Here is a 461,373-nt window from a genome sequence, read left to right on the forward strand (position 1 = left end):
TCGAGTCTTAATAGGGCGTTGAGTTGCTGGGAGTAGACCCGAAACCCGGTGATCTATCCATGGCCAGGATGAAGGTTGGGTAACACTAACTGGAGGTCCGAACCCAAGTATGTTGCAAAATGCTGGGATGAGCTGTGGATCGGAGTGAAAGGCTAATCAAACCGGGAGATAGCTGGTTCTCCTCGAAAGCTATTTAGGTAGCGCCTCACGTCTTACCCTCGGGGGTAGAGCACTGTTTCGGCTAGGGGGTCATCCCGACTTACCAACCCGATGCAAACTCCGAATACCGAGGAGTACAATCGTGGGAGACACACGGCGGGTGCTAACGTCCGTCGTGGAAAGGGAAACAACCCAGACCGTCAGCTAAGGTCCCAAATTACAGTTAAGTGGGAAACGATGTGGGAAGGCTTAGACAGCTAGGAGGTTGGCTTAGAAGCAGCCACCCTTTAAAGAAAGCGTAATAGCTCACTAGTCGAGTCGGCCTGCGCGGAAGATGTATCGGGGCTCAAACTGTAAACCGAAGCTACGGATGCGTGCTTGCACGCATGGTAGAGGAGCGTTCTGTAAGCCGTTGAAGGTGTGTTGTAAGGCATGCTGGAGGTATCAGAAGTGCGAATGCTGACATGAGTAACGTTAAAGGGAGTGAAAAGCTCCCTCGCCGGAAGACCAAGGTTTCCTGTCCAACGTTAATCGAGACAGGGTTAGTCGGCCCCTAAGGCGAGGCAGAAATGCGTAGTCGATGGGAAACGGGCTAATATTCCCGTACTTCTTGTGGATGCGATGGAGGGACGGAGTAGGCTAGGTGATCAGGGCGTTGGTTGTCCCTGTATAAGCGAGTAGGCTGGGAGTTTAGGCAAATCCGGACTCCTAAGGCTGAGACGCGATGTCGAGTCCTCTTTTGGACGAAGTCATTGATGCCATGCTTCCAAGAAAATCTTCTAAGCTTCAGTTCACAAGAAACCGTACCCCAAACCAACACTGGTGGTCAGGTAGAGAATACCAAGGCGCTTGAGAGAACTCGGGTGAAGGAACTAGGCAAAATGGTACCGTAACTTCGGGAGAAGGTACGCCGGTTTTGGTGATGGGACTTGCTCCCTAAGCTGAGGCTGGCCGAAGTGACCAGGTGGCTGCAACTGTTTATCAAAAACACAGCACTGTGCAAACACGTAAGTGGACGTATACGGTGTGACGCCTGCCCGGTGCCGGAAGGTTAATTGATGGGGTTAGCGTAAGCGAAGCTCTTGATCGAAGCCCCGGTAAACGGCGGCCGTAACTATAACGGTCCTAAGGTAGCGAAATTCCTTGTCGGGTAAGTTCCGACCTGCACGAATGGCGTAATGATGGCCACGCTGTCTCCACCCGAGACTCAGTGAAATTGAAATCGCGGTTAAGATGCCGTGTTCCCGCGGCTAGACGGAAAGACCCCGTGAACCTTTACTACAGCTTTGCACTGAACTTTGAGCCTATTTGTGTAGGATAGGTGGGAGACTTTGAAGCGATGTCGCTAGATATCGTGGAGTCGTCCTTGAAATACCACCCTGGTATGTTTGAGGTTCTAACTCAGGTCCGTTATCCGGATCGAGGACAGTGTATGGTGGGTAGTTTGACTGGGGCGGTCTCCTCCCAAAGAGTAACGGAGGAGCACGAAGGTACACTCGGCATGGTCGGAAATCATGCTATGAGCGCAAAGGTAGAAGTGTGCTTGACTGCGAGACAAACTCGTCGAGCAGGTACGAAAGTAGGTCTTAGTGATCCGGTGGTTCTGTATGGAAGGGCCATCGCTCAACGGATAAAAGGTACTCCGGGGATAACAGGCTGATACCGCCCAAGAGTTCACATCGACGGCGGTGTTTGGCACCTCGATGTCGGCTCATCACATCCTGGGGCTGAAGCCGGTCCCAAGGGTATGGCTGTTCGCCATTTAAAGTGGTACGCGAGCTGGGTTCAGAACGTCGTGAGACAGTTCGGTCCCTATCTGCCGTGGGCGTTGGAGAATTGAGAAGAGCTGCTCCTAGTACGAGAGGACCGGAGTGGACGAACCTCTGGTGTTCGGGTTGTGTCGCCAGACGCATTGCCCGGTAGCTATGTTCGGACAGGATAACCGCTGAAAGCATCTAAGCGGGAAGCCCCCTTCAAGATAAGTTCTCCCTGGGATTTTAAATCCCCTAAAGGGCCGTTAAAGACTATGACGTTGATAGGCTGGGTGTGGAAGCGTTGTAAGGCGTTGAGCTAACCAGTACTAATTGCCCGTGAGGCTTGACCATATAACTGAAGTTACTGATCAGTGACGTAGGACAAGTAAGTAAGACACGCTTGAACAGAAGCAGAGCAACAGAAAAAGACTTAAGAATTTACCACCCTATTTGGAACCGGAAACTGCACTCATCACGAGGTAAGACTAAAACCGATCCAAGCCAGTTTGCCTGGCGACCATAGAGCATTGGAACCACCTGATCCCATCCCGAACTCAGAAGTGAAACGATGTATCGCCGATGGTAGTGTGGGGTCTCCCCATGTGAGAGTAGGTCATCGCCAGGCTTTAAATCAAAACGCCCTGATTCGAAAGAGTCAGGGCGTTTTACTTTGTGCCGGGAAAATGTTGGGTGGCTGGCGCTGACCGACGGCAATGGCTCGCGACGTCCTGTCCCTCGGGCTGCGCCCGTCTCGCGGTGCTCGACGCCCAAACCGGCCTCCTGCCGGTTTGTCGCCAGGCTTTAAATACAAAACCCCAGTCGCTATGCGGCTGGGGTTTTGTATTTATGGCTTTTTGACTTAGTGTTACGGAAGTCGGGCTCCATGTGACAAATTTGTCGGGAACAAATTTGGGCGCCGCAGCAACGCGCAGGCGGTCCGCAGGACCGAGGGCCGGGAGGGCCCGAGTCACTGTAGGTCGTGGAAACTTGATGAAGCCCGTTAAGTGGTCAGGGCGTTTTACTTTGCGCTCAGGATGACAAGACCGTCATCGCGAACAGCGTGAAGCAATCCAGTGTCTTCCCTACTGATTTAAATGTGCCGGCGCTAAATGAATTTGTATGGCGTGATATTGGTTTGTGTTAGTATGCGCGCCTCAATGATCTGACTGGTTGGTGAATATGTCTGTCTCGCAAAAATTAGCGGACATAACCAGCTGCATCGAGCATCCTGTTCAATGAAATCTATCGCTGTTTTAGCTCTGCTGATATCAATGATTACCACTATATCTGTAATAGATGCAGATAGTAGTGCGTGGGTTGATAGTGGCGAATTTTATGCGGAATCAGCCCAGGGGTTCGATAAAGTAGATACGGATGATGTAATTACGGTGACGCATCATCTTCAGTCTTTTCTGTCGGGCCAATCAACTCCAGTCCTGTGCAGGTTATTAGCTCTAACAGCACCCTGCATCCACTCCATTATTCGGGCACCACCTGTCTTTGTTCAGTCCTATCAATTAGTGTGAGTAAGCACTAGTTAATCATCTACACTGAATTAATTTGCTGTTATCTGTTTTAACAATCCTTTGACAGGGGTTTTAAATGATCAAGTTAGTTTTCGCCGTATTGTTGGCGACAATCTCCCCGGTGGTATTTGCAAATACCACTGAAACAGGAACGATACTCGACCTAACTGGCAGTTGGCCGGGTTATCTGGCCTTAGCCATTTTCGCACTGGGTTACCTTGTGGTGATCGGGGAAGACTTTCTGCATATTCGAAAATCCAAGCCTATGCTGCTGGCGGCGGGCTTGATCTGGCTGATTGTGGGTGCGGTTTACTCGCAACATGAGTTGAGTGAGATATCGGCAGATGCGTTTAATCATAATCTGCTCGAATACTCACAACTTTTGCTGTTCCTTCTGGTTTCAATGACCTACATAAATGCTCTCGAAGAGCGTCATTTCTTTGATGCGATCAGACTCTGGTTACTGAATAAAGGTTTTAACCTGAGAACACTCTTCTGGGTTACCGGGATTATGGCATTTGCTATTTCGTCATTTGCCAACAACCTGACTACAGCAATGTTGATGTGCGCGATTATTTTGAAAATGGCCAAAGACAATCGCCAGTTCATCACTATTGCCTGTATCAATATCGTTGTTGCAGTTAATGCTGGTGGTGCATTCAGTCCCTTTGGTGATATCACTACGCTAATGGTGTGGCAGTCCGGGAAAATCGATTTCTTTGGCTTCTTTGTACTGTTTGTTCCGGCGGTTGTTAACTACCTGGTACCTGCTGCCATAATGAGCTTTTTTGTCAGTAAGGCAGCACCAGATGTTACAAATGATGAAGATTTGGAGATGAAGCGTGGTGCGATAAGGATATTTATACTGTTTATCCTGACCATCGCAACTGCCGTAATTGCCCAGAACTTTGTGGGATTACCAGCGGTAATGGGAATGATGTTGGGCTTGGCCTACTTGAAGTTCTTTGGCTTTTACCTGCGCAAAACACTGCCTAAATCATTGGCGAAAAAACGCACTGCAGCAGAGTTGAGAAATGACCAAAAAGCGCTTCTCCGTCTTGGTAATATTCTGCCATTTGATGTCTTCAGTAAAATTGCCAACGCCGAGTGGGATACGTTGCTGTTCTTTTACGGTGTTGTAATGTGTATTGGCGGGCTTGGTTTTATCGGGTATCTCTCATTGCTTTCCGGCACTCTCTACTCAAGTTGGGATCCAACCTGGGCCAACGTCTTTTTGGGACTTATGTCAGCCGTGGTAGATAACATTCCTGTGATGTACGCGGTGCTGGAGATGGATCCAAATATGCCAATCTCCCAGTGGCTTCTGATTACCATGACCGCAGGTGTCGGTGGCAGTATGTTGTCTGTTGGGTCGGCAGCCGGTGTGGCCTTGATGGGGCAGACCAAGGGTATTTATAACTTCACCAGCCATATGAAGTGGAGTTGGGTGGTATTGCTTGGTTATATAGCATCAATTGCTGTGCATCTTTGGCTGAACGGCTGAGGATTGCGGTGAATTTGCGGTTGAAGCTGCTCCTGCATGCTGTTTGCTAACAGTAGGAGTAGCTTTAGATCGAGTAGACTCCTGTCAATGTAGGATACAAAAAAGCCCGGTTTGAAACCGGGCTTTTTTGTATCTCTGAAGCTTACTCTTCGAGGTAACGCTTGCGAGAGTCCAGAATCTCCTGGCGCGCTTCTTCAATACCGGCCCAGCCGTCAACTTTAACCCACTTGCCCTCTTCGAGGTCTTTGTAGTTCTCGAAGTAGTGTTCAGTTTGTTTGAGCAGCAATTCAGGCAGGTCATGAATATCCTGAACGTGGTCGTACATTTTGGTCAGTTTGGAGTGTGGTACAGCAATCAGCTTGGCATCGGGACCAGATTCGTCGGTCATCTTCAGCATGCCAACCGGGCGGCTGCGTATTACAGAGCCAGGTACAACCGGGTGCGGGGAAACCACCAGAACATCCAGGGGGTCGCCGTCTTCAGACAGAGTCTCAGGGATGTAGCCGTAGTTAGCCGGGTAGAACATAGGGGTGGCAACGAAGCGGTCAACGAACAGTGCGTCGCTTTCCTTCTCGATCTCGTATTTGATCGGGTCGTGGTTGGCCGGGATCTCAATGATCACGTTGATATCGTTGGGCAGGTCTTTACCGGCCGGAATGCGGTTATAGCTCATCGAGGGAACTCTCTTTGATAGGTAAATCCGGGTTCATTCAGGCGCGCAATTATAGCGATGCCACCTGTTGATTACTAGTTAATCAGGTCGTAGCGCCCGGTTGATATGGGTCAAGGCCGTATAGCTAAGTTCAAAGTAAAGTCCCAGCTGCATATCTTTATTTATGGTGGGGAAACTATGACTCAAATGCAGCAATCCGGTCAGCAGTTGGTGTGGGACAATGAGCTCATCTCCAGGTACGACCTCAGTGGTCCGCGATATACCTCCTATCCTACCGCTCCCCAATTTCACGATGAGTTTGGACGTAAAGAGTTTGCCGAAGCCGTTGAGCGCAGTAATCTGGCTCGCCGACCACTGTCACTCTATTTTCATATCCCGTTTTGTAGCCGGGTCTGCTATTTCTGTGCCTGCAACAAGATTATCACCGCCAATCGAAAACGCTCCCAGCCATATCTGGAAAGGGTCTACCGGGAGCTGGAGATGCAGGCCGAGCTCTTTGATACTTCCCGACCGGTCAAGCAATTACATTGGGGTGGCGGAACACCTACCTTTATCAGCAACGATGAAATGAGAGAATTGATGGCGCAGACCCGCCGTCACTTCAAACTGCTGGATGATGACCAAGGCGAGTATTCGGTAGAGCTTCACCCTGGAGATATGACAGTAGAGACACTGCGTTGCCTGAGGGAAATCGGTTTTAACCGGGTGAGTATGGGTGTGCAGGACTTTGATCCCATTGTTCAGCGTGCGGTAAATCGCTTTAATTCTGTTGAACAGGTGCGGGCGCTGGTGGATGTGGCTCGTGAGGAAGGCTTTAAGTCGATCAGTATGGACCTGATTTACGGGTTGCCGCACCAAAGCTGGGAGAGCTTCAGTCAGACCATCGACCACATTATTAAGTTGAGCCCTGACCGCCTTTCAGTATTTAACTACGCTCATATGCCTCACCTGTTTAAAGTCCAGAAACAGATTGACGAAGCCGCATTGCCATCTGCCCAGGAAAAGTTAAGGATGATGGAAGGAGCTGCGGAGAAGTTACAGGCTGCCGGATATGTGTTTATAGGCATGGATCATTTCGCCAAGCCAGATGATGAACTGGCTGTTGCACAGCGTGAGGGCAAGCTGCACAGGAATTTTCAGGGTTATGCCACTCACGGTGACTGCGACATGCTGGGTTTTGGCATCTCAGCGATTGCTGCTATCGACAATGTGTTTTCCCAGAATCATAAACAGCTGGATGATTACTACAGTGCTATAGATTCCGGAGAGTTACCGGTAGCACGTGGTTTTATTCGCAGCCAGGATGATGAAATTCGTCGTCAGGTTATTATGGAGTTGATTTGTCAGTTCTCGCTTAAAAAGTCCGATATTGAGCAACATTGTGGAATTGATTTTGATGAATATTTCGCTGAGGAAATGAAAGAGCTAGAGGTGATGGTTCGTGATGGCCTGCTGGAAATCGGTGATCAGGAGATTACCGTACTACCTGCAGGACGCTTGTTGATTCGTCGTGTCTGCATGGTGTTTGACGCCTATGCAAGAGCCCAGCGAAACCAGATTCGCTATTCAAAGATTATTTGATTTGCGGCTAAAGCCACCTCGGGGTAGCCCGTATGGAGCGATAGCGTAATGCCGGAAGGCTAGAGGTAATTGTCCTGCATTACGCTTTGCTACATGCAGGCTACTGTCATGAGTCTCATTTCAATATCCCTCTCAGAAGAGTAGAATCCTCGCAGTATTTAGTACCCAAGGGGTGGTCGACGACCTGAGACAGCCTTAGCTGAACCCTTTGAACCTGATCCGGTTAGTGCCGGCGTAGGGACTGGGGCAACCCTTCAGTTCGATTCCTCGCAGCAGTACCGGGTCTCCCATGATTTCAATCGGAGACTCAAATGAAATTCCAAAAATCCATTTTAACCACGGCAATAGCGTTGGGCATAAGTAGTATTGCCCAGGCTGATACCATTGAAGAAGTCATCGTTACCGCTGATTTTCGCGATGGTAAATTGCTTGAATTGCCAAACAGCGTAACGGTTATTGATCAGCGTACTATCGAAGAGCGCAATGCTCATCACATCGAACAGTTGATCAATCTCGCGCCAAACGTGAACTTCTCCAGTGGTGCATCACGTGGTCGATATTTTCAGGTGCGTGGCATTGGTGAGCGCAGCCAGTTTGTGGAGCCACTTAATCCTGCAGTTGGTGTGATTGTCGACGGTATTGACTACACAGGACTTGGCCTGGCTGCCAATACACTTGATATCAAACAGGTTGAAGTTCTGCGAGGCCCGCAAGGTACTCTCTATGGTGCCAACGCACTGGCTGGCTTGATAAACCTGAAGAGTAATGACCCCACAGATATGTTTACTGCTACTGTCAGTGCGGAGTTGGCGGACTATAACTCGAATGTTACCAGTGCAGTTATCAGTGGTCCCTTGAATGAGTCTGTGGGTTACCGTTTGGCGGTTCAATCCCAGAAGAGCGATGGATTTATTGAGAACATTTTCCTTAACCGGGATAACACCAACAATATTGATGAGTTTAATGTTCGCGGAAAACTTCTGGTTGAGTTGGCTGCCGATTTAACGATGGAACTGACTGGCCACTTCCTTGATGTTGATAATGGTTATGATGCTTTCTCACTGGATAATACCCGTGAAACATTGTCCGATGAGCCAGGCCATGATCGACAAAAAACCAAAGCTACTGCGGTAAAACTGCATTGGTCAGGAAGCGAATTATTTGATCTGGTTGCCGTAGCAAGCCTTGCGAATTCTGACACTGAATATGGTTACGATGAGGACTGGACCTATGAGGGTATTCACCCGTGGGGTTATGTCTCTTTTGATAATTATCAGCGTGATAATGAAAATACCAGTGTGGATATTCGATGGGTTTCCAAAACCGCCCATGATGAACTGGGTTGGGTGGCTGGTATCTACCATCGCTCACAGCAAGTCGATTTGTTGCGCCAGTACACCTATATCAGCGGTGACTTCACCAGCCGCTATGAAACCGATAATACGGCGCTGTATGGACAACTGAATATTCCTCTGTCTGATAAAATGGCGTTGATAACCGGGATTAGATACGAGCAGCGCGAAGCTGAATATCGCGATAGCGAATTGCTGGCCTTTGACCCGGATGAAAATCTTTGGGGAGGGCGTATTGCGCTGGAATATCAAGTGACTGACAGCACTATGCTTTATGGGCTTGTTTCCCGCGGATATAAAGCCGGTGGTGCCAACAGTAATTCATCTATCCCGGCAGACTTGCGTTCTTATGACACTGAATTTATGTGGAATTACGAAGCAGGTCTGAAAGGAAACTGGCTGGATAACCGCCTGCAGATTCAGGCTGCGCTATTTTACCAGGATCGAAAAGATGTACAGGCCAAGCAGTCCTTCATTGTTTTGAATCCGGATTTTTCGACGTCGTTTTTTGATTACATCAGCAATGCGGCAGCCGGGGAATCAACCGGATTTGAACTGGAACTAAACTTCCGTGCTACCGAGCAGTTGAACCTGTTTGCTTCTATTGGCCTGTTAAATGCCGAATTTGATGGTTTTCTGAGTTACACACATGCTGATGCTACCGACACAACACCGGTTGACCTGGAAGGGCACGACGTAGCACAGGCGCCAAACTATCAATTTATATTGGGTGGAAATTATCAATTCAATGATCAATGGGGCCTGAGAGTTGAGGTCGAAGGAAAGGATAGTTACTACTTTTCCGATCGCCACGAGGAGAAATCCCGTTCTTATGAGCTGCTCAATATGCGCTTGAACTATGCATTGAATAATTGGGAGTTGGCACTCTTTGGCAGAAACCTGACGAACGAAGATGTTTATGTTCGTGGTTTTGGCAGTTTTGGGAATGATCCACGCAAATTCTATATTACTGAGCCTTATTACCAGTACGGTGAACCACGCATGGTCGGAGTATCTGCTAATTATCGATTTTGATTAGAAGCTGTTTCATAACTACTGCGCTCGTTACGTTATGAAACAGCCTCTAAGGCTATTTGTCATTCCCGCAAGAGTGGGAATGACAAAATAAATTGATACCTATACTGAAAGGAATACTTATGAAACTTACTGTCGAGATCAGTATGTATCCGCTCAAGGATAACTATATTCCACCTATTGATGGCATTATTGCCCGATTTAACAGTTATCCTGAAATCAAGGTAAAAACCGTTCCCACCTGTACCCTGTTGACCGGGGATTATGATCGTTTGATGGAAATTCTGTCAGTCGAAGTGAAGCACTGCTTTGAAACCTATGGCAAGGCAGTTTATGTAACCAAGTTATTGCCGGGTATGGAAGCGCCACTGTGATGGACGTGGCTCAGGGCGGGTTGCAGCAGTTTTTACAACTGTTTCTCGGCTGGGAAGGCGCAGCAGTGATATTCGCAATTGCCTATTTGTTATTGGCAATACGGGAGTCCATGCTTTGTTGGTATGCCGCCTTTGTCAGTTCCATGATTTTTGCCGTGGTATTTTGGGATGTCTCCCTGCTGATGGACTCGGCATTAAGTATCTATTATGTGGTGATGGCCGTTGTCGGATGGTATGAGTGGAAGCGGGGTGGGAAGGATCACAGTGGTGTGAAAGTGCATCGCTGGGGTGTTCGACACCATGCTCTTGCAATCACCGGAGTTGTTGTCGCTTCGATGGTTTCGGGTTATTTATTGGCGGAAAATACCAATGCGGCCTGGCCTTACCTGGATTCATTCACTACATGGGGAGCGGTATTAACTACCTGGATGGTGACTCGAAAAGTATTGGAAAACTGGATCTATTGGGTGGTAATTGATGGGGTTTCCATCGCGCTTTACATAGAACGAGGACTCTACCCGACAACCATATTGTTTGTGGTGTATACCATCATGGCTATATGGGGCTACTTCACCTGGCGGGAGCACTTGCATGAATCTGCAAACCGCACTGCAAAGCTGGCCTGATTGGCAGCTCGGTTTTACCGAAGCCCCACAACTGATTGAGCAACTCGAGGGCGGCCTGACTAACCGGACATTTCTATTGGGATGCGCTGGCAGGCAATGGGTGTTGCGGATCAATGCGGTCAATAGTGAAAGTCTTGGGATTGATCGCCAACTTGAACAGCATGTTCTCGGTTTCACGTCTAAAGCTGGTCTATCGCCTCGGAAATACTACTGCGATCCTGATTGGCGGTTTTTGGTCACCGAATTTTTGCCTGCCTGGTGTCCGCAAGAACTGGGACAGTCTGAGCTTAAACAGCTCGCCGAGCGAATGCGTGATCTTCATCACCTGCCAATTACCGGAGTCCCTCACGTCGATTACCTGGAGTACACGGAAGCCTATGTACAAAGGCTGCGCGATCAGTCTCGCTGGCCTGCCCGGTTGGCAGAAGTAAGAGAACGGGAAGTGAGGCATATCGAAAAATTTCAGTCAGAAACAGCCGGAAACCCCTCAGCTCAGTTCGGCCTATGCCATCACGACCCCTCCCCAATGCATTGGCGTATTCAAGAAACAGGGCTTTGTTTGATAGACTGGGAGTATTCAGCAGTGCGCGATCCGGCTTGTGATCTGGCACTGCTGATTGATAGTTGGCGGTTGTCAGATGAGCAGCAATCGATGCTGCTGGCTGAGTATGGCGATATCGCAATGCAGCGGGTTTCTGACGCCAGAAGGGTGTGCCGCTATGTGAACCGCTTGTGGTTTGCCTTACAGGCAAGTGATGATGAGAGTGAATGATGAATAAAGAATTATATTTGCAGCATGTGGCACGCAAACTGGACGTGTTCAGGGGCTTCATGGCTGAACTAGGGTATGAACAACTGCTGATCAGCTCTGGCCAGATCAAGATCCAGTTTCAGGATGACATGAGTTATCCGTTCAAGGCCAATGTCTACTTTAAAGAGTGGCTGCCTCTGAACAAGCGCCAGGATTGCTTTCTGCTGATCTCAATGGATGAGCGCCCAGAGTTGTATCTCAACAATGCTGAAGATATCTGGCATACAGCTCCGCAAAATCTGCCGGAAGGTTGGGACGAGCCATTTGATCTTGGCTATTTTGAGAATCATCAGCAACTGGCCGAGCAGCTTAATTTGGATAGCACCAAGCTGGTTTATCTTGGTGAAGACAACGAATTCAAACTGCCTGCTGAACGCGTTAACCCGGTGGATTTGCGAAATCACGTAGATTACCAGCGACGCTTTAAAACACCATACGAGCACGCTTGTATGCGTGAAGCTAACCGAATCGCAGCTTCCGCTCACGAGGCCGCCCGCAAAGCGTTTATGTCGGGTGCATCCGAGCTGCAAATTATGGCTGCCTATCTGGAAGACTGTAATTGCTCCGAAAATGAAATGCCGTACCCTGTGATTGCCGGGTTAAATGAGCATGCTGCCGTTTTGCACCACTTTATGCTGGACAGAACAGCACCGGCAGAGCACCGTAGCTTTTTGATTGATGCCGGTGTGGATGTTAATGGCTATGCTTCTGACATTACTCGCACTTACGCGTTTGATCCCACCTGTGAATTTGCCGAAATGATTGCTGTGATGGATCAGAAGCAGCAGGAGTTGGTGGAAGCTGGCGCAATTGGCAAGAGCAATATTGAGTTACACAAACTGTCCCACCTGAAAATTGCCGAGGTTCTGGATCAGTTCAATATTATTAACGTTTCCGCTGAGGAAGCCGTATCTTCCGGTTTAACGAATACTTTTTATCCGCATGGACTGGGGCATGGCATTGGTGTCAATGTGCATGACAAAGGGGGCAACCTCAAAGACCCATCCGGTGAACTGATACCTGCTCCTGCAGAATACCCGCGTTTACGTAATACCACAGACTTTGTGGCCACTCAGGTGCACACTGTTGAGCCGGGGCTTTACTTCATTCCGGCACTGCTCAATAAACTCAAGGGTACCGAGCTGGAGTCCAAGCTAAATTGGGATCGTGTGGAAGCATTTATCCCTTACGGTGGTATTCGTATCGAAGACAATATTGTCCTCCACGAAGATGGCACGCTGGAAAACCTGACTCGCGACGCTCAAAAAGCGCTGCTGGGTTAATCGAAGATCTCAAGGGCATTTTTAGAAGTGCCCTTAATGCCTGTGCCACTATACTGTGTCACAGGCATTTTTTTGGTTGAAGAGAAGAGTAATGGAAAATCACAAGCTTGTTTTACCAGAGCATTTGAATCACTACGGGTTTTTATTTGGTGGTTATATGCTGATGTGGGTGGATGAAGTGGCCTATATCGCTGCTCGTTTGGATTATCCCGAAGCCAACCTGGTGACCATCGGTATGGATGCCATCGAGTTCCACCACAGTGTTAAAAAAGGCACGATATTGCGTTTCGAGGCCGTACAAAACCGTGTTGGTAATACCTCGGTGCAATATCAGGTCAATGTTTATCAGGGGCCGGTCAGAAGTGAAGAGCCGGTATTCAGCACCAATGTGACTTTTGTGTGCGTTGATGCAGAAGGTAATAAGAAGCCCCTGTCAGGAAAATAAACTCCGTATTGCTTAAGGCTTTATACGAACAGGGCTGCTGTCATTCTGAACGCAGTGAAGAATCTCGCTTTTGATTGAGGCATGTGATTGTCGCCTTCGGCACCCAGTGCGCCATGCGCTTTTGTCTTCGCTTTGCTCAGGATGGCGAGGTGGTTGTGGTGGATGGTTTTTTAATCCATTTGCCGAAGAATACGCCCGCCTCAAACAACAGCCACATGGGTACTGCCAATAGTGACTGGGATATGACATCGGGTGGAGTTAGCAACATGCCAACGACAAAACAGCCCACTATAATATAGGGTCGTTTGTTGGCGAGTTTTTCCGGGGTTGTAACTCCCATTGCAATAAGCAGTAGTGCTGCAATGGGAATCTCAAAGGCAACACCAAAGGCAAAAAACAGCTTTAATACAAAGTCCAGGTAGGAGCTGATATCAGTCATTACCTGAACATTTTCGGGGCCAATGGTGGTGAAGAAGCCGAACAGCAATGGAAGGACCACAAAGTAACTGAAGGCTACGCCAGCGTAAAAAAGCAGGATGCTGGCGGTAAGCATAGGCGCAGCCAGTTTTTTTTCCCGATCGTACAGGCCCGGTGCAACGAAGCCCCAGATTTGATAGAGAATGAACGGGATTGCCAGAAATATCGATACTACAAGGGTCAGCTTGAATGGGGCAAAAAATGGTGATGCCACATCAGTAGCGATCATGCTGCTGTTTTCGGGAAGCAGTGCTTCGAGTGGGGCGGAGACGAATTCGTAGATATCATTGCTGAAGGCAAACAGCCCGGCAAATATCACCCCGGTAACCATCACAATGCGCAGCAACCGGTCGCGAAGCTCTAAAAGGTGCGTTACAAGTGGCTGTTTTTGTTCGTCAGTCATTGTTTGATTTTTGGGCCGGAGCGTTATCGTTGGCAGTGGTGGAGTCGCTGGATTTATTGTTTGTTGTCTGCTCTGGGCCTTGCCCGGAAACAGCTCGCTCAATTTCCTGCTTGCTGGCATTTAGGCGACGCATTACCTCTTCATTGTGAAGCTGGCGTCGAACTTCATCTATGTGAAATTCCCGCTCCATATCCTGTTTAACATTGCTGATACTGCGCTTCAGGCGACCTATCCACAGGCTGATAGATCGCACCACTTCTGGCAGACGGGCAGGGCCGATTACAATCAGCCCTAATACAGCGATAAGTAAAAGCTCAAAAAAACCAATGTCGAACATGGAGGGTCAACAAGTTATTTTTTATCTGAAGTTGCTTCAGCCTGCTCAGCCTCGGCTTTGGTTTCAACACTGTTTTTTTCGGAATCGCCAAGTTGTTTGGCTTCATCATCTGAAACGGCTTTTTTGAATCCCTTTACAGCACCGCCAAGGTCGCTGCCCATGGATTTCAGTTTTTTGGTGCCGAAGATCAGAACGATAATGGCCAGAATAATCAACAATTGCCAAATACTAATACCACCAATTCCCATAACAGGCTCCTCAGGTTATTTGTCAGTCCGGCTGGCTTTTTCCTCGATACCCGAGGTGCCAAACCGTCGTTGCAATTCGTTTAATACTGACTCAGCGTTTTCGCCGAGGTGGGACAGCATAACCAGTGAGTGAAACCACAGGTCAGCTGTCTCGTAAATTACGTCTTTGTTATCGCCATTGTTGGCAGCATCTTTGGCCGCCAGAATGGTTTCGGTCGCTTCTTCGCCCACTTTTTCCAGTATCTTGTTCAGCCCTTTATGATGCAGGCTGGCAACGTAGGAACTGTCCGGGTCAGCGTGGCGACGTTCTGCCAGTATTTCAGTTAATTGGGCCAGTATATCGTTATTCATGTGACGGTTTCGTTGTCTGCTATTTATAAATAGTCGAAGGATCTTTTAATACAGGGTCGACTGTCTGCCATTCGCTGCCATTCAGGACACGGTAAAAGCAGGATTCCCTACCGGTATGACAGGCGATGCCACCACACTGTTCAATTTGCAATACAATGACATCGGCATCGCAGTCCAGGCGGATTTCACTGACCTGCTGCACATGTCCCGAAGATTCACCTTTATGCCAGAGTTTACCGCGCGAACGTGACCAGTAAACTGCCTGCATTTTTTCTGAGGTCAATTGCAGGGACTCGCGATTCATCCAGGCCATCATCAGGATGCGGCCGGTTTTTTGGTCCTGGGCAATGGCGGGTATCAGGCCGTCCTTATCCCATTTGACCTCATCCAAAAAAGTGTTCTGTTTCGTCGTGCTCATTCACTATGCTCCACCGGCTAATGCCTATAGTACATCAAGGCAGTAATCATCGCCGGGTTAATAAAATGGCGCCAATTACGGCCGCACCGATTCCAATCAGTGGGGAGTGGTTCAAAGACTGGCTCATGGATGCGGCCAACAGGCCAATACCGGCACCAATTAACCCGGCTCCCCAGAGCCAGTCGCGGCGATTGTTTTTCACACTGTTAGATGCCGAGATTGTTTGGTCCAGGCGTTCCAGTTGCTCAAGGCTGCGAAATACCATTTGTGGCACCTTGGGGAACTGCTCCAGCCACTCGGGACCGTAACGTTTGATTTTGTCCAGGAATGCAGTCGGTTTGATACGATTCTTCAGCCAGCGCTCAAGGAACGGGTGTGCAGTTTCCCAAAGATCCAGCTGTGGGTAGAGTTGGCGACCCAGTCCTTCAATGTTGAGCAGGGTTTTTTGCAGCAGTACCAGTGATGGTTGCACTTCCATATCAAATCGGCGGGCGGTACGAAACAGACTGACCAGCAGTTGACCAAAAGATATTTCACTGAGCGGGCGCTCAAAAATCGGTTCGCACACGGTTCGAATGGCCGATGCAAAATTGTTGATCGAGGTGCCTTCCGGCACCCAGCCCGACATCACATGCAGTTCCGCTACCTGTCGATAATCTCGACGAAATACCGCCAGCAGGTTGCGAGCCAGATAGTATTGATCGGCATCGCTAAGGCTGCCCATGATGGCGCAATCGATCGCCAGATATTTTGGCTGTTTGGGATTGCTTGAGTCGACAAAGATATTGCCGGGGTGCATATCTGCGTGGAAAAAGTTGTGGTCAAAAACCTGGGTAAAAAAGATTTCCACGCCGCGCTCGGCTAGAACTTTAAAGTCGGTACCTTGGTCGGTAAGGGTCGTTATGTCGGTGACGGGGGTAGCGTAAATACGCTCCATTACCATCACTTTTTCGTTGGTGTAGGGCCAGTAGACCTCTGGCACATACAGTAGTGGCGAGCCCTCACCATTTTTTCCAAGAAAGTTGCGTCGCAACAACGAGGCATTGGCAGCCTCACGCTGTAAATTCAATTCATCAAAAATGGTGTTGCGATAATCCGCGACAATCTCAACTGGTCGAAGGCGGCGACCGTCATTGGTTTTTGCTATCAGTCGGGCCAGAAGCTCCATCAGCGCCAGATCTTGCTCAATGGTGTGCTCAATGCCTGGGCGAATGGCTTTAACAACTACTTCTTTGCCATCCTTGAGAGTTGCGGCATGGACCTGTGCTACGGATGCCGAAGCTAACGGCTCTCGATCAAAGCTGGCAAACAGATCGTCAATTTTTCCACCCAGTGCCTGCTCAATGATGGCGGCAAATTCATCGGCACAGAATGGTGGAACATTGTCCTGCAGCTCATCCAGTTCTGCGACGATGTCTGCGGGTACCAGATCCGGTCGAGTGCTGAGCAGCTGGCCAAACTTCACAAATACTGGCCCCAGTTCTTCCAGTGCCATACGCAGGCGTGCGCCGCGAGCGGTTTTGGGTTCTGGCAGCAGACGTGCCGGCTTGACCAATAGTTTCAGGGCACCGGGTAATTGATGATCGGTAAAAAAAGTATCCAGTCGATGACGCTGGAACACGCGAATAATTTTGGCGAGGCGGGTAGCTCGTCTCACAGTTCCTGATCCGTTGCTTGCAATTTATTGTTTAGTCGCTGAACGCGAGCTGCCAGTCGATCTACATTGTTGCCGAGAGTGCGTACGTCGCGGCGAAATTGTTCCACTTCATCTTTGGCTGGCGTCAGGCGGGCTTCATCGCGGACAAAATTGGCTGCCGCCGCCATCGCCCTTGGTCGAGCCTGCTGCTGCCACTGGTGTGCGGAGCGAGCGGCTTTCATCAACAGGTGTGCTGGCAGTTCTCCGACCAGTTCAGCCAGGGCTGCCTCCCAGTCCACGTCCAGGTCCGAAAGGGCATTCTTAAGACGTTGCAACACGTCTAGACTGCCGCGAACTTCAACACCCTTACCGGCAATGGTCGGGTCATCGGCCATGGCAATATTTAGCAGAGCAGTCGCCGAACCTTTGATCGAAACATCAGGTTCGCGATTCAGTTCGGAGTGCAGGGTGATATTGTCCTGATGGCAGGCCATGTAGATGGTTAGCGCCGGGCTGGTGAGCTCAATGCAGATCGAACGGCCGGTGAGCTCGGAAAGTCGATTACGAGTGGCCGGGTCGTATTGCAGCGCGCGGTTGATCAGTATCTCGATACCTGTCAGCGCGGAGCTCTGGAGTGGCAATGGAATCAAGGTCATTCCTTATCTAGGTGCCTAGGCCTTAAAGCCGCGGTGCAGGGCGACGATGCCGCCGGTCATGTTCTGGTAGCTGCAATTCTCAAAACCGGCCTCAACCATCATCTGCTTGAGAGTGTCCTGGTCCGGGTGCATACGAATGGATTCCGCCAGATAGCGATAGCTTTCGGCATCCTGGGCCACCAGTTCGCCCATTTTCGGCAGCAGGTTAAAGGAGTAGAAGTCGTAAGCCTTTTCCAGCAGACCGTTAGTGGGCTTGGAAAACTCCAGTACCAGTAGCCTGCCGCCAGGCTTGAGTACCCGCAACATAGAGCGCAATGCCAGATCCTTGTCGGTGACGTTGCGCAGTCCAAAGGCGATGGTAATGCAGTCAAAGCTGTTGTCTGGGTAGGGCAGGTACTGGGCATCTGCCTGGGTGAAGTGAACGTTGCCGGCAACACCCATATCGAGCAGCTTGTCGCGGCCGACCTTAAGCATTGAGTCATTGATGTCGGCCAGTACCACCAGCCCCTCTTCGCCGACAATGCGGGAGAATTTGGCCGTCAGGTCGCCGGTGCCACCGGCGATATCAAGCACATGATGGCCCGGTCTTACACCGGACATCTCGATGGTGACTTTCTTCCACAATCGGTGGACACCACCGGACATCAGGTCGTTCATCAGGTCGTACTTGGCGGCAACAGAGTGAAATACATCGGCCACTTTTCCGGCCTTCTCTTCAACGTTGACGGTCTGGAACCCGAAGTGGGTAGTCTTATGTTCGCTCATGGTGTTCCCGAGTACGGCTTTGTGTAAAACCGGCATTGTACTACGGATGATGAGGCAGGTCAGTGTGATATAGGGAGGGTGTTTGGAGAAAGAGAGGGAGCCGCACCCTGCCAGCAATTGCTCGCAAGGTGCGGTAATTTTCAGTTAGGCAGATTTACGACTGAACAGCTTTTTGAAGAATGCACCGATGGCCACAATCAGGATGATCCAGAATTTTTTCAAGACCAACAGAAGGGTCATCAAAATGCCGGTCTTGGCCAATACTTTGCCTGCAACCAGGGCACCGATGCCGTAGGCAGCGACCTCGTCCATATCCGGATCGAACTGGTCGTATTTAAAACCGTCATTGAACTCGGTCATGGCCATAACCGGTTCCAGATTCTGGTTGATCTCTTCCAGTTGACCAATTGAGGCAATGTAGTTGAGCATCAGGTAGCCCTTACGACCCAATACCCGCACATTGTAATTGAGTACATGATCATTGCCGGGGTCAGTGCCAAAGGCGAGCTCCTGGGCCCAGTGAAGGGTTTTGTCGGTGTGATTGTAGTGGGGAGGCGCCGCCCATCCTACCAGCTCAATCGCTTCGTACCCTTGCTCGACACGGTAAGCGCTCTCCTCACGGGTATCCTTTTTCATATCAACTAGCAGGTCGTCGTAGTCGATCTTGTCTGCATCATCATCAGAGACATAACCCTCTTCAACGTACTGAATCGTGACTCCCCAACTGTCTCCGTCAAAAGGTGTGTAGGCCTGAGGGAAAATCATGCCATAGGTTTCACCGCCGGGAGGGTTGCCCCAGAACTCTTCCAGTACGGTCGCGGTGTTCTCGGGGGAGAGATAGTAAAACTCTTCAGGAACATCGAGTTTTGCAATGCCGCCTGGAAGTTCAATCACCCCGGTACGTTTTTCCATACCCTGCCAAAGTGAACTTATGTGTTCAAAATACTGAAGTTGTTCGGGGGTGAGAGTTTCGTCAGCTTCGGTTTCTTCTGCAGTTGCCGAGATGATTTGCAGGCTTGCCAGTAAGGCGATCAGACAGCGGAATATAGGAGGGAATTTAGTTAAATACATGGGGAAATCCTTCTTTCATTATTGTTTCCATACGGTCTTTTCATAGTGAGTCGACCGAAATAATTGATCGTAAAATCACCTCACACATTATCAGGTTTTTTTGTCGGGGGAATTACTTTACACCCCACGTCAATAAGTTGAGTACGTAATGCGAGAAATCAAAAAAGGGCAGTTGGGAAAGCTGCCCTTTTTGTTAAAGCTCATTCGGGGTAGGCGCCTGTTAAGTGCCCAGGTAGCGCTCGCGGCGATTGGGCTTGAGTCTGGCCAGGTCAACCACAATCAGCCCATCGATTGCATCCTTGAATTCAGGGTCGATATTGAAGCCGGCAAATTGGGCGCCTCCCGGTTCACAAATTTCCGTGTACTGTTTATACAGAGTCGGAACGCTGCGGTTCATGTGGCTGAGCTGACCTTTCAGCTGCACAAATTCTTTCTGGTAATCGTTACCGGGGAACTGTTCATCCAGTTCCAGTTGTTTTTCCTGGGCAATACGGTAGGGCACGGTGCAGTCTGCCAGTGGTTGCAGGGGAGGAAAGTGTTTGGTGTAAAAGTGCACGATCATATCCTTGGCGTGTTCAGGATAAGCGTCACTTAGGGTGACGGGGCCAAACAGGTAACGGTACTGGGGATTTTTACGCAGGAATGCGCCGATGCCATACCAGAGATACTCCAGGCTGCGCTTGCCCCAGTATTTTGGCTGCACAAAGCTGCGACCCAGCTCCAGTCCCTGGGCCAGATATGGCTTCATGGTTTCACGGTATTTGAACAGACTGGCCGAGTAGAGGTAGTTCTCGCCTTTGGCTTCAACCGCATTGCTGGCGTCGCAAAAACGGTAGGCCCCAGCAATTTCCAGTTCTGCCTCATCCCAGAGTAGCAGGTGAATATAGTGGCGATCGTAGATGTCGTTATCTCGACGGTTGCCAGAGCCTTCACCTACTGCACGAAATGCAACTTCGCGAAGCCTGCCGACTTCACGCATGATGCAGGAGTTGGCCTGGTAGTGATAGAGATAGATCTTTTTGCCGTCTGCGGTCTCTCCAAGAAGCTCGCAACGTTTGATCTCTTCTTTCAGCTGGGCGCGATTTTCAGGGTGGGAAATAGCCACTTCCGTACTGAAAATACCTTTCTTGCCTTTGCCAATTCGATAAAGGTGGCGTTGAAACAACTTCACTTTCTCGCGCAGTGGCACCTGCACTTGCTGGTAGCTGTCGTAACTGATGGGCTCACCAATACGAATGTCGACACAGTTTTTAGCCTGCTTGAACATCTCCCGTACCAACCAGAGAGTGGAAATCGGGCGTGCCATAAAGGAGAGTGCGTAAAACAGTGCTGAATTCCGACCGTCCACAAAGACTGGCAGAATAGGGGCTTTGGTGCTGCTGGCAATTCGCAGGAATCCTGAGCGCCAATCACAGTCCCGTACTCCTTTAACGCCAAAGCGAGATACTTCACCGGCGGGAAAAACGATCAGTGCACCATCGTTTTCCACATGCTCGCGAATGGCTTCGAGATCTTTTTTGGCGGTGGCGCCAGCGCCCCCCATATTATTTACCGGCATCATCACTGACTGCAGCGGTTTAAGGGTGGCGAGCAGTTCATTGGCCACTACTTTTACATCCGGTCGAACTTCACGCACCAGTTTGAGCAGTGCCAGACCGTCCAGAGAACCAATCGGATGGTTGGCTACAATAACGACGCGCCCTTGAGAGGGAATGCGTTCCCGCTCGGTATCCCGAACCGTATAGCTGAAGTCAAACAGGGCAAGACCCTGTTCCACGAAATCAAACCCTTCAAGATGGGGATAATCTCTTTCAAACTGCTGAAAGTCCTTTTCGTGAAATAGCAGTCGCAGAACCTTGACCAGCGGTTTGGCTATGAGCGGTTTTTGCTCAACCAGCTTGGGGTAGCGTTCCTGTACAAAATGTTCGACGTCTAGCATAGATAGCCCTCTTGGTATGTGGGCAAATCTAAGGCAGTTTGGTGACAGTCGTATCTCAATGGGATGACTGAAAAATGACAGGTGGCCAGTTGGTAGAAGAGGGTGAAATGTGATGGATTTCACGCTTCTGTATCATTCGTTGGGTCAGCTATTTATATATATGGCACATTGAAATTTGGCTGTGGCAATCTAAGCTTAATGCATTGTTGCTGGGGCTATGTGTTGAATAAATCTTACGACATTGTAATGATAATTCCCGGCAACCGTTGTTGATGCAAACACAGATATCTACACAGGCTGTAAAACAACAATAATCATTAATAGATGTAGGAAAAACTGAATGACAGGGGTGTTAACGGCTAGCCTGGCTCTTTCAATTGCAATCGCAGTATTTGGATATTCTCTCTACCTGGGTTGGCGAGAAAAACTCTTTCATAACAAGGCCTGGTACCTGTTGTCCGGTGGCGGTCTGCTGGCCTGCGCCGGTTTGATCTGTTCTGCCAGTCTAACCTGGCCAGGTGATAACTTGCTGACAGTTGTCGGTATAGTGGCTTTTAGTGCTGGTGCATTGTGGTGGTTTCACGAGTCACTCTCCTTGCGTAAAACTTATCTACAGCTCAGGGAAGCGCATATGTTTCTCGACGCCAGAGTGCGTGAACATACTAAAGAGCTGAAATCCACTCAGGAAAAGCTGGTGCAGTCGGCGCAGTTGGCCTCGTTGGGGCAGATGTCTGCCGGGTTGGCTCATGAAATTAACCAGCCCTTGGGGATAATCCAACTTAATACCGAATTAACGCGAAGAATGCTGGACGACAAACAGATTGATCGGGCAATGGTTTCCAAGCTGCAACAGGAGAGCCAAACCCAGTGTCGCCGGATTATCAAAATCGTTCGCCACCTGAGGGCGTTCAGTCGCGATGGAGAGCTTAGCCCTCGCGATCATCACGATATGAATGGTATGGTTGCCGAAGCCTTTGTGTTGTTCTCCGAAGAGTTGCGAATCAATGGTATTGAGGCACACAAGGACTTGGCTGAAGATCTGCCTTTGGCCGTCTGCAACCAGGTGCAGGTGGTCCAGGTGTTGACCAACCTGATCAGCAACGCCAGGGATGCGGTTGAGAACGAAAAGCACAAACGAATCGACGTGCGCACATTTTTCCAGGGAAATTTTGTTTGTGTGGAAGTGGAAGATAACGGCTGCGGTATTCCCCGCGATGTTCTTAGCCGGATTTATGATCCCTTCTTTACCACGAAAGAAGTTGGTAAGGGCACGGGCTTGGGAATGTCGATAAGTTATGGGATTATTCAGGAGCATGGTGGCGACCTGAAAGTAAAAACAAGAGAAGGCGAGGGAACCTGTTTTACTGTACTCTTGCCTGCAGTGAAATCTCAACTGGATGAGCTGTCCTCACTGGATAAATTGACCGAGGTAGGAATATGACCAAGATCTTATTGATCGATGACGACGAAGGATTCAACGAAGCATTGTCACGGAGCCTGACCTACGAGGGCTATAGCGTTATCAGGGCTTTTAATGGAGTGGAAGGGTGTGAGGTAATGCGCACCGAACGCCCGGACCTGATTATTACCGATATTGTAATGCCTGAACGCGATGGTCTCGGAGTCCTTAAGGATCTCGGCCTGAAAATGAGCAACGGTGATATCGTGTTTCCCTGTAAAGTCATCGTGATCACCGGTGGTGGACGTTTGCTGGGGCCAGATTACCTTGAGCGTGTAGAGGCGATGGGGGTGGATGCGGTACTTGAAAAGCCGTTCTCACTGACTGATCTGGTAGAAGTTGTTGAGCGCCTGGTGCCGCAAAACGCATAAAGCCGCTTTTCAGGTTTATCAGCTTTAAAGTAAAAAGGCCAAAGGGTTAACCCTTTGGCCTTTTTTGCTGGCAACTGGTGCGTTATGGACGCTTCCAGATCCCTTTCTCTTCAAACTCGTCCATGGTCGCCTCAATACTGTCACGAAGCGTTTTGACAATAAAGTCGACGTCTTCGCGAGTGATGATCAAAGGTGGCGACATCACGTTGAGGTTCACGATCGGGCGTACGATCAAGCCACGTTCGTCAGCATGGTTGGCAATGCATTTGCCGATATCCAGCTCTTCCGGGAACAGCTTCTTGGTGGTTTTATCGGATACAAAGTCCACACATACCATCAGGTGAGAGCCGCGTACGTCACCAACGATGGGCAGGTCCAGCAATGTTCTCAATTGTTCCTGGAAGTACGGGCCGACTTCCTTAACGTTCTCGAGCAGTTTCTCGTTCTCAAGAATCTCAATGTTTTTCAGCGCCGCGGCACAGGCTACCGGGTGGGCCGAGTAGGTGAAACCGTGGGCAAAACAACGGCCGTGGCCGGTTTCGCTGATCACATTGTGAATGCGCGATGAGTAAATGCAGGCTCCCAGCGGCTGGTAACCGGAGGTAATACCCTTGGCGGAGATGATGATGTCCGGCTGAACATCAAACAGCTCTTTGGTTGCGAACCACTCACCAAGACGACCGAATGCAGTTACTACCTCGTCGGATACGTACAGAATGTCGTATTTCTGGCAGAGATCCCAGGTACGGCGATGGTAGCCTTTTGGCGGTACAATCACGCCGCCGGCGCCCATAATCGGTTCGGCAAAGAATGCTGCAACTTTGTCCGGACCCACTTCCAGAATCTTGTCTTCCATCTCCTTGATCAGCGAGTCCAGGAATTCTTGCTCACTCATACCTTCCGGTGCCCGGTAATAGTTGGGTGAAGAGAGGTGATGAATGGTGTCCTGAATGTAGTCAAACTCTGGCGGGTGGTCGCCAGGCTTGCCGCCGATGGACATAGCCGCATAGGTGGAGCCGTGATAGGAGTTCACGCGAGACAGAATGTGCTTCTTCTCGGACAGGCCGCGACAGTTTTGGTAGTACTGGATCAGGCGGTAAGCGCTGTCTACTGCAGTGGAGCCGCCACAGGTGAAGATCACATGATTCAAATCACCGGGCGCCAGTTGAGCCAGCTTTTTAGCCAATTTGGCCGCCGGTACGTTGGTCAGGTCCACGAACGGGCTGGCGTAGGCCATCAGGCGCACCTGTTCGGCAATCGCTTCCGCCATATCTTCCCGGCCCAGTCCGATGTTAGTACACCAAAGGCCGCCTACTGCGTCGAGATAGCGGTTGCCATCGGCGTCGTACACGTATGCCCCTTTTGCAGCGGCAATAGGCAGCGCGCCTTCCTCTTCAAACACATCGAAGATTTGCCAGGGGTGAGTGTGGTGCGCTTTGTCTACAGCGGTGATCTTGTCGGTGTCGAACTTATCGAAATTCACGGGAGGATTGGTTGCGATATTCACAAAATAGGCCTGCGGTTACTGTGTTGTGACCAGCTTAGTCCAGCGGGTGGGGGGAGGTGATATACCCCTTAAGGGGGTAAGTGGTGTTCTGAAGACCCGTGGAATGGCTATATACAGAGCCTGTAACATGGCTAAATGTTGCACAAAATCAGACACTTCGAAGGTTTTGGGCCTCACAAAAGATTGCCTGAAGGCCTGCCATTGAGCATACTGCGCGGTTTCGACCATTAGCCGTATCGCTGTTATGACAATAGAGTCTTACGCCACAGCCAGCCTGGAAAACCTCTACCGGATCTTTACGGTGCCGGAGGCCCCCGATTCTACCCTGGGAGGGTTGGATCGCGATATCTCCGACAATCTGTCCGGATTTCTGCGTGATCGCATTGTCACCAAAGAGGTCAGCCTGGATGTCATCGAGAAAGACTTTTCCACGGCGGAGATCCCCGAGCAACCCTGTTTCGTATCTGGCTATACCGATTTCCTGCTGGACAAACTGGTGTCCCGCTCGGTGCATACCACGGCCCCCAGCTTTGTTGGGCATATGGCGGTGCCATTGCCGTACTTCATGTTGCCTCTGTCGAAGATTCTTATCGCCCTTAATCAGAATCTGGTCAAGATCGAAACCTCCAAGGCGTTTACCCCGCTGGAGCGCCAGGTGCTGGCGATGCTTCACCATCTGATTTATCAACGTGAAGAGGGCTTCTATGGTCGCTGGATTCACGATGCGGACCATGCCTTGGGGGCATTTTGTTCCGGCGGCACCATTGCCAATGTCACCGCTCTCTGGGCGGCCCGTAACCGGCTGTTTCCGCCCAATGGCGACTTTCCGGGGATTGCCAAAAGCGGTCTGGTGGCAGCGCTGCGCCATAGCGGTTATGAAAACATTGCAGTGCTGGTTTCCAAACGAGGCCATTACTCCTTAGGCAAGGCAGCTGATCTGCTTGGCATTGGTCGTGAACAGTTAATCAGTATCGACACCGACGACCAGAACCGAATTGATCTGGATAAGTTACGCCAGCGCTGTGAAAACCTGCAGAGTAATGGTGTCAAGGTTATGGCTATTGTCGGGGTTGCCGGTACTACCGAAACAGGCAGTATCGATCCACTGGACCAGATGGCTGATATAGCCGAGCAATACCAGTGTCACTTCCATGTTGATGCTGCCTGGGGTGGCCCGACACTTTTTTCCAGCACTCATCGACCTCTGCTGAAGGGCATTGAGCGTGCTGACTCGGTGACCATTGACGCTCACAAACAACTCTATGTACCGATGGGTGCAGGTATGGTGTTGTTTAAAGATCCGGCGGCTCTTGCCTCCATTGAGCATCACGCTGATTACATTTTGCGGAAGGGCTCCAAAGACTTGGGTGCACATACCCTTGAGGGATCCCGACCGGGGATGGCCATGCTGGTGCATGCCGGTTTTCACGTGATCGGTCGCAAGGGCTATGAGCTGCTGATTGACCAGCACATCGAAAAAACCCGGTGTTTTGCAGAGCTGATTGCTGGTAGTGAGGACTTTGAGCTGGTGGCCGAACCAACTCTCAATATCCTTGCTTATCGATATGTTCCAGCAGAGGTGCAACGGAAATTGAAGGGGGTCTCCCTTGAGCAGCGTCAACAGCTGAATGACCAGCTGGATGAGATCACTCAACTGTTGCAGAAGACCCAGCGTGCCGCAGGCAAATCCTTTGTTTCCCGTACCCGCCTGACGCCCAGCTGCTACGAGGGCGATGAGATCACTGTGTTCCGGGTAGTTCTCGCCAACCCGCTGACAACACTGGAGACATTAAAGGGAGTGTTAGAAGAGCAGCGCCAGTTGGCCCATTCAGCGGGCATCGCTGAATTATTAGGTAAGCTTTAAAACGAAATCGTTAGGACAGGTGTTGGGGTGGTGTGGCTTTGAGTGTGGAATAATTCATGCCATCTCCCATCTCCCGTTATTTGGTATGCGTCAAATACCCCACCAGTGGGTCACCACCGCTGTATTTATCCAAACTCGTCAATGAGTCTATAAACAGATAAAACAATTCCGCTTGCGAGGAAACGTCCAGCTTTGCGTAGCTGTTTTTGCGGTGCAGCTTTACCGTTTCCGGAGAAATGCCCAATCGCTCGGCAATTGAGTTGGTAGAGTGTCCATGCAGAAACAGCTGCACCACCTGGGTTTCCCGTTCCGTTAGTACAGAGCGGCCAAAATTATCCAGGGCATTTTCAAGCTGCTCATTGAGCGCAGCGGTTACTTTGGGCGCTCGTTCACCACTCCAGTGCTGGCGGCACAGCTCTGCAATCACCGGCGCTATATCTGATAGGACTTCTACTTCACGTCGGTTTAATGGCTGGGCTGTTTCGGTGCGCCCCAGTGAAATATTGATGGCCGAATTTCCGCTGATTGGCAGGATATAGCCGAACTCGTCTTTCAGGCCGGTATATCGGTAATAGTTGCGGTAGTACTCGCTGCTGGTAAATCCTTTCGGCGTGATATTTTTTAAACGGTAAAAGCCATTGGTGTTGTTGTCGACAATGGCTCTATAGCAGGGGTCCAGCAGATAGGCGCCTTCCAAAAAGCGTTCAACATTTGCCTGACGCTCTATGGAGGGTAAGTCGTTGTATTCAAGCAGTGGTGGCTGGTTTTTTGCGTAAACCAGTACCAATGCATTGTTAAAGTTGACCAGCCTTTTTAATAAATCGACCAAATGCCCGGGAAAGGAGTCCGAGCCAATGGTGGGGATAATAGCGGCTAGTGCCTGACTGAATACTTTAAGGTCGTTTCGCATCCAACGATTCTATCCTTAAAGCAGAATTTTAAGAAGAGCATAAATATGACAAAAAAAACGCCGGCTATTGCCGGCGTTTATACATGGGGCCTGGAAAATTACTTGCCATAACCCTCTGGCAGTTTCAGGCCAGTGTGTCTGGCAATAAACGCCCACATATCGGAGTACTCTTCGATAATCTTGTGAGTCGGTTTGCCTGAGCCATGACCGGCTTTGCTTTCGATGCGAATCAACACTGGCTTGTCGCCTTTGTAATCGTGCTGAACGGCAGCGATGTATTTAAAGCTGTGGCCGGGTACTACGCGGTCGTCGGTGTCAGCGGTATTTACCAGAATCGCCGGGTAATTTTTGTCGCCGGTATTATGGTATGGCGAGTAGCTGTACAGCACTTCAAACTCGTCTGCGTTTGCAGAGGAGCCGTAGTCATCCACCCAGTAGCGGCCAGCGGTAAACTGGTTAAAGCGCAGCATGTCCATAACGCCTACGGTAGGCAGGGCAGCAGCAAACAGGTCAGGGCGCTGGTTAACGGTTGCACCGATCAGCAGGCCACCGTTTGAACGGCCGTAGCTGGCCAAGTGTTCCGGAGAGGTGTACTTCTCTTTGATCAGGTACTCGGCACCGGCGATAAAATCGTCAAACACATTCTGCTTGTTCAGCTTGGTGCCGGCTTTGTGCCACTTCTGGCCGTACTCGCCACCGCCACGCAGGTTGCAAACCGCGTACACGCCGCCCATGTCCATCCAGGTCAGGTTGGAAACGCTGAAGCGAGGAGGCAGTGAGATATTAAAGCCGCCGTAGCCGTAGATCAGGGTCGGGTTCTGGCCATTCAGCTCAATACCTTTTTTGTAGCTGATGATCATCGGAATCATGGTGCCGTCTTTTGACGGATAGAACACCTGCTTGGATTCAAAGTCATCCGGGTTGTAAGCCAGATCCGGTTGTTTCCACAGAGTGCTCTCACCGGTAGAAACATCGTAGCGGTAGATGCTGCCGGGGTTGGTGTAGCTGGAGAAGCTGTAGAACGTTTCCGGGCTATCTGCATTGCCACCGAATCCGCTGGCTGCACCAATGCCTGGCATCTCAACAGTACCAGCCTGTGAACCATCCAGATTGAAGACGCGGACTTCAGGCAGAACGTCTTTCATATATTGAGCGATAAACTTACCGCCCACAAAGCTGATGCCATTCAGGTTCAGCTCCTGCTCTGAAATAACTTCTACCCAGTTCTCTTCAGCCGGACTTTCCAGGTCGATCATTACTACACGACGCAGTGGTGCGCTGTGGGTAGTTGCAAAGTAGAGCTTGCTGCCAGTTGAGTGAACAAGGCCCCAAGCGGCATCGAAGTTACCAATCAGCGAAACCGGTTGAGCATCCGGCTTGGACAGGTCTATATAGTCGATACGGTTGTTATCATCAGTACCTTTAGAGGTGTAGATCATCAGGTACTTGTTGTCGTCGGTCAGGCGCGCTGAGAAACCCCATTCGGGTTCGTTGGCGTTTTCAAAGATCAGCTTGTCTTCGCTTTGATCGGTTCCCAGCTTGTGGAAATAGACTTTGCTGAAGTGGTTCAGGCTTTGGAAGTCTGCACCGCCCTCAGGAATTGGGAAACGGTTGTAGTAGAAACCTGATTCATCTTCCAGCCAGGACGCACTGAAGCCGTACTTGGTACCCAGAATGGTGTCGTCCAGAACTTTACCGGTATCCACTTCGAGGATTTTGCCGGTACGCCAGTCGGAGCCGGACTCCTGGATGCCATAGGCGATGTATTTTCCGGATGGGCTGTAGTTGGTATCAGCCAGGGCGACTGTGCCGTCTTCGGACCAGGTGTTCGGGTCCATAACCAGTTTCGGTTCGGCATCCAGAGACTCAGCCATATACACCGGATACTGGTTTTGCAGGCCGGAGTTCATACGCAAGAAGTAGCGATCACCTTTCTTGGTGGGCATGCCCACCTTTGCGTAGTCCCACAGTTGGGTCATACGGTGCTCAATTTGCTTGCGCTCCGGCATGGAGTTCAGGTATTCGTTGGTTACCTTGTTCTGAGCCTTTACCCATTCAGCCACTTCAGGGTTGTCACGCACATCGTCTTCCAGCCAGCGGTATGGGTCAGCCACTTCGGTGCCGTGGTAGTTGTCGGTGACATCCAGGCGCTTGGTGTCCGGGTAGCTGAGTGCTACCTGCGCTTGCTCCTGGGCTTTTTCTACGGACTGCTCGGTGCTTTGCTCGTCGCCTGAACAGGCCGTGAGCGCTGTAATCACCGCCAGACTGGCCAGTGGGGCCAATAACCTGCGTGACATACCTTTCTCCTTCATTGTATTGGAATAAACAAACGGGCAAGAGTAAAAGGTTGGGAATAATCAGGCAAGATACTGGGATACTTACAGAACAAACAATTGTTTATAGCCTTTTATTTGCTGAAAAGTTTTGCAAGAAAGAGCTATTACCTGACCGACTTTTGGTACTAAGTCATCATAAACTGTTATGGCGAGTCGATAACCGGTCGCTTATCACGACGATTTCACAGTTCCCGGTGCGATTTTCTATTTTACTTTCCAATACGATCGGAAAATCCAGGCCCTCCAGGGGAGAGGTACCACTCATGAATGCTACATATCGGCTGCTCGGTGCAGGAGCAATCTCTTTATTAGTGTTAACTTTTGGTGCCGGTGCTGCACCGGATCACCAGCATGGCAGAGTGTTTGGTGGAGATAACCCATTCACGCTGGAAGAGTTGCCGCCGGGGCGAGTAAAGTCAAAGATTGAGTCATTGCCCCCTGCGGCCCGGCAGGCGGCGATTGAGTGGCTAAATCGTTTCTCTTTTAATGAAGCCGATCTGGACTACCTCAGGGTGGATGATCAGGGGGCTGTGTTCTATGAAGACAGCTATCTTCCGGGGCCAGTTGATCAGGAGGGCGCTGATATAGCACCTTCCGGCGAATTGGCACCACAGAATTTTACTCAAGCAGATGTATTCAGCCTGCACAGCCGCCCCGGTGCCACTAACAAGGTTGTTGTCGACTTTGATGGCCACATAATCACAGGTACTGCATGGAACGGCGGTGGTCCGGCCAGCAGTTACTCGGCGCTGCCTTACGACAATGATGGTAATCCCGGCTCTTTCACTCAGGACGAATTAAATGAAATGGCGGAGATATGGCACCGCATCGCGGAAGACTTCGCCCCTTACGAAATAGATGTCACCACTGAGGAGCCCGCCAGTCTCAATTCTCACACCGGGCGCATCCTGATAACTGCCTCAAAAGACGCTGATGGCAAAAATATGCCCAGCAGTACGGCGGGTGGCGTTGCCTATGTCAATGTGTGGGGACGAAGCGATTATCACACCAAATATTCACCAGCACTGGTGTATTACGACAATCTGGGGCCGAGCTATCCACCCTATGTGGCCGAAGCAGCATCCCATGAGTTGGGCCATAACCTGGGGCTTTCCCATGATGGCTCCACAACCTCCAGTTACTATAGCGGGCATGGTGAAGGCTATGTGTCCTGGGGGGCAATTATGGGGGTGGGTTACTACACCAATGTCACTCAATGGAGTAAAGGCGAATATGACGGTGCGACCCAGCTTCAGGATGATCTGGCGATAATGGACGGGTATCTGGGTTATCGCTCAGATGATCATGGTAATACTCGAAACACTGCCACAGAGCTGGTGGTAAATGCAGCCGGAGAGCTGTTTGTGAGCGATCCGGAGACAGACCCTTTTAATATTTATACAGCCAACAAAGGGATTATCGAGCTGCGCACGGATGTGGACTATTTCCACTTCAATACCGCTGGCGGACAGGTGGATTTACTGATTCAACCCGCCTGGCAGGCGTTTTATAACGATTACCGCCGTGGAGCTAACCTGGATGTTCTGGCCAGACTCTATGATGCCAACGGCCAGCTGCTGGCCGAGGATGATCCGCTGGATGAAACCAATGCCAGCCTGACCGCTACACTCCTTGCCGGTGATTACTACCTGGCTGTTTCAGGTGTGGGTAATCCTGTTTCGCCCTACAGCGACTTCGGAAGCCTGGGGCAGTATTTTATCTCTGGAACCTTAAGCCCGGGAACGCCCACTGAGCCACCTGTTGCTGTGGATGACAGTGCTTCAGGGGATGAGGACAACGCACTGCAAATTCCGGTGCTGGATAACGACAGTGACAGTGATGGAGGGACGTTGTCTGTATCCGCTGTAGTGGCAGGCAGTCACGGTTCAACCTCAACGAATGGAACCGTAGTGATCTATACACCAGGACTTAACTTCAATGGCAATGACAGTTTTGTCTACTACCTGAGCGATGGTCAGGGCGGCAGCGCCCAGGCAACTGTAACGGTGACGATCAATCCAGTGAATGACAATCCTCAGGCCAGTGATGACAGTGCTGCTACCAATCCTGGCGTGATGGTGTCTATTCCGGTGCTGGACAATGACAGCGATGTCGATGGTGACAGCCTAACCATTAGTGATGTAACTCCCGGTGTTGGCAATGTAACTATTAACGGCATAAACCTTGACTACACTCCGGCAGATAACTGGACCGGTGAAGACAGTTTCACCTACAGCATCAGTGATGGAAATGGTGGCAGTGCCAGTGCAACGGTAACCGTCACTGTTGAGGAAATTGTTGTTGCACCGGGTGTACCTTCGAATGTAACTGCAGTCGATAATGCCGATGGCACTGCAACTGTAAGCTGGTTGGCCGGGGCTGGTGGGGATGCAGACAGCTATGAGGTGCTGCGTGAATCCCCTCATAAGAAACGGGCGGATACATGGATAAATGCCACTGTCATTAGCACCACCAGCAATACGCTGACAGATAACTCCGGCTCTGGAACATTCAGGTACTCTGTGCGGGCCCTCAACAGCGCCGGCAGTTCTGACTGGAGTGCGCCAGTTATTGTTGAAGTGACAGGAGGCTCCGGTGGAAATGGCGGCAATAAAGGTGGTGGAAATGGCCGCAAAAAATAACCGTGTATGAATCAACTATTCGATAAATATCTTCAAAATCTGCCAGCAGGCAGAATTGTATGGATTGGGCTTCGCCCGGAGCGTCTGCAACCGATGGTGGTTGTGGAGCAAGCCGAGGCGATTGCGGGGCTCGGCCTTGAAGGCGATCGGCGCTGCCAGGGCAGGGAGGGCTCTGCCCGCCAAGTCACCCTGATCAATCAGGAAAATATCCAGGCTGCGGCAAAAGTATTGGGTCGTGACAAGATCGACCCGGCGTTATTAAGGCGTAACCTGGTTGTTTCGGGTATCAATCTGCTGGCCCTGCGCGGCAAGCGATTTCGCATTGGTGAGGTTGAGCTGGAAGGCACAGCCGCCTGCCATCCCTGTGGGCGCATGGAGCAGGCCCTTGGTGCGGGCGGTTTTGCTGCGATGCTGGGCAATGGCGGGCTCTGTGCCAAAATCCTGGTGGGTGGTGAATTGAGAGTGGGGCAGAGTGTAGAGCTACTTCCCCAAAACGAATAATGGCGAGCACAGGGCTCACCATTATTCGTTAAAAGTTACGCTACTACTGATCGCCACTTTTGCTTTTTGAAAGCACATCCAGATAACCCATGGCAAAAGCCGAGCCGACAAAAGTGAGGTGAATCAGCACATACCATTTCAGCTGCTCGACCTCAATTGCCTCGAGCTCCATAAACTTTTTCAGCAGGTGGATAGACGAAATTGCCACAATGCTGGCAGCGATTTTGGTCTTCAGGGACGAGGAGTCCATCTTGCCAAGCCAGCTCAGCTTCTCTTCACTGTCGTCCAGATCCAGTTGCGAAACAAAGTTCTCATAGCCGCTCATCATCACCATGATTAGCAGGCCCCCCACCATCGCCAGGTCAATCAGCGATAGCACCACCAGAATCAGGTCCACTTCCGCCATGGTGAAGATCTCACCAAACAGGTGTACCAATTCCAGGAAAAACTTAACTCCCAAAGCAACAACGGCAAGGCTCAGGCCAAGGTAAATTGGAGCCAACAGCCAGCGGGAGCGATACAGCGTTTGTTCAATAATTCGTTCCATCATAGATCCGGTTATTTTCAATGTTGCCGCAAATGATACTCAATCCGGGCTGTGTAGTGCGAGTGCAATGAACGGGGGCGGGTATCAATCCATTCAGTGAGGGCCAGTATGTCCTATGATTATCGACAACAGGACTTTGGTAACACATCCATGATACCGATGAGGCGCAATATCATTGCAATACTGCTTTGTGGCCAGCTATTGCCTGCGGCTGATGTGTTGGCAGATGGCCAGAGCCTTGTTGATGTCATCAATGATTTACGCAGCCGCGGATACAACATCATATACAGCAGCAGCCTGGTGACCAGCCGTGACAGTGTTCCCGTCGAAACTCACACTATTGCCGATCTGGCGAAGGCGCTCAACCATATCGGCCTGACCATTCAGCGGCGTGGAGCAGTTTGGGTAATAGCCCAGGACTCAGTGGCAAGGCAAACCCTGACAGGATATTTGCTGTCGCCCTCAGGGGTGCCGGTTGCATCAGGGTACCTGGTCAATATCGCTACAGGATTGCGTGTTGAGGTAGACGAAGCCGGTTACTTTCAGTTGGAAAATATTCAACAGGGCGACACTCTGCTGATTGGGGGGCGCGGCTATTTTGAGCGCTCAATCGTACCTTTTGGTGAAACAACTCCACCCGAAAAGGTAATGCGACTGGTCCTGCAGCCCAGGGATATACTTGAAAATCTTATCGTCACTGGAAGCCGCCATCATCTACCGTTTGCTACTGATTTCCGTTCCCACTCCCTTGCTTTGGAAGAACTTAGCCTGATACCGGCATTAGGTGGGGATGCCATGCATGCAGTCAATCACCTTCCCGGTATTTCATCAGTGGGGGTGTCTGCCAAGCCATACATTCGAGGTGGTACGGACGATGAAGTGCTGATTCTTTTGGATGGTGCTGAGCTACTGGAGTCATTTCATCTGGCCGATTATCACAGTGGCTACAGCAGTATTGATTACCGAACCATTGATAAAGTGGATGTGTACACCGGTGGCTTTCCAGCACGGTATGGCAATCGCATGAGTGGCGTAATAGATGTAACCACTGAACGTTCCGAGCAGCCTTACAATTCCCAGCTGGGAGTTTCCAATCTCTCGTATTTCTTTAATACCCGTCATCAGGCGAGTAATTATCCTGTGGACTGGCTGTTGTCGGTGCGTCGTGGTGACCTTGAAGAATTAACCCAATTTGTCGATACCCGCGCCAATGACCCACGTTATTTCGACGCCACCGGCAGAGTAACGGTGGCACTGGGCGATAGGGCAGTCTGGACACTTCAGGGACTGGTGGCGGATGACGATATCAGTTTTGGGGATGCGGAAGAGGTGGCATTTTCAAAGTTGAAAAATCAGTATCTCTGGTCCCGGTTGGATGTCAGTCACACTGAGCAATTAAACAGTGCAACCGTACTCTCATACGCGGATATTGATCGCCAGAAATTTCACAGCAGCGATGTTGAGGAAGACGGCAAGGGCGGCTTCCTGGATTACCGGCAACAGGTCAGGCACTGGTCTTTGCGCAGTGATTATCGGTGGTCAGAGGGTGCAACAATATGGGAATTTGGTGCCCAGGTTGCCTATGGTCAAAGTGACTATTGGTACCTGGCTGATTTCGATCGTGGTCCAATGGGATTAGTTCTTGGGGGAGAGTCGAGTGTCAGCGATGATATCAATCGTCAGGCTAATGGTTGGTCAGCTGGAGCATACCTGGCCGCAGAATTTGATTTTGATTCCTGGGTTATACAGCCGAGCTTGCGTTGGGACAGTCAGCACTACTATTTTTCCGGAGACTCGCAACATGTTTCGCCAAGGCTGGGTATTAGCTACAAACTGAATAACGATTCCAGACTATGGTTAAGCCTTGGACGCTTTTACCAGCCAGAAGCAATACATGAACTTCAGGTAAGTGATGGTGTCAGTGAGTTTTTTGAGCCACAACAATCCGAGCATCGAATAGTTGGTGTCGATTGGCGGTTCGGTCAGCTCGGTATGAAGTTGGAGTTCTATCAAAAAGAGTACCGGGACACCCATCCGCGCTATGAAAACCTGTTCAATCCGTTTGTTCTGTTACCGGAACTGGAACCGGACAGAGTTCAAGTGTCTCCACAGAAATCAAAAGCATCCGGTACGGACTTTGAAACGTCCTTGCCAATAAATGAATCGCTTTCGGGGGTGTTTCGTTACAGTTACTTAAATGCTGAAGATCGCATCAACGGGCAATGGGTCCCACGACGCTGGTCACAACGCCACACTGCCAGTGGCCGTTTGAGTTGGCAAACCGAATCGTTCAGCACTTCGCTGGCGATAATCTGGCACTCAGGATGGCGCTCCGGGTTGTTGCCAGAATCTGCGCCACAAGATGTGGTTTTTCCATTGAAGCAAGTGATGAACCAAATGGAGCTGCGTGATTACTTCTCCCTGGATTTCAGCATGATGAAATCATGGTTTGTGGGGGGGAATCTGCTGACTCTCCACGCCGATATTACCAACCTGCTGGGGCGGGATAACGTTGCCGGTGTTGATTATGACATTGAAGAAGATGATGACCTGTTTGTGTTTGAGCCGGATGCCGAGAAGCTGTTGCCACGAGTGGTTTCTGTGGGATTGGTGTATTCGTTTTAATTGCCAGTCATGGAAATAGTTAATTCTCCTGCAATGGAACGATCGGCAACCAATCGAGTAGTCGCCAGTACCGGCTCTATTGCTTGGTCGGGGTTCAGCATGGAAATGTCACCACTTAAATGACTCAGCTTGGCATGAGTTTGGGTTTGTGAGTTGTCAAAAATCAATTTCAAACCTGTTTCCCGACTTGCCCACTGTAAAAAATCAAACGCGCTACGGCCCTCGATATTAAAGGTCGGGGCAGATTGCAGAATCCAGTTCCATTCAGAACCGCTTTTGTTGATGCGTTGTTCGTTTAACTGCAGGTCATTTGAGATGGTAACTTTCCGTGCAAAATGTTCTTCTGCGATTGCGTTGATTTCATCAGTATCAAACTTGATTCTAATCGCTCCTTCTCGAACCAGTGTTGCCACACCATCCGATCCCATGTTGACTTGGTACTGTGTGCCTACATGCTGAATTTCTGCCAGTGGAGTCACTACCTTGATCGAATCTTCATGGGTGGCGGCTTTGTTGGTGCTGATATAAATCTGCCCTTTCTGCAGCAGGATTTGGCCATGAAACAGCTGCAAAACAGTTTGTTGGTTAACTCTCAAATCCAGTCCTGAAAGTTGCAGGCCCAATTGGGAATCCAAACCGGTTTCAATACGACTGCCGCTCTGTATCACATCATCAGGTAGCAGGGGTTGGCTGATTTGATTCAGGCTAAAGTCCACATTCCCGGAGATCGTAATGACAGATGCCAACGGATTTTCACTGTTACTGTCTGGCTGTTGAAATGGTGTGTAGATCATCAGCAGTAGTGCACTGGCACAGAGCGCAGCGTAGGCTGTTGCTCTGCGAATGCGGCGTTTTCGAATAGTCTGGGAAAGTTCCTGTTGAAAAGCGTTTTCCCATTTCCGTTGGGTATCTTCTGGCAGCTTCTTGCGAGGACCAATAGCGTGCAGCAGCCGCTCTATGGTCGCTTCGTCGTGGTATGTTTGATCACCGTTTGTCGGTTGCCTGCTCACAATACTCTCCAACACGATACTCGTCACATGGTACTTTGTTACGCATTTACTTCTGGGGGCAGTGAGGCAATAAGTGCATCACTGCAGGTTTCCCGAAAAGACTTTCTGGCTCTGGCCAATAACGATTGCACTGCTTCGTCTCCTATATTTAATTGCTCGGCAATCTCCTTGCTGCTGTATCCCTGAATATATTTCAGTTCCAAAGCCAGTCCGTAGTGCTCCGGCAGCTGATCCAGCGCAAGTTGTATTAAACTGATCAGGTTATGTCGCTGGTTGGCCAATTCTGGTTGGTTATCCGTCGTCGCTTCAATTGACTCCACAACCGCCTGTAATATGTCGTCACTCATATAAGGGATCGACAGTTTTTGTTTCTGGTCGCGGCTGAGCTGGCGGGAAATTTCATGCCGACAAATCCTGGTTAGCCACGTCAGAAGGGTTGCCTCGCCCCGATAACTACCTATATGCCTTGCCGCTTCCACCAGTGCGCTTTGCACCACCTCTTCAACATCCTGTTCACAACCCAGTCGACACCAGGCGTAGCGATACAATCTTGGAAAATATTCGTCACTGAACGTTTTAAAAGCGCGCTGATTACCAGCCAACAGCTGACGGGCCAGCTTTTTGTCTCTGGCCAACTGTAGGGAAGCGGTTGAATCATTGCGCTTGAACATGGTCGTTAGCGGATTGCATCGCTCTTAATTAGTTGGAGTCGGGGTTTGGAAAAAATCTGTCGGTCAGCTTAGCTCGAAGATTTTTATGCCAAACAGTTAGAGGGCGGAACTTTCAAAAATCTGTCGCTAATAAACCAAAAAAATCGACAGATTTTCAGGCAGTTTCTTCTCTAACTGTGTACCAGCATAGGTCATTATCAGGAGGATCCGATATGTTTGTTTCAAAAATTCCACTACCGAAATTAATACTATCCGCCGCTGTTTTGGCTTGTGTCACATCCCTTGCCGGGTGGGCGGAAGAGGGTGAATTTGAAGAAGCAGAAATTTTCTTTGAATTGAACCACACTGATGGGGATCTGGGGGTTCACGGATTGATTGACGGGGATGCCTGGTATCGCATGTCAATTTACGCTGAGGATGGTCAGGAGATATTTAACGGTAAAGTAAAAAGAGGCTTGCGAATGCAGGGCCTGACCGAGATATTTTTTGAAAGTGATGAGCCCGCTTTTGATGATCTCGACCCCCTGGATTTTTTTGCCCGATTCCCCGCCGGTGAGTACCGGATAGAAGGCCGTACATTAGATGGTGAGGTACTGATCAGTGAAACGGAGCTGACCCACGTGATGCCAGCACCGCCAGCTCCAAGCGTCAATGGCGAAGCGATGGCAATGCAGTGTGACGAAGAAGAGCCTGGCTATGACATTACTGAAGTGAGTGGTCCCGTGACCATTGCCTGGCCGCAAGTCACGCTTTCCCATCCGGACGCGTTGGGTGCAGGAGCTGGTACTCAGCCACCGGTTCCGGTGACCATTGTTAATTACGAAGTGGTGGTTGAGGTGGAAGTTGAGGTGAATGGCGAAGAGTTTACTTCCGTATTCAGCGTTATTCTGCCCCCAGAAGTCACCTCTCTGACCTTGCCGGAAGAGTTTCTGGCACAGGGAGATGAATTCAAATATGAGGTACTGGCTCGAGAAGAGAGCTACAACCAGACCGCCGTTGAGAGCTGTTTCGCCCTCGACGAGTAACAACCTTCATCATGGAAGAGTGACGTTAGGGACTGAACTTCAGTCCATTACATAGTAAAGTAACGCCTTTCGACAGCGCCGCCTTTGAGGTGGCGCTGTTTACGCTATGTATCACGAGAAGGTTTACCACCCATGAGTTCACCAAGCATTGCCGATCTGTTTAAGGGCACTGTGGCCCTTGGCTCCGACGTTACGGTTAAAGGCTGGGTTCGTACCCGCCGCACATCCAAAGCCGGTATCTCTTTTGTTGCCGTTCACGATGGCTCCTGTTTTGACCCCATACAGCTGGTGGTTCCGGAAGATCTGTCGAATTACGAAGAGGTGACCAAGCTGGGCGCGGGCTGCTCGGTGATTGCCAAGGGCAAGTTGGTGGAGTCCGAAGGTCAGGGACAGTCTGTAGAGATTCAGGCCAGTGAAGTTGAGGTTTTGGGTTGGGTGGAAGATCCGGAGCACTATCCGATCGCCAAGAAGCGCCACACATTTGAATACTTGCGTACCCAGGCGCACCTGAGACCACGCACCAATGCCTTTGGTGCTATCACTCGCCTGCGCAACACAGTTGCCAACAGTATTCACAACTACTTCTACAGAAACGGTTTTAACTGGGTAAACACCCCGATTATCACTGCCAGTGACTGTGAAGGTGCCGGTGAGCTGTTTCGCGTATCGACCCTGGATATGGCCAACCTGCCCCGTAACGACAAGGGCGCTGTAGATTTCAGCGAAGATTTCTTTGGCGGCGAAAGCTTCCTGACGGTATCCGGTCAGCTCAACGTTGAGGCCTACTGCCTGGCGATGAGCAAGGTGTACACCTTTGGCCCGACTTTCCGAGCCGAGAATTCCAATACGTCTCGCCACCTGGCGGAGTTCTGGATGGTTGAGCCCGAGATTGCCTTTGCTGACCTGGAAGATGATGCGGCCCTGGCGGAAGACTTCCTGCGCAGCGTATTCCGCGATGTTCTGGAGCAGCGCGAGGATGATATGGCGTTCTTTGCCCAGCGCGTCGACAGCGAGGCGATTAACCGCTTGCAGAATGTTATCGACAGCAAATTCGTACACATGGATTACGGCGACGCCATCGAGATCCTGAAAAAATCCGGCAAGAAGTTTGAGTTCCCGGTGGAGTGGGGACTGGACATGGCGTCCGAGCACGAGCGCTTCCTGTGTGAAGAGTACGTGAACGGCCCGGTGATCGTGAAAAACTACCCGAAAGACATCAAGGCATTCTACATGCGTCTCAACGACGACCAGAAAACCGTGGCAGCCATGGATGTACTGGTACCGGGCGTTGGCGAACTGATCGGCGGCAGTCAGCGCGAAGAGCGCCTCGACGTGCTGGACAGCCGTATGGATCCGGAAATGCGTGAACACCTGTGGTGGTACCGCGATCTGCGCCGCTATGGCACAGTGCCGCACGCAGGATTCGGACTTGGTTTTGAACGCCTGCTCAACTACATCAGCGGTATGGAAAACATACGCGACGCGATTCCGTTCCCACGGACACCTCAGTCTGCGCCGTTCTGATTTAAGTTTGGCAACCCTGACGCCGGAGTTAATTACTCCGGCGTTTTGGTTTTAAATGGACGAAATAATCGTCATTGTCATCCGCGGTGTAGTGCAACTCTTAATGCTGTCATCCTGAGTGCAGCGAAGGATCTCGGGGTTTGCGACTGCAAGAGATCCTTCACTGCGCTCAGGATGACATGCCTATAAAATTAAAAGTCATCTAAAAGAGGGTGATAGGTGAGCGACTGGAAAGCCAAATACTACGCCAGCCTTTCAGAGCTGGATAAAAAAGAGCGCGAGTGGGAGCAGGGTGAAACAATACTCAGAAACCTGATCTCGGTACTGGTGCGCGCTTCCGATCGTCGCTCACCGGCACTTAATGAAAAGCTCCAGCCGCTGAAAGTGGCAATTACTGGTGGTATTCACGCGACTCGCCTGAAAACCGCAGCCAATGAGCTGGACTCTGCAGTAAAAGAATTTGAACACACTCGCAATGCTGCTGATGCAGTGCACAGTCAGCATCTGGTTAACCTGATTTCCTTGATTAAGCCGGCGGGCGTGTTGGAAAAGCCGCTGGCCAACCTTTCCCGGCAGGTCAGTAAATCCCGCTCGCCCGTGGATCTGGTCCAATTTACCGAGCAGCTTGCCGAGCTGTTGGTTAGTGGATTAACCGAATCAAGTAACAGCGCAGCACCAGAAGTGAAGTCGGGCCTGTTGCGTGGTTTTTTTACTTCCAAGAAAGAGCCCGGCAAAAAAGAACCTGACCAGAGTCGAGAGGGCTCCCAGCAGACGGAGCAGGTTATTAATGGTGGCGATATTGCCGCAGTAGGAACCGTGCTGAGTAAAATGCTGGAACGATTTGAACTCAGCGGCCAGCGTCAGCAGGAAGCGCAATTGATTCGCCGCTCCCTGCAATCGGATCTGAGCCAGCAGACAGTACTTAAAGGGCTTGAAGGAGCGCTGGAGATCGTCAGCGGCATGCTCGCAGATGTGCGCGCCGAAAAACGCGATATTGAACAGTTTCTCGCCCAGGTCAGCGACCGCCTCGGTGAAATGAATACCGATTTGAAGGAGACAGCGCGATTGCGAGAAGTCTCCCGGCAGCATGGTGAGGCAATGACGGCCTCCATGGACAGCCAGGTTTCCGATATTGAAAGCGGCCTCAATACCATTCAGGATCTCGCGGAAATGAAGTCGCAGTTGCAGGCGCGAGTGATCAAGTTGCGCAATAATATGGATGACTTTCTGTCCCGTGAACGCGAGCGCAATCGTTCGTCCATGGCGTTGGTCGAACAGCTCACCACCAAGCTAAAACGTGTCGAACAGGAAGCGGACGCTCTTCGCAAACAACTGGAACAGAAACACCGTCTGGCAATGTGCGACGCGCTGACAGGTATTCCCAACCGGCTTGCTTTTCAGGAGCGGGTTAAACTGGAAATTGTCCGTTTTAATCGCAGCGGCCAACTGTTTGCCATGCTGCTGTGGGATATCGATCACTTCAAAAATATTAACGACCGCTATGGCCACCCTGCGGGTGACAAAGTCTTAAAAACCGTAGCATCGACCCTGAGTGGCAGTTTGAGGGAAGGGGATTTTCTCGCCCGTCTCGGCGGTGAAGAATTTGTCATGCTGCTGCCAGATACCACCATGGCTGGCGCAGTTACGCTGGCGGAGTATATGCGCGGTGAAGTGGAACGCTGTGATTTTTACAGCGAGGGGCAACCTGTGACAGTGACAATCTCTTGCGGCTATGGCGTAATTCGCGCCAAAGAGTCACCTGAGCAACTGCTGGAGCGGGTTGACCAGGCGCTTTACCAGGCCAAACAGGGCGGCCGTAATCGCTGCCAGCCTGTGCAATAAAATCAAACTATTTAATTGAGTGTTAAACCGTTGTTACATGAATTATCAGAGTTATTAAATCCAGCCCGCTACGGTGACGACAGTCGTCGCATTGTTCACGGCCGTGGACATACACTGCCAGGCTACGAGTGGCTGACTATCGATTGGCACCCGCCAGTGCTGGTGGCAACGCTCTACAAAAATCCCGGTGAGCAGGCGCTTAACGATTTACTGGAATTATTAAAGACGAATCATCAACAAACCAATATTCCGACTTTTATTCAGTATCGATTTTCCGGTGAATTAGTGGATCAGTGGTTGGGAGAAGCCCCGGAACAGGTGTTTGCCTCTCGCAACGAATTGAAGTTTGAACTCAACCTTGGCGAACGCCAGAACCTTGGTTACTTCATTGATATGGAGCCTGGCCGACAGTGGTTGGAAACAATTTGTCGGGAGCAGCCAGGCAGTCGCGGACTGAACCTGTTTGCCTACACCTGCGCGCTCTCCTGTGTGGCACTCTCCAGTGGTGCCAGCGAAGTAGTGAATGTGGATATGAGTCGCGGCGCCCTCACTATTGGTCAGCGCAATCATCAATGGAATAACTTAAAGGGCGGCCGTTTTTTGAAAATGGACGTGTTGAAAAGCTGGAAAAAACTAGCAAGCAATGGCCCTTATGACTGGGTGATCCTGGATCCCCCGAGCTATCAGAAAGGCAGTTTTGTGGCGCAAAAAGATTATCAAAAGCTGCTGCGCCATTTGCCCAAAGTGCTATCGCCCGGTACTCAAATTCTTGCAGCGCTGAACGCACCGGAATTACCTGAATCCTTTTTGAATGATTTGATTGCCGAGCAATTGCCGACTGCTAAATTTATTGAGCGCCTGCCTATGCACGAGGATTTTCCAGAGGCGGATCGGGACCGTGGTTTAAAGCTGCTGGTATATCGTTATGAATAAACACGTCTACCAGCCGCCTGAACATCGCGGTTTGGATATTCTTTATTGCGATGAACACTTGCTGGTTCTGAATAAACCGTCGGGATTACTGAGTGTGCCCGGTCGCAGAGCGGAGAACTTCGACAGCCTGGCAACAAGGGTCCAAGCGGAATATCCCGATGCCCTGATTGTTCATCGCCTGGATATGAGTACTTCCGGAGTAATGGTGATGGCATTGGGCAAAGAGGTACACCGCCAGCTCAGTCGACAGTTTCAGGAGCGACATACTCACAAGGTTTACTACGCCTGGGTATGGGGGGAAGTAGCTGGTGAGAGTGGCGAGGTGGATTTACCCTTGATTTGCGACTGGCCTAATCGGCCTCTGCAAAAAGTGGATCACGAAGTGGGTAAACCGTCGTTGACCCGCTGGCAAAAAGTGCGGGTAGAAAATGGTAATAGCCTGTTAAAGCTGATGCCCCACACCGGCCGTTCCCACCAACTGCGGGTGCATATGCAGGCGATAGGTCATCCGATTCTGGGTGATGAATTTTACGCGCAAGGGGAAGCGCTGGCGGCTGCAGATCAGTTGCAATTGCATGCAGCGGAGTTGGGGCTGGAGCATCCGGTCAGTGGTGAGGCGATGCTGTTTAAGGCGTCAGCGCCGTTTTCATTATAGATTTTATTACAGAGATCCTTCGCTGCGCTCAGGAAGACAAGAATTGCGCTCAGGAAGACAACTTTTACTCATGTCATCCTGAGCGCAGCGAAGGATCTCGTATTTGGATAAGAAATAGATCAGCGCGACAACAACTCATCACCGGGTGGATTAATCTCCGGGTGAAAACGCTCCTGTAAATCTTCAACCTGTGTAGCCACCACATCCAGTTTCTGGCGATAGTAGGCAACATGAAACAGCGCATCGCCTTCATGGATCAGTGGCATATTGGTGCGGCCGATGACGATGCCTGCTTCCGGCGTAATCACCTCGGACTCACTCATTCCCAGTGGGTCGGCAATAATCCCCAACACAGTGTTAGCTTCCACCTTGCCGCCCAGAGGTACCAGAGAGCGTAAAATTCCACTTTTGGGAGCACGCACCCAGGAGGTGCTGGTAGATACAACAGGCGCTTTACTGGCGGCTTTTTTCTTCAGTTTCGGCAACATGCCAATTTCGCGCATTACATTCTGAATCCCTCGAACGCCGGCGCGAATCGCTACTTCGTCAAAGCGCAGAGCCTCACCGGACTCGTAGACCACCACGGGTATACCGTGTTCGCCAGCTGCTTCCCGGAGTGAGCCGTCGCGGTTTTTTGAGTCGATAATTGCCGGTACTCCAAAGGCCAAAGCTAACTGTTTGGCTGATTCAATGCTCAGGTCGGCACGCATTTGCGGCAGGTTGTCGCGGTGGCGCGCACCGGTGTGCAGGTCAATTCCGTGAGTGCACTTTGTCACTACTTCGTTGAAAAAAGTGTTGGCTATACGTGCGGTCAGCGACCCCTTCTGGCTGCCGGGAAAGCTGCGATTGAGGTCGCGGCCATCCGGCAGGTAGCGGGTGTGGGTGATAAAGCCGTGTACATTCACAATGGGAATGGCGATCAGCGTACCCCGAATGCGGTTAATCTGCTTTTGTCGTAACAACCGACGGATAATTTCCACACCGTTGATTTCGTCACCGTGGATAGTAGCGCTGATAAACAGGCAGGGGCCCGCCGTTTTACCGTGAATCACATGGGCGGTCATTTCCAGGTCGTTATGGGTAACCATTGCTGCCAGGGGGATTTGAATGGTCTTCTGTTCCCCCGGCTTGATGGTGACACCTGCAAATTCCACAGGCTTGTTTTTCATGGAGAATCAGCCTTTGCCTTTGGTGCGGGTGCTATTTGGCTTGGCGTTCTGCTCAACGTACTCGATGATGGCAGAGGCGATATCCTTGCCCGTGGCGGCTTCAATGCCTTCCAGTCCAGGTGAGGAGTTCACCTCCATCACCAGTGGCCCGCGGCTGGAGCGCAGAATATCTACGCCGGACACTCGCAGGCCAAGAGTCTGTGAAGCTGCAATAGCTGTTTTGCGCTCGGAGGGTGTCAGTTTGGTAAGTTGCGCCGAACCTCCGCGGTGCAGGTTGGAGCGGAACTCTCCTGCTTTGGCGGTACGTTCCATAGCGGCCATCACTTTATTGCCAACTACCAGACAGCGCACATCGCTGCCACCGGCTTCTTTAATGAACTCCTGCACCAGAAAGTTGGCGCCGATTTCACGGAAGGCGTCAATCACGCTTTCGGCGGCCTTTGCAGTTTCTGCCAACACTACACCGCGACCTTGAGTTCCTTGCAGTAGTTTCACCACCAGTGGTGAGCCGCCTACCAATTTGATCAGGTCTTTGGTGTGATCCAGGTGGTGTGCAAAGCCAGTTACTGGCATACCGATATCTTTGCGGGATAGCAACTGTAAAGCACGTAGTTTGTCGCGGGAACGGCCCAGCGATACTGATTCGGTCAGGCAGTAGACGCCCATCATCTCGAATTGGCGAATAACAGCGGTGCCATAGTTGGTAATCGAGGCACCTATGCGTGGAATTACGGCATCAAAGCCGGTCAGCTTTTCGCCTTTGTACCACACCGCCGGCTTGGTGGAGGTGATGTCCATGTAGCATTTCAGGGTGTCGATCACGTGCATTTCGTGGCCACGTTTTTCACCGGCTTCAATCAGGCGGCGGGTGGAGTACAGTTTTTTATTCCTGGATAAAATCGCGATTTTCATCTCTATCCTCCTGGTCGTCGCAGTCATCCCCGGGCTCGCGCCCTTGCAAAAAAGAGTGAGCCGGATCAATCCAGAAATTGTGGTTCAATAAATTGCGACCCAGCAGCATTCTGAACTGCATAGTGTCGCGGTTAGTCAGGGTAATTTCCATGTCGTAACTTTTGCCGCCCAAAAAAACGACGGTAGCTATGACATAACGCTTTTCAGTGTGGCCTCCGGAGTCGGTGACATTCCTGGTGTCCGACAGGCGCGCATGACACTCCTGGGTGGTTTCCAGGTCACCCTGGTGGGGGTGGATTCCAAAACGCACCCAGTTTTCACCGTCCTTTTCATAAGGCTCTACGAAATAGGCGTGCAGGGCACAGGTTTTGGCACCAGTATCGACTTTGGCTTTGATATGGCTCAGGTTTAGCTCGGGGAGCGCTACCCATTCTTGCCAACCAACTAATGGCTTGTTGTCCATAAGTATTCCTTAATGGTGTTTTCCGTCAGCCCCGAGCTGACGTAATTGTTGGTACCAGAACGACATAAAGTCTTCGGTTAACTGTTGTTCGATATTTACCGCTTCCTGAGTTGGACAGAATACGGTGATGGTCATGACGTTTTTGCCTAGATTGTTGGTGGTGATACGCACACTGGCGTCGGGGCCGGCAATCTGTGTGCCCAACCGTTTTTCGATCAGGTTGTTGTAGCGTTCGGCAACCTGTCTGAACGAGCTGCAATACTGTTGTGCTTTTTCCAACATAAACGTTTTTGCTTCGCAAATGTTCACCAGATCTGATTCCCTGACCAGATCAAATGAGTGCGCCACATAACGGCGCATAAAGTTGAGATTGATCACCGGCGTGACAATCATCTGGTTGTTCGGGATTACCAGTGTCTTGCCTGTATAAACATAGCTGGAAGTTGTGAGGTCTACCTCCAGCAGGGTGGTGCTGATCCAGTCGCTGCGCACCACTTCGCCGCAGCGGTCGCCCACCTGAATCCAGTCGCCGACGCTGAACAGTCGTGCCCCAGCCAGATATATCGAGCCGAGAAAACACTGAATAAACTCACGTGTGGCAATCACCAGTGCCACAACAAAAGTGGCAATCGACAGTGCCACAAAGCGCAGCTCGGCAACCCAGACAATAATGACACCAACAGTAATCAGCAGCGTTGTGGTGTTGTTGACGGTATTGATAAGGCGGCGCGGTTGTTCGTTATCTTCACTCAGTCGTTTGCGCAGGTACCTGACTACCAGCCAGCGCACCAGCAGTAATACCGCAATCAGCAGTATCGAGGCTTCGAGCTTGTGGGTGCTGATGGTGCCAAACAGTTCGGCCAGGGTAGAGGCCGTTTCTGCATCGATCTGGGTGGTACTGGGGTTCATGCGAAATCCGTTGTTGTTCTTTGCTGCTCGGCGTTTGCGCCGGTTCCACTATGAAGGATAGAGGATATAGCAAAATGTCATAAACACAATGAATTGTGCTCAGGAATCAAACTGGCTTTGAGGGGGCAGTTTATCGTCTCTGTCACCCAGAAGGGAGTGAAGGGTTTCAAGATTTTTGGGGGACTTCTTGCCGGAGGCTCGCGGTGTTGGAGGAGAATCCGTGCTTTCCATAGCGTGACAGGTCACTCCTCATGATACCCACAAATCGTCGTAACCTGTCACGCAATGGAAAGCGCTATGTTTTATTGTTGGATCACTTCATGTTGTCATCCTGAACGCAGTGAAGGATCTCTTGTTTCGGCTCAGCTAACTGTCACTAATTTGGGCTGAATCAGCTTGTGAGTCAGTGCCAGAGCTGCAAAACCGGCCAGAATCCCCGGGAAGCCTTCATAGACTGCGCCATGCCAGCCCAATTGGCGCCACAGCAGTGCGGTGCAAAGGCCGACAATTACCGCGGTAATGCTGGCCGCTTGGCTGGGGCGCCAACCAATACAGAGTGCGAACAGCAGTGGCGCAAATGCACTTGCCAGTCCAGACCAGGCCAGAATCACCAGGTTAAACACGCTCTGGTTGTTGGAGAGTGCCAATAGGAGGGCGCAGCCGGTAATGGCTATGGTGGTGAGTTTTATCAACAGCGGCTTTTCGATGTTGTGGGGCAGCAGGTCGTGAGTCACCGCTGCAGAGCAGCTCAACACCAATGAGTCGGCGGTAGACATGGTGGCGGCGAAAATACCCGCGAGAACCAGGCCAACCAGAATTGGCGGAAGCAGTTCCATGGCCATGGTAGGAAGCGCTAATTCGGCATCAAAACTGGCGCTTTCAGGCAGGTAGAGCCGTGACAGCATGCCAACAGCGGTTGCCATACAGTAGAAGGCAATAAACCACAGGTAATACCAGGCTCGTGCGGAGCGCATATTGCCGCTGTCGTTAAGGGTCATAAAGCGCACCATGATGTGCGGCTGACCAATTACCGAGAAGCCGGCAAACAGCCAGCCAAACGCAAACAGCAGTCCCCCCGCTAAACCGGGGAATGCCAAATCTTTGGGGAACAGGTCGAGAAACCCGTCTACATCTGCCATGTGGGCAATTGTGGCACTGGTGCCACCGAGCGTTTGCACCGCAACCACCAGTAAAGTGCCCATAGCGAGGATCATCACCACAGACTGTGCCGCATCTGTCCAGATGGAGGCGCGAATACCACCGGCAAAGCAGTAAAGAGTAACCAGTACCGCACCCAATACTGCGCCTGCCCAGATCGGCCAGTCCAGCAGTACATGCAGCGCCTTGCTGCCAGCCACCAGTTGGGCGCTGGCGTAGGCAAGCAGAAATACCAATGAGATAAGCCCGATAATGCGCTGTAATTTGGCGTTAGATTCGCCGTACCAGCTGCTCAGGGTGCCGGCGTAACTGACTTCGCCGCTGGAGGAGGTGGCTTTGCGCAAACGCGAGTGCACAAACAGCGAGGCCAGAAAGTCACCGACAATCCAGCCGATCATCAACCAGATGGACGCAAGGCCAGTGGCATAGGTATAGCCGATGACCCCGATAAACATATAGCCACTGTTGTTGGTGGCGACAGCGGACAGTCCTACCAACCAGGGTTTAACTGAACTGGTGGCGAGATAGTAGTCGTGACGATCGCCGCGACTCTTGATAACAGACGCTACCCCGATAAGCGTAAACAGCAATAAAAAACCGATAAAAGAGAGAATCATTTTTTTAGCCTTATATGTAATATATAACCGTCAAGTTGAGTGGGCAGGTGCAGCGATAATGGCAGTAATTCACCATCAAAAATCGCCAGCAACCGCTCACTCAAATCAATAAATGGCGCTCGCCCGCTATCGGCCAGAACAATTTCACGTCCACCCTGTGCAGCGAAATGCCAGAACAGTTCCAGCAATTGTTTTTCTATGTTGGGGCTATAACAGATATCGGCACCCACCATCACATCCAGACCGGAAAGGTTTTGTTCAGTCAGGGTTTTAAAGCTGCAGCATTGAGTGGGAACATGAACATCATTGGTGTCGTTCAGTAACTCCTGAAACGGAAAAACATTTTTATCGATGTCGCAGGCACAAATGTCAGCGTTATAGTTTTTTTTCAAAAAGGTGGACACCAGTCCCCAGCCACAACCCAATTCCAGTAACTGTTTCTGGTGGGTGATATTTACTCGGGACAAATAATCGATCAGCAGGTAACTGGCTCCCCATATTCGCGAACCAAAACAGTTCGGTTCATGCCCCTCTGAAATCAACTGCCTGACGGCTGGGTGATTGGGTTTTAGCGCCTCCATACCGTTCAGGTAGAAGTGGTCGTGGCTGCCTTTAAGGGTCAGCATGGAGTGTTTGCCATAAGTAATCACGATGCCGCTCCAGGCTCAATTCGAATCAATTGCAAATAAGGGTCAAATTCCCTGAGTGATTCCAGCGCGGGATCGCTGAGCAGTTGATCCCGGTAGCTGTCTGACCTTTGCAGCGCCTGGTCGAGATGGTGAACCGCCTCGTCAAAATTGCCGAGTACGGTGTGTGCACAAGCCAGCTGATAAAATGCGTGCCCGTTGTCCGGGTCAATTGCCAAAGCTTGCTGGCACAGGTTAATAGCCCACTGTGGTTCGTTCAGTTCCAGTACTGCATCGGCTTTGTAGGTGAGCGCTTCGCAATCATTCTTTCGCAATTCCAGAATATGATCGTAAGCTTCAATTTTTGATTGCAGGTTGGTCTCCTGACCGGCGCGAAGCCACAGCGATTGCAGCTCTTGTGTCAGTTGAATCTCTTCCCTGTTAGCCTCGATATGCTCTGTTTTTTGACTGAGCGTGGTTTCGATGGCCCGCAGGCGTTCCTCGTAGGCATTAACCAATTTGGAAATTTCTTCATCTGCCAGAGTGTGAACGCGATCTTTAATATCACGAATTGAAGTCCAGCCAACCATCACCAGAATCGATGTGGCAGCGGCAATCAGGTAGAAAAAATAGGTCACTGTATCGGTAGCGTAGGCGACACCACGGTCTACCGACTTCAATTCTCGGTCGACGACCTGCTGCATCAATTCATGCTTTTGCGCGGCCATATCAGTGCGCAGCTGTTTCAGTTCGTCCAGCACGTAGCGCTCTACAAACGGTGTGTAGAGAGGCTCTTTCAAATTATCAATTGTTGCCTGTCGTTGATCTTCGCTGGGAGTTGATGCGCTTTCGGCACTGAAGGCCGCCAATGGCGACCCCAGTGAGCAGCTGCATAGTATTGCGAGGATCAGGCGAGGCATATTGCTCTCCCATGGTCGTGAACTTCCACCAGGCATTCGTGCAGTGTTTTGATGGAGGACTCGTAGTCATCTTCACTGACGGCAAACTGCATATCCACCTGGCGCATGGATTGGTGCATGGCCAGCACGGCGATGTCTTTATCTGCCAGCGCTGATACCGCACGGGCAGAAATGCCTGTGGTTTGAAGATCGCTGCCGATGGCTGAAACGATGGCGAGACGCTGTTGGTTTATCTCCGCATCCGGGAAGAGCTCTTCCAGTGCCAGACGAATTCGCTTGATCATTTTCAAGTTGCCAGACAGATAGTGGGTAATGCTGTTGGCGTTAATGTCTTTGGACAGCACGGTGGCCTTAAAGCGTTTGATAATTGCAAGGATCTCACGGTCGTAATTATCAATCTGGCCAGCCATATCCTGGTCAAACATTTCCAGTGCATATACACCAGTACGCCCTGCAATAATCTCTACACAGGGGGTATCGCTGATGTACTCGGAAGTAATCAGTGTGCCGTTGTGATCCGGCTCAAAGGTGTTTTTTACGCGCAGTGGAATATTGTGTTGTCGCAAACCTTTAGCTGCCTTTGGATGGATAGCCTCCATACCAAGATTAGCAAGCTGATCGGCAACATCGTAATTGGTGCGACCAATGGGCACTGCATTGTGCTCACCGACCATGCGTGGGTCGGCACTGCAGAGGTGAAATTCCTTGTGAATAATCGCTTCGGCCGCTTCCGTTAAAACGGCGATTCGGCTAAAGGTCATTTCGCTGTAACCGCGGTTAAAAGTCGCCATCAGGCCGCGCTGGCTGTGGGCATAGCCAGTAACAATAGGTAGCTGTTTTTCCAGATCAATATCTTTGAATGCCTCTACGATACGTTCATCCAGAGATATATGGTCTTCAGTCTGCCAACCGGTCAGGTCTACAAAACAGGCATTGATGCCATCCTGTTGCAGGCGATGAGCGGTATTCCAGGCGCTGTGGGCCTCACCAATACTGGCCAGCATTTCGCGTACAGTATCCAAATGTTGAACCAGCGAGAAGTGGCCGTGCTGGCAGAGGCGTTGCAAATCTGTCAGGCAGGCTTCGGCGGCGTTGAGTCGCTGGTCTATAAAGTGATTGGCTTTTTCCAGCAGCTCCGGGTCGCTGAACTGTTCACGATTGATATTGTGGATTTTGTTGCGCAATTCAATCAGCGCGGTTGCCCAGTCGTGCTCAAGGTCGTTATTGGCAAACAGGCTGTAAATACCTGGTTGACCGGTTTTTTTGTGCTCCAGCAGATCATTGGTAATGCCGCCATAGGCGGACACCACAAAAATACGCTGATATAAATCGTTTCCACGCGACGGACGCTGGATAATATTGTCACGAACGGCCTGGTAATCATTCATCGACGTTCCGCCGATTTTTTCCACACTGTGTGTTGGCATGACTTTCCTGTTCAGTTGGCTGTTTATGAAGCGACCATTGCCCCAATAGTTTTTTGTGGGGCTTGAAAGGCCGCCTATAAAGGCGGCGCTTTTTCTCAATCTATTTTGCAAAGCAGGCGCAATGTTGAAGCTGTGACAGCTCTTTTTTGGCGCGCAACATCACTGATCGAGTGACAAGCAAGCGTTCACGCTGGGTGCTGTTCAGGTCAGCAGATTTGCTTTGCCTGATTCTGGCTTCCGAGTGCGCTATAACTGCTTTGAGCTTGTTGATGCGTAGGCTCATTGGGTCGGGCTCAATTGGGCGGATACGGTGATCGCTTTTGCGATCACCGGTACGATCACCTATTCGATAAATAGTGTGATCGATTAAATCGTCTCCGCTTCAAGTTCATAAGCGCCTTCAGCGTTATGAACTTCTTTGCCATTGAGTGGCGGGTTAAATACACAAGCCAGCTTAAGCTCTTTAAAAGCACGCAAAATGTGCTTGTCGTGCTTGTCCAGGTTGTAAAGTGTGCCCGGAGTTATCGGGTACTTTTTGCCGTCGGCAACAGTTTCAATTTCACCCTCACCAGAGATGCAGTACACAGACTCAAAATGATTCTGGTAGTGCATGCCAAAATCAGCACCTTCATAAATAGTAGTTACGTGGAATGAGTAACCCATGTTGTCATCTTTCAGCAACAGGCGGGTGCTCTCCCAGTTGCCATCCGGGGAAACAATGCGACGGTTGGTTTTTTCGGCTTCTTGCAGCTGTCGTACAATCACTTGGTAAATCTCCTGAAAATTTCAAAAATTGGCTGGTGAGAAGTATTACGCCAGCTTTACGTTGTCGAAGTAGTCATTCTCTTCCGGAATGTCGTCTTCTTTGGCGCACACTTCCTTAATGGCTTGCTCGAGAATATCGATACCTTCAACCAGGTTTTCTTCGCTGATGGTGAGTGGGCACAGCAGCTTAACTACCTGGTCGTCGGCGCCACTGGTTTCGATAATCAAACCTTTGGAAAAGGATTTTTTAGTGATTTGCGAAGCGATATCGCCGTTGACACAGTTGATGCCACGGAACATACCTCGACCACGAGTGGTGAAATTTCCTTCGCCATATTCTTCGACAATTTTTTCCAGGCGCTCGGAAATGTAGTTGCCTTTCTTTTTGATTTCCGACTGGAATTTGTCGTCAGCCCAAAAGTTTTCAATGGCGGCTTTTGCAGTTACGAACGCCAGGTTATTACCTCGGAACGTACCGTTGTGCTCACCCGGCTTCCACTGGTCAAGGTCTGGGCGAATCAGTACAACCGCAAACGGCAGGCCGTAGCCGCTGAGTGATTTAGACATGGTGACGATGTCCGGTTTAATGCCTGACTCCTCAAAGCTGAAGAAGGTGCCTGTGCGACCACAGCCAGCTTGAATATCATCGACAATCAGCAGAATGTCGTGCTTGCGACAAATCTTTTCCAGGCTCTGCAACCACTCTGGGGAAGCTGCATTAATGCCACCTTCACCCTGAACGGTTTCAACAATCACAGCTGCGGGGTGATCTACACCACTGCTTGAGTCGCTCAGTACTTTATCCAGATATGCAGTAGTGCAAACCTCATCGCCCATATAGCCGTCGTACGGCATGCGGGTAGCTCCACTCAGGCTGACGCCAGCGGCACCGCGGTGGTGTGAGTTGCCTGTAGTGGCCAGTGCACCGAGGCTGACGCCGTGGAAGCCGTTGGTAAATGTAATAACGTTCTCACGACCGGTAATGTTGCGAGCCAGCTTGAGCGCTGCTTCTACAGCATTGGTGCCGGTAGGGCCGGTAAACTGCATTACATACTCAAGATCGCGCGGCTTAAGAATGTGTTCGTTGAACGCTTCCAGAAATTCGCCCTTGGCCTTGGTGTGCATGTCCAGGCCGTGGGTAATGCCGTCGCTCTGGATGTAATCCAGTAACCCCTGCTTGAAGAGCGGGTTGTTATGGCCGTAGTTGAGGGTGCCGGCACCAGCCAGAAAGTCGAGATACTGGTTGCCCTCTTCATCGTAGAGGTGCTCGCCTTGTGCCTTGTTGAATACGCGCGGAAATGAACGGGCGTAACTTTGAACTTCGGACTCGATCTCGTCAAAAATTTTCATGCATCTCTCCGTTGAATCGTAATTTGAAATCTTTTAAGGGCCACTATTCAGGATTCAGATCTGTTCTGTGTTGAATGGGCCAATACGGGCAAGCAGTTCGCTGTCATGCTCACCGTTGAAATGAGTGTCCCGGTCAAAAAACGGTAGTTCCACGAGTCGGGTGTTCAGCTTCTCGGCCAGACCTCTAAATAGTGCCCATGAGGCCAGGTTGCTGGCAGTGATGGTGGTTTCCAGATGGTTTACCTGGCTGCATTCGGGGCGGCTGAGAATGTGCTTCAGCATTCGGGTGGCCAGTCCTTTACCACGTCCAGCTTCGCCCACAGCAACCTGCCAGATAAACAAGGTGTTGGGGGTGTCGGGGAGTATGTAGCCAGAAATAAATCCGACTAGCTCGCCATTTTGCTCGGCTGCTACCGACGTTGCCGAAAAGTGGCTGCACTGCAACAGATTGCAGTACATGGAATTCGGGTCGAGAGGGGGACAGTTGGCAACCAGTCCATGTACCCGTGCTCCGTCCGTGGTGGTTGGAAGGCGAAGAGTAACTTCTATGCTATCGCCGTTCATAAATACCTCTAATATTTAGGTGTCAAATTAAAAATAAGGTTGCCATGCGCAACCAATGTCAAAAAAACATCAAAAAAATGCCACAAAACCTCGGTTAAGTGGCGTTCTTCCGGTCTATTTGTTTAGAGTTCGAAACATAGTACACTAAATAAAATTCGAGTTCAAATTGACGGTCGGTGTCCTGGTGGGCTCGATGAGGCGATTCAAAATGGTAATTAAGAGGATGGATATCTCATCTGAAGGGGTAAAAACGTGGGGGTAATAACTCGGTTTGAGTAGCAATACAGCTTATAATGCAGCGGCTTTTACCCTTTTGGAGGAACTGTCGTTGGATCGCATTGAAGAGGTGTTGGTGGCGTTGCGTCGAGTGATACGAGCAACTGATTTGCACTCTAAATATTTGGCCAAAACCACTGGTTTGACGGCGCCCCAGATTCTGCTGCTTCAGGCAATTCGCGATAAGGGGCAGGTCACTATTGGTGAGTTAGCCAGTGAGATCAGCCTTAGTCAGGCAACGGTCACCACTATTATGGATCGCCTGGAAAAGCGTGGCCTGGTTTACCGTGAGCGCTCCGAGCTGGACAAACGCAAGGTGCATGCCTTTTTGACTGACGAGGCGCTGGAGACCCTGAAGAGCGCACCAATTCCGCTGCAGGACCACTTTGCCAGGCACTTTTCCGATTTGCAGGACTGGGAGCAGACCATGATTATTGCCTCTCTGCAGCGAGTGGCGCAGATGATGGATGCCCAGCACATAGACGCTTCACCGGTTCTTGATGTTGGTGTGTTGGATCGTCAGGACAGTCAGGCAGATAAGCCGGAGATGTACCGGGAAGTGGGTAAGAAGTAAGTTATCAATTGCTCGTTTAGTAAATGTAGCGCTGTTCAAAAGCCTCCACCGGTAATGGGCGGTCAAACAGGTAGCCCTGCAGGTAATCACAGCCCAGGGCCTTTAGGCGATCTGCAGTTGTCTGATCCTCAACCCCTTCGGCGACAACTTTAAGTGCAAAGTTGTGGGCGAGATTAATGACCGCGCGAACAATTGCCAGATCCTTCTGTGATTTGACCATCTGGGTTACAAAGCTCTTGTCGATTTTTAGCTCGTCCGCCGGCAAATTGCGGAAGTAGGTAAGTGACGAGTGGCCGGTACCAAAGTCGTCGATGGAGACCTTAAGGCCCATTTTTCGCAACCGGGCCAGCTGCGTCATCATCTGCTGTTGGTTTTCCACCATGATGTTTTCGGTCACTTCCAGAATTACCCTCGGTGGTCTGACGCCGTAAAGATCCAGCATATCCCTGATCACATCCAGTATCTCGTCATCCAGCAGCAGGTGGGGGGGGATGTTGATTGATACAGAGATGTTGTCAGGCCAGCGGGACATCCTGGCCATGGCGGATTTAATCGCCCACCAGGTGAGCGGGCGAATGATTCGGCTGCGCTCTGCCGCAGCAATAAATTTGCCCGGCGGAATCACCGGGCTGTTGAGCGGGTGCCAGCGCATCAAAGCCTCGGCACCGATGATATTGCCAAAGTTGGCCTGTATTTTGGGTTGATAAAAAAGCTCCAGCTCGCCTTGGGCCAATGCATTTTCAAGCGCTTTTATGGTGCGATGCTCGGTGATGACCGGATCCCGGTGGCGGCCATCAAACACTCGATACAATGCGGATTGGCTGCGCGCCTGGCGTAATGCTTTGCGTGCTTGCTGCAAAGCGGTGTGAAGATCGGTTTTTCCTTCAAGTTTGGCAAAACCAACCCGAATCTCAATCTGGGTGGGGTCGCCAAACAGATCGTATGGATGTTCAAACAATCGGTGCAATTTCGCGGTGGCAAGCTCTAGAGCCGCAGAGCTGTCGACACCTTTGAGGACTACAAGGCAGCGGTGTTGGTCAATGGTTCTGCTGTGGTCACTGGTTCGTATCCACTGCTTCAGGCGGTTAAAAAACTCAATCCTGATCTGGTCAGCCAGTTCGCTGCCCAGTGAATCGATCAGAAGCTCATAGTCAGCCAGCTCCACCAGTCCCAGGTGGCTTCCGGAGATAGAAGTCATCAGACAAAGAACTCCTCACTGTTAACGCCGTAACTGCCGGGTTTAAGTTCCTTGATGATCCAGCAGGAATCAGGCCCTACCAGCGGTGTTTTTCCCAGATCCAGCAGTTTGAGTGTGGGTAGTGGGCTCTTGTCAGTATCGAGCACTACTACCAGCTCCGGTTTCAGGCGACGGTTGTCGTTTTGCTTCACCACAATCGCTACTTCGCCCGTATTCAATTCCACCAGCGCTCCGGTCGGGTACAGGCCAATGGCCTGGATAAACTGCTCTACAAGTGACTCCTGAAATAGCTCCCCGGAAATATTGATCAGTTCCTGCACGGCCTCAAATGAGGAGCGCGAAGGTGAATAGGGTTGCGGGGTGATCATGGCGTCATAAGTGTCTACCAGCCCGGCGATTCTCGCTAAAAGTGGAATCGCGGCACCTTCCATCCCCCTTGGGTAGCCAGAGCCATTGTGTCGTTCGTGGTGGTTCTCGATGATGGCCAAAATTTCGAAATCAGTGCCACCGGTGTGGGTAACCATCTGGCTTCCCACCATCGGGTGTTCCCTTATCTCTTCTCGCTGCTTGTCGTTCAGGGGCTCGGCGCTGTTAAGCAGTGACTCGGGTAGTTTGGTCATGCCGACATCACACATCGCGCAACCGATTACCAGCTTTTCCAGTTCATCTCTCAGCAGGCCAATGTGGCGGCCCAGGATGGCAGCCCAGACCGACATGGAGATGCTGTGTTCGTATCTGTACTCGCTGGTTTCCTTGAGGCGTACCAATGCTGCTACTGCGTCTTTATTGCGAAATACGCTGTCGATCAGCGGGTTGACTGCCTTGCGAACCGCACCCACGTCAGTCGGGATTCCATTCTTGATGGATTCAAATACGCGATCCAGGGATTCATGGGCGGTTTCGAAGTGAAGCTTGGCTTCCTGAAAATCGTCGCGTAGCTGTAAGCGATTGAAAACGGTCGGTGGTTTCTTCTGGGGGGGAGGGGTTTCAAGCATGAATCGCTGAGAGCCGCCGTAATCGATATCCACTTTGACGTGGTTAACATAGCGGGCAATGAAGTGAATGTCCTCATAGTCCCTGACCAGAAAACCCTGCAGGGCAAAAGGAGTCTCCAGCCAAGGCCGGTCGATCTCGGCGATAAACATCCCCGGGCGCAACTGCCCAATCGGTATTTTGACAAGACGCATTGAAGCTCCGTGTCTTCTTTATTCTGACTGTAAGAATAGTTTGAGGTCTGGGGGATGTCTATTCATGTTGTGAGGGTATTGAGTCAGTGGGTTGAAGGACTTTCTTGCGTCTTTTGTTTCTTAAGTGAGGGAAAGTCGGGTTACTTGTTCCGCAAAACTCTGTCAGCCAAGTTCTTTTTCCCAAGTTCAGCTTTTTTCGCCTCGAGTATTGAGGTCGGGGTGGTGGTGGGGCGTGTACTAAAATATGAAAAGTTAATCCGCGTGAATGAAGGCCAAATGCCAGTGGCTAACCGAAAGCGAAGCAACATTCTCTCCTTGGGTAGGCACCGTCCGGAAGTCCGGCGGCAATTGCTTGAGCGTTTGTTTGTGGACCACGGATCGGCACTTCGCAGTTTTCTGTTGGTCAGGTTGGAAGACAGGGCGGATATGGAGGATATCGTTCAGGAGGTCTTTTTGCGTCTTGAACGGCTTGAGGATTTAGAGGTTCGCCTGAATGAGGGGGAGGCGCGTAATCGCGCATTCATGATTGCAATTGCCAATAATCTGGTATTGGACCTGGAGCGCAGTCGGCGCGTACGCCGCAATTATGCCGAAAGCGAGCAGCACGCTGCATCAGAAGATGCAGGTGTGGACACGTCCAGCCCGGAATCAATGGCGGTGACTCACCAGGAGCTGGACTGGCTAAAGCAAGAGATCCTCAAATTAAAACCCACTTGGAGGGAGGCGTTTGTTCTCAATCGCTTTCATCACCTCAGTTATCGTGAAATTGCCCAAAAAATGTCAGTAACTGTTAGCCAGGTAGAGAAGTACATGATGAGCGCCCTGAAGCAAATTCGTCAGGCCGCCAAAACTGCTCGAGGAGAGCAATCGCTATGATTGATAGCATAAAGGAATATCAGGAAGAGAGTCGTGCACTCAGGGATGCGTTGTCTCTTGTGGGAGGAGAGCTCTCCCGTGAGGAGGCCGAAAACCTGAAGACATGGAGGCGTGGATCAGAAAGCTATCGTGAGAGCTTTTCTGAATCGGTTGAGCTGCTGGGTGATGTGGAGTCGTTGGCAGGGGATGCTGACTTTATGAAGCAGTTAGATGATGCTTTACCACACCGTGTTTCGAGTAGTTCAAACAGAAATGGTCGTAAGCAGGTGGCCGTTTGGGCCGCAGCAGCTGTACTTGTAGTGACTTGTTTTATCGTTTTTCAGACGAACTACCAGGGAGTGAATGTCGAACAGAATATTTCTCGTTATGTCACCAGAGTGGGTGAGCAGAAAACTATCGATTTGGATGATGGCAGCCAGGTTGTCCTCAATACAGCCACCCAGCTATTGGTCGATTACTCCAGCAGTGCTCGTCGAATAGTTTTGGAGCGCGGTGAAGCCTATTTTGACGTTGCTAAAGATTCGACCAGACCATTCAGTATTGAGCTGGGTGATCAGGAGGTCACTGTGCTAGGAACGGCCTTTAGTATTTGGCGTCAACCCGAGCAATTTACATTGGCGGTTAGTGACGGTGTGGTGGCAATACACCGCAGAAGCGATAGCGTGGTTCCGGGAGCCCCCATTTTAGAGCCAAGGGGGGAGGAGCGCGTAGAGTTACCCGGACGGAATCAGCGCCGTGTGTCTGCTGGTACAGTTGTGGAATTTTTTGTTGATCAGCAGAAATTGGTGGCCTATCACAGTGAGGATATTGACCAAATTCAGGATTGGCGTACAGGGATGATTCACTTTGAAAACAGTCCTCTTGACCAGGTGGTTCGGGAGTTGAATCGCTATTCAGGAAAGAAAATCCTGATTGAAGATAGAAGCATTATGGGTCTCGAGTTGTATGCCACCGTCAAGGTGGATCACATCAATGAAGCTTTGTTTGTTATCGAACAGGCATTGCCCATCAATGTTATGCACCACTTTGATCGTATTGTTTTAACCCGCAAGTAGAAGGCAGTAAAGCCGATAATCAATTGAAAAGAAGGGAATAATAAAAATTTTTGAAAAATTTATTGAGGTACTTTCAGGGATGTAACGTGTAATAAGTGGTATCCACAAAATCAGAATTAAATAGTGGGTCACTCGTTACTTCAAATGAAAGAGGTGGAAGGTGAATTATTCAAAAATGTTAACTCCGAAAAAGTTGGTGCTTGCTTTGAGCCTGGCTTCAGCCTGTACAGTGCTGAATGCACAGAATCAAGAAACCTATCAGCTGAATATCAGCGATAAAGATGCCGGTTCAGCTTTGATTTCTCTTGGTAAAAAGTCTGGTTGCCAGATTGTGTTTTCCGGAGATTCTGTAAGGAATATTAAAGTCCCATCCGTTGTGGGTGAATACACACTGCAGGATGCCTTGAGCTTGATGCTCAAAGACTCCGGCCTGACTTATAAATTTGTCTCTGATAACTCTGTGCTGATCAGCCAGGGTGAAGAGGCACAGGCGGAAGAAAAAGAAGAGATAGAAGAGATTGTTGTAACGGGTTCTTCGCTCAAAAAACAAGATCCCTCTGCGCCATTGACTGTCTATACCAAAGAAGAGATCGAGCGTCGCGGTATCAGCTCGGTAGAAGATTTTGTTCGCTCTCTTTCTGGAAACCAGTCTTCGCTGAATGATGCAACCTCACTCAATATTGAGTTGCCGGAGGGTTTGGCAGTTCAGCCAATGTTTGGATACAACGTACAGGGTGAAAGTGCAGCTAACCTGAGGGGGATGGGCGTTGATAGTACGCTGATTCTGGTAAATGGACGTCGCGTTCCCAAATCTCCAACCGTTGATAACAGCTTTGTTGATTTGAATGGTATCCCCTTTAGTGCCATTGAGCGTGTTGAAGTATTAATGGATGCAGCCTCGGCCAAATATGGCTCTGATGCTGTTGGCGGTGTTATCAACTTTATTTTGAAAAAACATTATATTGGTGCTGAAACTAAAGTTCGTATAGAAGATAGTAAAAATGGTGGTGACAAATACAATTTGTCACAGCTCTTGGGTTTTAGTTGGGAATCAGGCAGTGCTATGTTGACTCTGTCAAAAGACCAAGTGAAGCCAACACTTACCAAAAAAGCGGACTGGACCACCATGGACTTGCGTGCATGGGGTGGCACCGATCAGAGAAATACCACTAATACTCAGCCAGGTGTAGTTTATGCTTATGAGCGAGTGGATCTGTGTGAAATTTACCCATGGCTTTCGTGTGGTAGCAGGTTCAGGGATACATGGGTGAATAAAGGCTCTCTTCCTGAAGGTCATGATGGTTTAAATTTTACACTTGATGATCTGTCAAAAGATAATATTGTCCCGACCGATAATCGTCTGAGAAAAACACTCTCTACAGAACGTGATCGGGAATCTGTCTATCTGACTCTGGATCAGGACTTCAGTGAACAATTGTCCGGTTATTTAAATGTTAATTACACTAAGAACACTACGGTTGCTGAACAGTTAACTCCAGTTCTGAGCAGCTATGTGGTTCCAGAGAGTAATTATTACAATAATACCGGTGATGAATTAAAAGTATCATATGCATTTGATAATGAGGTAGCGGCTGGCCTTATTCCGCAGAGTACCGGGTTTGCTGAGTCAAAAATGCTTAATGCCAGTGGTGGCCTTAAATACGACCTGGGAATTAATGATTGGACTATTGACCTGAACCTCTCCTACGGTCAAAGCAGCAGTTCAACTCACTCATTCAAAATGAATACCAGGCTTTGTGATGGATTGAGGCAGGATTACAATACCGATGTGGATGGCGACGGTGATAAGGATTTTGTTTGCAGAAGCAGAGAGACTGGTGAGATTGTTGAGGATCCCTCCAACTTCTGGGCGATAATGTCATCATCTGACCCGGATATTGCCCTCAATCCATTTGGTAGCGGAATTCTGCAAAGCTCTCAGCTTTTCAGTGCATATGAGCACTTCGAAAGTTACAGCCCTGTTAATACCGAATACTCGATAGGATTTCTGGCTGAAGGGGAGGCATTTGAATTGCCAGGTGGCACTATGCGATTGGCGGTAGGAGCTGACCATCATGTCTCTACGCAAGATCTTCAGGATCCTACAAGAGCTATTTTTACCAGAGGAGAGGTGAAGCCACAGCAATACCTGGATGCCATCTTTATGGAAACCAGTATTCCATTAGTTGGCAAGAATAATGCTATTCCTGGTGTGCAAATGCTGGAGTTGAATCTTCAGGCACGCTACAGCGATTACAACGTACCTGATGCCGGAGCGCAGTCCAGCTATACCAATACTACACCCCGCGTTGGCTTAAGCTGGAGGCCTCATGATGATGTGTTGGTTCGTGGTAGCTGGACACAAGGCTTCAGAGCACCTGCAAACACCGAGATTATTGGTTTGGAGTTGAATGAGGATTATGTGAATGGGGTTTTCCTCTTTGATCCCTACAATCCGGAAGGTGCGTCGAATGTATATGTGTCTGGCGTCAACTGGAATGGCGATGCATGGTGGAGTCAATTATCACCATGGCCACGGATTACAGATGATCCAAATGAGGCAATTCTTACAATTCCTGCGCTGCAGATGAAGCCAGAAACCTCCGATAACTATACCTTGGGTATCGACTGGTTACCGGCCTTTATGGATGGCCTTGAAGTCAGTGCAACCTATAACCGAATAGAGTACAACGATCGTATTGCTGCTGTTGGCTCCAGGGATTATGCGCCAGAAATTCTGATGAATATCCCGGGTTATGCCTTGCGTGATCCTGAAACTGGTAAGTTGGTAGGTGTTCGGACTGGTCTGATTAATGTTGGTCAGCGATTACTGGAGGCTGTGGACTTTAAGGTTTCCTATGACTTTGATTCCGCGATAGGGCACTTCCGTGCTGGTCTTAATGGCACCTATACCGGAACTCTTGACGATATTCCGGTGCCAGGCATGAGCCCGGCAAGTCGTAATGGAGTACATTTTGGCCCGGATATATGGAGAGGGAGAGCTTACCTGGATTGGTATGAGGGTGATTACAGTGCCACATTTACGGTTAATTACAGTAGTTCGTATGAAGATATTGGTCGCTATGCAGATGCTGAGGGTAACTGGGTAGAGGAAACTGATTCTGTTGAAGGTTACACAACATTCGATTTGACCGGCCGCTATTCAAATCAGGAATCCGGTTGGACAGTTTTGGCGGGTGTGAGAAATTTACTCGATGCTGACTTCCCATTTATTAATGGCCGGTATGGTCGTCCATGGGACTTCCAAAGAGTTAATGCTCGAGGCCGGATAATGTATATGGAACTCAAAAAATCATTCGATCTGTAATTAATATTTCAAGGTAAATGATTGGTTATGTTTAGTTTTTTGGCGTGACAGTTTGTCGCGCCTTTTTTTTAGGAGGAGATCAATATGAAAGTCAGATTTGTTGCAGTCTTGTTTTCCATGCTTTTTCTTGGGGTGTCATTGAATGTCTCGGCTGAAGGTATAGAGTTTTTTTATGGAAGCTGGGATGAGCTAAAGGAAAAAGCAAGCAAGGAAGGTAAGGATATTTTTGTCGATGTTTACACCCAATGGTGTGGGCCTTGTAAGCTTGTTGCTAAAACGGTATTTCCTAAAAAGGAAGTTGGAGACTTTTACAATAAGCACTTTGTGAATTACAAACTGGATGCTGAAGATGAAGATCAAAATGGGCCGGAATTAGCAGAAATTTATAATATCTCTTCTTACCCAACTTATCTTTTCCTTAAGCCGGATGGAGAGGTGATTTATCGATCCGGAAGTGGTGCTGATGTGGCCACTTTCCTGAAGATCGGTGAAAAGGCGGTTTCCGGTGGTGATCAGTATGAACAGTTGAATGCTGAATACCATGAGGGAAATCGTGATCCCGGATTTTTACGGCGCTATCTTTTAGAAGCAAAGATTGCTGAACGTGCCATCCCAAGGAATGAAAGAAAATCCTATTACGATTTTCATCAAAATGTATTCTCGGAATATTTCTCCTTGGCTGATGAAAAAGAACTTCTCAGTGAAGGTGGCTATCGAGCATTAGCTTTATATAGTAAATCCAGAGGGAGCAAGGGGGTTGAGTATCTGATTGAGAATTATGATCAATACTCTGAAATAGTGGGGTCGGATGTCATTAGCGAAAACCTGGCCATGATTAATTCCCTTTCTATAAGCAATACTGCGATGAGAGGGGATGAAAAATATCGAGATTATGTCCTTGATATAAAAGGGAAGTTGTTTGGTGCATATAAAGAAGTTGAGGGTAAGGCTTCTACAAATCCGTTTTTGAGTCCCTTGTATGCAAAGTTTATTGGTGATCAGCAGTTTACTTTTCACAAGAGAGATTTTCACGGTTATCTGAATGCCTTTGAAGAATATGAAAGATTGGGTGGAAGTCAGGCCGATAAATCAAGAGTTGTTTCTGACCTGGTGATTCTGGCTGGATCTAATAGAGATAATCTGAATGAAGTTAAACCATATGCTTACAGTCTGTATAAGGATGTCGGTTCATTGGGTTCTAAATTTTCGTATGGTTTGATAATGGCCAGGATGGGCGAATCAGCTGAAGCTAAATCTATATTGGAAGAAGTGTTGATGCTTTGTTCTGATCCGGAGGTTACGAAAGGGATGTATCGCGGAGAGGTTGAAAGTATAAAGCGGCAGTCAAAATCAGCTCTGGAATTAATTGATTAATTTTGGGGTGGAGGAAGTAATCGTGAGAAAAATAGTATTAGCATTACTGTCATTTGTATTTTCATCAGTCGCCTCGGCTTCGGTTGATTTTTCCGGATATGCCAAAATCTCTGGAGATATATCAGTTGGAGCAAACAAAAATATTGTTTCCTTGCTGAAAACAACAAATGGAAAGCTAAAGGAGGTGGCTACCTCTACTGTAGACGATAAAGGACGATTTTCTTTTATGGTTCCGGTGGATGAGTCCGGCTTCTATCGCATTGATTATGCCGGTACCAGGCAGAACCAGATAGTTCGTTTGTACCTTGAGAAGGGGTTAAGTATTTCACTGGATATTTCTTCTGATAGTTATGAGTTAGAAGGAAGTGATACATACTTAAATGAAGTGGTGCAAGATTGGGGTAGGATTTATAACCAATTTATCCCTTATACAAGGCCTGGTGGAGCGCTTACGTATAAAGATTATTTCCCGTTCCTGGTTGAGGAAGCCGTTCCCGCACTGATGAATTTCAAAAAATCATTGTCTACGGGTGATGAACAGTTTAATAGGTTGATGAAGTTGTCTGCCGAGTCAGATCTTGAGTGGGCATCCTACCAGTTTCTTCGAATGCCGCGAATGTTTCATCCAAAGCCGGAACATTACCCGAAAATATATGCTGATTGGGTTGACAGGAATAAATTTCAGAGCGCTGATTATCTTAAGATTGATAATGCTGTCTCATTGATTGATAACTACTTCTTTAGGGAAGCTTTAAGGTCAGGCAGTCCCAAAGTTGGGGAAATACTCTCAGGTCCATTGCAATCTATCGGCCCGGACGATCTTAAAGAGGCATATCTTCAGGAAAGATTGAAACCATTCCTTGAGAGACGGCCCAGTGATGAAATGTATTTTCAGATGGTAGATCCTGTCAGGAAGTACATGTCTTCTAATGAAAGTCAGGAGCTCCTTTTTGCGCTGGATAAGTACTACTTAACTAAGGTAGGAAGTCCAGGATTTGACTTCAATTTTGAAAATAGTGATGGGGATTATGTGTCTCTATCATCTCTGAAAGGAAAGGTCGTTTACATTGATTTGTGGGCAACCTGGTGTGGACCTTGTAAAGCCCAAATTCCATATATTCAGGAGTTGGAAAAAGATTTTCACGATCAAGATATAGTTTTTGTCAGTATATCTTCCGATGACGATCAGGATACATGGCGTGAATTTGTCGATGAAGAAGACTTGAGTGGTATCCAGTTGATAGCCGATTCAGAATCGTGGAGAACAATGGTCAAGCTGTACGATATTGCTGGTATTCCACGCTTCATTATCCTTGATAAAAATGGAAATATTGTGGATTTGAATGCTCCAAGGCCATCTGATACAGAGTTGAAGGTAAAATTGGAAGGACTTTTATCACAATAAATAACATTTTGGGGGGTCCGGTGAAATTATCAAGATGGGTATTTGTTATCGGTTTTTCAGCTGTTTTTAATGCGGCCGCAAATGAGTTGGACTCTCTGGAGCCTAAGGCCCCCTCCTGGAAAGGGGAAGGGGCTCTGGGCTTCAGTCGTACGTCAGGAAACTCCAACGCTGAAACTCTCACTGGAAACCTGACGTTGACCAGAAAGAATCAAGCTTGGGAGCAAACTTATAAGCTCTCGGCAGTAGTCAGGGAGGCAGAAGGACGTAAGAACAAACAAAACATATGGGGCTCAGTTCAACTGGGCTACAACTTCTCTAAAAAAATCTACTCTTTTGCCAATATGCGTCATGAAGAAGATCGCTTTGGACCCTTTCAAGAGCAGGGATCGCTCTCTTCAGGTGTTGGCTGGAGAATGTTTACCCATGATGACGTAGAGTTTCGTATTGAGTCAGGGGTGGGGTACCGCCGTAGTGTTTCAGGGAAGGATGGCTCAGCGTCAGAGGAGATGGTTTATCGGGGTTTGTCGGTATGGAAGTATAAACTGGACGATGGGATTCATTTGGTTTCCGAGTTCAGGGTGGAGTCCGGTTCAATCAATACTGTAACAGAGTCTGATTCGTCGATTCGATTCTCTATAAATGAAAAAGTTGGTCTGAAATTCAATTACAGAATTAAAAATAACTCAACCGTACCCGAGGGAAGAGAGAATTCAGATGATTTGACGGCGTTTTCTGTAACTTATAAGTTTACGTGATTCACACTTGGTGAAAGGGCTCTGCTTTCCAAAGTAGCAATTACAATATTTTCATTAGAAAAACCTATGTTTAAGACTGAGTAACAACTTCGTTATCTGTACGTTTAATATAACCGTATTAATGTATGGCCCTGTGGACATTTCTTCCTATCCTCGTAAGCACTCCTCTGCTTTGAGGTTGTGTCTAGGCCAGTGTATTCGGCTCAGCTAACCTTGAAAGAGCCTTACTGACGGCTTCCTCTTGATTCTTATGAGTAGTTGAGACTAAAAGTCGATTTCTGGTCACGCGGCGTCGCTGTCAGTGCCCTCAGTGGCATTTTTTAGATCAAATGCATTTCTATAAAAGTGTTTAAATTCAATTGGTTATGGTTCTTTTTGCACTTCTGTGTTGATAGTGGAGCATAGTGCCAACTTTTTTATAGGGTGTCCCCCCTCCTCAGCCGTCCTGCTATATAGGAGGAGTGTGTAAAAGTTATGGCGCTCATGGTACGCAAAAAGAACAATGTCGTTGATTTTAATGGTCGTCAACGTATGAACAAGGCGCAGGTTCTCGAACAGCTGTTTCGCGAGCACAGCACCTCTTTGCGTGTCTTTCTTAGAGGGATCATGAAAGGTGATCAGGACGTAGAGGATATCGTGCAGGAGATGTTTGTAAAGCTATCGGATATAGATGACATCCTGACACGTTTGCCTAGTGATAAAAAACGATGCCGTTCCTATCTGTTTGCCACGGCTAACAATATGGTAGTGGATATTGAGAGAAGCAAGTTGGTAAGACGAAGATATTGTGAGCAAGAGATAAGTCACGCTACTGAAGAGGATCAGAAGGACGGTGTTGGTCCGGAAGAAATTGCTATGTCGCATCAAGAGTTGGAAAGAGTTAAGAGTGAAATTTTAAAGCTAAAGCCTCGTTGGCGTAAGGCATTTATTTTAAGTCGATTCAAGCATTTAACTTACAAGCAGATTGCGAATGAAATGGGCGTGTCAGTCAAGCAGGTTGAACAATATATGAAAGAGGCGCTGATTCGGGTGAGGGATGCGGCTATTGAGAAAAGGGAGTTCGGGTAATGAGCGAATTTATCAAGAGGCAAGCCAAACGAAAAGCCGCTGCGGATTACGTGCGTCTCTATGGTGCTGAAGATAGTGAAGGGATTCAGCCTCAGCATTGGGAGAAATTATCAGGAGAGTACCAAAAACAATTTCAGTCAATGAAAGAGGTAATGGCGGATATTGAAGCATTGGCTTCCGATCCTGAAATCCTGAATGAAGTTGACTCGGTCTCTTCAGTGAGAGAGTCAAAGAAATTTGGTCATGGAATTTGGCCTTCTCTATCTGTAGCTGCCATGTTGTTGGTGGCTGTGTCTGTAGCTTTTGTCGGTTGGCAATCAGGTTACTTTGACGGGTCACCTGAAGTGGTAGAGGGGCAACGTTTCATTACACGGGTTGGTGAACAAAAGACTATCCAATTGGAGGATGGCAGTGAGCTGATTTTGAATACTAACACTCAGGCTATTGTTGAAATGCGCCCTGATAAGAGGATAGTTTTTCTTGATAAGGGGGAGCTATATCTTGATGTGGAAAAGGATGAGGAGCGTCCATTTGTGGTTCTTACGAGTGATCGTGCGGTAACTGTCCTTGGCACTCAGTTCAGCGTTATGAATGAGGGGGGGCTATATAGGGTCTCTGTCAATGAAGGTAAGGTTGCTCTACATCAGCGAAATAATAGCTTTAATGGATATGAAGAAATTGATTTGAATGCGAGTAACTTAAAGCTTGACTCTGTCAAACCGTATGCCCTGTCTGCAGGTATGCAGGCTTCAATTGATTTTGATTCAAATAGTCTGGTTGCTAGTGGGTTTGATTCAAAAGAAGCTCTCTTTTCCTGGACCAAGGGCATGCTTCGGGTTGAAGATTTACCTTTGTCTGATGTTGTTGAAGAGCTTAATAGGTTTAGTGGTCGACACGTTGTAATAGTTGATGAAGAGATATCTGGCCTAACGGTGTCAATGAGTATCAGGGTTTCCAGTATTTCTGATGCCTTTGTGGCTGTTGAGGAAATATTGCCTGTTAAGGTTGATAGGACCTTTAATGAAATTCTTCTGTCGAAGAGGGATATGTGATTCTCTGGTGTTCTCAAGTGTCTTCTAGGTGATTTTTTCAAAAAAATTAACTTTTTTATAGGGTAACCCTGATCCTGAGCCGTCCTTTCTTTAGCTCATGAGTGATGGGCCAAATAATAGATAGATAGATAAGGTGGGTTATATGGGTTTAAGTAAGAAGTTATTTCGCGCTAACCGTATTGCACTGGCTGTTGCGGCAGCATCAGTGATGGCATCTACGTTTAATGCCTCTGCGGAACTGGAGCGTGTCAAATTTGAATTGAAGAAAAGCGATCTGAGTAAAGCGCTCATGGCTATGAGTGAACAGGCAGGGGTCCAGATTGCTATTCCGGGAGATCTCAAGAATTCAACAGTAAAAGTTGAACTTAGTGGTGAGTACACTGTTGCTGAAGCCCTAGACGTGCTGTTGTCTGGTACAGGTCTCAAATACAGATTTGCTTCGGATGACCTGATTTTAATTGCAAGTGCAGATCAGGGAAATGACGGTTCTTCTGGTGATGACGACGAAAATATCGAGGAAATCGTTGTAACCGGTACCTCACTTAAAAAACAAGACCTTTCTGCGCCAGTGACCATCTACACCAAAGAAGAGATGGAGCGCCGTGGTATTAGCTCAGTTGAAGATTTTGTTCGTTCACTATCTGGAAACCAGTCATCAATAAATGATGCAACATCTCTTAATATTGAGAATCCAGAAGGCCTCAGTACTCAGCCTAACCTTACATATAACATCCAGGGTGAGAGTGCAGCTAACCTGAGAGGCATGGGTGCAGAAAGTACTTTGGTTCTCGTTAATGGCCGTCGTATTCCAAAGTCCCCAACCGTAGATAACAGCTATGTAGACTTAAATGGCATTCCTTTTGATGCCATTGACCGCGTAGAGGTGTTGATGGATGCGGCTTCTGCCAAGTATGGCTCTGATGCTGTTGGCGGTGTTATTAACTTTATCCTGAAAAAAGAATTTGTTGGTGCTACAACCAAGTTCCGTGTCGAAGATAGTAAAAATGGTGGGGATAAATATACCCTGTCCCAAACTCTTGGTTTTGGCTGGGAGACTGGTAGTGGCTTGTTGACCCTGACAAAAGATGAGGTCAAACCAACGCTTACCAAAAAGGCTGACTGGACCACTATGGACCTGCGTGAATGGGGGGGCACTGATCAGAGGCTCACTATATACGGTCAGCCGGGTATTGTTTCTCGGTTTGATGGAACACGTTGGGTTAGAGTAGGGTCTTTGCCAGAAGGCGATGATGGAACGGATTTTACGGTTGACGATCTGTCCCTTGATAATCTTGTTCCAACCGATCTTCGCCTGAGAAAAACACTCTCCAGCGAGCGTGATCGTGAGGCTATTTATTTATCCTTGAATAACGATTTTAGTGATAGCCTGACTAGCTACTTCAATGCCAGCTATTCAAAGAATACTACTGTAGCGGAAAAGACAACGCCGCTGTTGAGTAGTTATTATGTTCCAGAAAGTAACTATTACAATAATACCGGTGAAGATCTAAGAGTCTCTTATGCTATGGATAATGAGGTGGCAGCTGGCCTTCTTCCTCAAACCACAGGCGTTGCTGAGTCGAATATGTTCAACCTCTCCGGCGGGTTGAGTTATGATCTTGGTGTTAATGATTGGACCGTTGATTTGAACCTGAGTTATGGTCAAAGCAAGTTCTCATCCGATCAATATAGATTCAATACTGACCGATGTGGTGGTGTCGCAAGGTTTGATTTCAGTCAGGACGTTGATGGTGATGGCGATAGAGACGTTGTCTGTAGAGATTTCGAGACTAATGAAATCGTTGAAGTAACTGACGGGTTGTGGGGGCTGATTGCGTCGTCGGATCCGGATGTTGCCTTCAACCCATTTGGCGATGGTTCCGTGCAGAGCTCGCAACTGCAGAGTCGTTATGAGTATTTTTCCGCCGCTGGCCCAGTCAATACTGAATATACCGTAGGGGTTGATGCTGAAGGGGAGCTCTTTGATCTGCCAGGTGGAACTATTCGAATGGCGGTTGGTGCTGAGCACCGTGTGGTCACGCAAGATTATCAGACTCAGTCCAGAGCTGCCTTTACCGGCGGTGAACTGAAGCCTCAGCAATATATTGATTCCATGTATGTGGAAACTAGTATTCCATTGTTTGGGAAAGATAATGCGATTCCTGGTATTCAGTCGCTGGAATTGAACCTTCAGGCACGATATAACGATTACAATATTCCTGATGGTGCCACACAGAGTTACAGCAATACGACTCCTCGTATCGGCCTTAGTTGGAAACCACATGAAGATGTTGTCATTCGTGGCACTTGGACAGAGGGATTCAGAGCGCCATCAAACACTGAAATTATTGGTCCCAACCAGGCTTCTTTTGTAAGCGCCAGACCTGTGTTTGACCCGTATGATCCAAGTGGTAATACCACGCTCCGCTTTGTAAGGCTTATCAATTGGAATGGCCCGGTATGGTTTAGTAATACTTCAGGGTTCTTCCCGAGTGTTACTGATGATCCAGAGTTGGCAGTCGTTACTATTCCTACTCTTGAGATGAAGCCAGAGACATCCGATAACTATACGTTTGGTGTAGATTGGTCCCCTGCCTTCTTGGAAGGTCTCGAGCTCAAGGCTACATATACTCGCGTTGACTATGAAAACCGTATTGCAGCGCTCAACTACTTCTCATATCCAATGGATGTTTTGTTGAATATTCCTGGTTACGGGTTGCGTGACCCAGATACAGGACGTTTGATCGGTATTCGTAGTGGCTTGATCAATGCTGGTGAGAGGAAGCTGGAAGCTGTAGATTTCGATGTAACCTATGACTTCGAAACTTCTGTGGGCAACTTCCGTGCCGGTTTGACTGGTACATACACCGGTACGCTTGAAGATGCGCCAGTTCCAGGTCTGCAAACTTTGAGCAGAAATGGAGCGCAATATGGTCCAGACTTCTGGAAGGGTAGAGCATTCCTGGAGTGGTATGATGGTGACTTTAGCGCAACATTCACCACTAATTACAGCAGCTCTTATGAGAATGTAGCTCGCAGCTTGAACAGTAGTGGTGATTTGGTGGAAACAACGGAGCCTGTTGAACATTACACTACCTTTGACTTGACTGGTCGTTACTCGAATGCTGAGTCTGGCTGGACTGTGTTGGCGGGTGTTCGTAACCTGACAGATACAGATTTCCCATTCATTAACGGTAACAATGGACGTCCTTGGGATTTCCAGCGAGTTGACGCTCGTGGTCGCGTAATGTACATGGAGTTCAAGAAAGCATTTGATCTTTAATCATTTACTCTTAGGGTAAATAGTGATTGATCGTAGTACTAGGCGCGACATCTTGTCGCGCCTTTTTTTTAGGAGGAGGGTGGTATGAAAAAGTGGATTGCTATAAGTTTGTTTTCAGTTTTTTGTATTGGTCCGGCATCTTGTGTGTCAGCTGAAGGTATAGATTTTTTCCATGGAAGCTGGGAAGAGCTAAAGCAAAAAGCAGAAAAGGAAAAAAAGAATATATTTGTGGATGTTTATACGGAGTGGTGTGGGCCCTGTAAGCTGGTGGCCAAGACTGTATTTCCTCAGAAAGAAGTTGGTGAATTTTACAACAAGCACTTTATAAATTTTAAGCTTGATGCAGAGGATGAAGACCAAAATGGTCCCGAGTTGGCTGAGTTCTATAACGTGTCCTCTTATCCTACATATCTATTTCTTAAGCCTGACGGAGAGGTAATTTACCGCTCAGGAAGCGGTGCTGATGTTGAAACCTTTCTAAAAATAGGCGCGATAGCTGTTTCTGGAGGAAGCCAATTCAATAAGTTGAAATCAGAGTATCTTGATGGAAATCGCGATCCTGACTTTTTAAGGCGTTATCTGCTCGAGGCCAATATGGCCAAGCGTAGCATTCCGCAGAAAGATAGAAAATCTCACCATATATTTCATCAGGATGTGTTCTCTGAATATATGGATCTATCTGATAAAGACGAGCTACTTAGCAAAGGGGGTTATCAGGTGATAGTCTCTTACTCAAATTTCAGAGGGGATAAGGGAATAGAGTTTCTGGTTGAGAATTATTCACAATACGCTGAAATTGTTGGTAAAGAAACCGTAAGTGAAGAGCTTGCAAGTACTAATACTCTGTCAATCAGCAATACAGCAAGAAAAGGTGATGCCAAATATAGAAGTTATGTCCTGGATGTAAAAGGGAAATTATCGGAAGCCTATGAGGTAATGGATGGTAAGGGGGAGCGCGATCCTTTTCTTAATGCTCTTTACGCCGAATTTGTTGGTTCCCAACAATACGCCTTACATGCAAAAAATTTTCATGATTACCTGAAATCCTATGAGGATTATATAAATGGTGGAGGTAACCTGGTTGACAAGGAGCGGGTAGTCTCAGATTTATTGAATCTAGCGGGGCTGGATGCTGAAAATTTGTTGCGTACAAAGCCATATGCGTACGATTTGTATGAAAATGTGGATTCTCTAGGCTCCAAACTTTCATATGGAGTGCTTCTGGCAAGGCTTGGCTCTTTTGAAAAGGCTAAGCCAATTTTGGAGAATGTTTTATCGCTTTGCTCTGATCCAGAAGTTACCAAAGGAATGTATCTCGGAGAAATCGAAACAATAAGGCGAGTGTCGAAGCGAACTTTGGAGGATTTTGAGTAAATGTTTAATTGTAGGGAGAATGTTGTGAAGAATGTATTTATAGCTATTTTTGCACTTTGTTTTTCAACTGTTTCACTTTCGTCGGATAGTCAGTCTTATTTTGCGACTGTTACAGGCAATTTGTTGTTTGAAACTGATGGGGATGTGATCTCTTTGCAAAAGGCAGAGAATGGTAAGTTGAAGGTTGTAGCGACTTCTTCCGTGGATGAAAAGGGTCGTTTTGCATTTATTGTGCCGATAGATGAGCCAGGCTTCTATCGGATTGATTATTCCGGTAAATGGCAGAATCAGCTGGTTAGGTTGTATTTTAATAAAAGAACTAAGTTGGCAATCGATCTCTATGAAGATGGTTATAAGTTGTCTGGGGATAATGTAGCTTTAAATGAAAAGGTGCAGGAGTGGAATGTTTTTTATAATAAGCTAATACCTTATACGAGGCCGGGAGTTAGGGTCACATATAAAGATTACTTTCCGTTTTTGAAGGAAGAGGCTATTCCTACATTGCATAGCTTTGTTAAATCATTATCAACAAGTGATGGCTATTTTAATAGGTTGATGAAGCTGTCAGCTGAAACGGATCTTGAGTGGGCCTCCTATAAGTTCGTTAATCTGCCAAGAAGTACTCATCCAACATCCGAGCAGTATCCAAGCCAATATGAAGATTGGGTTGCTGAAGATAAGTTTAAAAATATAGATTATCTTAAAATCGATAATGCGGTTGACTTAATGATGCAATATTTTAACAGGGAGGCTTTGAAATCCGGTTTGCCCAAACTTGGTGAAAGGCTCTCTGGTCCTTTGCAATCAGTAGGGGCCGATGAACTTAAAGAGTCATACTTGCAAGAAAGGCTAAAGTCTTTTCTAAATAGAAAGCCAAGTGAAGATGCGTATTTTCAGATGGTGGATCCTATCAGAAAATATATGATTTCTGATGCGAGTCAGGATCTCCTGCTCTCATTGGATAAATCCTATCTGGCCAAAGTTGGTAGTCCATGGTTTAACTTCAACTTTGAAAGCTTTGGTGGAGAGAATGTTACTCTGCCTTCCCTGAAGGGGAAGATTGTTTACATAGATTTGTGGGCAACCTGGTGTGGCCCTTGTAAAGCCCAGATTCCTTATCTTCAGGAGTTGGAAGAGGAGTTTCATGGTCGGGATATAGCCTTTGTCAGCATCTCTTCAGATAAAGACCGGGAGGAATGGCTTGAATTCGTGGAAGAAGAAGAGCTGACTGGTATCCAATTGATTGCTGATGAAGAGTCGTGGTCAAAGATGGCTAAACTCTATGATATCTCCGGTATACCAAGGTTCATGATTCTAGACAAAGGTGGAAATATTGTAGATTTGGACGCTCCAAGACCATCTGATGCAGAGTTGAAGCTAAAATTGGAAGGGCTTTTATCACAATAAATAACACTTGGGGGTCCGGTGAAGTTATCAAAATGGATATTTGTTATCGGATTTTCAGCTGTTTTTAATACGGCCGCAAATGAGTTTGACTCTCTGGAGCCTAAGGCCCCCTCCTGGAAAGGGGAAGGGGCTCTGGGCTTCAGTCGCACGTCGGGAAACTCCAACGCTGAAACACTCACTGGAAACCTGACGTTGACCAGAAAGAATCAAGCTTGGGAGCAAGCTTATAAGCTCTCTGCAGTGGTCAGGGAGGCAGAGGGGCGTAAGAACAAACAAAATATATGGGGCTCCATTCAACTGGGCTACAACTTCTCTAAAAAAATCTACTCTTTTGCCAATATGCGTCATGAAGAAGATCGCTTTGGACCCTTTCAAGAGCAGGGGTCGCTCTCTTCAGGTGTTGGCTGGAGAATGTTCACCCATGATGACATAGAGTTTCGTATTGAGTCAGGAGTGGGATACCGTCGTAGTGTTTCAGGTAAGGATGGTTCTGTATCGGAGGAAATGGTTTGCCGAGGATCATCCGTATGTAAATACAGGCTGGATGAAGGAATTCATTTGGTCTCAGAATTAAGAGTCGAGTCTGGGCCGATCAATACTGTTACTGAATCTGATTCCTAAATTCGTTTTTCCATTAATGAGAAGGTAGGCTTGAGGATAAATTACAGAATTAAAAATAACTCAGCAGTACCGGAAGGGCGAGAAAGCTCAGATGACCTGATGGCGCTTTCTGTGATATATAAGTTTACGTAATTGCTTGGTTGTAAGCTTTAAGGTGTTAATCTGTCGCGGCGTAAATGGAAGCCAGTAAAGTTTACGTACGTACAATTATCCTGCTAGATGTTGTTTTAGGTGCCCTGATTATTCGTAGGAATTGGCTCAAGGTTTGGCTCGACAAATTCTTTGCGAGCCTTATCTGAAAAAATCACCTCTGCCGAATAATGGGATAACATAATTTTCGAATCCAGCATTCTGGGGTTTTTGTCAATAAACTCATCGGCCGATTCTGAATTTCCAGTGTGGTTCATGAAATACTTAACTGCCAATACCCAAGCCCTTGTTAATGTTTCATGAAACTTGCCGGATGGATCGATGCCTGCCTTCTTCAATAGTCCCAGCAAAGCGCTCCGCATTGCCTGCGTGGCCTTCTCGGTATCATTCTCAACAAGATAGATATATGCCAACCGCAGATGTGCACGGTGATCAAAATTCGGAATTGGGAATGTGCAGGATTCAACTTCTTTCTTGAATTCTGTGTCAGCTGAAGAGAGGGTGTGGATCATGGTAGTTGCTCCCTATCCTTTTGAAATAAAACGTACACTTGTACGGCCATGTTCTTTTTTGCCACATTAATGGGTGTCTGATAACCATTATTTTAGTTGAAGTTGCTACCCTTCTTATTAGGAGCTGTTTGTGCATTTAAAGCAGTCAGTGCCTGCTCTTTTTGCTCATGTGGTGCTTGATAGGTGAGGGGTTTTTGCAAGGAATATGGTGGGCCCAGCAGGACTTGAACCTGCGACCAATCGATTATGAGTCGACTGCTCTAACCAACTGAGCTATAGGCCCTTTGAGAAGTCTTCCGGTGTGCCGGAGGTCTTTCGGTCGCTATGCTCTTTCAGGGTGACAGAGCCGCGATTTGGGAGCAAGAATTATAACTTTGCTGTGGTTGGGGTCAACCGAAATCATTGATTTGTTTGGGGTTTGTTGTGGATTGTCACCTATCGGCGCTCAATACTTGATCCCGCATTCTCGGAGATGACGCAAAGGTCGATCGGGAGTGGTGAAGAGGGGAATAAGCGGGTTGGGTTGAAAGACGCTGGATTGCTTCGGTCGCTTCGCTTCCTCGCAAAGACGGGAATTGGGGCGGTTTGTGTCCCGCATTGTGCGTTCACTTCATGCAGGCTACTACGGTTGGTAGTGTGTGTCGCGTCTTTTTTCGCGGCTGAAGCCGCTCCTACAGGGACAGAGGATATAAAAAAGCCCCGCAAATGCGGGGCTTTTTTATTTGGTCGGCGTTTACTCGTCCAGGAAGCTTCTCAGGTGCTCTGAGCGGCTTGGGTGGCGCAGTTTGCGCAGTGCCTTGGCTTCGATCTGACGGATACGCTCACGGGTAACGTCGAACTGTTTGCCCACTTCCTCAAGGGTGTGGTCAGTGTTCATGTCGATACCGAAGCGCATACGCAGTACTTTGGCTTCACGTGCAGTAAGGCCGTTAAGTACTTCTTTGGTGGACTCATTCAGGCTCTCGCGAGTGGCTGAGTCAATCGGCGAGTGGATGTTTGTATCCTCGATGAAGTCACCCAGGTGGGAATCTTCGTCGTCACCGATTGGGGTTTCCATGGAGATCGGCTCTTTGGCGATCTTCAGGACTTTGCGGATCTTGTCTTCCGGCATTTCCATCTTTTCAGCCAGCTCTTCCGGAGTGGCCTCGCGTCCCATCTCCTGCAGCATTTGGCGAGAGATGCGGTTGAGCTTGTTGATCGTCTCGATCATGTGCACCGGAATACGGATGGTGCGCGCCTGGTCGGCGATTGAGCGGGTAATCGCCTGACGAATCCACCAGGTGGCGTAGGTCGAGAACTTGTAACCGCGACGGTATTCAAACTTGTCTACCGCTTTCATCAGGCCGATGTTGCCTTCCTGAATCAGGTCGAGGAATTGCAGACCGCGGTTGGTGTACTTCTTGGCGATGGAGATCACCAGACGCAAGTTGGCTTCAACCATCTCTTTCTTGGCGCGGCGCATTTTCGCTTCGCCAATAGACATGCGACGGTTGATGTCTTTGATTTCGAGTGCGGTCAGGCCCTGTTGTTCAGACAGTTGCAGGATCTTACGCTGCAGACGAATGATATCGTCTTCAACCAGGGCCATTTTTTCTGCGTAATCGGGCTTACCTTTCAGGATGCTCTTGACCCACTTTTCGTTGGTCTCGTTACCCGGGAAAGTCTTAATGAATTCACCGCGAGGCATCTTGCTGTGGCGAATGCACAGGGCCATGATTTCGCGTTCATTTTTACGCAGTTGTTCCAGGCTGTCGCGGGCGATGCTGAGCATCGGATCGAGCTGGCGTGGAGTGAGCTTGAAGAACTTAAATACTTCACCCAGTTCTTCCATGCTCTTCTGGGCAGCTGTGCTATCGCGGCCATTGCGAGACAACGAGCGTTTGGTTTTGTCGAACTGGGTACGCAGGGCGTCGAAACGCTGGCGTGCCTCTTCAGGATCCAGGCCGCCGGTATCCTCGTCATCATCACCGGAATCATTATCGTCATCGTCGTTGCTGCTTTTGCTCAGTGCAGAAGGAACGTGGTCTACCGGATCAAGGTAGCCGTTGATGATGTCGGTAAGCTTGCGCTCTTCGGTTTCGATCAGGTCGTATTCGGCCAGCAGGCCTTCAACGATACCGGGCCACTCGGAGAGGGCAGCCAGCATATCGCGGGTACCGTCTTCGATGCGCTTGGCGATTTCGATTTCGCCTTCGCGGGTCAACAGTTCCACGGAGCCCATCTCACGCATGTACATGCGAACCGGGTCGGTGGTTCTGTGCTGTTCGGTTTCCACTGCGGCGAGGGCGGCAGCTGCTTCGGCAGCGGCTATCTCGTCGGTGGTGTTGTCGCCACTGGCCATCAGCAATTGATCGGCGTCCGGGGCGGTCTCGAACACGTTGATACCCATGTCGTTGATCATCTGGATGATGTCTTCAACCTGATCTGGGTCCGAGATATCTTGCGGGAGGTGGTCGTTTACTTCAGCGTAAGTCAGGTAGCCCTGCTCACGGCCTTTGGCGATCAACTCTTTAATGCGCGATTGTTGTTGGCTAGCGTCGGTCATTTCTGCTCGTAGTCAAGTGAGGCGAAAAATAGCGGGGGATTATACATGAATTAATGGAGGCTTGTCGCGCTAAATGCAAGGTCTGACGTGCATTTAATCCGCATCTAGCGCCTTCTCCTTATTATCTGGTTCAGCTTTTCTTTGATTTCAGTATCTAAGTCACTCTTCAGGGCCAGCGGTAGTATCCGCATAGCCGCTTTGACATCGAACTCGTCAATTTGTTCTTTCTGAATCAGTGTAGCAATCTGTTCGGGAATTGACAGGTTGGCAAAGGCCTGGCGCTCAATTATGCGCAAGGCGTCATGAAACTCACGCCAGTTGTCACGCTCGGTCTCGCCGGGAGGGTGCATGGTCTCGCTGGCGGCTATGGCGGCCATCGTGCGGCCGTTTTCGGTGTCGTTTACGGCAAATTTGCGAGCAATTATCTGGTTGATGCACAGCGTGGGCTCTTCCTTGAGGAGTGTGACCAGCTCTTCAAAAAGCTGTATCTCCTTGCTATCAAGGGTGTTAAAGCCGGGTGGAATCTCGATCTGTTGGGCAAAATCCAGATTGTTGAGCAAGATCGCAACCAGTGTGCGTTCCGGACTCATCTGGATGCGGCGCTCGGGCTGTGGCAGCGGAGGGCGCTTTTCTGGCTTGCGAGGCGGCAGAGAGTGTCTTGATGGTTCGCTCGGGCTCTGGGATTGGTCCGGGTAATACTCGGGTGGTTCTTCGGTCCAGTCTGGAGCCGGCGGGATACCTTCAGCTGCTTGCTGTTGGTGTTGATCCTGGTGTTGGTATTGCTGCTGCTCAGGTTTGGCTGGTGTAGGTTCGACTTTGTCGCCAATCAGGGTGTCGAGCTTATCACCGTCCATGCCGGTGAGTTTGGCTAGCTGGTTGGTGAGCAGCGAGCGGAACACGTTGCGCGGTATGCGCTGAATGTAGGGTGTGGCCAGTTTTACCAGGCGCGCCTTGCCGTCGGGGGTGTCGGTGTCGATTCCCTCGCCAGCGGTGTCGAACAGGAATTTGGAGAGCGGCGCCGCTTCAGCGAGACGGTCGCGAAAACGTTCGGTGCCGCTTTTACGCACCAGGCTATCCGGGTCTTCGCCTTCCGGCAGGAACAGGAATTTGGCGGAGCGGCCGTCCTCCATCATGGGCAGGCAATTTTCCAGGGCGCGATGGGCAGCCTGGCGACCGGCGTTGTCGCCGTCAAAGCAGAACACCACTTCCGGGGTGTAGCGGAACAGTTTTTCCAAATGGGGGGCGGTTATGGCGGTGCCAAGGGTGGCGACGGCATTGTCTATGCCGTGCTGGGCCAGCGCCACCACGTCCATGTAGCCTTCTACAACCACGACCTGTTTTAGTTCGCTGCCACTCTGGGTGGCCTCATACAGACCATACAGCTCGCGGCCTTTGTGGAAAACCGGAGTCTCCGGTGAGTTCAGGTATTTCGGCTTGTCGTCCCCCAGAACCCGGCCGCCAAAGGCGATGGTGCGCCCGCGGGTATCGCGAATGGGGAATATGATGCGATTGCGGAACCGGTCGTAACGTTTGTTCTCTTCCGGTTTTTCAATCAGCAGGCCGGCATCCACCTGCAGGCGTACCGATTCACTGTCGGTGCCGAGGGTGTTGAGTAGGTTGTCCCATCCGGGTGGGGCATAGCCGATACCAAATATGCGCGATATCTGGCCGGTCAGGCCGCGGCCTTTCAGGTAGTCGATTGCGTTGCTGGCGGCGGGGTGTTTTCGCAGTTGTTGCTGGAAGTACTCATCCGCTTCGTTGAGGGTATTGAACAGGCGCTTTTTGTAGCGGGCGCGCTCGTCCTCAAATGGTGTGGTCTCTTCGCGGGGCACTTCCATGCCCATGTCCCGGGCCAGTTGTTCGACTGCCTCGGGAAACGAGAATCGGTCGAAATCCATCACGAAACCGACCGCATTGCCACTGGCCTGGCAGCCAAAGCAGTAATAGAACTGTTTTTCCGGGCTTACGGTAAAGGACGGTGTTTTTTCGTCGTGGAACGGGCAGCAGGCACTGTAGTTTTTACCGGTCTTTTTCAGCTGCACACGAGCGCTGATCACGTCGACGATATCGACGCGATCCAGCAGGTCATCAATAAAGTGCTGCGGTATTTTTCCGGCCATATGCCTGTTTTTGTCTTTTGAAGTGCTTAATAAGCTTGTTGCCATCCTGAGCGTAGCGAAGGATCTCTCACTCAGGGGTTGTTCAGAGATCCTTCGCTATACTCAGGATGACGGGTGGGTGTTAGCCCAGCTTATCCTTAACCAGTTTGCTCACAGCGCCCATGTCGGCGCGACCTTGCACTTGCGGTTTAACCAGGCCCATCACTTTGCCCATATCGGCCATACCGCTCGCGCCAGTGCTGGAAACGGCGTCGCTGACGATCTGGTCCAGTTCGGCGTCGGTCAGGGCGGTGGGCAGGAACTCGCTGATGATTTCCAGCTCCAGTCGTTCTACCGCGGCCAGGTCTTCGCGGCCGGCTTCTTCATACTGGGAAAGCGAGTCGCGGCGCTGTTTGGTCATTTTGTCCAGCACAGCCAGGGTGCGGGCGTCATCCAGTTCGATGCGCTCATCCACTTCAATGCGTTTGATTTCGGCCTGAATCATGCGAATGGTGCCCAGGCGCTCTTTTTCTTTGTTGCGCATGGCATCTTTCATGGCGGCTTTGATTTGGTCTTTCAGGGATTCGCTCATGTTGCGTTGCCTTATTTGTCTCAACCTAAAAAGAAGCAGTTTACCTTTAACGGGTGAGCCCTGTCAGTGGTGTGCCCCGGCATTTTTTACGCAAACGCAAAAAGCGCCAGTGCATACGCACAGGCGCTCAGGATACAACAGCAGGGTAATGCTGGATGTTGCTTGTACTATGACCGCGAAGCGGTATTAGTACATGCGAACGAATTTGCGGTTTTCGCGCTGAACCTTCTTGGCGTGACGCTTAACAGCGGCTGCAGCTTTACGCTTGCGAGCCCAAGTTGGCTTTTCGAAGAACTCACGACGACGAACCTCGGCGAGGATGCCGGCTTTTTCACAAGAGCGCTTGAAGCGACGCAGGGCGATGTCAAAGGGCTCGTTTTCTTTAACGCGAACTGATGGCATGTAAACGTATCCTGTTGTATCAGTAATCTTTTTCGCACCTACCGGCTCAATGGCCACTTTGGGTGCACTGGTATTAGAGGGCGCGTATTCTAAACACAACCCTCGGTCATTGCAAAGCCTTTCTTGCTGTTACAATTTCCTGTCTGAATGAGTGTGGAATTACTGCTGTTCACACCTTTCTATAGTTAAATTGTGGCTCATTTGCGCTGGTTTTGCCTGCGACTGCCCTTTATCATCCTCATTTTTCCCCCAAATTACCGAGGTGTCCCCCAGATCATGCGCGTTTTAGGCATAGAAACCTCTTGTGACGAAACCGGTGTGGCGGTCTATGACAGTGTCAAAGGGCTGCTGGCACATCGACTGTACAGCCAGATTGAGGTGCATGCTGAATATGGTGGTGTAGTGCCCGAGCTGGCCTCCCGTGATCATGTACGTAAGATTCTGCCACTGATTCGCGAAGTATTGGCCGATGCCGACTGTGCCCAGGGGGATATAGACGGTATTGCCTATACCTCTGGTCCCGGGTTGATTGGAGCGCTGATGGTGGGTGCCTGTGTGGGCCGCTCACTGGCTTACGCCTGGGGTATTCCTGCCATTGGGGTGCACCATATGGAAGGCCACCTGCTGGCACCCATGCTGGAGGCGGAGCCGCCAAAGTTTCCTTTTGTGGCACTGCTGGTTTCAGGTGGGCATACCCAGTTGGTGGATGTGCTCGGAATCGGCGAGTACGAACTGTTGGGAGAATCGGTGGACGATGCGGCGGGCGAGGCATTTGATAAGGCTGCGAAAATGCTCGACCTGGACTATCCGGGCGGCCCGCAGATAGCCAAGCTGGCCGAGCGCGGCGACCCAAAGCGTTTTAAATTCCCTCGGCCGATGACGGATCGCCCCGGACTGGAATTCAGTTTCTCCGGGCTAAAAACCTATACCCTCAACACCATTGCCAGCCACAAGGGCGACGATGTGCTGCCGGATGAGCAGACCATGGCGGATATCGCCTGTGCCTTTCAGGAGGCTGTTGTGGATACCCTTGCCATTAAATGCCGCCGTGCGCTGGAGCAGACCGGCCATAAAACCCTGGTTATTGCCGGCGGGGTTTCCGCCAATGTGCGACTGCGGGAAAAACTGGAAAGCTCACTCGCCAAAATTGGCGGCAAGGTGTTTTACGCACGTCATGAGTTTTGTACCGATAACGGTGCGATGATTGCCTATGCCGGCTGCCAGCGTCTGGCGGCCGGGCAAAGTGACGGTTTGGCGGTAAATACCATGCCGCGTTGGCCGTTGGATACATTGTCGGCGATTGATTGAGTGGTGGTTGGTCGCACGTCGCACGTCTAACGTCGCACGCTTGGACCAAGCACCCGGTAGATAGATAATTTATTTATAAGAGATCCGTGCCAGTAGCAGCGAGTTGCGGGACGGAGCTCTGGCTGAGTTAACTGTGGTTTTAGCGTGCGACGTGCGACGTCAGACATGCGACCCAAAATCAAGGAATCCCATGGATATTGTTTACATTCGCGATTTGCGCATCGACACCATTATCGGCATCTACGATTGGGAGCGTGAGGTGCGCCAGACAGTGAGTCTGGACCTGGAGATGGCGTCGGATATTCGCAAGGCGGCGGCTACCGACGATATTCAATACGCGCTCAATTACAAGGCAGTGTCCAAGCGCCTGATTGCTTTTGTGGAAGGCAGTGAATTTTTACTGGTTGAAACCATGGCCGAGCAGATCGCCAATATTGTAATGACCGAATTTGATGTGCCCTGGCTGAAGCTGCGATTGAGCAAGCCGGGCGCGGTGCGCGGTGCTCGTGATGTAGGCCTGATTATTGAACGCGGCAGTCGCCAGGGGCTGTAATCATGTCGGCGGATGAAAAAGCGTTGGTATTTTTGAGTATTGGTAGCAATATCGACCGCCAACGCAATATTCAATCAGTACTGGATCAGTTGGCTGGGCATTTTGGTGAGCTGGTTATCTCTTCTGTTTACGAGAGTGAAGCGGTCGGTTTTGAGGGCGATCCCTTTTACAACCTGGTGGTTGGTATTCACACAGACCTTTCGGTTGGCGCACTGTTTGAGAGTCTGCGTGATCTGGAGTACAGCCATGGTCGCTGCCGCAGTGGTGCGAAATTCAGTTCGCGAACTCTTGATGTAGATATCCTCACTTACGACCAGCAGGTAGGGGATATCGATGGCGTAGCACTGCCAAGGGCCGAGATTTTGTACAACGCATTTGTATTGCAGCCATTGGCGGAGATTGCGCCGGAATTAAGCCATCCGGTGGAGAAAAAGACCTACCAGCAGCTGTGGAATGAATACGATAAAAACAAACAGAAGCTCTGGCCGGTGGACTTTGAGTGGTGTGGCGAGCTGATTTCCAGATGCTTGGGATAATTTAAGTTGGGTTGATGCTGCGCACGGCGCACCCTACGACAGTTGGTGGCAGAAGCCGCGCCCGCAATATTTGTACCTCTGGAGGCGGCTTCAGTTGCGACTTGTTTTAGAGCATTAATGATATAAAGAGCGCTATTTATCCAGAATCTCAAAGAAGATTGCACTGTTTGCATAGAAAGTCATTTCGCCAAACTTTAATGGCTCGTCATGACGAGTTTTAGAGGACTCTGAGCCCAGCATTCGGCTGCCTGTAAGAACAATTTCTTCCACTTCATCATATCTTCTTGCTCGATGTGAATCGTTATAGCTGTTAATTCCTACAACTTTTAATATGATGCCGAGCTCTTTTTCGTAGATGGCTTTTTTGCTCATGACGTCTGCAAGCGCCTCGGCTAATAGTTGACGCTTAATCTCGGCCTTATTGCTCAGCTCGTACTCGATTTTACCCAGTGATATTTCAGGGTGGATATCCACAAGTAACGCTACGGCTTCAAATTGAGAGGAGGTGGTGACCGATACTTTAATTGTATTGATGCTCGAAAAGCTGGATGGCCGGCTGGAAAAGATGCCAAATTCAGGGGAAGTAGAGAAGTTGTCTGTTTGAATGTCTTTCTGGGGTATTCCTGCCTGAGAGAGTGTGGTGATTACTTTTTGGCGAATTTCGGTATTTTCGGTAAGTGCTTGCTCCATTTTCTTTGCTTCTGTGCGAATTATTATCGCGATCTTCGCAATGTCTGATTCAACAGTTCGATCAGCATTACCATAGAGAGTAATCTTGGGGGTTTCCGGATAAAAGTGGTTTTTGAGTTCTTCCGGTGTGCCACGCATTTCGGTGGCGTAGCTGTTTATGGTGCAGATGATCAGAAATAGTGAGGTAATTATTTTCATGGCAAGCTCCGTTTGGCAGTGACTATTAGTGAGGTGACATTACCTCGAATAGTGACAGTTTCCAAGCGTAGCAGCGGTGAAGAAAGAACTCAGTGGACAAGATCGGTGGTGTGCGCGGCACACCCTACAGGTAAATAGGGGACCGCGGCTGAAACCGCTCCTGCAACAGTCTTATCTGTAAGGGCGACTTCAGCCGCGAACGATTAGTAAATCAGCAACTTTTACTGAACTTCAATTCGACGCTGAACTGGTGTTGGCTCTTTCCGTTTGGGAGCTGTCAGTTTCAAGACGCCATTTTCAAAAGTGGCACTGATATCCTCTTCATGGATGCCCTCGCCGAGGTTAAAGGTGCGCATAAACTTACCGTAACGTCTTTCGCTGCGAATGACGCGACCTTTGTCTTCCTCTTTTTCCTCCTGGGAGGTTTCGGCTTCCAGAGTGAGGATGCCTTGCTCCAGAGTGATGTGAATATCTTCTTTTTTTACGCCCGGTAATTCAGCGCTGATTTCGTAGTGGTCGTCCTGTTCATGAACGTCTACGCGCGGTGAAAAGAACGTGTTTGACTGATCGGTCTGGCGGCGCGATGGCGACCAAAAGTGCTCAAAAAACTTGTCCAGATCGAAAAAGTCGTCTCTAGGAACCAATGTCATAATTACACCTCCTGTTAGGTCGAAGACATAACGATTCATTGCTTTGCACTAAATAAATAGGTGTGATTAAAGCAATTTCAAGGGGGTGAAAAGTGACCAGATTTGTGTGTTTGATCTCGATCAAACGCAGTTGATTTTGACGTAATTGAAGGGAACTTTTAGCAGCTTCGCCCACCATCCACGGAAATGACCTGGCCTGTTATATAGCTGGCAGAGCGAGCCAGAAATCGGACGGCTTGAGCGATATCTTCCGGCGAGCCGGGTCGGTTTAATGGCACTTTAGCGAGGATTTTTTGTTTTTGCTGCTCGGTTAATTCGGCAGCATTTTCTGGCCACATAATGGCGCCGGGAGCAATGCCATTCACACGAACATCTGGAGCCAGTTCCTTTGCAAGAGTTTTGGTCATCATGCGGTTGCCAGCTTTGGCAATACAGTAAATTGAGTGTTCAGCCAACGGCTGATCGCCATGAATATCTGCAATATTAATGATGCATCCGCGATGTTCGCGAAGTGGTTCGGCCAGCGCCTGGCAGAGGAAAAAGGGGCCTTTTAAGTTGCTGCCAATCAGGTTGTCCCACTGTTCGAGATTCGCTTCGCGAAGAGGCGTAGGGTAGAAGCTTGAGGCGTTGTTCACCAGCAGGTCGAGTCGCTGCCATTGATTTTTGCTGGCATCAGCCAGTTGTTGAACAGAGGAAATATCGGTGAGATCCGCCTGCAATGTCGCCACGGAATTGGTCCGTACCGCATTTAACTTTTTCGCCAGAGCATTTGCTTCACTGGCTGATCCCCGATAATGAAGAATCAGGTTGTAACCATCACGATGCAGGGTTTCTGCAATGCATGCGCCAATACGACGTGCTGCACCGGTAATCAGCGCCACGGGTGAATCAGTTTGAGGATTCATGCTGCTCCTTGGCGGTTGCGATCATCTCCAGACGGCGTTGATCAAGTGCTTCGCCAATGGCGGCACCTTGAAGGCCTTGTTCAATAAATTCGGCGGCACTGATGGTGCCAATCTTTTGGAATAACTCGTGCAGCCATTTGCCGCTTGGGTACGCCCGATCCTCAAGACCGGTTCTACCGCGGGCATCCGCTTCGCAGCACAGCACAAAGTCCCTGACCAAATCCGGACGGCGGAAAGCGTCGAGGTTTTTTGCCAGTTTTAACAGGGTGGCGGGGCGCAACAAGAGTGCTTTGTGGCACAACAGGTGATAGTTCGTCACTTTTACCGCCAGTTCTCGATGACGATTAGGCACTTTTATGCGATCACAGAGTGCTTCCACCAGTGGTACGCCGCGGGACTCATGGTCTATATGGCGAGGCAGGACATCGCTGGGGGTAGTTGCCTTGCCGAGATCGTGTACCAGTACCGCAAAGCGAATTGCGGTGTCATCTGTCAGTTTGGCGGCCTGCTGAAGACTCATCAAGGTATGAATACCGGTATCCACTTCGGGGTGGTAATCGGCGCGCTGTGGCACGCCAAACAGGGCGTCCACTTCCGGGAAAATTACCGGCAGGGCGCCGCAGTCGCGAAGTACCTGAATGTAAATGTGTGGCGAGCGTTCGCCCAATGCACGCTCGGTCTCTTTCCATATTCGCTCAGCGGTGAGGGCCTGAAGTTCATTGCCTGCTGACAGCTGTTGCATCAAGGCCAGAGTCTCAGGGGCGACGGTAAACCCTAAATGGTGGTAACGGGCGGCAAAACGAGCCACCCGCAATACCCGCAGTGGGTCTTCAGCAAAAGCGTCGGAGACGTGCCGCAGGATTTTATTGTCGATATCCCGCTTGCCGTTATAAGGGTCCACCAGGTTGCCGTTTTCGTCTTCTGCAATGGCATTGATGGTCAGGTCGCGACGCTCCAGATCGTCTTCCAGTGTGACGTCGGGAGCTGCGTGGAAATGAAAACCGGTATAGCCGGGGGCCGTTTTTCGCTCGGTACGAGCCAGGGCATATTCTTCACCGGTTTTCGGATGCAGAAATACAGGAAAGTCATTGCCGACCGGTTTAAAGCCTTGTTCCAGTAGCTCTTCCGGCGTGCCGCCAACAACCACCCAGTCCCTTTCGTGAAAGGGGTAGCCCAATAATTTATCGCGAACCGCGCCGCCTACCAGGTAGATTTTCATGGTTGTTATTCTACGAGCAGTTGTTGAAAGGCGAAACCCGTAGTCCACAAAATGTTTTGACAACTGAAAATGATCTCGCCATATTTTGCTAAATCGCTAAGGAGAGGTAGGTAAAATGATAAGAGCAGGATGTATTTCTTTGTTGATTGTGATGCTGTCTGGTTGTGGAATTATCGGGCAGCAAAAATATCAAAGCGCCAGCCTGGTGGACTATCTGTACCCTGATAAAAACGCACCACTCATCGAGCCTTCAATACCGACATTAAAAGTTCCCACCCGAGTCGGCATCGCCTTTGTCCCGGGCAATCGACACAATGGTTTAACCGAGCAAAGTAAAAACCAGATATTGAAACAGGTGTCTGAGCATTTTTCCGAGTACAAGTTTGTAGATCGAATTGAGGAGATACCGTCTGCTTATATTAGACCCGGTGGCGGCTTTGAGAACCTCGATCAACTTCGGCGTTTATTTGGGATCGACTTGATTGCACTTGTTTCTTACGACCAGCATCAATTTACAGATGAAGGGTTTGCCAGCCTGACTTATTGGACCATCGTCGGTGCTTATGTGGTTCCAGGTGAAAAGAACAGTACTCATACCCTGATGGACACAGTGGTTTACGACATAAACAGTCGAAGCCTGTTATTTCGCGCGCCGGGAGTAAGTCAGGTAAAAAGCAGTTCGACACTGGTGAACCTGTCTGAACAACAACGACTGGATAGTGGCGAGGGCTTTGACATTGCCAGTAAAGATATGATCCTTAGTCTGGATAAAGAGCTTTCTGAGTTCCGTGAGCGAATCAAGCAGCAACCAGAAGATGTGAAGGTGGAATACCGCTCCGGCTATTCTGGCGGTGGCAGTATGGATCTCGGTTGGATAGCTCTGCTGCTAATAATTGGAGTTGCAGGGATTCGTGCCAAGCGCAGCCAATAAATACGGACGCAAGCAGCTCTATATAGGGCTCTGTGTTTTAGCTGGATCTTTGATTTGCTGGCTGCTCGGGCTGGAAGGGTGGTTGCTGTTTGATCGGGAGCTGATTGGTGACGGTCAATGGTACCGGCTGGTTACGGGCCATTTGGCGCATTTTAGCGATATGCATTTGTGGGCCAATGTAGCTGTATTTTGTGTGGCTTTGCTATTTTGCTATCGACTGGGTGACCATCATTTTGGCTGGGTAGTGCTGTTATCGATGGTAGTGATCACTGCGATGTTGTGGTTTTTTCAGTCAAAGTTGCAGGTTTATGGTGGGTTGTCGGGTGTGGTCAGTGCACTGGTTGGCTGGCTTGCCGTCTGCCTGGTTCGATTACCGCATACTGTACTGGTGGGCTGGCTGCTACTGTCATCGCTGATCATAAAAATAGGCTTGGAGCTGTTTCTGGAGTCAGCTCGCAGTCCATTTTTGCCTGAGGGGGTTGATTCAGTGCCAGCGGCTCATGCAGCTGGCTTAATTGCGGCGGTGATTTATTTTTTCGGCTTGTGGGTTTGTCGCAGGGTTTCTATTCCAATTAGTGTCGACAGTCCCTGAGACTCATGTTACTCAATAGAGGTATCGCAGATGTTGAGTCTGCGATACCTCACAGAAATCAAACAGCGACTTTCTGTTTTTCCGGTTTTGCTTCCATCGCATCCAGCTGATCGATGTAGTCTTCAGCATCGCTGGATTGTTCTTCCTCAAGTGCCTGTTGCTGTGCCTTCTCAAGAGCTTGAGCCACTTCCTCTTCCGTGGTTTTGAAGAAGCCGACAATTGTGTTGAGTTGCTCCATGCGCTCGGTTATCTGGCTGGCGGTGGCGTTCAGCTCTTCCGAGGCACTGGCGTTTTGCTGGGTAACCTGGTCGATGCTGTTCATCATTTCGCTGATCTGGTGAACGCCGGTTGACTGTTCGTTGGATGAGCAGCTGATGTCCTGAACCAGGTCGGCGGTTTTGTTGATTCCAGGAATGATGCTCTCCAGCAATCGGCCTGCATTGCCAGCCACCTTGGTACTGGTTTTGGCTACTTCGCCAATTTCCTGGGCGGCGACGCGGCTGCGGTCGGCCAGCTTTTGCACTTCCGAAGCGACTACGGCGAAGCCTTTGCCGTGCTCTCCGGCACGCGCGGCTTCGATAGCGGCGTTGAGAGCCAGCAGGTTGGTCTTGTAGGCAATGTCGTCAATCACGCCGATTTTCTCGGCGATGATTTGCATTGTGCGTACTGTTTCTGCAACCGCTTCCCCGCCTTCGTGAGCATCGCGGGCGGCTTGGGTGGCTATGTCTTCGGTGGTGCGGGCGTGTTCGGCATTCTGCTCGATGGAGCTGCTCATCTGCTCCAGTGCGGCGGAGGTTTGCTCCACAGAGGAGGCCTGCTGGCTGGCAGCGCCAGAGAGATTAAATGCGGTCTGACTGACCTCGTTGGAAGCAGCCACAAGAGTGGTGCTGCTGTCTTTTACTTCATTGATGACGTTCTGGATGCGATCCAAAAAGCCATTGATGGCGCGGGATGTATCGCCCAGTTCATCTTTGCCAAAATCCGGAATGCGCTTGGTGAGGTCGCCATCACCGGCACGGAGATCTTCTGCGGCGACCCGCATGGCTTCAACCGGCTTGATAATGGTGCGCGCCGCAATCAACATCAGTGAGGTCAGTACCACGGCTAAAATTACCAGTGCGCCGTAGAACAGCAGGCCGATCATTTTTGCGGTGCTGGCGGCTTCTTCAGTCAATTGTGCTTTCAGTTCGATGGTCACGTTGCGCATGTTGTCGAGAATCGGGGTGACCTGCGCGAAGGACTGTTCCATGCTGGCCAGTTCGCGCTGCACTGCCTTCATACCGTTGGTCATGGCAATAAACGCGGTGTGGTAATTGTTCATGTTCTCGCGAATGGTAGCCTTGGTGGCGGGTTTGATATTGGCCTGCTTGAGCAGTTGTTCAAACTCGCCTTTGCGCTTGGCCATGCGATCAATGTATTTGTCGTCAATGCGTGCAAGGTAGTCTTTTTCGTGACGGCGCATCATGAGCATCTTAACCATTAGCTCCGCGTCATCCACTTTTTCCAGACTTTTCTCTACAGCGTGAACCGAATCGCGAAGCTCGCCCAGCAGTCCCGAGTTTTCATCCAGACCCAACCGGACTTTGCGGTTTGCCACCATGTCAAAAGAGAGTTGGTACATGTCGATGCTGTTTTTAATGTCGGTAGCGAGTTGACGCTCCTGTTCGCTCTCTGCGAGGTGGCTCAGGGAGCGAATGGCTGTATAAAGCTTCTCCATTGCAGCTTTGTGAGCGTCTACATAGGCGGTGTCATTTTTGAGTAGAAATTGACCCTCAAGCTGCATGGTTTTGTTGCTGGCAACTTCGATTTCGCGGGTGACTTCAATCAACTTGTTTTTGTCAGCACTGCTCTCGTTGCTCTGTTGGCGTAAGTAGTCACTGAAATAGTAGACCGTGGCAATCATTAGCAAGCCAACAATTAACAGGGCGGCAATGGCGGTCATCTTTTGCGTGATTTTGAGGTTTCGAAAAAGCGACATGATATGGGTAACTCTCGTCAGAATTGGATTGCTTGCACAATTGCTATTCAAAAAACGGGTAAGTATTCCACCGAAATGTTTCGGTTAGATTGCCGCCAGATAAAGCAATTATTTACGGCAGTTTTTGCGAGTAATCTTATGGGTCGCTCTTATATCGGACACTGTCACCAGAACTTTAGGTTTTTTGGGGCAAAAAAATACCCGCCTGGTTTGGCGGGTATTTTGGGAGGAGTTGAAACGCTTATCTCAGGCTTGAGTTAATAGCAGCCAGAACGTTGGAGCCTGGACACAACTCTGTCTCGTTGAGATCGCGCAGCGGACGTTTCACTGTACCAATTGTCTCGTGGAACTCCATACTGTGTTTGTCCATGTACAGCAGTCCGGTGAGAATCTCATCCCGTGCCTTGAACTCCTGGATGGCGTTCAGGGCTGCGTTGCGGTCGAACACATTGAGGTCTTTGTCCGCCTTGGAAAGATGAATCACCGAGCCGTCGTGCATCGTCAGTTCCTGAGTAGCGCCGGCCGCATAGCTGGTCGTGATCTCCTCTTCCATTGGTACAAAGTCCACAACACCGGCCTCTTTAACATGCTCGCGCACAAAGTCGTAACTCTTGGTGGAGTTGGGGGTGTTGTTGAAGGTCACGCAGGGTGAAATCACATCAATAAATGCGAAACCATTGTGCGCTATGGCCGCTTTGATCAGTGGAACCAATTGCTGCTTGTCGCCGGAAAAGCTACGAGCCACAAAAGTGGCGCCAAGTTGCAGTGCCATTGAGCAAAGATCGATCGGGTCGAACGGGTTGGGTACGCCTTTCTTGCTGGCAGAGCCGACATCGGCGGTTGCAGAGTCCTGACCTTTGGTAAGGCCGTAACAACCGTTGTTCTCAACGATATAGAGCATATTCAGGTTGCGGCGCACTACGTGGGCGAACTGGCCAAAACCAATAGAAGCGGTGTCGCCGTCGCCAGATACCCCAATATAGATCAGCTCGCGGTTGGCAACGTTGGCACCGGTGGCAACCGATGGCATACGGCCGTGTACGGAGTTAAATCCGTGCGAGTTACCCAGGAAGTAGGTCGGCGTTTTGGAGGAGCAGCCGATGCCGGAAATTTTGGCAACGCGATGTGGCTCTATCGACATCTCGTAGCAGGACTGCACGATGGCGGCACTGATGGAGTCGTGACCACAGCCGGCACACAGTGTAGACAGAGAGCCTTCATACTGGCGCTTGGTGTAGCCCAGTGCGTTGGTCGGTTGCTCCGGGTGGCGAAAATTGGGTCTGCGGTAAGTCATGCTTTCACCTCCTGGTTGGAGCGAATCGGAGAGACGTTATCGATTTTCAGTGCAGCGCGTATGGCGGCGGCAATGTCCCGCGCCGAGATGGGCATCCCATCGTAATGCAGCACAGGTGTCAGTTTGCCCGGATTAATTTCACACTCGTTGATTAGCAGTGAGCGCAATTGGCCGTCGCGGTTTTGTTCAATCACAAACACTTGCTCGTGATTGGCAATAAATTGCTCAATTTCATGGTTGAACGGGAAAGCGCGAACACGCAGGGCATCCAGGGGCAGGCCTTCGGCGGCAAGCATATCGCGTGCTTCCAAAGAAGCATCGGCACTGGTGCCAAAGAACAGTATGCCGATATCGGATTTCTGTTCGCCGTAAATCTCTGGGCCTGGAACGTATTTCTTCGCGGTCTGCCATTTCTTCTGCAGGCGCTTCATGTTGTGTACATAGTGCTCTGGACGTTCGGTGTAGATGGCATCTTCATCGCGAGAGGTACCGCGAGTAAAGAAAGCACCCTTGGTGGGGTGAGTGCCCGGGTAGGTGCGGTAGCAAACGCCGTCATCATCAATATCGCGGTAGCGGCCAACAGGTTTTTCGGAGCTGTCGAGTTGATCGCGATTGAGTACTTTACCGCGGTCGTAAACACGACTGTCATCCCACTCCAGGGGGTCGGACATATTGTCGTTCATGCCAAGGTCGAGGTCGCTGAGAATAATGATCGGGGTTTGCAGATGCTCCGCCAGGTCAAAACTCTGGGCGCTCATCTCGAAACACTCTTTTGGTGTTGCCGGGAACAGCAGCACCTGCTTGGTATCACCGTGCGAGGCGTACGCTGCGGAAATAACGTCGGATTGCTGGGTGCGGGTCGGCATACCGGTAGATGGGCCAGCGCGCTGGATATCAAACAATACTGCAGGTACTTCGGCGAAGTAGGCCAGACCGAGAAACTCTGACATCAGTGAAACGCCGGGACCGGAAGTGGCGGTGAAAGAGCGTGCACCATTCCAGCTTGCTCCGATAACCATACCGATGGCGGCCAGCTCGTCCTCTGCCTGAACAATGGCAAATTTGTTGTCGCCGCTACCTGGGTCAATGCGCAGACGCTTGGCGTATTTTTCATACGACTCCACAGCAGAGGTGGACGGGGTGATCGGATACCAGGCTGCAACAGTAGCACCGCCGTAGACAGCACCAAGACCGAGTGCGTCATTACCCTCCATGAGGATTTTGTTATCAGTGAGGTCGCGACGTTCAACACGAATACCCAGTGGACACTCGAAGTTTTCTTTGGCGTACTGATGACCCAGTTCCAGTGCATGGATGTTGGGAGCAATCAGTTTTTCCTTGCCTTTGAACTGGTCGCCTACCAGGCCGGTCAATACGCTGAACTCGATATCCAGCAGTGCAGCCAGTGCACCCACATAAATAATGTTCTTGAACAGCTGACGTTTGCGTGGATCGTTGTATTCACGCAGGCAAATCGCTGTCAGCGGCAAGCCGATGTAGTGAATGTCATCACGCTGAACTCGAATGTCCAGTGGCTTGGTGTTGTCGTAAATAAAGTAGCCACCCGGTTCCAGGGAGTCGATGTCCTGCTTCAGGCTCTGCGGGTTGACGCCCACCATAATATCGACGCCGCCACGGCGACCGAGGTAGCCTTTTTCACTAACGCGGACTTCGTACCAGGTCGGCAAGCCCTGGATGTTGGACGGAAACACGTTCTTCGGGCTGATCGGCAGTCCCATGCGAAACAGTGCTTTGGCAAACATACCGTTGGCACTGGCCGAGCCGGTGCCATTGACATTGGCAAAGCGAATTACGAAATCGTTTATTGCGGATATCTTGGGCTTGGTCATGAGCTGTAATTCTGATGGTTGTTTGTGAGCGGTCGCACGTCGCACATCGGACGTCGCACGCTAAAAGCGGTTTCGGGCATTGAATGGTTTCTGCGGTCAGCAGCTAGCACAGAGGGGAGTAATTTCTGGGTGATATGTGTACCACCGTAGCAGCGTGCGACGTGCGACGTCTGACGTGCGACCACTTGAACAGTCACTGCGAACCTCCAGCAACTTGCCCGGCCTTGGTAACGTTGTAGGTAAACTTCTGCATATCCCATGCACCGGTTGGGCAGCGCTCGGCGCATAAGCCACAGTGCAGGCAGACGTTTTCGTCTTTCACCATTACCCGTTCGGTTTTCAGTGAATCAGAGATCATCAGCGCCTGTTCGGTGTTGTTAGCTGGGGCATTCAGTCGGCCGCGCAGATCCTGTTCATCACCATTTTGGGTAAAGTTGATGCAGGAAGTAGGGCAGATGTCGGTACAGGCATCGCACTCAATACAGCGGTTTTCAATAAAGACAGTTTGCACGTCGCAGTTCAGGCAGCGTTCGGCCTCAGCCAGGGCTGTTTGCAGGTCAAAGCCCAGTTCCACTTCCATTTTGCGATCGCGCAGTGAGCAGGCTTTGTCGGCCAGGGGAACGATCTGACGTTGGTCGTCTTCCACCTGGTTGTCGTAGCTCCACTCGTGGATGCCCATTTTCTGGCTGATCAGGTTGGTACCCGGTGCCAGGCGATTGCGAACCGACTGACCGTGACAGTGCAGGTCGATGGACACTGCTGCCTGATGGCCGTGAGCCACGGCAGTAATTACGTTTTGCGGGCCAAAGGCGGCGTCGCCACCAAAGAATACTTTCGGGTTGCTGGACTGGAAGGTGACTTTGTCCACCACCGGCATGTCCCAGTCGCCAAATTTGATGCCGATATCGCGCTCGATCCACGGGAAGGCGTTTTCCTGGCCGATGGCCATGAGCACATCATCACACGGGAAAAATACCGGTTCTTCGCCGGTGGGCTCAAGTTTGCGTCTGCCACTGTCATCGTAAACCGCTTTGACTTTTTCAAAGCGCATACCCACCAGTTTGCCGTCTTCAGTAACGAACTCCAGTGGTACGTGGCAATCAATAAACGGAATGTCTTCGTGCTGGGCGTCTTCAATCTCCCAGGGAGAAGCCTTCATCTCACTGGCGGGGCTGCGCACAATCACTTTTACATCTTCGCCACCGAGGCGGCGGGCGGTGCGGCAGCAGTCCATGGCGGTGTTGCCGCCACCCAGTACCAGCACTTTTTTGCCGACTTTTTGGGTGTGCTCAAAGGCAACGTTGGCCAGCCATTCGATACCAATGTGGATATTGGCGTCACCCTCTTTACGGCCCGGCAGTTTTGGCAGGTCGCGACCACGTGGAGCGCCGGAGCCAACAAATACGGCGTCGTATTTTTTGTCGAGAATTTCTTTCAGGCTGCTGACATAGGTGTTGAAATGAGTAACCACACCCATGTCGAGGATGTAATCCACTTCTTCATTCAGCACACTTTCCGGCAGACGAAATGACGGAATCTGGCTGCGCATAAAGCCGCCACCGGATTTTTGCTGGTCATAGACGTGCAGTTCGTACCCCAATGGTGCCAGATCGCGAGCAACGGTCAGTGAGGCCGGGCCGGCACCGATCAGTGCAATTCGTTTGCCGTTCTTGGGGGCAATTTTTGGCAAGCGGTCTTTAATGTCGTCTTTAAAGTCGGCAGCAACGCGCTTCAGGCGACAAATCGCTACCGGCTCTTCTTCCACCCGGCCACGGCGACAAGCGGGCTCACAGGGGCGGTCACAGGTGCGGCCCAGTACACCCGGGAATACGTTAGACTCCCAGTTCAGCATGTACGCATCGCTATAGCGACCTTGGGCAATCAATCGAATGTATTCCGGTACCGGAGTGTGGGCCGGGCACGCGTATTGACAATCGACGACCTTATGAAAATACTCTGGGTTGGACGTGTCGGTTGGTTTCAACTCTCTAACTTCCAGCTATGGTTACAGGTAATAGCCCCTACCCCAAAAGGGTTGGGTGAACATATTCCCAATTGTAGGGAGGTTTTAGGGGATAGTGAACCTTTAATGACACTTTTCTGACAATAAATGGTTATATGAGTCACGTTTTTCTATGTGATTGTTCCAGAAGAATGGGGCTGTCTTTTTGTGCCGGTCATGGATGTCGAAACCTCTACTTTTGGGAAGTTTTAATTCGAGCTAACTGGCCCCAGCTCCAACTCCTCCTTCGGAGGATAGTGGTAGCTCTGATAATTTGAGTTCTCAATACCAGCATCCATCGGTGCGGACTCAAGCTTCACATCAAAACCCCAAAGGCGGTGCAGGTGCCGTAAGACATCCTGCGTGGATTCGCCCAGAGGGCGGTTCTGGTTTTGGTAATGTCTGAGAGTCAGCGATCGATCTCCGCGCACATCCACGTTGGTGATTTGGATGTTGGGCTCCTGATTGCCCAGGTTATAGCTGGATGCCAGGTTGGTGCGAATTTGCTGGTAACCCCGATCATCGTGGATGGCGCCAATATGTAACTCCTCAAGTTCGCTATTGTCGATCACCGTGAAAAGTTTAAGGTCGCGAATAACCTTGGGTGAAAGGAACTGCAGGATGAAGCTCTCATCCTTGAAATTTTCCATGGCGAAATGCAGGGTGGTGACCCAGTCAGTGTCGGCGATATCCGGGAACCATTGGCGGTCCTCTTCTGTGGGGTTTTCGCAGATACGGCGAATGTCCTGCATCATGGCAAAACCAAGTGTATAAGGGTTGATCCCGTTGTAATAGGGGGAGTCGTAGGGTGGTTGGTAGATTACATTGGTATGGTGCTGGAGAAACTCCATCATAAACCCATCGTCCACAAGGCCTTCCTCGTAGAGTTCGTTCAGAATGGTGAAGTGCCAGAAACAGGCCCAGCCCTCGTTCATGACTTTGGTTTGTCTTTGTGGGTAGAGGTATTGGGCTACTTTGCGAACAATGCGTACCACTTCGCGCTGCCAAGGCTCCAGTAGTGGAGCATTTTTTTCAATAAAGTAGAGCATGTTTTCCTGCGGCTCCGAAGGGAACGGCGGGTACTTCTCATTCCTCTTAACTCGGGCCTTGGTAGGGATGGTCTGCCACAGCTCATTCACCTGACGCTGCAAATGCTCTTCTCGCTCCAATTGACGATTCCGTTCCTCCTCCACGGAGATCGGGTAGGGGCGTTTGTATCGGTCTACACCGTAATTCATTAGTGCATGACAGGAGTCGAGCAGTTGTTCCACCTCGTCAATCCCATGGCGTTCTTCGCACTTGGCAATAAAATTCCGGGCAAATAGCAGGTAGTCGATGATGGATTCAGCATCTGTCCAGGTCTTGAACAGGTAATTATTTTTAAAAAATGAATTGTGGCCGTAACTGGCATGGGCGATTACCAGCGCCTGCATGCACATGGAGTTTTCTTCCATCAGATAAGCAATGCAGGGGTTAGAGTTAATTACGATTTCATAGGCCAGCCCCATATGGCCGCGCCGGTAATTGTTGGCCATATGAATAAAATGTTTGCCGAAAGACCAGTGGTGATAATTGATCGGCATGCCAGATGAGGCGTAGGCGTCCAGCATCTGCTCAGAGCTGATGATTTCAATCTGGTTGGGGTACGTGTCTAGACGATATTTTTTGGCAATTCTGGCAATCGCAGTGTCATATTCCCGAAGCAGGTCAAAGGTCCATTCGGAGCCGGTGGAGATGGGGGTTGTCATTATTTTTTACCTCCGTGCCGATGTGAGGCTGGATGGTTTTTTTGGTGGGGTCGCACGTCGCATGTCGGACGTCGCACGCTTAAACCAAGAGGCCCATTTGCAATGTGGGGGTAGCGATCTGTTGCAGTGTGAAAATCTATAATGAACCCATATAGCAATTTTGAGCTTTGGTTCGCAGTTAGCGTGCGACGTCTGACGTGCGACGTGCGACCCCAAGTATTCATCACGCCACCTTCTTGGCTCGCCCAAACAGTTCCCTGAATACAGGATAAATATCCTCTGGCCCGGTGATATGTTGCATGGCAAAGGCCTCCGGGTGATCCTGCTGGATGTGCAGGTAAGATTCCCACAGAGGTTTGGGACCACGGCTGGAGATTTCTATATATGAGTAATACTGCACCAGCGGCAGAATGGATTGTCCCAGTACTTGTATGCAGCGGCCGCAATCCTCAGGCCAGTTGTCACCATCGGATGCCTGTGCACCGTATATATTCCATTCACTGACCGGATAGCGGTCGTCAATAATCTGTTTCATCATGTCGAGTGCGCTGGAAACTACAGTGCCGCCAGTTTCACGTGAGTAGAAAAACTCTTCTTCATCCACTTCCTTGGCAGTGGTGTGATGGCGAATAAAGACCACGTCGGTTTTATCGTAGTTACGAGCCAGAAACAGATACAGCAAGATGAAAAAGCGTTTGGCGAGATCCTTGGTTTTTTGATCCATGGATCCGGAAACGTCCATCAGGCAGAACATAACCGCCTTGGATGTCGGTATTGGTTCCTTGCGGTGACGCCGATATTGAATGTCGAAGTCGTCCAGGAAAGGTACTGCTGCAATGGAGTTTTGCAGTTCACTGATACGGGCTTCAATTTCGCCCATTCTCGATAGTGAGTCAGGGTCAGTTTTATAGATCAACTCTGCCTGTTCTTCCTGCAATTCTCTCAGTTCCCGACGCTTGCCCATCGTCATTGCCAGGCGTCGAGCACTGGCTCCGCGCATTGAGCGCAAGATGTCGAGGTTGTTGGGGGTGCCCTGGGAACTGTATCCGGCGCGAACCCTTTTGAACTCTTCATTGCCAGCCAGCTGGCGCTTGGTGAGGTTGGGCAGTGCCATATCTTCAAAGAGAAAATCCAGAAACTCCTTCTGGCTGATTTCAAAGACAAATTCATCCATACCTTCACCCTGGTTACTGGCGCTGCCTTCTCCTGCGCCACCAGCTCCTCCTTGCGGACGAGGGATTTTATCACCGGCCTGGAACTCCCTGTTGCCGGGAAGGACGTGGGTGTAGGTGCCGCCGGTACCGTGTTGAAATACCGGCTCGGTAATTTCTTTTGTAGAGATACCAACTTTTTCGCCGCTTTCGATATCGGTTATTCCGCGTTTGCGCAGTCGTTCGGCTACAGCTTCTTTTATCTGGGCACGATGTCGACGCAAAAAGCGCTGCCGGTTTACAGCACTTTTGTTTTTGGCATTTTTTCTACGGTCGATGAAGTAGTTAGTCATGGGAGCCTCGCTTGGTTTTTGGTGTGGCGAGGGAGAGCGACGAACTTATTGGAATTAATGGCCGGTCGGACGTCAGACGTCAGACGTCGGACGTCGGACGCAGCAGCGGTCAATATGTACCAATCTATAGACATTGCAATTCACTCTGTATTGATTTCGTGGTGTTTAGGCTTAATTCCTCCATTCAGCGTCGGACGTCCGACCTCAGACGTCCGACGGTGAGAAAATCATTGTGATTTTCTCACTCTCAAATACCATTCAGACAGCAATCGAACTTGTTTCTCGGTATATCCCCGTTCGACCATCCGTTGAACAAAGTCGTGGTGTTTTTTCTGGTCTTCGGCACTGGCTTTGGCATTGAAGGAGATAACCGGCAGCAGGTCTTCGGTGCTTGCAAACATTTTCTTCTCGATGACTGCGCGCAGTTTTTCGTAACTTGTCCAGGCGGGGTTTTTGCCGTGGTTGTTGGCTCTTGCCCTCAGTACAAAGTTGACGATTTCGCTGCGGAAATCTTTCGGGTTGCTGATACCTGCCGGTTTTTCAATTTTTTCCAGTTCATCGTTAATGGCTGAGCGGTTGAGGATTTCTCCGGTTTCCGGATCGCGGTACTCTTGGTCCTGTATCCAGAAGTCAGCGTAGGTAACGTAGCGGTCGAACAGGTTCTGGCCATATTCTGAGTAAGATTCCAGGTAAGCGGTTTGAATCTCCTTGCCGATAAACTCGATATAGTTATGAGCCAGGAATTCTTTGATATAGGTTAAGTATCGATCGTGTGTCTCCGCAGGGAACTGTTCCTGTTCAATCTGTTTTTCCAGTACGTACAACAAGTGAACCGGGTTTGCGGCCACTTCGGTGGCGTCAAAGTTGAATACTTTGGACAAGGTTTTAAAGGCAAAACGGGTGGATAGCCCGGTCATCCCTTCGTTGACGCCAGCAGCATCGCGATACTCCTGAATGGATTTTGCTTTCGGGTCGCGATCCTTGAGGTTCTCGCCGTCGTAAATTCGCATTTTGGAGTAGATGCTGGAATTTTCTGGTTCTTTTAGTCGAGAAAGTACGCTGAACTGAGCCAGCATATCCAGTGTGTCCGGCGCACAGGGCGCGTTGGACAGAGAGCTGTTGTTGAGCAGTTTTTGATAAATCTGAATTTCTTCGGTGACTCTTAGGCAGTAGGGCACTTTGACTATGTAAACCCGGTCAATAAAAGCTTCATTGTTTTTGTTGTTTTTAAAGGCCTGCCATTCGGCTTCATTTGAGTGAGCCAGTACCATGCCTTCAAAGGGAATGGCGCCAATTGCCTCGGTACCGTTGTAATTACCTTCCTGGGTTGCAGTCAGCAGCGGGTGGAGCACCTTGATGGGAGCCTTGAACATCTCCACAAACTCCATCAGCCCCTGGTTGGCGCGACACATTCCTCCGGAAAAGCTGTAGGCATCGGGATCGTGCTGGGGGAACTGCTCAAGTTTGCGAATATCAACTTTACCAACCAGTGAGGAGATGTCCTGGTTGTTTTCGTCTCCGGGTTCGGTTTTGGAAATGGCAATCTGGTCGAGAATCGAGGGGTAAACTTTAACCACCTTGAACTGGCTGATATCGCCACCAAAATCATGCAGGCGTTTCACTGCCCAAGGTGACATTACGGCATTGAGATACCGTTGAGGGATGCCGTATTCCTCTTCCAGAATTTTGCCATCTTCTTTGGGGTGAAACAGTCCCAGTGGCGATTCAAAGAGAGGTGATCCCTTCAGGGCAAAAATAGGCTGGTTTTGCATCAGCTCCTTGAGCTTTTCGGCGAGAGAGGACTTACCACCACCAACCGGACCGAGCAGGTAAAGAATCTGCTTTTTCTCCTCCAAACCTTGTGCGGCATGCCTGAAGAAGCTGACGATGTTTTCTATGCACTCTTCCATGCCGTAAAAGTCATTAAACACCGGATAGCGCTTGATAACTTTGTTGGAGAAGATGCGACTCAGGCGCGGATCGCGGGATGTATCTACCATTTCCGGCTCACCAATTGCCAGTAGCATGCGTTCGGCGGCGGAGGCATAGGTTGTAGGATCTGATTTGCACAGATCTAAGTATTCCTGAATGCTGTATTCAGCCTGTTGGCCCGACTCATAACGGGATTGATAGTGGTTAAAAATGGTCATGTCCGCTCTCCTGGATACCCCTTAGACCGGTAGTGCCGGTGGTAATTCTGCCAGTTATCCTTCTTTAAGATATTTAGTCGTCCTTCTATAGATAATTAAGACACGAAAAAATGCGATTTCGAGTTGTGAAAAGGCAAAAAAAATGAGCTATATAAATAGAGCTAAGCTATTAAGAAATTCATCTCAAAAATGGCCGGTGGTTAAAGCATCGGCTATTTTTTTGACGCTTGGTCGCCCTTAAACTGCCATTCATAGCGACATTCAAGGCAAATAATGTCAGTTGTGACGACGGTGTGACGAAGTGGGGATTTATTATCGAAATTCTGCGACGGAAGGTGACTGCTTGGTCATTAATTTAACGGATTGATTCTGAAAGAAATTATTTTGGTTTTTATGGCAAAAAGGGCTGCAACAGGCAGCCCTTTTTATTTCACATCAAGGTGATTACAGCAGTGGAGCAATCACCAGGCTCACAATGGCCATTACATTGATCAAAATGTTCATTGATGGGCCTGAGGTGTCCTTAAACGGATCCCCAACGGTGTCGCCCACTACCGCTGCTGCGTGAACATCGCTGCCTTTGCCGCCCAGGTTTCCTTTCTCGACGTATTTCTTGGCGTTATCCCACGCGCCACCGGCATTGGCCATCATAAGTGCCAGCAGTACACAGCCCAGCAAGCCTCCACCCAATACCCCCCCTAATGACTCCGCCCCGAGGGTGAATCCCACCAGAGGTGGGACAGCAACTGCGATAGCTCCTGGCAGCAGCATGCGTTTAAGAGCTGCGGTGGTGGCGATATCAACACATCGCGCGGTATCCGGTTCGGCAGTTCCTTCTAACAAGCCGGCAATTTCCCTGAACTGGCGGCGAATTTCCCGAATCATGTCAAAAGCGGCATCGCCGACTGCGGTCATAGTGATGGAGGCAATCAAGAATGGAATACAGCCGCCGATAAATATCCCCACTAGCACTTTGGGGTTGGAAAGCTCCAGGGAAAACCCGGGATGGTTGATGCTCACCGTCTCGATAAACGCGGCAATAATGGCCAGTGCCGCAAGCGCGGCCGCGCCGATAGCAAAGCCTTTGCCAATGGCGGCGGTGGTATTGCCAAGCTCATCCAGCGAATCGGTAATGTCGCGGGTCTCTTTGCCCATCGCGCCCATTTCGGCGATGCCGCCGGCGTTATCAGCCACTGGGCCGTAGGCATCTATGGCCATGGTGATACCCACGGTGGAGAGCATCCCGACGGCAGCGATACCTACGCCGTAAAGGTCGGCCTGCCAAGTGGAGACAAAGATAATGGCGCCAATAAACAGGATTGGCAGAACCACCGACTGCATGCCAACCGCCAAGCCGGTGATCATTACCGTTGCGGGACCGGTTTCGCCGGAGCGGGCGATTTTGCGTACTGGCGCGGCACCGGTGTAATACTCAGTTACCAGCCCGATAAGAATGCCGCCAACCGCACCGCAGAGTACCGCGTACCAGACATTGCTGCCTACGCCCATTTGTTCCATCAGGAACCAGGCGGCGGTTACAAAAATCACCGGTGCTGCCAGAGTGCCGGTACGCAGCGCTTTGCTGGGTTCGGCGGCAGAACGAATACGGACAATCACAATACCGAACACCGAGGCGATCAGGCCGATACTGGCCAGAGCCAGAGGAAGGAACATCAGCGCGTTTTGAGCCGGGTTATTGGTCATGGTAGCGGCAATAGCGATGGAGGCGATCATTGCACCGCAATAGGATTCAAAGATATCAGAACCCATGCCGGCTACATCACCCACGTTGTCCCCCACGTTGTCGGCAATCACACCGGGGTTGCGAGGGTCATCTTCGGGAATGCCGGCTTCCACCTTGCCGACCAGGTCGGCACCCACGTCGGCACTTTTGGTAAAGATTCCCCCCCCAACCCTTGAAAACAGGGCAACAGTGGAGGCTCCCATGCCGAAGCCGTGGATGGTGTGCGCTGTGTGCGGGTCGCCACCAAAGAAATAGTAGAGTGAGCCAAGCCCAACCAGACCAAGCGATGCGACACAGAGTCCCATAATCGAGCCGCCATAAAAGGCGACGGACAACGCTGCCGCTGCCCCCTTGGTGTTGGCCGCGGTGGCGGTTCGCACATTGGCTTTGGTGGCGGCGAACATACCCAGCCAGCCGGCAGTTGCCGAGCTGAGCGCGCCCACCAGAAAGGCGATAGCGGTATTGGCACCCAGGTCAGAAAAGTAGATCAGTACCAGCAGTACCAGAGCAAAAATCGCCAGCATTGAATATTCGCGCTTCATAAACACCATGGCACCAAGGTGAATCTGGTCGGCAATTTTTTTGATTTTTTCTTCACCTTCCGGGTAGCGAAGCACAAGACGGTATATCAGAAAGGCACAGATCAGGCCCAAAAGCCCAAGCAGAGGTGGAAGCAGGGTAGCCCCGTCCACAGTGGTGAAGTCAAACATTGTGACCCCCAGCAATTGTTATTGGATTGGCAAACGTTGTTTAGAAACGTGTCTTGCAAACATCTTTTCTACAACATTGTCGGTACTGCCTGCGCGCTTGTTATTATTGGCGCTCCAACTAAGTGTTATCTAAACCCAGAAAAGGGGGTGTGTAAAGCTGAGGTCTTTTAAGAATGCAAAAAGGCAGGACGATTTGTGCAGCTATGCTCTCTTTGGTCGGTTTCCTCGGATTCCCTGTCTTCCTGAGCAGAGCGAAGAATCCAGAAGCAGGCTTGGGTAGTAGCTTGCCAGTCGTGGGTGATTGAGCCCGCTCTTTCGGTAGCCTGACAGGCCACTCCTCATGATACCCACAAATCGTCGTGACCTGTCAGGCTACCGAAAGAGCTATTTGGGATGGCTTCAATTCATACCTTGTAAGAGGGAGTTAGTTTTAACCGGCCCTAGTTGGAGACTCTAAATTCAATGTCTCCGATTTTCAGTTTTTGCCACTCTTCAGGGGCGGTGGAGATTTCCTTATTCAGTTCAATATGATTTCGCACCTGTTCAAAGTCTTTTGGAACAGGGCCGAGGTTGTTGCCCATGTCTTCAAAGCTCCAGATTCCGTCACTCAGATACCACATCTTGGCTCTCAACCAGTGCTCGTAATAATTTAACTGCACCCATTCATTGCTGTTATCGTTATTGAGATCCACGGATAACAGCTGAATACTCCTGATTGAGTATTGTTGATTTTCAGATTCAGTAATTTGAGCCAATAACTCTGATGGTGCAGTGCTGCCTTTAGGGAATACCTCTACCAATGAGAGAGTTTCCTCAGCAGTCATCTTCGGTGGTTGGTTCCTCCAGTGTCGATAGGCATCGGTAACCCGGTTTACAAAGCGCTGATCCTGTCCTTCTTTTAGTGTTTCCAAAGCCAGATAACCGGGTCTGCCCAGGTTGTGGGCGATATAGCGAAGGTCCAGTTTTTCCAATGTAAGCTCACCGGAATCCAATCGTGCGAGTTGACTGTTCAGGCTGAGTTTTCTGAATTCCAGCACCGGGGTATTAACCAGTACCATCAGTGCCAGCACCAAAACGCCCATACGAACATTGATGGTGGCAAATCCCGCCACCCAGTTGTCGCGTCGGCGGATGATTGACCAGCAATAGCTGAATACAAACAGAGCCAATATGGACCAAACCAGTATTGCCCAGCAGCGTTCAACAGTGAGACCGTACTGTTCTACTCTCAGGTAAAGTCCGTATCCGGCAATCAGACTGAAAATTGGTGAAAGTCCGATACAGATATAAATAAGCCTGTGCAAGGGCAACCAATATGGCGTTTCAAGTTTTTCATCCTGATACACCGCATTGACCAGAAACAGCAGCAGCGCCTGCAGCCACAGCACCAACCCGGTACCCCTGCCTGTATCCCAGAGCGCACTAAGCCCAACAAAAGGCAGAGTAATTAAAAAGAGCAGTGCTACGACGGTGAGTACCGGTAGCAAAAATTGGCACAGTGCTTTTAGCACCCTCGCCAAGGTGTCGAGGATATGTACCAGTTTTCGAAAAATGGTAAAAGCCAATCCGTAGGCCAGCGACAGGGTCGGAAATAAAAACCATTCCTCCTCAAACAAATCCTCAAAAAATGAAATGCCGATGGCATCAAACAGCGTTCCCCACAAAAACAGGATTCCCCAGAACAGCAGTGTAAACAGCAGGCAGAGTGCAATCAGGATGGTATTGCGCCAAGAGTATTGAAACAGTGCGCCGTAGCGGATCTTATTGTCCGATGTCCAGGCCTGTGAATACATTGTCACTTTGTACAAAAACAGGGTCAGTGTGGCGTAATAGATAAATCGGATATTGCTTTGAGGAATGATGTCGTCGGGCTGTAGCTGCCAGCCAATGTAGCTGCTGAATAAGGCGGTGAGAATGGTAACCCCGCCGGCTATCCACAACAGTTTTTTGCGATTGTCATCGGTGAGTGCGAGTAATAGCAAGGTGGGGGTGACCAGAACCACCGACAACAGTAGGTGGTAGAAAACCGGTTGTGTGGCTGGCCAAAAATCGTCGGTGTGAGCTCTGTATAAAAGGTAGAGCGAGAGTCCTTGAATCAATGCAATCAAAATCAGCAGCTTGCGGGAAAAAGCCGGAATTTGATGGGGGGTTGCCATTGCTCGGTCCTTGAAAGTCTTTATTGGAAGAAAGACTACTTTAGCCGCTGATGCTGAATGTTGTCACCTTTTGAACCATGGATTTCCCTGCTAGGATTAACGGACATCAATCCAGGGCAGGAACTAATAATGAAACACCGTTTGCTCGCGCTGTGCTTGTTTGCAACTTTTCTTTTTTCCGCCGTTGGTGCGCACTCTTCATCAAAAACAGTCAATACCGACGACGTTCCCGAACTCTTGAAACCCTGGGTTCCCTGGGTGTTACACAATCAGGATCAACAGTTTTGCCCGGTGTCTGCTACAGCATTTCAGCAAAAAATATGCCAGTGGCCGGGAGTGTTTTCACTTCAGGTAGGGAGTAAACAGGCAACGTTTCAACAACAGTGGACGGCTTACAGCAAAGGCGAGATTGTCTTGCCCGGCAATACCGATATGTGGCCGGTGGCTGTCACCCTTAATGGCCGCGCGGCGGTGGTGCTGAATCGCAGCAACAGGCCAGTTATTCAGGTGGAAGCTGGTGAATACAACATCGCCGGGACGTTTCGCTGGCAGCAGCGCCCCAATCAACTGCAATTGGCCCCGGATATCGCTCTGGTTCAGATGCAGTTGGATGGAGAAGCCGTGTTGCAGCCGGAAATAGATCGCGCTGGCTCGTTGCGATTGAACAAGGGCAGCACAGTAGCCATTGGTGAGGACTGGCTGAAATTCTCCGTGTCCCGCTTGTTGGTCGATGATGTGCCCACTCGCCTGGAGACGGTGATTGCCCTGGAAGTTGCCGGCAAAGCGAGGGAGCAGATTATTGGCCCGGTGTTAATGGAAGGTTTTCGCCCAATCAATATCGAAAGCAGCTTGCCCGCCAGAATTGAACCGGACGGCACTATTCGAGTGCAGGTGCGTCCCGGGCGCTGGCAGCTCAAGTTGGTGGCGGTTGCACTGTCGCCCCAAAATTCATTTGGATTTTCTCGCACCGACCTCTCCTGGCCGGCTCAGGAATATTGGGCATTTCAAGCTCGGCCAGAGTTGCGGTTGGTCGATATAAAGGGGGCGAACCTTATTGATGGCAGCCGCACCGATATGTATCAGCAGTGGCAATCCCTGCCGACTTACCGGCTGACACCAGATTCCACCCTGGTACTTGAGGAAGTGCGAAGGGGGAGTGCGGCGGACGATTACAATCAACTGAACTTAAGCCGTGAATTGTGGGTAGATTTTGCCGGGGAGCAGTTTCGCTTTCGGGACTTAATAAATGGAAAAATGATTAAAGATTGGCGTATGGATGCGACCTCAGCATTATCACTGGGGCGAGTCGAGATTAATGGCGAAGACCAGTTGCTAACGACTTTGGAGGGCTCGGATCGAGTTGGTGTGGAAGTACGCCAATCCCGACTGAATTTGCTGGCGGAAGGCGAACTGGAAGATAGCTGGACGCTGCCAGCCAATGGCTGGGGTGTCGATATGGACGCCGTCGATACCACCTTAAACTTGCCTCCGGGCTGGCGGGTAATGGCGGTCGTAGGTGCCGATTACAGCAAAGGTGACTGGGTCACTCGCTGGACGCTGTTGGACCTGTTCTTGGTGTTATTGGCTGCGGTTGCGGTGTGGAAGTTGTGGGGTTGGCCAGCCGGTGTGATTGCGCTGCTCGGCCTTGCCCTGAGTTGGCACGAGCCTAATGCGCCTCAGGTGGTGTGGCTGAATTTAATCGCCGCAGCGGCGCTGTGGCGTTTAGCTATTCAGGGGTGGCCAAGGTATCTGGTGAGGGGCTATTGGCTGGCGTCGATTTTGGCACTGGTGGTTGTGGCCGTGCCGTTTGCGGTTCAGCAGGCCAAGTCTGCACTTTATCCGCAGTTGGAGCCGACAGGGTTTGGTGCGGTGTCCAAAATGCGAGCACCATCGCTGGATGAGGGGTTGGAAGAGGTTGTAGTGACGGGTGCGAGAGTACAATCAGCCACTAATTCTAAACAGATACAGGTTATTACTCCAGACGAATTGGAGGGGTTAGCAGCCGGGTCTGGTGTAAATCTTCGCGGCCTTGGCAGTAAGGATGCATTAATTTTGATTAATGGCAGACGTATTGACCCAAATGGTGCGTATGGGGATTTCAAAAGTCTTGCTGATATTCCAACTGACATAATTGCCCGAATCGAAATTCTTAACGAAGGAGCATCAGCTACTTATGGGAACGATGGAGTCGGCGGTGTGGTTAATATCATTACCAAAGACTCGGAGCAGGCACTTGTTCAGCAACACGTTAGTGTACAGACCGGCCTGGGAATTCCCGACTGGAAGTGGCGACAAGTGCACATAGGGTGGAACGGTAAAGTTGCCAGTGATTACAACGTATCGCTGTGGCTGCTGCCGCCCTGGCTGACCAAGGTGATGTTGCTTGCCCAACTGCTGTTGTTGGCTGGCTTGCTGCTGAAATTACTCGGTCTCTCCATTCGAATTCCGCTGCGCAAGGCGTTGCCAGTTATTCCACTGGCACTGACCACGCTGCTATTCAGCGCTCCCGATGCACAGGCGCAATCTGTCGAACCGTCCAGCGAAATACTCAGAGAGCTCAGGCAACGATTGTTGAAAGCACCGGACTGTGCACCCAATTGTGCCCAGCTGGAAAAAGCCCACATCACAATTAAAGGGGATCAGCTAACCGTCGAAATGGTTGCTCATGCGGGCACCGATGTGGCGTTTCCGCTGCCGGCATCGCGCGAAAACTGGCTGCCCCAGCGAGTAGAGTTAGATGGCAAAAGCAGTCATTTATTGACTCATCATCAGGCCTCACTGTGGCTGAATTTATCGCCCGGTGTCCACAGGCTGGTATTGCAGGGCAAGGTGGTTGGTGACGAAATCTCACTGCCTTTCGCGCTTGCCGCGCACGTTGTCGAGGTGACTGCCGATGGTTGGCAGGTGGCTGGTCTCAATCCCAATCAGCAAAATATCAGCCAGATTCAGTTAATTCGCGAACAGGATGAAACGGAGCAACAGGAAAACAAGGTGTCGGGTACCCTGCCATTGGTGGAAGTCCGCCGCAACATCAATATGGGGTTGTTGTGGCAGGTCAGCACTGCGGTTACTCGCAAAAGTGACAGCGCCCAACCGCTGGTATTGAGCATTCCTTTATTGCCGGGCGAGTCTGTGGTCAGTGATCGAACCACGGTTGAGGGCAATAAAGTTCAGGTATCTATGAAGGCCGGTGAAAGCAGAGTGTACTGGCAGTCGGCGCTGGAAATTCAGCCGTCGCTGACCTTAACCGCCCAAAGTGCCGATAGTTGGTATGAGACCTGGCAGGTAAATCCCTCTCCAGACTGGCATCTCGAATATAAAGGGTTGTCGCCGATTTATCAGCAAAACACCGAGCGCTGGGCGCCATTCTGGCAGCCGTGGCAGGGCCAAACCGTCACCCTGGTAAGTACTCGCCCGGAAGGCGTGATCGGTAGCTGGAACACTATCGATAACTCCACCTTGCAGCTGGTACCCAGTGTACGCAGCACCGATGCGACCTTTAGTTGGACGATGCGCAGCAGTCAGGGCGGAAAATACCAGCTGATGGTTCCTGAAGGTGTTCAGGTAAGAGGGGTCACAGTGGATGGGGACTCTCAACCCGTTCGTCAGACAGGTAATATTTTGGAAGTGCCATTAAAGCCGGGAGAGAGCAATTTTAAAATCTCATGGCAACAGCCGCAGGGGGTCGAATTTAGTTACCAAAGCCCTGCTGTAGACCTGCAAATGCCCAGCGTGAATGGCAACACTAAAATTGAATTCCCCGAAAATCGCTGGGTATTGTGGTTATCTGGCCCGAGCATGGGGCCGGCCGTGATGTTTTGGGGTTTGATTCTTGTGCTGGTGATGATCGGTTGGGGGCTGGGGCGCAGCCAATACACGCCATTAAAAAGCTGGCAGTGGATTTTACTGTTGATTGGTTTGAGTCAGGCGCCACTCACCGGCGGCATTATGGTTGTGATCTGGTTGCTGGGCTTGGCTTGGCTCCACAAGCAGCCCAGGCCAGTCAACTGGTTGTGTCTGCTCTATCAAATCGCGATGGTGGTATTGACGATTATCGCGTTGACCTCGCTCTATGCCGGCATTGCACAGGGGTTACTGGATTCACCACAAATGCAGATCGCGGGCAATGACTCGTATTGGTATGACTTCAACTGGTACGCTGATCGAGTGGAAGGGGTGTTGCCCACGGTATCGGTTATTTCCGTGCCCATTTGGGTCTATCGCGTTCTGACGTTACTCTGGGCGCTGTGGATTGCCTTTGCGCTGATCAGTTGGTTGCGCTGGGGCATTAAGGTTTTTCAGGCATATATGCCACACTTTCAAAAGAAGTCTGCCGCCGTGAGTAAAACGACGGAACAGGGGCAACAGCAGACATCAACGGATTGATCGTCACAGAGCGAACTAGGGCCTGCTTGTGTCGCAGGCCCAACCATTTCGAATTTTAGCTATGGGAAAAAACGCTATGAGTGATCACGAAACCGCAAATATCAATTCTGAAGTCAAGCTAAAGCTGCGCAATTTGAGCCGTTCTGATTTTGGTCACATCAAAACCATTATGGATGAAGTGTATGCAGATCTTGGGGGAGCGTTCCCACAACATCAATATCTGACAATGTTGAAAACCTTTCCTGAGGGGCAGATCTGTATTGAAGACAATGGCGTTCCGGTGGCGGCGGCTTTTTCGGTGATTGTCGATTACAACAAATTTGGCGATGAGCACACCTACGACGAAATTACAGGCAATGCCTACTTAACCACTCACGACCCCAATGGCGATGTGCTGTACGGTGTCGATGTGTTTGTGTCGCCAGAATACCGCAATTTGCGCCTGGGCAGGCGCTTGTACGAAGCGCGCAAGGAACTGTGCCAAAGCCTGAACTTGCGCGCTATTTTTGCCGGTGGCCGCATTCCTAATTACAACGAATACGCTGGCGAGATGAGGCCGCAGCAGTATATCGAGGCGGTTCGGCGCAAAGAGATATACGACCCGATTTTGAGTTTTCAATTAGCTAATGATTTTGAGGTGAAGCGGGTATTAAAAGCTTACATGCCGGAGGATAAAGAGTCTCACGGTTATGCCACTTTGCTGGAGTGGTTCAATATTTACTACGAACCGCGCAAACCAAAGCTGTTTGGCAGCCGAAAAAGCACTGCCCGTATAGGCTGTGTGCAGTGGCAAATGCGCGAATTTCACAGTGTCGAAGAAGTGCTCAAACAGGTGGAGTATTTTATTGATGCCTTGTCTGACTACCGTTGCGATGTGGCGGTTTTTCCGGAATTTTTTAACGCGCCATTAATGGGCTTGCAAGAGCATCAGAATTCGGTAGAAGCGATTCGTTACCTGGCGTCGTTCAGTGAAAGCATGCTGGAAGCCATCTCTGCACTGGCGGTGAGTTACAACATCAACGTAGTGGCGGGTTCAATGCCGGTGATCGAAGACGGTGAACTGTACAATGTTGCCTACCTATGTCGCCGCAATGGCACTATCGAATCACAATACAAATTGCACCCGACCCCTCACGAAAAGAAAGACTGGGTAATGAAGGGCGGCAACCACCTGACACTGTTTGAAACCGACTTTGGCCGAGTCGGTATCCTGATTTGCTACGACGTTGAATTTCCGGAACTGGCCCGACTGCTCAGTGATGAAGAGATGGAGATTCTAATCGTCCCGTTCTGGACCGACACCAAAAATGGTTACTTGCGAGTGCGCCGTTGTGCACAGGCTCGAGCCATCGAAAACGAATGTTATGTGGCCATATCCGGCAGTATCGGCAATTTGCCACAGGTGGACAGTGTGGATATTCAGTACGGCCAGACTGCGGTATTTTCCCCTTCTGATTTTGCCTTTCCACACGATGCCATTATGGCGGAAACTACGCCCAATACCGAGATGACTCTGATAGTTGATGTTGATCTGGATAAGCTGCAAATCCTGCAAAACGAGGGGTCGGTACGCAATTATCTGGATCGTAGAAGGGATTTGTACCGGATAGAGTGGATTGGGGATTCGGAGTAGGAAATTAAAGCCATGGAAATTGCGCCAGTAAGTCTGGTCAAGGAGCCTTCTTCAAAAAAGGGTGGAAGGTGAGGAGTTATTTTATTGCAAGCAAAGTATGTCGACTGGTAATAGATCATTCAATGAAGATGATTTAGAGATTTTCTCCATGAAAATTCCCTTTATCGCCGATTAACTGTTGTTTCGTAATCCCTTAGGGTTTTCACCGAAATATTGTTTAATTGCTTGTGTGAAGTTAGAGGCATGTTGAAAACCTGTCATTAAGCTAATTTCAGATAGTGGTAGATCAGTTTCTTCCAGTAGCCGTTTTGCTTCATTCATTCGATATTTTGTTTGATATTCATGAATGGTTTCTCCAAAGCACTCTTTAAAACTTGATGTTAATTTGGATCTGCTAATACCAACCATTTTCGAAAGTTTATCGATGGTGGGGGGCTTTTCTAACTGTGACTCCAGAATGAATTTTGCTTCATGTAACCGATTGAGGTCTCTTTGCTTAATCTTCCCCTTGTGCTCGGAAATATTCAACTCTGGAATAAATCTTGGAAAAGCAGCGCATATCAACTCTTGGGCTTTGGCTTTTATATAGATCACCCTAAGCTCAAGTGGCAGCTTGTCACGGGACTCAATGATCTCTTTTGCAATTTGCATAGTTTTAGTGCAAGACTCAATAGGAAATGAAAGTGGCTTCAATTTTGCTGCTTCAAAAAGGGTTCTAAAGGATCCCGTTGGGGGATTTGTGTTGTAAGGTAGTGAATTCTCAATGTTTGGTACGATACTCAGTGTGACCATCTTTAATGGCAAGTTTGGATGGATGGTATACCCGGTTGACTTTCCACTATTGTTTATATGTACGTGAGCGGTCTCACCAGCATAGACTACATCTTCACCTAGCAAAGAAATTGAACCAGAGTATATGACTCGGATTTTTAGTTTCCACTCTGGTAAGTATTCAAGTTGGTGTGGGGAGTAATACAAGGAATCAGTGATAGACAGTACTATCCCAGGACTAATTTCTATAAAATCCCAATAGCCTTCACCAATTTCTTTAGGAAGATAAGTACGTAAACCGGCGAGAGGGTTAGGTTTGTGGGTTGTGTACAGACTTTTAGCATTTGGGAAAGCCCTATGGCTGTTATCAGATGGATCAGGTCGGCCAATACACGAGTTTAGTTTTTCAATTAAGCCTGTTACAGGTTCGCCAAATATGCGCTCATTTGTGACATTAATATCAAATGAGCTCAATGAATTCTTGAGATGTGTAGTGGACTTTTTCATTAGCAATTATGAATCTGTTCTAAATTGAGAAATCTACTTATGCTAACCCAAATTGGGTCTCGCGAAGAATATAGTTTCCTGATTGTAGCGCTTGGCTTTCTTTGGCTATAAAACGAAGCTATCTAACAGTTAGAATAGCCTAAAATCAACAATACGGCTATTTGATGCTGTTGATTACAATAAAAATGGCCGAATATGTAACTTTTTTGTCCTAATTACAAATTCCAACACTCCTTCTTGAGTTACCCTTTTCTTAGGTTTGAAGATTGTAGCCTCTGTTGCTAATGGATGGTTTCAGTTTAAGCCTTCAAGGCATATGCCGCCCTATATTCATAATAAAAATTACCCGAATGCAATAGTAGGCCTGGTTGCTGGGTAGCCCCTAAATTGACGGAGGATGATATGTGCAAACATTACAAATCTAAAAAGCTTTATGCAGCAATAGCAACCCTTAGTGGAGTGTTTCTGTCGGGAACTTCTATGGCAGAGAATGAAATTGAAGAGGTTCTGGTAACGGCTCAAAAGCGTGAGCAAAAGTTAATGGATGTGCCGTTGTCTATTCAGTCATTTGGTTCTGAGCAACTTGGTGATGCAAGTATCCGAGATGTCAGTGAGCTAATGACGATGGTTCCTGGAGCCTCTGAAGGTATTAGTCTTACAGTGGGTCAGCGTCGGTTTCAGATTCGTGGGATCGAACAAGGTGCAGGTAGTCCAACAGTTGGCTACTACTTTGATGATTCTGCATTTTATGGTTTGGATTTTGCTCCAGTTGGACGAGCATTTGACATGGCGCGTGTGGAAGTGATGCGCGGTCCACAAGGGACGCTATATGGTGGCGGCTCAATGGGGGGGGTTGTACGATATATTCCAAATTCACCAAATTTGAGTTTTGTTGAAGCAAAAGTCAGCACTGGCTTCAATACCTTGCGTGGTGGTGATGGTGGTCAATTCATTGACGCTGCAGTGAGTTTGCCCGTTATAGAGGACACTTTGGGCATTCGATTGGTTGCAAGTAAGGAGAACGTAGGTGGTTATCTTAAAGATGCACTTGGAAATCAAAATGTAAATGATGCTGACATTGAGAATTATCGGGCGAGTGTGCATTGGGAGCCTACTGATGATCTCAGAGTGAAATTTAACTACATGCACAATGTGGTGGATCAAAATGGCGGAACATTAATTTCCAAGCTTGATCCTTCAAATCCTGTGAGCTCTAGTCTCCCTGGTGATATCAATAATATTGAGTTCGACTTGAGCTCTCTCACTTTAGAGTATGGGTTTGGATTTGCTGACTTAAGCAGCACCACTACTTATAGTACTGTGAATAATGACGTTATCATTAGTCTCCCGCTGGGTTTTACCACTGTTACTTCTAGCGTAGTGGGTGATCAGAAAATTTGGAGCAACGAAACTCGATTGACGTCCAATACTGATGGTGTATTTCAGTGGTTAACTGGAGTTTATTATACTGATTTTGAGCAGTCGCTTACGTCAGGTAATGAGTGGGCACCAGAAATTCCTCCTTTCTTTGTAAATAGTTTTTCAAAAACAGTTGATACTTCAAAATCGCTGTCTATTTTTGGTGAATTTTCATGGAATTTAATGGATGGAGAATTGATTCCTTTGGTCGGTGTTCGCTATTTCGAAGAGACGCTGGAAGGGGATAGTGCGATTGCGGCAGGAAGCCCTGATGGTGAAGATTTTGATAGCGTTAATTTCCGCTTTAACTTGTCATGGTTCCCTCAGGAAGGTTCTCATTACTTTATCAATATTGCCGAAGGCTTTAGGTCAGGGGACTTCAATGATCTGGCTACCTGCTCACTGCACCAATTAGCTGGACTTCCCTGTGAGTTGATTTTGGATTCTGATGAGCTGATTAGCTATGAAGTCGGCACGAAGCAAGATTTAATAAATGGGCAGTTACAACTAGATGCCGCCATTTACTATCAGGACTGGCAAGATGCACGTTTTTCCGTGCCGTCCAATGGTTTATTTGCTGATTATGCGGTCGGTGACGCTAAGATTTATGGTGTCGATTTGGGGATGACTTACTCTCCTGAAAGTATTGAAGGATTAACCATGTCGCTAACCGGGAACTGGAATAGTGCTGAGATAGTTTCAGCAAATGATCTGGGTGCTTCCGGAGCTGAAAATGGTGACAGGATTCCATTTGTCCCTAAATGGACCGCTGCGATGTCTACTAGCTATAAATGGGCAGTGAGTGATGTTTGGGCTGGTTTGATCAGTATGACATTTTCTCATATTGATGGCCAATACGGTCAATTCGGAGCGGATGATGCCAGAAAGGGAGATGTCAGAAACCTGTTGCGTGCAAGAATCGGTGCAGAAAATGGAAAATTTGGAGTTTACCTTTACGGTAATAACTTGCTGAATGAACAGGGAGAGATTTTCAATCAGAACCCAGCAGGCGGTGCGCCTCTTTTCACAGAGGATTCCCCTCGCTTGGTTGGGGTTGAGTTCACCTACCAGATTTAACGACCATAGATAATACTTGGCACTCCTTGTGAGTGCCATTTTAACATGTAATAAAGAGGTAAATATGTATAGAATCTGCCAAGCTATAGTGGTCTCTATTTTGATTTCATTGACTGCTAACGCTGAACAGTTTGGAAAAGATCCATTGCAAGCACTGGATCTTTTTGAGCTAGAGTATGCTTCAAGTCCAGAGATTTCTCCTGATGGTGAGCAGGTAGCTTACGTTCGTCACTTCAATGATGTGATGACAGACATGCGTTATACCAACCTCTGGATCGTATCTTCTGATGGCAATGACCATCGACCAATTAGTACGGGCAAGCATCACATATTTAGCCCAGCTTGGTCCCCAGATGGAAAGCGCTTGGCTTACGTCTCAACGGAATCTGGAAGCGCGCAAATATATATGCGTTGGATGGATACTGGCGCAACCACAGCAATTACAAACTTGCCTAAAGCACCTGGGAGTATCAAATGGTCTCCAGACGGTAGCATGATAGCGTTTGCTATGTTCAAGCCAATCAACTCGCCATTAATGATTGGGCAAATGCCAATTCCTCCTGCGGGAGCCAAATGGGCTCCACCTGCAAAAATGACAGATAAGCTGATTTTCCGCTTTAATGGATCTGGTGACCTACCTGATGGTTACACGCAGCTCTATGTGGTTCCCTCTGAAGGTGGAACACCACGTCAGGTAACACATGGTGACTACAATCATGGGGGGTTTATTAGTAGTCCTGCACAGTATTGCTGGTCGCCAGATGGAAATAGCTTGATAGTTTCTGCTAATCGCAATGACAATTGGGAACAAAATTTTTTTCTGACAGATATTTTTGAATTCTCATTGAGTGGTGGTGAACCGAGTCGGCTGACCAATCGTCATGGGGGTGAAAACGAAGTTGCGGTTTCGCCAACTAATAAATATCTAGCCTTTACGGGTCACGATGAAAATTACAAAGCGGCTGAACAGAATCGCCTGTATATAGCAAGCCGCGATGGAAGTAATCTCAAAGTGCTTAGTGCCAAACTTGACCGCCCAGTGTCTTCACCCAGATGGTCTGCAGATGGCAAGTACATATATGTTGTTTATGACAGTGAAGGTGTAACACGTCTAGGACGTTTTGACCTGAACGGAAATTTCACCGAGATGGCCAGGAATCTTGGAACTGGTGATTTCAACTATGGTATGGGCTCTTTCTCTTTAAGTAAAAATAATACCTACACGTACGCCATCAATAAACCTGATGTTTTAGGAGAAGTAGGTGTTGGCCGAAATGGTGGAAAAAGTTCGCAGATAACACACCTTAATGATGACCTGTTCAGTCAGCGAGAGCTTGGTAAAGTTGAAGAAATTTGGTGGAAGTCATCCAAGGATGGCCGAAACATTCAAGGGTGGTTAGTTAAGCCACCGCAGTTTGATCCAGCCAAAAAGTACCCTTTGATACTGGAAATACACGGTGGACCTACGGCCAATTATGGGCCGCGGTTTGATATTGAGAAGCAATTAATGGCTTCGGATGGGTATTTGGTTCTTTATGCCAACCCTCGCGGTAGCAACAGCTATGGTCAGGAATTTGTCGATTTGATAGATCGAGTTTTCCCCGGAGATGAGTATCACGATCTTAATAGTGGTGTTGATGCAGTAATTTCTATGGGATACGTGGATTCAAACCGAGTGTACGTAACTGGAGGAAGTGGCGGCGGAACATTGACGGCCTGGATGATAAGCAATACAGATCGGTTTAAAGCAGCAGTTTCGTTCTATCCGGTTATAAACTGGGAAAGTTTTGTATTTACCGCGGATATGTCCGCACATTACCTCAGTCATTGGATGCCAGGTCTGCCTTGGGAGCATCGGGATAATTATGAAAAACGCTCTATATTAAGTGCCTCTGGAAATGTGAAAACGCCCACTTTGATAATGACAGGAGAGGAAGATTGGCGGACACCAATGTCTGAGTCCGAGCAATACTACAAGGCATTAAAGTTGCAGGGTGTTGAATCAGTGCTGGTACGAGTTCCAGGCGAAGGTCATGGAATATTCGCTCGACCGAGCCACCATCTTTCAAAAATGACCACTCTATTGGGATGGTTTAAAAAGCACAGCGAATAATAAGAGATTGCAGAGAAATATTTCACATGAAAGAGTTGCGTGCATTAGATCACTTTGTAGTTGTAGGTCAGGAAATGGAAAAACGTATAGAGGCATTTCGGGATCTAGGGTTTTATGTTGGGCCCATTGAAAGTCATCTGGAGTTGGGTTCCAAAAATTGCATTATACATTTTGCAAATACCTATCTGGAGTTGGTTGACTTCGGGGAGGCGGCTAGCTGGCTAAGTGATCCCTATGGAAAATTTATTGAATCCTGTCAATCTGGAATTGCACATATTAGCTTGCGGACATGTGATATAGATCTTGCCAGGAAGAGTGCTGAAAATCAGGGATTAAACCCTGATAAGATTATTTATGCTCGCCGCAAGGTGACCCACCCAGATGGTCAGGAAGATGAAACTGATAGTGCCTGTTTTTATGCCTGGCGTGATGATAACCCGTACTTATCAGTTTTTTTGTCAGAACACAGAAAGCCTGAGACCATATTTGTGGAGGAATATTCGAATCACGCTAACACGGCAACTGACGTGGTAAGGTTGGTCTATATGTCTGTGGATCCCGCTTCAGATATACATTATTTCTCTAAGCAATTTGGGAAAGATCCAGATGAAGTAAGTTCAGATGGCTTCAAAATTGTCGGATCTCGTGGCGAAATCACGGAAGTGTTGACACCAATGGCAGCAGTCAGGCGGTACGGTGGAAATATTTTAAGAGATTCGCCTCAACCTCTAAACGGTTTTTGCGTTGCCATTCACATGGCGGTTCGTTCTGATTCTCAAGTAAGAATGGTGTTGGATGAAAACCAAAAAAAATATTCAGATCATGATGGTTATCTGATTATTCCATCATCAGAATCTTGTGGGTTTGCAATGGTCTTTGAGCATTCGTCAGTTACATAGTCTGTGCGCTATTAAAGACTTAGGTGTTTGTATTTATTTATAAATGAGACATTTGGGTGATTTTTCCTGGGTGTCTTATTTGAGATATCCAAGAATAAACCGTCATTAATCTTATGGAATTCAATTTGATTTATTGAAAGGTGTTTTCGGGAGTTTAAGTAGATGTTCAGGTTTTTGGGCTGGCGAAGTTTCTCAAAAAAAATATGGAACTTAATTGTAATCGGCTTAAGTATATTTTATGGGGTAACTTTATCAATGGCAGTATCCGCAGATGAGGAAGGTGTAGTCGCAAAAGTCATACCCTTTGAAAAGGGTAAGTACCAGGTGAAAGTGGAGCGTAGCCATTTTGTTACAATGAGAGATGGTGTACGTCTTTCGACGGATTTGTATTTTCCCGTTGGTTTCAAGGGAAAGTTGCCTGTTATTCTTGAGCGCACTCCATACGATAAGGCCACAAAGCGAAATGCTGATCCAAATGATCCAATAAATCATACAAATCAAGCGTATTACTTCGCAAGTCATGGCTATGTATTTGCTATTCAAGATCGTCGGGGTAAATATGAATCAGAAGGGGAGTACTTGGTTCTCAATAATGATGTAGAGGATGCTGAGGATACATTTAACTGGCTTGATCAACAACCTTGGTTTAGTGGTAAGGCAAGTATGATAGGTTGCTCTATTCCAGGTGCCAACCAGATAAAAGCTGCTCAAACCCTTCACCCATCACTTGCGTCTATCTTGCCACAGTCTGCAGCGACTGGTCATGGTTCCGCCGGTGGGACCATGGCTAAGTTCTGGCTGCGTGGGGGCGCACGTAACCTTACTATTGCGCAATGGGCTCATGTAAGAGGAGCGAAGTTATTCTATCGGCCATCAAAAAAATTAAGTCGTGAGGAATTTTTGAAAATAGCAGATAAGTATGAGCCTCGTCCAAAGGCTGATAGCTATGAAGGGGTTTTTAAAACCCCCGAAGCTACTAAGCGATTTACATATGATGCAATGATGGTATTGCCAATTGTTGATATACCAAAATTTATGAATTCTCTAGATTCTGATTGGTACGATTTGGCTACAAAAGAACCAATGGACCCTTGGTGGGATGGCGGAAATTATTTGGAGGACGATACCAAAGTCAATGCTGCGGCTTTACATGTAAATTCCTGGCACGATTATGGTATTAATGAAACTCTATTGCAATACCAGCATTTCAGTAAGAAATCTGTTACTAAATATTCTCGTGATAATCAGTTTGTAATTATTTCTCCACTTGGACATTGCAGGATTGAATCAGTGTCATCTAATACTGTTACAGGTGAGCGGAATGTCGGTGATGCCAGAAAGGATATATGGGGTACTTATCTGCGTTGGTGGGACTACACCCTAAAAGGAATTGATAATGGATTTGATAGGGAGCCAAAAATTCAATACTACGTTCCTGGTTTAAATAAATGGAAATCTTCGAATGTCTGGCCTATAGCGGGTACAAAGAAAACAAAACTATATTTAACAAGTGATGGTGCGGCCAATAATAACTTTACGAGTGGAAAACTCATATTTGAAAAGCCAGATAAGACTGGATATGACAGTTATGTGTATGATCCAGCCGACCCGGTTTTCTATATGAATGACTCGGTTCTTTCTGGAAGCTTTGATATGAGCCATAAAGAGGAGCGAGAAGATATACTGGTTTATACGAGTGAACCACTTGATAAAGGTATTGAAATGACAGGGAAAATTAGGGCGAAAATATTCCTGTCTACAGATGTTCCTGATACAGACTTGGCTGTAAAGATTATGGACGTATACCCTGACGGTCGGGCATATGCTCTACAAGAGGGTTTCCTTCGATTACGGTATCGTGAAGGTTTTGATAAAAAAGTTCTATTGATGCCGGGAAAGATCTATGAGATTGACTTGGATATGCTGGTTTATAGTAACTACTTTATGCCTGGACATAAGATCAGGATTGATGTTACCAGTTCAAGCATGCCTACCTATAATCGTAACTTGAATACAGGCGGAGATAATTCCTTGGATGCTGATTTTCAAAAGGCTAATGTCACTATTCATCATGGTGGTGAGTACTCATCCTATATTGAATTGCCATTCATCGAATACAGTGGTGAGCAATGATACAAGAATTGTTAGGGTTGGGTGGTTTGTATGAGTGAAGATGTACCCATATAAGAGTTGGTGTAAATATTCTGTAGTAATAATGTAATTAATAAATATTTCAGTAATCTTTATATCTCCGTCTGGTTTTTATAATGGTAAATAGAGTTGTGATTTCTATGTTGAATGTTTATATGTGCAACATAATGGTTGTTCAGAAATTTAACAATTTTAAACAAATTATACATAAATTATTCTTGCCAATTATTGCGTACTTATTTATTGCAAATATAGCTCTGGCTGGAGAGGTGATATCTGCGTCATCTGAAAAATTATTTAAAAAAGGTCCGTATGCGGTAAGAGTAGAGCGTAGTCATCTAATAGAAATGCGCGACGGAGTCAGGTTGTCAACTGATCTATATTTTCCTATTGATTACGCGGGGAAGCTGCCCGTAATCCTTGAAAGAACACCGTACAATAAGGCCGTACAGAGAAACTCTGACCCAAATGCAAAAATTTCCTATCTGAATAAAGCCTATTATTACGCTAGCCACGGCTATGTTTTTGCAATTCAAGATCGTCGCGGGAAATTTGAATCTGAAGGTGAGTACTCTCTTGGAAATAATGACATAGATGATGCTTCTGATACGCTTGATTGGTTTGAAAGACAAAGTTGGTATAACGGTCGAGCAGGGATGACAGGTTGCTCCATACCTGGAGGGAATGTAATTCGTGGTGCTATGAGCCAGCATGAGTCACTTAAGGGGTTGTTGCCGCAGTCAGCCTCATTTGGTCATGGGACCGAAGGTGGATCAATGGGGCGGGCGGGCTCTCGAGGGGGAGTGCCTAATATGTTTATGCCTCTATGGGCACACAATTATGGTTCGACATTATTCTATCGGCCCTCAAAACGACTGGATCGAAGTCAGTTTCTAAAATTGGTGGATTTTTACGATCCGGCCCCAAAAGTAAAACCCTTGAGCTCATTTTTTGATCCCGAAACCCATGAAATGACTAAGGAAACGATTGATGTTTTAATGCATTTGCCTGCGGTTGAAATAGACGAGATATTGAACTCTCCACCAAATGAATGGGAAGGATTTGCAGCAAGTGAACCATTAGGGGAGTTCTGGGAAAAAGGTGACTATCTGGATGATGGTGATTCTGTTGATGGCGCAGCGCTTCATATCAACTCATGGCATGATCATGGAGTAAATGAAACCTTTCTACAATTCAAATATTTTTCTGAATATGCCAAATCAAACTGGGCTAAAGAAAATCAGTACATAATTATTGGTCCAATGTCCCACTGCAATTTCGAGAGCGTTAGCTCGGAAACAATCACCGGCGAGAGAAATGTCGGAGATGCTAGTTTCCCTGCTTGGGATACCTATTTACGCTGGTGGGACTATACGCTTAAGCAGAAAGGTAATAGTTTTGGGGGTTATCCTCGGGTTCAATATTATCTTCCAGGCGCTAATGAATGGCGTCAATCAAGTGAGTGGCCGATTCCAGGTACAAAATACACAAACATGTATTTATCCAGTGAGCAAGGTGCTAACTCCATTGAGGGAGATGGGCTGCTTTCGTGGTCAATTCCTATACGCAGTGGTGTAGATGAATACGCTTATGATCCGGGTAATCCAGTAAATATTTATGCTAAAGCCGTCCATAAGGGTTCGTCGGATCACTCGAGCATAGAAGATCGAAAAGATATTCTTGTCTATACTTCGGAGCCATTGAGTGATTCCGTTGAAATGACTGGAAAAATTCGAGCCAAGCTTTGGATATCTACCGATGTTCCGGATACTGATGTAGTGGTCAGGCTCCTCGATGTCTATCCTGATGGAAGATCTTTTGGGATTCAGGAAAGTATCTTAAGGTTACGATACAGGGACGGGCCAGATCATTCCGTGTTTATGAAGCCTGGGGAAGTGTATCCAGTTGATGTTGACATGCTTGTAGGTGCCAACCTTTTCAAAGAAGGTCACAAGATTCGTGTTCATATCACTAGCTCAAGCTTTCCAACATTTATGCGTAACTTGAACACTGGAGGGGACAATGCACGAGATACGGAATATAAGACAGCGAATATCAAGATTCATTTTGGCCCAGAAACACCATCTTATATTCAACTGCCAACATTAACTGTAGGCACTAATACCTTAGAGCAAAATAATGAGTCCATTGAATAAAACAGGTCTAAAACCTCACCAATTCTTTACTGTAGCCGTAGGTGCATCAATTGGAGTTGGATGGATTCCCTTGTATGGTGCTTGGTTAACTAATGCCGGTTCCTTAGGTGTAGCAGTCGCATTTCTTTTAGGGGCGCTGCTGATGGTGTTTGTTGCAAAAGGATACATTGCAGTAGCATCCCGACTGTCGGAGTCTGGTGGCGAAACAATGTATGCCTATACAATTCTTGGGAAGAAAATAGGGTTTTTTACTGGATGGTTTCTTGCATTTACTTATCTTGCGGTGTGCGTTTTCGAAGCTTTGTCTATTGCTCTATTTAGTGCTGAGTTATTGCCAAACCTTTCTGGGTCTGTGCTTTATAGTATCTTGGGTCATGATGTTCGGGTTGGAACCTTGGCAATAAGTATCATTAGTACTGCTTTTATGATGTTTTTGCATGTGCGTGGAATACAAACTGCTGCAATTTTTCAGGATATATTAACGTTTTTGTTGTTAGCTTTTTCTCTAATTTTTATTATTTTGGGGTTGTCTACAGGCGTGGTTGGAAATTTGAATCCGATGTTTGTATATCAAGAGTCTGGTTGGCGGCTAGGAGGTATGGTCTCAGTATTTGCTGCAGCTCCACTTTTAATTTCTGGCTTTAATTTCTCTGTGCAAATAATTGGAGATCGTGCTGATGGAGTTGGTGTGGCGTCTGTAGCTAAATCTCTATTTATCGCTATTTTGGCTGTGGGGATATTCTATGTGGGGTTGTTTGTTGCAGCAGCGATGTCATTACCAAGAGAGGTTCTGATCAGTGCGGACCTGCCTGTTGCAGCAGCTTTTGTTGAGGTTTTTGGGTCTGAAAGATTTGGAGATATAATTTTTCTGGTTGCAATTCTCGGTCTTTTTACTACGTGGAATGCTGTTCTCCTTGGGCTTAATAAAATTTTAGCTGTGCTCAGTATCAATGGGGATATTCCCAAGATTTTTTCTTCAAAATCAAATCAGCATGACACTTACCAGGCGTCGATCCAAATTGTTAGCTTGCTCACAATAGTTGGTGTTCTGGGTGGGCAGGGAATGCTGACATTGATTATTGGCTCTGCTTCAGTGACTATGACCGCTGCTTATTGTGTGGTCATGGTGTGTGCAATTACTTTGTGTAGATGGAGTGGTGAGAAATGTTCAATTTCACTTTGCGTATCCTTCTGCATAGCCTTTGCTTTGTTCTTAATTGCTGTCACTGAACCTTTTTTTGTCAATCCTACAATCCACTTACCAATCACCTGGTCAGGTATATTGGTCTGGTGTGGGCTTGGAGTAATACTTTGGCTTTCTAGCCGTTTTTCTGAGCATGCTACCCTCAATGCGGGCAGTGTATCCGATCACCTGGTTGGAAAAAAAACTTTATATATCGGGAAGAGTGAAATTGTGTCTAAGGGGAATAAGGTATGAATTTGCCTATTCTCCAAGGGCGTCACATATATGGCGGGGCATCCTCGAGTTTAATCGTAGATGGACAGAAGTTTGTAAATTTTGCTGGCTGTAACTATCTGGCCTTGTTCCAGAGGAATGAGCTACAAGAGGCAGCAAGGTTGTCATTGGACTCTAAAGATAATTTTGCAAAATTCCTGCCAGCCTCGTATGGAGGTATTGATCCTGCATTTGAAGAGGTTGAGCAAGAGGCGGCTAGATTTTTTGGTACTGAATCGTCGGTTTATTTACCCTCAGGTTATCATCTCGGGATTGCTGGAGTGGGTGGGTTATCGGAATTGTATGATGAAATTGTAATAGATAAATACGCTCACTGGTGCTTACAAGATGCTGCAAAGTTGAGTGGTCGACCGATCCATACATTTGATCACCAAGATATAGAATCATTAGAAAGGATTGTTCGAAGCTTGCGTGATGGAGTTAAGCCTTTACTTCTATGTGACGGAATTTCTGCCAGTTCGGGTTGCCTTCCTCCGCTAGATGTTTATGCAGAAATTATCTCAAAAAGAAATGGTTGGATTTTTGTGGATGAGTCTCATGCTGCAGGGGTGTTAGGTGATACTGGGCGAGGGTCAGTACAACATTTTGGGGTTGAGAGTCGCGCTTTTATTGCTACCACCTTGAGCAAGGCATTTGGTGCTCTTGGATCTGTCTTTTTAGGGCCAAGTGAAATTGTTGAAAAGGCCAGAAAGGTCCCTGCGGTTAGAGGATCTAACCCTGGTTCGCCTCTTGCAGCTAGAGTGGCTACGGCTGCTTTAAAGTTAGTAGGTGAAAATCCCGGAATGTGCGATTCGTTACGAAAACTTTCAGAACAATTTCGGATCAAGTTATTGGCAGCTGGCATTGAGTGCCCGAAATCACCGTCGGCAATCGTTTCATTTAAGCTGGAAACCGCAGAAAAAATGAGAGGACTGCAAAAAGCTCTTTTCGACGATCAAATATACGTTCTATATTCTGATTATATTGGGGTGGACTCGGAAGGCTTAATTAGAGCGTCTGTTTTTTCTGATCATTCGTTATCTGATTTAGATCGATTTGTACAGGTCACTACTGATTTCGTATCCAGAGTATGTGGTTAACCTGAGTTCTCGATTATTATTGAAGTTAATCAAGAAACACTGAATTAAATAGGACTTTTTGTCGTCCGATTTTTCTTTCCTATAAGTGGGCCGGATATCTGGAGTAAGAAAGAGTAATCAAAAATATGGAAATGGCGCCAGTAAAACTGGCGCCAATCAGGTTATTCAACGACTTCATATTCCTTGACGACAGCGTGGTTGCTGTTGAGAATTGCTGAAGTGGGAAATAATGGGGCGATTCCATCAATAAAAAATGATTGCGTCGCTTGTACAGATTCAGTGGTGCCCACAGTAGAAACTCTCATGCCTGTATATGGGCTATATGTCTCTTGTGAGCCGGAAGTTTTGGTGTAAGAGCCGCCTTCCATTGGGATGCAGTCTATTTCTACTAAACCAGTCATGCCACCCAAGTCACCTCCCAGTTCGTCTGTATGAACAGACAGGGATAAACCACTAGTGAAGCTTCCCGTAACGGAGCCAGGAGGCAGTTCATACGTTTCAGTAATTGCCGGGTTGGGGTAGTTTGAAATCGTGAGCTCCACCCTTTCTTTGCCAGGTCCTTTAGCAGAAAAAAATTCAAGACCAATTACATTAATGCCAGTATTTCCTGAGTATATGCCTGTGGCCCGGCAGCTATCACCCACTTTTTTCGACATCATATCGGGAGGTGCTGCATTGCCAGATGCGACAAACACTACACTACTAAACAGGGCTATTTTGGACAGGGTTTTCAGTTGCTTATTCATTATTAACACAATCTCCATTTGTTTTTATTTGATGCCACTTACAGGACGCAAGAAGGCTCAAGCTTCGCATTTGTGAAATGCGAAGCCTGATTCTAGGAGAGGATTGGAGAATTGTAAAACTGAGGGTTATTTCAGCATTGGCTTCAAAAAACGCCCGGTATGTGAGTCCTTGAGTTTCGCTACTTGCTCCGGAGTGCCGGTGCCGATAATCATACCGCCGCCACTGCCACCTTCAGGACCCAAATCAATAATCCAGTCAGCAGTTTTGATCACGTCGAGGTTATGCTCAATAACCACCACAGTGTTGCCGTGGTCGCGCAGGCGGTGCAGTACTTCCAGCAGTTGCTGAATATCGTGGAAGTGCAGGCCGGTTGTCGGCTCGTCGAGAATGTAGAGGGTTTTTCCGGTGTCGCGTTTGGACAGTTCGCGCGCCAGTTTTACCCGTTGCGCTTCACCACCCGACAAAGTGGTGGCGGCTTGCCCCAAGCGGATATAGGTCAAGCCCACATCCACCAGGGTTTGTAGCTTGCGAGAGATTGACGGTACCGCCTCAAAGAACGCCAGCGCGTCTTCTACGGTCATCTCCAGCACTTCGTGAATGTTCTTTCCTTTGTATAAAACTTCCAGGGTTTCACGGTTGTAGCGCTTGCCCTTACACACGTCACAGGAGACGTAAATATCCGGCAAAAAGTGCATTTCGACTTTGGTAACGCCATCGCCCTGACAGGCTTCGCAGCGGCCACCTTTCACGTTAAAACTGAAGCGTCCCGGCTTGTAGCCACGGGAGCGTGCCTCCTGAGTGCCAGAGAACAGCTCGCGAATGGGCGTGAAAATACCGGTGTAGGTGGCCGGGTTGGATCGCGGGGTGCGACCGATGGGGCTCTGGTCAATGTCGATACATTTGTCGAATTGATCCAAGCCTTTAATTGCTTTGTGCGGTGCTGCTTTCAGCGTGGTGGCCTTATTCAGTTGAGTGGCCGCCAGTGGGTAGAGGGTTTCATTAATCAGTGTTGATTTACCTGAGCCGGAAACACCTGTTACGCAGGTGAACAGGCCGACCGGTATTTCAACATCCACGTTGCGCAGGTTGTTACCTTTGGCACCTTTTAATACGAGCTGGCGTTTTGGGTCAATCTCGGTGCGCTGTGCAGGAATTTCGATGCAGCGCACACCGGACATAAATTTGCCGGTTTCCGAGCGCGGTGAATTAATCACTTGTTCAAGGCTGCCCTGGGCCACCACTTCGCCACCATGAACGCCGGCACCCGGGCCGATATCAATAATGTGGTCTGCCTGACGAATGGCGTCCTCATCGTGCTCCACAACAATCACAGTATTACCAAGGTCCCGCAATCGTGTCAGGGTGTTGAGCAGTCGCTCATTGTCGCGCTGGTGCAAGCCGATGGAGGGTTCATCAAGCACATACATAACGCCCACCAGGCCGGCACCAATCTGGCTGGCCAGGCGAATACGCTGGGCTTCACCGCCAGAAAGGGTGTCGGCACTGCGATCGAGGGTCAGGTAGTTGAGACCAACATCCACCAGAAAACGAAACCGGTCGCGAATCTCTTTAATAATTTTTTCAGCAATCTGCCCCTGACGTCCGGCCAGTTTGAGGTTTTCAAAATAGTCGTGGGAATCGCCCACTGGAATAGCGGTGATTTCCGACAGGGTGCGACCATCCACAAACACATGGCGCGCCTCTTTGCGCAGGCGAGTGCCCTTACATTCGGGGCAATTCTGGGTGTTCAGGTATTTGGCCAGGTCTTCGCGCACCATGTTGGATTCAGTCTCGCGAAAGCGTCGCTCCATATTGGGAATAATGCCTTCAAAGATATGGGTTCGCTTGTAAACGGTGCCGCGATCATTGACGTAACTGAAGTCGATCTCTTCATCGCCACTGCCAAACAGAATTGCCTGCTGGTGGAGCGGTTTGAGCTTTTCAAAAGGCGTGTCTATGTCAAAGCCGTAGTGCTCGCCCAGGGATTCCAGCATGGTGTAGTAGAACAGATTGCGGCGATCCCAGCCGCGAATAGCGCCTTCTGAAATACTCGACTCCGGGTGTTGCACCACACGGGCGATATCAAAAAACTGCCGTACCCCCAACCCGTCACAGCTGGGGCAGGCACCCACCGGGTTGTTGAAAGAGAACAGGCGGGGCTCCAGCTCGGTAAGGCTGTAGTCACAAACCGGACAGGCGAATTTGGCGGAGAACAATTGGTCCGGTGCCTCGCCATCCATGTAGCTGATTGCCGCGAGACCTTCAGCCAGATTGAGGGCAGTTTCAAAGGATTCGGCAATGCGCAGCTGCAGATCTTCGCGCACCTTAAAGCGGTCTACTACTACTTCAATGGTGTGCTTATGGGTTTTGGCCAGCTTTGGTGCGTCATCCAGATCCACCACCACGCCGTCGATACGGGCGCGAATAAAACCCTGGTGACGTAGCTGTTCGAGCAGGTGGACATGCTCACCTTTACGTTCCCGTACTACCGGAGCCAACAACATGAGCTTGGTGCCTTCGGGCAGGGCCAGAACGTGGTCCACCATCTGGCTGACGGTTTGCGCTTTCAGTTCAACGTCATGATCCGGGCAGCGGGGCTCACCGGCACGGGCAAACAGCAGACGCAGGTAGTCGTATATCTCGGTGATGGTGCCCACGGTGGATCGGGGGTTGTGAGATGTAGATTTTTGCTCAATGGAGATGGCCGGGGAGAGGCCTTCCACATGGTCGACATCGGGCTTTTCCATCATCGACAGGAACTGCCGCGCATAGGTGGAGAGCGATTCCACATAGCGGCGCTGGCCTTCAGCATACAGCGTGTCGAAAGCCAGTGAGGATTTGCCGGAACCGGACAGGCCGGTAATAACAATCAACTTGTCGCGGGGAATATCGAGGTCGATATTTTTGAGGTTGTGGGTGCGTGCACCCCGTACCTGAATGCTTTCCATGTGACGGTAACTCTGGATTGAGGCAAAACCGCCATTATAGAGCCAAGGCCGGATACTGTGCAAAATTACAGTGCTGTGATTGTTTGAGGGCTGTCCTCGGAGTAGAGGGATCCTTCGCCAAACGCTCAGGATGACAGGCTGGGGGAGGGGACTGCCAGGCTGGGTATTTGAGGGAGGTTCTCGTGACCAGTAAATGGACAATCAGGTCACATAGCACTCCGCTAGGCAGCCACTGGTCTAAAATTTTAGAAAAGGTGTCCCAAAGTTGGTGTCGATCTCGTCATATTTACAGGCTCAATATGAGTGAGCCGAATGTAAAAGCAAGGATATTTCAAGGGAGTTTGGCTGGTGATCCGTTTTATATATAGAGGAAATGTGAAATATTTGGGTTCCATTTAGCACTAAATCATTATTTTGTGGTCATGATTTATGTTGCCGACCTATCTATCCAGATAGGTGGTCGTTCAAAGGCAGCTCATTGATTCGGAAATGGAACATTCAATTCATACAAATAAAGGAGCGAAAGTGGGGGTTTTACTAATCAGGTGCATAGTCTGTCTGGGATTGGCGTCAATCTCGGTTGCGTCTGCGTGGGCGAGTGACTGCAAGGAGATTGATCGTTATCTGGAGTGGCGCGGCGGAGATAAGTTTCGGTCCCTGCAAACTGTACAGATGAGTGGTGAGGTGTCCGGTTATGGCCGCACCGGCGAAGCTTCGCTGACACTGCGCCGTGACGGCTACTCACTTCAGGAGTTTCAGCTGAACCCCTTTTCAGTAATACGAGGACTTACCCCTGATACAGCATGGGGCAAGTTACCCTTTAAGCAGGCTGGCCATATCGGTCTTCGGGAATACAACGAGAGTGTGCGGACTATCGACCAGGTACTCTCCTTGTCGCTACAGCAGCAGGGCGATGGAGAGGTAAGTTGTCTTTCCACAGAGCGCCGCAACGGCAAGCTCTACAGGGTCATTCGCGTCGCTTATCCCGATCGCAATTATTTTGACCTGCTAGTCTCTCCCAGAACCGGTGCCTTGGGCTGGATTCGCCAGCGGGAAGGCGAGGAACTCAGCTGGACCAGGCTCCACTACTGGCGCACTGTTGATGGGGTGAGGATGCCCTATCGCTGGACGCTGTCTTCCGGCAAACAAGAGCAAAAGATTCACTGGAACCGAATAGTTCTTAATCGCACCCAGCCTGTCAGCCAGTTTGCCTGCCCTACGGATTTGGGCAAGTTTTGCCGCTTCAAGGGGGGAGATGCGGGTAGTGGTTGGATCGATTTCGAATTTTACGCGCAGAAACACATTATGCTGGATGCCACCATTAATGGTGTGAGTCGTAAGGTGCTGCTCGATTCCGCATCCGTTACCACTGTTATCGACGAGGAATTTGCTCGGGAATTGGGGGTGTCCGGGAAAAAAGGATTTAAGGTTAAAGGCACCTCCGGCGAAGCTGACGCCTCATTTACCACGGACCTGACCATAGAGATCGGCAATGTTCAGTTGGCCAATCATCCTGTAGCAATAATTGACCTGTCAGAAATTAATGCCCCGCCCTTGTCGGTTATCCTTGGGGCAGAAGTCTTTAATGAGTTGGTGGTGGATATAGATTACCCCAATGAGCGCCTGGCATTTTACGAACCGGAGTCTTTTACCGGTGAGTCACTTGCTGAGCCTATTCGGGTTTATTCAGAGGGCGGTGGCGCTCGCCAGGTGCTGGTTTCGTTGAATGGCGATAAGACCGCGCTGGTCTCTCTCGATACCGGATTATCCTTTGGCATGTTGATGTTCAAGGACTGGACGGATGCCAATATTGAGCTGGAAGAAATGGAAACCCAGTTGGTTAACGCTATAGGAATAGGCGGAACAGATTCTCACCTCCGCGGAATCGTGGATACGGTGACGGTTGGTAACAAAGTGCTCGAAGATGTTCCCGTCAACTTTGCCCGCTCCTCAAAAGGCTCCACCGATGCAGTTCATGTAGCTGGCCTGATAGGCACACAGATCTTCAGGAAATTTCGCACCACCTTTGATCTAACCCGCAATCTTCTCTACCTGACTCCGCCAAACTAAAGTCAAAACCCCCTGAGCCAATCTGGGCGCAGGGGGATTTGATTCGGAGCGTCGATAGCGGTTCTTACCTGCTCCAGTAATCGAGTTTTATCCTTGCCTAGCACACCCTTTAGCACCAAGTAGTTGGAGGCGTGATCGGAACGGAAAATGGTTTTCTCCAGTTGCAGCTCGTTCAGCAGTACTTCCATCTCCTCAAACAGCTCGCGTTTGGTCAAGGGGCGCCATTTGCCATCAAACCGTTCAATAAACCTCTCGGGGTCGCCGCGCAATTCAACCACCAGTGTTGCCAGGTAGTCAGGCTGGGCCGCATTCATTAACCGGGCTGAGGCTCTGGCGTGCTGCTCACTCAGTTCTGGACCGCCGAGGCCGTTAAGGATCATCACCGAGCTTTTCATGCCTGCCTGTTTGATTTTCAGGAGGGCGTCCAGTGACGTATCAAAGGTCTCCCCCTTGTTAATCCGTTCCAGAACCTCGTTATCGCCACTCTCACAACCCACATACATCAGGCTGAGTCCCAGTTCCTGCAGTTCCTTAAGCTCATCGACGGACTTGTTTTTCAGGTTGCGAGGCAGGCAATAGGAGGAGATTCGCTGTACGTCGGGAAAGTAGCGACGAATCAGCTGCAGGATCTCCTTGAGGCGACGGGTAGACAGGGTCATCGCATCGCCATCAGCCAGGAAGATACGCCTTACCGGATAACCTGCGGTAGCCAGCCGTTGCAACTCCACTTCCAGCTCCTCAACAGACTTGGGCTGAAAGCGCTTTTGTGGCTGTGTATACATCTCACAGAACGTACAACGGTTCCAGGAGCAGCCATTGGTAACCTGAAGAATCAGCGAATTGGCCTCTGAGGGTGGCCTGAAAACCGGGTCGATATAGTCGAGGGGGTAGAACATCACAACGGCCCTGATCTGTAGCTTAAAGGCAGGAGAGTTTAAATGAAGCTACTCGACAGGTCATTATTTGTGAATCCATCTATAGCTCCCACCTTCAGTTTGATTGAAAAAATTTCCGTGGGTTTGTCGGGTGGTGACGTTTAACAGGGTGCAATTAATAAATTTGGAGGGAATATGAAGTATATACGATTGAGTCTACTGGCTTTTTGTGCGCTATTTTCGCTGATTGGAAATGCGGGTACCAGTACATATGAGCTTGTTGTCACCGGTGGTGAGCACTTTCCTGAGGGGGCTCGAGTTATGGTTTGGCGCAACAAAGCAGTGGAATCACCAAAATCCACAGAAGTTTTAGGGGCCGCTCCATTCGAAAAAGGAGCGTTTCAGCTATCTGGTGGGGTAGATGACCCATATATGGTTGCAATTGATGTACTGCCTGCTGAGGGCGACCATGCTTACACTCGCGTCAATTTTGTGCTGGAACCGGGGAAAACGGTTATTCACTTCTCTGATTACCAGCACTTTAAACTGGAGGGAGGGGAGTACAATCGTTTGGTTGTGAACTCCTGGAACGATGATAAGGCTTATCAGTCAGCCTTCGATGCACTTTATGAATATTCAAAAAATGCCGATTTAAAGGATCCTGATCAAAAGGAGAGATACTTTGAGCTATTTCGTCAAGCAGGTGCAATCAAAAAACAAGCCCTTGCTAACGTTCTGAACGAGACCTCGGACCCCCTCGTAAAATTGTTGGTTTATGGCGGTATGTACTACCGGGGCGAAGGAGAGGACACAAATCAAATCGTTATGGAGCTGTGTAAGGCGCTGGAAGGTCATCGTCAAGCCAAGGTCTCAATGCTAAACCTGACTAGCATGATGGAATCGGATAAGGCGCGTTCAGCATTCCAGATTGGCACCGTTATCAAGGACTTTACCGCTGAAGATCTGACTGGCAAGGAGTTCCATCTCGCCAATGTTTTGACCAAGAACAAGTATGTGTTGGTGGAATTTTGGGCATCATGGTGCAGCCCTTGTCGAGCAGAAATTCCCCATATGAAAACTGCTTATCAGAGCTTTAGTGATAAAGGTTTTGAGATAGTCTCCTTTACTCTGGATGATGATCGTGATGCCTGGGAGGATGCTTCGAAAGAGGAGAATTTACCCTGGATTAATACCGGTGATCTCTTGGCGAGCACCAGCCCGGTTGTGAAGATGTATGGCGTGACAGGTGTTCCGGCCAACTATCTGGTGGAAGGCGCAACCGGCAAGATTGTTGCCATGGATTTGCGCGGTACCAAGCTGGATGAAAAACTGGCGGAATTGTTAGGACATTAAGGTTGATACCCCATAGGTTGGTGAGATTCCGGCCTATGGGGTTGATTTTTAAAGCAAAACTCATTCGTATAACCTATTCTTGGCTGGACTGATCTGGTGTGGCTCACCTTCGATTCATCGGTTGTGCTTCTAAAGACCCCTTCAATTTATTCCATTTGGGCTGTTTTGTTCTTATCGCAGGCTTGTTACCTGAATCCTTGCATATACTTTAAAGGCTAATGCCTAAAATTCCCGAAAAAACTTCAGGGTGTTTCTGTGTTCATGTCGTTCAGTTAGTGTGAGGGTGTATGAGATCTGCCTATTGTGAACAGGCGCAATAATGTGGTTGACCTGATGGGTCGGCGGCAGGAGGAGAGAGAGCGCGTGCTCGAACAGTTGTTCAATGAGCACGGGGCTGCCCTGCGCTCGTTTGTAGCCCGGAATATGGCGGCTGATGAAGATCCGGAAGATATTGTGCAGGAAGTGTTTATCCGGTTGGTGAAGATGGATGACCTCTACGACAGGCTCACAGAAGAGAGCGGCAGTACACGTTCTTACCTGTTTACCATCGCCAACAACCTGGTGGTGGATCTTGAACGCAAGAAGTCGAGGCGTCGTGGTTTCGACAGCCGATTAATGGAAGAAGCAGAGGATGCTGTGGTGGAGTCAAATCCCGAGGTCATTGTTTCAGCAAACCGAGAGTTGGAGATGCTCAAGGCCGTTATCATGAAGCTGCGCCCCGATTTGCGAAGGGCTTTTGTGCTTAATCGGTTTAAACATTTGAGTTACCCTCAGGTAGCGGAGCATATGGGAGTAACCGTAAAGCAGGTGGAGTATTTTATGTCCCAGGCCCTGGTTCAGATTCGACGAGCCAGACGGCAAGCAAGGGGTGAGAGGTAAGGATTATGGAAAAAATCTTACAGAATTTCAGGGAGTTGCGGGCTGCCAAAGCAGTAACACGGCTGTTCTCTGAAGACATTTCCGGCAAGGACGAGGCTGAATTACAGGCTTGGCAAAAGGAAGGTAGCGCCTTTAAAGAGGACTATCTGGATATGATAGAGGCGCTGGCTGACCTCGAGGGGCTGGTTGATGACCCTGAAATTTTGGCGGTGGCTGAAGAGACTTACAGAGAACCTGCCGACAAGAGCCGCCAATCCAACTGGCCAGTGTATGCAATGGCTGCCAGCCTGGTATTGGCTGCCGTGGTTGGTATAAGAGTGCTGGTGCCCTTTGGTGAAGAGTCGGCATCCGATATCAATGTGTCTCGCTATGCCACTCGAGTAGGCGAGCAGAAAGTTGTTAACTTGCCGGATGGGTCCGAAATCACCCTGAATACAGGAAGTTTGATGTTAGTCGAAATGTCAAAAAATCAGAGGCGGATCATTCTGGAGCACGGAGAGGCATACTTTGCGGTGGCGCCGGACGAGAGTCGCCCCTTCACAGTGGATTTGGGAGAGCGTTCTGTGACCGTATTGGGTACAGAGTTCAATATCCTGAAATCCCCCGAGAGCTTTACCCTTGCGGTTGTAGAGGGGATGGTGTCTTTGCATCGCAAAGAGGAGCCGGTTTCAGGGAACAGCTTACTGTTATTGCCTGACAGGAACCCAGTCAACTTGAATGATCCTGGTCAGGTTCGCCTGGTTGCCGGCAATGTTGCGGAATTTAATTCGATTGATCAAGAATTGCTGGGTTTTCACGATAAGGATGTTTCCCGTTTTCAAGTCTGGCGTACGGGTAAGCTCTACTTTGATGAGGTGCCACTTTACAAGGTTGTGCATGAGTTAAACCGTTACAGTGGCAAAAAGATTATGGTTGAAGATGCTGCAGTGATGGACCTGAAAATTTATGCAGCTGTTGATCTGAAATATCCTGACGAAGTATTGATTGATCTCGAAAAAGTGTTACCAATCAGAATTATTCGACATTTTGATCGCACTATTATTGTCGGGAAAAAACAATAACCTGGCAAACGTTGAATCTTGGAGTCAGTCGGAGGGGCTGTGAAGCATTGTTTCAAACGGTTCAGGTTGACTCAGTCATTTTGTACCGTACTTCTGTTTTCCTCGCTGGGTTTTTCTGCCCTGGCTGCTGGCGATGTCAAAAAATTTGAAATTGATATTCAAAGCCAATCTGCTGGAAAGTCGCTGCTTACGTTGGCGCGAAGTACTGGCGTCCAGATTATGTTGCAGGAGGGGCCAGCAAGTAAGGTCCAGCTCCCGGCTCTGAAAGGAACTTATTCTCTAGAGGAGGCCTTAATTGCTTTATTGGGCGACGTTGAGCTGGAATATGAATTTACGTCAGTTAATAGGGTTGTTGTTAAATCCGCCAAAGCGGCTTCAAAGGGAAAAGAAGCTGCGCCGCTCGAGGAAGTAATTGTTACGGGAACACGCCTTAAGCATCATAACCCGGCGTTGCCAATAATTACTTTTGTTCGTGCTGACCTGGATCGTGGTGGATATTCGTCACTGGCGGATGTTTTTCGCCGTCTTCCGCAAAACCTGAATTCTTTAAGTGCAGCTTCTATTGAGGCGGGAGAGGCAGAGTTTGGTGAAGACCGAACTCTTTCTGATTCTTCACTCGGATTATCCAGTGTCAACCTTCGCGGTATTGGTACTCGCGGAACCCTGATTTTGATCAATGGTCGCCGCCGTGCTGCTTCTGCACAGGGCGTTGGTAACTACACCGATATCTCTTCAATTCCGCTTTCCCAAGTGGAAAGCATCAATATTGTTACGGATGGTGCTTCGGCGATTTATGGTGCTGATGCGGTTGGCGGTGTAGTGGATATTATTCTGCGCAAGGATTACCAGGGCGGTCAGTTTCAGGCCCGGCATGAGGATTCCGGTTCCGGAGCGAACCTCAGTCGCATTAATGGTGCCTATACATTTAATTGGGGCGAGGGTTACCTCAGTGCCAGCGCCGACATTTCAAAAAGTAAATCGGCGGATACCAGCAGCTTTATTTATAGCGGCCCCAACGGAATTGGTGACTTTACCGATAAGGGTGGCGTCAATACCCGGAAAATAGGTTTTGGACAGCCGGGGTCAGTGTATGAAGTTGACCCCTTCCGTCCATTTATGCCATTTGAGGGAGACTTTATTGGATTGATTCCGGAGGGACAGGATGGCTCCAGTTTGCAGGAGTCGGATCTGATCGTGGGAGATCCGAATGCACGCCAAATTTATGAAAATCCAGCCATTGGTCCTAAAGTTAACGCCAAGTCCCTGCGTTTGAACGGTGAGCAAGAGCTGGGTGATAGCCTGAACCTGGGTTTTGAGGTCAGCTACAGCAAACTGGAGAATACCGGTTTCTGGGAGCCAACCCTGTTTGAGTTTAATTCCTTGGCTTTTTTTGCCCGCAATATGACTCTAATTCCCGAGGAGAATCCCTATAATCATTTTGGTCGCGATGTGCTGGTGGCATACTCCTATGCCAACGAATTTGCGCAAATGGGTGAGAGTCAGGATGAGCGTCAGGAAAACTACAACTTGATGCTGGATTTGACCGGCGAACTGCCGATGGTGGAGGGCTGGGATTTCACTCTGAACTACGCCTACAGCAAAGAGAAGGGCAAGAGTGATTATCTGTTTGACGCAACCGGCACCTTCGGAGACGGCGATAAAGATCCGGCATTGCGGGTATTGCCGGTACTGTTGCAGTTAAATCCGTTTGGCGATGGCAGTGATCCGGCGACGGTTGCCAATAATGCGGCACTGTTGAGCAGTTGGATCGAGCGAAATTTTAATGATGCGGTATCCGATAGCCACAGTATGGAATTGAGTGTCAATGGAACGCTGCTCTCCCTGCCGGCCGGTGACGTGCAAATGGTGGTGGGTGCCAACCTGCGCCGGGAAAAGGTCAGCAGTATAATCCAGTCAGAGGATGCGCCGAATCAAGATCCTTACCCCTACAGGCGTGGTAATGAGAGGGAAGTAACGGCGTACTTTGTCGAGATGGGTATTCCGTTACTGGCGGATAAACCATTCGCGAAAGAGTTGGATCTTACCCTGGCTGCCCGTTACGAAAAAATTGATCAGCAAGGGACAAGTCGTCTCTCCAATGGCCTGTATGAATTGGATGATGATCTCTATCAGGCCGGAGCGGGGTATCCCGACTATTACGTGCCCTGGGGGGATGTTGGCGATTTCAATCTGGGGGAGTTTGTCGGACTTGCTGAAGCTGGCAGCATATTTACTAATGGTCCGGATACGGCTGTCGATCGCACCTTCAGCAGCACAACCCCTCAGGTCAGCCTGAACTGGCGTCCGGTGGATGATCTGCGTGTACGCGCTACTTGGGGTGAGTCCTTCCTGACGCCTCAGTCACAACAGTTGTATGGCAATGTGCGTGCATTTGATGGACTTTACTCATGGACGTCTTTGGAGGGGCTGCCTCTGCCTGACGGTGTTAACCGAGTGGCTTGGTTGTCAGGTCCTAACTCAAATCTGGAGCCCCAGGACGCTGAAACCTGGACGGTGGGTTTTGACTACACCCCAATGGCGCTGCCTGGGTTGGTGGTCAAGGCGACATACAGCGAAGTGGAATTCGATAATTACATCAGTACACCTTACGCCAACATAGGGCTCTCTGTACTGGCAGAAAACCTGGAGATGTTCCCGGAAATTTTCAATATCGATTACCCGAATCTGCTGATCTTCGATTCCAGGGAGCAAAACCTGGCCAAACGTACTTCCCGAACAGTAGATATCGATATTGACTACACACTGGACAGTGATATTGGGGGTTGGTATTTCGCCCTCAATGCGGCCCGGACTCTGGAAACCTCACAGCAAGCGAATAAGACAGCGGGCAAGCAGGTGTTCTCAGAAACCGAGCGAGGGCCAAGTAAGTGGGCGGCCAATTTTACTGTGGGCTGGGACTACGGCAACTACGATGTGACGTTAGTAACTAACTATACTTCGTCTCATAAAGTAGCCAATCCGCTTTCGGCGCGTGGCACGATTTATAACGATTTTACGCCAAACCTAAATCCGCAAACCCGCAGCCACGGTACCACCACCTTTGATCTGCAGGTGGGTTATACCGCCGATGCGGCCTCTGGTTGGCTGCAGGGAACCAAGATGCAACTGGGGGCGCAGAACCTGTTTGATGCCGATCCGGAGTTTGTGGATTCAAAACTCGGCTACGCCACCAATCGCCTGGATGTCCGCGGCAGGGTAATTTATCTGGATCTGCAAAAGCAATTTGCTCTTTAAGTTATTGAAATTTAATAGAAGATAATTTTTTTAGCTACTAATTCACCAGTAAATAAAAAATAGTTCAGGGTGACTTGTTTTTCATGTCGTTTAGGTTTGTAGGTTTCCGAGAAAACCAAAAGCATTGGGAACTTGAAACATTAACGACACGAAGAGGTGGGTTACATGAAATCAGGAAAATATTCGTTTCCGGTAAATCGTTTGGCAATGAGTATTGCCGCCGTATTGAGTATGTCTGTCTCAATCAGCTCCTACGCTGATACAGAAAAGGGTGAAGAGGCAGAAAAAGACCTGGAAGAGGTTGTTGTTACAGGAACGCGCCTAAAAAATCACAATCCGGCATCACCGACAATCACTTATACACGTGAAGACCTGGAAAAAGGCGGATATTCATCGCTGGCAGATGTGTTTCGTCGTTTGCCACAAAATCTCAGTAGCTTAAGTGCAGCCGCTTCGGAGGCAGGTCAAACGGAATTTGGTGCGGACCGGTCGCTGACAGACTCTTCTCTGGGGGTCTCCAGTGTCAACCTTCGCGGTATTGGTACTCGCGGAACCCTGATTTTGATCAATGGTCGCCGCCGTGCTGCCTCGGCGCAGGGCGTTGGTAATTACACTGATATTTCTTCAATTCCGCTTTCCCAAGTGGAAAGCATCAATATTGTTACTGACGGTGCTTCGGCAATTTACGGAGCCGATGCGGTTGGTGGTGTGGTGGATATTATTTTACGTAAGGACTACCAGGGCGGGCAGTTCCAGGCTCGACACGAAGACTCCGGTTCCGGGGCGAACCTCAGTCGCATCAATGGTGCCTACACATTTAATTGGGATGGCGGTTACCTCAGTGCCAGCGCCGACATTTCAAAAAGTAAATCGGCGGATACCAGTGCCTTTATCCACAGTGGCCCGAGCGGGATTGGGGATTTTACCGATAAGGGTGGGGTTAATACGAGGAAGATTGGTTTTGGACAGCCAGGTTCTGTGTATGAAGTTCGCCCATTCTTTAACCCGTTAGCACCGCGTGCTGGTGCACGGATTGGTCTGATCCCGGAAGGTCAGGATGGATCCAGTTTGCAGGAGTCGGACTTGATCGCTGGCGACCCCGAGACTCGCCAGGTCTATGAAAACCCGGCCATTGGTCCTAAAACTGATGCCAAATCCCTGCGTTTGAACGGAGAGCAGGAGCTGGGGGATACACTGAACCTGGGTTTTGAGGTCAGCTACAGCAAACAGGAGAATGCCGGTTTCTGGGAACCTACCCTGTTTGAGTTTAACTCCCTGGACATCTATGCCCAGCGTATGACTTATGTTCCGGAAGCGAACCCTTACAACAATTTTGGTCGCGATGTATTGGTGGCCTACTCCTATGCCAACGAATTTGCGCAAATGGGTGAGAGTCAGGATGAGCGTCAGGAAAACTACAACCTGATGCTGGATTTGACCGGTGAGCTGCCGATGTTGGAGGGCTGGGATTTCACTCTGAACTACGCCTACAGCAAAGAGAAGGGCAAGAGTGATCATCTGCTTGACGCAACCGGCACCTCCGGAGACGGCGATAAAGATCCGGCATTGCGGGTATTGCCGGTACTGTTGCAGTTAAATCCGTTTGGCGATGGCAGTGATCCGGCGACGGTTGCCAATAATGCGGCACTGTTGAGTAGTTGGATCGAGCGAGATTTTAATGATGCGGTATCCGATAGCCACAGTATGGAATTGAGTGTGAATGGAACGCTGCTCTCCCTGCCGGCCGGTGACGTGCAAATGGTGGTGGGTGCCAACCTGCGTCGGGAAGAGGTAAGCAGTGTTATCCAGTCGGAGGATACGCCGAATCAAGACCCCTACCCCTTCAGACGTGGCAATGAGCGGGACGTGACGGCGTACTTTGTCGAGATGGGAATTCCGTTACTGGCGGATAAACCATTCGCGAAAGAGTTGGATCTTACCCTGGCTGCCCGTTACGAAAAAATTGATCAGCGAGGGGCAAGTCGTCTCTCCAATGGCCTGTATGAGTTTGATTTTGACCTCTATCTTGCCGGTGCTGAGTTCCCGGATTATTACGTACCCTGGGCCGATGTCGGCGACTTCAATCTGGGAGAGTATGTGGGGCTTGCCGAAGCCGGTAGCGCCTATACCTATGGCCCTGATACACCGATTGATCGGACTTTCAGCAGCACAACTCCCCAGGTCAGCCTGAACTGGCGTCCGACGGATGATCTGCGCGTACGCGCTACCTGGGGTGAGTCTTTCCTGACGCCTCAGTCGCAACAGCTGTATGGCAATGTGACTTCATTTGATGGGTCTTACTCATGGGAAGTGTGGGAAGGCATACCTCTGCCGGACGGTGTCAGCCGAGTGGCCTGGTTGTCGGGGCCTAACCCGAATCTGCTGCCGCAGGACGCAGAGACCTGGACGGTTGGATTTGACTACACCCCGATGGCACTGTCTGGATTGGTGCTGAAGGCAACGTATAGTGAAGTGGAATTCGATAATTACATCAGTACACCTTCTGCCGGCGTAGGGCTTTCTACACTGGCGGAAGACTTGGAGGCGTTCCCGGAACTCTTCAACACCGATTATCCGAATCTGCTGATCTACGATGCTCGTGAGCATAACCTGGCCAAGCGTACTTCCCGGACTGTAGATGTCGATGTTAACTACATGCTGGACAGTGATATTGGCAGTTGGTACTTCGCCCTCAATGCGTCTCGTACCCTGGAAACGTCACAACAGGCAAACGAGTTGGCTGACAAGCAAGTGTTCTCGGACACTGAGCGGGGCCCGAGCAAGTGGGCGGCCAACTTCACTGTGGGCTGGGATTACGGTAACTACGATGTGACGTTAGTCACTAACTATACATCGTCCCATAAAGTGGTCGATCCACTTTCAGGGCGTGAAACAATTTATAACAAGTTTATCAAGAACCCAAATCCGCAAACCCGCAGTCACGGTACTACTACCTATGATCTGCAGGTGGGGTATACCGCCGATGCAGCCTCAGGCTGGATGCAGGGAACCAAAGTGAAACTGGGTGCGCAAAACCTGTTTGATGCCAAACCGGAGTTTGTGGACTCGACCATTGGTTATGCCACCAATCGCTTGGATGTCCGCGGCAGGGTGATTTATCTGGACCTGATCAAGCAGTTTGATATGTAAGGTTTAGGTTTTTTACTGCCTCCGAAAGCCTCTCCCAATACTGGGAGGGGCTTTTTTGTTTCCGTGTAAGGTTCAGCTGAGACAGTTGCCTACGTAGATACAGCCGCTCATAGAGGTAATTAGTCCCGCGATAAGTCGTAGAGATGGATCTAAAATAAAAAATTAGGGGTATCCATCGATTAAACGTGTCTATGGATACGAAAGAGCGTAATAAGGCTCTGAAGTGGCATTGATGGCTCGAAAAAAGGGCAATGTAGTAGACCTGAATGGGCGGCTTGCGAGTCGTTCCAGGGCTCTCGAGTGCCTGTTTAAAGAGGATGGCCGGTTATTGCGGGGGAATCGCCATTAGTTCACTAGACACTTTCCAGCCTCATTAAAATACTGACGTTCATACTCTACCGGCGACTATCCATCATTGGAACTGACCTGCACCCAAAGATAGACCCACTTCTTGCTTAGTAAAGTCCAGTTTTTCAATTGTTGGTTACTCGGTTTTGCTCTGTTAAATTCTCTCGATACTGTGCGGCAAACTCTGCTGGCGTCAGGTAGCCGAGAAATGAGTGAGGCCTATATGCAAAGCCACCTTCTATGAAGGTGGCTTTGGGGGGGCTTTGGATCAACCGCGACCTGGGCGCTCAGGCTTTTCCGGTTTTTCCGGACGCTCGGCGCGTTCCGGGCGCTCTGGTTTTTCCGGTTTCTCAGGCTTTTCCGGGCGCTCAGCGCGTTCCGGTCTGGCAGGGCGCTCGGCTTTGGTTTTTTCCGGGCGGTCACCGCGCATGGCCATGGACTTTTCCGCTTTATCAGGGCGGGCAGATTTCAGGCTGCTGATCAGCTGGCCGAGATTGAAGTCCAGTTCATTGGCAATTTTGCCCCAGCCCATACCGTCAGCACGCATTTCCAGAATGCCGGCTTCAACCTCAACACCGTCTTCTAGATCCAGATCTCCGGCCAGCGCTTCAACAAGCTCCTGAAGGGTTGGGTCTTCAATGCCGCCGGCGTTGAGTTTTTCCTCTGCCAGTGCCAGAGAGATAAACGCGCCGCCAAAACCGATCTGACCGGTTTCCGGAGTGAAGGTAATGGTGTTTTCCACTTCTACTTCGGTTTGAACGACTTGTTCAACCTGTACCGGGTTGCCGTCGTCATCGAGTACCGGGTTTCCGTCTGCATCTACTTCATCAACCATTTCGGTGGTTTCCTGAATTTCGATAACGGTTTCGGTCATGGTGATTTCGGTGCCGTTGCGCAAGCCGTTGATCAGGTTCTGGGTGTTTTCTTCAGAGCCGGCTAGTTCGCCAAAGCTTGCGGCGATGCGGTCAATGTTCTGCTGCTCGCCAGAGCTGATGGTTTCCTGGTTGACCTGTTCAACTTCCTGATCGACATCTTCAACGTCGTCTTCAGCCAGTGCCGGCAGAGCGCCAACCAGAGCCAGGCTAGAGCACAGGGCAAGTGTTTTCAGAGTTGGGTATTTCATTTATAGCTCCCTCCTGTTTGGCACATCGCCGATACAGGTGTTTGGTTCGTCGTTAAAACTTGTGAATCATTTGTACGCCCATGCCTTGATCGGGGCTGCCATCGCTCAGGCCGATATAGACATAGGGGGTTACTTTCCAGTCGTTGGACAGTCGGTAGTTCACGTAAGTAAACAGTTCCAGGCTGTCGTCCGCATTTGAGGCGGATTGTTGGAAGTCCAGTGAGGCACCGATATGGGTGTCGTCAGAGAGTTTCCAGTCAGCACCAGTGGACAGGTAGAAGACGTTGTCGAGTTCGTAGCCGCTGGGGTCGCCCTTGATTTTGTAGGCGACGCTGACCAGTGGAGTCAGGCGGCCCATTGAATAGGCCCAATCGGCCTGCAGGGTGTAATCCACTTCGCCGGTGCCCAGTTGCTTGTCTTCATCGGCGGTAGGCAGCTTAATCTTTGCAGTCAGGTCCAGATAGCCTAATTCCTGCGGGAATGATTGCAGTTCGTAGCCGAGGCTGGCCCAGATGTCGCCAAAACCGGATTCGCTGCTGGTGGTCATTCCGCCGGAACCGACCACAACGCCACCATCACCACCACCTACTACGGTACCGGGGCCGTCAATTTCCAGCCAGGCAGCGCTGACTTTAGCGGTCCAGGGGCCGCTCTTGCGGCTGATGGACACCGGCAGGTAGGTAATGTCGGTGTCTACAGGGTCATCATAGGAACCACTGCTGAAGTCGGTGCCAAAGCTGATTTTCCATTCCTCATTGGTATCTGCCAAAGTGTTGGCGCTGACCGACAGGCCAAGCATCAGGGCAGAAAAAAGTTTTGTGTATTTCATTGCTATTCCTATTACTTTTTTACTAGTTACTGTTTTATTGCGTATTTGTTCTACACAGTATAGGTGCCCACTCTAGAGCAACCCAGCCCGCTTTGATGTGAATGCCTTGGCAATCCCCGGCATCGTATCTTCACGTTTGTGACCAAATTACAGGGTCCGGTTTGTCCCTGTTGGTGTCCGTATAGTTTGGTCCCGGTTGCATTCTGGCAGTAACCTCCCTACAATGTCGCGCCCCCGAATAGCCCGAAGGGGTTGTATTCGGGCACTCCTTGCCTCACCGCCCACTGATTTGCGGGAGGCTGAACATAAACCGAAAGGAGCAACAATGAGACACTACGAAGTTGTGTTCATGGTTCACCCGGACCAGAGCGAACAGGTTCCGGCTATGATCGAGCGTTACACCAAAGCTGTTGAAGCGGCTGAAGGTAAGGTTCATCGCCTGGAAGACTGGGGTCGCCGTCACCTGGCTTACCCGATCAACAAAATCCACAAAGCACACTATGTTCTGATGAACATTGAGTGCCCGCAGGACGTACTGGACGAAATGACGTCCAACTTCCGTTACAACGACGCTGTTTTGCGTAACCTCGTAATCAAGTGCGATGAAGCTGTGACTGAAGACTCTGCGATCATGCTGGCTGAAAAAGCCGAGAAAGCTGAGCGCGAGAGCCGCGACCGTCGTCGCGAAGAGCGTCAGGCTCGCGAAGAGGCCAAGGCTGCTGAAGCCAAAGCTGAAGAGACAGAAGAAGCTTCTGAAGAAGCTGGCGAGGAGGAGTAATCCATGTCACGTTTTAACCGTCGTCGTAAGTTCTGCCGTTTCTCTGCAGAAGGTGTAAACGAGATCGACTACAAAGATCTGGATACTCTGAAGGCGTATATCACTGAGACCGGCAAGATCGTTCCTAGCCGTATCACTGGTACCAAGGCCAAGTATCAGCGTCAGCTGGCTACCGCTGTTAAGCGCGCCCGCTTCCTCGCTCTGCTGCCTTACACCGACAGCCACAAGTAAGAGATAGAACCGACTGCTGTGCGCGCCCTGGCTGAGTTCATTATGCGTGGGCGCCTGCAAGCGGCGGTCGTAGCGTTTGTTGGCAATTTATTGCCATTTATCAGTCCCGCTGCGGTGGGATTGGTAGCCCTGAGAAAAGGGCCACTGGAAGGGTTGCTAACCCTGATGTGGGCAGTTTTACCGGTGGTGCTAATGTTTAGCGCCGAGGTTCCGGTAGAGCTGATTACCTCACTGGCACAGCTGGTGATCCTGTGGTTCGCAGCGGATCAGCTCCGCCGTTCTCAATCGTGGGCCATGGCCATTTTGGTAGTGGTTGGATTGAGCGGTTTGGCCGGTATGGTCTTCAATATGACCCTTCCCGAGGGGGTATTGATGGAGCAAATCAGGCAAATGTTTGAGAGATTCGTGGTGGGGCAGCCGGCTGATGTGCAGCTGGATCAGGCAACCGTATTGTCGGTGCTGGTCATATTGACCGCATTGGCGACCGTAATCAGCCTGGTACTGGCGCGCTGGTGGCAGGCGATGCTCTATAACCCCGGGGGTTTCCGGGCTGAGTTTCACCAACTGCGGTATTCAATGTCGGTGGCTTTTGGCCTGGTGGGAGCCATTCTGGTTTGCACAGTGTTGGAAGGTAACTTCCTGGTGTGGATCAATGTGCTGGCTCTGCCGCTAATGATAGCTGGTGTATCTCTGGTTCACTGGCTGGTTGCGGAACGCAACCTGGGGCTACAAACGCTGGTTCTGTTTTATATAGGGGTAATGGTTATACCGATACTGTTTATCCCGATGCTGGTGGTGATTGGTTTTACCGACAGCATGGTGAATTTGCGATCCAGGCTTAAGTCTGGAGCAAGCTAAAAGTTTTGACTTTCGAGTCTGAAGAATGAGGATACCGAGATGGAAGTAATCCTGCTGGAAAAAGTTGGCAAGCTGGGCAACATTGGCGACAAGGTCAATGTTAAAGCCGGTTATGGCCGCAACTATCTGATCCCGAACGGTAAAGCAGTATTTGCTACTGAAGCGAACGTTGCCGAGTTCGAAGCACGTCGCGCCGAGCTGGAAAAAGCCGCTGCCGAGAAACTGGCTGCAGCTGAAGAACGCGCTGCCAAGCTGGAAGGTGTTGAAATCACCATCGAAGCTAACGCTGGCGACGAAGGCAAGCTGTTCGGTTCTGTAGGCACCGACGCTATCGCCGATGCACTGGCCTCTACTGGCGCTGACGTTCTGAAGAGCGAAGTGAAGCTGCCGGAAGGCGCTCTGCGTGAACTGGGCGAGTACGAAATCGACGTACAGCTGCACGCTGAAGTGTTTGCTACTGTGAAACTGAACGTGGTTGCCCAAGCGTAACTCACAGGTAGTTTCATTCGGATTAAAAATCCGTAAGAATACGGCACTGTTCTGAATCCTTCGATACGACGGATTTTGGTTCAGTGCCGTATTTGTTTGTGTCGCCTATTGCTGTTGTGGCTACACTGAATGTTCCTCGACAATAACGATATCGCCCATGACAGAAGCCGTAGCCCTGGATGATTTTCGCGCTGACTCCAAGCGCCAGTTGCCGCATTCGGTAGAAGCCGAGCAGGCTGTTCTGGGCGGGCTGATGCTCGACAACAGCGCGTTTGAAAATGTGGCGGCGGTAATCCGCGAGGACGACTTCTACAGTCACAATCACCGCATTATTTTTGCTGCGATCAGCGAGCTAGCCAGTGCCGAGCAGCCGCTTGATCCGGTCACTCTGTCTGAGCACCTGGAAAATAATGGTGATCTCGGCCCAGTGGGTGGCCTGGAGTATCTGGCTGATCTTGCCGCTAATACACCCAGCTCTGCGAATATCGCCGCCTACGCCCAGATTGTTCTAGAGCGTTCCATTGTTCGCCAGCTGATCAGCGCCTCAAGCGAGATTGTTCAACGCGGTTATCAACCATCCGGCTGGGACAGCAGCCGCTTGCTGGCCGAGGCGGAGCGAAAGCTCAACGAAATTATGGAAAGCCGTCCAAAGCAGGGCGGTTTCCACGAGGTCAACGCACTGCTCAAGCAGGCGGTGGAAAAGATTGACGAGCTGTTCAATCAGGATGGTGGCCTGACCGGCCTCAGCACCGGTTTCCGGGACCTCAACAATATTACTTCGGGCTTCCAGGAATCCGACATGATCATCGTCGCTGGTCGTCCATCTATGGGTAAAACCACCGTATCGATGAATATGGTGGAGCACGCTGTAATGAACCAGGACCAGCCGGTATTGGTATTCAGTCTTGAGATGCCTGCGAGCCACCTGATGACGCGTATTCTGTCGTCGGTGGGCAAGATCGACTCCAAGAAAATGCGCGACGGCCAACTTGGCGAAGACGACTGGCCGCGGTTGAGCAATGCCGTGCAGCGAATGAAAGACCGTCCGTTGTTTATCGACGATACCCCCGGTATTTCGCCGATGCAGATGCGCACCCGTATTCGCGAGCTGACACGTAACCAGCGTGATCTGTTGAAAAAGCAGAATCCCGATTGGAATGAAGAGCAGCTCGACACCAAGAGCCTGCCAGCGCTGATCATGATTGACTACATCCAGCTGATGAGCGGCAGTGTTCCGGCGGAGAGCCGTACTCAAGAGGTATCGCAGATCTCCCGGGAACTGAAAATGATCGCCCGTGAATTCAAATGTCCGATCATTGCCCTGTCTCAGCTCAGCCGTAATGTTGAGCAGCGCCCCAATAAACGCCCGGTCAACTCTGACCTGCGTGAATCCGGTGCCATCGAGCAGGACGCCGATATCATTATGTTTGTATACCGCGATGAGGTGTACAACGAAGACTCCCCAGACAAGGGCATTGGCGAATTGATTATCGGAAAACACCGTAACGGTGAACTCGGCACAGTGCGACTGGCGTTCCTCGGTAAATACACTCGCTTTGAAGACTTGGCTGCTGATTACTTTGCGCCAGAGTATTGAGTGTTGAGCTGAGAATTATTGTTGCGGTCAGTGCGGAGTTTAATTTCTACGCTGTTGGTCGCACGTCGCACGATTAGCTCGAGCCAGTAGAGAATTTATCTTACTCATTAAATTCAGAAGGGTACCGCCGCCCCTAATTTAGTAAAATGAACCCGCTTTTAGCGTGCGACGTGCGACGTCAGACGTGCGACCACTAAAAATGAGCTCCCAATCCCAATCACCACTTGAAATCACTTACTGAAGAAAAATGAAAGTATTCCATACAGTTCAGGGCATCCGTGATGCCGTCCGCACCGAGCGTCTTGCTGGCAAACGTATCGGCTTTGTTCCCACTATGGGCAATCTGCACGAAGGGCACTTGCAGCTGGTTCAGCTGGCGCAGAAAACTTGCGATGTGGTGGTGGTGAGTATTTTTGTAAATCCGCTGCAGTTTGGTTTGAACGAAGACTGGGAAAAGTACCCGCGCACTATCCAGAACGATATTGCCAAGCTGGAAGGGGTTGGCTGCGACTACCTGTTCAATCCCACGGAAAGTGAAATTTACCCGAATGGTATGGCAGACCAGACCCGTGTGGTGGTGCCTACCATGACCGATATTCTCTGCGGTGCCAGTCGCCCTGGTCACTTTGAGGGTGTTACCACGGTGGTTTCCAAACTGTTTCATATCGTGCTGCCGGACGAGGCGGTATTCGGTATTAAGGATTACCAGCAGCTGGCAGTGATTCGTCGCATGGCTGAGGATCTCTGCATTCCGGTCGAAATTACCGCTGCACCTATTGCACGCGATCATGATGGCCTCGCATTGAGTTCTCGCAACAGTTACATCACCGAGGAAGAGCGCCCGAAAGTAATGGTGTTAAATGCCACCTTGAATTGGGTCAGTGAGCAGATTTCCGGTGGACGTCGGGATTTTCAGGTTCTGGAACAGGAAGGGACAAAGCGTATTGAAGCTGAAGGTTTTAAGGTTGATTACTTCAGTATTTGTAACGCCAAAACCCTGGAGCCAGGTGCTATTGATGATACCGAGCTGGTCATACTGGGTGCTATGTACACCAGTCAGGCTCGGTTGATTGATAATGTGACTGTCTCGATTTAAGCCAAACTATCCCCTCTTTATGTCTGACACTAACTAGCAGGCTGTTTCTAAACAAAAAAGTAGGCTTGAGATCAATGGCACTTGGTTAAGCCTGATGTTGCATATTTACAGCGGCATCCGTCATTCCCGCGCAGGCGGGCGAGGTGCTACATGGACGTAGCGCTTACCGAACCAAGGGATGTAATCCATGCAGTTCGCAGCTCGAAACCAAATGGATCCCCGCCTACGCGAGGATGACGGGCTTAACTAAGTGCCATTGGGCTTGAGACTTTTTAAATTCTCCTTTTTGCGTGTCTCCCCTTACTGGGTTATGGTTTCAGCATTCTAAAAAAATCATAATTGATAACCCAAAACAGGGACTTTCTATGCACCAGTTTCCGCTTTACCCGGTTTCCGATGAATGGCGCGATCGCGCCCATATTGATTACGTTACTTATCAGGAAATGTATCGCCGTTCGCTGGAGGATGCTGATGCCTTCTGGAGCGATCAGGCTCGGGAATTTTTGGAGTGGCAGCAGCCCTGGAGTGAGGTGTGCAGTTACGATTTTCGCAAAGGCGAAGCGAGCTGGTTCCGCGGTGGTGTGTTGAATGTTACCGCCAACTGTATTGATCGCCACCTGCTGACCCGTGCAGAACAGACTGCAATTATTTGGGAGGGTGATGATCCGGCGGATAGTCAGCGCATCAGTTATCGAGAACTGCACAAACAGGTGTGCAAGCTGGCGAATGTGTTGCGTGATCGCGGTGTTAAAAAAGGGGATCGTGTCTGCATCTATATGCCGATGATTCCAGAGGCTGCCTACGCGATGCTGGCCTGTGCACGGATTGGTGCCGTGCATTCGGTGGTGTTTGGTGGTTTTTCCCCGGAGGCGCTCAAGGATCGAATTCTGGATTCGGATTGTCAGCTGGTGATTACCGCTGATGAAGGTGTGCGTGGAGGCAAACATATTCCGCTGAAAGCCAACACTGATACTGCACTGAAACACTGCCCTAACGTGCACACTTGCCTGGTAGTTAAGCGTACCGGCGGCGATATTGCCTGGCACGAAGGTCGCGATATCTGGTATGCCGAGGCAACCGAACAGGCAGCCGAGCATTGCCAGCCGGAAGCGATGGATTCGGAAGATCCACTGTTTATTCTCTATACCTCCGGTTCCACCGGTAAACCGAAAGGGGTGCTGCACACGACTGGCGGCTACCTGCTGCAAGCAGCGATGAGCCACAAGTATGTCTTTGATTACCACGATGGTGAGGTGTACTGGTGCACTGCGGATGTGGGCTGGGTGACAGGGCACAGCTATATCGTTTACGGACCCTTGTGTAACGGTGCCACCACTTTGATGTTTGAGGGTGTGCCGACCTATCCCGATGCCTCCCGTTTCTGGCAGGTGGTCGATAAGCATCAGGTGAATACCTTTTACACCGCTCCTACGGCAATTCGCGCTCTGCAGGGGCTGGGTGATGAATTTGTCACGCGCACTGACCGCAGTTCGTTGAAGTTGCTGGGTACGGTTGGCGAGCCAATCAATCCAGAGGCCTGGGAGTGGTACTACAAGGTGGTAGGCGATTCCCGTTGCCCGATTGTTGATACCTGGTGGCAGACGGAAACTGGTGGTCATATGTTGACCCCGCTGCCCGGCGCCACAGCACTGAAGCCGGGCTCGGCTACTCGTCCGTTCTTTGGTGTAGAGCCTGCGCTGTTGGATGAGCAGGGCAAGGAGATCAGTGGGCCGGGCGAGGGGGTTTTGGTGATCAAACGCTCCTGGCCTGGGCAGATTCGCAGTGTTTACGGTGATCATCAGCGCCTGATTGATACTTATTTTTCGGCTTACCCGGGTTATTACTTTACTGGCGATGGTGCGCGTCGCGATGAGGATGGTTATTACTGGATCACTGGTCGTGTGGACGATGTGTTAAATGTGTCGGGACACCGTCTGGGAACTGCCGAGGTGGAGAGTGCATTGGTATTGCACGATGATATTGCCGAGGCTGCTGTGGTGGGTTATCCCCACGACATCAAGGGGCAGGGCATTTACGCTTATGTGACGCCGATGACTGGGATTGAGCCAAGTGATTCTTTGAAAAAAGAGTTGATTGAACTCTGTGTTTCCGAGATTGGCCCGATTGCCAAGCCGGACCAGATTCAGTGGGCGTCTGCGTTGCCGAAAACCCGTTCCGGGAAAATCATGCGGCGCATTCTGCGCAAGATTGCCTGCAATGAACTGGAGAATCTTGGGGATACTTCAACCTTGGCTGATCCGTCGGTGGTGGATCAATTGATAGGGAATCGACTTTCCGGGAGCTAACTACCTTTATCGGTAGGCGTCAGTACGGAGCGAGACATGGATAGGGTATGACTTGCTGTGACACGTCGTAGACCCATCCATGGGGACTCGAGGCCAGCATCCTTGCTGGCCACGGTCACATCAAGTCATACCCTATCCATGTCATTACCATCGGTGGGTAGTGCAAAGTTTTATTAGTCACTCTATTAGCCTATCTTTAACTTTCCTGATTGAGTCGGTAGCCCAGAGCTTCACTTAGGTGATTGTCCTGAATCAGTTCGCTCTGTTCCAAATCGGCAATGGTACGGGCGACTTTCAGTGTGCGGTGGTAGGCACGAGCAGAGAGTTTCAGGCGATCGATGGAGCTATCCAGCCAACTTCTTTGTTCTGTTGTCAGCTTGCAAACGGACTTTAATTCGGAGCTGCTTAGATCAGCGTTGATCTTGTTGCAGCGGTCTATTTGCTGGTTTCTGGCATCAATTACTCGCTGACGTACCTGCTCACTGGATTCTCCCGGCTGGTGTTCGGCAGTAAGCTGTCCTTTGGGCAAAGGTGGTACCTGGATTTGCAAGTCGATGCGGTCCAGCAACGGGCCGGATATTTTCAGGCGATAGCGGCGAATCTGGTCTGGGGTACAGTGGCAACGTGATTCGCCCATATAGCCACAGGGGCATGGGTTCATTGCGGCTACGAGTTGAAAATTGGCTGGATAGTTGTGCCGTGCGCGAGCGCGGGAGATGGTGATTTCACCGCTTTCCAGTGGTTCTCGCATTACTTCGAGGGCGCTGCGGGGAAACTCTGGCAGTTCGTCCAGAAACAATACGCCACGATGGGCCAGTGAAATCTCACCGGGCTTTGGGTTGCTGCCGCCACCCACAAGTGCAGTCGGGGAGGCGGTGTGGTGGGGAGCGCGAAAGGGGCGCTGAAAGAACGGATCGCGAATGCCGTGGCCGGCCACTGAGTGAATGGCGGCTACTTCCAGTGCTTCCTGTTCGGCCATGATTGGTAGTAATCCAGGCAGGCGGCTGGCCAGCATGGTTTTGCCGGTGCCCGGAGGCCCGCTGAAAAGCAGGTTGTGGCCACCTGCGGCGGCAATCTCCAATGCGCGTTTGGCGCGGTGCTGGCCGATGATGTCCGACAGGTCGGGGTGGTTGGCTGTTGTGTACTCGTTATCTTGCGAGGTACTGGCAACGGGGAGTTCGGCATTTCCGTGTAAGTGAGCGCACACCTCCAGTAAATGCTTGCCGTGGCGAACTTCGGTCTGGCTGCTGAGCGCTGCTTCGTGGCTATTTGTTCCCGGCAGTATCAGGCAGCGTTTGGCGCTGCCACAGGCCAGTGAGGCGGGCAGTGCGCCGTCGATAGGGCGTAGCTCTCCGGACAGGGCCAGTTCACCCAGGAATTCGTATTGATTGAGTTTGTCGCTGGGTATCTGGCCCGAGGCGGCGAGGATGCCAAGGGCAATTGGCAGGTCAAAGCGACCGCCTTCTTTGGGCAGGTCGGCCGGCGCCAGGTTGATGGTGATACGTCGGGCCGGAAATTCAAAGTGAGCATTCAGGATCGCACTGCGCACCCTGTCTTTGGATTCCTTAACGGCGGTTTCCGGCAGGCCGACAATGTTGAGGCTCGGCAAGCCATTTGAAAGGTGAACTTCTACGGTAACGCTGGGGGCGTGAATGCCGGATTTGGCACGGCTGTGAACAATGGCAAGAGCCATAACTCCTCCTTGAGTTGTGGTGGCAAACGCTCCGATGTTTGCCGGGTCATTCTTCGTCTGTGCGACAGATTACTGTTTGTTGAGCTGCTGTTCCAGCGCGGCAACCTGTTGCTCAAGAGCATCCAGTTTTTCACGGGTGCGGCGCAGTACGGCTTGCTGGGCGTCAAATTCTTCGCGGGGAACCAGGTCGAGCTGGTTAAAGGCGCTGGTCAGGGCAGTGCGCAGATGCATTTTTACTTCATCGCCCAATGCGCTGGCCCCTGGGCCAAAGGTCTGGTTGAACTGGTTGAGAAATTGTTCGAGCAGCGGGTTGGGTATCATAAAATTACTCCACAAAGTCAGCTGGGCATTGTAACACTTGCTGCAGATGAGTATCTTCTACGGCTATTCCGGTTATTGAGTTGGACGACTGCATGAAACTGATTACTGCCATCATTAAACCTTTTAAATTGGACGACGTGCGTGAGTCCCTGGCCGATATCGGCGTACAGGGTATTACCGTTACCGAAGTGAAGGGCTTTGGCCGCCAGAAAGGCCATACCGAACTCTATCGCGGTGCTGAGTACGTGGTGGACTTTCTGCCTAAGGTGAAGCTTGAAATCGCTATTGATAGCAGTCAGGTGGATCAGGTGGTGGAAGCGATCACCAAGGCGGCGGCTACCGGTAAAATTGGTGATGGTAAAATCTTTATCTCTACTTTGGATGAAGTAATTCGAATTCGCACCGGCGAAACCGGTGCAAATGCTATCTAACGTTTAACAGCCGTTAAAACGCATAATAATTTTTTCGGCACTCTGTTGGGGTAACGACAGCAGAGTGCTGAACAACTCCTGGTCGTTCGTCTTTCCCATCGCAAACTTTAACCCCGCTTTCGCTTGCTTGTTGCTGCTTATCTGGCAGCAGGTGATAAACAATCGGCCACGCCAGTCCGTATCGAGCCAGCTTTCTTCAACAATGGGTATGTTTGGGTAGTGCGAGCGAATGGTGGCGGCAAAAAGGCCGCTGCTGGTGTCAATAGCAATGCGATTGTCATTGTGCAGTGGCGTAGAGCCCAGACCGCAGCTGGGTGAGCGGCTTTTCAGAATAAAGCCGTGTAATTTGGATTTGGCGGCGATGTATTGATTGCAGGCATTTTGTAATGCTGAGGTGACATCCAATTCTTTCTGCTCCACGCCGAGGGCCTGCAGGCCACCATCGCTGGCGACCAATTGCACCGGTGGCCGCGGTACACCGAGGCCAGCAGCCATCTCCGGGCAAAAAGGTAGCAGCTCAAGCTGTTCTGACAGCAACGTTGTTATCAATGGTTGGTGCTTGTCTCCACCATCGTAGCGCACTTTGTCGCCGGTCAGGCAGGCGCTGACGCCTACCTTAGGTTTTTTTGAGGCCATAATCAGTCTTTGATAATCAGGTCGAAGGTGACCTGGATATTGTCTGAGTAGGTAATTTCGTCGGGCAGATATACTCCACCAGCTTTCTCCATGGAGGCGGAAGCTGCCATGAAGGCATCGGCTTGAGCCAAGTTTCTGGTTGCCATGCCAAATTCTGGAAAGCGATTTTGATAGTTGATTCTTACGATATGCCCCAACTCTGCACCATAGGCATTGGCGAGCTCTTTTGCCTTTAATTTGGAGCTTTCGATGGCATTTAACCGGGCTTGCTGGCGGTGTTTATCTTCTTCTGACGAGTCGTATTGAATGTTGTTAATTCCCTGAATTTTTTCTGCCAAACCAAGATCCATAACGTCTGATAATTTATCCAGATTGCGAATAGTAACTACCATCGAGCGACTGGCCTGGTAGCCGATAAACTCCTGGCGAGATTGAGCGCGGTTGTATTCATACTGCGGATTTACCCGCAGTGAAGATGCGACGATATCGTCTTTTTTAATTTTGAGTTTTAACAATTTGTCGATAAAAGCATTTACCCGGTCGTCTACTTCCTGTTTTGCGACAGATGCTTCTTTGCGGGTAGCACTGACATTAAGGTTAATGTGCGCCATATCCGGTTTTACTTTCACTTCGCCATATCCGTTAGTATGAATAAGGCGGCGGTCAAACTCGTCGGCTAACAGAGTGGTCGGTAGTAAAACTGTAAACAGCAGTAGCAGTGCTTTCATGTCGGTACTCTCCTTTTTTGGTTTACCTAAGACTCTGTAAGTGACTCTGGGTTCTATTTTTTTGGCTTATTACTTTGGGCTCTCGGATGCGCTTTATCGTACACCTTAGCCAAGTGCTGAAAGTCGAGATGGGTATAAACCTGGGTAGTGGAAATATTGGCGTGACCAAGTAACTCCTGTACCGCGCGCAAATCGCCGCTTGATTCAAGAATATGGCTGGCAAAAGAGTGGCGCAACATATGAGGGTGAACTTTACCGATCATTCCCTGAGAGATACTCAGTTGCTGTAACCGTAACTGCACGGTTCGTTGTGCAATTCGATTACCACGCTGGCTCACGAACAATGCCTGCGGTTCGTTAATGGCAACTTCTTCGCGTCGTTTAAGCCACTGCTGCAGTGCATTAATTGCATGCTGCCCAACAGGTACGATGCGCTCTTTGCGACCTTTACCAATAACTCGTGCGGTTCTGTCGCGAAAATCGATATCGGTAATATTGAGATTGGTCAGTTCGGAAAGACGCAGTCCGGAGGAGTAAAACAGTTCGACTATGGCGAGGTCGCGGCACTGGATCCAGTCGTCGGAATCGGCGTTCAAAAATTGCTGGGTTTGGTCGGCGTCCAGTGTTTTAGGCAATTTTTTTGGTGATTTTGGTGCACTGATGCCGTTGGCGGGATTGGTTTTCAGTCTGCCGTATTTAATCTCGAAATTAAAATAAGTACGCAGGCTGGATAGCCAGCGCTGCAAGCTGCGGCCACCCAGTCCCTTTCTGTGCAACTGTGCCAGATTAAGGCGTATATGGTGGCTGTCGATAATATTGGGGCTTTGAATCTGCTGCTGTTCGCAGAATGCGATCAGTTTGTCCAGATCGCGTAGATAATTGCTGATGGTGTGAGCAGAGAGGCCACGTTCAGAGCGCAGGTAGCGTTCAAAATCGGTGCGCGATTGTTCAAATCCACGCTCAGTGGTCATAGTTTTCCCCTGTAGGGGTTAGAAGCTGAGCCATAACCACTGTGCTCGTTACGTTATGAAACAGCTTCCAGGCAGTTACTTAATAAAACGCGGCAAGATTCGATTCAGTACTTCGGCGATGTAACTGAGGAACAGGGTGCCCATGCTGCTGCGGTAGTAGTTGGGGTCGCTGTTGCCCACCGCCAGAATGCCGTAATTCTGACCGCGACTGAGCGGAACGGCTGCAACCGATCCAACCTCGCTCGCTTGCTCACCAAACAGGAATTCCAGCTCTTCGGTACGCAATATGCCGCAGATGGCTCGGTTGCTGCGCAACAGGGTGCCTACCTGGCTGTTGGCTTCTTCCAGGCCAACCACGCGAGCAGTATTTGAAGGCAATTCACTGTTGTTGTTCAGGAGTACCAGGCTGAAGTAAGGCAGCTGGTAATCAGTGCCCAGGCTGTCGTAGAGGGTCTCCACAACAGCGTTGAGATCTCGTGCGTCGAGCAGGTTAAGCACCAGGCGCTTGGTTTTCTCAAACAGCTTGTCGTTGGTGCGCGCGGCATCCAGCAAGTTGTTGAGTCGGTGGCGCATCTCCATATTACGTTCCCGCAATACAGAGACCTGACGTTCGATCAGGGAAACCGCTTTGCCACTTTCATGGGGCAATTGGATAACTTCAAGCAGATCCGGGTGGTTTTCAAAGAAACCGGGATTGTTGTTGAGGTATGCCTTGATGTCGTCTTCAGAGATAGCCTTGGAGACTGTATCGGTTTCCGTGCTCATATTTTTATTCGCCCCTGGTACACGGTGGTTGCCGGTCCGGTCATCTTCACGGATTCCCCGTCAGCGGACCATTCAATGGTAAGACTTCCGCCCGGCAAATTGACTTTTACACGGGAGTCTAGCAGGTCTTGCAGTCGGCCGGCCACTACCGCAGCGCAGGCACCGGTGCCACAGGCGAGTGTTTCACCCGAGCCACGCTCATAAACTCGCAGGTTAATTTCGCTGCGACTGACAATTTCCATAAACCCGGCATTCACCCGTTCGGGAAAACGCTCATGACTTTCAATGGCGGGACCCAGCCTCTCTACGTCGGCATGTTTGACGGAAGATACTTGCAACACAGCGTGTGGGTTACCCATAGAAACCGCACCAATCATGACCGACTCGCCAGCCACCTCCAGTGGGTAGAGCGTTGCTCGTTGGGGGGCCTGGAACGGTATTTTGGCGGGCTCCAGAACCGGAACGCCCATATCCACGGTAACCTGGTTATTGGCACCGGCAATCAACTCGATCAAGCCGCTGCTTGTTTCCACTTTGATGACTTTTTTGCCGGTCAGGCGCCGGTCACGCACAAACTTGGCAAAACAACGGGCGCCATTGCCGCACTGCTGCACTTCGCTGCCATCGGCATTGAAGATGCGGTAGCGGAAATCTATATCCGGTTGACTGGGCGGCTCGACGATCAAAATCTGGTCGCAGCCAACACCAAATCGGCGATCTGCCAATTTCCTTGCTTTGGCCGCAGTCATCTCAACGACCTGAGTGATGGCATCAATCACCACGAAGTCGTTGCCGAGGCCATGCATCTTGGTGAAGCGCACCAGATTTTTTTTACTTTCAGCCACCGGTGCTTCCTTTTGCCGAATCACTGATAACCGATTCGCCGCGAATAAGGTCCTCAAAGGTTTCGCGCTCCCTGACCAGATGAAGAGTGTCGCCATCCACGATTACTTCCGCAGCGCGACCGCGACTGTTGTAGTTGGAGCTCATGGTAAATCCATAGGCACCTGCACCGCGCAGGCACAGCAGGTCACCTTCGGCGATAGCCAGATCGCGGTCCTTGCCAAGGAAATCGCCAGTCTCACAGACTGCGCCTACAATGTCGTAGCAACGGGTCGGTGCAGTGGAATTTGCATTTACCGGTTCAATCTTCATCCACGCCTGATAAAGGGATGGGCGCAGCATATCGTTCATGGCTGCATCGACTACGGCAAAGTTCTTGTGTTTGCCAAGCTTGAGCAGGTTTACCTGGGTTAGCAATACGCCGGCGTTGGCTGCAATTGATCGACCCGGCTCAACAATGAGCTCCAGATCCCGATCTTGCAGGTAGGGCAGCAGTTGCTTGATATATTCATCCGGGGATGGAGGCGTCTCATTGTTATAGGTAACGCCGAGGCCACCACCAATATCCAGGTGTTTTAAGGCAATTCCGTTTTCGGCCAATTCATCCACCAATTTCAGTACCCGTTGCAGTGCGTCTACAAAGGGAGCTGCTTCGGTAAGCTGGGAGCCGATATGGCAATCCACGCCGATAACTTTCAGGTTGGGCAATTCAGCGGCGCGTTGGTAGGTTGCCAGGGCATCGCTGATATCTATGCCGAACTTGTTGTCTTTAAGACCAGTGGAGATATACGGGTGGGTTTTGGCATCTACATCCGGATTTACGCGCAGGGAAACAGGCGCTATTAAACCCTGTTCACCGGCAACACGGTTGAGTACTTCCAGCTCCTCACGGGATTCGACGTTAAAGCAGTGAATACCTGCTTGCAGGGCGCGAACCATCTCATGCGGCTGCTTGCCGACACCGGAAAAGACCACTTTGGCTGGGTCGCCACCGGCTCGAATGACTCGCTCCAGCTCACCCACAGAAACAATGTCAAAACCCGCACCCAGTTTTGCCAGTACATCAAGAACACCCAGGTTGGAGTTTGCCTTGACGGCGTAGCAGATAAGGTGAGGTCTGCCCTTCAATGTGTCTGAATAGGCGTTAAAGTGTCGAGTCAGGGTCGCTCTGCTGTAAACATAGGTTGGGGTGCCGAAACGGGCGGCAACCTCGGTCAGGGAAACCTGCTCTGCATAAAGCTGGCCGTCATCCCCGGTATTAAAATGATCCATGGAAGTTGTCTCTGCAGCGTTCTGGCTAGGGCCTAGATGGCTTGTGATGGATTGTTGAATGCGCTTTCGGGCTCGGCAGGTACCAATGGCCCTTTGTTGCCACAGGCGGACAGCGTCAATACCGAAATCAGCAGGACAGTGATCGAAATCAGGCGTCGTACAATAGTCATCATTTAGCTTCTTGGTGTGTCAGCGTATAAACCGAAAAGTATACCGACCCATTGCTGGCGCGTATACTTCTGGCATCAAAACAGTATGCCAGGGTCTGTCCATAGGCTCTGGGGCTTCTTTAAGGATTTAAAGTAATTATGAACGAAAGCGCATTTTCCCAACTGGCCGACCAATTGATGATTGATATTGAAGAGGCGGTGGATGCCAGTGGCGCCGATATTGATTGTGAGGCCAACAATGGCGTGCTGACCCTGACTATGGAAGAAAACGGCACTGTGGTGATTGTATCCCGGCAATCAGCGGTTGCTCAGATCTGGGTAGCTGCAAAGTCAGGTGGGTTTCACTTCAACTGGCAGGAAGATAAGTGGGTGTGTTCAACCACTGGTGAAACATTGCCAGAGCTAATGACTCGAGTCTGCACCGAACAATCCAGCGAACCGGTGGTTTTAAAATTTTAAAGTTTCAGCTTTCAGTCGCTTCGTGACGCTGGAGGAAGGTCAGTAGCTGGCTTTGCTCCAGTGGTTTTGAAAAGTAGTAGCCCTGGCCATAGTGACAACCGAGCTTGATCAGCTGGTTTAGTTGCTCCTGGGTTTCTACGCCTTCTGCCACTACTTTCATACCAAGACTTTTGGCCATGGCGATGATGGTGGATACCAGGGTCAGGTCATCCTCGTCCTGGGTGAAATCCGAGATAAACGAGCGGTCAATCTTGAGGATGTCCACAGGGAACTGTCGCAAGTAGCTCAGCGATGAATAACCTGTACCAAAATCATCGATAGCAATTTGACAGCCTGAGTTTTTCAGGTGTTCAAAAAACTGTTTTTGGGTAAGACTGTTTGGGGTGAGTACACTCTCTGTTACCTCAAAGCACAATGCAGTATGAGGCAAATGGTATTTTTCAGCCGTGGCCAGCCACTGTGGGTGTGGATCATTATGCTTGGGAAACTCTTTGGCCGACCGGTTTATACAAAACTGCAGATGCGAATAACCCGCAGCGTGCAAACCGCTCAGTGCCTGACAGCTTTGTTCAAGTACCTGTTCACCCAATGTACGAATCAGGCCAAACTCTTCGGCAATGGGAATGAAGTGCGTCGGGGAGATATGGGTTCCCTGATCTTTCCAGCGAACCAGTGATTCAAACTTTTCGACTCTGCCGGTCTCCAGGTTGATTATCGGCTGGAAGGCGGTGGTGATTTGCTGATTACTGAGTGCGCGGTCAAGTCGATGCTTGAGGTCAAGGCGTTGATCTGCAGTAACCTGCATCTCCCGTGTGAAAAAGCGAGCGCAGTTTTTGCCGGCGGTTTTGGCGTTGTACATTGCCTGGTCCGCAAAAGATAACAGTTGATCTGCAGTGTTGGCATCACTGGGGTAGTGGGCAATTCCGATGCTGGCGGTAATAAATGTGTGCTGGCCATCCAGGTCGATCGGTTGTGCGATAGTTTGCAGGATTTTGTCGGCTATCTCTTCCAGCTCTGACGGGCTGTGAATATCTTCCAGCAGCATGGTGAATTCGTCACCGCCAAGGCGGGCTACGGTATCGGATTTACGGGTTATCTGGGTGAGTCGTTTAGCAGCAATGCGCAGCAGCTGGTCGCCCTGGATGTGTCCAAGACTATCGTTCACTGCTTTAAACAGATCCAGGTCAATAAACAGCACGGCAATCTGTCGATTGTTTCTCTGGGCGTGATGCAGGCTCAATCCAAGACGGTCGAGAAATAGCTGCCTGTTAGCGAGGCCGGTAAGCGAATCGTAATTGGCTTGAAAGTGAATTTTCTGCTCGGCGACTTTGTGATCGGTCAGGTCGGAAAAGAACAGCGCATAGTGTTCTATTTGGCCGGCATCGTTTCGAATGGCGTTTACTGTTAGCCAGGTGGGCAACAGCTTGCCGTTGTCAGCTTCGCACCAGAATTCGCTGCTCCAGTGGTCAGTCTCTTCAATGGTGTGCCAGATCTCGCTGTTGGTATGGCCGGAGTACTGGCTGGCGATGATATCTTCAACGCTTTTCCCCTGTAGTGCATGGGGTGACATATTGAGCATGTCTGAAAAGGTTTTGTTTGCCTCCAGAATTTGCTTCTGGCTATCGCAGATAACAATGCCTTCATTGGCGCTTGCGATCACTTGTCTGGAAATTTCCATCTTTTGCAATGTGCGGCATCTCTCCAATTCGCTGGAGATAAGATCGGCGAACAGCTGAAAAAGTACTTCAATGTTTTCAAGTTCGGACAGTGAACCGTGGTAGAGGGTATTCACAACGCCGATCACCTCACCGCATTTATCGACCAGAGGGGCTCCTACGTAGGAATGGATATCCATCTCTGTCAGTGCGGGGTCATTTGGAAACAGTTCCTGCACATTGTTGTTAAAAATACAAAAATTGCTTGCGGTGACATCTTCACAGGGAGTGTCTTTCAAAGAGTATTCAAAGTTATCGCAGATCTTTCCGTTATTGATAAAACTGATTGTTTGGCACGGTTTGTCTGGCTGTGGGGTAATCAGTGAAATGATTACCATATCTGCTTGTACAGCCTGGCCAAGAGCTAAGGCAATATCAGCAAAAATATCGCCACTGCTGGATTTGTTAAACCTGCGTACGGTGTGTGAGTGCGGTGTCAGTGAAAAATCTGCTAATGCGTTCGAATACATACTGCGTAATTCTCATTATTATTGCCTGAAGGTTATCCTGAGATGCAGCTCGGTTCAATTACCTTGTGGTTGATGGTTGAGACTCTCCTGTTATTGTGAAGATGCGATAACGCCCTATCTGACAGGGCTTGTGGGGCTGCAGCTAAATTTGGGGTTGAATTGAGAGGGTGAAGTGGATGCAGAAGTGTGACGCTTGTCACGGTTGGGACTATTAACAGACCCCGGTTGCGGCAATCTCTTGTGCTGTTGCAACCGGGGTCTGATCAAGCTTAACGTTGACCGAGTCGTTGGTTAGCTCTTGCCACCGCCTGGCGAACCTGATCGGGAGCGGTTCCGCCAATATGGTTGCGAGCTGCAACAGAGCCCTCCAGAGTCAGAACGTCAAATACATCCGCTTCGATACGATCCGAGAACTGTTGCAGTTCCTCCAGAGACATCTCAGAGAGATCCTTGTTCTGTTCAATGCCATAGGCAACTGATTTGCCAACCACTTCGTGGGAGTCACGGAAGGGGATGCCTTTGCGTACCAGATAGTCTGCGAGGTCGGTAGCAGTCGAGAAGCCGCGGCGGGCTGCTTCATACATAACCTCTTTCTTGCTGCGAATGGCGGGAACCATATCGGCAAATGCACGCAGGCAATCACGTACGGTGTCCACAGCGTCAAACAATGGTTCTTTATCTTCCTGATTGTCTTTGTTGTAGGCCAGTGGCTGAGACTTCATCAGGGTAAGCAGGCTGATAAGGTGGCCATTAACGCGGCCGGTTTTGCCACGTACCAGCTCCGGCACATCCGGGTTTTTCTTTTGCGGCATGATTGAGGAGCCGGTGCAGAAACGGTCGGGCATGTCGATAAAATTGAATTGAGCGGATGTCCACAGTACCAACTCTTCGGAAGCACGGGACAGGTGGGTCATCAGCAGACTTGCGAATGCACAAAACTCGATGGCAAAGTCCCGGTCACTGACTGAATCCAGGGAGTTTTCAGTGGGGCGGTCAAACTCCATCAATTGTGCCGTCAGTTCGCGATTGATCGGGTAAGTTGTTCCTGCGAGAGCGGCAGCACCCAGAGGTGACTGGTTCAGTCGTTTGCGACAGTCGACAAGGCGCCCATAGTCACGATCCAGCATTTCAAACCAGGCCAGCAGGTGATGACCAAAGGTAACCGGTTGTGCGGTTTGCAGGTGGGTGAAGCCGGGCATGATGGTGTCGGCTTCTTGCTCGGCCAATCCCAGTAAGCCTTTTTGCAGGCGAGTCAGCTCGTTGGCAATGACATCAATCTCATCCCGCAGCCAAAGCCGAATGTCGGTAGCAACCTGATCGTTGCGAGAACGGCCGGTATGGAGCTTTTTGCCGGTAATGCCAATGCGCTGGGTGAGAGCGGCTTCGATATTCATGTGAACATCTTCCAGCGCCTCAGACCATTCAAATTGACCGGATTCGATCTCTTGCTGTATTTCCGCCAGGCCTTTCTGGATCTGCTGGTGCTCTTCAGCACTCAGAACGCCAGCTTCAGTGAGCATTTTGGCATGCGCTAAGGAGCCGCGAATGTCCTGCACGGCCATGCGCTGATCAAAACTAACAGATGCGGTAAAACGCGCCACAAAGGCATCAGTGGCTTCCGAAAACCGGCCGCCCCAGGATTGATTGGTGTGTTTATCTGACATGGAGAATTGCTACGCTATGAGTGGTTGCTGTGATACAAGGTGGTCTTACGCTAATCTGAAAATAAAATTTAGCGGTTAGCATCAAGAATTAAGTTATTGTTATACCCAATAGGGGTTTGAAACTCAATGAATAAAGAAAAACCATTGAAAAATGACTCGCTGCTTCCTGATCTCTGTCACGGGCAAGAACTGCTGTCGGTGATAGTGATAGCGGAACTATTGTCTGTGCTTGTGGTGATAGCCGATGGTGGTATTGCTCATTTTGACTGGGTTCAATTGGGTATGGTCTCAATGCTGGCACTGGGAATTGCCCTGCTGAGCGCGCTGTTGTTGTGTAAAACCCGTCATCTGCTGGCAAAAATGGGGTTTGTCACGGCTGCTGGTGTTAGCTTTGCTGCTATTTTGCTGGTTGTACTGTTGTGTACGGTCTTTGCTCAATGGTTGCTGCAGGTATGGGGGTGGGGAGATGGCTTTAATGGTTGGCAGCTGCTGGAAGTAAGCCTGCTGGCTGCGATACCAGCTGGCATTTTGCTTCGTTACCTGTATCTGCAGCAACAACTCAGGATTCAGCAGAAGGCAGAGCTTGAATCTCGTATTCAGGCTCTGCAATCGCGAATCAGGCCACACTTTTTGTTTAACAGTATGAATATGATTGCCAGTCTGATTGGCTCTGACCCGGATAAAGCGGAGCGGGTGGTTGAGGATCTCTCTGACTTGTTTCGTTACGCCCTTACCGAGTCCCAGACTCTGGTACCACTGCGAGATGAACTGTCACTTTGCAGACGTTATTTGGCGCTGGAGAGTTTGCGGTTGGGGGATCGTTTAAAGGTGGAGTGGGAAATTGGCGATTACGGTGACGATGTGAGAATTCCCTGCCTGGCATTGCAGCCTATGTTGGAAAATGCCATCTACCATGGGATACAGTTGTTACCAGATGGCGGGAAAGTGAGCGTATCTGTGACCCGAAAGGCTGACCGATTAAATATTGAAGTAAAAAACCCGACGACTCCTATCATGCAGCGCCATAAAGGTAATCGCCTCGCCGTGCAGAACACCAGGCGCCGCCTTGAGGCCTATTTTGGCCAGACAGTTGAGGTGTCGTCAGAGCAGCTGGATAACTGTTATATTACGTCTATCAATTACCCGGTAAAGCTCGTCTGAGAGTTGGGGAAATAATAAGGACGCTATGAAAGTATTGATTGTGGATGATGAGCCTCTGGCCAGAGAGCGTTTGGCGCGAATGACCGGAGAAATAGACAATTGCCAAGTAGTTGGCCAGGCCGGATCAGGTCTGGAGGCATTGGAAATGGCTCGTATGGTCGCTCCGGATGTAGTACTGCTTGATGTGCGTATGCCGGGTATGGATGGCTTGTCTACCGCTACACACTTTGCTGAATATGATCCGCCTCCAGCGGTTATTTTCTGTACCGCGTACGATGACTATGCCGTTGAAGCCTTCTCGTCCCAGGCACTGGGATACTTGCTCAAGCCGGTGAAAATGCCTGATCTTGAGTCCGCTATCTGTCGTGCCAGACGTCTTAACAAGGCGCAACTGGAAGACCTTGAACAGAGCCCGGGTTTTAAACACCACCGGCGCGCCCATGTCAGCTCCAAGAACCGTCGGGGTGTGGAGTTGGTCTCTATTGATAATATTCGCCTGTTCCAGGCTGACAATAAGTACGTAACGGCTTATCACACTGAGGGTGAGGCGTTACTGGACGAGACTCTCAAGGACCTTGAAGACGAACTCAACGGCCAGTTTGTGCGAATACACCGCAATGCACTGGTGTCGATTCCCCATATTGAAGGTCTGGAGCGTAATCAGGAGGGGCAGTATTTTGTACGCCTTACCGATCTCGATATTCGTCCCCAGGTAAGTCGTCGTCACGTAGCCCAACTGCGCAAGTTGCTGGAAACGCTGTAAAGCATCAAGAGGCGGAGGTAGTACACCCGCACAGGCCTCTGCCTCTGGTATCATGACTGCTTTTCCAAGCAAGTTGAATTTGTAAAATGACCACCAAAACCCTTCGCATTGCCACACGCCAGAGTCAACTAGCACTGTGGCAAGCCGAATACGTCAAAAGTGAGCTTCAAAAGCGCCACCCGGATCTTCAAGTTGAGCTGATTGGTTTTAAAACCAAAGGCGACATTATTCTGGATACACCACTTGCCAAAGTGGGTGGCAAGGCGCTGTTTGTGAAAGAGCTTGAAGTTGCCATGCTGGCTAACGAAGCCGATATTGCGGTGCATTCCATGAAAGATGTGCCGATGGAATTCCCGGAAGGGTTGGGATTAGTGACGATTTGCGATCGCGAAGACCCTACAGATGCCTTTGTTTCCAATCACTACGCTTCGCTGGATGAGTTGCCTCATGGCAGTCGTGTGGGCACGTCCAGCCTGCGCCGCCAGTGTCAGTTACGTGAAAAACGACCGGACCTGAAAGTGCTGGATCTGCGTGGCAATGTGAATACTCGCCTCGCCAAACTCGACGCCGGTGAATATGACGCCATTATTTTGGCCACCGCAGGGTTGCTGCGGTTGGAGTTTGATGATCGTATCCGTCAGCGTATCGCCCCTGAAGAATCACTGCCTGCTGGTGGGCAGGGTGCGGTTGGTATTGAGTGCCGAGTCGATGATGATGAGATTTGCGAGCTTGTGAAGTCGCTCCATCACGCAGATACCGCAACCTGTGTGGCGGCTGAGCGCGCAATGAATCGCCGACTTCAGGGTGGTTGTCAGGTGCCTATCGCCTGCTACGCAATTTTGGAAGGCGACCAGATCTGGTTGCGAGGATTAGTAGGAGCGGTGGATGGTTCACATATCTTGCGCGACGAAATTCGTGGCCCGGCCGAACAGGCCGAGCAGCTGGGTGTCACCCTCGCCGAACGCCTGCTGGCGCAAGGTGCTGATCGCATTCTGGCAGAGGTCTACGGTCAGTCGTGAGTCTGAATGGGCGCAGGATTCTGGTGGTTCGACCGCAACCGCTGTCCGGTGCTGAGGACAGGTTCTGCCAGTCGCTGAAGGCGGCTGGAGCGGAACCCCTGCACTATCCGGTGCTTCGGTTACAACCATTAGCAACACCGGGAAAACCCGGGGTGATCTCCGATATTATCCAGAAGCTGGCGGAGTACGATGTTGTTATCACCATCAGTCCCACGGCCGCCTGCCTGGCAGTTGACTGGATTGATCACTACTGGCCGGAGGTGCCGGTTCACCCCAGGTTTTTTGCTGTTGGCGCCACAACTGCTGAACAGTTCGCTCAAATGGGACTGGCTGTGACCAGTCCGCCAACCGATATGACCAGCGAAGGATTGTTGGCATTGCCCGAGTTGCAGGATATGTCCCACCAGCGGGTACTGATTTTTCGCGGCGAGGGCGGACGTGATTTATTGGCAGCCGAGTTGGAGCGGCGTGGAGCCAGTGTTCAATATGCCGAACTTTACCGTCGTGAGCGTTGTGAGCAACATCGTGATGCGATTGTGAAGGCGCTGGCCGTCGGCGTTGCCGCAGTAGCCATACATAGCCAAGAGCTGCTCAACAGCCTGTTGTATCAACTGGATGAACGCAGCACAGAGTTACTAAAGCGAATTCCGATTGTGGTGCCCAGTGAGCGAGTAGCCGAGCAGGCCAGGCAGTGCGGTTGTGATCGAGTAATTGTTGCCACCAATGCCCTGCCTGAATCTATGGTGTCTGCTTTGTCAGGGTGCTAAAGTCTTAAGGCTTTAGCGCCCTAATTAAAGGCTCGCATTTGCGAGTCGACCCAATAAATCATCAGGAGTGATAATTGTCGTGACCGATAACAACAACAGCCACGATAACCCCTCGAAAAAATCGACTGAAAACAAGTCAGCAGAGCAACCTGAGCTGCCGGAAACGCCAGAGAAAAACAGCCCTGACGATAAAAAATCGACCGCTGCTGCAAAGCCTGAAAAAAAACAGAAAGCACCAGATCGTAAAAAGTCAGCTTACGTAAAAGCGGCACTGCGTTGGTTGCTGCTTCTGATTCTTCTGTCCGGCCTGGCAGCTGCTGGCTACTACGGTTGGCAGTCACTCAATCAATTACTGATAAATGAGCGTCAGGATTACACGGCGTTGGAAGAGCAGTTGGCCGAACAGGAGCGCCAATTGCAGGCAATGATGCAAGAGGTTACTGCCGCTAAAGAGCGAGAGCAAAGCCAGGTTGGCAAAAACGATGAATTTGTCGATCAGTTGGCCCAATTGCAACGCCGGGTAACCAGCCACGGCAGTCGTCTGCGTGAACTCTCCACGGCCACAAGGGAAGACTGGTTGCTGGCAGAGGCTGAGTACCTTTTGCGGCTTGCCAATCAGCGGCTGTTGACCGAACGCTCAACCCAAAACCCGGTGGCACTGCTAAAAACCGCTGATGAAATTCTCAGCCGCTTTGATGATCCTGAGTTGTTTGCTGTGCGCAAGCAGCTGGCTGAAGACATTACTGCGTTGCAGTTGGCCGGGGTGGTCGATCGCGAAGGCCTGTATTTGCAGCTGACGTCTCTGTCGGAGGTGATTCCGGAGCTGCAGTTGCTGGTTAAGCCCTGGGATGCTGAATCTGTTGCTTTGGCCGACCCTGAATCTGTTCCGGAAAGTGGCGAAAAGAGCTGGAGTGAAAAGCTGGCGGACAGCGCCTCCAAGGCTTGGGAAGGCATGCAAGGGTATGTGCGCATTCGCCATCGCGACCACCCGGTAGAGCCATTACTGAGCCCGGACGAGGAAGTGTACCTGCGCCAAAACCTTACCATTCTGCTAGAACAGGCGCAGTTAGCACTCTTGCGAGAGGAGCCGGCAATTTACCAAACCAGCTTGAACAAATGTGCCACTTGGCTGAAAAATTATTTCCAATTGAACCAGCCTGCGCAGGTGTTTCAAGAGCGGATCGTCGAGTTGGAGCAACAAAATATTGTCCAGAAGCTGCCCAATATCGCCGGCTCTCTGGAAGCGCTTCGCAATTACATAAACCTCTGGCACCTGCGCCACCAGGCACCGGCTAAGCCGGAGGCTGAATCATGAGGCGCGTTCTGTTCTGGTTTGCACTGCTGCTTGTCACCGGTGCGCTATTAGCCTGGTTGATGGAGCAGGAGACCGGTTACCTGTTGATTGCCATTGGACAAACCACTATTGAGATGAATTTGTGGGCGGCCCTGCTGGTACTGTTGCTTGTCTGGGGGGTAGTGAAGGCGTTGGTGCGGGTACTCCGCTCACTGGCCTTTATCAAACGCTGGCGCGCCAGACGTATCAATACTCGTCGACAGCAGACTGCTCGTGGATTGATTCACTATATGGAAGGGCGGTGGGATAAGGCGCGTCGCGATTTGTTACGTGGGGCGGGCCGTTCCGATATGCCGCTGGTTAATTATCTGGCGGCGGCTAATGCGGCATCCGAACTGGGTAACATTGACGAAGTACAAACCCTATTGCTGGAGGCGGAAAAATTCGCGCCAGTGGATTCTCCTGCCATTGGCCTCACTCAGGCCAAGCTGTTGTTAAAAGCCGAAAGGTTTGAAGAGGCGCTTGCAGTTCTTGAGCGCTTGCGAGACCAATCCCCGGATCACAGTTATGTGCTGGCCTTGCTGGTACAGGCTTATAAAGGGCTTCAGGATTGGAAGAGCCTCGACCGGCTATTGCCGCAGTTGAGGCAGCAGCGAATATTGAATAAACGTCAACTGATTGAGCTGGAGCAGCATGTTTATGCAAACCTGTTGATGGCGGAAGCAGCTCGAGCTGGGTCGGGCCAAAGTGAGGCGCTGCAAAACCTGTGGCGCGAACTGCCATCCAGTGTCAGGCAGAGTCCAAAGGTGGTGCTGGCATACAGCCACTATCTACAGGCTAAAGGTGAATCAGAGAAAGCGGAAAAACTGCTTAGTTCAACGATCAATCGCTACTGGGATGACCAATTGGTACACCGCTACGGTTTGCTGGATCATCCGGATGTATCCAAGCCGCTGGTGGTTGCTGAAGCCTGGCTGCGTGAGCGTCCGAATAATCCGGTGCTGCTGTTGGCGCTGGGGCGTCTGGCGCAACGAGCCCAGCTTTGGGGCAAGGCGAGGGATTACCTGGAAAGCTCGCTGGCGATAAGTGCTGCCCCGGAAACTTATGCCGAACTGGCAAGGCTGATGGCGCAGTTGGGTGATTCCGAACGCAGTGCCAATTACTATCAGCAAGGCTTGATTCAATCCGCCCAAAACTAAAACTCTCACACTGCTGCGTTCGCCCCTGTTGAAGGGCGTTCGCAGCAATAAGTCGAATGTGTTAGCATCGCGCGCTTTTCTCCCCGCTGATATCTCCCAGGAGTAAAGCCATGTCCAGCGTATCTCTGGCGGCGATCCCGTCGCGCAAGAGTATCAAGAATGATGTTTTATCCGGTCTGACGGTAGCCCTGGCACTGGTGCCCGAAGCGGTTGCCTTTGCCTTTGTAGCCCACGTCGATCCACTGGTTGGCCTTTACGCTGCCTTTATCGTTGGTCTGATCACTGCCGCAGTTGGCGGTCGCCCTGGCATGATTTCAGGGGCCACTGGTGCCCTGGCGGTTGTGATGGTGTCACTGGTGATGGAACACGGAGTGGAGTACCTGTTTGCCACTGTAGTATTGATGGGTGTGATCCAGATTCTCTGCGGTGTATTCCGGCTCGGTAAATTTATTCGCATGGTGCCACACCCGGTAATGCTGGGCTTTGTGAACGGTCTGGCGATTGTGATTTTTCTGGCTCAATTGGGCCAGATTCCGGTCCCCGAAGTTGAGTCCGGTCTGTTCAGTGGCGAAGGCTTGCAGGCACTTTTGGGCTTTCAGCAATTCTGGGTGATGATGGGGCTGATTGCTCTAACCATGGCCATTATCTGGTTCCTGCCGAAACTGACCAAAGCTATTCCTGCGTCGCTGGCGGCGATTCTGGTGGTGAGCTTGCTGGTCATTGGCTTGAGTATCGAAACCAAAACTGTGGGTGACGTTGCCTCGGTAGCTGGTGGTTTGCCAGAATTCCATATTCCTTCAGTGCCATTTAATCTGGAGACTTTTTGGATTGTTCTGCCTTACTCTCTGATTCTGGCAGCGATCGGTTTGATTGAGTCGTTGTTGACCCTGACATTAATTGACGAAGTAACCGACACCCGTGGTCGCGCTAATAAAGAATGTGTTGGTCAGGGTGTGGCCAATACGGTTACGGGCTTCTTTGGCGGTATGGGCGGTTGTGCGATGATCGGCCAGAGCATGATCAACATCAACTCAGGTGGTCGCGGTCGTCTGTCGGGTATTTCTGCTGCGCTGTTTTTGCTCTGCTTTATTCTGTTTGCTTCCAGCTTGATTGAGGAGATTCCGCTGGGCGCATTGATCGGGGTGATGTTTATTGTGGTAATCGGCACCTTCGAATGGTCCAGCTTTCGCATTATTCGCAAAATTCCGAAAGGGGATGCCTTTGTATTGGCACTGGTGTCGCTGGTAACGGTATTTACTGATCTGGCGATTGCGGTAATCGTCGGTGTGATTGTCTCGGCACTGGTGTTTGCCTGGGAGCACGCCAAGCATATTCGTGCCGAAACCAGTATCAATGAGCACGGCTCCAAGATTTACGAGCTGCACGGGCCGCTGTTCTTTGGTTCTGTGGCGAACTTCCGTGAGCTGTTTGATCCCAAGGGTGACCCACAGGATGTGATTATCGAGTTCCAGCATTCTCGTGTAAGTGATCACTCTGCGATTGAGGCGATTGATTCTTTGGCGGAGCGCTATGTAAATGCTGGCAAGACGTTGCATCTGCGTCACCTGTCGCCGGAATGTAAATTGCTGCTGAAAAAAGCGGGTGATCTGGTTGAAGTCAATCTGCTGGAAGATCCGAAATATCATGTGGCGGATGATGAGTTGGCTTGATTGAATTACTGACTTAATGGAAAGCGTCATCGAGAGGTGGCGCTTTTTTTTGTATTTTAATTTTGTTTGGGTGGCAATCGAAGTGGAAACCCTACTTCTGGAACACGCCGTGAACCCATCCATGGGGGCTCGTGACCAGCATCCCTGCTGCTCACGGTTTCAGAAGTAGGGTTTCCACTTCGATTTTCTCGTCGAGTATTGGCTCTGACCGAGGGAGTAAGGTAGTCACTTCCAGAACCGTAGCCGGCATGGATGCCGGCTCCGAGCGTACAGGGATGTATTTACAGCGTGTTCTGGAAGTGACTACCTTGCTCCCGGCGCTACGAAGTGCGATCAATAGTCACTGCTGTTATGGCTTTCTGGTTATGTGCGTCCAAAGATAAAAATGAGACATAAAAAAAGAGCGCGAATTGGCGCTCTTTTTTTGGTTGCCCGGTTAAGCCTTACAGCTTAGGACCAGCGGCAACAACGTCGTCAGAGACGTCAAACTTGGCAAAGTTCTCTACGAACAGGCCAGCCAGTTTACGGGCTTGCTCATCGTAAGAGGCTTTGTCTTCCCAAGCTTCGCGCGGGTTCAGGTACTTGCTGTCGATACCTTCGATCGCTTTCGGGATAGACAGGTTGAACATGTCCAGAGTCTCGGTTTCAGCGTTTTCCAGTTCGCCATTCTGGATGGCGGTAACGATGCCGCGAGTTACCGGGATCGGGAAACGTGAACCTTTGCCGTTAGCGCCGCCGGAACCGCCAGTCCAACCGGTATTCACCAGGTAAACTTTGGAGCCGAAGTCTTCGATGCGCTTCATCAGCAGCTCGGCGTATACGCCGGCCGGACGTGGCATGAACGGAGCGCCGAAACAGGTGGAAAAGGCAGGGTGAATGCCTGCTTCTGCGCCCAGCTCGGTAGAACCTACGCGAGCGGTGTAGCCGCTCAGGAAGTGGTAGGCAGCCGCTTCTTTGCTCAGGATGGAAACCGGAGGCAGTACACCGGAAACATCACAGGTCAGGAAGATGATGTTGTTCGGTTCGCCAGCGCGGTTGGCTTCACAGCGCATTTCTACGTGCTCCAGCGGGTAGCTGCAGCGGCCGTTTTCGGTCAGAGACGTGTCGTCGTAGTCAGCGGTGTGCTGGTCGGCAGACAGAACCACGTTCTCAATGATGGAACCAAAGCGGATGGCGTCCCAGATTACCGGCTCGTTCTTCTTGCTCAGGTTGATGGTCTTGGCGTAGCAACCACCTTCGAAGTTGAACACAGAACCTTTGGTCCAGCCGTGCTCGTCGTCACCGATCAGGTAGCGATCAGGGTCGGCAGACAGGGTGGTTTTACCAGTGCCAGACAGGCCGAAGAACAAGCACACATCGCCTTCTTCGCCAACGTTGGCGGCGCAATGCATTGGCATTACGTCTTTTTCTGGCAGCAGGAAGTTCTGTACAGAGAACATCGCTTTTTTCATCTCGCCTGCGTATTTCATACCAGCCAGCAGTACTTGGCGTTGGGCGAAGTTGATGATTACGCAGCCGTCGGAGTTGGTGCCGTCACGCTCCGGGTCACAAACGAAGTTGGCGGCATGCTGGATTTTCCAGGTTTCTTTGCCAGCCGGGTTGAACTTCGGAGCATTGATGAACATGTTCTTGGCAAACAGGCCGTGCCAGGCAGTCTCGGTGGTTACTTTTACCGGCAGGTAGTGCTCGGGATCTTCACCAACGTGCAGGTGCTGAACAATACGATTCTGCTCAGCCAGGTAGGCGGACACGCGATCCCAAAGGGCATCAAACTTGTCGGCCGGGAAGGCGCGGTTGACAGTGCCCCACTCGATAGCGTCAGCAGTGCTGGGCTCTTCGACGATGAAGCGGTCGCCGGGTGAACGGCCGGTGCGCTTGCCGGTGATGGAAGAGAAAGCGCCGGTATCAGACAGGGTACCTTCGCCACGTTTGATTGCCTGTTCGATGAGTTCTGCAGCACTCGGGTCGGTGAGTACCGTGATGGCAGATTCTTCGATTTGGGTCATTTGCATTGGTCCTTTCAGGGTCTTTGATAATGAAACTGCTGTCAGCCCGATCGTTAAAACCTGAGTGCCGGGAGAAAAAAGAGGCGCATTATGCCAGATTTTCCCCGTGGTGACGACGCTCTCGGGTGACTCAATTCTAGGCTAGTGAACAGCGGGTGGTTCGCCGTCAAAAATTCGCTCTATATCCTTGCTGCCAAATCGGTATTGCTGGTTGCAGAAGTGGCAGCTGACTTCTATCAATCCTTGCTCTTCAATGATCTGCTCAAGCTCGGCTCGTTCCATTGAATTCAGCATGGCAGCGGTGCGCTCCTCCGAGCAGCTGCAGGCAAACTGCAGGTCGGTGGCCGGGAACATGCGCACGTTGTCCTGATGGAATAAGCGGAAAAGTTGGTCGCTGTGAGCTAATCCCAACTGCTCTTCCGGCTTGATGGTGTCCGCCAGGGAAGTCAGGTGCTCCCACATTTCCGCATTTTGAGCCTCATCGGCTTCCAGTTGTCTTGGGAGCGCCTGCAGGAACAGGCCGCCTGCCTGGTTACCATCGGCACTCAGCCAGATGCGGGTGGGCAGTTGCTCGGATTGGCTGAAATAATCTTCCAGACATGCTGCAAGGTTGTGTTTTTCCAGCGGCACGATGCCTTGATAACGCTGTCCCTTTGAGGGATCAATAGTAATGGCCAACTGGCCGTTGCCAATCAGGCTGGCGAGGTCATCACTCTGGTAATCGTAATCGGGGTCAAATTCGGCAATAGCGCGCAGGTTGTGCTGGCGAGTGCAATCTGCCACCAGCAAGCTCAAAGGGCCATTGCCGCGAGCCTGAAGGGTCAAAATGCCATCAAATTTGAGTGTGGCACTCAACAGTCCGGCAGCAGCCAGGAACTGTCCCAGTAGCTGTTGAATGGGGGCCGGATAGTTGTGATTGTCGAGCACAGCCTGGTAGCTGTCTGCCAAAGTGATAATCTCACCGCGAATGTCGCAATGGTCAAAAATAAAGCGGTGAAGTTTATCGTGGTCGCTCATGTGTTCTGACAGGCAGTTTTGAGGGAGGCGCACTTTAAGGAAAATGCCGCCTTTTGTCCAGATCCAGGACTGAATTCGCTATTTCGACCCACTATTACTTACAGTTGGCATCAATCAGGGCTTTGAATTGCTTCGCTCGTTGGGCGCGTTCCTTTTCACTGACTTTTATGCTGTTTCCGTTTTCATCAACAAAGTCGACCCGCCCCTGCAGGATCTTGAGGTCGCGGCGAGCCTGTTCACAGATCCGTTCTTTACGAGCTTTTGCTTCATCACTGCTCTCTTTCTCCTTGCGCTGGAGCTGCTTCTCCACTTCGCTGATCTGGGGAAAGACTTTGTTGAGTTTGTGGTTAGTCCGGTAGATCTCGGAGCGGTTCAGGTCGGGCAGATCTTTGGTGACCTCTTTGGCCTTATCACCTTCTTTGGCCGGAGGCTTGTCACTGTAATGGACGCGGCCATCCTTATCGACCCACTTGTAGATTTTGTCTGCCAGGGTATCGCTGGCAAGTCCCATTGCTATCAGCAAAGCCAGAATTGAACGAATCATTCGTGCTCCTGTTTTTCCCAAAAGGAGTGTATTTGACGGCGCTGTTTTTTGGTGGGGCGGTGTTCCGGGTGATGCAATGTGCCGCGCACAGCCTTTCTCTGGGCCGCCTCTTCTTCTCTTTTGGTAATGCTCTCGGCGGTTTCAGTATAGAGTTCTGCAGCCTCTGGAGCCCCGCGCCTTTGGTCGGAAAGGGCGTTGACTACAACGATTTTTTCGTCCCAGCCCTGACGGATTTTAAGGGTTACGCCTACGGTGATTTCTTTGCTGGGCTTGGTACGCTGGTTATCAACCTGCACCTTGCCGCCTTCAATAGCTGTTTTTGCCAGTCCGCGAGTCTTGAAAAATCGCGCGGCCCAAAGCCATTTGTCTATTCGTACTTTGTCCATGCTTACTCCTTCGGGGAAGATTAGCCGGTGACCGGCAGGACTTCATCGAAGTGGGTGACTGCCGGGTAATGCTCAATGGTGCGTGGCGCCATTTTGCTGTCCGGTTGTGTGATGCACAGCAGGTGTTTGATGCCGAACTCTTTTGCTGAGGTCAAAATGCGTTCAGTGTCATCAATAAACAGGGTGCGTTCGGGGTTGAACTGCAGTTCGCTGTGCAGCTGTTGCCAGAAGGATTGCTCCTCTTTAGGTGCGCCGTAGCGATGGGAGCTAATTACGGTGTCGAGTAGTTGATCAATACCGGTTATGCGCAACTTTAATGACAGGCTGCCTGGGTGGGCGTTGGTGATCAACACTCGCTGTTTGCCGCTGTCACCCAACTCGCGTAAGAACTCCTGCACAAAAGGGCGTTCCTGAATCAGGTGATTGACCTCTTCTTTCAGTTGGCAGATATCCAGTGATAGTTCATTTGACCAGTATTCCAGACAGTACCATTCCAGGGATCCGCGTTTGGCGTCAAAGCGGGCATGCAGATCCTTGGTCGCCTGGTCAGGGCAGACCCCATGGTGTTCTGCATAACGTCTGGGCAGGTGATCCAGCCAGAAGAAGTTGTCAAAGTGAAGGTCAAGAAGGGTGCCGTCCATATCGAGCAGCACAGTATCGATAGCGTTCCAGTCAATCATAGCCAGTCAGTCGGTGACGTTGGTTGCCTACAGTATGACGCTTGCCGGTAGAATGTGAAAGCGCAGAGGAGGAAGTGATGCACAATTTACTGGAACAATTGGAGTCGTTAGTGCGGCGAGCTGGCGATGCCATTTTGTCAGTTCGGCGAGGCGCCTATGAGGTGATGGAGAAGGGTGATCAATCGCCAGTAACGGAAGCGGATTTGGCTGCGCACCGGATATTGGTAGAAGGGTTGCCGAGTCTTCTGGATGTTCCGGTTCTATCGGAAGAAACACAAATTCCGGGTTGGTCAGAGCGCAGTCAGTGGCATAAGTATTGGTTGGTGGATCCATTGGATGGCACTCGGGAGTTTATTTCCGGGAATGGTGAGTACACAGTTAATGTGGCTTTGATTGAAGGGGGCGAGCCAGTATTGGGTGTGGTTTTTTCACCGGAGTTAAATCATTTTTATTGTGGTGCAAAAGGGTATGGGGCTTACAAGAATGGTACTTCAATTTCGGTGCGTCGGCTGGGTGGCAATGTGCCGACCGTTGTTGTGAGTCGTCACTTTCACTCTCAACAGATAGTTGATCTGGTTAAATCCAGATTTGATTTGGTAGATATAAGGCAGATTGGCAGTTCGTTGAAGTTTTGTCTGATCGCAGAAGGTTTGGCAGATTTTTACCCGCGACTGGGGCCAACCAATGAGTGGGATACGGCTGCGGCGCAAGCTGTGCTGACTTCGGCTGGTGGTGCAGTGTTGTCTTGTGATGGTAACGAATTGCGGTACAACCAAAAGTCCGAAATGCTGAATCCGAACTTTATTGCGATAGGAGATCAGACCCTGTGTTGGATGCCTGATCTCCTGTCTCAACTGAATTAGTGCTAACAGGCACTAATCTAAAAGCGTTAGAAAAGGTCGTCCAGTTTGCCGTTTTCGCCCGACTGCTTGCCGTTGTCAGCCGGAGCTGGCGGTACGTTCTCTTCAAGGAAAACTTCATAAATGGCATCGGTTCGGTCGGGGCCAACCCGCTCGCCGGTGTCAGGGTCAACAAGGACTGTAACCAGTCCATCTGGCTGGCGTGGCATTTGCTCTGGAATACCATCAAGAGCAGTTTTCATGAAGTCGATCCAAATAGGCAGTGCCGCAGTGCCACCGTATTCACCACGACCCAGGGGGCGGTTATCGTCAAAACCGACCCAGACTGTGGTGACGATATGCGGACTGTAGCCGGAGAACCATGCATCGCGTGCTTCATTTGTAGTACCGGTTTTGCCGGCAATATCAGCGCGTTCCAGTTTCAATCCACGACCGCGAGTGCCGCGCCATACACGAGTCGCGGTACCTTTTTTGATTACGTCTTTCAGGATTGAATCCATTATGTAGGCGACACGTGGTTCCAATACCCTCGGTGCCTCAGGCAGGCTGACAGGTTCTGCAGTTAAATCGGCCTCTTGAGCTGGTTCTTCCGCTTGAGTCGCTTCTTCGAGAGCTAATTCGGTAGAGTCACCCTGAGCGGTTGTATCTTGAGTTAGTTCCAACTCAACGGTTGTGACGTCATTTAGCTCTTCTTCCAGTGAGGCCAGATTGAGGTTCAGGTCTGGTTTGGGAGTGATGCTGCCAGGCACGGTTTTCGGGTTTGCCTGATAAATAACCTTGCCGTAAACATCTTCAATACGTTCCACCAAATAGGGTTCTACCAGATAACCACCATTGGCAAATGCCGCGTAGCCAGTTGCAACTTTAATTGGGTGCACCGCCTGGCTGCCCAGGGCAAGAGTGTAGTTACGTGGCAGTTGGTTGGGGTCAAATCCAAACCGAGCGGCACTGTTGATCCCCTTTTCAATGCCGATGGATCGGAGTAAGCGCACCGAAACGGTGTTCATGGATTTGTAGAGCCCTTTTCTCAACGGGGTCATTCCAAATACCTGTCCGCTGTCGTTTTCCGGGCGCCAGAAACCTTCTTCTTCTGCCATGGTAATAGAAGCTCCGCTGATAGGCGTTGCAGCGGTCATTCCGGCCTCGAGAGCGCCGGCGTAAATAAACGGCTTAAAGTTGGAACCGGGTTGCCGCTCGCCTTGCACCATGCGATTAAATTTACTGTAGAAGTAATCAAATCCGCCCATCATTGACCTGATGGCACCATTTTGGGGGTCGAGAGCGACCAGGCCCGCTTGTGCCGCAGGGACTTGCGAGAGAGACCACTGGGTAGAACCACCCGGCTGCTGGTCGGCTTTCAGGCGAATTAAATCGCCCACTTTCAGCAGTTCGCTCAATTCTTTAGCAGTACGGCCATTTGTTCGTTTGATGTTTTCAAGTTGGTCTTTCCAGACCAGTTGAGCCTTTTCGCCGCCGCGCAGTCCAACTGTGACCTGTTCTTCATTCATTTCGGTGACGATTCCAGGTATCAACTCCGCGTATGACGGAGTGTCCCCCAGCACCTGTTCCCAGTCTTCAGGATTGGCAATATGTCTTTCTGCACCGCGATAACCGTGGCGCCACTCGTATTCAAAAAGACCTTCACGTACAGCGTAATTGGCACTTTGCTGAAGCCGGCTGTCGATGGTGGTGTAAATGCGATAGCCGTCGGAGTTGAGGTCTTCAATTCCCAGTTCCAACGCTTTCTGCCGTGCCATTTCAGCCACATAATGTGCTTCAAGTTCGGTTTGGAAGCCATGGCGTTTTGCCGTCACCGGTTGGGCGACAGCCTCCTGGAACTGATCTTCAGTAATGTGACCGAGTTCAAGCATTCGACTTAAAATCCAGTCGCGTCGAATTTTGGAGCGTTCCGGCCTGGCGATCGGGTTGTATTTGGATGGAGCTTTGGGCAAACCGGCGATCATTGCCAGCTGGGCCAGATTCAGTTCACTGATTTTTTTACCGTAGTAGGCCTGGGCGGCGGCTTCAATACCGTAGGCGCGATTACCTAGGTAAATTTTGTTGGCGTAAAGGGTCAGGATTTCATTTTTGGTGAGTTCTTCCTCAATGCGCCATGAAAGTAGTATCTCATTGAATTTCCTGGTAAAAGTCTGCTCGGAATTGAGGAAGAAATTGCGTGCTACCTGCATGGTGATGGTGCTTCCACCACCGCGAATTTCGCCACTCCCGAGCAGTTGTACAAACGCGCGCAGAAGCCCTTTGAGGTCAACTCCCTGATGCTCATAAAAACGGTCATCTTCTGCAGATAAAATTGCCTTGATGAACTGATCAGGGATCTGATCGAACATGATAGGATTGCGACGTTTGTCACCGAATTCGCTGATCAGTTTTAAATCTTGTGAATAGATTCTCAGGGGAGTCTGAAGTTTTACTTCTTTGAGGGTTTCAACTGAGGGCAATTTGGGGCTAAGGTATAGATAGAGGCTCGCTGCAACAAGCAGTGCTCCTCCGGCTCCAGCCAGGGCCAACCGGACAAGGTTTAGTAGTAGTGACTTACGGCTTGGTTTCATAATTTTGTATGGACTCAAGAAGTTGGTCGCCATTATAGGGCCATGAAGGTTTTAAACAAAACGCTTGCAAAGTTGCGAATGCTGGCTAAAGTTATTTATCGCAAGATTGCGTAACCCACGGATAAGAAAATAAAAATGGGAATTTTCCAATTCTTTGATAAGCGACCAAAAGCCATGCTGGGGTTGGATATTACTTCCTCCGCAGTGAAGCTCTTGGAGCTTAGCGGTACTCCGGGTCGTATGCGGGTTGAAAATTACCTCGTTCGGCCACTCCCTCCCAATACTGTCGTTGAAAAAAACATCACAGATGTGAATGTGTTGGCTGAAAGTATCAAGAAATTGATTAGTCAGTCACACAGTAAGGTTCGTGATGTGGCAGTTGCCGTATCCGGTTCCTCGGTAATCACCAAGGTGATAGAGATGCCTGGTGGCCTGAGTGATCAGGGGATGGAAGCCAATATCTCCCTCGAGGCGGATCAGTACATACCGTACCCGCTGGATGAGGTAGCTATCGACTTCCAGGTGATTGGCAGCTCAACGACCAACCCGGATCAGGTAGACGTTCTGCTGGCAGCATGCCGTAAAGAGAATGTCGACCACCGTGTTGAAGCCCTGGAGCTTGCTGGACTTCACCCCAAGGTAGTGGACGTGGAAGTATACGCAGTTGAACGTGCTTTCGGTTTGATTGCCAACCAGATGGAAGAGTTTGGCAGCCAGATTGTTGCCATTGCTGATATCGGAGCCACGATGCTGACCCTCAGTGTGCTGGTGGATGGCAAAACCGTCTACACTCGTGAGCAGCTGTTTGGTGGACGCCAGGTAACTGAAGAGATTCAGCGTCGGTACGGTCTGTCTGCAGAAGAAGCCGGTCAGGCGAAGAAAGAGGGTGGTTTACCTGAGGATTACCAATCGGAAATTCTCGATCCCTTCAAAGATGCACTGACTCAACAAATTTCCCGCTCCTTGCAGTTCTTCTTCTCATCAAGCGAGTACAACTATGTCGACCAGTTAGTTTTGGCTGGCGGTGTTGCTGCTATGGAAGGGCTGAGAGATGAGGTTGAAGAAAAACTTGGATTGCCGACTATTGTGGCCAATCCGTTTGCAGGAATGGCAGTTTCCAAGCAGGTGAATTCAGTTGCGCTGGCAAACGATGCTCCAGCAATGCTGGTAGCGGCAGGTCTGGCTTTGAGGAGTTTTGAATAATGGCCCTCATTAACCTATTGCCCTGGCGTGAAGAGCATCGCCAGGAGAAAAAGAAAGAGTTCCTGAGTTTTCTGGCTGTTGTTTTGATTTTTGCCGGCCTCTGTTCAGGCGGATGGTGGCTCTTTGTGGATGGGCAGATAGTATCCCAGGAAGATCGAAACAGGATGCTTCAAGAAGACATCATGCTGCTGGACAAGGATCTCGCGAAAATTGCCGATCTCAAGAAAACCAAATCGGAATTTCTCGAGCGCATGGAGGTGATTCAGGGGTTGCAAGGCAACCGTTCTGAAATCGTCAAACTGTTTGATGAGTTGGCAAAAGCGATACCCGATGGCGTGTTTTTCACCGAGGTGACCCTGAATGGTTCAGTGCTCTCCATGAACGGTTACTCTGAATCCTATACTCGTGTCTCGGCATTGATGCGCAATCTTAATGAGTCTTACAAGTTCGACGCGCCGGATCTGGACAAAATGGAGGCTGATCGCCGACTTGGTGAGGACGGTCAGCGTTTCGAAATGAGAGCAAAGGTGGTCAAACCGGAAGGGCTTAATGGCGATGGCCAGAAAAAAGGAGGGCAGTCCTGATGGCGAAGGAGAGCATTCTTGAAGAAATGAAAAACTTCGATACAGCTGAGCTCACTTTTGAAAACGTCGGTATCTGGCCAGCCGCCTACAAAGCTCTGGCACTGCTTTTCGCTGCAGTCTTGGTGGTGGTAGGTGTGTATTTTGCACTTATCAAGGATATGAATATTTCTTTGGAGTCACTGAGGAATAAGGAGACTTCGCTGAAGCAGGAGCATCGCAAAAAAGCTTATGATGCGGCTAACCTGGCTGCACTTGAAGCACAGAAGGTTGAGCTGGAAGAGGCTTTCCAGGCACTGTTGGCACAATTGCCTAAAGATGCGGAAGTGCCGGACCTGTTGATTGAGATTGATGAGATGGGACGACGGACCAGTGTCACGATGAAAACACTGGAGCTGGAACCAGAAAAAGCAGCTGACTATTTTGTTGAGTTGCCAATCAAAATTGAATCAGAAGGCGGTTATCACGATTTCGGATCTTTCATTGGTGGTGTGGCAGCTCTGCCGCGAATTGTTACCCTTCACGATTTCAAGATCCAACAAAAGAAAGATAGTGGCTTGCTCGACATGCAGATTCAGGCGAAAACATACCGCTACAAATCTGCAGATGACGAATTAGAAAGCAAAGGTCGGGGAGGCAAGAAGTGATGCAAATTCACAAAAGTTATGTGATTGCCCTGCCAATGGTTTTGATGTTGTCGGGTTGTCTGGGGAGTTCCCAGCATCGTGATCTTCATGCGTTTATGGAAGAATCACGTCAGCAAACAGGAGGTGAAATTGAGCCTCTGCCAACGCCCAAGCCCTACACGACATTTGCCTATACGGTGAAAGGACGTAGCCCGTTTGAACAGCCAATCCCCTTGGCAAGTCAGCGCGAGTTGCTAGGCAAAAGCGCAGTCAAACCGGATGAAAATCGCAAGCGCGAATATTTGGAAGGGATTAATTTTGCTGAATTGAATATGGTCGGCACCCTTTCCAGGGATAACCAGATTTGGGCGCTGATTGATGATGGTAATGGTGGTGTCCACCGAGTAAGGGTGGGTAACTATTTGGGTAAAAACCACGGCCAGATCAAATCAGTGTCAAGATCAGAAATTAAAGTCATTGAAATCAGGCCGGACGGTCAGGGAGGATGGCTGGAAATGCCACGTACCTTGGCGTTGCGAGAGAAAGAATAACCAGGTTGGGGATTGTGGAATGAAAGGGTTTATTAATAGAACGATCTTCGCGCTTTTGGGTGCTATGGCTATGTCGGCTATGGCAGATACTGTAAAGCTTGAAAATATTGAATTTGCTGCCCTGTCGGGCGACCGTTTTCAGGTGCTCGCCACCTTTTCGGATACTCCGCCTGAGCCAACCGGGTATACCATAGACAATCCAGCACGAATTGTTATTGATATGCCGGGAGTTGAGAGTGCGTTGGATGAGAAAAAACACGCACTGTCATTCGAGAATGCGCGCAGTGCTGTGGTACTTACTGCAGGCGACAAAACTCGCATGATTCTCAATATGGTCACTATGGCTAATTACTCGACCAGAGTGGATGGTAATAAACTGATCGTGGATGTTGGTTCTTCTGCAGGCGGGTCTATGGTAGCCCAGTCTGATACAAGTGAAGACAATGTTCACTCAATGCCTGCTTCGAGCGGCGGTGCCTCTATTGAAAATGTTGATTTTCGTCGCGGTGAAAATGGTCAGGGTCTTATTACGATCGACCTTTCTGACCCCAGCGTTAATGTCGACATCAACCGTATTGGCAATTCAGTAACTCTGGATTTTTATCGTACAGCGCTTCCTGAAAGCCTTGATCGTCGACTGGATGTTGTAGATTTTGCAACTCCGGTTCGCACCATTGATACCAGTGCCAAAGGCGCCAACACCACCATTGCTATTGAGGCCATGGGGGAGTATGACTATCTGGCTTATCAGGCTGATAACCAGTATGTAGTGAGTATCAAGCCTCTGACTCAACAGGAACTGGAAGAGAAAAAGTCCAAGTTTGCTTTTACCGGTGAAAAGCTGTCCCTGAATATGCAGGATATTCCGGTCCGCTCTGTACTGCAGGTTATTGCTGACTTTACCAAACTGAACCTGGTTGCCAGTGACACGGTAAGTGGAAGCATCACCCTGCGTCTTGAAAATGTGCCTTGGGATCAGGCTCTGGACATTATCCTGAAGGCCAAGGGCCTGGATAAGCGTCAGGAAGGCAATGTGATTATGGTCGCCCCTGCGGAAGAAATTGCTGAGCAGGAGCGTCTGCAGGTCGAGGCCAATAAGCAGTTGCAGGAACTGGCACCTTTGCGCACCGAGTTCGTTAGGATTCGTTACGCGGATGCTCGAGAGTTGTTTGACCTGTTTGTTACCGAAGAGGGTGAAGGCGGTGGCAGTCGCGGTTCCGATGACCGCAATGCAACCTCCAGTATTTTGTCAGTGCGTGGCTCAGCCATTGTTGATGAGCGCACTAATACAATTATCCTGACGGACACTGAAGAAAAAATTGCTGATTTTCGACGTTTGATCAAAGAGATTGATATTCCGATCAAGCAGGTAGTTATCGAGTCCAGAATTGTTATCGCCAATACCGACTTTCGCGAAGAGCTGGGTGTGAAGTGGGGCTTTATATCTAATGGCAGTGTGAATGGTAACTCTTTGGTTGGTACCGGGCGTCGTGATGGCTTTACGGAAGAGGGCGGTGTACTTGGTAATGATGACAACACCATCGACATCAACAGCATCCTGGCCGCAGACCTGGGGGTTACCAACCCAACCAGTAGCCTTGCATTGGCTTATATCACGGATAATTACTTCCTGGATATGGAGCTCAGTGCTCTGGAAGATGCCGGTCGCGGTGAGATTGTCTCTCAACCTAAAGTGATTACAGGTGACAAGCAGGAAGCAATTATCCAGACTGGTACAGAGATTCCTTATCTTGAGGCATCTTCGAGTGGTGCTGCCAGCATCTCGTTCCGGGAAGCGGTACTTAAGCTTGAAGTAAAACCTCAGATCACACCGGACAACAGAATCATTATGAATCTGTTCATCACACAAGATTCTCTTGGTGAAGAAGTTGCCCTGCTGGGAAGCAGTGTACCGACTATTGATCTGACCCGTATTCAGACCCAGGCCCTGGTTGGTAATGGCCAAACCATGGTTCTTGGCGGTATCTTCCAGGTGCAGGAGCTGGAGCGTACTGAAAAAGTACCTCTGCTGGGCGATATTCCGTTTGTTGGACGACTGTTCCGTAACGATGTGGAAAACTACCAAAAACGCGAAATTCTGATCTTCATTACACCGAAGATCATCACGGATCAGCTGCTCGATACCAATTAATCAGCAGTCAGATCCCTCAAAAGGCCGGTGAATTATTTCACCGGCCTTTTTCTTTGCTTGCGAAGCTTGCAGCCCGCTGTTACTTTTCCCGACTGAAAGAGATGTGTAATAGCGAAATGAAATACTCGAAAAATATTTACCTGATAGGGCCGATGGGCACTGGCAAGACCACAATTGGCAAAAAACTGGCTGAATACCTGGATCTTCCTTTTCTCGATCTTGACCACGAGATTGAAGATCGCTCTGGGGCTGAAGTTGCATGGATCTTTGAAAAAGAGGGCGAAGTCGGATTTCGTCAGAGAGAAACTGCAATGTTGGACGAGATAACCCAAAAGCAGGGTGTTGTTCTCGCTACTGGCGGGGGTGCTGTTCTGGCACCAGAAAATAGACAAATGTTAAAGGGCCGGGGGTTGGTTGTTTACCTGAGTTCAACCTTGGAACAGTTGGTTGAGAGAACCCGCCGCGACAAAAAAAGGCCGCTTCTTCAGGTGGATAACCCAGGTGAGGTGTTGAGAGCGATGTTGATGGCTCGAGATCCCCTCTATCGAGAAGTGGCTGACATCATTGTGAGTGCCCGCAGTAATCGACCGGAAAAAGCAGCTAAAGACCTGGCGGAGCAGTTAGAGCCATATCTAGCCTGAGTTAGGGCCTGTCGACACTAATTGACTATTTGCTGCTGAAGGTCATTTTTTGGGCCAGCAAGGCAGAAGGAGTGCAGTGTAGTTATTCTACATAAGCGACTGATAACGCTGCTGGCCGAAAAAATGGCCACAGCCCTACGGGTTGAGGCTAAAAAAATGCCACTCTGCGTTATTCGTAGTTTATTTGGAATGACCAAACTGCTCTCCTCATGCCTTGATTGGCGCTTTTTTAGTCTCAACAGCAAGTAATCAATTAGTGTCGACAGGCCCTAGTCGGGATCAAGTGTGATTTAGCCCTTCATGGACCTCTGGTGTGGTAAAGTTGCGCTTTTGTTGAATCGACCTTATACCTCCAGAGTTTGTCATGCATACCTTAAACGTTGAACTTGGTGATCGCAGTTACCCGATCCAGATCGGACGCGGCTTGTTATCCAGTAAGGAAAGCTATGCTCCATTTGTACGTGGTAACAGGGTTTGTATAGTCAGCAATGAGACCGTTGCTCCGCTATACCTTTCCCAAGTAAAGGCTGCATTGACGGATTATCAGGTTGATGAGGTTATTTTGCCGGATGGCGAGCAATTCAAAAACCTGGATACGTTAAATCGTATCTTTACCGAGCTGCTGGAAAAGAAACACAACCGCCAAACTACTCTGATAGCACTTGGTGGTGGTGTAGTCGGTGACATGACTGGGTTTGCCGCTGCCTGCTATCAGCGCGGTGTGGATTTTATCCAGGTGCCTACTACTCTTCTGGCGCAAGTTGATTCGTCAGTGGGGGGGAAGACAGCCGTCAATCACCCGATCGGCAAAAATATGATTGGTGCCTTTTACCAGCCCAAGGCCGTAATTGCCGATACCGATACATTGGGAACGTTACCTGAACGCGAGTTGCGTGCCGGTTTGGCGGAAGTCATCAAATATGGGTTGATACATGATGGCCCGTTCTTTGACTGGCTGGAAGCGAATATCGAATCCCTGTTAGAAAGGCAGCCTGAGCAACTGGCAGAGGCTATTGCACGCTGCTGTGAGAACAAGGCTCGAATTGTGGCTTTGGATGAGCGTGAGTCGGGAATTCGTGCCCTTCTCAATTTGGGCCACACATTTGGTCATGCAATAGAGGCAGCGCAACAGTACAAAGAGTGGCTACACGGTGAAGCGGTAGCTGCGGGTATGGTGATGGCTGCCGATTTGTCTGTGAGGCTTCAACAGCTGTCTTCGGACGCCTTTAAGAGAATACACACACTTCTGGCACGTTGTTCTCTTCCTGTTGCGGCGCCCAAGGCTATTTCCCCGGAGCTAATGCTCGAATTGATGTCGGTAGATAAAAAGGCCTCGGACGAAGGGCTCAAGCTGGTATTGTTGCGTAGTATTGGCTCTGCTGAAGTGACTGCAAAATACCCCGCCGAATTATTGCGTGAAACCCTGAATGCGGTTCGCGCCTGATTTTGAATCTGGACGAAATATGACTGAATTGAAAAATGATCGTTTCCTGCGCGCACTTTTGCGTGAGCCTGTAGATGTCACGCCGGTGTGGATGATGCGCCAAGCGGGTCGATATCTACCTGAATACCGCGCCACTCGCAGTCGCGCAGGCGATTTTATGTCGCTGTGCCAGTCTCCTGAGCTGGCGTGCGAAGTGACCCTGCAGCCACTGGAGCGTTACCCTCTGGACGCAGCCATTCTCTTTTCCGATATTCTGACCATTCCAGATGCAATGGGGCTCGGTCTTTATTTCGAGGCCGGTGAAGGGCCTCGTTTTCGCAAGCCGGTTCAGGATGCAAAAGCGATTGAAGCGCTTGAAGTAACCAATACAGAGCGTGATCTTGGCTACGTTACAGATGCGGTGTCTACAATTCGCCGGGAGTTGAATGGAAGGGTGCCCCTGATTGGTTTCTCTGGCAGTCCCTGGACCCTGGCCACCTACATGGTAGAAGGTGGTAGCAGCCGCGATTGGGCACGTACCAAGCAGATGATGTATCAACAGCCGGAAGTGTTACACCTGCTTTTGTCCAAGCTGGCTGATTCAGTTACCGAATACCTGAATGCCCAGATTGCCGCTGGTGCCCAGGCTGTACAAATATTTGATAGCTGGGGCGGGGCTCTATCCCATGCCGCCTATCGTGAGTTCTCGCTGTCCTATATGCAGCGCATTGTTTCCGGGTTAACCCGGGAATCGGAAGGGCGAGAAGTACCGGTAATCCTATTCACCAAAGGCGGTGGTCAATGGTTGGAGACTATGGCAGATACCGGTTGCCATGCGCTGGGCCTGGACTGGACTACAGATATTGGTGAAGCGCGTCGTCGAGTCGGTGACAGAGTGGCTTTGCAAGGGAATATGGATCCAGCGGTGCTCTATTCCTCACCTGATCGTATCCGTCAGGAAGTGGGAAGCATTCTGGAAAGCTTTGGCCCAGGTTGTGGACATGTGTTCAATTTGGGTCACGGAATTACGCCTGGAGTCGATCCGGAGCACGCAGGGGCATTTGTTGACGCAGTTCACGAACTCTCTGCAAAGTACCACAAACTCTAGGTTTGTGGCTGGCCACCTGTCTGAGAAAACGACCGATGGCCAGCCCTAACTTGCTTTGCGCCACAAAGATTTTAACCTTACTACATAAGCTTGCTACGTTTGGTTCTTAACGCCAGATGGGCGGGCATTTTCGTGACTGAATTTCGGATTATCTGTGTTATTTGGATGGCCTTTAAATGAGCATCAAGCAGATTAAATTAAAGGTAGGCGATCTTGAACCGGGCATGTTTGTGTCTGGATTGGATCGCCCATGGACGCAGACACCATTCCCGATCCAGGGCTTTTTGATCCGTTCATCTCAGGATGTTGAAACCCTGAGAGCCTATTGTGATTACATCTATATCGATACTACCAAGGGTCGTTCACCCTCGGTGGAAGCCAGAGCGAAAGCGGGGCTCAAGGGAAGTCAATTTCTGGGGGCTGACTCCAAAGCCCTGATGACTTACAAGCCTATCAAGGTTCAACGTGATACTTACCGTACCGAGACTACCCTGCGTCAGGAAATGGGCAACGCCGGTCGGGTATTCAATACCTTGAAAGGTAATTTAACGCTGTTCACCAAACAGATGTCTCGTGGTCGGCAGGTTGACTATCAGAGTTTGCGCAAATCGGTCAGCTCAATGGTTGATAGTGTATTGCGCTGCCCGGATGCTTTTACCTGGTTGTTGCGCCTGCGCCAGAAAGATCAACAAACCTATGACCACAGCTTGCGATCAGCACTGTGGGCTGTCCAGTTTGGCCGCTTTATCGGAATGGCCAAAGAGGAGATTGAGCAACTCTGTACAGGAACTTTGCTAAAAGACATTGGTAAACTGAGATTGCCAAACGAGCTGTTGCACAAAAAACAACGTACCAGTGACGAAGAGCTGGAATACCGACGCTTTGTCGAGTTTGGCGTGGAAATGCTTAGCAATACTCACGATGTTGAAGCCAAAGTGATTTCAGTGGTCAAACACCACTGTGAGCGGTTTGATGGCAGTGGCTTTCCTCAGGGGCTGGTGGGAAGCAAAATTCCACTGTTAGCTCAAATCTGTGGTATTGCGACAACCTACGATGCCATCTCGAATCCGCGAGAGTCCCAGAAACCTCTCGCCGCTTCAAGGGCAATCAGTGTTATCTACGATATGCGCGATCGCCAGTTCCGTGAAGATCTGGTCCTGCAATTTATTCAGTCTGTGGGCCTGTACCCAACCGGTACACTGGTTGAATTGACCAGTGGTGATGTCGGAGTGGTACTTGAGCAGGATCCAAAGTCCAGATTGACTCCGCAGGTTGCAGTACTGCCCAGAAACTTCAAATACAAACAGGGTGATGCTTCTTATATCATCGTCGACTTGAAAGATGAGATGGAAACCCGTCGCCGACTGTTTGAAATGGGCAGCTACAAGGCACGTGATATCGCCAAGTTGGCTGTTGCTCGTGACCTGGAACCATCCGGCTATGATTACGACCTGAATTTGATTTCACCGGAGCTGCTTAAAGGTCATGAAGCGGCAGGATCTTCAGCCGGAGGTTGGTTCAAAATGTTGAAAAACAGATTTCGCTCTTCATCAAACCAGTAAAAGGGTTTGGCAGGATTCAAAAAAGGCACCAGAAGGTGCCTTTTTTTGTTTTGACACGGGACTACAGGTTTTTAAGCCCTATTTGCTGACCCATTTGGGTGCCTTCCCCTGAATTGATAGAATCCAGCCAATCCATACTTTCGGCTTCAAAAAGCAGAATTACGGTCGAACCAAAATTGAAGTGTCCCATCTCCTCCCCTTTGGCGAGTGTGGGAGCATCATCCTCATTGAATAGAGTCTCTTCAATCACGCCCGGGTTGGGCGGGTAGCTCTTTTGCCAAACTGTGCCAATTCCGGCTACCAGCATAGCCCCAACCATCACTACCGCCACTTTGCCGAAGTCTGTCTCAAACAGGCATACCAATCGCTCATTGCGGGCAAACAGATTGGGGATATGTTCTGCGGTGTCGTTGTTGACGGAGAAAAGATCGCCGGGAATATAGCGGGTGTGTAGCAGGGTGCCGTTTACTGGCATGTGTACACGGTGGTAATCCTTGGGTGACAGGTAGATTGTGGTGAACCGGCCGTCATTGAAAAAATCAGCGTCGTCAGTACTGCCAAGCAGCTCTGTCGTAGAGAAGTGCTTTCCCTTGGCTTGAATGACCCTGCCATCATCAATTGCCCCAATCTGGCTGACCGTGCCGTCAGCTGGTGAAGCAATGCTGTCAGGGTTTGAATCTACAGGGCGTAGATCGGGTTTCAGCTGGCGGGTAAAGAATTCGTTAAAGCAGTCGTAGCTTTCCAGGGATTGGTAACGAGCCTCGGACAGGTCGATATCAAACTTCTTGATAAAGCCTTTGATCAGCATGTTTTTAAGCCACGGAGTTTCAGACTCCGCCAGACGGGCTGTCAGGCGAGACAGCCCGTGTTGCGGCACCAAACGTTGCAGGGCCGCAAAGCATTCACCACGAAAACTCACAGTCAGACCTCTACCGGCGTGTCATCGCGATTGCCCCATTCTGACCAAGAGCCGTGATAACCGCGAATACGCGGGTAGCCAAGAATCTTGGCTACCAGATAAGTAAAGCCGGAGCGATGGTGGCTTTGGCAATGGGTGACAATATCTTTATCAGCCGTCAGTCCCAGTGCATTAATCATTTCAGCCGCATCTTCACGAATACGCAGGCCACGCGATTGATCCATCAGGCTGGTCCATTCACAGTTGATGGCGCCCGGAATATGACCTCCACGCTTTGAAACCACCTTGGTGCCATTGTATTCGCCGGGGCTACGGGCATCCCAAACGACAAAGTCACTTCGCTCAAGGCTGGCCATAATCTCTTCAGCCTCGACGATAGGAGCTCTGTTCAGCGTCACCTCTTGCGGGTGAGCAACAGGTGTATTGGCATTGGCTTCAGTCTCCAGTCCGTCCTGCAGCCATGCGTGAATGCCGCCATTCAGGTAGGAATAATTCTGGTGACCGATGACGTCCAGAGTCCAGATGAATCGGCCAGCCCAGCCGCCACCTTCATCGTCATAACAGATGACGTGGGTATCTGGCGTCAGACCCAGTCGGCTAAAGAGCTGGTTGAGTTGTTCAATGCCTGGCAGCTTACCGGGAGCCGGCGGTTGGCCACAGACTATCTCTTTGGGGGAGACATGAACCGCACCCGGAACATGGGCTTGAGCGTATTGCTGGTCGGAACATAGATCGACAATCAGCAGATTGGGGCTCGCGAGCTGTTCATTAAGCTGCTCGGGCTCAAGGAGAAGAGGCAATGACATAGTGGGTTCTCAACGGATTTTTGTTCGGTCAATTGAAATTGGATTATACGTTAAACACTCACGAATAGGCTTACTGCATATCCAGGCTTTGAACAATATTGCGATAGCTTTGCAGTCGTGCGGGGCTGATTTTGTTTTCGTCAACAGCAGCCAGCAGTGCACAATCCGGCTCTGCTTCGTGAGTGCAATCGCGGAATCGGCAGTGGCCGAGATGATTTCGAAATTCCACAAACCCTTCGGCGACCTCTTGTGCAGTCAGGTGCCAGAGGCCAAATTCACGAATACCTGGTGAATCAATCAGTCGGCCTTCATTGCCACGTCCATCCAGTTCAAGGTGGAACAGGCGAGCCGTGGTGGTGGTGTGTGTCCCCTTGATGGTCGCTTCGGAAAGGGCGCCGACAGCAGTATCCACATCGGGGAGCAGGGCATTGATCAGCGATGACTTGCCAACCCCGGATTGGCCAACAAAGACACTGGTGTGGTCTTTCAGTTCTGAGCGCAATTCACGCAGGCCAGACTCGTTGTGGGCTGATACAGTCAGCACCGGATAGCCCAGTTCACGATATGGGGCGATTAACTGTTCTGTGCTCTGCCCCTGATCGGTATTCAGCAGGTCGCTTTTGTTCAGCACCAGCACAGCTTCAATATGCTGATTTTCGGCGGCAACCAGATAGCGGTCGATCAAATTGGCAAAAGGCTCGGGCAGCGGGGCGACAACAATAAATATTCGGTCGATATTGGCGGCAACCGGGCGCATCTTGCCACGATTATCGGGCCGGTAGAGTGCCGAGCGACGTTCTGTGGAAGCAATAATTACCCCGTTGGGGTCGCCATTTCGCCAGACTACCTCATCACCGGTAACCACTGCACCCAGATTGGCTCGCAGAAAGCAGCGCTGAATTTGACCGTCAGGAGCCTCGACATCGGCCTGAGAGCCGTAGCGGGCGATAACGACACCGGATTGTTCAGGGCCAAGGTCGCCACCGGACAGCAGCTCTTCCGCCGGTTGATCCTGGTCGGCGCGCTTTTCGTGGCGAGCGTGAATCTGGCGAATGCGGCGCTGTTGATTTTTGGTGAGTTTACGTTTGGCCATCTAAGCTGAGTGTGGGGTATTGTCCCGTTCGGATGTGGCGCAAGAATATCGCATAATACCCGTGAACAACAGGGAGAAACAGAATGCTCGATAGTTTTGAATACTCTGAAAAAGATGTTCTGGTGTTTTTTTCCGCACTTTTGTTGCTCGTGCTCTATCTGTGGTTGCTGTTCCGGCTGTTGCTGAAACGGAAAAATCTCACCACCGAAACCCGCTTGCCAAGGCAGTTACTGTTTATGACGCTGGTCGCCGTAGGGTTGGTGGGGTTTGTGTTGGTACTGCCGGTGGAGTCGGATGTGCGCCTGCAATTGCTTGGCTTATTCGGTTTGGTGCTGACCGGGATGATTGCTTTTTCATCCACCACATTTGTATCCAATATGATGGCCGGGTTAATGCTGCGATCGGTGAAGAGCTTTCGGCATGGTGATTTTGTTCGTGTGGGGCAGCACTTTGGGCGAGTTACCGAGCGAGGCCTGTTTCACACCGAAATCCAGTCAGAGTCCCGTGATTTAATCACATTGCCGAATCTGTATCTGGTATCCAATCCGGTTACTGTAGTGCGTTCAAATGGCACCCTGATCAGTTGTGAATTGAGCCTGGGCTACGATATTCCTCACTACCAGCTCAAGCCGCTGTTTGAAAAAGCGGTAGAGCAGACCGGCTTGTCCGAGCCGTTTGTGCAGATTTTGGGGCTGGGGGATTTTTCGGTGCAATACAAAGTCAGCGGCTTTTATCAGGAAGTAAAACATTTGCTGAGTAAGCGCACCGAGCTGCAGGCCAATGTACTGGATCAATTACATGGAGCCGGTATTGAGATAGTCTCGCCAACCTTTATGAATCAGCGTCAGCTGGCATCTGAACATCAATTTACCGCTCCGCCCAAGCGCGTTGTTGTGGAGCCGGAAATTTTATCCGCACCGGCCGAGGAGTTTATTTTTGATAAAGCTGAACGGGCTGAAAAGCTTCAGGCTTTGCGAGAAGAGCTGGTTCAGCTGCAAGGTTCGGTCAAAGAATTAAAGGCTTCACTTGAAAAAAATCCCCCAGAGGGTGAAGCTTCACTTCAGTCAGATTTCAATCGGCAAAAGGAGCGCATTGCGCTGCTGGAGCGCATTATTGAGCGCGCCGAAAACAGTGAGGAGCAATAAAAGCCCAATGGAAAACAATCAAAAAGACGACCTCAATCTGATCTGGATTGACCTGGAGATGACCGGGTTGGATCCGGAGAATGATGTCATCATCGAGATTGCCACTATCGTTACCGATAAAAATCTCAATGTGCTGGCGGAAGGGCCGGTTTATGCAATCCACCAATCTGATGATCTGCTTAACGGCATGGACGAGTGGAATACTCGCCAGCACGGTCAGTCAGGGTTAACTGAGCGAGTGCGTAATAGCAAGATCTCAACTCGTCAGGCAGAGTTAGACACCATTGCGTTTCTGGAGAAATACGTGGATGCTGGCAAATCCCCCATTTGCGGTAACTCCATCGGACAGGATCGTCGCTTCCTGGTGAAATACATGCCGGAGCTTGAGCGTTATTTTCACTATCGCAATCTGGACGTCAGCACTATCAAGGAGATTGCCCGCCGCTGGCAGCCGACATTGCTGGATGGTTTGAAAAAGCAGAGTAGCCATTTGGCAATGGATGATATTCGCGATTCCATTGCTGAACTGGCTTATTATCGCGAGCACTTTTTTAAGCCTTGATGAAACTGCTAAGGGATACGTTACCTGTATTTTGAAACCGTGGCTGGCATGGATGCCAGCCCCGAGCTTACAGGGACGTATTCACAGCGTGTTTCAAAATACAGGTAGCGTGTCCCGATCTGGAATTTAACCTGCCTTAATCTTACGCTTTCTTTTTCGATTCGGATTTTTCTGTTGGGTAATCGCCCAGTCGATATGCTCTTTAACCATTTCGGATGAATGTATTCTCTGCTGCTCCAGGGCACAAATGATGTCTTCCGAAGAGGGCGCATTCCCAAGTCCAATAGCTAAATTCCTCAGCCACCTTTCATGACCTATTCGGCGTATTGGCGAGCCGGCAGTTCGATCGAGAAACTCCTGTTCTGTCCATAAAAACAGATCCAGCAGCTTTGCACTGTCCAACTGGTGGCGGGGCAAAAAGTCCATTTCAGTGGTGGATTTGGCGTACTTGTTCCATGGACAGATCGCCTGACAGTCGTCACAGCCAAACACCCGATTGCCCATCGGTTCGCGAAATTCTTCCGGTATTGAATCTTTCAGCTCAATAGTCAGGTAGGAGATGCAACGCCGCGCATCCAGAATGTAGGGCTCGGGAAACGCATCTGTCGGGCAGACCTTTAAGCAGGCGTTGCAGCTGCCGCACCGATCGCTCTGTTCGGAATGGTCCACGGGGAGAGGCAGGCTGGTCAGTATTTCGCCAAGGAAGAACCAGGAGCCGGCTTCGCTGTTGAGTACCAGGGTATTTTTGCCGATCCAACCCAGGCCAGCCTTTTCGGCGAGGGCTTTTTCCAGTACCGGTGCACTGTCCACAAATGGCCTCTGGCTGATGCTTTCCGGGTAAGCTGCTTCAATCTGGCTGGCCAGGGTAGCGAGTCGCTTGCGGATCAATTTGTGATAATCGCGACCCAGTGCGTAGCGGGAGATATAGGCGGTGTCGGACTGCTTAAGGACAGCAATCATGTTGGAGTCTGCTGGCAGGTAATCCATTCGCACCGAGATTACACGCAGTGTGCCCGGGTGCAGCTTGTCCGGATGCCAGCGTTTGTCGCCGTGCTCGGCCATCCAGTTCATTTCGCCCTGATAGCCTTTGGCCAGCCATTGCTGCAGTCGCTCTGCTGCAGTATCGAGTTCAATATCAGTAATAGCGACCTGCTGAAATCCCAGCTCACGGCCCCAGATTTTGATCTGTTGAGCGAGTTCAGCGTAGTTAAATTCGGTCACTGTGCGGTCCGGGGTCTGGAAATGAGTTGTGAAAGTTTACCATGCTGTCGGCGACGAGCGGTTTCCGTATAATGTGGCGAACTCACTTTTCCCAACTTAATTTGCCGACAAAGAATTTACTATGAGCGATGAACTGACAACGCCTCTATACCGAAATGAACAGGTGCGGGAATTCGACCGAATAGCCATTGAAGAGCAGGGCATTGCCGGTATTCTGCTGATGAAACGCGCCGGCCGTGCAGCTTTTGAATTGTTGCGTGAATGCTGGCCGGAAGAGGCTCCGATAACGGTCTTCTGCGGTACCGGTAATAATGCCGGTGATGGTTATGTGGTTGCTGCATTGGCGGCAGAGCAACGGATTCCTGTTCAAGTCGCTCAGGTAGGTGACCTGGACAAATTGCAAGGCGATGCAAAGCGCGCCTATCAATATGCCCTTGATGCTGGAGTGCCGATTATAAGTGACTGGCAAAGCCTGTCGATCAACGATGGCATTATCGTAGACGCCCTTTTGGGCTCTGGATTGAATGGTGTGGTGCGCGAACCATTCTCCAGCGCCATCGCCAAAATCAACCAGTGCCAGTTGCCGGTGTTGTCGGTGGATATTCCATCCGGACTATGCGGCGATACCGGAGCAGAGCTGGGTGTGGCGGTGCAGGCTGATGCCGTGGTGAGCTACATCGGTTTGAAACAGGGCTTATACACAGGCCGAGGCCCGGCCTTGGCCGGAGAGGTGTTTTTTGATGGCCTTGAGGTTCCTGCGGATGTCTACTGCTCAGCCAAACCGTCTGCCCAATTATTGAATCTGTGTGATTTATTGGCCCACTTGGAGCCTCGCCCCCAGGATGCTCATAAAGGCATGTTTGGCCATGTCATGGTGATTGGTGGTGATCACGGTATGGGTGGTGCAGTGGCAATGGCTGCCGAGGCGGCGCTACGGTCGGGTGCCGGATTGGTGAGTGTGGCAACCCGCCCCGAGCATGTGGGTGGTATTTTGGCTCGCCGTCCCGAATTGATGGTCAATGGCGTAGTGTCTGGCCAGGAACTGGAACCACTGCTGGAAAAGCCATCTGTATTGGTGGTTGGTCCGGGGCTGGGCAACTCTCCCTGGTCCGAGCAAATGTTGCAGCAGGCTATAAAATCCGGTTTGCCGATGGTGCTGGATGCAGACGCACTCAATATTCTTTCCCAAAGCAGAATTACTTTGGGTGATAAAGAGCGCCCCCTGATTATCACGCCTCACCCGGGAGAGGCTGCGCGTTTGCTCTCTGTAACAACATTAGATATTCAGGTGGACCGCTTTGCAGCGGTGCATAAATTGAGTGATAAATTCAGTGCGGTAGCGGTCTTGAAAGGTGCCGGAAGCCTGATTGCTGCTCCCGATTCTGACGTCATTGGCATCTGCGGCGCTGGTAATCCCGGAATGGCCAGTGGCGGTATGGGGGATGTGCTTTCCGGTGTGTTGGGTGCATTGCTTGCTCAAGGATTGCCTGCAATCACAGCGGCGCAATTGGGTACCTGTCTCCACGCGGAAGCGGCTGATATTGCGGCTGAGTTGCGCGGAGAAAGAGGAATGCTGGCAACCGATTTGATGGAGCCTCTGCAGCATCTGGTGAATAGTGGAGATGAACTTTATGGTGACTGAATTGCCTGAGTGCGTGTTTCAGATCACCGGCGAAGAAGCCATGGTAGCTTTCGGCCGCAAGTTGGGTAACGCCTGTATCGGTGGAGCGGTAGTGTTTCTGGACGGTGATCTGGGAGCGGGCAAAACCACTATCAGCCGCGGTGTTTTGCAATCGTTCGGACATCAGGGGGCGGTAAAAAGCCCGACCTATACCTTGGTGGAACCCTACCAATTTGATGGGCAGACGTTATACCATTTTGACCTGTACCGGTTGGCTGACCCTGAAGAGCTGGAGTACATAGGCATCAGGGACTATTTTGCAGAGTCAAATGCATTGTGTCTGGTGGAATGGCCAGCTCGAGGAGTGGGGTATTTGCCAACTCCCGATGTCAAAGTTGCAGTTACCGTTTCGGGTGAGGGCCGCATGTTGCATTGCACTGCTGCGACTGAAAGGGGTCAAAACATCATAAAAAGCTTGGGGGGATAACAAACATGCGCAGTTTCAGAATAGCGATACTGACGATCATGGTGCTGCTTTGCCAGCTATTCCCGATGCTATCGTTTGCTGAAACTATCCAGAGTGTACGGATCTGGCCGTCACCTGAATACACCCGTCTGGTTTTTGATTTAAGTGGTGGTGTGCAGCACAGTATTTTCACTCTGGAACATCCGGACCGGCTGGTTATTGATATCAAGGATGTCTCACTTGATGCATCGCTAAAACAAGTGGATTTGGAAAATAGCCCTATAGCCAAAATTCGCAGCGGTGTTAAGGATGGCAAAGACCTGCGAGTTGTTCTGGACCTGAATCAACCAGTAAAGCCACGTAGCTTTACCCTAGAGCGAAATGAGCAATATGGCGACCGTTTGGTGGTCGACTTATATAAGGCGGAGCAGCTAACCGAGAAAACCGTACAAAGTACGGTCAGTGACGGCAGGCAGAAAGATATTGTTATTGCCATTGATGCCGGCCATGGTGGTGAGGACCCTGGTGCACTGGGTGGTGGAAATATTCACGAAAAGAAAATAGTGCTGCAGATCGCCAAAGAACTGAAAAAAATTATCGACGATACTCCTGGCTACAAAGGCGAATTGGTGCGCACCGGCGATTATTATATCCCACTGCGCAATCGCTCAAAGCTGGCGCGGCAAAAAAGCGCTGACCTGTTTATTTCCGTGCATGCCGATGGTTTTACCAGTCCAAGGCCAAGGGGGGCATCGGTTTTTGCTTTGTCACGGCGCGGTGCGACATCGGAAACTGCTCGCTATCTTGCCCAGCGGGAAAACAATTCCGACCTTATCGGTGGTGTAGAAAGGGTTAGTCTCAAGGATAAAGATGAAGTCCTGGCCAGTGTATTACTGGACTTGTCGATGACGGCGACCTTAAGCACCAGTCTGGCAATCGGCAGTGAGGTGTTGCAGGAGATGGGCAAGATTACCAGGCTGCATAAAAAGAACGTCGAACAGGCTGGCTTTATGGTGCTTAAGTCCCCGGATCTGCCATCAATTCTGGTGGAAACCGGCTTTATCACCAATCCGGAAGATCGCAAACTGCTGACTCAATCCTGGTTCCAGAAGAAAATGGCTCGATCCATTTTTAATGGCGTGGAACGTTATTACCAAAGTCATCCGCCAGAAGGTACATGGTTGGCAGCTAACCTGGGAAGTGTCGAGAGATCCTATGTGATTGCCCATGGCGATACTCTGTCAACGATTGCAGAGCGCTATAACATCAGTGTCAAAAAACTGATGGCTCACAACGGATTGAAATCCACTACGATCAAATTAGGGCAACGCCTGAAAATTCCGGCGACCTGATAAAGAGTTTTTCATGTCTAAAATCACAAAATTAAGTCCGCGGCTTGCCAACCAGATTGCTGCGGGTGAAGTCGTTGAGCGTCCTGCATCGGTAATTAAAGAGCTGCTGGAAAACAGTCTCGACGCCGGAGCTACTCGTATTGATATCGATGTGGAAGCTGGCGGCGTCAAGTTGATGCGTATTCGTGACAATGGTGGCGGCGTTGAAAAAGAGGACTTGCCACTGGCTCTGTCCCGCCATGCCACCAGTAAAATAATTGAGCTGGAAGACCTGGAAGCGGTTCAGACACTGGGTTTTCGCGGCGAGGCACTTGCCAGTATCGGTTCTGTATCTCGTCTCGCGCTCACCTCAAATGCATCGGAAAGCCAGGCGGGGTGGAAAGCGATCACTGAAGGTCGCGACATGGAGGTGTCTGTAGAGCCAGCACCACACCCGCGTGGAACCACCGTGGAAGTGCGAGACCTGTTTTTCAACACTCCGGCGCGGCGTAAATTTTTGCGTACAGAGAAAACCGAAATGGGTCGCATTGACGAAGTGGTGAAAAAACTCGCTCTCAGTCATTTTGATGTCGCTTTCTCACTTCGTCACAACGGCAAGCCATTATTCACAATGCGCCCGGCAACAGACCAGCTGGAACAGGAGCGTCGCGTGGCGCAAATTTGTGGCCCGTCATTTATGGAGCAGGCGGTCTATTTGGATATTGACCGAGGTGGTTTGCGAATTTGGGGGTGGATGGGATTGCCGACCTTTTCTCGCAGCCAGGCTGACCTGCAGTTCTTTTTTGTAAATGGTCGTGCTATTCGGGATAAGGTGGTGACGCACGCAGTACGCCAGGCCTATCAGGATGTTCTTTACCATGGCAGACACCCGGCCTACGTACTTTTTCTTGAGCTTAACCCTACTGAAGTGGATGTGAATGTTCACCCTACCAAGCATGAAGTACGTTTTCGAGATAGCCGCAGTGTTCACGGGTTTATTTACAGTACCCTGCATAAAACGGTTGCCGACGTTCGCCCAGGGGACCAGTCCATTCCAGCGGCTTCTCCTGTAGTAGAGTTGGCTTCAGTAGGAACTGTTCAAACAGCTAACCAGGCTTCCAGCCCGGTTCACCAAAGTGCCATGGGGTTCCGGTCATCGCAGCCATCCGGGCAGCGAATTCAGGAGCAGATGGCAACCTACGGTTCGCTTCACAGCCCGCTGACGGGCAGTGGTACGCAACCCACCATGCAGGAGATCGCCGCGCAAAACGAAGAGGTACCACCGCTTGGTTACGCTGTCGCCCAGCTCAAAGGTATCTACATTGTGGCGGAAAACGCTGAAGGTATGGTGCTGGTGGATATGCATGCTGCTCATGAGCGAATTACCTATGAGCGTATGAAAGTCGCCTACGAAAACCAGGGTTTGGCCTCGCAACCGCTGTTGGTGCCGGAAGCGCTGGCGGTCAGCCAAAGGGAAGCTGACTGCGCCGAGGAGCACACCGAAGTATTTGAATCGTTGGGTTTCAAATTGCAGCGCGCCGGGCCGGAAAGTTTGCTGGTTCGTGAGATGCCGGCACTTACTCGCGGTGCCGATGTGGAGCCACTGGTGCGCGATGTACTGTCGGACCTGCTGGAACATGGCAACAGTGACCGTATTCAAGCCCATATTAATGAGATCCTTGGCACCATGGCCTGCCACGGTTCGGTGCGCGCCAACCGTCGCCTGACCATTCCAGAAATGAATGCGTTGCTTCGCGATATGGAGCAGACCGAGCGCAGCGGTCAGTGCAATCACGGGCGTCCAACGTGGACCCAAATGAGCCTGGCGGAGCTGGATAAATTGTTCCTGCGCGGCCGATAACTGTATTTCGACGTCCGACCGCTATAATCGAAGTCACAATTTAGAATTTGGCGTAAACGTGAACAAAACCCCCCAAGCCATCTTCCTGATGGGACCCACAGCATCGGGAAAAACAGATCTGGCCATTGCCCTGCGCGACCATTATCCGGTTGAGTTAATCAGTGTCGACTCCGCATTAGTCTATCGTGGAATGGATATTGTTTCGGCTAAGCCGGACGCTGAGACCCTGGTCAAAGCACCGCATAGACTGATTGATATTCGCGACCCTGCCGACGCATATAACGTCGGTGATTTTGTGCGCGATGCCCGTCGTGAAATGGCGGAGATCACCGCATCAGGGCGTATTCCACTATTGGTAGGTGGCACCATGCTCTATTTTCGAGCCCTTCTCGATGGGCTGGCAGAGTTGCCACCATCGGACCCGGTAATTCGCGCCCAAGTGGAGACGGATGCAAAAGCCCTGGGTTGGCCAGCCATGCATGCTCGCCTTGCCGAGTTGGACCCGGTCAGTGCCGGGCGAATACACCCGAATCACTCGCAGCGCATTCAGCGAGCGTTGGAGGTATGTCTGGTAACCGGTAAGCCTTTCTCCCGGTTGCTGGAGGAGCAGCAGGGTAGTGAAGGAGGCGTGCCGCCTATAACCAATGATTACGATGTGCTGCAAATCGCCATTGCACCGCACAATCGAGCGTTGCTGCACCAGCGCATTGAGCAGAGATTTGCCTTGATGCTGGAACATGGCGGCCTGGATGAGGTGAGACAGCTCTTTCAGCGCGGAGACCTGAGCCCGGATATGCCCTCTATTCGGGCAGTCGGCTATCGCCAGGCGTGGGAATATCTCGAAGGAGAGGTTGATTACGACCAGATGGTCAAAAAAGGCGAGGCGGCGACCCGTCAGCTTGCCAAACGGCAGTTAACCTGGCTGAGAGGCTGGTCGGAGCTGAATTGGGTGCAAACTGATAATTGCGATGGAGAGTCGCTGCCATTTCAAGAAATTTTGTCTAAAACCTTGAAAATTCTCGTAAACCATCCCATATACAATACTAGTGTCTGACGTTATCATGCACTTTGGTCGCGACTTAAGACGTTTGGTGGCCTGTGGTTGTTGGTTGGACCGCCAATTCTCGGGTTTGAGTGGGTAGTTTGTGCGGTTACATTTTGTAGTTTTTTATTCCTAATAAGGAGAATACCCGATGTCAAAGGGGCATAACTTACAAGACCCTTTCCTGAATGTATTACGGAAAGAGCGTATTCCGGTTTCTATCTTCCTGGTTAACGGCATTAAGCTCCAGGGCCAAATTGAATCTTTTGACCAATTTGTTGTGCTGCTGAAAAACACAGTCAGTCAAATGGTTTACAAACATGCTATCTCAACTGTAGTACCGGCCAGACCAGTGCGTTTGCCACTGGGTGCCCCTCAAGGTCAGGGACACGGACAGGACCAGTACGGTAGCGACATGGACAATCACGACGACTGATTGTCCAATATTGCGGTTATTAACGGAGGCAATTGTTGTTCTTTGATCGACCCGATTCTGGCGAGCTGGCTGTTCTTGTTCATCTGGATCTGAATAGCGAAAACGAACCGGAAGATCCCCGGGAGTTTGAGGAACTGGTGCTTTCCGCAGGCGGCGACCCCGTGGCCTTTATCACGGGGCAGCGCGCCAACCCTCATCCCAAATATTTTGTCGGCACCGGCAAGCTCGATGAGCTCGCAGCTGTGGTAAATGCCGAGCAAGCCCAACTGGTGATTTTCAATCACAACCTCTCCCCGAGTCAGGAGCGTAATCTCGAGCACCATCTCAAGTGTCGAGTGCTTGATCGTACCGGGCTGATTCTCGATATCTTTGCGCAGCGGGCGAGAACCCACGAAGGTAAATTACAGGTCGAGCTGGCGCAGTTACAGCACATGTCAACGCGACTTGTGCGAGGCTGGACTCACCTTGAGCGTCAGAAGGGTGGTATTGGTCTCCGGGGCCCGGGCGAGACTCAGCTGGAAACCGACCGCCGCCTGTTGCGTGAGCGAATCAAGTCAATTCGCCAGCGTCTGGAAAAAGTTCGCAGGCAGCGGGATCAGGGGCGCCGGTCGAGAAAAAGGGCAGAAATTCCTACTGTCTCGCTGGTTGGATACACCAACGCTGGTAAATCCACCCTGTTTAATGCGATGACCTCTTCCGAGGTGTACGCTGCGGACCAGTTGTTTGCTACCCTCGACCCAACCATGCGGCGTCTGGAATTGCCGGAGGCCGGCCCCATTATCCTTACCGACACGGTAGGGTTTATTAGCCATCTGCCGCACAAGCTGGTAGAAGCCTTCCGGGCGACCCTGGAAGAGGCGGCCAATGCATCATTGCTATTACATGTGGTGGATGCCGCAGATGACGAGCGCCATCGCAATATTCAGCGCGTGGGCGAGGTGCTGGAAGAAATTCATGCTCATGAGATACCGACTTTATTGGTGTTTAATAAAATCGATCTGTTGGACGATTTTGAGCCCAGGGTTGATTACAACGATCAGGGGGCTCCTGTTGCTGTCTGGGTGTCGGCTCAAAAGCAACTGGGTTTTGATCTGTTGCTGGATGCCATTCGCCAGCGTGTTGGCGGTCGAATGTGCCATAAGATATTTCGACTTCAGCCAATTCAGGGCCGTATTCGCGCCAGGTTCTACCAGGCTGATGCGGTACTTAGCGAGAAAGTTTGCGAAGATGGCAGCAGTGTGTTGGAGATAAGAATGCTGGAAGCCGATTTTTACCGGCTTCTGAAAAGTGAAAGTTTGACGCCGGATCAGCTGGAAGAGTTAGACCTTCCAGGAGCTATGGCGCAAAGTGCATAAAATAAAAGTCCTCAAGCTGTTTAATTACTCTGGCGGTTATTAAATAGCATGGGTTCCTATAGAATTCCCTTAAATTAAAAATTAACCAAGTATGGAGTGATTTATGGCCTGGAATGAACCGGGTGGCGGCCGCGACCCTTGGGGTGGTAAAAACAATGGAGATGGTCCGCCCGATCTCGATGAAGCCCTGAAGAAGTTGCGGGACAAATTCAACAAAGCCTTTGGTGGTTCGGGTGGCAGCAACAATGGCAAGGGCAATGGTGCAGCAATTGGCGTAATTGCAGTAATTGCCATCATCGTCTGGGCATTGTTCGGTGTTTACCAGGTGGATGAAAAAGACAAGGCTGTGATTCTTCGTTTTGGTAAATACCACGACACGGTTGGCTCCGGTTTGCATTGGAACCCCAAATTTATCGATACGGTCAATGTTGTCAGTGTAACCAAAGAGCAATCTTACACCACCCAGGGTTTGATGCTTACCAAAGACCTCAATATCGTAGACCTGCCGGTAACCGTGCAATTCACCGTGCCGGATGCCAAGGCCTACGTATTGAATGTGCGCGACCCTGTTGAGAGCCTTCGAAATGCTGCTGACAGTGCAATTCGCCATGTGGTGGGTAGCACAACCGCCAGTGATGTTCTTTCCGAAGGTCGTCAGAAGTTGGCTGGGGAAATTTCCCAGCGTTTGCAGAAGTACATCGATATTTACGATACGGGTATCAGTATTTCCAGCGTCAATATTGGTAAGGGTCAGCCGCCGGTTGAGGTTAAAGCCGCCTTTGACGATGTAAACGCCTCCAAGAAAGACAAGGATCGTTACATCAAGGAAGCAGAAGCCTACAGCAACGAAGTCGTGCCGGTAGCTCGTGGTAAGGCACAGCGGATGCTGCAGGATGCCCAGGCCTATCGTGACCGTGTGGTTGCGGAGGCTGATGGTGATGCACAGCGTTTTGAAAAGCTGATGACCGAATATCAAAAAGCACCGGAAGTCACTCGTCGCCGTATCTACCTTGATGCCATGGAGAGTGTGATGAGCAACTCCTCCAAGGTGATGGTTGATGTGGAGGGAGGCAACAATATGATGTATTTGCCACTCGATAAGCTGATGGAAGGGCGCTCGGTATTACCTTCGACAACCAGGGACGCTTCCGCGCCGTCCTCAACCAAAGAGCAGGTTCGGGAAGTGGTAGAAGAGGTGTTGCGGGATATGACTCGCGATCAGCAAATTGACCGTCGCAGGGAGTCACGTCGATGAATCCAATCAGAATTATTTTACTGTTTATCGTGGTGATTGTTGGTTTCAACAGTGTTTACCGCGTGATGGAAACCCAGTCTGCAATCAAGCTGCAATTTGGTCGTTTGACTGAAGCCAATATTGGTGCTGGTCTGCATGTGAAAATTCCATTTGCAGAAACCATCAAACGTTTTGATACCCGCATTTTGACACTGGATGCCAACGAAGAGAGTTATTTTACCAAGGACGAAGAACGCCTTCGTGTAGACTCTTTCGTGAAGTGGCGCATCATTGATGTCGAAACTTATTACAAGGCCACCGGTGGTGACGAAGATGTCGCACTGGCACGTCTGGAGGCGCGAGTGAATGACGGGCTGCGTAACGAACTGGGTGATCGCACTTTGAACGAAGCGGTATCTGGCCAACGTGACGAGTTGATGGAGAAGCTCACCACTACTCTGGATGCCCAGGCTCGCGAGGCACTCGGAATTGCAGTAGTCGATGTGCGGGTAAAACGTATCGACTTTCCGGAAGAGGTGAGCGACAGCGTATTCCAGCAAATGCGGGCCGATCGTGAAAAAGAGGCTCGTCAGTTCCGTTCAGAAGGTCGTGAGCAGGCTGAGCAAATTCGCGCCGACGCTGACCGCCAGCGCGTAGTGATCGAAGCCAATGCCTACCGCGAAGCCGAGCAACTGCGCGGTGATGGTGATGCCAATGCAGCCAAGATCTACGCAGATGCCTACCAGAAGGATCCGGAGTTCTATGCATTCATGCGTAGCCTGGAAGCCTACAAGAAGTCATTTGCCAGCAAGGCAGACATGATGCTGGTAGACCCGGACAGTGAATTCTTCCGCTACATGCAGGACTCCAAGGGTAAGAAGTAACGCTCTCCACCCTCTAAAAAAGGCGGCTTTGGCCGCCTTTTTTAGTAGTTGCCTGATCACTTGACTGACTGTGTCGTAGTGGCCACTTGAAACAGTGGCCATTGCATATCTGCCTCTTCTCCCGGGAGCAACGGTTGTGCTAAAATTGTGCAACCGGGTTACCCCGGTTTTTTTATGTGCGCAAGAAAGGTCAAACAGCAATACCTGTCTATACAACAGGTGTTGGCTGTGTTTTGTTGTGTCTTGTTTCCCACGTGATTGATAGTGACGAGGCGAAGTGATGGATGTATGGAGCAGCTTGGCCCAGGCGGTCTGCCTGATGCTGGTGCTGGAAGGGATAATCCCTTTCATATCTCCCGGTCGCTGGCGTCGAATGGCGCAAATGCTGGCGCAGGTTGATGACCGTGCCATGCGCATCATGGGGCTGATCAGTATGCTGATCGGCGCCGGACTGCTATTTCTCATCAAGTGATGAGCCAAATTCAATAGAGACAGATTGATGACTGCTGTAGATCGCTGGTTGTTGCCAGACGGCATTGAAGAAATCCTGCCCCAGCAAGCGCACGAAGTTGAGCGCCTTCGTCGCCGTATACTCGATCTTTATCATCGCTGGGGCTACGACCTGGTTATTCCACCGTTGGTCGAGTTCACTGATTCACTGTTGAGTGGCTCAGGTGCTGACCTTGATCTGATGACATTCAAGATCACTGACCAGCTGAGTGGTCGGCAGATGGGTGTGCGTGCCGACATCACACCACAGACCGCTCGAATGGATGCCCACAGTTTGCGCCGCAATGGGCCAAATCGGCTCTGCTATGCTGGCAGCGTACTCTATACCCGTCCGCGCAGTGCTTTGGAAACACGCAGCCCAATACAGGTTGGTGTGGAATTGTACGGCGAATCCAGTCTATCTGCGGATATCGAAGTTATTACCCTGATGGTGGAAACCCTCAAGCTGGCCGGTATGGAACGTGCCCATCTGGATTTGGGGCATGTTGGGGTTTATCAGCAATTGGTGGAAATGGCGGACCTGAATAGCCAGCTCGAACAGGAACTGTTCGAGCTGCTGCAGCGCAAAGCTGTGACCGAGCTTGAAAACTGGATTGATGCCAATATCAAGGATGCGGCTCTTGCAGACATGATCCGTGTTTTTCCGCATCTGGCTGGCGATGTTGATGTCATTGAGCGCGCTCGAAAAGAGCTGGCTGCTGCTCCGAAAGAGGTGCAGCGAGCCCTGGATGAGATCGAAAAGGTTGCATTGGAGGTGCAAAAGCGCGCTCCTCAGCTTGAACTCTATATCGACTTGAGCGAGATTCGTGGCTGCCGATATCACACTGGTGTCGTGTTTGCTGCATTCGCGCCGGGGCATGGGCAGGCGATCGGTAACGGTGGCCGCTATGATCATGTGGGTGAAGCCTTTGGGCGCTCTCGTCCAGCCACCGGTTTTTCGCTGGATATGAAAGCGTTGGCGAGAATTAACAGTGAAGACAGTTATCGCCCGGAAGGTATCTACGCTCCGGCTTGCGACGACGACGCACAGTGGTCAGAAATACAGAAGTTGCGAGCTCAGGGCGAGCGCGTAGTATGCGGTTTTCCGGGCCAAAAGCCGGACTTTAACGAACTTGACTGCAACCGCCAGCTGATCAACAGCAACGGCGAGTTCAGTGTAGAATTTATCAGCTAAATCTTTTGGAGCAACTAAACGCGATGGGCAAAAACGTAGTCGTGCTGGGCACCCAATGGGGTGATGAAGGCAAAGGTAAAATCGTCGACCTGCTGACCGATCAGGCCTCACTGGTAGCGCGCTTCCAGGGTGGTCACAACGCTGGCCACACACTGGTGATCGAAGGCAAGAAAACCGCACTGCACCTGATTCCGTCAGGCATCCTGCGCAACGATGTTGCCTGCGTGATCGGCAACGGAGTTGTATTGGCTCCGGATGCACTGCTGAAAGAGATCAAAATGCTGGAAGAGCAGGGCGTCCCGGTTCGCGACCGCCTGAAAATCTCGCCGGCTTGTCCGCTGATTCTGCCGTATCACGTTGCTCTGGATCAGGCTCGTGAGGCCGCTCGTGGCGAAGGCAAGATTGGTACTACCGGTCGTGGTATTGGCCCAGCCTACGAAGACAAAGTTGCCCGTCGCGGCCTGCGTTTTGGCGACCTGATGCATAAAGAGCGTTTTGCCGCCAAGCTAAAGGAAGTCCTGGAATACCATAACTTTGCCCTGACCAACTACTACAAAGTTGATCCGGTAAATTACGAAGAGACACTGGCATTGGCGCTGGCCTGGGGCGAAGAACTCAAGCCGTTGCTGGCCGATGTAACTGACCTTCTGCACACCGCTCGTGAGAGTGGCGAGAACATCCTCTTTGAAGGTGCACAGGGTTCACTGCTGGATATCGACCACGGCACATACCCGTTCGTGACCTCGTCCAACACCACTGCTGGTGGTACCGCCACCGGTTCCGGATTTGGACCGTTGTACCTGGATTACGTGCTGGGTATCACCAAGGCTTACACCACTCGTGTTGGCTCCGGCCCATTCCCGACAGAATTGGGCTGTGAAGTGGGTAACCACCTGGGCACAAAAGGCCATGAGTTTGGTACCACAACCGGACGTCAGCGTCGTTGTGGCTGGTTTGACGCGGTAGCGGTTAAGCACGCGATTCGCATCAACAGCATCTCTGGTATTTGCCTGACCAAGTTAGACGTACTGGATGGGCTGGAAACAGTCAAAATCTGTGTCGGTTACAAAGATGCAGATGGCAACCAGCTGACCATGCCGAACGACGCCGATGATTGGGCGCAGGTGGTTCCGGTTTACGAAGAGATGCCGGGCTGGAGCGAAAACACCTTTGGTGTGAAGTCTCTGGATGATCTGCCACAGGCTGCTCGTGATTACATCAGCCGTCTGGAACAGCTGGTGGGTGCGCCGATTGATATTATCTCCACCGGCCCGGATCGCGTAGAAACCATTCTGCTGCGTCACCCGTTTGGTTGAGTAATACCGTGATTTACCAAAAAGGCCGGCTGTAAAGCCGGCCTTTTTGGTTGTTAAAAATTTTCGCCAACAGTCGCTGCTATTTGATATGGAATACCTGCTTGCCAGCTTTCTCGTGATGATAGGTGCAGTGGTGCAAACTGCCTTTGGGTTCGGCATGGCTGTTGTCGCCGCTCCACTGCTGATTATGATTGAACCAAGACTGGTTCCTGGGCCAATGGTGGTGGCTGCGCTGGTGCAGTGTGTGCTGATGATGCTGCAAAACCGTCGTGAACTGGATATCAAAGGGCTCAGTAGTGCTTTCATTGGGCGTATTCCTGGCTCCATTGCCGGGGTGTACTTGCTTACCCTGTTTTCCACCCAAATGCTGTCGATTGCAGTAGGGGGGATTGTTCTGTTGGCAGTGGCTCTCAGTTTGTCAAAATTAACAATACGCCCGACCCCCAAAACAATGTTTTGGGCCAGCATGGCTTCGGGCGTTTGTGGCAGCGCCACCTCCATTGGAGGCCCTCCTATGGCACTGTTAATGCAGCATGAGCAGGCGACCCGAATTCGCGCCAATCTGGCAGGTTATTTTATTTACGGCTGCTGTATCAGTTTGATTGCGCTGGTAATGGTTGGGCGATTTGGCGCTGAAGAATTGAAAATGTCATTGTGGTTGATTCCCGGATCTCTACTCGGGTTTTATTTGTGCCGATGGATTCCGTTATATCGGATTGAATCCCAAATGCGTCCGGCTATTTTAGGCATCTGTATCCTATGCGGATTATTTGCAATAACTCGAGGAATCCTCGGTTCATAGCTTTGGGTTGAGGTGTTAAAAAAGGCCCGCGATATATCACGGGCCTTGTGGGGTGTTGAAAAGTCGCCTATGGCGAGGTTGTAACTTCAGCAGTGGCGCTTGTGTTTACTGCGGTCTGGGATGTGTCACAATTTAATTGAGCGGATGGGGAGCCGACAATTGTAAGCAGGTCATCGGGTCCGTTGAGGTTTTCATATTGAACCATGACGCTCATAGTGACCGTCGCATCTGCCATCACACTGGCAAGAGAGTCAGCATATGCTTCAGCAAATGCCTGAATATCTGCGCTGATGGCAACCATATCCTGAGCTACCTCCATCGCATCGTCATCTACGTCCACAAGCTGCTGACACTGCTCTTCCGTTAGTGGTGTGTCGTAGCAAAATTCTACATCCAGATTTACCATTGCTTCAGCTCGAGCTTCAGCTGCTACTTCCACCATTGCTATGAGCATTGAATTAGCAAGGCTACTGGCCAATGCGGAAGAGTCCACACTGATGACACTAGTGCTGTTCAGTGTCAGTCCAGCCATGAACTCTTCAATATTTGCACCCTGGACGTAAACACTGTTTGTGGCACTGGCGCTTCCCTCTCCGGAGGCGCTAGAAGAAGCGCTGCCTGCACTTGAGTTACTGGCTTCGGTAGTCGCAATAGCCGAAGCGGAACCTGTCAGCTCAGCAGCAACGCTGCCTGAAGCAGAGCCATTCAGACTGACAGATGCCACTCCGATGTCCAGTGTTGAATCAATATCAATCATGGCATCAACAACAGCTTGAATAAAAGTATTCACTGTCTCATTAACACCGACTTCAGCATCAGTAGACGTGTCAGCGAAAGCTGAAGAGGAGAGTGCAAAGAGGTGACCGCTGCCCAAACTTCCCTGCAGGTTCATCTGAAAAACCGAGCCATTTTTACCGTGCCGGGTAATATCCAGAGTGACATCACCCCCCCAAAACAGCTCAAGAGAACCCGCCGCCATGGCGGCAGCTCCTGCCAGGGAATTGCCAGATGATGCTCCATCTGAGTCAGAATCCATTGAACTGTCGTTGGTCATGGAGTTAACCAGACAGGAGTCGGACCCCATAATAGGGGTGGAAATGGAAATGGTCGTACTGCCCTGAGTATTTTTCCCTGGTGGTCCGGCCCATAGAGCGGGTGCAGCCAAGGCTGCAACCAGAATGGCGAGCTGTTTTTTGCGCATGACGCTAATCCTCAAGCGGCAGGGCCCGAATTAGGAGAGACTACATCGCATCAGCGTGGCCCTTTATAGCGCCAGTGCATCGGTCCGTGAGATTAGTGCAATAGGACTCAAGAATAGGTCGGAAACTGACAGTGTGCGAATAGGTACTTAGAGCGAGAGGGTTGTAGCTAGTACTAAAGTTTCAATTCAGAACCAAATACAGAAAATTGGACTTAATAATTCAGTTTTTGAGGAGGTGTGATAAATTAAAAGGCCCGCAAAATGAATTGCGGGCTTTTTTTCGCTAATAAAAGTGATTTTATCTGTGCCACACAGTGGTTACTGCGCATAGGCATCAGCAGTAGCAGTTGCACCAGCATTTCTGGAGTCACAGTTAAGAGCTCCGTGGCACCGCCTACAATGATCAGCAGATCCTCGGTGTCGTTGGGCTGAGCATGGACATCGGAAAATTCACATATAGCAGACATTACATATGAACTTTCGACAGTATTTCACAGACTGATCTATTTCCTACAAAGTTTGGTGATCTCCTGCTGCAATTTTTCTGTCAAAACCTGCCGATTCAAATTGATCCACTGGTGATCGGGTAAAAATTGACTCAGCTTGGTGTGTAATGTGTCTGACCCTGTTGTAATAACAATTAATCCTGCATCGATTAATGTCAGTACAGTAAGGTATTCCGACTGGTTTGCCTCAATTAGATAGGTGTGAAACCCTTGCTTGTGCAATTCCCATTCCAATTGTTCTCCAAGGGCCGTATTGGATACCCAGACACATTTTCCTGAGTGATTTTTTAATGCAGCTCTCATGGCCGTTGTAACAGAACTGTCGACTGATTTTAATGTTGAGACATTAATATCGTCGTTTGCCGCCTGATTGGCAGGGCCGGAAATCATGCCTGCACCTACAGTGGCATTAGATAGTCGGTCAATAATAATTAAACTTCCGGTAGAACGATTATCCTGGTAGCGATCAAAGGATACCTTTTCTGCAAGAACAATATGCGCTTCACCAATACCATTCAGAGGCAAATTGTCCGTCTCTGTTCGATCCAATGAGTTTACGTTTTGTTGCCAATGGATAGATTTTACATAGCCATTGACATATCGAGTGCCAATTTTGAATCGATATTGCCGGTCAGGTACTAATGCGTCTGAATTCATCCAGACAATTTTGGCGTTAAAATCATTGCTGACATTTACTGCATCAGAGTCACTGACGATAAGGTCGCCCCGGGAAATATCAATTTCATCGCTCAGGGTTAAAGTAATTGCCTGACCTGTTTGTGCGTTTTCTGTATATTGGTCGCCTACGAGGATTTCCTTAACAGTACTTTTTTGCCCGGATGGCAATACTTTAATGGCCTCGCCAACTTTGACCTGTCCAGCTGCCAGCGTGCCGCAATAGCCACGAAAATCCAGGTTTGGGCGATTGACGTATTGAACCGGCAAACGCAAGCCGCCTACCTCTGTTGAGGGGGCTATGTCGACGGATTCAAGAATCGAAAGCAGGGTCGGTCCCTGGTACCAATCCATTTTTGAACTGCGATTTACAACATTGTCGCCACTCAGGGCAGACAAAGGAACGAATTGACATTCGACTTCGTCAAAGTGTTGCTCCGCCAGGTTTTTGAAGTCTGATTTAATGGACTGAAAAACTTCTTCTCGGTACGAAACCAGATCCATTTTGTTGATTGCCACCACAAAGTGACGAATGCCCAATAATGAGCAGATGAAACTGTGGCGACGGGTCTGCTCTTTGACTCCGTAGCGCGCGTCAATCAGCAAGATGGCCAGTTGTGCGGAAGAGGCACCTGTAGCCATGTTTCGAGTGTACTGCTCGTGTCCTGGGGTGTCGGCAATAATGAACTTACGCTTTTGTGAAGAGAAAAAGCGATAGGCGACATCAATGGTGATTCCCTGTTCGCGTTCTGATTGCAAGCCATCTACCAGTAAAGCGAGATCAACTTCATTACTGCCGGAGGATGAGTTGGTGTTGGTGATGGCGGCAAGCTGATCTTCATACACTGACTGGGAGTCATGCAGGAGTCGGCCAATTAATGTGGACTTGCCATCGTCGACATTTCCGCAGGTAATAAAACGCAACAGGTCTTTCTGCTCATGCAATTGCAGATAACTTTCGATATCCTGTTGAATTAATGCGCTGTGAGTTGTCATCGTCTTTGCCGTTTTAAACTGGGTCGTTAACAGGCCTCTAATCAGAGGCTTCTTAAAAATAGCCTTCGCGTTTTTTCAGTTCCATTGAGCTGCTCTGGTCCTTATCGATAGCGCGTCCGGATCGTTCCGAAGTGCGACTCACCAGCATCTCCTGAATAATATCCGGAAGCGTGCTGGCGGTAGATTCAACGGCACCAGTAAGCGGGTAGCAGCCCAGAGTGCGAAATCTGACCGATTTTGTCTGCACTGTCTCATTCTGTCTCAGTTGAAGCCGGTCATCATCTTTCATAATCAGCAGTCCATCCCGTTCTACAACCGGTCTTGGCTGGGAAAAATAGAGAGGAACAAGCTCAATATTTTCCAGATAGATGTATTGCCAGATATCCAGTTCCGTCCAGTTGGAGAGAGGGAAAACGCGAATGGATTCACCCTTGTGAACTTTGCCGTTGTATAGATTCCACAGCTCCGGGCGCTGGTTTTTTGGATCCCAGCGGTGATTTTGGTCCCGGAAAGAGTAGATTCTTTCCTTGGCGCGTGAAGCCTCCTCGTCACGACGAGCTCCACCAAAGGCTGCATCAAATCCATATTTGCTCAGAGCTTGCTTGAGAGCATCAGTTTTCATGATATCGGTATAGCTGGCACCATGATCGAAAGGATTTATATTGTCAGCCACGCCCTGTTGATTGGTATGAGTCAACAATGTCATACCAGCTTCTTTAGCTGCCCGATCGCGAAATTCGATCATTTCCCGGAATTTCCAGGTGGTGTCTACATGCAGCAAAGGGAAGGGCGGAGTGCCAGGGAAAAAAGCTTTTTTCGCCAGATGCAGCATCACTGAGGAGTCTTTTCCAATCGAATAGAGCATCACCGGGTTATCGAATTCCGCAACGACTTCCCTAATAATGTGTATGGACTCAGCCTCAAGCTGTTTCAGGTGAGTCAATCGATTGTCTGAAAGATGTGTAGTTACACTCATTTTGCTGCTCATTTCTTCCCGCATTAAAACAGGCAGCATTTATACCAATCGCAAGTAAAAAAACAGAATCACTTGCAGGCATATCAACAGAAGCAAATGCTATAGCGAAAACGAGACATTAGCGTTTCAATCTACAGCACCTGCTATAGGTGCTATAAATGTTGATGAACAAGATACAAAACTGGAACCTGAAATGATTCGCCAAATACGAGAAGATATTCGTGGAGTGTTTGCCCGTGACCCTGCCGCCCGCAACAGTTGGGATGTGATGACTCTCTACCCGGGCCTTCATGCGGTATGGATGCATCGTATCGCCAACAAGTTGTGGCGGATACGTTTAAAGTGGTTGGCCAGATTGTTATCAAATATTGCGCGTTGGTTTACTGGAATAGAAATTCATCCCGGTGCCACTATCGGAAAACGCTTTTTTATTGATCATGGCACCGGTGTAGTGATCGGTGAAACCGCCGAAATTGGTGATGACTGTACCCTGTACCACGGAGTGACCCTTGGTGGTACCACCTGGAATGCGGGTAAACGTCACCCAACATTGGGTGATCGTGTAGTGATTGGGGCGGGAGCAAAAATTCTCGGGCCAATTACACTGGGAGATGATTCCAAGGTCGGTTCCAATTCTGTGGTTGTCAAAAGCGTGGCGGCTGGGGATACCGTAGTAGGTATACCGGCGCATGTGGTCAAGGAAACTAATGACCATCATGAGCATAAAAGACGGCTTGGGGAGCTTATCGGCTTTGAAGCCTATGGTGCCAGTGAAAACGCCTATGATCCTGTGGCGCAGGTGATCAGCAGCCTGTTGCGCCATTCCCGGGCAATGGATTTACAGGTGCGGTGCCTGCATCAAGCGCTGGAAAAGGCTGGTATAGATGCCAGGCGTACAGTTATTCCCAGCATTGAAACATCCGATTTTCTAAAAGATGAAGAAAGCCCTTCAAGCTATGTTATTTAACAGCTTATAACAGACTGTTATCACGCTATTGCTATTACTTAGTTTGGAATTGGAAAACAGCCGATTACTCTGCCACTTCCTACCCCCATATTAGTTAGAGGTGGCCAATGGCCTCAAAAGCACTCTCCACATTGTCGGGACCGCTTGCAACCGATCAGGTTGAGAGTATTCGCAATGCAGTTAATGAATTATCTGCCGATCAGCTCAACTGGTTGAGTGGTTATTTGGCCGGTTTGGCCGTAAATAAACTACCTGGTTATCATGGCGAATCAGGCCAGTTGGCACCGGCCAATGAAGCATCAAGTCAGTCGGTTGTTACCATTCTGTATGGATCTCAAACCGGAAATGCGGCCGGTATTGCTGAGCAGCTGTTTGCCCAGTTGTCCGGCGAGGGTTTTTCTGCGCAGCTGAAAAGCCTGGCCGATTATAATCCTCGAAATCTCGCCAAAGAACAGTATGTCGCACTGGTGATCAGTACTCAGGGTGAGGGTGATCCTCCGGATGATGCACTGGCATTTCACGAATTTCTGTTCGGGAAAAAAGCCCCCAAACTGAACCAGTTGAAATACAGTGTTCTGGGTTTGGGTGATTCCAGTTATGAAAAATTCTGTCAAACCGGTAAGGAGTTTGACGAGCGATTTTCTGAGTTGGGTGCAGAGCGCTTGCACGCTCGTCTGGATGCGGATGTGGATTATCAGCAGCAGAGCAGTCAATGGACCGAGTCGTGGAAAAAGACGGCGCAATCTTTTCAGGCCAATACCGAGTCCAGTCGTCCCAAGCTGAGTGTGGTTTCGTCAGCTTCTGAGCATGTGTCACAGTGGAGTAAGTTCACTCCTTATGTTGCAGAAGTACTGGATGGTTTCAAAATCACGGGCCGTGATTCAGGTAAAACGGTACAGCATGTTGAAATTTCCCTGGCGGATTCCGGTTTGCAATATGCACCGGGCGATGCGCTGGGAGTCTGGCCGGAAAATGGTCCTGAATTGGTTGCAGAAGTATTGCAGGTGACCGGTCTGAATGCGGATGAGCAGGTAGATCTGGATGGCAAGTCTTTGTCTCTGCAGCAAGCGTTGACCATTCATCGTGAGTTAACCCAATTACATCCTGGCTTTGTTGAGTACCTGGCTGCGGACAATGATGGTTTACAGCAACTGGTGGCAGGTGAGCGTTCTGAATTGTTGGAATTTATTCGCCGTCATCAGGTGGTGGAATTACTGGCTACAACGAGTCACTCCTGGAGTGCCCAGGAATTAGTGGATCAGTTGCGGGCGATAACTCCACGTCTGTATTCCATAGCGTCCAGTATGGAAGCGGTCGATGATGAAGTGCATTTGACGGTGGGCCTGGTCAGTGAAACTCGAGACGATGTTAATCGTTTCGGTGCTGCTTCCCGGTTTTTGACTGAAGTAAATGATGAGTCATCGATAAGGGTTTTTGTTGAACCGAATCGTAACTTTAAACTCCCGGAAAATGACGATGCACCCATCATCATGGTTGGCCCCGGAACCGGCGTTGCACCATTCAGGAGTTTTCTTCAGCACCGTGAAGCGATTGGGGCAAGTGGTGATAACTGGTTGTTCTTTGGTAACCCGCACTTTAGCAGTGATTTTCTTTACCAAACCGATTGGCAAAACTGGCACAAGTCCGGCCTGCTGACTCGAATTGATCTGGCGTTTTCACGCGATCAAAGCGAAAAAATATATGTGCAGGATCGTCTGCAAGGACAGGCAGCTGAAGTGTTTGCATGGCTGGAGCGTGGTGCGCATTTTTATGTGTGCGGTGATCAAAAGCACATGGCTAAGTCGGTGGATGAAGCGCTTCACCAAATTATTGCCGAGCAGAGTGGCAAAGGAATTGAGTTTGCCAATGAGTATGTGCAGGGCTTGAAAAAGGCAAAGCGTTATCAACGGGATGTTTATTGATCGCTGAACAGAGGTTTGGGATTGTGCTGGAATTGGGTGCCAACATGGGCAGCGTATGGCTTGCTATGACACGCCGTTAACAGGCCCTAGCCACGGTCATAGCAAGCCATACCCAGCCCGTGTCTTTCAAAGTTATTAGAGATTTAGAAATGAGTAAAGAAGTTCAACTCGCGCCAACAGAGGCAATCAAGGCCAACAGTCGCCATCTGCGCGGTACTTTGGCGGAGAGCCTTAATGATTCGATTACCGGTGCAATCCGCGAGGAAGATCTGCATATCCTCAAGCACCACGGTACTTATCAGCAGGATGACCGTGATGTTCGCAATGAGCGTCGCAAGCAGTTTCTGGAATCCGCCTATAGCTTTATGATCCGGGCGCGACTGCCGGGTGGTGTTTGTACGCCTGAGCAGTGGCTGGCGATGGACAGTATCGCCCAGCAGTATGGTAACGGCACCTTACGGCTCACTACTCGCCAGACGTTTCAGTTTCACGGTGTGGTGAAAAATCACCTCAAGCCGACATTCCAGCACATGCATTCCGTATTGGTGGATGCTATCGCCGCCTGTGGTGATGTAAACCGCAATGTAATGTGTAATCCCAATCCGGTAGAGAGCCAGGTTCACCAGGAAGTGTATCAATGGGCGACCAAAATTTCGGAGCACTTGTTGCCGAGCACTAATGCTTATTACGAAATCTGGCTGGATGGTGAGAAGGTCGATACCAACCAGGAAGAAGAGCCGATTTATGGTGACACGTATCTGCCGCGAAAATACAAAACTGCGATGGCGGTTCCACCGTTCAATGACGTGGATGTGTTTGCCCACGATATGGGCTTTATTGCCATTATCGAGAAAGGCGAGCTGAAAGGGTTTAACGTCACCGTTGGTGGTGGCTTGGGAATGACCCACGGCGATCCAGAGACGTTTTCAAGGTTGGCTGATGTTATTGGTTTCTGTACGCCAGACCAGGTATTGCAGGTTTCTGAGGAGATCCTGAAAATTCAGCGCGATTATGGTGATCGGGTGAACCGTCGTTTTGCGCGATTCAAGTACACCATAGCCAAGCATGGAATTGAGTGGTTTAAAGAAGAACTGAAAAATCGCTTGGGGTATGCACTGGAAGCGGCCAGGCCATTTGAGTTTGTCAGCAACAGTGATCGATATGGTTGGACCGAAGGTTTCGACGGCCGCTGGCACCTCAATCTGTTTATTCAGAATGGTCGAATAAAGGATGGCGATGGCCTGCAATTGATGACTGGCTTGCGGGAAATAGCGAAAGTCCACAAAGGTGATTTTCGCATTACCCCTAACCAGAACCTGATTATTGCCAGTGTCGCTCCAGAGGATCGTCCACAAATAGAAGCGCTGGTAGCCAAATATCAACTTGATGGTGGTGAGGGCGTTTCGGCTGTTCGACGTAACAGCATGGCTTGTGTGGCACTGCCGACTTGTTCGTTGGCAATGGCGGAAAGTGAACGCTACCTGCCAGACCTGGTAACCAAAATTGAACAGTTGCTGGATAAGCATCAGCTGTCTGAGGAAGAGCTTACTGTGCGTATGCAGGGCTGTCCTAATGGTTGTGGTCGTGCTGCATTGGCCCAGGTCGGCTTTATTGGTAAAGGGCCCGGCAAGTACAACATGTATCTGGGTGCCGGTCGTTGGGGACAGCGCTTCAGTGCGCTTTATCGAGAGAATATTGATGAAGCGGAAATACTCGGCGAATTGGATCCCCTGTTCGAACGTTTTGCGGTAGAACGTAATGCCGGAGAGCCTTTTGGGGACTTCGTCATTCGAGCTGGAATCGTTGCCGAAAATACAGGACCGGCAGCCTTTCACCAGGAGATGAAGCTGATCCCGGCGAAAAGCCTCTGAGTTCTTAGTGTGAACAAGCCCTAGGCAGCTGATTGGTTATGACCTCGAGCAATCAGCCGGTAGGGCAGTTTGCTCAGGTCAATATTGGTGATAGACCCACTGTTGCGGTACTCATTGATCGCATCGTCAATATTGCGGCGATCAAAATGAGGCGCCAGCAGTGAGATAAAGTCGTACATATAGCTTCGCAGATAGTGATCTTCCCGAAAACCGATCCAGGTTGTGTAGGTGGGAAGGATGTCGTGGGTACTGTAGGCCACCAGATCACTATCTTCATCGGGAGAGTACGCCATGTTGGCAACAAAGCCGATACCCAGGCCCTGACGGACATAGGTTTTGATAACGTCGGCATCGCGGGCGGTTATTGCAATGTCCGGTTTCAGGCCAGCTTTGTGGAAGGCATCCACCAGTGTAGAGCGATCAGTTGAGCTGAACAGGTAAGTCACAATAGGGTATTTGACCAGATCCTCCAGCTCAATAGAGTCCAATTGGGTCAGGGGGTGCCCTTGTGGAACCAGTAAGGCCTGGTCCCAGAAGTAGCAAGGGAGAGTGACCATGTTGTTGTTTCGTGGCGAGGCACTACTGGCGATGGCAAAGTCTACATGGCCGGACTTCAGCCATTCGTCGATCTGGTCATTGGTACCTTGATGCAGATGGAGTTGGACATCCGGGTAAAGCTCACGGAATTTGCCCAGAATAGAGGGCAATACATAACGGGCTTGTGTGTGGGTGGTTCCGATAGAAAGGACACCGCCATGCTCATTTTGCAGCTCATTGGAAAGTTGTTTGATGGTATCAACGTCGCGCAGGATATTTCGGGCCTTCTCCAGCACCAGATGGCCGGCATGGGTAATGCCATCCAGGGTCTTGCCGTTGCGGGAAAACAGCCTCAGCCCAAGCTCTTCTTCCAGAAGCTTAAGCTGTTTGCTGATGCCTGGCTGAGAGGTGTAGAGCTGTTCGGCAGCGGCAGTAATGTTAAGCCCGTTCTCCGAAATGGCCACCAGGTAGCGAAGTTGTTGTAGTTTCACAATTGAATCCTCAATTTGCTTTCACAGCTGCCTGTTGTGGCGTAAGTGAGTCAGGCATAAAAAAAGCCACCAGTGTCTTACACGGTGGCTTTGATAAGGCAGGTTGAACTACCGGTTTCAATATCCACCGTCGCTGTGCACACACATACAAATGCAGGCGTTAGTGTAGCTGGTGTTGATCATGGTAGAGATACCATGAAAAGCACATGCGACGAGATAAAAGAGGTAGTTGGTTGCCATTTTCAATACAAACCCAAAGGGTAATTGGTGGGTGCTCTAAAACTTGAAAGCGATTTTTAGCATGGCGAAACGTTCTAAGGCAAGGGTATTTTCATCTAAATAACGAAATAATATTTACAGATAAGCAAGTATTATTTCTTAAAAGTTCCTCTGATCGCTAAATTGGGCTGGTTTAGATAAACCCGGATATGCCCAATCATGAAATATTTTCCTATTTTTGCCGATTTGAAGGACAAGCCCGTTCTCGTGGTTGGGGCGGGTACAGTTGCCCAGCGCAAAATTCACTTGTTACTCAAAACCGGTGCTCAACTTAAGGTGGTAGCCAGGGAGGTAGGTGCTCCCGTCGCTGAATTGCACAGTCAGGGACGGCTCGAGTTACGGAAAGGTGAATTTCTGGCCTCCGACCTCGACGGACAGTGGCTGGTAATAGCGGCCACTAATGATGTTGAAGTCAATCAGCGCATAGAGGCCGCTGCTTCTGAGCGCCAGGTTTTTGCCAACGTGGTGGACGACAGACATCTCAGCCAATTTATCGTCCCGGCGATCGTGGATCGTGATTCCGTCCAGGTGGCAATTTCTACCAGTGGTGATGCCCCGGTTCTGGCTCGTTCACTGCGAGCGGAGCTGGAGTCGCGATTGCCATCAAGGCTCGGGCAGTTGGCGGCCAAGATGGGCAAGTGGCGCAGCGTCGTTAAGCAAAAGCTGCAAACCAGCGGTCAGCGTCGACTGTTCTGGGAGCAATTGCTCAACTCCAGTATTCCATCGTTGGTCTATCAAGGTCAGGACGCCCAGGCGGAATCGGAAGTGCTACGACTTCTGAACAGTGAAAAGCCGTCTTTGGCTGGTCATGTCAGTCTCGTAGGGGCTGGACCTGGTGACCCGGAGTTGTTGACTCTCAAGGCGTTGCAGAGGATTCAGACCGCCGATGTGGTGTTCTACGACAATCTGGTCAGTGACGATGTATTGGAGCTGATTCGCCGCGATGCCGATCGAATTTACGTTGGCAAAAAATCCGGTGCACACAGCTCCCATCAGGAAGATATTCAACAGCAGTTGGTCAGCTATGCACAGCAGGGATTAAGGGTAGTGCGCCTGAAAGGTGGTGACCCCTTTGTATTTGGTCGTGGCGGTGAGGAGCTTGGGGCGCTTAAGGATGCCGGAATCTCCTTTGATGTGGTACCGGGCATTACGGCAGCGGCGGCAAGTGCAGCATACAGTGGCATACCCCTGACTCACCGTGACTATTCCCAGTCTGCCATTCTGGTTACCGGGCATGGTAAGGACGGTGGAGAGCTGGATTGGAAAGCTCTGGCCAAGTCCAATCAGACCCTTGCGGTTTATATGGGCCTGAAGCAGGCAGCAACCATTTCAGGTCAATTGATAAGCCATGGCCGCGATCCAAAAACGCCAGTGGCACTGATTGAGCGCGCTACGACGTCGCACCAGAGGACTGTGAGCGGTCAACTCGATCAATTGCCGGAGATGATCACTCGGCACCAGCTTGAATCACCAACTATGATTTTGATTGGCGAAGTCTGTCAGTTGGCTGGGCAGTATCAGTGGTTTAACGACAGTTACCAACAGTATTCCCCGGCAGCCGAAAAGACTGAAGCGTTTGAAATACCCCAGATGTGTGCCTGGTAACACTAAAAATGAAGGAAAGGTGATTCAAGATGATTTACGACAATATTCTGCAAACCATTGGTCGTACACCCGTAGTAAAAATTAACCGGCTTGGGCCTGACCACGTCAATCTGTTTGTCAAAGTGGAAGCGTTCAACCCGATGGCATCGGTAAAAGATCGGCTGGCAATCGCTATTGTGGAAGATGCCGAGCGTCGCGGTGTGTTGAAGCCGGGGCAAACAATCATTGAGGCGACGTCCGGTAATACCGGTATTGCCCTCGCTATGGTGGCTGCAGCCAAAGGGTATCCATTTGTTGCCACTATGGCGGAAAGCTTTTCTGTTGAGCGCCGCAAATTAATGAAAGCACTGGGTGCGAAGGTCATTCTGACTCCGGCTGCAGAGAGAGCGACGGGAATGGTTCGTCTGGCAGAAGAACTGGCAGAAAAAAATGGCTGGTTCCTTGCTCGTCAGTTTGAAAACGAAGCAAACCCGGCTTACCACCGCAATACCACCGGGCCGGAAATCCTCCGAGATTTTGCAGATACCCCGCTGGATTATTTCGTCAGTGGTTATGGTACCGGTGGAACCATTACCGGTGTGGGTGAAGTACTGAAAGTGGCATTGCCCAATGTGAAAATTATCGGTACCGAACCTGCAGGTGCTGCCTTATTGCAAGGCAACGAATGGCAGCCTCATAAAATTCAAGGCTGGACCCCGGACTTTATTCCGAAGGTGCTCAATCGAGATGTAATTGACGAAGTGATTCCCGTCGATGACACCGTTGCCCGTGATACAGCACTGGCACTTGCCCAGAAAGAGGGAATATTTGTTGGTATTTCTGCCGGTGGTACTTTTGCCACCGCTCTTAAGGTGGCCGAAACCGCACCAGCGGGCAGCAATATACTCGCAATGCTGCCTGACACCGGCGAGCGGTATCTGAGTACCTTCCTGTTTGATGACATCAGCGAAGAATCAGATGATCTCTGGCTGCAGGAAGTGACGGGTTAATAGCTATACAAAAACCACCATTGTCATCCTGAGCAAAGCGAAGGATCTCAAATTTCAGGTAGAACAGAGATTCTTAACTACGTTCAGAATGACAAAGACGTAGTCCGGATGGAGCAACGCGTAATCCGGGAATATCAGTCGCCAAAACAACCAATGTCATCCTGAGCAAAGCGAAGGATCTCACAGTTTAGTTAACAACGAGATTCTTCACTACGTTCAGAATGACAAAGACGTAGCCCGGATGGAGCATTTTTTTCTGTGACGAATATCGCCAAGTCCTTATATCTGAAAAAACAGGTTCTGGTCGAACAGCTCAATCGTATCGCTGCTGATCACAAATCAGTAGCTCTGGCGAACAGCCTGAGCATTGAGGATATGCTGATCACGCACTTGTTGCTCACTCACAATATTGCTATTGAAATTTTTTCACTGGATACCGGTCGACTGCATCAGGAAACCCTACAGGTCATCGACGATGTGAAAAAACAGTACGGCTACCAAATTGAGGTGTTTTCACCGGATGCAGATGATATTGAAAAATACGTACAGGACAACGGCATTAACGGATTCTACGATTCGGTAGAACAGCGTAAAGGCTGTTGCTATGTGCGAAAAGTCCTGCCTTTAAAGCGTGCCCTGTCAGGCAAAGAAGCCTGGATTACCGGTATGCGTCGGGAGCAGGGAGCAACCCGTAATGAACTGGAAGAAAAGGCTTGGGACGAAAGTAACGGTTTGTGGAAATACAACCCGTTGGCCGACTGGACCGAAAAAGAGGTTTGGCAGCTCATTCGCTCTGAAAATATTCCCTACAACGCTCTCTATGATCAGCACTTTGCCAGTATTGGCTGTGCGCCTTGTACTCGCTCAATCACCATGGGCGAAGATGTAAGAGCCGGTCGCTGGTGGTGGGAAAATCCCGATAGTAAAGAGTGCGGTCTTCATGTGCAGGCAAGTCCAATCAAATTGATCTCTGAGCCACCAGAGCCCATCAAGTATGACGGCGGGGATCAGGGGTGACGGAAGTTGCACTAATTGTAAGTGCCCTGTTTGTCGGAATAATAATTGGAATGACTGGAATTGGTGGCGGTTCATTAATGACGCCGCTGTTAATTCTGGTATTTAAAATTTCTCCGCCAGTGGCAGTTGCGACAGATTTGTTTTTTGCGGGTGTTACCAAACTGGTTGGTACGGTCGAATACACTCGAAAAAAACTGGTGGACTGGAAAATCAGTTCATTTATGTGGCTGGGGAGTATTCCCGCAAGTCTGGCTACAGTCGCGATTATTCCAGAGAACGGAGAGTTTGTAGTCACTATTCAGAAGGTGCTCTCTTTCGCCTTGTTATTGACCGGGACAGTTATTTTTTTACGTCCCAAAATCAGTCGTTGGGTGCATAACCGAAAGAATATTCTCAAATACCGTTCGATTCTGCTTGTTCTTTTTGGGGCACTGCTAGGGGTGTTGGTAACCCTGAGTTCCGTAGGGGCAGGTGCACTTGGTTTGGCGGTACTCGCTGTGCTATTTCCAGAACGACGAATGACAGAACTGGTTGGTGTGGATCTGGCTCATACGGTCATATTGAGTTTCGTAGCCGGGCTAGGCCATCTCGCTGTTGACCATGTCAATTTTCAACTGTTGGGGCTGCTGCTAATAGGCTCTTTGCCCGGAGTATGGCTTGGCTCCCGACTTAACTGGCGTTTGAATGAGCGCTGGATCGCGGCAGTCCTGTTGCTGGTTGGGGGCTGGCTGGCCTACGCTACCTGCCTGCGATAACTGCAAGTCACTGATCGGTCACCAAGCGTACCAAGCAGCAGTGGATAGCTGCCTATACTCCTAGCAGGCTGTTGAAGTTTTTTTTCGAGGCAGCAGGAGCAACGCAGATAAAATTTCAACAACCTGCTGGGGAAGGCGTTCACCACAAACGCCTGTTGTTACCCTGTTGTTGAGGATCGAAAAATGACTATTTCCATTCCACTGAAAACCTACCTGGATCAGCACCATATAAAATACGACCTGGTAAATCATCGGCATACCGAAACCTCTGTATTGTCCGCAGTCTCGGCACATGTGCCTGTAGACTCTATGGTTAAAGGCGTATTGCTGGAAGATGAACAAGGCTACATGATGGCAGCAGTGCCGGCTTCCCGTCAGGTGAGCATGAACAGCATTCGCAAACATACCGGTCGAAACCTGCGTTTAGCAGGAGAATCTGAACTCTCAGCAGTTATTGCAGGTTGCGACTACGGTGCCGTACCGGCAATTGGTGAAGCGTTTGGCTTGCAGACTATCTGGGATGAGCATCTGGCGGCAGAACATGACCTCTATATAGAAGCCGGAGACCATCAAGAGCTGATACATATGAAGCAGTCTGACTTTGTTGGGTTGATGAACAAGCAAAACAGAGCGGTTATTACTCACTGAGGGTTTCACAAATCGCAGGCTGAGTCGTCTAGGTAATGTTCGGGGTCATAGTTGATCTCGAACTGCACCCTCCTCTAGCCTCGCCAAGCTTCGGCTGGCGAGGCACTTTATTTGGAATTTCAAAAATCCTGCCCTCAGTCGTCTAGGCTTTAAGTCAAGATAGGGGTAGAGAGGTGAGAAGGCATTGGCAATCCCGCGAGCAAACCGTTATGGGTACTGACAAAGAGACTCATGAGCAGCGCATAGAAAGACTGTTTCGTGAGCACAATCAGGTACTTATACAATTTTTGAGGGCCAGACTTCACTCTGAGCAGGAAGCTAAAGAAGTCGCGCAGGAGGCCTATGTGCGGCTGCTGGATCTGGATAAGCCGGAGGCAGTTAACTATATGCGCTCCTACCTGTTTAAAACTGCCGCCAACCTGGCCAGTGATCGCAATAAACACTTCTCTCGCCGCGATCGTATCCACGAACTGATCTTTTTTGACCATCAGGATGATGTAAGCCCATCGCCAGAAGAGAGTGCTGCTGCATTGGAGGAGCTGGAGGTTATTCGCAAAGCCATTCAAGAGATACCTCCAAAATGTCGAATGGCTTTTCTACTTCATAAATTCGGTGGCCATTCGTTCAGTGAAGTGGCAGTAAAAATGCAACTGTCGGAGCGAATGGTACGAATTTATGTCAGTAGAGCCATTGAGCATTGTCGGGCTGCATTGAAAAACAGGGCTGGGAGTAAAGCAGGAGGGAGCAAGTAATGGATAGGAAAAAGGAATCTATCGAATTGGAGGCAGCTGAGTGGTTTGCCACTATCCAGGAGCCCGAACTTTCAGGTGAGCAACTGCTGGCCTGGGAAGAATGGATGTCATCCTCATCGGAACATCTGCAGGCGTTTTCCCGGTATCAAGATCTTTATAAACGGATGAATCAGCTTGAAGAAATTCCGCTGCCCGATGAAGCAGAAATGACGGCTGATGATTACGATGGCAGTGAATCAATTAGTGAGTGGCTGGCAAAGCAATCACCAACAACGGCCAAGGTGGTTCCATATCCGGCCAAAAAACGAAACTCAATCTGGCTGCCTACAGCGTCTGCTGCCGCAATAATTTTGGCTGTCCTGCTATTTGCGTTGATACCAGAGAGAGGACACCTGCCAGAGGTTCAGGTGTATGAAACAACCGTTGCGCAACAACGTGAAATCACACTGGACGATGGCTCCCAAATTACCATAGGGGCTAAATCCGGAATATCGGTGAATTACTCAGAGCAGCAACGCAATGTTGTTCTTACACACGGTGAAGCTTTGTTTAATGTTGTCAGTGATTCTGATCGTCCCTTTGTGGTAATGGCAGGGAAGGGAAATATCACTGTGCTGGGTACACTCTTTAATGTAAATCGCAACTCAAAACGAACACAGGTAACCGTCGCTGAAGGACGGGTTCAGGTGGTTAGCCATTTGAATGGTGATGTTCCGGGTAATACGCCGGCGCAGTCCGCTATCCTGGAACGTGGTGAACAGGTCGGCTACACCATGGAAGGGCAAATGGGAGAGATAACTTCCATCGAATCGGGAATGGCTGACTGGAAAAAAGGTTATTGGCGTTATCGTCGGGAGCCACTTCAATCAGTAATTGAAGACATTAATCGGTATTCTCGAAAAGAGATTATTCTGGTGGGGAGTAATGCCGAAATGCTTATGTTTACCGGTACAGTTCATCAAAATCAACTTGAGGAGTGGCTGAGTGGCGTTATTGATATTTATAAATTGGAAGTTAGTGAAGCGGGTGATAAGGCAATAATTTTAAGAAAGCGCCAGTGAGAAAAATAAAATACTTCAAAAAAAGTTTGGTGAGTCGTCTTGGTTTTCGGAAGGAGATGTTTTCCTTCGGAGGGGTAGAAACCTGAAAAAGATGAGGAACTTTCAATGAGTATAAGAAAACTCGGTAATCGTACAAAAACACTAAATATCTTCGCTGCGTTACCACTATGCGTTGCTATTCATCAAGCTTCTGCCAGTGACCTGGGTCAAAAGATTAATTTTGATATAAAATCCCAGTCACTGGATACAGCTCTTCTAAAGCTATCAGAACAATCCAATATTCAGTTGATTATGGACTCATCAGCCTTGGGAAATATCAATAGCAAAGGACTGCTGGGTTCAATGACAATTGAAAATGCACTAAGGGGGCTTCTCAAAGGCACAGGCCTGACTTATAGCTTTGAGGGGGAGACAGTAAAAATAATTACTGATGATAAGGATGAAAATGCAGGTAATGAGCATGTTAAGGATGTTAAGGAAGTAGAGGAACTGGTAGTTACGGGCAGTCGCATTGTAAGAGCCTCAAGCCAGGTGGCAGCAAATGTTCTTACCTTGGATGCCGAAGCATTGCGTGGTACAGGTCAAAGTACCTTGGAAGGAGCATTGCGCCAGCTGCCGCAGAATATATTCGGTGCTAGTGAAGTGGGTGCGACTGCCGCCGGGTCAGGAATGTCATTTAATGGTGCTCTCAATATTACCGGTGGTTCGAGCATTAACCTGCGCGGATTGGGCAGTGAATCCACTCTGGTATTGATCGATGGGCGCCGTATTGGAAAGTCCGGACTTTTTGGAGGCATTGCAGATATTAGTGGAATTCCACTTAATTCTGTTGCGCGTGTAGAAATTATGCTGGACGCCGCTTCGGCGATCTATGGTTCTGATGCCGTTGGCGGTGTTGTCAATATTATCCTTAAAAAAGATTATGAAGGGGCTGAAATTACTTTCGAATACGGAACGCCTGAGGCGGGCGGGTTTGGTGAGCATATTCTGACAATGTCGGGAGGGACAAGTTGGGATAGCGGTCGGGTTCGCGCCACAATCGAGCATTTCCAACGGAGTAATCTGGATGGCAATGAACGCCCAGAAAGGATTGCAACCAGTTACTTTAGCTCACCTGCTTATATTACAGCTTTTAGCCCGCTGTTCTATCAATACAATGGTGAAAACTATTTAGCATCTGAACTGGCGGGATTGGGGTTGAACCCAAGTTCGCCCGGTGTTGAGGCAATAAGATATTCCCAGCTGCCAGCCAGCCAAAATGGCAGCAATCTCTTGGTGGATGATTTTGTCGGGCTTACAGCCTATCCGGAAGACCCTGAAGCTGAAGATGGTATTAGCTTGATACCTTCTCAAAAGCGCAGCACAGTTCAGGTCGGTTTTGACCAGGCGCTGCCTTGGGGAGAAGGCGATGTTACGCTGTCAGGTTCACTTTATTACTCCGACCGTCAAACTTATGCAGCAAATGGTGCATTTACATTTGCTGCCCGGTTTTACGAGTTTGACGATGCAAACCCACTGCCATTCGAAGGTTCAGGTACTAGCACCAATTCTGTTTTTTGGCGAATACCTGGTTTGGCAGACAAACACTTTGAAAGTGATCAAGAGGTGTGGCGCTGGTCATTGGGGCTGGATGGAGAAATGGGTGGGAGCTGGCGTTGGAATATGTCAACGGGACAGTCACGAGACAGAATTGATTCTCAATATATCAACGACTCAATTACTAGTGACGTTTATTACTCAGATGAGGTGTTGGATTACTTCCGAAGCATAGGATACACAGAAGACTATATCGAAAATCAACTTGATTACAGATTTACCAACCTGATTGATTCCGGTTTGAATGTGTTTGCCAGCGATATTTTGGAGAACGATTCAGCCTTGCTGGCTCAGTTGGTTGCAGGGCAGAAAGATATCTTGGCGATTAATCAGGAAAACAGTTTTGAGGCGAGTGTCAATGGCGCATTATTTGATCTGCCGGGTGGGGAAGTGCATTTGGCCTTGGGCGTTGATTGGCGTCAGGAAATACTGGAAACCGCTTCATCAACCAGCGTTTATCAATCGGGATTTGAATCAAATTATAGCCTTCCTACTGATGGTTATGACAAGGTTGAGGTTCGCCGGGTTCAGCAGTCCGCATTTGCAGAGTTATTGCTACCTTTGGTAGGTGCAGATAACAGTGTTACAGGAATAGAGCGACTTAATTTGACTGGCGCTGCGCGATATGACAGTTACAGTGATTTTGGGGGAGACTCGACATGGTCGCTGGGAATGATCTGGAACCCTGTGGAGCAAGTGACAGTAAAAGCAAACCAGTCAACCTCTTATGTAGTGCCAACTCCAAGAGAAGTACTCGTTGATCCGGAAATACGCAATTATCCGGAGCTTTTGCCCTGGTTTACAAACGGTGTGCCCCAGTATCTTCGTGACGAAAATGGCGCTTATACCGGTGAGGTTGATTTTCTTGGTATGGATATTTTCGGAGGGAATCCAGACTTGCAACCGGAAACAGCTTCGTCACAGACGGTAGGATTGGAAGTGAAGCCTGAGACGATTGCGGGGTTGACCCTTGGAGCAACCTGGCATCGAACCACTTACAATAACCGAATTGGCCCGGCTCCAATACCAGTGTTCACAAGTGGCACAGACTATGTCTCGAAATATCGCAATGTAACCAGGGACGAAGAGAAAGGTTGGCTAATTGTTGATTACCGTGCCATAAATAATGCGCAGGTGGAGATATCGGGTGTGGATTATCATGTTCGATATGATCGGGAAACAGATGTAGGGCAGTTTATCTTTACAGCCAATGTCGGTTACACAGGAAAATATGAACGAGTAGAAGTAACCGGCGATGAACCAATCAATGTGGTGGCTGATGTGAACTTCAGAAGTCACAACGTGATACCGGCTTACCGTTACAGTGCAAACCTGGGTTGGTATAACGGAGGTTGGTCTGCAAATATTAATGCCAATACATCCAGTAAGACAGTAAGCTCAGATCAACGGGAAGGAGCCGGGGATCGCACCCAGCGTATTGCTAAGGCAGCACTTAAAACAGATTTGGTGTTGGCTTACGATACTGAACAGGGAGGAGGGATGGATATACCTGATTGGCTTAAAAATACAGTGGTCACCTTCAAAATAATGAATCTGTTCGATGATCATCCAGAGTTTGAGATCAAGGATTTGACAACAGGTGAACCATACCCTCTGCCTGCGCTGAATGCTAATTTGGCTGACCCGCGTGGAAGAATGTTCCATCTGGGTGTGACAAAACGGTTTTGAAAATTTAGAATTTTAGTTTAATTTTGAGTGGAAATATTTGAAATTCAGTAAAGATAGCGTAGGTAATAATTTACTTCTTTAAATTATAAAATTTAAAAGGCGATCCTCACTTTGGGATCGCCTTTTTATTATTCTGACTATTCTTCTGTCTTATCATAATGAAATTTCATATAAACAATCCCCGGCATCATCACCAGCCGCCACACCAGCTCAAGTTCCTCTGTAAATTCGGAATCAAATTCTCTGGCAGTATCTATCAAACATTCTAGCCATAAATCATAAAGTTCGGGTCTTATATCAAGGTGAGCACGATTGTGCTTGATGGCGATTTTTTCCAGGCTGTGATCGGCTTTATAGGTGGCAAAGAAGGTTACCAGACTATAGAAAGAGCGCTTCAGCATTTTCTGCTGTTTGGTCATGTCCGTGTCTTTGAACTTGTCGGCCACCTCCTTGGATGACCGCAGAAATCGATCGTAGAACGCATCAAAGAAGCTAATGCTATCAACTAGAGTAGAGTTAACCCGATCAAAACTTTGATCAAACAGTTGCTCGAATGTCATCTCATTCACACCTTCAATCCTGTAGAACTACTATATATCTATAAACTGAAAACAGCTAAATAGTGTCCGTCCGGAAACAGCGCTAAAAGTACAAGGCGTCATTCCCGCGAAAGCGGGAATCCAGTTTTTTCGAAGGAAATAGCTTAATGGATTCCCGCCTTCGCGGGAATGACGTCAGTTTCCGGATGTGCACTAAATATGTGGCATTGAAGCTGTGGTGGAAGTTTTGGCGTCTGCGCAATGTTGTTGCTGTGTTTCTGTATTGCAAAGGTAATTACAAAACTTAACAGTTCTTAACCCTAAGCGACTGTCTTTGATGTTCAAGCCGATATTAAGATCAATGCACGTGACCATGATGGGTGGTGTTGGTTTCGTCTATTTACAATTCTTAACAAACTGATATGGCGGATAAAGGATACCTGTTGGGTTTACATACTATGCAATCACCTACAGAGAGAATATGGCTCTGATGCAGGCCTCCTCTACGTTTGGTGGCTTGTCTTTCTCGGGGGTAAGCCACAGAGAAGGGTTAGAAAATCTACTGTTAACAAAATTTAACATTTTAAAAAGGGTGTTGATGCTCTCAGGATCGTTTACGTCAATAGTGGGTAACGTTTTGATAAATAGAAAAATTTGATTTCCAAGATTGTTCCAACAAAAGATAAGGGTGTTTTGATAATGCGGCGATTGTTTCAAAAATTCTCCTACCTTCTGGTAGCGGTAACCCTGGGGGCGGCTCAGCTGGCCCAGGCAGAGGGGGCGGGAGGTTCGGCGCCTCTCAAGATTCTCGGTAATCATTTATTGGTGCCCTTTACCTACAAAGCCCAGGGTTTTGAAAAACAGAGTCACTTTGTCGTCGACCTGGGTAGTAAAGACTACGTGGCTTTCCATAAAGAGGTCCACAAGTCACTGGGGTCGGCTCTCCAGCCTGGTGAGAAGGTCAGATTTACCAATGATGGATTTGAGTTAGAGGTGAATTTTGCCAAGTGCCGTAACCTCGGAGATGGACCCAATGTGTGTGATGCTTTGAGTGCCGAATACGACGTTGAACTGGAAAATATTGATGTCACTGCCGTTGTTGGTTTCGATTTCCTTAAGGAATACGCAATCAACTTCAATATGGAGGACCAGGCTTTCTCCATGACCCTCTCTAATGCCGAACACTCTCAACAAGTTAAGCAAAGCTCCCAGGTGGTTGTTCCTGTAACGATAGCGGGCCATAACCTTTATGTTCCTGTCTCTGCTAACGGCAAGCAGATAGGCACTATGGAGCTGCAGACGGCGGGTTATCACACCACAATAGATCCAAAGCTGGCCGCAAAACTGGACACGTCAAAAGACATTAGCTTTGGCACCGATGGTAAACAGAAACTCTCCGGAATGGTGGCCGTTCGTAATAAGAAGCTGCCAAAGGCTGAATCTACTGCACCATCGGATCGTGTAATGCGCACCGGGCTTGGTTTGTGGGCCTCATTTGATGTCACCATCGACCCCAAAGCTGGTTATCTGGCTCTAAACCTGACACGCAACAACAACTACCACGATGGCGATGTAGCCTTTTACAAGGCGTCAGCGGCTCGGGATTGGGAGCAATTATTAGCCTATCTGCAGGCTTTTCCACAGGATCACAATGTTGAAGAGGCCGCTGATGAGATGTTCACCATCGGCATGAGAAAAAAAGCCCCTGCCGACAAAATGTTAGAGGGTTTGCAGTACTCACTGGATCAAATGAAGCCGCGCAAAAAGCTTGAGTACATGTTTGGTTACTGCCAGAAAGCTCATCAAGGCATGCCCAGTTCCAGGTTTATGGACCTGACGATTGGTGCCTGTGAAAAGGGGTTGGAGTTTATCTCCTATTCCCAGAAACCGTCTGTGCGCCAGCAATATCAGTTGATTCTCGGTGAACGTTACCTGGATAAAGGGGATCCCCGCCAGGGCTGGAAATATTACCTGTCTGCCTCTTTCAATGGTGACCCTCAACTGGATGGGCAAACCCGCATGGGGCTGGGGCGCGCTTATGAGGCGATGAAGCGCTATCGTCGTGCCTACGCTACTTATAAGCGTTTAGCCTCCGGAATGTCTGAAGGTCAGCTACAGCAGACTGGCCTCAAGGTGGCACTGGAGCGCACCGCTAAACATCTTGACCCCAACGACGCTTTGCTGACGGGGGATAAATAAGATGACAATGCCAAGTTTTAGCTCGCTTCAGGCAAAACTGGATCAGCTCGCTGCAAAGGGCACTGTTCACCTGAAAACCCTGGCCCGCCGCGAGGCACTGGAAAAAGCCTGGCAGGTGTTGCAGCTGGCTGTGCCGGTTGCCCCGGTGCTGATTATTTTGACTGTGCTGATCGCCAAACTCAGTGGCTCGGAATCCCCGCTGAGCTATCTGCAAATGGTTTTACTGTTTGTACTGGTTCCAGTGGTGGCGTGGGGTGTGGCGTTTGCTGTCACTCTACTGGGGCACAAAATTGATCGCCGTGTAGCACTGGCGTTTTATGACCAGAGGCTGGGGGTAAAAGACCGTCTGCAAACTGCCGATGAGTTTATAAACAAAGAGCAATTGAGCGACTTCGAGCAGGCGGCTGTTTCCGATGCGGTGCCGTTTATTGATGAAGCGCTGTCCAGCAAATTGCCTGCGGTTAATCTGGCAGGCCCGAAACTGAGTCACCACAACTGGAAATACGCTGCACTTGGTGTAGGTGTATTGGCGGTTGCCATGCTGCTGAATCAAGCCCACTTCAGTCTGTCTGGCACTGATGACGCGTCACTGACAGAGCCAGTGATTGCCGCTATTGATACCCGTTCAAATCATCAGTCTGATGATCCCATGGCCGTGGAAGAGAACGCACCACGCCAACCGGAAACCCAAGCGCCTCCGCAAGCCAAGCGTCAGCACAAAGCTGGCAAGCCTTCAGAGGGTTCACAACCGGTAGAGCCGCAAAAAGCTTCTCCGGGAACACCGAAGGCGGCTTCTGCGGCTTCTGATCAGGAAAGCAGTTCCAAACAGAGTCAGAGCGGCAGTGCCGGTTCCGGCGCCTCCTCACAAAGTTCGGGTTCTAAAGACGAGAAGAAAAAAGACGAGAAACCAGCTGGCACTCAAAAGAAAAAGTCTGAAGCCAAGCCCAAAGAGGCCGAAGAGCAGGAGCAAAACTCGGCGGCTGGCGTAGCCAGTGGCAAGGGCAATACTTCCGGCCAGAATCCGGCGGACTCTGATAAAGAAGCCGCAGATAACAAAGCCCAGCAGGAAGACGAAGGGACCAATGACGAGGATCCAGAATCGGAAGAGGACGAAGAGCAAAAAGCCAATTCTGCTGCCAGCCCCAAGAAGAACCAGCGCAAGGCACCAGTGGACCGCAAGTTATCCCCGAGTGGCGCAATGGGTGATAAGGAAAATGAAGATGCTAACGGTCGCGGCGGCCCCGGTGGGTTGAAGAAAACCCGTGGTGTGGCTGCCATGCTGCTTGGTGTTCCGATGCCGGATCGCCTGCAGGGCACCCCAAACCCGGGCCGTACCAAGTCCATTCAGGAGCAATCCCAGCCGGAAGAGCAGGTGGTGGCACCGGTAGCGGCATCGTTCCGCGGTACCAGCAATGGCCCGATCGGTCAGCTGGCTCACAAAGACTTAATGCCACAGCTCAAACAAGTGGTGCGTGACTACTTCACGGCACTGCGCACCAAAGAGGCGTCACAGAGCGCTACAAGCACAACAACCTCACAAACTACAAACAATACACAACCTACCCAAGATTCGGAGTAACCCGCGAGATGACTACAGAACTCTCAAGCTCAAAACAAGCAAACTCAAACCAAGCAAACCCAGAAAACGTAGCAGAAGTTCAGGAGCAGGTAGCCAGGTTCCGCGAGACCTTCAACAAGATTAAAGACGAAGTAAACCACATGATGGTGGGGCAGGACGAAGTGGTGGAAGGTGTTCTCACCGCACTGCTGGCCGGTGGTCACGTGTTGCTGGAAGGTGTGCCGGGGCTGGGTAAAACCATGTTGGTGAGCTCGTTGAGTAAAGCGGTTGGTGTGGACTTCTCCCGTATCCAGTTCACTCCGGATTTGATGCCAGCGGATATTCAGGGCACCACCATCCTGACCGAGACCGAAGGTGGCGGCCACGAACTGCAATTCCAGGAAGGCCCGATTGTTTCCAATCTGGTACTGGCGGATGAGATCAACCGTGCCACGCCTAAAACCCAGTCTGCCCTGTTGGAAGTGATGCAGGAGAAGCAGGTAACTGTCGGTCGTCGCACCATCAAGATGGAAGAGCCGTACTGTGTAATGGCCACCCAGAACCCGGTGGAACAGGAAGGTACCTACCCGCTGCCGGAAGCCCAGTTGGACCGCTTCCTGTTCAAGCTGGTGGTGGGTTACCCGTCCGAGCACGACTACCACACCATTATCAAACGCACCACCAGTAACGAAAAAGTGGTGATCAATCCGGTTGCTGATGCCGCCACCCTGATCGAAATGAAAAATATTGTTCGCTCTGTGCCAGTGCCACAAGCGGCGGAAACCTATGCCATTCGCCTGGTGATGGGCACCCAGCCGGGTAGTGTTTACGCGCCGGATTCCATTAATGCTTATGCGGCTCTGGGTTCTTCTCCTCGTGGTATTCAGGGCCTGATGCTGGCGGCCAAGGTGCAGGCGCTGATCAACGGTCGTTTCGCGGTAAGTGCCGACGATATCAAGGCGATTGCCGTTCCGGTACTGCGTCACCGTCTGGTGCTGAGTTTCCACGCCCAAGCCAACAACATTACTGCTGACTCGCTGATTCAGGATGTTCTGGAGAAGGTTCAGCCGCCGCACACTGTGAGCTGATTTTGGCGACCGTCCACGCCTCTGCTGGAGGCGTCGGACATTTTGTCATCCTGAGCACAGCGAAGGATCTCAGGTTCGGGCAAAGCGAGATCCTTCGCAGCGTTGCTGCTCAGGATGACAAAGAAGAACAAATTACAGCGATGGGCATGGATTCCCGCTTTCGCGGGAATGACGAAAAACCCGGAATGACGCTAATTCCAAAGCAGAACCAATGCTGGAGCGGTAAAGGTAATTAAAAAACATGGCTTCTCAATTAACAATCAACGAGCTGTTTGATCCCGAGTTCTTGTCAGCTCTGCAAAATTTCACCCTGCGTCTGTCGCGCATCCAAAAGGGCGGTCGACTGGCGGAGCAGAAGAGTACTGCCCGCGGCCAAGGCCTCGAGTTTGCCGACTACAAAGGCTACGTGCCGGGCGATGACCTGCGCGCTATCGACTGGAACATCTACAACCGGCTCGGAAAAATCTTTGTACGCGTGTTCGAGGAGCAACAGGATCTGCCGGTTTACTTTTTGGTGGATGTATCGAGCAGCATGTTTTTGGAGTCCACGCCGCGCATTCACGCCGCACTGCGCACCACCTTGGCGCTGTCTGCCATCGCCTTGAGCCAGCACGACAGTATCGGCCTGTTCCCGTTTGCCGAAGAGATGCAGATCAAGGTCAAGTCCAGCTCCGGCAAGCGCAACATCATGCGCACTGCCCAGCACCTGGTTGAACTGGAAGAGCAGCAGGGCGGTACCAGTCTGGCTACCAGCATCGCCCACTTGGCGAATGTCCGTTTGCGTCAGGGACTGGTGGTAATCATTTCCGACTTTTTTGATGAAGAGGGGTTGGACAAGGTGATCGCGGCGATGAAACAGCTGCGCCACCGGATTTTGCTGGTGCAAATGACCCAGCCTTGGGATGCCGAGCCGGAACAGAATCCGGAGCTGTACGGCGATGTGCGCCTGCAGGATTGCGAGTCCGATGCCATGGCGGAAGTGACCATCACTCCGGCGATCATTCACCGCTACAAAGAGATCTACCAGCAGTTCAATCAGCAGCTGGAAGATTTTGCCAAAAGTTACAGTGCAGGATTTACCCGGATCGACGCCAGCGGCGACGTTCTGAAGCAGCTGACCAAGCTGTTTGAATCCGGAGGATTGCAGTTATGAGTTTCTTTAATCTGTCTGCCACCGGAGTGGTGGCTGGCATAGCCGGATTGGCTGCGCTGCTTTACGTAATGCAGCAATTGCGGGTGCGCTACCGCACCATTAAGGTGCCGACGGCGCAATTTTGGCAGCAGGCTGCCCAGGAAGCGCCGGTACGGGTATTCCGTCAAAAGTTCCGCCACTGGTTGGCCTACCTGTTGACCCTGGCAATCTGTGCACTGTTGTGGCTCGGCTTCGCCGGCCCGCAAACCGACAGCGCTGAAGCCGATAAATACTACGTGTTGTATCTGGATGGTTCTGCCGCGATGGCGCAGGGTGATGAGTTCAGCAAAGCCGTAGATAAGGTCACCGAGGATTTGTCTCGCCTGCCTACCGGTTCCCGTGAAGTGATCTGGGGCGGTGCGTTTCACGACAAGCTGCTGGGAGCTCATGAAGAGGCAGTGCTGTTTGAGCAGCGTGCCGCCAACCTGAAGCCGGAAGCGGTTCCGGCATCACTGGAGGAGCAACTGCGCCTGCTGGAGCGTCGTTTTGATGGCAACCAGTCAGTGGAAGTTCGTGTTTACGGTCATGCCGGTGTCAGCGAAACCGGACTGGCTGATCTCAACAGCAATATCAAAGTGGTGCGCGCCCTGAAGGCCGCCGATCTCGGCGATAACCGCGGTATCACTGCGCTGGGCTTTGCCGCCAGTGCCTCTGGCGATCCCAAAACCCTGGATGTTCTGGTCAGCGCTGAAGCCGCCGACGGCAGTGAAGTGGCGCTGGAGCAGCTGACGTTTTCACTGGACAGTGCGCCGTTTGCTTCCAACAGTGTGGACAAACTGGCTGCCGGTAAATTTGTGGTGCGTGATGTACCGGCCGAGAAGGGCATCTTTGAGGCTCAATTGACCGGTACAGACAGCTTGTCACTGGACAATGTGGCCCGCATTCGCCTGCCGGAATCGCCATTTGTAAAAGTTGCCTTGTCTGCAACGGTACCGGCATCCATTGCTGCCGTGGTTGAGGCGGATAAGGCCCTGTTGGTCAGCGATCTGGCCGACGCCGATGTCGCCATTCGAGCGGCGGGTGAGGCCTTTGGCAATACCTTGCCTTCCTTTGAAATCACCGATGGCAATACGGCCGCGTTTGAAATCCGTTACACCGGTGATGTGTCCGCCGAGTCGGTGTTACAGCGCAATGTCGATTCCCTGGGGCTGACCCAGATTGATGCAGTGGGCCTGGCGACCGAGATGGCCCGCGAGATCAGTGTGGATGTAACGCCAGCTGATGACGTGAAATCCATCGGTGCCTGGGGAGCGATGTTTGATAACCGCTACAACTTCACCCAGAGCAAGGCGTTCCCGGTGTTTGTTGCCCAGTCGGTGCGCTGGTTGGCGGATCAATCGGCCTGGTACCCCTACGTGCAGGCGGGCGCTCCGTTGTTTGATCAATCCGGTCAATTTGGCCTGGCCCCCAGTGCCAGTGCCTCAGAAGTGAACCTGAATGCGCTGCCAGTAATGGGTGGTGCCGGTGAGTTGGAAGTTGGTGAATCGAAATTACTGATCTCCCTGACCAACACTGATGTAACCCGCGGTTCTGTGGGTGTGGAACTGAAAACAGCCTCTGGTGGGCTGGTGGCGCTGGATAACTTGAATGATGTAGTGCTTTTGCTGGCGATGCTGATACTGCTGTTACTTGCTGGCGAATGGTATTTCTACCAGCGCGGAATGATGCCCTGACGTCATTCCCGCGAAGGCTGGAGAGGTGCTACACGGATGTAGCGTTTACCGAACCAAGGGATGTAATCCATCGGGTTATACAGCCCAAACCAAAATGGATCCCCGCCTTCGCGGGGATGACGATACGAATTAGATTCTGAAGTAGGAACATTTGATGGAACTTACTTTTTTACACCCATTTTACGGCCTGCTTGTGCTGGCACTTCCCCTGATCTGGATGTTTGGCCGTAAAGCCACCAGCCACCTGCACCGCGGTATTCGCGCGGCGGTATTTGCCGCGGTGATTGTGGCGCTGATGCAGCCGGTACTGATGAGTAGCTCCACCCAGGAGCACCACGTCATTATCGTTGACCAGTCGGCGAGCCTGTCGGCGCAGGAGCGCGAAAAAGCTGCCTCACTGGCGGCCGAATTGAGTGGCAATGTGGCCGACCAGGATGTGGTTACCCTGATCCAGCTGGGCGGCGAATCCAAACTGGCGATTGGTGATGATCAGATTCTGCTGTCTGGCGACGAAGCCAGCGAATCTTCCCTGTCCGATGCACTGGCTCAGGCGGTGCAGGCAATCCCACTGGGCATTAACAGCTCGGTCACTCTGCTGAGTGACGGCCTGTCTACGGATCGCCACTGGGGTAAGGCACTGTCTCAGTTAAAAGCGCGCGAGATTCCGGTGCATAGCTATCGACTGTCCCTGGCGAGCGGTGATATTTACCCGGCCAACATGGTTGTTTCTCCTGCCGTGGTAGGTGAAAAAGTCGCCGCCACTGTGGATGTGATCGGCAGTGGTGACAACCTGGTGGTGGTACTGAGCAGCGGTGATACCGAACTGGCTCGCTCTACTCCCTTTAACAGCGATGGCCGCCACAGCGTGACGGTGGAATTTACTCCGGAAACCGGCGGGTTTATGGCCATCAATGCCAAAGTGCTGGCCACCCAAGTGCAGGACAATGACCCCGATAATAACAGTGTACGTACTGTTGCTGCAGTGCAGCCACCGCTGAAAGTGTTGTACCTGGGGGATCGCATGACCAACGCCGGCTCACAGCTGCAGGCGTTGTTGGGCGAGGGCTTTACCGTGGATGAAAAATCCGCCAGTACCCTGACCACCGATTTTGACTTCAGTCAGTACGACCTGGTGATGCAGGACGACCTGCCGGCTTCCAAAATGGCTACCTCTGTTCAGGAAAATCTCGCCAACGCAGTCAAGAACCACGGTGTTGGTTTGGTGCACAGCGGTGGGGAAGCGGCGTTCGGTTCCGGTGGTTATATGGATACCTCGATCGCCAGCCTGCTGCCGGTAGAGCTGCAGCAGAAAGACGACAAGAACGACCCAAGTGTGGGTCTGGCAATCATCATTGATACCTCCGGCTCCATGGCGGGAACCCGTATCGAGTTGGCCAAGCAGATGGCGCGTATTGCAGTACGCCGCTTACAGCCTCACGACCGTATCGGTATCGTGGAGTTTTACGGTGCCAAGCATTGGGCCATTCCAATGCAGCCCGCCTCAAACAAAATCGAGATCGATCGCGCCATCGGCCGTATGAAGGCGATCGGCGGTACCGTGTTGTTCCCGGCATTGCAGGAAGCCTACTTTGGCCTGAAAAACATCAGTACCCGCTATAAGCACATCCTGATGATCACCGACGCCGGTGTGGAAGATGCCGGCTACGAAGCAATGCTGCGCCGCATGGCCAAGGACAGAATCAATGTCACCACTATTCTGGTAGGGCAGGGCGGTCACAACCAGATCATGGCGGATATGGCCAACTGGGGTAAAGGGCGCTTCTACTCGGTGGGCAATGAGTTCCAGCTGGTAGAGATGATTCTCAAGCAGCCATCCACCAAGAAAATGCCACCGTATAAACAGGGCGAATTTGCCTTGGAGAGCCTAGGCGGCGAAGGCTGGTGGGGCGATGTCGACAAGAGCGCCGTGCCGTCACTCAATGGCTATGTACAGGTGGGTAAACGTCCCGGCTCCGAGGTGTTGCTGGCCGAAAGAAACGCCAAACATCCGGTATTGGCCACATGGCAATACGGCTTGGGCAGGGTGACTGCATTGATGACTGAACCGGTAGGTGCCGGGACAAAAGATTGGCAGGGCTGGCAGGAGTACGGTCAGTGGTTGGGCCGGGTGCTGGCCAAAACCGCCGCGGACAATAACGACTTTAACATCGATGTAGTGCGCCAGAATGACTCGCTGCTGATAAGTGCCCAGCGCCTGAATGCCGATACCAGTCTGGTTCCGCAGCTGACCGCCCAGGATTGGCAAGGCCAGCCGGTAGATCTGGCGGTGAATTTTGAAGAGAAGGCACCGGGCCTGTTTGTGGCGCAAAGCTATTACCCGTCCGAGCAGGATCTGTTAATCACTGTGACGGCTGAAGGGGGCAAGAGCCAGCGTCTGGCCAACGCCGCCCATTCTGATATTGCTCAGGAAAACCAGGTGGATCCGGCCAGCGCCATGGATCTGGAGCAGCTTTCCAATTTGACCGGTGGTGAAAACCTGACGGGCGTTGATCTCAGAGATTGGGATCTGCAAGCCGGCACAGGCGAGACCGCCTTTATCGTCACCAAATTGTGGCCCTATCTGTTGCTGTTGGCACTGCTGCTGTACCTGGCGGAACTGCTGTACCGCCGCTGGCCGTCCAGCCGTGTTGCTGGATAAGACGACATTATTGTCATCTTGAGCGCAGCGAAAGATCTCATGGTTGTTCACAAGTTCGAGATCCTTCATCGCTTCGCTCTTCAGGATGACAAAGAAACTGGATTGAGAGTTTTAAATTATGTTTAAGTTTAAGAAAACCATACTCGCAGTATCTGTCTCAGCGGCACTGTTTGGTCAGGTGGCGCTAGCAGCCGTGACTGAAAAAGACATCCAGTCGGCCATCAGCAATGTGGGCGGGATCGCCAGTGAACAGATCGACGCGCTGTATAACAAGTCCATCATCGAAGAGATGGACATTGAAAAAACCATCAAATTGCTGACCCGGTATGGCTCTGAGAGCAAGCATGGCAAATCGACACGTGCCAATGCCTACCTGACGGCGGCTCATATGGAGTGGCGTTACGGTCGCCCGGATAATGCCCTGAAATTTGCCGACCAGGCGTTGGGCTTGAACAAAAGCGCAGATGGTTTGTTGCTGAAAGCACGTCTTTTGGATGCCAAAGGGCAAGCCGGGGACGCCGCCAAGATTTACCAACAGGCATTTGCCAAAACCACCAGTCCGGAAGAAAAAGAGTTTATCCAGATTCGCCTGACCATGATCGACAGTGCGGACAATGCAGATGCCCTGATCAAACTGGCTGGCAAGCGGGACCAGGAGTTTAAAAACCGCGCAGCGGTCGTCCTGGCCCTGTTGGGTTACCAGCAGGAAGCGATTGAACTGTATGGCGTGGAAGAAAACGCTGCCAAACCCTATCTGCAGCACATCCGTCTGGCGGACTGGGCGATTAAGGGCAAAGACTACGATTTGGCCCAGCAGCAGGCATGGCAAGCTTATCAAACCGCTGGCGCCAGTTATAACGCCCGCTACGCGATTGCGGTATTGCTGGAATCCTATCGTGAGGCCGAAAAGCTCGCTGATGCGGAAAAGCTGCTGGCCAAACACCATGACGATCCCGAGCTGCAGCAGGCGCATATTGATGTATTGATTGAACTCAATCGCTATGACGACGCAATCACCCTGTTCAAAAAAGCCAATGCCGAAGAGATGGATGTAACACTGCGTCAACGATTGCTGCAGTTATATCTGTCGGCCAACCGTCCCGACGACATGGTTGCTGAATATCGTCAGCTGATTAAAGAAGAGCCACATCAGTCCAGCTGGTACAAAGGACTTGCGTCCCATTTTATGAACATCGGTGAGCCTGAGCAGGCGAAACAGGTGTGGACACAGCTTAATAATAACAACCAGCAGCACATCTTTACCCTGATTGAAGGCGCCGAGGCGATGATCAATATGGGTATGCGCGACCAGGCGATGGCAATGGTTGAAGCCCATAAAGCAGATAAAGAAGCCTATGTGGCGGCGCACATGTTCCTTTTTGAAGCGCATCTGGATGCTGCGGAAAACGATGCTGCCACCCAAACTCTGGAACAGCTGGTGGCCATGCTGCCGGAGCGCTCTGCCGAATTGAAAGATGTGGCGGATGCCTATGAACGTCTCGGTCGCCCTGAAAAAGCACTGGCGATTTTTGAAGACCTGAGTAAAACCGCTGGCGGTCTTGGCTATGACGAGCGCATGCGCATGGCCTGGTTGAACAGCGTTAATAACAATAAGGCCAAAGCACTGGAGCTCTACCAGCAGTTGTGGGTCGATGTGGCCAGCCCGGCGCGTCGCAGTTTTATTGAGGCGCAAATGTTATTGACTGCCGCTGAGCTGAACTCGTTAGGCGATATGGTGGTGGGTCTGGAAGACAAATTGTTCGCCGGAACTGCCAATAAAAACGATATCGATCTGCTGGTACGAATTTATGTCGAAGCCAATGATCAGTTCTCCGCGATCGATGTGATCGATGAGTATTCGCGCAGAAATAACCTGCCAGAAGTGGAACGCCTGAACCAACTGTCACGCATTTACATGATCCTTGAGGATTTCGACGCGTATGACAAGGTACTGCGCAAACTGGCGGAGGCTGAACCGGAGTTTCGTGAAGACCACCTGCGTGGAATTATTCTGAATCTTTTATCCAATAATGTTTCCTTAAGCAAGGAAGAGCGGCTTGTTGAGGTAAACAGTCTCATTGAACAGCTCAAAGAAGTAGGTGGCGAAGAGGTCAGCGGCGAGTTTGAGGCCGGTGTAATGAGCCTCGGTGGCTATCAGGATAAAGCCATTGAAAGCTATCGCAAAGCCTTGGCCCAATATCCTTCGCATGCTGACAACCTGTTGTTGATGGCTGATTTAATGAAAGAAAATGGCCGTATCGCAGAGGCGGTGGCCATGCTGCAATATGTGGCTGAGCATGCGGATGGTGACAACGAATTTGTGGTGGCCATCGATGGCATCATCAACATGATTGGTGGGCGTAGATTTGGCCAGGTATTGGAAGAGAATGTACAGAACACCTTTCAGTGGGCCCACCGCATTATCCTGGAGCGGATTACTGCGCGTAAGGAAAAGTTCTATCTCTATACCCTGCTATCCGAAATTGCCAATGAAACCCGAGACAATAAAGCGGAGTTTGTGGCCGTAGAAAATTCGTTGGCACCAGCAGATATTCGCCGCTCATCTATTTTAAGAGAACTGATCACGCTATCCACGCAAGGTTACAATCCAACCGGTGGAGCGCGTGCAGGGGATGAAGAGCGCAAGCTGATTTACGGTCGTCGCCTGATTGGCCTGGGCCAGGAGCTTCCTCCGGAAATCTATATTGATTTGGGCAATTCCCTGTTGGCCAAAGAAGATCTGTTGGGTGCTGAAAAAGCGTTCGATATGATCACCGATATCACTGGCATGCTCGATACGGATCAGATCAAGGCAGAAGCGTTTCTGAAAGCCGGGCATCTGGATCAGGCGTTGGCGTATTTTAACTCTGCCCTTAACCGTAATCTGAATAACCTGGAACTGTTGGGTCAAACAGCGGTTTTGCGGGAGCGCAATAATCAGGACCAGATTGCCAATAACTGGTATTGGCGTGCTCTGGAGAACGTGCTGCGCGAGCAAAAAACGTCGCTGAAAAATGCGGTGAAAGCCAGTCCTGAAGAACTGATGTTTGGTCGAGCGCGAGACACCTCGGTAACCCGCAGCTATAACACGCATTTCGAAAATCTGGTACAGGGTTTGTTAATTACCTGGCCAAAGGACAAGAGTCTGGCGGAAAAACGGGTAAAAGCCATTATTGATATGGTAAACAAAGAGCTCGTGACCGTTAAAAAGCTGATTGCAGAAGACCACCAATTGCCGTTGGCGCAGTACTCCCGTTTGGATCATATGGCCAAGTTTGGTCGCCGCGTGGCTGAGGCAACGGATAATCGTAAACTGGCTGAAACGATTGATCGTGCAGTGCTGGATATCTTTGCCGATGATAAAGACTATGCAGAAAAAATTGCCAAATTTTACAGTCAGTGGGGCGCTGCCAAACAACTTGGAATGGTGGAAAAAATAACAGATCGTATTCATCCGCTGTACAGTTTCACACAATCTGACTCTGTTCTGGAGCGAGGCTTTAAAGAGGCCAAGTTCGATAAAGATGTCACTGCCAGCGTGCGCTATGCACTCCTGCTACAAGACAGAAAAGCGGCAGAGGATCTGCTGGTGAACCTGGTCCGACAGGGGAAGTTAATTAAAGCTTTTCAAAGTGGCAAAATACTATTGGATGAGACCGGTTTCCGCCGGGTAATCGGTTCCAATCTAAAATCCGACGCTGAAACCAAAAAAGCACTGTTTGAGTTAGCCAGGCAGGATGCCAAACTTTTTGAACAAGTGGAGACTCTGTTGGGGCGTCAATTGCTCAGTGGTGAAGATCTATACGAACTAAGCCGTAATGCTACTAGTGAGAATGGCTCAAACCCAATGATGCGTTTTAATTATGGTGGGCAAGATAAATTTAATGACTTGCTGATACAGCGGATCTCTACAGATCAATATGTCCAGTATGCCTGCGATAAAATCATGGTGGCAAAACCGGCTCAATTTATGGCAGCTCCTGGCATGGTTGAATTGAAATCTATGTTCCGTATGTCTCTCAATGAGACACAACGAAATAACTTGCTCGAGGCTGGTAAACGTTATCTGGGGACAATCGACTTTAAAGTGGATTATATGAAATCCCAGGTAGTACAGTTGATAGTTTTGGATTCAGATCCTGGTAATCAGCCTCTGATGATTCAATTCGCTCAATTGTTAGATAGTAAATTGGGAGATGACAGTAATCTTGCTGAAGCGGTCAAGTTGTATTTTTCAGGTAACAAAATAGATTCTTACCTGAAGTTTTCTGCGAATAAAGACCAATTTTGGATGCTAAGCTATATTCAATATTTTTCGAATGAATTTGCCGATATTTGTGATGAGACAGTTAAAAAGTTGATCGATGGAGAAGCTGTTTCCAAAGAATTGGCGAAGGCTATTTATGAAACTAAGTATGAAAATCGATTTGGCAGTAAGCCAGATGATCAATACTCGGTATTAAAAGGGATGATCAAACTGTTCCCTGAGGAAAGTAATTACAGGGTTCAGGTTTTGCAATTTTACGTCAGGAATGGGCAGAATTCTGAAGTTGAGAAGCAACTGCATATTTTGAAAAATTACCCCAATGGTGATGGGATATTGGCAAAGGCTACTTTGGTTGAGTTGTATAAAAAGCAGGGTCTCTATACCAAGGCGTTAACTGAAGCTACATCAGGCTCGATCAACCTCTTGACAGAAGAGGGTAAAAAAGAGCTGGAAAGTAGTATTAAAAATGCAGGGAAAAATACAGGTCGCAGGCAATACAGTTTGGCAGCATTGTATCAACAACTTAAATTGACTGATGAAGCCGGACGTGTGCGCAATAGTCAAAACGTTGTGCAGGCTGCTTTCATATTGCAACAAAGAGGAGTCAATGGAAGTAACGGTTTCTCTGAGTTGGCAAAACTGTTATTAAATGAAGATTACGATAAAGCCCGTATTGAACTACGTCGAATCTGGCGCGGTTTCTATGCCCCTCAGGAAGGTAGAATGTCCTGGTATCGTGGTGGTCACAATAGCTTATACCAAGCGCTGTTAACGGCTCCTCTGGAAATAAAGGAACCTCAGGATGGTTCCAGTCAGCCTGGCAATCAAGCTAAGGAATCCACTAAGGATGAATCACTTCAGAATAATGGAAAGCAATCAAAAGAGCTTCTGGTCGATGTATTGATTAAAGCGCCTTTCGTGATTGAGGAGTTGAATTCTTACCTTAAAGCGCTAAATCCGGAGGATCGTCGTCATGCCCATGAATTGTATCTGCTGTTGGCTCGCGCCAACAAAGAGCAGGGAGTGCTGGGCAATGAGCTGGCAAAACTTGATACTAAAGCCGATAGACGGGATCTAAATGAGCATGACTTAAATTGCTATCTCGCTATGATGGATGTCGCCGAGACGGCGGTTAGTGACGACACATTGGATGCCCTGAAAGAAATTTCCAAAAATATTCCAGCGCCAACAGATTTTCAAAGCTTGGCACTGGCAAAAGTATTTGCTCGCGCTGGATCCCATAAGTTGGCGAAACAGTATTTTATGAATTTGGCGGTCAACCAGTTCAGCGGAAATGACGATCCGTATCAGCAGCAGGAAGCATTTGTTAGCTTGATTACTCTTCTTGAAGAGGCTGGCAAGCTATTGCCAAAAGCAACCACAGAAGAACTGACTGTTGAGCTGGAAAAAATTGCTCGACTTGGTGTGGATTCCGAAGATGCACAGGTGTTGGTCGATGCATTTGCATTGAGCGCAGTGGCAATAGCATCGAGTTATCAGGATGATGACAAGTTGCTGAATCAAATTGATCCGGGATTAATGGAGAATGTTGATTTAGTAGATGGGAATAAGCAGAACAGCTCCAAGCTAATTGGTCAAATTTTAGTAATGTTGAAAATGCAACAATACGATAATGCTTGGCAAGGGATGAAAAATCTGTTGACTAACTATGAGTCAATTAACATCACAGATAACAGTGATTCTGCCTTGTCGAATCAATTTGTGAACAATCAAAAGCTTCTGGGTTTTGCGAAAATATTAGGCGTGTCTGTTGTAGTTAATGATCCGAGGAGAAATCCTGTAAGTGGACGGTCGATTATTAACGACAGCTGGGATCAAATTGTGGGTGACCAGGAAGATGTATGGTTGGAAGTGTTGGAAACAGGTATCTTGGGTGCATTGTCAAACAGTGAGTTAGAGCAAGAACGTGTGGCTGATCTTGGGTTGGCTTTGATTGAAGAGTGGCAAAAACGGGAGCAAAAACAAAAAGCATCCGAATTGATAAATTCCCTCTCCATGCAAATGAGTAGTAATCAAACCATTTACTCAACCAAGCAGTGGGGCAAGCTGGTGAGCGTTGCCCAGAAATTGGACGTAACTTTGAGTGATCAGGTGAGCAAATATATTGTTGCAAACGATTTGATTAGCATTGAAAAGCAGGCTGAATTGTTAAAAGGACTTCAGGAACGGAAAGATTCAGTTGTGGCTTTAAATTCTGCCAAAGCCATGATGGCAGGGGCCGAGAGTCTGGAGCTTATGGTTGAACTGGAAAAATTGGCCAAAAAAGCCGGTGAAACCGGTTACGCTGAGCAGCTAAGTGGCAAGATTCGCGAGCAACAGAGTGCCAAGGAAAAACTGGAAAAATCTGCATAAAAATTGGGAGGTGGCAGTTTTGATTTCATGAATTCAGCTGCCATTTCACTCAACAGAGGAAAAAAATATGTTGAATAAAAGCTTGAAAGTTGTAACTTCGATTGCGTTGATGCTGCTGGTGAGTTCTGCATTTGCCAAGAAAGATGCACCTTGGATTACGGATATGGAGCAGGCCAAGAAAATCGCTAAGGCCGAAGGAAAAAGCATCTTCATGTTTTTTACCGGTTCTGACTGGTGTGGCTGGTGTATCAAGCTGGATGAAGAGGTATTGTCCCATGATGAATTTCTGGATTACGCCAAAGAAAAGCTGGTGTTGGTGGAGCTAGACTTCCCTCAGGATGAGAGCCTCGTAACTGAGGAGCAGAGAGATCACAATGAGAAATGGAAGGACGTGTTTCAGCCAAGAGGTTATCCCACTGTTTACCTGACCGACGCCTCTGCACAGGCCTATGCCCAGACAGGTTATCAGGCAGGTGGGCCGCAGGCATACATTGAGCATCTGGAAAGCTTTGTCGCTCAGAAAACTGCTGTGGAGGAGTTGACAGAGAAAGCGCTTCAGGCCAGTGGCATGGAAAAAGTAACCCTTCTGGATGAGCTTCTCACAAAGGGTGGAAAACTCGTTAGTGGTAAAAGTGATTTGATGGCAGAAATTCTTGCGTTGACCAAAGGCAAAGACGAAGCGATGTACAATAAATACCGCATGCTCAAAGGCGGCCAAGATTTAGTCGATGGCGCCGATGCCTTGATGAACAGCGATAAGAGTGCAGACCAAAAGCTCAAGGGTATGCTTGAGCTGTTTGCTGCAAACAGTTTTGTAAAGGAGGGTGAGGCTCTGGAAGGCTTCCTGCAGAATAACCTGGCATCAGCATTTCCTATGGCCGGTAAAGCAGATCAGGGCGTGGAGTTCTTTGGCGAAAAGGCATCAGATGAAAGTTATGACCTGCCAATGCGTCAAATGTTTACCGTCATGCAAGGTTTTATGTATGCAGAAACCGGTGATGAAGAGAAAGCTGTTGAGCTTGTGGATGAGGCCATAGATATGGATCCGGATACCCTGGAAGAACATCTGGATAGCTTATACGGACAAATTCGCAAAATTCTCCAGCGTCGCAAATTACAGGTTGCGCCATAAGAGGTTAGTAACATTACAGGTATAAAAAGGGAGCTTTTTAGCTCCCTTTTTATTTATAGGAGCGGGTTGAGCAGCGAACCATGCTAACAGCCGACGCAATAGCGGCCCTATTAATAACACTCGATACCCTCCGAAACCAGTAATCTCACCTCGCAGTTACCGCCCACGCAATATAGCCCGATTTACATAGTGCTCTAAGAGGCTGTTCATTCAATTTTGGGGTAACTCCAAAAATTAGAAAGGCGGAGTGGTGATAAGTTTAATAATTTCAATGAGTTAGATGTTTATTGGTCTTGATTTGAGTGAGCTTAAGGGGGGGGCGGCCTTATTTCAATGTTCTTGCCAACTTTTCTAGAGCTACTATATATCTAAGACCAACTAACAGCTTAATACGTATGTGCAGCAGTTACATGATATACGGAAATACCGCTATAGACGCTCCCGAGAGTAGGTTGGTCAATTGCATAGCCGATTACACTTGGCGTAATTAATTTTCAAAAACTTTCAAAAAAGTGAGGGAAGGTCGAATTTCAAACGTGCTCTCCATGCTTAGATGTGTCCGCAGGGAGACTAAAGTGAAGTTCGCAGAATCCGCGATGAGAAAGGTTATTGATATTAATGGTCGAAAGCCTGAGTCAAACGATCAGGTATTAGAGCGACTGTTCAGTGAGCATATTGGGGCACTCCGTGGCTTCATTCGCATGCGGCTGGGCGTCGGAGAAGATCTTGATGACGTCATTCAGGAGGTGTTTGCACGCCTTGCAAGACTGGATAACCTGGCAGAACGTTTGCCTATTGATGGTGAAAGTAATCGTTCTTATCTGTTTGCTGTTGCGAACAATCTAGTGGTTGATATGGAACGACGCAAGGTTCATCTGCGGAGGTATGTTGAAAGACAGCAGTCCAACTATCTGGAAGAGTTGGAGTGCGGTTCTCAAAATCCCGAATCAATTGTTTTGGCACATGATGATATTAAAACTCTAAGACAAGTTATTTTCAAAATGAAACCAACCTGGCGTGATGCTTTTATCCTAACTCGAATACAGTGCCTTAGTTATAAAGAAGCTGCAGATCATATGGGGGTTACGATAAAACAGATAGAAGGTTTCCTGACCAGAGCATTTAAACACATTCGCAAAGCCGATATCAGCATTATAAAGGAGGAGAAAAAGTGATTCGTAAATTAAGGGAAGAACTGATGCTGAGTCGTAGTGCCAGAGAGGTTACAAAGCTCTACAGTGATGAGGTTGATGCTGAGGATGTTGAGCGAATCAGTCAGTGGAAATCTCAAGAGGAAGAGTTCAAGGCTAATTATGTGCGAATGAATCACTTGATATCAGATCTGGAGGCCTTGGCTGGTGATGAGGAGTTGATGTCTCTGGTCGGAAATCCGGTGCCTAAACATGAATTGCAAAAAGAACCTGTAATTAAGGGGCGTTGGCCTCAAGTGGCGATGGCGGCCTCATTGATTTTGGCAGTTTTGATATCACTGACCTTTGTTTCTTTTGAAGAAGTTAAGCCGCAAGGAGATCGCTTTGTCACTCGCATTGGAGAGCAAAAAGAAGTCATGTTGGACGATGGCTCCTCTGTTTTTCTCAATACCAACTCTGAGGTAGTTGTCACATACAGTGAATCAGAAAGATCAGTAGTCCTTGAGCGTGGTGAGGGTTATTTTGAGGTCGCCAAAGACCCTGATCGTCCGTTTGTGGTTAATGTGGGAGAGAGGCGCGTTATCGTTCTTGGGACGGCATTTAACCTTCACAAAGAAGCGGATCAAATAGGGCTGGAGGTTGTAGAAGGTGAAGTCGCAGTTGTTCAGTCAGAAGAACTGCTGAATAACCCTGTTCGATTGCAGCTCCCTGAAAAAGGCTTACAGAATTTGAATGTGGCTGATCAGTATCGTGTTGCTTCAGGAGAATCGATTACATACAGCCTGGCTACCAATATATTTACCGGGGAAAGAATTGAGGATTTAACTCGAGTAAGTAGTTGGCGTAATGGCTTGATTCGTTTTTCTGAGGAACCACTGGATGAAGTTGTTGAGGAGCTGAACCGATATTCAGCCAAGAAGATTGTGATAGAAGACCCTGAAGTTGAGGATATGAAGTTGTTTGCAACAGTTCGAGTGGATCGAATTGAAGAGGCGTTGAGGGTTTTGGATATGAGTATGCCAATACATGTTGATAGTTATTCTGACAGAATAGTAATCACTAAAGAGGATGACTTTGATAAAAAGCAAAAAGCCGTTATCAAGAAATGAGGATGTTAGTAGTTTTTCATTTGTTTCTTTGAAAGGAATTCCTGGAAAGATTTTCTGCTGATATCTCCAATATCAATCGTGACCTGGTGGTCACAATAGGTGATTCATCTATATTGTCACAGCTATGGCCAATATCTATTCTGATTTATTAACCCTTTGATGTGGGTTTTCTTTTTCTATTCAAATGGTTACGTGATTACGTTCTGAGTGTTAACTTCAAGTTTGTGGCGCTTTTGTCGGGCGAATGTCAAGATTTTATCTAATTTTCCGGTGATTATATTGGGCAATTGATCAAGTATGACTGGAGTTTTGACGGATACTTCATCTTTTTTTAAAAAAATTATATGAAAAGTGAGGGGGTGAGTGGATTTGTTCGTGATCTCACTGAAAAGACCCACAGCTAGAGGTCTTTCTTGTGAGTGCTCTTTGAGAGGTTTATCTCCTTTGGGGGCAAATAAAATTTAGATAGAGGTAGGTATATGAGCTTTGGTACTGGTAATAGGTTTCGTAAGAAAAAACTTGTGCTTGGGTTGAGTTCGGCTATAGCTTTTACGGTTTCTTGTGGGGCTTTGGGCGGGGAAAAACTTCTGGATTTGAATATAGAAAAGCAGGGAGTTGGTAATACACTAATGGAGCTCGGAGAGAAAGCCGGTGTGCAAATTATTCTTCCACAAAACCTGGGTTTAAGCTTTGATGCTGCAGCTATTCAAGGGAAATTTACTCTGGTAAATGCTCTTAATCAAATACTTAAAGGGTCAGATCTAAAGTATAAGTTTGTCTCTGATAGCTCTGTTTTGATCAGTGATTCTGATGATGAAGAGGAAAACTCTGAAAAAAAAGATGAAGAGATAGAAGATATTGTCGTAACAGGTAGCCGCTTGGTTCAGGATCCAGGTAAGCTAACTCGCCAGGTTACCACGATTAGTCGGGAAGAGTTGGAAGCCAGCGGTATGTCTCGCCTTGATGAATACCTGCGTCGTTTGCCTCAAAACCTTAATGCTCCAAGCAATGTGGCTTCTGGTACGTTTGAGTCCGGTGTCTCCTTTGGTCGTGGGGCAAACGTATTTGCAGGCAGCGGCGTAAACCTTCGTGGGTTGGGTGAGCAATACACGCTCATTCTGATTGATGGTCGTCGTCCAGCAAAAGGAGGGCTTTTTGGTGATGTTACCGATATCAGCTCAATCCCTATTTCTCAGGTAGAGCGTATTGAAATACTCTATGATGGTGCGGCTGCAATATATGGAGCAGATGCGGTTGGTGGTGTCGTCAATATCATTACCAACAGAAACTTTGAAGGTACAAATATTTCAATTGACATCACCAGGCCGGAAGATAATGGTGCTGAAGAGCTGAATGTAAATATTGGTCATACATTTAACTTTGGTGATAGCCAGCTGACACTCAATGGCTCTTATCAATCCCGTGAGCCACTGGTGGCTACAGATCGCAATATTCCATTTACACCTCTGCCAGCTGGCGGTCAGGGCTTCGCGCTTTCGGATGACCAGAACTTGATTCTTTATCCGTCCAGCCCCGCCAATATTGGTACTGGTTTCAGTGTTCCTCAGGTACTGATGTATGTTAAAGACGTGGATGGTGACGGCAGAACCGATAATGAGGCACTGGATGAGCGCCTCTCTGGTAGTGTTCTGATTCCTACTTCATGGGGTGGTACCACTCGCACTGATAGAGATGAGCCAGAGGGTTATATCCCTGTTTATACCCTGCAGCTACCTGAAGGACGAGACACGCTCTCACTTTACGATATCCAGGAAGACGTAAATGCGCCACTCCCTGCCGCAGGTGCTTCACAAGAAGAAACACTGATTGCTATGCGCGCCAGATTCCCGCTGGGAGAAAACTCCTATGTGCCAGGTGCAGGTTATAGCTTGTTACCTGAGGATGAAACGCTTGCAGGTAGCTTGAATTATAACTATCAGGTTTCTGACGATTTGAGCGTTAATCTGGCTGCCAGATACTCAAAGTCTACCCGTGACAGCTCAACCAGAAATGATACCCACCAATATGTAGTTACATGGTCAGTTCCTAACAACCCGTTCAATTCTAACTTCTTCTTTAACTACAGTGATGGTCTGCCTCAGACTGTTCAAGAGGTAGAAGTTGAAAATACTTCAGTATCGGGTGGCTTTGAATATGACCTGAATGACAATTGGAGTATGCAGTTCGGTTTCGGTTTCAGTGAAAGTGATAGTGTTTCTAACAGTACTAATTCTGTAAATAGTTCAGCGTTAGGCGCTGCAGTCCAGGGTAGATATTACGATTACGATGTCTATCAATACGTAGAGAATGGGCTGGGTTATTTTAAAGAGAACTTTGGCTATAACAGCTATGAAGAGTATGTGTCTAACGTAATCATTCCATTGGTTCATACCAATACTGTTACAGAGTCTACTGATATTGATATCAGTCTTACCGGTGTGGTGGCTGAGTTGCCGGCTGGTGATATGAGAACCAATATTATTCTCTCCCACAACAAAAATACGACAGACATATATTCGGAGCAGTTTTTTAGCTTTTTGAATACAGCTAATAACTATGAGGACGGTGTGCTACTCAACGAGTCAAGTGGCAGCACACGTAATGGCATAGGTATGGAGCTGTCAGCCCCATTGCTGGATACATTACTTGCAAATGTTAATGGCAGGTATGAAAAATACGATAACATTGATGATACCGCATTGAACTGGGCTGCCGGGTTTAACTGGGAGCCGGTTGAGTGGATGACTGTGCGATTGAATCGAACTTTTAGCACTATTGTCCCTGATTCAATGACTACTGGTATTCCGGCTAAATTGCGTTCTGGTAGCTTCTATCTAAGAGATGAAAATAGAGGCTATTTGCCTGGTTATCCACGGGAGACTGCATTTTATGTTTATGGTGGTAATGATAGTCTCACACCTGAAACTAATTACGGTACAACATTAGGTATTGTGGTAAGACCGTTGGAAGGGCTTGAGATTCAAGCTAATCTGACTGACTCAAATACCTTTGACCGTATTGGGATTCCCGGCGTTAATATTGCTTATACGCCTTCAGAGCTGACAGCAGAGTCGATTGCTTCGAACCCTATTCTGTATCAAGTACAAAATGGACAGGTTACAGTTGGTAATCAAACCTACACAGAATCCAGTGTGACAGCAACCTCATCGTCAATTCCTCTGATTGAAGATGCCTATGTATTTGATCGCCGTGAAATCAACTTGGGGGATGCTTCTTCTCGAAGTGCTGACTTCCAGTTGCGCTATCGTTCTTCTACTGATTTTGGTGATTGGTTCTTAACCTATACCCACCAATATATGATGGATTTTGAAATTCGCCCCGGTAATATCTGTGGTGAAGGTGTTTGCATCAGTGAAATTTATGCTTATGACTACAGGAATCGGGTGGCTGCTTATCAACCTGCGGATACCCCATTTGATCAGGTTGGATCCATTGATCGACGTCAGGTAAACACACGTGGCTATTACCCACTACCAGAGCATCGAGGCTCATTTGATGTAACTTGGTCGTACCGTGGACTCAGTGCAAATCTACAGACCACAGTTCAATCAGAAACTTCAATTATCGAAGAGGAGCGTCGGGAAGGTTTGGCTGATAATGGTGACCTGCTGTGGCGAATCAATACAAACGAAATCATCACTAAAGCAGCAACGCCTGTTAACCTTAATATTGGTTATGACTTTTCTGGTGACCTGTTTGATGCACCAAATTGGCTGAAAACCACTCGTGTCAACTTGTTGATCAGCAACTTGTTCTACGACGAATCAAAAATTAGTCGTAAAGTACTTGATCAAGAGTTTGAGCCAGATGATTTTGAGTCACTTCAATCATTCACACCATTTGGTGTTGATCCGTATGGTCGCACTTTGCGACTTGGCATTAAGACAACTTTCTAATACTGATTGATGTCTATATCACATAAAAAGGAGGCTCTTATAGCTTCCTTTTTATGTGTCAATTTTAAATTAAATCTATTTGGAGGGATGTAATGCTTAAATTGGCCTTTGGAGTGCTTTCAATCCTCTTGCTGTCTACGTCAAGCGTAAGTGCCTGTGATCAATGTGATGAGGATAAGCAAGGCAGTTCCAGTTCGCATGACGTCTGGATAACAGATATGGATGAGGCACAAAAGCTTGCCAGGAAAGAGGGTAAAGATATTTTTATGTTCTTTACAGGGTCTGATTGGTGTGGTTGGTGTGTGAAGCTGGAAAAGGAAGTCCTTTCTAAGCAAGAATTTATTGATTTTGCTTCAAGTAAATTTGTATTGGTTGAATTAGATTTTCCGGCAAAAGATGACATTATCAGCGAGGAACAACGCGCTCATAATGAGATATGGAAAGAGAAGTTTAGTCACAGTGGCTATCCTGCGACCTATTTGACCACAGCTTCGGTTGAGCGCTATGGGAAAATTGGTGGATACTGGGCTGGTGGTCCGGCGGTTTATAATAATAAGCTTGAAAATCTGTTGGAAGCTAAACATGAGGTTGAGCGTTTACTTTTCAAAGCAGAGCAGTCATCCGGGATTGAACGAGCAAAATTATTGGATGAAGCTATGAGTATTGATGGTGCAATCATTGAAAGTCGCAAAGCTTTTATTGATGAGTTAATAAGTTTGGCTAAAGACCGTGATCATGAAATTTATGTGAAGTATCGTGATATTAAGGGTGATAATGAGCTGATAGAAAAACTAACTGCTCTACGCTCCGTTGATGATGGTGCGGAAGCTGCTTTGAATTCAGCTTTGAGTCTTTTTCATGAGTACAGTTATCTTAAGGATGGGAATGGACTGTCACGGTTGATAACGGTTCTCTCAGGGGCGTTTATTAAAGTTGGTGCCTATGATAAAGGTATGAGTTTCTTTGATGATCTGGTGGCGGATAAAAGCTATTCAGTTAAGGCGCGCCAAAGGTCAATGATAAATAAAGCTTATATCATGGGTGCAAATGGAGAATTGGATCAAGCGAAAGGGTTGATAGATTCGGCGGTAGATATGGCTCCTGATCTGATTTCAAGTGGACTGAAAGACTCTATGCTTTATCACTTAAATAAAGTGAGTAAAAGTGTTGAAGATTGATGGTCTTTCTTTGGTAATAAAAAAGCCCTGCTAAGCAGGGCTTTTTTATTTTAGTTGTCCCGTCCTGAATAACGTTGACACTTTTCAATCACCGAATTGGAAAGTGACATGAAATCAACAACTAAGCGCACGCAGCAAGATTATTCCCTGGCTTTTAAATTATCGGTTGTCGACCAGGTTGAGCATGGCGAATTGACCTACAAACAAGCCCAGAGTCGTTATGGTATTCAGGGGCGATCGACGGTTTTGGTTTGGCTTCGCAAGCACGGTAGGCTAGATTGGTCCAAAGGCACACCACACTGCTGCCGCGGAGAGCGAGCAATGTCAGAGAAACCAAGGCCACTTACTCCAGAGCAACGGATCAAAGAGCTTGAACAACAGCTCGCCGAGGCCCAACAAAAAGCGGATTTTTTTGAGGCGGTTGTTGATGTGCTGAAGAGGGACTACGGAGTCAGCGTGACAAAAAAGCCTCACGGCAAGTCATCGAAGCCAAGCAAATCCCGGGACTGAGCGTCACGAAGGCTTGCCAGATCTTGGGCATCAGTCGACAGGCCTACTATCGACAGCGTCAAAGGGCTCAACAGCAAACCGTATCTTGCGAGGCCATATTGGCTTTCGTTCGGCACGAACGCCTACGACACCCGCGAATGGGCGGTCGTAAGCTCTTGTATCAGCTCAAGGCGCAAACTGACTTCACTATAGGCCGTGACAGGCTCTTTGACTTGCTAAAGCAGCACCGATTATTGGTTCACAGGCGACGTGCCTACCATAAGACAACACAGAGCAATCATCGCTTCTGGTGTCACCCCAACCTGCTGAAGGCAGGGCCAAAGCAGATGCAGGCTGCCGGGCCCGAGCAAGTTTGGGTGGCTGATATTACGTATTTGCCCGTCAAGCAGGGAGAGGCTTATCTGAGCCTGGTTACGGACGCCTTCTCACGGAAGATCGTTGGTCATCATGTGCACGGTGACCTCAAGGCGGAATCGGTATTGAGGGCGTACAAAAAGGCATTGCATGAGCGTAGTCGAGAGAGTGAGCTAATCCATCACTCAGATCGAGGGATCCAGTACTGTTCTAAGTTATATCAGGCTGAACACGAGAAACATAAGGTGCACTGCTCCATGACAGATGGGTATGACTGTTATCAAAATGCGCTTGCTGAAAGAGTGAACGGGATATTGAAGACAGAATATCTGACGGTGAAACCTGAAAATCTTGATCAGGCTGCCATCATGGTGGAAGAGTCTATAGAGCTATACAATAAACAGCGGCCACACATGGCCCTAAAATACAAAACGCCCGAGGAAGTCCATCGGGCGTTTTTAACCTGAAATAGTGTCAACCTATATCAGGACAAGACAAGTGGTTTAAGCTGTGAGCCTGCGACAAGGCTCTTTTTTACGGCTTAAACCGCTCTACACTTTTGTATCACACTGCACAAAAGTGATCCTGACAATAACGCTCAATATCCGCCGCTGTCAGCGCACTCATATTGAAAATACCGCGTGCTGTAACCGACGGAATCACAATGTGCGCCGGTTTTTTCAGGCCGGTCAGGAACGGGCCAATCAGCAACGCATCAGTGAATGAACGTACCAGGCCCAGAGCAATATTTGCGGTATCCAGGTTGGGCATTACCAACAGGTTGGCCTGGCCGGTCAGATTGGATTCGGCAAATGAGCTTTCCCGGTTGTTGGCATTGAGCGCGCTCAGGGCGTGCATCTCGCCATCCAGTTCCAGATCCGGGAACTCTTCACGCAAAATCGCTGCCGCTCTGCGCATTTTCTTGGCGGAAGGTGCATTGGAAGTACCAAAGTTGGAATGAGACAACAGGGCTACTTTCGGCTTGATACCAAAGCTCTTCACAAATTCGATTCCGGCGCGGGTTTTTTCCACAATCTGCTGTACAGATGGGTCCACGGTCAGGAAGGAGTCGGTCATAAATACCGGGCCTGATGGCAGCAGCAGCGCCTGCACGGAGGAGATATGCTGGTCGTCATCGGGTCCGAGAATCTGGTGAATGTCGCGGAAGTGGCTCAGGAAGCGGCCAACTTTACCGCAGATCATGCCGTGGGCTTCGTCCAGTGACACCATTACCGCAGCCAATGCCGAGGTGTTGGTTGTCATCAGTGACTTGGCGGCTTCTACTGATACCCCTTTGCGGCCGGCAATGGAGTGGTAGTGCTGCCAATAGCGGTCGTAGTTGTCAGCGTCCTTTGGATTGAAAATTTCCATATCTTCGCCCGGCTGCAAACGCAGGCCAAGGCGCTGGATTTTGTCTTCAATTACACGCTGGCGGCCCAGCAGAATCGGGCGGGCGACTTTTTCATCCACCACGGCCTGTACTGCCAGCAGCACGTCGTCGTTTTCGCCTTCGGCGTAAACCAGGCGACGCACAGGACCGTGTTTGGCAGCCTGAATCACAGGTTCCATAAACAGGCCGGCACGGTTTACAAATTCGTGCAGGGACTTCTGGTAGGCATCCAGGTCGGCAATCGGGCGAGTGGCTACGCCGCTTTCCATTGCCGCTTTAACCACTGCAACCGGCAGCTCTTCCACCAGGCGTGGGTCAAACGGTTTTGGAATCAGGTAATCGGGGCCGAATTTCAGCTCTTCACCGGCGTAGGCGGCGGCTACCACATCAGTGGCTTCTTTCATGGTGAGATCGGCGATGGCACGCACACAGGCCATCTTCATCTCTTCGTTAATAGTGGTGGCGCCACAGTCCAGAGCTCCGCGGAAAATAAACGGGAAGCAGAGTACGTTGTTCACCTGGTTCGGGTAGTCGGAGCGGCCGGTGGCGAGAATCGCATCCGGGCGCACGGCTTTGGCTTCTTCCGGCAGAATTTCCGGTGTCGGGTTGGCCATAGCCAGAATCAGCGGGTCGCGGGCCATGGTTTTAACCATCTCTGGCTTGAGCAGACCTGGTCCGGAAAGACCCATAAACACATCGCAGTCCACCATGGCGTCCGCCAGGGTGCGCGCTTCAGTATTGGCAGCCAGCTTCTCTTTCCATGGGTTCATATTGTCGGTGCGGCCTTCGTAAACCACGCCGGCGCGATCCACCAAAATCAGGTTTTGCTTGGACAGGCCCATACTGATCAGCAGTTCCACACAAGCAATACTGGCAGCACCAGAGCCGGATACGACCAGTTTGATGTCTTCAATCTTTTTGTTAACGATGCGAAGACCGTTATAAACCGCAGCTGCGGCAACAATGGCGGTACCGTGCTGGTCGTCGTGGAAAACCGGGATTTTCATGCGTTCGCGCAGTTTGCGCTCAACCAGGAAACACTCAGGTGCCTTGATATCTTCCAGGTTGATCCCGCCGAAGGTGGGCTCCAAGGAGGCGATGGTGTCTACCAGCTTGTCGACATCGTTTTCGTCGATCTCGATATCGAACACGTCAATATTGGCGAACTTCTTGAACAGTACCGCTTTACCTTCCATCACCGGCTTGGACGCCAGCGGGCCGATATTGCCCAGTCCCAGTACGGCAGTACCGTTACTGACTACACCCACCAGGTTGCCGCGGGAGGTAACCTTGGCGGCAAAGTTGGGGTCCTCGACAATTGCTTCACAGGCGTAGGCCACGCCTGGCGAGTAAGCCAGAGAAAGGTCCCGTTTATTGGCGAGCGATTTAGTAGGTTGAATCTCCATCTTTCCGGGCACCGGTTCGGTGTGGTACCGCAAGGCGCTCTCTTTCAGGGAATCACTTTTTTTTGCGTCGGACATGTGCGCTCCGTCAACTTCTGGCTGTCGAGGTGAATACAAATAAGGGCGGCTATTGTGGCAGCTTGTAACAACTATTTGAATGCCTTGAAAGGTTCTTTTTGGCCACTAAGTTGGTAAAAAAAGACTAGTACGATTGGCAGAGTGCGGATTAGTAAGGCCAATTTGGTGGTAGACGATTCTTGCTCCAGTGATAGTATGAGAAGCTGTCGAGGTAGGGAGTTTGATGTACGTCTGCCATCGATCACTGAAACAATAATCAAACCGGGAGTTTCTGTGCGCAGAGTAAAAGGAAGCCGTTTAGGCTGGTTGTTGTCGCTAGCGGGTCTTGGGCTGTTTGGCATGGTAGTAGGGACATCCCTTGCTGAGGGTGATGCCGCACAACTGTTTAAGAAGCACAGTGAGCATATCTACCAGATCCGGTTGATAGATCTGGCGGCAGAAAAGAAGTCGGCACTGGGGAGCGGATTCCTTGTTTCCAGCGGTGGGGTGTTGGCCACTAACTATCACGTTATTGAAAGTGCCATCAGCAACCCCGACAAATTCCGTATTGAATACCTTGGCACAGACGGTTCCAAAGGGGAGTTGAAGCTACTGGATGTGGATGTGATCAACGACCTGGCACTATTGAAGTCTCCACAGTTGACGAGAGCACCGTTTGAGCTGGCTGCCCAGGAACCCCAACAAGGCGAAACCATCTACTCACTCGGCAACCCCCACGATATCGGTTTTACGGTGGTACCGGGTACCTACAATGGTATCAGTGATAAAAGTTATTACCGCCGCATACACTTTTCTGGCTCCATTAACGCGGGTATGAGCGGTGGTCCAACCCTGGATTCACAGGGCAGGGTGGTGGGCATCAATGTCTCCACTGCTGGCAATCAGATCAGTTTCCTGGTGCCAGTGGCTGCACTTCAGGCTTTGCTTGCCGAAAATCATCTACAGCCCGATCAAAATATGAAGGCTCGTATACGTCAGCAACTTTTCGATAATCAGGATGCTTTGTACGGAAGCATGTTGGCTCAGGAGTGGCCTACCCAAAAACTCGGAGAGGCGAATGTACTGGCGGAAATGGTGCCTTTTGTGAAGTGCTGGGGCGGGTCGACCGATGAAAAACGCCGTTATGTGCAAGTAAGCAGCACATGTCAGGGGGATGAGTATGTTTACCTCAACCCGTTTTTTACCAGTGGAACGGTCAATTACCAATTCTTCTGGATGGAGGCCGGGGAGCTGAATCGCTGGCAGTTCTATAGCCTCTATGAAAACCTGTTTGGCGGTTTTGTGCCGGATAATCGTGCTGGTGAAAACGACGTGGGTGAATTTTCGTGCGATGAAAAATTTATCAAGAGTGACAGTGGCGGTCAGGAAAAAGTGGCAATTTGTACACGAGCCTATCGCGAATACCCCGGATTGTTTGACGTCATGTTTATTGGTGCCAGCGTTCATTCCAATGATAAAGCCTATGTGCGCCACTTCAGCCTGGCGGGTGTTTCACGTGAAAACAGCAAAGCCTTTATGAAAAAATTCATGGAGACCACGGCATGGCAGTGATCATAGAAATTCGCCGTCGTGGTGGACAGCTGATTGAGCGATGTCGCTGCGATGCCGGCAGTATTCGTGTCGGGCGATCATACGATAACGACGTAATCGTTGATGACCCATTTGTCAGCCCTCACCATGTTCGGCTCGACCCCTGTGAAAACGGCTGGAAAGTAGTCGATCTGGAAAGCCTGAACGGTTACCGGATTAAAGCCAATGGCCGAACTGCAGATCGGGATGTAATTTACTCTGGTGAGAAAATGCGCCTCGGTCATGTAACGCTGCGCATTTACCACACTCACCATGCCGTGGCTCCGACCCTGAAAGTGAATGGACTGGAAAGCAGCCTGAAAATGCTGGGCTGGCATCGAGTCTGGCCGTTTGTATTAATGGCACTTCTCGGTAGCTCGTTGCTGGAGTTCTATTTCCGGTCGGTGGCCGAAGTGGAGCTGATGGATTTACTCAGTGCCGCATTGGATGAGTTGGTTACCGTAGGCTCTATCGCATTCTTGTGGGCATTGGCGGGCAGGGTTTTTCGCCACCAGCCGAGGTTTTTCTGTCACTTCTCTATGTGGTCGCTTTACGCAATCCTGACCCAGATTTCGGACAGCTTTGCGGATTTCCTTGCCTACAACTTTGGCAGCGACAACGCCAAGCTGATTGTGGACACTGTATTACAGGTTATTTTGTTGGCTTTGGTGGTTTGGAGCAGCCTATCCTTGGCGTCCAATCTGCACGCGAGAGGACGATTCTGGTCGGCTATCAGTGCCAGCCTGGTATTTCTGTCCCTGCAATTTGTTGATTTTTGGCAGTTTGAGCAGTTCTTCCTCGGTTCGCCGGAATACCAGAGTGGCCTCAAGCCGCCTGCGCTCACCTGGGTGGGCAGTAGTTCACCGGAGCAATTGATGGAATTTGCTGACGGGCTCTTTGACGAGGCGGAGCAATCTGCCAAAGAGCCTGTGGAGTAGAAAGACGTTATTCTTTGTCTGGAGTCTGTCCTGACGGCTGGCGAATCTGTTCAACCAGATTTTTAGCCAGTTCGTTGGGCACTGGAATGACCAAGTGATATTGGGCAATTTTCCAGCCGCCTTCCGTTTTGACCAATACCCCCGTACCACGGCAAACCCCGTAGTTTTCGTTATCCAGCATTTCATCAAACCAGGCCGTTTGTTGATCTTGTGACAGATAGATATGACGACTGGTGGAGGTATATGTCCATCCCTTGCCCTGATCAAAATAAGGCTTGGCAAAGGCTTCAAACTCTTTCTTGCTCCAGCGTTCGCTGGCATCTGTTCCAATGAAAACGGCTTCCTCGGTTAGCAGATCAAAGTACTTTCCACCATGGGCTTCGGACGCGGCTTTGTGGAAGTTGTCGAGCACGATTGAGACGTGCTCCTCGCAGGCATTGGCGGTACCGATTGCAAAACCCAGAAACAGCAAGGCAACTTTATGTAACACGGTCTCTCTCCGTAAGGGGGGGTGTGACCGAAAAGCCTATCATGGTTTCGGTGTCTATCAAATCTGTCTGTGTGACAGGCCTTGGCCCTTGATGAGTCAAATAATTGAAAAAAATGGGGGGGGATTCAGTTCTGAGGTGTCTAGTGTGTAGAGATAAATTATATTTAGAGGGTTAATGATTGAATCTCAGCAAGTCGAGAACAAACGTGGTCGAGTTCCCCTCCAGATCGTCTGAAACCAGGAAAAAGCTGCTGGATCGTCTCTATGATGATCATGGCAATGCGCTACGGTCTTTTGTTGGATTAAGAATGGGTGGGCACGTCGACGCTGATGATGTCGTGCAGGATGTCTTCACCAAGCTTGCCCAGATGGATAACTTAAAAGGGGTGCTCCCTTCAGAATATAAGTCTGAGCGGGCATATATTTTCCAGATGGCAAGTAATCATATTATCAACCTGTATCGATACAGATCTGTTCGGAGAAGATATTCTGATCCAGAGGCCGTGGAAGAAGTTTGTGATTCCGTTGAGGAGCGAAGTCCCGAGCGTATAGTGTTGGCACAACATGAGCTCGAAGCGGTTCGCAAGGCCATTCAAAAATTGCCGGAGTCGTGTAGGCAGGCCTTTCTACTGTGTAGATTTAAGCAAAATACTTACCCCGAGGTTGCCCAACAAATGGGGGTGTCGGTAAAACAGGTTGAAAAGTATATGCAGAAGTCATTGATAGTAATCCGTCGTGTTGCTAAGCGACTCAGGGAGGCGGAGAAATGAACATTGAATTTGCAGAACGCAAAGCGGCTGCTGATGCAGCTCTGTTGCTGCACGGTACCCCCAGTGACGAAGAGATGGCCAGAATTGAAAGTGCCAAAAACCAGTCAAAAGAGTATGCGACTTATTTAAATGAGTTTTTAGTTGTAAGTGACTCACTTGAAGGTCTGCAGGACGATAAGATCCTGCTGTCCCAGCTTAACGTCGTTACTCGAAAAAAATCGTCAAGTCACATTAAGAAAGTTAGCTGGATGGTTATTGCTGCCTCCCTGTTGGTGACGGTGGCTACATCCTTTCTTTGGACAAATGAGCCGGTAAGTCAGGCGGAAATGTCTCGCTACGTATCCAGGGTTGGTGAGCAAAAACTCATTGAGCTTGAAGATGGTTCAAGCGTGATGATGAACACGGGAACCGAGATCATTGTCGAAATGACGGATCAGCATAGAGCTGTGATACTCAATCGTGGAGAGGCATATTTTTCAATTGCTGGTGACCCTGAAAGACCTTTCAATGTATCGGTGGGTGATCGTTCAGTAACGGTCCTCGGTACAGAATTTAATGTAAAAAAGCAAAATAATGGATTTATACTAGCGGTAAATGAAGGGTTGGTGGCGGTTCATGCTGAGTACGAGCCAGTTAATGCTCAGTCCGAACAAATAAGTCTTGATGTTGATGATGGGGCAAGAATGCTGGATCTTCAACAACGTCGGTTTGGTGCCGGAATGGTGGCTGAATTTAATGTCGACGAACGTATGACCACTGTTTATAAGCCGGAAAGTATCAAAAAGTTTGTAGGTTGGAAGTCCGGTGTTATTCGGTTTGAAGGCGTACCGATGTCGGAAGTGGTAATGGAGTTGAACCGCTATTCAGGTAAGAAAATCTTAATCAAAGATCAAAGTGTGTTCAATATCATTATATTTGCTTCCGTAAATGTAAATAATATTTCTGAAGCTATAAATATGCTTGATGTGGCTTATCCAATTGATGTTATTCACCAGTTTGATCAGATAGTCCTGGTTTCACAAAAAGATAAATAAATGCCAAATAAAAAAATATTAGGGTGTTTTTTGCGCTCAGGTGTCTAGTGATTGGGATCTGTAAATGCTCACAGATATCCAATTGCGAAAACAAACGTATAAAAGGTAGGTATGGTTTATGAGTATTCGCTATAACAAATTTAAACCTAAAAAAATTGCTGTTTCGATCGGTGGAGCCTTGGCTATCATGCTGTCTGCTGCAGTCCATGCAGAAATAAAGGATGTTGATCTGAAAATTGACAGTAAATCAGCAGGTAAAGCTATTCTTGATCTTGCTGAGCAGACCGGCAGCCAAATTGCATTTCCAAGTGCACTTAACACCAAACTGATTCTGCCTGAAATTCAAGGCCAATATACAGTTACTGAAGCACTTGACTTTATGCTCCAAGGTACTGGCTTGGTGTATCAAGTGCTTTCTGACAGTTCAATCGTAGTGAAAGAAGGTGAAAAAGAAGCTTCAACTTCTGAATCAAAAAAAGAAGAACCAGTAGAAGAAATTGTTATAACCGGTTCTCGCCTTATTACTGATCCAGGTAAATTAACCAGGCAGATTACCGTTTTTGATCGTTCAGAGATTGAGAGAAGCGGCGCAACAAGACTTGATGAATTTCTTAATCGCTTGCCTCAAAATGTAAACGCTCCCAATAATATCGGGTCAGGTTTTCAAATGGGTAGCTCCGCTCCGACAGACTTTGGTGTGGGTGCTAATGTTTTCGCAGGAAGCAGTATCAATCTGCGTGGCATGGGTTCCCAGTATACGTTGATTCTGGTCGATGGCAGGCGCCCGCCGTCGGGGGGGCAATATGGTGATATTACCGATATTTCAAATATCCCTATTGAGCGGGTTGATCGCATAGAAATTCTGTTTGATGGTGCTGCCGCAATTTATGGTGCTGATGCTGTTGGTGGTGTGGTTAATATTATTACCAATCGAAGCTATTCCGGTACCAATGTCAGTTTGACTTATGGTGACACCACAGAGGGTGGTGGTGCCCGTACCAATCTCAGTATTGGTCATACTTTCAATTGGGGTAGTGGTTCTGCAACCGCAACGGTTGGCATGCAGTCTCAAGAGCAAATTGATGGCGCATCTCGGGATAGTCGCCTTGCAGATACTCTAGCTTATAGTTTGCCACCGTCCTCTCCTGGGAATGTTTCAGGTCGCGGGGTAGTGAATTATCGAGTAACAGATTTGCCTCTTTTCTGGGTTAAAGATGTTGACGGCAATGGTGATACACTCAACCAGTCACTGAATGAACGCCTGACAGGTGGCGTTGAAATTGCGGTGCTGGAAAGAAGAGCTGCCTGGATAAATGGGGTCCCAAATTATGAGTATGTTGAGACTACGGCAATAGTTGATCGCCGGAATCCGGTTTTACCATCTACTCAGACAGCTTTGGATCCGTTGCCGACAGATCCAAGTCTGGATGGTTATAGGCCGGTAATGGCTGCCCAAATTCCAGAGGGGGCTGGCTCCGGAACCACGATCTATGATTTTAGCGATAGTGAAGAGCTTGGGGAGAGTGAATATATTCCTTTCCAGGGTATGGCCCTCACTCCTGAAGATAAAACTCATTATGCCAGTTTGGATCTGGACCAAGATATTAACGAAGATCTAAAGTTAGCTCTCTCTCTGAATTACAGCAAAACTGAAAAAATCAGTAATACCAGTGGTAATACTAATCTTTATTCTGTTGCTGCCAGTGCAAGCAATCCGTTTGTGCAGGGTTTAACTTATTCGTTTACTAATGCTTTTCCTCAGCAGTTTCAGCTGGTAGATCAGTCATCCATGGGTGTTTCAGGGAATCTTCTCTGGGATATTAATGATACCTGGCGTTCCAATCTGGGCTTTTCCGTAAGCAAAGGAAAGAATCGCTCCCAGTCGGTCAACCAGATTCGCAGTCGTCAGACAAGTACTGCCAGATCACTGGAAGAGATTGAGCCAAACCTGGGAGATCTTTTGAATGGCTATAGCTATTATTACGATGAGAATTTTGTAAGACATAATGTTGATTTGGGAGTTAGTTTCCTGGATCCAAATCTGGGTTACGATAGCCCGCAAGCCCTTGCTGCAGCTCTGGCAGACCCTGATCTATTAACGGTCAACAACTCAACTAATCGGGAAGTTGATTTGAACGTACAGGGAACATTGTTTGAAACTTCCGCGGGAAGTGCGACGACTAATATCTTTCTTTCTCACCGAGTAACTGAGAATTCATTATTTAATAGCAACAAATTTTATAGTAACGATGGCCTGTTAGATGGTAATGGATTTGGCCAAATTATTACGAAGTATGATGTTGAAACAGAGCTTTCAACTAATTCTGTGGCAGCTGAATTGGCTGTTCCGACGGTTAGTGAAGATATGGCTGTACCATTTGTGAAAGGACTTCTGTTTAACGCCAGTGCTCGATATGAAGATTATTCAACTACAGAAGAGTCAGGACTCAATTGGCAGTTGGGCATGAACTGGGAAGTGAATGACTGGATGACCGTTCGACTAAATCGAACGTACAATTTGGTTGTTCCCGATGCTATGAAGTCCGCACTCCCGGAAAGCTTTTATAGAACGTCCCTCAAGCTGTGGGGGGATCCTGACGATTTTGCAACCCGATATACTCATAGCTCTCCCTTGTGGACCTTGAACGGGGGTACGGATAACCTGAAACCAGAAACAAACTATGGAACAGCACTGGGCTTTATTTTCACTCCGACTTTTGTTGATGGCTTGAGAATTCAGCTAAACCTGACCGAGTCAGAAACGCAAGATCTTATCAGTGCCAATGGTATGGGTGACCCTGGAGCGATTGGTCGCTGGACTGCGGATTACATTTCGCCAGAGAATATTGCGTTGAATCCGGCACTCTCTATTGCTGATCCTGAAAATAATCCTGACCATCGATTGTTTTATTACACCAGTACGGGAACTCTTATTGAAGTGGCTCCCGGGGATATTATTTGGGATAACCGTGCAGTTAATACGGGCATGCTATACAACCGCGGAGCTGACCTTGAGGTAAGTTATCATCTTTCCAATACTTGGGGAGATTGGTATTTGTCATGGCGACATCAGTATCTGGATGCTAATGAAGTCACCAACTCAAGTATTTGTCAGGGGGGCGTGTGTGACACAACGCAAGAGCTTGATGGTATGGCAGTGGATACTGTTGATACAGTCGACCGTTATCATACGCAAAAGTTTGCATTGCCCGAACACAGTGGCTCGGTGGATTTAAGTTGGGGGTATGATGGACTTACTGTTTCATTGTTTACCCGTTATCAGGAAGAGACGTCAATTCTTAAGTTTCGAGAGTGGAGCCGTATTGATAATGTTGTTTATTACAATTACCCCAGAGAAACAACAAGCCCAGCCAAATCGGTTGATATGACAGCCAGTTACGATTTTTCCCATGGGAAAGGTTTGCCCTCCATGTTTGAAAGTATGAAGGTTAGTTTATCGGTGGCGGGGGTATGGCGTAGCGACCGTAAATTCAAGAGAGAGTATGTCTCGCAGGAATTTACGCCAGAAGCTAATCCTCGCGGCGAGTTGAACAGGAGTAGTTATAATGCTCGTGGTCGAGCATTTACTCTGAGGGTAAGCAGCTCGTTCTAATTCAAGACATTAATTGTCTAATCAGGATCTGGCAGTGAATGAATATCACTGTCAGATCCCCCTCCACTTTTAAATATATTCAACTTTTATGATGTGGCAAATGACCGCAGGGTCTTGCTCAATCTGACAGAGGGAAATTTATGTGGTTTATAAGGTTTATTGCTGTATCGCTATTGCTGATTGTGGGTGTTTCTGCTCAGGCGGAGACCAGCCGTGATGAGTTTGCTTTGATTCGCGGGAAGATATCGACTCCAGTAAAAGATAATAAAATTGAACTTAAAAAAGCGGTAGATGGTGCTTTAAGTATTCATACTATCACGCCTGTGGATGAGCAGGGATATTTTGCTTTTATGGTTCCGGTCAGCTCTCCGGGGTTTTATCAGATTAAATATGCGGATTACAAGCAAAAACAAATAGTACGCCTATATCTTGAGCCAGGTTTGGATCTTGATTTGAATATTGATGAAAACTCCTATCAAGTATCTGGTGATAATCTGGGCTATAACGAATTGGTGATGAAGTGGAGTAATCAGTATCAAAAATTCAGCAAGTATATAACTCTCGGTGCCAACGTCACTTATGAAGATTTTTATCCTTTTTTGGAAAGTGAAGGACTTTTGTTAGGGGCGAAATTTATCGAAGGAGTTGATACCGGAGATAAAGATTTTGATGAACTAATGAAGTTGGCAGTCAGGACGGATGTCGAGGGGGCATGCTATCGGTTTTTTATGTTGCCAAGAACAAAGCATCCTGACAAAGAAAATTATCCGAAAGTTTATAAGGATTGGAAGCAGGAGAATAAATTTAGTAATCCACTCTTGCTTGAATTGGGGGGCGGGCTGGATTTGGTTAAGTCCTATTTCCAGTTTTGGAACATGAAAGATGGATTGTTGCAGCCAAAACCGGCGCTTGATAATGCCATGAAATCTATTGTGCCAGAGCGATTGAAAGAGGTATTTCTTTTTGACCAGTTCTCTCGCTATAAAACTCGAAAGCCGCCAAAGGCGCAGTACTACGATCTGGTGGAATCAGTCCGTCAATATATGGTCTCGGATAAAAGTAAATCGTTGTTAGTAGAGCTGGAAAAAGAGTTTCATAGTCAGGTTGGCCAGCCCGGATTCAATTTTACATATCAGGACATTGATGGAAACCCGGTCTCTTTTGAGTCTTTTAGAGGTAAGGTAGTTTATGTTGATGTATGGGCGACCTGGTGTGCCCCATGTAAAGCTGAAATTCCTCATCTTAAAAAGCTTGAAAAAGAGTTGCACGGAAAAGATGTTGTATTCGTCAGTATCTCAACCGATATGGATGAAGAGGCCTGGCGAGAGTTCCAGGAGGAAAATGATATGACTGGTGTTCAGTTGTTGGCAGATGACGGGCCACAGTCTGGCATTTCCAAGACTTATGAAATTAATTCGATTCCACGTTTTATGCTATTTGATCGTGAGGGTAAAGTTGTTGATACCAACGCCAGACGACCTTCAGCCCCTGAATTGAAAGGGGAGTTATTGGATCTGATCAATCGCCAGGTACAGTGATAACCAGTTAGTAGAGGCATCCATCCATCTACTTTTTGTGTTCTTTTGGGGCTCCGCGGGAGCCCTGTTTTTTTAATGACGGATTTAGTCTGTCTGTTGAAAATGACAGCAGTCCGGGTCTCAGTTCAGGGTTGCCAATGGCAACATTGGTGGGAATTTTCGAGAAAGTTGTTTTGCAATAACTATGCTGAAATGCTGTTTCAAGCAGTCAACAAGTATTGTGACCCCGGTATACGATTGTTGAAATCAAGAGCTACCAGATTAACCAATCCAGCAGGGTTTGGGTTCTAAGAGTCAACACTTTTTCCGAAAATCGTGTTGCAGGACTATTGGAATTCAAGCGCCTGGATTCGTGCGTTATTGACCAAGTCTGACAATTCAACACGCGCCTATCAGGAAGTTACCTCCTTGTAGTGAATTAAAATTGTCAGTAGCAGTGGTGGGGTGATTGTTAAACCAGCCACCCACCCAGCTCACGCCAGCGATTCACAATCCCACAAAACAGTTCCGCTGTACGCTCGGCATCGTAAGCTGCCGAGTGCGCTTCCTTGTTGCTGAACTCAATATTTGCCGCTTCGCAGGCTTTGGCCAGAACGGTTTGCCCGTATGCCAGGCCGCCTAATGTGGCGGTGTCAAAGCAGGAGAAGGGGTGGAAAGGGTTGCGTTTGATGTCGCAGCGCTCCACGGCCATATTGATAAAGCCAAGATCAAAGTGGGCGTTGTGGGCGACGATTACCGCGCGTTTGCAGCCTGCGGACTTCACCGCTTTGCGTACTTTCTGGAAAACCTGGGTCATCGCATCGAGCTCGGGGAGCGCATTGCGATTGGGGTCGTCCAGTTTGATGCCGGTAATGTCCAGTGCGGCTTGCTCGATGTTGGCGCCTTCAAATGGCGCCACTGCACAACTGATGGTTTCGTCCGGCATCAGCCAGCCTTCCTCATCCATGGTCAGGGTAACGGCGGCAATTTCCAGCAGGGCGTCGGTGTCTTTGTTAAAGCCACCGGTTTCTACATCCACCACAACCGGCAGAAAACCGCGAAAGCGCGATGCGAGCAACGGCTCAAAATCGTCCATGTTGAAAGCTCCTCGCTTAGACCATTTTCCAGTTGAGAGTGGTGCCAGCGGCCAGTGGAATCATCTCTTCTTCGCCAAGGGCGACAGACTCCGGCAGCTGCCAGGATTCGTTCACCAGAGTGATGGTGTCGCTGTTGCGCGGCAGGCCGTAGAAGTCGGGGCCGTGGTAGCTGGCAAAGCCTTCCAGCTTGTCCAGTGCGCCAGCGCCGTCGAATGCTTCGGCGTAGAGTTCGATTGCAGCATGGTTGCTATAGCAACCAGCACAGCCGCAGGCAGTCTCTTTGCGATGCTGGGCGTGTGGTGCCGAGTCGGTGCCGAGGAAGAATTTCGGACTGCCACTGGTGGCGGCTTTCAACAGCGCTTGCTGGTGAATATCGCGCTTGAGGATCGGCAGGCAGTAAAAGTGCGGGCGAATGCCGCCAGCCAGCATGTGATTGCGGTTGTAGAGCAGGTGCTGCGGCGTGATGGTGGCGGCAACATTGTCGCCGGCAGCAGCTACAAACTCAGCGCCTTGCTTGGTGGTGATGTGTTCGAGCACCACTTTCAGGCCGCTGAAGGTATCGACGATTCCGCGCAGGTGGCGGTCGATAAACACTGCTTCGCGATCAAAAATATCGATATTGCTGTCGGTCACTTCGCCGTGCAGCAGCAGTGGAATACCCGCTTCCTGCATTGCTTCAAAGGCATTATAGACACGACGCAGGTCAGTCACGCCGGAGTCGGAATTTGTGGTGGCGCCGGCCGGGTAGTACTTCACTGCCTTTACAAAGCCGGAGTCAGCAATGGCGCGAATGTCGTCGGCGCTGGTGTTGTCGGTCAGGTAGATCACCATCAACGGATCCCAGTCGCTGCCTTCCGGGCGCTGAGCCAGAATGCGGTCGCGATACGCTGAAGCCTGCTCTACCGAGGTTACCGGTGGCACCAGGTTGGGCATGATAATGCCGCGGCCAAAGCAGCGTGCTGCATCGGGAACCGTGGTGGTGAGGGCTTGATTGTCGCGAAGGTGCAGGTGCCAGTCGTCCGGGCGAGTGATGGTCAAAGTGCGCATGAAATTCTCTACAGTCGATTACGGTGCGAATGCTACCGGAAATGGCCTGATGATGACAGTACAGAGCGTCTGGAAAACAGCATGAATAGCTTATGTAATCCGGAAAAACGTCTTCTGAATTGGAAGTGGCTGGATCTCGGGCAAATCCGTAAGGTATTTTGCCTGTGAATTTGCACTCAAGAGGTATAGAATACGCGCCCCTAAATCCACCCTTCTTAGAGGAGACACCGTAAGTGTCCGCAATAAAGAAAGTTGTGTTGGCCTACTCAGGCGGCCTCGATACATCCGTTATCGTCAAGTGGCTTCAAGAAACCTACCAGTGTGAAGTTGTAACGTTTACCGCCGATCTCGGCCAGGGAGAGGAGGTGGAGCCGGCTCGAGCCAAGGCTCAGGCGCTCGGTATCAAAGAGATTTACATTGACGATTTGCGCGAAGAGTTTGTTCGTGACTTTGTATTCCCGATGTTCCGCGCCAACGCGATCTACGAAGGGGAATACCTGCTGGGTACCTCCATCGCCCGCCCGCTGATCGCCAAAAGATTGATCGAAATTGCCAACGAGACTGGCGCAGACGCCATCTCCCACGGCGCTACCGGTAAGGGTAACGATCAGGTTCGTTTTGAGCTGGGTGGTTACGCCCTGAAGCCTGGTGTGAAGGTCATCGCCCCGTGGCGCGAGTGGGACCTGAACTCCCGTGAAAGCCTGATGGCATACTGCGAGAAACATAATATCCCGGTGGACTTCTCCGGCAAGAAGAAAAAATCCCCGTACTCCATGGACGCCAACCTGCTGCACATCTCCTATGAAGGTGGCAACCTGGAAGACCCATGGTGGGAGCCTGAAGAGGACATGTGGCGCTGGTCTGTTGCTCCTGAGAATGCTCCGGATCAACCTACCTACATTGAACTGAAATATGAAAAAGGCGATGTGGTAGCTATCGACGGTCAGCCGATGACTCCTGCCGAAGTGCTGGCGCACCTTAACAAGGTGGCTGGTGCTAATGGTATCGGTCGTCTGGACATCGTTGAAAACCGCTATGTGGGTATGAAGTCCCGCGGCTGCTACGAAACCCCGGGCGGCACCGTACTGCTGAAAGCGCACCGCGCCATTGAGTCGCTGACTCTGGACCGCGAAGTGGCGCATATGAAAGATGAATTGATGCCACGTTACGCTAAGCTGGTATACAACGGCTACTGGTGGGCTCCAGAGCGCAAGATGCTGCAAGCCGCCATCGATGAAACTCAAGACGTTGTAAACGGTGACGTTCGCCTGAAACTTTACAAGGGTAATGTCTCGGTCGTAGGCCGTCGTTCGGATGACAGCCTGTTTGATGCCAGCATTGCGACTTTTGAAGATGACGAAGGTGCTTACGACCAGAAAGACGCAGAGGGCTTTATCAAGCTCAACGCTCTGCGTCTGCGCATCGCCGCAGGTAAAGGCCGCTCTCAACTGTAAGAGGGCTTTTACCTGAACAGGTATTCGGCTTATTTGATATGAGTCAACTCGTTTGACTACCACCAAAGGAATAATGGCGGCGGTCAAACGGGGGGCCTGTTGATAGGTCCTATAAAAGATTTGAGCTTTAAAATACTAACTTTAGGAAACCATTAAGGTAATCTGATGAGCAACGTTGCGACTGCCGGAACTATGCCGGCATACAACACTAAAGTGGTAAAGGCATTCTCCATCATGACTGTGGTGTGGGGTGTCGTTGGTATGGCGGTTGGTGTTCTGTTGGCAGCACAGTTGGTGTGGCCTGAACTGAATAACCTGCTGCAGCCATATACCCACTTTGGTCGTCTGAGACCGCTGCACACCAATGCGGTAATTTTTGCATTTGGTGGCTGCGCCCTGTTTGCTACCTCCTATCACGTTGTGCAGCGCACCTGTCGCACTCCGTTGATCTCCAACACCATGGCGTGGTTCACGTTCTGGGGTTGGCAGGCGGTGATTGTCGCAGCCGCGATTACCTTGCCGATGGGCTTTACCTCTGCCAAAGAATACGCCGAGCTGGAGTGGCCGATTGATATCGCCATTACCATCGTTTGGCTGGCGTACGCTTATGTGTTCTTCGGTACCATCATGAAGCGCACCATCAAGCACATCTACGTTGCCAACTGGTTCTACGGTGCGTTTATCATCACCGTTGCCATGCTGCACGTTGTTAACAGCATGGAAGTTCCGGTGCACATGTGGAAGTCCTACTCGGTATACTCCGGTGCTGTAGATGCCATGGTGCAGTGGTGGTACGGCCACAACGCAGTGGGCTTCTTCCTGACCGCTGGCTTCCTGGGCATGATGTACTACTTCGTACCCAAGCAGGCTGAGCGTCCGGTTTACTCTTATCGTCTGTCGATCGTGCACTTCTGGGCGCTGATCTCCCTGTACATCTGGGCCGGCCCGCACCACCTGCACTACACTGCGCTGCCTGATTGGGCGCAGACCACCGGTATGGTTATGTCACTGGTTCTGTGGGCTCCTTCCTGGGGTGGAATGATCAACGGCATCATGACCCTGTCCGGTGCCTGGCACAAACTGCGTACTGACCCGACTCTGCGGTTCCTGGTGGTTTCCCTGTCGTTCTACGCTATGGCTACCTTTGAAGGCCCAATGATGGCGATCAAGTCTGTGAACGCTCTGTCTCACTACACTGATTGGACAATCGGCCACGTTCACTCCGGTGCTCTGGGCTGGGTAGCGATGATCTCTATCGGTGCGATTTACCACCTGCTGCCGAGACTGTCTGGCAAAAAAGAGATGTTCAGCGTTCCGCTCATCAATGCGCACTTCTGGCTGGCCACTATCGGTACCGTTCTGTACATCGCCTCCATGTGGGTGAACGGCATTACCCAAGGTCTGATGTGGCGCGCCTTTAACGTAGACGGCACTCTGACTTACAGCTTTGTGGAAGCACTTGAAGCAAGCATGGGTGGTTACATCGTTCGCTTTATCGGTGGCGCTCTGTTCCTGGCCGGTATGCTGGTGATGACTTACAACATGTACCGCACACTCGCTGACACCAAGTCAGAAGAGCCTGCGGTTGCTGAGACCCAGGTCGCGTAAGGGGAAGCATTGTGAAACACGATTTTATTGAAAAAAATATTGGCCTGATGACCATCCTTATTCTGGTGGCGGTCAGCTTTGGTGGCCTGGCACAAATCGTGCCGCTGTTTTACCAGACTGAAACCACTGAGCCGATTGATGGCCTGAAGCCGCTGCCAGCATTGGTTCTGGAAGGTCGCGACATCTACATTCGTGAAGGCTGCCATGTTTGCCACACCCAGATGATTCGCCCGTTCCGCGCCGAAACCGAGCGTTACGGTCACTACTCGCTGGCCAGTGAGCACGTGTATGAGCATCCATTCCTGTGGGGCTCCAAGCGTACCGGTCCAGACCTGGCTCGAGTTGGTGGTCGCTACAGTGACGAATGGCACAAAGCGCACCTTTATAACCCGCGCGATGTAGTACCTGAGTCCAACATGCCGGAATTCCCGTGGTTGTTCAGCAACAAGCTGGACGGCAAGTACACCGCCAAGAAAATGGAAGCGCTGAAAGCGGTTGGTGTTCCTTACACCGAAGAGGACATTGCCGGTGCTCGCGACGCGGTGAAAGGCCAGTACGAAATTGACGCCCTGGTGGCTTATCTGCAACAGCTGGGCACTCTGCTCAAGCAGAAGCGTTAGGCAATGGATAAAGGCACCCTGCAGGGTATAGGCACCATCCTGGCGATGATCGCGTTTTTCGGCATCGTCTGGTGGGCTTACAGTAAACACAAAAAGAAAGATTTTGATGAGGCTGCCGGACTGCCGTTTGAAGACGGTGAGCTGGATGACGAACAAAATCCTGAGAAGAGGCAAGACTGACAATGAGCACCTTCTGGAGTATCTGGATCTCCGCATGCGTAATCATCGTGATTGGCGGTTGTACCTGGTTGCTACTGGCCAACCGTAAAGTTGAATTACGCGGAGAAGACGCTGAAAGCGGTGAAGTACCAACTACCGGCCATATTTATGACGGTATTGAAGAGTACGACAACCCACTGCCAGCCTGGTGGTTTAAAAGCTTTTTGGGCACTGTGATTTTTGGTGTCGCCTACTTTATCTGGTATCCCGGTATGGGTGCCTGGGAAGGGGCTGCCAAGTATTTCAGTGACGATGGTAAGGCCTGGACTCAGGAAGTACAGTGGGAGCGTCAGGTAGCTGCGGCTGACGAGAAATACGGTCCGGTATTTGAGCAGTTCCACAGTACACCGATCAGCGAACTGGTTAATAACCCGGATGCACTGAAAATGGCCAGCCGCCTGTTTGCCAACAACTGTGCGATCTGTCACGGTACCGGCGCACAGGGTGGTTACGGCTTCCCGAACCTGACTGACAAAGACTGGTTGTACGGCGGCGAGCCGGAGACCATCAAAGCGACCATTACTCACGGCCGTAAAGGTGCGATGCCTGCGTGGGGTGAAGTGATCGGTGAGCAGGGTGTTCTGGATGTAACCGAGTACGTACTGAGCCTGAGTGGTCTGGAGCACAACGCTGAGCAAGCCGTTGCTGGTGCCGAAGTGTTCAAGGCGACCTGTACCACCTGTCACGGTGCTGACGGTAAAGGAATGAAAGAGCTGGGTGCTCCCAACCTGACCGACGATGTCTGGTTGTACAAGAGCCCGCGTTTCAGCCTGCGGGAAAGTATTCGTCACTCGGTGCGCAATGGCCGCAGTGGCAACATGCCGGCTCAACAGGATCAGTTGACCCCGGCGAAGATTCACCTTCTGGCGACATACGTTTACAGCTTGTCATTAGAAGAGTAATCAGCAGGCCGGGAGTGAAAGCTTCCGGCCTCTTTTTTAATGGGGTTAATTGACTCCATCACATCTGGTTTTACTTGTCCGTTTTTATCAGGGGATATTGATAGATGTCAGAGAATAAAGCTTCTCGAATAGAACTCGCTCAGGAAGAAGAAGTCGTCAGGATTGTCGACCTTTATCAGAGTGGTGAGAAGATTTATACCCGCCGTATCAAGGGTTTCTTTCGTTCCTTACAGCACTGGACCTGGCTGCCTCTGCTCTCTGCATATTTCCTGCTGCCGTGGATTAACCTTAACGGACGTCAAATCGTCTGGTTTGATCTGGCCGAACGCAAATTCTATGTATTTGGCCTGACCTTCTGGCCGCAAGATTTTATTCTGCTGGCCTGGCTGTTGATTATTGCCGCGTTTGCCCTTTTTGCCATGACGGTCCTGGTGGGGCGGGTATGGTGCGGTTTTACCTGCCCGCAAACGGTCTGGACCATGATCTTTATGTGGGCGGAAGATTTCTGGGAAGGGGATCGCAACCAGCGTATCAAGCTGGATAAGGCTCCGTGGTCATTTAACAAAGTCGTACGCAAAAGTGGTAAACAAGCTACCTGGGTATTGATTGCCTTTTTGACCGGCCTCACTTTTGTCGGTTACTTCAACCCGATTCGCGAACTGGTGGTTGACCTGTTCCGGTTTGATGCAGAGCTGCAAGTTGCCTTCTGGGTACTGTTTTTTGCCGGCGCAACTTACGCCAATGCCGGATTTATGCGCGAGCAGGTGTGCAAGTACATGTGCCCCTATTCACGTTTCCAGGGCTCTATGTTTGATGCGGACACCCTGATTGTCTCCTACAACCAGGAGCGCGGTGAGGGACGTGGACCGCGCAAAAAAGGCGAAGATTACAAAGCCAAAGGACTTGGTGACTGCGTTGACTGTACACTCTGTGTGCAGGTCTGCCCGGTAGGTATCGATATTCGCGACGGCCTGCAGTACGAGTGCATCAGCTGTGGCTTGTGTGTAGATGCCTGTAATGCCGTAATGGACAAAATGGATTACCCTCGCGGGTTAATCAGCTTCACAACTGAAAACACCCTCAAGCACAAAAAGACCCGTATACTGCGCCCGCGCCTGGTGGGATATGTGTTGGCTGTAGTGCTGATGTCGGCAGCGTTTCTGTACACTATGGTCAGTCGTGTACCGGTAAGTGTGGACGTGGTGCGAGATCGCGCCATGCTCTACCGTGAACTCTCCAGTGGTGAAGTTGAAAATATCTACACCCTCAAAATAAACAACATGGACACTCGCGATCACCGCTACCACATCGAGGTAAAAGGTGATTACGACTTCATCTACAAAGGTGATGAAGAAGTAAATGTTGCTGAAGGTGAGGTGCTGAGTGTTTTGGTACGACTGCGATTGAACCCACAGGAAATGACGGTGCCCAATACCGATGTTACTTTTGTGGTGGAGTCACTCACCGATGACAGTGTTCGCGGTGAGCAGGAGAGCCGCTTCCTCGGGCCGAGAAACTTTTAATTAGTGAGATGTAAGCTGTATGGGTAAAATTGGCATCGACCAATCCGGTGTTAATCAATCAGAGAGAAATGCCTTGAATAAACCAGTTTCCAAATCCTGGTACCGCAATTTTTGGCCATGGGCGATTGTTGTGTTGATGGTGAGCTGCATTGTTGCCGTGCTGTGGACTGTGAATATCGCCATTCGCGGCGCCGACGATATGGTGGTGGATAACTACTATAAAGACGGCAAGTTTATCAATCAGGTACTGGATCAGGATGTTCGCGCCAGTGAGCTGAAATTGCGAGCCATGGTTAGCTTTAACCTCAACAGTGATACCCTCAATATTTCCCTGGAAGGGGAAGGGCAGCTGCCGCAAAACCTGCGCCTGAAACTGCTGCACCCGGTTGAGGCCGATAATGATAAAACCGTCGAGCTGAAGGGCAATGGTAGTGGTAGTTACAGCGCTACTCTCAGCGACGACCTGCAGTACCGCTATCTGCTGCGACTGCTGCCTGGCGACAATGACGAATGGCGTCTGAACGGTGAAATTGATTTTGCCCGCACCAGCGAGACTGTTCTGCTGTCGCAATGAGTGCCTCTGACACTAACTCTAAAGACTGCTATCACTGTGGTCTGCCTGTTCCCCCAAACCTTAACCTGACCGTCGATATTGGCGGTCGGGCAGAGCCAATGTGCTGTATTGGCTGTCAGGCAGTGGCCACCGCCATCGTTGATGGCGGCTTGCAGAATTTCTACAAATACCGTTCCACCCAACAGCCCCGCCCCGAACACACCGAAGACAGCTTTGCCGCCTACGACCTGCCAGCCGTGCAGGAGGACTTTGTTCACATCATCGAAGATGAGCAGGGTAGTCGCTTACGAGTTGAACTGCTGGTGGATGGTATTACCTGTGCCGCCTGTGCCTGGCTGATTGAACATCACCTGGAGCGCATTGATGGTGTCACTGCGGTGCGAGTCAATGTCACTACCCACCGCTGCTGGTTGGAGTGGGATAACACCCGGGTCAAACTCAGTACCCTGCTGTCATCTCTGGCGCAAATCGGTTATGCAGCGCGTCCGGCCAGTGATGAAGAGGTTCGCGATGCCCGCCGTCGTGAAAACAACCGTGCATTGCAACGCCTCGGCGTGGCGGGAATTGGCATGATGCAGGCGGGTATGTTTGCCGTGGCACTCTACGCCGGAGCCTTTGACGAGATGCTGCAACTGTTGCGCTGGGTCAGCCTGATTGTGGCGACACCGGTTGTTTTGTTTGCTGCAGCACCATTCTTTCAGGCTGCCTGGCGCAGCTTGAAGAGCCGTGTATTGGTGATGGATGTGCCGGTATCACTGGCCATCGGTCTGGCTTACCTGGCCAGTGTATGGGCAACGGTTTCCGGTGGCGGTGAAGTCTATTTTGACTCGGTGTCGATGTTTACCTTCTTCCTGCTTGTCGGGCGCTATCTGGAAATGCGGGTTCGCCATCGCAATGAACTGCGTATGGAAGGGCTCGGTCAGTTATTGCCGCCGGTAGCGACCAGGGTGACTGAAGGTGATGATGAATCAGTTCCGGTCAAACTTCTGAAGGCTGGCGATGTGATTCGTGTGGCACCGGGGGATGTAATTCCTTGCGATGGCGAGGTGATCAGTGGCAACTCCAGTGTGGTGGAATCTGTGCTCACAGGAGAACAGCGGCCGGTAAACAAGACGGCAGGCAGCGATGTGAGTGCCGGCACCGCCAATACCGAAAACCCGCTGCTGATCAAGGTCACAGCCGCTGGCAACAACACTCGACTCTCCTCAATTCTGCGATTGGTTGAACGGGCGCAGATGGAGAAGCCCAGGCAGGTGGCATTGGCGGATCGGGTAGCCGGTTATTTTGTCGGTTTTGTGTTAGTGGTGGCGACCAGCGTGGCAATGGTCTGGTGGCAGATTGAGCCTGGCCATGCTCTGTGGGTGACGCTGTCGGTGCTGGTAGTCACTTGTCCCTGTGCGTTGTCTCTGGCGACACCAACTGCCCTGGCAGTGGCGACCCATGAGCTGCGTCGGCGCGGATTTCTGGTCAGTCGCGGTCATGTGATCGACACATTGGTACAGGCCGATCGTATCGTATTTGATAAAACCGGAACCCTCACCACTGGTGATATGTCGGTGCAAAAAGTAGTGTGCCGCAGCTCGGTAAGCGAACAGAAAATGCTCGCCATAGCCGCTGCCCTGGAGGCCGGTTCCCGACACCCGATTGCAGCGGCTTTTGCTGATTGTGATGGGGGGCTGAGGGCAACTACTACCGACAATCGTGTGGGCGACGGTGTCTCAGGTACTGTAGAAGGTATTCGTTATGCCATTGGCCGTGAACAGTACATCACTGAGCTGTTTGGCCGCACGGATGACCTGCCGGAGATGCCTGGCGAAGGTGAAGTATGGTTGATGCTGGCCAGTGAATCTGCGGTGCTGGGCTGGATTATGGTGCGTGATCGCCTGAGAGTTGACGCCAGGGAGACCGTAGAAACCTTGCAATCTGCCGGGCTGACTGTAGAGCTTCTGAGCGGAGATCGCCCGGCTGCTGTGGCTGCGATGGCTAACCACTTGGGTATTGATCATTGGCAGGGTGGAGTAACACCCGAGCAGAAACTGGCTCACGTTCGCCAATTGCAGCAGGCTGGCCATAAAGTGGTGATGGTGGGAGATGGTATCAACGATGTGCCGGTTCTCAGTGGCGCAGATGTGTCGGTTGCTATGGGTGAAGCTGCGGATGTCACGCGCATTCATGCCGACAGTATCCTGATGTCCAGCCAATTGCTCGGTTTCGCTTCAGCAGTCAAATTTGCGGCTAAAACGGGGCGGGTGATACGTCAAAACCTTGCCTGGGCACTGGGTTATAATCTGCTGGCACTGCCACTGGCGGCTGCCGGGTTAGTTCCCCCTTGGGCAGCGGCCATTGGTATGTCGGCCAGCTCCCTGATCGTGGTAGTAAATGCACTGCGCCTGGCGCGGTCTGAGCGTGGTCAAACTACTAACGTCGCCTATCTGGAGTCCGAAGTTACCCATGGATAGTCTCTATTTTCTTATTCCGTTGTCCTTGCTGATGCTCATTGGCGGTGTATGTGTCTATTTCTGGGCTGTGAAACAGGGTCAGTATGATGACCTTGACCGGGAAGGCGAGCGGATACTGTTTGACGATGAAACGGATGATGCCCCGATAGATCAACAAGACAGCGACAAAATGTCGCAGGATAAAAAGTAGTAGTTTCGTTAAAATCTTGTGAGACGTGAGACGTGAGACGTGAGACGTGAGACGTGAGACGTGAGACGTGAGACGTGAGACGTGAGACGTGAGACGATCTCCCAATTGCATTCGCACATATCAGATAGTGTTAACAGTTCCTAACCCGAGCAATTCCCAATGATAGAAACCGCCATACTCACCGGACTGCTGACCATGGGCCTTACCAGTGGTGCCCACTGTATCGGTATGTGTGGTGGAATTGCGGCGGCACTTGGATTTGCTGTTGACCCGCAGCGCACCTCACTGGCACAGCGGTTACCGGTACTGCTGGGCTATAACTTTGGACGTGTTATCAGCTATAGCATTGCCGGCGCGATAGTTGGCTGGTTGGGCGGTGTTGGCAATCACTACTTCGACTGGATGCCGATTCTTCGCACCATTGCGGCGGTTCTGTTGGTGATGATGGCGTTTTATCTGGCAGGCTGGTGGCATGGACTGGTACGACTCGAAAAGCTCGGTAGCAGCTTTTGGAAGCTATTGCAGCCGCTGGGCCGCAAACTGATGCCGGTGAAAGGTCCCTGGGGAGCTTTGGCACTGGGTATGGTGTGGGGTTGGTTGCCTTGTGGCCTTGTGTATAGTGCGCTGGCCCTGGCGGCGACAACCGGCAATCCGGCCAGCTCGGCACTGGGCATGATGATTTTTGGTTTATGTACCATTCCAGCCATGCTGGCGGGAGGCATCTTTTCGGATCAGGTTCGGGAGATCCTGCAAAACAAGGCACTGCGGTCGGTGTTCGCTCTGCTGCTGCTTGGCTTTGCAGTATGGATTTTCTGGACTGGCGCCGGTCATATCCTGTTTGGCCAACATGACGACAGTCTGTTGCACTGCGAGCCCTGGCACTGATTTTCAGTAAACAATTTTCTTCTCGATTCCCTTGACGCTTTGCCAAAAATCAACTTTGTTGACTTTCATCAATACCTGATGTTGACTCTAGGCAGACAATAAAAAGAAATTCACCAAGCTGAAAGAGTGCTAGAAGGGGATCACACACTATGTTCAATCATATTCCGGGATTGCTGTTTAATCCGCGCGAAGAGTGGAAAAAAATAGCCCACCTGTCTGACGAATCAATCAAGCGTCAGGTTCCGTATTTTGTGCTAATGGCACTGATTCCACCCATAGGGTTTTTCTGGGGTACAACCCAGGTGGGATGGTCAATTGGCGATACGAGCGAGGTTTATCGTGTCACGATTGAAAGTGCGATTCCGCTCACAGTTTTGTTTTACGCTGCTCTCGTAGTGACCGTTATCTGGTTGGGATACTTTATCCACTGGATGTCCCGTACCTATCGCGCAGATTCTTTCCGGATGAAAGACTTTGTACTGGTAGGTTACGCCATGACGCCGGTATTTGTAGCGGGCATCTTCAGCTTCTGGCCGGTATTCTGGCTGGATCTTTTGATTGCCACAGCCGCATGTAGCTATGCTATCTACCAGTTATATATTGCCATCCCGTTACTGCTTCATGTTCCCGAGGAGCGTGGCTTTCTTTACGCCAGTGCGGTGATGATGATGGTACTGGTACTGGCAGTGGTTATGCTCGGTGTCACAGTGGTGCTGTGGGAAATGGGTATGGTGCCGGTGTTTGTAGATTAAGAGTTTGTAGATTAAGAGTTTGTCCAACAAGAAGTAGCTTGCTAAGCTCTTCTCTGAATCCGAAAAGCCGGGCTTCGCCCGGCTTTTTTGTATCAGAACTGAAAGGAACCTGTTATGCGACTGCTGCACACTATGCTGCGGGTGGGCGACCTGGATCGCTCCATTGCGTTTTATACCGAACTGCTGGGCATGAAATTACTGCGCCGCAATGACTACCCGGAAGGGCGGTTTACTCTGGCATTTCTGGGCTATGGCGAGATTGCTGATAGCACAGTATTGGAGCTGACCCATAACTGGGACACTGACAGTTACGAGCTTGGCAATGGCTTTGGTCATCTGGCGATCGAAGTGGATGATGTCTACCAGGCCTGTGACGCTATTCGCGCAAAAGGTGGTAATGTAGTGCGCGAAGCTGGCCCGATGAAACACGGTACTACGATACTGGCGTTTGTCGAAGATCCGGACGGTTATAAGATTGAATTGTTATCTAAAAAATAATTTCTATCACAAGGAGAGAAACACATGAAAAAAGTGATTGGTACAATTGGTGGTGTATTGGCTGTTGGGGTATTGGCCGGACCGTTTATTACTGCGGGAGTGGCAAAGCAAAGTATTGAAAATGACATCGCCATGATCAATGAGATCCCCGGTTATAAAGCCGAGCTTGTTGAGTATGAAAAAGGCTGGCTCTCCTCCAGTGCGGTATTAACGCTGGGGATTGATACCGAAATGATGTTTGGCCCAGCTATGGCCGATCTGCCAGCGTCTGAGCGGGAGATCTTTAAGTCGATGCCGAATATTGCCCGGTTTGAACTCAGCATGGGGCACGGCCCGGTAATTTTCGCTGATGGCGGTAAGCTTGGCCTGGCTTCTATCAATGGCACTTTGGATCTTTCACACAGTGATAAAGCGGTTGAGTTGCAGAAAAAGCTGGGTATCGATAGCTTTATGACCTACTCATCCCTGATCAATTATTTCGGAAATGCCTCTTTCACGGCTAATTCCCCCAAATTTACCTTTAACCCTGACGAAGACACCACTATCACCTTTGGTGGTATTGATTTGAATGGCGGGTACGAGCGGTCCAACCGCAAAGGGGATGTGAGCGGCCAGATTGGAGAGATCCTGGTTGAGGCGAGTGAAGGCACTTTGAGAGTTGAGCCGATGATTCTGAGTAGCAATATGGAATACATCAGCCCAATGATTCAGTTGGGCAGTGGTGACTTCAAAGTACCTTCAGTTACTTTCTATAAAAGCGATGCAGGTGGTGAGCCATTATTTTCGATGAAAGATCTCGGCGTTAACTACAGCATGGATAAAGACTCCGAAAAAACCGTAAAGATGAACCTGGAATATTCCGTTAATCAGGTTCGGGTTGAAGGGGAGCAAGTGGACAATGCTCGTCTTGGCATGGCCTTTGAAAGAATGAGTATTGATGGGCTGGAAAAATACTACGACTCCTTTGCTGACCTTATGAAAAAACGGCCTGACTATTCGCAGCAGCAAGCGGAAATGGCAATGATTGGACAGGAGATGGCAAATGATTTTCTGCCTCTCTCGCCAGTGATCGCAATCACTGATCTGAGCTTTGAGTACGCCGGTGAAAAACTGTCTTCCAACGCGCGCGTTGAATTTGATGGTAGCAATATGACTCCACCTATCGATCTCAATAACCCAATGATGATGTTGGTGAATCTGGTGGTAGACGCAGAGGCCAATATCAGTGAAGGTCTGGCCCTGAAAATTGCTTCCCGCGCAATGGCGGAGCAAATGGCTGGCAATCCGCAGGTCGAGGGTATGTCACCGGATGATATCCAGCAAATGGCTGAGGCCCAAGCTGGTATGATGTTGCAAATGGGCTTTCTGGAAAAAACAGAAAATGGTTACCGTGCTGTGTTTTCAATGAAAGAAGGTGCAATGACACTGAATGGTGAACAACTTCCGATGATGTAACTGTTGAGGGTCTAGTTGTCTCTTATATAAAAGCCGGGTTGTTTTAAAACAATCCGGCTTTTTTAATTACAGCAAAATCCGGTTTTAGAGTTAAAAATACTTTCCTGACTCACCCTTAGACCATTTTGCTCTTTATCCTTTACCGCCCCCTTGCATAGCTATACTTTTAAATGCCGTAATCCCTCTTCGGAGGAGGTTGTTTATGAGTATGTCACCCGCCCTGAATCATTATCTGGCTGCCCAGCAGCTCAGGTATGATATTTTGTCTCACCCGCATACGAGTAACTCGCTTTCCAGCGCATATGCTGCCCATATTGAACCGGAAAAAGTGGCCAAAGCCGTGGTGGTAAAACATGGTAATCACTACAGCATGTGTGTAATTCCGGCGAGTCACCAATTGATTCTGGAATGGTTGGAATACGAACAGCAGCTGTCATTTGAGATGGCAGACGAACAGGAGTTGCGAGGGCTGTTTCCGGACTGTGAATTGGGAGCGATCCCCTGTGTGGGGCAGGCATTTAATATGGATGTAATTGTCGATACTGCTTTGATGGATAAACAGGATCTCTATTTTGAAGGTGGTGATCACCGTCACCTGGTTCACATGGAAAGTCGCTCATTCCGTTCAATGATGGAAGATGCCTGGCAAGCAGTGATCAGTTGCCCGATTTATGATGAATTTGGCGATGTGGTTCACTAGCAGATAGTTTTTCAACAACCTGCAAACCTGGATGAATATCCACGACCTTGGCATAATTTGAAAATCCGCTGTAAATATTACAGTGGATTTTTTTATACCGCTCAATCTCCCCAAAATAGTTTATTTGGTTGAACCCCACTTTCTGCTATGGTTGCAAAATCAATACAGTAAGGATGCACTATGAAACGCTCTGTGCTGGTGTGGGGTGGCGTGGTTGCGGTGGGGGTAGCCTGGATGATGCTGGCCAAGCAGCCTCCAGTGGCTGTCGAGGTAATGACTGTTGGAACGGGTAAAGTAGAGCATATCGTTGCCAACACCCGAGCGGGCACTGTCACGGCTTGCCAGCGATCAAGATTGTCGCTGCCCATTGGTGGACAAATTGATCGGATCCTGGTGAAAGAAAACGACCGGGTAAAAGAGGACCAACTGCTGATGGTGCTCTGGAACCGCGATCGGCAGGCTCGGCTGGAACAGGCCGAGGCATTCCTTAATTCCGCCAGACTTGAACGGGAAGGTATCTGTGTTTCAGCACAACTGGATCGACGTGAATCCAACCGCTTGAAAGGGTTGGTCAGCCGCGGGCTGGTTTCCACAGATCTTGCCGACAAGGCAGCCACCAAAGCCCAGGCCAGTGATTTCCAGTGTCAGGCTGCCAAGGCACGTGAAGAAGAGGCTGGGGCAGCATTTAGCCTGGCAAAAGCATCCCTTGATCAAACCCGCCTTTATGCGCCTTTTGACGGCATGGTGGCGGAGGTTACCGGCGAAGTAGGTGAGTACTCCACGCCATCCCCCCCAGGTGTCGCAACCCCGCCAGCTATCGACCTGCTTACCAACGACTGCCACTACGTTATTGCCCCGATTGATGAAGTCGACGCCGCTGATATTCGTCAGGGTATGCCGGTGCGGATTACGATGGATGCTTTTCGGGATCAACAATTTGCCGGACGAGTACGCCGTGTTGCTCCCTATATTCTCGACTTTGAAAAGCAGGCCCGTACGGTAGATGTAGAAGTGGACTTTGAGGCGGAAGCCCTTGAACAGCTGAATTTACTGGCAGGTTACAGTGCTGATGTGGAAATAATTATCGAGATTCGCGAAGACGCACTCAAAATACCCACTGAGCTGTTAATTGAAGAAAACAAGGTGATGATGCTCGATAGCGAAGGAGTATTGAAACTTCATTTAGTCACAACCGGAATTGGAAACTGGCGCGAAACCGAAATAATCACTGGTTTATCGGCCGGAGATCAAATTGTCAGCTCACTGGGTTTGCCAGGTGTTGAAGTGGGTAAAAATGCACAGGTAAGTGATAAGGCGAGCGACGCCGGCAATGATTGAATTTAATAACGTCAATAAAACCTACTTAGTGGGCGAAGAACCGCTACATGCATTAAAGGAAATTTCCTTGTCCATAGAGCCAGGCGAATATGTTTCTGTCATGGGACCATCCGGCTCAGGAAAATCAACTTTGCTGAATATGATTGGCTTGCTTGATAGGCCAGACAGCGGAACTTACCACTTAAATGGCACTGCCACCGAATCCCTGCCTGAAGAAGATCGCGCAGAACTACGCCGCGACAACATTGGTTTCATTTTTCAGTCATTCCACTTGATTGGCCGCCTGACCGCTTTTGAGAATATTGAACTGCCATTAATGCTGGCCGGGGCGCCAATTAAACAGCGTCGCCAGCAGGTGTCCGATGTATTGGAGCAGGTGGGGTTAATGGATCGACGTGATCACACTCCCGCACAACTATCCGGCGGCCAATCACAGCGAGTGGCGATTGCTCGGGCGCTTGTTATGAAACCGCGCATACTGTTAGCAGACGAGCCTACCGGTAATCTTGATCTTGCCTCCGGAAATGATGTGGTACAGCTTTTGGAAGAACTCAATCAGGAGGGTATTACCCTGGTGGTGGTTACCCACGATGAGGCATTGGGTAAACGCGCCCGGCGTCGCATTCGAATGGTGGATGGAGAGATCGCCAGTGATGCTTCTACTGAGTCATATATAAAAAGCAGTCGTGAACAGGAGTCTTGAATAGTAGCCATGAACAGCAGCGATAAAATTCGCTTTAATCTTGCTGTACTCGGTCGTTATCGAGTGCGTACAGGGTTGCTGTTGCTGGCCATCGGGATTGGTGTGGCGTCGGTCATTTTACTCACCAGTCTTGGGGAAGGCGCACGCCGTTATGTGAATCGGGAATTCTCGGCATTGGGTAACAATATGCTGATTGTCTTTCCCGGAAAAACCGAAACCGTCGGAGGCATGCCACCCATTTACGGCACCTCTCATCGCGACCTGACGCTGGAAGACGCTGCCGCCATTGGCCAGATTTCGACAATTGAGGATTGGGCGCCGATTATTGCCGGGAATTCGCTGGTGAGTCGCGACAGCCGTATGCGCGAAGTTATTGTAATTGGCAGCACGCCGGGATTTTTTGCAGTACGCCAACTGGACACCGCACGTGGCAATATTCTGCCCGAACGCACCAATGATGATGCCATGCCGGTTTGTGTATTGGGGGCAAAATTAAAGCGGGAGCTGTTTGATAACGACCGCGCCATTGGTGAATGGGTGCGTATTGGTGATCGTCGTTTTCGTGTGATTGGCGTTTTATCAGAGCGGGGTGAATCACTGGGTTTGGATCTTCGCGACGTTGCGGTTATTCCGGTGCGCTCGGCAGAACAGTTATTTAATAGCCCGGGCTTGTTTCGACTTTTATTGTCACTAAAACAAAGCGGCAATGCGGAATACACCAAGCAGCGTATAGAAGCGGTAGTAAAAGCCCGTCATGAAGGGGTGGATGATGTCACCATCGTCAGTCAGGATTCTATTCTCAGTGGATTTGATGACATCCTCACAACGCTTACCATCACTATCGGCGCAATTGCGGCGATCAGTCTGTTGGTGGCAGGGGTGTTGATTATGAATATCAGCCTGATCTCCGTCAGTCAGAGACGCCAGGAAATCGGCCTGTTAAAAGCCATCGGTGCCAGCCGTGCCCAGATCCGCGACCTGTTTTTGGGGGAGTCTCTTTTGCTGGTGGGAATCGGCTCTGCCTGTGGCGTCGCTTTCGCTTTGGCGTTGCTCACCCTTGAACGACAGTTGGCGCCCAGCTTTCCATTAATAGCACCCTGGTGGTCGATTACTGCTGCGGTATCAACTGCCTTTGTATTTGGTGTGCTGTTTTCATGGGTTCCGTCCCGCCGTGCCGCGGATCTCGACCCCGTACTGGCAATGCGAGGAATTGTGAAATGACTATTTCAGGTTGTTATCGTGTTGCTGCGTGATGCACTGCTGTGGATCTGGCGCGCGGTGTGGATGCATCGCGGCCGTTCTCTGCTGACCGTTGTAGGCTTTGCCATCGGTATCGCGGCGATGGTGTTGCTCAGCTCATTTGGCGAAGGCCTGCGGCTGTTTGTGCTGCAACAATTTACCCAGTTTGGCAGCCATATAGTTGGTGTCAGCCCCGGTCAAAATAGTACATTTGGGGTTGGTGCCATTCTGAAAACGACTCGTCCATTAACCCTGGAAGATGCCGATGCCATTGAGCGACTGCCGGGAATAGAAGCTGTGGTACCTGCTGTTGCCGGATTATTGCCGGTGGAGGCAAACAATCGCACTCGCAATACCGATATTTACGCCGTCGGCGCATTAGCGGCACAAGCTTATAAACTGGATTTGGCGCAAGGGCGTTTTTTGCCCGATGAAGAGCGCAGCCAGGCACGACCCTTTGCGGTTTTAGGCAGCGATCTTAAGCAGGAATTTTTTGGCGATGCCCCGGCGTTGGGCGAAGACATTCGTGTGGGAGGCAGCCGGTTTAAAATTATTGGCGTCCTGGCCAGTAAGGGGGAGTTTCTCGGCCAGGATCTGGATAAAACGCTATATATCCCAGTGGCTCGCGGGCAGCAGATGTTTAATCGCGAAAGCCTGATGGGGATCGATGTATTTTACAGCCCTTCACGAAGTGCTGAGTACGTAAGTCAACAGATTACCGAACTGTTAATTCGCCGCCACGGTTTTGAAGATTTCACCATCACCACCCAGGATCAGATGCTGGATACCATGGATAATATTCTCAATATCCTCAAGCTTGCCGGCGGTGGCCTTGGTGCAATTTCGTTGCTGGTAGGTGGCGTGGGTATTGCCACCATTCTAATGATCACTGTCACAGAACGTACCCAGGAAGTCGGTTTACTGCGTGCGCTTGGCGCCACCCGGTTTCAAATTCGTAACCTGTTTTTGGGGGAAGCGGTTTTTCTGGCATTACTGGGGGCGGTCTGCGGAATTGCGTTGATTGCCTTGCTGATGCTGACGGCAAGACTGCTGGTGCCGGGGCTACCCATTGCCATGAGTCCCGGTATTATTTTGATAGCTCTTATCGCTGCGACGGTTATCGGAGCGCTGTCCGGAGTTCGCCCTGCGATTTCTGCTACTCGATTAAGCCCCATTGACGCTCTGCGCTCGGAATAATTTTGCGCTAATTAACAATTCGTCTTAGGTTTAAGACAGTTAACTACAATGTTGGGTAGTGATTATGTCGCTTAACTTACTTGCGAGAATTCAGGTTGTTTTAGGTCTGGTTGCAACAATACTTTCTGGAGGTGCGGTAATGGCTGGTCCTGATCGAATCACCGGAATTGACGGCACCACCCGATCAGAAGTGATAGCCCCAAATGGCATGGTGGCTACCAGTCAGCCCCTGGCAACCCAGATAGGGCTGGATATTCTCAAACGCGGCGGCAACGCAATTGATGCTGCCATTGCGACAAATGCGGCACTTGGATTGATGGAGCCGACGGGATGTGGAATTGGCGGCGACCTGTTCGCTATTGTCTGGAGTGCAAAAGATAAAAAGCTCTACGGCCTGAATGCCAGTGGTCGCTCTCCGCAGGGATTAAGTTATCAGCAGCTTCAAGAAGAGCTTAATAAGCTCAATCGCGATGATATTCCACCATACGGCATGCTGCCTATTTCTGTGCCGGGAGCAGCGGATGGCTGGTTTGAACTGCACAAAAAGTTTGGCAAATTATCCATGCAAGAGGTTTTGCAACCGGCTATTGGCTATGCGGAAAATGGATTTCCTGTCTCAGAGCTTATTTCTTTCTATTGGAATTTAAGTGTTCCTCGTTTAAAGGAACAGCCGGGAGCATTTGCATCGACATTTACCATAGATGGCAAAGCTCCTCGCAAGGGGCAGATGTTTCGAAATCCCGATTTGGCCTCTACTTACCGACAGTTGGCCAAAGGCGGCCGTGATGTATTTTATCGTGGTGCCATTGCCGAACAAATTGATGCCTTTATGCGCAAAGAGGGCGGATACCTGCGCAAAGCAGATTTTGAAAATCATCGCTCAGAATGGGTTGAACCACTATCCACTAACTATCGCGGTTACGATGTCTGGGAACTGCCCCCCAACGGGCAGGGCATTGCCGCTTTGCAGATGCTCAATATCCTCGAAGCTTACGACTTGAAATCCCTGGGTCACAACAGTGCTGAATTTCTGCACCTGATGGTGGAAGCCAAAAAACTGGTGTTTGAAGATCGCGCCAAATTCTATGTCGACCCGGATTTTCACAAGATTCCTCTCCAGGGATTACTCTCCAAAAAGTATGCTGCTGAGCGTCGCAAGTTAATTGGGGAACGCGCTGCCCGGCGGGTGGAGGCCGGTAATCCACGCTTGCAACAGGGTGATACCATTTACCTGACCACTGCCGATAGCCAAGGCAATATGGTTTCCCTGATTCAAAGCAATTACCGGGGGATGGGTTCTGGAGTGGTAGTGCCGGGGTTGGGGTTTGGTTTTCAGGATCGGGGACAGCTGTTTTCCATGGACCCCAAACACGCCAATGTCTATGCGCCGGGCAAGCGGCCCTTTCACACCATCATTCCCGCCTTTATGACCAAAGATGGCAAACCGGTGATGAGCTTTGGCGTCATGGGTGGTGCCATGCAGCCACAAGGGCATGTGCAGATAGTCGTTAACCTGATTGATTTTGGTATGAACCTGCAAGAGGCGGGCGATGCAGCCCGCTGGCAGCACTATGGGTCAACCGAACCGACCGAGAGCCAGAATGCGTTATTGGCTACTGGTGGTGAGCTGGCTGTTGAATCCGGTATCAACTATCAGGTTGTTCGAGAACTGATGGATAAAGGACACATGGTTAGGTATTCAAGAGGGTATGGCGGCTATCAGGCAATCTGGTATGACGCGGAGCAGGGCGCTTATTACGGTGCCAGCGAGTCCCGCAAGGATGGTCAGGCAGCAGGATACTAGAGCCCGTAGACATTAAGACCTATTAACATGCTTCGTGCACCTCATATCAGGGGTACACCGTTACGGGGCTCTACTTCAGAGTATATACGAGTTGATCTGTAGTATTGATCACTAAGTATTGAGTTAGTGTATTAAACTACACCATGTTGGAAAATGTTATTAAAAATCATATTGTTATGGTCTTTCCTGGCGGTGTCATTCAGTATTCTTCCGTCTAAACTAAAAATATTCACAGATTTCGTTCGGTTTGGCGGCTTTCAAACGTATACCTGGTGAGAACGAAGAAGTATGGGCCTCTCATGAGAAACACCATGTCGGTAAAAAATGACAACATCATTGATTTTAATAGCCGTTTCCTGTCAAAGAAGGAGTTTCTGAGACGACTGTATGATCAGTACGAAACCTCTGTTCGAAGGTTTTTGTATGCTCGTTCGGTTAATTTCGATGAAGTTGATGATATTACTCAAGATGTCTTTGTGCGCTTGGCGCGTATGCCGGACTTGATGGAAAAGATTGACCCTGATGAAGATCGGTGTCGCTCGTATCTATTTTCAATTGCACACAATATAGTAGTGGACAGAGAGCGACATAAGGCGATAAAGAGGCGCCATAAAGAGAGTGGTAAGTTGGGTAATCCTGCCGATGTATATGAAATTTCACCAGAAATAGTTATTTCAAGCCAGCAGGATTTGAAGTTGTTGGAAAAAGCAGTTGTGGAATTGCCGGAAAAGTGGCGAACAGCGTTCTTGCTCAGCCGTTTTAAATATCTTCCTCAAAAAGAAATCGCGAAAAAAATGTCTGTTACTACCCGTGCTGTCGAAAAATATATATCAGCAGCCATTAAGCAATTAAGAAAATGCCTGGAGTATGGCGCAGGAGCGAATCGTGAGCAGTAAAGAGATGGACAGGATCAAAAATGACGCAGCTGTCGAGTTGATAGGGATGCTTGATGGATCGCTTATGACTCACGATGGCAAAGCTCAATCAAGCTGGTCAGATAAGTCTCCGGAATACCGGCGGGAATTTTTGCAAGCCAGTCATACGCTGGCGGATATAGACTGCCTTAAAGATTCGTCAGTTATTCAGAATTTACTGGAGCTGGCTGAATCCGGTGGCACACAGAAATATCGAAAATTTAACCACTGGAAAGGCTTTTCGATGGCGGCTGGAATATTGATCGCTGTTTTTGCCGGGCTTCTTCTATGGCAGGGTAATCAGGTGACGCCAAATGGAAAAATTGACAGATATGTAACCCGTATTGGTGAACAAAATCAGCTTACTTTGGCGGATGGAAGTACAGTTTATTTGAATACCGGCACTGAATTGCTTGTTGAGATGAATGAGGATGCTCGCAAATTGACTTTGCGTAGGGGGGAAGCGTATTTCGATGTGGTCAAACAAGCGGATGCGCCTTTTTCCGTTGAGGTCGGCGGTCGTACCATAGTGGTTTTGGGTACGACTTTCAGTGTGCGGGTTATGCCGGATCGAACACTTTTGGATGTCTCTGAAGGTGAGGTCGCCCTTATTCGTAGTGATGAACCACTTGCCAGTTATGGTCTGCAAGACATTGCAGAAGGTGAATTAGTCATGGCAGCTGGCAACCAATACCGAATTGGTGCTGGTTGGTCAGCAAATCTTGATGTTGCCAATGCCAGTATGTCAGCGATGCGTGTGGATATTTCCCGGGTGGCTGATTGGCGAGATGGTGTGCTTAGCTTTGAAGGGGTGCCACTGGTGGATGTGGTCCAGGAGTTGAACCGTTATTCGGCAAAAAAAATCATGATTATGGATTCGGAGGTAATGGGGTTGGAAGTCACAGCAGGTATACCGGTTTCCAGAATTTCTCAAGCACTGAGTGGGCTTTCCAAAGTGCTACCGATTCAGATTGAGAGTGACTTTGATCAGGTTTTTATAAGCTCAAAGGCTGATTAAACCATGTCATCCTGAGTCAATGAAGGAAATCCGAACCTATTGTTTTAAGTCATGTCATCCTGAGTGAAGCGAAGGATCTTTTAGTTGTCTTTGAGGTTGGAATTCTTCGCTTCGATTGGACTGACAAATGGTAATTTAGAGTGACGCGCATTAATCAAGGTAATAAGTAGGAGTTGATGCAAAGGCCTGAAAGTGGCCTTTATTTCAGTATATTGAAGTATAGAAAAATTCCTTTTTTTAATTTTTACCGTTCGGTTACCTGTGAGTTAAACGTAAACCTTATAGCAGACTCGAATTCTGCAATGAAAATACAAAACTTATAGGTGGATTTACTAGGTATGAATAGATCAGATCGTGTTTATTCCAAAAAGCGCCTGTCGCTGGCAGTAGCGGCAACTCTATCCCTCTCTACAGTTGCATTTGCATCCGCTTCTGATGAGCGTATGCAGCTTAATATAAAATCTCAGAAAGCAACGCCAGCACTCCTGGAACTGTCCAAAAAGACTGGATCGTTAATTATTGTAGAGCCAGGTATTGAGAGCAACTCAATCTTGCCAGCTATTGTTGGTGAGCTAACGTTGGTTGAAGCATTGGATATCTTGCTGACCGGTAGTGGTCTTACTTATCAGGTGGCCAGCGATGGTTCTATTGTCGTTGCTTCTGAAGAAAATGGTAAAAATCAAGGTGGTGAGGAGAAAGCGCAAGAAAAAAATGAAGTTGAAGAAGTTGTTGTTACCGGTAGTCGCCTGGTTCAGGATCCTGGAAAGCTTACTCGGCAAGTTACTGTTATCAGCCGTGAAGAACTGGAAGCCAGTGGCATGTCTCGGCTGGATGAGTATTTGCGCAGACTTCCCCAAAATGTAAATGCTCCAACTAATGTGGCATCAGGTACTTTTGAATCGGGTGCTACGTTTGGTAGAGGGAAAAACGTTTATGCTGGCAGTGGTGTAAATCTTCGTGGTCTTGGGGAACAGTATACCCTGGTTTTAATTGATGGACGTCGTCCTGCCAAAGGTGGATTGTATGGTGATGTGGCTGATATCAGTAGTATTCCTGTCGATCAGGTAGAGCGAATTGAAATCCTTTATGATGGTGCAGCAGCAATTTACGGTGCTGATGCTGTTGGTGGGGTTATTAACATTATTACCAACAGGGAGTTTGAAGGAACTCAGGTTTCTGTTGATGTAACCCGTACAGAAGATGGTGGCGCTGATGAGTTGAACTTCGGCCTGGGGCATACGTTCAACTTCGATAACGGTTCTCTTACTATTAACGGTAATTATCTGACCCGAGATCCATTGGCAGGTACCCAGCGAGAAATTCAGTTTACCCCTCTCCCGGCCGCTGGGCAGGGTTTTGCATTGTCCAATGATGAAGGTTTGGTTTTGCACCCTTCTTCTCCGGCAAATATAGGCACAGGCTTTAGTTATGATCAGGTACTGATGTTTGTGAAAGACGTAGATGGCGATGGGAAAACGGATAATGAAGCTCTGAATGAACGTGTACCAGGTGGTCAAATGGTGCCTAACTCATGGGGAGGTACAAGGCGAATTGACAATACACCACCTGATGCCGATTACTTGCCTGTTTATACTTTGCAGCTGCCGGACGGTGCTGGTCTGGATGCTTTGAGCCTTTATGATATTGTCGAAAATACCAGTGTAGAGCTACCAGTAGCGGGAGCCGCCTTTGAGGAAATCCTGACCACAATGCGTGCAAGATTTCCACTTGGTGAGAACAGCTATCAGGTCGGTAAGGGTTACAGTCTGTTGCCAGAGGATGACACCATTTCTGGTGGCCTATCATATACCTATGACTTTTCAAAAGATCTGCGTGTTAACCTGGCTGCTCGTTATTCGAAATCCTCGCGCCAAAGTGCCACTCGAAATGACGCACATCAGGATAGGGTTTTAGCCAATGTGCCGAATAATCCGTTTTTTTCCCATTTTTTATTTAATTACACCGATGATCTGCCCCAAACTACCCAGAAGGCAGAGACCGAGAACCGGTCTTTGTCTGGTGGCATTGATTATGACCTGAATCCCGATTGGAGTATGCAATTTGGTTTTGGTGTCAGTGAAAGTGAGAGGACTTCAGACAAGTGGAATTCAGTGGATGGAAGTGCTCTCAGAAACGCAGTCAATGGCCGGTATTACGACTCTGATCTACGTCAATATGTTGAAAATGGCTTGGGGTATTTTAAACCCTACTTTGGCTATTCCGGGCCAGAGGAGTATGTAAGTGCTCTGACTATCCCTTTCATTCATACCAGTACAGAAACAAAATCTCTTGATATGGATATCAGTGTAACAGGAGTTTTGGCAACACTGCCTGCTGGTGATATGAGAACTAATGTGATCCTGTCGCATGCAGAAACGAGCACTAATGTCTATTCAGAAAAATTTTCAGACACATTGAGTACGGGTGCTGGTTATACGGGTGGCGTTACTTTTAATGAGCAAACTGAACGTAAACGCACAGGCCTTGGAGTGGAATTGTCTGCTCCGGTGATTGACAGTTTACTTATGAATGTCAATGGTCGTTATGAGCAGTACGGTAATATTGATGAGAGTGCCTTGAATTGGGCAGCGGGCCTTAACTGGGAGCCGGTTGAGTGGATGACCGTACGTCTTAATAGGACACATAGCACTATTCTGCCAAATTCAATGGTATCCAATAGTTCTACTCGATTGATCTCCACTAGCTTTTATCTGAGGGATGAAGCTCGTAATTATTTGCCTGGTTACCCCCGGGTCCCAGCTTACTATATCTCGGGAGGGCGTGATGGATTGAGGCCAGAAACGAACTTTGGGACCTCTCTTGGGTTTATTTTCAGGCCCCTGGACGGCATGGAGGTACAGTTAAACCTGACTGAATCGAATACATCTGATCGTATTGGTAAGCCTAATGTGAATACTGCCTATACACCTTCAGAGTTACTGCCAGAGTCAATTGTCAATAACCCTGCACTTTATCAGGTGCAAAATGGCAGAGTGATTATTGATGATAAAACCTGGGTAGAACGTACACAAACGGCCAGACAAACGGCCGAACCTCTGATTGATGGTGCCTATGTGTTTGATCTCCGAGAGGCGAATATGGGCGCTGTTTCTTCTCGTAGTGCGGATTTTCGGGTTCGTTATCGAGCCAGCACAGATCTTGGTGACTGGTTTTTGACGTATACACATCAATATACTTTTGAGCATCAAGTTGATCCGGGTGAGTTTTGTCTGGGTGATGCTTGTACTACATCAAGCCAAGTTTATGATTTCTCATCTCGCACTGTTATTATGGATCCAACTGATACGCCGTTTGATCAGGTTGGAAATATTGACCGTCGATTGAGATCTACTCGTGGCTACTATCCCTTGCCCGAGCATCGGGGGGCACTGGATATTTCCTGGACTTACCGAGGTTTAAGTGCAAATGTTCAGACGTCAATCCAATCTGAAACATCAATTATAGAAGAAGAATACAGAAAAGGTTTGGATAGTAGTCATCAGTATATTTATCGCACAAACCTGAATCGCATTACGACCAAAGCGGCGACACCGGTAAACTTCAACCTTGGTTATGATTTTTCGGGGGATCTGTTCAGTGCACCTCGCTGGTTGAGTACTACTCGAATTAACTTTCAGATAAATAACCTGTTTTATTTCAAAGCTAAAGTTAGCCGAGAAGTTCTCAGTCAGGAGTTTGAGCCGGATGAATTTGAGGCAACCCGGTCTTTCTCTCCATATGGTGTTGATCCCTACGGACGTACTATGAGACTGAAAATTACAACAACTTTTTAAGACGAATTTACTTGGGTGATTTGACGGGGACATCTTGATGTCCCCGTTTTTATTGAGGTGAGTTGTATGGGCAGACTCTCTGTCACGCGAAGACTATGCAAATAATCGAATTCGATTATTCTTTCATGCCAATCAAATCAAACATAAACGCATAAACCAGTGCGCTTTCCTCCAAACGTTTGAATCGCCCGGACGCACCACCGTGGCCGGCTTCCATATTGGTTTCAAATACCAGCAGGTTGTCATCGGTTTTCAGCTCACGCAGTTTAGCCACCCACTTCATTGGCTCGAAATACTGAACCTGTGAATCGTGCAGACCGGTGGTGACCAGCATATTGGGGTATTTCTGGGCTTTTACCTGATCATAGGGTGAGTAGGAAAGCATGTATTCGTAGCTGTCCTGATTGTTGGGGTTGCCCCATTCGCCATATTCATTGGTGGTGAGTGGAATGCTCTCATCCAGCATGGTGGTAACTACATCCACAAAAGGCACGGCAGCGTGCATACCGCGGTACAGCTCCGGCGCCATATTGGCGACTGCACCCATCAACAGGCCACCGGCACTGCCGCCCTGGGCAAATACTTTGTCTTTGGCGGCGTATTTCTTATCAACCAGTGCCTTGGTGACGTCGATGTAATCGGTAAAGGTGTTTATTTTTTCAAACATGCGGCCCTGTTCGTACCAATCCTGGCCAAGCATTTTGCCGCCGCGAATATGGGCGATGGCATAGACAAAGCCACGATCCAGTAGCGTCAGGCGGGTAGAGCGGAACTCCGGTTCAATTACGGCACCGTAGGAGCCGTAGGCGTATTGCCACAACGGATTGGTGCCATCTTTTTTGAACAGGGATTTTTTGTACACCAGGCTAACTGGAACCTCTACACCGTCGCGCGCTTTTACAAATATGCGTTCACTCTGGTAATCAGCCGGATTGAAGTTACCAAGCACTTTATCCTGTTTTAACAGTGTCTTTTCGCCATTGGTCATGTGAATGTCGTAGACCGTTCCTGGCGTGGTGAGTGAGGTGTAATTGACTCGTACAGTGTCGCTCTGCATTTGCGGGTTGGTGCCGACTTCGACAACATAAACTGATTCATCAAATGCAATTGGATGGGTCTCGCTGGTGTTCAGGTCCATTACCTGTAACTGAGACTGGCCGCGTATCTTCTGACTGTACACCAGGTAATTTTCAAACAGCTCAACATCTTCCAGATAAATTTCCGGATCGTGGGCAATCACTTCTTGCCACTGGCTTTTATCGGCGGTGTGATCCTGATGCACTTTCATTAGGCGATAGTTATCCGCCAGCCAGTTGGTGTGCACATAAAACCACTCACCGCGCTTTTGAATGCTGTACTTCAGTCCTTTTTCCATTGGGTGGAACGGTTTGAAGTCGCCGTTGGGGTTACTGGCATCCAGTATCAGAATGGCCTCTTCGTTGGTGCCATCCTGGGCAATCATCAGGGTGCTGTCGTCTTTTGATTTGCCAAGGTTGATGTAAAGTTCTTTGTTCTTCTCTTCGTACACCAGTACGTCATCGGTTTGTGGTGTTCCCAGCTTGTGGCGATAGACCTGAAAACCCAGCAAAGTTTGTGGATCTTTTTTGATGTAAAAAACGGTTTCGTTATCGTTGGCCCAGATCATGGAGCCGGATGTGCCGGTGAGCTTGTCGTCGTACAGTTCGCCGGTTTCGAGATTTTTAAACTGAATATCGTAAATACGACGGCTCAGGGTGTCAGAGGAATAAGCCAGAATCTGGCTGTTGGTGCTGACACTCATGCTGCCCATGGAAAAATAGTCGTGGGGAGCGGCCAGTTCGTTCAGGTCCAGCAGGACTTCGCGTTCGGCGTCGAGCGAGCCTTGGCGACGAATGTAAATCGGGTAGTCGTTTTCGCCACTGAATTCGCTGGCATACCAGTAACCGTTTTTCAGGTAAGGGACGGAAGAGTCATCTTTGTCGATTCGGCTGACCATTTCGTCCAGCAGTTTTTGCTGCAGTGGCTGGGTGTGCTCCAGCATGGCTTCGCCATAGGCATTTTCCGCTTCGAGGTGACCGAGTATTTCTGGATCCTGGCGTTGGTCGTCACGCATCCAGTAATAGTTGTCGATGCGGGTGTCGCCGTGGATGGTCATTTCGTAGGGAATTTTTTTCGCTACAGGTGGAAGTGGACTATTGTCATTTGCGGCTTGTTGGGCGTTGTCGCCACAGCCTGCCAGCAGGGCGCTGATGGCAATGCTGAGTGCCAGTGTTTTGTTCATGGGGTTATCTCTTTTATTTGAAGGCCAAAATTGGAATTACAAACCGGCTACGATGCCACAGTCAGAGGTCAAGAAAAAGTTTGTCTTTCGGTTGTTTGAATCCGCCCTTACCTTACCGGAACAGGCCTGCCCTCATATAACCCACAAATCGGGCAAACCTGTTCCGGTAAGGTAAGGGCTGGTTTGGGTGCTATACCAGCAGTCTGTTGTCATCCTGAGCGTAGCGAAGGATCTCAAAGGGTGAATTGCGTTGAGTGCCGAAGGCGATATCTTCGGTTTTTGTGTGATAAGTTTTTGATTGGCGAGCCCGCTCTTTCCCTGACCTGATAAGCCACTCCTCATATAACTGACAAATAGTCGTGACCTGTCAGGTCAGGGAAAGAGCTACTTTGGGTAGGTTTGTCATCTTGAACGAAGGGAAACGGAGCATCATTGGCACTAAGCGAGCCCTTGCTCAACCGGAATAGGTTTGCCCGATTTGTGGGTATATGAGGGCGGGCCTGTTGCAGGGCTAGTTTGGTTGCCATCTCTCTTACTATTGTCATCCTGAGCGCAGCGAAGGATCTCAATGATCAGTGAGTAAGAGATCCTTCGCTACGCTCAGGATGACGGAAAAGGGAGGCTCAGGATGACGGAAAGGGGAGGCTCAGGATGACGGAAAGGGGAGATTAGGATGAAGGAGGGTCCAATTAACACCAGTTCATTAGCGGCTATCCAGGCTTATTAAAATAAATTGTTTACCAGTGACGGTGGTTGGGGTTGTGCATTGGTCAATACTAATCAGATACCCTGCTGGAACGGAGGTGCTGGAGCAGGAAAGATGTATCGGGCTGTCGGGAGCATAAATAAACAGCTGCTCGGCCTGGGGTAATACCAGTTCATTTGCTTCATCAAGCACTGCCAAATTTGCCTGAATACGATCCGAGTGAGTGATCAGGTTAAATGCTGTCACCGGTCCATCAACCAGTGTGGCGACAGTTTGGCTGTCACCGGAATACCGGGCCTTATCAAATGGCCGATTAAACTGGTCAGCTGTATTGTTATCGTGAACCAGCCTCATGCCATTGCCGGATAACAGCACCTGATCGCGCGTGTAGCCGCTGAAATTTGAAAAGGGGCCGTTGTTGGCAATGGTGGCAATGCTGAGTCGCCAATCAAAATTTTCCGCAGTTCCACCTGAATTTATGGCCAGTTCAATGGTGCTGCCCTGGCCATTTTTCCAGGGGAATTCGCGAAACTCATGAGGCGAAATAATGCGCAGCATTTATGACTATTCTGTGCCGACGATTTCGGTGGTGCGGACCCGCTTGCTGCCCGCTTTGACAGGGGCGCGTTTGGCTTCAGCACGTTTTTTTCGTGCCTGGTCAATGCTGTTTTTAAGAGCGATTAATAAGCCAGTTACCAGGAAGGCTCCCGGCGGCAGGATGGCCACCAGAAAGGCGTAATCGTCGGGGAATATATGAATGGTCCAGTCAGCGGCTGTAGAGCCAAACAGCAGTTGCATGTTGGCAAACAGGGTGCCGCTGCCGAGTACTTCACGCACCGCGCCCACTGCCAGTAATACCATTGCAAAACCCATTCCCATCATCAGGCCATCCAGCGCTGAAGGCAGTACGCTGTTTTTACTGGCAAAGGCTTCGGCGCGACCAAGAATGGCGCAGTTGGTAACGATCAATGGAATAAAAATACCCAGCACCAGATACAGTTCGTAGGTGTAGGCTTTCATTAATAATTCGGTGCAGGTGGTAAAGGTGGCGATAATCATTACGAACGCCGGCAGTCTCACCGCGTCGGAAATTTTGCTGCGCACCAGCGAGACCACAATATTGGAGCCGGTTAATACCAGCAGGGTGGCAAGTCCAAGACCCAGTGCATTGACGATCGAACTGGTGACCGCCAGCAGAGGGCAGAGGCCGAGCAGCTGAACCAGTGCGGGGTTGTTTTTCCAAAGGCCGTTGACCACGACCTCGCGGTAACTAGTTGCCATGGCTGTCACCTTGCTCATCGTTATTGATGCCGGACTGGCTGCGAGTGGCTCTCTGGATCAGGCGCTTTTTATCTTCCTGAAAATAGCGCAGTGCGCGGCTTATCTGATTGATGACCGCTCTCGGGGTTATGGTGGCGCCGGTAAACTGGTCAAAGTCGCCGCCATCTTTTTTTACTGCCCAGCGATTGAGTGATGGATTGCCGAGGGATTTTCCATCAAAGCCGAGTACCCAATTGCTTTTGGCAAGATCCACTTTGTCGCCCAGTCCCGGGGTTTCGCCGTGTTCGGTAATGCGAACCCCGGCAATGGAGCCGTCGATATTCAGGCCGATAATCATTTTGATTTTGCCGCTGTAGCCGTCCGGTGCAATGGCAGGGAATATCACTGCCGAGGGTGCACCATTTTCGTTGCGGGCGATATGTACCTTACCGCCTTCCGGCAGTCCCAGAGTCGGCCAGAAATGCTCGGGAATTTCCTCGGTATCCAGCAGCAAATCGTTGCTGTGTTGTTCAACCGGGATAATTTCCAGCAGGGTTTTCTGCTCCAGTTCGCGCTGGGCCGTTTCTATCTTGTCTTTGGTGCCGTGATAGGTGGTGGCCAGCAATGTCGCAGTAATCAAAGCGACTGCTGCCAGAGTCAGGCTGTTTTTACGCATTGAGTCCCGTTCGCTGTTCACTTAACGCTCCTGTTTCTCAATGGCTTTACGCGCATGGCTGTGGCCGTAAGTGCGCGGCAAGGTGTAGTAATCAATAAACGGGGCGGCAAAGTTGGCCAGTAGCACCGCAAAGGCGACCGCGTCCGGGTAGTTCCCCCAACAGCGAATGACGTACACCAACAGGCCGATAAGCACACCGTAAATCAGTCGGCCACGATTACTGGTAGCAGAACTGACCGGATCGGTGACGATAAAAAATGCCCCGAGCATGGTTGCGCCACTCAGTAGGTGCAGGGATGGTGTGCCATGACTGTCGGAACTTCCACCGTCATTGAAAATGATCGCCAGCAGCAACAGGGTTGCCAGCATCCCCACCGGTGCGTGCCAGGTGAATACTTTCTTGCTGAGCAGAAATACACCGCCCAACAGAAAACCCAGATTGACCCATTCCCAACCGGCTCCGGCCCAACGGCCTTCGTTAAAGAGCGGTTGTTCGGCATAAAACTGTTCCACCAGCATACCGCGATTGTGCTTGAACAGATCAAGCGGGGTTGCACCACTCAGCGCATCCACATGGGGGGTGGCGCCAAATACCATGGCGATACTGTCCAACAACCCGGGGTGGTGGATTCCCTCGGCCAGCAATGGCTTGGGTGCCAGCCACTGGGTCATATCTACCGGAAATGAGATCAGCAGCACCACATAGCCAACCATTGCGGGGTTAAACGGGTTATAGCCCAGACCGCCGTAGAGATGTTTAGCCACCACGATGGCAAAGAGGGTACCGAGAATTACCAGCCACCATGGGGCCAGTGGCGGCAGTGCCAGTGCAAGCAGCACTGCAGTTACCAGAGCGCTGTAGTCACGCAGATAAAATCCGACCGGTTTTTTGCGCAGGTGGAGCATGCCAGCTTCTGCAGCGATGGCCGTAACTGAGGCCAGGGCGATATTGATCAACGTTCCCCAGCCAAAAAACAGTGTCAGGGCCAGTGCGCCGGGCAGTGTGGCCAGCAGTACCATCTGCATGATATTAGCGGTGCTGCGCTGACTGGTGGCGTGGGGTGAGCTGAACATCATGATGACGGGGTATCCGTAGTTGTGCGCTGCTCGGCCAGCTTGGCTTCCGCTGTTGCCAGTTTTTGTCGCATGCGTTCAATGGAGGTTTGCAGTGCTTCCTGCATGGATTCGTCACTCTCCGCCAACTGCTGCTGAACTTTGGAAATTCGCTGCTGGAGCCGATCAATGTCTGCCTGCAGGCGCTGCTCGGCCGATTTGGCGGCACTTGCAGCGGTGCTGGCCAGTGCTCTATCCGTTGCGGTGATGGTGCCGACATCCGTTACTGGTTGATCGGCATCGTTGCCCAGGTTGAGTAAGTCGCTGCGGGCATCGGAAAGTTTGCCGAGGAATTTATTACGGCTGTTGTTGAGTGCTTCGCGAAGGGCCTCGTCGTCACAGTTAGCGATTTTCTCGTCGATGGAGCGAAGCTGTTTCTCCAGCGACTCGACTTTGGCTTCCAAGGTCTGTCTTGGGGAGGCGAGCACTTTTTGGCGTGCACGACTGGCGCTGTCACCATTGTTGTCAAAGTCAGCCAGCTTTTGTTGAGCTTCCAAATGTTTGTGACGGGCGCTTTCAATCTGGGCGCGATAGCCATCTACCTGCTCCGGGGTCAGTGCCGGGTCGGCGTCGGTTGCCTGGCCATCGGCCAGCTTCTGCTCCAGACGCTGCAAGCGACTCTCGGCACTGCTCACACTGCGCTCCAGCTTGGCACGCTGCTGTTCCGGGGTAACTTTTTTGGCTTGCACTTGTGCCAGGGCTGCCTGCACCACATCGCTGGCGGCACTGCCGTTATCGCCGGACGTTTGCTGTTCGGCGAGCTTGGCCTTGGCCTGTTCAGCGGCGAGGCGACGGGCCTCGCGTTTGGCGGCTTTTTCTGCTTCGGCCTGTTGCTTGCGGGCTTTATTGAATTCAAAGCGCTCGCGGGCACGGTCGGCTTTGATTTTTTCCTGCGCCTGCTGGCGCATTTCGCCCTTGGCGGCGCGGTAGTACTGCACCAACGGGATATGGCTGGGGCAGGTGTAGGCGCAGGCACCGCACTCAATGCAATCGAACAGGTTATGGGTTTGCAGGCGCTCGTAATCGTTGGCCTGGGCATACCAGAACAGCTGCTGCGGCAGCAGCCCGGCAGGGCAGGCTTCGGCACAGGCTCCGCAACGAATACAGGGCTGTGCTGGCGGTGCTTCTGGCAGTTCGCTGCGGCTGGGGGCGAGAATACAGTTGGTGGTTTTAATCACCGGCACCGAGGTGTCCGGCAGGGCAAAACCCATCATCGGGCCGCCCATCACTACGCGGTCCGAATTTCCTGCGTCGTAACCACACTGCTCAAGTACAAAGTCGATTGGAGTGCCGATCAGCGTTTCGAAATTACGCTGTACCTTGCATGCCTCACCAGTCACTGTGGTAATTCGTGAGATCAGTGGTGTGCCTTCCGCAACCGCTCGGTAAATAGCGTGGGCGGTGCCGACGTTCTGGCAGATGATGCCGATATCTGCCGGCAGTTTGCCGTTGGGCAGTTCCTGGCCAGTGAGGATCTGGATCAGCTGACGCTCGCCACCGGACGGATACTTGGTGGGAAATTCCACCAGCTCGATATTGGTACCTTCCAGATGGGGAAGCAGGGCGTCGTAGGCCGCCGTTTTGTTGTCCTCAATGCCGATCAGCACGTTCTCCGGGTTACCGAGAATGTGGGCAAGAATCTGGATGCCTTCCACCACTTGTTGCGGGTGGCTTTGCATCAGTATGTCATCGGCGGTGATGTAGGGTTCGCACTCGGTGGCGTTGATGATCAGGGTGCTGATCGGGTGGTCCACCGGCGGGCTCAGTTTTACTGCGGTGGGAAAGCCTGCGCCACCCAACCCGGAAATACCGGATTCGCGAATGCGACTGACCAGCTCAGCGGGTTCACGGTTGCGAAAATCCGCTATTGGCTGTCGCTCAATCCACTGTTCTTCACCATCCGGTTCGATCACCATAACAAGGGCGTTGAGTCCGGATGGGTGCGGAACGGGTTGAGATTCCATTGCGACAATTCGCCCCGAGGTCGGGGCGTGAATGGCTGAGCCCAATGCGCCGCTGGGCTCGGCAATGGTTTGTCCTTTTAAAACCTTGTCACCAATATTTACAGTGGCAATGGCATTCTGGCCATTGTGCTGGTTTAACGGAACAATTAATTGCGGTGGTAGTGGCAGGGTGCCAATGCCGTGCCCCAGGGATTGGGTTTTACGCTCCGGTGGGTGGATGCCACCGGGAATATCCCAGATGCGGCGGGTGCTTGTTTTGCTCATGCTTCCGCCTCTTGGGATTGTTTCGATTCGGTAAGTTCGCCGCGCTGGTCGGTGGCGATCAGTGCACCTGGTTTTGGCGTTGGCCAAGCCCAGGTGGTGAGGGTCGGTTCAATGTCCACCATGTCTATACAGTCTACCGGGCATGGTTCAACACATAGGTCGCAGCCGGTACACTCATCGATAATAACGGTGTGCATCTGCTTGGCCGCACCGAGAATGGCATCTACCGGACAGGCCTGGATACATTTGGTGCAGCCGATGCATTCGTCTTCGCGAATGTAGGCGACTTTGGGTAGTTCGGATTCTTCGCCGTGTTCGGCGTCCAGCGGAATTGACTCGACACCGAGCAAGTTGGCAATGGCATCAATTGTGGCCTGCCCGCCGGGCGGGCAGTGGTTAATTGCTTCGCCGTTAGCAATGGCTTCGGCATAAGGGCGACAACCGGGGTGGCCGCATTGACCACACTGGGTTTGCGGCAGCAATTCGTCAATCTGGTCGACAATTGGGTCGCCTTCGACTCTAAAACGCACCGCAGCAAAACCGAGAATTGCGCCAAACAGGATGGCGAGACCCACCAGCACATAGAGTGCGATCAGCATTGGATCCTGTGCGGCAATTTCGTAAATGCGTTCCATATCAGACCAGTCCGGCGAAACCCATAAAGGCCAGCGACATGAGGCCTGCGGTGATCATGGCTATGGCCGCACCTTTAAATGGCGTTGGGACATCGGCCACTGCCAGCCGCTCGCGCATGGCGGTGAAAAGTATCAATACCAGTGAAAAACCAATCGCCGCACCGAATCCGTACAGGGTTGAGTGGAAAAAGTTGTGGGAGCGAATGGTGTTCTGCAAAGCGACACCCAGAACGGCACAGTTGGTTGTAATCAGCGGCAGGAAAACACCCAGTACGCGATAGAGCAGGGGGCTGGCCTTTTCGATAAACAGTTTGGTGAACTGTACAACAGCAGCAATCACCATGATAAAGGCAATGGTGCGTAGGTACTCAAGTCCCAGAGGTTGTAATAGCCAGGTGTTTACGATGTAGCTGGCCATGGAGGCGAGGGTAAGTACGAACGTGGTAGCCATCGACATTCCGATGGCGCTTTCCAGCTTGTTGGACACACCCATAAACGGGCACAACCCTAAAAACTGAACCAACACGAAGTTGTTCACCAATATGGCGCTGATCAGAATGAGGGCAAATTCCTGCATTGAGTGTCCAAAGCTTGTTTAATGACACTGCAAAAGGCGGTTGCAGCGGCTGTTTGAAAACAGGTTGCTATTATCGGCTATTTGAGGGGGTGTCGTCCAATGGATCTGCGTCAATTAGAGGGTAAAAACCTTTCAAGATCAGGGGTATAGAGTAACTGATGATCGGGTTTGACGTTGTTTTGGGAGTTGCAGAAGATGGGGTAGCTCAATTTGATTGGAACGTGGGCTATAGCATCAAGTCTGAGCGTGAACGGAGTCGGCAACAATTACCGGACACGCTGTGAATACGTCCCTGTACGCTCGGTGGCCGCTATCCCTGCGGCCAACGGTCCGGCAATTGTTGCCAACTCCGTTCAGGAAAGTGTGGTTGGGCGTTCGACTGTATTAATTTGAAAAGGGTAATTACATGAGCAAGTTGCACCACTATCTATCGATGATTGTGTTTGTTTCTGCTGTGATGCTGGGGGTGCAGGCACCCAATTTTGTGGATCAGTATGTGAAGCGGGTGGATGCGCATTTTCAGGAGGCCAGCAGTGCATTTGCCAGTCACCAGAAAACAGCCGATTTGTATCACGGCGGTTCAGTAGAAAAATTAATTGATCACTACCGTGCCCAGCCCGACCCGACTTTCCAATCGGGTGCCGAAGCGATCGCTGACAGCAAACGTCGAGTGGAGCGGTTTTCCAATGAGCGGGAAGCGTTGCAAGCCGGTTTGTGGGGCCAAATGTGGCATGTGTTATGGTCGAGGGACGCTGTGTTATTTACCGCTACCATGGAGAATTTTTCTGCCAATGTGCCGTTAAATACGGATGCGGTAATTTGTGGAATTGTTGCGGGGATATTGGCGTCGATTATTTTTGAATTGTTGTTGTGGCCATTCAGGAGATTGTTTTACCAAAGTCGAAAACCGACTCGAAGCTGCTGAGAATTGGTGAACAAGTTAGGTTAACGACCAAGCCGTAAGGTTGCCTTAATCTCTTTGTCATCCTGAGCGCAGCGAAGGATCTCAATGGTTGGTCGCCAGAGATCCTTCGCTGCGCTCAGGATGACAAACGCGCTTCTAGGTGCGCATGGTGCACCCTAGGGCCTGGTGTGAATATCAACTACAGGTTCACCACTGGAATCAGATTGGTTTTTCCGGCTTCTTTGCGGGCGTAGTGCATCAGCCCCAGGTAACCACCTACCAGCAGAACTACCATCCCGCCACACCACATCATCGAGCTCATTGGGTGCGCAGCAAACGTCCCAAGCTGGTAGCACAATACCGCCGCAGCATAGGCAATCAGGGTGTTCCAGGTTGCCGAGAAGGTTGCCCAGAAGCCGCCGGCTTCTTTGTAGAGAGCACCCAGTGTGGCCACGCAGGGCATATACAGCAGTACAAACAACAGGTAGGCAAAGGCCCCGATCCGGCCGTCAAACAGGCTGGCCATGAGGGTTAATGTGCCCACGGCAACTTCCTGGTCGGCAGCCGCTGCCTCGGTGTCGCTCATGTCGTCCACACTGATACCCAGCGGGTCGCTGAAAGCATCCCCCAATTCGCCAAGGTTGGCCGGGATGGATGCTACCGCTTCCTTGAGGGTTCCGGTCAGGGTGGTTTCCTCATCGCTGGCAGTGGTATCGCCCGCCATATTGGTATACAGCGCGTCTAGGGTGCCGACCACAACTTCCTTGGCAAAGATGCCGCTGAAAATGCCTACTGTGGCAGGCCAGTTTTCTTCTTTCAGGCCCAGCGGTTCAAATACCGGAGTAATCTCTTTGCCGATTACAGAAAGTACGGATTGTTCGGTGTTCTCGTTACCAAAGCTGCCATCGGTGCCGATGGAGTTAAGGAAATTCAGCACAATCACTACGGTGACAATGGCTTTACCGGCGCGTACCACAAAACCTTTCAGACGGTGCCAGGTGCTCATCATCAGGCCGCGCATGGTGGGGATGTGGTAGTTGGGCAGCTCCATTACCAGCGGAGTCATATCCCGGCGCAGCAACTGCTTGCGCATCACCAGGCCAGTGAGTACTGCGAGTACCAGACCGATCAGGTAGAGACCGAACACAACATTCTGGCCATTGGTGGGGAAGAAAGCTGCAGCGAACAGGACGTATACGGTCAGTCGCGCTCCACAGGACATAAACGGTGCCATCAGCGCGGTCAGCAGTCGATCCTGTTGTGAATCCAGTGCTCGTGCCGCCATCACAGAGGGTACGTTACAACCAAAACCAACTACCAGCGGCACGAAGGATTTTCCGGGCAGGCCGATGGATCGCATCAGGCGATCGAGAATAAATGCCGCCCGTGCCATATAGCCGCTACTTTCCAGGAAAGACTGGAACAGGAACAGTGCACCAATTACTGGCACAAAGCTCAATACCAGCTGAATACCGCCGCCGGCACCGTCGGCTATAAGTGCAACCAGGAATTCCGGGCAGTGAATGGCGGTCAGCAGTTGCCGAGGCAGGTCTACAAAGATGGCACCTGCGGCAATGTCAAAGAAGTCGATAAAGGCGCTGCCGAAATTGATGGTGAACAGGAACATCAGGTACATCACCACCAGGAACAGTGGGAACGCCAGGAATCGGTTCAACAGCAGAGAATCAAGGTAATCGCTGAGGGTGCGCTTCACCTGTTCGTCGCGGTGCTGAACACCTTCGATTTTTTCGGCGATCCACTGGTATCTGGCCTGGATCAGCAGGTCGGTGGTGTTGCTGTCGCGGCGTTCTTCCAGTTCGGAAACCAGCGCGTCCACTTCCTTGCGAGCCTCTTCTGGCAGGGTTTGGCGCACGTTGGCGTCTTTTTCCAGCAGGGCGGTCAATTGCAGGCGATTGGCGGTCTGGTCGTGCTTACGCAGAATCGCATCAATGCCCATGACCGCAGCTTCCAGTTCAGCGCTGAGCGGAATACTGTGATCTCTGGTGTCTGCCTGTTCGCGCAGGCGGTTGATAATCACGTCGATCAGGGTGCCGACCCCTTCCTGCTTACTGGCAATAATTGGCACTACCGGCAATCCAATGTGCTCGGCGAGGCGATAGGGGTCAATGTGCATACCTTGCTGGTGGGCGACGTCCATCATATTGAGGGCGACCACAATCGGAATGCCGGCATCGCGCAATTGCGTGGACAGGTACAGGCCACGCTCCAGGCTGGAGGCATCGATAATGTGAACCAGCAGGTCGGCTTCGCCGGACAGTACATAGTGCTGGGCAATCTGCTGGTCCAGTGAATCCTCTTCGTGGGATACATGCAGTGAATAGGTGCCGGGGAGGTCGACCACTTCAAAGGTGGTTTCGCCGTGACGGAAATGTCCGGTTTTACGCTCAACGGTAACGCCGGGCCAGTTGCCAACCTTCTGGTGGCTGCCGGTCATCGCATTAAAGAGGGTGGATTTACCGCAGTTGGGATTTCCAACCAGCGCAAGGGTAAAGGTCTTATTCATACTTTAATTACGTGTATTTGGCCGGCTTCTGCGCGGCGCAGGCTCAATTTGAATCCGCGTACTTTAAGGCTCATTGGGTCGCCAAGCGGGGCAACGCCTTGCAGTTCGATGGTGGTGCCGGGGGTAAGTCCCAGGCTCATCAGGCGGTTGCGATAGTTGGCATCAATGCCATTGAAGTGGTCGATGATGGCTTTTTCGCCGACTTTCAGCTGATGCAGGGGGGTGCTGTTGTTGGTCACGCTGGCCTACCGAATCCTGTTGAATGCGGGAAAGGATAGCTACCCGCGAATAAAAATGAAAATCATTCTTATTATGCCATTGATGGTTTTGGAAGGGAATTGCTCGCTGGGATCTCTTTGATCTGGGTCAGTTGGCTTGCTTGACTGCACCGTAGTGCTGCTATTTACGTGGTAACGGCAGAAGTGGCCCAGATCTGTTGTGGGTTTAACTGTGTACTGGCGGAATCTGTATTTGACGCAAATCAAATTTGTTGCAAATCTAGTTGATAATCATTTTCATTACCACTATCATTTCGCCCGAAATTGATTGCTCCTCTCAATGGAAGGGGGGTAAACAACAAACAACATTACCCAACAAGTAAGGACGTTCCATGTTCAAGAAAACTTTGGTTGCTTTGGCGGTTGCCAGTGCCTCTTTTGCCGCAGTTGCAGACAATGAACAAACCCAACCTTCCCTGGAAGAGATGTGGAAACTGATTCAGCAGCAGAACGCTGAAATCAAGGAACTGAAAGCAGAACTGAACAAAAACAAGACCCAGATTCAGGAGACTGAAATCAAGGTTGTTGCTACTGCTGAAGCTGTTGAGAAGCAGGCTACTGTTTCTTCTGCCAGTGCTCGTTGGGCAGAAAAAACCACTCTGGGCGGTTACGGTGAGCACCACTTCAACCACTTTGAAGAAGGTACTGACAAAGTTGATGCCCACCGCTTCGTACTGTTCATGGGACATCAGTTCAACGACAAAGTAAGCTTTTTCTCTGAGCTGGAAGTAGAGCACGGTTTTGCTGGTCCGGACGATGAAGCCCCGGGCGAAGTTGAGCTGGAACAGGCTTACATCAAGTGGGATTTTGCTGAAAAACACAGCGCTGTTATGGGTCAGTTCCTGGTGCCAGTGGGTATCCTGAACGAAACTCACGAGCCGGACACTTTCTACGGCACCGAGCGTAACAATGTTGAAAGCAAAATCGTTCCGGCTACCTGGTGGGAAACCGGTGTAATGCTGCAAGGTGAGCTGGCTCCTGGCTTTACCTATAACGCTGCCATTCACAGCGGCCTGAACCTGGATGACGCTGACGGTGTTCGCGATGGTCGCCAGAAGTCTGCCAAAGCAGATGCTGAAGATCTGGCTTTCACTGGTCGACTGAAATACACCGGTATTGCCGGCCTGGAACTGGCTGCTACCCTGCAATACCAGCAAGATGTTACCCAAGGTACTTTTGAAACTGCTGATGCTACCCTGTTTGAAACCCACGCGGTTTACCAGAGCGGCAACTTCGGTCTGCGCGCCCTTTACGCTGACTGGAATATCGATGGCATTGATTTCAATCTGAGTGGTTACGACGAGCAAACTGGTTGGTACATTGAGCCATCTTACAAAGTGACCGACAAAACCGGCCTGTTCGTTCGCTACAGCGAGTGGAACAATCTGGAAGGTCTGTCTGGCTCTCAGGAATCAGAGCGTCTGGACTACGGTGTGAACTACTGGCTGACCGATACAGTTGTTCTGAAAGCGGACTACTCCGATGACCGCAACGGTGGTAACGACAGCCTGAACCTGGGTCTGGGCTGGTCTTTCTACTGAGCCTGAGTGCTCGATAGTGACGAAACCGTCATTGCGAGCGCAGCGAGTAATCCAGTGTCTTTGATGTTTGTTTAGGCGCTGGATTGCTCCGCTATTGGCCAGTATTTTTATTCAGAAAACGGCATTGAGAATACTCATGCGAGCGATTGGACTTATCTTGTGTCTCTTGGTCTGTTCCTTCAGTTGGGCAGAGCCATCCGCGCTTGACCGTTTTTTGGTTCAATCTTTTGGCGAACAGCCGCCAAAACCTACCATGCTGTGGCTCAATGGCGAGCAGCGTGAGCAGGCTTCCAAAATTCTTGATCGTCGCTTTGGCGGATTTCGAGTTCGCTATTGGCAGCAGGATGATCGCACCGCCTGGGTCATGGATGAAATTGGCAAGGAGCTGCCAATCACCATTGGCATAGTGGTTGCGGACACCGGTATCGAAAAAGTCGAGATTCTTGAATACCGCGAGAGTCGTGGTGGTGAGGTGAAATACCCGTTTTTTACCAGTCAGTTTTCCGGTGCACGGTTGGATGAGGAGAAGTCCAGTCAGAAACTCGATACTGACATTGATGGTATCAGCGGTGCGACTCTGTCGGTGCGCGCGGTAAAAAAAGTCGCTACACTGGCGCTCTTTTTTCATCACCAAATAAGCCAGCCAAAATCGGATGACGCACAAACTGCCCAAACGGGCCACTAATCACTTTCGACAGGTCCTGTGGCGCTGGCATCGGCGTTTGGGGCTTGCGGTCGCTTTACTGGTGCTGCTGCTGGCTGTCACCGGAATTCTTATCAACCACTCCGATGGATTAAGTCTGGACCAAAAGCCGGTTCCCCGTTGGATGCTCTCTCTAGCCTACGATATTGAAGCGCCGGCCATTACCAGCTTTTCCGTAGGCGATCACTGGGCCAGTCATGCCAAGGGCAACGGGCTTTATTGGGATAACAGTGAATTGACCTGGAGCGACAGCCCGCTGGTTGGGGCGATCAAAAGCGCTGATTTTTATTTGCTCGCTACGGGTAAAGAGTTGCTGTTGGTTACAAGCGACGGAACATTAGCTGAACGTATTGACGAGAGCTATGGCCTGCCTCAGCCAGTGAATAAGCTTGGCATAAGCACTAACAATGTTTATTTAAAAAGCGGTGACGAGATTTATCAGGTAGATGTTGAGCAGCTTGCCTGGACGGTTGTGGAAACTGAAAAAGTTGATTGGACGCTGCCAGTTAGTTTGCCTGAAAAGTTGGAAGGTGAACTGGCGGAGCAATTTATCGGCAAGGAAATCAGCTGGGAGCGCTGGTTATTGGATTTGCACAGTGGCCGGTTGTTTGGCAATGCCGGGCCATGGCTTATGGATGTGGTGGCTCTGTCGTTAATTATTTTGGCAATTAGCGGGTTTTCTACCTGGTATTCCGCGCACTTAACTCGTCGCCGTCGTAAGCAGGGAAGGCATTAATTTGTATTGGTAGTGAGTGTGTCGTGGTTTTGATTTTCGGAAAGTTTATTGCCTGAAATCGCCATCACCAGACCGGAACAGGCCGGCCCTCATAATACCCGCAAATCGGGCTAACCTGTTCCGGTCTGGTAATGGCTTGCGTTGGTGGTCTTATATGCCGAAAACTCGTTCGTCATCCCCGCGTAGGCGGGGATCTATTGGCGTCGCGCTGCTCAGGATGGCACTGAACTAGTGACTTGCGTTGATTAAAAATTCCATCAGCGCTTTCTGCGCATGCAGGCGATTTTCCGCCTCGTCCCAGATCACCGAGATGTTTTTGTCTTCCATCACCTCGTTGGTGACTTCCATACCCCGGTAGGCTGGCAGACAGTGCATAAACAGCGCATCGTCCTTGGCCAGAGACATTAAGTTGTGGTCGACAATAAACCCGTCAAAGGCTTTTTGGCGGATTGCCTTTTCCTCTTCCTGCCCCATGGATGCCCAGGTGTCGGTAACCACCAGGTCGGCATTGGATACCGCTTCTTTGGGGTCGCGGGTAAGGGTGATTCGACCGGCAAACTTCTCCAGCAACTCGGCACTTGGCTCGTAGCCTTCAGGGCAGGCGATGTTGAGGTGAAAGTCGAGCATGTCGGCAGCGTTCATGTAGGAGTGGCACATATTGTTGCCGTCACCAACCCAGGCGACAGTTTTTCCCTGCATGGAGCCGCGGTGCTCGACATAGGTCTGAATGTCGGCGAGCAGTTGGCAGGGGTGGTAGTCGTCGGTCAGGGCGTTGATCACTGGTACATTTGAGTAGCTGGCAAAGGTTTCCACTTTGCTGTGCTCAAAGGTGCGAATCATCACGATATCAACCATACGGGAAATCACTCGTGCGGAATCCTCGATTGGCTCTCCACGACCCAGCTGGGTGTCGTTGGATGACAAAAACAGTGCGCTGCCACCCAATTGCGCCATGCCCGCCTCAAATGAAACGCGGGTGCGGGTTGAGGATTTCTCAAAAATCATTGCCAGTACTTTGCCAGCCAGTGGTTTGCCGGCAGTGCCACTGCGATGCTGGGCCTTCAGTTCGATTGCACGGTCAATAACCTGTTGAAGTTCGGCTTTGCTCAAATCCTGCAGCGTCAAAAAGTGTCGAATAGTCATGTTGTTCCCCTAGAATCCTTCGATGACTTCAGTCAGCGTAGTAACCAGAAGCTCGGCTTCGTCGTCGCTGAGGTTTAGTGGTGGCAGCAAACGAATGACTTTTTCTGCAGTCACTGTAATCAGCAAACCTTTCGCAGCGGCGGCGGCGACCAGTTCTGTGCACGGGCGTTCCAGTTCGATACCAATCATCATGCCCTTGCCGCGTACTTCGCTCACGTGCAGGCAGTTGGCCAGTGTATCGCGGAAGCGTTGAATAAGGTGCTCGCCCATCTGTGCTGCGCGTTCAATCAGGTTTTCCTTTTCCATGGCCTCTATAACGGCCAGGCCAACTGTACAGGCCAGTGGGTTGCCACCAAAGGTGGAGCCGTGGCTGCCGGGCTGCATTAGTTCGGAGGCTTCGCCAGAGGTCATGCATACTCCGATTGGCATACCGTTACCGAGCCCTTTGGCGGTGGTGACGATATCGGGAACAATTCCAGCGTGTTGATAGGCAAAGTATTTGCCGGTGCGACCATTTCCGGTCTGGATCTCGTCGAGGATCAGCAGCACATTGTTGTCGGAGCAGATTTTGCGAAGTTTTTGCAGGTAGTCGTTGGGCGGAACATGAATACCGCCTTCACCCTGGATCGGCTCAAGCATTACCGCGACGATTTCCGGATTGTTGGTGATCAGCTGGGCAACAGCATCTGCGTCACCAAATGGCGCGCGTACGAAACCTTGTACCAGCGGCCCGTAGCCTTTCTGGACTTTCGGGTTGGCGGTCGCGGTGAGCGTAGCCATGGTGCGGCCGTGGAATGCACTGGTCATAACCACGATAGTAGGGTTTTGGATGCCCTTGTTGGTTCCGTGAAGGCGAGCCAGCTTGATCGCCGCCTCATTGGCTTCGGCTCCGGAGTTGCCGAAAAACATCTTGTCCATCCCGGATACCTGGCGCAGTTTGTTCGCGAGGTTTTCCTGGGCTGGCAAGTTGTACAGGTTGGACGTATGAATCAGGGTCGCAGCCTGTTTGCTGATTGCCTCGGTAACTGCCGGGTGTGAGTGCCCCAGTCCGCACACTGCAATGCCTGCAATTGCGTCCAGGTAGCGTTTGTTATTGATATCCCATACAAAACTGCCTTCGCCTTTTAACAAGGTCAGTTGCCGGGTGCCATAGGTGTTTATCAGTGCATCGGTGGCCATAAAGGGTCCTGTTAAATTGTCTTCCGGGTTTTCCCGGCAATAATCAGGGGCTGGTAGGCTCAGACCCCCTGAAGTAGCTAAAAAAAGAAAAAGCAGCACTACGAGTAGGGCTGCCGTCACTTGTCTCCGTTATCATAGCCCAAGCTAAACCGGATGAGATAGAGGAGAAGGCACATATTTACCGCTCGGCCTGTTTTAGCCCTAGATAAGTTGTGGTTTTTAGTGGGTCAGCTTTGCAGTAGAATTGCCCTTTCACTTTCAACCGCATCCCCCAGTGGGACCCGCAACACGAGGTTGTCATTTTATGACCGATATAATGGATACCATCCGCGACCAGATTGAAAGCAACGCGGTAATTTTGTACATGAAGGGCTCTCCCAACCAGCCTCAGTGCGGCTTTTCTGCCCGTACCGTGCAAGCGATGATGGCTTGCGGCAAGCGTTTTGCGTATGTGGATATTCTGGCCAACCCGGAAATTCGTGCCAATCTGCCTCAATATGGCAACTGGCCAACTTTCCCGCAGCTGTGGGTGAACGGGGAGTTGATCGGCGGCTGTGACATCGTCACCGAAATGTACGAGAACGGTGAATTGAAGGCGTTGCTGGAAGAGGCAACTGCCGAGTAACTCGAAAATTCTTTTTGTGAGGCAAATGCCTCGCAGCTCATTATCAGGAATTAAGGAGAAATAAACATGGGCGTATTAGTAGGCAAACAAGCTCCGGATTTTACCGCAGCGGCTGTTCTGGGTAACGGCGAAATCGTTGGTAACTTCAACCTGGCTGAAACCATTAAAGGCAAAAAAGCGGTAATTTTCTTCTATCCGCTGGACTTCACTTTTGTATGTCCGTCAGAGCTGATCGCATTTGATCACCGCTTTGAAGAGTTCCAAAAGCGTGGTGTTGAGGTGATCGGTGTTTCCATCGATTCTCAATTCACTCACAACGCCTGGCGTAATACCCCGATTAACGAAGGCGGTATCGGTCAGGTGAAATACCCGCTGGTTGCCGACGTTAAGCACGAAATCTGCAAGGCTTACGATGTTGAGTTCGATGCAGCCGGTGTTGCGTTCCGTGGCTCTTTCCTGATCGACGAAGACGGTACCGTTCGTCACCAGGTGGTTAACGATCTGCCGCTGGGCCGTAATGTTGACGAAATGCTGCGTATGGTTGACGCGCTGAGCTTCCACCAGGAGCACGGTGAAGTTTGCCCGGCTGGCTGGCAGGAAGGTGACAAAGGTATGACTGCATCCGGTGAGGGTGTTGCTGCTTACCTGAGCGAGAATGCCGACAAGCTGTAATCAATCACAGCAATAAAAAAGGGCACCAGTTGGTGCCCTTTTTGTTTTTTTCTGTTGTGTTAATCGCAGAACTCTTTTTCCTGCTTTTCAGCCTGTTTAAGTCTCTGCTGATGCTCATCAGGAGTCAGGTAGCGTTTTTCACCAGATGGCCCTTCAACACGTATTCGGGGGAAATTGCGCAGTTTTTCAAGTTGGGCTCTTACTTGGGCGCATTTTTCAGGGTCTTTTTTACTTTCTGGTGGTGGTGGGGTTAGAGCCTTACGAGTTGGTTTCTTCTCGGCGTCAGTTCTTGCTTCCGGCTCTTCTTGCTTGGTTACAGCGGTACCGGTAGAAATGCTGATTAATTCAGCTTTCTGGTTCTCGGGAGGTCTTGCGGAATAGTGAGTAACCCCGTTTTTATCGACCCACTTATAGAGTTTCTGCTTGGCATCGGCCTGCAATGGTATCAACAGGGCCAGGGCAATCGCGGCCAGAGCTGCTCGGTTCATCTTCCATTCTCCTTATTGTTGAGTGGATTCTACACAATCCCGACCCAATCAATGAGATCTGATTCAAATATAGTCAATTTAGCTTAGCAGTAACGCTAAGCTGTTGTTTCACGGCTATTTTGCCCTATCATAGATGCCAGATTATCAACCTGCTGATCAAAGGTGTGACAGCGATATTATGAACAACGAAAACGATAACCAAATCATCGAACATGATGAGATCACTGGTCAGAGTACCTGCCAATCAGCGTCCAGTGAAGCGGATGATTCGTCTCCCATTCAGGAGCATGAGGAAGAGGAGACGGTAAACGGCCGCTCGGTGCGTCGCCGAGGTGTTTACCTGTTACCTAACCTGCTGACCACAGGTGCCTTGTTTAGTGGCTTTTACGCCATTTTGTCGGCTATGGCGGGTAATTTTGAGGCAGCCGCAATCGCTATTTTTGTGGCAATGGTGTTTGATGGCCTGGATGGCCGTGTTGCCCGCCTCACCAATACCCAAAGTGCCTTCGGGGTTCAGTACGACAGTCTGTCGGATATGGTCTCCTTTGGCGTGGCACCTGCCGTTGTCTCTTTCAGCTGGGCTCTGCACTCACTGGGCAAGGTGGGCTGGGCGATGGCCTTTATCTATATCTCTTGTGCGGCATTGCGTCTGGCGCGATTCAATACCCAGGTTGGTAGTGTCGATAGTCGCTTCTTTATCGGATTAGCCAGTCCCGCCGCGGCAGCGCTTGTGGCAGGCATGGTTTGGGCCGGACACGATGCCGAACCTGGAGTCACGTTATCTATCGTGGCCGCAGTAACAACCGCTATGGCTGGTATCCTGATGGTGCTGAATGTACGTTACATCAGCTTTAAGGGTGTAGACCTGCGCGGAAGAGTGCCATTTGTAAGAATGCTGATTGCCATTATGGTTATCATCATTGTGACTGTTAATCCGCCTGTGGTTCTGCTGGTGTTGGGTGCTGCCTATGCGTTATCTGGCCCGATTCAGGTGCTGTTGCGCAAAATGAGGAAAAAATAGCGACTTCTTTTGTGATAGTTGGCAGTTGCACTCCGCCATAAAACCTGCTGAAATCGGCAGCAATTAATTGGGGTACCTGGTGACCCTATTTTTCAGATTCTATGATTAAGCCGCTTTTGCCATGAATACCTCTATCGTGATGTATGGTAATCGAGCCGGTCAGGTTCCCAACCTGGCCGGGATGGCTATTGCACCTGAGCTTTTCCTTCCAGATCTACGTCAGGGGTAGGGTTTCCCGCACCTGCGTGTAATCCTGCCCCGGAAAATTGACCTCCGTGATATCAACTTGCTCCCGGCATTTGGGCGGCAAAGTGAACGCGGGGTTTTTGATCTGTCTAATTTCATATCTGGTGTTATAAACAACGAATCTTGAGGGGTTAGTCCACCATGAGTAAGGACCAATTAGTAATCTTCGATACCACATTGCGTGACGGCGAACAGAGCCCGGGCGCGTCCATGACCAAAGACGAAAAGCTTCGCATCGCCAAAATGCTGGAAAAACTTGGTGTTGATGTGATTGAAGCCGGCTTTGCGATTGCCAGCCCTGGTGATTTTGATGCAGTTCGCTCTATTGCTGAAACGATAAAAGACAGTACCGTGTGTAGCCTGTCCCGTGCAGTGCGCGCTGATATCGAGCGTGCCGGTGAAGCGGTGAAAGTGGCCAACTCCGGTCGTATTCATACCTTTATCGCTACCTCCCCGATCCATATGAAGTACAAGCTGCAGATGGAGCCGGACCAGGTAGTAGAGCAGGCTGTAAATGCCGTCAAAATGGCTCGCAACCTGATTGATGATGTTGAATTCTCACTGGAAGACGCCAGCCGTTCCGAGTTCGACTTTATGTGCCGCATCATCGAAGCAGTTATCGATGCCGGTGCACGCACCATCAACGTGCCTGACACCGTGGGTTACGGCACTCCGGAAGAGTACGGCAACACCATCGGTCGTTTGATTCAGAACGTGCCCAATGCCGACAAAGCAATTTTCTCCGTTCACTGCCATAACGATTTGGGATTGGCGGTAGCCAACTCATTGTCCGCGGTTCTGCAGGGAGCGCGTCAGGTTGAGTGTACGATCAATGGTCTGGGTGAGCGTGCTGGTAACGCCGCACTGGAAGAGATCGTAATGGCGACTCGTACCCGCAAGGATCTGTATCCGGTCGAGACCCGAATTAACTCTCAATACATCGCCGAGGCATCGCAGCTGGTTTCTGAAATCACCGGCTTCCCGGTACAGCCAAACAAGGCGATCGTGGGTGCCAACGCTTTCTCTCACGAATCCGGTATTCACCAGGATGGCGTACTCAAGCATCGTGAAACCTACGAGATCATGCGTGCCGAAGATGTCGGTTGGGACACCAACAAACTGGTACTGGGCAAGTTGTCTGGTCGTGCTGCGTTCTCTTCACGGCTCGTTCAACTGGGGCTGGGCATTGAAGACAAGGACGAGTTGATGCAAGCCTTTATGTTGTTCAAGCAACTGGCCGACACCAAGCGCGAAATCGGTGATGAGGATCTGCGCCAGCTGGTTGCCGGTATGCGTGGATAGGGCCTGTTGACGCTTCATATCCGCCACTGTTGGTGGCTGAAAAGACGTCCATCAAGGCGCGAGGAGAGTAGTTTGGTCATTCCAAATGAACGACGAGCAACAACGAGGGACGCCTTTTCAGTTCCAACCCGAAGGGCTGAGGCTATTTTTGTGCTCTACTGCGTTGTCAATCGCTTATGTAGAATGGCTACACTATGCTCTTTCCGCCTTGTTGAGCACAAAAATCGCTCTCAGCAGAGGTGGATATGAAGCGTCAACAGGCCCTAGACGATTGAAACCGCGTGCAACAGAGGGGACAATGTCCCCTCTTTTTGTTGGTGCATAAACATGGTGACAGGACAGGAACGCGATTATTACCTGAAGACTCTGGGGGTCATTCAATATGTCCCGCGCGAGTTTTGCCTGCCTGAAACAGTAGCGGAAGTCACGGCTGCCCCCCCGGAGGTAAATCCGGAAATTGCACAAGTCGAGCCGGCTCAACCACCTGTGCAAGACGCTCGCGAACTACTAGCTGAACAGCCTGTCGAAAATCGGGCGGAATCACCCGAAGAAAAGCCAGTTCCCCAACCGATTGAAAAGCAGCCAGTTGAAATAGAGCAGGCTGCCACTGTAACTGCAGAGCCAGCAGTAAAAGCCAAACCAGTGGATACTGAAGAGCCACAGCGCTTTCGAATCTGCTACTGGCGGGTTGCCGATCTACTGGTTTTTGATTCACTGGATTACGGCCAAAACCCACCTCAGGATCGCCACGAGTTGCTCGCCAACATTTTACAGTCCATCGGCCGTTCAGGGTCACCGTTACCTGAACCGGAACTGTTGGACTGGCCGCTGGTGCCCAATGCTCGCGCTGATAATGCCGGTGCCAGGGCGATGTTCAGTACTTTTTTAAAGCGCCGTGTTGAGCAGGACAATGTTCAATGGGTGTTGGTGATGGGCGAGTGCGCCAGTAACTATCTGCTGAGCAACCTGGTGAATGTAAAAGGAAAAATGGCGCTGTCCGGAGATTGTCAGGCCATTCGACTGCCTGGACTGGCTGAAATGCTTGAAGATCCAAATCACAAGCGGACAGCCTGGCAGGCGATTCGGTTTCTGGCGGAATCAACCCAATAAATATCATTGGCCTTTTGAAGATGGCGCATATCAGACCAATGACCGACACCGATCTGGTCACGGTAACCGAAATTGAACAGCAGGTTACCCCCCACCCCTGGAACCAAAAACAGTTTCAGCAGAGTCTTGAATCCAGCCATCACTGCTGGACCCTTGAGTCCGATGGCGAGGTAATAGGTTATTATCTCTATTCCCTGGTGGTTGGTGAGGCGGAAATTCTTAATATCGCAGTTGCACCCAATCATCAGGGCAAGGGCTTTGGCAAGCAACTGCTTGAGCACTGTTTGCAGCAAGCTTCGCAGTCGGCGCAAATGATTTTTCTGGAGGTTAGGGCCAGCAATTTCCCTGCAATCCAGTTGTATCTGCACTCGGACTTTAACCAGATTGGCGAGCGCAGGGATTACTATCGAACGGCGCACGGCAGCGAAGATGCGTTAGTAATGGCTAAGGAGTTAGGTAATGCAGCAGAAGATTACGGTTGGAATCAGTAGCTGTCTGTTGGGCAATCATGTTCGCCACGACGGCGGCCATAAACATCACAGCTTTATTACTGGCACGTTGGGTGAGTATTTCGACTTTGTACCATTTTGCCCTGAAGTAGGTGCTGGCCTTGGTACACCTCGACCGCCAATTCGACTTGTCGGTGATGAGCAGGTAGTGCGTGTGGTTGGCAGCAAAGACCCTAATCTGGATGTTACTGACGATTTAGTTGGTTTTTGCGAAAGCAAGATGCCGGAAATAGCTCATCTGGGTGGCTTTATCCTTAAGAAAGATTCGCCAAGCTGTGGCATGGAACGGGTAAAAATCTATAGCGAAAAAGGTCATCCCGCACATAAGGGTTCGGGTGTTTTTGCAAAAATGATTTTGGAAAACTACCCTAATTTGCCCGTTGAAGAAGAGGGGCGGTTAGGGGATGCCCGCCTCAGGGAGAACTTTATCGAGCGCATATTTATCTACCAGCGCTGGCGGGAGTTGATGGAAAGTGGTTTGAGTGTATCCGGTTTGATGGATTTTCATGCTCGTCACAAACTTAATTTTATGAGTCGTCATCAGGATAAAGTTCGTGAACTTGGGCGTATTACTGCATCGGCTAACAGCGATAACCTAGAGCAGGCAGCCAGCGAATATTTTGACCTGGCCATGAAAACACTTAAAAAACTGGCTACTGTAAAGAATCACGTAAACGTATTGCATCACGCTATGGGTTACTTGAAGCGTGAGCTGGATGGTGATGACAAACAGGAAATGCTGGAGACCATAGAGTCTTACCGGTTGATGCAAGTGCCGTTGATCGTGCCAATCACACTGATTAAGCATCACTTCCGTCGCAGCCCACATCCCTATATTGAAAATTCCTGGTACTTCAGCCCCTATCCGGATGAATTAAAGCTGCGTAATGGTGTCTGATAGCAACTTCAATTTATCTCATAACAACAAAACGGAGTTACATGTGAGTGGAAATAAACTGAAGCTACCGCTGCCAATTGTCCTGCTGGATGCAATCGGTGTGATTGTGTTGGGACTTGGATTACATGAGCACTTTATTTCATCCCCGTTAGTTCCAGAAGCGTATCATTTTGATCGCTATCCGATTGTTTTGATGGTCGTAGGTGGCCTGATGATACTACCTATGCTGTTCTGCACATTCAGACAGTTAATCGGCGTAAAACGATTGCAATCCGGCAACGCCAATAATATTGGCGGGGCAGGGAACAAGCCCAAAGGCATTCAATAACTAGAGGAAACCCAAATGGAGTTTGACGTTGCTTACTGGCACTGGCTGATACTGGGTATCGTATTGGTCGTCGCTGAAATTTTTATCCCGAGTTTTACGGTAATCTGGTTTGGACTCGGTGCTATTGTGGTTGGGCTGGTTAAGGCCGTAATTCCCGGTATGGGGTTCACCGTCGCGCTGACACTCTGGATTGTCATGTCATGCCTGTTCACCTTTTTGTGGTTTAAGTTCTTTAAGCCAAAAATGGTTGATAAAACCACTGCGGGTATTGCCAAAGAAGCGGTAATGGGAGAGACGGGCCATGTTATTCGCGCACCATTGGACGAGGCGAGAGGGGTGGTACGATTTGCAACCCCGGTTTTGGGCGATGATGAATGGGAGTTTCTGTGTAATGATCAGGTTGAAGTGGGTGATCGGGTTTACATTGCAGAAATTTCCGGCAACACATTAATTGTTAATAAAAAATAGTTTTAGGATAAGGAGTAAAAAAAGATGGAAGTCTCTATTGTTATGGTTGCCATTCTGGTGCTGGTATTTATTACCATTGCACTGGGGGTTCGACTGGTGCCTCAGGGCAGTAAACACGTTGTGCAGCGCTTGGGGAAATACCATAAAACCCTGCCGCCAGGATTGAATATCATCATTCCCTATATAGATAACGTGGCCTACAAAGTCACCACCAAGGATATTGTGCTGGATATTCCGTCACAGGAAGTGATTACCCGCGATAACGCCGTGATCATTGCCAATGCTGTGGCTTACATCAATATCGTTACTCCGGAAAAAGCGGTGTATGGTATCGAGAACTACGAAATTGCCATTCAGACACTGGTTCAAACCTCCCTGCGTTCAATTGTTGGTGAAATGGATCTGGATGATGCCCTCTCTTCCCGTGACCAGATCAAGGCGAAGCTGAAAGGTGCTATCTCTGACGATATTTCTGACTGGGGTATCACTCTGAAAACCGTTGAGATTCAGGATATCAACCCGTCACCAACCATGCAGAAAGCGATGGAAGAGCAGGCTGCTGCAGAGCGTGGTCGTCGCGCTACCGTAACTCGCGCAGAGGGTGAGAAGTCTGCCGCTATTCTGGAGGCTGATGGTCGTCTGGAAGCATCACGCCGTGATGCCCAGGCCAAAGTTGTTTTGGCTGAGGCAACCAAGGAAGCGGTTGAGCGTGTAGCCGCAGCGGTAAAAGACCAGGAGCTGCCGGTTATGTACCTGCTTGGTGATAAATACGTGGACGCAATGCGAGAGATGGCAGAGTCTGACAATGCCAAAACTGTGGTGCTGCCAGCAGATATTCCGGCTGCAGTGCGCGGTATTCTAGGCGGTCGTTAATCGATTGCAGAGAGGAAAAAACCGAAGCTATTCAGCTTCGGTTTTTTTATGCCAATGCAAAAGTGGTCAAAAGGGGCAGCGAAATGTGAATCATTGGTACCTCTAGCTGAGGCTGTTCTACACTGGATGGAGAGAGCAGCACTTTCACAATAACAAGAGAGGTAGCTAATGATTGATCATATAGGCCTGACCGTTAATGACCTTGATAAGAGTAAAGCCTTTTATATTCAGGCATTTGAGCCTCTGGGTATGGGGCTGGTAATGGAGGTGGAGGGCTGGAGTGCATTTGGGCCACCCAATCAGCCGATATTTTGGTTGAGTGAACAGGATTTACATCAACGGCCAATGCATATCTGTTTCCGGGCGGCCAATCGAGCCCAGGTGGACGCCTTCTATGAGGCCGCATTGGCAGCAGGCGGGCAGGATAATGGCAAGCCTGGCATTCGAGAGCACTACCACCCAAATTACTATGGCGCTTTCGTGATTGACCCGGATGGGCACAATATAGAAGCGGTCTGTCACGATCCAGAATAAGGTGATAAGTGTAGAAGTGACTTTAGCTGCGAACGGTAACTTTTTCGTAGCTAAAGTCGTGTCTGTTCAAAATTTTAAAATTTACCGCCAGTGCTTATCCCACACCTTCAGCACTTTTTCCGAATACTTATAGGTGCCATAGCTGCCATTGTAGCGGGCTAATGCATCTGGCACGTTACCATCTTCTTTATCCAGGTAGTATTTTAAGATTGTGCAACCGTAGCGAAGGTTGGTGTCGGTTAGCATCAGGTTGTCGTTTGGGCGGCCCAGCTCTTTTTTCCAAAATGGCATAATCTGCATCATGCCTCGAGCACCGACGCGTGAAATAGCAAAGCGATCAAAACCGCTTTCAATCTCAATTACAGCCAATACGATTTCCGGTTGCAGTCCTGCCTTGGTGGCTTCGCGATGAATCTTTTTCAATAATTCGTAGCGTTGCTGCTCGTCATCAATAAAACGCTCCAGTGGCTGGGATTTGGCCATTAGCCAGACCTGGGCATCGTAAATGTCGACAAAACTGTCGGCTCCCTCAAGGGATTCCTTGAGAAGGTTTACCAGTTCGGTATCGGGTTGTGGCAGTTGGGGAGGCGAGTTTAGAGGTTCAGCTAAAGCCAGGTTGCCTGCCATCAGGCCGGTCAGTAGCACCAGCCTTAGGGGGAGACGTATTTTTGTTTTTGTTACTGCCATTTATTAACTCTTTTTTGAGTGTCAGTTGACGTTGGCAGCGCCAACTGACACTTGTGGCATCTTTTTTTAGCGTAGTTGAATATTGCTGGTGACGAAGTCGAGAATGTCGTCAACGGCAATATCCTGACTCTCGGTGGCACGGCGGTTTTTGTATTCGACCATGCCATTCTCGAGGCCGCGATCGCCAACAACGATACGATGAGGCAGGCCCATCAATTCGGTATCTGCGAGCATGCCGCCCAGACGAGCCTTGGCTTCATCCATAAACAGCACGTCATAGCCAGCACTGGTGAGATCTTCGTAAAGTTTCTCACAGGCGTCTTTTACTGCTTCTGACTTGTGCATGTTGATTGGAACCAGCGCGATCTGGAACGGTGCGATGCTGTCCGGCCAGATAATGCCGTTGTCATCGTGATTCTGCTCGATGGCAGAGGCGACAATACGGCTGACACCGATACCGTAACAGCCCATGGTCATCACAATTTCCTTGCCGTTTTCATCCAGCACTTTGGCATTCATGGCCTGGGAGTACTTGGTGCCCAACTGGAAAATATGGCCAACCTCGATACCGCGTTTAATTTCCAGGGTGCCTTTTCCATCCGGGCTGATATCGCCGGCTACTACATTGCGAATGTCGGCCACATCGGCCAGGGCGCAATCACGCTCCCAGTTCACGCCGGTAAGGTGGTAGTCGTCTTCGTTTGCGCCGCAGACAAAGTCCGCCAGGTGGGCGGCGTCGCGGTCAATAACAGTTTTGATGTTCAGTTGAACCGGCCCCAGGGAGCCAACATTGCAGCCCAGCTCGGCTTTGATGCGTTCTTCCGGTGCAAAGGTCAGCGGAGCGGCAATACCGTCCAGCTTCTCGGCTTTCAGTTCATTGAGTTCGTGATCACCACGCAGTACTAACGCTACCAGTGGTTGTTGGTCGCTCTCTTCCGGGGATTCACCCAACACGATCAGGGTTTTTACACTCTGGTTGTCCTGGGTGCCGAGGAAATTACTCACTTCCGCAATGCTGTATGCGCCGGGAGTGTGAACTTTGTTCATCTCCTGGGTGGCGTTTGGACGCTCGCCTTGGGGAGCCTGTGCTTCGGCTTTTTCCACGTTGGCGGCGTAGTCGCTGCCAGTACTGAAGGCGATGGCGTCTTCGCCAGATTGCGCCAGCACGTGGAATTCGTGGGAGAAGCTGCCACCGATTGAGCCGGTGTCGGCCAGTACCGGACGGTAGTCGAGACCGAGGCGTTCAAAAATCTTGCAGTAGGCACCATGCATGACATCGTAGGTTTCCTGCAGTGACTCCTGGTTGGTGTGGAAGGAGTAGGCGTCTTTCATCAGGAATTCACGGGAGCGCATGATGCCAAAGCGCGGACGAATTTCGTCTCGGAATTTGGTTTGTACCTGATAGAAGTTGGCAGGCAGTTGTTTGTAGCTGCGGATCTCATTGCGAATCAGGTCGGTGATAACTTCTTCATGGGTAGGGCCCAGGCAGAAGGGGCGCTCGTGGCGATCCTGGATGCGCAGCAGTTCCGGTCCATACTGTTGCCAGCGTCCGGATTCTTCCCACAGTTCTGCAGGTTGAACTACGGGCATCAGCAATTCCTGGGCACCGGCGCGATCCATTTCCTCGCGAACGATTTTTTCGACTTTGCGTAATACTCGCAGGCCGGTTGGCAGCCAGCTGTAGAGGCCAGAGGCAAGTTTGCGAATCATGCCGGCTCGAAGTAGTAGTTTGTGGCTTATTACTTCAGCGTCGGCGGGGGTTTCTTTTTGGGTGGCAATCAGATACTGGCTGGCGCGCATGGCGTATTCAGTCCTTATTCAAAACGTCAAAAGAGGGTATTCTACGGCGCATTAATCGCAGGGTACAGAATATGTCCGAGTTTACACTTCATCCAAGGTTGGAGGCAGACACAATTATGCTGGGTCGGTTTCCATTGTCGCTGTTATTGCTCCATAAAGATGCCAACTACCCGTGGTTTATTTTGGTGCCTCAGCGTCCTGGGTTGACCGAGATTCACCAGCTTAGTGATGCTGATCGGGATCAGTTGATGAAGGAGTCATGTCAGTTAGCGAAAGCCCTTGAACAGCTTTACAGCCCCGACAAGCTCAATTTGGCGACGATTGGCAATATGGTGCCGCAGCTGCATTTCCACCATGTGGTTCGCTTCGAGAGTGACCCCGCATGGCCTGCTCCAATTTGGGGGGCGGTGCCTGCGGTCGAATATGAGCCGGGGGTTATGCGTCAGCAAATTGATGAGATATGTAAAGTATTAATGGTGGGTGCTTTTAAGCCGTCAAGCCAGATCTCCTAATGCATTATCTCAGAAGGTAAGTCCTCTACTTGGTGTGGGACATGGGCGTGGTTTAGCTTGCTGTGACACGCCGTAGACCCATCCATGGGGGCTCGTGGCCAGCATCCCTGCTGGCCACGGTCACATCAAGCTAAACCCCGTCCATGTCTTTCAAGTTTGTATGAATGGCGGCTTTTATTTTTCTTCAGCCAACTCGCGAAAATCATCGGCAAGCCTGCTAAGGCGTTTGTCGAGGTGCTCACGCTGCTTATCGGTCATCGAATTGATAAGGTCAGCTATTAGCTGGAAGGTTTGTTGCTGGTTGTGAATATTCGCCTGACGATGTTCTTCGCTGACGCTGTTGGCGGAACGGAACAGGTAGGACTCTAGAAAGTCATTCACCGTTTGGGGTGCATATTGGCGCTGTTTTAAAGCTTGTGCCAATTTCTTTTTCCAGTCCTGCTGGTGGTTAATTTCCATAGACGCCGAGTTTTTGAGAGCTGCAGACCAACGTTGAATACGTTCTTTCTGGTAATTATTGGGTTTGCCAATCCACTGCTTTGCCAGTTTTTCCATGCGTTCGGTTCGTGCTTCTATTCGCTCTTCGGCGTTCGGCTCGACGTAATCCTCCTGGTATTTCTCCGCTTGCTCCTGAAGCTCATCCAGCAGCTTCTCCACTTGCTTGTCGGAGAGGGAAACCAGTAAACGGGCGGCGGGCTTGATAACTCGATGTTGCACGTCATTGATCATTTGCTGGCCATCTAAGGCGGCCTGCTGGAGTTGGTCGGCGGCAACGGGTTCGGCAACGGCTTCCTTTAAGTCTTCAAAGAATTCTGCGTAGCGGGGGAGTTGTGTTGTTCTGTGCCAGCTGAGAAGGGAGTCGATATCGGATTTGAAGGTATTTTTCTGGTTGCCATTCATGTCGACGTAGCGGCCAGCGTACCAGCCAAGCCACCAGTCAGCAGTGTTGTAGCCGAGTTTGAGGGTGCTGCAACTGGCAAGCAGCGTGAGAACTATGAGAGGAATCAGAATGCGCTTAATGGTCATACTGCAAGCCGTGCTAAAACTCAGTTCCAGACTTGGAAAAAGTTTAGCACGCCTTTTCAGCAGAATTAGCTTTCAAGCAGTGGCAACTGATCCATGTTGATTTGTAGGCCACGCACCTTAATCAGGCGTTTCTCGTCCAGGGAGATGGTTTCAAAGCGGTATTTGCCAATATCAAAGCCAACATTGCCTTCGGGAATGCTCTCCAGCAATTCCAGGGCCAAGCCATTGAGGGTCTTGGGGCCGTCGGTGGGTAGGTCCCAGCCGGTGGCTTTGTTTATGTCTCGGATAGTGGCAGAGCAGTCGATAATAAAGCTGCCATCCTTGTCGATGGTGACGTCTTCTTCGGCTTCATCGGCTTCGTTAGTGGTGAAGTCGCCAACAATCTCCTCGAGAATATCTTCCAGTGTTACCAGTCCCTGAACTTCGCCGTATTCGTCTACTACCAGGGCGCAGCGGCGTTTTACGGTGCGGAAGTTCACCAGTTGGGTGTGCAGCGGGGTGTTTTCCGGAACGAAATAGGGCTCAAAGGCAAATCGCTTGATCGCTTCTTTGGTGATCGCATCGGCGCCGCCGCGCAGCAGACGGCTTACTTTGCGGATGTGCAGGATACCCACCACATTGTTGACGTCGCCCTCATACACCGGCAGTCGAGTGAATGAGCTATTGACCATGTCATCGGTCAGCTTCTTGATGTCATCTTCCAGGTTGAGGCCAACAATTTCGTTGCGCGGCACCATGATGTCATCAACGGTGACATCTTCCAGCTCCAGAATGCTGAGCAGCATGCCTTGGTGATCGCCAGAGATATGGTGCCCGGATGCGTCCACTACGGTTCGTAGCTCGTCTTTGCTGAGTGCGTCATCCATGCCCTTGTGAGGGTCGACGCCAAACAGTCTTACGAGGCTGTTGGAAACATAACTGACCGCATAAACAGCACCCTTGAATAGGAACAGAAGCGGCTGAAGTACCAGGCTGGCAGGGAAGGCGACGCGTTCAGGGTGCAGCGCTGCAATAGTCTTGGGGGTGACCTCGGCGAAAATCAGCATCACGATGGTCAGCACGATCCCGGCATAAAACTCGGAGCCTTGGCCGTAGAGTTTGATGGCAATGGCCGCAGCAACAATAGCGGCAAAGTTATTGGCCAGGTTGTTGCCAATGAGGATAACGCCGATCAGGCGATCCGGGCGCTTAAGGAGTTTCGCTACACGGCGTGCGCCACGGTGGGTGTTCTGCATGTGTTTCAGTCGATAGCGATTGATCGCCATCATGCCGGTTTCGGAGCTGGAGAAAAATGCAGAGCAGAGCAGTAAAAATGCGAGCAGGCTAAAGAGTAGCCAAAGGGGCGTGTCGTCCAAGGAGGGTGTAGCCTCAAATTGTTATCGAAACGGTATGGTGCGGCATCATTGCGGTGAGGTCAACAGCACTTCGTACACGAATTTGCTGCCCCAATAGGCAAGTGCCGTGGCGATAAACCCGGCCAAGGTCCAGCGAATGGCTGTATTGCCGCGCCATCCCTGTTGGTGACGACCCCACAGGAGGACGGCATAAACCACCCAGGCGGCCAGAGAGAACACTGTTTTGTGGCCCAGGTGTTGGGCAAACAGGTCTTCAAACAGCCAGAAGCCGGAGATCAGCGATACCGTAAGCAGGGCAAACCCGGCCCAGAGTACCTCAAACAGCAACACTTCCATTGTTTGCAGTGGGGGCAGGGCACGCACCCAGCCTTTCAGGTGCTTATGGCGCAGCTGCCAGTTCTGGTAAGCCAGCAGCATGGCCTGTAGTGCGGCTATGGTCAGCAGGCTGTAGGCCAGTATCGAGCTGAGCACATGCAGGCCGGTTTCCAGGTTCATATCCTTGTAGGTCACAATCATACTGTCACTGTTCAGTGAGGCGATGATTACTGGAATAGTGAGCGGAAACAGGAATAAAAACAGGTTGTGGGCGGGTTTGCGTAAGCTGCTCACCCATATCAACAAGTTGACCACGGTCAAAATCAGTGAGCTGGCTTGCCAGAGGCTGAAGTCAAAGCCTTGTTCAGTAACAACCAAGCGAAAACTGGTAAAAAAATGCACAAGAATGGCAATAGAAGCCAAGCCCAGTAAAAAGTCCCGTCTCAATGGACGGTTCTGACGAACTTTGGTGATCTGGTAAACAAACGCAATAAAGTAGAGAGCGATTGCGCTGCTGCCGAGATAGAAAGTAGTCATGTGATCGTATCTATTATTGTTGCGTAACTGTGCGCGAGTTTCGCACAGATGCATTTGGGATGCGAGGGGTTATCAATTGGCGTCTGGTGGAACGCATCTCATCTATCTGGTCTAAGCGTGCGAACAGGTGGGCAAAAACGTTATACTCCCCGACCTTTAAATTCAGGCAAGTAGTGACGACTATCTTATGGCTATGTTCGAGAATCTCAGCGACCGGCTTTCCCAAACCCTCAAAAAGGTCACTGGTAAGGCTCAGCTAACCGAAGACAACATCAAAGACACTCTGCGCGAAGTGCGCATGGCACTGCTGGAGGCGGACGTAGCGCTGCCGGTGGTCAAGCAGTTTGTCGAGCAGGTTAAGCAGAGTGCAGTTGGCGAGAAAGTCAGTAGCAGCCTTAACCCCGGTCAACAATTCCTGAAGATTGTTCAGCGTGAGCTGGAAGTTACCATGGGCGATCGCAATGAATCGCTCAATCTGGCCACCCAGCCGCCCGCTGTGATCATGATGGCCGGTCTGCAGGGTGCCGGTAAAACCACTTCTGTGGCCAAACTGGCCAAATTCCTGAAAGAGCGGGAAAAGAAAAAGGTGATGGTGGTCAGTGCCGATGTCTACCGTCCGGCGGCCATCAAGCAGTTGGAAACCCTGGCTGGCGATGTGGGCGTTGAATACTTCCCAAGCTCTGCCGACCAGAAGCCCCAAGATATTGCCAAGGCAGCGCTGCAGGCCGCCAAGGGGCAGCACGCCGATGTGCTGATCGTCGATACTGCTGGCCGTTTGCACATTGATGATGCTCTTATGGCGGAGATTCAGGATCTGCACGGGGTGTTGAACCCGGTAGAGACCCTGTTTGTGATCGACGCCATGATTGGTCAGGACGCGGTCAACACCGCCAAAGCCTTTAATGAAGCCCTGGCCCTGACCGGTGTGATCCTCACCAAGGTGGACGGCGACGCCCGCGGCGGTGCGGCGCTGTCGGTTCGTCAGGTTACCGGCAAACCGATCAAGTTCCTCGGTGTTGGCGAGAAGACTGATGCGCTGGAGCCATTCCACCCGGATCGTATCGCCTCCCGCATTCTGGGTATGGGCGATATTCTCAGCCTGATTGAAGAGGTTGAGCAGAAAGTCGACCGCAAGAAAGCGGAGAAGCTGGTTAAGAAAGTCCAGAAGGGCAACAAGTTCGATCTGGAAGATCTGCGCGACCAGCTGCAACAGATGCAAAACATGGGTGGCCTCGGCAGTATGTTGGAGAAGTTGCCGGGTATGGGTAATGTCTCCCAGATGATGGAACAAGCCAACGCCGGTAAACAGTTCAAATCCATGGAGGCGCTGATCAACTCCATGACTCCGGCCGAACGCCGCAACCCGGATATCCTCAACGGCTCACGCAAGCGCCGTATCACCGTCGGCTCCGGTACCACCATTCAGGATCTCAACCGTCTGATCAAGCAGCACAAACAGATGGCCAAGATGATGAAGAAGATGAAAGGTGGCGGCATGATGAAAATGATGCGCGGCATGGGTGGCCTGCCGGGCATGAAAGGTATGAAAGGTGGTATGCCGCCAATGGGTGGAATGGGTGGCATGCCTCCGGGTGGTCTACCTGGTATGGGTGGTGACTTGCCGCCGGGAATGGACGGGCTGCCAGGTCTGCCGCCTAACTTCAAGAAAAAGTGAGTGAGATGAGAGGTGGTAGGTATCCCTGCCACCTCTCCACTGTTTTGGAGTTAATCTTTGCTGCGGATACACCCAGTACACACACTTTCAAATAATTCTTGTCATCCCTAATCTTGATGTAAGTCATACCAGTAACAACTTAATAATGCTGGCAGCGTCGAGTGCCCTCATCAATGATTGTCTTCCGGTTCGTGCGCTGTGAGCACGGCATGCTCTAACAGATCTCTCAGATATAAATAATAATCGAGTGGTACTGACTGCTGTCATCGGGAGAGCAGGTTGTACGGGCTTCAACGTGTCATCAATTTATCGTTGTTCCGGCTTCAAGACATTGATCATCAAAGAGAGGTTGTTGATTTGGGGGGGGCTTCAGTCCAGGTAGCGATAGGGAGTGGAAAACTTCATGGAAGTTAATTTAGAGGGTGCTTTGGATTTAGGGAATTGTCTGCAATAGTGATGGAATTGTGTCATCGCATACGTTATTAGTAGGGAGAAGGTATAACACTCAAAACAATGACCGAAGATAACGTACTTTATTTGGTGGGGCGTGAGCGATCACCGTCCAAGCTTGTGGAACGGGTATTCCTGGATCACGGCGATGCATTGCGCCGCTTTTTACACGCCAGGCTTGCCTTGGAAGAGGACAGGGAAGACCTGATTCAGGAAGTCTTCCTTAAGCTAATGCGTCAACACAATCTGGAGGAAAAGCTCTCCAGTCAATCTGGCAATACACTCAATTACCTCTATGCGATGGCCAGTTCCTTGATCGTCGATATGAAGCGTCGACAGACTTCACTTCGTCAGAATGATCACTGTAGCTACATCGACGATGTATTGCCGGGGCAAACACCTGAGCCTGAGCAGATAGCTATTGATCGGCAGAAAATCTCGCGGCTTCAGAAGGGGGTGGATAGCTTGAAGCCCGAACACAGTACAGTCCTATTCAAAAACCGTTTAGAAATGAAAAGTTGCCGTCAAATTTCTGAAGAAATGGGCCTTTCCAGACCCACTATTGAGCGTTACCTGGCCAGTGCTTTGTCCATCCTGCGTATAAAGATGGAGGCATATGATGAATGACGCATCTTTAAGGACATCAAGGGAGATCGCCGCTGACTTTGTGGCTAAGCTCTATTTAGAGGGTCTTACCGTTACTGAGCTGGAGCGTTTGGATAGCTGGCTGGCTGAGGGAGGCTCAAACCCTGAAGAGTATCGGCTGGCATTGGAAACATGGGAGTTAGTGGGGCAGTGTTCCCCAAAAGATGAATTGCCAGTGAGTCGAGGTGTTAGTGTACCCACTAAGCCTGGCTCGAAGGGTTTGTTGCGAGGGATGAGTTGGGCAGCGGCGATACTGATGGTAATTGTCTTTGGCGGAATGCTTTGGCCAGAACAGAAAGTTAATGTGCCCTCTTCTGTTACATACACCACCCTGACGGGGGAGAGGTCAACTTACGATCTGCCGGATGGCAGTAAGGTTCAATTGAATACCAACAGTCGTATACGTGTCACTTTTGATGCGTCTCGTAGACGGGTTGATCTTCTCTATGGGCAGGCTTTTTTCGATGTCGTGGCCGATGCAACATCGCCTTTCCAGGTCGGATTGGGTAGTAAACGGATTACTGTTCTGGGTACGAAGTTTGATGTGTACCGTCGGCCATTTAGTGTCACGGTGGGGGTAGTTGATGGCGAGATAGCATTGCACTCAGTCTCTGTGGCGACATTCTCAGATGGCGAGCTTCATACGGCAAGGGCCGGTGAAATTCTAAATGAAGAAAATCTGCGCATTAAAGCAGGACTCCTGGTTGAGCTAAATGATGGTGGGGGTATGCAAGCCACTTCTCTGGGGGAGGGTGGGACCTACCCACTATGGCGAGAAGGGTTGGTGAAATTTCGTAATACAGAATTATCTGAAATGGTAAGAGAGCTAAACAGGTACAGTCGCAAGAAAATACTGATTGAGGATAGTCGAATTATGTCGCTAAGGATTAGTGCAGTCTTTCCTGTTGATGATATTCACTCGATTATTGAGTCACTTGAGAAAATGTTCGGTATTACTGTGGTCGAGCATCCGGATAGAATTTCCCTTTTAAAAAAATAATTTAACTTTTTTGATGGAATTGCGATAAAGGCTTCGTTAATAAGGGCGAAGTCTTTTATTTAACGAAAAAGAAAAGAGGTAATAGGGGTGAGTAAAATTCTGTCAAGATGTCGTCATGTTGTTGGCTGGGAGTTGGGGTCTTCAACAGCAAAAAAACGTTTAGCGACTTTTATAGCATCCGCAATACTGTCGGGAGTGGCGTCTGCCAGTTCTATTGAAGATGATGTAGTTATTATCAATTTCTCAATGCTATCTATGGATGAGGCGCTGTTGAAGTTGGGTGAAGAGAGTGGCGTTAAAGTTATCTTTTCGAATGATTTGGTAGAGGGGCATGTAAGCAAAGCAATCAGTGGGAAAATGACAGTTGCAACTGCACTGAACAGGATTCTGGATGGTACAGACCTGAAATACGAAGTAAGCAAAGATAATGTTGTTGTTATTACCCAGGATGTGGATGCAAAAAAAGATAGAGCGGATCCCATTGAAGAGGTTGAAGAAATTGTTGTGGTTGGATCGGCCTTGAAAGGGGGGGACCCCTCAGCACCGATTACTATTTATACGCGTGAAGATTTGATGGCAAGGGGAGTGTTTTCTGTCGAAGAGTTTCTTCGCACTTACTCTGGTAGTACAACTGTTCTTAATTCAGCCACATCAGCAGAAGTGGATATCAATCCTAACTTGCTGACGCTTGACGCTATGTACGATAAGTCTGATGGGATACAAGGGCAGGCTGCTGCCAATATTGCCGGCTTTGGTATTGGGTCAACACTGGTTCTAATCAATAATCGACGTACGGCAGCATCACCTGTTCTGGATAATGGATTTGTTGATTTAAACAGCATTCCTTTTGAGGAAATTGAGCGAATTGAAGTGCTGGAAGGGGGGGCTTCATCGCGTTATGGCAGTGATGCTGTTGGTGGTGTAGTTAACATTGTAACTCGCCGTAGCCGGGGAACCTCCAGTGCAACAACCTTTCGGGTTGATAATAGTCGTAACGGTGGCGACCGTTATAATCTGAGTCAGGTGCTTAATTATGGGTGGCAGGATGGCTCTGTTCGCCTAACCCTGAATAAGTCTGAAAGTAAGCCCATTTCCAGTGAAAAGGCGGGATGGACGACCATGGATCTGACGGATCGTGGTGGTTATGACCGCAGACTTCAGAGTGAGCCACATGCCGGTGGGGCAGTTTATCGTTGGGGGCCTGGGCGTACATTTAGAATGCCGAATGGTTCATTGTATACACTGCCAGATGGCACTGTTTACACCTACACGGGGTTTGGCTGGGATGCTCTGCCCAGTGAAAATGATGGTACCGATTATAGTGATGATGATTGGTCCCCCGAAAACTTGCAGCCTTCAGAACAGGGAATTCGTGAATTCCTCTCACCGCATACCCGTCAGAAATCTGCGTCATTGAGAGTGGAGCAGGACTTCGGAGAGTATCGTTTGTGGTCTGACTTGAGCTGGAATGAAAACAGCTCTCAGACACAGCAGACCACGTTGGCAATTGGTCCCTTTTCCAGCCCGGTTTATGTACCAGAAAGTAATGCCTTTAACACCTTTGGTGAAGATGTTCGCGCGATCTATACCTTTCACAATGAAATGAAGATCGGTCAGCTTCCACAAATGACGGCTAACAACATTGCGACTACTAAGCGATTTAATTTTGGTGTCGCTGGGCCCCTGGCATTCCTGGATGATTGGGAGTTTACTTTTGATGGTGGAGTTAGCTCTTCAGAATCACTGGCGTGGCAAACGCGACTGGATACCAGTGAATGTGGTTATGATGCTCGCGGCAATGCCTTGGCAGGCTATTACGATACAGCAACCGGTGAGTTCTACGAAAATGTTCAGGATATCCCTTCAGATGCAGTTTATGGCGTAGATTATAAGTACGGTTGCTATGAGGGTGCTGAAAGTCTGTGGAGCAAAATGCTCGCATCGAGCAATCCTGATGAAGCGATCAACCTATTTGGTAATGGCTCAGTGCAATCGCCTTTCTTGTCTGAAATGTTGTATGAGCGCTACCAAGGAAACCCTGTTCGGTTGAATTATCGTACCCGTGTCGAATTTACTGGCCCAGTGTATGAGCTGCCCGGTGGTGAGGTGTGGGGACATATTGGTTTTGACTTCAACCGTGATGTGACCGATTACAGCAAGGCAGATTTTCGTCGTCTTTTTGCAGATACTCAAAACGGTAAAGTGAATCGGGATACTGCCGCGGTATATTACGAGGTTCGAGTTCCCATTGTTGGAGAGGCAAACGCGGTTCCCGGTGTTGAGTCTTTGGCGTTTAATATTCAGGGGCGTTACTCTGACTTTGATACACCTGAGTCACGCGGCCAACAAAAATATAACAAGACTACGCCTCAATACAGTCTCAGCTGGAAGCCTCGCAACGATTTGACACTGTCAGTTCGCTATACGGAAAGCTTTAAAGCGCCAACCAATTTCCAGCAAATCAATGCGGAATCTGATTTTGCAGACCCTAGTAAGTGTTTTGGTGCTGCCGATATGGATCCAACCAAAGTGGATGAAAGCTGTTGGCTGGATATGGCGGCAGGAGAGCTCAAACCGTTGCCGTGGGAAAGTAGGCCAGATGACTCTATCTACCCGACATGGCTCCCTTTCGCGGTTGATCTTGATGGGTACCGGGATGCAACTGGGGAGTGGCTGGAGGGTGAGCAGCCATTGTTTTACGGAAATGTAGCCAGAATTTCGTTTGGTGTACTGGATAGCCTGCGCCCGGAAACCTCTGAAGATTGGAATTATTCGGTACAGTGGAATCCCGAGTTTCTCACTGGGTTGTCAATGCGACTGGATTATCGTCAGGTTGATTACACAGATCGAATCGAAACGTTCAATTATTACGATGAGGGGCATCAGGATTATCTGTATACGCGTCCCGATCTGTACTGGGAGCACCCGGAAACTGATCAGTTGATGGTTGTTCGATTCCTGCCCAGTAATCAGACGATCAATGAACGCCGGTCACTTACCTTTAACTTGGGGTATTACTGGGATACAGACTGGGGAAGCTTTAATTCACGGTTGAGGGGTACTTATGTTGGCACCCACCAGTATCAATTGTCGGATGCCACGCCACTCCAAACTATGGTAGGTCGCTACGATAAAAGTGGTCCCAAACAAATGAAAGGCAGCCTTGAGTTTGGGTGGAGCTATGGATTCTGGAACCTGAATCTGACGGGACACTACAGTGATGATTATGCCTGGAATGATCAGATTCTGGATACGTCAACCTGGCGTTTGATAGATAACTATGTCGACGTAGAAGAGTATTGGTCAGTGGACTTGACTGCCTCTTACAGTGATAGAGATAGTGGTTGGTCGGTTTATGCAGGTGCAAGAAATCTGACTAATACAGACTTCCCATTTATCAATGACCGCGCTGGTCAAGGGTTCGATAGCTCTGTAGTAAGCCCTGGTGGCCGTACACTCTACTTGAGTGTGTCAAAACAGTTTGACTTTGATTAGTTAGGGTATCTTTTGTAAGGGTTAAGGGTTATTTTTCCCTGTTTAGGCCGCCGGTTTATCCGGCGGCTTTTTTGTGCGTTACGAATAACGGATATTTCAAGAAATGGGGTATACCGTTTTAAGTTGAAAGTTGTCTTGGATCGACTTACGGTTGAGTCTGAGTATTTCATGTAAACAGAGCGGTTGCTCATAATGCTTTAGAAGCTAGATGATGCTCATCGTCTCCAGCCAAAACAAGACACATTTCTTTCATTTCTTCCCTCAAAGGCGTACAATATCGCGCCTTTCGAGGTTAGGCACCCCATTTTGAGCGGTCTTTCTTTGTGGAAAGAACCGCTCAATTTGCACCTAACCTATTAATTTTAAAAGGGATACTGCTTATCCCGTGTTATAGGAAACTTGTTACATGGTAACTATTCGTTTGGCCCGTGGTGGCTCTAAAAAGCGTCCGTTTTATCACCTGACTGTTGCTGACAGCCGTAATGCTCGCAACAGCCGTTTCATTGAGCGTATTGGCTTCTTCAACCCGAGTGCTCGCGGTAACGAAGAGCGCCTGCGCGTTGACATGGAGCGTGTTAACCACTGGGTAGGCCAGGGTGCACAGCCTTCTGATCGCGTTGCTGCTTTGATCAAAGAAGCTGCCAAGCAAGCGTAAGCTGCTGGCAACTGACTTATTTATATAAGTAAGGGAAACGATGACAAGCAAGCCGGCCGCTGGCGCAGCCTCTCAAGAAGTTGATCGCGTAGTAGCTGGTCGCATTGTTTCTATCCACGGGGTGAAAGGCTGGGTGAAGGTGATGTCCTTTACCGAGCCCCGTGAAAACCTCTTCGAGTATGGTCCCTGGTGGCTGAAAACTCCGAGAGGCTGGCGCGAAATCAAATTCGATCAGTTCAAGGGCCAGGGCAAAGGCCTTATTGCCCATATCGTTGGCCTGGACGATCGTGATGAAGCGCGCAACTACTGCCAGCAGGATATCGCCATCGATAAGGGGCAATTTCCGGAGCTGGAGGGAGAAGAGTTTTACTGGTATCAGCTCGAAGGGCTGACTGCGGTGACTGTATTTGACGGTGAGCGCAAGGTGTTGGGAGTGGTCAAGCAGCTGCTTGAAACCGGTGCCAACGATGTGCTCATGGTTAAGGGCAACGCCCAGAGTCTGGATCGCAAAGAACGTCTGATTCCTTATACGGATCAGTTTGTTCTTAAGGTGGATCTGGAAGCCGGTGAAATTGAGGTCGACTGGGACCCAGAATTTTGATTCGCAAAGGCTGATCGGGGGCGACACCGTGAAAATTGCACTGGTTACGCTGTTCCCCGAGATGTTTGCTGCCATCACCGAGTATGGCGTTACTGGCAGGGCGGTCAAAAACGGATTGCTGGAGGTTGCTTATTTCAACCCCCGCGACTACACCAGCGACCGCCACCAGACGGTGGACGACCGGCCTTACGGCGGCGGTCCCGGTATGGTGATGCTGATTGAGCCGTTGCGGCAAGCCATTGAGGCAGCGCGGCAATGGCAACATGGCGACGGCGTTAAAAGTAAGGTGATTTACATGTCACCACAGGGACAGGTACTCAACCAGAAGGGGGTAACCTCACTGGTGCAGGAGACCAACCTGATACTGATTGCCGGCCGCTATGAAGGCGTTGATGAACGCCTGATCCAGCGAGAAGTGGATGAGGAGTGGTCGATAGGTGACTACGTTCTCAGTGGCGGTGAGTTGCCTGCCATGGTGTTGATGGATGCAGTTATCCGTCATCTGCCGGGTGCACTCGGTCACGAAGACTCTGCGGTTGAGGATTCTTTTGCCGAGGGGCTTCTGGATTGCCCGCACTACACACGCCCGCTGGTGTACGACGATTATGATGGAGCCGAGGTGCCTGCGGTACTGCTCTCGGGAAACCATGAAAAGATTCGACTATGGCGCATGCAGCAGTCGCTCGAAAGAACGCTGATGCGGCGACCGGAGTTGCTGAAAGACCTGCAGCTGACCAATGAGCAGCAGGCGATACTGGAGAAGATCAACGCTGAATTAAACAGCGAAGACTGATCCATGCTGGCGAATGAAACGCCCGTCATGTCATCCCCGCGAAGGCGGGAATGACATGACGGGAATTTCCTCTTTAGCGCAGCGCTACTCAAAAAGAGTAAAACTTAACATTATCGATAAACTGAGGAGCGAACCATGAGTGGTAAGAACCCAATTATTGCCCAGCTCGAAAAAGAGCAAATGGCTAAAGAAATTCCTGCTTTTGCACCAGGTGACACCGTTGTTGTGCAGGTTAAAGTAAAAGAAGGTAACCGCGAGCGTCTGCAGGCGTTTGAAGGTGTTGTTCTGGGTAAGCGCAACCGCGGCCTGAACTCTGCGTTTACCGTTCGTAAAATTTCCAGCGGTATCGGTGTAGAGCGTACTTTCCAGACTTACAGCCCGCTGGTAGATAGCATCACTGTTAAGCGTCGTGGTGACGTTCGTCAGGCCAAGCTGTACTACCTGCGCGAACTGTCCGGTCGTGCGGCACGCATCAAAGAGAAGCTGGACAACAAATAAGTTTGTTGTCGGTTTCAAAAACAGGGCGGCTTCGAAAGAAGTCGCCCTGTTTTGTTTTTGGGATAAGAGAAATGTCATCCTGAGCGAAGCGAAGGGTCCCGGGGTTGGTGTAGGTTTATTGGTCTTTATTGGGTTTGTCGCCAGCGGGTCCGCTCTTACTGTAGCCTGACAGGCCACTCCTCATAATACCCACAAATCGTCGCGACCTGTCAGGCTACAGCAAGAGCTACTTTGAGGGCTTAAAAGTGTGCATCATGTACAGCTCTGGTCATTGCGAGGGGCTAAGCGACGCGGCAATCCAGTGACTTTGGGCCAGTTGACACTAAAGCACTTTCCCGTAAGCCACTTCATCCGTCCATCGATCGCCAATTTTATAATGCGATGCAAAATGCCCCTCTTTCACAAAACCCATTTTTTCCATAAGTCGAACTGAGGGGGTATTGTCCGGGTCGGCGTAAGCTACCAGTTTGTGCGCTGGCCAATCTGTTTCAATCATTTTCAGAAAAGCTGCCAGGGCTTCAGTGGCATACCCGCTGCCGTGATAGTGGCTATTGAATTTGTAGCCAATTTCGATAATTTCACTGCGTTTATCCCGATAGCGAAATCCGATGTCGCCGATCAATTTTCCGGTTTCGGTAAGAATAACGCCCGCACCCATCCAGGTATTCTCTTCACCCAGCCAGTCCGCCAGATAACCGTTGTAATGCTCCTGAATTTCCTGCTTAGTACCAACTTCTCGAATATGCGCCATTACTTGTGGATCCAGCTCATATTCCAGATAGTCCGGAAAATCCTCTGCCGTTAACTGCCTTATGGTAAGTCGTTCTGTGACGATCGTTTGTTTCATTTCTACAAATGCTCCCTGTGAAGCGGTAAAGTAACACCCATGTCAGCAGATGACCAACAAGTGATCGAGCGCTATCTGGATACCATCTGGATGGAGCGCGGTTTGAGCGAAAATAGCCTGGCGGCGTACCGCCGGGATTTGTCACAGTTTTCGGGCTGGCTCGACACGCAGTCGATTGGCTTGCTTGCCATCTCCTCGTTTCACTTGCAGGAGTATCTTGCTCATCGCCAGGCGAAGGGTTCTTCGGCGCGATCTACCGCAAGATTACTGTCCTGTTTGCGCGGCTTCTATCGCCATCAAGTGCGGGAGAAGGTGTTGTCGCAAGATCCGAGTGCGCTTATCGAAAACCCGCGATTGGGGCGACCGCTCCCAAAAACTTTGACCGAGCAGGATGTGGAGCAGCTGTTGGCGGCTCCCGATATTGATGACCCGGTCGGGTTTCGTGATCGCGCCATGCTGGAGATGCTGTACGCATCGGGGTTACGGGTTTCCGAGCTGGTGGGGCTCACTATTCATCAGGTCAATTTGCGTCAGGGTGTGGTGCGGGTGTTTGGTAAGGGCAGTAAGGAGCGCTTGGTACCTGTGGGGCAGGAGGCGCAAGAATGGCTGGAGCGTTTTGTGCGCGAGGCTCGCAGTGAGTTGTTGAAAGGGCAGCAGAGCGATGTATTGTTTCCCAGCCTGCGCGGCCAGCAGATGACTCGGCAAACCTTCTGGTATCGAATCAAGCATTGGGCCGAGGTGGCTGGCATCAACAAACCATTGTCTCCCCACACACTCCGACACGCTTTTGCCAGCCACTTGCTCAATCATGGTGCTGACCTGCGAGTTGTGCAGCTGTTGCTGGGGCACAGTGATTTGTCTACCACCCAGATTTACACCCATATTGCCAATTCACGTATGAAAGACCTGCACGCTCAGCACCACCCTCGGGGTTGAGCTGCGCTTTCAATGGAATAGCTTCTAGACTTATAAAAGGATTCACTACAGGACGAATTGTTATGACTAATTGGATTACTCGTCTTCTGCTGGCGGCGTTTATGTTTGTGTCGTTGCCACTGATGGCTGATGTCGACAAGGGCACCAAAGAACAGATTGTGCATGGCCTGAAAAAGTGGCGCCCTGATCTGAGCTTCACCAATATTATGGAAACGCCGATTGATGGGCTTTACCACGTGCAGGTGGTGGGGGGGCCCTCGCTTTACACTTCTGCAGATGGTAAATACTTTATCAGTGGTGACTTGCAGGAAGTGGGTTTTGGTCGCACGGAAAACTGGCGCGATAAGGTATACGCGCCTTTGCGCCGAGAACTGATTCAGGCTGCCAATCCAGACAATATGATTACTTACAAGCCAAAAGGTGAGGCCAAGGCAGTTATCTATGTGTTTACCGATCTTGATTGTGGCTACTGTGTGAAATTACAGCGAGAAATTCCGGCCCTCAATGATATGGGAGTGGAAGTGCGTTACCTGGCTTTCCCCAGGGCGGGAATGGGGAGTGCATCGGAGAAAAAACTGACGGCAGTATGGTGTGCTGATGATCCGGTTGAGGCTATGGGCCGGATGATGAATCGACAGGAAATCGCTCGTAAGCCTTGCCAGACGAAAGCTATCGAAGAGCATATGAAGCTGGTTCGCGAGATGGGGATTAATGCGACCCCGGCCATTATTCTTGGTGATGGCACGCTGGTATCGGGTTATCGTCGTGCCAGCCAATTGAAGCAAATACTTGGGATATGAGTGGTCGTGCAAGAAGTTCAATAAAACTTGTCATTTTATGCCATTTTAGATGGCAAATAATCTCATGTCTTGATTGACAGTAGGCGGCGCGACCGGTATCTTCTGTGGCCATTTTTTTGGTTATTTCACCATTAGTCAATCGCCACTGGAGGCATCTTGAACTCGCTAAAATTGGGTATCTGTGGTCTGGGCACGGTGGGCGCAGGTACTTTCAATGTTCTTCGCCGTAATATTCACGACATCAATGCACGCGCTGGCACTTCTATCGAAGTGACCCAGGTCGGTATGCGCCGGGATAATCCGGCCTGTGACCTGACCGGTATTTCAACCACTAACGATATTTTTGAAGTGGCTGAAAACCCCGATGTGGATGTGCTGGTTGAGCTGATTGGTGGTACCACTACAGCCCGTGATTTGGTGATGAAAGCGATTGCCAACGGTAAGCACGTTGTAACGGCTAACAAGGCATTGATTGCTCTCCACGGTAACGAGATTTTTGAGGCCGCTGAACAGCAAGGTGTGGCTGTACATTATGAAGCGGCCGTAGCTGGCGGTATTCCTATTATTCAAACCATGCGCGAAGGTCTGGTGGCTAACCAGATCGAATGGCTGGTTGGAATTATTAACGGCACCGGCAACTTTATTCTCAGCGAGATGTTCGATAAGGGTGCCGATTTTGAATCGGTGTTGAAGCAGGCCCAGGAGTTGGGCTATGCCGAAGCCGATCCGACGTTCGATGTTGAAGGAATTGATGCTGCCCACAAGCTGACCATCCTCGCCGCACTTGCATTTGGCATACCGCTACAATTTGACAAGGTATTTACTGAAGGTATTACCAACATCCAATTACAGGATGTTAATTACGCTCGCGAACTCGGCTACCGAATCAAGCATCTGGGTATCGCCCGTAAGGGTGCGGATGGAATTGAACTGCGAGTGCACCCTGCGTTGGTGTCATCCCGTCAATTGTTAGCCAATGTAAATGGCGTTATGAATGCCGTTATGGTGCAGGGCGATGCTGTTGGCCCCACGTTGTATTACGGGGCAGGTGCCGGCGCAGAGCCGACTGCATCAGCAGTCATCTCCGATATTGTTGATCTGGCTCGTACCCTGTTTATGGAGCCGGAATACCGTGTTGCTCACCTTGGATTTAATGCGGTCAAGCCAAATTGTCCGATGGTGCTGGATATTTCCGAATCGGAAAGTGCCAGCTATCTTCGCGTGATGGTGGCTGACAAGCCCGGTGGTCTTGCCAGCATTATGACCATCATGGCTCAGCAGGGCATGGATATTGAAGCGGTTATTCAGAAAGAGCCGGAGCCCGGTCAATTCCATGTGCCGGTAATTTTACTGACAGACAAGTCCAAAGAAAAAAACACGCTGGAAGCTATCTCTCGCATTGAGGCGTTGGAGCAAGTTGAAGGACCAGTGGTTCGGATTCGAGTGGAGTCGCTGTCATGAAGTACATCAGTACCCGTGGCAAAGCGCCCGAGCAGAATTTTGAAGGCGTCGTTCTGGCCGGTTTGGCTCCTGATGGTGGCCTGTATGTGCCGGAATCGATCCCGCAATTTTCACAAGAGGAAATTGCCAGTTGGGCCGGCCTGCCATACAACCAGTTAGCTTTTAATGTCATCAAACCGTTTGTTGATGGTGAAATTCCTGACGATAAATTGCAGGATATAATCGACCGTTCCTACGCGACCTTTCGCCACAATGCTGTCGCACCTTTGGTGCAACTGGAAAACAATCTGTGGGTAATGGAGCTGTTTCACGGTCCGACCCTGGCGTTCAAGGATTTCGCCCTTCAATTTCTCGGCAACTTGTTTGAATACCTGCTGGAAAAGCGTAATCAGAAAGTGGTCATTATGGGGGCTACTTCCGGTGACACTGGTTCGGCGGCCATTGAAGGTTGCCGCGGTTGCGACAATATCGATATTTTTATTCTGCATCCACACAACCGGGTTTCGAATGTGCAGCGTCGCCAGATGACCTCGGTGCTGGACAGCAATGTTCACAACATAGCACTGGAAGGTAATTTTGATGACTGCCAGAGCATGGTGAAAGCGAGTTTTGCTGACCAGTCATTTTTGCCAGAAGGACGCAAATTGGCGGCGGTGAATTCCATCAACTGGGCACGTATCATGGCGCAGGTGGTGTACTACTTCCATGCTGCCTTGTCAGTTGGAGGTCCTGCACGACCAGTATCGTTCAGTGTGCCGACAGGCAATTTTGGCGATATTTTTGCCGGTTACATTGCCCGTAAAATGGGATTGCCCATTGAGCAGTTGATTATTGCTACCAACGCCAATGATGTGCTGCACCGCTGCATAAGCAACAATGATTTCAGCAAGCAGCCACTGATTCATAGCCTCTCCCCCAGCATGGATATCATGATCTCCAGCAATTTTGAACGATTGCTGTTTGATCTTTATAACCGTGACGGCGAAGCAATAGATCAGTTAATGAAAGCTTTTAACGAAGGTGGCGTTTCGCTGGATGAAGAAGTGTTGGCAAAAGCCCGTGAGCTGTTCTCCAGTTTCCGTTGCGATGATGACCGCATGGTGGAAGTGATATCAAAAGTGTTTGATGAGAGTGATTACTTGCTCGATCCCCATACGGCTACTGGTATTGAGGCAGCACATCAGGTTCGTCGCGATAACAAAACGCCGGTTATCTGTCTGGCTACTGCGCACCCTGCTAAATTCCCGGAGGCGGTACGTAAGGCGGGCTACCCTGAGGATCCTGCGTTGCCACACCATATGGCGGACCTGTTTGAGCGGGAAGAGCGTTACGATGTACTGCCCAATGACCTGAAGGCAGTTCATGGGTTTGTGGCGGAGAATATATAAATGTTTGTCATCCTGAGCGCAGCTCAGGATGACAATTAATTAAGGCTCACTTTGAAGGTGCCTGATGATCAAAACCGTAAAACGCCGGACAGTAGACCTCTCCGGCGTTTCTTTTTCTGACAATGTCCCAGCGTTATTGCAAAGAGTGTACGCCGCCCGCGGTGTACACAGTGATGAAGAGTTGCAAAAGCAGCTGGGATATCTGCCAAAGCCTGACGAATTAAAAGGCATCGCAGCTGCTGTCGAATTGTTATGGCAGGCTGTTCAGCAGCAACAATCCATTTTAATTGTTGGTGATTTTGACTGTGATGGTGCCACCAGTACCGCGCTGGCAATTCTGGCGCTGAGAGCCATGGGTTGCGAAAAGCTCGATTATCTCGTTCCCAATCGGTTTGAGTACGGCTATGGACTAACCCCGGAAATTGTCGAGCTGGCGAGCCAGAAACAGCCGGATTTAATTGTCACGGTGGATAATGGTATCTCCAGCATCGCTGGGGTTAAGGCCGCTAAACAATTGGGTATGCAGGTGCTGATTACCGATCACCACTTGCCCGGAGAGCAACTGCCTGAAGCGGACGCGATCGTAAACCCGAATCAATCCGGTTGTGATTTTCCCAGTAAGAATCTTGCTGGAGTGGGGGTGATTTTTTACCTGCTCAGCGCGTTGCGCGCCAAGCTCCGTGAGCAAAACTGGTTTGCCAGCTGTGGAATAGCCGAGCCCAATATGGCCACATGGCTGGATCTGGTTGCGCTGGGTTCGGTGGCCGATGTGGTGCCGTTGGATCGAATCAATCGCATTCTTGTTCATCAGGGATTATTGCGAATTCGGGCGGGGCAGTGTCGGCCAGGAATCCTGGCATTAATGCAGGCAGCCGGGCGTGATTACCGTAGAGCTGTAGCGATGGACTTCGGTTTTTTTGTCGGCCCACGCCTCAATGCCGCCGGGCGCCTGGATGATATGAGCCACGGTATTGAGTGCCTGCTGACTGACAGCCTGGAGTTGGCTCGTGAATACGCCCAGGAGCTGGATGGCCTGAATCGTGATCGCAAGCTGATTGAAGCAGAAATGCAGCGCGAAGCGCTGGCGATTGTCGATCAGCTGCATCTGGATGACGAGGGGTTGCCGTGGGGATTGAGTCTCTACAATGAAAACTGGCACCAGGGAGTGGTGGGTTTGTTGGCATCGAGGATCAAGGAAAAGGTTCACCGTCCGACCATCGCATTTGCCAACGCCGATGATGAAGGTAAAGAGATCAAAGGGTCGGCGCGCTCAATTCCCGGACTACACATTCGCGACGCATTGGATGCCATTGCTACCCGTTACCCGGGGTTGCTCAACAAATTTGGCGGTCACGCCATGGCAGCGGGGATGAGTCTGCCAGCGGATAAATTTACAGAATTCCAGCGTGCTTTTGATGAAGAGGTTCGTCGACAACTCAGCGAGTCTGATCTGGAAGCTGAGCTGCTCTCCGATGGCGAAATGACTTCACAGGACTTGCGGTTAGAACTCATTGAGCAGCTGCGAGAAGGGGGGCCTTGGGGTCAACATTTTCCCGAACCAGTATTTGATGGTGAGTTTCGCATCGTCCAGCAGCGAATTGTGGGTGAAAAGCACCTGAAGCTGGTGCTGGCAACAGAGGATGGGCTGGCTGTAGATGCCATCGCCTTTAATGTCGATTTGCATAGTTGGCCCAACCCAAATGCCGCTAAAGTTCATTGCGTATACAAGCCGGATATCAATGAATTCCGCGGTAATCGGTCGGTGCAATTAATTGTGGACCAGCTAGTAAGTTGTTGATGTTCAACTGGCAATTCATCTATTAAAGCCTTTTACTTGACCTTCCAGCCGATGGAAGGTCTATAGTGCTTCATAAGTTCAAAGCCCTTGGAGCAGAAGATGAATATCGGCAAACTGGCCTCTCTCACCGGCCTGTCGAGCAAGGCGATTCGGTTTTATGAATCGGAAGGTATTATTGAGTCGCCGCAACGGCAGGCCAATGGTTATCGCGATTACCCACAGTCCGCCGTGGCCGAGCTGAATTTTTTACGTCAGGCTCGACAATTCGGATTTTCACTGGATGAGTGCCGGCAATTGATGACGCTCTGGCACAACCCAAAGCGGCGCAGTGCGGAAGTTCATCAACTGGTTACCGAGCGTCAGCATCAGGTTGAACAGCAAATCGCAGAGCTGCAGGAGATGAGTTCCTTACTCAATGATTTGCTCAACCGCTGTTCAGCGAACGAATCATCCAAATGTGCAATTATCGATTCTTTAGCAGGCAAAAAAGCATGAGTGACAGTTGCCATTCTGAAATGAAAACAAAAACCTCCTGTTGCCCATCGAATGTGGGGGACAATAACAAGTCCAAACCTGATTACCTGTTGTGGATTTCGGGCATCGTTGTGTTGTTTGGTTATGTTCTCTATTGGCTGCTGGACGGCCACTCCGCATTGCCCCAATGGCTTGTGGTAATGACTGAGGGCATCTACGAGCTGGTCAATAAAATGTGGTGGGGTTTGATTGCCGCTGTCCTTTTTGTGGGCTTGCTGGATCGGATTCCCCGGGATCTGGTGATGACTGCGTTGGGACGTGGCGGTACTGTTAAAGGTATTGGTCGCGCGACACTGGCAGGTCTGCTACTGGATCTGTGTAGCCACGGAATTTTGATGATTGGCGCCAAGCTCTATGAACGAGGAGCAAGTGTGGGGCAGGTGATGGCTTTTCTGATTGCCAGCCCCTGGAACTCTCTGTCACTGACTATCATTATGGTTACCCTGATCGGCTGGCAGTGGACATTGATGTTTATTTTGCTGTCCATGCTTATCGGTATTGTCACGGGGCTGATTTTTGATCGCCTGGTGAAAAGCGGTCATTTGCCCGCTAATCCCCATCATCAGGAAGTCACAGAAATGACACCAGTGTGGCCCGGTGTTAAAGGCTTGTTTAAGAACGCAGACTGGTCAGTGCCAGCTTTGTTTAGGCTGCTTAAAGATGGAGTCAGTCAATCCAGAATGGTATTTCGCTGGCTGCTATTCGGTATTGTGATCGCTGTATCCATTCGCGCTTTTGTGCCGATGGACGCCTACCAGACATTGTTCGGCCCGACGATAGGTGGCTTGCTGCTGACTTTGCTGGGCGCGACTATTATCGAAGTGTGTTCCGAGGGTTCGACGCCAATTGCGGCAGATTTGCTCAATCGCGCGGCAGCGCCAGGCAATGGCTTCGCCTTCCTGATGGCAGGAGTAGCCACTGATTACACCGAAATCATGGTGCTTAAAGATGTGACTCGTTCATGGAAGATTGCCCTGTTCTTGCCACTGGTAACACTGCCACAAGTGATAGCAATTGGCTGGATGCTCAATAGCCTGGGGTGACAGAATGCAGTGGGCGGTGGTTAGTGCCGGTGCTTTCCGGTAAAATCGCCGCCTTTCGACTTGACTGGAATTTATACCGCAATGGAAATTAATCCAATCAAACTTGCCCTCGACGATCTGCAAGCGCGCACTGACGTGCTTAGGGGGTATCTTTGACTATGATCACAAGAAAGAACGTCTCGCGGAAGTAGAACTGCTGTTGGCTGAACCGGGCGTTTGGAACGAGCCGGAGAAGGCCCAGGAACTGGGTCGCGAGCGCTCCACACTCGAAGCCGTAGTAAAAACCATTGATACTCTTACCTGCGGTGTCAGCGATACACGCGATCTGCTGGACTTTGCCGTGGAAGAGAATGATGAAGCTGCTGTGGAAGATATTCGCGGCGAAATCGAATCGATGGAAGAGCAGCTCGCTGATCTGGAGTTCCGTCGTATGTTCTCTGGCGAAATGGACCCCAACAACGCCTACCTCGATATTCAGGCTGGCTCCGGTGGCACCGAAGCCCAGGACTGGGCCGAAATGCTGCTGCGCATGTATCTGCGTTGGGCTGAAGCCAAGGGCTTTAAAGCCGAGATTGTTGAGGCATCCGCCGGTGAAGTGGCAGGACTGAAAAGTGCCACGGTTCATATTCAGGGTGAATACGCGTTTGGCTGGTTGCGCACCGAAACCGGTGTACACCGTCTGGTTCGTAAGTCGCCGTTTGATTCCGGTAACCGTCGTCACACCTCTTTTTCCGCCGTATTTGTGTCCCCGGAAATTGACGACAATATCGACATCGACATCAATCCGGCTGACCTGCGTATCGATACCTACCGCTCCTCTGGTGCCGGTGGTCAGCACGTTAACACCACCGACTCCGCGGTGCGTATTACCCATGCCCCCAGCGGCATTGTGGTTCAGTGTCAGAACCAGCGCTCCCAGCACCAGAACAAAGACAAGGCGATGCAGATGCTGCGCGCCAAGTTGTATGAGATGGAGATGCTAAAACGCAGCGAGAGCGCCCAGGCGCTGGAAGATAGTAAATCCGACATCGGTTGGGGCAGTCAGATTCGCTCCTACGTGTTGGATGACTCCCGCATCAAGGATCTGCGTACCGGTGTTGAAACACGCAATACCGGCGCGGTACTGGATGGCGCGCTGGATAACTTTATTGAGGCCAGCCTGAAGGCTGGTTTATAAGGCCTGACGTCGGACGTTTGACGTCTGACGCCGGGAAGTACTAAATGAGATTGCGTCCGACGTCCGACGTCCGACGTCCGACCCGAGAAAGGTTGAAAAAATGTCTGACAATCAAAACCAGGTGAACCTGGATAATACTCAGGATGAAAACAGGCTAATCGCCGAGCGCCGTGGAAAATTGCAGGAGATGCGCGACCAGGCCGCAAGCGAAGGCGGAAGTGCATTCCCGAATACCTTCCGTCGCGACAGTTACACCGCCGACCTGCAAAATAAATACGCTGAAAAATCCAAGGAAGAGCTGGAGTCAGCCAAACTGGTATTTGCCGTTGCCGGCCGTGTGATCCGCAACCGCGGTGCCTTTATGGAAATCCAGGACATGAGCGGTCGCATTCAGCTTTACGTTACCAAAGATGCGCGCCCGTTTGCTAAAAGCCTAGACCTGGGTGACATCATCGGCGTGAAAGGTGAGCTGCACAAATCCGGTAAAGGTGATCTTTATATTCAGCTTGATGAATACCAGTTGCTCACCAAGTCCCTGCGTCCGCTGCCGGATAAATACCATGGTCTGGCGGACCAGGAGCTGCGCTACCGTCAACGTTATGTAGACCTGATCGTAAACCCGGAAGTGCGTGATATTTTCCGTGTGCGTTCGAAAGTGATCGACTTTATTCGCAGCTACCTGAACGGTGCCGAATTTATGGAAGTGGAAACACCTATGCTGCAGGTGATTCCCGGCGGTGCCACAGCACGTCCGTTCGTTACTCATCATAATGCGCTGGATATCGACATGTACCTGCGTATTGCCCCAGAGCTGTATCTCAAGCGCCTGGTGGTGGGTGGCTTTGAGCGTGTATACGAAATTAACCGTAATTTCCGCAACGAGGGCTTGTCCACCCGTCACAATCCCGAATTCACTATGCTGGAGTTCTACCAGGCGTACGCAGATTACAATGATCTGATGGACCTGACCGAAGACATGCTGCGCAAGCTGTGTGAAACCGTACTGGGTAATACAGACGTGCGAAGCACCGTTAAAAATGCCGAGGGCGAAGTGGTTTCAGAAAAAACCTACGACTTTGCCAAGCCGTTCCGTCGCATCAGCGTGTTCGATTCCATTCTGCACTTTAATCCGGACATCTCGGCTGATGCATTGGCTGATGAAAGTGGTGCTCGCCAGATTGCCGAACATCTGGATATTCCGCTGAAAGACAGCTGGGGTCTGGGTAAGGTACAGATCGAAATTTTCGAAAAAACCGTAGAGCATCGTCTCGACGAGCCGACTTTTATCACCGAGTACCCAACGGAAGTTTCTCCGCTGGCGCGCCGCAATGATAAAAACCCGTTTGTTACCGACCGCTTTGAATTCTTTGTTGGTGGCCGCGAATTGGCTAACGGCTTCTCGGAGCTTAACGACGCTGAAGACCAGGCAGCTCGCTTTAAAGAGCAGGTGGCTGAAAAAGACGCTGGTGATGATGAGGCCATGCATTACGATGCTGACTACATTCGCGCGTTGGAATACGGCCTACCCCCCACAGCTGGTGAAGGTATAGGTATCGACCGCTTGGTGATGCTGCTGACTGACTCACCATCAATTCGCGATGTGCTGCTGTTCCCCCACATGCGTCCGGAATAGCACTTTTCTCATTGGCCGTAGGGTGCGCTATGCGCACCTTTCCGCCGGTGGTGCACCTACATCCTTATCGTCGTCACCCTTCGCGCAGCGAAGAGGCTAGCTGCTCTCGTCAGTAAGTTAATTTTGTGCTCATAGTCCGCCCATGCCTGACCGGAACAGGCCTGCCCTCATATACCCACAAATCGGGCAAATCTGTTCCGGTCAGGCATGGGCTCAGTCTGTGCGATGAGAACCTTCGCTACGTCCAGGATGACAATGTGCTTTTTTACGCAAAAAAAAGCCCCGCTGAAAACCAGCGGGGCAACGAGTTGTGAAAATCACATCAAGGGGGGTAGGTAAATCGTCGAGCAAACGTTACCGGGAAAGACGAGCCGCTTTCAGATCATCCGCAGCAATTGCGGAAACCAGCAGACCGGTAACAGTAAAAGCAGCAATCATAAGCATGTCGTTTCTCCAAAGTGGCTGTCGCCGTAACGTTGATGGGTGCCATTATGGGGACGGGCAATGTTAAGTAGGGTGGTGGATGCGTAAAGAAAGGTAAAAACTGCCGCAATTGCAAACTGCCCCTCGTCTTCCCCGCGAAAGCGGGGATCCATTGCGAATAGTGACCGACAAACCTGGATTCCCGCCTGCGCGGGAATGACGGAGACGTTTTTTACACGCAAAAAAAGCCCCCGAACGGGGGCTGAACAGGCTTGGATGGATGCCTGAGTGGAGCAATAGCTATTGCTCCAAATAAAACACTGCGCTGATGTATCCGTATACTTTCTGTTTTGAAATCGTTAGTCGTGAATAGCTGTTATGTGGCTTCATAGGAGCATCCATCAACAAGTTTCTTTCCGCGAGGTGGTAATAGTTTCCCTGAGTACTAAATCTCTCCTCGGATATTTGATAAATTTTCCCAAGTTTTACCCCAAACCCCTTCGCCATTCTCTGGGCGTTCTCTCTAGCATTGAGAATCGCTTTTTGCTGGGCTTGCTGTTGTAGTGTGTCTCTGTTGTCAAAGTCCAGAAGTGTGGAATCAAACGTTGAGATCCCTGATTCAACGAGGGCATGGATTAAGGCACCATATTTATCAAGAACTCGTAACTTCAGCTCGACAGAACGGCTAACGCGCTCACCAAGATAGATTCTCTCACCATCCTTGTATTCATAATCAGGCCGGATTCTTAGTTGTGTAGCACTCATGTCCTCATTCTTCACGCCATTATTGAGTGCGGCATCGATGGCATTGTTGGTGTGCTCGTCAACCCATTTCTTTGCTTCAGCAGCAGTTGCAGCAGTGTGAGTGATTGATAATTCCATCTGAATGTAATCCGGCATTGCCTCTACATAGCCTGAGCCGTTTGCCACCAGGTGTTCCTTGTCGCTCAGAGGATTAGCCAGCAACGTTGTAGGCAGGAGGGCTGCAAGAAGTAGTTGTCCTGCAAAGAAAAGCTTTTGAATGCACATCTCAACCTCCTACTTTTCCAGCTCAAAGGTGATACGTTGAGTGATGTCCTGTGTGCCGATGGCGGTTCCTTCCACTTTTTCGGGGCGATACCGCCATTTGCGAACAGCTTGAATAGCAGCCGAATCAAAGATGCGTGCTGGTTTCGATTCGATGATTCGAATATTGGTGGTGGTACCGGTAGGAGTGATATCAAAAATAACATCAACATAGCCTTCCTGGTTTCTTTGAAGAGCTACCTCTGGATAGCGAGGTGCGACATTTGAAATGGCAACTACGCCATTACCCGCACCATAAGGTCCAACAATGCCCTGGCCAAATCCACTGGGGCTGAAGCTGCTTTTTCCGGAAGTAAAAGGGGAGATCTCTTGGGTGACAGGGGTAAGAGAGATCGCTGTTGGTTCAAAAATACTTTCGGCCCTGGCAGTTGGAGGTTGCAGAATTACTTTTTCCGGTTTTGTATTTTTCTTGACTTCAGGAGGGCCAAGAGAATTCATATCGAAATAGATGTCCGCAATTGTAGGAGTATCCTCCAGAATAAAGCCATCCTGGGTTCTGATAAGTTGAGTCATAAGAATCAACAGGCAGGCAGTAACCATGATTGCAGGCACAATGCTGGCAAAAGAGCGATTGGATCTTTCCGAAAAAGTGCTCATCTAAATACTCCTTTTAGTATTTTCAGGGTGCAGTGACCCATCAGTGGTGTTGCCACATATCTTTTTTACTAATCAGGGTTTTGTGAAGGGCTCTGGTCAGAGCCGGATTTCATCGTCGTCGATGATTCTTTTCTTCCATTCGAAAGATGATCTGATTGGTAATACCCTCGAAAACAACGGGTGTTCCATGGTCATTTTGTGGTGGGTATTTCATTTGTCGAACAGCGTGAAGGGCAGCTTTATCAAAAATATTCGCGGGAGTTGCGTTAATGATATTTACATTGGATACCGAGCCATCAGCCTCCACGTCATAGCGGACTGTAACTTTGCCTTCTATACCAAGTGACTCGGCTCGATAAGGATATTTTGGCAATACCATGTGGGTAGGTTCTGGTAATTGAGGCTGAGTGGGAAATTGGTTGATTTCTGGAGTTGGTAACGCAATGGATGGCTTACTCAGGCCGGGGTTTGTTACCGAAGGCTCTATGTTGTAGCTGTACGATGCTGCCACCTTAATCGTTGGTTCTAATTCTGAAGGAGCAATGTATGTGATGGGCTTTATTTCGACAGTAGTTGAACCTGGCTCGCTCTTCACTTCAGGCACCGGGGTTGGTTCTGCGGCTTTTGACAGAATAATCCACTCATAGTCGGAAATGTTTTCAAGCCATTTTTTCGCCTGCTCTTCAATAGCGGTAGCCTTGAGTGCAGCCAGCGGCACCAACATAGCGGTAAAGATCAAAGTGATTGCAGTTCTTACCTTTCCATTAATTGGCTGGTGTGAGATTTGTTCGTCCAGCAAGCTGCGGATACGGTGATAGAGTCCGGCACGTTGCTTGAAGGCCGCGACAGCAAAGCCACAGTGCCTATCCTGGGTGATAGCCATCAGTTGTTCGGCATATTCATAGCCGGGAATATTCAACTCCAAAACCTGGTCGTCGCAGGCATTTTCTGCCAGATACTCCAGCCAACTCCACAGCCACCATACCCATGGCAAAAACCAGAACAGTGAACAGATGATGCGGCCAACAACCGCAGTTGGCCAGTCAAAGCGTTTTACATGAGCCAGCTCATGGGCCATCACAGCGGTGATGCATGCAGTAGGGCGCTGCAGAATATCGACAGGCAGAACAACCGTAGGGCGTCTCAGCCCAAAGGCAAATGGTGGCATCACTTGTTCAGTGGTTTTTAATTGAATATGCCGGGAAATTACCAGCTTGCCGCGTAGGTCAGAGAGAATTTCCAGCGCGCTTGGGTCTTCCACATCGCTCAGGTTATTTCGCAGGCGAATCACACTGGTTAAATCTGCCGCCAATTTAATCAGGATTAATACAACACCTGCTGCGTAAATAGAAACAATCCAGGACAGCAGAGGAGACAGGCTTACTGTACTGCCGCTGTCTGTTTGAGTGCCCCAAGAGGCGGGTAATAATTGCAAAGGAGTTGCGGGAACCAGATTGTTAAGCAGAGGGATCAAAGGCAAGCAGACAAATGCACAGAGCATTAACCAGTGGCGAGTGCTTGCCGATTGGCTGCGGCATAAATGAACGACAGTACCGATTAGAACAACTATCAGTGTTGGTCTCAGTATTAATAGGTCTATCCAGTGAAATACTGATACTGCGTTCATAGTCAGGTCCTCTTAACGAGCTTCCTTGTTTTTCTGTCTCGCCCTGGCAATCCGCTCTTCCAGATCTGCCAGTTCCTTGTCCGATAAGGTGTCGTTCTCCAGATCCAGCAAGGTGTTTACCGCCGCTGCAGCGGAGCCGCCAAAGAAAGTTCGCAGCAGCCGCTTGATAGCTGATTCGGACGCCGTACTGTGTTCAACCGCCGGGCGATAGATGTATTTGGCGCCTTCTTCGCGGTGCTCAATTAGCCCTTTTTGCTCCAGTTTGCTGAGCATAGCCCTTACTGCTGAGTAGCCAGGAGGGTTGGGCAGCGATTCCAGGACGTCCTGGGCGGAGGACTCCCCGCGTTGAAAGAGCGCATCCATAATCTGGCGCTCCCGTCGTGTAAGGCTGTTGTTTAGGTCTTTGGCCATTTTGATTCCCTGGGTGCTATTTTTTTAGCATCATGCTACAAAAATAGCATTATCGAAATTTCTGTCAAGAAAAACTTTCTTATCAGTATGAGATGCAAGTAGCGAATCCAGTGACCAAAACCACTGAAATTGTCATATAAGAGTCATGCTTTGTTATTAGGATGCCCCGTTCGCCTGACGGAGAAGAAAAATGCCAAAGTGGTCATGGGTAAAATATAAGGAAATTATCTTTTCGGTAGCACTGTTTATTGTGCTGGACGCCGGGGTTTTGATTCTTAACTACTACACCTCTTTCCAAATCGCTAACGATGCCCACGCTATTGAGCTGGCCAGCCGTCAATCCACGCTGGCCGAAGAGATGCTGCATCGGCTTTATCAGGTTCGCGATGACGCGCAAGCCGGTGATGCAATGCCTTCATCTGTGGATCAGCTGGGTAAGCCGTTCAAGCAGTTTGACGAAGTACTCGATGGCTTTATTCACGGTGTAGCACTGATTGGTCGCGGCCTTGATCAGGATGCCCTGTTAACTGAAGCTGACTACTCCGGGGTGGGTGGTGAATCTTTAAGTAATGCCCAAAAAATCTGGCAGGAATATCGTGGCCTGGTGAGTAACGTGGTGTACTCCGGGTTTGATGATGACATGACCGCCAAGGATCTGTTGGACTCCACAAAAAAAGCGATTGCCTATGGTCGTGAACATGGCGCTGAACTGGTGGATGCGGTACAAAACTTTGCTGGAAGCGTAGAGGATCGCGCCCAGCAAAAAGCTTCGCGCTTGAGAATGTTCCAGATGGTGGGTATTTCTCTTGCCGTTATTAACTTCTTTATCATCCTGTTTCACTTTATACGCAAACTCAGCCGCAGTGACCGCGCAGCTGAAACGGCGCGTCGAGAAACCGAAGAAATTCTCGGTACCGTAAACGACGGTCTGTTTCTTCTCGATCGCAAAAGCAAAATAGGATCGCAATACTCGGCCAGTCTGACTCGTCTTTTTCAGCAAAAGAATCTCGCTGGAAGACCCTTCTTTGATTTGCTCTCCTCGATGGTGTCCGGAAAAGTGCTGGATACTGCCCGGGAATTTGTTGAGGTTCTGTTTGCCGAGCACGTAAACGCCGAGCTGATGGGGGATCTCAACCCGCTGGAGCAGGTGGAGCTGACCCTGATGCAAAACGATGGCCGTGTAGCTACGCGTATTGTGTCGTTCCGTTTTACCCCGGTTCGAGAAAACGGTGAATTGCTGCATCTGTTGGTGACGGTCGACGATATTACCGAGCAGGTTGAGCTGGCCCGTGAACTGGATCAGTTGAGGCAGGAAAATGCTCGTGAAGCAGATCTGCTTTTAAGTGCGGTACACGTTCAGGCCGAGCGTCTGGATCAATTGCTAGGTAGTGCCAATCGCTCAGTGCGAGATATCAACCGCATTTTGCAAATCCAGGGTGTAAGGGACGAGCAGCTGCGCGGCAAGGTGGATTCTATTTTCCGGATCGTTCACCGCCTTAAAGGAGAAGCGGCAGCAATTGAGCTTTCCATTCTGGAGACTCGTGCCCACCAGTTTGAAGATTTGCTGGTAAGGCTCAGAAACAGCGAAAGCCTCTCCGGAAATGACTTTCTGCCGGTGACAGTGGCACTTAACCATCTTTCTCGCGATTTGATTGCGCTGCAAACCCTGGCCGAGCGACTGGGTGGAGTTAGCACAAGGGAGTCGTCTCAAAACCCTGATAAAAAGCGCCTGCTGGAAGAAGAGCTGGTCACAGTTGCCCAGCAGGCAGCGCAGCAGGGCGGTAAGGATGTGGAGCTCGATATGGACCTGTTTGATGTCGAGTTGTTACCGAACAATTTCAGTGAAGATATTCGCGCTGAACTGATTCAACTAGTTCGCAATGCGGTGGTTCATGGTATTGAAACCCGTGGCTCAAGGCAGCTTCAGGGCAAGCCAGTTGCCGGAGTAGTGCAATTGCTGACTGAAAAGCAGGGTGGTACGACACGAATAATTGTTCGTGACGATGGTCGCGGTATTGATTTAGGCACTATTCGAAAAAGACTGGCTGCCAGCGGTAAATGGAGTCATGAGCAGGTAAATCAGTTTACGCCAGCCGAGTTAATCCGCTTCCTGTTTTCGCCCGGTTTTTCCACCGTAGATGAGGAAAACAATTTAGCCGGGCGAGGTGTTGGTCTCGACTATGTGAAACAGCAAGTGGAAAGTCGTGGCGGTCGTCTGACCCTGAAGGCCAAGCGCGGCCAATTTACCGAGTTTTGTATGACAGTGCCGGTCAATCAGACCGTTGCTGTTTCCTGAAGCAAGGAATAGTCGATGAAGTTAATGATTGTGGATGACTCCATGGTGATCCGTCGAAAAATCGAACGGGTTCATCAGCTGCCGGTAGAGAAAGTGGTGCAGGCAGAAAATGGTCACGAGGCGGTTGCAGTCTGTCGCCGGGAATTGCCGGATGTGGTAACGATGGACCTTACCATGCCACATATGGATGGGGTTGAGTGCGTCAAACGTCTGGTAGAGATTAAACCGGATATTCGTGTGTTGGTGATCTCCGCTTTGGCAGACAAGCACACCGCCATTCAGGCGATCAAGAATGGGGCCAGGGGGTTCCTGTGCAAACCTTTTTCAGAAGACGCGCTTAATGGCGCATTACAAAAATTACTGGCGGGGAACTGAGAGTGACTGAAGCTGATATTCAGGTCTTTATTGATGGTGTTAAGCGATACTTTGAAAATTCGGTCAGTCTGGCTGCTCAGGTTTCTACCCCATATCTGGTTAACTCCACCGAAGCTCCCGCCGAAGACTTCACGGGCATTATCGGGGTTTCCGGTGGTCGCAAAGGTTGCGTGTATTTCACCGCACCCAGAGCCATGTTGCAGCACCTGCTGCTGGGGCTTGGCGAACCAATCGTAAACAGTGAGCTGATGCGGGATCTGGTGGGTGAAGTGGCCAATACTATCAGTGGCAACGCCCGCGCAGTGTATGGCAGTGACTTTATGATCTCGGTGCCGGTAGTGGTGCAAGGAAGACCAGAAAATCTGCAACTGCCCAAGCAGCTGAAGGCATTTGTGATTCCGTTCCAGTGGCAGAGTTACTCGGCGACTTTGGTGGTTTGTCTGGAGTGATTTGGTATCCGATCCCTGATAGGGAAACTTTTGACCCCTTCTGGGTTGAAAATGTGCTCTTATCAGTGCGCTATTTCGCCAATTCAATAATGCTTGCATGGTATGGGAAGTCTGCCTAGTATTGGACGCTCGACTCCAATAAAACCAGAGGATCGTTTATGAAAACAACAATAACTTTTGCTGTGGCGCTATTGGCAGCTGCGGTATCAACTGGTGCGGTTGCTGCAAACGGTCCAGCAGGCTCAGGCCCTAATCCATATGTCGATTGCGGTATCGGTGCTGCACTGTTCCCCAATACCCATTGGGCAGCCGTAACCTCAAACGTTACTTGGGATGTTGGTACTACAGCAATCATCTCGGCAACCGCCAGTCCTGAAACCTGCAGTGGGAAAAATGTAAAGGCGGCAGCCTTTATTCTCGATACTTATGAGACTCTGGCTGAAGAGACTGCACGTGGTAAAGGTGAGCATCTGGTCTCCCTGATGAATATCATGGAAGTTGAAGACGAAAAACGTACTGCACTGGTATCTCAGGTTCGTGCTGGTATGGCGGTAACTGTCTCTGGCGAAGACTATGACAATATGAATCGCCTGGACAAGGCCAAAAGCTACTACGCATTGATGATGACTGCAGTAAACAGCTAATGGCTGAAAGTGACTGCCAAAACTTTTGGCAGTCACTTCTCTCTATATCCTTTTCTCTGGTTGCCCTGTTTTGCGCAAACTCGCTTCGGTCATTTTGGCGCTCCTGGTGTTACTTTCATTTTCGAGTAGTTCCAGTGCCTTAGAATTTAACGCTTTAAAAATTGATTCAGCTAAACTTGAACAGCTATCCAGGTCATCAACTTGGCATAAGCTAATGCTCTATGAATCGAACTCCCAATCTCATTACGGAGTTGAAAGCGCAATACACACAGATGATTTCTTTTTGGCGGCGGATGGCCGTCATAATCCTCTCGCAGAATTGCAGGCTACTCTGAATGCATTGTCTGTAAAAAATATTTCCGAACCTGACTCTCACGCTCAATGTAAATTCAGAGGCCGTTATGTCTGGCTAGATCAGCAATTGGGTTTATCGAGCCGAGGCATTGAAATGGTTGAATGCCCAAGATACGAATCTTGGTCTTTAGAAGGGAAAACAGAATCTGTAAGTCTGATGTTTGCTACTGGATATCTGGGCAATCCCGCCTCTTACTATGGCCATGTTCTCCTCAAACTGAATTCTACGCAATCCGGAAAGCCAACCAAGCTGGAAGATGTAACGGTCAATTATGGTGCGATTGTTCCGGCCGGTGAAGGGCCTTTGCCATATATCTTTAAAGGTCTTTTTGGTGGTTATGACGCTGGCTTCAGCCATATTCAATATTATTTTCACAATCATAATTACGGAGAGAATGAACTCCGGGATATGTGGGAATATGAGTTGAACCTGACGCCAAGTGAGCTTGATTTGGTGCTCGGTCATGCCTGGGAAGTTCTCTTTCAAAAGTATCAGTACTTTTTTGCCAAAAAGAATTGCGCCTATAGGGTGGCAGAAATACTAGAGGTCGTAGATGGAATCATTCTTCGGCCAAACGAGCTGATGCCCTGGTTTGTCCCACAAGCTTTGATTCAAAGCGTCTCCCGTATTGAGCGTAATGGCGAACCCGTGATTAAGTCGGTTCAATACCATCCGTCTCGCCAAACACGGTTGTATAAGCGATACAGCAACCTTTCTAGCACTGAAAAAGCAATTGTTGAGTCTGTTGTTAGGAATATTGATGAGCTTGAAGGAGAGGGGTTTGATTCATTGAATCTGACGGCCAAGTTGAGGGTTTTGGATACCTTGCTGGATTATTTTCAGTTCATTCGCGACGCCGAATTGTTGGCAAAGGATGTTTCAAATACCTACTACCGACGTGTTCTGGCAAAGCGATATCTGTTGCCACCCGGTGAGGTGGACGTGGATATGGACTCAAATGACTCGCCCCATAAAGGTCGAAGCCCCAGTTTGGCCGGTGTCGAATTTATCCATAATCAGGTATTTGGAACAGGGATAGGCTTACACATCAGACCAGTTTATTACGATGCTTTGGATGCGGATTTTGGCCATGTAAACAATGCATCACTCTCAATGGGCGAGATGAGGCTGGCTGTTTTTGATGGACAAGTCCAGTTGCGACAGTTGGAAATATTCAGTGTAGAAAGTGTCAATGCTGCGGTGACAGGACTGCCAGGTGACGAAGGAAATTCCTGGAAGCTGGGGTTAGGGCTTAGGCAGCAATCGCTGGATTGTGAGCATTGTTTGGCAACAGTCTTTTGGGGAGATCTTGGTCATACGTTGCAGTTATCTGATCAGGTGCTTATTGGCGGGTATCTGGGTGGCGGTATTCAGGAGAGTCAGGGCAATAGTGGTAGTCTTTACGCCAAAAGTTCTGTCTTTCTGAATATGAAGTTGGCTGACAGTTTCAGAGTGCGGCTGACTGCAGAATATCTTGATCATGTAGATGGTGACCATGAAAGCAGACTTGATATGGGAGCCCATCTTCAGTATCGAATTTCCAGAGACTGGTCGATTCGAGCTTACTACGAAGATCGAATCGTAAGAGAAGTGGGAGTATCTTTGAACCTATATTGGTAATGAAGCCGGCTAATAGAAGGCGATTGTTACTCCGTTCCAGTGGAAGAGTTACTCGGCGACGTTGGTGGTTTGTCTGGAGTGAAATCCTTCAGAAGGATTGATTGGAAAATAAAAAAGGCGCCAACGGCGCCTTTTTAATCTGCACTAAGTCATATTGACCGGTCAACAGTCGCAGATTTAGTTAATCGCTTGAAGCTGTTCGCGATCAGCGGTTGAAAGTTGGTCAACGGTGATAATTTTCAAGCTTACGGCATCGCCATTAGCTTGTGCATTATCGGTCAAAGTGGTTGTAACCGTATTTGGCAGTTTGTACATTGCGCCGGTAGCAGGGTCTACGATGAGCATGCCGATTAAACCGCCAATCAGTAAGTTACCGAAATACCAGCCATCAATCCCAGCCTTTAGTCGCGCAGTTTGTTTGCCGTACCCTTCTTTGTTGTAAGTGATTGTGTAATCCTCTCCAGAGAAGAATCCAGCACCACTTTCCAGTATTACCGTATTTGGAGTGGTACCACTGTGTACAGTTCGGCCACTTTTATCGGTAATGGTAAATTGTGCACCAGAGGGATTGCTAGAGATTGCTACAGGGTATGAGGAGTCGCTGACGATGCTAGCGCAACCAGTAGAAGCAAGTGCAGCAGCTATTGCAAGAGTGAGGGAAATCTTTTTCATTTTAATCCTTAGGTCCATTTCATTTTATGAATAACTCCTACCATTTCCCATCCGTCGGGAAAATGATCGCGGGATTAAATATCTGCAAAGAGGGGATGTCAAGTGACACTGAAGATGGTGTCTCAGGATGACATTGATGGTTTACTTACCAAGTCCGGAAAAATACTCAGCCAGATTCTCAATATCCTCATCACTCAAGGGCTTGGCCATTGGTGTCATTAAGGGGTCATTGCGTTTGCCGTCGCGAAAATCTTTCATTGCTTTGATCAGGTAGCCTTTTTGCTGGCCAGCCAGGTTTGGCCACATGGTGTTATTGCTTTTCCCTTCCGGGCCGTGGCATGCAGTACAGACGACGGCTTTGGTTTTACCTGCTTTGGCGTCTCCTGCCTGAATGGCTGGGGCTGCAATCAATAGGCTTACGGTGGTGATTAGAGTGATCTTCTTCATGTTGTTCTCCTTGCTAGCCATTACAGCCAGTATGGCCTTATTTGGTGTTGATGTGAATCAACTTCAGGATAGTTTGGCAATCCTGGGTTTTCCGTTAGGATGTGCGCTTTATTGATCGGTACAAGGGGATTTTGGCATGGCCAATACCATTCAGCTGCATGAGTCATGGCTCAATGTGCTTGGCGTTGAGTTTGAACAACCTTACATGACGTCGCTGAAATCTTTTCTGAAACAGGAGAAATCGGCCGGCAAGGTGATTTACCCGGCCGGGGATCAGTGGTTTGCGGCATTCAATACCACCCCTTTTGACAAAGTTAAGGTGGTGATTCTGGGGCAGGACCCTTACCACGGTCCGAATCAGGCACATGGTCTCTGTTTTTCGGTCTTGCCTGGTGTTCAGGTGCCACCGTCATTGGTAAATATCTACAAGGAGATCGAGCAGGACCTGGGTATAGTGCCGCCAGCTCATGGTTGCCTGACTCATTGGGCGGAGCAGGGGGTATTGCTGCTTAATGCAACTTTGACAGTTGAGCAGGGCAATGCCGGTGCGCACCAGGGTAAGGGCTGGGAGCAGTTTACCGATCAGGCGATTACTGCTTTGAACGAGCAGCGTGAAGGCTTGGTGTTTTTGTTGTGGGGCAGTTATGCGCAACGCAAAGGCGCACTGATTGATCGCAATAAGCACTTTGTGTTGACCGCGCCCCATCCTTCGCCACTTTCAGCGTATCGTGGATTTTTTGGGTGTCGACATTTTTCCAGGGTGAATGAGTATTTACAGTCCCAAGGGCAGCAGCCGATAGATTGGTCCCTACCGGCTCAGCCATAAGCGGTCTGGTCAATCTACTTTCAGTGGGGGGTGTTTGGCTTTGGCGCGTAGCCAGTTCAGGCTTTTAAGTACTTTGGGGTAAGAGACCAGTTTTCTTTCCAGTCGATATTTTCCAGGGTAATCCATCATCAGTAAGCCCATCGCCAGGGTCAGTAGACCCTGGCCCGGCAGAAAAAGCATTAGAAAACCGCCGCACAGCAAAATGGCACCCAGCAGGTTTTTGCCTGCCAGCAGGATTGAGCGTATTGCCGGATGCAGATTACTCCAATGTGAGGGGTGGCGTTTGGAATATAAGAAGTAGTCCTCAGGAATGCGCGATACCAGCCAAGGCAAAGTGATCAGGCTGATGATAAAGGTGAAAAGCGACAGAACGCCCAGCCATGTCAGTATGGACTGATGGGCGTTGAACCATTGTTCGATGGTTTCGATCATGTGCTGCTCGATTACTGCTCCAGCTGGTAGGGCAGTGACAATACGGTCACTGTCGACAATGGACCGGAGTTGCTGCCGGATTCACCAAATACGTGTAAAGCATCGGCTTGCGCGGCAGCTTCTGTCAATACTGCCAGCAGCTCGATTTGGTTTTCATCGGCTTGTTGGGCGTTAACTACAGTGCCTATTGACTGGGTTTGGTTGGGCAGGTAAATGGCATTGCCGATAGTCGGGATTGTGTTTCCGGCTATGGACAGGCGATACATGCGTTTTTTCAATTTGCCCAGATACTTCATTCTTGCCACCACTTCCTGGCCGCTGTAGCAGCCTTTTTTGAAGCTGATGGCGTCCAGTGCTTGCAGGTTAATCATCTGCGGAACAAAGCTGTCGATGGTTGCTGTGCTGATTTTGGGCAATCCAGCGCGAATATCCATTAACTCCCAGAGGGGGAGTCCGGCAGTAGTTGCCTTGTTTTCCATTTCTTCCCAGAAGCTTTGCGCTTCATCATTGTCGATCAGCAGCAGTTGGCGGCCATCAGGGAGTGGAATATTTTTGTATGGGGCAGACAGTTCTGGCAACTGGCCCGCGACTTCTCCCGACAAGCCAAGTATTTTGATTTCCTCATTAACCCTGATTTCTGTTTTGAAAAACGGCGCAAACTTACCCAGGCTTTGCAGTAGTGTCTCAACCTGATCCTTGCGAGTAATCAATGCAATGGTGTCTTCTGTCCATTGGGCAATATGGAACAGGGCGATTACTCTTCCCTTTGGGGTGCAGTGGGCGCCAAACAAACTGTTCTCTGCGTTGAGTGTCTTTATGTCGCAGGTTACCTGCCCCTGAAGCAACTGACTGCCATTACCACCGGTCAAGGTGATGACGGCGTGATCTTCAAGGGCAAACAGTAGACTGTTTTCCTGTAGGGAAGAGTAATCTGCAGCGTTTTCACCAAAACTGACAACAAGGCCATCCTTGAATTGTGCGTTGCGGGATTCCAGAAATTGTTGCCAGTTACTCATAGGGATCAAATATCAATTGGTTGCAGAGAGGAGGGCTATCTTACCAGTCTTCCACTATAATGCCTCTCTTCGTTTTACGATTAAGAGATTGTAGTGCTATGGATAAAAACCGTCTGTTTTGGGGCAGTCGCCGGGGAATGCTGGAACTGGATCTGATCCTGCTGCCATTTGTAGAGAAAATTTACCCCACTCTCGAGCAGGACGACAAAGAGCGCTACCACCAGCTACTGGAAGAACAGGATCAGGACCTGTTTGCGTGGTTTATGAATCGCTCGAACCCGGAAGATGCGGATTTGCAGCGCATTGTTACCATCATTCGCGATACTCGCAGTCAGGTTCGTGACTGATTCAGTCGAGCGGTTTGAAATATCGTCATCCAGATGGCTGTCGCGCTATCTGCTGATTAGCCATTTGTTGGTATTGCTGTGTTGCTGGATGCTGCCCTTAGAAGTTGCTTTGCAATGGCTGGCAACCGGAGTGGTGATAGCCAGTGCCATCTGGTACTGGTATTCAGTCCGCAAAAACGAATTCCACGGCATTCAGGTCAGCAATCAAGGCTGGCAGCTGCTCGCAAGAGGGGAGCAGGTCAGGGCTGAATTGCTTCAGCCCTGTTATGTGAGTCGTTATTTAATGATTTTGAACTGGCGACTGCCCAACAGGCGCAGCTACCGCCAACTGATATTCTCAAATAGTGTTACGTCTGATCACTATCGGCGGTTGCGTTGCCGCTTGCGTGAATATCTCACCCGTTAGACAGAGTCCTAGAATACCAGTTACACAGCTGGGTTCTGGCTGACGATAATATCCTGGCCGGCAAAATTGTCTGGCACCATAATGGTGTCCTTCGCGACATTGGAGGTTTCCGGGTAGTCCAGTGTGTAATGCAGGCCGCGACTTTCACGACGTTGCATTGCTGAGCGGATAATCAGTTCTGCCACCATGGTCAGGTTGCGTACTTCCAGCAAGTTTTTGCTGATCTTGTAGTTGGTGTAGTACTCGTGGATTTCCCTTTGCAGTACTTTAATGCGGTGCTGGGCGCGCTCCAGACGCTTGCGGGTGCGGACAATTCCCACATAGTCCCACATAAACCGCCTCAGTTCGTCCCAATTGTGGGAAAGCACCACGTCCTCGTCGGAGGAGGTGACCTGCGATTCGTCCCAATCCCTGGCTTCACCGAGATCGGCAATTTTGTCAAAAATGGTGTCGATATGTTGTGCGGCACTGCGCGCGTATACAACGCATTCAAGCAGTGAATTACTGGCCAGGCGATTGGCGCCGTGCAGGCCGGTGAATGAGGTTTCGCCAATGGCGTAGAGGTTCTGCAAGTCAGTGCGACCATGCTGATCTACTATCACGCCGCCACAGGTGTAGTGAGCAGCGGGCACCACAGGGATCGGTTCTTTGGTGATATCAATTCCGTACTGAAGGCACTTGGCATGAACAGTAGGGAAGTGCGATTCAATGAACTCAGCCGGCTTGTGGGTGATATCAAGATACAGGCAATCGCAACCCAGCCGCTTCATTTCGTGGTCGATAGCGCGAGCCACGATGTCGCGGGGAGCGAGTTCAGCGTCGGGGTGAAAGCGATGCATAAAACGATCGCCATTGGGCAGTTTCAAATAGGCGCCTTCACCGCGCAACGCCTCGGTAATCAGAAAAGTACCCGCTTTCGGGTGATAGAGGCAGGTCGGGTGGAACTGGTTGAATTCCATATTGGCCACCCGGCAACCTTTGCGCCAGGCGACTGCAATACCGTCGCCACTGGCTCCACCGGGATTACTGGTATAGAGGTATGCCTTGCTGGCACCGCCGGTAGCCAGAATGACGGTTTTGGCCTGTATCAATTTGGCGTGGTCGGTATCAGCATCGAGTACATAAGCGCCGGTGCATCGAACCTTGCGGGAATTGGGGTCTGCTTCGGTAATCAGGTCGATCACTGCGTGATGTTCAAACAGGCTAATGTTGCCGTGATTGAGTGCTTTGTCGACCAGTGTATTTGAGATCGACAAGCCCGTAGCATCGGCACTGTGCAGGATGCGGCGGTGACTATGTCCGCCTTCTTTGGTGAGGTGGTAATTGCCATTGGCCTTGGTGAAGTCGACGCCCTGATCAATGAGCCATTGAACGGCTGCGGTGCCGTTCTCTACGGTAAACTGCACCGCGTCGGAGTGACATAGCCCGGCACCTGCAACCAATGTATCTTTGACATGTGACTCAACACTGTCTTCACTGTCGAAAACCGCAGCGATGCCTCCTTGCGCATACAGGGTGGAGCCGCTTTTCAGTTCGCCTTTACTGATCAGGCCGACTCGATATTTGTCTGCCAGGTGCAGTGCTGCGGTAAGGCCGGCAGCGCCGCTGCCCACGACCAGTACATCAAAATAGTGTTGTTCAGTCATTTAGTGGCTATGTCTTTCGTTATGTTGCTGTCGATGCCCGACTTTCTATACAAAAAGGGCGAGCATGATAGTATAGCGGGCGATGTGTGCCTACTTGCAAGTAGCTGTCATACTTGAACTATTTACACTCATCAAAGTATATGGCGTGTTTTTTTGCATTTAAGACCGGGGCCGATTGAAATAGTCTGGTCAGGCCTTTGTAACTTTCTGGACGGGAGAAAGGTAGATAATGGGAGCCAAATCGGCGCAGCAATCTGATCAGCAGCTGGTCAGTCGCGTTCAGAAAGGTGATAAGCGAGCTTTCGATCTACTGGTATTAAAGTATCAGTACAAGGTGCACGCCATTGTCGCGCGATACATCAATGACTTTGAAGAAGTGAACGATGTCGTGCAGGAGGCTTTTATCAAGGCCTATCGTGCATTGAAGAATTTTCGTGGCGACAGCCAGTTTTATACCTGGTTGTATCGTATTGCGGTCAATACTGCCAAAAACTATCTGGTAGCTCGAAACCGCCGTCCGCCAGCAACCGATGTCGATGTTGGCGACGCCGAGTTTTACGATGGCAGTGATGGATTGAAAGATATCGATTCGCCTGAGGAGCAGTTATCAAGGGATGAGTTGGAGGTGGTCGTTGATGAGGCCATTCGACAGTTGCCCGAAGATCTTCGCACTGCGGTGACATTGCGTGAATTTGAAGGTCTCAGTTATGAAGATATTGCGAATGTGATGGACTGCCCTGTAGGTACCGTTCGCTCCAGAATATTTCGTGCTCGTGAGGCGATTGACCTTCAGGTAAGAGCATTGATGGAGGGGAAATAGCTTGCGACACGGAATTGCTTTATTGAAGAGGGTTCAGTGAGGAACCAATTTGATTAAGCCCGGTCTGATCAGCTATCAATACCAAAGGGTCTGTGAATGTGCCTGGATGGGCAGCTGCACTGCGAGGTCAGGGAAGAGTCGTTGATAGCATTATTGAATTTACAGTTTTTATTAGTTACTCAAATTCACTCGACTGGAGTGGACTTGGATAGAGGAAATAAATAATGAGTGACAATTCTCACCTTAAAGAGTCGCTGTCGGCCCTGATGGATGACTCTGTGGATGAACTGGAGCTGCACAGAACCCTTCGTGCTGCCTCAGAAGATCCGCAGCTGCGCGAGTCCTGGCGGCGATACCAGATTGCCCGCTCGGCGATGCGACGGGAACTGCCAGCTGTCACGGTGGACTTGTCCAGTGCCATCTCTGAAGCTATTGGGAATGAAGCCAGCCATAGCAGTGCCATATCACGGGCGCTAAAGCCTCTGGGTCGTATTGCCATTGCTGCGTCTGTAACAATTGCAGCGGTGCTTGGTGTTCAGCAGTTTCAACAATCACCAGAGCAGGCTATTGAAGCGCAACTTGCAACTGCCGAGCCGGAAGTTGTGGCGCCACCTCTGGTTTCGCCACTTATTCAAACTCGAGCGGTGAGTACCAGCAATCCTTCAAATTATTCCAGAGAACCACGTTCTTTGGTTCTGGAAGGTGCTCCTGTTATGGATCAGGTAACTCAACAGCAAATCCAGGCCTATTTTGATGAGCTGATGAGGCGTCATGTTGAGCGTGCTGCCCTAGGTACCCACCAGAGCCTTTTGCCTTACGCCCGACTACCGCAACAATCAGAAGACACCCAATAATTTCAGGTGCATAGCGACCCAATGTCAAAACTCCGCACAAATGGCTTGAATGCCGTGTTCCTCATCGCCTGTATGGTCGCTATGGGATTGGTATCTGCAACCGCTTCGGCAATGCCTGAATCCATGCCGGCCCAGGAATTGTTAAAGCGTATGGCCGAGGCGGGTCGCAATCTCAACTATCAGGGCACCTTTACCTATGAGCATGGTGGTGCCATGAAGTCATTCCGTATTACTCACAATGTAAGTGGCGGAAAAGAGTATGAGCGCCTTGAGTACATGAACGGCCCACAGGCTGAGGTGGTGCGAAGCGGTAATCCTCTGGCCTGCGAGCGTGCCGGTGACCTTTTACTGCGTGGCGCAATTGTCGAAAGTGGAATCGGTTACGGCAACCTTGAGAAACACTACCAGCTGCAAATCAAAGGAGCAGACCGGGTTGCGGGTCGTTCAGTGACAGAACTCCACGTGATTCCTAAAGATCAAATGCGTTACGGATATGTGCTCTCTGTCGATAAGGAGAGTTCGCTGCTGTTGCGTGCCATGCTGGTCGCGACCAGTCCCAAGCAGGTTGTGCTGGAGCGTTTCGAGTTTGTCCAGATTGAGATAGGTGACGAGCTGGCTGAAGATCAGCTGCTCTCAAGCAACGACCTCCCCGAAGAGCCCGGTACTGTGCCTTGTGATGAAGAAGTTCAGGATTACCAGAAATGGCGTGTAAGTTGGTTGCCGGAGGGTTTTGTGCTGACGGCAGTGCATGAAGGCGATCTGGATGGGGCTGAAACTTTGGTATTTACCGATGGTTTGAGTTTTTTCAGTATTTTCATAGATGCTGGAGAAGGCCTGAAAATGCCTTCGCTCAGGGCAAAGCGAGGAGCCACTGTGGCCGCCATGGCCAGAGCCAAGTACCAATCTAAAGATTTTGCCATCTGTGTAGTTGGTGAAATTCCTATGGCTGTTGCCACTCGTATCGCTCGCTCAGTGCAAGCGAATACAAATCGATAATTACTGTATCTCCATTTCAATGATCCGGGAATCTGCCACTGTCACCTCTGTAGAGTCAGATTGTCTTTGGGTGGAAGTTATTCAGAAATCCACTTGTGGCAGTTGTGCTGTTCGCCAGGGTTGCGGGCAGCATCTGGTAGCAAAATTGACCGGGCGAGTTCAGCAAATTCGTGTTTTGCCCGGCAACACTTCTCTGGAGCGAATTTCTGTAGGCGATCAAGTGGTCATCGAAATTCAAGAGAGTGTGGTGGTTAAAGGGGCAACACTTGTTTATCTGTTGCCATTAGTTGCACTCATCTCAGCTTCAGGATTCAGTTACCTTCAGCAATGGCCTGATAGTATCACTGCACTTTTCGCTCTGACCGGATTTATTCTCGGTGCTCTCGTAGTTCGATGGCACTCTCGAAAATACAGTAATGATAACTCCGTAAACCCTGTATTGGCCGGCTGTGAAAACAAACCTTTAAATTTTGTTAAATGACATTATTTATATAAAACTCATGGCAAAAATGGTTGTCTCAATAACGCCATTATTTTAATGCCAAGAATTTGGTTTGTTGACAGTTAATGAGATGGAGTAGATCAATGTCAAAATACTTAACTGGCTGGTTTGTTGCTCTTTTTCTATTGGGTTCTGCCTCAGCGCAATCGGCAGAGCTCCCGGATTTTGCCGACCTGATTGAGAAGAATTCACCGGCAGTGGTGAAAATTGAAGTCGAGGGCAAAGCCGGTGGTGGCCGAGTTGCTGTACCTCAGGATGTCCCCGAAATTTTTCGTCGTTTATTTGAAGATCAATTACGTCGACAGCCCCAGCAACAAATGCGCTCAATGGGGTCTGGTTTTGTAGTAGAAGAAGATGGCTATGTACTCACCAATAATCATGTTGTAGAGGGCGGTGAAAAAATTACGGTTCGATTCTCTGATCGCACTGAATTTGCTGCCACTGTGGTGGGAACAGATCCCAGTACCGATTTGGCCCTGCTGAAAATTGACGGTGATGATTTGCCAACTGTGAAGTTTGGTAATTCCGACAAGTTGAAAGTCGGTTCATGGGTGGTTGCAATCGGTTCGCCATTTGGCCTTGATTACTCGGCAAGTGTCGGGATTGTCAGTGCTTTAGGTCGCAGTTTGCCAAACAGTGATCAGGGAGATTTTGTGCCCTTCATTCAAACGGATGTAGCAATCAATCCTGGTAACTCTGGCGGCCCTCTGTTTAACCTGAATGGTGAAGTGATTGGAATTAATTCACAAATCTACACCCGTTCCGGTGGTTCCAACGGTATATCATTCTCTATTCCATCAGCAGTAGCTCAAACGGTGATCAAGCAGCTGAAAGAGGATGGTACGGTAGCCCGAGGCTGGTTTGGTGTTGAAATGGCGCGACCCATTGATGCTGAAATGGCTGCGGCTCTTAACCTTGATAAGCCTCAAGGTTCTCTGTTGAGTAATGTGTTGCAAAACAGTCCGGCTGAAAAAGCTGGCCTGGAGCCTGGCGATGTCATTGTGAAAATTTCTGGCAAACCCATCATTACCAATGCGGATGTGTCCCACGTTGTCGGTGTAACATTGCCGGGTGAGAAGGTTGACGTTGAGGTGATTCGCGACGGCGAAGTGAAAAAGCTTCAGGTGATCGTTGGTGAGCGCGGCAAACTGGCCGCTAACGGATCCATTGACAGTGGTGACCGTTTGGGGCTTGTAGTTCAGAATATCGATAATCGTACACGTACCATGCTGAGGCTTCGCGGTGGAGTGGAAATTACCGCCGTAGCACCGGATTCAGCGGCGGCTGCTGCGGGTCTGCAGGAGGGCGATATTCTGGAGCGAATCGGCCGTGTTCGAATTACTGACGAAACAGCCTATCGTGAGCTTATCCAGCGGATACCTGAAGGTCAGCCGGTTGCGATTCGAGTATTTCGCAATGGCAACCCGTTCTATATGACCCTTGTGATTGAGTGATAGTCAAAAGCCCGGCTCGCCGGGCTTTTTGCTGTTTGAGCCATGTGTACTATTTACACCCTGTGGAGCCGGTGTCAGTGGATAAAAAGGGCCATTTCCACTAGAATCCGCACCTCATTTGCCCTCTTGGAATCGAAGTTACGTGTCAGACCTGAGCCATATCCGCAATTTCTCCATCATCGCCCACATCGATCATGGTAAATCCACCATCGCCGACCGCTTTATCCAGCTGTGCGGCGGCCTGACCGAGCGTGAAATGGCCGCTCAGGTTCTGGATTCCATGGACATCGAGCGGGAGCGCGGTATTACCATTAAGGCCCAGAGCGTAACGCTGGACTACAAGGCCAATGACGGTAAAACCTATCAGCTCAATTTTATTGATACTCCGGGCCACGTGGACTTCAGCTATGAAGTTTCACGTTCGCTGTCTGCCTGTGAGGGCGCGCTCCTGGTAGTGGATGCCGCACAGGGCGTAGAGGCCCAGTCGGTAGCGAACTGCTACACCGCCATTGCAGAAGGTCTGGAAGTGATTCCAGTTCTCAATAAGATGGATTTGCCCCAGGCTGAGCCGGAGCGGGTTAGCCAGGAAATTGAAGAGATTATCGGTATTGATGCCACCGATGCAGTGCGCTGTAGTGCCAAATCCGGCCTCGGTATCGAAGACGTACTTGAAGAACTGGTAGCCAAAGTGCCGCCACCGGAAGGTGATGTCGACGCGCCATTGCAGGCGTTGATTATCGACTCCTGGTTCGATAACTACCTCGGCGTCGTGTCTCTGGTTCGAGTGAAGCAGGGCCAGCTGAAAAAGAAAGACCGCATTATCACCAAGAGTCTCGGTCGTGCCCATGTAGTGGACAGCGTTGGTGTATTCACACCCAAACGCAAAGATACTGGCATTCTGAAAGCGGGTGAAGTGGGCTTTGTAGTAGCTGGCATTAAAGACATTCACGGCGCGCCTGTGGGCGATACCATTACCCACCAGCAGACTCCTGATGTGGCTGCTGTACCAGGGTTCCAGAAGGTCAAACCTCAGGTCTATGCCGGTATGTTCCCGGTCAGCTCAGATGACTTTGAAGATTTTCGCGATGCACTGTCCAAGCTGACTCTGAATGATGCATCACTATTCTACGAGCCGGAATCCTCCGACGCACTGGGCTTTGGTTTCCGCTGTGGTTTCCTGGGTATGCTGCACATGGAGATCATCCAGGAACGCCTGGAACGCGAATACGACCTGGACCTGATCACCACAGCGCCCACGGTAGTTTACGAAGTACTCAAATCCGATGGTGAAGTGGTTCAGGTCTCCAGTCCATCAGCACTGCCTGATCCGGGCCGTATTGACGAGATGCGTGAGCCGATTTGTGAAGCCAGTATCCTGGTGCCGAAAGATTACGTGGGCAACGTCATCTCTCTCTGTGTTGAAAAGCGCGGGGTGCAGAAAGATATGCAATTCGTCGGTAACCAGGTGTCTCTACGCTATGACATGCCGATGAGTGAAGTGGTGATGGACTTCTTTGACCGTCTCAAGTCTGTCAGCCGCGGCTACGCCTCACTGGATTACTCGTTCTCCCATTTCCAGGCGGCCCCGCTTGTGAAGATGGATGTACTGATCAACGGTGATAAAGTGGATGCGCTGGCGCTGATTGTTCACCGCGATCTGGCACAGGGTAAGGGGCGTTCGCTTACTGAAAAGATGAAAGAGCTGATTCCCCGCCAGATGTTCGACGTGGCGATTCAGGCGGCACTGGGCGGCCATATCATCGCCCGTACCACCGTAAAGGCGTTGCGTAAAAACGTGACGGCAAAATGTTATGGTGGTGACGTCTCCCGTAAGAAAAAGCTGCTTGAAAAGCAGAAAGCCGGTAAGAAACGTATGAAGCAGGTGGGTAGTGTGGAAATTCCGCAGGACGCATTCCTGGCTGTATTGAAAACTGACAATTGATAGCACACAAAGGCAGCTCATAAATGGATATTGATTTTCCGCTGATACTGGTAATTGCCGTTCTGGTAACTGGGGTTGCCTGGGGTATGCATAAATTTGGCAAGGCTACGGGAAAGTACGTTGAGTTTGGTGGCTCGTTCTTTCCGGTCCTGCTGCTGGTGCTGGTACTGCGTTCGTTCCTGTTTGAACCGTTCAAGATCCCGTCCGGCTCAATGATCCCTACACTGAATGTCGGCGATTTTATTCTTGTAAATAAGTATTCGTATGGTTTGAGACTGCCTGTTCTCGGTACCAAGGTAGTGGAGGTTGGGGAGCCTCAGCGTGGTGATGTAATGGTTTTTATCCCGCCACACAAAGATCAGTACTACATTAAGCGAGTTATCGGTGTGCCGGGTGACAAGATAGATATTCGGGACGGTGTACTCTATGTAAACGACGAAATGATGGAACAGACACCTCACCCGCTCTGGGCTAGCCCAGATCCCAGCTATACTGTCCAAATGGAACAGCTTAATGGTGTCGAGCATGCCATTCGTCGGCAAGTGAACCCGGGGCGCTACAGTGTTAACTACTCGACTGTTGTTAAGCCCGAACACTATCTTATGATTGGGGATAACCGTGACGACAGTTACGATAGCCGAGCCTGGGGACAGGTGCATGAAAGCATGATAGTCGGCAAGGCCGTTGCGGTGTGGATGCACTGGGACAAGTTCTTCAGCTTGCCCAGCTTTGGTGAAGCGAGACTAATTGAATAATAAGCCTGTAGGGAGGTGCACAATGGAAGGTATTCGCTCAAAGACCAAGCAGTCTGGAATTTCAAGCATCGGATTGCTGATGATCTTGTGCATAGCATCTTTCTTTCTGTTGTGTGCGTTTAAACTCGGCCCACATTATGTGGACAGTTACTTTGTAGATGCATCTCTTGCAAAGGTTCGTGATGAAGGAATGGTCAAAATGACCAACCACCAGATTCGCGAGAAAATTACCAAACACTTCACTATTGATGGCATCCGCGATATTGATATTCGGGATATCAGGATCGAGCGTGAAAAAGACCGCGTTACGCTTACCCTGGAGTACGAAAAACGCTTTCAGTTTCTCGGTAATGCGGATGTGGTTCTACGATTCAATCATTTGATCGATTCCGATCAAAAGTAAATTAGATATTGGCTATTTGTGGATATATCGAAAAAACGACTGATTAACCGTCTGGGGCATAATTTCTCTGATCCGACACTTCTGGATCTTGCATTAACTCACCGCAGTTGTGGTGCAAACAACAACGAAAGACTCGAGTTTCTCGGTGATGCGGTTCTGGGCGTTGTAATAGCCGAGCACCTGTTCCGACGTTTCCCGGATGCCAAAGAGGGGGATCTCAGTCGGCTCAGGTCGCTGTTGGTAAAAGGCACCTCTCTTGCCAGGGTGTCGCGGGAACTGGAGTTGGGTGAACAGCTTAACCTGGGTGGCGGTGAGCGTAAAAGCGGCGGCCATCGACGTGATTCCATTCTGGCTGATGCCGTAGAGGCACTGATCGGTGCTATTTACCTGGATGCCGGTTTTGAAGCTGCACGTCAAAGTATCGAGCGTTGGCTTGCCAAACGTCTTTCAAATTTGACGCTGGAGGCGACAGATAAAGATGCAAAGACCCAGCTTCAGGAGTTTTTGCAGGGGCGGGGCAAGGCCCTGCCGGTCTATCGGGTTGAGACTATTGAGGGCGAAGCCCACGACCAGACTTTTACAGTAGCCTGTGAAGTAGAGTTATTGAAGCTGCCCGTATCCGCAAAGGGCAGCAGCCGTCGAGCCGCAGAGCAAGCCGCAGCAGCGGAAGCTCTGGAGCGTTTAACCAAGTAGCAATTTTATGAGCGAATATACCGAATCTGAAAAGCAGTACTGTGGCTATGTGGCGATCGTGGGTCGTCCCAATGTGGGCAAGTCCACCCTGTTAAATCACTTGATGGGGCAGAAACTCAGTATCACCTCACGCAAGCCCCAAACCACTCGTCATAACTTGCTGGGCATTAAAACCGAAGGTGACACCCAGCTGATTTTTGTCGATACACCTGGAATGCACACAAACCAGGATAAGGCCATTAACCGTTACATGAATCGTGCGGCATCCAGTGCAGTGCGAGATGTAGATGTAGTGGTGCTGGTACTGGATCGTACAACCTGGACGGAAGCGGATGAGGCAGTTGCCGAAGAGCTGAGAAATGTTCGTGCGCCGCTGATTGTTGCCGTAAATAAAATGGACCGGGTGGAAGATAAAAGCACAATGCTGCCTTATCTGCAGTCTCTTGAAGAGCGTTTGAATCCTACTGCGATTGTTCCTGTGGCAGCCCTGCACGATCAAAATCTTGATGGTCTTCAGAAGGAAATCAGTAAATATATTCCTGAAGGGTTTCATTATTTCCCGGAAGACCAGATAACAGACAGAACCGAGAGATTCCTTGCCGCAGAAGCAGTTCGGGAAAAAATCACCCGTCAACTGGGTGCCGAGTTACCCTATCAAGTAGCGGTGGAAATTGAAGAATTCAAGCGTGACGGAAAAGTTCTGCACATCAGCGCGTTGATTCTGGTTGAGCGTGAAGGCCAGAAGAAAATCATCATTGGCGACAAAGGCGACCGCATCAAGAAAATTGGTCAGCAGTCACGCATGGATATGGAAAAACTGTTTGATCAGAAAGTGATGCTTAATCTCTGGGTGAAAGTTCGCAGCGGTTGGTCCGATGACGAGCGCGCCTTACACAGTCTGGGTTATCGGGAATAACGATGAGAGTCGACGCCGAGTCGGCTTTCGTATTGCATTCCCGGCCCTTTCGGGAGAGCAGCCAGTTAGTAGACCTGTTCAGTCACAACCATGGACGCATTAAGGTAATTGCCCGCGGAACGCGAAGTCGCAAAAGCGGGCAGCGATTGAATCTGTTCACCCCTCTGGTAGTTAGCTGGGGCGGACGTTCAGACCTGAAAACTCTCTACTCCGTGGAGGCCGATGGTCCACCAACATTTCTACAGGGAAGGCAGCTTTACACCGGTCTCTACCTCAATGAATTATTGATTCGAGTACTTCCGGAGGCGGATCTTCAGCGCGGGATCTTTCAGTATTACCGCATCTTGCTCGAGCAGCTGTCATGCACTGATGACCTCGAGCCACTGTTGAGGCAATTTGAATTCAGGTTGCTGGAAGAGCTTGGCTACGGATTGAGCTTTGACTTCGATGCCGAGGATGGTGAGCCAGTTGGGGCAGGAAATAATTACCTGTTTCAGCCGGAAAATGGGCTCAGTAAACACTTTGATTCCCGCACAGTAGACCACCGCGCACTGTTTGAAGGGGCGCACCTGGTAGAAATTGGCAGAGGCAATTTTTCAAATCCGGAAATACGAAGCAGTGCCAAGCGATTGTCTAGATTGGCATTTTCACCCCATTTGGGAGGGAAACCGTTGCGCAGCAGGGAGCTATTTATTCATGCGCAGCGTAAGGAGCATACGTGATTATTGGAGTAGGCACTGATCTGGTGCAGATAGACCGCATACGCCGTGTTCTGGATCGACAGTCGCAACGTTTTATTGAGCGGGTATTAACACCCCATGAACGAGAGGTTTGTGCGTCAAAAAGCAACCAGGCAGCGTATCTGGCCAAGCGCTTTGCTGCCAAAGAGGCCGCGAGTAAGGCTCTTGGTACAGGGATCGGTAAAGTATCCTGGCAGGATTTTGAGGTGCGCAATAACAGTGCAGGTGCGCCAGAGTTACATCTGTCAGGAGAGGCCGCTGTTCGCCTTGCTGAACTTGGTGGGCAACGAGTTTGGCTGACAATGAGTGATGAACGAGATTATGTCACTGCTTTTGTGGTGCTGGAGGGATAATTCCTGCTTACAGCAGGTCTCAAACCAGCATGTATACTTCGCGCACTGAAATAACAAACGCGCACAGACGCGTGGGGCCGATAGAGAGATGGTAAAAGTCAGAGATCACCACCCGCTGGAACACTCCGGGGAAATTGACCTTAAAGAGTGGGTAGACCGAATTGCCAGCAGGGCAGAGCTGGACGAAGAGGAGGCGCGGGAGTTATTTCGCGCCTGCGAGTTCAGCCTTCAAATTGAGCAGCAGGCTATTGCCGATGACAATATCTGGTCACCGGGAACTAGCAGCTTCAGAACTGGCCTGGAAATGGCCGATATTCTTGCAGACCTGCATGTAGATGCACCTGGGCTTGAAGCCGCAGTGCTTTATCGTGCCGTGCGGGAAGGAAAAGTGCCATTGCAAGTGGTACAGAAATATTTTGGCAAGGCTATTGCGACCCTGATTGACAGCGTTCAGCAAATGGCAGTGATTAGTACTCTGCGAAACGATTCGGAGCAGGGGGTGTTCGGCTATGGAGCCGGGCAGCAGGCCAGTAAAGTTCGTGAAATGCTGGTTTCGGTAATTGACGATGTGCGAGTTGCACTCATTAAAATTGCTGAACGTACCTGTGCGATCCGCGCCGTAAAGGATGCGTCTGAAAGCAAACGTATTCGAGTGGCAAGAGAAGTTTTTGATGTCTATGCCCCCTTGGCCCATCGCCTCGGTATTGGTCACCTCAAGTGGGAGCTGGAGGACCTGGCATTTCGTTATCTTGAGCCAATCGAATACAAACGCATCGCAAAGCTGCTGGATGAAAAGCGTCTTGATCGGCAGGAGTTCATCCAGGAAGTACTGGCTATCCTGAATGAAGAAATGGCCAATGCGGGTATCAAAGCCGAAATTTATGGCCGTGCGAAACATATCTACAGTATCTGGCGCAAAATGCAGCGCAAAAGAATAGGTTTCTCGCAGGTTTACGATATCCGTGCAGTGCGAATTCTTGTACCTACTGTCGCTGATTGTTATGGCGCACTCGGTATTATTCATAGTTTGTGGCGCAATATTCCCAATGAATTTGACGACTACATCGCCTCTCCAAAGGAAAATGGCTATCGCTCGCTGCACACAGCAGTAATTGGCCCCAACAACAAAGTTTTGGAAGTGCAGATTCGAACTCAGGATATGCACGCGGAAGCGGAACTTGGAGTATGTGCTCACTGGCGCTACAAAGGCAGTGATAAATCTTCAGCGGACAGCTACGAAGAAAAAATCGCCTGGCTCAGACAGGTTCTTGAATGGCATGAAGAGCTGGAGGGGGACCAGAATGTTCAGGCACTATTGAACAGTGATAATTCCCCTGATCGGATTTATGTCTTTACTCCGGAAGGACACGTGGTTGATTTGCCACAAGGTGCCACACCATTGGATTTTGCCTATCGGGTTCACACTGATATTGGGCACCGTTGTCGAGGCGCCAAAATCAACGGTCGGATTGCGCCGCTGAACAGCACCCTGAAAACGGCAGATCAGGTCGAAGTTATTACCGGTGCAAGTGAATCACCAAGCCGGGATTGGCTACTTAATTCATTGGGCTATCTTCATAGCGCACGTGCTCGCTCAAAGGTTCAGCAATGGTTCCGCAAACAGGACCGGGATAAAAATATTGCCGCCGGGCGTACCATCGTTACTCGTGAACTGCATCAGCTCGGGGTCAAGCAAATTGATCTGGAGTCACTGGCGGAACGCTTTAATAAGCAGGGTGGTGACGGACTTTATGCAGCCATAGGCGCGGGTGATGTCAGTGTTGGCCAATTCCTGAAAGCGGCTCAGGGGCTTATCGAAAAAGACAAAGAGCCGGAATACCATATTTCCACACGTGCTCAACACGCCAACAGATACCTGGAGTCGGATGTATACATCTATGGTGTCGGCAATTTAATGTCCCACATCGCTCACTGTTGTAATCCGGTTCCAGGAGATCCAATTTCCGGATATATCACTCTGGGACGAGGTGTTTCAATTCACCGCCAGGATTGTGGCAACCTGTTGCGAATGCAAAATGAAGAGCCTGAGCGAATTATTCAGGTCAGCTGGGGGGGCGCACCGAAAAGTGTCTATCCAGTCAAAATCCACTTGCTTGCATACGACCGCCCGGGTCTGGTTCGGGATGTTTCCTCGGTACTCGATAAGATGGGTGTGAATATTATCGAGTTGAGCATTCGCCAGGGAGAAAACAGCGACGAGGCAATTTGCATCATGGATATGAAAGTTGAAGTGACTGATCTCGAAGAGCTCAGTAGTGTGATGGCTCGACTGCGTCAGGTAACCAACCTGATTGATGTACAGCGCGTTACCGAATAATCGGAGCTAATACAGGTGTCTAAAGATAAGTACAGCATTGAGGATATGCTCTATTTGATGGAACGACTCAGGGATCCGGTAGATGGTTGTCCCTGGGACCTGAAGCAGAGCTTTGAAACTATCGTTCCATTTACCCTGGAAGAAGTTTACGAAGTGGTCGACACCATTGAACGAGGCGATTATCCGCACCTGAAAGAAGAGCTTGGGGATTTGCTGTTCCAGGTGGTGTTTTATGCGCAATTGGGTCGTGAGCAAAATCTGTTTGATTTTTCAGGTGTGGTGTCGACGCTAGTTGCAAAGCTGATATCCCGACATCCCCATGTATTTCCTGAAGGTACACTTAACAGTCGTCGAGACCCGAATTCCGATATTCAGGAAGACCAAATTAAACGAACCTGGGAAGCCCTTAAGCAGGATGAGCGGGGAACCAAGGGACGGCACGGGGTGCTGGATGATATTCCTCAAAGCTTGCCAGCCATAGTGCGAGCCCAGAAACTTCAAAAACGGGCAGCACGGGTGGGATTTGATTGGCCAGATATTGAAGGTGTTCTCGATAAAATTATTGAGGAGGCCAATGAATTAAAGCAGGCAATAGCCAGCAAGGATTCGAGTCATATCGAAGAGGAAGTAGGCGACCTGCTGTTCAGCTGTGTGAACTTGGGGCGACACTTGGGTGTTGAAAATGAAGGGGCGTTGAGGCGTACATCTAATAAATTTGAGCGCCGTTTCCGGTACATAGAAGAGTGTGCTGAAGCCGAAGGAAAATCCGTTGAACAGATGACATTAACGGAAATGGATCAACTCTGGAACCGCGCCAAAGACCACGTTTGATATATGGCTATTGTGAAGGGCCAACAATAACGGTAAGATCGGCGGTTTTTCGCGTTTATTGGCATCTCATCCCGGCATTTCCTCGGGCGTTGGATGCATATTAGGGGAACACTATGCGTATTATCCTGCTTGGCCCTCCGGGCGCTGGCAAGGGCACTCAGGCCCAATTCCTTACGGAAACCTACGGGATTCCACAAATATCTACTGGTGACATGCTGCGAGCCGCCATTAAAGAGGGTACCGAGCTTGGCCTGAAGGTCAAAGATGTAATGGCATCCGGCAGTTTGGTATCTGATGACCTGATTATTGCACTGGTAAAAGAGCGCATCTCACAGCCAGATTGCACAAACGGTTTCCTGTTTGATGGTTTTCCCCGCACCATCCCTCAGGCAGAAGCCCTGCAGAATTCAGGCATCGCTATAGACCATGTTGTGGAAATTCATGTCGATGACGAAGAGATTATTTCCCGCATGAGCGGTCGTCGGGTTCACGAAGCATCGGGTCGTACCTACCACATCAAATACAATCCTCCGAAAGTGGAAGGTGTGGACGACGAAACCGGTGAGCCGCTGATCCAGCGCGAAGATGACAGCGAAGAAACCGTACGCCACCGTCTGGGTGTTTACCATGAGCAGACTCGTCCTCTTGTGGATTTCTACCAAAATCTTCAGCAGGCGGAGCCAGAAACAGCGCCGAAATATGCTCGCGTAGAGGGTGTTGGTTCATTGGCCGAAGTACAGCAGAGACTGAGTGGCGCACTCAGCTGATTGTCAGCAAAATGAATGTAGCTAGAATAGGCCCATTACGGGCCTATTTTTTTATCTGGCTATTTTTTATCTGAAAAAGGGAAGCAAACGATGCAACCGGCTCAACCTGAATCAGCTGTTATCCTGATGAACCTAGGAACTCCTGAAAGTCCAGATGCAAAATCAGTGGGGAGATTTTTAAAAGAGTTTCTGTCCGACCCCAGAGTTGTTGAGGCGCCCAGGGTAATTTGGTTGCCAGTGCTCAATGGTATTATTGTGCCCAGACGTTCACGTCGGGTTGCAGAGCTGTATCGCTCCATTTGGACTGAAAGCGGTTCGCCGATTCGTGCAATAACCGAGCGACAGGTTGATGCACTTCAGCAAGTATTTTTGGAAAGTTATGGTGAAAGTGCTCCGCGAGTAACTTACGCCATGACTTATGGTTCACCCTCATTGAAAAATACAGTGATGCAGTTGCGCGAACAGGGCATTGAAAGAATTGTCTTGCTGCCTTTGTATCCACAGTACTCCGGTTCTACGACTGGGGCGATTTACGATCAGTTAGCTGATATTTTTCGTGTCTCCCGTGATGTGCCCGATATACAAGTTATTAAGCACTATTTTTCTCACCCTGCTTATGTCCAGGCACTCAAACTCACTATCGAACAACATTGGCAGGAATATGGACGCAATGAGAGGTTGTTGATGTCCTTTCACGGGGTGCCTAAATCCTATATCGATAAAGGTGACCCCTATTATCAGCACTGTAAAAGTACTGCTGAAGCTGTAGCGTCTGAGTTGGGCTTATTACCAGATGAGTGGGCCTTCAGTTTTCAATCTCGTTTCGGGCCTAAAGAGTGGGTAAAACCCTATACAGATGTGTTGTTGGATGAGTGGCTGGAGTTGGGGGTTAAAAGTGTCGATATTATTAGCCCTGCATTTGCCGCTGACTGTTTGGAGACTCTGGAAGAGCTGGAAGTAGAGGTTAAAGAGCAGTTTTTGAATGGGGGTGGGGAGTGTTACCGTTTTATTTCTTGCCTGAATGATTCGGAAGTACATATCGAGATGATGAAAAAAGTTATCACGGACCAGTTCAGTGGCTTTTTACAACTCTCCAGTTAACCAATTTATACACCTGGATTTGCTTTCGGGTATTTAATGTTTTTGCATAAGAAGTATGAGTTTTTTGATTTTTGAACGTTAAAAATGATTAAAACGAGCAAATTGAATAAAAAAGTTGAATTTTTATTAAAAAAAACCGGCTAATTACTGGAAAAATATATTTTATTGCTTAAAATTTACACAAACCCACCGGTGGAAGCTACCGCAAAGCAGTCGGGTTGATTTTTTTGCTGACGATATAAGTACTGAGGAGAAAACAACATGGCAGCAGCCGCTAAAAAAACTTCTGCGAAGAAGACCACACGTAAAGCTCCCGCCAAACCGAGAGCGACCGCCAAAAAGACCGTTGCGTCTTCAGCCGCCAAGGCAATGGCAGCAGCTCAAAAAGACGTTAAGGCAATCAGCTCACGTCTGACAACTGCCCGCGCTAAAGCTAAAACCCTGCGTGGACAAATTGCCCAGAAATCTACTAAAGCCCGTGAAGCCGCGCTGATCAAAGTGCGCGCTGACATCAAGAGCGGTGCAGCCCAATTGGAAGAAGCTCGTGCCAAGCTGAATCAGGTAAAAGTCGAAGCCCAAATGGAAAAAGTAAACGCTACTGTTGAAGCTGCCAAGAAAAAAGCAGCTGACAAAGTGGCGCAGATGGAGAAGCAGCTGGCAGCCAAAGCCAAGTCTGACCTGGACAAAGCAGTTGCTAAATTCAAAGCTGCTTTTGAGAAAAAGGCCGCAACTGCCAATGCCAAGAAAGTTAAGGCTGCAGCCAAGAAAGCTGACATGGCTGTAAAAGCTGCCGAGAAGAAAGCAAGTGCACAGGCAAAAGCTGTCGCCAAGAAAGCTGCCGCTCCGAAGAAAGCTGCACCCAAGAAAGCAGCTGGTAAGCGTGGTCGTCCGGCCAAAGCCGCTACTGCAGCTGCCAAGGCTCCTGCTAAAGCACCTGCCAAGAAGGCAGCTGCCAAGCGTGGTCGTCCGGCTAAAGCCGCCACTGCCAAGAAGGCACCAGCCAAGCGCGGTCGTCCAGCTAAAGCTGCCACTGCCAAGAAGGCACCAGCCAAGCGCGGCCGTCCGGCTAAAGCTGCTCCCGCTGCCAAGGCACCAGCCAAGCGCGGTCGTCCAGCTAAAGCTGCCACTGCCAAGAAGGCACCAGCCAAGCGCGGTCGTCCGCCTAAGGCTGCAGCAGCTGCTCCAGCCGAGTCCTGATCTGACTTGGTCATAAAATAGCGGCGCTGGCGTTCTTTTCGACGCGTCAAACCGTTAGAATCCCCCGGTAACTCTGTTCCGGGGGATTTTTTTTGTCTGTCATACTTGCTATCGATACCTCTACCAATGCCTGTTCAGCTGCGTTGTTGAATAAAGGTGAACTGATTCAGGAAATTTCCCTAGAGCCTCGCTCTCACACCAAGCTCCTTTTGGGAATGGTGGATAAAGTACTGTCATCTGCACAGCTCACGGTGGCACAGCTTGATGCCATTGCTTATACCTCAGGGCCCGGTTCTTTTACTGGCCTTCGTATTGGCATGGGGGTTGTGCAAGGGCTGGCATTTGGGGCTGATCTGCCGGTAGTGGGAATTTCAACCTTACAGGCGCTCTCTCTGGGTGCTGTAAAAAGCTGTGAACTGGAAACTGGCCAGTTAATTCTTCCCGCCTTTGATGCCCGTATGGGAGAAATCTACTGGGGGGGGTACCGTGTAGACAAAACTGGATCTGTGGTAGCTGAATGCAATGATCAGCTCACTACGCCGGAATTGGTAGGTGGCAATCTATCGGATGAGTCGGGAATCATTGGTGTTGGTGAGGGTTGGCAGTTTGAGTCCGAATTCCCCGTTCAACCAGTAAAAGTGGTCGTAGATCTTATGCCGGAGGCAAAGGACGTTGCTTTGTTGGCCGAGCCTTTGGTTAAACAAGGAAAAGTGGTGCCAATTGAGCAGGCTGAACTGGTCTACTTGCGTGATACCGTTTCCTGGAAAAAACGAGAAAAACTAAGGAAATAAGCAGTATGGAAATGTTTCAGGTCATTATTTTGGCCATTATCCAGGGGTTGTCTGAGTTTTTGCCCATCTCAAGTTCCGCCCACCTGATATTGCCTCACGATTTAATGGGGTGGCAGGATCAGGGATTGGCATTTGATGTTGCCGTTCATGTTGGCTCACTTACCGCAGTGATTCTCTATTTTCGTCACGATCTGGCTAATCTCATCAGTGCCTTTTATGCAAGCACAGTAAAAAGACAACACAGCGCGGAGAGTCGCCTCTGTTGGTATATAGTGTTGGGAACGATCCCGGTTGGACTGTGTGGATTACTGTTTGCCGGTCTGATTGAGACACATTTACGCTCTGTCCTGGTTATAGCAGCTACAACCATAATTTTTGGTGCGCTATTGGGAATTGCAGATCACCGTGCCCACGAAAGTCATGGAATGGACAAACTGAGTTGGCGCTCGGCACTTTTTGTGGGAATCGCCCAGGCATTTGCCCTGATTCCGGGAACATCCCGTTCCGGTGTCACAATGACTGCAGCATTGGCTCTGGGATTTGATCGGGTAACTGCAGCGCGTTTTTCTTTTTTACTCTCTATTCCGGTTATTGTCCTCAGTGGTGGATACGAGGCTGTGAAACTGCTGGAGCAGCCCAGTCAGCCGTGGCTGGAAGTAGGTATTGGGGCGCTATTATCCGGGGTTACCGCATATATCTGTATCGCGCTGTTTTTAAAATGGATTGAGCGCATTGGAATGATGCCTTTTGTCTGGTATCGCATGGCGCTGGGCGCTGTTCTGTTGTGGGTTGCATTTTCTTGAGGTGAAAACGATGAAAGTTGCATTTTTGGGTTTGGGGGTTATGGGTTACCCCATGGCCAGACATTTGAAACAGGCGGGTTTGGATGTCACCGTCTACAACCGAACAATTGCCAAGGCGGAGAGTTGGGTAAAAGAGTTTGGTGGTAACTTTGCCGCAACCCCAAAACAGGCGGCAGAAGGCGCAGAAATCGTTTTTGCTTGTGTTGGCAATGACAACGATGTGCGTGAAGTAACCTTGGGTGATGATGGTGCCTTTCATGGTATGAAGCCGGGGACTCTCTTTGTCGATCACACCACTGCGTCAGCACAGTTGGCTCGTGAATTGGATAAGGAAGCTCTGCGTCTAGGATTGCGTTTCATTGATGCTCCGGTTTCCGGTGGCCAGGCTGGCGCGGAAAATGGTGTGTTGACCATTATGTGTGGTGGCGAGCAGGCGGATTTTGATTGCGCCCGCCCCGTAATGTCACATTACGCTCGCGATGCGGCATTGCTTGGACCAGCCGGCAGTGGGCAGCTTACTAAAATGGCAAATCAGATTTGTATTGCCGGGGTAGTGCAGGGACTGGCGGAAGCCATCCATTTTGTTCAGGGTGCTGGCCTGGATGGAGAGCGAGTGTTTCCGTTGATTTCACAAGGGGCAGCTGGCTCCTGGCAGATGGAAAATCGTCATAAGACCATGCTCAACGGGGAGTATGATTTCGGTTTCGCCGTGGACTGGATGCGTAAGGATCTGGGCATTGTTTTAAACGAAGCTCGTGATCGTGGCGTTAACCTGCCGCTGACTGCTCTGGTGGATCAGTTTTACGCCGAAGTACAACAAATGGGCGGCAATCGCTGGGATACATCCAGTTTGCTGGCACGCTTGAAGTTGCCAGCCTTGCAATCCGGCGACAGGTCTGAATAATTCAGTGTGCTGCATCAGATTTGGTGCAGCCTCATATCTGTAGTAATAAATTTGGAATATCGATGACTATTGAAACGGTTTTGACGGGAATTACCACCACAGGTACCCCGCACCTCGGTAATTATGTAGGCGCCATCAAGCCGGCCATTGCTGCCAGTAAAAACAGTAATGTTCGCCCTTACTATTTTCTTGCCGATTTTCATGCGCTGATTAAGTGTCAGGATCCTGAGCAGGTTCAACAATCAACTCGCGAAATTGCCGCTACCTGGCTGGCGTTGGGTCTGGATACCGACAATGCTGTTTTCTACCGTCAATCTGATATTCCTGAAATTCCAGAGCTGACCTGGCTTCTGACCTGTCAGGCAGCCAAGGGACTGATGAACCGTGCGCACGCCTATAAAGCCGCAGTGCAGGCTAATGAAGAGGCTGGCGAAGATCCGGATTATGCAGTCACTATGGGGCTGTTTAGCTACCCGGTGCTGATGGCGGCAGATATTCTGATGTTTAACGCTAACCGTGTCCCTGTTGGTAAAGACCAGATTCAACACGTTGAGATGGCTCGCGACATCGCTGCTCGTTTTAATCACCACTACGGCGAACACTTTGTGTTGCCGGAAGCGCAGGTGGATGAGCATGTTGCCGTTTTGCAAGGTCTGGATGGCCGCAAGATGAGCAAGAGTTATGGCAATACCATTCCGCTGTTCCTGGGTGAAAAGCAGCTGAAAAAGCATATCAACAAGATTAAAACGAACCTGCTGGAACCGGGTGATCCGAAAGATCCGGATACGTCGACGGTTTTCCAGATCTGGCGTGCATTTGCCACTCCCGAGCAAACAGCTCAGATGCGCAAAGAGTTTGAAAATGGTATTGCCTGGGGTGAAGCTAAAAAGCAGCTTTTTGAGTTGGTCAATGAAGAACTCAAGGAGCCTCGGGAGCGCTACAACGAGTTGATGGAAAATCCGGGCTATATCGAAGAGGTGCTCAAGAAGGGCGCTGAAAAAGCTCGCGATTACAGTGCTCCGTTCCTGGCAAAACTGCGCAGTGCAGTGGGTATTCGTCCCCTCGGTTAATGTTCGACTGTTTGAATCCGCCCTTACCTGACCGGAACAGGCCTGCCCTCATATAAACACATATCGGGCAAACCTGTTCCGGTCAGGTAAGGGCTGGTTTGGGTGCTATTCGCTGGAGTTCTTTCAACCGTATTTTGTCATCCTGAGCGCAGCGAAGGATCTCGGTGGTTGATTTGGATCTGAGATCCTTCGCTGCGCTCAGGATGACGGGAAATAGTTCAGGGTGACAACCTAGGCTTTATCCAACTGCTCTTTGTGCCAGCGAATATGCTCTCCAATAAAGCTGGCGATGAAAAAGTAGCTGTGGTCATAACCGGGTTGCATTCGAAGTTGCAGCGGGTAGTTGATCGCATCACAAGCCGCCTGCAATAGCTCAGGTTTAAGCTGCTCTTCCAGAAAGTTGTCAGCATCTCCCTGGTCTACCAAAAGCGGTGTGCGGGTTTCAGTAGTAGCCAGTAGTGATACGGTGTCATATTGCTGCCAAGTATTTTGATCGTTGCCTAAATAACCGGATAGCGCTTTTTGTCCCCAAGGGCATTGGGTCGGGGCGCTGATCGGCGAAAATGCTGAGGCAGACTTGAATATATTCGAGTGTTTCAGTGCAATTGTCAGTGCGCCGTGTCCACCCATTGAGTGGCCGAAAATACCCTGTTTTTCTGCGATCACTGGAAAGTGTTGTTGAACGAGTGCTGGTAGCTCCTGCACAACATAGTCGTACATGCGATAGTTTTTATTGAATGGGGGCTCGGTCGCGTTGAGATAAAAGCCTGCACCAAGACCAAAGTCATAAGCCCCATCGGGGTCATCGGGGATCTGCTCACCTCGCGGACTGGTGTCCGGTGCAACTATTGCCACACCTAGCTCACTGGCATAGCGTTGTGCACCGGCCTTTTGAACAAAGTTTTCGTCAGTACAAGTAAGTCCTGACAGCCAATATAGTATTGGCACTGAAGTCTGCTCTGCTTGTGGAGGCAGGTAGACTGAAAAAAACATTTCACACTCCAGTACATTGGAATGGTGTCTATAGCGCAATTGGCGGCCGCCAAAGCTGCGATTTTCGGAAATCAGTTCCATTTTTTTTACTCCTTCACCGCGCTAGTGGAGCGTCGGTTTTGAATGATCAGGCCGCATACAATTAATATCAGCCCAACAAGGGTAGCCGGGTGGATTGTCTCGCCAATAACGGTGGCCAGCAAAACCAGAGAAATAAATGGCGAGATAAAAATCAGGTTACTGATCCGGGATGTATTTGTGGCCTTTTTCATGGCCATCAACCAGAGGACAAAGGTAATTCCCATTTCAAACAAGCCGACATAGCTGACCGCAAAAATGGCGGGCCAGTGGAAGGGCGGCAAGCCATCGGTATACAGACAGAGTGCGAGTGAAAAGGGCAGCGAAAGTAAAAAGGTCAGCAGCAAACTGACCACCGGGTCGCCGCTGTTACGGGTATTTATAATCCAGTAGCTGGCCCACAGCAGGGTGCTTAACAAGGCAAGGCCGACGCCCAGCGGGCTGGTTATCTCCAATGCCAGGATATTGCCCTGCGTGGCGATAATCACTACACCGAGATAACCAATAGCACAAGCCAGCCAGTCTCTACCGTGAATAGTTTGTTTTAAAAACGGACCGGACAGTAGAGTCAGTGCTATGGCCCAGCTGTAATTGAGTGGTTGGGCCAGTGAGCCGGGCAGCAGTTCGTAGGCTTTAAAGAGCACCAGATAATAAATCAGTGGATTGATAAGCCCCAGGCTCAGATAAAGCAGTGGTCGTTGTTTTAAATGCCCCCAAAGTAGCGGTAATTTTTTCTGCACACCAGCCACAATTCCCAGTGCTACCGCAGAGGCTATGCTGGCACCAAACACCATTTGTATTGGAGTCAGGTAATTCAGGGTGATTTTGAACGCGGTGGCTACGGTGGACCACAACAGTACGGCAGCAGCGCCATACATTACTGCATGGCGCTGGTTTTTTTCGAAATGATTGTTCAAATTAGTCTGTCGCCTATCAATAAAGCACTACAGAGCGGATACTTTCGCCACGATGCATCAAATCAAAGGCATCGTTGATTTTCTCCAGAGGCATGGTGTGGGTAATCAGATCGTCGATATTGAGCTTGCCATCCATATACCAGTCCACAATTTTTGGCACATCGGTACGGCCTCTGGCACCACCAAAAGCAGTACCTTTCCAGGAACGACCGGTAACCAGCTGGAACGGACGGGTGGAAATTTCCTGTCCGGCACCGGCAACCCCGATAATATAGGACTCGCCCCAACCTTTGTGACAGCATTCCAGTGCCTGACGCATGGTGTTTACATTGCCAATACACTCAAAGCTGTAATCGGCACCGCCGTCGGTGAGTTGAATAATGGCATCGACTACATTTTCCACTTCGTTGGGGTTAATAAAGTCGGTCATGCCAAATTGTTTGGCCAATTCCACTTTCGAAGGATTGATGTCGATACCAACAATTTTATTGGCCCCGACCATGCGTGCGCCTTGAATCACATTGAGGCCGATGCCGCCGAGACCAAATACCACTACATTGGCACCAGGTTCTACCTTGGCATCAAAAGCTACCGCGCCAACGCCTGTGGTAACACCACAACCGATGTAGCAAACCTTATCGAAAGGGGCATCTTCGCGAATCTTTGCCACAGCAATTTCCGGCAGAACGGTATAGTTGGAAAATGTGGAGCAGCCCATGTAGTGCAAAATCGGTTTTCCATCAAGGGAGAAGCGACTGGTGCCGTCGGGCATAACGCCCTGGCCTTGAGTGGATCTGATTGCCTGGCAGAGATTGGTTTTTGGGTGCAGGCAGAATTTGCACTGGCGACACTCAGGTGTGTAGAGAGGTATCACATGATCCCCCGGTTTTACTGATGTAACACCGGCACCTACTTCAACTACAACGCCAGCGCCTTCGTGGCCGAGAATTGCCGGAAACGCGCCTTCAGGATCATCACCCGACAGGGTGAATGCATCGGTATGGCAGACGCCGGTGGCTTTGATTTCCACCAGTACCTCTCCTGCTCTTGGGCCAGCCAGATCCACTTCGTGAATTTCCAGCGGTTTTCCGGCGGCAAATGCAATTGCGGCGCGAGTTTTCATGGCGATCTCCTTTCCGATATTTTTGTTTGGTTATAGCGTGTGGATGGAGCCGAATATATTTCCCGGACACGCTGTGAATACATCCCTGTACGCTCGATGGCCGCATCCATGCGGCCAACGGTCCGTGAAATATATTCGGCTCCATCCTTCAAGTGTTTTGCAAACTCCAGATACCAATTTGCTTTTGAGCAGGCTTTATTTCATCTTAGCAATTTTACGATTCCAGTTTGTCAGTACTCGACACATTCCTTCCGTAAGAGTTGCCAAATCTTCATCATTCATTACATACGGTGGCATGGCATATACACGAGTGCCAAATGGTCGCAGCCAAATACCATTTTCAACAAATTGTGGTTGTATATCAGATAGTGTTACCGGCTCTTTCAATTCAACAACACCAATACCGCCCAATACTCTTACTTCTTTTACGCAGTCCAGTTCACGGCAAGGAGCTAATCCGTTTTTCAGGCCATTCTCCAGGCGTTGAATATTTGCCTGCCAATCACTGTTTAGCAGAAGCTCCAGGCTGGCATTGGCCACTGAGCAGGCCAGTGGATTACCCATAAAGGTCGGGCCATGCATAAATACACCAGCTTCGCCCTCGCTGATGCCCCTGGCAACTTCATTGGTGCAAAGGGTAGCTGCGAGGGTCATATAGCCACCGGTAAGGGCTTTGCCCACGCAGAGAATATCCGGGCTGATTTCGGCCCAATCACAGGCAAATAGCTTTCCAGTACGGCCGAAGCCGGTGGCAATCTCGTCGGCAATCAACAGTACATTGTATTGATCGCACAATTCGCGAACCCGCTTCAGGTATTCAGGGGAGTAAAAACGCATGCCTCCCGCACCCTGCACAATTGGCTCCAGAATTACCGCAGCAAGCTCTTTGTGATGAGTGGTAATTTTGTCAGTGAAGTCGGCGATATAGCGCTCTTCCCAGGGCTGGTCAAAACCGCATTGGGGAGCTTCGCTGAATAGCTGTGTGGGCATGGCGTGTTTGAACAGGTGATGCATTCCGGTGACCGGGTCACAGACCGCCATCGCGCCAAAGGTATCGCCGTGGTAGCCTTGCCGCAACGCTAAAACGCGATGTTTCTGCGATTGTCCCTGCGAGTGCCAGTATTGAATGGCCATCTTCAGCGCCACTTCTACACTCACAGAACCGGAGTCAGCCAGAAAGACCCGTTGCAGGGCAGGCGGGGTAATTTCCACCAGGGTGTTTACCAGCCGGGCCGCGGGCTCATGGCAAATTCCGCCAAACATCACGTGGGCCATTTGTTCGACTTGCTCGTTAACGGCGGAATTGAGTTTAGGGTGGTTGTACCCGTGAATGACCGACCACCAGGAAGACATACCATCAATTAGCTCCCGGCCATCAGCCAGCTTGATGCGTACACCATTGGCAGATACCACCTGGTAGCTGGCTTCGGCTTCCAAGGCCGACGAGTAAGGATGCCAGGTGTGTTGTTGGTCAATTTTTTGAACTTGTGATGGAGTTAACGTCTTCATTGTCGGGGCAGATCACATCTAGAATGAAGCACGATTGTAAGGCAGCGCTTGCGGTGTTATCAAAGTACCAAATAGAAAAAACACCCGTTTAAGGGGAATGTTGGGGAACACGTCATGAAAAAGCTAATTACCGCATGCACTACCGTATTACTGCTGGCCGGCGTCAGCCTGAATGCCAGTGCCGAGTATCAGGCCCAATACTGGAGTTTTTGGGATCAAAGTAAAAATACCCTGAAAACCATTGACCACAGTGACTGGGATAGCCTGCTCAAGAACTACGTAGTAACTAACCATCCATCCGGAATTAACCGCTTCCGTTATGCGGATGTTTCCAAGTCTGATCGCAAGAAGCTGGATCGTTATATAGATTCGCTTACTTCCACGGATCCACGTGAATACCGCAAGAGCGTTCAGAAAGCCTACTGGATTAACCTCTACAATGCGGTAGTGGTGCAGCAGATCCTGAAGAACTATCCGGTCAAGTCTCTGGCTGAAGTGGATAAAGGTGGCGAGAAGGGCCCTTGGGATGACACTTATATCAAGGTGCAAGGCCAAAAGCTGAGCCTGAACGATATTGAACATCGTATTCTGCGCCCAATTTGGAGTGATCACAAAATTCATTTTGCACTGACCGATGGCAGCCTGGGTTCACCGAACCTTCAGCCGACTGCTTATACTAGCCAGAATATGAAACCGATGCTGAAACAGGCGGGTCGAGATTTTATCAACCATCCTCGCGGACTGACGCTCGAAAAGAACGTCATGCATTGCTCCAAGATCTTTAAGGACTGTCGTAGTGACTTTTGTAAAAGTGACAAATCGCTACTGAAATTGTTTGCCCACTATGCGGAAGACCGCAAAGCGCTCTACCTGTTGGGTTTTCAGGGCGAAGTGCAGTACCAGACTGATCTGGCTCTCAACGCTCCCTAAGGTACATTCAGATCGAAACAGGCCGCCTTGTGCGGCCTGTTTTCGTTTGGCGAACTCAATCATCTTGTCGCTTTCCCCAGCTGTCCAGAAAACGTACAATAGCGCCCCATTTTTCACTCCGACCAGATACACCGATGTCAGATCAAGATAACCGCAAGCAACGCCTTGAATTCAACAAGCTGCAGAAGCGCCTGCGCCGCCATGTCGGCGAAGCCATTGCCGATTACAACATGATCGAAGAGGGCGACAAGGTGATGGTGTGCCTGTCCGGTGGTAAAGACTCCTACGCGATGCTCGATATATTGCTGAATCTGCAGCAGAGCGCTCCGATCAAGTTTGAAATTGTGGCAGTGAACCTGGACCAGAAACAGCCTGGATTCCCTGAGCATATACTGCCGGAATACCTTGAGAGTATCGGTGTTCCCTACGCAATTCTGGAAAAAGACACCTACAGCGTGGTGAAGTCGGTGATTCCGGAAGGTAAAACCACCTGTGGTCTCTGCTCGCGCCTGCGTCGCGGCACCTTGTACGGATACGCCCAGGAGATTGGTGCTACCAAAATAGCGTTGGGCCACCACCGTGATGACATTATCGAAACCCTGTTCCTGAATATGTTTTACAACGGCAAGCTGAAGGCTATGCCGCCCAAGCTGTTGTCTGACGACAAGCAGAACATAGTGATTCGCCCCCTTGCCTATTGTAAAGAGGCGGATCTGATTCGCTACGCCGATGCTAAAGTGTTCCCGATTATTCCCTGCAACCTGTGTGGCTCGCAGGAAAACCTGCAGCGTCAGGTGATCAAGGAGATGCTCAACAACTGGGACAAGCAGTTCCCGGGGCGTGTGGAGACGATCTTCTCCAGCATCAAAAATGTTGCTCCATCCCAATTGGCGGACAACGAGTTGTTCGACTTCAAAGGCTTGCAACTGGGTCGTATTGAAGTAGACGACAGTCTGTTTGAGCGTATTGATGTCGTAAACCTGTAGGGTGCGCCATGCGCACCAATTTTTGTTCGTAATCGCATACAGCGGAACAACCCAAAATTATGATTCGCCTTGAAACTATTGAACTGCGCCGCGGTGGCAAAGCACTGCTGCACGACGCCAGTGCGACCATCCATCCTGGCCAGCGTGTCGGCCTGGTAGGAGCTAACGGCTGTGGTAAATCGACACTGTTTGCCATGTTGCGCGGTGAGCTGGAGGTAGATCAGGGCTCGGTGTCATTCCCTTCCGAGTGGCGCATTGCCGATGTGGCCCAGGAAACACCGGCGCTGGAGCGCACGGTTCTGGATCACACCATAGATGCAGACTCGCATTTTAGAAAACTGCAACAGGAAATGATGCAGGCCGAAGGTGAGCGGCTGGCGGATTTGATGCACCAGTTTGAAGCTATTGACGGTTACAGCATGGAAGCCCGTGCTGGTAAATTGTTGCACGGTCTTGGTTTTAGTGAGGCTGAACAGAAACGCCCGGTAAAAAGTTTTTCTGGTGGCTGGCGGATGCGTATCAACCTGGCGCGTGCGCTGTTGATTCCTTCTGAGCTGTTGTTGCTCGATGAGCCCACCAACCACCTGGATCTGGATGCGATTTTCTGGCTGGAAAACTGGCTGCAGAGCTATTCCGGCACACTGTTGTTGATCTCTCACGATCGGGAATTCCTCGACCGGGTGGTAAACGGCATTATTCACGTCGAGCACCAGACCCTGTTCAGCTATAGCGGCAATTACTCCAGCTTTGAACGTCAGCGTGGCGAGCGTCTCGCGCAGCAGCAGGCTGTTTACGAAAAAGAGCAGCGCCAGAAAGCGCACCTGCAAAAATACATCGACAAATTCCGCTATAAGGCTACCAAGGCCCGTCAGGCACAGAGCCGTATCAAGGCGCTGGAAAAACTGACCGCTACAGCACCACTGCTGGCTGCCAGTGGCTTTGATTTTGAGTTTGGAGAGCCAGCAGCGCTGAGCTCACCCCTGATTTCGCTGGATCAGGTACAGGTGGGCTATGGCGAAAAGCTGATTCTCAATCGAATTCACCTCAATTTACAGCCCGGTGCCCGGATTGGTCTGCTGGGACCGAACGGTGCCGGTAAATCCACACTGATCAAATTGCTGGCCGGGCAGTTGCAACCACAAAGTGGTGAGCTGGTGCGGGGTGGAAATCTGGCGGTGGGCTACTTTGCCCAGCATCAGGTGGAAGCATTGGATATGCAAGCCAGTCCTCTGTTGCATTTGCAGCGCATCGCACCTCAAGCCAGCGAACAGCAGTTGCGGGATTTTCTCGGCGGCTTTGCGTTTCGTGGTGACAAGGTTAACGACACGGTTGGGCCATTCTCCGGTGGGGAAAAAGCACGCATGGCGTTGGCTTTGCTGGTTTGGCAGCGTCCGAATCTGTTGCTACTGGACGAACCGACCAACCACCTCGACCTTGATATGCGTGAGGCACTGGTGTTTGCGATACAGTCTTTTACCGGAGCTGTAGTGGTGGTGTCTCACGATCGTCACTTGCTGAGTACGGTGGTGGATGAATTTTATCTGGTAGCCAACGGTGTTGCTGCGCCCTTTGATGGCGACCTGGAAGACTATCACCGGTTTCTGCTCGATAGCGGAAGAAAATCGGAAAACAGTAAGTCTCAAGTCACCACCGCCAGTGTACAGCGCAAGGATCGCAAACGGTTGGAAGCGGAATTTCGCGCCAGCGTCAGTCCAATTAAAAAAGAGATTAATCAGCTCGAAAAACAGCTGGAAAAGGATTTGGAACAGCTCGATACTCTAGAGCAGCAGCTGGCTGACCCTTCGGTGTATGAAAAACAAAATGCCGAAAAAATGACTCGCTTACTTAAAGAGCAGGGCAGTTTAAAAACAGCGATGGAAGAGCGCGAAGCGCGTTGGCTGGAGCTGGAAGATTTGCTGGAAACCAAAAACAGTGAATTTCAGGCGAGCCTGGCTTAGCACCTGTCGGTAATAACTCAACAAAATAGCTGCGTATTCAGTTACGCAGCTATCGCATCCTCGCTTTCAATCTCATATTCAAATCCCGCCAATAACTGGTAGGAGTCGACAAAATCCGCTACTGAAGCGGATGCCTTGGCGTGAAAATAGCGGTGCCAGATTTTGGCTAATGCGACGATGTCCCCATCTTCCGGCAGCAGCAGGTTATGGCGTTTATACACCATCCAGGCGATTGCGGTGGCATAGTTCAGATTGGCGGTTAATTCCTGATGAGGGTTGTTGAGAAAGCTTCGTTGTCCGGCCAGGCCTCGAATATGACTGGCAAGGTCAGGTTGATCAATCAAGTATTTGTCCCACACCGCCTGATGGGTCTGTGGAGATATGTGGTAAATCCCCAGAAAGCGACCGGATTTCAGGTTCTGGCCCAACCCTGATTCTTGAATGGCGGTGCCAACCAAAAGGTTTTCGGCGGCTATCGACCAATCCCCAAGCTGCTTCAGGGTGTCGCGAACCACCATGGTACGCAACGCATTTGCGGCGAGCATCATTGCTACCTCCATCGGGCTTGCCATCCATTATGACGCCCGTTTTGTTGTTAATGGGCACTGATTTTTGGTGGCCCATATTTCAGTCAGGCTGTAATGCTTTCCCCCAGCCAGTCCTATTTCTTTAGTTTTTATAGGAGGTTAGATAAGGCTATTCAAGTTTTTGTGAAAAAAAATGGCTAATTTATGTGCATTGATGCACATTTGTGGTTAAAAAGTATACAGATTCTATTTTGGAAACATAGGCGACACTAATAGCTGTTAAAGCATTGACTGATTTGCTAGCTTTAAAACAGGCTATCAAGGAGTCGACATGCATCGATTACGAGTTCATCAGGGAGACATCACCAAGCTGGAAGTGGATGCCATTGTGAACGCCGCCAACAACCGCCTGGCGGGAGGTGGGGGTGTGGATGGCGCTATACACCGTGCTGCTGGGCCGCTGTTACTGGAGGCCTGTCTCAGACTCAATGGTTGTCCAACAGGCGAAGTGAAATTGACCCATGGATTTGACCTGCCGGCTCGATATGTACTGCATGCGGTTGGACCGGTGTGGCAGGGAGGGCATCACGGCGAGGCTAAATTGCTGGCCAAGTGCTATCAGCATGCCATGCAAATTGCTCGGGAAGAGGGAATTACCAGTATTGCCTTTCCCGCTATCAGTTGTGGGGTATACCACTTCCCTGCCGACCAGGCAGTGGAGATTGCTGTGCGCGAGGTGGTGAAGGCTTTGCCGGCTAACCCGCAGATAGAAGAGGTTGTATTCTGTTGTTACGATGATGAAATGGCAAACCTGTATCGGCAGCAGCTAGAAGCTGTTTCATAACCTAGCGAACGCAGTAGTTATGAAACTGCTTCAATAACAACAGGGATAATCACAATGAGCAAACTCAAAAATGAACCGCAACTGGTCAAGGAAGCAATTCGGGTTGGCATGGTCTATGCGAAAAAACGCGGTGTGGCGCAATTTGATGCAACCGATTCCGCTCATTTGAAAATTGAATATGTCTACCGGCTGCTGGTTCATGACAAGTTATTGCAGCCATTGCCGAAAGGGCAGGAAACCGAAATAAATATGAAGCACAAACTGGCAATGTGGATGTCCCGGCAACTGCCTGAAGGGCATGAGCTGTTGAAATAAAGCCCCGTTGGGTGAACTATTCATTTATGGTTTTCCAGTGCCAACTGTCACTGGCAATTTAGCTTTGGATCTCTAGCATACCTTCTTTCCCTTCTTTCCCTTCTATGCCTTTAGGGTCTTAGGTGTATAACCTAAGTCTATATAAGGCCTAACAATCGCCATAATCCTCAAACCAGATTCGCCATATACTGCTGACATAACTTCCGGGATGCAGGCGATAGTCGCAGGAGAAGTTGATGCTATTGCCTATGACGTACCATTGCTTAAATATCTGGTAGGTAAAGAGTTTCCGGGAGAATTGGAGGTGATACCTACTGTTGTTGAGCGGCAGGACTATGGAGTTACCTTGCCGACAGGCAGTCCTTTGCGTAATCAGATTAATCGCGTCATGTTGAGGATTATTACTCAACCGGTATGGCAAAACACGCTTCAGAGTTATTTTGGAAAATAAGATCTTCTATACCTGAAGGGCGATACATGTGTTCCCTGGTCGTATCAAACAAAGAAAGTGAATATATGAATATTGAAGTTAATTTGTTAGGAACCTTGCTGATTGCGCTATTTATTCTCATGGTGGGTTATATATTAACACGCCAGATTCCTTTCCTTAGCCGAAACAGTATTCCCGAGCCAGTTGTGGGAGGTTTGCTATTTGCCGTTTTTTCATCAGTGGCGCACTCCTTTTTTGGTGTTGATTTTGCGTTTGATATGAGTCTTAAAAGTCCTTTAATGGTGATGTTTTTCACAACCGTCGGTTTGGCTGCGAGCGTGAAACTACTAATTCGAGGAGGCCCCAAAGTTTTGTTATTTCTCGGGGTAGCTACGGTGATGTTAGTGGTGCAAAACATGATAGGTGTTTTGATGGCAAAGTCGGCCGATATGCACCCTCTGTTTGGCCTGGTGATTGGCTCCGTGACCTTGTCAGGCGGTCACGGTAATGGTGCAACCTATGCAGGGCTATTCAGCGGCCACTACAACTTGCAGAGTGTGCTTGAAATCGCCATGGCGTCGGCAACGTTCGGATTGGTGTTGGGTGGTCTCATCGGTGGTCCGGTGACTGAGCGCCTAATCCGTAAGCACAACCTGAAACCTGAAACGCCGCGACCTTCCAACGATGAAACCATTACCTACGACCTGGATGATAAAGATGTGGTAACACCGCGCCGCATGATGGAAACACTTTTAATGCTGGCCGGTTGTATGTTGGCAGGCGGTTGGTTGCACCAATGGGTGGTTGCAATGGGGGTAGTATTGCCAGCATTTTTAATGCCACTTCTCTTGGGCGTCTTGGCTACTAACCTGCTGGATGTCAGCGGCAAATATAAGGTCAGTAATGCGTGTGTTGATTTGTGGGGAACCATGTCACTGTCTATTTTTCTGGCAATGGCAATGATGTCCCTGCGTGTATGGGAGTTGTTGAGCCTGGCAGGGCCGATGCTATTGATAATTTTGGTGCAAGTAGTGGCGGTAATGTTGTTTACCTATTTCGTGACTTTTCGAGTGATGGGTAAAAATTACGATGCGGCCATTATGGCAGGTGGGCACTGCGGATTTGCAATGGGGGCAACACCCACTGCGGTAGCAAACATGGAGGCATTGGTATCTCGACACGGGCCGTCACCACAGGCATTTTTGGTGGTGCCGTTAGTGGGAGCTTTCTTTATCGATATTACCAATGCGCTGGTTATTCAGTTGTTTATGGCTCTTCCTGTTGTGTTGTAACCGGTGAAAACGGTGCGTTATATGAATCTGTCAAAGATAAAATGGATCGGTCGGTGTTTTCTGGTGCTTGCTGTTCTGTTAACAGCGGCATGCTCTCGTGGACCTTCTGATGAAGTGCTGAAAAGCGATTTGCAGCAGCGTATTGATAAGGTTTTTATCGATAAATTGTTGCAGGTTGAATCCTTCAAACGCTATGGCTCTCAGCCAATTCAATCAGTTGGTGGAGATAATGCAAAGCGACTGGCGGTGTATTACAAAGCCAACTTGTTGTTGCGTCGCGACCATCGATTTTCGGACTGGAGCAGTCAGAGCGCTGGCACCTTGCATCAAGTGCTTGGAGCAGCCTCGCAAGGTGTGGATGGGTTGACTCCCGAAGGTAATCGGGCGGGAGATCAGCTGTCGGCCTATGGTTTCAGTTTGTATCGGCAGACGGGTGATGGCTGGGAGCTTTTGTCAGAAGCTATTGTTAGAGATGATTTGGAATTACCCATTAAGACTGGTGTGGTGGCAACGCTCAACTCAGTACAAAACGCGCAACAGCCTGAATCGTCTTGGCAGCAGGAATTCCAGCAACAACTGAAATCCCTGTCGGTAGATATGGCCCGCTTGGGGCTGAGTTCCGAAGAGACGCAGATGCGTCAACAATTACAGTCTTCCCTAACAGCTGGAGAGCTGAATGTGCTTAAAGCCTATGGGAAAACAGTATTGTTAAGTGGGTCAGTACGAGGGAACTACCACACGATAGCGAAAGGTATCGAGTCTATATCGCCAGAATATGGTATTGAGATGACAGTCGTAGAGTCCCTTGGCGCACTCGATAATCTCAATTTGTTGGGTCGTAATTTGGCGCCACTGGCACTGACGCAAAGTGATCTGGCTGTAGCTGCATACAGGGGTTTACCACCTTTTGTACAGAGCTTATCAAAGTTGCGAGCAGTGGCTGCATTGTATCCGGAACCAATACAGATAGTAGTGCGAAAAAATGGTTTGACGAAAAGTTTACAAGATCTGGCAGGCAAGCGGGTAAGTATTGGCCCGGATGGTACTGGCACACAAATCAATGCACGCAAATTGCTGGCGCTTGCGGGGGTTGATGACACTGATTTTCAACGATGGAAAATCAGTGAATCTTTTTCTGAATTTTCCTCCGGTAGACTGGATGCATTTTTTATTACTGGTGCTTTGCCGTCGAGATATTTGGCTAGTCTGGGGGAGGACGCAGCCATAATACCGTTGGAGCCCGAAATTATCGATCAATTAATTCAGCAGCAAGGTTATATCTCCTACCAGATTCCAGCAGGGATTTATCCAGGTGTTGATGAACCAGTTGCAACGGTAGCTGTTACAGCGTTGTTGGTGGCCAATCGGGATGTGCCAGACGAGACGGTCCAGGCTTTGCTTAAGAGCTTATACAGTCCCACAAAACAGCATGCAATGTTTGGTGAGCATGGCGCAAGCCTGGAGCTGGACAGGGCGCTTACTGCGGTAGGCATACCGTTGCACCCTGTTGCCGAGAAGTTTTTGAGTGAACGCCAACAGGCCCTGGTGCATTAGGCCTGTTGAAATTCCTTGTAGGCCTTTTTGATGGATTTAACAAAATCCGCTGTCGTTTGGGAAAGCGGCTGTTTGGCGTGATAGAAACATTTGAGCTGGAATTCGATGGGTGGCTCTATGCCGGTGCTGATCACGTCATTACCGTCATCGGCATTAGCTGTAAATTCATCGAGAATTGCATAGCCAAGCCCGCGAGCAACGAGGCTTTTAGCCAGATAATAAGTTTGGGCTGTAATCAATGTCTGCGGAGAAATTTGCTCGCTGGCAAATCGTCGTGACAGAAGGTCACCGAGTGGGCCTGTATTTGAAATCGATATAAAGTGGTCTTCCTCAATGTCACCCAGTCTGATCCGGTCAGCAGTCTGTGCTTGGGCGGTTGGCTGAGCAATATGTACCAACTCGCCAGTTCCTATTTTTTCAGATTCGATACCGGGGTGTTCTCGATCAGTAAATACCAGGGCGATATCATTTTCATGTTCATAAATAGAATCAATAATCTGGTCGTAATGTTTGGTTTGAACATCAAAGGTGACACTAGGGTATTTGCGGTGATATGCCGCAATGGCATTAGGTAGCAGGTTTAAGCCGAGAGCGGGCATACAGACAACTCGAATATGACCGTGGGTATGTTCTTTGAGATTTTCAGCGGTTTTTTTAATCGCACCTATCTGCTGGTAAATCTTGCGCACTTCCTCAATCAGCGAATGGGCTTCAGAAGTAGGCACTAGCTTCCCTTTCACACGTAAAAACAGTTTAAAGCCCAATTGCATTTCAGCATGGCTTAACACTTTGCTGACCGAGGGCTGCGATACATGTAACAAGCGAGCTGCATCCGAAATGGAGCCGGTGTTATAGATGGCGTGAAAAACTTCAATATGGCGTAACCGCATAGCATGCCTGACTCAATGTAGTGAATTATCTCATAGACAAAGGTTATACCTTTGTTGGTTGTTGTCAATGGCTTAATTGAGAACTTTAACCATAATTAAGGTTAGGTACTTAAACGTACCGAAGTCGCAGTTCCATAAAACGATCACAAGATAAGAGGGGTTGAAATGGCAAGGTTGAAAAAAACCGGACTCAGTGCATTATTCTCTCAGGGTTTGGTATCTAGCTGTTCTCTACTGGTGTTGGCTCCACTGTCCATGGTATTTGCCGAAGAGGGCCCAGAGCCCAATAAAAAAGATGAAACCACCTTGGAAGAGGTAGTTGTTGTTGGTAGTCACATCAGAGGTGCGCGTATCGATGGTCAACTTCCAGTCACGCTGGTGAATAAGGAAGATATCGACGTAATTGGTGCTACCAGTGCTGAAGATTTGCTGAAAGCAGTGCCTCAAGTAGGTAATGTTCAGTTTAATAGTGATAGCGAGGGTACATCCTCCAACGATGTTCGCGGAGACGTAGCTTCTCTTAATCTGAGAGGCCTGGGAGCGGACAGTACTCTCCCGTTAATCAATGGCCGACGTATGGTCATTCATCCGGGTTCCACAACTGATGATGGCGTACCAATCCATTTTGTGAACCTGAATACATTGCCCACGCTTGGCGTCAAGCGTGTTGAGGTGTTGAGGGACGGTGCTGCGGCAATTTACGGTACCGATGCAGTGGCTGGTGTTGTCAACAATGTGTTGGATACAGATTTCGAAGGCCTTGAAGTATCCATGCGATACGGCAGTTCCCAAGGGACATCGCTGAATGAGAAAATCATTAATGCACGCGGTGGTTTCACATTGAATGACGGAGCTACCAATATTACAGCTTTTATTGGTATGTCTGACCGCAGCGGTATGAAGGCTTCAGAGCGTTCCTATTCAGCTAATTCCGATATGCGCTTTTTACTGCCTGAGGAGTTTCAGTCGGATTTAAGTGCCCGGAATAATTCCAGCTTTTCCCAGTTTGGACAATTTCGCACCGGTGTGGCTACTGGAGATTTTGGAGAAGACAGTACCGGGTTTGACAGAACGCGCGTATCCGGTTGGACAACCAGTTCCGGCCAGTTCCACCTGCAACCGGTCGGGATCTTCCCGAATGCCAGCCAGCAGAGTGGTGATTTATTGCCGCAACTCCCAGGCTATGAAATAGATGATGGTAGCTCGACCTCAACATCTACCTCTTCCGGGAATGGCATCGACAACGGTCAGTTCATCGTAAACCCGTTGCGTTTCGACCAAAATGGTGACAACCGCCTTATCGTGCCCGACCGCGACCGCCTGAATCTTTTTGGCACCATTACCCATGAGTTTGACAGTGGCATGAAGCTGTTTTCGGAGTGGGGATATTACAAGGCTGAAACCAGTACTTTCTTTGGCCCACATGTAATCAGTGGCTCAAACAACTTCATTATTCCAGCCCAGAACTACTACAACCCGTTTGGCCCTCTCGGTAGCCCTAATAAAGTGGCAGGCCCCGACGAAGGACTGGATGTTGACGTTGAAGGATACCGCGTTCTGGACGCTGGCAATCGCACAATTCGTGTGGATAACACTTCCTACCGAGTGGTTGTTGGCCTGGAAGGTAACTGGGAAGATTGGGAGTGGGAAGGGGCACTTTACCACTCGGAAGGTGAAAGTAATGATCGCTCAGAGCAGTTGAGCCGTTCACTGATGTTTGCCGCTGCCAGTCGTACCGATGCCAGTGCCTATAACTTCTGGGATGCAGGCACCCAGCAACAGGATGTGGACTTTGTTGTAACGGTCGCCCGGGACACTGAAACGAAACTTCAGGGGGCTGACTTCAAAGTGTCGAACGGCAACCTGTTTGCCCTGCCTGCTGGTGATGTAGGCGTGGCCCTGGGGATGGATTATCGACGGGAAGATTGGTCTGATGATCGCGATGATCGCCTGGATGGAACTATCAGCTTCACCAACCCACTGACCGGTGAATTCTTTGACAGTGACATCATGGGTGTAAGCGCTACACCGGATGCCAGTGGCGATAGGGATGTGCTGTCGACTTTTGCTGAATTCGCAGTTCCATTGTTGGCCGATATGCCACTGGTACAAAGCCTGGACGCACAGCTGGCGGTTCGCCGTGAGGATTACAGCGATTTTGGCAGTGTAACCAAGCCCAAGGTAGCTCTTTCCTGGCGCGTCAATGACTACCTAATGTTCCGCGGTGCCAAGTCAGAAGGGTTCCGTGCCCCCAACCTGGAGACAGTTAACCAGACCAGTGTGTCTCGTTTTGGCAATGGGTTAGAAGACTTCCTGCGTTGTGAAATTACTGGCGACGACAGCGACTGCAGTAGGCCAATTACTTCGAATCGCTTGGGTAACCCTGATCTGGGGCCTGAGGAGTCGAAAAATACCACCTTCGGTGTGGTGATACAGCCTACAGATGATCTCACCTTCACAGTCGATTATTGGAAGATTGAGCAAGAGGGCATTGTGGGCCTGTTTGGACGCGATAACCTGTTGCTGGAGGATATTGTGCTTCGTTCTCAGGGCAGTTCCAGCAGCAGCGTAGTGCGTTTTGCTCCCACTGAGGCGGATCAGGATGCCATTGACATATTCAATTCTGCAAATGGCACAAGTCTGGCAGCAATCGGTGAATTGCGCTACGTCGAAGACACTTTCTTCAACCTGCAGCCCAGAACCATACGCGGTATAGATACCGGTATTAGATGGAATCTGGATACGGATGAGATGGGTAGCTTTACCTTCAAGGGTAACATTGCCTACTTGAAACAATACGACCAGGCGGCTTCACCGAGAGAGCAGGCATTGCTGGAAGCTATCAGCGACCCGGGATTCCAGGCACTTTATGGGGTGACGGTTTCCGATGCGGATGTGTCTGAAGAAGTCGGCTCCCAGATCCAAAATGAGAAATTGCCCAGAGTCCGTGCAACGGTTTCGGCCACTTGGCGTAATGGGCAGTGGGGCGCGGGTCTGTTCGGTCAAATGGTTGGACACGTCTACGATCAGGATATCACCAGCAGTGTCGATGGCAGGGCCTATAAGGTAGAGAGTTACACCACCTTTAATGGCTACGCCCAGTATCGCTTTGATGGCGGTTCACTCGACGGAGTACGTGTACGTCTGGGAGCTCGAAATTTGCTGGATAAAGAGCCGCCCTTGTTCCCTGATTCTTCACGGGGCTACTCACCTGAATTGCATAGTGCCTATGGACGCTACATGTATCTTGATGTGCGTAAACAATTTAATTTGAATTAAGTTTTCCCCCCTAAAGGTTTGGGGAGGTTTTCCTCCCCCTTTTTTTCTTAATACAAAGTATTTGGTGTGGAGGTTTTGTGAAGCGGTATCAAGGATATCTGCTGGCCTTTGCCAGTTTGCTTGTGCTCGGATGTGCTGAAAGCCCGTTTCAGCCCTACAGTAACTCAGGTGACTGTAGCTTTGACTCAGTGCGTTTTGAAGCAGACTTTCAAACTGCCCGATTATCGGCTTGCCGCCAGGTTGGTAATGAATATCAATTGTTAATAGAGCCGGAGTCCAACCCTGCGCACCACAGTCCGTGGTATGCATTTTCAGTGCAGTCCGATCACCAGCAGAAGATTGTGATAAAGCTGGTTTATGCAGATAAAAAGCATCGTTATTCACCCAAAATAAGCAATGATAAACATCACTGGACCCAACTGGATAACAGTAGTATATCAGTGAAAAATGATGGCCAAACTGTGCGTATGGTGTTGGAAGTCGGATCGAAACCGCTATATGTGGCCGCACAGGAAATTTTTGACAATGACAACTATGAACAATGGGAAAGCATACTCGCTAACAAACCCTACGTTAATCGCAGTGTGATTGGCCTGACAGAGCAGGGTCGGCCAGTGACAAAGTTAGAAACCCAAACATCTGATAGCAATGATTACCTGGTTCTTGTTGGGCGGCAGCATCCGCCTGAGGTAACCGGAGCATTGGCTATGTTCCACTTTGTTAACACAATTCTTTCTGATTCAGACTTGGCAGTTCAATTTCGAAAGCATATCAATCTGCTAATTGTACCCAACATGAATCCCGATGGTGTGGCATTGGGATACTGGCGAAAAAATACCAACGGTGTTGATTTGAATCGCGATTGGGGACCATTTGAGCAGGCGGAAACCCGTCTAATTCGCGATGAACTCAACCGATTCCAAGGTGATGAAAACATACGCTTTTTCCTCGATTTTCACTCTACCAGTGAAGATATTTTTTACACCATGTCAGAGGGGCTACCCGGAAATCCCTCTGTGCAAATAGATTCTTGGTTAAATGCAATTGCACGGCGTATGCCGGACTACACCGTTCGCCGCCGTGCCAGTTACAAACCGGATTCCTACATTTCTAAAAATTATATCTATAAAACATTTGAAGCACCTGCGGTTACCTATGAGATGGGTGATAACACCAGTCGGGTTTTAATTGCGCGCCAGGCGACTGTGGCTGCGGAAGAGATGATGAAGCTGTTGTTAAAACAGCCTCAATAGTGACAATAAAGAGGTTGTCTGATGAACGATTATGAATTTGAATGCGAGTATGGTTCAGATCCGGTTAGAGTTTGTATTGAAAATGCGATAATCGCAAAAGCGGCTGTTGCTAAAGGACTGTTGACGGAAGAGAGTCCGGTAGTAGGGTTTGTGGATACTGATGCAGTAAGTAAGACAATCGCTGATTTGCATAAGGCTTTCCCTGCACACTTTACCCACTTTTTTGCGGTGAAAGCCAATGGCATGCTTGAAGTGCTCAAGCTGTTGAAGCGCGAGGGTATGAAATGTGAAACAGCCAGTCCAGGTGAATTGCAACAGGCTCTTAATGCTGGATTTACCGGTGCGGATATTGTGTTTGACGAGCCCGCCAAAACACCTTCAGTGATCAAGAAGGTGTTGAGCCTTGGTGCGACCCTGCATGTTGATAATTTTGAGGAATTGGAGCGTGTAAAAGTCTTGCTTGAAGGCGATCAGTATTCCGGAGAGATCGGTTACCGAATTAACCCCCAAGTGGGCAGCGGTGTAATTAAAGCCATGAGCACCGCAGGCCAACACTCGAAATTCGGCGTACCTCTTGATGATCCCGGTAATCGTGAGCAAATCATCAATGATTACCTTTCACATCCCTGGCTTAATACCATGCACACTCACGTAGGTTCACAGGGTTGTTCTTTTGAACTGATAGCTGAAGGTATTGGGAAGGTGGTGGCGCTTGCCAAAGAGGTTAATCAACGAGCAGGAGAGCAGCGTATTCAATCCATCGATATAGGTGGTGGATTGCGAGTTAATTTTTACAGTGACAAGGTGACACCAACATTTAAACAGTATGCCGATTTTCTCAAAAAGAAAGTGCCGGAGCTGTTTACTGGTGAGTTTCGGGTAAAAACTGAATTCGGTCGTGCCATTATGGCGAAAAATGGCTCAATACTGGCGCGAGTAGAGTACGCAAAAAATAGTGGTGGAAGACATATTGCCACCACCCACGCGGGTGCCCAGATAGCTGCTCGAACTATATTTATGCCTGAAGCCTGGCCATTAAGGTTGTCAACTTTTGATGCCAATGGTGAATGCAAAACAGAGAATGTTATTGAGCAGGATATAGCTGGACCCTGCTGTTTCGCAGGTGATGTCGTTGCGCATCGCCGCAAGTTGCCCAAGCTTGAAAGTGGCGATGTAATTATGCTGCACGATACCGGGGCGTACTATTTTTCAAATCCCTTTTTCTACAACTCATTGCCTGCACCAGCCGTTTACGGCTATCGGATAGGTGAAGGCGGTGAGGTAGAGCTGCGCGAATTTCGTCCGCAGCAAACAGTGGAACAAATGATGTCAGTGATAGGGTGATCGCCAATGAATAAAAGACCGATGTGCCGTTGGATGGCGGTGGTGACTGCAACCATTTTGTTTATCTGCAGCACGATCAGTTGCGCGTCTGACCATGTGAAAGACGAAACTGCCATCATTCGCTACGACAGTATCCACCACCCGGTGATTGGCTCAGGTGGAATGGTAGCCAGCCAGCGCCAATTGGCCAGTGAGGTTGGCGCTGACATTTTAAGGCGAGGCGGAAATGCGGTTGATGCTGCGGTAGCCACCGGAATTGCCTTGTCGGTAGTGTTGCCTCGGGCAGGTAATCTTGGCGGCGGCGGATTTATGTTGGTGCACTTGGCCGAGGAGCATAAAACTATCGCTATTGATTATAGAGAGATGGCTCCAGAGGCTGCTCGAAGCGATATGTTTCTGGATGAGCAGGGTAATGTAGATGAGCAAAGAGCGCGATTTAGCCATCTCTCTTCCGGAGTTCCGGGAACAGTTGCCGGTCTTGCGCATGCTCTTGAGAAATATGGCAGCATGAGCTGGCAGCAAGTGGTTGAGCCATCGATACAGCTGGCCGAAAAGGGAATTGTGGTTTCTTACGATTTGTCAGAAAACTTAAAAAGCCGCCAGGGCTGGCTGACCAGTAATGCTGCAACAGCAAAAGCCTATTACAAAGCAGGTGGTGTTCCCTATGAGCCTGGTGAGGTACTGATTCAGCCAGACCTGGCCTGGACATTAAAGCAGCTGGCCAAAAACGGGCCGGAAGCATTTTATCGTGGTGATATTGCCGACAAAATTGTTGTTGAAATGCGAGCTCATGGTGGTTTGATCACCAAAAAAGATCTGGCTAATTTCAAGGTGGCCGAGCGCGAGGTTGTAACAACCGATTACCGAGGTTATCAAGTGGTGTCTATGCCACCAACCAGCTCAGGTGGTGTCCATATTGCCCAAATGCTCAATATTCTCGAGCACTTCCCGATTAAGGAGCAAGGGGCAGGCAGTGCGGCTAATGTTCATCTGTTGGCGGAGGTGATGAAGCTGGCGTACGCCGATCGTAGTAAACACCTTGGCGACCCCGATCATTACCCTGTGCCGATTAAGGCGCTGACCGGAAAGTCATATGCTAAAGAGCTGGCGGAGACTATTTCAATGGATCGCGCCAAGCCTTCCAGCGAGATACTGCCTGGTAACCCTTCGCGATGGGAAAGCCCGGATACCACTCATTTTTCAGTGATGGATGCATCGGGCAATGCGGTTTCCAACACCTATACCCTGAACTTTTCGTATGGATCAGGCATCGTTATTCCCGGCACAGGTATTTTAATGAATAACGAAATGGACGATTTTTCCTCCAAGCCAGGGGTGCCTAATGCGTTTGGCCTGGTTGGTGGCGAGGCGAACTCGATTCAGCCGGGCAAGCGCCCACTCAGTTCTATGACACCAACCATGATTTTTCGTGATGGAAAACCCTATGTAGTTACTGGAAGCCCGGGAGGCAGCCGCATCATTACCACTGTGCTGCAGATATTGGTCAATGTGATGGATCACGATATGAATATTGCCGATGCAACCCATGCTCCTCGTGTTCACCATCAATGGCTGCCGGATCAATTGGAAATGGAGCCAGGCTTTAGTCCCGATACTGTGGCGCTTTTACGTCAGAAAGGTCATCCGATTGTTGAGAGCAAAACGATGGGAAGCCTGCAGTCCATTATGTGGAAAGACGGTCTATTTTATGGTGCCTCTGACCCACGCAGGCCAGATGCCGGAACGGTACCGGTTCATTAACTACGCAATATTCAGGCAATTCAATGCCAGTTAAATGATGGGAATTGAAATGATGTGCAGGTTAGCAAGGTGCAGTGGGAGAATTCACGGTGGTTTATTTGCCATTCTGGCTATCGTGGCATTTTTGGCGGTAAGCGTATCGCTGTTCACAAAGGCCAGCGGTGATATGGTCGGGATTGATGGGCAAGTAATTGATGAATCGGGAGACCTGCTGCAGAGTGGTTCTATAACCATTAATGGTGACGCTGCACAGATCCGCGATGGTCGGTACCAGATAAGAGTGGCTAGTAAGCCCGTCTATCGCATCGAATTGAATATTGACGGGTACTATCCTGCAATTCACACCTTTTCGCCTCAGGAAATAAAACAAAATAAAGGTGACATTCCTTCAATTACCTTGGTAAGCAGAAAGCCCGATAGAACTCTGTTTGCTTTTGGTGGTGACTTAATGACCGGGCGACGTTTGTACAAGCCACTGGCAGGAGATGAACCACTGCTAATAAGCGGTGATGAGTTGACGCGGTTAAAGCAGATGCTGAATCCGATTCGCCCTTATCTTATGTTGGCTGATATAGCATCTATCAATCTGGAGACTATCCTCGCTTCTGAATCTCCGGCCACAGAGACTCCAAAGAGCGTTACTTTTTATTCCCATCCGGTAACCCTGGAAGCACTGAAGTGGGCGGGGGTAGATTACCTGACTCTTGGGAATAACCATGTTTATGACTTTGGTGATGCCGGTGTTAAAACTACCCTGGATGCATTAACTGCAAGTGGTTTGGGCTACTCCGGTGGTGGAATGAATGAGAAGCAGGCTCTGAAAAGTTACACAATTCAGCGGGCGAAAGAGGAATTCAGTTTATTGGGGTTTGTCGGCTGGAAAGGCAATTTTACTCCCAATCAAGTGGCCGAGGCAGACAAGGGAGGTGCCGCCTGGGGCAGCGACGACAATATTGTAAACGCAGTAACGCGTGAAAGTGCTCGAGGCAATGCGGTTGTGGTGCAGTACCACGGCAACAGTGAGTACAGTTATGGGCCGACCGAAGAGGGTTACCGGCGTATGCGGCTTGCGGTGGACAGCGGTGCCGATTTGGTAATAGGTCACCATCCCCATGTCTTGCATGGCTTTGAGTTGTACAAAAATAAATTGATTGCCTATTCACTGGGTAACTTTTTATTTGATCAGTACTTTCAGGAAACTCATCGTTCGGCATTGTTGTACGTGTGGATGGATGGTGACCAGTTTGTACGCGCAGAAGTTGTGCCGCTTTATATAAAACACTATCAGCCGACTCCGGCGGTGGGAGCAGTACGCGATCATATACTGCGCCGTTTGAAGCATCAGTCAATTCTTGAGGGAGTTCAATTGTCGGTCAGTGGTGGTCACGCTGCCATTACACCGAATGGGTCAGCAGATATTGAAACGAAACCGGGACGTGAATTGGCGTTGCAGCTGGACAGACAAGGACAATGGAGCGGTAAGCTGTCAATGAACTGGCAGGAACAGTTAATGAATGTCTCCGCGAAGGATGAAATCTCGTGCCAACTGGGAAGAGACATTCTGGTCACCGGTGATTTTGAGTCTGATCATGGTCTGGTTACCCAGCCAGGTACATGGCGTTTGTCGAATGGCGCTAAGGTTGTTGGTGCTGGCAATGGTAGTGAATACGCACTGGTGTTGGCCACTCATACAGACCAACCTGCTGTAGCGAAGACTCGTGGGTTTCACCGCCTGACTGAGGCAGAGTTCGGCATTACTCACTCGTTGTTGGGGCAAATAAAAGGTAAGGCTGGCCAGGAAGTAGAAGTGTGCCTGGAGTATGCGTCGAAAAAACAGTCATTCACCAAGTCATTGGCGCAACCTGAACGCGAATGTTTTGATTCGATACGCCTGACAAATTCGGAATGGCAACCGTTTCGGGTGGATTTTCCGGCGGTTGATAAAGCAACCTACAAAGGTTATCGGTTGCATTTACAAAGTGATTCTTCTTCTCCGGTTGCGCTGGATAATTTAAGTTGGACTTTATGGCAAGCGCGAGGTAGTTGTGATCATATGTCGGTTGGAAGTGTAAATGAAGATGTGTTGGCTATTTACGGAAAGCCGGACTCAGAGCTGACGATCGAAATTGGTAGCGTCCAATAACTCGGGCGCTAGACCAGGGGGCTGATGACTTTTAACTGTCATCAGCCCTCGGCTTATACCCTCTCACCAGTTCTTGCTGAATATTATCGGGTACCCTTTCGTAGTGACTGAACTCCACTGTGTAATTACCTTCTCCGCCAGTCATTGCGTTTAATCGTGACTGATACCCTTCAAGACCACTTAGCGGTACCTGGGCGCTTATTTCCACTTTGTTGCCAAGTACCTGGGTGCCATTGATCATGCCATGACGCGAGGACAGGTCACCGGTGATATCGCCAATGCTGCTGTCCGGTGCATTAATGACAGTGCTGACCACAGGCTCCAGAACTATGGGTTTGGCTTTGGTGATCGCGTCCTGAAAGGCTTTTTTGCCTGCAGTAACAAAGGCGATCTCTTTGGAGTCCACCGAGTGGTGTTTTCCATCCTGAACAATCACGCGAATATCCTGAAGTGGGTAACCGGCAATAACACCTTCATCCAGAACTTGGCGAATACCTTTTTCCACGGCGGGAATAAATTGTGTGGGAATAGACCCGCCCACCACTTTGTTGACGAACTCAAACCCCTGACCTCGTTCCAGCGGTTCTACCTTCAGCATTACTTCGCCAAATTGACCGGCACCACCAGTCTGTTTTTTGTGGCGGTAGTGGCCGTCAGCCGGTTTTGAAATGGTTTCCCGGTAGGCGATGCTGGGTGGTTGGGTTTCCAATTCGAGTTGGTACTGTTGTCGCATTTTCTCTAATACGATGCGCAGGTGTAGATCACCAGAGCCGTACAAAACGGTTTCATTCAAAGAGGCGCGGAATTCGACTTTCAGACTCGGGTCTTCCATCGCCAACTTGTGCAGGGCTGTGGAGAGCTTCTGCTCATCGCCACGGCGAGTGGTTTGTATAGCAATTCCGTGCATAGGAGGTGGTGAGGGCATGGGTTCCAGGAACAGGTGGTCTTCATCGTGAGAGTCATGCAGCACGGCGTCGTAGTGAATTTCGTCGACTTTGGTGACGGCGCAGATATTGCCGGGGCCGGCTGAGTGAATTTCAGTGTATTTCTTCCCCTGTAAAGACAGCAGGTGGGAAATTTTGAATTGTCGCGACTCGCCAATATAAAGCGATTGCCCCACGGTTACGGTTCCCTGCCAAATGCGAAAAATCCCCATGACTCCAACAAAAGGGTCCACAGTCACTTTGAAAACATGAGCAATGACATGTTCTTTGGGATCAGGAGTAATTGCTACTGGAGTGGTTTTGTCGCCGTCCCGGCGTAAAAAGTGTGGTGGGTTGCCCTCCAGAGGATTGGGCATCAGCCGCTCAAAAACTTTCAGTAGCTCCGCCAGGCCAGCTCCAGTGCGAGCGGAAACAAAGCAGACTGGTATCAGGTGGCCCTCTCTCAGACACTGTTCAAACGGTTCGTGAAGTTGCTCGGGGCTGAGCTCCTGGCCTTGTTCAAGGTAAAGCTGCATCAGCTCTTCATCCACTTCCACCACCTGGTCCACCATGGCGGTATGAGCTTCTTCTACGGACGAGAATGCTGTGGCAACATCGCCGTGCTGAAAAAAACAGTCCACTACGCTCTCACCATCCGCGGAAGGGAGGTTAAGGGGTAGGCACTCTGCTCCAAAGCGCTGTTGAATGTCGGCCAGTAACTCTTCAAGGTTTCCGTCGCTGTCGATCTTGTTGATGATGATCATCCGGCACAGATCGCTTTCAGCGCCCCCATTGAGCATTTTTTCGGTCATGCTCTCTATGCCGCTTTGGGCGTTGATCACTACCGCCATCGCATCAACTGCTGCCAGCGAACTTATGGTGCGGCCGGCGAAGTCAGGGTATCCGGGGGTGTCGAGCAGGTTGATGTGAATCTGGTTGTGATTGATCTGGCAGATGGCGGTATCGAGGGAGTGTTGCTGTTCTTTTTCAAGGGGGTCAAAGTCGCTGACCGTTGACCCCCTCTCAATCGTTCCCGCCTGGTTGATTTCTCCCGCGTGGAGCAGCAAGGCCTCGGTAAGCGTGGTCTTGCCTGCGCCGGCGTGACCGACCAGCGCCAGGTTGCGTATCTGTTCTGGTTTGCGGAGTGTCACGGTTAACTCCTTCTGGCTTCATTGTTTGATAAGCATAGCCAAAACTGATCACTTGCGACCGTCTAATTAGCCTGATATCGACAGCCCCTTGAGTAATTAGTATTTACAATGCAATTGGACTATCCCTTGACATTAAAAAATCTTATAATGCCGGGTTTACCCAAGCCCACTTCCAACTCGTTTTGAAAACTGGAGAAGCGCCTTGCACACCCTGAACGAAGCTCTCACCTTTGACGATGTCCTGTTGGTTCCCGGTTACTCGGAAATCACAGCCAAAGATGTCAGCCTGAAAACCCGTCTGACTCGTGACATTGAGCTAAACATGCCGCTGGTATCCGCCGCCATGGATACCGTAACTGAAGCCCGCCTGGCAATTGCGATTGCCCAGGAAGGTGGTATCGGCATTATTCACAAGAGCATGACCATTGAAGAGCAGGCGGCTGAAGTTCGCGCGGTCAAAAAATACGAAAGTGGTGTGGTTAAAGATCCAATCACTATCGATTCCAGCGCTACCATTCAGGACCTGGTTGCCCTGACTCGCCAGAACAACATCTCTGGTGTTCCTGTACTGGATAACGGTGAGCTGGTGGGTATTGTTACCCGTCGTGATGTGCGTTTTGAATCCAATATGAACGCCACCGTCGGCTCCATCATGACGCCGAAAGAAAAGTTGGTAACCGTTAAAGAGGGCGCTTCTGCAGATGAAGTGCGCGAGTTGCTGCACAAAAACCGCATCGAAAAAGTGCTGGTGGTGAACGACAACTTCGACCTTTGCGGATTGATTACCGTTAAAGATATCGATAAGGCCGAGCAGTTCCCGAACGCCTGTAAAGACGATCAGGGTCGACTGCGCGTTGGTGCTTCAGTAGGTACCAGCCCTGATACTGACGATCGCGTAGCTGCCCTGATAGCCGCCGGTGTTGACGTTCTGGTAGTAGATACTGCTCACGGTCACTCCAAAAACGTGATTGACCGCGTTCGTCGTATTAAGCAGCTCTACCCGGAGATGCAGGTTATCGGTGGCAACATTGCTACCGGTGAAGCCGCACTGGCTTTGGCAGAAGCCGGCGCCGATGGTGTGAAAGTGGGTATTGGGCCAGGCTCCATCTGCACCACCCGTATCGTTTCCGGTGTTGGTGTGCCGCAGATTTCGGCTATTAACGACGTAGCTACAGCCCTGAAAGATCACAATATTCCGGTGATTGCCGACGGTGGTATTCGCTTCTCCGGCGACATCGCCAAAGCGATGGTAGCTGGTGCTCACGCCGTAATGATGGGCTCCATGCTTGCCGGTACTGAAGAGGCACCGGGCGAGATTGAGCTTTACCAGGGCCGTTCTTACAAGTCCTACCGTGGTATGGGTTCCCTGGGTGCGATGGCTCGCACACAAGGCTCCAGTGACCGCTACTTCCAGGACGCCAGCGCCGGTGCAGAAAAGCTGGTGCCGGAGGGCATTGAAGGCCGCGTACCATACAAAGGGCCGGTTTCTGCCATTATCCACCAGATGATGGGTGGCCTGCGTTCAGCCATGGGCTATACCGGCAGTGTGGATCTCGAGACCATGCGCACCAAGCCGCGTTTTGTGCGGGTAACCGCCGCCGGTATGGGCGAGAGCCACGTACACGACGTACAGATTACCAAAGAAGCGCCTAACTACCCGGTAGGTGGGCGTTAATTCGGTATTGCTTTAAGCGACGGGGCCGGAAGGCCCCGTTGTGGTTTAAATGACAGGTCGCACGTCGCACGACTGACGTCGCACGCAAACAGCGGTTCCTCGCAAGTGTGAAAGTCAGAAGAGCTTCGGTGACTACCCGGTGTTAGGTTTGCGGTTGGTTTTAAGCGTGCGACGTGCGACGTCAGACGTGCGACCCGACTTTAAGAGCACCTCTCGTTGATGAAACAAATGAGCTAGTCCGCAGCTCGCTCTATCAGGACCCAACAATGACCAACATTCACGACCAGAAAATCCTTATCCTCGATTTTGGTTCCCAGTACACCCAGCTGATTGCCCGTCGCATTCGTGAAGCTGGTGTTTTTTCGGAAATTCGCGCTTGGGATATTACCGAGGAAGAAATTCGCGAGTTCAACCCTAAAGGGATCATTTTGTCCGGTGGTCCTGAGTCGGTACATGCCGTTGACTCGCCGCGTGCTCCGGCTTGTGTGTTTGAAATGGGCTTGCCAGTGTTGGGTATCTGTTACGGCATGCAAACCATGGCTGAGCAGTTTGGTGGCAAAGTACACAGCTCTGATGTGCATGAATTTGGCTACGCCCAGGTGAAGCTGGTTGGCGAGAGCCGCCTGTTCCGAGATATCAAGGATCATGTTGACCACGACAGCGGTGCATCGCTGCTGGATGTGTGGATGAGCCACGGTGATAAAGTGGTTGAGATGCCACAGGGTTTTACCCTGGTTGCTTCAACTGACAGCTGCCCGATTGCCGCTATTGCCAACGAAGAAAAGCAGTTCTACGGCATTCAGTTCCACCCCGAGGTGACCCACACCCTGCAAGGCCAGCGCATGTTTGAACACTTTGCGATGGGAATCTGTGGGTGTGAAGCACTATGGACCCCGGCTAACATTATCGAAGACGCCATCGCCACCGTACGTGAGCAAGTGGGCACCGACAAAGTGTTGTTGGGTCTGTCTGGTGGTGTGGACTCCTCCGTTGTGGCGGCACTGCTGCACAAAGCTATCGGTGACCAGCTGACCTGTGTGTTTGTGGACAACGGCTTGCTGCGCAAAAACGAAGGCGATCAGGTAATGGACATGTTCGCCAAAAACATGGGTGTGCATGTGATTCGCGCCGACGCCGAAGAGCTGTTCCTGGGCAAACTGGCGGGTGAATCCGATCCCGAGAAAAAACGCAAAATTATTGGTAATACCTTTATCGATGTATTCGACGCCGAAGCCACCAAACTCAAAGATGTGAACTGGCTGGCCCAAGGCACCATCTATCCGGATGTGATTGAGTCTGCTGCGTCCAAAACCGGTAAGGCGCATGTCATTAAATCCCACCACAATGTGGGTGGTTTGCCAGAAGATATGCAGTTCAAACTGGTGGAACCACTGCGCGAATTGTTCAAGGATGAAGTACGTAAAATCGGTCTTGAACTGGGTCTGCCATACGACATGGTTTATCGCCACCCGTTCCCGGGTCCCGGTCTGGGCGTTCGTATTCTCGGCGAAGTGAAAAAAGAGTACGCCGACCTGCTGCGTGAAGCCGATGCGATCTTTATTGAAGAGCTCTACAAGCATGATCTCTACCACAAAACCAGCCAGGCATTTACCGTCTTCCTGCCGGTTAAGTCCGTGGGCGTAGTAGGGGATGCACGTCGTTACGAATACGTTGTAGCGCTGCGCGCTGTGGAAACCATCGACTTTATGACCGCACGTTGGGCACACCTGCCGTATGAGTTTATCGAGAAAGTCTCTAACCGTATTATCAACGAGATTTCCGGTATTTCACGTGTCACCTACGACGTGTCGAGCAAGCCACCGGCCACTATTGAGTGGGAGTGATTTAATCGCCAGAGTGGCGGCTAATATCCACTACCTAACTTTTAAAAGCCCAGCGTAAAAGCTGGGCTTTTTCGTTTTAGCCTGATAGTAATTTCCCCCCCTTGCCAGATGTTTATCGTTCTGTGGCAAACCAAATTTCTTTAGTGCTCCAGCAAAACCGAAGCCATGTGAAAGACGAAAAGCGAAGGCGACAATCCAAGGCCAGCGTGAGGGTGACGAACTTGGATACCAGTTAGATAGCCCAGGCTTTGATTTTAGAGACTTGGTTGTCAGCGTAACCTCGACCTTATATTTGCAAAGTGAGGTTTGGAGGATCAATTCTGGACAAAATTCGTAGCATAGACTTCACTTTAGCCTACCGGTTTGATGGTGGAGTATGAATTTCACTTTGAAAGTTAAGTGCGGTTTCAGGTTTTTCGTAGAAAATTCAAAGATGTCGTAGCATCAAGAAATTGAACAATTGTGTCTTTTAGCCTTTGAATAAGAAATTGTTATAACTTTTGATAATAAAAAACTCTTTAGAAATAAAATTGTGAGCTGTTAAGGGAATAGATGGTGGCATGTTAAGGAGTTATGTAATGGGTTTTCTCAAGTTAAAGCAGTTTTCAAAAAGTAGTTCTCTATCTTTGTTTTTATCACTTTTACTCGTTGTGTCGCTTGAGGTGTCTGCACAAGAGGAAAAGCCCAATATTCTGGTGATTTGGGGTGATGACGTCGGAATGTGGAATATTAGTGCTTATCATCGTGGAATGATGGGCGGCACCACACCAAATATTGACCGGATTGCCAATGATGGAATGATTTTTATGGATCACTATGCCCAGGCGTCCTGCACAGCTGGTCGGGCAGCATTTCTGTTGGGGCAGTATCCAATGCGTACTGGCTTAAGTACCGTGGGTTTGCCTGGAGCCAAAGAAGGTATTCAAAAATCGGATCCTTCACTGGCAACGATGCTTAAGGCTCAGGGTTATGTGACCGGTCAATTTGGTAAAAATCATTTAGGTGATCGTGACGAACATCTTCCAACGAATCACGGCTTTGATGAATTCTATGGGATTTTATATCACTTGAATGCTGGTGAATATCCGGAGCAATATGACTATCCGAAGGATGCAAGTGTCCAGGAGAAGTATGGCCTGAAAATGCGTGGAGTAATCCACTCTAAAGTCATGGCCGATGGTAAGCAGGATATCAAGGATTTAGGCCCCTTTGGTCAGGAGCGCCAGCGTAATCTGGATCAGGAGGTATTGGAGCAATCGGTGCGATTTATCACCGATGCAGTCAAGGCAGGTAAGCCTTTTTTTGTGTGGCATAACACCACGAGGATGCACTACCGCACAAACCTTTCCAGTGAATACGAGGGTGCGACAGGCTATGGCGTATACGCTGATGGAATGAAGGAGCTGGATGATGATGTCGGTGAGTTACTGGACCTTCTCGAAAAACTCGGTGTAGCCAACAATACTATCGTTATGTTTTCTACGGATAATGGTGCGGCGTCGAATTCATGGCCTGATGGAGGGAATCAACCATTCCATGGTGAAAAAGGTGTCGGTGGTTGGGAAGGTGGGTTTCGTGTTCCTGTGTTGGTCAAATGGGATGGGCGTATTCCCGCAGGTGTCACAACCGGAGAGTTCATGACAATGGAGGACTGGATGCCAACAATCATGTCCTGGTTGGGGCAAAAGGATCTCAAGGAAAACTTATTAAAAGGCACTAGAATCGGCGGCTCCAAATACAAAGTTCACCTCGATGGATACGATCAAAGTGATTTGCTCCTCAATCATGGAAAAACCAAACGCAAGGATTTCTATTATTTCACCGAGACAGTCTTTCATGGTATGCGCCACGGTGATTGGAAATTCCTGTTCATAAAGCAGCACGAATGGTTTCGTGCAACGCAGTTGGCACTAACCACGCCGTTTATAATTAATTTGAAACTTGATCCATTCGAACGGTTTATCGAGGCTCGTGGATATGACGAATGGACAGAGAACCGTAGCTGGTTGCTTGGTCCCGCGGGTGAGCAGATAGCAAAGTTTGTCGAAAGCTTTAAAGAATTTCCGCCAAGTCAGGAGAGTATGTCGGCACAGGTTGGGGATCTTAGTAAGGTGATCAATTCACAGGCGAAGAGCAGATAGATTCCTTGAATTTATGATCGATCAGACGAGAACGGGAAAAGGCTTGAGGAAATTCACCGCTCAGGCCTTTTTTATACTTTACTACTAATAAATGATTTCTTTCAGACAGATTAATGAAATTACAAAATATAATATTTACTGAAATTATAATAATCTCTCTCCTCTTTATTGTTGGCTGTGACAGGCAGGCTGATCAAGAGGGAAGTGAGAGTGACTTAGTCATTCAATTACCTGATTCCGATAATGTTAGCGTTCAATCACCGACACTTACTGAAAAATATGTGGGGAGCTCTCAATGCACCTCTTGCCATCAGCAGGAAATGCAGGATTGGCAGGGTTCGCACCACGATCTGGCTATGCAACATGTCAGTGACAAGACGGTACTGGGGGATTTTAACAATGCTAGTTTTGATTATTTTGGTACGGTTTCGAAATTTTATAAGCAGGAAGGCAGGTATTTTGTCGAGACAGATGGGCCTGACGGTAAACTGACACAATACCCAATTGCCTATACGTTTGGCGTATATCCTCTTCAGCAATACCTGATCGAATTCCCTGGTGGAAGATTGCAGGCGCTTAATATTGTCTGGGATTCGCGTACCTCGCAAGAGGGAGGGCAGCGATGGTATCACCTGTATCCAAATGAGCAGATCAAGCACGATGATGAACTGCACTGGACAGGAATTAATCAAAACTGGAATTACATGTGTGCAGATTGTCATTCCACTAATTTACAAAAAAACTACATAGCCAAAGAGCAGGAGTACAAGACGAGCTGGTCTGAAATTGATGTCGCCTGTGAAGCTTGTCATGGGCCGGGATCGCAGCATGTAAAGTGGGCTGGTGACGGAAAGGGAGGCGAAGTTCCCAACAAGGGGTTTGCTTATGCCCTGGATGAACGTCGTGGGATAGCTTGGGCAATGGATTCGGCAACGGGTATAGCCAAGCGTAGTAAAGAGAAAGTCAGTGATACAGAAATAGAGGTTTGTGCCAGGTGCCACTCCCGGCGAGGAACTGCTTTTCCAAATACACATCCTGGGGATTCATTTCTGGATGGTTTTCATCCCAGCCTGCTAACAGATCCTCTTTATTATCCTGATGGTCAAATAAGAGACGAAGTTTATGTTTACGGCTCTTTTTTACAGAGCAAAATGTATCATGCCGGTGTTAGTTGTTCCGACTGCCATCAACCACACAGCCTGAAATTGCGCGCAGAAGGGAATTCCCTTTGTGGACAGTGCCATCTGCCAGCGAAATATGAATCCGCATCCCACCATCTTCACGATGAGGCTACACAAGGTTCTCTCTGTGTAAACTGCCACATGCCAAGTAAAACCTATATGGGAGTAGATGAGCGACGCGATCACAGCTTTCGAATCCCTCGGCCTGATCTTTCTAAGGCTTTGGGAGTACCAAATGCCTGTACTCAGTGCCACAGTGACAGAACGGACAAATGGGCAGAGGATGCGATTAGCAAAGTGCATGGCAAAGCTGATCCTAATCATTATGCTGTTATTCTTGCACTGGCTCGTCAGGGAGAGCCGGAGGTGGGAACCTTACTGGCGAAGTTGATACTTGACGATGCGCAACCAGCAATTGTAAGGGCAACCGCTGTAACACTTTTCCCGCCGTACCTTTCCAACGAGACTGCTCAGATACTCCAGATTGTGTCGCAAAGTGACGAACCTTTATTGGGACTGGCTTTGGCAACAATCGCTGACAGGATACCTTCACAGTATCGCCCCGCATTCTCAGTTCCTCTCCTGTACGATAACAACAGGGTGACCAGGAGTCTGGCTGCAAACACCCTGAGTGGGATATCCCTGGAGATGTTTCCAAAGGAAGTTCAGGAAAACTACAAAGCCTCCATCGAAGAATTTGTTATTTCCTCGGAATTTAATGCGGACAGGCCTGAGCATTTGACCAATTTAGCTGATCATTACACTCGTATAGGCTCATTTCAGGAAGCAAAAAATTATTACCAGCGAGCCATCCAAGTGGCACCTTTTTATACACCTGCCCATATCAACTATTCGGATTACTACCGGCGTATAGGAGATGAAAAAAAGGCTCAGCAAGTGTTGAATGATGCTCTGTCTGATGTGCGAGGCAAGGCCTCAATCTATCACAGCTTGGGGTTGTCTTATGTTCGTCAAAAGCAGATGGGAACCGCTTTGGAGTATCTTCAACAGGCGGCCGATGCCGAAGATGCTGTAGCCAGGTATAGCTACGTATATGCGATCGCGTTAAATTCAGAGGGCAGGCGGGCGGATGCACTTTCGGTGCTTGAGCAAGCTTTGTCCAGATACGGCAATGACCGGGAAATACTATCCGCACTGATTTCAATTCAAAAAGAGGCTGGGAGAAGTTCTCAGTTAGATTAGTAATTGCCCACAATATGTCAGGTGGTAGACCTATGTTTCACATTCCAGATGGCGGTGATAGTGTTTTCAAAGCTGTGATTCTATAGGGAGTAATTTCAATAGCCACGAGAGAAATCTCTGCCAACCAGTTGTTTGAGGTTCTAAATTTAGTTTCTCCGGTTCCCCATTCGTATTCGTAAGCCAATACAGTTTGTCATTTTCATCCAGTTTTACTTGGTAACTGCTGGCTCGTGAAAAGCCGGACGCCATATAATCCTTGAGTTGTTTGGTTAGTTCTTTATTCTCAATGTATATTCCAAGCTCTGTGTTGATATTTGCTGAGCGTGGATCAAGATTAAAACTTCCGATAAATACAGAATCATCATCAAATGCAAAGGCCTTTGTGTGGAGCGAAGCTTTTGATTTTCCGTAAGTGATAATGGCTACTTTTCCGGAATCGCTGTCACCATCCGTCTTTAGCTCGAACAGTTCAATACCTTTTTCAAGTAATTGTTCCCTGAATTTGGCATAACCTGCATGCGCTGCTAGAACATCGTTGGTTGAAAGGGAGTTGGTAAGAATCTTTATGGTCACTCCCCGTTTCGCTAACTTAATAAGTTGCTCTACCCCCGCATCATTGGGAACAAAGTAAGCTGACTCAATATGCAGTGATGTTTTGATGGATGGGAGTTTATTAATAAGCCTATTCTTGATGCCTAAGGTGTCACTTGTAGAGTTGAGCAATTTGTCAGGATTGTCGTGTACCACTAGTCCTTTACCCCAAACAAAATTGTCACGGATTTCTCCTAATTGTGACTTGGCTAAGTCGATATTTTCTTCCAGAGGGTAAGGATATGGTGTGCTGCTTATAGTTTTTCTCAATTCGCTAACCTTAGCTTTCAGGTCTTCAATAGAATATTTTTTTTCAACCAGGTTTTCTATTGGTACTGCCCACTGGCCATTCCAGAAACTGTCGAATGTGCCTGAGACTTCAGGCACTATGGGGCCTACAGCGCAAACATCCAGGTCCCGGAAGTTGGCGTGCTCGTCCACATTGAAATAGTGATCGCCGATGTTGCGCCCACCGACAATTGCCACGGTATTGTCCATTACCAGAATTTTGTTATGCATTCGATGATTAACCCTGTCGAAATCAACAATGAAATCCCAGAGGTGGGAGTTACGTCCTGAGAAAGGGTTAAATATCCGGATCTCTATATTTTGATGGGCACTGAGTGAAGCAAGTGCAGAATCCCTTCCGATATTATTATTGTCATCAATCAGAATTCTCACTCTAACTCCGCGATCCGCTGCGCGTACCAGCCGCTCCGCCAAAATTCTACCTGTCGCATCGGATGCCCAAATGTAATACTGAAGGTCGAGGGATCGTGTTGCTTGATCTATCAGTGTTAGCCGGGCAGTGAATGAGTTTTGTCCATCTCGTAATAGTGTAAATCCGGACATCCCGGGGTTTTTTTCTATAACTGGTTCGAGAAATTCTGCGGTTGAAGTTGATTTGTGATCAGTTATTGCGTGACTTTTTGGCTTATTCATAAGTGATGTGTCGGGGAGTGACGAGCAGCCTGCAAAGCTTAATAAGAGAGCGCTACTCAATATCCAATGTGGTTTGAGGTACCCATGAACCTGGAGCTGGAAATTAGACATCGAAACACTCCCAATTGAACTTTCCAAAATATTTCAGAGTAAATCCAATTTCCTGAAACCCTGACGAGAAGGGTAATCTGTCATCAAAACCCATCGCCAGATACGTTGTTGATTAAAGTTGCCAATTATTTAAAAAGAGATAAGCGTTAAAAATATACCGCCTTGAATTTCAATACAGGTTCATCGCCCTCGAATAGGGTCAATGTATCTCCTTCAATCCGATAGACGCTGACCGACTGCAACAATTTTAGATATTTCGCCTCTGTATCCATGCCTTCAACACAGGCTTTTCGAGTTGCCATCAATGGGCTGAATGAGAGCGTCTCTCCGTCTGTCTTGTAGCTGCCGGAAAAAGTATTGCATCCACCATGACCTGTTGCGATATTGTTGTCGATCTTCAACAGGAGGTGGGGTTCGCGTTGCGAACTGGAGTGGGTGTAGGTTTCATTACCTATGGCGGATAACTTCCAATAGGTATTTGTTAGTTCTGATGCAGGTTTCGACGGTGCAGGTTTGACGCCAACCAACATCAGGTCGACATGCTTGCCGGCTCCCTGTGTGAGTACTTTATATGCCCGGTCGGTAGTCATCTGCAGTTGTTCTCCGCGGCGTATTGTCGCTCGCACTTGATATGACATTCGTGGATTTATGTTTTTCGGATCAAATTCCAGGCTAAACGCGATGGGCGGGGTCCCCGGTTCGGTAATAACCTTCCTGCCTATTTCCACCGCAGGAGCATCAGCTCTGGAGACATCTTCAAGCTTGACCTCAATAACCGCGTCCGGCTTGAGCAGTATGCGCTCACGATAGCTAATAGTACCGGTGATCTGCTCCATTACGGATGCCTGTTCCTTTGGTGTCGTATCCTGGTTGTCTGGTGCCTGTCTGGTATCACAGCCAATTAGAAACAGCAGTAGAGTGACTAAGGTCAGATGGCAAGTTTTATTCATTGTATAAATCCTACGTGCATAACTAAGAAATTCGAGGCCAGATTAATGGCTTTAGCTGGGAGATGCTTTCTGGCTAGGTCGTTATTGCCGAGATACCCGCATCGTACATTGCTTTCATTGTAGACGTTTATTTGGGTGCTCACAGTAATACCTATTCCGATACTGAAAGGATTGTTTTGTTATTGAAGCATATACAGATGTCAGCTTCAGATATCGCAAGCCACTAATATCTTTTGTTTTTTTGCTTTGGCTCGCGCCCGCTGTTTGCGACGTTTAAACCAGAGCGTCACGCCAGTAATGGTAAGGATTAGCGGCGCAGCTCCCAGTAATGCCCAGACAATTTTTGAGAAGAACCCGGCAAAATCTCCAAAATGTAAACGTCTGTAGGTGTCGATAATCTTTGCACCTGCTCCCGCTTCGCGTATGTCGTAGTTGGCAAGTTGCTCACCTGTATTCTTATCAAAGCTAACGGTGCTGGAGTATTGGCTGGAGAGAATGTTGCCAGTCGGTACATCCCCCCACACTGTAATATTGGCCTGCGGCTCCCGGGGTAGGGAAATATAGGTGGGGGTAAAACCATCAATTGCAGACTCTGCATTTGTGAGCATTGTGTCCAGAGAGAGGCTGGAATTGTAGAGGCGCTCCTGCATTACAGGGTGCTCTGATCCATCAGCGTGTTCTTCCCACTCGTGAAGGAAACTGGAGATATTCCACCACAGGCCGGTAAACGCAAGAATTATCAAAATCGGCGAGCTGATAACACCCACTAATTTATGCAGGTCGGAAAAATATACTACCAGGCGGCTTCTCCATCGCAGTGTGAAGAAATTCTTCCAGAACTTTCGGTGCAGGATTAATCCGGTTATTCCCAATATTAACAATGCGATGGCAAAAAGACTGGTGATTAACAGCCCGCTATCGTGAAGTAAGAATGTGTAGTGAAGCTCCAGCAGCCAATCGGTAAGGTAGTGATCGTGTGGCATTGGGGCTGATAACAGCGTGCCGTTGTATGGGTTGAGGTGCAGGTAAGACCACTCATCGGTGCCTTTTTCCATGGCATACACAACATCGGCACGGCCCTCGTCCTGAAACAGAACCCATCCCACAATTTCAAAATCCGGATGATGGTGATTGATTGTCGCGGCCAGCTGGTCCATCGAAGCCCTTTCTGAAGATGGTGTCACTCGCACTTTATCTGCCATCAAAAGAGTATCAATTTCGTGTTTGAAAACCAGGATACTGCCCGTAACACAGATAACCAGTAGTGGAATAAAGGCTAATATTGCTGCCCAGCTATGAATTTTGAAAAGCGATTTATTCACCGCAAACCTCAACAAAAAAGTAAAGGGAGCACAAGTGCTCCCGTGTAATACAAACTGTGTAAGTGGTTATTAAAAACGCCAGTTAGCCGACAGGTTGTAGTTGCGTGGTGCGGCGTACCAGGCTTGCTCGTATTTCACCGAGCTGAAGTACTTTTCATCGGTCAGGTTATCGATATTCAGTTCCAGGGAGATGTTGTCAGTGATGTCGTAGCTGGCATAACTGCCAAGCACCACATAGCTCTCTTGGCTGATGCGACCAAAACTTGATACAAAATAGATATCATCTTGCCAGCGAGCCGACATTCCAAACTTTAATTTGGAGAGGGTAGATGGATTCCAGGTTGCCAGTAGCTTGACAGTATTTCTTGGAATAAAAGTACGTGCGTCGTTGCCGTCGGGGTCCTTCATATCGAGATGGGTAATACCCGCCTGTACTTTCACTTCGTCGCTAATGTATCCGGAAATCTCTAGCTCAACCCCTTCAGATTCAACATTAATTCCCCTGTAAATCGCATAGGTGAAGTCGTCGCTGTAGTCATCATCATCAATACCGTCGCCGTCAGTACGTTCCTTGAACTCTTGGAGATTGGATTGCTGGGTGCGGAAAAACGCCAGGCTCGCCAATACATTATTGGCGAATGATTTTTTAAGGCCTATTTCATAGGACTTTCCTTCGGCAGATCCCAGTGACTGCAGATTTTCTCCCAGTACATATTGGGGTTGGTAAATGTCGCTGTAACTGGCGTATGCGTTCAGTCCATCGATAATTTCCTAGGTCACTCCCATATAGGGGCTGCTGCCATTCACTGTAGCATCGGTGGATAAACCATAGCTGACTCCTTCATTCTCGTACTGAACGGAATTTACCCCCAGGATCAGGTTCACCTGATCGGACAGGGCTAGTCTTACGGATCCGTAAATACGATCGAGGTTTATATCCTCGTGGGCGGACATGTAAGGTTCATCCCAGCTGGGGCGAGCCACCTCACTGCCAGTCCAGCCTGGAAATGCCGGCATAGCAGTAAATCCATCGAGCGCGGAATGGGCAAATGATTCTGAATCGCTTTTTGCAGAGCTGATGCCCAGTTGGAGTTCATGTTGCAACCCCCACGCATAGAAGCTCCCCTTCAGGCTGGCGTCCAGGATCAGGTTTTCCTTTTCTACATCATATTTGCCGGGGTAACTGAGCATACCCAGACCTGTTTCAGGGTCGAGGCCGGTATTCCAATAGACATAAAAGAGTTCAGAGTTTTCGGTGTAATCGGTTTGGGTGGCACTGGCAGTGAGGTGCCAGTCGCCATTAATCTGCCAGCCCAGCTCTATAAAAGTTTCTTCGGCTTCGGTGTTCCAGTAACTCCAATCCATGGCGGAGGTGGTAGATACATCGTAATCGGCCTGAGTGCCGTCGCTGTAAATTACCGGTAAGGCCCCCCACAAAACACCGTCGCTGTTGTTGTTCTGGTGGGTGTAGCTAACAGCCAAGGTGAGGTTATTGCTGATTTGGCCATCCACCATGAGATAGGCAATCTGGCGATCATTACTGTAGAGGTCCAGCCAGCTCTCCTTGTCCTGGTTGACGCCTACTAGGCGAGCGGCCCAGCTACCGGATTCGGTAAGGGGAGTGGATATATCAATCACTGCTCGGCGGTTATTCCAATCGCCTGCGGTAAATTTTGTTGAGCCGGTGAGCTCATTGGTGGGGCGTTTGCGTGCGTAATTGATGGTTCCGGATGGGTTCCCTAGGCCGGTTATCAGGCCGTTTGAACCTCGTATCACTTCTACTCTGTCATAAATGGCAGTGTCGATATCGCCCACCAGCAGGGTGCCGAAAGGCATGCCAATCCCATCAATATGCATGCTGGTGATATCAAAGCCCCTGGCGTTGTAATAAGTGCGATCTGTCTCAGCCGAGTCCACATTTATCCCGGCGACCATTTTCAGAAGGCTATTGATATCGACAAGAGCGAAGTCGTTAATGGTTTCAGAATCAACAATGGTAAGGGATTGAGGGGTTTCGTAAACGCTCAGGTCCAGACCAGTGGCTCCCTTGCTCTTACGATCCTGACGAATATCTGTAATTACCATTTCTTCAATACTGCTGGATGAGTTGGGCTCATTGGCATAGGTGAATGGTGTCGCCAGCATGGCAGCGGTGGAGATCAGTAGCTTGGCATCAATGCACGGTGTTTTTTTCATTTCTGTTTCCTCTGAAGGTATCGGGCTGTGAGGAATGCTAACAAAGTAAAATGCAAATAGGAATCATTATCATTAATATTTGCATTTATTGCTGGGGGGTATGCATGTTCATTTGGGATATCGGGATGGTGGGGCGCGTAAATGTCTATACTTTGTGCAAATAAGTGATAACCATGCGGGGTGTTTATGCGTTTAATTTTCTTACTGATCGCACTGATGCTGGTGGGTACACTGATTTCCAGATACCTGAATCAGACAATGGATAGCGGTGTGGTTACTACACCAACTCCCATGGAGCGAGCCGGTGGGGTTGAGGAGAGTACAGGCTCAAGCAGTCAGCCAGTGTTTACTGGATCAATGGAGAAGGCTCGTGGTGTGGAGGATACATTGAAGGCGGCAACGGAGCGTCGAAAGGAAGAGGCGGATAAATAAAGCCAGGATTTTTTAAGTATAAAAAAACGGGCACCAAATTTTTGGTGCCCGTTTTTTGTTTTTGATTAACTAGAATTTAACGTTGGCTCTCAGGTAATACTCCCTACCCGCCAGTGAGAAGGGCACTGTGGCCCAGCCGTAGCGGAATCCAAGTTCAGGGAATGGGAAACCGTTGGCGCCCCAATCTTCCGGGTAAGTATTAAACAGGTTAAGAACGCCTGCTGACAGTTTTACCTTCTCAGTAAGATTCCAGATACCGGTTAAATCCACGAGGTTTTCTGCATCCCAGGTGTTGGGCAGTGAGCCATAACCGGAGCTGCTGACCTCACCAAAGTGGGTTATGCGAAGGGTAGAGGACCATCTGTCGGCATTGTAAGTGGCAGAGACGGTTCCCCGCTCTCCGGGTTGGCCATCAGTAAGTAGCAGTTTCAGACTTTCGTTAAACACCACGCTGTCCGGAACGATTGAAGACGAGGTGTTTACTCCGGTTACTTTGGTGTTGTTGAAGTGCAATGTTGCTTCCAGTGTCAGGCTGTTACCGCTGTTGAGGTAAAGGTTCCAGGAGTTCACCCAGTCCATGCCGGTTGTTTCAGTATCGATGGCATTGGTGAAAATCGATACGTTAGCAACGCCGTCCAAAAGCTGCCCAGGGGCATCATTGGCATCAAAGATAGCGTCGACAGCAGCGTTTAATCCTCGAGAGATATTGCCGGAGTAAACGATTCGATCCTCAATGTCGATTCGATACACATCCAGTGTGCTGGTCCAGGTGTCACCGGTGTAGGTGATACCCATACTGTAGTTATCCGAGGTCTCTTCTTTCAGTTTGGTGAAGCCAAAGTCACCTGCAAGGGAAGAGTCCGGCCGCAAGGTTACCAGGTCAGCTAACACTCCGTTATCCAGTGAAATGGAGCGCTGGGTAAAGTGTTTTTGTTGAACCCCGGGAGCTCGGAAGCCCGTTGAAACCGCACCGCGAACAGCTACTTGTGGGCTCAGCTCATAACGGCCGCTGATTTTTCCGTTGGTGGTTGAACCAAAGTCCGAATAGTGCTCGTATCGAACCGCTGCACCCATGGTAAATCGATCGGTAAAGGTGCTCTCAACATCGACATAGAATGCCCAGCTGTCCCGGTCGGTATCAATCACCATGTCAGGGCTATAACCCTGGAATCCCTGCATGCCGGGAACGGTTGTACCGTTCACGATTTCACCGTCAACCAGGTATTCGCAGGTTAACGGGTTTTTGCCAGGGTCAGTTGAGTTTTCAAAATTTTCATCACACAAAACCGGTCCGCGGTTGTAGGAGACCGGATCGCCGGCTTCCTGTTCATAACCGTCTTCCCGGTATTCAACACCCATAGCCAGTGTTGTTCCGAGGTTGATGTCCAGAGAGCGAACGGCGTCAAAATTGAAAGTGGTCTGGTGGGTAATCAGGGCACCGTCATAGGCCATTGTCGGGCTGTCGACGCCATAACTTGCGTTTAATGAATTGGTGTTTCTGAATTCAAAGCGGTTTTCACCCCAGATGTAACTAATATCCATATTCCATTCACCGGAGACGAAGCTGTACCCAAAGCCAAGGGACTCATCCTCGGTCTCGGTACCAAGTCCCGGGGTAACCCCGGCCGGAAATAGATCGGACCAGACGCGACTGTCACTTGGGCCACGGTAGAACCCCAGTGATTCACCTTCTTTCTTGGTGTATCCACCAAAAGCGTAGAATTCGCCATCACCTACAGGTGCCTTGAAGTTAGCCCACAGGGAGTCACTGCTGGTTTCTGCTTCCCCATGCAAAACCAGCTGCCTGACGGTCGGGCTGTCACCAAACCAGTCAGTGGGATTGGCCCGGTTAAATCCATCATCATCGACATATTCATAGGTGATATTCAAGGTCGCATCGTTGTCGAACAAGAACCCGTAATTAATACCAGCGGTAATGGTATCGCCGTCACCTTTACTGGTTTCTCCGTATTGAATCCAGGCATCACCACCTTCAGTATCTTTCAGGATGATGTTCATCACCCCGGCAATTGCATCGGAGCCGTATTGGGCTGCCGCCCCGTCGCGCAGGATTTCTACTCGAGCGATGGCCGATAATGGAATAGCACTTAAATCAGTGCCCGCAGATCCACGTCCGACGTTTTCCTGTACGGCAATCAATGCCTGCTGGTGGCGCCGCTTACCATTAACAAGCACCAGCGTTTGGTCCGGAGCCATGCTTCTCAGGGTGGCGGGACGCATCAGGTCCTGGCCGTCTGCTGTCGGTGGGTTGCTCAGGTTAAAAGAGGGAGCCAGCTTGCGCAGCATATCTACAGTATCTGTCGCTCCAGAGCTTTGAATGGTGTTTTCCGAGATTACATCAACCGGCACAAGGCTTTCGGCAACGGTACGACCCTTGGCACGTGTGCCGACCGAAACAACTTCGTCGATGATTTCATTTTTTTTCTTTGCAGTATTTTCTTCCGCAAAAACCTGAGTTGAGGCAGTGAACGACAGCGAGGTTATAATCGCTATCGAGAGTGGGTTCCGCAAAGGCAAAGTTTTGTAACTCATAGTGGTATCCTTATAAGTGATCAAACTCAAACGCGGGCTGGTGGCACTCAAAATCACCCAGCCGATAACAGGGTTATCGTTTTCAGCATAGCAGTGGATTTGGAATTGTGACAGAAACGTTATCTATCGATGCGGATCATGAAATCTTTATGCAGAGGGCTCTGGAGCTGGCTGCGGAGGCCGAAAAAGAGGGCGAGGTGCCGGTTGGGGCTGTGTTAGTTAAGGATGGCCAGATAATCGGTGAGGGCTGGAATCGGCCGATTGTCAGCCACGACCCTACCGCACACGCTGAGGTGGTGGCGATGCGTAATGCTGCTGAACTGGGTCAGAACTACCGTCTGACCGGCAGTACCATGTATGTCACCATTGAACCATGCACCATGTGTGTGGGTGCCATGATTCATGCCAGGGTGGCACATGTTATTTTTGGTGCAATAGAACCCAGGGCCGGTGCTGTCTGTTCTCACTTGAAGCTATTGGAAAACGATCACTACAACCATCGCATCAGCTGGCAGGGCGGAGTGATGGCAGAGCAATGTCGGGAAATTATTTCCGGTTTTTTTCGTAAGAAGCGCAACGCGCAAAAGTGATATTCACCGTCAGAGCGACAGTGGTGCAATCCATTCCAATGGGTCTTGATCAAACGCTTCCTGTTGTTTTTTCTGGCGATCCAGTTCCAATGTGCGCCATTGCAGAATATCCCGATAGTGGCGAATATTCTGAACATATGAAGCCGCTTCACGACCACGGGCAAATCGGTATTTAAGTGTGCTGTAGTACTTTTTCTGTTCCAACAATGGCAGGTGCTCTTGTACATCATTCCAGAGATCCGGATCTTTGCCTTCACGCTCGGTCAGTACTCGCGCATCCTCCAGGTGTCCAAAACCAATGTTGTAAGCAGCCAGTGCCAGCCAGGTTCGATCTGGCTCGGAAATTCGTTCGGGGATGCGATCGCGAGTTTTCAGGAAGTACTGTGCTCCCGCCCACAAGCTTTGCTCAGGGTTCAACCGGTCAGTAATGCCCATCTCATCGGCAGTGGGCAGGGTCAACATCATTAATCCACGTACCCCGGTAGGGGATTTGGCGCGAGCGTTCCAATGGGATTCCTGATAGGCAATCGCTGCCAATAAGTGCCAATCCATATTGAAAGTGTCCGCCACCTCGCGAAACATTGGCTCATATTTTGGTAAACGGGTTTCTACACGACTCATAAAAAGCTGTGATCCGGCAACACTGAATTCATCCACATGATCAAAAAACTGACGCTTCAGTCGTTCCAGTTCACCGCTGTTTTCCATCCGTTCCAGATAGTCATTGGCGGCATCCAGCAAGCTGGTATCGCCATTTCTTGGGAATGCCCAAGCCACCGGTTGCTCGCCGGAGATATCAAATGCGGGGCGTGCCTTTGGGTAAATGCCTCGATTCACCAGATAGGCCAGGGAGTCGACTACTGAATATTCGGCGCTGCCAGAGTGAACCATCTCCATCAGCTCCAGCATATCGGCAGCGGGGTAGGGTTCCCAATTCAGGGATGGGTTGCTTTCTTTAAGCTCCATCATGCGCTCACTGTGGGCGCTGTGGTCAATTACCAGAAGGCGGCCATCGGGGTTTAGTTCATCCAGGCTGCGGGGACGGCCTGTGCCCAGCTGGTAGAGAAGCGTTTGGCTGGTGGTGACAAAGGGCTGGCTGAACCTGGCGATTTGTTGGCGCCTGGGGGTGACAGTCAGCCCGGCTGCGGCAAAATCACCGTTAGGCCCGCCAAGTGAAATATTGACGCCGTTAAGAGTGTCGCGCAGAGTAACATCCAGCTCTACGCCGAGCTCCTCGGCAAATCCTTTGGCGAGAAGATACTCGAATCCAGTGTAACCCTTGGCGTTTTCATAGTAAGTGATAGGGCCGGCAGTGGTTATCATTCTTAGCGCGCCGCGCTCTTTGATAATTTCCAGCCTGGACATTGGCTGGCTGCTTTTCAGGAGGCTACTGGCGAAAATTAACGGTGGGAGTATCACCAGAATGTGAACAGCCCGCTTCAAAGAAGCTCGTCGTCGCTGTTGTTGCTGTCGGCGCAGGGCTGTTGGCATAAAGAGAGTGTAGTTAATTTATAAGTAATTGGTTGACTCTCATGGTGTTGAGAGTGGCAGCGTAGAGTAGCAAAAAAACAAAACTGTGGCAGTCCCGACCAATTTTTGTCTATCTTGAGTTGAAAACTGCCAAATGCCACTTGTTTCCGGTACAATTGCCGCCTTTCTTATACCCTGAATGCAAGGGCCCTGGCCCTACTGACACTCCTACTGAGAGACCATCGAATGCTGATCCTCCGTGGCGCCCCGGCACTGTCCGATTTCCGCAAACAAAAACTCCTCGCCAACCTGACTGAACAGGTGGCCGAAGTCACTTCAGTCTACGCTGACTTTATTCACTTCGCTGAGGTGGATGGTGAGCTGTCGGCTACACAGCTCGACACCCTGAACGCGTTGCTGACCTACGGCCCCAAAACCACCGGCGAGTCGCCTGATGGAGAGCTGTTTCTGGTTGTGCCGCGTCCCGGCACTATTTCACCATGGTCCTCAAAAGCGACTGATATCGCCCATAACGCCGGCCTGAGTAATGTGCTGCGCCTGGAGCGCGGTATTGCCTATTACGTTAAAACCGACGGTCCGGTAGATCGCGACGAACTGGCGGCGCTTCTGCACGATCGCATGGTGGAAGCGGTATTTGGCAGTTTGGAAGCCGGTGAGAAACTGTTCCGCCACGAAACCCCCAAGCCGATGGAGTCAGTTGATGTGCTCGGCGGCGGTCGTCCTGCGCTGGAGAAGGCCAATGTCGAGTTAGGTCTGGCATTGGCAGAAGACGAAATTGATTATCTGGTGGAGAGCTTCATTAATCTGCAGCGCAACCCCACCGACGTTGAACTGATGATGTTTGCGCAGGCCAACTCAGAGCACTGCCGCCACAAAATCTTTAACGCTTCCTGGACACTGGACGGCGAAGAGATGCCGCGCTCGCTGTTCAAGATGATCAAAAATACTTACGAACAGGGCGGTGAAAATGTGCTGTCGGCCTACGCCGACAACGCGTCTGTAATCGTTGGTACCAAGGCCGGTCGTTTCTACCCTGATCCGCAAACCAAGCAGTACGGTTTCAGCCACGAAGACATTCACATTCTGATGAAGGTGGAAACTCACAACCACCCGACTGCGATCGCTCCATTCCCGGGAGCCGGTACCGGCTCTGGTGGTGAAATTCGCGACGAAGGTGCGGTAGGCCGTGGCTCCAAACCAAAAGTTGGCTTGACCGGCTTCACTGTTTCCAATTTACAGATTCCCGGCCACGTTCAGCCTTGGGAAAAAGATTACGGCAAACCAAACCGCATTGTGACTGCACTCGATATCATGATCGAAGGCCCAATTGGTGGTGCGGCATTTAACAACGAGTTTGGTCGTCCCAATATCTGCGGCTATTTCCGTACCTTTGAAGAAGACTTTAGTGGCGAGCGTCGCGGCTACCACAAGCCCATCATGCTTGCTGGTGGATACGGAAACATTCGCGCCGAACACGTTGATCAGCACGAGTTCAGTGCTGGCCACAAACTGATTGTGCTGGGTGGCCCGGCGATGTTGATCGGCCTCGGTGGCGGTGCGGCGTCCTCAATGACCTCCGGTACCTCCAGTGAAGACCTGGACTTTGCCTCGGTACAGCGCCAAAACCCGGAAATCGAGCGCCGCTGTCAGGAAGTGATCGACAGCTGCTGGCAGCTCGGAAGTGAAAACCCCATAGCGTTTATTCACGACGTGGGCGCAGGCGGTCTGTCCAATGCATTCCCTGAGCTGGCCAAAGATGGTGGCTGCGGAGCGGTATTTGAACTGCGCAATGTGCCCAATGATGAGCCGGGTATGTCTCCGCGCGAGATCTGGTGTAACGAGTCCCAAGAGCGCTATGTAATGGCGGTTGCGCCGGAAAACCTGGCCAAGTTTGAAGCTATCTGTGAGCGTGAGCGCTGCCCGTTTGCGGTAGTGGGTGAAGCCACCGATGAACAGCATCTGCGCCTCGGCGACAAGCACTTTGAAAACAACCCGGTCGATCTGCCAATGGAAGTGCTGTTTGGCAAGCCGCCGAAAATGCACCGTACTGCAGAAAAGCGTGAGTACGATGCAAAACCGTTTGAAACCAAGAATATCGATATCGCTGATGCTGTGGAGCGGGTACTGCGCCTGCCCACAGTGGCTTCGAAAAACTTCCTGATTACCATCGGCGACCGCTCGGTTACCGGCATGGTGGCCCGCGACCAGATGGTTGGTCCCTGGCAGGTGCCGGTAGCGGACTGTGCGGTAACTACTGCCGCTTACGACACCTTCGCTGGCGAAGCGATGTCGATGGGTGAGAGAACTCCTGCAGCACTCCTGGATGGTCCTGCTTCCGGTCGTATGGCGATTGGTGAGTCGATTACCAACATTGCCGCTGCACGTATCGCCAAGCTGGCTGACATTAAACTGTCCGCCAACTGGATGTGTGCCGCTGGTCACCCGGGCGAGGACGAAAAACTTTACCGCACCGTGGAAGCGGTCGGTATGGAGCTGTGCCCGCAATTGGGTATAACTATTCCGGTGGGTAAGGACTCAATGTCCATGCGCACCGCCTGGAACGAAACCGGCGAAGACAAGGCCGTTACTGCACCGTTGTCATTGGTTATCACTGCGTTTGCACCGGTAACCGACGCTCGTAAAACCGCGACGCCGCAGTTGCGCACAGACAAAGGTGACAGCGAGCTGCTGCTGATTGACCTCGGCAATGGCAAGAACCGTATGGGTGCTTCCTGTCTGGCCCAGGTCTACAACCAGATCGGTAATGAAACCCCGGATGTGGACGATGCCGGTCAGCTGAAAGCATTCTTCGAGCAAATTCAGGCTCTGCTGGAAACCGGTAAGCTGCTGGCTTACCACGACCGCGCTGACGGCGGCTTGCTCACCACCGTGGTAGAGATGGCGTTTGCTGGCCACTGCGGTGTTGACCTGAATGTAGAAAACCTGATTAATGGCAGCGATCTGGCGTCTGCGCTGTTCTCAGAAGAGTTGGGTGCCGTATTGCAGGTATCTGCAGCCGATTCCGCCACTATCCGTAAGCAATTGACCGATGCCGGCCTGATGGCTCACAGCATCGGCACCATTAACGACCTGGATCAGGTGCGCATCTTTGAAGGCGATGTGCTGCACTACAGTCATCAGCGCGTTCACCTGCAACAAGCCTGGTCTGAAACCAGCTTCCGCATTCAGGCGCTGCGTGACAACGCCGACTGCGCCCAGTCCGAATTCGATGCGATTGCCGCCAAGGATCCTGGTTTGTCAGTAAAACTGACCTACAACCCGCAGGAAGACATCGCCGCTGACCTGATTGCCTCGGGCAACCGCCCTAAAGTGGCTATTCTGCGTGAGCAGGGTGTTAACGGTCATGTGGAAATGGCCGCCGCCTTTACCAAGGCTGGCTTTACCGCTGTAGATGTTCACATGAGTGACGTTCTGGCCGGGCGAGTTAACTTTAACGAGTTCAAGGGCCTGGTAGCCTGTGGTGGCTTCTCCTACGGTGACGTATTGGGCGCTGGTGAAGGCTGGGCCAAGTCAATCCTGTTTAACCCTGCTGCTCGCGAAGCATTCCGCGAATTCTTCCACCGCGAAGATACTTTCAGCCTGGGTATCTGTAATGGCTGTCAGATGATGTCCAACCTGAAAGAGCTGATTCCGGGTACCGAGCACTGGCCGCACTTCGTTCGTAACCAGTCAGAGCAATTTGAAGCGCGCTTCTCGCTGGTTACCGTGCCAGAGTCTCCATCCATTCTGTTTGAAGGAATGGCGGGGTCGCACATGCCAGTTGCTGTGGCGCACGGTGAAGGTCGCGCTGAATTTGGCAATGAGCAAGCATTAAGTCAGTGTGACAGTAGTGGCTTGGTTTCTTTGCGCTTTGTTGACAACAACCTTGAGACTACTGAGCGGTATCCGGCCAACCCCAACGGTTCGCCAGCCGGTATTACTGGAGTCACAAGCCGCGACGGCCGTGTCACCATCATGATGCCGCATCCGGAGCGTATTTTCCGCACCGTCAGCAATTCCTGGAGTCCGGACGATATGGGCGAGGACTCTGCCTGGATGCGAATGTTCCGCAACGCCCGACGATTTGTAGGGTAGTGTGAAAAAAGGGGGCTTAGCCCCCTTTTTTATTAGGTAAATATCAGATTGCATGTTAAAAATCTGAGGCATTGGTATGATTTTTGTTGATAATGCTATAAGTTGTTGAATAATAAGTAACAAACTCTGGACCGGATGCCGATGCTGTCAAACTACAGCGTAACAACAAATAATTTACAGAATGCCAAAGTCCTGATCGTAGATGACCAGCCGATTAATCTGGAAATCATGATTGGTATGATTGGTGATCTCTATCAAACCTTCACAGCTACCAGTGGTGAGCAAGCCATGGAGCTGGTTGCAGAAATTAATCCCGATTTAATTCTGATGGATGTCATGCTGGAAGGCATTGATGGTATAGAAACCTGCCGACGCTTAAAGGCAAATGAACATTCTGCCGATATACCTATCATGTTTATCACTTCGATCGAAAGGCCGGAAGAAGAGGATCTATGTTGGCGTGCGGGGGCAGTCGATTTTCTGAATAAACCCGTCAGTGTTTCGACCTTACTAAATAGAATAAAAGCCCAGTTAACCCTAAAGTGGCAGAATGATCTACTGCGCAAACTGGCTTGCATGGATGGTTTGACCGGTGTTTACAATCGCCGCTATTTCGATATGCAACTGGAAGTCTTTGAGCGTCAGTTTCAGCGGGAGGGTGAGCCGCTGAGTGTGCTGATTATCGATATAGATCACTTCAAACGTTACAACGATACCCACGGTCACCTGGAAGGTGATGATTGCCTGAAGCGCGTTGCGGAATTACTTTCTAATCAGGCCAAACGGCCAGTGGACGTATTCTGTCGCTATGGCGGAGAAGAGTTTGTGGTGTTAATGCCTAAAACGCCATCTAAAGGAGCCGTGCGAGTTGCAGAGCGAATGCTTTCGGTAATTCGGGACAGCAAAGAGTTTGCTGAGCCAATATCAATCAGTATTGGTGTCAGTAGCTGCTATGAAGAGAATGACCCAATCAAACAGATGCTTCATAGAGCAGATCAAGCTCTGTATCAGGCTAAAAAAGAAGGCCGTGATCAATACGCTATTTATCATGCTGAGCCTTGTGAAAAGATCACTGTGACGGATTAGGTTCAAGTAATTATTTTCGATTAATCTAGCGAACGCTGCGAAGGGGTATCAGGTGAAGGTTATTACTGAAGATAAGCGGTTTGTGTTGGGTTTTTTCATAGCATTTCTTTTATTTGTACTGTCAGCGTGTATGTTGTACGGCTATTCTTCAGGACTTGTACAGGAAGAGTTAAAGCAGCAGCACACCAATGAGCTGGAAGAAAATACAAAAATTATTTCCAGGAAAGTAGAAGATGACCGGCAGAAAATTGCATTTCTAGCCGATGTTCCTCCTATTAAGGGCATTGTTCGTGCTACTCAAAATGGTGGTGTTGATCCTTATGACAATACCCGGATTGATGAGTGGAAACGCCGGCTTGAAACCATCTTTGAAAGTTATCTGAGTCGCAATCCGGATGTCAATCAAATCCGTTATATCGGTTTTGCTGATAATGGCAGGGAGCTGGTTCGTGTTGAGCGAGAGGATGGCCGTGTTGTGGTGGTCAGTGCCAACCAACTTCAAAATAAATCCAATACCGGGTATTTTCAGGAAATTTCAAAACTGCCCGGACACCGAATCTATGTCAGTGACATAGAATTAAATCGCGAACATGGCGAGCTGGACTTCCCGGAGTGGCCAACCTATCGGGTTGCAAGCAATGTTTTTGACGAGAACCAAAGTCCGTTTGGGTTTGTCATTATTAACTTTAATGCCCAGCAAATGCTTGATGAGATTTTTTCTGAGCACACATATGGGGATGAAATTTATCTGGTGAATCAAAGAGGCGATTTTTTGATGCACCCGGATAAGAAAGTTGCCTTTGCTTTTGAATATGGAGAACCGGTCACCTGGAGCGATTATTTTAATGCCCCGATTCCGGTAGGTGATAGTGAAGGTTGGGAGCCGTTGATTTTTCCCGATGGCGCCAGTGCCCAGTATTTATATAAAGAAATTGCATGGGAAGGGGGGAAGTTCCCTAAAACCTTGCACATAATTGAGCCCATCAGGGATGATCGAATCCGGGCAGCTATCTTTGAAAAATTTGGCATATTGTTTGTTGGGCTGGTCACGATCTTTTTGATCGGCACTCTCATTGTCTTTTTCTACCACCGGGCACTGGGTGCCAAACGTAATCTTCAGCAAACAGAAAAGCAGTATCAGGCTCTGTTTGAAAGTGCCCAGGACGCTATTGTTGTTGTCAATACCGAGCTTGATATGGTTCGTTGTAATCCTGCTGCAGAGGAGATTTTCGGTGTTCAGAAAACCGAAATTCACGCACGATTACTGGACTCATATGTAAGTGACAGTAATGAAGAAACCGTAGCAGGTTTAATTAAACGTGTATTTGCCGGAGAGAAACTGCCACCACAGGAAGTTCATTGCTGGAAAGGAACAGAGCCGGAGGATTTTCATGCGCTTATTACCTTCAGTAATGTTTACAGAATGGAGAATGGAGTTACTAAGGTGGCTCTTACAATCAGGGATATTACCGAGCAAAAGCTTGCCCAGAGCCTGCTGAAAGACGCCAATGAACATCTGGAAAAACTGGTACAGGATCGCACTCACGACCTGCATGTCGCGTTGATGGAATCTGAGCGGATAACCGAATCAAAAAGCCTGTTTTTGGCCAATATGAGCCACGAGATTCGCACCCCAATGAATGGTGTGTACGGCATGTTGGGGCTGTTGCGACGTGAGCCACTGAGCCCAAGGCAGCTCAATAATCTTGAGATGGCTGAATCCAGTATTCGCTCCCTGACTGAATTGGTGAACGATATCCTCGACTTCTCGAAAATCGAGCAGGGGAGGCTGGAGATTGAGGCGACGGAATTTAACCTGCTTGAATTGCTCCATAGCTGTGCGGCTTCTATCTCGGTAACCATGAAGTCAAAAGGCATTCAAATGATTGCGGACTTCAATGGAATCAATCACGCCATTGTGTCAGCGGATTCCAATCGCATTCGCCAGATTTTAAACAACTTGCTGACTAACGCCCTTAAATTTACCAACCATGGACAGATTTCCCTGATTGCGAGAACTAATAAGGACCAGAATGACCAGTTGTGGTTGCAGTGTGCAATTCAGGATACCGGGATAGGTATTTCCGAAGATAAGCTAGCCTCGGTCTTTGAGCGTTTCTCGCAGGAATCAGCCAGTGTGTCGCGACAATACGGTGGTACTGGTTTGGGCTTGTCGATCTGCAAACAACTTTGCGGAATGATGGGTGGGAAGATAAAGGTCGAGAGTGTTAAAAATCAGGGCAGCACGTTTGAGTTTCGGCTGCCAATAGGTCAGGGAAGCAATGTTGTTGAAATGCCTTCCATCGATATGAGTAATGAAAGCGTATTGGTTTGCCTTTCCAATCAGCAGGCAGCTGATGTGGTTTGTGTCACGATGGCTCGCTGGGGAGCTGAAACAGCTTCTTGCTCTGGCGCGGAGATAGCCGAGTTTCTCAAAGAAGAGAATCAATACACCGTGTTACTGGTTGAACAGGATGATTACCTGACTAATCATTCGCTAATAGAGTCATATCGCCGGGGGGGAGCTGATCAGGAAATTCTGTTGTTGTTATCCGATGGAATGAGTCACAGGGATGAGAGTATCAACGATGACCTGATTAATGATGATCTATCACAAATTGATCAGCCGATAACCCTGGTGAATCTCCTGCAAATTTTACCAAGACTATGGCCGGAGCGATTCGTACGAGTTGGTAGTGGTTTGTTTGATCCAAAAAATAATCAGCCTATAGAGCTTATTTTGCCCAGCCACACAATTCTGGTTGTGGATGATCATCGCATTAACCGTGAATTGATTTCCGGACTGCTGGAGACCAGTGGTGCCAATATCCTGACCGCTCGGGATGGGCAGGAAGCCTTGTCGGTATTAAAGGCAAATGAAAACGATTCTGTGTCATTGGTGTTGATGGACTGCCAGATGCCAATTCTCGATGGTTACGAAGCCACCCGCAGAATTCGCATGGGGGAAGGCGGAGAGAGCCACCGGCATGTCCCGATCATTGCTCTAACAGCTGCCACTATGTCAGGCGATAAGCACAAGTGCCTGGAAGCTGGCATGAACGATTATTTGAGCAAGCCTTTTGAGTCGCAGCAGTTATTTCAAAAAATGTACAGTCTGATCGGCAAATTGGGGTCTGTCAGTTCCAGGGACGTTAATGGTGGAGTCCAGCAGAGCTTTTCCCAAGATGCGGACAGCAACTCCGCTGTTCCAATGGTATGGGATAAAAGAACGGCGCTTGCAAGAATGAACCAGAATGAAGAGTTGTTGATACGTATTCTGCCCAGTTTCCTCAATGGTTGGTCATCCATTAAGGATGAGCTGGAGAAACAGCTGGATACCATCGACAGGGACAGCCTCAAACGCTCGGTTCACGCTTTAAAGGGAAGTGCAGCAAATATTGGTGGTGTACAGGTGGTGGCCAAGGCTCGGGATCTTGAACTCAAGATTGAGCAGTTATCTGATGAATCATTGGTCAGTCGAATTCATCAGCTGATTCATACGGTGGAGGCTCTCAATGACAAACTGAGAGCTGCTTTGGAATTGGCTGTTTAAGGTTTCTGAACTGTACAGAACGAATCAGAGTCGGTAGGCTTTGCTTTTTTGCCGACTTTGATTCAAAGCTATGAATGACTCCGTAATACGACCTGACCCTTTCACGCGCCTTCGCGCTGGTTATGTACTTTGCCCCGTTACCGATATCTCAGATCCTGGAGGTAAGGAATTTCTGTTTGAGGGAAAAGAGGGAGAAGTGGTGTCCATTTTTGTTGTTCGAGTGGGCGAAGTGATCAGGGGCTACGTAAATGTTTGCCCCCACGCCGGTGCCAGGCTTAATGGCGCGCCTGATGATTTTCTCAGTAACGATGCGAGCTGTATTGTGTGTTGTCGGCACGGTGCTATCTTCTCGGTAGAGGATGGTGTTTGCACTGAAGGGCCTTGTGTGAACTACGGATTGCAGCAGGTGCCGGTAAAAGTACTCAATAGCAATATCATTACAGCGGAAGTGGAGTGCTTGTCTGCTGTTTAATTGTCTCGATGGGCTATTTATTGATAAGAAATGTAAAGCTGGTTAGTGAATCAGTTTGTTTTTCTGGAAAAACTTTTAAAAACAATGAGTTAAGATTTTTCAGTCCTTGGGTTCCAACCTTGAACTGAATAGAGTAGCTGTGTTGTAATCGAACGCGTTATTGGATAAACCACATACTTGTTATGCGAAAAGCGATCGTCTTGCTAATGCTGTTGACGTTTACATGTACTTCCCAGTTGGGGCAAAAGTACGTGATTTCGCTTGTGCATGGCAGTTCAGAAAGTTCTAAAGGTGTCCACGAACATCAATATGACAATTGGGCCCAACTGGAGAGTGCACGAAATCCGTTAGATGCCAATGGCAATATCTGTATGTGCGAGTGTCACAACTGCTTTGTCTCATCGGACAATAATGAAAAGCAGTGTTACTCCTTTAAAAATATTATTGAGTTGCCAATTACGCACCTGCTGGCTGTACTGGATACAGTACCACTTGTCAGGTTTGACCAGATAAAATCGAATATCCCTCCTTATACCAATTGGCCTTTTCAGCTCCTTGAGCGTCTGGAGCGACCACCATCCTCTGCATTTTCCCTTTGCTAACTGCCGGGAAGTTCAGAGTCCTTATCAGGCTATCTCAAGCTTATTCGCATTACACCGAATAATAGTGCCCTGACAAGTTCAGGCTGAGACTGCGATTACAAGATTGTCTCCATTTCCGGCTTTTCAGTTACACCATTAATGGCTCATTACTGGTGTGTGTACCGGGTTCCCCCGGTCAACTACAAAACCTATTACTGGCTTGGAGTAAACAATGCGCGGTTTCAGGTATAAAAAAAGCTCGCTTGCGTTGCTGTGCACAACGTTGCTTGCACTACAGGGATGTCAAACCTATTCACCTGCCCCGATAGACCTGTCTGACTATGATCGTCAGTGGGCAGATCTCTCAGTTAATACAGAATCTCTCAGTGATTATGCTAAGGGACTAATGCCATCCGAGGCCATAGAAGATCAATTTGATCTGAGGGATGGTGTGTCACTTCAGGAAGCGCAGTTGATAGCGTTGCTGTTTAACCCGGAATTGGCTCGAATGCGAATTGCAGCCGAGTTGCCTTTGGTGGGTAAATCCATACGTTCACTCTGGCCTGATCCTGAGCTGGAGCTTGAGTTTGAGCCCGTATCCGATGCTGTCAATGACGACTGGCTACTAAACGCCAAGTTGGGTGTGGCTCTGCCACTTTCATTTCGTTTGGGAACCGAGCTGAAAAAAGCCGATAGCCAATACCAGGCTGAGTTAGCCAAATTAATCAAAGCTGAAAAAGACCAGATAAATGAGATAGAGGGTCTCTGGGTAAAGCTGTATGTCGTTGAACAGAAAAGGCAGGTGATGAAAGAGCATCTGGCCGGTCTGGAAGAAATTATTGGAAGGGCAGGTCAATCACTCTCACTGGCGACTATAACTGCAGCAGACCTGCAAAGCCTGGCGCTGAATGCGGCATCTGTTAAGTTGAATCTGCTTGATCTTCACGAGATGGAGACAGAGTTCAAGAGTCAGCTCCTGACTCGAATGGGGCTGAAATTGAATGCTCCAATCAAATTGCAGTTGGCACTACCACATCCGGTGGAAGGGCCTGTTGACTCACAATGGTCGGAATTATTGCAAGCCAATAATCCGGATATCCTGATTGCTGCAGCCAACTACGAAGTCGCTGAACAAAGCCTCAAGCTGGAAATTAAAAAGCAGTACCCGGATTTGATTGTTGGCCCAATTTATCAGGAAGGTGAGAGTGGGTTGGGGCTAAATCTGACTTCACTGCTGCCACTCCTTAATGGCAATACAACCGCCATAGAACGTGCCAAAACTATTCGTGACGCCACTCGTGTTGAGCTGGAGGGCAGCTATCAACAGAGCATTAATGCCTTACACAGTATTCAACAGCGTTTGGATCTGTTGCAGGAACGTGAGGCATTTATAAATGACCGCATAAACCCCATGCTCGATCAGCAGTTTGAAAATATCTGGCAATCCATCCAGCTGGGGACCACTAATATTTTGCTTTTAACCGATGCACTTAAGCAGCGCCTGGACAATAAGCTGGCTCTGCTTGAGCTGAACCAGAAACGTGCAATATTACAAAACCAAAAATTGGCAATGTTAACCCCGGTCCAAAAGCCTCTACTTGGACTTGTTGCTCGGCAACAAGGCAAAAAAAGCGAGGGAGATAAAGAATGAAACATGATCAGATCACTCGAGTAAGCCCCGGTAAAAAACTTCGTATCGCTGGGGTATTGGCATTGTTGGCATTGGCCGGATGTGAGCAGTCGACTGAAAAGTCTGCAGAAGCGGAGCATGACCAGGACCATTCCGAGAGTTCATCGAATATCAGCAATCGCATCGATATTCCTGCTTCTGTACGAAAGAATCTCGGGATTACTTTCGTCGAGGTAGAAAAGCGTGATGTGAAACGAACACTACGAATTCCGGGGGAATTTGAATACCTGCCGTTGGCGCAACGTCATTACCACGTAAACCTGGAAGGTCAGGTGGAATTGATGGTGAAGGTACTTCAACAGGTTGAAAAAGGCGATCTGCTTTACACCATTCATTCCCCGCGATGGTTTGAGGTTAAGCAGGAATTGCTGATGATCAGCAATGATATTCACAGTGCCGAAACGACGTTGAAACTGGCTGGATCTTCAGCCAGTAAAGGTATGGCTTTGGCTGCTCGTCAGCGACAGCACCTGTTATTGGAAAGTGCCAGCTTGTATACAGGTTTGTCAATTTCGAAACTGAAAGAAGAGGTGATGTTTGAGGGGCAGAAAGTACCGTTCTGGCAGACCGTTCACCACATTGATGTTCGTGCCCTGAGCCCAGGTGTAATCCAGCTGTTTGAAGTAACCAATGGTGAGTGGGCCAGTGTCGGGGATCGAGTGTTGAGTGTCGTGGATCCCAGCAAAATGCGTTTTAAGGCCCATGCCTTGCAGCGCGATGTTCCATTGCTGAAAGCTGGTATGCCTGTGCAAATAGTTGCACCCAACGCGGATGGTGTGGGGATGCAGGAAACCATAGCTGGTGAACTTACTCCGGGAGTATTTCCTGAAGCGGATAGTCGCTCTTTTACCGTCTTTGCCACTGTAGAAAGTCAACCGAACTGGGCGCGAGCAGGTATCGGCTCTTATCTGGAAGTGGTGACCGAGGGTAGCCGCCGCAAGCAACTGGCAATTCCGAAGTCAGCGATCGTGCGCGATGGATTGGTGGACGTGTTTTTCCGCCGAGACCCCAACGATCCCGATAAAGCCATCCGTGTTGAAGCGGATCTTGGAATTGATGATGGCCGCTGGGTAGAGGTTAAGAGTGGCCTTCGGGCTGGCGACCAGATCGTTCTCAATGGCGCTTACGAGCTGAATATTGCCAGCTCCCTGTCCGGAGTGGATTTGTCCGGTGGGCATTTCCATGCCGATGGTACGTTTCACGTAGGTGATCACCACTAACGGACAGGTTGAATATAGCTATGAAACGATTAATTGATTTTTCAATTCGCCATGCTGCGCTGGTGCTGATTGCAGCTGGGCTGTTGGTGGCCTGGGTTGGAATCCAGTTGCCGAAAATGCCGGTGGATGTTTTTCCGGAACTCAATGCGCCAACTGTCACCATTTTGACTGAGTCGGGTGGACTTTCTGCGGATGAGGTAGAGCAGTGGGTGACCTTTCCCATCGAGTCCACTATGAACGGGATTCCCGGTATTCGTCGCGTACGTTCTTCCAGTGCCGGAAGTTTATCGATTGTCTGGGTGGAATTTGATTGGGGTGAAGATATCTACCGCGCACGCCAGTTGGTGGCAGAGCGTCTGTCATTGGCGAGATCGCAGATACCAAATGACATCACACCAATCATCGGTCCACCATCATCCATTACCGGTGAAGTAATGCTGATTGCGCTAAGTGACCCGAGTAACCAGATCGGTTTGCTGGAACTTCGCGCTCTCGCTGAGTTTGATATTCGCAATCGATTAAATGCCATTCCCGGAATTGCGCAAGTGGTGGCAATCGGTGGTTATCTCCCCGAATACAGTGTCGAAGTAGATCAGAATAAGCTTGCACTTTATCGCCTGACCACAGAGGAGGTGATAAAAGCGGCTGGAGAATCACACACCACAGATACGGCCGGCTATTTGCAAAACTATAAGGGCAAGGAGCTACCGATTCGCCAGTCCGGTCGTGTGACTTCAGTAGAGGATATCCGCAAGACAGTGGTGTCATACAAGGATGGTGTGCCAATTACTATTGCTGATGTAGCAGAGGTAAAACTGGCAGGAGCCCCGCGCCGGGGTGCTGCCTCCAATGCCAAATTAACAGCAGACGGTGGCTCAAGTTACCCTGGCGTTGTGATGTCGATACAAAAATCGCCGGGTACCAATACCCTGGTTTTGACGGACGAAATCGATAAAGTACTGGACAGTATTGAAGCCTCACTTCCGACAGGCGTTGAGCTCAACAGAGCGGCCATGCGTCAGTCCGACTTTATAGATCGCTCCGTCGACAACGTAGTTACCAAGCTGTGGGAAGCATCTCTGTTTGTCGTAATTGTATTGGCGATGTTTCTGGTCAATGTACGCGCCACACTGATCACTCTTACTGCTATTCCTTTGTCGCTGGCAGTAACCTTCCTGGTGATGATGCTGGCGGATATGAGTATCAACGTTATGACGTTGGGTGGAATTGCTATCGCCATTGGTGAGTTGGTGGATGATGCCATTATTGACGTGGAAAACGTTATCAAGCGGCTTAAGCAGAATCAGCTGTTGCCAGAAAGTGAACGTCGGCCTTTCCGTCAGGTGGTGTTTGAAGCCAGTAATGAAATTCGTGGCTCGGTGGTTTTTGCGACAATTATCATTGTCCTGGTAATGAGTCCATTGCTGTTTTTGTCGGGGCTGGAAGGGCGGTTTTTTCAGCCGATGGGAATTGCCTATATCGTTGCCATATTGACGTCGATGATTGTGGCGATGTCGGTAACGCCCGCACTTTGTCGACAACTCTTTTCCAGTGAATTTGACTTGCACGCAAAACCCGTTTGGAGGGGAAGACTGTTTTCAACTCGCCAAATGAACAGGCCAGCCAGAGAGCAGGACAGCCCTCTGGTACGTTGGCTGAAAATTCGTTATCAAAGAATGTTGGAGTGGGGGTTGGCTCGACGGAAGTCAGTGTTAGGCGGGTCTTTGGCCGCCATGCTGGCGAGTCTGTTGTTGGCAGGAACTTATGGCAGCAGCTTTTTGCCAACGTTTAATGAAAGTACCTTCACAGTATTCTTAATGCAGCCACTGGGTACCTCCGTAGACACCTCGGAACGACTCGGTCTGGAGATTGACAAGCAGTTAATTGATATCGAGGGCGTACGCTCAGTGGTACGACGCACCGGTCGTGCCGAGAGGGATGAGCACGCCGAGCCACCCAGTAATTCCGAAATTGAAGTGGCGCTGTATCCAGATGCGGATATGAATGCAGTAAAAGAGAGCATTGATCAAATTTTGCAAAAAATACCAGGTATCACTACCAATATTGGTCAGCCCATTGAGCACCGCCTGTCACATATTTTGAGTGGCACACCTTCAGCCATTGCCATTGATATTTTCGGCGATGACATGGATAAGCTTCGAGCGCTTGCGAAACAGGTTGAGGGAGTATTGAAGGGACTGCCGGGGGCGCGGGATATCTCTGCCAACCGCGAAGTCACCATCACCACACTGCCGATCAAGCTTCGTCGCAATGACTTGACCCGCTGGGGTTTGACTGCTGCTGATGCGGCTGCGCAATTGAGTGCTGGTTTTGATGGAGCGGTTGCCAAAACCGTGCAGGACGGCATTCGCATGTACGACATCGTGGTTCGTTTGCGTTCAGAAGATCGTATGGATATCGATGACCTGAAAAACTTCCGACTTCAAAACAGTGAAGGGCAATCTATTTATCTGCCGGAAGTGGCTGATATCGGCCTGGAGCAAGCTTCGAATTTAATTGTGCGCCAAAACGGTCAACGTAAAGCCACAGTATCTTTAAACGTTGCAGAAGGGTACAACCTTGGAGGTCTGGTCGAAGAGGTTCGAGAGGTAGTTGACCCGCTGGTGCAGGCCAAAGGGTATTACGTGAATTACGGTGGCCAGTTCGAAGCCCAACAGCAAGCCAGTCAGGTTATTACCACTATGGGTCTTCTGGTTGTGGTAGTCATTTTGGTATTGCTTACGATGGCGCTAAATTCTGTCAAGAGTGCACTACTGGTAATGCTGAATTTGCCACTGGCCCTGATTGGCGGAGTGATCGCGGTTTACCTCAGTGAGGGCAACCTTACCCACAATATCGGTGTGCTTTTGGGCAGTGGTGAACACTACATCACTCCAGTGCTCTCAATCGCCAGCCTGGTGGGCTTTATCACGTTATTTGGTATCGCTGTTCGAAGCGGCATTCTGCTGGTGAAACAGATTCAAATCCTGATCGAAGAACAGGGAATGGCGTTGAAAGAGGCAATTATCGCCGGTTCACTTGAGCGGCTTTCGCCTATTTTGATGACGGCACTGACCGCCACTCTCGCCTTGATACCGATGGCGATGGGCGCAGGAAAGCCCGGTAGTGAATTGCTGGCACCACTGGCGATCGTAGTACTCGGCGGTTTGGTGACGGCGACCGCGTTAAACCTGATTATTGTTCCAGTAGCGTACTACTGGATATTCAATAAAACCCCTAATAATTAATCAACTGATTGGAGATAACTTTATGAAATCTATTTTAAAAGCTGCTGTAATGTTTTTTGCTGTAGTGAGTGCCGGTCTCGTCTTTGCAGAAGGCGGTCACGGTGGTCATGGCCAGAAGATTGAACTTGGAGAGCATAAAAGTACCAGCTGGAATGTCGTGGGTTACCAGTTCGGAAATATGACTGCTGACTCAAAAGAGCTGGTTTTTACCCTGGTAGTTAAAGGCGGTAGTGGCGATACCTCGAAAATTGATTCACTGCGAATCTGGTTTGGCGATATTGATTCCGATTCCGTGGTCACAAAGCTGACTGGAAGAAAAGGTGAAAATGGCGAAGTGATTTTTCACAGTCACCTGGCTGTAGAGCAGGGTGATGACTATAAGCAATTTTCGATTGAAGTTGATGCCGGTGAAAGTGAGGGGGATATCCTGACTATCAGTACCAAATAAATTTTGCGAATCTGGAAGTCAAGATAAATCTTGAAGGACGTGGATTGTGTATGGTTTGCTGTGACCGGAGCCAGCATGGATGGGTCTGCGGCGTGTCACAGCAAACCATGCACTATCCATGTCTGGCACCAAAACTGGACGTTCAGTACTCATACTTACACAGAATAGTTTCCTGCTATCTACTCCTTCTCAAGCTCCTCAATGTCCTGAATGGTAAGTCGGGAGCTCTGTTTGTCGCCCTGCCTTGCAGCCAGTCTTGCTTTCCTCAGGCGTGGATCAACGATTGAAGTCTGTTGCTGCAGACTTTCAAGATCTCCATACAGCGCATAGGCGGCCTCAATCAACGCGCGAATCAAAGCTGCTGCAAAATCGCAGTCATTCATTAGCGACGTTGCCATTTCCGGGTTTATTAACTGCTTGCGTATCAGGGTGTCGAGAGTGCCGTTAACCACAGCATTATGTTCTTCTGCACGTTGCTGAAGTTGTTGTAGACGTTGTTTGATGGCCTCAAAACCTTTTTCACGACGTAGCCCGAACATCGCACGTAACACCTTGCCGAGAATCTGTCGTAACCGGTTATATTCTTCTTGTATGTGGGGGTTGCTGGAGTTGGCATAGTGCGTCATGTTGTATTGCAGCTCATTCATGATTTTTATCGCATGAACAAAACGTTTGCTGGCAAAGCGAAGCTGCTCAAGCTCCTGAATCTGTTTTGGTGACATGCCGGATTGAGCGCGGGTTGAATAAAGCAGAATCGCGCTGAATAGCGGTTTGATTTTATGGCGATAACGATTGCGAATATGCATCGAAAAATCAGTGGTTGAGTGCGCCACTATTTTTTTCATTGGCTCCGATGACAGAATGTCGTGTCGATGCAAATTAAGTCCGTGAGCAATAGTTTTGAACGTGCTTTGTGCCAGATGTTCTACTTCCTGACGAATTACCAGTAATGCAGTATCGGGTAAATTCAGGGCAGATTCATTCAAATAGAGGGGTTTAACAGTTTTCGCTTCAATTGGCTTTTCGGTAATAATTAGCTTCAGTCCATTTTCCAGCGGTTTGATAAGCGGCAACATCACCATGATGCCAATCAGGTTGAACAGGCTGTGAAAGGAAGCTAGCTTTAACGGGTAATTGTCATTGGCGATACCGACGTGGCTGCTAAACCAATCGACAAATTGAGCCAATTGGGAAATGGAGAGCAGCGCAATCACCGCCGTCACCAGATTAAAAATCAGGTGAGCCCCTGCCAATTGCCGACCTGCAGAATTGGAACTTATTGATCCCAATATCGCGGTAATCGTGGTGCCAATATTGGAGCCGATAGCCAGTGCCAATGAGTTTTCGTAGCTGATTTGCCCAGAGGCCAGGGCGGTGATGGTCAGTAGTAAGGTGGCGTGACTCGATTGCATGATTACCGTTGCCAGAACACCAAGTCCCGTATAAATCATTAGCCCACGGGTGCCTGCCACGCTGTATTGCGACAAGTCGATGCCAGAACCCAACTCCTCAAATCCGGATTTCATAAGGGCGATACCGAGAAATAAAAAGCCGATTCCACCCAGTGCCGAGCCAATCCCTTTTAAGCGCTTGGCGTGCCTTTGGAATTGCAGGATTACGCCGAATACCAGAAGCGGCATAGCGTAAGCGGCGATATCCACTTTCAAGCCAAAACCGGCAACCAACCAGGCTCCAGTGGTGGTGCCGAGATTGGCGCCAAAGACTACCCCCATACCTTGAATCAGGGTGATTAAGCCCGAGCTGATGGATGAGATAGTGATCAGTGATACCAGTGAACTGGACTGCATCAGGGTAGTGATGGCGGCGCCTGTAAACAGGCTTCGACTGGTTGTGCGGGTGGCATGATTTACCAAACGCTCCATCAAGCCACCGGTTAGAGCCTTAAAGCCATCCTGAAGCCAAAGCATTCCCAGCAAAAAGATGGCTACCCCGGCAGCTACCTCTTGAGTATGTGGTAAAAGCCAAAAACCCACGCCGAGGATAATGAAAATTACAGTTAGAAATAAGGATCTGGCCATTGTTATCATTAAATTCCGAATATATTTTAAGTATTGACGGATTCTTGTTAAGTTGCCAAAAGTGGCTAAATAATGAACAGGGAGCGACCAAATGTATAAACTGGCCTTTTATGTCCCCGAAACCCACCTGGAAGCCGTAAAGCAGGCTGTATTCGCCTCCGGAGCTGGGCGAATCGGCAATTACGACTGTTGCTGCTGGCAGGTGTTGGGACAGGGGCAGTTTCGGCCTTTGGATGGAAGCAATCCGTTTATCGGGCAGGCTGGGTCGGTTGAAGTGGTAGAGGAGTATAGGGTTGAGTTGGTCGTCGAGGATAATGTAATCGGCAAGGCGGTTGCGGCGCTCAGGGAGTCGCACCCCTATGAGGAACCGGCTTTTGATGTCTGGCAGCTGGCGGATAACTTTTGAATAGAGTCTGGACACTATCTAGCTGAAAGTGCCGGGAGAACCGCAATGTGGTTCACTTAAGTAATACCGTCATTCCCGCGTAGGCGGGGATGACAAGTACTTCCGATAATTTAAGTGAACCACATTACAACAGAACCGGCGTTTTCAGCTATCAATCAGCGGCTAATGCAAGGTTCGCTCGGTATTGCGAATAATGGCATAGAGCTGGTCTTTCAGTTGAAGTCGTTCCATCTTCAACTCTTCAAAATGTTCGTCTGTTGTGGGGATTTCATTGCGTTCGAGAGTGCGTATCTGTCGGTCCAGGTCGTGGTAGCGGGTAGCCATTTTGGCGAAGTCAGGATTGTTGTTATTGAGTTGGTGAATGATGTCGCGATTTTCCGGGAATTCATTGTCGAGACTGTGGTTTGGAACGTCAGGCATTGTGACCTCCTGTGTTGAATGGCACCGCTGCTGCGGTGGATGAAGAACTGAAATTCAAATATTTTTTATAGTCGTCTTGTAATTGTAGAACGCCAGAATACAGTTTCCATGTAGATCGTGACCATCATTCGCGATAAGTACACGCTTGTTGAGGGTGCCAGGGGCACAAAAAAAGGCGCCACCGATACCGGTAGCGCCTTGGTGTCGATCAGTTCCGTGATCAGTCAATCAGGCCGAACTGGTCACGCAGAATGTCAATGATCTCTGCTTTCGGGTTGTCTGACAGAACCAGCTTCTTGCCAGTGATCTTCTCGGCGATGTCCAGATAGGTCTTGGACACTTCCATCAGCACAGCCTCTGGCAAAGCGTTATCGCGTGCCAATGCACTGCGCTCTTCCATACGGTCTTTGTTGAGCAGAATGTCCGGATCCGGGAAGTGGTTCAGCAGCAGCTGGCGGAAGGCTTCCTTGGAATTCTCCACCACTTTGCCTTCGCGGTAGCTAGGGCCGTCCCAGATACGGGAGGAGTCCGGAGTACCCACTTCATCCATGTAGATCAGCTTTTCGTTGCCGCTTTTGTCGGTAACGTAGCCAAACTCGAACTTGGTATCGACAAAGATCTGGTCCAGCTTGGCCAGTTCGTTGCTGATTACATCAAAGCCTTCTTTCAGCAGTTTTTCGTACAGGTCAATATCGTCTTTGGAGCGGAAGTTAAAGGCTTCAAAGTTGTCTTCGATATTCTGGCGAGTGATGTTCACATCGTCCTGTGCCGGAACGCCGGGAATGCCTTCCAGGATACCTTTGGTAGACGGAGTGATGAGCAGTTCAGGCAGTTTCTGGTCTTTTTCCAGGCCTTCGGCAATTGTGATGCCACAGAACTCACGTTCACCCTTGGTGTAGGAGCGCCACATGGAGCCTGTGATGTACTGACGGCAGATAGCCTCAATCATAACTGGTTTGGCTTTTTGGACAATCCACACGAATGGGTGTGGGATTTCCAGAATGTGGCTGTCGGCCAAACCTTGTTCGCGGAACAGTTTGAACCAGTGGTTGGAGATGGCATTCAGCGCTGCACCTTTACCAGGTACACCATTCATGCCGCCTTCGCCACGCCAGATGCAGTCAAACGCAGAGATACGGTCACTGATCACCATGATCGCCAGTGGCGCATCAGCAGCAACATCGTAACCGCGCTCTTCAATCAGGCGACGGCTGTCAGCTTCAGTCAACCAATAGACGGAACGTACTTTGCCACTGTGAACCGGTTTGTCGGTGCGAATCGGCAGGTCGTTATTTACGGCCAAAACTTTGTCAGCAAGACTCATAACAAAATATCCTCTCCTTCCTCACAGGGAAAGTATCGAGCAGTTGTTCAATGAAATACGGTAAATCGGTAATGTTCTAGAAAGGCTATACCCATAGTATTTTTGAGGGTATAGAGCACTGCCCACAAAGTGGTCAATTTCTAGACGTGGGATGATACCAGATTTGTCGTTGACTACCAGTCTTGTTGGAGGTTAACCGCCCAGAAGCGATCTACGCATTAGTGCCTGTGGACACTAATTGAATATCTACTGCTGAAGGTCATTTTTTTGATCAGCCAGATAGAAGGAGCGCCGTTGGAACTTACCCTTAGTGAATTTTGATTTCCGTTTGGCAGGGTTCAGTTCCTGAAAATGTACCCTGTGACACTATAGTGTATTTCTTTTGGCCGGAGGAGATAAACAGTTACGTGAGATACTGCAAGAGCCGCAAACGCAGCTAAGCGAAGTAGTGCACAATTTTTTAAAGAAACAGCGGGACTGTTTTTTCATTAGTGGCATGCCGGAGGCTGTGCAAACTTTTTGCGATGGCACATCCATAATTGACGCCTTTGATGTACAGTCAGATATTCTCGATTGATACCGACAGTACTTTGCCAAGTACACTCCCCGTTCCGATAAGAGATGCCTGGACCGGGGTCTTACCCGTTGTACTTTAAAAGTAGGTGAATAGATCATGTATTCACAACTCGCTGATGGTTGCTCCAATCTGACAATCCACAAAGACTTTGATCTTCTATGCAGGGCAAAGGTGCTTCACAAAGTTCCTGCTGTCAAAATAGTGGGACTTCCCTTGGGAGTAGCTATTAATTCCAAAAAATTCAAATCCCCGCTGGTCGAAATTCGCCTAATGCAGCGGTTGAGTAATCTGCCGGTTTATATTGAAATTTGGCATGAAAATTTGTTGGCAATTTATCGCGGTAAACTTTCCGAGCAGTTTGTCGACCAAGAATTGCTGATTTAGCAAAACAGCAAGCTTTACTAATGGGCAAAGCAAGAGCGGGGTAGTATGGCAGAGCTTGATGGTCTCTTTGATAAAAGGGAGCGATTTACCCTGTTTTTACAGTCTTCCTAGATTAGTAAACGGGCCCCCCAATTCTGGAACTGATAGGTAAGTTGTCTCTAAAAATGCTCATAGCTAAAGGCTATACCATGATTAGCTAAAGGTAATGGTTTTTGAAGTGAAAATGGCCATAATTTAAATACCAGCTTGAAACAGCTCTAGTGCCAAAGGTTGTAGCCCAAGGAGCCCCCAAATGTGTGTATTTGAATTAACTGCCATTTTGAACAACTACCATATCCCTTATCAGGTAAAAGATAAGCACGTGTTGATGGCCATGGAATTGCCAGCACAGTGGATCGATATCAGCCAGTGGAGTCGAATTCAGTTGGCGCGGTGGCTGAAGGCCAATCGTAAGTAATTGACCAGAATTTGTGAACGGGTCAGTCATGAGAATATAACGAGCTTCAAGTGCAGACTTCTCTTTTTACCTCCCTTTGAGCCGTAGTTCTTCGGCTACTTTCACAGCGCCAATTGGCGCTGTTTTATTTTCTTTAAAACCCCTAATAAGTAATCCTGACAGGTTTAGGGGGCTTTGCCTCCAATACGTGACTATATATGAGTAAAAGCGAAGCAAGGCGCAGTAGTGGCATTTATGGCACGTAAGAAGGATAAAGTTATCGACTTGAGCGGGCGGCTTCAGGAACGCCAGCAGGCGCTTGAGCACCTTTTTCGTGAGGATGGACACATCTTGCGCGGCTACCTGTTCAAGCGGCTTAGGGACGAATCAGAAGTTGAAGATCTAGTGCAGGAAGTATTTGCCAAGCTGGCACGTATGCCAGAGCTGGAAACGCGGCTGGTAAAAGGAGGTAAGAACCGCAACTTCATCATTACTGTGGCCAACAACCTGATTGTTGATATGGAGCGCAAGCGCTCCACCCGTTGCAGTTATCAAGCAGAGCAGAAGCATCAGGCAGATCAGCTGGTCTACGAGTTGAGCCCAGAGGTGGAAGTGGTTGCCAACCAGGAGTTGTCACTGGTCAAGGCGGCGATAATGGATCTTAAACCCACCTGGCGTAAAGCGTTTGCCATGAGTCGTTTTAATCACATGAGTTACAAAGAAATTTCCGAAGAAATGGGTGTTGGGGTGAAGCAGGTAGAAAAGTACATTACCAATGCGTTGGTGCAGTTGCGCAAGGTGGTGGGTACACCGCCACAAGCTGATGCCAAAGGAGAGCAGTAATGATCAGTAAGCCGAACGATCTCATGCAGCGCCGTGCCATCGAACAGGCCGCCAAACTCAATCTTGAGAAAGTGCCCGATGAGGTTGTGGACTGGCGCACTCAAGAGGCCGATTATCAAGCAGACTTTCTGGCCATCAGTCACTTGTTGGCGGATATGGAGGGGCTGGCGGATGACCCTGAGCTGTTGGCACTCAAGGATCAACCGTTGGCGGCTCCTCTCAATGAGCGCTCTCATCGCACCGGTCCTCGCTGGGCTCTGGCGGCCAGCGTAATACTTGCCACCGTTATCGGGTTGTGGCTCTTCGGCCAGCAGGAGGTGGGGCCAGATATCACAATGGAGCGATATGTGACTCGCGTGGGGGAGCAGAAGCAAGTGGAGATGAGTGACGGCAGTATCGTGACTTTAAATACCGGCTCAGAGATATTGGTGGGTGTAAATGATCGTGAGCGCAAAGTGATTTTGCAGCGCGGAGAGGCCTATTTTGAGGTAGCAGAGGATCCTGCGCGCCCCTTCTCGGTGGATGCTGGACTGCAGGCAATTACGGTATTGGGTACTGCATTCAATGTGCGCAAATCGCCTGATCGACTGCAGCTGGCAGTTAGTGAAGGGTTGGTAGCAATTCACTCAGCAGATGAGGCGCTCTCGGCCAGCGCACCACTGATCTCAGAAAGCGGCACAAAAAGCACCGAGCGGGTGGCTGGGCAGTATCGCGTAGCAGCCGGTTGGGTGGCGGAAGTGGAGGCGGGCAATTCACAGTTGATAGCTTATGCTCCTGACAACATCCAGGGACTGGTGTTATGGCGCACCGGGTTTCTGGACTTTGATAACACGCCGCTGGTTGAGGTGGTGCGAGAACTGAATCGCTACAGCGCTAAAAAGATCCTGATTGAAGATGCTGCCATTGTTGATCTGAAGGTGCTCGGAGTCATGCAGATTGATCGTATTGACCAGGCGTTGAGGGGGCTGGAGTACACACTACCGATCAAGGTTGCGCATCAATATGACCAGATTGTGTTGACTGGTGCTAAATAGCATTAGCCAGAGTTTCCAAAGCCTCCTCTCTCAACCGGGACAGGAGGCTTTTTTCTGCGTTTAAAAAACATTAATAAAAGAATAGGGGAGAGGGAGGTGTGTACGTGTCAATTTATACCGCCACCATCTGCAATAGAAAATCAATGGCAGGGCGGACTACATTTACATCAAGAGGTGGGATAGATGAGACGTAGCAATATTTTTACAAGAAATGCACTGGTCCTGGGGGTTACCTCGGCCATCGCACTGTCCGTTTCCATGAATTCGTTCGCCGCTGACGACGACAAGATTCAGGTCGACATTCAAAGTCAAAGCATCGGTCAGGCGGTCCGCCTGCTGGCTAAAGATGCCGGTGTGCAGATTATTATGCCTAGCGACCTGGGGGGCAGCTTTCAGGTCAAGGCACTACAGGGAGAGTACTCGCTGATTGAAGCACTGGATATTTTAATGGTCGGCAGCGGGTTAAAGTACGAGTTTCTGTCCGAAAGCTCAGTGGCAATCTTCGCGGATAGTGTGGAAGGCGACGCAGATAGCAAGGAAATTGAAGAAGAGATCGAAGATGTTGTAGTTACCGGCTCTAGGATTAGAGGGTCCAGGCCTACGGCCAGTATGGTAATGATCAACAGCGATGAGATATCCATGCGTGGTTTTACCACGGTCGAACAAATTCTGAATACGCTCCCGCAAAACCAATCAACTACCAATAGCGCTTCTACCGTTAACGAGCCAGGGTCGAAGGATGGTTATGCAACGTCTGCAGCTAACTTGCGTGGCTTGGGAGCCAGTGCAACATTGGTCCTGATCAATGGGCGTCGTACATCTACCTCCCCAACCACCAATGCCGGCTCGGTCAACCTCACCAATATACCGGCATCTGCGGTTGAGAGGGTGGAGGTTTCTCTGGATGGCGCATCGGCTATCTATGGAGCCGATGCGATTGGTGGCGTGATCAATATTATTCTTAAAGACGGTTCCAGTTTGCCTGACTCTGCGATAACAACGCTCCGCTTTGAGAATGTCGCCCACGGTGGAAACAATTACAAACTGGCTCAAGACGTAAGTCTGGGTTGGGATAGCGGCTCATTGGCTCTTAATCTTTCCACCAGCCAGACACAGCCTGTAGAAAGTGCCAAGGTTGGGTTTACCAGTAAAGATTTTCGCTCTATGGGCGGGACAGACAGGCGTGATAACTTGAAAGAGGTAAGCGGCTATGGGGCCTTGTCGGCTAACGATCCCGGTATCGTACCCCTTACTCCCGCAGACTTGTCGGGTACTGGCCGCCTGTCGCCTGATAATGTAGAGAAAGCAGCTGGAGTGCGGAAGTATTCAGGAGCCGATACTCAAAATGAATCATTAAGTCTTCGGCTGAAACAAGAGTTTGGTGATCAACTGGAAGTTTTTGCTGACCTGAATTACAGCGAGAACTCGGCTGTTTTTATGGGTGGGGCCCCAGTCGATTCCGGTATTGTCGTCCCAACCAGCAATGCATTCAATAACACGGGTGAAAATCTGGTGGTGAGATATTCGTTTGAGAACGAATTTCAAATGGGGCTGATTTCTCCTGAGACGACCCACACAGATCAAGAGAGGCTGGATGCTACAGTAGGTTTTACTCTGGATCTGCCATTCAATGAGTGGAGAGTCGGGGGCTACGTCATGCAATCTGAAGAGAATTCGAAATTCGAGTGGGAAAATACCCTGTTTGATCAAGACTTCAATTGGAGTCAAGGTTTATTGGACGCTCTCAGTGACTCAGACCCCTCGACTGCATTGAATTTGTTTGGCAATGGCAGCGTCCAAAATCCGGAAACGTTGCAGTCAATTTTGTTTGATCACCCGATCTCAACCACTGTATCGGAATTGCGTACCTACGATCTTCACACGGATGGCGTTGTTACAGAATTACCGGGCGGCTCGGTCAACCTGGCACTGGCTACAGAATACCGGACTGAAGAGCTGGATTATTCCGGTGCTGCCAGTCGTCGGGCAGACTCTTATCCGACTCCGGAAATATCACGTGATGTTAAAGCCGTCAGTGCCGAGGTGTTGATTCCTGTTATAGGCAATGGCAACCAGTTGCCGGGCGTGGATAGCCTGACGATGAACCTGGCCGCCCGCTGGGAAGAAACAAGTGTTGATGGTTTGCGCACAGGATCAGTAACATATTCAAAAACATCCCCACGCTTGGGGGTTAACTGGCAGCCGATTGAAGATGTAACCGTCCGTGCCTCCCTTGGCTCTTCATTTCGGGCTCCCACACTGGATAACCTTTTCTCCATAGACCCCTTCAGCAGTAACCCTATAATACTGCCAACCCTGGATCCAAGGGACCCTCTCGGTCAGCCATTCGTATGGGCTGCTTTACTCTTTAATGGCAATCCGGAATTGAAACCGGAGGAAGCTGACAACCTGAGTGTTGGTGCCGAGTGGCAGCCAAGCACATTGGATGGCCTGTCCCTATCGATGACTTACAGCAAAATTGAGTTTGAAAATGCGATTACCAATGTACTCGATTTGTACTCATTTGACTGGAATGCAATTGTTGCGAACGAAGATAACCTTCCAGGCGTTGTGACGCGGGATAGCGATGGATTTCTGCAAGTGATAAACGCTATGCCGATCAACTCTGATGAGGTGGTCAGCGAAACACTTGATATTAATGTCAGGTATAATTGGGAGACAGATTACGGAACTTTCGATGCCATATTCGCCGGGACATACACCATGCGATTGGGCAGGAAGTCCTCTTTGATTGCTGAGTCAGAAACCTCTACTCTCGGTTTTAGTGGGGGCCCGTTGCGTTGGAAGGCAAATGCCGCTCTCGGTTGGTC

General features: G+C 49.8%; 368 protein-coding genes, 1 tRNA gene, 2 rRNA genes, 2 pseudogenes and 1 riboswitch (2 of these 374 only partly in view). Of the genes and pseudogenes, 243 read left to right on the top strand and 130 right to left on the bottom strand.

Translation table 11 applies throughout. The features are described from left to right. The 3 genes from QP938_02915 to nhaD all read left to right on the top strand — a co-directional run. Positions 1-2,264: ribosomal RNA gene (locus QP938_02915) — 23S ribosomal RNA — on the top strand (it extends 616 nt beyond the left edge of the window). A gap of 158 nt (positions 2,265-2,422) precedes the next feature. Further along, a 5S ribosomal RNA gene (gene rrf / locus QP938_02920) occupies positions 2,423-2,538 on the top strand. 977 nt (positions 2,539-3,515) lie between these two features. Beyond that, complete coding sequence (gene nhaD / locus QP938_02925) at positions 3,516-4,943, top strand: sodium:proton antiporter NhaD (GenBank protein WIO74872.1); 1,428 nt, start codon at positions 3,516-3,518, stop codon at positions 4,941-4,943. Between the two features lie 142 nt (positions 4,944-5,085). Here nhaD and ppa read toward each other — a convergent pair whose 3' ends face one another. Then, positions 5,086-5,616 carry an inorganic diphosphatase gene (gene ppa / locus QP938_02930; protein WIO74873.1) on the bottom strand — a complete coding sequence of 177 codons (531 nt, stop codon included), beginning with the start codon at positions 5,614-5,616 and terminating at the stop codon, positions 5,086-5,088. A 177-nt stretch (positions 5,617-5,793) separates the two neighbouring features. Between ppa and hemN the strand changes: the two genes are divergently transcribed. From hemN to QP938_02965, 7 genes are all read left to right on the top strand, one after another. Beyond that, positions 5,794-7,197 (top strand): oxygen-independent coproporphyrinogen III oxidase, encoded by a 1,404-nt coding sequence (gene hemN / locus QP938_02935; GenBank protein WIO74874.1) that lies wholly within the window; start codon positions 5,794-5,796, stop codon positions 7,195-7,197. Between the two features lie 158 nt (positions 7,198-7,355). After that, positions 7,356-7,456, top strand: a riboswitch (TPP riboswitch). 52 nt (positions 7,457-7,508) lie between these two features. Continuing rightward, positions 7,509-9,584, top strand: a complete 2,076-nt coding sequence (locus QP938_02940; GenBank protein ID WIO74875.1) for a TonB-dependent receptor — start codon at positions 7,509-7,511, stop codon at positions 9,582-9,584. A 122-nt stretch (positions 9,585-9,706) separates the two neighbouring features. Beyond that, positions 9,707-9,958 carry a hypothetical protein gene (locus QP938_02945; protein ID WIO74876.1) on the top strand — a complete coding sequence of 84 codons (252 nt, stop codon included), beginning with the start codon at positions 9,707-9,709 and terminating at the stop codon, positions 9,956-9,958. Further along, positions 9,955-10,584, top strand: a complete 630-nt coding sequence (gene pnuC / locus QP938_02950; GenBank protein WIO74877.1) for a nicotinamide riboside transporter PnuC — start codon at positions 9,955-9,957, stop codon at positions 10,582-10,584. The genes QP938_02945 and pnuC overlap by 4 nt, the downstream gene beginning before the upstream one ends. Next, positions 10,550-11,356, top strand: coding sequence for a phosphotransferase (locus QP938_02955; GenBank protein WIO74878.1), 807 nt, complete (start codon positions 10,550-10,552; stop codon positions 11,354-11,356). Before pnuC ends, QP938_02955 begins: the two co-directional genes overlap by 35 nt. Next, a complete protein-coding gene (gene pepQ, locus QP938_02960) occupies positions 11,356-12,678 on the top strand; it encodes a Xaa-Pro dipeptidase (GenBank protein WIO74879.1) in 1,323 nt (440 codons plus the stop codon). The genes QP938_02955 and pepQ overlap by 1 nt, the downstream gene beginning before the upstream one ends. A 91-nt stretch (positions 12,679-12,769) precedes the next feature. Next, a complete protein-coding gene (locus QP938_02965; GenBank protein WIO74880.1) occupies positions 12,770-13,123 on the top strand; it encodes an acyl-CoA thioesterase in 354 nt (117 codons plus the stop codon). A gap of 136 nt (positions 13,124-13,259) precedes the next feature. On the opposite strand, the gene tatC is transcribed toward QP938_02965, so the two are convergent. The 10 genes from tatC to QP938_03015 all read right to left on the bottom strand — a co-directional run bounded on the left by tatC (position 13,260) and on the right by QP938_03015 (position 21,424). Beyond that, the gene (gene tatC / locus QP938_02970; protein ID WIO74881.1) at positions 13,260-14,003 is read right to left on the bottom strand and encodes a twin-arginine translocase subunit TatC; all 744 of its coding nucleotides are present in this window, start codon (positions 14,001-14,003) and stop codon (positions 13,260-13,262) included. Continuing rightward, on the bottom strand, positions 13,996-14,340 hold the full coding sequence (gene tatB / locus QP938_02975; GenBank protein WIO74882.1) for a Sec-independent protein translocase protein TatB: 345 nt from the start codon (positions 14,338-14,340) through the stop codon (positions 13,996-13,998). The genes tatC and tatB overlap by 8 nt, the downstream gene beginning before the upstream one ends. A 14-nt stretch (positions 14,341-14,354) precedes the next feature. Beyond that, positions 14,355-14,588 (bottom strand): Sec-independent protein translocase subunit TatA, encoded by a 234-nt coding sequence (gene tatA / locus QP938_02980; protein WIO74883.1) that lies wholly within the window; start codon positions 14,586-14,588, stop codon positions 14,355-14,357. 15 nt (positions 14,589-14,603) lie between these two features. Next, entirely contained in the window at positions 14,604-14,939 is a 336-nt protein-coding gene (locus tag QP938_02985) for a phosphoribosyl-ATP diphosphatase (protein ID WIO74884.1), read from the bottom strand. A gap of 19 nt (positions 14,940-14,958) precedes the next feature. Continuing rightward, positions 14,959-15,357 carry a phosphoribosyl-AMP cyclohydrolase gene (gene hisI / locus QP938_02990; GenBank protein WIO74885.1) on the bottom strand — a complete coding sequence of 133 codons (399 nt, stop codon included), beginning with the start codon at positions 15,355-15,357 and terminating at the stop codon, positions 14,959-14,961. A 46-nt stretch (positions 15,358-15,403) separates the two neighbouring features. After that, the gene (gene ubiB / locus QP938_02995) at positions 15,404-17,014 is read right to left on the bottom strand and encodes a ubiquinone biosynthesis regulatory protein kinase UbiB (protein WIO74886.1); all 1,611 of its coding nucleotides are present in this window, start codon (positions 17,012-17,014) and stop codon (positions 15,404-15,406) included. Beyond that, positions 17,011-17,649, bottom strand: coding sequence for an SCP2 sterol-binding domain-containing protein (locus QP938_03000; GenBank protein ID WIO74887.1), 639 nt, complete (start codon positions 17,647-17,649; stop codon positions 17,011-17,013). Before QP938_03000 ends, ubiB begins: the two co-directional genes overlap by 4 nt. Before the next feature lie 15 nt (positions 17,650-17,664). Beyond that, positions 17,665-18,414 (bottom strand): bifunctional demethylmenaquinone methyltransferase/2-methoxy-6-polyprenyl-1,4-benzoquinol methylase UbiE, encoded by a 750-nt coding sequence (gene ubiE / locus QP938_03005; GenBank protein ID WIO74888.1) that lies wholly within the window; start codon positions 18,412-18,414, stop codon positions 17,665-17,667. Between the two features lie 144 nt (positions 18,415-18,558). Beyond that, entirely contained in the window at positions 18,559-19,485 is a 927-nt protein-coding gene (locus QP938_03010) for a DUF2167 domain-containing protein (protein WIO74889.1), read from the bottom strand. Between the two features lie 220 nt (positions 19,486-19,705). Continuing rightward, a complete protein-coding gene (locus tag QP938_03015) occupies positions 19,706-21,424 on the bottom strand; it encodes a lysophospholipid acyltransferase family protein (GenBank protein WIO74890.1) in 1,719 nt (572 codons plus the stop codon). A 340-nt stretch (positions 21,425-21,764) separates the two neighbouring features. Here QP938_03015 and QP938_03020 point away from each other — a divergent pair, with 340 nt between their 5' ends. After that, positions 21,765-22,865, top strand: coding sequence for an ATP-binding protein (locus tag QP938_03020; GenBank protein WIO74891.1), 1,101 nt, complete (start codon positions 21,765-21,767; stop codon positions 22,863-22,865). Further along, positions 22,862-23,254, top strand: coding sequence for a response regulator (locus QP938_03025; protein WIO74892.1), 393 nt, complete (start codon positions 22,862-22,864; stop codon positions 23,252-23,254). Before QP938_03020 ends, QP938_03025 begins: the two co-directional genes overlap by 4 nt. A gap of 82 nt (positions 23,255-23,336) precedes the next feature. Here QP938_03025 and QP938_03030 read toward each other — a convergent pair whose 3' ends face one another. Continuing rightward, the gene (locus QP938_03030; GenBank protein WIO75605.1) at positions 23,337-24,755 is read right to left on the bottom strand and encodes an aminotransferase; all 1,419 of its coding nucleotides are present in this window, start codon (positions 24,753-24,755) and stop codon (positions 23,337-23,339) included. A 250-nt stretch (positions 24,756-25,005) separates the two neighbouring features. On the opposite strand from QP938_03030, the gene panP reads away from it, so the two are divergent. Then, positions 25,006-26,625: a putative pyridoxal-dependent aspartate 1-decarboxylase gene (gene panP, locus QP938_03035; GenBank protein ID WIO74893.1), complete on the top strand. Its 1,620-nt coding sequence runs from the start codon at positions 25,006-25,008 to the stop codon at positions 26,623-26,625. Between the two features lie 76 nt (positions 26,626-26,701). Here panP and QP938_03040 read toward each other — a convergent pair whose 3' ends face one another. Then, entirely contained in the window at positions 26,702-27,535 is an 834-nt protein-coding gene (locus QP938_03040; protein ID WIO74894.1) for a LuxR C-terminal-related transcriptional regulator, read from the bottom strand. Positions 27,536-27,633: 98 nt separating this feature from the next. After that, positions 27,634-29,832: a prolyl oligopeptidase family serine peptidase gene (locus QP938_03045; GenBank protein WIO74895.1), complete on the bottom strand. Its 2,199-nt coding sequence runs from the start codon at positions 29,830-29,832 to the stop codon at positions 27,634-27,636. A gap of 302 nt (positions 29,833-30,134) precedes the next feature. Here QP938_03045 and QP938_03050 point away from each other — a divergent pair, with 302 nt between their 5' ends. Continuing rightward, on the top strand, positions 30,135-32,513 hold the full coding sequence (locus QP938_03050) for a tandem-95 repeat protein (protein WIO74896.1): 2,379 nt from the start codon (positions 30,135-30,137) through the stop codon (positions 32,511-32,513). Between the two features lie 6 nt (positions 32,514-32,519). Beyond that, positions 32,520-33,014, top strand: a complete 495-nt coding sequence (locus QP938_03055; GenBank protein ID WIO74897.1) for an MOSC domain-containing protein — start codon at positions 32,520-32,522, stop codon at positions 33,012-33,014. Between the two features lie 43 nt (positions 33,015-33,057). On the opposite strand, the gene QP938_03060 is transcribed toward QP938_03055, so the two are convergent. Then, positions 33,058-33,561, bottom strand: a complete 504-nt coding sequence (locus QP938_03060) for a TIGR00645 family protein (protein WIO74898.1) — start codon at positions 33,559-33,561, stop codon at positions 33,058-33,060. A gap of 108 nt (positions 33,562-33,669) precedes the next feature. On the opposite strand from QP938_03060, the gene QP938_03065 reads away from it, so the two are divergent. Next, a complete protein-coding gene (locus QP938_03065) occupies positions 33,670-36,186 on the top strand; it encodes a TonB-dependent receptor (GenBank protein WIO74899.1) in 2,517 nt (838 codons plus the stop codon). Here QP938_03065 and QP938_03070 read toward each other — a convergent pair. After that, on the bottom strand, positions 36,183-37,196 hold the full coding sequence (locus QP938_03070; GenBank protein ID WIO74900.1) for a FecR family protein: 1,014 nt from the start codon (positions 37,194-37,196) through the stop codon (positions 36,183-36,185). The two genes, QP938_03065 and QP938_03070, sit on opposite strands and share 4 nt — an antisense overlap. A 38-nt stretch (positions 37,197-37,234) precedes the next feature. Further along, complete coding sequence (locus QP938_03075) at positions 37,235-37,867, bottom strand: sigma-70 family RNA polymerase sigma factor (protein WIO74901.1); 633 nt, start codon at positions 37,865-37,867, stop codon at positions 37,235-37,237. A gap of 212 nt (positions 37,868-38,079) precedes the next feature. On the opposite strand from QP938_03075, the gene QP938_03080 reads away from it, so the two are divergent. From QP938_03080 to QP938_03100, 5 genes are all read left to right on the top strand, one after another. Next, positions 38,080-38,892: a hypothetical protein gene (locus QP938_03080; GenBank protein ID WIO74902.1), complete on the top strand. Its 813-nt coding sequence runs from the start codon at positions 38,080-38,082 to the stop codon at positions 38,890-38,892. Between the two features lie 132 nt (positions 38,893-39,024). Then, positions 39,025-40,416, top strand: coding sequence for an asparagine--tRNA ligase (gene asnS / locus QP938_03085; GenBank protein WIO74903.1), 1,392 nt, complete (start codon positions 39,025-39,027; stop codon positions 40,414-40,416). Positions 40,417-40,635: 219 nt separating this feature from the next. After that, positions 40,636-42,258: a diguanylate cyclase gene (locus tag QP938_03090; GenBank protein ID WIO74904.1), complete on the top strand. Its 1,623-nt coding sequence runs from the start codon at positions 40,636-40,638 to the stop codon at positions 42,256-42,258. 15 nt (positions 42,259-42,273) lie between these two features. Beyond that, positions 42,274-43,191, top strand: coding sequence for a class I SAM-dependent methyltransferase (locus tag QP938_03095; protein WIO74905.1), 918 nt, complete (start codon positions 42,274-42,276; stop codon positions 43,189-43,191). Continuing rightward, positions 43,184-43,846 (top strand): pseudouridine synthase, encoded by a 663-nt coding sequence (locus QP938_03100; GenBank protein ID WIO74906.1) that lies wholly within the window; start codon positions 43,184-43,186, stop codon positions 43,844-43,846. The genes QP938_03095 and QP938_03100 overlap by 8 nt, the downstream gene beginning before the upstream one ends. A 119-nt stretch (positions 43,847-43,965) precedes the next feature. On the opposite strand, the gene QP938_03105 is transcribed toward QP938_03100, so the two are convergent. The 11 genes from QP938_03105 to ectA all read right to left on the bottom strand — a co-directional run bounded on the left by QP938_03105 (position 43,966) and on the right by ectA (position 54,726). After that, positions 43,966-45,015, bottom strand: a complete 1,050-nt coding sequence (locus QP938_03105) for a succinylglutamate desuccinylase/aspartoacylase family protein (GenBank protein WIO74907.1) — start codon at positions 45,013-45,015, stop codon at positions 43,966-43,968. Between the two features lie 6 nt (positions 45,016-45,021). Next, positions 45,022-45,927, bottom strand: coding sequence for a 30S ribosomal protein S6--L-glutamate ligase (gene rimK / locus QP938_03110; GenBank protein ID WIO74908.1), 906 nt, complete (start codon positions 45,925-45,927; stop codon positions 45,022-45,024). Further along, complete coding sequence (locus tag QP938_03115) at positions 45,899-46,390, bottom strand: RimK/LysX family protein (GenBank protein WIO74909.1); 492 nt, start codon at positions 46,388-46,390, stop codon at positions 45,899-45,901. Before QP938_03115 ends, rimK begins: the two co-directional genes overlap by 29 nt. A 9-nt stretch (positions 46,391-46,399) precedes the next feature. After that, positions 46,400-47,299: a mechanosensitive ion channel family protein gene (locus QP938_03120; GenBank protein ID WIO74910.1), complete on the bottom strand. Its 900-nt coding sequence runs from the start codon at positions 47,297-47,299 to the stop codon at positions 46,400-46,402. Between the two features lie 362 nt (positions 47,300-47,661). Continuing rightward, the gene (locus QP938_03125) at positions 47,662-49,074 is read right to left on the bottom strand and encodes a sodium/proline symporter (GenBank protein WIO74911.1); all 1,413 of its coding nucleotides are present in this window, start codon (positions 49,072-49,074) and stop codon (positions 47,662-47,664) included. Beyond that, on the bottom strand, positions 49,071-49,724 hold the full coding sequence (locus tag QP938_03130; GenBank protein WIO74912.1) for a methyltransferase: 654 nt from the start codon (positions 49,722-49,724) through the stop codon (positions 49,071-49,073). Before QP938_03130 ends, QP938_03125 begins: the two co-directional genes overlap by 4 nt. Continuing rightward, positions 49,721-50,620: a tetratricopeptide repeat protein gene (locus tag QP938_03135; protein ID WIO74913.1), complete on the bottom strand. Its 900-nt coding sequence runs from the start codon at positions 50,618-50,620 to the stop codon at positions 49,721-49,723. The genes QP938_03130 and QP938_03135 overlap by 4 nt, the downstream gene beginning before the upstream one ends. Next, positions 50,608-52,047 (bottom strand): aspartate kinase, encoded by a 1,440-nt coding sequence (locus tag QP938_03140; GenBank protein WIO74914.1) that lies wholly within the window; start codon positions 52,045-52,047, stop codon positions 50,608-50,610. The genes QP938_03135 and QP938_03140 overlap by 13 nt, the downstream gene beginning before the upstream one ends. Positions 52,048-52,413: 366 nt before the next feature. Continuing rightward, a complete protein-coding gene (locus QP938_03145; GenBank protein WIO74915.1) occupies positions 52,414-52,812 on the bottom strand; it encodes an ectoine synthase in 399 nt (132 codons plus the stop codon). A gap of 45 nt (positions 52,813-52,857) precedes the next feature. Next, a complete protein-coding gene (gene ectB, locus QP938_03150) occupies positions 52,858-54,162 on the bottom strand; it encodes a diaminobutyrate--2-oxoglutarate transaminase (GenBank protein WIO74916.1) in 1,305 nt (434 codons plus the stop codon). Positions 54,163-54,216: 54 nt separating this feature from the next. Further along, the gene (ectA, locus tag QP938_03155) at positions 54,217-54,726 is read right to left on the bottom strand and encodes a diaminobutyrate acetyltransferase (GenBank protein WIO74917.1); all 510 of its coding nucleotides are present in this window, start codon (positions 54,724-54,726) and stop codon (positions 54,217-54,219) included. Between the two features lie 328 nt (positions 54,727-55,054). Between ectA and QP938_03160 the strand changes: the two genes are divergently transcribed. Next, a complete protein-coding gene (locus QP938_03160) occupies positions 55,055-55,576 on the top strand; it encodes a MarR family transcriptional regulator (GenBank protein ID WIO75606.1) in 522 nt (173 codons plus the stop codon). A 16-nt stretch (positions 55,577-55,592) separates the two neighbouring features. On the opposite strand, the gene QP938_03165 is transcribed toward QP938_03160, so the two are convergent. Both QP938_03165 and QP938_03170 read right to left on the bottom strand, forming a co-directional pair. Beyond that, complete coding sequence (locus tag QP938_03165; GenBank protein ID WIO74918.1) at positions 55,593-56,774, bottom strand: GGDEF domain-containing phosphodiesterase; 1,182 nt, start codon at positions 56,772-56,774, stop codon at positions 55,593-55,595. Continuing rightward, a complete protein-coding gene (locus QP938_03170) occupies positions 56,774-57,961 on the bottom strand; it encodes an HD-GYP domain-containing protein (protein WIO74919.1) in 1,188 nt (395 codons plus the stop codon). Before QP938_03170 ends, QP938_03165 begins: the two co-directional genes overlap by 1 nt. Before the next feature lie 282 nt (positions 57,962-58,243). On the opposite strand from QP938_03170, the gene QP938_03175 reads away from it, so the two are divergent. The 12 genes and pseudogenes from QP938_03175 to QP938_03230 all read left to right on the top strand — a co-directional run bounded on the left by QP938_03175 (position 58,244) and on the right by QP938_03230 (position 75,691). Beyond that, a complete protein-coding gene (locus QP938_03175; GenBank protein ID WIO74920.1) occupies positions 58,244-58,837 on the top strand; it encodes an RNA polymerase sigma factor in 594 nt (197 codons plus the stop codon). Continuing rightward, on the top strand, positions 58,834-59,892 hold the full coding sequence (locus QP938_03180; protein ID WIO74921.1) for a FecR domain-containing protein: 1,059 nt from the start codon (positions 58,834-58,836) through the stop codon (positions 59,890-59,892). The genes QP938_03175 and QP938_03180 overlap by 4 nt, the downstream gene beginning before the upstream one ends. A gap of 175 nt (positions 59,893-60,067) precedes the next feature. Continuing rightward, entirely contained in the window at positions 60,068-63,220 is a 3,153-nt protein-coding gene (locus QP938_03185; protein ID WIO74922.1) for a TonB-dependent receptor, read from the top strand. Positions 63,221-63,304: 84 nt separating this feature from the next. Beyond that, entirely contained in the window at positions 63,305-64,594 is a 1,290-nt protein-coding gene (locus tag QP938_03190; GenBank protein ID WIO74923.1) for a thioredoxin family protein, read from the top strand. Positions 64,595-64,616: 22 nt separating this feature from the next. Further along, positions 64,617-65,999, top strand: coding sequence for a TlpA disulfide reductase family protein (locus QP938_03195; protein WIO74924.1), 1,383 nt, complete (start codon positions 64,617-64,619; stop codon positions 65,997-65,999). Between the two features lie 20 nt (positions 66,000-66,019). Next, complete coding sequence (locus QP938_03200) at positions 66,020-66,754, top strand: DUF481 domain-containing protein (GenBank protein WIO74925.1); 735 nt, start codon at positions 66,020-66,022, stop codon at positions 66,752-66,754. A 474-nt stretch (positions 66,755-67,228) separates the two neighbouring features. Beyond that, positions 67,229-67,822 (top strand): sigma-70 family RNA polymerase sigma factor, encoded by a 594-nt coding sequence (locus QP938_03205; GenBank protein ID WIO74926.1) that lies wholly within the window; start codon positions 67,229-67,231, stop codon positions 67,820-67,822. Beyond that, positions 67,822-68,874: a FecR domain-containing protein gene (locus QP938_03210; protein WIO74927.1), complete on the top strand. Its 1,053-nt coding sequence runs from the start codon at positions 67,822-67,824 to the stop codon at positions 68,872-68,874. Before QP938_03205 ends, QP938_03210 begins: the two co-directional genes overlap by 1 nt. 142 nt (positions 68,875-69,016) lie before the next feature. Beyond that, a complete protein-coding gene (locus tag QP938_03215) occupies positions 69,017-72,157 on the top strand; it encodes a TonB-dependent receptor (GenBank protein WIO74928.1) in 3,141 nt (1,046 codons plus the stop codon). 84 nt (positions 72,158-72,241) lie between these two features. Further along, positions 72,242-73,531, top strand: coding sequence for a thioredoxin family protein (locus QP938_03220; protein ID WIO74929.1), 1,290 nt, complete (start codon positions 72,242-72,244; stop codon positions 73,529-73,531). 24 nt (positions 73,532-73,555) lie between these two features. Continuing rightward, the gene (locus QP938_03225; GenBank protein ID WIO74930.1) at positions 73,556-74,938 is read left to right on the top strand and encodes a TlpA disulfide reductase family protein; all 1,383 of its coding nucleotides are present in this window, start codon (positions 73,556-73,558) and stop codon (positions 74,936-74,938) included. Positions 74,939-74,956: 18 nt separating this feature from the next. Next, a pseudogene (locus tag QP938_03230) lies at positions 74,957-75,691 on the top strand (DUF481 domain-containing protein). A gap of 95 nt (positions 75,692-75,786) precedes the next feature. Here the strand turns inward: QP938_03230 and QP938_03235 are convergent. The 6 genes from QP938_03235 to rpsU form a co-directional block, all read right to left on the bottom strand. After that, on the bottom strand, positions 75,787-76,221 hold the full coding sequence (locus QP938_03235; protein WIO74931.1) for a hypothetical protein: 435 nt from the start codon (positions 76,219-76,221) through the stop codon (positions 75,787-75,789). Positions 76,222-76,427: 206 nt separating this feature from the next. After that, positions 76,428-76,504: transfer RNA gene (locus QP938_03240), tRNA-Ile, on the bottom strand. A 450-nt stretch (positions 76,505-76,954) separates the two neighbouring features. Next, positions 76,955-78,766 (bottom strand): RNA polymerase sigma factor RpoD, encoded by a 1,812-nt coding sequence (rpoD, locus tag QP938_03245; GenBank protein WIO74932.1) that lies wholly within the window; start codon positions 78,764-78,766, stop codon positions 76,955-76,957. A 104-nt stretch (positions 78,767-78,870) separates the two neighbouring features. Further along, positions 78,871-80,886 carry a DNA primase gene (gene dnaG, locus QP938_03250; GenBank protein WIO74933.1) on the bottom strand — a complete coding sequence of 672 codons (2,016 nt, stop codon included), beginning with the start codon at positions 80,884-80,886 and terminating at the stop codon, positions 78,871-78,873. Between the two features lie 121 nt (positions 80,887-81,007). Then, positions 81,008-81,457: a GatB/YqeY domain-containing protein gene (locus QP938_03255; protein ID WIO74934.1), complete on the bottom strand. Its 450-nt coding sequence runs from the start codon at positions 81,455-81,457 to the stop codon at positions 81,008-81,010. 186 nt (positions 81,458-81,643) lie between these two features. Continuing rightward, a complete protein-coding gene (gene rpsU, locus QP938_03260; GenBank protein ID WIO74935.1) occupies positions 81,644-81,859 on the bottom strand; it encodes a 30S ribosomal protein S21 in 216 nt (71 codons plus the stop codon). Positions 81,860-82,135: 276 nt separating this feature from the next. On the opposite strand from rpsU, the gene tsaD reads away from it, so the two are divergent. The 3 genes from tsaD (at position 82,136) to folK (ending at position 84,256) form a co-directional block, all read left to right on the top strand. Beyond that, positions 82,136-83,167, top strand: a complete 1,032-nt coding sequence (gene tsaD / locus QP938_03265; protein WIO74936.1) for a tRNA (adenosine(37)-N6)-threonylcarbamoyltransferase complex transferase subunit TsaD — start codon at positions 82,136-82,138, stop codon at positions 83,165-83,167. Between the two features lie 190 nt (positions 83,168-83,357). Continuing rightward, positions 83,358-83,720: a dihydroneopterin aldolase gene (folB, locus tag QP938_03270; GenBank protein WIO74937.1), complete on the top strand. Its 363-nt coding sequence runs from the start codon at positions 83,358-83,360 to the stop codon at positions 83,718-83,720. 2 nt (positions 83,721-83,722) lie between these two features. Next, complete coding sequence (gene folK / locus QP938_03275; GenBank protein ID WIO74938.1) at positions 83,723-84,256, top strand: 2-amino-4-hydroxy-6-hydroxymethyldihydropteridine diphosphokinase; 534 nt, start codon at positions 83,723-83,725, stop codon at positions 84,254-84,256. A 132-nt stretch (positions 84,257-84,388) separates the two neighbouring features. Here folK and QP938_03280 read toward each other — a convergent pair whose 3' ends face one another. The 4 genes from QP938_03280 to QP938_03295 form a co-directional block, all read right to left on the bottom strand. Next, positions 84,389-85,144 (bottom strand): SIMPL domain-containing protein, encoded by a 756-nt coding sequence (locus QP938_03280; protein ID WIO74939.1) that lies wholly within the window; start codon positions 85,142-85,144, stop codon positions 84,389-84,391. Between the two features lie 221 nt (positions 85,145-85,365). Next, complete coding sequence (locus tag QP938_03285; protein WIO74940.1) at positions 85,366-85,794, bottom strand: Hsp20/alpha crystallin family protein; 429 nt, start codon at positions 85,792-85,794, stop codon at positions 85,366-85,368. A 158-nt stretch (positions 85,795-85,952) separates the two neighbouring features. Next, on the bottom strand, positions 85,953-86,699 hold the full coding sequence (locus tag QP938_03290; GenBank protein ID WIO74941.1) for a pteridine reductase: 747 nt from the start codon (positions 86,697-86,699) through the stop codon (positions 85,953-85,955). Next, the gene (locus tag QP938_03295; protein WIO74942.1) at positions 86,683-87,918 is read right to left on the bottom strand and encodes a multifunctional CCA addition/repair protein; all 1,236 of its coding nucleotides are present in this window, start codon (positions 87,916-87,918) and stop codon (positions 86,683-86,685) included. The genes QP938_03290 and QP938_03295 overlap by 17 nt, the downstream gene beginning before the upstream one ends. Before the next feature lie 115 nt (positions 87,919-88,033). Between QP938_03295 and rhlP the strand changes: the two genes are divergently transcribed. Both rhlP and rrtA read left to right on the top strand, forming a co-directional pair. After that, a complete protein-coding gene (gene rhlP, locus QP938_03300) occupies positions 88,034-88,849 on the top strand; it encodes a rhombotarget lipoprotein (GenBank protein ID WIO74943.1) in 816 nt (271 codons plus the stop codon). Then, positions 88,830-89,441 carry a rhombosortase gene (gene rrtA, locus QP938_03305; GenBank protein WIO74944.1) on the top strand — a complete coding sequence of 204 codons (612 nt, stop codon included), beginning with the start codon at positions 88,830-88,832 and terminating at the stop codon, positions 89,439-89,441. Before rhlP ends, rrtA begins: the two co-directional genes overlap by 20 nt. A 58-nt stretch (positions 89,442-89,499) precedes the next feature. Here rrtA and QP938_03310 read toward each other — a convergent pair whose 3' ends face one another. The 9 genes from QP938_03310 to QP938_03350 all read right to left on the bottom strand — a co-directional run bounded on the left by QP938_03310 (position 89,500) and on the right by QP938_03350 (position 106,577). Next, positions 89,500-91,419 (bottom strand): methyl-accepting chemotaxis protein, encoded by a 1,920-nt coding sequence (locus QP938_03310; GenBank protein ID WIO74945.1) that lies wholly within the window; start codon positions 91,417-91,419, stop codon positions 89,500-89,502. Positions 91,420-91,660: 241 nt separating this feature from the next. After that, a complete protein-coding gene (locus QP938_03315; protein WIO74946.1) occupies positions 91,661-92,713 on the bottom strand; it encodes a 2-oxoacid:ferredoxin oxidoreductase subunit beta in 1,053 nt (350 codons plus the stop codon). Beyond that, the gene (locus QP938_03320; GenBank protein ID WIO74947.1) at positions 92,710-94,563 is read right to left on the bottom strand and encodes a 2-oxoacid:acceptor oxidoreductase subunit alpha; all 1,854 of its coding nucleotides are present in this window, start codon (positions 94,561-94,563) and stop codon (positions 92,710-92,712) included. Before QP938_03320 ends, QP938_03315 begins: the two co-directional genes overlap by 4 nt. A 193-nt stretch (positions 94,564-94,756) precedes the next feature. Continuing rightward, positions 94,757-96,547 (bottom strand): FAD-dependent oxidoreductase, encoded by a 1,791-nt coding sequence (locus tag QP938_03325; GenBank protein ID WIO74948.1) that lies wholly within the window; start codon positions 96,545-96,547, stop codon positions 94,757-94,759. A gap of 227 nt (positions 96,548-96,774) precedes the next feature. Beyond that, positions 96,775-98,313 carry a SpoVR family protein gene (locus QP938_03330; protein ID WIO74949.1) on the bottom strand — a complete coding sequence of 513 codons (1,539 nt, stop codon included), beginning with the start codon at positions 98,311-98,313 and terminating at the stop codon, positions 96,775-96,777. Positions 98,314-98,536: 223 nt separating this feature from the next. Further along, positions 98,537-99,817 carry a YeaH/YhbH family protein gene (locus QP938_03335; protein WIO74950.1) on the bottom strand — a complete coding sequence of 427 codons (1,281 nt, stop codon included), beginning with the start codon at positions 99,815-99,817 and terminating at the stop codon, positions 98,537-98,539. 227 nt (positions 99,818-100,044) lie between these two features. Next, on the bottom strand, positions 100,045-101,967 hold the full coding sequence (locus QP938_03340) for a PrkA family serine protein kinase (protein WIO74951.1): 1,923 nt from the start codon (positions 101,965-101,967) through the stop codon (positions 100,045-100,047). Between the two features lie 444 nt (positions 101,968-102,411). Then, on the bottom strand, positions 102,412-104,421 hold the full coding sequence (locus QP938_03345) for a sodium-translocating pyrophosphatase (protein WIO74952.1): 2,010 nt from the start codon (positions 104,419-104,421) through the stop codon (positions 102,412-102,414). Between the two features lie 440 nt (positions 104,422-104,861). Further along, a complete protein-coding gene (locus tag QP938_03350) occupies positions 104,862-106,577 on the bottom strand; it encodes a DUF4153 domain-containing protein (GenBank protein WIO74953.1) in 1,716 nt (571 codons plus the stop codon). Positions 106,578-106,706: 129 nt separating this feature from the next. Between QP938_03350 and QP938_03355 the strand changes: the two genes are divergently transcribed. Both QP938_03355 and QP938_03360 read left to right on the top strand, forming a co-directional pair. Then, positions 106,707-110,963: a TonB-dependent receptor plug domain-containing protein gene (locus QP938_03355; protein ID WIO74954.1), complete on the top strand. Its 4,257-nt coding sequence runs from the start codon at positions 106,707-106,709 to the stop codon at positions 110,961-110,963. Positions 110,964-111,039: 76 nt separating this feature from the next. Further along, positions 111,040-112,596, top strand: a complete 1,557-nt coding sequence (locus QP938_03360) for a bifunctional GNAT family N-acetyltransferase/carbon-nitrogen hydrolase family protein (GenBank protein ID WIO74955.1) — start codon at positions 111,040-111,042, stop codon at positions 112,594-112,596. A gap of 171 nt (positions 112,597-112,767) precedes the next feature. Here QP938_03360 and QP938_03365 read toward each other — a convergent pair whose 3' ends face one another. Further along, entirely contained in the window at positions 112,768-113,841 is a 1,074-nt protein-coding gene (locus QP938_03365; GenBank protein WIO74956.1) for an AraC family transcriptional regulator, read from the bottom strand. Positions 113,842-114,354: 513 nt separating this feature from the next. On the opposite strand from QP938_03365, the gene QP938_03370 reads away from it, so the two are divergent. From QP938_03370 to QP938_03400, 7 genes are all read left to right on the top strand, one after another. Further along, entirely contained in the window at positions 114,355-116,370 is a 2,016-nt protein-coding gene (locus QP938_03370) for a TonB-dependent receptor (GenBank protein ID WIO74957.1), read from the top strand. Between the two features lie 64 nt (positions 116,371-116,434). Beyond that, entirely contained in the window at positions 116,435-118,483 is a 2,049-nt protein-coding gene (locus tag QP938_03375; protein ID WIO74958.1) for a S9 family peptidase, read from the top strand. A 26-nt stretch (positions 118,484-118,509) separates the two neighbouring features. Further along, on the top strand, positions 118,510-119,382 hold the full coding sequence (locus tag QP938_03380) for a VOC family protein (GenBank protein WIO74959.1): 873 nt from the start codon (positions 118,510-118,512) through the stop codon (positions 119,380-119,382). A gap of 162 nt (positions 119,383-119,544) precedes the next feature. Beyond that, positions 119,545-121,515 carry a CocE/NonD family hydrolase gene (locus tag QP938_03385; protein WIO74960.1) on the top strand — a complete coding sequence of 657 codons (1,971 nt, stop codon included), beginning with the start codon at positions 119,545-119,547 and terminating at the stop codon, positions 121,513-121,515. A gap of 134 nt (positions 121,516-121,649) precedes the next feature. Then, entirely contained in the window at positions 121,650-123,689 is a 2,040-nt protein-coding gene (locus QP938_03390) for a CocE/NonD family hydrolase (GenBank protein ID WIO74961.1), read from the top strand. Next, a complete protein-coding gene (locus tag QP938_03395; GenBank protein WIO74962.1) occupies positions 123,673-125,127 on the top strand; it encodes an APC family permease in 1,455 nt (484 codons plus the stop codon). Before QP938_03390 ends, QP938_03395 begins: the two co-directional genes overlap by 17 nt. Beyond that, entirely contained in the window at positions 125,124-126,245 is a 1,122-nt protein-coding gene (locus QP938_03400) for a pyridoxal phosphate-dependent aminotransferase family protein (GenBank protein WIO74963.1), read from the top strand. Before QP938_03395 ends, QP938_03400 begins: the two co-directional genes overlap by 4 nt. A gap of 161 nt (positions 126,246-126,406) precedes the next feature. Here the strand turns inward: QP938_03400 and QP938_03405 are convergent, their stop codons facing one another. Then, positions 126,407-126,991 carry a hypothetical protein gene (locus tag QP938_03405; GenBank protein ID WIO74964.1) on the bottom strand — a complete coding sequence of 195 codons (585 nt, stop codon included), beginning with the start codon at positions 126,989-126,991 and terminating at the stop codon, positions 126,407-126,409. Between the two features lie 126 nt (positions 126,992-127,117). Next, on the bottom strand, positions 127,118-129,940 hold the full coding sequence (gene uvrA / locus QP938_03410) for an excinuclease ABC subunit UvrA (protein WIO74965.1): 2,823 nt from the start codon (positions 129,938-129,940) through the stop codon (positions 127,118-127,120). 525 nt (positions 129,941-130,465) lie between these two features. Between uvrA and QP938_03415 the strand changes: the two genes are divergently transcribed. After that, the gene (locus QP938_03415) at positions 130,466-132,010 is read left to right on the top strand and encodes a retropepsin-like aspartic protease (protein WIO74966.1); all 1,545 of its coding nucleotides are present in this window, start codon (positions 130,466-130,468) and stop codon (positions 132,008-132,010) included. Positions 132,011-132,012: 2 nt separating this feature from the next. Here the strand turns inward: QP938_03415 and QP938_03420 are convergent, their stop codons facing one another. After that, positions 132,013-132,906 (bottom strand): radical SAM protein, encoded by an 894-nt coding sequence (locus tag QP938_03420; GenBank protein ID WIO74967.1) that lies wholly within the window; start codon positions 132,904-132,906, stop codon positions 132,013-132,015. A gap of 174 nt (positions 132,907-133,080) precedes the next feature. On the opposite strand from QP938_03420, the gene QP938_03425 reads away from it, so the two are divergent. The 5 genes from QP938_03425 to QP938_03445 all read left to right on the top strand — a co-directional run bounded on the left by QP938_03425 (position 133,081) and on the right by QP938_03445 (position 142,583). Further along, positions 133,081-134,238 carry a TlpA disulfide reductase family protein gene (locus QP938_03425; GenBank protein WIO74968.1) on the top strand — a complete coding sequence of 386 codons (1,158 nt, stop codon included), beginning with the start codon at positions 133,081-133,083 and terminating at the stop codon, positions 134,236-134,238. A 303-nt stretch (positions 134,239-134,541) separates the two neighbouring features. Further along, complete coding sequence (locus QP938_03430) at positions 134,542-135,117, top strand: RNA polymerase sigma factor (GenBank protein ID WIO74969.1); 576 nt, start codon at positions 134,542-134,544, stop codon at positions 135,115-135,117. Between the two features lie 5 nt (positions 135,118-135,122). Further along, entirely contained in the window at positions 135,123-136,178 is a 1,056-nt protein-coding gene (locus QP938_03435) for a FecR domain-containing protein (GenBank protein WIO74970.1), read from the top strand. Positions 136,179-136,244: 66 nt separating this feature from the next. Next, positions 136,245-139,433, top strand: a complete 3,189-nt coding sequence (locus QP938_03440) for a TonB-dependent receptor (protein ID WIO74971.1) — start codon at positions 136,245-136,247, stop codon at positions 139,431-139,433. A gap of 165 nt (positions 139,434-139,598) precedes the next feature. Then, positions 139,599-142,583, top strand: a complete 2,985-nt coding sequence (locus QP938_03445; protein WIO74972.1) for a TonB-dependent receptor — start codon at positions 139,599-139,601, stop codon at positions 142,581-142,583. Between the two features lie 616 nt (positions 142,584-143,199). On the opposite strand, the gene QP938_03450 is transcribed toward QP938_03445, so the two are convergent. Continuing rightward, complete coding sequence (locus QP938_03450; protein ID WIO74973.1) at positions 143,200-144,054, bottom strand: hypothetical protein; 855 nt, start codon at positions 144,052-144,054, stop codon at positions 143,200-143,202. A 52-nt stretch (positions 144,055-144,106) separates the two neighbouring features. Continuing rightward, positions 144,107-144,883, bottom strand: coding sequence for a transporter (locus tag QP938_03455; protein ID WIO74974.1), 777 nt, complete (start codon positions 144,881-144,883; stop codon positions 144,107-144,109). A 325-nt stretch (positions 144,884-145,208) separates the two neighbouring features. Here QP938_03455 and rpsF point away from each other — a divergent pair, with 325 nt between their 5' ends. The 7 genes from rpsF (at position 145,209) to acs (ending at position 152,238) form a co-directional block, all read left to right on the top strand. Beyond that, the gene (rpsF, locus tag QP938_03460; protein ID WIO74975.1) at positions 145,209-145,661 is read left to right on the top strand and encodes a 30S ribosomal protein S6; all 453 of its coding nucleotides are present in this window, start codon (positions 145,209-145,211) and stop codon (positions 145,659-145,661) included. 3 nt (positions 145,662-145,664) lie between these two features. After that, positions 145,665-145,892, top strand: coding sequence for a 30S ribosomal protein S18 (gene rpsR / locus QP938_03465; GenBank protein ID WIO74976.1), 228 nt, complete (start codon positions 145,665-145,667; stop codon positions 145,890-145,892). Positions 145,893-145,910: 18 nt separating this feature from the next. Further along, positions 145,911-146,750, top strand: coding sequence for a hypothetical protein (locus QP938_03470; GenBank protein WIO74977.1), 840 nt, complete (start codon positions 145,911-145,913; stop codon positions 146,748-146,750). A gap of 39 nt (positions 146,751-146,789) precedes the next feature. Then, positions 146,790-147,239 carry a 50S ribosomal protein L9 gene (rplI, locus tag QP938_03475; protein ID WIO74978.1) on the top strand — a complete coding sequence of 150 codons (450 nt, stop codon included), beginning with the start codon at positions 146,790-146,792 and terminating at the stop codon, positions 147,237-147,239. Between the two features lie 157 nt (positions 147,240-147,396). Further along, positions 147,397-148,836: a replicative DNA helicase gene (gene dnaB, locus QP938_03480; protein WIO74979.1), complete on the top strand. Its 1,440-nt coding sequence runs from the start codon at positions 147,397-147,399 to the stop codon at positions 148,834-148,836. A gap of 247 nt (positions 148,837-149,083) precedes the next feature. Beyond that, a complete protein-coding gene (gene panC / locus QP938_03485) occupies positions 149,084-149,932 on the top strand; it encodes a pantoate--beta-alanine ligase (protein ID WIO74980.1) in 849 nt (282 codons plus the stop codon). A gap of 365 nt (positions 149,933-150,297) precedes the next feature. After that, positions 150,298-152,238, top strand: coding sequence for an acetate--CoA ligase (acs, locus tag QP938_03490; GenBank protein ID WIO74981.1), 1,941 nt, complete (start codon positions 150,298-150,300; stop codon positions 152,236-152,238). Between the two features lie 196 nt (positions 152,239-152,434). Here acs and QP938_03495 read toward each other — a convergent pair whose 3' ends face one another. Further along, the gene (locus QP938_03495) at positions 152,435-153,931 is read right to left on the bottom strand and encodes a YifB family Mg chelatase-like AAA ATPase (GenBank protein WIO74982.1); all 1,497 of its coding nucleotides are present in this window, start codon (positions 153,929-153,931) and stop codon (positions 152,435-152,437) included. 69 nt (positions 153,932-154,000) lie between these two features. Continuing rightward, positions 154,001-154,252: an accessory factor UbiK family protein gene (locus tag QP938_03500; protein WIO74983.1), complete on the bottom strand. Its 252-nt coding sequence runs from the start codon at positions 154,250-154,252 to the stop codon at positions 154,001-154,003. Positions 154,253-154,344: 92 nt separating this feature from the next. Here QP938_03500 and glnK point away from each other — a divergent pair, with 92 nt between their 5' ends. Further along, on the top strand, positions 154,345-154,683 hold the full coding sequence (glnK, locus tag QP938_03505; protein ID WIO74984.1) for a P-II family nitrogen regulator: 339 nt from the start codon (positions 154,345-154,347) through the stop codon (positions 154,681-154,683). A gap of 3 nt (positions 154,684-154,686) precedes the next feature. On the opposite strand, the gene QP938_03510 is transcribed toward glnK, so the two are convergent. The 7 genes from QP938_03510 to QP938_03540 form a co-directional block, all read right to left on the bottom strand. Beyond that, positions 154,687-155,319, bottom strand: a complete 633-nt coding sequence (locus tag QP938_03510) for a DUF523 domain-containing protein (GenBank protein ID WIO74985.1) — start codon at positions 155,317-155,319, stop codon at positions 154,687-154,689. Between the two features lie 2 nt (positions 155,320-155,321). Beyond that, positions 155,322-156,047, bottom strand: a complete 726-nt coding sequence (locus QP938_03515) for an SIMPL domain-containing protein (protein ID WIO74986.1) — start codon at positions 156,045-156,047, stop codon at positions 155,322-155,324. A 53-nt stretch (positions 156,048-156,100) separates the two neighbouring features. Next, positions 156,101-157,018, bottom strand: a complete 918-nt coding sequence (gene xerC, locus QP938_03520) for a tyrosine recombinase XerC (GenBank protein ID WIO74987.1) — start codon at positions 157,016-157,018, stop codon at positions 156,101-156,103. 75 nt (positions 157,019-157,093) lie between these two features. Continuing rightward, entirely contained in the window at positions 157,094-157,783 is a 690-nt protein-coding gene (locus QP938_03525) for a DUF484 family protein (GenBank protein WIO74988.1), read from the bottom strand. Beyond that, positions 157,780-158,589, bottom strand: a complete 810-nt coding sequence (gene dapF, locus QP938_03530; protein WIO75607.1) for a diaminopimelate epimerase — start codon at positions 158,587-158,589, stop codon at positions 157,780-157,782. Before dapF ends, QP938_03525 begins: the two co-directional genes overlap by 4 nt. A 31-nt stretch (positions 158,590-158,620) precedes the next feature. After that, positions 158,621-159,898 carry a diaminopimelate decarboxylase gene (gene lysA / locus QP938_03535; GenBank protein WIO74989.1) on the bottom strand — a complete coding sequence of 426 codons (1,278 nt, stop codon included), beginning with the start codon at positions 159,896-159,898 and terminating at the stop codon, positions 158,621-158,623. Positions 159,899-159,930: 32 nt separating this feature from the next. Then, positions 159,931-160,071: a lipoprotein gene (locus QP938_03540; protein WIO74990.1), complete on the bottom strand. Its 141-nt coding sequence runs from the start codon at positions 160,069-160,071 to the stop codon at positions 159,931-159,933. Positions 160,072-160,206: 135 nt separating this feature from the next. Between QP938_03540 and cyaY the strand changes: the two genes are divergently transcribed. Next, complete coding sequence (gene cyaY / locus QP938_03545; protein ID WIO74991.1) at positions 160,207-160,527, top strand: iron donor protein CyaY; 321 nt, start codon at positions 160,207-160,209, stop codon at positions 160,525-160,527. Positions 160,528-160,531: 4 nt separating this feature from the next. On the opposite strand, the gene QP938_03550 is transcribed toward cyaY, so the two are convergent. Then, positions 160,532-162,712, bottom strand: a complete 2,181-nt coding sequence (locus tag QP938_03550; GenBank protein ID WIO74992.1) for an EAL domain-containing protein — start codon at positions 162,710-162,712, stop codon at positions 160,532-160,534. A gap of 269 nt (positions 162,713-162,981) precedes the next feature. After that, positions 162,982-164,376, bottom strand: coding sequence for an argininosuccinate lyase (gene argH, locus QP938_03555; GenBank protein ID WIO74993.1), 1,395 nt, complete (start codon positions 164,374-164,376; stop codon positions 162,982-162,984). A gap of 126 nt (positions 164,377-164,502) precedes the next feature. Between argH and QP938_03560 the strand changes: the two genes are divergently transcribed. The 7 genes from QP938_03560 to QP938_03590 all read left to right on the top strand — a co-directional run bounded on the left by QP938_03560 (position 164,503) and on the right by QP938_03590 (position 172,249). Beyond that, positions 164,503-165,537 (top strand): histidine kinase, encoded by a 1,035-nt coding sequence (locus QP938_03560; GenBank protein WIO74994.1) that lies wholly within the window; start codon positions 164,503-164,505, stop codon positions 165,535-165,537. 25 nt (positions 165,538-165,562) lie between these two features. Continuing rightward, the gene (locus QP938_03565; GenBank protein ID WIO74995.1) at positions 165,563-166,300 is read left to right on the top strand and encodes a LytTR family DNA-binding domain-containing protein; all 738 of its coding nucleotides are present in this window, start codon (positions 165,563-165,565) and stop codon (positions 166,298-166,300) included. An 86-nt stretch (positions 166,301-166,386) separates the two neighbouring features. Continuing rightward, positions 166,387-167,319 carry a hydroxymethylbilane synthase gene (hemC, locus tag QP938_03570; protein ID WIO74996.1) on the top strand — a complete coding sequence of 311 codons (933 nt, stop codon included), beginning with the start codon at positions 166,387-166,389 and terminating at the stop codon, positions 167,317-167,319. 23 nt (positions 167,320-167,342) lie between these two features. Further along, positions 167,343-168,086: a uroporphyrinogen-III synthase gene (locus tag QP938_03575; protein WIO74997.1), complete on the top strand. Its 744-nt coding sequence runs from the start codon at positions 167,343-167,345 to the stop codon at positions 168,084-168,086. A gap of 79 nt (positions 168,087-168,165) precedes the next feature. Further along, entirely contained in the window at positions 168,166-169,401 is a 1,236-nt protein-coding gene (locus QP938_03580; protein WIO74998.1) for a uroporphyrinogen-III C-methyltransferase, read from the top strand. Continuing rightward, entirely contained in the window at positions 169,398-170,579 is a 1,182-nt protein-coding gene (locus QP938_03585) for a heme biosynthesis HemY N-terminal domain-containing protein (protein WIO74999.1), read from the top strand. The genes QP938_03580 and QP938_03585 overlap by 4 nt, the downstream gene beginning before the upstream one ends. 110 nt (positions 170,580-170,689) lie before the next feature. After that, a complete protein-coding gene (locus QP938_03590; GenBank protein WIO75000.1) occupies positions 170,690-172,249 on the top strand; it encodes a SulP family inorganic anion transporter in 1,560 nt (519 codons plus the stop codon). Between the two features lie 443 nt (positions 172,250-172,692). Here the strand turns inward: QP938_03590 and QP938_03595 are convergent, their stop codons facing one another. The 5 genes from QP938_03595 to yrfG form a co-directional block, all read right to left on the bottom strand. Next, the gene (locus tag QP938_03595) at positions 172,693-174,255 is read right to left on the bottom strand and encodes a phosphoenolpyruvate carboxykinase (GenBank protein WIO75001.1); all 1,563 of its coding nucleotides are present in this window, start codon (positions 174,253-174,255) and stop codon (positions 172,693-172,695) included. Positions 174,256-174,396: 141 nt separating this feature from the next. Beyond that, complete coding sequence (gene hslO / locus QP938_03600) at positions 174,397-175,272, bottom strand: Hsp33 family molecular chaperone HslO (GenBank protein WIO75002.1); 876 nt, start codon at positions 175,270-175,272, stop codon at positions 174,397-174,399. A 94-nt stretch (positions 175,273-175,366) separates the two neighbouring features. Further along, a complete protein-coding gene (locus QP938_03605; GenBank protein WIO75003.1) occupies positions 175,367-175,816 on the bottom strand; it encodes a DUF4124 domain-containing protein in 450 nt (149 codons plus the stop codon). Beyond that, positions 175,813-176,202, bottom strand: coding sequence for a S4 domain-containing protein (locus QP938_03610; GenBank protein WIO75004.1), 390 nt, complete (start codon positions 176,200-176,202; stop codon positions 175,813-175,815). Before QP938_03610 ends, QP938_03605 begins: the two co-directional genes overlap by 4 nt. A 20-nt stretch (positions 176,203-176,222) precedes the next feature. Continuing rightward, positions 176,223-176,882, bottom strand: a complete 660-nt coding sequence (gene yrfG, locus QP938_03615; protein ID WIO75005.1) for a GMP/IMP nucleotidase — start codon at positions 176,880-176,882, stop codon at positions 176,223-176,225. 77 nt (positions 176,883-176,959) lie between these two features. On the opposite strand from yrfG, the gene cysQ reads away from it, so the two are divergent. Next, positions 176,960-177,745 carry a 3'(2'),5'-bisphosphate nucleotidase CysQ gene (gene cysQ / locus QP938_03620; GenBank protein WIO75006.1) on the top strand — a complete coding sequence of 262 codons (786 nt, stop codon included), beginning with the start codon at positions 176,960-176,962 and terminating at the stop codon, positions 177,743-177,745. 26 nt (positions 177,746-177,771) lie between these two features. Here cysQ and QP938_03625 read toward each other — a convergent pair whose 3' ends face one another. Beyond that, complete coding sequence (locus tag QP938_03625; protein WIO75007.1) at positions 177,772-180,090, bottom strand: PBP1A family penicillin-binding protein; 2,319 nt, start codon at positions 180,088-180,090, stop codon at positions 177,772-177,774. Between the two features lie 357 nt (positions 180,091-180,447). Here QP938_03625 and QP938_03630 point away from each other — a divergent pair, with 357 nt between their 5' ends. The 9 genes from QP938_03630 to QP938_03670 all read left to right on the top strand — a co-directional run bounded on the left by QP938_03630 (position 180,448) and on the right by QP938_03670 (position 190,159). Beyond that, entirely contained in the window at positions 180,448-181,515 is a 1,068-nt protein-coding gene (locus QP938_03630) for a pilus assembly protein PilM (GenBank protein ID WIO75008.1), read from the top strand. Then, the gene (locus QP938_03635) at positions 181,515-182,099 is read left to right on the top strand and encodes a PilN domain-containing protein (protein ID WIO75009.1); all 585 of its coding nucleotides are present in this window, start codon (positions 181,515-181,517) and stop codon (positions 182,097-182,099) included. Before QP938_03630 ends, QP938_03635 begins: the two co-directional genes overlap by 1 nt. Further along, positions 182,099-182,743 (top strand): type 4a pilus biogenesis protein PilO, encoded by a 645-nt coding sequence (gene pilO, locus QP938_03640; GenBank protein WIO75010.1) that lies wholly within the window; start codon positions 182,099-182,101, stop codon positions 182,741-182,743. Before QP938_03635 ends, pilO begins: the two co-directional genes overlap by 1 nt. Beyond that, positions 182,743-183,273, top strand: a complete 531-nt coding sequence (locus QP938_03645) for a pilus assembly protein PilP (protein ID WIO75011.1) — start codon at positions 182,743-182,745, stop codon at positions 183,271-183,273. Before pilO ends, QP938_03645 begins: the two co-directional genes overlap by 1 nt. 19 nt (positions 183,274-183,292) lie before the next feature. Beyond that, positions 183,293-185,425: a type IV pilus secretin PilQ gene (pilQ, locus tag QP938_03650; GenBank protein WIO75012.1), complete on the top strand. Its 2,133-nt coding sequence runs from the start codon at positions 183,293-183,295 to the stop codon at positions 185,423-185,425. A 116-nt stretch (positions 185,426-185,541) separates the two neighbouring features. Continuing rightward, entirely contained in the window at positions 185,542-186,066 is a 525-nt protein-coding gene (gene aroK, locus QP938_03655; GenBank protein ID WIO75013.1) for a shikimate kinase AroK, read from the top strand. Positions 186,067-186,430: 364 nt separating this feature from the next. Further along, the gene (gene aroB, locus QP938_03660) at positions 186,431-187,510 is read left to right on the top strand and encodes a 3-dehydroquinate synthase (GenBank protein ID WIO75014.1); all 1,080 of its coding nucleotides are present in this window, start codon (positions 186,431-186,433) and stop codon (positions 187,508-187,510) included. A 19-nt stretch (positions 187,511-187,529) separates the two neighbouring features. Next, positions 187,530-188,597 carry a uroporphyrinogen decarboxylase gene (hemE, locus tag QP938_03665; protein WIO75015.1) on the top strand — a complete coding sequence of 356 codons (1,068 nt, stop codon included), beginning with the start codon at positions 187,530-187,532 and terminating at the stop codon, positions 188,595-188,597. Positions 188,598-188,773: 176 nt separating this feature from the next. Then, positions 188,774-190,159 carry a DUF3391 domain-containing protein gene (locus QP938_03670; protein ID WIO75016.1) on the top strand — a complete coding sequence of 462 codons (1,386 nt, stop codon included), beginning with the start codon at positions 188,774-188,776 and terminating at the stop codon, positions 190,157-190,159. Between the two features lie 61 nt (positions 190,160-190,220). Here the strand turns inward: QP938_03670 and asd are convergent, their stop codons facing one another. The 3 genes from asd to rsgA form a co-directional block, all read right to left on the bottom strand. Then, positions 190,221-191,078 carry an archaetidylserine decarboxylase gene (asd, locus tag QP938_03675; GenBank protein ID WIO75017.1) on the bottom strand — a complete coding sequence of 286 codons (858 nt, stop codon included), beginning with the start codon at positions 191,076-191,078 and terminating at the stop codon, positions 190,221-190,223. 2 nt (positions 191,079-191,080) lie between these two features. Continuing rightward, positions 191,081-191,884, bottom strand: a complete 804-nt coding sequence (locus QP938_03680) for a rhodanese-like domain-containing protein (GenBank protein ID WIO75018.1) — start codon at positions 191,882-191,884, stop codon at positions 191,081-191,083. A gap of 70 nt (positions 191,885-191,954) precedes the next feature. After that, on the bottom strand, positions 191,955-192,977 hold the full coding sequence (rsgA, locus tag QP938_03685; protein WIO75019.1) for a small ribosomal subunit biogenesis GTPase RsgA: 1,023 nt from the start codon (positions 192,975-192,977) through the stop codon (positions 191,955-191,957). A gap of 83 nt (positions 192,978-193,060) precedes the next feature. Between rsgA and QP938_03690 the strand changes: the two genes are divergently transcribed. Together QP938_03690 and orn are read left to right on the top strand one after the other, a co-directional pair. Next, the gene (locus tag QP938_03690; protein ID WIO75020.1) at positions 193,061-194,122 is read left to right on the top strand and encodes a mechanosensitive ion channel; all 1,062 of its coding nucleotides are present in this window, start codon (positions 193,061-193,063) and stop codon (positions 194,120-194,122) included. A 7-nt stretch (positions 194,123-194,129) separates the two neighbouring features. Continuing rightward, on the top strand, positions 194,130-194,684 hold the full coding sequence (orn, locus tag QP938_03695; protein WIO75021.1) for an oligoribonuclease: 555 nt from the start codon (positions 194,130-194,132) through the stop codon (positions 194,682-194,684). A 126-nt stretch (positions 194,685-194,810) separates the two neighbouring features. Here the strand turns inward: orn and queG are convergent, their stop codons facing one another. After that, positions 194,811-195,905, bottom strand: coding sequence for a tRNA epoxyqueuosine(34) reductase QueG (queG, locus tag QP938_03700; protein ID WIO75022.1), 1,095 nt, complete (start codon positions 195,903-195,905; stop codon positions 194,811-194,813). Positions 195,906-196,026: 121 nt separating this feature from the next. Between queG and QP938_03705 the strand changes: the two genes are divergently transcribed. The 13 genes from QP938_03705 (at position 196,027) to QP938_03765 (ending at position 209,937) form a co-directional block, all read left to right on the top strand. After that, a complete protein-coding gene (locus tag QP938_03705) occupies positions 196,027-197,547 on the top strand; it encodes an NAD(P)H-hydrate dehydratase (GenBank protein ID WIO75023.1) in 1,521 nt (506 codons plus the stop codon). A gap of 40 nt (positions 197,548-197,587) precedes the next feature. Beyond that, entirely contained in the window at positions 197,588-198,013 is a 426-nt protein-coding gene (tsaE, locus tag QP938_03710) for a tRNA (adenosine(37)-N6)-threonylcarbamoyltransferase complex ATPase subunit type 1 TsaE (protein ID WIO75608.1), read from the top strand. Positions 198,014-198,018: 5 nt separating this feature from the next. After that, positions 198,019-199,344, top strand: coding sequence for an N-acetylmuramoyl-L-alanine amidase (locus QP938_03715; protein WIO75024.1), 1,326 nt, complete (start codon positions 198,019-198,021; stop codon positions 199,342-199,344). Between the two features lie 13 nt (positions 199,345-199,357). Next, positions 199,358-201,184, top strand: coding sequence for a DNA mismatch repair endonuclease MutL (gene mutL, locus QP938_03720; protein WIO75025.1), 1,827 nt, complete (start codon positions 199,358-199,360; stop codon positions 201,182-201,184). A gap of 88 nt (positions 201,185-201,272) precedes the next feature. Continuing rightward, complete coding sequence (gene miaA / locus QP938_03725; GenBank protein ID WIO75609.1) at positions 201,273-202,238, top strand: tRNA (adenosine(37)-N6)-dimethylallyltransferase MiaA; 966 nt, start codon at positions 201,273-201,275, stop codon at positions 202,236-202,238. Positions 202,239-202,377: 139 nt separating this feature from the next. Beyond that, positions 202,378-202,662, top strand: coding sequence for an RNA chaperone Hfq (gene hfq, locus QP938_03730; protein WIO75026.1), 285 nt, complete (start codon positions 202,378-202,380; stop codon positions 202,660-202,662). Positions 202,663-202,697: 35 nt separating this feature from the next. Further along, entirely contained in the window at positions 202,698-204,017 is a 1,320-nt protein-coding gene (gene hflX, locus QP938_03735; protein WIO75027.1) for a GTPase HflX, read from the top strand. Positions 204,018-204,120: 103 nt separating this feature from the next. Then, positions 204,121-205,272: an FtsH protease activity modulator HflK gene (hflK, locus tag QP938_03740; GenBank protein WIO75028.1), complete on the top strand. Its 1,152-nt coding sequence runs from the start codon at positions 204,121-204,123 to the stop codon at positions 205,270-205,272. Next, positions 205,269-206,135, top strand: coding sequence for a protease modulator HflC (hflC, locus tag QP938_03745; GenBank protein ID WIO75029.1), 867 nt, complete (start codon positions 205,269-205,271; stop codon positions 206,133-206,135). Before hflK ends, hflC begins: the two co-directional genes overlap by 4 nt. Before the next feature lie 280 nt (positions 206,136-206,415). Beyond that, a complete protein-coding gene (locus tag QP938_03750) occupies positions 206,416-206,607 on the top strand; it encodes a DUF2065 domain-containing protein (protein WIO75030.1) in 192 nt (63 codons plus the stop codon). A gap of 27 nt (positions 206,608-206,634) precedes the next feature. Then, on the top strand, positions 206,635-207,819 hold the full coding sequence (locus QP938_03755) for an ATP phosphoribosyltransferase regulatory subunit (protein WIO75031.1): 1,185 nt from the start codon (positions 206,635-206,637) through the stop codon (positions 207,817-207,819). Between the two features lie 23 nt (positions 207,820-207,842). After that, positions 207,843-209,135, top strand: a complete 1,293-nt coding sequence (locus QP938_03760; protein ID WIO75032.1) for an adenylosuccinate synthase — start codon at positions 207,843-207,845, stop codon at positions 209,133-209,135. A gap of 46 nt (positions 209,136-209,181) precedes the next feature. Continuing rightward, complete coding sequence (locus QP938_03765) at positions 209,182-209,937, top strand: sulfite exporter TauE/SafE family protein (GenBank protein ID WIO75033.1); 756 nt, start codon at positions 209,182-209,184, stop codon at positions 209,935-209,937. A 67-nt stretch (positions 209,938-210,004) separates the two neighbouring features. On the opposite strand, the gene QP938_03770 is transcribed toward QP938_03765, so the two are convergent. From QP938_03770 to cysD, 3 genes are all read right to left on the bottom strand, one after another. Further along, positions 210,005-211,138 carry a hypothetical protein gene (locus QP938_03770; protein WIO75034.1) on the bottom strand — a complete coding sequence of 378 codons (1,134 nt, stop codon included), beginning with the start codon at positions 211,136-211,138 and terminating at the stop codon, positions 210,005-210,007. Positions 211,139-211,641: 503 nt separating this feature from the next. Beyond that, positions 211,642-213,315 (bottom strand): sulfate adenylyltransferase subunit CysN, encoded by a 1,674-nt coding sequence (cysN, locus tag QP938_03775; GenBank protein WIO75035.1) that lies wholly within the window; start codon positions 213,313-213,315, stop codon positions 211,642-211,644. Positions 213,316-213,367: 52 nt separating this feature from the next. Then, entirely contained in the window at positions 213,368-214,291 is a 924-nt protein-coding gene (gene cysD, locus QP938_03780) for a sulfate adenylyltransferase subunit CysD (GenBank protein ID WIO75036.1), read from the bottom strand. Positions 214,292-214,484: 193 nt separating this feature from the next. On the opposite strand from cysD, the gene cysE reads away from it, so the two are divergent. The 3 genes from cysE to cysI all read left to right on the top strand — a co-directional run bounded on the left by cysE (position 214,485) and on the right by cysI (position 219,051). After that, positions 214,485-215,258 carry a serine O-acetyltransferase gene (cysE, locus tag QP938_03785; GenBank protein WIO75037.1) on the top strand — a complete coding sequence of 258 codons (774 nt, stop codon included), beginning with the start codon at positions 214,485-214,487 and terminating at the stop codon, positions 215,256-215,258. 107 nt (positions 215,259-215,365) lie between these two features. After that, entirely contained in the window at positions 215,366-217,180 is a 1,815-nt protein-coding gene (locus QP938_03790; GenBank protein WIO75038.1) for an assimilatory sulfite reductase (NADPH) flavoprotein subunit, read from the top strand. 149 nt (positions 217,181-217,329) lie between these two features. Then, a complete protein-coding gene (gene cysI / locus QP938_03795; GenBank protein ID WIO75039.1) occupies positions 217,330-219,051 on the top strand; it encodes an assimilatory sulfite reductase (NADPH) hemoprotein subunit in 1,722 nt (573 codons plus the stop codon). Between the two features lie 20 nt (positions 219,052-219,071). Here cysI and QP938_03800 read toward each other — a convergent pair whose 3' ends face one another. Then, positions 219,072-220,079, bottom strand: coding sequence for a LysR substrate-binding domain-containing protein (locus tag QP938_03800; GenBank protein WIO75040.1), 1,008 nt, complete (start codon positions 220,077-220,079; stop codon positions 219,072-219,074). A gap of 438 nt (positions 220,080-220,517) precedes the next feature. Here QP938_03800 and cysG point away from each other — a divergent pair, with 438 nt between their 5' ends. From cysG to QP938_03840, 8 genes are all read left to right on the top strand, one after another. Then, complete coding sequence (cysG, locus tag QP938_03805) at positions 220,518-221,963, top strand: siroheme synthase CysG (protein ID WIO75041.1); 1,446 nt, start codon at positions 220,518-220,520, stop codon at positions 221,961-221,963. A 29-nt stretch (positions 221,964-221,992) separates the two neighbouring features. Next, positions 221,993-222,952, top strand: coding sequence for a cysteine synthase A (gene cysK, locus QP938_03810; GenBank protein WIO75042.1), 960 nt, complete (start codon positions 221,993-221,995; stop codon positions 222,950-222,952). Between the two features lie 258 nt (positions 222,953-223,210). Next, the gene (locus QP938_03815; protein WIO75043.1) at positions 223,211-223,969 is read left to right on the top strand and encodes a phosphoadenylyl-sulfate reductase; all 759 of its coding nucleotides are present in this window, start codon (positions 223,211-223,213) and stop codon (positions 223,967-223,969) included. A 50-nt stretch (positions 223,970-224,019) separates the two neighbouring features. Next, positions 224,020-224,724, top strand: coding sequence for a sulfite exporter TauE/SafE family protein (locus tag QP938_03820; protein ID WIO75044.1), 705 nt, complete (start codon positions 224,020-224,022; stop codon positions 224,722-224,724). 183 nt (positions 224,725-224,907) lie between these two features. Continuing rightward, positions 224,908-225,372: a YbaK/EbsC family protein gene (locus tag QP938_03825; protein WIO75045.1), complete on the top strand. Its 465-nt coding sequence runs from the start codon at positions 224,908-224,910 to the stop codon at positions 225,370-225,372. 173 nt (positions 225,373-225,545) lie between these two features. Continuing rightward, positions 225,546-226,124, top strand: a complete 579-nt coding sequence (locus tag QP938_03830; protein ID WIO75046.1) for an RNA polymerase sigma factor — start codon at positions 225,546-225,548, stop codon at positions 226,122-226,124. Then, entirely contained in the window at positions 226,124-227,185 is a 1,062-nt protein-coding gene (locus QP938_03835) for a FecR domain-containing protein (GenBank protein ID WIO75047.1), read from the top strand. Before QP938_03830 ends, QP938_03835 begins: the two co-directional genes overlap by 1 nt. Positions 227,186-227,290: 105 nt before the next feature. Continuing rightward, positions 227,291-230,470, top strand: coding sequence for a TonB-dependent receptor (locus QP938_03840; GenBank protein ID WIO75048.1), 3,180 nt, complete (start codon positions 227,291-227,293; stop codon positions 230,468-230,470). 137 nt (positions 230,471-230,607) lie between these two features. Here QP938_03840 and QP938_03845 read toward each other — a convergent pair whose 3' ends face one another. Continuing rightward, positions 230,608-231,039 carry a hypothetical protein gene (locus QP938_03845; protein WIO75049.1) on the bottom strand — a complete coding sequence of 144 codons (432 nt, stop codon included), beginning with the start codon at positions 231,037-231,039 and terminating at the stop codon, positions 230,608-230,610. Positions 231,040-231,708: 669 nt separating this feature from the next. On the opposite strand from QP938_03845, the gene QP938_03850 reads away from it, so the two are divergent. From QP938_03850 to QP938_03915, 14 genes are all read left to right on the top strand, one after another. Continuing rightward, entirely contained in the window at positions 231,709-233,208 is a 1,500-nt protein-coding gene (locus tag QP938_03850) for a hypothetical protein (protein ID WIO75050.1), read from the top strand. Position 233,209: 1 nt separating this feature from the next. Then, a complete protein-coding gene (locus QP938_03855; GenBank protein ID WIO75051.1) occupies positions 233,210-234,787 on the top strand; it encodes a hypothetical protein in 1,578 nt (525 codons plus the stop codon). A gap of 8 nt (positions 234,788-234,795) precedes the next feature. Continuing rightward, positions 234,796-235,854, top strand: coding sequence for a MoxR family ATPase (locus tag QP938_03860; protein WIO75052.1), 1,059 nt, complete (start codon positions 234,796-234,798; stop codon positions 235,852-235,854). Between the two features lie 2 nt (positions 235,855-235,856). Further along, positions 235,857-236,090, top strand: coding sequence for a hypothetical protein (locus QP938_03865; protein WIO75053.1), 234 nt, complete (start codon positions 235,857-235,859; stop codon positions 236,088-236,090). 5 nt (positions 236,091-236,095) lie between these two features. Next, on the top strand, positions 236,096-237,007 hold the full coding sequence (locus QP938_03870) for a DUF58 domain-containing protein (protein WIO75054.1): 912 nt from the start codon (positions 236,096-236,098) through the stop codon (positions 237,005-237,007). After that, positions 237,004-238,719, top strand: a complete 1,716-nt coding sequence (locus QP938_03875; GenBank protein WIO75055.1) for a BatA domain-containing protein — start codon at positions 237,004-237,006, stop codon at positions 238,717-238,719. The genes QP938_03870 and QP938_03875 overlap by 4 nt, the downstream gene beginning before the upstream one ends. A gap of 154 nt (positions 238,720-238,873) precedes the next feature. Next, entirely contained in the window at positions 238,874-241,378 is a 2,505-nt protein-coding gene (locus QP938_03880; GenBank protein ID WIO75056.1) for a VWA domain-containing protein, read from the top strand. A gap of 118 nt (positions 241,379-241,496) precedes the next feature. Further along, positions 241,497-248,018 (top strand): tetratricopeptide repeat protein, encoded by a 6,522-nt coding sequence (locus tag QP938_03885; protein ID WIO75057.1) that lies wholly within the window; start codon positions 241,497-241,499, stop codon positions 248,016-248,018. Between the two features lie 67 nt (positions 248,019-248,085). Next, a complete protein-coding gene (locus tag QP938_03890; protein WIO75058.1) occupies positions 248,086-249,150 on the top strand; it encodes a thioredoxin family protein in 1,065 nt (354 codons plus the stop codon). A gap of 575 nt (positions 249,151-249,725) precedes the next feature. Then, positions 249,726-250,325, top strand: a complete 600-nt coding sequence (locus tag QP938_03895) for an RNA polymerase sigma factor (protein WIO75059.1) — start codon at positions 249,726-249,728, stop codon at positions 250,323-250,325. Next, on the top strand, positions 250,322-251,410 hold the full coding sequence (locus QP938_03900) for a FecR domain-containing protein (protein ID WIO75060.1): 1,089 nt from the start codon (positions 250,322-250,324) through the stop codon (positions 251,408-251,410). Before QP938_03895 ends, QP938_03900 begins: the two co-directional genes overlap by 4 nt. Positions 251,411-251,889: 479 nt before the next feature. Then, positions 251,890-255,327: a TonB-dependent receptor gene (locus QP938_03905; GenBank protein ID WIO75061.1), complete on the top strand. Its 3,438-nt coding sequence runs from the start codon at positions 251,890-251,892 to the stop codon at positions 255,325-255,327. Between the two features lie 92 nt (positions 255,328-255,419). Next, positions 255,420-256,505 carry a thioredoxin family protein gene (locus tag QP938_03910; GenBank protein ID WIO75062.1) on the top strand — a complete coding sequence of 362 codons (1,086 nt, stop codon included), beginning with the start codon at positions 255,420-255,422 and terminating at the stop codon, positions 256,503-256,505. 108 nt (positions 256,506-256,613) lie between these two features. Next, positions 256,614-257,836, top strand: a protein-coding gene (locus QP938_03915; GenBank protein ID WIO75063.1) for an IS3 family transposase whose coding sequence is annotated in 2 segments (ribosomal slippage) — positions 256,614-256,965 and positions 256,965-257,836 — 1,224 coding nt in all. Because the reading frame shifts where the segments join, the coding sequence is not laid out codon by codon here. A 97-nt stretch (positions 257,837-257,933) separates the two neighbouring features. Here QP938_03915 and QP938_03920 read toward each other — a convergent pair. After that, positions 257,934-260,240 (bottom strand): NADP-dependent malic enzyme, encoded by a 2,307-nt coding sequence (locus tag QP938_03920; protein ID WIO75064.1) that lies wholly within the window; start codon positions 260,238-260,240, stop codon positions 257,934-257,936. Positions 260,241-260,513: 273 nt separating this feature from the next. Here QP938_03920 and QP938_03925 point away from each other — a divergent pair, with 273 nt between their 5' ends. Together QP938_03925 and QP938_03930 are read left to right on the top strand one after the other, a co-directional pair. Next, positions 260,514-261,791: a serine protease gene (locus QP938_03925; protein WIO75065.1), complete on the top strand. Its 1,278-nt coding sequence runs from the start codon at positions 260,514-260,516 to the stop codon at positions 261,789-261,791. After that, positions 261,782-262,747, top strand: coding sequence for an FHA domain-containing protein (locus QP938_03930; GenBank protein WIO75066.1), 966 nt, complete (start codon positions 261,782-261,784; stop codon positions 262,745-262,747). The genes QP938_03925 and QP938_03930 overlap by 10 nt, the downstream gene beginning before the upstream one ends. A 7-nt stretch (positions 262,748-262,754) precedes the next feature. Here the strand turns inward: QP938_03930 and QP938_03935 are convergent, their stop codons facing one another. Then, positions 262,755-263,237: a nuclear transport factor 2 family protein gene (locus tag QP938_03935; protein WIO75067.1), complete on the bottom strand. Its 483-nt coding sequence runs from the start codon at positions 263,235-263,237 to the stop codon at positions 262,755-262,757. 179 nt (positions 263,238-263,416) lie between these two features. Between QP938_03935 and QP938_03940 the strand changes: the two genes are divergently transcribed. From QP938_03940 to QP938_03955, 4 genes are all read left to right on the top strand, one after another. Beyond that, a complete protein-coding gene (locus QP938_03940) occupies positions 263,417-264,007 on the top strand; it encodes a sigma-70 family RNA polymerase sigma factor (GenBank protein WIO75068.1) in 591 nt (196 codons plus the stop codon). Further along, positions 264,004-265,041, top strand: coding sequence for a FecR domain-containing protein (locus tag QP938_03945; GenBank protein ID WIO75069.1), 1,038 nt, complete (start codon positions 264,004-264,006; stop codon positions 265,039-265,041). Before QP938_03940 ends, QP938_03945 begins: the two co-directional genes overlap by 4 nt. Before the next feature lie 118 nt (positions 265,042-265,159). Continuing rightward, positions 265,160-268,654, top strand: a complete 3,495-nt coding sequence (locus QP938_03950; protein WIO75070.1) for a TonB-dependent receptor plug domain-containing protein — start codon at positions 265,160-265,162, stop codon at positions 268,652-268,654. Positions 268,655-268,794: 140 nt separating this feature from the next. Further along, the gene (locus QP938_03955; protein ID WIO75071.1) at positions 268,795-270,192 is read left to right on the top strand and encodes a TlpA disulfide reductase family protein; all 1,398 of its coding nucleotides are present in this window, start codon (positions 268,795-268,797) and stop codon (positions 270,190-270,192) included. Between the two features lie 451 nt (positions 270,193-270,643). Here the strand turns inward: QP938_03955 and rnt are convergent, their stop codons facing one another. Continuing rightward, positions 270,644-271,267 carry a ribonuclease T gene (gene rnt / locus QP938_03960; protein WIO75072.1) on the bottom strand — a complete coding sequence of 208 codons (624 nt, stop codon included), beginning with the start codon at positions 271,265-271,267 and terminating at the stop codon, positions 270,644-270,646. Positions 271,268-271,283: 16 nt separating this feature from the next. Further along, the gene (gene pyrC / locus QP938_03965; protein WIO75073.1) at positions 271,284-272,315 is read right to left on the bottom strand and encodes a dihydroorotase; all 1,032 of its coding nucleotides are present in this window, start codon (positions 272,313-272,315) and stop codon (positions 271,284-271,286) included. A 233-nt stretch (positions 272,316-272,548) separates the two neighbouring features. Between pyrC and QP938_03970 the strand changes: the two genes are divergently transcribed. The 22 genes from QP938_03970 (at position 272,549) to QP938_04075 (ending at position 298,161) form a co-directional block, all read left to right on the top strand. After that, positions 272,549-273,769: an argininosuccinate synthase gene (locus QP938_03970; protein WIO75074.1), complete on the top strand. Its 1,221-nt coding sequence runs from the start codon at positions 272,549-272,551 to the stop codon at positions 273,767-273,769. A gap of 165 nt (positions 273,770-273,934) precedes the next feature. Then, complete coding sequence (ccoN, locus tag QP938_03975; GenBank protein ID WIO75075.1) at positions 273,935-275,377, top strand: cytochrome-c oxidase, cbb3-type subunit I; 1,443 nt, start codon at positions 273,935-273,937, stop codon at positions 275,375-275,377. An 11-nt stretch (positions 275,378-275,388) separates the two neighbouring features. After that, complete coding sequence (gene ccoO, locus QP938_03980; protein WIO75076.1) at positions 275,389-275,997, top strand: cytochrome-c oxidase, cbb3-type subunit II; 609 nt, start codon at positions 275,389-275,391, stop codon at positions 275,995-275,997. Between the two features lie 3 nt (positions 275,998-276,000). After that, positions 276,001-276,177: a cbb3-type cytochrome c oxidase subunit 3 gene (locus QP938_03985; GenBank protein WIO75077.1), complete on the top strand. Its 177-nt coding sequence runs from the start codon at positions 276,001-276,003 to the stop codon at positions 276,175-276,177. Positions 276,178-276,179: 2 nt separating this feature from the next. Then, positions 276,180-277,118 carry a cytochrome-c oxidase, cbb3-type subunit III gene (gene ccoP, locus QP938_03990; GenBank protein ID WIO75078.1) on the top strand — a complete coding sequence of 313 codons (939 nt, stop codon included), beginning with the start codon at positions 276,180-276,182 and terminating at the stop codon, positions 277,116-277,118. Between the two features lie 104 nt (positions 277,119-277,222). After that, positions 277,223-278,641: a cytochrome c oxidase accessory protein CcoG gene (gene ccoG, locus QP938_03995; GenBank protein ID WIO75079.1), complete on the top strand. Its 1,419-nt coding sequence runs from the start codon at positions 277,223-277,225 to the stop codon at positions 278,639-278,641. Positions 278,642-278,660: 19 nt separating this feature from the next. Then, positions 278,661-279,215, top strand: coding sequence for a FixH family protein (locus tag QP938_04000; GenBank protein ID WIO75080.1), 555 nt, complete (start codon positions 278,661-278,663; stop codon positions 279,213-279,215). Further along, entirely contained in the window at positions 279,212-281,674 is a 2,463-nt protein-coding gene (locus QP938_04005; GenBank protein ID WIO75081.1) for a heavy metal translocating P-type ATPase, read from the top strand. Before QP938_04000 ends, QP938_04005 begins: the two co-directional genes overlap by 4 nt. Further along, entirely contained in the window at positions 281,667-281,864 is a 198-nt protein-coding gene (gene ccoS, locus QP938_04010) for a cbb3-type cytochrome oxidase assembly protein CcoS (protein ID WIO75082.1), read from the top strand. Before QP938_04005 ends, ccoS begins: the two co-directional genes overlap by 8 nt. A gap of 159 nt (positions 281,865-282,023) precedes the next feature. Next, positions 282,024-282,749 carry a sulfite exporter TauE/SafE family protein gene (locus tag QP938_04015; GenBank protein WIO75083.1) on the top strand — a complete coding sequence of 242 codons (726 nt, stop codon included), beginning with the start codon at positions 282,024-282,026 and terminating at the stop codon, positions 282,747-282,749. A gap of 149 nt (positions 282,750-282,898) precedes the next feature. Beyond that, a complete protein-coding gene (locus QP938_04020; GenBank protein ID WIO75084.1) occupies positions 282,899-283,501 on the top strand; it encodes a Yip1 family protein in 603 nt (200 codons plus the stop codon). A gap of 114 nt (positions 283,502-283,615) precedes the next feature. Beyond that, entirely contained in the window at positions 283,616-283,999 is a 384-nt protein-coding gene (gene gloA, locus QP938_04025; protein ID WIO75085.1) for a lactoylglutathione lyase, read from the top strand. A 24-nt stretch (positions 284,000-284,023) separates the two neighbouring features. Next, complete coding sequence (locus QP938_04030; GenBank protein ID WIO75086.1) at positions 284,024-285,454, top strand: YdgA family protein; 1,431 nt, start codon at positions 284,024-284,026, stop codon at positions 285,452-285,454. 202 nt (positions 285,455-285,656) lie between these two features. Beyond that, positions 285,657-286,154 carry a YbaK/EbsC family protein gene (locus QP938_04035; GenBank protein WIO75087.1) on the top strand — a complete coding sequence of 166 codons (498 nt, stop codon included), beginning with the start codon at positions 285,657-285,659 and terminating at the stop codon, positions 286,152-286,154. 180 nt (positions 286,155-286,334) lie between these two features. Beyond that, positions 286,335-287,492 (top strand): efflux RND transporter periplasmic adaptor subunit, encoded by a 1,158-nt coding sequence (locus tag QP938_04040; GenBank protein WIO75088.1) that lies wholly within the window; start codon positions 286,335-286,337, stop codon positions 287,490-287,492. Further along, positions 287,485-288,195 (top strand): ABC transporter ATP-binding protein, encoded by a 711-nt coding sequence (locus QP938_04045; GenBank protein ID WIO75089.1) that lies wholly within the window; start codon positions 287,485-287,487, stop codon positions 288,193-288,195. Before QP938_04040 ends, QP938_04045 begins: the two co-directional genes overlap by 8 nt. A gap of 9 nt (positions 288,196-288,204) precedes the next feature. Beyond that, on the top strand, positions 288,205-289,416 hold the full coding sequence (locus QP938_04050) for an ABC transporter permease (GenBank protein WIO75090.1): 1,212 nt from the start codon (positions 288,205-288,207) through the stop codon (positions 289,414-289,416). A gap of 18 nt (positions 289,417-289,434) precedes the next feature. After that, positions 289,435-290,631: an ABC transporter permease gene (locus tag QP938_04055; GenBank protein WIO75091.1), complete on the top strand. Its 1,197-nt coding sequence runs from the start codon at positions 289,435-289,437 to the stop codon at positions 290,629-290,631. Between the two features lie 64 nt (positions 290,632-290,695). Then, on the top strand, positions 290,696-292,435 hold the full coding sequence (gene ggt, locus QP938_04060; GenBank protein WIO75092.1) for a gamma-glutamyltransferase: 1,740 nt from the start codon (positions 290,696-290,698) through the stop codon (positions 292,433-292,435). Between the two features lie 311 nt (positions 292,436-292,746). After that, complete coding sequence (locus tag QP938_04065; protein ID WIO75093.1) at positions 292,747-293,331, top strand: sigma-70 family RNA polymerase sigma factor; 585 nt, start codon at positions 292,747-292,749, stop codon at positions 293,329-293,331. Beyond that, on the top strand, positions 293,321-294,367 hold the full coding sequence (locus QP938_04070; protein WIO75094.1) for a FecR domain-containing protein: 1,047 nt from the start codon (positions 293,321-293,323) through the stop codon (positions 294,365-294,367). The genes QP938_04065 and QP938_04070 overlap by 11 nt, the downstream gene beginning before the upstream one ends. Positions 294,368-294,705: 338 nt before the next feature. Then, positions 294,706-298,161, top strand: a complete 3,456-nt coding sequence (locus QP938_04075; GenBank protein WIO75095.1) for a TonB-dependent receptor — start codon at positions 294,706-294,708, stop codon at positions 298,159-298,161. Between the two features lie 115 nt (positions 298,162-298,276). Here the strand turns inward: QP938_04075 and QP938_04080 are convergent, their stop codons facing one another. The 8 genes from QP938_04080 to rsxA all read right to left on the bottom strand — a co-directional run bounded on the left by QP938_04080 (position 298,277) and on the right by rsxA (position 307,616). Beyond that, positions 298,277-300,421, bottom strand: a complete 2,145-nt coding sequence (locus tag QP938_04080; protein ID WIO75096.1) for a S9 family peptidase — start codon at positions 300,419-300,421, stop codon at positions 298,277-298,279. 703 nt (positions 300,422-301,124) lie between these two features. Beyond that, entirely contained in the window at positions 301,125-301,685 is a 561-nt protein-coding gene (locus QP938_04085) for a HutD family protein (GenBank protein WIO75097.1), read from the bottom strand. A 6-nt stretch (positions 301,686-301,691) separates the two neighbouring features. Next, complete coding sequence (locus tag QP938_04090; protein ID WIO75098.1) at positions 301,692-302,408, bottom strand: electron transport complex subunit E; 717 nt, start codon at positions 302,406-302,408, stop codon at positions 301,692-301,694. Further along, positions 302,398-303,063, bottom strand: a complete 666-nt coding sequence (gene rsxG, locus QP938_04095; GenBank protein ID WIO75610.1) for an electron transport complex subunit RsxG — start codon at positions 303,061-303,063, stop codon at positions 302,398-302,400. Before rsxG ends, QP938_04090 begins: the two co-directional genes overlap by 11 nt. Positions 303,064-303,084: 21 nt before the next feature. Then, positions 303,085-304,140: an electron transport complex subunit RsxD gene (gene rsxD / locus QP938_04100; protein WIO75099.1), complete on the bottom strand. Its 1,056-nt coding sequence runs from the start codon at positions 304,138-304,140 to the stop codon at positions 303,085-303,087. Further along, entirely contained in the window at positions 304,137-306,404 is a 2,268-nt protein-coding gene (gene rsxC / locus QP938_04105; GenBank protein WIO75100.1) for an electron transport complex subunit RsxC, read from the bottom strand. The genes rsxD and rsxC overlap by 4 nt, the downstream gene beginning before the upstream one ends. Next, positions 306,401-307,030, bottom strand: coding sequence for an electron transport complex subunit RsxB (gene rsxB, locus QP938_04110; GenBank protein WIO75611.1), 630 nt, complete (start codon positions 307,028-307,030; stop codon positions 306,401-306,403). Before rsxB ends, rsxC begins: the two co-directional genes overlap by 4 nt. Positions 307,031-307,040: 10 nt before the next feature. Further along, entirely contained in the window at positions 307,041-307,616 is a 576-nt protein-coding gene (gene rsxA / locus QP938_04115; protein ID WIO75101.1) for an electron transport complex subunit RsxA, read from the bottom strand. Between the two features lie 158 nt (positions 307,617-307,774). Between rsxA and QP938_04120 the strand changes: the two genes are divergently transcribed. After that, positions 307,775-307,900 (top strand): hypothetical protein, encoded by a 126-nt coding sequence (locus QP938_04120; GenBank protein ID WIO75102.1) that lies wholly within the window; start codon positions 307,775-307,777, stop codon positions 307,898-307,900. 122 nt (positions 307,901-308,022) lie between these two features. Then, entirely contained in the window at positions 308,023-308,541 is a 519-nt protein-coding gene (locus QP938_04125) for a DUF2937 family protein (GenBank protein ID WIO75103.1), read from the top strand. 178 nt (positions 308,542-308,719) lie between these two features. On the opposite strand, the gene feoB is transcribed toward QP938_04125, so the two are convergent. Together feoB and QP938_04135 are read right to left on the bottom strand one after the other, a co-directional pair. After that, entirely contained in the window at positions 308,720-311,044 is a 2,325-nt protein-coding gene (gene feoB / locus QP938_04130) for a Fe(2+) transporter permease subunit FeoB (protein ID WIO75104.1), read from the bottom strand. Beyond that, positions 311,041-311,283 carry a FeoA family protein gene (locus tag QP938_04135; GenBank protein ID WIO75105.1) on the bottom strand — a complete coding sequence of 81 codons (243 nt, stop codon included), beginning with the start codon at positions 311,281-311,283 and terminating at the stop codon, positions 311,041-311,043. Before QP938_04135 ends, feoB begins: the two co-directional genes overlap by 4 nt. A 371-nt stretch (positions 311,284-311,654) precedes the next feature. Here QP938_04135 and QP938_04140 point away from each other — a divergent pair, with 371 nt between their 5' ends. The 3 genes from QP938_04140 (at position 311,655) to QP938_04150 (ending at position 314,302) form a co-directional block, all read left to right on the top strand. Next, positions 311,655-312,863, top strand: a complete 1,209-nt coding sequence (locus tag QP938_04140) for a porin (GenBank protein WIO75106.1) — start codon at positions 311,655-311,657, stop codon at positions 312,861-312,863. Positions 312,864-313,077: 214 nt separating this feature from the next. Then, on the top strand, positions 313,078-313,548 hold the full coding sequence (locus QP938_04145) for an FMN-binding protein (GenBank protein ID WIO75107.1): 471 nt from the start codon (positions 313,078-313,080) through the stop codon (positions 313,546-313,548). After that, a complete protein-coding gene (locus QP938_04150) occupies positions 313,517-314,302 on the top strand; it encodes a PepSY-associated TM helix domain-containing protein (protein ID WIO75108.1) in 786 nt (261 codons plus the stop codon). Before QP938_04145 ends, QP938_04150 begins: the two co-directional genes overlap by 32 nt. A gap of 228 nt (positions 314,303-314,530) precedes the next feature. Here the strand turns inward: QP938_04150 and argF are convergent, their stop codons facing one another. After that, a complete protein-coding gene (gene argF / locus QP938_04155) occupies positions 314,531-315,445 on the bottom strand; it encodes an ornithine carbamoyltransferase (GenBank protein WIO75109.1) in 915 nt (304 codons plus the stop codon). A gap of 9 nt (positions 315,446-315,454) precedes the next feature. Next, on the bottom strand, positions 315,455-316,624 hold the full coding sequence (locus tag QP938_04160; protein WIO75110.1) for an acetylornithine transaminase: 1,170 nt from the start codon (positions 316,622-316,624) through the stop codon (positions 315,455-315,457). A 304-nt stretch (positions 316,625-316,928) separates the two neighbouring features. On the opposite strand from QP938_04160, the gene grxD reads away from it, so the two are divergent. Together grxD and QP938_04170 are read left to right on the top strand one after the other, a co-directional pair. Beyond that, on the top strand, positions 316,929-317,249 hold the full coding sequence (grxD, locus tag QP938_04165; GenBank protein WIO75111.1) for a Grx4 family monothiol glutaredoxin: 321 nt from the start codon (positions 316,929-316,931) through the stop codon (positions 317,247-317,249). Positions 317,250-317,315: 66 nt separating this feature from the next. Next, entirely contained in the window at positions 317,316-317,921 is a 606-nt protein-coding gene (locus QP938_04170; GenBank protein WIO75112.1) for a peroxiredoxin C, read from the top strand. A gap of 59 nt (positions 317,922-317,980) precedes the next feature. Here QP938_04170 and QP938_04175 read toward each other — a convergent pair whose 3' ends face one another. Continuing rightward, on the bottom strand, positions 317,981-318,409 hold the full coding sequence (locus tag QP938_04175; protein ID WIO75113.1) for a DUF4124 domain-containing protein: 429 nt from the start codon (positions 318,407-318,409) through the stop codon (positions 317,981-317,983). Positions 318,410-318,587: 178 nt separating this feature from the next. Between QP938_04175 and pssA the strand changes: the two genes are divergently transcribed. The 9 genes and pseudogenes from pssA (at position 318,588) to QP938_04220 (ending at position 325,698) form a co-directional block, all read left to right on the top strand. After that, positions 318,588-319,430 (top strand): CDP-diacylglycerol--serine O-phosphatidyltransferase, encoded by an 843-nt coding sequence (gene pssA / locus QP938_04180; protein ID WIO75114.1) that lies wholly within the window; start codon positions 318,588-318,590, stop codon positions 319,428-319,430. 387 nt (positions 319,431-319,817) lie between these two features. Further along, positions 319,818-320,966 (top strand): annotated as a pseudogene (locus QP938_04185) (2-isopropylmalate synthase). Positions 320,967-321,305: 339 nt separating this feature from the next. Further along, positions 321,306-322,088, top strand: coding sequence for a hypothetical protein (locus tag QP938_04190; protein WIO75115.1), 783 nt, complete (start codon positions 321,306-321,308; stop codon positions 322,086-322,088). A 38-nt stretch (positions 322,089-322,126) separates the two neighbouring features. Beyond that, positions 322,127-322,579: a ribosomal protein S18-alanine N-acetyltransferase gene (gene rimI / locus QP938_04195; GenBank protein ID WIO75116.1), complete on the top strand. Its 453-nt coding sequence runs from the start codon at positions 322,127-322,129 to the stop codon at positions 322,577-322,579. Then, positions 322,548-323,495: a DUF523 and DUF1722 domain-containing protein gene (locus tag QP938_04200; protein WIO75117.1), complete on the top strand. Its 948-nt coding sequence runs from the start codon at positions 322,548-322,550 to the stop codon at positions 323,493-323,495. The genes rimI and QP938_04200 overlap by 32 nt, the downstream gene beginning before the upstream one ends. Positions 323,496-323,538: 43 nt before the next feature. Continuing rightward, positions 323,539-323,823: a hypothetical protein gene (locus tag QP938_04205; GenBank protein ID WIO75118.1), complete on the top strand. Its 285-nt coding sequence runs from the start codon at positions 323,539-323,541 to the stop codon at positions 323,821-323,823. Between the two features lie 15 nt (positions 323,824-323,838). Next, positions 323,839-324,291: an NfeD family protein gene (locus tag QP938_04210; GenBank protein WIO75119.1), complete on the top strand. Its 453-nt coding sequence runs from the start codon at positions 323,839-323,841 to the stop codon at positions 324,289-324,291. 24 nt (positions 324,292-324,315) lie between these two features. Further along, positions 324,316-325,164, top strand: coding sequence for an SPFH domain-containing protein (locus QP938_04215; GenBank protein WIO75120.1), 849 nt, complete (start codon positions 324,316-324,318; stop codon positions 325,162-325,164). Between the two features lie 168 nt (positions 325,165-325,332). Then, on the top strand, positions 325,333-325,698 hold the full coding sequence (locus QP938_04220; GenBank protein ID WIO75121.1) for a VOC family protein: 366 nt from the start codon (positions 325,333-325,335) through the stop codon (positions 325,696-325,698). Positions 325,699-325,779: 81 nt separating this feature from the next. Here QP938_04220 and QP938_04225 read toward each other — a convergent pair whose 3' ends face one another. Then, positions 325,780-326,385 (bottom strand): lytic transglycosylase domain-containing protein, encoded by a 606-nt coding sequence (locus tag QP938_04225; protein ID WIO75122.1) that lies wholly within the window; start codon positions 326,383-326,385, stop codon positions 325,780-325,782. A 66-nt stretch (positions 326,386-326,451) separates the two neighbouring features. After that, positions 326,452-328,185 (bottom strand): proline--tRNA ligase, encoded by a 1,734-nt coding sequence (locus QP938_04230; GenBank protein WIO75123.1) that lies wholly within the window; start codon positions 328,183-328,185, stop codon positions 326,452-326,454. Positions 328,186-328,256: 71 nt separating this feature from the next. Between QP938_04230 and QP938_04235 the strand changes: the two genes are divergently transcribed. Continuing rightward, on the top strand, positions 328,257-328,697 hold the full coding sequence (locus QP938_04235; GenBank protein WIO75124.1) for an HIT domain-containing protein: 441 nt from the start codon (positions 328,257-328,259) through the stop codon (positions 328,695-328,697). Positions 328,698-328,871: 174 nt separating this feature from the next. Here QP938_04235 and QP938_04240 read toward each other — a convergent pair whose 3' ends face one another. The 3 genes from QP938_04240 to ccsA all read right to left on the bottom strand — a co-directional run bounded on the left by QP938_04240 (position 328,872) and on the right by ccsA (position 331,930). Beyond that, positions 328,872-329,723, bottom strand: a complete 852-nt coding sequence (locus QP938_04240; GenBank protein WIO75125.1) for a DUF6279 family lipoprotein — start codon at positions 329,721-329,723, stop codon at positions 328,872-328,874. Between the two features lie 65 nt (positions 329,724-329,788). Beyond that, a complete protein-coding gene (locus tag QP938_04245; protein ID WIO75126.1) occupies positions 329,789-331,078 on the bottom strand; it encodes an HlyC/CorC family transporter in 1,290 nt (429 codons plus the stop codon). A 45-nt stretch (positions 331,079-331,123) separates the two neighbouring features. Beyond that, positions 331,124-331,930, bottom strand: coding sequence for a cytochrome c biogenesis protein CcsA (gene ccsA / locus QP938_04250; protein WIO75127.1), 807 nt, complete (start codon positions 331,928-331,930; stop codon positions 331,124-331,126). A gap of 193 nt (positions 331,931-332,123) precedes the next feature. On the opposite strand from ccsA, the gene ffh reads away from it, so the two are divergent. The 8 genes from ffh to rplS all read left to right on the top strand — a co-directional run bounded on the left by ffh (position 332,124) and on the right by rplS (position 341,742). Then, positions 332,124-333,605, top strand: a complete 1,482-nt coding sequence (gene ffh, locus QP938_04255) for a signal recognition particle protein (GenBank protein ID WIO75612.1) — start codon at positions 332,124-332,126, stop codon at positions 333,603-333,605. Between the two features lie 513 nt (positions 333,606-334,118). Continuing rightward, on the top strand, positions 334,119-334,682 hold the full coding sequence (locus QP938_04260; GenBank protein ID WIO75128.1) for a sigma-70 family RNA polymerase sigma factor: 564 nt from the start codon (positions 334,119-334,121) through the stop codon (positions 334,680-334,682). Next, on the top strand, positions 334,675-335,700 hold the full coding sequence (locus QP938_04265; protein ID WIO75129.1) for a FecR domain-containing protein: 1,026 nt from the start codon (positions 334,675-334,677) through the stop codon (positions 335,698-335,700). Before QP938_04260 ends, QP938_04265 begins: the two co-directional genes overlap by 8 nt. Positions 335,701-335,787: 87 nt before the next feature. Next, positions 335,788-339,195, top strand: coding sequence for a TonB-dependent receptor (locus QP938_04270; GenBank protein WIO75130.1), 3,408 nt, complete (start codon positions 335,788-335,790; stop codon positions 339,193-339,195). A 406-nt stretch (positions 339,196-339,601) separates the two neighbouring features. Continuing rightward, on the top strand, positions 339,602-339,850 hold the full coding sequence (gene rpsP, locus QP938_04275) for a 30S ribosomal protein S16 (GenBank protein WIO75131.1): 249 nt from the start codon (positions 339,602-339,604) through the stop codon (positions 339,848-339,850). Between the two features lie 40 nt (positions 339,851-339,890). Beyond that, positions 339,891-340,451, top strand: coding sequence for a ribosome maturation factor RimM (gene rimM / locus QP938_04280; protein ID WIO75132.1), 561 nt, complete (start codon positions 339,891-339,893; stop codon positions 340,449-340,451). Between the two features lie 61 nt (positions 340,452-340,512). Next, entirely contained in the window at positions 340,513-341,244 is a 732-nt protein-coding gene (gene trmD, locus QP938_04285; protein ID WIO75613.1) for a tRNA (guanosine(37)-N1)-methyltransferase TrmD, read from the top strand. Between the two features lie 135 nt (positions 341,245-341,379). Further along, positions 341,380-341,742 (top strand): 50S ribosomal protein L19, encoded by a 363-nt coding sequence (gene rplS / locus QP938_04290; GenBank protein ID WIO75133.1) that lies wholly within the window; start codon positions 341,380-341,382, stop codon positions 341,740-341,742. A gap of 322 nt (positions 341,743-342,064) precedes the next feature. Here the strand turns inward: rplS and QP938_04295 are convergent, their stop codons facing one another. Next, positions 342,065-342,589, bottom strand: a complete 525-nt coding sequence (locus tag QP938_04295; protein WIO75134.1) for a GNAT family N-acetyltransferase — start codon at positions 342,587-342,589, stop codon at positions 342,065-342,067. A gap of 39 nt (positions 342,590-342,628) precedes the next feature. Between QP938_04295 and xerD the strand changes: the two genes are divergently transcribed. The 9 genes from xerD to lysS all read left to right on the top strand — a co-directional run bounded on the left by xerD (position 342,629) and on the right by lysS (position 353,359). Further along, positions 342,629-343,525 carry a site-specific tyrosine recombinase XerD gene (xerD, locus tag QP938_04300; protein ID WIO75135.1) on the top strand — a complete coding sequence of 299 codons (897 nt, stop codon included), beginning with the start codon at positions 342,629-342,631 and terminating at the stop codon, positions 343,523-343,525. A gap of 62 nt (positions 343,526-343,587) precedes the next feature. After that, the gene (locus tag QP938_04305; protein ID WIO75136.1) at positions 343,588-344,325 is read left to right on the top strand and encodes a DsbC family protein; all 738 of its coding nucleotides are present in this window, start codon (positions 343,588-343,590) and stop codon (positions 344,323-344,325) included. A gap of 156 nt (positions 344,326-344,481) precedes the next feature. Further along, positions 344,482-345,786 carry a homoserine dehydrogenase gene (locus tag QP938_04310; protein ID WIO75137.1) on the top strand — a complete coding sequence of 435 codons (1,305 nt, stop codon included), beginning with the start codon at positions 344,482-344,484 and terminating at the stop codon, positions 345,784-345,786. Beyond that, positions 345,783-347,174: a threonine synthase gene (gene thrC / locus QP938_04315; GenBank protein ID WIO75138.1), complete on the top strand. Its 1,392-nt coding sequence runs from the start codon at positions 345,783-345,785 to the stop codon at positions 347,172-347,174. The genes QP938_04310 and thrC overlap by 4 nt, the downstream gene beginning before the upstream one ends. 64 nt (positions 347,175-347,238) lie before the next feature. Next, a complete protein-coding gene (gene recJ / locus QP938_04320) occupies positions 347,239-348,972 on the top strand; it encodes a single-stranded-DNA-specific exonuclease RecJ (protein WIO75139.1) in 1,734 nt (577 codons plus the stop codon). Between the two features lie 99 nt (positions 348,973-349,071). Continuing rightward, positions 349,072-349,467, top strand: a complete 396-nt coding sequence (gene cueR / locus QP938_04325) for a Cu(I)-responsive transcriptional regulator (protein WIO75140.1) — start codon at positions 349,072-349,074, stop codon at positions 349,465-349,467. A gap of 20 nt (positions 349,468-349,487) precedes the next feature. Further along, positions 349,488-350,549, top strand: coding sequence for a permease (locus QP938_04330; GenBank protein WIO75141.1), 1,062 nt, complete (start codon positions 349,488-349,490; stop codon positions 350,547-350,549). A gap of 81 nt (positions 350,550-350,630) precedes the next feature. After that, a protein-coding gene (prfB, locus tag QP938_04335; GenBank protein WIO75142.1) for a peptide chain release factor 2 occupies positions 350,631-351,726 on the top strand; the annotation gives its coding sequence in 2 pieces (ribosomal slippage) (positions 350,631-350,702 and positions 350,704-351,726; 1,095 coding nt in all). Positions 351,727-351,826: 100 nt separating this feature from the next. Next, the gene (lysS, locus tag QP938_04340; protein ID WIO75143.1) at positions 351,827-353,359 is read left to right on the top strand and encodes a lysine--tRNA ligase; all 1,533 of its coding nucleotides are present in this window, start codon (positions 351,827-351,829) and stop codon (positions 353,357-353,359) included. A 723-nt stretch (positions 353,360-354,082) separates the two neighbouring features. On the opposite strand, the gene QP938_04345 is transcribed toward lysS, so the two are convergent. The 4 genes from QP938_04345 to QP938_04360 all read right to left on the bottom strand — a co-directional run bounded on the left by QP938_04345 (position 354,083) and on the right by QP938_04360 (position 357,503). Continuing rightward, positions 354,083-354,811, bottom strand: coding sequence for an SIMPL domain-containing protein (locus QP938_04345; GenBank protein ID WIO75144.1), 729 nt, complete (start codon positions 354,809-354,811; stop codon positions 354,083-354,085). A gap of 9 nt (positions 354,812-354,820) precedes the next feature. Further along, positions 354,821-355,465, bottom strand: a complete 645-nt coding sequence (locus tag QP938_04350; protein WIO75145.1) for a TonB family protein — start codon at positions 355,463-355,465, stop codon at positions 354,821-354,823. A gap of 109 nt (positions 355,466-355,574) precedes the next feature. Next, positions 355,575-357,092, bottom strand: coding sequence for a TonB family protein (locus QP938_04355; GenBank protein WIO75146.1), 1,518 nt, complete (start codon positions 357,090-357,092; stop codon positions 355,575-355,577). Between the two features lie 12 nt (positions 357,093-357,104). After that, positions 357,105-357,503: a BlaI/MecI/CopY family transcriptional regulator gene (locus tag QP938_04360; GenBank protein WIO75147.1), complete on the bottom strand. Its 399-nt coding sequence runs from the start codon at positions 357,501-357,503 to the stop codon at positions 357,105-357,107. A gap of 190 nt (positions 357,504-357,693) precedes the next feature. Here QP938_04360 and QP938_04365 point away from each other — a divergent pair, with 190 nt between their 5' ends. The 5 genes from QP938_04365 to QP938_04385 all read left to right on the top strand — a co-directional run bounded on the left by QP938_04365 (position 357,694) and on the right by QP938_04385 (position 363,242). Next, positions 357,694-359,799 (top strand): ATP-binding protein, encoded by a 2,106-nt coding sequence (locus tag QP938_04365; GenBank protein WIO75148.1) that lies wholly within the window; start codon positions 357,694-357,696, stop codon positions 359,797-359,799. A gap of 15 nt (positions 359,800-359,814) precedes the next feature. Continuing rightward, positions 359,815-360,174, top strand: coding sequence for a response regulator (locus QP938_04370; protein WIO75149.1), 360 nt, complete (start codon positions 359,815-359,817; stop codon positions 360,172-360,174). Positions 360,175-360,176: 2 nt separating this feature from the next. Further along, entirely contained in the window at positions 360,177-360,623 is a 447-nt protein-coding gene (locus QP938_04375) for a chemotaxis protein CheX (GenBank protein WIO75150.1), read from the top strand. A 158-nt stretch (positions 360,624-360,781) separates the two neighbouring features. After that, positions 360,782-361,267: a DUF3015 family protein gene (locus QP938_04380; protein ID WIO75151.1), complete on the top strand. Its 486-nt coding sequence runs from the start codon at positions 360,782-360,784 to the stop codon at positions 361,265-361,267. 70 nt (positions 361,268-361,337) lie between these two features. Continuing rightward, positions 361,338-363,242, top strand: a complete 1,905-nt coding sequence (locus QP938_04385) for a DUF4105 domain-containing protein (GenBank protein WIO75152.1) — start codon at positions 361,338-361,340, stop codon at positions 363,240-363,242. 177 nt (positions 363,243-363,419) lie between these two features. Here the strand turns inward: QP938_04385 and QP938_04390 are convergent, their stop codons facing one another. Together QP938_04390 and QP938_04395 are read right to left on the bottom strand one after the other, a co-directional pair. Next, a complete protein-coding gene (locus QP938_04390; GenBank protein WIO75153.1) occupies positions 363,420-363,914 on the bottom strand; it encodes a hypothetical protein in 495 nt (164 codons plus the stop codon). Between the two features lie 141 nt (positions 363,915-364,055). Further along, positions 364,056-364,361 carry a cytochrome c gene (locus QP938_04395; GenBank protein ID WIO75154.1) on the bottom strand — a complete coding sequence of 102 codons (306 nt, stop codon included), beginning with the start codon at positions 364,359-364,361 and terminating at the stop codon, positions 364,056-364,058. A gap of 136 nt (positions 364,362-364,497) precedes the next feature. Here QP938_04395 and ung point away from each other — a divergent pair, with 136 nt between their 5' ends. Beyond that, complete coding sequence (ung, locus tag QP938_04400) at positions 364,498-365,187, top strand: uracil-DNA glycosylase (protein ID WIO75155.1); 690 nt, start codon at positions 364,498-364,500, stop codon at positions 365,185-365,187. Positions 365,188-365,196: 9 nt separating this feature from the next. On the opposite strand, the gene QP938_04405 is transcribed toward ung, so the two are convergent. Both QP938_04405 and QP938_04410 read right to left on the bottom strand, forming a co-directional pair. Continuing rightward, a complete protein-coding gene (locus QP938_04405; protein WIO75156.1) occupies positions 365,197-365,619 on the bottom strand; it encodes a PGPGW domain-containing protein in 423 nt (140 codons plus the stop codon). Between the two features lie 11 nt (positions 365,620-365,630). Continuing rightward, positions 365,631-366,635: a hypothetical protein gene (locus QP938_04410; protein ID WIO75157.1), complete on the bottom strand. Its 1,005-nt coding sequence runs from the start codon at positions 366,633-366,635 to the stop codon at positions 365,631-365,633. Between the two features lie 98 nt (positions 366,636-366,733). Here QP938_04410 and QP938_04415 point away from each other — a divergent pair, with 98 nt between their 5' ends. Beyond that, positions 366,734-366,982: a succinate dehydrogenase assembly factor 2 gene (locus QP938_04415; protein WIO75158.1), complete on the top strand. Its 249-nt coding sequence runs from the start codon at positions 366,734-366,736 to the stop codon at positions 366,980-366,982. Next, positions 366,975-367,388 (top strand): hypothetical protein, encoded by a 414-nt coding sequence (locus QP938_04420; protein WIO75159.1) that lies wholly within the window; start codon positions 366,975-366,977, stop codon positions 367,386-367,388. The genes QP938_04415 and QP938_04420 overlap by 8 nt, the downstream gene beginning before the upstream one ends. A gap of 20 nt (positions 367,389-367,408) precedes the next feature. On the opposite strand, the gene nadB is transcribed toward QP938_04420, so the two are convergent. Continuing rightward, on the bottom strand, positions 367,409-369,034 hold the full coding sequence (gene nadB, locus QP938_04425; protein WIO75160.1) for an L-aspartate oxidase: 1,626 nt from the start codon (positions 369,032-369,034) through the stop codon (positions 367,409-367,411). 229 nt (positions 369,035-369,263) lie between these two features. Between nadB and rpoE the strand changes: the two genes are divergently transcribed. From rpoE to QP938_04530, 21 genes are all read left to right on the top strand, one after another. Then, positions 369,264-369,854: an RNA polymerase sigma factor RpoE gene (gene rpoE, locus QP938_04430; GenBank protein ID WIO75161.1), complete on the top strand. Its 591-nt coding sequence runs from the start codon at positions 369,264-369,266 to the stop codon at positions 369,852-369,854. 224 nt (positions 369,855-370,078) lie between these two features. Continuing rightward, positions 370,079-370,708, top strand: a complete 630-nt coding sequence (locus tag QP938_04435; GenBank protein ID WIO75162.1) for an RseA family anti-sigma factor — start codon at positions 370,079-370,081, stop codon at positions 370,706-370,708. 21 nt (positions 370,709-370,729) lie between these two features. Then, positions 370,730-371,704 carry a MucB/RseB C-terminal domain-containing protein gene (locus tag QP938_04440; GenBank protein ID WIO75163.1) on the top strand — a complete coding sequence of 325 codons (975 nt, stop codon included), beginning with the start codon at positions 370,730-370,732 and terminating at the stop codon, positions 371,702-371,704. Positions 371,705-371,723: 19 nt separating this feature from the next. Further along, positions 371,724-372,185 carry a SoxR reducing system RseC family protein gene (locus tag QP938_04445; protein WIO75164.1) on the top strand — a complete coding sequence of 154 codons (462 nt, stop codon included), beginning with the start codon at positions 371,724-371,726 and terminating at the stop codon, positions 372,183-372,185. 104 nt (positions 372,186-372,289) lie between these two features. Further along, positions 372,290-373,660, top strand: coding sequence for a Do family serine endopeptidase (locus QP938_04450; GenBank protein WIO75165.1), 1,371 nt, complete (start codon positions 372,290-372,292; stop codon positions 373,658-373,660). 142 nt (positions 373,661-373,802) lie between these two features. Then, a complete protein-coding gene (lepA, locus tag QP938_04455; protein ID WIO75166.1) occupies positions 373,803-375,602 on the top strand; it encodes a translation elongation factor 4 in 1,800 nt (599 codons plus the stop codon). Positions 375,603-375,625: 23 nt separating this feature from the next. Continuing rightward, positions 375,626-376,357 carry a signal peptidase I gene (gene lepB, locus QP938_04460; GenBank protein ID WIO75167.1) on the top strand — a complete coding sequence of 244 codons (732 nt, stop codon included), beginning with the start codon at positions 375,626-375,628 and terminating at the stop codon, positions 376,355-376,357. Between the two features lie 22 nt (positions 376,358-376,379). Further along, a complete protein-coding gene (locus tag QP938_04465) occupies positions 376,380-376,760 on the top strand; it encodes a DUF4845 domain-containing protein (GenBank protein WIO75168.1) in 381 nt (126 codons plus the stop codon). Positions 376,761-376,778: 18 nt separating this feature from the next. Then, on the top strand, positions 376,779-377,453 hold the full coding sequence (gene rnc / locus QP938_04470) for a ribonuclease III (GenBank protein ID WIO75169.1): 675 nt from the start codon (positions 376,779-376,781) through the stop codon (positions 377,451-377,453). A gap of 7 nt (positions 377,454-377,460) precedes the next feature. After that, positions 377,461-378,369 carry a GTPase Era gene (gene era, locus QP938_04475; GenBank protein WIO75170.1) on the top strand — a complete coding sequence of 303 codons (909 nt, stop codon included), beginning with the start codon at positions 377,461-377,463 and terminating at the stop codon, positions 378,367-378,369. Between the two features lie 2 nt (positions 378,370-378,371). Beyond that, positions 378,372-379,091 carry a DNA repair protein RecO gene (gene recO / locus QP938_04480; GenBank protein WIO75171.1) on the top strand — a complete coding sequence of 240 codons (720 nt, stop codon included), beginning with the start codon at positions 378,372-378,374 and terminating at the stop codon, positions 379,089-379,091. Next, the gene (gene acpS, locus QP938_04485; protein WIO75172.1) at positions 379,088-379,462 is read left to right on the top strand and encodes a holo-ACP synthase; all 375 of its coding nucleotides are present in this window, start codon (positions 379,088-379,090) and stop codon (positions 379,460-379,462) included. The genes recO and acpS overlap by 4 nt, the downstream gene beginning before the upstream one ends. Positions 379,463-379,550: 88 nt before the next feature. Further along, a complete protein-coding gene (relA, locus tag QP938_04490; GenBank protein WIO75173.1) occupies positions 379,551-381,800 on the top strand; it encodes a GTP diphosphokinase in 2,250 nt (749 codons plus the stop codon). 45 nt (positions 381,801-381,845) lie between these two features. Further along, positions 381,846-382,631 carry a nucleoside triphosphate pyrophosphohydrolase gene (gene mazG, locus QP938_04495; GenBank protein WIO75614.1) on the top strand — a complete coding sequence of 262 codons (786 nt, stop codon included), beginning with the start codon at positions 381,846-381,848 and terminating at the stop codon, positions 382,629-382,631. Between the two features lie 113 nt (positions 382,632-382,744). Next, positions 382,745-383,398, top strand: coding sequence for an adenylate kinase (gene adk, locus QP938_04500; GenBank protein ID WIO75174.1), 654 nt, complete (start codon positions 382,745-382,747; stop codon positions 383,396-383,398). Positions 383,399-383,524: 126 nt separating this feature from the next. Further along, positions 383,525-384,499, top strand: coding sequence for a ferrochelatase (hemH, locus tag QP938_04505; protein WIO75615.1), 975 nt, complete (start codon positions 383,525-383,527; stop codon positions 384,497-384,499). A gap of 261 nt (positions 384,500-384,760) precedes the next feature. After that, complete coding sequence (locus tag QP938_04510; protein ID WIO75175.1) at positions 384,761-385,696, top strand: hypothetical protein; 936 nt, start codon at positions 384,761-384,763, stop codon at positions 385,694-385,696. A gap of 92 nt (positions 385,697-385,788) precedes the next feature. Then, entirely contained in the window at positions 385,789-386,487 is a 699-nt protein-coding gene (tsaB, locus tag QP938_04515) for a tRNA (adenosine(37)-N6)-threonylcarbamoyltransferase complex dimerization subunit type 1 TsaB (protein WIO75176.1), read from the top strand. Between the two features lie 5 nt (positions 386,488-386,492). Further along, positions 386,493-387,290, top strand: coding sequence for an undecaprenyl-diphosphate phosphatase (locus tag QP938_04520; protein WIO75177.1), 798 nt, complete (start codon positions 386,493-386,495; stop codon positions 387,288-387,290). A gap of 10 nt (positions 387,291-387,300) precedes the next feature. Then, on the top strand, positions 387,301-388,194 hold the full coding sequence (locus QP938_04525; protein ID WIO75178.1) for an NAD(P)-dependent oxidoreductase: 894 nt from the start codon (positions 387,301-387,303) through the stop codon (positions 388,192-388,194). Positions 388,195-388,256: 62 nt separating this feature from the next. Further along, the gene (locus tag QP938_04530) at positions 388,257-389,264 is read left to right on the top strand and encodes a tryptophan--tRNA ligase (GenBank protein ID WIO75179.1); all 1,008 of its coding nucleotides are present in this window, start codon (positions 388,257-388,259) and stop codon (positions 389,262-389,264) included. A gap of 231 nt (positions 389,265-389,495) precedes the next feature. Here QP938_04530 and fghA read toward each other — a convergent pair whose 3' ends face one another. The 4 genes from fghA to bioA form a co-directional block, all read right to left on the bottom strand. Next, on the bottom strand, positions 389,496-390,338 hold the full coding sequence (gene fghA / locus QP938_04535) for an S-formylglutathione hydrolase (GenBank protein WIO75180.1): 843 nt from the start codon (positions 390,336-390,338) through the stop codon (positions 389,496-389,498). A gap of 5 nt (positions 390,339-390,343) precedes the next feature. After that, the gene (locus tag QP938_04540) at positions 390,344-391,252 is read right to left on the bottom strand and encodes a DMT family transporter (protein WIO75181.1); all 909 of its coding nucleotides are present in this window, start codon (positions 391,250-391,252) and stop codon (positions 390,344-390,346) included. Positions 391,253-391,268: 16 nt separating this feature from the next. Beyond that, positions 391,269-392,375 (bottom strand): S-(hydroxymethyl)glutathione dehydrogenase/class III alcohol dehydrogenase, encoded by a 1,107-nt coding sequence (locus tag QP938_04545; protein ID WIO75182.1) that lies wholly within the window; start codon positions 392,373-392,375, stop codon positions 391,269-391,271. Positions 392,376-392,570: 195 nt separating this feature from the next. Beyond that, complete coding sequence (gene bioA, locus QP938_04550; protein ID WIO75183.1) at positions 392,571-393,884, bottom strand: adenosylmethionine--8-amino-7-oxononanoate transaminase; 1,314 nt, start codon at positions 393,882-393,884, stop codon at positions 392,571-392,573. A gap of 114 nt (positions 393,885-393,998) precedes the next feature. On the opposite strand from bioA, the gene QP938_04555 reads away from it, so the two are divergent. The 3 genes from QP938_04555 to QP938_04565 all read left to right on the top strand — a co-directional run bounded on the left by QP938_04555 (position 393,999) and on the right by QP938_04565 (position 397,758). After that, entirely contained in the window at positions 393,999-394,814 is an 816-nt protein-coding gene (locus tag QP938_04555) for a DUF547 domain-containing protein (GenBank protein WIO75184.1), read from the top strand. Between the two features lie 134 nt (positions 394,815-394,948). Beyond that, positions 394,949-395,800, top strand: a complete 852-nt coding sequence (gene ttcA, locus QP938_04560) for a tRNA 2-thiocytidine(32) synthetase TtcA (GenBank protein ID WIO75185.1) — start codon at positions 394,949-394,951, stop codon at positions 395,798-395,800. 59 nt (positions 395,801-395,859) lie between these two features. Beyond that, entirely contained in the window at positions 395,860-397,758 is a 1,899-nt protein-coding gene (locus QP938_04565) for an ATP-binding cassette domain-containing protein (protein WIO75186.1), read from the top strand. A gap of 41 nt (positions 397,759-397,799) precedes the next feature. Here QP938_04565 and QP938_04570 read toward each other — a convergent pair whose 3' ends face one another. Then, a complete protein-coding gene (locus QP938_04570) occupies positions 397,800-398,306 on the bottom strand; it encodes a hypothetical protein (protein WIO75187.1) in 507 nt (168 codons plus the stop codon). 310 nt (positions 398,307-398,616) lie between these two features. On the opposite strand from QP938_04570, the gene QP938_04575 reads away from it, so the two are divergent. From QP938_04575 to QP938_04590, 4 genes are all read left to right on the top strand, one after another. Beyond that, positions 398,617-399,129, top strand: a complete 513-nt coding sequence (locus QP938_04575) for an O-acetyl-ADP-ribose deacetylase (GenBank protein WIO75188.1) — start codon at positions 398,617-398,619, stop codon at positions 399,127-399,129. 54 nt (positions 399,130-399,183) lie between these two features. Further along, on the top strand, positions 399,184-399,444 hold the full coding sequence (locus tag QP938_04580; GenBank protein WIO75189.1) for a DUF5062 family protein: 261 nt from the start codon (positions 399,184-399,186) through the stop codon (positions 399,442-399,444). 570 nt (positions 399,445-400,014) lie between these two features. Continuing rightward, positions 400,015-401,166 (top strand): sodium/glutamate symporter, encoded by a 1,152-nt coding sequence (gltS, locus tag QP938_04585; GenBank protein WIO75616.1) that lies wholly within the window; start codon positions 400,015-400,017, stop codon positions 401,164-401,166. Positions 401,167-401,187: 21 nt separating this feature from the next. After that, complete coding sequence (locus QP938_04590) at positions 401,188-402,720, top strand: TAXI family TRAP transporter solute-binding subunit (GenBank protein WIO75190.1); 1,533 nt, start codon at positions 401,188-401,190, stop codon at positions 402,718-402,720. Here the strand turns inward: QP938_04590 and QP938_04595 are convergent. Continuing rightward, on the bottom strand, positions 402,717-403,610 hold the full coding sequence (locus QP938_04595; GenBank protein ID WIO75191.1) for a LysR family transcriptional regulator: 894 nt from the start codon (positions 403,608-403,610) through the stop codon (positions 402,717-402,719). The two genes, QP938_04590 and QP938_04595, sit on opposite strands and share 4 nt — an antisense overlap. Positions 403,611-403,775: 165 nt before the next feature. On the opposite strand from QP938_04595, the gene QP938_04600 reads away from it, so the two are divergent. The 5 genes from QP938_04600 (at position 403,776) to QP938_04620 (ending at position 413,390) form a co-directional block, all read left to right on the top strand. Beyond that, positions 403,776-406,889, top strand: a complete 3,114-nt coding sequence (locus QP938_04600; protein WIO75192.1) for a TonB-dependent receptor — start codon at positions 403,776-403,778, stop codon at positions 406,887-406,889. A 77-nt stretch (positions 406,890-406,966) separates the two neighbouring features. Continuing rightward, complete coding sequence (locus QP938_04605) at positions 406,967-408,142, top strand: M14 family metallopeptidase (protein WIO75193.1); 1,176 nt, start codon at positions 406,967-406,969, stop codon at positions 408,140-408,142. 21 nt (positions 408,143-408,163) lie between these two features. Continuing rightward, the gene (locus QP938_04610) at positions 408,164-409,486 is read left to right on the top strand and encodes a diaminopimelate decarboxylase (protein WIO75194.1); all 1,323 of its coding nucleotides are present in this window, start codon (positions 408,164-408,166) and stop codon (positions 409,484-409,486) included. A 6-nt stretch (positions 409,487-409,492) separates the two neighbouring features. Continuing rightward, a complete protein-coding gene (ggt, locus tag QP938_04615; GenBank protein ID WIO75195.1) occupies positions 409,493-411,247 on the top strand; it encodes a gamma-glutamyltransferase in 1,755 nt (584 codons plus the stop codon). 49 nt (positions 411,248-411,296) lie between these two features. Continuing rightward, complete coding sequence (locus tag QP938_04620) at positions 411,297-413,390, top strand: CapA family protein (GenBank protein WIO75196.1); 2,094 nt, start codon at positions 411,297-411,299, stop codon at positions 413,388-413,390. A 31-nt stretch (positions 413,391-413,421) separates the two neighbouring features. Here the strand turns inward: QP938_04620 and fusA are convergent, their stop codons facing one another. Beyond that, on the bottom strand, positions 413,422-415,464 hold the full coding sequence (fusA, locus tag QP938_04625; protein ID WIO75197.1) for an elongation factor G: 2,043 nt from the start codon (positions 415,462-415,464) through the stop codon (positions 413,422-413,424). A gap of 202 nt (positions 415,465-415,666) precedes the next feature. On the opposite strand from fusA, the gene guaB reads away from it, so the two are divergent. The 4 genes from guaB to QP938_04645 all read left to right on the top strand — a co-directional run bounded on the left by guaB (position 415,667) and on the right by QP938_04645 (position 423,508). Next, complete coding sequence (gene guaB / locus QP938_04630; GenBank protein ID WIO75198.1) at positions 415,667-417,139, top strand: IMP dehydrogenase; 1,473 nt, start codon at positions 415,667-415,669, stop codon at positions 417,137-417,139. A gap of 266 nt (positions 417,140-417,405) precedes the next feature. Beyond that, the gene (guaA, locus tag QP938_04635; protein ID WIO75199.1) at positions 417,406-418,983 is read left to right on the top strand and encodes a glutamine-hydrolyzing GMP synthase; all 1,578 of its coding nucleotides are present in this window, start codon (positions 417,406-417,408) and stop codon (positions 418,981-418,983) included. Positions 418,984-419,561: 578 nt separating this feature from the next. Then, positions 419,562-421,124 (top strand): arylsulfatase, encoded by a 1,563-nt coding sequence (locus QP938_04640; GenBank protein WIO75200.1) that lies wholly within the window; start codon positions 419,562-419,564, stop codon positions 421,122-421,124. A 113-nt stretch (positions 421,125-421,237) separates the two neighbouring features. After that, on the top strand, positions 421,238-423,508 hold the full coding sequence (locus QP938_04645; protein WIO75201.1) for a multiheme c-type cytochrome: 2,271 nt from the start codon (positions 421,238-421,240) through the stop codon (positions 423,506-423,508). A gap of 66 nt (positions 423,509-423,574) precedes the next feature. Here QP938_04645 and QP938_04650 read toward each other — a convergent pair whose 3' ends face one another. The 5 genes from QP938_04650 to QP938_04670 all read right to left on the bottom strand — a co-directional run bounded on the left by QP938_04650 (position 423,575) and on the right by QP938_04670 (position 429,620). Beyond that, positions 423,575-425,152, bottom strand: coding sequence for a phospholipase D family protein (locus QP938_04650; protein WIO75202.1), 1,578 nt, complete (start codon positions 425,150-425,152; stop codon positions 423,575-423,577). A 146-nt stretch (positions 425,153-425,298) separates the two neighbouring features. After that, on the bottom strand, positions 425,299-426,102 hold the full coding sequence (locus QP938_04655; protein ID WIO75203.1) for a YbaY family lipoprotein: 804 nt from the start codon (positions 426,100-426,102) through the stop codon (positions 425,299-425,301). Between the two features lie 206 nt (positions 426,103-426,308). After that, positions 426,309-427,424, bottom strand: coding sequence for a PepSY-associated TM helix domain-containing protein (locus QP938_04660; GenBank protein WIO75204.1), 1,116 nt, complete (start codon positions 427,422-427,424; stop codon positions 426,309-426,311). 69 nt (positions 427,425-427,493) lie between these two features. Continuing rightward, a complete protein-coding gene (locus QP938_04665; GenBank protein WIO75617.1) occupies positions 427,494-428,132 on the bottom strand; it encodes a TonB-dependent receptor in 639 nt (212 codons plus the stop codon). 63 nt (positions 428,133-428,195) lie between these two features. Then, the gene (locus QP938_04670) at positions 428,196-429,620 is read right to left on the bottom strand and encodes a TonB-dependent receptor plug domain-containing protein (GenBank protein ID WIO75205.1); all 1,425 of its coding nucleotides are present in this window, start codon (positions 429,618-429,620) and stop codon (positions 428,196-428,198) included. Positions 429,621-429,806: 186 nt separating this feature from the next. Between QP938_04670 and QP938_04675 the strand changes: the two genes are divergently transcribed. Further along, positions 429,807-430,052, top strand: coding sequence for a hypothetical protein (locus QP938_04675; protein ID WIO75206.1), 246 nt, complete (start codon positions 429,807-429,809; stop codon positions 430,050-430,052). Positions 430,053-430,121: 69 nt separating this feature from the next. Here QP938_04675 and QP938_04680 read toward each other — a convergent pair whose 3' ends face one another. After that, positions 430,122-432,605, bottom strand: a complete 2,484-nt coding sequence (locus QP938_04680; protein ID WIO75207.1) for a TonB-dependent receptor — start codon at positions 432,603-432,605, stop codon at positions 430,122-430,124. A gap of 149 nt (positions 432,606-432,754) precedes the next feature. On the opposite strand from QP938_04680, the gene tadA reads away from it, so the two are divergent. After that, a complete protein-coding gene (gene tadA, locus QP938_04685; GenBank protein ID WIO75618.1) occupies positions 432,755-433,195 on the top strand; it encodes a tRNA adenosine(34) deaminase TadA in 441 nt (146 codons plus the stop codon). Positions 433,196-433,204: 9 nt separating this feature from the next. On the opposite strand, the gene mltF is transcribed toward tadA, so the two are convergent. Then, positions 433,205-434,686, bottom strand: coding sequence for a membrane-bound lytic murein transglycosylase MltF (mltF, locus tag QP938_04690; GenBank protein ID WIO75208.1), 1,482 nt, complete (start codon positions 434,684-434,686; stop codon positions 433,205-433,207). A 225-nt stretch (positions 434,687-434,911) separates the two neighbouring features. Here mltF and purL point away from each other — a divergent pair, with 225 nt between their 5' ends. From purL to QP938_04730, 8 genes are all read left to right on the top strand, one after another. Further along, positions 434,912-438,781 (top strand): phosphoribosylformylglycinamidine synthase, encoded by a 3,870-nt coding sequence (gene purL, locus QP938_04695; protein ID WIO75209.1) that lies wholly within the window; start codon positions 434,912-434,914, stop codon positions 438,779-438,781. A 141-nt stretch (positions 438,782-438,922) separates the two neighbouring features. Further along, positions 438,923-439,867, top strand: a complete 945-nt coding sequence (locus QP938_04700) for a diguanylate cyclase (GenBank protein ID WIO75210.1) — start codon at positions 438,923-438,925, stop codon at positions 439,865-439,867. 52 nt (positions 439,868-439,919) lie between these two features. Then, the gene (locus QP938_04705) at positions 439,920-443,420 is read left to right on the top strand and encodes an ATP-binding protein (GenBank protein WIO75211.1); all 3,501 of its coding nucleotides are present in this window, start codon (positions 439,920-439,922) and stop codon (positions 443,418-443,420) included. 70 nt (positions 443,421-443,490) lie between these two features. After that, positions 443,491-443,892: a Rieske 2Fe-2S domain-containing protein gene (locus tag QP938_04710; GenBank protein WIO75212.1), complete on the top strand. Its 402-nt coding sequence runs from the start codon at positions 443,491-443,493 to the stop codon at positions 443,890-443,892. Between the two features lie 987 nt (positions 443,893-444,879). After that, complete coding sequence (locus tag QP938_04715; protein ID WIO75213.1) at positions 444,880-446,124, top strand: TolC family protein; 1,245 nt, start codon at positions 444,880-444,882, stop codon at positions 446,122-446,124. Further along, entirely contained in the window at positions 446,121-447,383 is a 1,263-nt protein-coding gene (locus tag QP938_04720) for an efflux RND transporter periplasmic adaptor subunit (protein ID WIO75214.1), read from the top strand. Before QP938_04715 ends, QP938_04720 begins: the two co-directional genes overlap by 4 nt. A 20-nt stretch (positions 447,384-447,403) precedes the next feature. After that, positions 447,404-450,631 carry an efflux RND transporter permease subunit gene (locus tag QP938_04725; GenBank protein WIO75215.1) on the top strand — a complete coding sequence of 1,076 codons (3,228 nt, stop codon included), beginning with the start codon at positions 447,404-447,406 and terminating at the stop codon, positions 450,629-450,631. Between the two features lie 22 nt (positions 450,632-450,653). After that, positions 450,654-451,079 (top strand): hypothetical protein, encoded by a 426-nt coding sequence (locus tag QP938_04730; protein ID WIO75216.1) that lies wholly within the window; start codon positions 450,654-450,656, stop codon positions 451,077-451,079. A 179-nt stretch (positions 451,080-451,258) separates the two neighbouring features. On the opposite strand, the gene QP938_04735 is transcribed toward QP938_04730, so the two are convergent. Beyond that, on the bottom strand, positions 451,259-453,118 hold the full coding sequence (locus tag QP938_04735) for a Na/Pi symporter (GenBank protein WIO75217.1): 1,860 nt from the start codon (positions 453,116-453,118) through the stop codon (positions 451,259-451,261). A 91-nt stretch (positions 453,119-453,209) separates the two neighbouring features. Here QP938_04735 and QP938_04740 point away from each other — a divergent pair, with 91 nt between their 5' ends. Next, on the top strand, positions 453,210-453,524 hold the full coding sequence (locus QP938_04740; GenBank protein ID WIO75218.1) for an NGG1p interacting factor NIF3: 315 nt from the start codon (positions 453,210-453,212) through the stop codon (positions 453,522-453,524). 162 nt (positions 453,525-453,686) lie between these two features. Here the strand turns inward: QP938_04740 and QP938_04745 are convergent, their stop codons facing one another. Both QP938_04745 and QP938_04750 read right to left on the bottom strand, forming a co-directional pair. Then, positions 453,687-453,944, bottom strand: coding sequence for a DUF465 domain-containing protein (locus QP938_04745; GenBank protein ID WIO75219.1), 258 nt, complete (start codon positions 453,942-453,944; stop codon positions 453,687-453,689). A 220-nt stretch (positions 453,945-454,164) separates the two neighbouring features. Further along, positions 454,165-455,268 (bottom strand): phosphoribosylaminoimidazolesuccinocarboxamide synthase, encoded by a 1,104-nt coding sequence (locus QP938_04750; GenBank protein WIO75220.1) that lies wholly within the window; start codon positions 455,266-455,268, stop codon positions 454,165-454,167. A 673-nt stretch (positions 455,269-455,941) separates the two neighbouring features. Between QP938_04750 and QP938_04755 the strand changes: the two genes are divergently transcribed. From QP938_04755 to QP938_04775, 5 genes are all read left to right on the top strand, one after another. Next, positions 455,942-456,229, top strand: coding sequence for a hypothetical protein (locus tag QP938_04755; protein WIO75221.1), 288 nt, complete (start codon positions 455,942-455,944; stop codon positions 456,227-456,229). A gap of 292 nt (positions 456,230-456,521) precedes the next feature. Next, complete coding sequence (locus QP938_04760) at positions 456,522-456,686, top strand: hypothetical protein (GenBank protein WIO75222.1); 165 nt, start codon at positions 456,522-456,524, stop codon at positions 456,684-456,686. A gap of 234 nt (positions 456,687-456,920) precedes the next feature. Beyond that, positions 456,921-457,508 carry a sigma-70 family RNA polymerase sigma factor gene (locus tag QP938_04765; protein WIO75223.1) on the top strand — a complete coding sequence of 196 codons (588 nt, stop codon included), beginning with the start codon at positions 456,921-456,923 and terminating at the stop codon, positions 457,506-457,508. Continuing rightward, complete coding sequence (locus QP938_04770; GenBank protein WIO75224.1) at positions 457,508-458,542, top strand: FecR domain-containing protein; 1,035 nt, start codon at positions 457,508-457,510, stop codon at positions 458,540-458,542. The genes QP938_04765 and QP938_04770 overlap by 1 nt, the downstream gene beginning before the upstream one ends. 183 nt (positions 458,543-458,725) lie before the next feature. Further along, positions 458,726-461,373, top strand: partial view of a TonB-dependent receptor gene (locus tag QP938_04775; GenBank protein WIO75225.1) — the 5' portion only. The gene runs 292 nt beyond the window's last position; the window shows 2,648 of its 2,940 coding nt (coding positions 1-2,648); it begins with the start codon at positions 458,726-458,728; its stop codon lies beyond the right edge, outside the window.

This window comes from Porticoccaceae bacterium LTM1, from assembly GCA_030252795.1.
Classification (GTDB): Bacteria; Pseudomonadota; Gammaproteobacteria; order Pseudomonadales; family Porticoccaceae; genus SCSIO-12696.

Excerpts from the sequence above, each read along its gene's own strand:
- tatB (WIO74882.1), bottom strand. The coding sequence starts at position 14,340 with ATGTTCGACATTGGTTTTTTTGAGCTTTTACTTATCGCTGTATTAGGG.
- rsxG (WIO75610.1), bottom strand. The coding sequence starts at position 303,063 with ATGCGTAAAAACAGCCTGACTCTGGCAGCAGTCGCTTTGATTACTGCG.
- rpoD (WIO74932.1), bottom strand. The coding sequence starts at position 78,766 with ATGACCGACGCTAGCCAACAACAATCGCGCATTAAAGAGTTGATCGCC.
- QP938_04220 (WIO75121.1), top strand. The coding sequence starts at position 325,333 with ATGATTGATCATATAGGCCTGACCGTTAATGACCTTGATAAGAGTAAA.
- pilQ (WIO75012.1), top strand. The coding sequence starts at position 183,293 with ATGAAAGGGTTTATTAATAGAACGATCTTCGCGCTTTTGGGTGCTATG.
- QP938_04405 (WIO75156.1), bottom strand. The coding sequence starts at position 365,619 with ATGATCGAAACCATCGAACAATGGTTCAACGCCCATCAGTCCATACTG.
- QP938_04370 (WIO75149.1), top strand. The coding sequence starts at position 359,815 with ATGAAGTTAATGATTGTGGATGACTCCATGGTGATCCGTCGAAAAATC.
- QP938_02940 (WIO74875.1), top strand. The coding sequence starts at position 7,509 with ATGAAATTCCAAAAATCCATTTTAACCACGGCAATAGCGTTGGGCATA.
- QP938_03705 (WIO75023.1), top strand. The coding sequence starts at position 196,027 with ATGAGCGATGAACTGACAACGCCTCTATACCGAAATGAACAGGTGCGG.
- QP938_03445 (WIO74972.1), top strand. The coding sequence starts at position 139,599 with ATGAAATCAGGAAAATATTCGTTTCCGGTAAATCGTTTGGCAATGAGT.
- aroB (WIO75014.1), top strand. The coding sequence starts at position 186,431 with ATGCATACCTTAAACGTTGAACTTGGTGATCGCAGTTACCCGATCCAG.
- bioA (WIO75183.1), bottom strand. The coding sequence starts at position 393,884 with ATGAAGACGTTAACTCCATCACAAGTTCAAAAAATTGACCAACAACAC.
- QP938_03375 (WIO74958.1), top strand. The coding sequence starts at position 116,435 with ATGTATAGAATCTGCCAAGCTATAGTGGTCTCTATTTTGATTTCATTG.
- QP938_04225 (WIO75122.1), bottom strand. The coding sequence starts at position 326,385 with ATGGCAGTAACAAAAACAAAAATACGTCTCCCCCTAAGGCTGGTGCTA.
- QP938_03920 (WIO75064.1), bottom strand. The coding sequence starts at position 260,240 with ATGTCCGACGCAAAAAAAAGTGATTCCCTGAAAGAGAGCGCCTTGCGG.
- QP938_03315 (WIO74946.1), bottom strand. The coding sequence starts at position 92,713 with ATGACTTACCGCAGACCCAATTTTCGCCACCCGGAGCAACCGACCAAC.
- QP938_04435 (WIO75162.1), top strand. The coding sequence starts at position 370,079 with ATGAGTGACAATTCTCACCTTAAAGAGTCGCTGTCGGCCCTGATGGAT.
- QP938_04215 (WIO75120.1), top strand. The coding sequence starts at position 324,316 with ATGGAAGTCTCTATTGTTATGGTTGCCATTCTGGTGCTGGTATTTATT.
- recJ (WIO75139.1), top strand. The coding sequence starts at position 347,239 with ATGATCAAAACCGTAAAACGCCGGACAGTAGACCTCTCCGGCGTTTCT.
- tsaE (WIO75608.1), top strand. The coding sequence starts at position 197,588 with ATGGTAGCTTTCGGCCGCAAGTTGGGTAACGCCTGTATCGGTGGAGCG.
- ccoG (WIO75079.1), top strand. The coding sequence starts at position 277,223 with ATGTCAGAGAATAAAGCTTCTCGAATAGAACTCGCTCAGGAAGAAGAA.
- hflK (WIO75028.1), top strand. The coding sequence starts at position 204,121 with ATGGCCTGGAATGAACCGGGTGGCGGCCGCGACCCTTGGGGTGGTAAA.
- rimM (WIO75132.1), top strand. The coding sequence starts at position 339,891 with ATGACAAGCAAGCCGGCCGCTGGCGCAGCCTCTCAAGAAGTTGATCGC.
- QP938_03320 (WIO74947.1), bottom strand. The coding sequence starts at position 94,563 with ATGACCAAGCCCAAGATATCCGCAATAAACGATTTCGTAATTCGCTTT.
- QP938_04355 (WIO75146.1), bottom strand. The coding sequence starts at position 357,092 with ATGAACGCAGTATCAGTATTTCACTGGATAGACCTATTAATACTGAGA.
- QP938_03330 (WIO74949.1), bottom strand. The coding sequence starts at position 98,313 with ATGACAACCCCCATCTCCACCGGCTCCGAATGGACCTTTGACCTGCTT.
- QP938_03235 (WIO74931.1), bottom strand. The coding sequence starts at position 76,221 with ATGATCCACACCCTCTCTTCAGCTGACACAGAATTCAAGAAAGAAGTT.
- QP938_04725 (WIO75215.1), top strand. The coding sequence starts at position 447,404 with ATGAAACGATTAATTGATTTTTCAATTCGCCATGCTGCGCTGGTGCTG.
- QP938_04525 (WIO75178.1), top strand. The coding sequence starts at position 387,301 with ATGAAAGTTGCATTTTTGGGTTTGGGGGTTATGGGTTACCCCATGGCC.
- QP938_04700 (WIO75210.1), top strand. The coding sequence starts at position 438,923 with ATGCTGTCAAACTACAGCGTAACAACAAATAATTTACAGAATGCCAAA.
- cysG (WIO75041.1), top strand. The coding sequence starts at position 220,518 with ATGAAATATTTTCCTATTTTTGCCGATTTGAAGGACAAGCCCGTTCTC.
- hemN (WIO74874.1), top strand. The coding sequence starts at position 5,794 with ATGACTCAAATGCAGCAATCCGGTCAGCAGTTGGTGTGGGACAATGAG.
- dnaB (WIO74979.1), top strand. The coding sequence starts at position 147,397 with ATGACAGAAGCCGTAGCCCTGGATGATTTTCGCGCTGACTCCAAGCGC.
- QP938_03380 (WIO74959.1), top strand. The coding sequence starts at position 118,510 with ATGAAAGAGTTGCGTGCATTAGATCACTTTGTAGTTGTAGGTCAGGAA.
- rpsP (WIO75131.1), top strand. The coding sequence starts at position 339,602 with ATGGTAACTATTCGTTTGGCCCGTGGTGGCTCTAAAAAGCGTCCGTTT.
- QP938_03905 (WIO75061.1), top strand. The coding sequence starts at position 251,890 with ATGAGCTTTGGTACTGGTAATAGGTTTCGTAAGAAAAAACTTGTGCTT.
- QP938_04345 (WIO75144.1), bottom strand. The coding sequence starts at position 354,811 with ATGTGCATTCAAAAGCTTTTCTTTGCAGGACAACTACTTCTTGCAGCC.
- QP938_03100 (WIO74906.1), top strand. The coding sequence starts at position 43,184 with ATGAATAAACACGTCTACCAGCCGCCTGAACATCGCGGTTTGGATATT.
- QP938_04575 (WIO75188.1), top strand. The coding sequence starts at position 398,617 with ATGCATCGATTACGAGTTCATCAGGGAGACATCACCAAGCTGGAAGTG.
- mutL (WIO75025.1), top strand. The coding sequence starts at position 199,358 with ATGTCTAAAATCACAAAATTAAGTCCGCGGCTTGCCAACCAGATTGCT.
- QP938_03355 (WIO74954.1), top strand. The coding sequence starts at position 106,707 with ATGAAACACCGTTTGCTCGCGCTGTGCTTGTTTGCAACTTTTCTTTTT.
- QP938_03870 (WIO75054.1), top strand. The coding sequence starts at position 236,096 with ATGGCTTCTCAATTAACAATCAACGAGCTGTTTGATCCCGAGTTCTTG.
- QP938_03790 (WIO75038.1), top strand. The coding sequence starts at position 215,366 with ATGGCCTCAAAAGCACTCTCCACATTGTCGGGACCGCTTGCAACCGAT.
- QP938_04085 (WIO75097.1), bottom strand. The coding sequence starts at position 301,685 with ATGCTGCGCATTATTTCGCCTCATGAGTTTCGCGAATTCCCCTGGAAA.
- QP938_03040 (WIO74894.1), bottom strand. The coding sequence starts at position 27,535 with ATGCGAAACGACCTTAAAGTATTCAGTCAGGCACTAGCCGCTATTATC.
- QP938_03395 (WIO74962.1), top strand. The coding sequence starts at position 123,673 with ATGAGTCCATTGAATAAAACAGGTCTAAAACCTCACCAATTCTTTACT.
- lepB (WIO75167.1), top strand. The coding sequence starts at position 375,626 with ATGGATATTGATTTTCCGCTGATACTGGTAATTGCCGTTCTGGTAACT.
- ggt (WIO75092.1), top strand. The coding sequence starts at position 290,696 with ATGTCGCTTAACTTACTTGCGAGAATTCAGGTTGTTTTAGGTCTGGTT.
- QP938_04065 (WIO75093.1), top strand. The coding sequence starts at position 292,747 with ATGTCGGTAAAAAATGACAACATCATTGATTTTAATAGCCGTTTCCTG.
- QP938_03930 (WIO75066.1), top strand. The coding sequence starts at position 261,782 with ATGGCAGTGATCATAGAAATTCGCCGTCGTGGTGGACAGCTGATTGAG.
- relA (WIO75173.1), top strand. The coding sequence starts at position 379,551 with ATGGTAAAAGTCAGAGATCACCACCCGCTGGAACACTCCGGGGAAATT.
- QP938_02985 (WIO74884.1), bottom strand. The coding sequence starts at position 14,939 with ATGAATAACGATATACTGGCCCAATTAACTGAAATACTGGCAGAACGT.
- QP938_03050 (WIO74896.1), top strand. The coding sequence starts at position 30,135 with ATGAATGCTACATATCGGCTGCTCGGTGCAGGAGCAATCTCTTTATTA.
- QP938_02965 (WIO74880.1), top strand. The coding sequence starts at position 12,770 with ATGGAAAATCACAAGCTTGTTTTACCAGAGCATTTGAATCACTACGGG.
- QP938_03180 (WIO74921.1), top strand. The coding sequence starts at position 58,834 with ATGATTGATAGCATAAAGGAATATCAGGAAGAGAGTCGTGCACTCAGG.
- QP938_03875 (WIO75055.1), top strand. The coding sequence starts at position 237,004 with ATGAGTTTCTTTAATCTGTCTGCCACCGGAGTGGTGGCTGGCATAGCC.
- QP938_03610 (WIO75004.1), bottom strand. The coding sequence starts at position 176,202 with ATGGACAAAGTACGAATAGACAAATGGCTTTGGGCCGCGCGATTTTTC.
- guaA (WIO75199.1), top strand. The coding sequence starts at position 417,406 with ATGACCAACATTCACGACCAGAAAATCCTTATCCTCGATTTTGGTTCC.
- QP938_03890 (WIO75058.1), top strand. The coding sequence starts at position 248,086 with ATGTTGAATAAAAGCTTGAAAGTTGTAACTTCGATTGCGTTGATGCTG.
- QP938_04450 (WIO75165.1), top strand. The coding sequence starts at position 372,290 with ATGTCAAAATACTTAACTGGCTGGTTTGTTGCTCTTTTTCTATTGGGT.
- QP938_04580 (WIO75189.1), top strand. The coding sequence starts at position 399,184 with ATGAGCAAACTCAAAAATGAACCGCAACTGGTCAAGGAAGCAATTCGG.
- QP938_04045 (WIO75089.1), top strand. The coding sequence starts at position 287,485 with ATGATTGAATTTAATAACGTCAATAAAACCTACTTAGTGGGCGAAGAA.
- QP938_04150 (WIO75108.1), top strand. The coding sequence starts at position 313,517 with ATGACGCACAAACTGCCCAAACGGGCCACTAATCACTTTCGACAGGTC.
- QP938_03280 (WIO74939.1), bottom strand. The coding sequence starts at position 85,144 with ATGAAAATAATTACCTCACTATTTCTGATCATCTGCACCATAAACAGC.
- rnt (WIO75072.1), bottom strand. The coding sequence starts at position 271,267 with ATGGACGATTTTGAGCCGTTGCTCGCATCGCGCTTTCGCGGTTTTCTG.
- QP938_03115 (WIO74909.1), bottom strand. The coding sequence starts at position 46,390 with ATGGACAACAAGCCATTAGTTGGTTGGCAAGAATGGGTAGCGCTCCCC.
- QP938_04520 (WIO75177.1), top strand. The coding sequence starts at position 386,493 with ATGGAAATGTTTCAGGTCATTATTTTGGCCATTATCCAGGGGTTGTCT.
- QP938_04445 (WIO75164.1), top strand. The coding sequence starts at position 371,724 with ATGATCCGGGAATCTGCCACTGTCACCTCTGTAGAGTCAGATTGTCTT.
- QP938_03835 (WIO75047.1), top strand. The coding sequence starts at position 226,124 with ATGGATAGGAAAAAGGAATCTATCGAATTGGAGGCAGCTGAGTGGTTT.
- QP938_04555 (WIO75184.1), top strand. The coding sequence starts at position 393,999 with ATGAAAAAGCTAATTACCGCATGCACTACCGTATTACTGCTGGCCGGC.
- QP938_03825 (WIO75045.1), top strand. The coding sequence starts at position 224,908 with ATGACTATTTCCATTCCACTGAAAACCTACCTGGATCAGCACCATATA.
- QP938_03385 (WIO74960.1), top strand. The coding sequence starts at position 119,545 with ATGTTCAGGTTTTTGGGCTGGCGAAGTTTCTCAAAAAAAATATGGAAC.
- QP938_04755 (WIO75221.1), top strand. The coding sequence starts at position 455,942 with ATGTATTCACAACTCGCTGATGGTTGCTCCAATCTGACAATCCACAAA.
- hemH (WIO75615.1), top strand. The coding sequence starts at position 383,525 with ATGAACCTAGGAACTCCTGAAAGTCCAGATGCAAAATCAGTGGGGAGA.
- QP938_04565 (WIO75186.1), top strand. The coding sequence starts at position 395,860 with ATGATTCGCCTTGAAACTATTGAACTGCGCCGCGGTGGCAAAGCACTG.
- QP938_03560 (WIO74994.1), top strand. The coding sequence starts at position 164,503 with ATGAATAAAGAAAAACCATTGAAAAATGACTCGCTGCTTCCTGATCTC.
- cysN (WIO75035.1), bottom strand. The coding sequence starts at position 213,315 with ATGACAACTCACAGCGCATTAATTCAACAGGATATCGAAAGTTATCTG.
- dapF (WIO75607.1), bottom strand. The coding sequence starts at position 158,589 with ATGCATGGCCTCGGCAACGACTTCGTGGTGATTGATGCCATCACTCAG.
- QP938_04590 (WIO75190.1), top strand. The coding sequence starts at position 401,188 with ATGAATCTGTCAAAGATAAAATGGATCGGTCGGTGTTTTCTGGTGCTT.
- grxD (WIO75111.1), top strand. The coding sequence starts at position 316,929 with ATGACCGATATAATGGATACCATCCGCGACCAGATTGAAAGCAACGCG.
- cysK (WIO75042.1), top strand. The coding sequence starts at position 221,993 with ATGATTTACGACAATATTCTGCAAACCATTGGTCGTACACCCGTAGTA.
- QP938_04090 (WIO75098.1), bottom strand. The coding sequence starts at position 302,408 with ATGGCAACTAGTTACCGCGAGGTCGTGGTCAACGGCCTTTGGAAAAAC.
- QP938_04745 (WIO75219.1), bottom strand. The coding sequence starts at position 453,944 with ATGCCTGACGTTCCAAACCACAGTCTCGACAATGAATTCCCGGAAAAT.
- hisI (WIO74885.1), bottom strand. The coding sequence starts at position 15,357 with ATGAGCACGACGAAACAGAACACTTTTTTGGATGAGGTCAAATGGGAT.
- gloA (WIO75085.1), top strand. The coding sequence starts at position 283,616 with ATGCGACTGCTGCACACTATGCTGCGGGTGGGCGACCTGGATCGCTCC.
- QP938_03605 (WIO75003.1), bottom strand. The coding sequence starts at position 175,816 with ATGATTCGTTCAATTCTGGCTTTGCTGATAGCAATGGGACTTGCCAGC.
- era (WIO75170.1), top strand. The coding sequence starts at position 377,461 with ATGAGCGAATATACCGAATCTGAAAAGCAGTACTGTGGCTATGTGGCG.
- panC (WIO74980.1), top strand. The coding sequence starts at position 149,084 with ATGAAAGTATTCCATACAGTTCAGGGCATCCGTGATGCCGTCCGCACC.
- acs (WIO74981.1), top strand. The coding sequence starts at position 150,298 with ATGCACCAGTTTCCGCTTTACCCGGTTTCCGATGAATGGCGCGATCGC.
- QP938_03885 (WIO75057.1), top strand. The coding sequence starts at position 241,497 with ATGTTTAAGTTTAAGAAAACCATACTCGCAGTATCTGTCTCAGCGGCA.
- QP938_04365 (WIO75148.1), top strand. The coding sequence starts at position 357,694 with ATGCCAAAGTGGTCATGGGTAAAATATAAGGAAATTATCTTTTCGGTA.
- yrfG (WIO75005.1), bottom strand. The coding sequence starts at position 176,882 with ATGATTGACTGGAACGCTATCGATACTGTGCTGCTCGATATGGACGGC.
- QP938_04620 (WIO75196.1), top strand. The coding sequence starts at position 411,297 with ATGATGTGCAGGTTAGCAAGGTGCAGTGGGAGAATTCACGGTGGTTTA.
- QP938_03170 (WIO74919.1), bottom strand. The coding sequence starts at position 57,961 with ATGCGTCTTGTCAAAATACCGATTGGGCAGTTGCGCCCGGGGATGTTT.
- QP938_03020 (WIO74891.1), top strand. The coding sequence starts at position 21,765 with ATGACAGGGGTGTTAACGGCTAGCCTGGCTCTTTCAATTGCAATCGCA.
- QP938_04080 (WIO75096.1), bottom strand. The coding sequence starts at position 300,421 with ATGAACAAAACACTGGCACTCAGCATTGCCATCAGCGCCCTGCTGGCA.
- rpsF (WIO74975.1), top strand. The coding sequence starts at position 145,209 with ATGAGACACTACGAAGTTGTGTTCATGGTTCACCCGGACCAGAGCGAA.
- QP938_03295 (WIO74942.1), bottom strand. The coding sequence starts at position 87,918 with ATGAAAATCTACCTGGTAGGCGGCGCGGTTCGCGATAAATTATTGGGC.
- QP938_03840 (WIO75048.1), top strand. The coding sequence starts at position 227,291 with ATGAGTATAAGAAAACTCGGTAATCGTACAAAAACACTAAATATCTTC.
- ttcA (WIO75185.1), top strand. The coding sequence starts at position 394,949 with ATGTCAGATCAAGATAACCGCAAGCAACGCCTTGAATTCAACAAGCTG.
- fghA (WIO75180.1), bottom strand. The coding sequence starts at position 390,338 with ATGGAACTGATTTCCGAAAATCGCAGCTTTGGCGGCCGCCAATTGCGC.
- QP938_03290 (WIO74941.1), bottom strand. The coding sequence starts at position 86,699 with ATGAATCCTCAAACTGATTCACCCGTGGCGCTGATTACCGGTGCAGCA.
- QP938_03595 (WIO75001.1), bottom strand. The coding sequence starts at position 174,255 with ATGACCCAAATCGAAGAATCTGCCATCACGGTACTCACCGACCCGAGT.
- QP938_04765 (WIO75223.1), top strand. The coding sequence starts at position 456,921 with ATGGCACGTAAGAAGGATAAAGTTATCGACTTGAGCGGGCGGCTTCAG.
- cueR (WIO75140.1), top strand. The coding sequence starts at position 349,072 with ATGAATATCGGCAAACTGGCCTCTCTCACCGGCCTGTCGAGCAAGGCG.
- pepQ (WIO74879.1), top strand. The coding sequence starts at position 11,356 with ATGAATAAAGAATTATATTTGCAGCATGTGGCACGCAAACTGGACGTG.
- QP938_03985 (WIO75077.1), top strand. The coding sequence starts at position 276,001 with ATGGATAAAGGCACCCTGCAGGGTATAGGCACCATCCTGGCGATGATC.
- argH (WIO74993.1), bottom strand. The coding sequence starts at position 164,376 with ATGTCAGATAAACACACCAATCAATCCTGGGGCGGCCGGTTTTCGGAA.
- hemC (WIO74996.1), top strand. The coding sequence starts at position 166,387 with ATGACCACCAAAACCCTTCGCATTGCCACACGCCAGAGTCAACTAGCA.
- QP938_03055 (WIO74897.1), top strand. The coding sequence starts at position 32,520 with ATGAATCAACTATTCGATAAATATCTTCAAAATCTGCCAGCAGGCAGA.
- QP938_03855 (WIO75051.1), top strand. The coding sequence starts at position 233,210 with ATGACAATGCCAAGTTTTAGCTCGCTTCAGGCAAAACTGGATCAGCTC.
- QP938_04160 (WIO75110.1), bottom strand. The coding sequence starts at position 316,624 with ATGGCCACCGATGCACTGATAAACACCTATGGCACCCGGCAACTGACC.
- QP938_04190 (WIO75115.1), top strand. The coding sequence starts at position 321,306 with ATGGTGACAGGACAGGAACGCGATTATTACCTGAAGACTCTGGGGGTC.
- QP938_04680 (WIO75207.1), bottom strand. The coding sequence starts at position 432,605 with ATGAGTTACAAAACTTTGCCTTTGCGGAACCCACTCTCGATAGCGATT.
- ccoP (WIO75078.1), top strand. The coding sequence starts at position 276,180 with ATGAGCACCTTCTGGAGTATCTGGATCTCCGCATGCGTAATCATCGTG.
- QP938_03405 (WIO74964.1), bottom strand. The coding sequence starts at position 126,991 with ATGAATAAGCAACTGAAAACCCTGTCCAAAATAGCCCTGTTTAGTAGT.
- QP938_03955 (WIO75071.1), top strand. The coding sequence starts at position 268,795 with ATGTGGTTTATAAGGTTTATTGCTGTATCGCTATTGCTGATTGTGGGT.
- QP938_03185 (WIO74922.1), top strand. The coding sequence starts at position 60,068 with ATGTTAACTCCGAAAAAGTTGGTGCTTGCTTTGAGCCTGGCTTCAGCC.
- QP938_04380 (WIO75151.1), top strand. The coding sequence starts at position 360,782 with ATGAAAACAACAATAACTTTTGCTGTGGCGCTATTGGCAGCTGCGGTA.
- rplS (WIO75133.1), top strand. The coding sequence starts at position 341,380 with ATGAGTGGTAAGAACCCAATTATTGCCCAGCTCGAAAAAGAGCAAATG.
- dnaG (WIO74933.1), bottom strand. The coding sequence starts at position 80,886 with ATGGCCGGAAAAATACCGCAGCACTTTATTGATGACCTGCTGGATCGC.
- cysI (WIO75039.1), top strand. The coding sequence starts at position 217,330 with ATGAGTAAAGAAGTTCAACTCGCGCCAACAGAGGCAATCAAGGCCAAC.
- QP938_02945 (WIO74876.1), top strand. The coding sequence starts at position 9,707 with ATGAAACTTACTGTCGAGATCAGTATGTATCCGCTCAAGGATAACTAT.
- QP938_04390 (WIO75153.1), bottom strand. The coding sequence starts at position 363,914 with ATGAAAAAGATTTCCCTCACTCTTGCAATAGCTGCTGCACTTGCTTCT.
- QP938_03680 (WIO75018.1), bottom strand. The coding sequence starts at position 191,884 with ATGTCATTGCCTCTTCTCCTTGAGCCCGAGCAGCTTAATGAACAGCTC.
- argF (WIO75109.1), bottom strand. The coding sequence starts at position 315,445 with ATGACTATTCGACACTTTTTGACGCTGCAGGATTTGAGCAAAGCCGAA.
- hemE (WIO75015.1), top strand. The coding sequence starts at position 187,530 with ATGACTGAATTGAAAAATGATCGTTTCCTGCGCGCACTTTTGCGTGAG.
- QP938_03565 (WIO74995.1), top strand. The coding sequence starts at position 165,563 with ATGAAAGTATTGATTGTGGATGATGAGCCTCTGGCCAGAGAGCGTTTG.
- ggt (WIO75195.1), top strand. The coding sequence starts at position 409,493 with ATGAATAAAAGACCGATGTGCCGTTGGATGGCGGTGGTGACTGCAACC.
- QP938_03360 (WIO74955.1), top strand. The coding sequence starts at position 111,040 with ATGAGTGATCACGAAACCGCAAATATCAATTCTGAAGTCAAGCTAAAG.
- QP938_03515 (WIO74986.1), bottom strand. The coding sequence starts at position 156,047 with ATGAAAGCACTGCTACTGCTGTTTACAGTTTTACTACCGACCACTCTG.
- QP938_04260 (WIO75128.1), top strand. The coding sequence starts at position 334,119 with ATGACCGAAGATAACGTACTTTATTTGGTGGGGCGTGAGCGATCACCG.
- QP938_03550 (WIO74992.1), bottom strand. The coding sequence starts at position 162,712 with ATGTATTCGAACGCATTAGCAGATTTTTCACTGACACCGCACTCACAC.
- gltS (WIO75616.1), top strand. The coding sequence starts at position 400,015 with ATGGTGGGTTATATATTAACACGCCAGATTCCTTTCCTTAGCCGAAAC.
- QP938_04750 (WIO75220.1), bottom strand. The coding sequence starts at position 455,268 with ATGAGTCTTGCTGACAAAGTTTTGGCCGTAAATAACGACCTGCCGATT.
- folB (WIO74937.1), top strand. The coding sequence starts at position 83,358 with ATGGATATTGTTTACATTCGCGATTTGCGCATCGACACCATTATCGGC.
- rimK (WIO74908.1), bottom strand. The coding sequence starts at position 45,927 with ATGAAAATCGCGATTTTATCCAGGAATAAAAAACTGTACTCCACCCGC.
- pssA (WIO75114.1), top strand. The coding sequence starts at position 318,588 with ATGAACAACGAAAACGATAACCAAATCATCGAACATGATGAGATCACT.
- pyrC (WIO75073.1), bottom strand. The coding sequence starts at position 272,315 with ATGCGCACTTTGACCATCACTCGCCCGGACGACTGGCACCTGCACCTT.
- rsxC (WIO75100.1), bottom strand. The coding sequence starts at position 306,404 with ATGAGCAAAACAAGCACCCGCCGCATCTGGGATATTCCCGGTGGCATC.
- nadB (WIO75160.1), bottom strand. The coding sequence starts at position 369,034 with ATGACTGAACAACACTATTTTGATGTACTGGTCGTGGGCAGCGGCGCT.
- aroK (WIO75013.1), top strand. The coding sequence starts at position 185,542 with ATGAAATACTCGAAAAATATTTACCTGATAGGGCCGATGGGCACTGGC.
- xerC (WIO74987.1), bottom strand. The coding sequence starts at position 157,018 with ATGACCACTGAGCGTGGATTTGAACAATCGCGCACCGATTTTGAACGC.
- tatC (WIO74881.1), bottom strand. The coding sequence starts at position 14,003 with ATGACTGACGAACAAAAACAGCCACTTGTAACGCACCTTTTAGAGCTT.
- recO (WIO75171.1), top strand. The coding sequence starts at position 378,372 with ATGAGAGTCGACGCCGAGTCGGCTTTCGTATTGCATTCCCGGCCCTTT.
- QP938_04305 (WIO75136.1), top strand. The coding sequence starts at position 343,588 with ATGACTAATTGGATTACTCGTCTTCTGCTGGCGGCGTTTATGTTTGTG.
- rsgA (WIO75019.1), bottom strand. The coding sequence starts at position 192,977 with ATGGCCAAACGTAAACTCACCAAAAATCAACAGCGCCGCATTCGCCAG.
- QP938_04730 (WIO75216.1), top strand. The coding sequence starts at position 450,654 with ATGAAATCTATTTTAAAAGCTGCTGTAATGTTTTTTGCTGTAGTGAGT.
- QP938_04655 (WIO75203.1), bottom strand. The coding sequence starts at position 426,102 with ATGAATAAAACTTGCCATCTGACCTTAGTCACTCTACTGCTGTTTCTA.
- QP938_04075 (WIO75095.1), top strand. The coding sequence starts at position 294,706 with ATGAATAGATCAGATCGTGTTTATTCCAAAAAGCGCCTGTCGCTGGCA.
- rplI (WIO74978.1), top strand. The coding sequence starts at position 146,790 with ATGGAAGTAATCCTGCTGGAAAAAGTTGGCAAGCTGGGCAACATTGGC.
- QP938_04265 (WIO75129.1), top strand. The coding sequence starts at position 334,675 with ATGAATGACGCATCTTTAAGGACATCAAGGGAGATCGCCGCTGACTTT.
- miaA (WIO75609.1), top strand. The coding sequence starts at position 201,273 with ATGGGACCCACAGCATCGGGAAAAACAGATCTGGCCATTGCCCTGCGC.
- QP938_04510 (WIO75175.1), top strand. The coding sequence starts at position 384,761 with ATGGCAGCAGCCGCTAAAAAAACTTCTGCGAAGAAGACCACACGTAAA.
- tsaD (WIO74936.1), top strand. The coding sequence starts at position 82,136 with ATGCGCGTTTTAGGCATAGAAACCTCTTGTGACGAAACCGGTGTGGCG.
- QP938_03630 (WIO75008.1), top strand. The coding sequence starts at position 180,448 with ATGGGAATTTTCCAATTCTTTGATAAGCGACCAAAAGCCATGCTGGGG.
- QP938_03590 (WIO75000.1), top strand. The coding sequence starts at position 170,690 with ATGTCCAGCGTATCTCTGGCGGCGATCCCGTCGCGCAAGAGTATCAAG.
- QP938_03625 (WIO75007.1), bottom strand. The coding sequence starts at position 180,090 with ATGTTCGATCAGATCCCTGATCAGTTCATCAAGGCAATTTTATCTGCA.
- QP938_03945 (WIO75069.1), top strand. The coding sequence starts at position 264,004 with ATGAACATTGAATTTGCAGAACGCAAAGCGGCTGCTGATGCAGCTCTG.
- cysD (WIO75036.1), bottom strand. The coding sequence starts at position 214,291 with ATGAGTGTAACTACACATCTTTCAGACAATCGATTGACTCACCTGAAA.
- QP938_04530 (WIO75179.1), top strand. The coding sequence starts at position 388,257 with ATGACTATTGAAACGGTTTTGACGGGAATTACCACCACAGGTACCCCG.
- QP938_04715 (WIO75213.1), top strand. The coding sequence starts at position 444,880 with ATGCCATCCGAGGCCATAGAAGATCAATTTGATCTGAGGGATGGTGTG.
- QP938_03860 (WIO75052.1), top strand. The coding sequence starts at position 234,796 with ATGACTACAGAACTCTCAAGCTCAAAACAAGCAAACTCAAACCAAGCA.
- QP938_03670 (WIO75016.1), top strand. The coding sequence starts at position 188,774 with ATGAGCATCAAGCAGATTAAATTAAAGGTAGGCGATCTTGAACCGGGC.
- QP938_04720 (WIO75214.1), top strand. The coding sequence starts at position 446,121 with ATGAAACATGATCAGATCACTCGAGTAAGCCCCGGTAAAAAACTTCGT.
- QP938_04545 (WIO75182.1), bottom strand. The coding sequence starts at position 392,375 with ATGAAAACTCGCGCCGCAATTGCATTTGCCGCCGGAAAACCGCTGGAA.
- QP938_03755 (WIO75031.1), top strand. The coding sequence starts at position 206,635 with ATGACTGCTGTAGATCGCTGGTTGTTGCCAGACGGCATTGAAGAAATC.
- QP938_04230 (WIO75123.1), bottom strand. The coding sequence starts at position 328,185 with ATGCGCGCCAGCCAGTATCTGATTGCCACCCAAAAAGAAACCCCCGCC.
- QP938_04125 (WIO75103.1), top strand. The coding sequence starts at position 308,023 with ATGAGCAAGTTGCACCACTATCTATCGATGATTGTGTTTGTTTCTGCT.
- QP938_04295 (WIO75134.1), bottom strand. The coding sequence starts at position 342,589 with ATGAAACAAACGATCGTCACAGAACGACTTACCATAAGGCAGTTAACG.
- hfq (WIO75026.1), top strand. The coding sequence starts at position 202,378 with ATGTCAAAGGGGCATAACTTACAAGACCCTTTCCTGAATGTATTACGG.
- QP938_03455 (WIO74974.1), bottom strand. The coding sequence starts at position 144,883 with ATGAAATACACAAAACTTTTTTCTGCCCTGATGCTTGGCCTGTCGGTC.
- QP938_03140 (WIO74914.1), bottom strand. The coding sequence starts at position 52,047 with ATGCCAACACACAGTGTGGAAAAAATCGGCGGAACGTCGATGAATGAT.
- QP938_04675 (WIO75206.1), top strand. The coding sequence starts at position 429,807 with ATGCGTTTAATTTTCTTACTGATCGCACTGATGCTGGTGGGTACACTG.
- purL (WIO75209.1), top strand. The coding sequence starts at position 434,912 with ATGCTGATCCTCCGTGGCGCCCCGGCACTGTCCGATTTCCGCAAACAA.
- QP938_04170 (WIO75112.1), top strand. The coding sequence starts at position 317,316 with ATGGGCGTATTAGTAGGCAAACAAGCTCCGGATTTTACCGCAGCGGCT.
- rsxD (WIO75099.1), bottom strand. The coding sequence starts at position 304,140 with ATGATGTTCAGCTCACCCCACGCCACCAGTCAGCGCAGCACCGCTAAT.
- QP938_04030 (WIO75086.1), top strand. The coding sequence starts at position 284,024 with ATGAAAAAAGTGATTGGTACAATTGGTGGTGTATTGGCTGTTGGGGTA.
- QP938_04360 (WIO75147.1), bottom strand. The coding sequence starts at position 357,503 with ATGGCCAAAGACCTAAACAACAGCCTTACACGACGGGAGCGCCAGATT.
- QP938_04415 (WIO75158.1), top strand. The coding sequence starts at position 366,734 with ATGGATAAAAACCGTCTGTTTTGGGGCAGTCGCCGGGGAATGCTGGAA.
- QP938_03105 (WIO74907.1), bottom strand. The coding sequence starts at position 45,015 with ATGAAAAACAAGCCTGTGGAATTTGCAGGTGTCACCATCAAGCCGGGG.
- QP938_03285 (WIO74940.1), bottom strand. The coding sequence starts at position 85,794 with ATGACATTGGTTCCTAGAGACGACTTTTTCGATCTGGACAAGTTTTTT.
- QP938_03690 (WIO75020.1), top strand. The coding sequence starts at position 193,061 with ATGCTCGATAGTTTTGAATACTCTGAAAAAGATGTTCTGGTGTTTTTT.
- QP938_03220 (WIO74929.1), top strand. The coding sequence starts at position 72,242 with ATGAAAAAGTGGATTGCTATAAGTTTGTTTTCAGTTTTTTGTATTGGT.
- QP938_03420 (WIO74967.1), bottom strand. The coding sequence starts at position 132,906 with ATGTTCTACCCCCTCGACTATATCGACCCGGTTTTCAGGCCACCCTCA.
- hslO (WIO75002.1), bottom strand. The coding sequence starts at position 175,272 with ATGAGCGACCACGATAAACTTCACCGCTTTATTTTTGACCATTGCGAC.
- QP938_04645 (WIO75201.1), top strand. The coding sequence starts at position 421,238 with ATGAAATTACAAAATATAATATTTACTGAAATTATAATAATCTCTCTC.
- QP938_03015 (WIO74890.1), bottom strand. The coding sequence starts at position 21,424 with ATGCTAGACGTCGAACATTTTGTACAGGAACGCTACCCCAAGCTGGTT.
- QP938_03760 (WIO75032.1), top strand. The coding sequence starts at position 207,843 with ATGGGCAAAAACGTAGTCGTGCTGGGCACCCAATGGGGTGATGAAGGC.
- folK (WIO74938.1), top strand. The coding sequence starts at position 83,723 with ATGTCGGCGGATGAAAAAGCGTTGGTATTTTTGAGTATTGGTAGCAAT.
- lysA (WIO74989.1), bottom strand. The coding sequence starts at position 159,898 with ATGGATCATTTTAATACCGGGGATGACGGCCAGCTTTATGCAGAGCAG.
- QP938_04770 (WIO75224.1), top strand. The coding sequence starts at position 457,508 with ATGATCAGTAAGCCGAACGATCTCATGCAGCGCCGTGCCATCGAACAG.
- QP938_04015 (WIO75083.1), top strand. The coding sequence starts at position 282,024 with ATGATAGAAACCGCCATACTCACCGGACTGCTGACCATGGGCCTTACC.
- ubiE (WIO74888.1), bottom strand. The coding sequence starts at position 18,414 with ATGAGCGAACATAAGACTACCCACTTCGGGTTCCAGACCGTCAACGTT.
- QP938_03370 (WIO74957.1), top strand. The coding sequence starts at position 114,355 with ATGGCAGAGAATGAAATTGAAGAGGTTCTGGTAACGGCTCAAAAGCGT.
- QP938_04000 (WIO75080.1), top strand. The coding sequence starts at position 278,661 with ATGGGTAAAATTGGCATCGACCAATCCGGTGTTAATCAATCAGAGAGA.
- QP938_03335 (WIO74950.1), bottom strand. The coding sequence starts at position 99,817 with ATGACTAACTACTTCATCGACCGTAGAAAAAATGCCAAAAACAAAAGT.
- QP938_04670 (WIO75205.1), bottom strand. The coding sequence starts at position 429,620 with ATGAAAAAAACACCGTGCATTGATGCCAAGCTACTGATCTCCACCGCT.
- QP938_03585 (WIO74999.1), top strand. The coding sequence starts at position 169,398 with ATGAGGCGCGTTCTGTTCTGGTTTGCACTGCTGCTTGTCACCGGTGCG.
- QP938_03065 (WIO74899.1), top strand. The coding sequence starts at position 33,670 with ATGTCCTATGATTATCGACAACAGGACTTTGGTAACACATCCATGATA.
- ectB (WIO74916.1), bottom strand. The coding sequence starts at position 54,162 with ATGAAAATTTTTGACGAGATCGAGTCCGAAGTTCAAAGTTACGCCCGT.
- QP938_04210 (WIO75119.1), top strand. The coding sequence starts at position 323,839 with ATGGAGTTTGACGTTGCTTACTGGCACTGGCTGATACTGGGTATCGTA.
- rhlP (WIO74943.1), top strand. The coding sequence starts at position 88,034 with ATGATAAGAGCAGGATGTATTTCTTTGTTGATTGTGATGCTGTCTGGT.
- trmD (WIO75613.1), top strand. The coding sequence starts at position 340,513 with ATGTTTGCTGCCATCACCGAGTATGGCGTTACTGGCAGGGCGGTCAAA.
- QP938_04440 (WIO75163.1), top strand. The coding sequence starts at position 370,730 with ATGTCAAAACTCCGCACAAATGGCTTGAATGCCGTGTTCCTCATCGCC.
- QP938_03850 (WIO75050.1), top strand. The coding sequence starts at position 231,709 with ATGCGGCGATTGTTTCAAAAATTCTCCTACCTTCTGGTAGCGGTAACC.
- QP938_04175 (WIO75113.1), bottom strand. The coding sequence starts at position 318,409 with ATGAACCGAGCAGCTCTGGCCGCGATTGCCCTGGCCCTGTTGATACCA.
- QP938_04395 (WIO75154.1), bottom strand. The coding sequence starts at position 364,361 with ATGAAGAAGATCACTCTAATCACCACCGTAAGCCTATTGATTGCAGCC.
- rsxA (WIO75101.1), bottom strand. The coding sequence starts at position 307,616 with ATGCAGGAATTTGCCCTCATTCTGATCAGCGCCATATTGGTGAACAAC.
- QP938_03645 (WIO75011.1), top strand. The coding sequence starts at position 182,743 with ATGCAAATTCACAAAAGTTATGTGATTGCCCTGCCAATGGTTTTGATG.
- QP938_03495 (WIO74982.1), bottom strand. The coding sequence starts at position 153,931 with ATGGCTCTTGCCATTGTTCACAGCCGTGCCAAATCCGGCATTCACGCC.
- QP938_03205 (WIO74926.1), top strand. The coding sequence starts at position 67,229 with ATGGCGCTCATGGTACGCAAAAAGAACAATGTCGTTGATTTTAATGGT.
- asnS (WIO74903.1), top strand. The coding sequence starts at position 39,025 with ATGAGTTCACCAAGCATTGCCGATCTGTTTAAGGGCACTGTGGCCCTT.
- QP938_03400 (WIO74963.1), top strand. The coding sequence starts at position 125,124 with ATGAATTTGCCTATTCTCCAAGGGCGTCACATATATGGCGGGGCATCC.
- QP938_03345 (WIO74952.1), bottom strand. The coding sequence starts at position 104,421 with ATGTTTGACTTCACCACTGTGGACGGGGCTACCCTGCTTCCACCTCTG.
- QP938_03010 (WIO74889.1), bottom strand. The coding sequence starts at position 19,485 with ATGTATTTAACTAAATTCCCTCCTATATTCCGCTGTCTGATCGCCTTA.
- QP938_04735 (WIO75217.1), bottom strand. The coding sequence starts at position 453,118 with ATGGCCAGATCCTTATTTCTAACTGTAATTTTCATTATCCTCGGCGTG.
- QP938_04600 (WIO75192.1), top strand. The coding sequence starts at position 403,776 with ATGGCAAGGTTGAAAAAAACCGGACTCAGTGCATTATTCTCTCAGGGT.
- ppa (WIO74873.1), bottom strand. The coding sequence starts at position 5,616 with ATGAGCTATAACCGCATTCCGGCCGGTAAAGACCTGCCCAACGATATC.
- QP938_03215 (WIO74928.1), top strand. The coding sequence starts at position 69,017 with ATGGGTTTAAGTAAGAAGTTATTTCGCGCTAACCGTATTGCACTGGCT.
- cysE (WIO75037.1), top strand. The coding sequence starts at position 214,485 with ATGATTCGCCAAATACGAGAAGATATTCGTGGAGTGTTTGCCCGTGAC.
- QP938_03950 (WIO75070.1), top strand. The coding sequence starts at position 265,160 with ATGAGTATTCGCTATAACAAATTTAAACCTAAAAAAATTGCTGTTTCG.
- QP938_04650 (WIO75202.1), bottom strand. The coding sequence starts at position 425,152 with ATGTCTAATTTCCAGCTCCAGGTTCATGGGTACCTCAAACCACATTGG.
- cysQ (WIO75006.1), top strand. The coding sequence starts at position 176,960 with ATGCACAATTTACTGGAACAATTGGAGTCGTTAGTGCGGCGAGCTGGC.
- QP938_03075 (WIO74901.1), bottom strand. The coding sequence starts at position 37,867 with ATGTTCAAGCGCAATGATTCAACCGCTTCCCTACAGTTGGCCAGAGAC.
- QP938_04760 (WIO75222.1), top strand. The coding sequence starts at position 456,522 with ATGTGTGTATTTGAATTAACTGCCATTTTGAACAACTACCATATCCCT.
- mltF (WIO75208.1), bottom strand. The coding sequence starts at position 434,686 with ATGCCAACAGCCCTGCGCCGACAGCAACAACAGCGACGACGAGCTTCT.
- QP938_03310 (WIO74945.1), bottom strand. The coding sequence starts at position 91,419 with ATGTCGCTTTTTCGAAACCTCAAAATCACGCAAAAGATGACCGCCATT.
- rimI (WIO75116.1), top strand. The coding sequence starts at position 322,127 with ATGACCGACACCGATCTGGTCACGGTAACCGAAATTGAACAGCAGGTT.
- uvrA (WIO74965.1), bottom strand. The coding sequence starts at position 129,940 with ATGGAAAGCATTCAGGTACGGGGTGCACGCACCCACAACCTCAAAAAT.
- orn (WIO75021.1), top strand. The coding sequence starts at position 194,130 with ATGGAAAACAATCAAAAAGACGACCTCAATCTGATCTGGATTGACCTG.
- QP938_04235 (WIO75124.1), top strand. The coding sequence starts at position 328,257 with ATGTCCGAGTTTACACTTCATCCAAGGTTGGAGGCAGACACAATTATG.
- ccoN (WIO75075.1), top strand. The coding sequence starts at position 273,935 with ATGAGCAACGTTGCGACTGCCGGAACTATGCCGGCATACAACACTAAA.
- pilO (WIO75010.1), top strand. The coding sequence starts at position 182,099 with ATGGCGAAGGAGAGCATTCTTGAAGAAATGAAAAACTTCGATACAGCT.
- hflC (WIO75029.1), top strand. The coding sequence starts at position 205,269 with ATGAATCCAATCAGAATTATTTTACTGTTTATCGTGGTGATTGTTGGT.
- QP938_04570 (WIO75187.1), bottom strand. The coding sequence starts at position 398,306 with ATGATGCTCGCCGCAAATGCGTTGCGTACCATGGTGGTTCGCGACACC.
- adk (WIO75174.1), top strand. The coding sequence starts at position 382,745 with ATGCGTATTATCCTGCTTGGCCCTCCGGGCGCTGGCAAGGGCACTCAG.
- QP938_04410 (WIO75157.1), bottom strand. The coding sequence starts at position 366,635 with ATGAGTAACTGGCAACAATTTCTGGAATCCCGCAACGCACAATTCAAG.
- QP938_04120 (WIO75102.1), top strand. The coding sequence starts at position 307,775 with ATGATCGGGTTTGACGTTGTTTTGGGAGTTGCAGAAGATGGGGTAGCT.
- QP938_03910 (WIO75062.1), top strand. The coding sequence starts at position 255,420 with ATGCTTAAATTGGCCTTTGGAGTGCTTTCAATCCTCTTGCTGTCTACG.
- QP938_04330 (WIO75141.1), top strand. The coding sequence starts at position 349,488 with ATGAAAACAAAAACCTCCTGTTGCCCATCGAATGTGGGGGACAATAAC.
- QP938_03435 (WIO74970.1), top strand. The coding sequence starts at position 135,123 with ATGGAAAAAATCTTACAGAATTTCAGGGAGTTGCGGGCTGCCAAAGCA.
- xerD (WIO75135.1), top strand. The coding sequence starts at position 342,629 with ATGTCAGCAGATGACCAACAAGTGATCGAGCGCTATCTGGATACCATC.
- lysS (WIO75143.1), top strand. The coding sequence starts at position 351,827 with ATGTCTGACAATCAAAACCAGGTGAACCTGGATAATACTCAGGATGAA.
- panP (WIO74893.1), top strand. The coding sequence starts at position 25,006 with ATGACAATAGAGTCTTACGCCACAGCCAGCCTGGAAAACCTCTACCGG.
- QP938_04050 (WIO75090.1), top strand. The coding sequence starts at position 288,205 with ATGAACAGCAGCGATAAAATTCGCTTTAATCTTGCTGTACTCGGTCGT.
- QP938_03425 (WIO74968.1), top strand. The coding sequence starts at position 133,081 with ATGAAGTATATACGATTGAGTCTACTGGCTTTTTGTGCGCTATTTTCG.
- QP938_03165 (WIO74918.1), bottom strand. The coding sequence starts at position 56,774 with ATGACTTCTATCTCCGGAAGCCACCTGGGACTGGTGGAGCTGGCTGAC.
- QP938_04640 (WIO75200.1), top strand. The coding sequence starts at position 419,562 with ATGGGTTTTCTCAAGTTAAAGCAGTTTTCAAAAAGTAGTTCTCTATCT.
- QP938_03540 (WIO74990.1), bottom strand. The coding sequence starts at position 160,071 with ATGATGACTATTGTACGACGCCTGATTTCGATCACTGTCCTGCTGATT.
- QP938_03000 (WIO74887.1), bottom strand. The coding sequence starts at position 17,649 with ATGACCTTGATTCCATTGCCACTCCAGAGCTCCGCGCTGACAGGTATC.
- feoB (WIO75104.1), bottom strand. The coding sequence starts at position 311,044 with ATGAATAAGACCTTTACCCTTGCGCTGGTTGGAAATCCCAACTGCGGT.
- QP938_03340 (WIO74951.1), bottom strand. The coding sequence starts at position 101,967 with ATGACCATTTTTAACCACTATCAATCCCGTTATGAGTCGGGCCAACAG.
- QP938_03135 (WIO74913.1), bottom strand. The coding sequence starts at position 50,620 with ATGCCTCGCCTGATCCTCGCAATACTATGCAGCTGCTCACTGGGGTCG.
- ectA (WIO74917.1), bottom strand. The coding sequence starts at position 54,726 with ATGAACGGCGATAGCATAGAAGTTACTCTTCGCCTTCCAACCACCACG.
- QP938_03210 (WIO74927.1), top strand. The coding sequence starts at position 67,822 with ATGAGCGAATTTATCAAGAGGCAAGCCAAACGAAAAGCCGCTGCGGAT.
- ffh (WIO75612.1), top strand. The coding sequence starts at position 332,124 with ATGTTCGAGAATCTCAGCGACCGGCTTTCCCAAACCCTCAAAAAGGTC.
- QP938_04140 (WIO75106.1), top strand. The coding sequence starts at position 311,655 with ATGTTCAAGAAAACTTTGGTTGCTTTGGCGGTTGCCAGTGCCTCTTTT.
- mazG (WIO75614.1), top strand. The coding sequence starts at position 381,846 with ATGCTCTATTTGATGGAACGACTCAGGGATCCGGTAGATGGTTGTCCC.
- QP938_04595 (WIO75191.1), bottom strand. The coding sequence starts at position 403,610 with ATGCGGTTACGCCATATTGAAGTTTTTCACGCCATCTATAACACCGGC.
- QP938_04710 (WIO75212.1), top strand. The coding sequence starts at position 443,491 with ATGAATGACTCCGTAATACGACCTGACCCTTTCACGCGCCTTCGCGCT.
- QP938_03525 (WIO74988.1), bottom strand. The coding sequence starts at position 157,783 with ATGAGCACGGAAACCGATACAGTCTCCAAGGCTATCTCTGAAGACGAC.
- QP938_03350 (WIO74953.1), bottom strand. The coding sequence starts at position 106,577 with ATGGCAACCCCCCATCAAATTCCGGCTTTTTCCCGCAAGCTGCTGATT.
- nhaD (WIO74872.1), top strand. The coding sequence starts at position 3,516 with ATGATCAAGTTAGTTTTCGCCGTATTGTTGGCGACAATCTCCCCGGTG.
- QP938_03715 (WIO75024.1), top strand. The coding sequence starts at position 198,019 with ATGCGCAGTTTCAGAATAGCGATACTGACGATCATGGTGCTGCTTTGC.
- rpsR (WIO74976.1), top strand. The coding sequence starts at position 145,665 with ATGTCACGTTTTAACCGTCGTCGTAAGTTCTGCCGTTTCTCTGCAGAA.
- QP938_04740 (WIO75218.1), top strand. The coding sequence starts at position 453,210 with ATGTATAAACTGGCCTTTTATGTCCCCGAAACCCACCTGGAAGCCGTA.
- QP938_03390 (WIO74961.1), top strand. The coding sequence starts at position 121,650 with ATGGTAAATAGAGTTGTGATTTCTATGTTGAATGTTTATATGTGCAAC.
- cyaY (WIO74991.1), top strand. The coding sequence starts at position 160,207 with ATGAACGAAAGCGCATTTTCCCAACTGGCCGACCAATTGATGATTGAT.
- QP938_03125 (WIO74911.1), bottom strand. The coding sequence starts at position 49,074 with ATGATTCTCTCTTTTATCGGTTTTTTATTGCTGTTTACGCTTATCGGG.
- ung (WIO75155.1), top strand. The coding sequence starts at position 364,498 with ATGGCCAATACCATTCAGCTGCATGAGTCATGGCTCAATGTGCTTGGC.
- QP938_03045 (WIO74895.1), bottom strand. The coding sequence starts at position 29,832 with ATGTCACGCAGGTTATTGGCCCCACTGGCCAGTCTGGCGGTGATTACA.
- QP938_04200 (WIO75117.1), top strand. The coding sequence starts at position 322,548 with ATGCAGCAGAAGATTACGGTTGGAATCAGTAGCTGTCTGTTGGGCAAT.
- QP938_03510 (WIO74985.1), bottom strand. The coding sequence starts at position 155,319 with ATGGCCTCAAAAAAACCTAAGGTAGGCGTCAGCGCCTGCCTGACCGGC.
- QP938_03635 (WIO75009.1), top strand. The coding sequence starts at position 181,515 with ATGGCCCTCATTAACCTATTGCCCTGGCGTGAAGAGCATCGCCAGGAG.
- ccoS (WIO75082.1), top strand. The coding sequence starts at position 281,667 with ATGGATAGTCTCTATTTTCTTATTCCGTTGTCCTTGCTGATGCTCATT.
- QP938_03080 (WIO74902.1), top strand. The coding sequence starts at position 38,080 with ATGTTTGTTTCAAAAATTCCACTACCGAAATTAATACTATCCGCCGCT.
- thrC (WIO75138.1), top strand. The coding sequence starts at position 345,783 with ATGAAGTACATCAGTACCCGTGGCAAAGCGCCCGAGCAGAATTTTGAA.
- QP938_03120 (WIO74910.1), bottom strand. The coding sequence starts at position 47,299 with ATGAACCCCAGTACCACCCAGATCGATGCAGAAACGGCCTCTACCCTG.
- QP938_03500 (WIO74983.1), bottom strand. The coding sequence starts at position 154,252 with ATGATACCCAACCCGCTGCTCGAACAATTTCTCAACCAGTTCAACCAG.
- ccsA (WIO75127.1), bottom strand. The coding sequence starts at position 331,930 with ATGACTACTTTCTATCTCGGCAGCAGCGCAATCGCTCTCTACTTTATT.
- QP938_04040 (WIO75088.1), top strand. The coding sequence starts at position 286,335 with ATGAAACGCTCTGTGCTGGTGTGGGGTGGCGTGGTTGCGGTGGGGGTA.
- glnK (WIO74984.1), top strand. The coding sequence starts at position 154,345 with ATGAAACTGATTACTGCCATCATTAAACCTTTTAAATTGGACGACGTG.
- QP938_04610 (WIO75194.1), top strand. The coding sequence starts at position 408,164 with ATGAACGATTATGAATTTGAATGCGAGTATGGTTCAGATCCGGTTAGA.
- QP938_04350 (WIO75145.1), bottom strand. The coding sequence starts at position 355,465 with ATGAGCACTTTTTCGGAAAGATCCAATCGCTCTTTTGCCAGCATTGTG.
- QP938_03770 (WIO75034.1), bottom strand. The coding sequence starts at position 211,138 with ATGCGCAAAAAACAGCTCGCCATTCTGGTTGCAGCCTTGGCTGCACCC.
- QP938_03255 (WIO74934.1), bottom strand. The coding sequence starts at position 81,457 with ATGAGCGAATCCCTGAAAGACCAAATCAAAGCCGCCATGAAAGATGCC.
- QP938_03750 (WIO75030.1), top strand. The coding sequence starts at position 206,416 with ATGGATGTATGGAGCAGCTTGGCCCAGGCGGTCTGCCTGATGCTGGTG.
- tatA (WIO74883.1), bottom strand. The coding sequence starts at position 14,588 with ATGGGAATTGGTGGTATTAGTATTTGGCAATTGTTGATTATTCTGGCC.
- QP938_03190 (WIO74923.1), top strand. The coding sequence starts at position 63,305 with ATGAAAGTCAGATTTGTTGCAGTCTTGTTTTCCATGCTTTTTCTTGGG.
- QP938_04465 (WIO75168.1), top strand. The coding sequence starts at position 376,380 with ATGGAAGGTATTCGCTCAAAGACCAAGCAGTCTGGAATTTCAAGCATC.
- QP938_03025 (WIO74892.1), top strand. The coding sequence starts at position 22,862 with ATGACCAAGATCTTATTGATCGATGACGACGAAGGATTCAACGAAGCA.
- QP938_02955 (WIO74878.1), top strand. The coding sequence starts at position 10,550 with ATGAATCTGCAAACCGCACTGCAAAGCTGGCCTGATTGGCAGCTCGGT.
- QP938_03060 (WIO74898.1), bottom strand. The coding sequence starts at position 33,561 with ATGGAACGAATTATTGAACAAACGCTGTATCGCTCCCGCTGGCTGTTG.
- QP938_04020 (WIO75084.1), top strand. The coding sequence starts at position 282,899 with ATGTTCAATCATATTCCGGGATTGCTGTTTAATCCGCGCGAAGAGTGG.
- QP938_03820 (WIO75044.1), top strand. The coding sequence starts at position 224,020 with ATGACTGGAATTGGTGGCGGTTCATTAATGACGCCGCTGTTAATTCTG.
- rpsU (WIO74935.1), bottom strand. The coding sequence starts at position 81,859 with ATGCCATCAGTTCGCGTTAAAGAAAACGAGCCCTTTGACATCGCCCTG.
- QP938_04240 (WIO75125.1), bottom strand. The coding sequence starts at position 329,723 with ATGACCATTAAGCGCATTCTGATTCCTCTCATAGTTCTCACGCTGCTT.
- QP938_03450 (WIO74973.1), bottom strand. The coding sequence starts at position 144,054 with ATGAAATACCCAACTCTGAAAACACTTGCCCTGTGCTCTAGCCTGGCT.
- rpoE (WIO75161.1), top strand. The coding sequence starts at position 369,264 with ATGGGAGCCAAATCGGCGCAGCAATCTGATCAGCAGCTGGTCAGTCGC.
- QP938_03880 (WIO75056.1), top strand. The coding sequence starts at position 238,874 with ATGGAACTTACTTTTTTACACCCATTTTACGGCCTGCTTGTGCTGGCA.
- QP938_04005 (WIO75081.1), top strand. The coding sequence starts at position 279,212 with ATGAGTGCCTCTGACACTAACTCTAAAGACTGCTATCACTGTGGTCTG.
- QP938_04035 (WIO75087.1), top strand. The coding sequence starts at position 285,657 with ATGAGTATGTCACCCGCCCTGAATCATTATCTGGCTGCCCAGCAGCTC.
- tadA (WIO75618.1), top strand. The coding sequence starts at position 432,755 with ATGCAGAGGGCTCTGGAGCTGGCTGCGGAGGCCGAAAAAGAGGGCGAG.